The organism is Companilactobacillus pabuli, from assembly GCF_014058425.1.
In the GTDB taxonomy this organism is placed as follows: Bacteria; Bacillota; Bacilli; order Lactobacillales; family Lactobacillaceae; genus Companilactobacillus; species Companilactobacillus pabuli.
This window is the reverse complement of the sequence record NZ_CP049366.1, coordinates 519,043-980,415: the sequence shown is the minus strand read 5'-3', so window position 1 is coordinate 980,415 and position 461,373 is coordinate 519,043. Positions and strand designations below refer to the sequence as shown.

Annotated in this window: 425 protein-coding genes, 31 tRNA genes, 3 rRNA genes, 1 other RNA gene, 3 riboswitches and 2 other annotated features (2 of these 465 cut by a window edge); of the genes, 103 read left to right on the top strand and 357 right to left on the bottom strand. The window is 35.9% G+C overall.

Annotated elements, in window-relative coordinates:
- From G6534_RS04715 to G6534_RS04700, 4 genes are all read right to left on the bottom strand, one after another.
- Nucleotides 1-1,836 carry the 5' portion of an ABC-F family ATP-binding cassette domain-containing protein gene (locus tag G6534_RS04715; protein ID WP_059073422.1) on the bottom strand. 66 nt of this gene lie to the left of the window's left edge, so the window shows 1,836 of its 1,902 coding nt (coding positions 1-1,836); its start codon is at nt 1,834-1,836; its stop codon lies off the left edge, out of view.
- A gap of 89 nt (nt 1,837-1,925) precedes the next feature.
- Nucleotides 1,926-2,096, bottom strand: coding sequence for a hypothetical protein (locus tag G6534_RS04710; protein WP_162531835.1), 171 nt, complete (start codon nt 2,094-2,096; stop codon nt 1,926-1,928).
- A gap of 57 nt (nt 2,097-2,153) precedes the next feature.
- Nucleotides 2,154-2,618 (bottom strand): hypothetical protein, encoded by a 465-nt coding sequence (locus G6534_RS04705; RefSeq protein ID WP_059073423.1) that lies wholly within the window; start codon nt 2,616-2,618, stop codon nt 2,154-2,156.
- Nucleotides 2,619-2,670: 52 nt separating this feature from the next.
- Nucleotides 2,671-3,873 carry a CCA tRNA nucleotidyltransferase gene (locus G6534_RS04700; RefSeq protein WP_059073424.1) on the bottom strand — a complete coding sequence of 401 codons (1,203 nt, stop codon included), beginning with the start codon at nt 3,871-3,873 and terminating at the stop codon, nt 2,671-2,673.
- Nucleotides 3,874-4,256: 383 nt separating this feature from the next.
- Between G6534_RS04700 and G6534_RS04695 the strand changes: the two genes are divergently transcribed.
- Both G6534_RS04695 and G6534_RS04690 read left to right on the top strand, forming a co-directional pair.
- Complete coding sequence (locus G6534_RS04695) at nt 4,257-4,667, top strand: hypothetical protein (protein WP_059073425.1); 411 nt, start codon at nt 4,257-4,259, stop codon at nt 4,665-4,667.
- 215 nt (nt 4,668-4,882) lie between these two features.
- Nucleotides 4,883-5,497 (top strand): hypothetical protein, encoded by a 615-nt coding sequence (locus G6534_RS04690; protein WP_059073426.1) that lies wholly within the window; start codon nt 4,883-4,885, stop codon nt 5,495-5,497.
- A gap of 19 nt (nt 5,498-5,516) precedes the next feature.
- Here the strand turns inward: G6534_RS04690 and G6534_RS04685 are convergent, their stop codons facing one another.
- The 16 genes from G6534_RS04685 to G6534_RS04610 form a co-directional block, all read right to left on the bottom strand.
- The gene (locus G6534_RS04685; protein WP_059073427.1) at nt 5,517-6,398 is read right to left on the bottom strand and encodes an ROK family protein; all 882 of its coding nucleotides are present in this window, start codon (nt 6,396-6,398) and stop codon (nt 5,517-5,519) included.
- Between the two features lie 63 nt (nt 6,399-6,461).
- Nucleotides 6,462-9,968, bottom strand: a complete 3,507-nt coding sequence (locus G6534_RS04680; RefSeq protein WP_182083193.1) for an L-type lectin family protein — start codon at nt 9,966-9,968, stop codon at nt 6,462-6,464.
- A 157-nt stretch (nt 9,969-10,125) separates the two neighbouring features.
- Complete coding sequence (gene nhaC / locus G6534_RS04675) at nt 10,126-11,544, bottom strand: Na+/H+ antiporter NhaC (protein ID WP_182083192.1); 1,419 nt, start codon at nt 11,542-11,544, stop codon at nt 10,126-10,128.
- Nucleotides 11,545-12,023: 479 nt separating this feature from the next.
- Nucleotides 12,024-13,268: a tetratricopeptide repeat protein gene (locus G6534_RS04670; RefSeq protein WP_059073430.1), complete on the bottom strand. Its 1,245-nt coding sequence runs from the start codon at nt 13,266-13,268 to the stop codon at nt 12,024-12,026.
- A gap of 66 nt (nt 13,269-13,334) precedes the next feature.
- Nucleotides 13,335-13,610 (bottom strand): HU family DNA-binding protein, encoded by a 276-nt coding sequence (locus tag G6534_RS04665; RefSeq protein WP_010019909.1) that lies wholly within the window; start codon nt 13,608-13,610, stop codon nt 13,335-13,337.
- Nucleotides 13,611-13,796: 186 nt separating this feature from the next.
- A complete protein-coding gene (gene der / locus G6534_RS04660; RefSeq protein ID WP_182083191.1) occupies nt 13,797-15,110 on the bottom strand; it encodes a ribosome biogenesis GTPase Der in 1,314 nt (437 codons plus the stop codon).
- Between the two features lie 11 nt (nt 15,111-15,121).
- A complete protein-coding gene (cmk, locus tag G6534_RS04655; RefSeq protein WP_182083190.1) occupies nt 15,122-15,781 on the bottom strand; it encodes a (d)CMP kinase in 660 nt (219 codons plus the stop codon).
- 58 nt (nt 15,782-15,839) lie between these two features.
- A complete protein-coding gene (locus G6534_RS04650; RefSeq protein WP_182083189.1) occupies nt 15,840-16,931 on the bottom strand; it encodes a LysM peptidoglycan-binding domain-containing protein in 1,092 nt (363 codons plus the stop codon).
- A gap of 82 nt (nt 16,932-17,013) precedes the next feature.
- Nucleotides 17,014-17,565, bottom strand: coding sequence for an ECF transporter S component (locus G6534_RS04645; RefSeq protein WP_059073432.1), 552 nt, complete (start codon nt 17,563-17,565; stop codon nt 17,014-17,016).
- 69 nt (nt 17,566-17,634) lie between these two features.
- Nucleotides 17,635-17,754: riboswitch (FMN riboswitch) on the bottom strand.
- An 84-nt stretch (nt 17,755-17,838) separates the two neighbouring features.
- The gene (locus G6534_RS04640) at nt 17,839-18,564 is read right to left on the bottom strand and encodes a pseudouridine synthase (protein ID WP_059073433.1); all 726 of its coding nucleotides are present in this window, start codon (nt 18,562-18,564) and stop codon (nt 17,839-17,841) included.
- Nucleotides 18,551-19,078: an SMC-Scp complex subunit ScpB gene (scpB, locus tag G6534_RS04635; protein WP_059073494.1), complete on the bottom strand. Its 528-nt coding sequence runs from the start codon at nt 19,076-19,078 to the stop codon at nt 18,551-18,553. Before scpB ends, G6534_RS04640 begins: the two co-directional genes overlap by 14 nt.
- A 20-nt stretch (nt 19,079-19,098) precedes the next feature.
- Nucleotides 19,099-19,824, bottom strand: a complete 726-nt coding sequence (locus tag G6534_RS04630; protein WP_059073434.1) for a segregation and condensation protein A — start codon at nt 19,822-19,824, stop codon at nt 19,099-19,101.
- Nucleotides 19,824-20,210 (bottom strand): hypothetical protein, encoded by a 387-nt coding sequence (locus G6534_RS04625; RefSeq protein ID WP_059073435.1) that lies wholly within the window; start codon nt 20,208-20,210, stop codon nt 19,824-19,826. Before G6534_RS04625 ends, G6534_RS04630 begins: the two co-directional genes overlap by 1 nt.
- Before the next feature lie 8 nt (nt 20,211-20,218).
- Nucleotides 20,219-21,106: a site-specific tyrosine recombinase XerD gene (gene xerD, locus G6534_RS04620; RefSeq protein ID WP_059073495.1), complete on the bottom strand. Its 888-nt coding sequence runs from the start codon at nt 21,104-21,106 to the stop codon at nt 20,219-20,221.
- 45 nt (nt 21,107-21,151) lie between these two features.
- A complete protein-coding gene (locus G6534_RS04615) occupies nt 21,152-22,021 on the bottom strand; it encodes a CvfB family protein (protein WP_082666878.1) in 870 nt (289 codons plus the stop codon).
- Nucleotides 22,022-22,190: 169 nt separating this feature from the next.
- Nucleotides 22,191-22,448 (bottom strand): hypothetical protein, encoded by a 258-nt coding sequence (locus G6534_RS04610; RefSeq protein WP_059073436.1) that lies wholly within the window; start codon nt 22,446-22,448, stop codon nt 22,191-22,193.
- Between the two features lie 207 nt (nt 22,449-22,655).
- On the opposite strand from G6534_RS04610, the gene G6534_RS04605 reads away from it, so the two are divergent.
- Nucleotides 22,656-23,777, top strand: a complete 1,122-nt coding sequence (locus G6534_RS04605) for an NAD(P)-dependent alcohol dehydrogenase (protein WP_182083188.1) — start codon at nt 22,656-22,658, stop codon at nt 23,775-23,777.
- 188 nt (nt 23,778-23,965) lie between these two features.
- Here the strand turns inward: G6534_RS04605 and G6534_RS04600 are convergent, their stop codons facing one another.
- The 4 genes from G6534_RS04600 to dnaE all read right to left on the bottom strand — a co-directional run bounded on the left by G6534_RS04600 (nt 23,966) and on the right by dnaE (nt 31,104).
- On the bottom strand, nt 23,966-24,769 hold the full coding sequence (locus G6534_RS04600; RefSeq protein ID WP_059073438.1) for a DUF4931 domain-containing protein: 804 nt from the start codon (nt 24,767-24,769) through the stop codon (nt 23,966-23,968).
- Between the two features lie 122 nt (nt 24,770-24,891).
- The gene (pyk, locus tag G6534_RS04595) at nt 24,892-26,661 is read right to left on the bottom strand and encodes a pyruvate kinase (RefSeq protein ID WP_059073439.1); all 1,770 of its coding nucleotides are present in this window, start codon (nt 26,659-26,661) and stop codon (nt 24,892-24,894) included.
- 66 nt (nt 26,662-26,727) lie between these two features.
- Nucleotides 26,728-27,687 carry a 6-phosphofructokinase gene (pfkA, locus tag G6534_RS04590; protein ID WP_182083187.1) on the bottom strand — a complete coding sequence of 320 codons (960 nt, stop codon included), beginning with the start codon at nt 27,685-27,687 and terminating at the stop codon, nt 26,728-26,730.
- A gap of 99 nt (nt 27,688-27,786) precedes the next feature.
- Nucleotides 27,787-31,104, bottom strand: a complete 3,318-nt coding sequence (gene dnaE, locus G6534_RS04585) for a DNA polymerase III subunit alpha (RefSeq protein WP_059073440.1) — start codon at nt 31,102-31,104, stop codon at nt 27,787-27,789.
- Nucleotides 31,105-31,197: 93 nt separating this feature from the next.
- On the opposite strand from dnaE, the gene G6534_RS04580 reads away from it, so the two are divergent.
- Entirely contained in the window at nt 31,198-31,404 is a 207-nt protein-coding gene (locus tag G6534_RS04580; RefSeq protein WP_152999936.1) for a YjzD family protein, read from the top strand.
- A gap of 358 nt (nt 31,405-31,762) precedes the next feature.
- On the opposite strand, the gene G6534_RS04575 is transcribed toward G6534_RS04580, so the two are convergent.
- From G6534_RS04575 to obgE, 7 genes are all read right to left on the bottom strand, one after another.
- A complete protein-coding gene (locus G6534_RS04575) occupies nt 31,763-32,497 on the bottom strand; it encodes a hypothetical protein (RefSeq protein WP_059073441.1) in 735 nt (244 codons plus the stop codon).
- 60 nt (nt 32,498-32,557) lie between these two features.
- On the bottom strand, nt 32,558-32,743 hold the full coding sequence (gene rpmF, locus G6534_RS04570) for a 50S ribosomal protein L32 (RefSeq protein ID WP_010019938.1): 186 nt from the start codon (nt 32,741-32,743) through the stop codon (nt 32,558-32,560).
- 89 nt (nt 32,744-32,832) lie between these two features.
- Complete coding sequence (locus G6534_RS04565; RefSeq protein ID WP_059073442.1) at nt 32,833-33,147, bottom strand: lipopolysaccharide assembly protein LapA domain-containing protein; 315 nt, start codon at nt 33,145-33,147, stop codon at nt 32,833-32,835.
- A 12-nt stretch (nt 33,148-33,159) separates the two neighbouring features.
- Complete coding sequence (locus tag G6534_RS04560) at nt 33,160-33,957, bottom strand: SDR family NAD(P)-dependent oxidoreductase (RefSeq protein WP_059073443.1); 798 nt, start codon at nt 33,955-33,957, stop codon at nt 33,160-33,162.
- An 18-nt stretch (nt 33,958-33,975) separates the two neighbouring features.
- Nucleotides 33,976-34,902, bottom strand: a complete 927-nt coding sequence (rnz, locus tag G6534_RS04555; protein ID WP_059073444.1) for a ribonuclease Z — start codon at nt 34,900-34,902, stop codon at nt 33,976-33,978.
- A gap of 13 nt (nt 34,903-34,915) precedes the next feature.
- Complete coding sequence (locus tag G6534_RS04550) at nt 34,916-36,841, bottom strand: acyltransferase family protein (RefSeq protein ID WP_059073445.1); 1,926 nt, start codon at nt 36,839-36,841, stop codon at nt 34,916-34,918.
- A gap of 13 nt (nt 36,842-36,854) precedes the next feature.
- Nucleotides 36,855-38,129, bottom strand: a complete 1,275-nt coding sequence (obgE, locus tag G6534_RS04545; RefSeq protein WP_476695921.1) for a GTPase ObgE — start codon at nt 38,127-38,129, stop codon at nt 36,855-36,857.
- 201 nt (nt 38,130-38,330) lie between these two features.
- Between obgE and G6534_RS04540 the strand changes: the two genes are divergently transcribed.
- The 4 genes from G6534_RS04540 (at nt 38,331) to G6534_RS04525 (ending at nt 42,594) form a co-directional block, all read left to right on the top strand.
- On the top strand, nt 38,331-39,083 hold the full coding sequence (locus G6534_RS04540) for a DeoR/GlpR family DNA-binding transcription regulator (RefSeq protein ID WP_059073446.1): 753 nt from the start codon (nt 38,331-38,333) through the stop codon (nt 39,081-39,083).
- The gene (gene pfkB / locus G6534_RS04535) at nt 39,083-40,003 is read left to right on the top strand and encodes a 1-phosphofructokinase (protein ID WP_059073447.1); all 921 of its coding nucleotides are present in this window, start codon (nt 39,083-39,085) and stop codon (nt 40,001-40,003) included. Before G6534_RS04540 ends, pfkB (G6534_RS04535) begins: the two co-directional genes overlap by 1 nt.
- Nucleotides 40,004-40,024: 21 nt before the next feature.
- Nucleotides 40,025-41,962 carry a PTS fructose transporter subunit IIABC gene (locus G6534_RS04530; protein WP_059073448.1) on the top strand — a complete coding sequence of 646 codons (1,938 nt, stop codon included), beginning with the start codon at nt 40,025-40,027 and terminating at the stop codon, nt 41,960-41,962.
- A 98-nt stretch (nt 41,963-42,060) separates the two neighbouring features.
- Nucleotides 42,061-42,594 (top strand): GNAT family N-acetyltransferase, encoded by a 534-nt coding sequence (locus G6534_RS04525; protein WP_182083186.1) that lies wholly within the window; start codon nt 42,061-42,063, stop codon nt 42,592-42,594.
- Between the two features lie 41 nt (nt 42,595-42,635).
- Here G6534_RS04525 and G6534_RS04520 read toward each other — a convergent pair whose 3' ends face one another.
- Nucleotides 42,636-43,988: a PTS transporter subunit IIC gene (locus tag G6534_RS04520; RefSeq protein WP_059073450.1), complete on the bottom strand. Its 1,353-nt coding sequence runs from the start codon at nt 43,986-43,988 to the stop codon at nt 42,636-42,638.
- Nucleotides 43,989-44,203: 215 nt separating this feature from the next.
- Between G6534_RS04520 and G6534_RS04515 the strand changes: the two genes are divergently transcribed.
- Nucleotides 44,204-46,108: a hypothetical protein gene (locus G6534_RS04515; protein ID WP_182083185.1), complete on the top strand. Its 1,905-nt coding sequence runs from the start codon at nt 44,204-44,206 to the stop codon at nt 46,106-46,108.
- Nucleotides 46,109-46,163: 55 nt separating this feature from the next.
- On the opposite strand, the gene map is transcribed toward G6534_RS04515, so the two are convergent.
- Complete coding sequence (gene map, locus G6534_RS04510) at nt 46,164-47,003, bottom strand: type I methionyl aminopeptidase (protein WP_059073453.1); 840 nt, start codon at nt 47,001-47,003, stop codon at nt 46,164-46,166.
- 17 nt (nt 47,004-47,020) lie between these two features.
- The gene (gene uvrC / locus G6534_RS04505) at nt 47,021-48,838 is read right to left on the bottom strand and encodes an excinuclease ABC subunit UvrC (protein ID WP_182083184.1); all 1,818 of its coding nucleotides are present in this window, start codon (nt 48,836-48,838) and stop codon (nt 47,021-47,023) included.
- A 178-nt stretch (nt 48,839-49,016) separates the two neighbouring features.
- Here uvrC and G6534_RS04500 point away from each other — a divergent pair, with 178 nt between their 5' ends.
- A complete protein-coding gene (locus G6534_RS04500; protein ID WP_059073454.1) occupies nt 49,017-49,574 on the top strand; it encodes a hypothetical protein in 558 nt (185 codons plus the stop codon).
- Between the two features lie 76 nt (nt 49,575-49,650).
- Nucleotides 49,651-49,800, top strand: a complete 150-nt coding sequence (locus G6534_RS04495) for an SPJ_0845 family protein (RefSeq protein WP_161936631.1) — start codon at nt 49,651-49,653, stop codon at nt 49,798-49,800.
- Between the two features lie 119 nt (nt 49,801-49,919).
- Here the strand turns inward: G6534_RS04495 and G6534_RS12270 are convergent, their stop codons facing one another.
- The 6 genes from G6534_RS12270 to pfkB (G6534_RS04470) all read right to left on the bottom strand — a co-directional run bounded on the left by G6534_RS12270 (nt 49,920) and on the right by pfkB (G6534_RS04470) (nt 54,965).
- Complete coding sequence (locus tag G6534_RS12270) at nt 49,920-50,042, bottom strand: hypothetical protein (RefSeq protein ID WP_010019960.1); 123 nt, start codon at nt 50,040-50,042, stop codon at nt 49,920-49,922.
- Nucleotides 50,043-50,054: 12 nt separating this feature from the next.
- Complete coding sequence (locus G6534_RS04490; protein WP_152999937.1) at nt 50,055-50,555, bottom strand: hypothetical protein; 501 nt, start codon at nt 50,553-50,555, stop codon at nt 50,055-50,057.
- A 136-nt stretch (nt 50,556-50,691) separates the two neighbouring features.
- Nucleotides 50,692-51,396: an MgtC/SapB family protein gene (locus G6534_RS04485; RefSeq protein WP_059073456.1), complete on the bottom strand. Its 705-nt coding sequence runs from the start codon at nt 51,394-51,396 to the stop codon at nt 50,692-50,694.
- Nucleotides 51,397-51,430: 34 nt separating this feature from the next.
- Nucleotides 51,431-52,006 carry a PTS sugar transporter subunit IIA gene (locus tag G6534_RS04480; protein ID WP_059073457.1) on the bottom strand — a complete coding sequence of 192 codons (576 nt, stop codon included), beginning with the start codon at nt 52,004-52,006 and terminating at the stop codon, nt 51,431-51,433.
- A 110-nt stretch (nt 52,007-52,116) separates the two neighbouring features.
- Nucleotides 52,117-54,033, bottom strand: coding sequence for a fructose-specific PTS transporter subunit EIIC (locus G6534_RS04475; RefSeq protein ID WP_182083183.1), 1,917 nt, complete (start codon nt 54,031-54,033; stop codon nt 52,117-52,119).
- Nucleotides 54,034-54,035: 2 nt separating this feature from the next.
- Nucleotides 54,036-54,965 (bottom strand): 1-phosphofructokinase, encoded by a 930-nt coding sequence (gene pfkB, locus G6534_RS04470; protein ID WP_182083182.1) that lies wholly within the window; start codon nt 54,963-54,965, stop codon nt 54,036-54,038.
- 118 nt (nt 54,966-55,083) lie between these two features.
- Between pfkB (G6534_RS04470) and G6534_RS04465 the strand changes: the two genes are divergently transcribed.
- Nucleotides 55,084-55,836, top strand: a complete 753-nt coding sequence (locus tag G6534_RS04465; RefSeq protein ID WP_182083181.1) for a MurR/RpiR family transcriptional regulator — start codon at nt 55,084-55,086, stop codon at nt 55,834-55,836.
- Between the two features lie 6 nt (nt 55,837-55,842).
- On the opposite strand, the gene G6534_RS04460 is transcribed toward G6534_RS04465, so the two are convergent.
- From G6534_RS04460 to G6534_RS04450, 3 genes are all read right to left on the bottom strand, one after another.
- Nucleotides 55,843-56,298, bottom strand: coding sequence for a low molecular weight protein-tyrosine-phosphatase (locus G6534_RS04460; protein WP_059073459.1), 456 nt, complete (start codon nt 56,296-56,298; stop codon nt 55,843-55,845).
- Entirely contained in the window at nt 56,298-56,588 is a 291-nt protein-coding gene (locus G6534_RS04455; protein ID WP_059073460.1) for a helix-turn-helix domain-containing protein, read from the bottom strand. Before G6534_RS04455 ends, G6534_RS04460 begins: the two co-directional genes overlap by 1 nt.
- Nucleotides 56,589-57,186: 598 nt before the next feature.
- Nucleotides 57,187-58,056, bottom strand: a complete 870-nt coding sequence (locus G6534_RS04450) for a LysR family transcriptional regulator (RefSeq protein WP_182083180.1) — start codon at nt 58,054-58,056, stop codon at nt 57,187-57,189.
- A 233-nt stretch (nt 58,057-58,289) separates the two neighbouring features.
- Here G6534_RS04450 and G6534_RS04445 point away from each other — a divergent pair, with 233 nt between their 5' ends.
- Together G6534_RS04445 and G6534_RS04440 are read left to right on the top strand one after the other, a co-directional pair.
- Nucleotides 58,290-59,912, top strand: coding sequence for a malolactic enzyme (locus tag G6534_RS04445; RefSeq protein ID WP_182083179.1), 1,623 nt, complete (start codon nt 58,290-58,292; stop codon nt 59,910-59,912).
- Nucleotides 59,913-59,946: 34 nt separating this feature from the next.
- Complete coding sequence (locus G6534_RS04440) at nt 59,947-60,909, top strand: AEC family transporter (RefSeq protein WP_059073463.1); 963 nt, start codon at nt 59,947-59,949, stop codon at nt 60,907-60,909.
- A 151-nt stretch (nt 60,910-61,060) separates the two neighbouring features.
- Here G6534_RS04440 and G6534_RS04435 read toward each other — a convergent pair whose 3' ends face one another.
- The 4 genes from G6534_RS04435 to G6534_RS04420 all read right to left on the bottom strand — a co-directional run bounded on the left by G6534_RS04435 (nt 61,061) and on the right by G6534_RS04420 (nt 64,829).
- A complete protein-coding gene (locus tag G6534_RS04435; protein ID WP_059073464.1) occupies nt 61,061-61,393 on the bottom strand; it encodes a hypothetical protein in 333 nt (110 codons plus the stop codon).
- 72 nt (nt 61,394-61,465) lie between these two features.
- A complete protein-coding gene (locus G6534_RS04430; protein WP_182083178.1) occupies nt 61,466-62,317 on the bottom strand; it encodes a fructosamine kinase family protein in 852 nt (283 codons plus the stop codon).
- Between the two features lie 75 nt (nt 62,318-62,392).
- Complete coding sequence (locus G6534_RS04425; RefSeq protein WP_059073465.1) at nt 62,393-63,532, bottom strand: glycerate kinase family protein; 1,140 nt, start codon at nt 63,530-63,532, stop codon at nt 62,393-62,395.
- A 13-nt stretch (nt 63,533-63,545) separates the two neighbouring features.
- The gene (locus G6534_RS04420; RefSeq protein WP_059073466.1) at nt 63,546-64,829 is read right to left on the bottom strand and encodes a GntP family permease; all 1,284 of its coding nucleotides are present in this window, start codon (nt 64,827-64,829) and stop codon (nt 63,546-63,548) included.
- 265 nt (nt 64,830-65,094) lie between these two features.
- Between G6534_RS04420 and G6534_RS04415 the strand changes: the two genes are divergently transcribed.
- Nucleotides 65,095-66,144 carry a CdaR family transcriptional regulator gene (locus G6534_RS04415; RefSeq protein ID WP_059073467.1) on the top strand — a complete coding sequence of 350 codons (1,050 nt, stop codon included), beginning with the start codon at nt 65,095-65,097 and terminating at the stop codon, nt 66,142-66,144.
- A gap of 67 nt (nt 66,145-66,211) precedes the next feature.
- Entirely contained in the window at nt 66,212-66,940 is a 729-nt protein-coding gene (locus G6534_RS04410; RefSeq protein WP_182083177.1) for an alpha/beta hydrolase, read from the top strand.
- A 42-nt stretch (nt 66,941-66,982) separates the two neighbouring features.
- Here G6534_RS04410 and G6534_RS04405 read toward each other — a convergent pair whose 3' ends face one another.
- Nucleotides 66,983-68,182, bottom strand: coding sequence for a NupC/NupG family nucleoside CNT transporter (locus G6534_RS04405; protein ID WP_059073498.1), 1,200 nt, complete (start codon nt 68,180-68,182; stop codon nt 66,983-66,985).
- A gap of 232 nt (nt 68,183-68,414) precedes the next feature.
- Between G6534_RS04405 and G6534_RS04400 the strand changes: the two genes are divergently transcribed.
- Complete coding sequence (locus tag G6534_RS04400) at nt 68,415-69,260, top strand: aldo/keto reductase (RefSeq protein ID WP_059073469.1); 846 nt, start codon at nt 68,415-68,417, stop codon at nt 69,258-69,260.
- Between the two features lie 83 nt (nt 69,261-69,343).
- On the opposite strand, the gene G6534_RS04395 is transcribed toward G6534_RS04400, so the two are convergent.
- The 21 genes from G6534_RS04395 to G6534_RS04295 form a co-directional block, all read right to left on the bottom strand.
- Complete coding sequence (locus tag G6534_RS04395; RefSeq protein WP_182083176.1) at nt 69,344-70,795, bottom strand: 6-phospho-beta-glucosidase; 1,452 nt, start codon at nt 70,793-70,795, stop codon at nt 69,344-69,346.
- Between the two features lies 1 nt (nt 70,796).
- Entirely contained in the window at nt 70,797-72,647 is a 1,851-nt protein-coding gene (locus tag G6534_RS04390; protein WP_182083175.1) for a beta-glucoside-specific PTS transporter subunit IIABC, read from the bottom strand.
- 91 nt (nt 72,648-72,738) lie between these two features.
- Nucleotides 72,739-73,569 carry a BglG family transcription antiterminator LicT gene (licT, locus tag G6534_RS04385; protein ID WP_059073471.1) on the bottom strand — a complete coding sequence of 277 codons (831 nt, stop codon included), beginning with the start codon at nt 73,567-73,569 and terminating at the stop codon, nt 72,739-72,741.
- A 316-nt stretch (nt 73,570-73,885) separates the two neighbouring features.
- Entirely contained in the window at nt 73,886-74,647 is a 762-nt protein-coding gene (locus G6534_RS04380; protein WP_059073472.1) for a Cof-type HAD-IIB family hydrolase, read from the bottom strand.
- A gap of 89 nt (nt 74,648-74,736) precedes the next feature.
- The gene (gene ribH / locus G6534_RS04375) at nt 74,737-75,198 is read right to left on the bottom strand and encodes a 6,7-dimethyl-8-ribityllumazine synthase (protein WP_059073473.1); all 462 of its coding nucleotides are present in this window, start codon (nt 75,196-75,198) and stop codon (nt 74,737-74,739) included.
- Between the two features lies 1 nt (nt 75,199).
- Nucleotides 75,200-76,402, bottom strand: a complete 1,203-nt coding sequence (gene ribA / locus G6534_RS04370; protein ID WP_275266844.1) for a GTP cyclohydrolase II — start codon at nt 76,400-76,402, stop codon at nt 75,200-75,202.
- Complete coding sequence (gene ribE / locus G6534_RS04365; protein WP_059073475.1) at nt 76,392-76,991, bottom strand: riboflavin synthase; 600 nt, start codon at nt 76,989-76,991, stop codon at nt 76,392-76,394. The genes ribA and ribE overlap by 11 nt, the downstream gene beginning before the upstream one ends.
- A complete protein-coding gene (gene ribD, locus G6534_RS04360; RefSeq protein WP_182083174.1) occupies nt 76,991-78,022 on the bottom strand; it encodes a bifunctional diaminohydroxyphosphoribosylaminopyrimidine deaminase/5-amino-6-(5-phosphoribosylamino)uracil reductase RibD in 1,032 nt (343 codons plus the stop codon). Before ribD ends, ribE begins: the two co-directional genes overlap by 1 nt.
- 122 nt (nt 78,023-78,144) lie before the next feature.
- Nucleotides 78,145-78,279: riboswitch (FMN riboswitch) on the bottom strand.
- Nucleotides 78,280-78,341: 62 nt separating this feature from the next.
- Complete coding sequence (locus G6534_RS04355; RefSeq protein WP_059073476.1) at nt 78,342-79,055, bottom strand: gamma-glutamyl-gamma-aminobutyrate hydrolase family protein; 714 nt, start codon at nt 79,053-79,055, stop codon at nt 78,342-78,344.
- A 271-nt stretch (nt 79,056-79,326) separates the two neighbouring features.
- Entirely contained in the window at nt 79,327-80,184 is an 858-nt protein-coding gene (locus G6534_RS04350; protein WP_059073477.1) for a PRD domain-containing protein, read from the bottom strand.
- Between the two features lie 96 nt (nt 80,185-80,280).
- Nucleotides 80,281-81,093: a Cof-type HAD-IIB family hydrolase gene (locus G6534_RS04345; RefSeq protein WP_059073478.1), complete on the bottom strand. Its 813-nt coding sequence runs from the start codon at nt 81,091-81,093 to the stop codon at nt 80,281-80,283.
- 156 nt (nt 81,094-81,249) lie between these two features.
- The gene (gene lacG / locus G6534_RS04340; RefSeq protein WP_182083173.1) at nt 81,250-82,677 is read right to left on the bottom strand and encodes a 6-phospho-beta-galactosidase; all 1,428 of its coding nucleotides are present in this window, start codon (nt 82,675-82,677) and stop codon (nt 81,250-81,252) included.
- Nucleotides 82,674-84,410 carry a lactose/cellobiose PTS transporter subunit IIB gene (locus tag G6534_RS04335; RefSeq protein ID WP_059073480.1) on the bottom strand — a complete coding sequence of 579 codons (1,737 nt, stop codon included), beginning with the start codon at nt 84,408-84,410 and terminating at the stop codon, nt 82,674-82,676. Before G6534_RS04335 ends, lacG (G6534_RS04340) begins: the two co-directional genes overlap by 4 nt.
- Before the next feature lie 54 nt (nt 84,411-84,464).
- Nucleotides 84,465-84,815, bottom strand: a complete 351-nt coding sequence (locus tag G6534_RS04330) for a PTS lactose/cellobiose transporter subunit IIA (RefSeq protein WP_059073481.1) — start codon at nt 84,813-84,815, stop codon at nt 84,465-84,467.
- A gap of 12 nt (nt 84,816-84,827) precedes the next feature.
- Nucleotides 84,828-85,682, bottom strand: a complete 855-nt coding sequence (locus G6534_RS04325) for a PRD domain-containing protein (protein WP_059073482.1) — start codon at nt 85,680-85,682, stop codon at nt 84,828-84,830.
- 265 nt (nt 85,683-85,947) lie between these two features.
- Nucleotides 85,948-87,369: a 6-phospho-beta-galactosidase gene (lacG, locus tag G6534_RS04320; protein ID WP_059073483.1), complete on the bottom strand. Its 1,422-nt coding sequence runs from the start codon at nt 87,367-87,369 to the stop codon at nt 85,948-85,950.
- A gap of 14 nt (nt 87,370-87,383) precedes the next feature.
- Nucleotides 87,384-89,081, bottom strand: coding sequence for a PTS lactose transporter subunit IIBC (locus G6534_RS04315; RefSeq protein WP_182083172.1), 1,698 nt, complete (start codon nt 89,079-89,081; stop codon nt 87,384-87,386).
- An 18-nt stretch (nt 89,082-89,099) separates the two neighbouring features.
- Nucleotides 89,100-89,450: a PTS lactose/cellobiose transporter subunit IIA gene (locus tag G6534_RS04310; RefSeq protein WP_059073484.1), complete on the bottom strand. Its 351-nt coding sequence runs from the start codon at nt 89,448-89,450 to the stop codon at nt 89,100-89,102.
- Nucleotides 89,451-89,463: 13 nt separating this feature from the next.
- The gene (locus tag G6534_RS04305; RefSeq protein ID WP_059073485.1) at nt 89,464-90,315 is read right to left on the bottom strand and encodes a PRD domain-containing protein; all 852 of its coding nucleotides are present in this window, start codon (nt 90,313-90,315) and stop codon (nt 89,464-89,466) included.
- 306 nt (nt 90,316-90,621) lie between these two features.
- Nucleotides 90,622-91,440, bottom strand: coding sequence for a Cof-type HAD-IIB family hydrolase (locus tag G6534_RS04300; RefSeq protein ID WP_059073486.1), 819 nt, complete (start codon nt 91,438-91,440; stop codon nt 90,622-90,624).
- 81 nt (nt 91,441-91,521) lie between these two features.
- A complete protein-coding gene (locus G6534_RS04295) occupies nt 91,522-92,802 on the bottom strand; it encodes a PTS sugar transporter subunit IIC (protein WP_182083171.1) in 1,281 nt (426 codons plus the stop codon).
- 353 nt (nt 92,803-93,155) lie between these two features.
- Here G6534_RS04295 and guaD point away from each other — a divergent pair, with 353 nt between their 5' ends.
- The gene (gene guaD / locus G6534_RS04290; RefSeq protein ID WP_238788922.1) at nt 93,156-94,484 is read left to right on the top strand and encodes a guanine deaminase; all 1,329 of its coding nucleotides are present in this window, start codon (nt 93,156-93,158) and stop codon (nt 94,482-94,484) included.
- Nucleotides 94,484-95,824: a uracil-xanthine permease family protein gene (locus G6534_RS04285; protein WP_182083170.1), complete on the top strand. Its 1,341-nt coding sequence runs from the start codon at nt 94,484-94,486 to the stop codon at nt 95,822-95,824. The genes guaD and G6534_RS04285 overlap by 1 nt, the downstream gene beginning before the upstream one ends.
- Before the next feature lie 446 nt (nt 95,825-96,270).
- Here G6534_RS04285 and G6534_RS04280 read toward each other — a convergent pair whose 3' ends face one another.
- From G6534_RS04280 to G6534_RS04215, 14 genes are all read right to left on the bottom strand, one after another.
- Nucleotides 96,271-97,401 (bottom strand): GGDEF domain-containing protein, encoded by a 1,131-nt coding sequence (locus tag G6534_RS04280; RefSeq protein ID WP_059074999.1) that lies wholly within the window; start codon nt 97,399-97,401, stop codon nt 96,271-96,273.
- A gap of 139 nt (nt 97,402-97,540) precedes the next feature.
- A complete protein-coding gene (locus G6534_RS04275; RefSeq protein ID WP_182083169.1) occupies nt 97,541-98,671 on the bottom strand; it encodes a GGDEF domain-containing protein in 1,131 nt (376 codons plus the stop codon).
- 125 nt (nt 98,672-98,796) lie between these two features.
- A complete protein-coding gene (locus tag G6534_RS04270; protein WP_059075001.1) occupies nt 98,797-99,957 on the bottom strand; it encodes a GNAT family N-acetyltransferase in 1,161 nt (386 codons plus the stop codon).
- A gap of 54 nt (nt 99,958-100,011) precedes the next feature.
- Nucleotides 100,012-101,097 (bottom strand): DUF871 domain-containing protein, encoded by a 1,086-nt coding sequence (locus tag G6534_RS04265; protein ID WP_059075002.1) that lies wholly within the window; start codon nt 101,095-101,097, stop codon nt 100,012-100,014.
- Nucleotides 101,098-101,118: 21 nt separating this feature from the next.
- On the bottom strand, nt 101,119-102,423 hold the full coding sequence (gene celB / locus G6534_RS04260; RefSeq protein ID WP_059075003.1) for a PTS cellobiose transporter subunit IIC: 1,305 nt from the start codon (nt 102,421-102,423) through the stop codon (nt 101,119-101,121).
- Between the two features lie 136 nt (nt 102,424-102,559).
- The gene (locus G6534_RS04255; protein ID WP_182083168.1) at nt 102,560-103,336 is read right to left on the bottom strand and encodes a MurR/RpiR family transcriptional regulator; all 777 of its coding nucleotides are present in this window, start codon (nt 103,334-103,336) and stop codon (nt 102,560-102,562) included.
- A gap of 139 nt (nt 103,337-103,475) precedes the next feature.
- Complete coding sequence (locus tag G6534_RS04250) at nt 103,476-104,933, bottom strand: 6-phospho-beta-glucosidase (RefSeq protein WP_182083167.1); 1,458 nt, start codon at nt 104,931-104,933, stop codon at nt 103,476-103,478.
- A gap of 24 nt (nt 104,934-104,957) precedes the next feature.
- Nucleotides 104,958-106,403 carry a 6-phospho-beta-glucosidase gene (locus tag G6534_RS04245; RefSeq protein ID WP_059075005.1) on the bottom strand — a complete coding sequence of 482 codons (1,446 nt, stop codon included), beginning with the start codon at nt 106,401-106,403 and terminating at the stop codon, nt 104,958-104,960.
- 5 nt (nt 106,404-106,408) lie between these two features.
- Nucleotides 106,409-106,744 carry a PTS lactose/cellobiose transporter subunit IIA gene (locus G6534_RS04240; protein WP_059075006.1) on the bottom strand — a complete coding sequence of 112 codons (336 nt, stop codon included), beginning with the start codon at nt 106,742-106,744 and terminating at the stop codon, nt 106,409-106,411.
- Nucleotides 106,745-106,838: 94 nt separating this feature from the next.
- Nucleotides 106,839-107,147, bottom strand: coding sequence for a PTS sugar transporter subunit IIB (locus tag G6534_RS04235; RefSeq protein WP_059075007.1), 309 nt, complete (start codon nt 107,145-107,147; stop codon nt 106,839-106,841).
- A gap of 230 nt (nt 107,148-107,377) precedes the next feature.
- Nucleotides 107,378-108,196: a Cof-type HAD-IIB family hydrolase gene (locus G6534_RS04230; RefSeq protein WP_182083166.1), complete on the bottom strand. Its 819-nt coding sequence runs from the start codon at nt 108,194-108,196 to the stop codon at nt 107,378-107,380.
- Between the two features lie 74 nt (nt 108,197-108,270).
- A complete protein-coding gene (gene aroA / locus G6534_RS04225) occupies nt 108,271-109,572 on the bottom strand; it encodes a 3-phosphoshikimate 1-carboxyvinyltransferase (protein WP_059075008.1) in 1,302 nt (433 codons plus the stop codon).
- 145 nt (nt 109,573-109,717) lie between these two features.
- A complete protein-coding gene (locus G6534_RS04220; protein ID WP_059075009.1) occupies nt 109,718-111,052 on the bottom strand; it encodes a M20 family metallopeptidase in 1,335 nt (444 codons plus the stop codon).
- 28 nt (nt 111,053-111,080) lie between these two features.
- Nucleotides 111,081-112,586: a YfcC family protein gene (locus G6534_RS04215; RefSeq protein ID WP_057814258.1), complete on the bottom strand. Its 1,506-nt coding sequence runs from the start codon at nt 112,584-112,586 to the stop codon at nt 111,081-111,083.
- A gap of 170 nt (nt 112,587-112,756) precedes the next feature.
- Here G6534_RS04215 and G6534_RS04210 point away from each other — a divergent pair, with 170 nt between their 5' ends.
- A complete protein-coding gene (locus G6534_RS04210) occupies nt 112,757-113,299 on the top strand; it encodes a hypothetical protein (RefSeq protein ID WP_059075010.1) in 543 nt (180 codons plus the stop codon).
- A 70-nt stretch (nt 113,300-113,369) separates the two neighbouring features.
- On the opposite strand, the gene G6534_RS04205 is transcribed toward G6534_RS04210, so the two are convergent.
- Nucleotides 113,370-113,867, bottom strand: coding sequence for an acyl-CoA thioesterase (locus G6534_RS04205; RefSeq protein ID WP_059075011.1), 498 nt, complete (start codon nt 113,865-113,867; stop codon nt 113,370-113,372).
- Between the two features lie 124 nt (nt 113,868-113,991).
- Here G6534_RS04205 and G6534_RS04200 point away from each other — a divergent pair, with 124 nt between their 5' ends.
- Complete coding sequence (locus G6534_RS04200) at nt 113,992-114,255, top strand: hypothetical protein (protein WP_059075012.1); 264 nt, start codon at nt 113,992-113,994, stop codon at nt 114,253-114,255.
- A gap of 115 nt (nt 114,256-114,370) precedes the next feature.
- Nucleotides 114,371-115,957, top strand: a complete 1,587-nt coding sequence (locus G6534_RS04195) for an L-lactate permease (RefSeq protein WP_059075013.1) — start codon at nt 114,371-114,373, stop codon at nt 115,955-115,957.
- A 59-nt stretch (nt 115,958-116,016) separates the two neighbouring features.
- Here G6534_RS04195 and G6534_RS04190 read toward each other — a convergent pair whose 3' ends face one another.
- The 6 genes from G6534_RS04190 to tyrS form a co-directional block, all read right to left on the bottom strand.
- Nucleotides 116,017-117,162: a quinone-dependent dihydroorotate dehydrogenase gene (locus G6534_RS04190; protein ID WP_059075014.1), complete on the bottom strand. Its 1,146-nt coding sequence runs from the start codon at nt 117,160-117,162 to the stop codon at nt 116,017-116,019.
- Nucleotides 117,162-117,800: an orotate phosphoribosyltransferase gene (pyrE, locus tag G6534_RS04185; RefSeq protein WP_059075015.1), complete on the bottom strand. Its 639-nt coding sequence runs from the start codon at nt 117,798-117,800 to the stop codon at nt 117,162-117,164. Before pyrE ends, G6534_RS04190 begins: the two co-directional genes overlap by 1 nt.
- On the bottom strand, nt 117,800-118,492 hold the full coding sequence (gene pyrF / locus G6534_RS04180) for an orotidine-5'-phosphate decarboxylase (protein ID WP_059075016.1): 693 nt from the start codon (nt 118,490-118,492) through the stop codon (nt 117,800-117,802). Before pyrF ends, pyrE begins: the two co-directional genes overlap by 1 nt.
- Nucleotides 118,493-118,508: 16 nt before the next feature.
- On the bottom strand, nt 118,509-119,780 hold the full coding sequence (locus G6534_RS04175; protein WP_059075017.1) for a dihydroorotase: 1,272 nt from the start codon (nt 119,778-119,780) through the stop codon (nt 118,509-118,511).
- Complete coding sequence (locus G6534_RS04170; RefSeq protein WP_182083165.1) at nt 119,737-120,687, bottom strand: aspartate carbamoyltransferase catalytic subunit; 951 nt, start codon at nt 120,685-120,687, stop codon at nt 119,737-119,739. The genes G6534_RS04175 and G6534_RS04170 overlap by 44 nt, the downstream gene beginning before the upstream one ends.
- Before the next feature lie 267 nt (nt 120,688-120,954).
- Nucleotides 120,955-122,199, bottom strand: a complete 1,245-nt coding sequence (gene tyrS / locus G6534_RS04165; protein ID WP_059075018.1) for a tyrosine--tRNA ligase — start codon at nt 122,197-122,199, stop codon at nt 120,955-120,957.
- A gap of 336 nt (nt 122,200-122,535) precedes the next feature.
- Between tyrS and G6534_RS04160 the strand changes: the two genes are divergently transcribed.
- Entirely contained in the window at nt 122,536-123,111 is a 576-nt protein-coding gene (locus G6534_RS04160) for a histidine phosphatase family protein (protein WP_182083164.1), read from the top strand.
- Nucleotides 123,112-123,140: 29 nt separating this feature from the next.
- Here G6534_RS04160 and yihA read toward each other — a convergent pair whose 3' ends face one another.
- Together yihA and clpX are read right to left on the bottom strand one after the other, a co-directional pair.
- On the bottom strand, nt 123,141-123,722 hold the full coding sequence (gene yihA, locus G6534_RS04155) for a ribosome biogenesis GTP-binding protein YihA/YsxC (protein ID WP_059075019.1): 582 nt from the start codon (nt 123,720-123,722) through the stop codon (nt 123,141-123,143).
- A 54-nt stretch (nt 123,723-123,776) separates the two neighbouring features.
- Nucleotides 123,777-125,024, bottom strand: coding sequence for an ATP-dependent Clp protease ATP-binding subunit ClpX (gene clpX / locus G6534_RS04150; RefSeq protein WP_182083163.1), 1,248 nt, complete (start codon nt 125,022-125,024; stop codon nt 123,777-123,779).
- Nucleotides 125,025-125,249: 225 nt separating this feature from the next.
- Between clpX and G6534_RS04145 the strand changes: the two genes are divergently transcribed.
- Nucleotides 125,250-126,503, top strand: coding sequence for an ISL3 family transposase (locus G6534_RS04145; protein WP_182082569.1), 1,254 nt, complete (start codon nt 125,250-125,252; stop codon nt 126,501-126,503).
- Between the two features lie 121 nt (nt 126,504-126,624).
- Here the strand turns inward: G6534_RS04145 and tig are convergent, their stop codons facing one another.
- From tig to rpsO, 5 genes are all read right to left on the bottom strand, one after another.
- Nucleotides 126,625-127,911, bottom strand: a complete 1,287-nt coding sequence (gene tig, locus G6534_RS04140) for a trigger factor (RefSeq protein ID WP_059075021.1) — start codon at nt 127,909-127,911, stop codon at nt 126,625-126,627.
- A gap of 203 nt (nt 127,912-128,114) precedes the next feature.
- Nucleotides 128,115-129,305: an elongation factor Tu gene (gene tuf, locus G6534_RS04135; protein WP_059074196.1), complete on the bottom strand. Its 1,191-nt coding sequence runs from the start codon at nt 129,303-129,305 to the stop codon at nt 128,115-128,117.
- Nucleotides 129,306-129,510: 205 nt separating this feature from the next.
- Nucleotides 129,511-130,458, bottom strand: a complete 948-nt coding sequence (locus G6534_RS04130) for a tetratricopeptide repeat protein (RefSeq protein ID WP_182083162.1) — start codon at nt 130,456-130,458, stop codon at nt 129,511-129,513.
- Nucleotides 130,459-130,494: 36 nt separating this feature from the next.
- Nucleotides 130,495-132,204, bottom strand: a complete 1,710-nt coding sequence (locus G6534_RS04125) for a ribonuclease J (protein WP_059074194.1) — start codon at nt 132,202-132,204, stop codon at nt 130,495-130,497.
- A 173-nt stretch (nt 132,205-132,377) separates the two neighbouring features.
- Nucleotides 132,378-132,647: a 30S ribosomal protein S15 gene (gene rpsO, locus G6534_RS04120; RefSeq protein WP_059074193.1), complete on the bottom strand. Its 270-nt coding sequence runs from the start codon at nt 132,645-132,647 to the stop codon at nt 132,378-132,380.
- Nucleotides 132,648-132,862: 215 nt separating this feature from the next.
- Between rpsO and rpsT the strand changes: the two genes are divergently transcribed.
- Complete coding sequence (gene rpsT / locus G6534_RS04115; RefSeq protein WP_010020066.1) at nt 132,863-133,111, top strand: 30S ribosomal protein S20; 249 nt, start codon at nt 132,863-132,865, stop codon at nt 133,109-133,111.
- 71 nt (nt 133,112-133,182) lie between these two features.
- On the opposite strand, the gene holA is transcribed toward rpsT, so the two are convergent.
- The 16 genes from holA to G6534_RS04035 all read right to left on the bottom strand — a co-directional run bounded on the left by holA (nt 133,183) and on the right by G6534_RS04035 (nt 149,824).
- Nucleotides 133,183-134,196: a DNA polymerase III subunit delta gene (holA, locus tag G6534_RS04110; protein WP_059074192.1), complete on the bottom strand. Its 1,014-nt coding sequence runs from the start codon at nt 134,194-134,196 to the stop codon at nt 133,183-133,185.
- Nucleotides 134,171-136,363, bottom strand: coding sequence for a DNA internalization-related competence protein ComEC/Rec2 (locus G6534_RS04105; protein ID WP_235586340.1), 2,193 nt, complete (start codon nt 136,361-136,363; stop codon nt 134,171-134,173). The genes holA and G6534_RS04105 overlap by 26 nt, the downstream gene beginning before the upstream one ends.
- A gap of 57 nt (nt 136,364-136,420) precedes the next feature.
- Nucleotides 136,421-137,020: a helix-hairpin-helix domain-containing protein gene (locus G6534_RS04100; RefSeq protein ID WP_059074190.1), complete on the bottom strand. Its 600-nt coding sequence runs from the start codon at nt 137,018-137,020 to the stop codon at nt 136,421-136,423.
- A 39-nt stretch (nt 137,021-137,059) separates the two neighbouring features.
- Complete coding sequence (locus tag G6534_RS04095; protein WP_059074189.1) at nt 137,060-138,115, bottom strand: SepM family pheromone-processing serine protease; 1,056 nt, start codon at nt 138,113-138,115, stop codon at nt 137,060-137,062.
- Nucleotides 138,116-138,121: 6 nt separating this feature from the next.
- Nucleotides 138,122-138,613, bottom strand: coding sequence for a pantetheine-phosphate adenylyltransferase (gene coaD / locus G6534_RS04090; protein WP_059074188.1), 492 nt, complete (start codon nt 138,611-138,613; stop codon nt 138,122-138,124).
- A gap of 1 nt (nt 138,614) precedes the next feature.
- The gene (rsmD, locus tag G6534_RS04085) at nt 138,615-139,163 is read right to left on the bottom strand and encodes a 16S rRNA (guanine(966)-N(2))-methyltransferase RsmD (protein WP_059074187.1); all 549 of its coding nucleotides are present in this window, start codon (nt 139,161-139,163) and stop codon (nt 138,615-138,617) included.
- On the bottom strand, nt 139,160-139,426 hold the full coding sequence (locus G6534_RS04080; protein ID WP_238788913.1) for a DUF2129 domain-containing protein: 267 nt from the start codon (nt 139,424-139,426) through the stop codon (nt 139,160-139,162). The genes rsmD and G6534_RS04080 overlap by 4 nt, the downstream gene beginning before the upstream one ends.
- A gap of 4 nt (nt 139,427-139,430) precedes the next feature.
- Nucleotides 139,431-140,609 (bottom strand): FtsW/RodA/SpoVE family cell cycle protein, encoded by a 1,179-nt coding sequence (locus G6534_RS04075; RefSeq protein WP_059074185.1) that lies wholly within the window; start codon nt 140,607-140,609, stop codon nt 139,431-139,433.
- Between the two features lie 135 nt (nt 140,610-140,744).
- On the bottom strand, nt 140,745-142,583 hold the full coding sequence (gene typA / locus G6534_RS04070; protein WP_235586337.1) for a translational GTPase TypA: 1,839 nt from the start codon (nt 142,581-142,583) through the stop codon (nt 140,745-140,747).
- Nucleotides 142,584-142,657: 74 nt separating this feature from the next.
- Nucleotides 142,658-143,437 carry an inositol monophosphatase family protein gene (locus G6534_RS04065; RefSeq protein ID WP_059074183.1) on the bottom strand — a complete coding sequence of 260 codons (780 nt, stop codon included), beginning with the start codon at nt 143,435-143,437 and terminating at the stop codon, nt 142,658-142,660.
- On the bottom strand, nt 143,424-143,714 hold the full coding sequence (locus G6534_RS04060) for a UPF0223 family protein (RefSeq protein WP_182083161.1): 291 nt from the start codon (nt 143,712-143,714) through the stop codon (nt 143,424-143,426). The genes G6534_RS04065 and G6534_RS04060 overlap by 14 nt, the downstream gene beginning before the upstream one ends.
- Before the next feature lie 123 nt (nt 143,715-143,837).
- Nucleotides 143,838-145,265, bottom strand: a complete 1,428-nt coding sequence (gene lpdA / locus G6534_RS04055) for a dihydrolipoyl dehydrogenase (RefSeq protein ID WP_059074182.1) — start codon at nt 145,263-145,265, stop codon at nt 143,838-143,840.
- Between the two features lie 6 nt (nt 145,266-145,271).
- Nucleotides 145,272-146,555, bottom strand: a complete 1,284-nt coding sequence (locus tag G6534_RS04050; protein WP_059074181.1) for a 2-oxo acid dehydrogenase subunit E2 — start codon at nt 146,553-146,555, stop codon at nt 145,272-145,274.
- Nucleotides 146,556-146,580: 25 nt separating this feature from the next.
- On the bottom strand, nt 146,581-147,558 hold the full coding sequence (locus G6534_RS04045) for an alpha-ketoacid dehydrogenase subunit beta (RefSeq protein WP_059074180.1): 978 nt from the start codon (nt 147,556-147,558) through the stop codon (nt 146,581-146,583).
- A 2-nt stretch (nt 147,559-147,560) separates the two neighbouring features.
- Entirely contained in the window at nt 147,561-148,664 is a 1,104-nt protein-coding gene (gene pdhA / locus G6534_RS04040; RefSeq protein ID WP_059074199.1) for a pyruvate dehydrogenase (acetyl-transferring) E1 component subunit alpha, read from the bottom strand.
- 161 nt (nt 148,665-148,825) lie between these two features.
- Entirely contained in the window at nt 148,826-149,824 is a 999-nt protein-coding gene (locus tag G6534_RS04035; protein ID WP_059074179.1) for a D-2-hydroxyacid dehydrogenase, read from the bottom strand.
- A 248-nt stretch (nt 149,825-150,072) separates the two neighbouring features.
- Between G6534_RS04035 and def the strand changes: the two genes are divergently transcribed.
- The 4 genes from def (at nt 150,073) to G6534_RS04015 (ending at nt 153,664) form a co-directional block, all read left to right on the top strand.
- A complete protein-coding gene (gene def, locus G6534_RS04030; RefSeq protein WP_059074178.1) occupies nt 150,073-150,633 on the top strand; it encodes a peptide deformylase in 561 nt (186 codons plus the stop codon).
- Nucleotides 150,634-150,769: 136 nt separating this feature from the next.
- The gene (locus G6534_RS04025) at nt 150,770-150,982 is read left to right on the top strand and encodes a DNA-directed RNA polymerase subunit epsilon (RefSeq protein WP_010020092.1); all 213 of its coding nucleotides are present in this window, start codon (nt 150,770-150,772) and stop codon (nt 150,980-150,982) included.
- A 3-nt stretch (nt 150,983-150,985) separates the two neighbouring features.
- Complete coding sequence (rnjA, locus tag G6534_RS04020) at nt 150,986-152,677, top strand: ribonuclease J1 (RefSeq protein WP_059074177.1); 1,692 nt, start codon at nt 150,986-150,988, stop codon at nt 152,675-152,677.
- A gap of 42 nt (nt 152,678-152,719) precedes the next feature.
- Nucleotides 152,720-153,664 carry a diacylglycerol/lipid kinase family protein gene (locus G6534_RS04015; RefSeq protein WP_059074176.1) on the top strand — a complete coding sequence of 315 codons (945 nt, stop codon included), beginning with the start codon at nt 152,720-152,722 and terminating at the stop codon, nt 153,662-153,664.
- A gap of 53 nt (nt 153,665-153,717) precedes the next feature.
- On the opposite strand, the gene recD2 is transcribed toward G6534_RS04015, so the two are convergent.
- From recD2 to mraZ, 25 genes are all read right to left on the bottom strand, one after another.
- On the bottom strand, nt 153,718-156,099 hold the full coding sequence (recD2, locus tag G6534_RS04010) for an SF1B family DNA helicase RecD2 (protein WP_182083160.1): 2,382 nt from the start codon (nt 156,097-156,099) through the stop codon (nt 153,718-153,720).
- The gene (locus tag G6534_RS04005; RefSeq protein ID WP_059074175.1) at nt 156,086-156,754 is read right to left on the bottom strand and encodes a tetratricopeptide repeat protein; all 669 of its coding nucleotides are present in this window, start codon (nt 156,752-156,754) and stop codon (nt 156,086-156,088) included. Before G6534_RS04005 ends, recD2 begins: the two co-directional genes overlap by 14 nt.
- 8 nt (nt 156,755-156,762) lie before the next feature.
- On the bottom strand, nt 156,763-157,413 hold the full coding sequence (locus G6534_RS04000) for a histidine phosphatase family protein (RefSeq protein WP_059074174.1): 651 nt from the start codon (nt 157,411-157,413) through the stop codon (nt 156,763-156,765).
- Nucleotides 157,414-157,563: 150 nt separating this feature from the next.
- Nucleotides 157,564-158,682, bottom strand: a complete 1,119-nt coding sequence (gene mnmA / locus G6534_RS03995) for a tRNA 2-thiouridine(34) synthase MnmA (protein ID WP_056945164.1) — start codon at nt 158,680-158,682, stop codon at nt 157,564-157,566.
- A 14-nt stretch (nt 158,683-158,696) separates the two neighbouring features.
- On the bottom strand, nt 158,697-159,032 hold the full coding sequence (locus G6534_RS03990) for a hypothetical protein (protein ID WP_010020099.1): 336 nt from the start codon (nt 159,030-159,032) through the stop codon (nt 158,697-158,699).
- 56 nt (nt 159,033-159,088) lie between these two features.
- Complete coding sequence (locus G6534_RS03985; RefSeq protein WP_010020100.1) at nt 159,089-160,237, bottom strand: cysteine desulfurase family protein; 1,149 nt, start codon at nt 160,235-160,237, stop codon at nt 159,089-159,091.
- 12 nt (nt 160,238-160,249) lie between these two features.
- Nucleotides 160,250-160,939, bottom strand: a complete 690-nt coding sequence (locus tag G6534_RS03980; protein ID WP_119318915.1) for a 5'-methylthioadenosine/adenosylhomocysteine nucleosidase — start codon at nt 160,937-160,939, stop codon at nt 160,250-160,252.
- Between the two features lie 11 nt (nt 160,940-160,950).
- On the bottom strand, nt 160,951-161,238 hold the full coding sequence (locus G6534_RS03975; protein WP_059074173.1) for a hypothetical protein: 288 nt from the start codon (nt 161,236-161,238) through the stop codon (nt 160,951-160,953).
- The gene (locus G6534_RS03970) at nt 161,239-161,808 is read right to left on the bottom strand and encodes an NUDIX hydrolase (protein ID WP_059074172.1); all 570 of its coding nucleotides are present in this window, start codon (nt 161,806-161,808) and stop codon (nt 161,239-161,241) included.
- A gap of 201 nt (nt 161,809-162,009) precedes the next feature.
- Entirely contained in the window at nt 162,010-162,225 is a 216-nt protein-coding gene (locus G6534_RS03965; RefSeq protein ID WP_059074171.1) for a cold-shock protein, read from the bottom strand.
- Nucleotides 162,226-162,237: 12 nt separating this feature from the next.
- Nucleotides 162,238-165,015 carry an isoleucine--tRNA ligase gene (gene ileS, locus G6534_RS03960; RefSeq protein WP_182083159.1) on the bottom strand — a complete coding sequence of 926 codons (2,778 nt, stop codon included), beginning with the start codon at nt 165,013-165,015 and terminating at the stop codon, nt 162,238-162,240.
- Nucleotides 165,016-165,196: 181 nt separating this feature from the next.
- On the bottom strand, nt 165,197-165,949 hold the full coding sequence (locus G6534_RS03955) for a DivIVA domain-containing protein (protein ID WP_059074169.1): 753 nt from the start codon (nt 165,947-165,949) through the stop codon (nt 165,197-165,199).
- A gap of 12 nt (nt 165,950-165,961) precedes the next feature.
- Nucleotides 165,962-166,756: a YlmH family RNA-binding protein gene (locus G6534_RS03950; protein WP_059074168.1), complete on the bottom strand. Its 795-nt coding sequence runs from the start codon at nt 166,754-166,756 to the stop codon at nt 165,962-165,964.
- 2 nt (nt 166,757-166,758) lie between these two features.
- Nucleotides 166,759-167,025 (bottom strand): YggT family protein, encoded by a 267-nt coding sequence (locus G6534_RS03945; protein WP_057812027.1) that lies wholly within the window; start codon nt 167,023-167,025, stop codon nt 166,759-166,761.
- A 14-nt stretch (nt 167,026-167,039) separates the two neighbouring features.
- On the bottom strand, nt 167,040-167,450 hold the full coding sequence (locus G6534_RS03940) for a cell division protein SepF (protein ID WP_059074167.1): 411 nt from the start codon (nt 167,448-167,450) through the stop codon (nt 167,040-167,042).
- Between the two features lie 14 nt (nt 167,451-167,464).
- Nucleotides 167,465-168,700: a cell division protein FtsZ gene (ftsZ, locus tag G6534_RS03935; protein ID WP_059074166.1), complete on the bottom strand. Its 1,236-nt coding sequence runs from the start codon at nt 168,698-168,700 to the stop codon at nt 167,465-167,467.
- A 39-nt stretch (nt 168,701-168,739) separates the two neighbouring features.
- On the bottom strand, nt 168,740-170,065 hold the full coding sequence (ftsA, locus tag G6534_RS03930; RefSeq protein ID WP_182083158.1) for a cell division protein FtsA: 1,326 nt from the start codon (nt 170,063-170,065) through the stop codon (nt 168,740-168,742).
- A gap of 75 nt (nt 170,066-170,140) precedes the next feature.
- Nucleotides 170,141-170,839 (bottom strand): cell division protein FtsQ/DivIB, encoded by a 699-nt coding sequence (locus G6534_RS03925; RefSeq protein WP_161936646.1) that lies wholly within the window; start codon nt 170,837-170,839, stop codon nt 170,141-170,143.
- Nucleotides 170,840-170,857: 18 nt separating this feature from the next.
- The gene (murG, locus tag G6534_RS03920) at nt 170,858-171,958 is read right to left on the bottom strand and encodes an undecaprenyldiphospho-muramoylpentapeptide beta-N-acetylglucosaminyltransferase (RefSeq protein WP_059074198.1); all 1,101 of its coding nucleotides are present in this window, start codon (nt 171,956-171,958) and stop codon (nt 170,858-170,860) included.
- A gap of 1 nt (nt 171,959) precedes the next feature.
- Entirely contained in the window at nt 171,960-173,336 is a 1,377-nt protein-coding gene (gene murD, locus G6534_RS03915; RefSeq protein WP_059074163.1) for a UDP-N-acetylmuramoyl-L-alanine--D-glutamate ligase, read from the bottom strand.
- A 16-nt stretch (nt 173,337-173,352) separates the two neighbouring features.
- Nucleotides 173,353-174,318 carry a phospho-N-acetylmuramoyl-pentapeptide-transferase gene (gene mraY, locus G6534_RS03910; protein WP_059074162.1) on the bottom strand — a complete coding sequence of 322 codons (966 nt, stop codon included), beginning with the start codon at nt 174,316-174,318 and terminating at the stop codon, nt 173,353-173,355.
- 14 nt (nt 174,319-174,332) lie between these two features.
- On the bottom strand, nt 174,333-176,501 hold the full coding sequence (locus G6534_RS03905) for a penicillin-binding transpeptidase domain-containing protein (RefSeq protein WP_182083157.1): 2,169 nt from the start codon (nt 176,499-176,501) through the stop codon (nt 174,333-174,335).
- Nucleotides 176,498-176,863, bottom strand: a complete 366-nt coding sequence (gene ftsL / locus G6534_RS03900) for a cell division protein FtsL (RefSeq protein ID WP_010020123.1) — start codon at nt 176,861-176,863, stop codon at nt 176,498-176,500. Before ftsL ends, G6534_RS03905 begins: the two co-directional genes overlap by 4 nt.
- Nucleotides 176,864-176,878: 15 nt before the next feature.
- Nucleotides 176,879-177,829 (bottom strand): 16S rRNA (cytosine(1402)-N(4))-methyltransferase RsmH, encoded by a 951-nt coding sequence (gene rsmH, locus G6534_RS03895; RefSeq protein ID WP_059074161.1) that lies wholly within the window; start codon nt 177,827-177,829, stop codon nt 176,879-176,881.
- Entirely contained in the window at nt 177,819-178,250 is a 432-nt protein-coding gene (mraZ, locus tag G6534_RS03890; RefSeq protein WP_059074160.1) for a division/cell wall cluster transcriptional repressor MraZ, read from the bottom strand. The genes rsmH and mraZ overlap by 11 nt, the downstream gene beginning before the upstream one ends.
- A gap of 215 nt (nt 178,251-178,465) precedes the next feature.
- On the opposite strand from mraZ, the gene G6534_RS03885 reads away from it, so the two are divergent.
- The gene (locus tag G6534_RS03885) at nt 178,466-178,591 is read left to right on the top strand and encodes a DUF4044 domain-containing protein (protein WP_369833169.1); all 126 of its coding nucleotides are present in this window, start codon (nt 178,466-178,468) and stop codon (nt 178,589-178,591) included.
- Between the two features lie 60 nt (nt 178,592-178,651).
- Here G6534_RS03885 and thiT read toward each other — a convergent pair whose 3' ends face one another.
- From thiT to G6534_RS03825, 12 genes are all read right to left on the bottom strand, one after another.
- Complete coding sequence (thiT, locus tag G6534_RS03880; protein ID WP_059074159.1) at nt 178,652-179,242, bottom strand: energy-coupled thiamine transporter ThiT; 591 nt, start codon at nt 179,240-179,242, stop codon at nt 178,652-178,654.
- Nucleotides 179,243-179,290: 48 nt separating this feature from the next.
- Nucleotides 179,291-179,391, bottom strand: a riboswitch (TPP riboswitch).
- A gap of 33 nt (nt 179,392-179,424) precedes the next feature.
- Nucleotides 179,425-180,222 (bottom strand): septum site-determining protein MinD, encoded by a 798-nt coding sequence (gene minD / locus G6534_RS03875; RefSeq protein ID WP_059074158.1) that lies wholly within the window; start codon nt 180,220-180,222, stop codon nt 179,425-179,427.
- Between the two features lie 23 nt (nt 180,223-180,245).
- Nucleotides 180,246-180,884: a septum site-determining protein MinC gene (locus G6534_RS03870; protein ID WP_059074157.1), complete on the bottom strand. Its 639-nt coding sequence runs from the start codon at nt 180,882-180,884 to the stop codon at nt 180,246-180,248.
- Nucleotides 180,881-181,423 carry a rod shape-determining protein MreD gene (mreD, locus tag G6534_RS03865; protein ID WP_059074156.1) on the bottom strand — a complete coding sequence of 181 codons (543 nt, stop codon included), beginning with the start codon at nt 181,421-181,423 and terminating at the stop codon, nt 180,881-180,883. The genes G6534_RS03870 and mreD overlap by 4 nt, the downstream gene beginning before the upstream one ends.
- Nucleotides 181,423-182,283, bottom strand: coding sequence for a rod shape-determining protein MreC (mreC, locus tag G6534_RS03860; RefSeq protein WP_182083156.1), 861 nt, complete (start codon nt 182,281-182,283; stop codon nt 181,423-181,425). The genes mreD and mreC overlap by 1 nt, the downstream gene beginning before the upstream one ends.
- 45 nt (nt 182,284-182,328) lie before the next feature.
- Entirely contained in the window at nt 182,329-183,330 is a 1,002-nt protein-coding gene (locus G6534_RS03855; protein ID WP_059074155.1) for a rod shape-determining protein, read from the bottom strand.
- 93 nt (nt 183,331-183,423) lie between these two features.
- The gene (radC, locus tag G6534_RS03850) at nt 183,424-184,062 is read right to left on the bottom strand and encodes a RadC family protein (RefSeq protein WP_059074154.1); all 639 of its coding nucleotides are present in this window, start codon (nt 184,060-184,062) and stop codon (nt 183,424-183,426) included.
- Between the two features lie 9 nt (nt 184,063-184,071).
- Nucleotides 184,072-185,337 carry a bifunctional folylpolyglutamate synthase/dihydrofolate synthase gene (locus G6534_RS03845; protein ID WP_059074153.1) on the bottom strand — a complete coding sequence of 422 codons (1,266 nt, stop codon included), beginning with the start codon at nt 185,335-185,337 and terminating at the stop codon, nt 184,072-184,074.
- Between the two features lie 72 nt (nt 185,338-185,409).
- Nucleotides 185,410-188,058 (bottom strand): valine--tRNA ligase, encoded by a 2,649-nt coding sequence (locus G6534_RS03840; RefSeq protein WP_182083155.1) that lies wholly within the window; start codon nt 188,056-188,058, stop codon nt 185,410-185,412.
- Nucleotides 188,059-188,523: 465 nt separating this feature from the next.
- Nucleotides 188,524-189,741 carry a tRNA uracil 4-sulfurtransferase ThiI gene (thiI, locus tag G6534_RS03835; RefSeq protein WP_059074152.1) on the bottom strand — a complete coding sequence of 406 codons (1,218 nt, stop codon included), beginning with the start codon at nt 189,739-189,741 and terminating at the stop codon, nt 188,524-188,526.
- Between the two features lie 9 nt (nt 189,742-189,750).
- Complete coding sequence (locus G6534_RS03830) at nt 189,751-190,896, bottom strand: cysteine desulfurase family protein (protein ID WP_059074151.1); 1,146 nt, start codon at nt 190,894-190,896, stop codon at nt 189,751-189,753.
- A 76-nt stretch (nt 190,897-190,972) separates the two neighbouring features.
- Nucleotides 190,973-192,661: a septation ring formation regulator EzrA gene (locus G6534_RS03825; protein WP_059074150.1), complete on the bottom strand. Its 1,689-nt coding sequence runs from the start codon at nt 192,659-192,661 to the stop codon at nt 190,973-190,975.
- 320 nt (nt 192,662-192,981) lie between these two features.
- Between G6534_RS03825 and rpsD the strand changes: the two genes are divergently transcribed.
- Nucleotides 192,982-193,593: a 30S ribosomal protein S4 gene (rpsD, locus tag G6534_RS03820; protein ID WP_059074149.1), complete on the top strand. Its 612-nt coding sequence runs from the start codon at nt 192,982-192,984 to the stop codon at nt 193,591-193,593.
- Between the two features lie 371 nt (nt 193,594-193,964).
- On the opposite strand, the gene G6534_RS03815 is transcribed toward rpsD, so the two are convergent.
- A complete protein-coding gene (locus tag G6534_RS03815; RefSeq protein WP_059074148.1) occupies nt 193,965-194,570 on the bottom strand; it encodes a DUF1054 family protein in 606 nt (201 codons plus the stop codon).
- A 52-nt stretch (nt 194,571-194,622) separates the two neighbouring features.
- On the opposite strand from G6534_RS03815, the gene G6534_RS03810 reads away from it, so the two are divergent.
- The 3 genes from G6534_RS03810 to G6534_RS03800 all read left to right on the top strand — a co-directional run bounded on the left by G6534_RS03810 (nt 194,623) and on the right by G6534_RS03800 (nt 196,756).
- Complete coding sequence (locus G6534_RS03810; RefSeq protein ID WP_182083154.1) at nt 194,623-195,927, top strand: replication-associated recombination protein A; 1,305 nt, start codon at nt 194,623-194,625, stop codon at nt 195,925-195,927.
- Nucleotides 195,917-196,195 (top strand): hypothetical protein, encoded by a 279-nt coding sequence (locus tag G6534_RS03805; RefSeq protein WP_010020152.1) that lies wholly within the window; start codon nt 195,917-195,919, stop codon nt 196,193-196,195. The genes G6534_RS03810 and G6534_RS03805 overlap by 11 nt, the downstream gene beginning before the upstream one ends.
- An 87-nt stretch (nt 196,196-196,282) precedes the next feature.
- Nucleotides 196,283-196,756, top strand: coding sequence for a universal stress protein (locus G6534_RS03800; protein ID WP_059074147.1), 474 nt, complete (start codon nt 196,283-196,285; stop codon nt 196,754-196,756).
- A gap of 76 nt (nt 196,757-196,832) precedes the next feature.
- Here the strand turns inward: G6534_RS03800 and G6534_RS03795 are convergent, their stop codons facing one another.
- The 22 genes from G6534_RS03795 to G6534_RS03690 all read right to left on the bottom strand — a co-directional run bounded on the left by G6534_RS03795 (nt 196,833) and on the right by G6534_RS03690 (nt 213,592).
- Nucleotides 196,833-197,690, bottom strand: a complete 858-nt coding sequence (locus G6534_RS03795; protein WP_059074146.1) for a helix-turn-helix domain-containing protein — start codon at nt 197,688-197,690, stop codon at nt 196,833-196,835.
- Nucleotides 197,691-197,793: 103 nt separating this feature from the next.
- Nucleotides 197,794-198,090 carry a glycine cleavage system H family protein gene (locus tag G6534_RS03790; protein ID WP_059074145.1) on the bottom strand — a complete coding sequence of 99 codons (297 nt, stop codon included), beginning with the start codon at nt 198,088-198,090 and terminating at the stop codon, nt 197,794-197,796.
- 8 nt (nt 198,091-198,098) lie between these two features.
- Nucleotides 198,099-199,301, bottom strand: a complete 1,203-nt coding sequence (locus G6534_RS03785) for an FtsW/RodA/SpoVE family cell cycle protein (protein WP_059074144.1) — start codon at nt 199,299-199,301, stop codon at nt 198,099-198,101.
- 11 nt (nt 199,302-199,312) lie between these two features.
- Nucleotides 199,313-199,534 (bottom strand): DUF2969 family protein, encoded by a 222-nt coding sequence (locus tag G6534_RS03780; RefSeq protein ID WP_059074143.1) that lies wholly within the window; start codon nt 199,532-199,534, stop codon nt 199,313-199,315.
- 10 nt (nt 199,535-199,544) lie between these two features.
- On the bottom strand, nt 199,545-199,838 hold the full coding sequence (gene yidD / locus G6534_RS03775; RefSeq protein ID WP_059074142.1) for a membrane protein insertion efficiency factor YidD: 294 nt from the start codon (nt 199,836-199,838) through the stop codon (nt 199,545-199,547).
- A 4-nt stretch (nt 199,839-199,842) separates the two neighbouring features.
- The gene (locus tag G6534_RS03770; protein ID WP_010020162.1) at nt 199,843-200,025 is read right to left on the bottom strand and encodes a DNA-directed RNA polymerase subunit beta; all 183 of its coding nucleotides are present in this window, start codon (nt 200,023-200,025) and stop codon (nt 199,843-199,845) included.
- Nucleotides 200,026-200,033: 8 nt separating this feature from the next.
- Nucleotides 200,034-201,023, bottom strand: a complete 990-nt coding sequence (mreB, locus tag G6534_RS03765; protein ID WP_059074141.1) for a rod shape-determining protein — start codon at nt 201,021-201,023, stop codon at nt 200,034-200,036.
- Nucleotides 201,024-201,128: 105 nt separating this feature from the next.
- Nucleotides 201,129-202,451: a UDP-N-acetylglucosamine 1-carboxyvinyltransferase gene (gene murA / locus G6534_RS03760; RefSeq protein ID WP_059074140.1), complete on the bottom strand. Its 1,323-nt coding sequence runs from the start codon at nt 202,449-202,451 to the stop codon at nt 201,129-201,131.
- Nucleotides 202,452-202,479: 28 nt separating this feature from the next.
- Nucleotides 202,480-202,710 (bottom strand): DUF1146 family protein, encoded by a 231-nt coding sequence (locus G6534_RS03755; RefSeq protein WP_010020165.1) that lies wholly within the window; start codon nt 202,708-202,710, stop codon nt 202,480-202,482.
- Between the two features lie 115 nt (nt 202,711-202,825).
- A complete protein-coding gene (locus G6534_RS03750) occupies nt 202,826-203,254 on the bottom strand; it encodes a F0F1 ATP synthase subunit epsilon (RefSeq protein WP_057812090.1) in 429 nt (142 codons plus the stop codon).
- A gap of 17 nt (nt 203,255-203,271) precedes the next feature.
- Entirely contained in the window at nt 203,272-204,723 is a 1,452-nt protein-coding gene (gene atpD / locus G6534_RS03745) for a F0F1 ATP synthase subunit beta (protein WP_059074474.1), read from the bottom strand.
- Nucleotides 204,724-204,743: 20 nt separating this feature from the next.
- Complete coding sequence (locus G6534_RS03740; protein WP_059074475.1) at nt 204,744-205,661, bottom strand: F0F1 ATP synthase subunit gamma; 918 nt, start codon at nt 205,659-205,661, stop codon at nt 204,744-204,746.
- A 17-nt stretch (nt 205,662-205,678) separates the two neighbouring features.
- Nucleotides 205,679-207,223, bottom strand: coding sequence for a F0F1 ATP synthase subunit alpha (atpA, locus tag G6534_RS03735; protein WP_059074476.1), 1,545 nt, complete (start codon nt 207,221-207,223; stop codon nt 205,679-205,681).
- A 15-nt stretch (nt 207,224-207,238) separates the two neighbouring features.
- Entirely contained in the window at nt 207,239-207,787 is a 549-nt protein-coding gene (gene atpH, locus G6534_RS03730) for an ATP synthase F1 subunit delta (RefSeq protein WP_059074477.1), read from the bottom strand.
- Nucleotides 207,774-208,295 (bottom strand): F0F1 ATP synthase subunit B, encoded by a 522-nt coding sequence (gene atpF, locus G6534_RS03725; protein ID WP_029606542.1) that lies wholly within the window; start codon nt 208,293-208,295, stop codon nt 207,774-207,776. The genes atpH and atpF overlap by 14 nt, the downstream gene beginning before the upstream one ends.
- An 82-nt stretch (nt 208,296-208,377) precedes the next feature.
- Entirely contained in the window at nt 208,378-208,590 is a 213-nt protein-coding gene (gene atpE / locus G6534_RS03720; RefSeq protein WP_010020175.1) for a F0F1 ATP synthase subunit C, read from the bottom strand.
- A 23-nt stretch (nt 208,591-208,613) separates the two neighbouring features.
- Nucleotides 208,614-209,324 carry a F0F1 ATP synthase subunit A gene (gene atpB / locus G6534_RS03715; protein WP_059074478.1) on the bottom strand — a complete coding sequence of 237 codons (711 nt, stop codon included), beginning with the start codon at nt 209,322-209,324 and terminating at the stop codon, nt 208,614-208,616.
- 87 nt (nt 209,325-209,411) lie between these two features.
- The gene (gene upp, locus G6534_RS03710; RefSeq protein WP_059074479.1) at nt 209,412-210,041 is read right to left on the bottom strand and encodes a uracil phosphoribosyltransferase; all 630 of its coding nucleotides are present in this window, start codon (nt 210,039-210,041) and stop codon (nt 209,412-209,414) included.
- Between the two features lie 11 nt (nt 210,042-210,052).
- On the bottom strand, nt 210,053-211,063 hold the full coding sequence (locus G6534_RS03705; protein ID WP_059074480.1) for an L-threonylcarbamoyladenylate synthase: 1,011 nt from the start codon (nt 211,061-211,063) through the stop codon (nt 210,053-210,055).
- A gap of 2 nt (nt 211,064-211,065) precedes the next feature.
- The gene (gene prmC / locus G6534_RS03700; protein ID WP_268750986.1) at nt 211,066-211,947 is read right to left on the bottom strand and encodes a peptide chain release factor N(5)-glutamine methyltransferase; all 882 of its coding nucleotides are present in this window, start codon (nt 211,945-211,947) and stop codon (nt 211,066-211,068) included.
- A complete protein-coding gene (gene prfA, locus G6534_RS03695) occupies nt 211,892-212,989 on the bottom strand; it encodes a peptide chain release factor 1 (RefSeq protein ID WP_059074481.1) in 1,098 nt (365 codons plus the stop codon). The genes prmC and prfA overlap by 56 nt, the downstream gene beginning before the upstream one ends.
- A gap of 21 nt (nt 212,990-213,010) precedes the next feature.
- Nucleotides 213,011-213,592, bottom strand: a complete 582-nt coding sequence (locus tag G6534_RS03690) for a thymidine kinase (RefSeq protein ID WP_182083153.1) — start codon at nt 213,590-213,592, stop codon at nt 213,011-213,013.
- A gap of 153 nt (nt 213,593-213,745) precedes the next feature.
- Here G6534_RS03690 and G6534_RS03685 point away from each other — a divergent pair, with 153 nt between their 5' ends.
- A complete protein-coding gene (locus G6534_RS03685) occupies nt 213,746-215,089 on the top strand; it encodes a Mur ligase family protein (RefSeq protein WP_182083152.1) in 1,344 nt (447 codons plus the stop codon).
- Between the two features lie 22 nt (nt 215,090-215,111).
- Here G6534_RS03685 and G6534_RS03680 read toward each other — a convergent pair whose 3' ends face one another.
- From G6534_RS03680 to G6534_RS03670, 3 genes are all read right to left on the bottom strand, one after another.
- Entirely contained in the window at nt 215,112-216,080 is a 969-nt protein-coding gene (locus tag G6534_RS03680; protein WP_059074483.1) for a serine hydrolase domain-containing protein, read from the bottom strand.
- A 74-nt stretch (nt 216,081-216,154) separates the two neighbouring features.
- Nucleotides 216,155-218,029: an ABC transporter ATP-binding protein gene (locus tag G6534_RS03675; RefSeq protein ID WP_059074484.1), complete on the bottom strand. Its 1,875-nt coding sequence runs from the start codon at nt 218,027-218,029 to the stop codon at nt 216,155-216,157.
- Entirely contained in the window at nt 218,029-219,750 is a 1,722-nt protein-coding gene (locus tag G6534_RS03670) for an ABC transporter ATP-binding protein (RefSeq protein WP_059074485.1), read from the bottom strand. The genes G6534_RS03675 and G6534_RS03670 overlap by 1 nt, the downstream gene beginning before the upstream one ends.
- Before the next feature lie 97 nt (nt 219,751-219,847).
- Between G6534_RS03670 and G6534_RS03665 the strand changes: the two genes are divergently transcribed.
- The 6 genes from G6534_RS03665 (at nt 219,848) to G6534_RS03640 (ending at nt 223,490) form a co-directional block, all read left to right on the top strand.
- Entirely contained in the window at nt 219,848-220,546 is a 699-nt protein-coding gene (locus G6534_RS03665) for a CPBP family intramembrane glutamic endopeptidase (RefSeq protein WP_182083151.1), read from the top strand.
- Nucleotides 220,543-220,773 carry a hypothetical protein gene (locus tag G6534_RS03660; RefSeq protein WP_059074486.1) on the top strand — a complete coding sequence of 77 codons (231 nt, stop codon included), beginning with the start codon at nt 220,543-220,545 and terminating at the stop codon, nt 220,771-220,773. Before G6534_RS03665 ends, G6534_RS03660 begins: the two co-directional genes overlap by 4 nt.
- Before the next feature lie 53 nt (nt 220,774-220,826).
- Nucleotides 220,827-220,899, top strand: a tRNA-Glu gene (locus G6534_RS03655).
- Between the two features lie 191 nt (nt 220,900-221,090).
- Complete coding sequence (nfsA, locus tag G6534_RS03650; protein ID WP_059074487.1) at nt 221,091-221,828, top strand: oxygen-insensitive NADPH nitroreductase; 738 nt, start codon at nt 221,091-221,093, stop codon at nt 221,826-221,828.
- Between the two features lie 149 nt (nt 221,829-221,977).
- Nucleotides 221,978-222,802 carry a helix-turn-helix domain-containing protein gene (locus G6534_RS03645; RefSeq protein ID WP_059074488.1) on the top strand — a complete coding sequence of 275 codons (825 nt, stop codon included), beginning with the start codon at nt 221,978-221,980 and terminating at the stop codon, nt 222,800-222,802.
- A 61-nt stretch (nt 222,803-222,863) separates the two neighbouring features.
- On the top strand, nt 222,864-223,490 hold the full coding sequence (locus G6534_RS03640; RefSeq protein ID WP_059074489.1) for an NUDIX hydrolase: 627 nt from the start codon (nt 222,864-222,866) through the stop codon (nt 223,488-223,490).
- 43 nt (nt 223,491-223,533) lie between these two features.
- On the opposite strand, the gene G6534_RS03635 is transcribed toward G6534_RS03640, so the two are convergent.
- From G6534_RS03635 to G6534_RS03620, 4 genes are all read right to left on the bottom strand, one after another.
- Complete coding sequence (locus G6534_RS03635; protein ID WP_059074490.1) at nt 223,534-225,798, bottom strand: ATP-binding cassette domain-containing protein; 2,265 nt, start codon at nt 225,796-225,798, stop codon at nt 223,534-223,536.
- 129 nt (nt 225,799-225,927) lie between these two features.
- A complete protein-coding gene (locus G6534_RS03630) occupies nt 225,928-227,700 on the bottom strand; it encodes an oleate hydratase (RefSeq protein ID WP_059074491.1) in 1,773 nt (590 codons plus the stop codon).
- 155 nt (nt 227,701-227,855) lie between these two features.
- Nucleotides 227,856-228,680 (bottom strand): aldo/keto reductase, encoded by an 825-nt coding sequence (locus G6534_RS03625; RefSeq protein ID WP_059074492.1) that lies wholly within the window; start codon nt 228,678-228,680, stop codon nt 227,856-227,858.
- A 203-nt stretch (nt 228,681-228,883) separates the two neighbouring features.
- Nucleotides 228,884-229,960 carry a serine hydrolase domain-containing protein gene (locus G6534_RS03620; RefSeq protein ID WP_182083150.1) on the bottom strand — a complete coding sequence of 359 codons (1,077 nt, stop codon included), beginning with the start codon at nt 229,958-229,960 and terminating at the stop codon, nt 228,884-228,886.
- A gap of 163 nt (nt 229,961-230,123) precedes the next feature.
- Between G6534_RS03620 and G6534_RS03615 the strand changes: the two genes are divergently transcribed.
- The 8 genes from G6534_RS03615 to G6534_RS03580 all read left to right on the top strand — a co-directional run bounded on the left by G6534_RS03615 (nt 230,124) and on the right by G6534_RS03580 (nt 239,874).
- Nucleotides 230,124-230,672, top strand: coding sequence for a LemA family protein (locus G6534_RS03615; RefSeq protein WP_059074494.1), 549 nt, complete (start codon nt 230,124-230,126; stop codon nt 230,670-230,672).
- Nucleotides 230,673-230,684: 12 nt separating this feature from the next.
- Nucleotides 230,685-231,593, top strand: a complete 909-nt coding sequence (htpX, locus tag G6534_RS03610; protein WP_059074495.1) for a zinc metalloprotease HtpX — start codon at nt 230,685-230,687, stop codon at nt 231,591-231,593.
- A gap of 154 nt (nt 231,594-231,747) precedes the next feature.
- On the top strand, nt 231,748-232,551 hold the full coding sequence (locus G6534_RS03605; protein WP_059074496.1) for a DNA/RNA non-specific endonuclease: 804 nt from the start codon (nt 231,748-231,750) through the stop codon (nt 232,549-232,551).
- Nucleotides 232,552-232,561: 10 nt separating this feature from the next.
- Nucleotides 232,562-233,800 carry a serine hydroxymethyltransferase gene (gene glyA, locus G6534_RS03600; protein ID WP_059074497.1) on the top strand — a complete coding sequence of 413 codons (1,239 nt, stop codon included), beginning with the start codon at nt 232,562-232,564 and terminating at the stop codon, nt 233,798-233,800.
- Between the two features lie 102 nt (nt 233,801-233,902).
- A complete protein-coding gene (locus G6534_RS03595) occupies nt 233,903-234,211 on the top strand; it encodes an ArsR/SmtB family transcription factor (protein ID WP_059074498.1) in 309 nt (102 codons plus the stop codon).
- A gap of 61 nt (nt 234,212-234,272) precedes the next feature.
- Nucleotides 234,273-235,487 (top strand): NADH:flavin oxidoreductase/NADH oxidase family protein, encoded by a 1,215-nt coding sequence (locus G6534_RS03590; RefSeq protein WP_059074499.1) that lies wholly within the window; start codon nt 234,273-234,275, stop codon nt 235,485-235,487.
- Nucleotides 235,488-235,490: 3 nt separating this feature from the next.
- Entirely contained in the window at nt 235,491-236,183 is a 693-nt protein-coding gene (locus G6534_RS03585; protein WP_059074500.1) for a type 1 glutamine amidotransferase domain-containing protein, read from the top strand.
- Nucleotides 236,184-236,298: 115 nt separating this feature from the next.
- Nucleotides 236,299-239,874, top strand: a complete 3,576-nt coding sequence (locus G6534_RS03580; RefSeq protein ID WP_059074501.1) for a hypothetical protein — start codon at nt 236,299-236,301, stop codon at nt 239,872-239,874.
- A 62-nt stretch (nt 239,875-239,936) separates the two neighbouring features.
- Here the strand turns inward: G6534_RS03580 and G6534_RS03575 are convergent, their stop codons facing one another.
- From G6534_RS03575 to G6534_RS03540, 8 genes are all read right to left on the bottom strand, one after another.
- On the bottom strand, nt 239,937-240,746 hold the full coding sequence (locus tag G6534_RS03575; protein ID WP_059074502.1) for an SLAP domain-containing protein: 810 nt from the start codon (nt 240,744-240,746) through the stop codon (nt 239,937-239,939).
- Between the two features lie 32 nt (nt 240,747-240,778).
- Nucleotides 240,779-241,756 (bottom strand): SLAP domain-containing protein, encoded by a 978-nt coding sequence (locus G6534_RS03570; RefSeq protein ID WP_059074503.1) that lies wholly within the window; start codon nt 241,754-241,756, stop codon nt 240,779-240,781.
- Between the two features lie 35 nt (nt 241,757-241,791).
- Nucleotides 241,792-242,562 carry an SLAP domain-containing protein gene (locus G6534_RS03565; protein WP_059074504.1) on the bottom strand — a complete coding sequence of 257 codons (771 nt, stop codon included), beginning with the start codon at nt 242,560-242,562 and terminating at the stop codon, nt 241,792-241,794.
- A 266-nt stretch (nt 242,563-242,828) separates the two neighbouring features.
- Entirely contained in the window at nt 242,829-244,355 is a 1,527-nt protein-coding gene (gene yjeM, locus G6534_RS03560) for a glutamate/gamma-aminobutyrate family transporter YjeM (protein ID WP_182083149.1), read from the bottom strand.
- A gap of 38 nt (nt 244,356-244,393) precedes the next feature.
- Nucleotides 244,394-245,824, bottom strand: coding sequence for a C69 family dipeptidase (locus tag G6534_RS03555; RefSeq protein ID WP_059074506.1), 1,431 nt, complete (start codon nt 245,822-245,824; stop codon nt 244,394-244,396).
- 9 nt (nt 245,825-245,833) lie between these two features.
- On the bottom strand, nt 245,834-246,160 hold the full coding sequence (locus G6534_RS03550) for a heavy metal-binding domain-containing protein (protein ID WP_182083148.1): 327 nt from the start codon (nt 246,158-246,160) through the stop codon (nt 245,834-245,836).
- Between the two features lie 193 nt (nt 246,161-246,353).
- Entirely contained in the window at nt 246,354-246,536 is a 183-nt protein-coding gene (locus tag G6534_RS03545) for a CsbD family protein (protein WP_059074508.1), read from the bottom strand.
- Between the two features lie 65 nt (nt 246,537-246,601).
- Nucleotides 246,602-246,841 carry a hypothetical protein gene (locus G6534_RS03540; RefSeq protein WP_059074509.1) on the bottom strand — a complete coding sequence of 80 codons (240 nt, stop codon included), beginning with the start codon at nt 246,839-246,841 and terminating at the stop codon, nt 246,602-246,604.
- A gap of 214 nt (nt 246,842-247,055) precedes the next feature.
- On the opposite strand from G6534_RS03540, the gene G6534_RS03535 reads away from it, so the two are divergent.
- Nucleotides 247,056-247,898 (top strand): SLAP domain-containing protein, encoded by an 843-nt coding sequence (locus G6534_RS03535; RefSeq protein ID WP_059074510.1) that lies wholly within the window; start codon nt 247,056-247,058, stop codon nt 247,896-247,898.
- Between the two features lie 498 nt (nt 247,899-248,396).
- The gene (locus G6534_RS03530; RefSeq protein ID WP_059074511.1) at nt 248,397-250,799 is read left to right on the top strand and encodes an SLAP domain-containing protein; all 2,403 of its coding nucleotides are present in this window, start codon (nt 248,397-248,399) and stop codon (nt 250,797-250,799) included.
- A 165-nt stretch (nt 250,800-250,964) separates the two neighbouring features.
- Here the strand turns inward: G6534_RS03530 and G6534_RS03525 are convergent.
- Both G6534_RS03525 and G6534_RS03520 read right to left on the bottom strand, forming a co-directional pair.
- Nucleotides 250,965-251,036, bottom strand: a tRNA-Gln gene (locus tag G6534_RS03525).
- 132 nt (nt 251,037-251,168) lie between these two features.
- Nucleotides 251,169-251,492 carry a hypothetical protein gene (locus G6534_RS03520; protein ID WP_059074512.1) on the bottom strand — a complete coding sequence of 108 codons (324 nt, stop codon included), beginning with the start codon at nt 251,490-251,492 and terminating at the stop codon, nt 251,169-251,171.
- A 300-nt stretch (nt 251,493-251,792) separates the two neighbouring features.
- On the opposite strand from G6534_RS03520, the gene G6534_RS03515 reads away from it, so the two are divergent.
- Nucleotides 251,793-252,698 (top strand): hypothetical protein, encoded by a 906-nt coding sequence (locus tag G6534_RS03515; RefSeq protein ID WP_059074513.1) that lies wholly within the window; start codon nt 251,793-251,795, stop codon nt 252,696-252,698.
- A gap of 38 nt (nt 252,699-252,736) precedes the next feature.
- On the opposite strand, the gene G6534_RS03510 is transcribed toward G6534_RS03515, so the two are convergent.
- Together G6534_RS03510 and G6534_RS03505 are read right to left on the bottom strand one after the other, a co-directional pair.
- Nucleotides 252,737-253,045 (bottom strand): hypothetical protein, encoded by a 309-nt coding sequence (locus G6534_RS03510; RefSeq protein ID WP_059074514.1) that lies wholly within the window; start codon nt 253,043-253,045, stop codon nt 252,737-252,739.
- Nucleotides 253,046-253,156: 111 nt separating this feature from the next.
- Nucleotides 253,157-253,639 (bottom strand): MerR family transcriptional regulator, encoded by a 483-nt coding sequence (locus G6534_RS03505; protein WP_059074515.1) that lies wholly within the window; start codon nt 253,637-253,639, stop codon nt 253,157-253,159.
- A 164-nt stretch (nt 253,640-253,803) separates the two neighbouring features.
- On the opposite strand from G6534_RS03505, the gene G6534_RS03500 reads away from it, so the two are divergent.
- Complete coding sequence (locus tag G6534_RS03500; protein ID WP_182083147.1) at nt 253,804-254,757, top strand: aldo/keto reductase; 954 nt, start codon at nt 253,804-253,806, stop codon at nt 254,755-254,757.
- A 40-nt stretch (nt 254,758-254,797) separates the two neighbouring features.
- Here the strand turns inward: G6534_RS03500 and G6534_RS03495 are convergent, their stop codons facing one another.
- Nucleotides 254,798-255,793: a tRNA dihydrouridine synthase gene (locus G6534_RS03495; protein ID WP_059074517.1), complete on the bottom strand. Its 996-nt coding sequence runs from the start codon at nt 255,791-255,793 to the stop codon at nt 254,798-254,800.
- A gap of 227 nt (nt 255,794-256,020) precedes the next feature.
- On the opposite strand from G6534_RS03495, the gene G6534_RS03490 reads away from it, so the two are divergent.
- From G6534_RS03490 to G6534_RS03465, 6 genes are all read left to right on the top strand, one after another.
- Nucleotides 256,021-257,193 carry a multidrug effflux MFS transporter gene (locus G6534_RS03490; protein WP_059074518.1) on the top strand — a complete coding sequence of 391 codons (1,173 nt, stop codon included), beginning with the start codon at nt 256,021-256,023 and terminating at the stop codon, nt 257,191-257,193.
- 63 nt (nt 257,194-257,256) lie between these two features.
- A complete protein-coding gene (locus G6534_RS03485) occupies nt 257,257-257,748 on the top strand; it encodes a helix-turn-helix domain-containing protein (RefSeq protein WP_182083146.1) in 492 nt (163 codons plus the stop codon).
- Nucleotides 257,691-258,614 (top strand): IS3 family transposase, encoded by a 924-nt coding sequence (locus G6534_RS03480; RefSeq protein WP_182083269.1) that lies wholly within the window; start codon nt 257,691-257,693, stop codon nt 258,612-258,614. The genes G6534_RS03485 and G6534_RS03480 overlap by 58 nt, the downstream gene beginning before the upstream one ends.
- Nucleotides 258,615-258,730: 116 nt before the next feature.
- Complete coding sequence (locus tag G6534_RS03475) at nt 258,731-259,339, top strand: histidine phosphatase family protein (protein ID WP_059074520.1); 609 nt, start codon at nt 258,731-258,733, stop codon at nt 259,337-259,339.
- 231 nt (nt 259,340-259,570) lie between these two features.
- Nucleotides 259,571-260,563: a tRNA dihydrouridine synthase gene (locus G6534_RS03470; RefSeq protein WP_059074521.1), complete on the top strand. Its 993-nt coding sequence runs from the start codon at nt 259,571-259,573 to the stop codon at nt 260,561-260,563.
- A 188-nt stretch (nt 260,564-260,751) separates the two neighbouring features.
- The gene (locus G6534_RS03465) at nt 260,752-260,979 is read left to right on the top strand and encodes a SemiSWEET family transporter (RefSeq protein ID WP_059074559.1); all 228 of its coding nucleotides are present in this window, start codon (nt 260,752-260,754) and stop codon (nt 260,977-260,979) included.
- A 44-nt stretch (nt 260,980-261,023) separates the two neighbouring features.
- Here the strand turns inward: G6534_RS03465 and G6534_RS03460 are convergent, their stop codons facing one another.
- Complete coding sequence (locus tag G6534_RS03460) at nt 261,024-262,553, bottom strand: ABC transporter permease/substrate-binding protein (RefSeq protein WP_059074522.1); 1,530 nt, start codon at nt 262,551-262,553, stop codon at nt 261,024-261,026.
- Complete coding sequence (locus tag G6534_RS03455) at nt 262,553-263,485, bottom strand: ATP-binding cassette domain-containing protein (RefSeq protein WP_059074523.1); 933 nt, start codon at nt 263,483-263,485, stop codon at nt 262,553-262,555. The genes G6534_RS03460 and G6534_RS03455 overlap by 1 nt, the downstream gene beginning before the upstream one ends.
- Before the next feature lie 151 nt (nt 263,486-263,636).
- On the opposite strand from G6534_RS03455, the gene G6534_RS03450 reads away from it, so the two are divergent.
- Nucleotides 263,637-264,050, top strand: a complete 414-nt coding sequence (locus G6534_RS03450) for an Lrp/AsnC family transcriptional regulator (RefSeq protein WP_059074524.1) — start codon at nt 263,637-263,639, stop codon at nt 264,048-264,050.
- A gap of 139 nt (nt 264,051-264,189) precedes the next feature.
- On the opposite strand, the gene G6534_RS03445 is transcribed toward G6534_RS03450, so the two are convergent.
- From G6534_RS03445 to asnS, 3 genes are all read right to left on the bottom strand, one after another.
- On the bottom strand, nt 264,190-265,143 hold the full coding sequence (locus G6534_RS03445) for an alcohol dehydrogenase catalytic domain-containing protein (RefSeq protein ID WP_059074525.1): 954 nt from the start codon (nt 265,141-265,143) through the stop codon (nt 264,190-264,192).
- Nucleotides 265,144-265,163: 20 nt separating this feature from the next.
- Complete coding sequence (locus G6534_RS03440) at nt 265,164-265,529, bottom strand: VOC family protein (protein ID WP_059074526.1); 366 nt, start codon at nt 265,527-265,529, stop codon at nt 265,164-265,166.
- Nucleotides 265,530-266,225: 696 nt separating this feature from the next.
- The gene (gene asnS / locus G6534_RS03435) at nt 266,226-267,617 is read right to left on the bottom strand and encodes an asparagine--tRNA ligase (protein ID WP_059074527.1); all 1,392 of its coding nucleotides are present in this window, start codon (nt 267,615-267,617) and stop codon (nt 266,226-266,228) included.
- A gap of 60 nt (nt 267,618-267,677) precedes the next feature.
- Nucleotides 267,678-267,922: a binding site (T-box leader), on the bottom strand.
- A gap of 77 nt (nt 267,923-267,999) precedes the next feature.
- Between asnS and G6534_RS03430 the strand changes: the two genes are divergently transcribed.
- The 3 genes from G6534_RS03430 (at nt 268,000) to G6534_RS03420 (ending at nt 271,022) form a co-directional block, all read left to right on the top strand.
- Nucleotides 268,000-268,719 carry an alpha/beta hydrolase gene (locus G6534_RS03430; protein WP_059074528.1) on the top strand — a complete coding sequence of 240 codons (720 nt, stop codon included), beginning with the start codon at nt 268,000-268,002 and terminating at the stop codon, nt 268,717-268,719.
- Nucleotides 268,720-268,802: 83 nt separating this feature from the next.
- Nucleotides 268,803-269,495, top strand: a complete 693-nt coding sequence (locus G6534_RS03425) for a hypothetical protein (protein WP_182083145.1) — start codon at nt 268,803-268,805, stop codon at nt 269,493-269,495.
- A 147-nt stretch (nt 269,496-269,642) separates the two neighbouring features.
- Nucleotides 269,643-271,022 carry an amino acid permease gene (locus G6534_RS03420; RefSeq protein WP_059074560.1) on the top strand — a complete coding sequence of 460 codons (1,380 nt, stop codon included), beginning with the start codon at nt 269,643-269,645 and terminating at the stop codon, nt 271,020-271,022.
- 195 nt (nt 271,023-271,217) lie between these two features.
- Here the strand turns inward: G6534_RS03420 and G6534_RS03415 are convergent, their stop codons facing one another.
- The 11 genes from G6534_RS03415 to G6534_RS03365 all read right to left on the bottom strand — a co-directional run bounded on the left by G6534_RS03415 (nt 271,218) and on the right by G6534_RS03365 (nt 283,426).
- Nucleotides 271,218-271,862, bottom strand: a complete 645-nt coding sequence (locus G6534_RS03415) for a nicotinate-nucleotide adenylyltransferase (RefSeq protein ID WP_182083144.1) — start codon at nt 271,860-271,862, stop codon at nt 271,218-271,220.
- A gap of 93 nt (nt 271,863-271,955) precedes the next feature.
- On the bottom strand, nt 271,956-273,125 hold the full coding sequence (locus G6534_RS03410; protein ID WP_182083143.1) for a MalY/PatB family protein: 1,170 nt from the start codon (nt 273,123-273,125) through the stop codon (nt 271,956-271,958).
- A 12-nt stretch (nt 273,126-273,137) separates the two neighbouring features.
- Nucleotides 273,138-273,992 (bottom strand): DUF3737 family protein, encoded by an 855-nt coding sequence (locus G6534_RS03405; RefSeq protein WP_059074561.1) that lies wholly within the window; start codon nt 273,990-273,992, stop codon nt 273,138-273,140.
- 16 nt (nt 273,993-274,008) lie between these two features.
- Nucleotides 274,009-275,802 (bottom strand): ABC transporter ATP-binding protein, encoded by a 1,794-nt coding sequence (locus G6534_RS03400; protein ID WP_182083142.1) that lies wholly within the window; start codon nt 275,800-275,802, stop codon nt 274,009-274,011.
- Nucleotides 275,792-277,552 carry an ABC transporter ATP-binding protein gene (locus G6534_RS03395; RefSeq protein WP_182083141.1) on the bottom strand — a complete coding sequence of 587 codons (1,761 nt, stop codon included), beginning with the start codon at nt 277,550-277,552 and terminating at the stop codon, nt 275,792-275,794. The genes G6534_RS03400 and G6534_RS03395 overlap by 11 nt, the downstream gene beginning before the upstream one ends.
- A 188-nt stretch (nt 277,553-277,740) precedes the next feature.
- Nucleotides 277,741-278,835 carry a lactate oxidase gene (locus G6534_RS03390; RefSeq protein WP_059074531.1) on the bottom strand — a complete coding sequence of 365 codons (1,095 nt, stop codon included), beginning with the start codon at nt 278,833-278,835 and terminating at the stop codon, nt 277,741-277,743.
- 103 nt (nt 278,836-278,938) lie between these two features.
- On the bottom strand, nt 278,939-280,105 hold the full coding sequence (locus G6534_RS03385; RefSeq protein ID WP_059074532.1) for a cation:proton antiporter: 1,167 nt from the start codon (nt 280,103-280,105) through the stop codon (nt 278,939-278,941).
- Nucleotides 280,106-280,562: 457 nt separating this feature from the next.
- Nucleotides 280,563-281,732, bottom strand: a complete 1,170-nt coding sequence (locus tag G6534_RS03380; protein ID WP_182083268.1) for an MFS transporter — start codon at nt 281,730-281,732, stop codon at nt 280,563-280,565.
- 14 nt (nt 281,733-281,746) lie between these two features.
- A complete protein-coding gene (locus G6534_RS03375) occupies nt 281,747-282,286 on the bottom strand; it encodes a PadR family transcriptional regulator (RefSeq protein WP_059074533.1) in 540 nt (179 codons plus the stop codon).
- A 119-nt stretch (nt 282,287-282,405) separates the two neighbouring features.
- Nucleotides 282,406-282,732, bottom strand: a complete 327-nt coding sequence (locus G6534_RS03370) for an AzlD domain-containing protein (RefSeq protein ID WP_010020266.1) — start codon at nt 282,730-282,732, stop codon at nt 282,406-282,408.
- A complete protein-coding gene (locus G6534_RS03365) occupies nt 282,719-283,426 on the bottom strand; it encodes an AzlC family ABC transporter permease (RefSeq protein WP_059074534.1) in 708 nt (235 codons plus the stop codon). Before G6534_RS03365 ends, G6534_RS03370 begins: the two co-directional genes overlap by 14 nt.
- Nucleotides 283,427-283,565: 139 nt before the next feature.
- Between G6534_RS03365 and G6534_RS03360 the strand changes: the two genes are divergently transcribed.
- Entirely contained in the window at nt 283,566-284,609 is a 1,044-nt protein-coding gene (locus tag G6534_RS03360) for an alcohol dehydrogenase catalytic domain-containing protein (protein ID WP_182083140.1), read from the top strand.
- Nucleotides 284,610-284,651: 42 nt separating this feature from the next.
- Here the strand turns inward: G6534_RS03360 and G6534_RS03355 are convergent, their stop codons facing one another.
- Genes G6534_RS03355 through G6534_RS03345 form a run of 3 tightly spaced genes read right to left on the bottom strand, consistent with a single transcriptional unit; the run spans nt 284,652 to nt 286,797 of the window.
- Entirely contained in the window at nt 284,652-285,470 is an 819-nt protein-coding gene (locus G6534_RS03355; RefSeq protein WP_059074536.1) for a DNA/RNA non-specific endonuclease, read from the bottom strand.
- Nucleotides 285,471-285,481: 11 nt separating this feature from the next.
- Nucleotides 285,482-286,093 carry an ATP-binding cassette domain-containing protein gene (locus G6534_RS03350; protein ID WP_059074537.1) on the bottom strand — a complete coding sequence of 204 codons (612 nt, stop codon included), beginning with the start codon at nt 286,091-286,093 and terminating at the stop codon, nt 285,482-285,484.
- A complete protein-coding gene (locus G6534_RS03345; protein ID WP_059074538.1) occupies nt 286,090-286,797 on the bottom strand; it encodes a hypothetical protein in 708 nt (235 codons plus the stop codon). The genes G6534_RS03350 and G6534_RS03345 overlap by 4 nt, the downstream gene beginning before the upstream one ends.
- Nucleotides 286,798-286,998: 201 nt before the next feature.
- Here G6534_RS03345 and G6534_RS03340 point away from each other — a divergent pair, with 201 nt between their 5' ends.
- Entirely contained in the window at nt 286,999-287,310 is a 312-nt protein-coding gene (locus G6534_RS03340) for a DMT family transporter (RefSeq protein WP_059074539.1), read from the top strand.
- Between the two features lie 34 nt (nt 287,311-287,344).
- Here G6534_RS03340 and G6534_RS03335 read toward each other — a convergent pair whose 3' ends face one another.
- Together G6534_RS03335 and G6534_RS03330 are read right to left on the bottom strand one after the other, a co-directional pair.
- The gene (locus G6534_RS03335) at nt 287,345-288,382 is read right to left on the bottom strand and encodes a WxLIP family cell surface protein (RefSeq protein WP_182083139.1); all 1,038 of its coding nucleotides are present in this window, start codon (nt 288,380-288,382) and stop codon (nt 287,345-287,347) included.
- A 75-nt stretch (nt 288,383-288,457) separates the two neighbouring features.
- Entirely contained in the window at nt 288,458-289,087 is a 630-nt protein-coding gene (locus G6534_RS03330; RefSeq protein WP_182083138.1) for a WxL domain-containing protein, read from the bottom strand.
- 231 nt (nt 289,088-289,318) lie between these two features.
- Here G6534_RS03330 and G6534_RS03325 point away from each other — a divergent pair, with 231 nt between their 5' ends.
- Together G6534_RS03325 and G6534_RS03320 are read left to right on the top strand one after the other, a co-directional pair.
- Complete coding sequence (locus tag G6534_RS03325; protein ID WP_059074542.1) at nt 289,319-290,092, top strand: NrtR DNA-binding winged helix domain-containing protein; 774 nt, start codon at nt 289,319-289,321, stop codon at nt 290,090-290,092.
- A gap of 142 nt (nt 290,093-290,234) precedes the next feature.
- The gene (locus tag G6534_RS03320; protein ID WP_182083267.1) at nt 290,235-291,380 is read left to right on the top strand and encodes an MFS transporter; all 1,146 of its coding nucleotides are present in this window, start codon (nt 290,235-290,237) and stop codon (nt 291,378-291,380) included.
- Between the two features lie 148 nt (nt 291,381-291,528).
- On the opposite strand, the gene G6534_RS03315 is transcribed toward G6534_RS03320, so the two are convergent.
- From G6534_RS03315 to G6534_RS03290, 6 genes are all read right to left on the bottom strand, one after another.
- Nucleotides 291,529-292,242, bottom strand: coding sequence for a B3/B4 domain-containing protein (locus tag G6534_RS03315; protein ID WP_082666957.1), 714 nt, complete (start codon nt 292,240-292,242; stop codon nt 291,529-291,531).
- A 2-nt stretch (nt 292,243-292,244) separates the two neighbouring features.
- Nucleotides 292,245-292,763, bottom strand: coding sequence for a GNAT family N-acetyltransferase (locus tag G6534_RS03310; RefSeq protein ID WP_182083137.1), 519 nt, complete (start codon nt 292,761-292,763; stop codon nt 292,245-292,247).
- Entirely contained in the window at nt 292,763-293,215 is a 453-nt protein-coding gene (locus G6534_RS03305; protein ID WP_059074544.1) for a MarR family winged helix-turn-helix transcriptional regulator, read from the bottom strand. The genes G6534_RS03310 and G6534_RS03305 overlap by 1 nt, the downstream gene beginning before the upstream one ends.
- Nucleotides 293,216-293,329: 114 nt before the next feature.
- Nucleotides 293,330-293,605 carry a hypothetical protein gene (locus G6534_RS03300; RefSeq protein ID WP_059074545.1) on the bottom strand — a complete coding sequence of 92 codons (276 nt, stop codon included), beginning with the start codon at nt 293,603-293,605 and terminating at the stop codon, nt 293,330-293,332.
- 132 nt (nt 293,606-293,737) lie between these two features.
- A complete protein-coding gene (locus tag G6534_RS03295; RefSeq protein ID WP_059074546.1) occupies nt 293,738-294,370 on the bottom strand; it encodes a DUF6198 family protein in 633 nt (210 codons plus the stop codon).
- 95 nt (nt 294,371-294,465) lie between these two features.
- Nucleotides 294,466-295,323: an SDR family oxidoreductase gene (locus G6534_RS03290; protein ID WP_059074547.1), complete on the bottom strand. Its 858-nt coding sequence runs from the start codon at nt 295,321-295,323 to the stop codon at nt 294,466-294,468.
- Between the two features lie 119 nt (nt 295,324-295,442).
- On the opposite strand from G6534_RS03290, the gene G6534_RS03285 reads away from it, so the two are divergent.
- Complete coding sequence (locus tag G6534_RS03285) at nt 295,443-296,150, top strand: B3/B4 domain-containing protein (protein WP_182083136.1); 708 nt, start codon at nt 295,443-295,445, stop codon at nt 296,148-296,150.
- A gap of 36 nt (nt 296,151-296,186) precedes the next feature.
- On the opposite strand, the gene G6534_RS03280 is transcribed toward G6534_RS03285, so the two are convergent.
- Both G6534_RS03280 and G6534_RS03275 read right to left on the bottom strand, forming a co-directional pair.
- Nucleotides 296,187-296,366, bottom strand: coding sequence for a hypothetical protein (locus tag G6534_RS03280; protein ID WP_059074549.1), 180 nt, complete (start codon nt 296,364-296,366; stop codon nt 296,187-296,189).
- Nucleotides 296,367-296,368: 2 nt separating this feature from the next.
- On the bottom strand, nt 296,369-297,070 hold the full coding sequence (locus G6534_RS03275; protein WP_238788911.1) for an NAD(P)H-dependent oxidoreductase: 702 nt from the start codon (nt 297,068-297,070) through the stop codon (nt 296,369-296,371).
- A gap of 129 nt (nt 297,071-297,199) precedes the next feature.
- Here G6534_RS03275 and G6534_RS03270 point away from each other — a divergent pair, with 129 nt between their 5' ends.
- On the top strand, nt 297,200-297,634 hold the full coding sequence (locus G6534_RS03270; protein ID WP_057813158.1) for an ACT domain-containing protein: 435 nt from the start codon (nt 297,200-297,202) through the stop codon (nt 297,632-297,634).
- Nucleotides 297,635-297,897: 263 nt separating this feature from the next.
- Here G6534_RS03270 and G6534_RS03265 read toward each other — a convergent pair whose 3' ends face one another.
- The 5 genes from G6534_RS03265 to G6534_RS03245 form a co-directional block, all read right to left on the bottom strand.
- Nucleotides 297,898-298,692, bottom strand: coding sequence for an alpha/beta hydrolase (locus tag G6534_RS03265; protein WP_235586361.1), 795 nt, complete (start codon nt 298,690-298,692; stop codon nt 297,898-297,900).
- Between the two features lie 112 nt (nt 298,693-298,804).
- A complete protein-coding gene (locus G6534_RS03260; protein ID WP_059074552.1) occupies nt 298,805-300,229 on the bottom strand; it encodes a C69 family dipeptidase in 1,425 nt (474 codons plus the stop codon).
- Between the two features lie 126 nt (nt 300,230-300,355).
- On the bottom strand, nt 300,356-301,039 hold the full coding sequence (locus G6534_RS03255) for a LysM peptidoglycan-binding domain-containing protein (protein ID WP_059074553.1): 684 nt from the start codon (nt 301,037-301,039) through the stop codon (nt 300,356-300,358).
- Between the two features lie 337 nt (nt 301,040-301,376).
- A complete protein-coding gene (gene gntK, locus G6534_RS03250) occupies nt 301,377-302,912 on the bottom strand; it encodes a gluconokinase (protein ID WP_059074554.1) in 1,536 nt (511 codons plus the stop codon).
- 125 nt (nt 302,913-303,037) lie between these two features.
- Nucleotides 303,038-305,005 carry a PTS sugar transporter subunit IIABC gene (locus G6534_RS03245; protein ID WP_059074555.1) on the bottom strand — a complete coding sequence of 656 codons (1,968 nt, stop codon included), beginning with the start codon at nt 305,003-305,005 and terminating at the stop codon, nt 303,038-303,040.
- Nucleotides 305,006-305,217: 212 nt separating this feature from the next.
- On the opposite strand from G6534_RS03245, the gene G6534_RS03240 reads away from it, so the two are divergent.
- Nucleotides 305,218-307,917 carry a glycoside hydrolase family 65 protein gene (locus G6534_RS03240; protein ID WP_059074556.1) on the top strand — a complete coding sequence of 900 codons (2,700 nt, stop codon included), beginning with the start codon at nt 305,218-305,220 and terminating at the stop codon, nt 307,915-307,917.
- 111 nt (nt 307,918-308,028) lie between these two features.
- On the opposite strand, the gene G6534_RS03235 is transcribed toward G6534_RS03240, so the two are convergent.
- Nucleotides 308,029-309,363: a dihydrolipoyl dehydrogenase family protein gene (locus G6534_RS03235; protein WP_059074557.1), complete on the bottom strand. Its 1,335-nt coding sequence runs from the start codon at nt 309,361-309,363 to the stop codon at nt 308,029-308,031.
- Between the two features lie 177 nt (nt 309,364-309,540).
- Between G6534_RS03235 and G6534_RS03230 the strand changes: the two genes are divergently transcribed.
- Entirely contained in the window at nt 309,541-310,893 is a 1,353-nt protein-coding gene (locus tag G6534_RS03230) for an MATE family efflux transporter (RefSeq protein WP_059074558.1), read from the top strand.
- A 308-nt stretch (nt 310,894-311,201) separates the two neighbouring features.
- Here the strand turns inward: G6534_RS03230 and G6534_RS03225 are convergent, their stop codons facing one another.
- Nucleotides 311,202-312,245, bottom strand: coding sequence for an alpha/beta hydrolase fold domain-containing protein (locus tag G6534_RS03225; protein ID WP_059075151.1), 1,044 nt, complete (start codon nt 312,243-312,245; stop codon nt 311,202-311,204).
- 142 nt (nt 312,246-312,387) lie between these two features.
- Between G6534_RS03225 and G6534_RS03220 the strand changes: the two genes are divergently transcribed.
- From G6534_RS03220 to G6534_RS03210, 3 genes are all read left to right on the top strand, one after another.
- Nucleotides 312,388-313,356 carry an ROK family protein gene (locus G6534_RS03220; protein ID WP_059075152.1) on the top strand — a complete coding sequence of 323 codons (969 nt, stop codon included), beginning with the start codon at nt 312,388-312,390 and terminating at the stop codon, nt 313,354-313,356.
- 64 nt (nt 313,357-313,420) lie between these two features.
- Complete coding sequence (locus G6534_RS03215) at nt 313,421-314,227, top strand: Cof-type HAD-IIB family hydrolase (protein ID WP_059075153.1); 807 nt, start codon at nt 313,421-313,423, stop codon at nt 314,225-314,227.
- Between the two features lie 75 nt (nt 314,228-314,302).
- A complete protein-coding gene (locus G6534_RS03210) occupies nt 314,303-315,097 on the top strand; it encodes a Cof-type HAD-IIB family hydrolase (RefSeq protein ID WP_059075154.1) in 795 nt (264 codons plus the stop codon).
- A 31-nt stretch (nt 315,098-315,128) separates the two neighbouring features.
- On the opposite strand, the gene G6534_RS03205 is transcribed toward G6534_RS03210, so the two are convergent.
- Together G6534_RS03205 and G6534_RS03200 are read right to left on the bottom strand one after the other, a co-directional pair.
- Entirely contained in the window at nt 315,129-315,737 is a 609-nt protein-coding gene (locus G6534_RS03205; RefSeq protein WP_059075155.1) for a sugar O-acetyltransferase, read from the bottom strand.
- Nucleotides 315,738-315,745: 8 nt separating this feature from the next.
- Nucleotides 315,746-316,315 (bottom strand): cob(I)yrinic acid a,c-diamide adenosyltransferase, encoded by a 570-nt coding sequence (locus G6534_RS03200; protein ID WP_059075156.1) that lies wholly within the window; start codon nt 316,313-316,315, stop codon nt 315,746-315,748.
- 156 nt (nt 316,316-316,471) lie between these two features.
- On the opposite strand from G6534_RS03200, the gene G6534_RS03195 reads away from it, so the two are divergent.
- Entirely contained in the window at nt 316,472-317,191 is a 720-nt protein-coding gene (locus G6534_RS03195; protein ID WP_059075157.1) for an MIP/aquaporin family protein, read from the top strand.
- Nucleotides 317,192-317,237: 46 nt separating this feature from the next.
- On the opposite strand, the gene G6534_RS03190 is transcribed toward G6534_RS03195, so the two are convergent.
- From G6534_RS03190 to G6534_RS03180, 3 genes are read right to left on the bottom strand one after another with little or no spacing between them, the layout of a single operon-like run.
- Nucleotides 317,238-317,909: an ECF transporter S component family protein gene (locus G6534_RS03190; protein WP_182083135.1), complete on the bottom strand. Its 672-nt coding sequence runs from the start codon at nt 317,907-317,909 to the stop codon at nt 317,238-317,240.
- Nucleotides 317,890-319,485 (bottom strand): ABC transporter ATP-binding protein, encoded by a 1,596-nt coding sequence (locus G6534_RS03185; RefSeq protein ID WP_182083134.1) that lies wholly within the window; start codon nt 319,483-319,485, stop codon nt 317,890-317,892. Before G6534_RS03185 ends, G6534_RS03190 begins: the two co-directional genes overlap by 20 nt.
- Nucleotides 319,419-320,078 (bottom strand): energy-coupling factor transporter transmembrane component T family protein, encoded by a 660-nt coding sequence (locus tag G6534_RS03180; RefSeq protein ID WP_161936675.1) that lies wholly within the window; start codon nt 320,076-320,078, stop codon nt 319,419-319,421. The genes G6534_RS03185 and G6534_RS03180 overlap by 67 nt, the downstream gene beginning before the upstream one ends.
- A 390-nt stretch (nt 320,079-320,468) precedes the next feature.
- On the opposite strand from G6534_RS03180, the gene G6534_RS03175 reads away from it, so the two are divergent.
- A complete protein-coding gene (locus tag G6534_RS03175) occupies nt 320,469-320,849 on the top strand; it encodes a DUF4430 domain-containing protein (protein WP_119318292.1) in 381 nt (126 codons plus the stop codon).
- A gap of 47 nt (nt 320,850-320,896) precedes the next feature.
- On the opposite strand, the gene G6534_RS03170 is transcribed toward G6534_RS03175, so the two are convergent.
- From G6534_RS03170 to G6534_RS03140, 7 genes are all read right to left on the bottom strand, one after another.
- Nucleotides 320,897-322,543, bottom strand: coding sequence for an aryl-sulfate sulfotransferase (locus G6534_RS03170; protein WP_182083133.1), 1,647 nt, complete (start codon nt 322,541-322,543; stop codon nt 320,897-320,899).
- A gap of 142 nt (nt 322,544-322,685) precedes the next feature.
- A complete protein-coding gene (gene dhaM, locus G6534_RS03165; RefSeq protein ID WP_059075161.1) occupies nt 322,686-323,054 on the bottom strand; it encodes a dihydroxyacetone kinase phosphoryl donor subunit DhaM in 369 nt (122 codons plus the stop codon).
- 2 nt (nt 323,055-323,056) lie between these two features.
- Nucleotides 323,057-323,644 carry a dihydroxyacetone kinase subunit DhaL gene (dhaL, locus tag G6534_RS03160; RefSeq protein ID WP_059075162.1) on the bottom strand — a complete coding sequence of 196 codons (588 nt, stop codon included), beginning with the start codon at nt 323,642-323,644 and terminating at the stop codon, nt 323,057-323,059.
- Between the two features lie 13 nt (nt 323,645-323,657).
- Nucleotides 323,658-324,650 (bottom strand): dihydroxyacetone kinase subunit DhaK, encoded by a 993-nt coding sequence (gene dhaK, locus G6534_RS03155; protein ID WP_059075163.1) that lies wholly within the window; start codon nt 324,648-324,650, stop codon nt 323,658-323,660.
- A gap of 496 nt (nt 324,651-325,146) precedes the next feature.
- A complete protein-coding gene (locus G6534_RS03150) occupies nt 325,147-326,472 on the bottom strand; it encodes an NCS2 family permease (protein WP_059075109.1) in 1,326 nt (441 codons plus the stop codon).
- Between the two features lie 298 nt (nt 326,473-326,770).
- Complete coding sequence (locus G6534_RS03145) at nt 326,771-328,867, bottom strand: AAA family ATPase (protein ID WP_059075107.1); 2,097 nt, start codon at nt 328,865-328,867, stop codon at nt 326,771-326,773.
- Nucleotides 328,868-328,879: 12 nt separating this feature from the next.
- Nucleotides 328,880-329,101, bottom strand: a complete 222-nt coding sequence (locus G6534_RS03140; protein ID WP_057813547.1) for a hypothetical protein — start codon at nt 329,099-329,101, stop codon at nt 328,880-328,882.
- A 147-nt stretch (nt 329,102-329,248) separates the two neighbouring features.
- Between G6534_RS03140 and G6534_RS03135 the strand changes: the two genes are divergently transcribed.
- The 3 genes from G6534_RS03135 (at nt 329,249) to G6534_RS03125 (ending at nt 333,294) form a co-directional block, all read left to right on the top strand.
- Complete coding sequence (locus tag G6534_RS03135; protein WP_059075106.1) at nt 329,249-330,967, top strand: DUF6792 domain-containing protein; 1,719 nt, start codon at nt 329,249-329,251, stop codon at nt 330,965-330,967.
- A 424-nt stretch (nt 330,968-331,391) separates the two neighbouring features.
- Nucleotides 331,392-332,789 (top strand): branched-chain amino acid transport system II carrier protein, encoded by a 1,398-nt coding sequence (gene brnQ, locus G6534_RS03130; RefSeq protein WP_059075105.1) that lies wholly within the window; start codon nt 331,392-331,394, stop codon nt 332,787-332,789.
- Complete coding sequence (locus G6534_RS03125) at nt 332,758-333,294, top strand: GNAT family N-acetyltransferase (RefSeq protein ID WP_059075104.1); 537 nt, start codon at nt 332,758-332,760, stop codon at nt 333,292-333,294. The genes brnQ and G6534_RS03125 overlap by 32 nt, the downstream gene beginning before the upstream one ends.
- A gap of 31 nt (nt 333,295-333,325) precedes the next feature.
- Here the strand turns inward: G6534_RS03125 and G6534_RS03120 are convergent, their stop codons facing one another.
- Together G6534_RS03120 and G6534_RS03115 are read right to left on the bottom strand one after the other, a co-directional pair.
- Nucleotides 333,326-334,666, bottom strand: coding sequence for a glucose-6-phosphate isomerase (locus G6534_RS03120; protein ID WP_059075103.1), 1,341 nt, complete (start codon nt 334,664-334,666; stop codon nt 333,326-333,328).
- A gap of 59 nt (nt 334,667-334,725) precedes the next feature.
- A complete protein-coding gene (locus G6534_RS03115; protein ID WP_059075108.1) occupies nt 334,726-335,346 on the bottom strand; it encodes a VanZ family protein in 621 nt (206 codons plus the stop codon).
- A gap of 112 nt (nt 335,347-335,458) precedes the next feature.
- Here G6534_RS03115 and G6534_RS03110 point away from each other — a divergent pair, with 112 nt between their 5' ends.
- Entirely contained in the window at nt 335,459-337,609 is a 2,151-nt protein-coding gene (locus G6534_RS03110; RefSeq protein ID WP_182083132.1) for an LTA synthase family protein, read from the top strand.
- A 580-nt stretch (nt 337,610-338,189) separates the two neighbouring features.
- Nucleotides 338,190-340,328 carry an LTA synthase family protein gene (locus G6534_RS03105; protein WP_059075102.1) on the top strand — a complete coding sequence of 713 codons (2,139 nt, stop codon included), beginning with the start codon at nt 338,190-338,192 and terminating at the stop codon, nt 340,326-340,328.
- Nucleotides 340,329-340,392: 64 nt separating this feature from the next.
- On the opposite strand, the gene G6534_RS03100 is transcribed toward G6534_RS03105, so the two are convergent.
- Genes G6534_RS03100 through G6534_RS03090 form a run of 3 tightly spaced genes read right to left on the bottom strand, consistent with a single transcriptional unit; the run spans nt 340,393 to nt 343,310 of the window.
- Complete coding sequence (locus G6534_RS03100; RefSeq protein WP_059075101.1) at nt 340,393-341,010, bottom strand: GyrI-like domain-containing protein; 618 nt, start codon at nt 341,008-341,010, stop codon at nt 340,393-340,395.
- Nucleotides 341,011-341,064: 54 nt separating this feature from the next.
- A complete protein-coding gene (locus tag G6534_RS03095) occupies nt 341,065-342,561 on the bottom strand; it encodes a sensor histidine kinase (RefSeq protein ID WP_059075100.1) in 1,497 nt (498 codons plus the stop codon).
- The gene (locus G6534_RS03090; protein ID WP_010020345.1) at nt 342,561-343,310 is read right to left on the bottom strand and encodes a response regulator transcription factor; all 750 of its coding nucleotides are present in this window, start codon (nt 343,308-343,310) and stop codon (nt 342,561-342,563) included. Before G6534_RS03090 ends, G6534_RS03095 begins: the two co-directional genes overlap by 1 nt.
- A gap of 97 nt (nt 343,311-343,407) precedes the next feature.
- On the opposite strand from G6534_RS03090, the gene G6534_RS03085 reads away from it, so the two are divergent.
- Entirely contained in the window at nt 343,408-344,184 is a 777-nt protein-coding gene (locus G6534_RS03085; RefSeq protein WP_182083131.1) for a Cof-type HAD-IIB family hydrolase, read from the top strand.
- Nucleotides 344,185-344,234: 50 nt separating this feature from the next.
- Here the strand turns inward: G6534_RS03085 and G6534_RS03080 are convergent, their stop codons facing one another.
- Both G6534_RS03080 and G6534_RS03075 read right to left on the bottom strand, forming a co-directional pair.
- Entirely contained in the window at nt 344,235-345,230 is a 996-nt protein-coding gene (locus tag G6534_RS03080) for a zinc-binding alcohol dehydrogenase family protein (protein WP_059075098.1), read from the bottom strand.
- A 104-nt stretch (nt 345,231-345,334) separates the two neighbouring features.
- The gene (locus G6534_RS03075) at nt 345,335-346,000 is read right to left on the bottom strand and encodes a hypothetical protein (protein ID WP_059075097.1); all 666 of its coding nucleotides are present in this window, start codon (nt 345,998-346,000) and stop codon (nt 345,335-345,337) included.
- Nucleotides 346,001-346,317: 317 nt separating this feature from the next.
- Between G6534_RS03075 and G6534_RS03070 the strand changes: the two genes are divergently transcribed.
- On the top strand, nt 346,318-346,866 hold the full coding sequence (locus G6534_RS03070; protein ID WP_182083130.1) for an NADPH-dependent FMN reductase: 549 nt from the start codon (nt 346,318-346,320) through the stop codon (nt 346,864-346,866).
- 576 nt (nt 346,867-347,442) lie between these two features.
- On the opposite strand, the gene G6534_RS03065 is transcribed toward G6534_RS03070, so the two are convergent.
- Together G6534_RS03065 and G6534_RS03060 are read right to left on the bottom strand one after the other, a co-directional pair.
- Complete coding sequence (locus G6534_RS03065) at nt 347,443-350,070, bottom strand: glycoside hydrolase family 3 protein (protein WP_059074974.1); 2,628 nt, start codon at nt 350,068-350,070, stop codon at nt 347,443-347,445.
- Between the two features lie 555 nt (nt 350,071-350,625).
- A complete protein-coding gene (locus tag G6534_RS03060) occupies nt 350,626-350,811 on the bottom strand; it encodes a hypothetical protein (protein WP_059074975.1) in 186 nt (61 codons plus the stop codon).
- Nucleotides 350,812-350,888: 77 nt separating this feature from the next.
- Here G6534_RS03060 and coaBC point away from each other — a divergent pair, with 77 nt between their 5' ends.
- Nucleotides 350,889-352,079: a bifunctional phosphopantothenoylcysteine decarboxylase/phosphopantothenate--cysteine ligase CoaBC gene (gene coaBC / locus G6534_RS03055; RefSeq protein ID WP_059074976.1), complete on the top strand. Its 1,191-nt coding sequence runs from the start codon at nt 350,889-350,891 to the stop codon at nt 352,077-352,079.
- 72 nt (nt 352,080-352,151) lie between these two features.
- Here the strand turns inward: coaBC and lpdD are convergent, their stop codons facing one another.
- From lpdD to G6534_RS03020, 7 genes are all read right to left on the bottom strand, one after another.
- Nucleotides 352,152-352,559, bottom strand: coding sequence for a prenylated flavin chaperone LpdD (gene lpdD, locus G6534_RS03050; RefSeq protein WP_059074977.1), 408 nt, complete (start codon nt 352,557-352,559; stop codon nt 352,152-352,154).
- Complete coding sequence (locus G6534_RS03045) at nt 352,559-353,131, bottom strand: UbiX family flavin prenyltransferase (RefSeq protein ID WP_059074978.1); 573 nt, start codon at nt 353,129-353,131, stop codon at nt 352,559-352,561. The genes lpdD and G6534_RS03045 overlap by 1 nt, the downstream gene beginning before the upstream one ends.
- A 12-nt stretch (nt 353,132-353,143) precedes the next feature.
- Nucleotides 353,144-354,619, bottom strand: coding sequence for a UbiD family decarboxylase (locus G6534_RS03040; protein WP_059074979.1), 1,476 nt, complete (start codon nt 354,617-354,619; stop codon nt 353,144-353,146).
- A 99-nt stretch (nt 354,620-354,718) separates the two neighbouring features.
- The gene (locus G6534_RS03035) at nt 354,719-356,089 is read right to left on the bottom strand and encodes a subtype B tannase (protein WP_235586395.1); all 1,371 of its coding nucleotides are present in this window, start codon (nt 356,087-356,089) and stop codon (nt 354,719-354,721) included.
- 93 nt (nt 356,090-356,182) lie between these two features.
- Nucleotides 356,183-356,470, bottom strand: a complete 288-nt coding sequence (locus G6534_RS03030; RefSeq protein ID WP_059074980.1) for a LasU family protein — start codon at nt 356,468-356,470, stop codon at nt 356,183-356,185.
- Nucleotides 356,467-358,725 (bottom strand): UvrD-helicase domain-containing protein, encoded by a 2,259-nt coding sequence (locus tag G6534_RS03025; protein ID WP_059074981.1) that lies wholly within the window; start codon nt 358,723-358,725, stop codon nt 356,467-356,469. The genes G6534_RS03030 and G6534_RS03025 overlap by 4 nt, the downstream gene beginning before the upstream one ends.
- A 58-nt stretch (nt 358,726-358,783) precedes the next feature.
- Entirely contained in the window at nt 358,784-359,674 is an 891-nt protein-coding gene (locus tag G6534_RS03020) for a LysR family transcriptional regulator (protein ID WP_182083129.1), read from the bottom strand.
- Nucleotides 359,675-359,788: 114 nt separating this feature from the next.
- On the opposite strand from G6534_RS03020, the gene G6534_RS03015 reads away from it, so the two are divergent.
- Nucleotides 359,789-360,517 (top strand): DUF554 domain-containing protein, encoded by a 729-nt coding sequence (locus tag G6534_RS03015; protein WP_059074983.1) that lies wholly within the window; start codon nt 359,789-359,791, stop codon nt 360,515-360,517.
- Nucleotides 360,518-360,603: 86 nt separating this feature from the next.
- Nucleotides 360,604-361,395 carry an HAD family hydrolase gene (locus tag G6534_RS03010; RefSeq protein ID WP_059074984.1) on the top strand — a complete coding sequence of 264 codons (792 nt, stop codon included), beginning with the start codon at nt 360,604-360,606 and terminating at the stop codon, nt 361,393-361,395.
- A 36-nt stretch (nt 361,396-361,431) separates the two neighbouring features.
- On the opposite strand, the gene G6534_RS03005 is transcribed toward G6534_RS03010, so the two are convergent.
- From G6534_RS03005 to G6534_RS02960, 10 genes are all read right to left on the bottom strand, one after another.
- Nucleotides 361,432-361,620: a PspC domain-containing protein gene (locus G6534_RS03005; RefSeq protein ID WP_059074985.1), complete on the bottom strand. Its 189-nt coding sequence runs from the start codon at nt 361,618-361,620 to the stop codon at nt 361,432-361,434.
- Between the two features lie 18 nt (nt 361,621-361,638).
- Nucleotides 361,639-361,824, bottom strand: coding sequence for a PspC domain-containing protein (locus G6534_RS03000; RefSeq protein WP_059074986.1), 186 nt, complete (start codon nt 361,822-361,824; stop codon nt 361,639-361,641).
- 99 nt (nt 361,825-361,923) lie between these two features.
- Nucleotides 361,924-362,742: a helix-turn-helix domain-containing protein gene (locus G6534_RS02995; RefSeq protein WP_059074987.1), complete on the bottom strand. Its 819-nt coding sequence runs from the start codon at nt 362,740-362,742 to the stop codon at nt 361,924-361,926.
- A gap of 101 nt (nt 362,743-362,843) precedes the next feature.
- Nucleotides 362,844-363,671, bottom strand: coding sequence for a MetQ/NlpA family ABC transporter substrate-binding protein (locus G6534_RS02990; RefSeq protein ID WP_182083128.1), 828 nt, complete (start codon nt 363,669-363,671; stop codon nt 362,844-362,846).
- A gap of 86 nt (nt 363,672-363,757) precedes the next feature.
- Nucleotides 363,758-364,588, bottom strand: coding sequence for a MetQ/NlpA family ABC transporter substrate-binding protein (locus G6534_RS02985; RefSeq protein WP_182083127.1), 831 nt, complete (start codon nt 364,586-364,588; stop codon nt 363,758-363,760).
- Nucleotides 364,589-364,641: 53 nt separating this feature from the next.
- Nucleotides 364,642-364,880, bottom strand: a binding site (T-box leader).
- Nucleotides 364,879-365,568, bottom strand: coding sequence for a methionine ABC transporter permease (locus G6534_RS02980; protein ID WP_057814460.1), 690 nt, complete (start codon nt 365,566-365,568; stop codon nt 364,879-364,881). It overlaps the preceding feature by 2 nt.
- Before the next feature lie 3 nt (nt 365,569-365,571).
- The gene (locus G6534_RS02975; protein ID WP_057814458.1) at nt 365,572-366,630 is read right to left on the bottom strand and encodes a methionine ABC transporter ATP-binding protein; all 1,059 of its coding nucleotides are present in this window, start codon (nt 366,628-366,630) and stop codon (nt 365,572-365,574) included.
- A 7-nt stretch (nt 366,631-366,637) separates the two neighbouring features.
- Nucleotides 366,638-367,972, bottom strand: coding sequence for a M20/M25/M40 family metallo-hydrolase (locus tag G6534_RS02970; protein WP_059074988.1), 1,335 nt, complete (start codon nt 367,970-367,972; stop codon nt 366,638-366,640).
- Between the two features lie 31 nt (nt 367,973-368,003).
- The gene (locus G6534_RS02965) at nt 368,004-368,828 is read right to left on the bottom strand and encodes a MetQ/NlpA family ABC transporter substrate-binding protein (protein WP_059074989.1); all 825 of its coding nucleotides are present in this window, start codon (nt 368,826-368,828) and stop codon (nt 368,004-368,006) included.
- Nucleotides 368,829-369,490: 662 nt separating this feature from the next.
- The gene (locus tag G6534_RS02960) at nt 369,491-370,201 is read right to left on the bottom strand and encodes a DPBB and LysM peptidoglycan-binding domain-containing protein (RefSeq protein ID WP_182083126.1); all 711 of its coding nucleotides are present in this window, start codon (nt 370,199-370,201) and stop codon (nt 369,491-369,493) included.
- Nucleotides 370,202-370,408: 207 nt separating this feature from the next.
- Here G6534_RS02960 and G6534_RS02955 point away from each other — a divergent pair, with 207 nt between their 5' ends.
- Entirely contained in the window at nt 370,409-371,008 is a 600-nt protein-coding gene (locus tag G6534_RS02955; protein WP_182083125.1) for a YitT family protein, read from the top strand.
- Between the two features lie 48 nt (nt 371,009-371,056).
- On the opposite strand, the gene G6534_RS02950 is transcribed toward G6534_RS02955, so the two are convergent.
- Nucleotides 371,057-371,695 carry a DUF3862 domain-containing protein gene (locus G6534_RS02950; RefSeq protein WP_182083124.1) on the bottom strand — a complete coding sequence of 213 codons (639 nt, stop codon included), beginning with the start codon at nt 371,693-371,695 and terminating at the stop codon, nt 371,057-371,059.
- Between the two features lie 142 nt (nt 371,696-371,837).
- Here G6534_RS02950 and ssrA point away from each other — a divergent pair.
- Nucleotides 371,838-372,202, top strand: a transfer-messenger RNA (tmRNA) gene (gene ssrA, locus G6534_RS02945).
- A 112-nt stretch (nt 372,203-372,314) separates the two neighbouring features.
- On the opposite strand, the gene G6534_RS02940 is transcribed toward ssrA, so the two are convergent.
- Entirely contained in the window at nt 372,315-373,487 is a 1,173-nt protein-coding gene (locus tag G6534_RS02940; protein ID WP_059074992.1) for an MFS transporter, read from the bottom strand.
- Nucleotides 373,488-373,695: 208 nt separating this feature from the next.
- Between G6534_RS02940 and G6534_RS02935 the strand changes: the two genes are divergently transcribed.
- Nucleotides 373,696-374,532 (top strand): SLAP domain-containing protein, encoded by an 837-nt coding sequence (locus G6534_RS02935; protein ID WP_059074993.1) that lies wholly within the window; start codon nt 373,696-373,698, stop codon nt 374,530-374,532.
- 225 nt (nt 374,533-374,757) lie between these two features.
- Here the strand turns inward: G6534_RS02935 and G6534_RS02930 are convergent, their stop codons facing one another.
- Complete coding sequence (locus G6534_RS02930) at nt 374,758-375,513, bottom strand: hypothetical protein (RefSeq protein ID WP_182083123.1); 756 nt, start codon at nt 375,511-375,513, stop codon at nt 374,758-374,760.
- A gap of 143 nt (nt 375,514-375,656) precedes the next feature.
- Between G6534_RS02930 and G6534_RS02925 the strand changes: the two genes are divergently transcribed.
- Entirely contained in the window at nt 375,657-378,134 is a 2,478-nt protein-coding gene (locus G6534_RS02925; protein ID WP_182083122.1) for an isopeptide-forming domain-containing fimbrial protein, read from the top strand.
- A gap of 261 nt (nt 378,135-378,395) precedes the next feature.
- Entirely contained in the window at nt 378,396-379,649 is a 1,254-nt protein-coding gene (locus G6534_RS02920) for an ISL3 family transposase (protein WP_182083121.1), read from the top strand.
- A 78-nt stretch (nt 379,650-379,727) separates the two neighbouring features.
- Here the strand turns inward: G6534_RS02920 and G6534_RS02915 are convergent, their stop codons facing one another.
- A complete protein-coding gene (locus tag G6534_RS02915; protein WP_010020398.1) occupies nt 379,728-380,366 on the bottom strand; it encodes a GNAT family N-acetyltransferase in 639 nt (212 codons plus the stop codon).
- Between the two features lie 262 nt (nt 380,367-380,628).
- Here G6534_RS02915 and G6534_RS02910 point away from each other — a divergent pair, with 262 nt between their 5' ends.
- Complete coding sequence (locus tag G6534_RS02910) at nt 380,629-381,810, top strand: MFS transporter (RefSeq protein ID WP_059074724.1); 1,182 nt, start codon at nt 380,629-380,631, stop codon at nt 381,808-381,810.
- Between the two features lie 238 nt (nt 381,811-382,048).
- On the opposite strand, the gene gdhA is transcribed toward G6534_RS02910, so the two are convergent.
- A complete protein-coding gene (gene gdhA / locus G6534_RS02905; protein ID WP_059074725.1) occupies nt 382,049-383,395 on the bottom strand; it encodes an NADP-specific glutamate dehydrogenase in 1,347 nt (448 codons plus the stop codon).
- A 95-nt stretch (nt 383,396-383,490) separates the two neighbouring features.
- Nucleotides 383,491-383,910 carry a GNAT family N-acetyltransferase gene (locus G6534_RS02900; RefSeq protein ID WP_059074726.1) on the bottom strand — a complete coding sequence of 140 codons (420 nt, stop codon included), beginning with the start codon at nt 383,908-383,910 and terminating at the stop codon, nt 383,491-383,493.
- A gap of 144 nt (nt 383,911-384,054) precedes the next feature.
- On the opposite strand from G6534_RS02900, the gene G6534_RS02895 reads away from it, so the two are divergent.
- From G6534_RS02895 to G6534_RS02885, 3 genes are all read left to right on the top strand, one after another.
- Nucleotides 384,055-384,375 (top strand): DMT family transporter, encoded by a 321-nt coding sequence (locus G6534_RS02895; RefSeq protein ID WP_059074727.1) that lies wholly within the window; start codon nt 384,055-384,057, stop codon nt 384,373-384,375.
- Nucleotides 384,376-384,463: 88 nt separating this feature from the next.
- Nucleotides 384,464-384,715 (top strand): hypothetical protein, encoded by a 252-nt coding sequence (locus tag G6534_RS02890; RefSeq protein WP_059074728.1) that lies wholly within the window; start codon nt 384,464-384,466, stop codon nt 384,713-384,715.
- Nucleotides 384,716-384,796: 81 nt separating this feature from the next.
- Nucleotides 384,797-385,651 carry a glycerophosphodiester phosphodiesterase gene (locus G6534_RS02885; protein WP_059074729.1) on the top strand — a complete coding sequence of 285 codons (855 nt, stop codon included), beginning with the start codon at nt 384,797-384,799 and terminating at the stop codon, nt 385,649-385,651.
- Nucleotides 385,652-385,689: 38 nt separating this feature from the next.
- Here the strand turns inward: G6534_RS02885 and G6534_RS02880 are convergent, their stop codons facing one another.
- From G6534_RS02880 to murB, 21 genes are all read right to left on the bottom strand, one after another.
- On the bottom strand, nt 385,690-386,931 hold the full coding sequence (locus G6534_RS02880) for an MFS transporter (protein ID WP_182083266.1): 1,242 nt from the start codon (nt 386,929-386,931) through the stop codon (nt 385,690-385,692).
- A gap of 303 nt (nt 386,932-387,234) precedes the next feature.
- On the bottom strand, nt 387,235-389,853 hold the full coding sequence (gene adhE, locus G6534_RS02875; protein WP_059074730.1) for a bifunctional acetaldehyde-CoA/alcohol dehydrogenase: 2,619 nt from the start codon (nt 389,851-389,853) through the stop codon (nt 387,235-387,237).
- Between the two features lie 450 nt (nt 389,854-390,303).
- Complete coding sequence (locus G6534_RS02870) at nt 390,304-391,980, bottom strand: oleate hydratase (protein WP_059074731.1); 1,677 nt, start codon at nt 391,978-391,980, stop codon at nt 390,304-390,306.
- A gap of 169 nt (nt 391,981-392,149) precedes the next feature.
- On the bottom strand, nt 392,150-393,346 hold the full coding sequence (locus tag G6534_RS02865) for an acetate/propionate family kinase (RefSeq protein ID WP_059074732.1): 1,197 nt from the start codon (nt 393,344-393,346) through the stop codon (nt 392,150-392,152).
- A gap of 10 nt (nt 393,347-393,356) precedes the next feature.
- Complete coding sequence (locus G6534_RS02860; RefSeq protein WP_182083120.1) at nt 393,357-394,370, bottom strand: class I SAM-dependent methyltransferase; 1,014 nt, start codon at nt 394,368-394,370, stop codon at nt 393,357-393,359.
- A 265-nt stretch (nt 394,371-394,635) separates the two neighbouring features.
- Nucleotides 394,636-395,085 carry a ComGF family competence protein gene (locus G6534_RS02855; RefSeq protein ID WP_082666966.1) on the bottom strand — a complete coding sequence of 150 codons (450 nt, stop codon included), beginning with the start codon at nt 395,083-395,085 and terminating at the stop codon, nt 394,636-394,638.
- Entirely contained in the window at nt 395,057-395,344 is a 288-nt protein-coding gene (locus G6534_RS02850) for a hypothetical protein (protein ID WP_059074737.1), read from the bottom strand. Before G6534_RS02850 ends, G6534_RS02855 begins: the two co-directional genes overlap by 29 nt.
- Nucleotides 395,328-395,567 (bottom strand): hypothetical protein, encoded by a 240-nt coding sequence (locus G6534_RS02845; protein ID WP_182083119.1) that lies wholly within the window; start codon nt 395,565-395,567, stop codon nt 395,328-395,330. The genes G6534_RS02850 and G6534_RS02845 overlap by 17 nt, the downstream gene beginning before the upstream one ends.
- Nucleotides 395,568-395,751: 184 nt before the next feature.
- Nucleotides 395,752-396,075: a competence type IV pilus major pilin ComGC gene (gene comGC / locus G6534_RS02840; protein ID WP_338025396.1), complete on the bottom strand. Its 324-nt coding sequence runs from the start codon at nt 396,073-396,075 to the stop codon at nt 395,752-395,754.
- Complete coding sequence (locus G6534_RS02835; protein WP_182083118.1) at nt 396,072-397,085, bottom strand: type II secretion system F family protein; 1,014 nt, start codon at nt 397,083-397,085, stop codon at nt 396,072-396,074. The genes comGC and G6534_RS02835 overlap by 4 nt, the downstream gene beginning before the upstream one ends.
- Nucleotides 397,051-398,019, bottom strand: a complete 969-nt coding sequence (comGA, locus tag G6534_RS02830) for a competence type IV pilus ATPase ComGA (RefSeq protein ID WP_059074742.1) — start codon at nt 398,017-398,019, stop codon at nt 397,051-397,053. Before comGA ends, G6534_RS02835 begins: the two co-directional genes overlap by 35 nt.
- Nucleotides 398,020-398,097: 78 nt before the next feature.
- Nucleotides 398,098-398,832 (bottom strand): YebC/PmpR family DNA-binding transcriptional regulator, encoded by a 735-nt coding sequence (locus tag G6534_RS02825; protein WP_057813702.1) that lies wholly within the window; start codon nt 398,830-398,832, stop codon nt 398,098-398,100.
- Between the two features lie 113 nt (nt 398,833-398,945).
- Nucleotides 398,946-402,575, bottom strand: coding sequence for a leucine-rich repeat protein (locus G6534_RS02820; RefSeq protein ID WP_182083117.1), 3,630 nt, complete (start codon nt 402,573-402,575; stop codon nt 398,946-398,948).
- Nucleotides 402,576-402,766: 191 nt separating this feature from the next.
- Nucleotides 402,767-403,288, bottom strand: a complete 522-nt coding sequence (locus tag G6534_RS02815; protein ID WP_059074744.1) for a VanZ family protein — start codon at nt 403,286-403,288, stop codon at nt 402,767-402,769.
- Entirely contained in the window at nt 403,288-404,883 is a 1,596-nt protein-coding gene (locus tag G6534_RS02810; RefSeq protein ID WP_059074745.1) for an APC family permease, read from the bottom strand. The genes G6534_RS02815 and G6534_RS02810 overlap by 1 nt, the downstream gene beginning before the upstream one ends.
- 82 nt (nt 404,884-404,965) lie before the next feature.
- A complete protein-coding gene (gene glmS / locus G6534_RS02805) occupies nt 404,966-406,777 on the bottom strand; it encodes a glutamine--fructose-6-phosphate transaminase (isomerizing) (RefSeq protein ID WP_182083116.1) in 1,812 nt (603 codons plus the stop codon).
- 326 nt (nt 406,778-407,103) lie between these two features.
- A complete protein-coding gene (gene glmM / locus G6534_RS02800; RefSeq protein ID WP_059074747.1) occupies nt 407,104-408,456 on the bottom strand; it encodes a phosphoglucosamine mutase in 1,353 nt (450 codons plus the stop codon).
- A gap of 21 nt (nt 408,457-408,477) precedes the next feature.
- Nucleotides 408,478-409,569 (bottom strand): CdaR family protein, encoded by a 1,092-nt coding sequence (locus tag G6534_RS02795; RefSeq protein ID WP_059074748.1) that lies wholly within the window; start codon nt 409,567-409,569, stop codon nt 408,478-408,480.
- On the bottom strand, nt 409,553-410,410 hold the full coding sequence (gene cdaA, locus G6534_RS02790; protein WP_059074749.1) for a diadenylate cyclase CdaA: 858 nt from the start codon (nt 410,408-410,410) through the stop codon (nt 409,553-409,555). Before cdaA ends, G6534_RS02795 begins: the two co-directional genes overlap by 17 nt.
- Before the next feature lie 74 nt (nt 410,411-410,484).
- A complete protein-coding gene (locus tag G6534_RS02785) occupies nt 410,485-412,611 on the bottom strand; it encodes a Na+/H+ antiporter (RefSeq protein WP_182083115.1) in 2,127 nt (708 codons plus the stop codon).
- Between the two features lie 20 nt (nt 412,612-412,631).
- The gene (gene murB / locus G6534_RS02780) at nt 412,632-413,531 is read right to left on the bottom strand and encodes a UDP-N-acetylmuramate dehydrogenase (protein ID WP_059074750.1); all 900 of its coding nucleotides are present in this window, start codon (nt 413,529-413,531) and stop codon (nt 412,632-412,634) included.
- A 113-nt stretch (nt 413,532-413,644) separates the two neighbouring features.
- Between murB and G6534_RS02775 the strand changes: the two genes are divergently transcribed.
- Together G6534_RS02775 and G6534_RS02770 are read left to right on the top strand one after the other, a co-directional pair.
- Nucleotides 413,645-414,406, top strand: coding sequence for an exodeoxyribonuclease III (locus tag G6534_RS02775; protein ID WP_059074751.1), 762 nt, complete (start codon nt 413,645-413,647; stop codon nt 414,404-414,406).
- 3 nt (nt 414,407-414,409) lie between these two features.
- A complete protein-coding gene (locus G6534_RS02770) occupies nt 414,410-414,943 on the top strand; it encodes a 3'-5' exonuclease (protein ID WP_059074752.1) in 534 nt (177 codons plus the stop codon).
- Here G6534_RS02770 and G6534_RS02765 read toward each other — a convergent pair.
- From G6534_RS02765 to G6534_RS02750, 4 genes are read right to left on the bottom strand one after another with little or no spacing between them, the layout of a single operon-like run.
- Nucleotides 414,936-415,403: a GNAT family N-acetyltransferase gene (locus tag G6534_RS02765; RefSeq protein ID WP_059074753.1), complete on the bottom strand. Its 468-nt coding sequence runs from the start codon at nt 415,401-415,403 to the stop codon at nt 414,936-414,938. The genes G6534_RS02770 and G6534_RS02765 overlap by 8 nt on opposite strands.
- Nucleotides 415,400-415,858, bottom strand: a complete 459-nt coding sequence (gene tsaE / locus G6534_RS02760) for a tRNA (adenosine(37)-N6)-threonylcarbamoyltransferase complex ATPase subunit type 1 TsaE (protein WP_059074754.1) — start codon at nt 415,856-415,858, stop codon at nt 415,400-415,402. The genes G6534_RS02765 and tsaE overlap by 4 nt, the downstream gene beginning before the upstream one ends.
- A 15-nt stretch (nt 415,859-415,873) precedes the next feature.
- Nucleotides 415,874-416,842: a phosphate acetyltransferase gene (gene pta, locus G6534_RS02755; protein WP_182083114.1), complete on the bottom strand. Its 969-nt coding sequence runs from the start codon at nt 416,840-416,842 to the stop codon at nt 415,874-415,876.
- On the bottom strand, nt 416,842-417,540 hold the full coding sequence (locus tag G6534_RS02750; RefSeq protein ID WP_059074756.1) for a uracil-DNA glycosylase: 699 nt from the start codon (nt 417,538-417,540) through the stop codon (nt 416,842-416,844). Before G6534_RS02750 ends, pta begins: the two co-directional genes overlap by 1 nt.
- 83 nt (nt 417,541-417,623) lie before the next feature.
- Between G6534_RS02750 and G6534_RS02745 the strand changes: the two genes are divergently transcribed.
- Together G6534_RS02745 and G6534_RS02740 are read left to right on the top strand one after the other, a co-directional pair.
- Nucleotides 417,624-418,499, top strand: a complete 876-nt coding sequence (locus G6534_RS02745; RefSeq protein ID WP_059074757.1) for a Cof-type HAD-IIB family hydrolase — start codon at nt 417,624-417,626, stop codon at nt 418,497-418,499.
- A 2-nt stretch (nt 418,500-418,501) separates the two neighbouring features.
- Complete coding sequence (locus tag G6534_RS02740) at nt 418,502-419,041, top strand: LURP-one-related/scramblase family protein (RefSeq protein ID WP_182083113.1); 540 nt, start codon at nt 418,502-418,504, stop codon at nt 419,039-419,041.
- A 29-nt stretch (nt 419,042-419,070) separates the two neighbouring features.
- Here G6534_RS02740 and G6534_RS02735 read toward each other — a convergent pair whose 3' ends face one another.
- Together G6534_RS02735 and G6534_RS02730 are read right to left on the bottom strand one after the other, a co-directional pair.
- Nucleotides 419,071-419,637, bottom strand: a complete 567-nt coding sequence (locus G6534_RS02735) for a GNAT family N-acetyltransferase (protein ID WP_059074759.1) — start codon at nt 419,635-419,637, stop codon at nt 419,071-419,073.
- A gap of 225 nt (nt 419,638-419,862) precedes the next feature.
- Nucleotides 419,863-420,390 carry a TetR/AcrR family transcriptional regulator gene (locus G6534_RS02730; RefSeq protein ID WP_153000001.1) on the bottom strand — a complete coding sequence of 176 codons (528 nt, stop codon included), beginning with the start codon at nt 420,388-420,390 and terminating at the stop codon, nt 419,863-419,865.
- A 188-nt stretch (nt 420,391-420,578) separates the two neighbouring features.
- Between G6534_RS02730 and G6534_RS02725 the strand changes: the two genes are divergently transcribed.
- Nucleotides 420,579-421,058, top strand: a complete 480-nt coding sequence (locus tag G6534_RS02725; protein WP_059074761.1) for a hypothetical protein — start codon at nt 420,579-420,581, stop codon at nt 421,056-421,058.
- Nucleotides 421,059-421,212: 154 nt separating this feature from the next.
- On the opposite strand, the gene G6534_RS02720 is transcribed toward G6534_RS02725, so the two are convergent.
- The 37 genes from G6534_RS02720 to G6534_RS02540 all read right to left on the bottom strand — a co-directional run bounded on the left by G6534_RS02720 (nt 421,213) and on the right by G6534_RS02540 (nt 435,969).
- Nucleotides 421,213-421,296, bottom strand: a tRNA-Leu gene (locus tag G6534_RS02720).
- 34 nt (nt 421,297-421,330) lie between these two features.
- Nucleotides 421,331-421,401, bottom strand: a tRNA-Cys gene (locus tag G6534_RS02715).
- Between the two features lie 20 nt (nt 421,402-421,421).
- Nucleotides 421,422-421,493, bottom strand: a tRNA-Gln gene (locus G6534_RS02710).
- A 6-nt stretch (nt 421,494-421,499) separates the two neighbouring features.
- Nucleotides 421,500-421,572 (bottom strand) — tRNA-His (locus G6534_RS02705).
- An 18-nt stretch (nt 421,573-421,590) separates the two neighbouring features.
- Nucleotides 421,591-421,661, bottom strand: a tRNA-Trp gene (locus G6534_RS02700).
- 4 nt (nt 421,662-421,665) lie between these two features.
- A tRNA-Tyr gene (locus G6534_RS02695) sits at nt 421,666-421,748 on the bottom strand.
- Nucleotides 421,749-421,752: 4 nt separating this feature from the next.
- Nucleotides 421,753-421,825: transfer RNA gene (locus tag G6534_RS02690), tRNA-Phe, on the bottom strand.
- Nucleotides 421,826-421,830: 5 nt separating this feature from the next.
- Nucleotides 421,831-421,904, bottom strand: a tRNA-Asp gene (locus tag G6534_RS02685).
- Nucleotides 421,905-421,927: 23 nt separating this feature from the next.
- Nucleotides 421,928-422,001: transfer RNA gene (locus G6534_RS02680), tRNA-Met, on the bottom strand.
- Between the two features lie 29 nt (nt 422,002-422,030).
- Nucleotides 422,031-422,120: transfer RNA gene (locus G6534_RS02675), tRNA-Ser, on the bottom strand.
- A 51-nt stretch (nt 422,121-422,171) separates the two neighbouring features.
- Nucleotides 422,172-422,243, bottom strand: a tRNA-Glu gene (locus tag G6534_RS02670).
- 7 nt (nt 422,244-422,250) lie between these two features.
- Nucleotides 422,251-422,338 (bottom strand) — tRNA-Ser (locus tag G6534_RS02665).
- 8 nt (nt 422,339-422,346) lie between these two features.
- Nucleotides 422,347-422,421 (bottom strand) — tRNA-Ile (locus tag G6534_RS02660).
- A 13-nt stretch (nt 422,422-422,434) separates the two neighbouring features.
- Nucleotides 422,435-422,505: transfer RNA gene (locus tag G6534_RS02655), tRNA-Gly, on the bottom strand.
- A gap of 44 nt (nt 422,506-422,549) precedes the next feature.
- Nucleotides 422,550-422,623: transfer RNA gene (locus tag G6534_RS02650), tRNA-Asp, on the bottom strand.
- Between the two features lie 19 nt (nt 422,624-422,642).
- A tRNA-Met gene (locus G6534_RS02645) sits at nt 422,643-422,716 on the bottom strand.
- A 33-nt stretch (nt 422,717-422,749) separates the two neighbouring features.
- Nucleotides 422,750-422,823: transfer RNA gene (locus G6534_RS02640), tRNA-Ile, on the bottom strand.
- A gap of 7 nt (nt 422,824-422,830) precedes the next feature.
- Nucleotides 422,831-422,904, bottom strand: a tRNA-Met gene (locus G6534_RS02635).
- A 33-nt stretch (nt 422,905-422,937) separates the two neighbouring features.
- Nucleotides 422,938-423,011, bottom strand: a tRNA-Pro gene (locus tag G6534_RS02630).
- Nucleotides 423,012-423,031: 20 nt separating this feature from the next.
- Nucleotides 423,032-423,105: transfer RNA gene (locus G6534_RS02625), tRNA-Arg, on the bottom strand.
- Between the two features lie 13 nt (nt 423,106-423,118).
- Nucleotides 423,119-423,204, bottom strand: a tRNA-Leu gene (locus G6534_RS02620).
- A gap of 14 nt (nt 423,205-423,218) precedes the next feature.
- A tRNA-Gly gene (locus G6534_RS02615) sits at nt 423,219-423,290 on the bottom strand.
- Between the two features lie 4 nt (nt 423,291-423,294).
- Nucleotides 423,295-423,367 (bottom strand) — tRNA-Thr (locus G6534_RS02610).
- A 61-nt stretch (nt 423,368-423,428) separates the two neighbouring features.
- Nucleotides 423,429-423,511 (bottom strand) — tRNA-Leu (locus G6534_RS02605).
- A 23-nt stretch (nt 423,512-423,534) separates the two neighbouring features.
- A tRNA-Lys gene (locus tag G6534_RS02600) sits at nt 423,535-423,607 on the bottom strand.
- A 6-nt stretch (nt 423,608-423,613) separates the two neighbouring features.
- Nucleotides 423,614-423,686, bottom strand: a tRNA-Val gene (locus tag G6534_RS02595).
- A gap of 11 nt (nt 423,687-423,697) precedes the next feature.
- A 5S ribosomal RNA gene (rrf, locus tag G6534_RS02590) occupies nt 423,698-423,814 on the bottom strand.
- Between the two features lie 76 nt (nt 423,815-423,890).
- A 23S ribosomal RNA gene (locus tag G6534_RS02585) occupies nt 423,891-426,808 on the bottom strand.
- 112 nt (nt 426,809-426,920) lie between these two features.
- Nucleotides 426,921-426,992 (bottom strand) — tRNA-Ala (locus tag G6534_RS02580).
- Between the two features lie 25 nt (nt 426,993-427,017).
- A tRNA-Ile gene (locus G6534_RS02575) sits at nt 427,018-427,092 on the bottom strand.
- A gap of 83 nt (nt 427,093-427,175) precedes the next feature.
- Nucleotides 427,176-428,742, bottom strand: a 16S ribosomal RNA gene (locus G6534_RS02570).
- The 16S, 23S and 5S rRNA genes sit together here with 28 tRNA genes alongside, the layout of an rRNA operon.
- Before the next feature lie 544 nt (nt 428,743-429,286).
- A complete protein-coding gene (locus tag G6534_RS02565) occupies nt 429,287-431,353 on the bottom strand; it encodes an LTA synthase family protein (RefSeq protein ID WP_059074852.1) in 2,067 nt (688 codons plus the stop codon).
- On the bottom strand, nt 431,353-432,396 hold the full coding sequence (locus G6534_RS02560) for a lysylphosphatidylglycerol synthase transmembrane domain-containing protein (protein WP_059074851.1): 1,044 nt from the start codon (nt 432,394-432,396) through the stop codon (nt 431,353-431,355). The genes G6534_RS02565 and G6534_RS02560 overlap by 1 nt, the downstream gene beginning before the upstream one ends.
- Nucleotides 432,396-433,430, bottom strand: a complete 1,035-nt coding sequence (locus G6534_RS02555; protein ID WP_059074850.1) for a glycosyltransferase family 4 protein — start codon at nt 433,428-433,430, stop codon at nt 432,396-432,398. The genes G6534_RS02560 and G6534_RS02555 overlap by 1 nt, the downstream gene beginning before the upstream one ends.
- Complete coding sequence (locus G6534_RS02550; RefSeq protein WP_059074849.1) at nt 433,423-434,622, bottom strand: glycosyltransferase family 4 protein; 1,200 nt, start codon at nt 434,620-434,622, stop codon at nt 433,423-433,425. Before G6534_RS02550 ends, G6534_RS02555 begins: the two co-directional genes overlap by 8 nt.
- A gap of 78 nt (nt 434,623-434,700) precedes the next feature.
- Nucleotides 434,701-435,195 carry a QueT transporter family protein gene (locus G6534_RS02545; RefSeq protein ID WP_059074848.1) on the bottom strand — a complete coding sequence of 165 codons (495 nt, stop codon included), beginning with the start codon at nt 435,193-435,195 and terminating at the stop codon, nt 434,701-434,703.
- 129 nt (nt 435,196-435,324) lie between these two features.
- Nucleotides 435,325-435,969 carry a deoxynucleoside kinase gene (locus G6534_RS02540; protein WP_010020467.1) on the bottom strand — a complete coding sequence of 215 codons (645 nt, stop codon included), beginning with the start codon at nt 435,967-435,969 and terminating at the stop codon, nt 435,325-435,327.
- 267 nt (nt 435,970-436,236) lie between these two features.
- On the opposite strand from G6534_RS02540, the gene G6534_RS02535 reads away from it, so the two are divergent.
- The gene (locus G6534_RS02535; protein WP_059074847.1) at nt 436,237-438,450 is read left to right on the top strand and encodes an LPXTG cell wall anchor domain-containing protein; all 2,214 of its coding nucleotides are present in this window, start codon (nt 436,237-436,239) and stop codon (nt 438,448-438,450) included.
- Between the two features lie 48 nt (nt 438,451-438,498).
- On the opposite strand, the gene G6534_RS02530 is transcribed toward G6534_RS02535, so the two are convergent.
- From G6534_RS02530 to G6534_RS02470, 13 genes are all read right to left on the bottom strand, one after another.
- Nucleotides 438,499-440,313 carry a DUF2207 domain-containing protein gene (locus G6534_RS02530; RefSeq protein WP_059074846.1) on the bottom strand — a complete coding sequence of 605 codons (1,815 nt, stop codon included), beginning with the start codon at nt 440,311-440,313 and terminating at the stop codon, nt 438,499-438,501.
- A 40-nt stretch (nt 440,314-440,353) separates the two neighbouring features.
- Complete coding sequence (locus G6534_RS02525; protein WP_059074845.1) at nt 440,354-441,310, bottom strand: S66 family peptidase; 957 nt, start codon at nt 441,308-441,310, stop codon at nt 440,354-440,356.
- A gap of 71 nt (nt 441,311-441,381) precedes the next feature.
- Entirely contained in the window at nt 441,382-441,852 is a 471-nt protein-coding gene (smpB, locus tag G6534_RS02520; protein ID WP_059074844.1) for an SsrA-binding protein SmpB, read from the bottom strand.
- Between the two features lie 5 nt (nt 441,853-441,857).
- Nucleotides 441,858-444,215, bottom strand: a complete 2,358-nt coding sequence (rnr, locus tag G6534_RS02515; RefSeq protein ID WP_182083112.1) for a ribonuclease R — start codon at nt 444,213-444,215, stop codon at nt 441,858-441,860.
- Between the two features lie 8 nt (nt 444,216-444,223).
- On the bottom strand, nt 444,224-444,961 hold the full coding sequence (locus G6534_RS02510; protein WP_182083111.1) for an alpha/beta hydrolase: 738 nt from the start codon (nt 444,959-444,961) through the stop codon (nt 444,224-444,226).
- A 55-nt stretch (nt 444,962-445,016) separates the two neighbouring features.
- Nucleotides 445,017-445,253, bottom strand: a complete 237-nt coding sequence (secG, locus tag G6534_RS02505; protein ID WP_010020475.1) for a preprotein translocase subunit SecG — start codon at nt 445,251-445,253, stop codon at nt 445,017-445,019.
- Between the two features lie 73 nt (nt 445,254-445,326).
- Nucleotides 445,327-446,868, bottom strand: coding sequence for a ClC family H(+)/Cl(-) exchange transporter (locus G6534_RS02500; RefSeq protein ID WP_059074841.1), 1,542 nt, complete (start codon nt 446,866-446,868; stop codon nt 445,327-445,329).
- 9 nt (nt 446,869-446,877) lie between these two features.
- On the bottom strand, nt 446,878-447,936 hold the full coding sequence (locus G6534_RS02495) for an oxidoreductase (protein ID WP_182083110.1): 1,059 nt from the start codon (nt 447,934-447,936) through the stop codon (nt 446,878-446,880).
- 80 nt (nt 447,937-448,016) lie between these two features.
- Nucleotides 448,017-449,318 carry a phosphopyruvate hydratase gene (gene eno, locus G6534_RS02490; protein ID WP_059074839.1) on the bottom strand — a complete coding sequence of 434 codons (1,302 nt, stop codon included), beginning with the start codon at nt 449,316-449,318 and terminating at the stop codon, nt 448,017-448,019.
- An 84-nt stretch (nt 449,319-449,402) separates the two neighbouring features.
- On the bottom strand, nt 449,403-450,155 hold the full coding sequence (tpiA, locus tag G6534_RS02485) for a triose-phosphate isomerase (RefSeq protein WP_059074838.1): 753 nt from the start codon (nt 450,153-450,155) through the stop codon (nt 449,403-449,405).
- Nucleotides 450,156-450,182: 27 nt separating this feature from the next.
- Complete coding sequence (locus G6534_RS02480) at nt 450,183-451,397, bottom strand: phosphoglycerate kinase (RefSeq protein WP_059074837.1); 1,215 nt, start codon at nt 451,395-451,397, stop codon at nt 450,183-450,185.
- A gap of 108 nt (nt 451,398-451,505) precedes the next feature.
- Nucleotides 451,506-452,534 (bottom strand): type I glyceraldehyde-3-phosphate dehydrogenase, encoded by a 1,029-nt coding sequence (gap, locus tag G6534_RS02475; protein WP_059074836.1) that lies wholly within the window; start codon nt 452,532-452,534, stop codon nt 451,506-451,508.
- Between the two features lie 34 nt (nt 452,535-452,568).
- Nucleotides 452,569-453,615, bottom strand: coding sequence for a sugar-binding transcriptional regulator (locus G6534_RS02470; protein WP_182083109.1), 1,047 nt, complete (start codon nt 453,613-453,615; stop codon nt 452,569-452,571).
- Nucleotides 453,616-453,837: 222 nt separating this feature from the next.
- On the opposite strand from G6534_RS02470, the gene G6534_RS02465 reads away from it, so the two are divergent.
- A tRNA-Arg gene (locus G6534_RS02465) sits at nt 453,838-453,909 on the top strand.
- A gap of 125 nt (nt 453,910-454,034) precedes the next feature.
- Here G6534_RS02465 and G6534_RS02460 read toward each other — a convergent pair.
- From G6534_RS02460 to G6534_RS02430, 7 genes are read right to left on the bottom strand one after another with little or no spacing between them, the layout of a single operon-like run.
- Nucleotides 454,035-454,820: an alpha/beta fold hydrolase gene (locus tag G6534_RS02460; protein ID WP_059074834.1), complete on the bottom strand. Its 786-nt coding sequence runs from the start codon at nt 454,818-454,820 to the stop codon at nt 454,035-454,037.
- A gap of 44 nt (nt 454,821-454,864) precedes the next feature.
- Entirely contained in the window at nt 454,865-455,485 is a 621-nt protein-coding gene (locus tag G6534_RS02455) for a malonate decarboxylase holo-ACP synthase (protein WP_059074833.1), read from the bottom strand.
- A complete protein-coding gene (gene mdcD / locus G6534_RS02450) occupies nt 455,473-457,137 on the bottom strand; it encodes a biotin-independent malonate decarboxylase subunit beta (RefSeq protein WP_182083108.1) in 1,665 nt (554 codons plus the stop codon). Before mdcD ends, G6534_RS02455 begins: the two co-directional genes overlap by 13 nt.
- Nucleotides 457,127-457,423, bottom strand: coding sequence for a malonate decarboxylase subunit delta (locus tag G6534_RS02445; protein WP_010020492.1), 297 nt, complete (start codon nt 457,421-457,423; stop codon nt 457,127-457,129). Before G6534_RS02445 ends, mdcD begins: the two co-directional genes overlap by 11 nt.
- Before the next feature lie 14 nt (nt 457,424-457,437).
- The gene (locus G6534_RS02440; protein ID WP_059074831.1) at nt 457,438-458,229 is read right to left on the bottom strand and encodes a triphosphoribosyl-dephospho-CoA synthase; all 792 of its coding nucleotides are present in this window, start codon (nt 458,227-458,229) and stop codon (nt 457,438-457,440) included.
- Nucleotides 458,230-458,232: 3 nt separating this feature from the next.
- Complete coding sequence (gene mdcA, locus G6534_RS02435) at nt 458,233-459,873, bottom strand: malonate decarboxylase subunit alpha (RefSeq protein ID WP_059074830.1); 1,641 nt, start codon at nt 459,871-459,873, stop codon at nt 458,233-458,235.
- A 3-nt stretch (nt 459,874-459,876) separates the two neighbouring features.
- Nucleotides 459,877-460,770: an ACP S-malonyltransferase gene (locus G6534_RS02430; RefSeq protein ID WP_268751002.1), complete on the bottom strand. Its 894-nt coding sequence runs from the start codon at nt 460,768-460,770 to the stop codon at nt 459,877-459,879.
- A gap of 141 nt (nt 460,771-460,911) precedes the next feature.
- On the opposite strand from G6534_RS02430, the gene G6534_RS02425 reads away from it, so the two are divergent.
- Nucleotides 460,912-461,373: the 5' portion of a LysR family transcriptional regulator gene (locus tag G6534_RS02425; protein WP_182083107.1), read on the top strand. The gene runs 414 nt beyond the window's last position; 462 of the gene's 876 nt are visible here — the first part of the coding sequence; its start codon is at nt 460,912-460,914; its stop codon lies off the right edge, out of view.

Below are 461,373 nucleotides of genomic sequence, written 5' to 3'. Positions count from 1 at the left end.
CAGTTGCTTTTGGAAATCCATCAAATCTTCATAACCATTCTTGGGATCATTCAATTGTTCTTTTAACTTAGCCATTTCATCATCGAGTTTTTCGATTTTTGGCTCCAATTTATCGAATTCAATTTGTTCAGCGTAAGTCAACTTAGTCTTTTCTGCCGGTTTACTCTGAGCTTCTTTTTCTTTAGCCTCATCATGTTTTTGAGCTTTTACTTCATGATGTTGAGCCTGTTTTTTCTCAGTTTCTTTTTGAAGATAGCCAGAGTATGAATCATAGCTTTCTTCAATCTCGCCTTGACCTTCAAAGATCAATAATTTATGAGCAACTTTATCCAAGAAATAACGGTCATGGGAAACTGCCATAACTGTTCCCTTAAAGTTTTCCAAGTAATTTTCTAGAATCGTCAAAGTTTCAATATCCAAGTTATTTGTCGGTTCATCTAGCAATAAGACGTTGGGCTGATCCATCAAAATAGCTAATAAGTACAAACGACGCTTTTCACCACCGGACAACTCACGAATGAAAGCTCCTTGCATTTGGTGATCAAATTTGAAAGTATCAAGCATTTGCGACGCTGACATATGCGTACCATCAGTGTTCTTAGCGCCTTGTCCAATGGATTCGAGGTATCTAATAACTCGTTTGTCTGGGTCCATATCGCGTGTATGCTGCGTGTAATAACCGAGACGAACTGTTTGACCGGTCTTGATTTCACCAGAATCGAGTGGAATTTGTTGAGCAATTGTGTTCAAAAAGGTCGTCTTACCAGAACCATTGGCACCAGTAATTCCGATACGGTCACCTCTAGTTACTAAATAACTAAAATCGTTTAAAATCACATGCTTAGAGAATTTCAAACTAGCATCCTTGATATCAAAGACATCATTACCAAGACGTTGTTGAGCGATATCAATCGACATTTCTTTTTGAACGTCAGGCTTGTTTTGTAAATCTTCTTTTAAGTCGTTGAAACGGTCTTTTCTAGCTTGTTGCTTAGTTCCACGAGCCTTGACACCAGCACGCATCCAATTTAATTCTTGCTTATACAGTTGAGTTTTATGGTGTTGTTCAGAAGCATAAATTTCTTCGTTAGCCGCCTTTTGTTGCAAGTACTTCTCGTAGTTACCGTCATATTCAGTCACATTACGGTTTTCCAATTCAAAAATTCTTGTCGCTACTTCATTTAAGAAATAACGATCGTGGGTTACGAATAAGACTGAACCCTTATATTTGCTCAAATAAGTTTGAAGCCAATCGATAGCTTCATAATCCAAATGGTTTGTTGGCTCATCTAAGATCAGTAAATCAGCTTCAGAAATCAAAGTTTGAGCTAAGGCAACACGTCTTTGTTGACCACCAGACAGTTCCTTGATCTTCTTATCTAATTCTGTGATTCCCAATTTATTCAAAATTGACTTAACATCTGATTCCATTTGCCAAGCTTCAGCTGCATTCATTTTTTCTTGCAACTTAAAAAAGTCATTTTGAATCTTTTGATCAGTCGAATTAGCATTAAATTGAGCCAAGGAGTTTTCGTATTGACGGATCAATTGAAATTTTTCGCCACTACCATTGAAAACAGCATCGATGACTGATGAATTTGCATCCAAGTCTGGTTGCTGCTTGAGATAAGAAATCTTATAATCCTTAGGTTTTTCGATTTCAATCGTATTGAGGTCAGAATTGTTGACAATTCCATCTAGTAAAGTTGTTTTACCAGTCCCATTTAGTCCTAAAAGACCAATTCGATCTCCTTCATTAATTGTAAAAGTAACATTAGTAAAAAGCGTTCTTTCACCAAATGATTTTGATGCATTCGTTATGTTTAAGGTTTTCAATTATTTCACCACTATAAATAAAAAATTCCTCTACCGATGTAGATAGAGGTATTATTGCTGTTCTGTTTTATTTTATCACATGTCAGAAATTAATATTCCTGTAATTGGTCGATGGAATAATACATCTGTTGTTGTCCGCCAAATCGAACCAAAATTTTAGCTCTTTTTTCATCAAAATAAACAACCGCTCCGATTTGGTCTTTCATGGCATCCGTTTGATCAACAATTGTTACCATGCTGCCAATTTTTAAATTCCCCATTATTTTCCTCCAATTAAAAAGCGAGACTTAGTTTTTGGACTAAGGCCTCGCATTTTTTTAAAGATCTTCTTTATAAATGTCGTAAACAGTATTTTCTGGGTCGATAGCAATATAAAGATTACCAGTTTTACTTGAAATAGCTGAAGATTGATAAGCATTATCCAATCCTTCAACATCCTTTTGCTTGAATGGGAAGTAAATTTGCATTGGTTCTTTATCTTGGTCATCCTCAAAGACAATATCACATTTTTCAACGTCTTGATACTTAATAATACGATTGAACATCCCATCAGCCATAGCAGCAGTAGAAACATCTGTATCCTTGATATAATCAGCTTCTGGTAAGATTTCGATTCTAAAACGTTTGCATGGGTGAATCTCTTGCATACGTCCACCCTTGATACGTCCATAACTAGTTGTTACACGCGCAATCCAAACATCACTCATTTCACTGTGACTAACAGTCCAAGTATCATCATTTCTAAAGTAAAACTTAAGTTCTTTAAAAACATGTTTAGTCATATTATCACCCTTTCAATTCTAAAATACTTACTAAATTCATAATAACACAGCATTATTGATTACTTAACAAATAATGTCTCAAATCATCAAAATTATTGGAAACGTTTCCTTCCACGACAGCACGCTCCATTTGTGACATCGATTTACCGATGATTGGTCCCGGTTTTACGTCCAATATTTCACAAACATTCTTACCTGTTAGCTGCAAATCATGACTACTTTTAATAGCAATTTGATCTACTTTTTGCTTTAAATTTGTATAATCAAATTCGATTTGGAACATCTTCGATAACTCAATCGTACGATCCAAATTATCGACTCCAAGCTTATAAATGTTCCAAAGATCAAAATCCTGACTCTCAAAAAGGTGCAATAGATTTAAAGTATTCAAACTAGCTTCACGAGTTTTATTAGAAACCTTCCAATCACGCAAAAAGGCATTGAATTCCTGGTGATTCAAGCTTAAGACGTAGCCGATAGCACTAAAAGCTGCTTCTTCATCGACAAATTCAGTATCCTTGATTTCCAACAACTCTGCTAACTCTAATTTTTGATCCTTAAAACCTGGACAATATTCGCTTAACCCTAACTTAATAAAATCTGCCAGACCAGTTTGCCAATTTTGACTCAACATCATTTTGACAAATTCTTCACGGATACGTTCAATTGCAATTTTAGCTAGTAACGGAGCATTATCTGCAATCGCTTGAGCAGTTTTTTCTTCAATTTTGAAATTCAACTGCGCTTGAAATCTTACTGCTCGCATCATTCTCAAGGCATCTTCGTGAAATCTTTCCTCAGCATGACCGACTGCACGAATAATTTTCTTATCTAAATCCTTTAATCCATCAAATTTATCAATTACTTGACCATCTTTGTCAACGGCTAAGGCATTGATCGTAAAATCACGTCTCTTTAAATCATCGGCTAAAGAGCGTACGAAAGTTACTTTGTCAGGACGACGATAATCCTGATAACCAGATTCAGTTCTAAAGGTAGTGATCTCATACGAATCATCCCCCATTAAGACTGTTACTGTTCCATGTTGGATTCCAGTGTCGACTGTGCGTTTAAAAATCTCTTTGATTTCTTCTGGGTAAGCACTAGTAGCAATATCAACGTCGTGGATCGATAGTCCTAAAATATGATCACGGACACTACCTCCTACAAAATAAGCTTCAAATCCGGCTTGTTCTATTTTTTTTAAAACTGGTAATGCTGCTTGAAAATCTGCAGGAAGTTGTTTGATTTGCATATATTTACCTCACGTATATTAAAAGTCTTTAATTATTATATACCATTAAGCCGAGTTGCCAAATAAACCTCTTTATCTGCGATATAATGAAGTTGATAAGGAAGTGAAAGACTGCTAGAAAAAACAATTTAAAAAACAAAACTTCTAGCATTCATAAGAAATGGTAAATATCATACTTTTAATTTCATTGATTGGATTGTGGATTGGAATTATTGGCAGTATCAACTGGTTGACCTTTTCGGCACTTTTATTAAATTCCGTTGTCTTCATTATTAGTATGGTAGCTGGTAAAGACAAATAATAAGATTCAATAATCACCCTTTAATTATTCAGATACGTTATAATATAAGTTATAGACCAATATAATTAAGGAGTTGATCATTGTGGCTAACGATTTAACGCAACTAACTGCAACCGACTGTTTTGATTATTTTGTAAATCATTTTGAAACACTATACAAAAATGAATCGAAGTATCGTAATCTTGCGGTTTTAGATCCAGATATTACCAATATCGAATTGTACGAGAGTCTCAAAGAACACTTTTTACTGGATGTTTTAAATAATCCAGAATTCAAAGATTACCAAGTTGATTTTGAACGGGGAATCGACGGTGGCGACAATTTTATTATGGTTGCTTTTACCGACCCGACAGACGAGTCAGTCGTGACTGTGGAAATCAATCGTGATGAAACTTCGGAGTCTGTTCTCAATTCCTTTAACAAAGGTATTGAAACGTTACGTTCAACCTTCGCTCCAGAAGTTTATGAAATGAAAACCGAAAATCACGCATAACAAGCATAAAAAAAGAGTCTAGAAATCCTTAATCAGGGGTTCTAGGCTCTTTTGTCCTCTTTGGAGAAAAGTTAAATCATGTTATGATATATATGATCTTATAAAGAAGTGAATCAAATGCATCCGGCAAATGCCACCGTAAAATATTTTTCATTCGAGGAATCAAAGGATTGATACTACCTTTTCACTTGCAAAAAAAGTAAGGAGTATCCTCAATGAAAATTTATTTGGCGACAATTACTGTCTGTGCTTTATTCTTAACCGGTTGTAGTCATAAAACTTCATATATTGACCAAACCGACTTGCAAAAACAACAAATAGTTCTCAAACGAAATAAAAGGAAATGGCGCCAGCAAACAAAACAAGTTGCTTATTCAACCTCATCGGATCAAGAAACCAATCTACCGAAAAATTTATCCTTGACCCAATTAAAGAAGAAAAGTGATTTTCTCATTCAAGGAACGGTTATCGATTTCACCCACAGTAACAAAGAGTCCACAGCAACGTCCATTTACGTCAATCACATTATCAGTGGCTCGGAGGATATCTTAGGAAAAAATATCGACATCAAACTCCCTGGCGGCATTGAACAAAACGTTTATTATCAGTCACTTCAATGTCCACTTCCAAAGTTGGGACAAAAAGTTATCCTCAGATTAGATAAAAATCACAATGAATATGAAGTTTTAGCGCCGAACTCCAATGTTTGGGTTGAAAAGAATCATGAATTCGTGTTGAATAACAAAGAAATTCGCCAAGAACCGCATCTAAAAGAAATCACTAAACAACTAAATCAAGCAATCCCTTATCGTTATACGGATCTTTGCTAAAACAAAAGCTGTCTTGAAATCAAATCAAGACAGCTTTTTTAACTTTGAAATTCAAGGCCGCACCAATCAAATTGGCATCATTGTGATAATACGCAGGGATAATTTTGGGAACTAATTTAATATCGGCTACTCGCTGAACTAATCTTTGAGCAGCTTCATTCAAATTATTGATGAAAGCTTGATTACTCGAAACGCCACCGCCAATGATAAAAGCCTCAGGATCAACGACAAATTGTAAATTAAAAATTGCTCGAGCTAAATTATCATACAACTTCAGTGCGTACTTTTGAGCAGTTGAATCACCCTTTTGAGCCATTGCTAGAATTTCTTTTCCAGTGTAATTAGTCTTATATGCTTGATTGTAATGTTGAGCCATTCTCACTGCAGTACCAACTAGACTGAGACGTTGATCGGTTTGACCTAGCATCATCCCAAATTCTCCACCTAGTAAATGCTGACCATGAACTAATTGCCGATTAATAACAACAGCCCCACCAACTCCGGTTCCAATCACTAACATGACGATATTTTGCATGTTGACGGCCATTCCACTATTAATTTCAGCTAAGGCTGCACAATTGGCGTCATTTTCCATTGAAACTGGCAAATTCAAACGTTTTTCCAAAGCGGCTTCAATTGGAAAATTATGGATATACGGCAAGGCGCTAATGCCACCAATAATCCCTGTTTGTTGATTGACAGCTCCTGGAATACTCAAAGCTACCCCGGCAATCTTGGTTCGATCATACCTTTTTACTACATTCTCAATTACTGTATAAAATGTTGCTAAATTCTTTGGTGTCGCAACCGCACTCTTATTAGTTAAAACTTGTTTCGATTCATCAAATAAAGCGTGTTTAATCGTTGTTCCACCAACATCAATTGTTATTATTGGTTTCATATCTACCATCCAGAAAATAAATTAAGCGTTTTCTCTACGTACATACTTATTATAATACATTCTCTATTGAATCGATTCAGACAAAGTCCACTCAATTTGACCTTGATATTCGCCACTGAGATTGGACTTTTGGTTCTTGATCATAATACCGTCATCATCATCCCAGTTATCAGAAATATTTTCGATTTTGTTTTGTCCACTCACAGCAGTATCACGATTGGCGATAGTTGGAGTATTAGTCAAAGATTGATAATTGTCGGCTTTATCAATAAAGTATAGCGGTTCAACATAATCATTATCTAAAACATTAAACAATCCTAATGAATGCGCAGAAAGATTCCACTTTGTACCGACACTGTTTACTTTGACGTCCCATTTTCCATCACGTTGAATAAAATCGCCATCTTGATCATCAAAATTTATATCTCTAAAACGAGAATCAGAGACATTTAATTCTAAGAGTTTTTTGTTGATATCTAGCTTAAAAAATGGTGTCTCAGAATATCTGCCATAAACATCCCTAACTGTCCCTGTAAGAATAAAAGGACTGTCTGGTTGACTCATACCTACCACACTAGGAGAAAATTGTCCCGTATAAGTAAGTGGTGGTCCATAATCTATACTTCCAGAAACAATACTCAGTCCACCATAAACTTTATTCTCATCTTTGATTCTAACGGTCAACTGTGCTGGTGCAGTTTGATAAGTTTCATCTTCTAAGTACTTAAACTCTAAAGGAACTTTTATTAAATTCAGTGTCGAACTAGTCGTAATATTTTTAGCAGTCGTTGAAATACTTGGAGTTAATTTAGGAACATTGATTATTACTGTTTTTTCTTCAGAATGGTACGAATTTCCTGTGACTGAAAATTTGATTATATTTTGTCCTTCTTTTAACAAGCTATAGTATTTATTTACTCCCAACACACTTTCGATTGGATTAAGTATAAAACTATAATTATTATTGCTATCAGTATTGACCACAGTTGAATTTTCTAAGCCATCACTATTTACACTTACAAAGAAATCTTGATAAACATCACTGTCTTCATTCTTAATTTTTAAAGATAGCTTATTGAATTTATGTGGATTTATTAGCATATCTGAATCTATTTCATCACTATATTTTATAGTCCAATCTAATGGAACTGGATCATTGTCATGAACATCGATAACCTCTTCTTTAGGTTCCAAAACAATTCCTAAATCAATCAATTTAATTGTAAAATCTAGCACATTTGATTGACGAGTTCCATCATCGACCCAAGCATTAATCTGATGTGTACCATAATCCAACTGTTTTAATTGTTCAGAAATTTCTGCATTAATTGATGTTTCAACAGCATCAGAATCAAGTTTAAAAATGGTATCTTCGTTATCTATGTTCATATGAATAGTCAGATCTTTGCTATTTACTTTAGCCCCATTATCATATTCAACTTTAATATTACAGAGCGGAATATTGTTCTTCTCATAAATCTCATAAATCTTAAAATCTTTTCTGGAAATCACTAATTGCTTATTGTCTAACACCTTAACTTGATAAACTAAAACGTTAGAAACGCGTCCTTTAGAATCAGTCATCTTAACTTTGAAGTCGTAAGTTTTATTACTTTCTAAGTCATTAACATCAAAAGGAATATCAAAATCACCTGATTTAGCACCTTTAGCAACTGAGATATTGCCCTTTTGAATGCCAGGAACTAATTTATTGTCTTGATCATAGACATCTACTTCACTAATTATATCTTCGCCATCAAATTCAGAATCCTTTAAATAAGAAATTTTACCTTTGAAATGAGCTGTTTCATCAGGACTGATCTCTTGAGACAAGTCATTAGTATTTACTATTTGTAATACTTCATTATCAATCGTAAAGTCAGGACTCATCGTATCGCCAGTAAATCCATCGGAATTATAACTAGTATTAACGCCACTTACTTTTGTCGTAATCGGCGTTTGGCTCTGCGGTCCTTTAACTGTCCCATAAACTTGAATATTCGATTGATCGTCAATTTTACTCATTGAAGGAATCTTAACTTTAAAACCTGTAACTTGCTTAAAAACTGGCGTATCTGTGTCATTTCCTGTTGTCGTACTAATAGTAACTTCTTCTAAATCTGTTTTATTGATTTCAAGAGTTTGTTTTGTACCATCTGCGGCGGTATAATTCATTTCGCCAATCACGCCATTTTCATCGCCAGAAAAATCTAAATAGTCTGGTAATGCAACAGTTGCAGTGATTTCTCCAGATTCAGAAATACCACCGACATATTTCAAATTTTGTTCCAGCATAACTTGGTCGCCATCAGAGACATTTAAAGTATCGCCGTCAGTTGAACTTACAGATGTATTTCTAGTCAAATCAGTCATCTTAGAAGTACCTTTGATATCAACCACGCGTGGCATTTTTTCAATTACCATCGCAAAATCACTTTTCTTTGATTCTGGCGATCCAGTTGAAGCTGTAAAGCCCCAGCGAGCTTTTTTATCGGAACTATCTTTAACTAACTGATTCGTATCAATTTCAAAAGTTTTAACATCTTGAGCATTTTGAGGTCTGGTCGTCCCATCTTGGAATTTGTCATTGATATGATATGACAAATATCCAATTGAAGAACCTGTATCTGGTTTTTGATAATCGATTGTTAAATGACGCCAACCATTTCTGGGGTCTTGGGTTTCAGAGTTAGCAACGGTGATACCATCATAACCTAATAAATAAGCATGATTTTGAATCCTTGCCCTATGCCCCATGTAATTGTACGTAGTCGTTTCTTTAAAAATTAATCCTGTTGTATAGTCTTTTCCAAAGTATGTAGCAACATCCCCTGGATATCCCCATGATATATGGTTTTCCTTTAACTGATTTGAAACAAAACCTGAATTAGTATCGCCATCATAATCTAAATAATCATTTATATTATTAGATTTTGAACCAGCATTTTGATTCAAATATCTATCGAATTCAATTGCAACACTGTTTTGTATACCGCCAGAATTATCTGTTATTGCTTCGCTCAATCCTTTACCATCCGAACTTCCACCTCCCCAGACACCTAAGGTCTGTCCGTAACTTGGAATTCCATCAGTATAATCTCTAGAGATAGCTTGATCACCATTTGGATCATTCTGTAAAACAAAGGCAAAGCCATCGATAGTATTACCACCGTAATACCAGACTGATAAAGTTTGATTCTTGCTTAAATCAAAATAATTATAAGTTTTATTACCATTGTCGTCTTTCACGGTTCCCCAAAAAGAGCCAATCTGTTTATTTTCTCCACCTGCGTCTAACATTTGAATAATATCGCTAGGGTTGCCTGTATCCTCTGCCCGTATTATTTTATTAGAGCTAGGAAAAGCATTGGCAGCACCAGTCTTGGTATTGGAGTAAGAACTTGGTGCGGTAATAAAATCATTAAACCTCACACCTTTTGGAGCATGTTTGTAAACTTCCTCTTTAGATGGTTCACTTGCAGCCATCACAGAAGTAATTGGAGTTGCTCTAAATAGTGGTAAAAGAAACATAACAATTAATAATTTGAAGATAAATCCATGCTTCTTCATGAAACTCACCTCACATATTTATGACAAGTTTAAACATATATTATTGATATTGTTATTATATGTTATAAGCGCTTTCATTTGGTGCCGATTTATGAAAAAAATATTATAAAAAAATAGCCATCTCATTATGCAAGATGACTATTGCTTTAATTCTTTTCTAATTCAACTGTTCAGAAACTTGACGATTGAGTTTTGGTTCAGCAACTTTATCCTTATTGTAATTTTTACCAAAAACAAAACCAAAGGTAACTGTTAATAATGGATTCATCCAAACGTAGAAGGCACATGGAATGAAGACTAATGGACTAACGCCTAAAACACCAGAGATAAAGATTCCGGTAACTCCCCAAGGAACCAAAGCATTGATATCAGCTCCCCCACTAGCGAGGATTCGTGATAAGTAAACCGGTTTGATATTTTGTTTATCAAAGTTTTCTTTGAAAGTTGTACCAGGTAAAATAATCGAAATGTATTGTTCACCGACTAAGAAGTTAACTCCGATAGCACTTAAAACTGAAGTTAAGATCAATTTACCAGGTGTATTGACACTTTGTTTCATTTTACCAACTAGATTTTCAACAACACCCATTTTGATCAAGACGCCACCTAGAGTCAAAGCAACTAAAATTAAAGAAATACTGCTCAACATACTAGTGACACCACCACCACTGACGATACTGTTGATTTTCTTATCCGGTGAATTCAATTGGAAACCATTCATGATTTGATTACTGATAGTTGAAAGCTTGGGATGATTGATAAAGATATGCATGATAATTGCGGTAATTGATCCTGACAATAACGTTGGAATAGCAGGAACTTGCATAATAGCACAAATAATTAACACAGCGATTGGAATTAACATCCAAGGTGACACAAAGAAGTTAGCATTTAGAGCATTGATAATATGGTGCACCGAACTCATATTAGGATTGGCAGTCGTGTGACCCGCAATCAAGAAAATAATAGCAGTGATTGTTGCTGAAGGAATAGCTGTATGAGCGATTGTCTTAATGTGATCAAAAACATTATCGACTCCAGCAATTCCCGTAGCTAAATTAGTTGTTCCAGATAATGGTGACATGTTATTTCCAAATAAAGCACCAGAAACGATTGATCCAGCAGTTAAAGCTGTATTGATACCCATAACGTGACCGATACCCATGAAGACGATACCTAAAGTACTAATAGTTGTGAAAGAACTACCGACGATCACACCAACTAAACAACAACTGACAAATACCGTAAATAAGAAAAATCTGACATTTAATATTTCTAGACCGTAAACCATGATGGTTGGAATTACTCCAGACATTGACCAAGCCGATACTAAAACACCGATCATGATAAATATAATCATTGGTACGATTCCTGGTTTGACGCCTTCAACGATACCATCTTGGAGTTGATTCCAAGTAAAGCCACGAAATCTTCCGTAAAACAATAACAATGTGAATGCCAATAAAATTGGAATTTGAGGTGTCATGCCCAGAGCAATCATCATTGTTCCTAACATCCCAAACATTACGATCATAATAATTAAACTTTCTAAAACTGATAATTTACCTTTTTTCATATTACTCACCCTATTTTGAATTTGATTTGTTTTTCTTAGTAGTTTTGATAGGGTCTGTAATAATAGTTTCTTTGTACTTCGTTAATTTCTTTCTCATTTAGGATTTGTGCAAAGGTTGCTTGCATGCGTAACTTTTCGATAAATTTCATCTGTAATTCCTCCTAAAATTATTTGTCCTAAAGAATAAAAAAAGCGCCCCTGCAATATATGCAGGGACGCTTTTGGCGCGGTACCACCCAAATTCAAGTAATAATACTTGCTCTTTATTCCGTAAACACAGGACGCGAGATTTCAATTTAGTATTTTGTGAAAATATCCTGTATGGCTCGCACCGACCGCCATTTCTCTGAACGCTGAGATACTTCGCTACTTGTTGTAAAATCAAAATCAATTTATGTAAGTAATCTTAGCAGAACTTTTTCATAACGCAAGAGTTTTATTAGAAAAATATTATTATTTTTTAATTTTTCTAATTTTGATTAAAGTGAATCTAACAATTCTTGCATTTGCTCATTATCAGGATCTTGTTTCAAGTAAAGTCTCAATGCTGCTTGGAGAACCTCTTTATTGCCGGTGCTACGCAAAATTTCTACCAAGTCTGACAAGTAGTCAAGATTGTCTTTAAATTCGTCTAAGACCGTCAAAATGTCTTCTTGGGCTTTATTAACATCATCAGTTTCAAATTCTGATTTAGCCAAATTCCAAATCAATTTAGGATTATTATTGATTTCACGACCATCCAAGAGATCCAAGTTAGCTTTGAACTGGCCTTTAGTAACATAGTAATCACTTAATTTGATAACTAATGGCATTGGATTTTCGACTTTCTTAATACCAGTTTCCAAAATCTTAATGGCGTTATTAGCATCTTCTGATGTTCCAGCATCAAAGGCAATTTGATACAAACGGTCATCTAATTCATTCAAGTTCAAACCTAGTTGAGCATACTTGAAAGCATCAGCATTTTTCTTGATATTCAAATAATCCTCAGCAATAACTGGATAAGCCGTTGGGTAATCACGATTAGTGTCAAGTAAGTTTTCCAAAACAGAAATCGATTTATTATAATTTTTAACTTGATTGTACAAAAATCCGAGTTGGAACTGAGCATCTTCATTTAATTCCAAAGCGTTTAATTTTTCATATTCACTGATGGCATCTTCATATTGTCCATCCCCAGCTAAAGAACTGGCCTTTCTCAAGACAATTGAAATACCAGAATAGTTCTTAATTCCCATATCTAATAACATGTCATAGTACGTCAAAGCTTGATTGAATTTATTCTCATCGAAATAAACTTCAGCCAAGGCAAACTTGAAAACTTCCTCATCAGGAAACTCTCTGATTCCCTCTAAGAGTTTTTGTTCACTAACCTCATAAAGTCCTAATGACTGATAAATATCGGCTGAAACTAACAAATTTTCGGCATAAGCTGGTGAATCAGGCGTGATTTGAGAAATATAATCTAAAGCTTGATCGCTATCGCCGTCAGAAACAGCAATTTCAGCCAGTCTGGAGAGGATTTGGCCCTCTGCTGGGTAATTGACCAAAAGATGTTGATAAATCGTCTTAGCTTGAACAGAGAGTCCACGACTCATCAATGTTTCAGCTAAAGAAAATTGAGTTTGATCATCATCTTCTTTAAGTGATTCTTGAATCAAACCATCAACTTTTGAAAAGTCACCATCATCGATTGTTTCCATAACTTTATCTGCTTTACTCAAATTAAAACCTCATACTTTCTTTTGCGTAAAAAAAGACGGTCAAACGACCGCCCCTTATAAAACTAATTATTTAACTGAATCCTTCAAAGCTTTACCTGGTTTAAATGCAGGAACCTTGCTTGCTGGAATCTTAATTTCTTCGCCAGTTTGTGGGTTACGACCCTTACGAGCAGCACGTTGACGAACTTCAAAGTTACCAAAGCCAATCAATTGAACTTTGTTACCTTCTGATAAGTTTTCTTGGATAGTTTCAAATACTGCATCAACAGCAGAAGTTGCGTCCTTCTTTGTCAAACCAGTTTTACTTGCGACACTATCAATAAGTTCAGCTTTATTTGCCATATGTGAATACCTCCGGAAATTTGTAAAATATTTAGAACACATGAACTTTTATTAATGCGTTCATTATTCTATGTACAAAATTACCATAGCAATGCCGATGTGGCAAGCATTTACGCCATTTTTTAATATAAATCTTCTTAAATATAATTATATTTATAAAAACGGATAAAATACTGTCTTTCTAAGCTATTTTCGTTTTCTTGGAAGAATCTTGATTGGTGTTCCTTCAAAATCGAAAGTATCACGCAATTGATTCTTCAAAAATCTCTCATATGAGAAATGAAGCAATTCTGTCTCATTAACGAAAGCAACAAATGTTGGCGGTTGAATGGCAACTTGTGTCATGTAGTAAATTCTCAAACGTTTTCCATTTACTAATGGTGTTGGTGCGATTGAAGTTGCACGCAACAATAAATCGTTAAGAACTGAAGATTGAATTCGACGATCACGGTTACCATAAACTCTTGCAACTAATTCTGGAATTTGGTCGAGGCGTTGACCCTTAATAGCAGAAGTGAACAAGATTGGTGCATATGATAAGTATTGGAATTCAACTCTAATTTGGTTTTCAAAGTCCTTCATCGTATTAGTGTCTTTTTTCAAAGTATCCCACTTGTTAACGACGATGATTACACCTTTGCCGGCGTTGTGAGCATATCCAGCCACACGCTTGTCTTGTTCACGAATACCTTCTTCAGCATTCAAAACAACACAAACGACGTCTGACTTATCAATCGCACTCAAAGCACGCAAAACAGAGTATTTTTCAGTATTTTCGTAGACTTTACCACGTTTTCTAATACCAGCAGTATCAATCATTGTAAAGTCTTTGTCGAGCTTTTCATCATGATACTTAGTATCGATGGCATCACGAGTCGTTCCTTGCATATCGGAAACGATAACACGTTGATCACCTAAGATAGCATTGACCAATGATGATTTACCAACATTAGGACGACCGATAAAACTAAATTTGATAGTCTTATCTTCTTCCAACTTGTCTTCGTGTGGAAAGGCCTTAACAATTTCATCCAACAAATCACCTAAACCAGTACCTTGAGCACCAGAAATAGGATTGGGATCGCCAAATCCTAATGCATAAAAGTCATAAATATTTTGACGTTGTTCAGGATTATCAGCTTTGTTGACTGCTAGGATAACTGGCTTCTTCGTCCGATACAAAATTTTAGCAACATCTTCGTCTTCTTTAGTAACGCCATTTTGACCGTTAGTGATAAAGACGATAACGTCAGCTTCATCGATTGCAATCTCAGCTTGGTTCTTGATTTGAACGGACATTTTTTCACCGCTCATTTCAATACCACCAGTATCGATCAAACGGAATTCTCTTCCTAACCAACTAGCACGGGAATAAATTCGATCTCTAGTAACACCAGGTGTATCTTCAACGATTGAAAGTCGTTCATTAATAATTCGATTAAAAATTGTAGATTTACCAACATTGGGGCGTCCTACTAACGCAACTACTGGAACAGACATATTTTGCCTCCCTACTTATGTTCATTAACTATTTCAGTTACTCTTTTAACAACTTGTTCGATAGTCATATCTGAAGTATCTACTTCAATGGCATCGTCAGCTTTTTTTAATGGTGAAATTTCACGATGTGAGTCTTTGTAATCACGTGCTGCAATTTCATTCTGTAGTTCTTTTAATGGAGTATTGATGCCACGTTCAACATTTTCTTTGAAACGTCTCTGTGCGCGAACTTCCACACTGGCAATCAAAAAGATCTTTACCTCTGCTTTAGGTAAAACAGTTGTACCAATATCGCGACCATCCATGACGATATCGCAATCATTAGCTAAATCACGTTGCATTTGAACTAATTGTGTTCTTACTTCCTTGATTGCAGAAACTTGCGAAACATTGTTTGTTATTTCTTCAGTTCTAATGTCATCTGAGACATCTTCATCGTCTAAATAAACGTGTTGTCCATCCTCTTTATTTAGAAAATGAATTCGATGTTCTGACATTAATTTCAAAATATTGAGAGTATCACCATAACCCACATTGTGCTTTTTTGCAAGTAAAGTCACTGTTCGATACATTGCACCAGTATCACAGTATACAAAATTCAAGTTTTTTGCGATCAATTTGGCAATCGTACTTTTTCCAGCAGAAGCTGGTCCGTCTATAGCAATTTGCATTCGTTTCTCTCCTTAATAAAAGGGCCCAGACAAATGTCCAAGACCCTTCACATAAAAATTATTTAACTCTTAGTGTTGTACCAGGTGTCAATGTACCAACGTTACTGTTCAAACTCTTAAGTTGAGCAGTAGTTAGATTATTGTTATATGCAATTCTAAACCAGTTGTCACCAGCTTTAACAGTGTAATAAGATGCTGAACTACTACTATCACTATCTGTTGAAGTTGTGGAACTGTTGTTGGTATTCGTACCAGTTGAAGCTTGTTGATCAGTTTGTTGTGACTGTTGAGTCTGTTGAGATTGCTGTGCTTGTTGTTGACTATTGTCAGTTGTTTGTGAATTGCTTGAATCCGCAGTAGTGCTGTTTGTAGCAGTACTATCACTGGCAGTATTCGAATTATTAGCGTTAGCATTAGACTTACTACTATTATCAGTAGTTGTCTTCTTAGCACTAGCTTTCTTAGTAGACTTCTTAGCGGCTTTCTTCTTTGGAGATTTCTTGGCAGTCTTTTTCTTTGTAGACTTGTCTTTATTCTCAACTGAACTTTCTGATTGAGAACTATCAAGATCACCACTGCTACTACCTCTAACAGCATTAATTATAACTGGTGTAAACATAATAACAATCAAGGCAACAACTAGAGTAACGACTAAAGTATGATTTCCACGTTGCTTTTCTTTAGTAACGGCACGTGAAACATGTCCCTCATCGTCAGTATCAGAATCAAAACTCTTTTCCCAAGGCTTAACGTCTTCTTGATCTGAAGAATTATCTTGAGCTTTGTCAGATTCTGCTTTTGAATCTTCAGCTGACTCTTTAGGTGTCACTGGTGGCACTACTGGAGTTGGTTCAACCTTAGTCTTGTCAACTTCAGGAGCGTCATGTTTTGCTTCGCTTAAATGATCATTGCTTTCTTCAGCTTGAAGATGATCGACCCCAGCAGGTGTAGGATTATCCTCAGCTTGCTTAGGCTCATCATTAGAAGCCTGATCGTCAGAAACAGTATTATTCGTTGGTGTGTTTTCATCACCTGTATCGATTAGATGATATTTTTTTAAATCCTCAAGACTGACAGATCCTTCTAGTCCTTTGGTGGATTTTGGAACACGTGAATCGCCAGACATATTGTTTTTATCATTATCGGCCATTAAAAACCAACCTCCTAATTTCTATCTCTTAAAGCATATCATAAAAGTTTAAAATTTTTCTTTAAAGATTTATAAAATTTCACTATTTAATAGCGAAATGCCCCTTGATTTTAGGATAAATGATAATAACTGCTGCCGAAATAATCAATGCTTTAATAATATTAAATGGAATGACCCCGGTTGCCACATACTTAGCAAGCGACATATTTAGTTGCATCCCAACGACATTCATATAAAGTGGCATAACTACGAAATAATTCAAAACTGACATAATCACCGTCAAACTCAAAGTTCCGGCAACAACTGCCATGATTTTTTTATTCTTCTTCCAGAAATAACTGAATGGCAATAACAAGGCTACTGAACCTACAAATGCTGCACCATCACCGATCAAACCGGCCAAACCAGTTCCAGTTACTAGTAAGTGGACCATCGACTTAAGTAAAGCAATCATGATTCCCCCAACAGGACCAAAAGCAAACGTTCCAATAACTGCCACGCAGTCACTTAAATCAACTTTCAAAAATGGCAACCAGATCAAAACTGGAAACTCAAAGAACATCAAAATCGTTCCCAATGCTGCAAAAATAGCCACCCCAATTATGTCTTGAAACTTGTATAAACTCTTTCCCATTAAAATCAACCTCTCTAAATTGATTCCCAAAGAAAAAAGGCCTATTTTGGGCATACCAAAACAGACCTAATCTGTTTTCTTCCATCCAGACTTTACTGTCGGTATTGGAATTGCACCAATTCAACCAGCTTGCGCTGGGTCGCGGACTTTACCGCCGGTCGGGAATTACACCCTGCCCTGAAAACCAATTATTTAATTTTATATTTATAATATAGCAGACCCCTTGATATATGGCAACTGAGTAGTTGTTATGGGAACAATACCATTTGGTTATTAGTGTTGCTTCTTCTTCAAAGTAGCAACTTCTAAACGAGTCAAATCACGATATTGCCCAGAAACTAAACCATCTAAAGTCAAGAAATCATAACTTTCACGTGATAGCTTTTCAACTTTATGTCCAACGGCATCGAACATATTCTTAACTTGGTGATTGTGTCCTTCATGGATAACCATTCTAACGATCGAACTGTTCTTCTTTTTGTCTTTTGACATTACACGAACTTTAGCTTTGGCAGTCGTATAGCCTTTTAGCTTGATTCCATTTTCTAATTTTCTAATTTCTTCTGTTGTCAAAATACCTTCGACCTTAGCAATATAAGTCTTATCGACGTGATATCTTGGATGCATCAAATGATTGGCAAAATCTCCATCATTGGTTAATAGTAGCAAACCAGACGTATCATAATCCAAACGACCGATTGGATAAACACGTTCACGGACATCATCTTCTAACAAGTCAGTGACAACTTTTCTATCCTTATCGTCTGAAACGGCTGAAATAACACCACGAGGCTTGTACATCAAAATATAACGTTTCTTCTCTTCTTCCATAGGAACGCCATCTACTTCGATACGATCGTGGTTATCAACTTTGACACCCATTTCCGTGATCAACTTGCCATTAACCTTAACGTGACCTTTAGCAATCAATTCTTCTGATTTACGTCTTGAAGCCACGCCTGCATCAGCCATATATTTTTGTAATCTAACTTTCTCCATCTATTTCTCCTGTATTTGAGTTATCCTCAAAGTTTTCTATTTTTGGTAAATCATCTAAGCTCTTAATCCCAAAGTAATCAAAAAATTCATCTGTCACAACATACAAATTAGGATGTCCAGGGACATTCTTTTTACCATGTTCTTTGATCATCTTTCGCATCAACAAAGTATTCAAGCTTCCGGAACTTTGCACGCCACGAATTTCATCAATTTCAATCCTAGTAATTGGTTGTCGATAAGCGATGATCGATAATACTTCTAAAGCAGCTTGACTAAGTTTAGTCCCTAAGCCTGATTTGAAATATTTCGTCAAAAGATCACTGAATTCATTTTTCGTAACTAATTTATAAAGTGAATTGTAATTGACTAATTGGATGCCAGAATCTCCATCAGTTAGCAATTTAACTTGTAATTCTTCGAGATTTTGTCGTAAAGCGGCACTATCGATTTCCAATAACTCGACCAAATCTTTTTCTTTGATGCCTTGATCACCGGCCACAAACAATAATGCCATTATTTTTGCTTGATACACGTTTAATTCCTCAATTCAATAAATAATTCACTCTTAAAATCAGCCTGTTGAACTGAAACAATTTGTTTTCGAGCCATTTCCAAAATCGCCATAAAATCAGTAACGATTTCTTCAATATTGCCGTTTAATTTCAAAAGTGCTTTAAAAGTAGTTTTCTTAACGGACTTCAATTCCGTCATGATATTATCAGTCGCATCCTCAATCGAAAGTGTTTCATTTTCAATTGTTTCTGTTTCTGGCTGACGATTCTTCTGCTCACGTAATAATTCAGCGTATGTCGTTGCCAAATCCGTTAGAGCAACCGAACCAGGTTCAAGAAACTGTTCCAATTGCTTGTTAGGAATGCTGACTTCCTTGTCGAATTGCTGCTTACGATACTGCTCTTTTTCTTCAAAATAAGCTGCTACTTTTTTGAAAGTTTGATAAGTTAACAATTGCGAAACTAACTGATCACGAGGATCTTCATCTTGCAACTCATCTTCAATTTCGTCTGGTGCTTGAGGTAACAGCATTTTACTTTTAATTGACATTAATGTCGATGCCATGACTAAATAGTCACCAGCAATATCTAATTGCAATACTTTCATACTCTTCAAATAATCCAAATACTGTTGAGTAATTTGAGCTATCGGAATATCGTAAATATCAACTTTTGATTCCTTGATCAAATGCAACAACAAATCAATTGGACCTTCAAAGTCGGTTAGAACTAAATTTAATTTTTGCATTAATCTGTTTCTTCCAAATCCTTCTCAAGTTTCTCTTTATTTTGACGCCAAAGTTTTATATCTTTACTCAATTCAAAATTTCCCAAAATAACTAATTTAGGAAACCGTTTCTGAACATCATCAAAAATTTTAAAAATATTACTTTGCGAGCGATAAGAGGGGTTCAACGAAATATATTCAATGAAAACAGTCCCTTCAGAAAAAGATAAGGCGACAATTCCAGAATAATCGTCCATATTGCTCTTCCATAAATACAATTGTCGATTCTCATCTTCTGAATAAAGATTCAACTCTTGTTCCATATTATGGAAGTCTTTTAAATCATTAATATATGATAAAAAGCCCATGGCAATTTTTTTATTCTCATCACTATATTTACTAAGCATAAATCCTCCTATGCTCTGGGAAAAGTCTTGTTATAAACTTGCTTCATCCGCGTCTTATTAACGTGCGTATAAATTTGAGTCGTTGAAATATCTGAATGTCCCAACAATTCCTGAACTACACGTAAATCTGCCCCATTCTCCAATAAATTAGTTGCAAAAGAATGACGCAAAGTATGTGGTGTCACATCTTTAGTAATACCTACTTGAGCAATATATTTTTTGATCATGCGCCAAATCGACTGCCGAGTTAATTTCTTACCACGAAAGTTCAGGAAAACCTCCGCCTGCTGACCATATTTTGTAACCAAAGGTTGACGAGTCTCTTGCAAATACTTATTCAACCATTTAATGGCTGTTTCACTAATTGGCAAAAGTCTTTCTTTAGAGCCTTTTCCTAAGGTTTTGATCAATTGTAAATCCAAATGTAAATCATCCATCTTTAAATTGACTAATTCACTAACTCTAAGACCGGTAGCGTACATTACTTCAAAAATCGTCCGATCTCTAATGCCAAGACTTGTTGAAATATCTGGAGATTCGATCAACTTGTTAACTTCATCCATCGACAAAACTACTGGTAAATGGCTTCCTTTTTTAGGAGCATCCAGTTCATTCATTGGATTAGTAGGAATCTTATCGAGCAGTTCTAACCATTGATAAAATTTCTTTAAAGAAGAAAACATCCGCATTTGAGAGTTTTTCGACTTGCCAGCTTTATCCTGACTAGCAAAGAATTGTGTAATAACAAAATGATCTTCTGGATAGAACGTAGCTTTTTTATTTTCTAAAAATTGACTAAATTCTAACAAATCCTGGTTATAAGAAGTAATTGTATTCTTCGATAAACCGCGGTCCAATCTCAAATAGCGTGCATAATCAGATAAAGTATCAATCATAGTTTGATTTTTAATCGTTAATTTATCACTCACTAAACATCACCTCTATTTGAGATAAGTGTAGCCATCTTTTTGTTCGATTTTCTTTTGTTTCATCAAATTACCAAGGGCACGCTTAAAACTACCCTTACTGATACCGAAATATTCTCTGATATCATCAGGATCACTTTTATCAGTATAAGGAATCTTACCATCACGAGCGTGTTCCAAAACAGCCATGATCATTTGAGCATCAGGTGTGATTTCTTCATAAGCACGAGGACGCATTGAGAGATTCAAACGACGGTGACTTGAACCAATCACACGAGTTTTGATATGTTGACCAATGTGTAAGGGTTGGTCTTGTTCATCAACGTGGACAAAGCCCATGTAGTAACTATCAGTCATGACAAAAGCACCGGATTCTCTAATGGCAATCACAGTTCCTTCTTCATTCTTGTTCATCAATTCTTTTAGATCTGTACTAGGACTACGAGCAATCTGTGTGTAAAGTTCGATATCGGCTAATTTGCCCCATAGACGACCCTTATGATCAATTTCCAATTTGACCATTAAATTATCGCCCTTTTTAGGCCATTCGCTGTGCTCTAATGGTAGATCATCCAAAGAAACCACGATATCCTTGTCTTCCAAACCAACATTGACGAAAACTCCCAAGTCAGTTCTTACTTCAGTAACTTCCGCGAAATCCCAAACTCCTTGAGTTACAAAGGGTAAAACTGTCGTCATTTTATTCTTATGAGCTTGATTTTCATAAACAAATCCTGCTATTTGATCACCTAATTCAGGTATTTCGGTTAATTCAGTTAAATCTAAGGCAAAAGTTACCCCCTCTACTTGAACAAAGGCTTCATCCTTATTAAGGTCGGTTACCGTTCCTGGCAATACTTGACCGTACATTTCTGCTGCTTCCATTTTTCACCATACTCTTTTTGACATTTTATTTATCTAGAATAAAAATACCCCCAACTACTAGAGGGTATCTATTATTGAATATTTAATCTTCTATATTATATCAGAAAGAACGACTAAGTAATAACTTCACACTAAAAAAAGAACTCACTCTAACCAAATAGAATGAATTCTAGTTCATAGCATGAATTTTAAACATTGAATTGATATAATCTGATTCTTCTTGCCCAGTGTTGTATTTATCATCTTTGTACTTATCATATCTTCGTGCAGCTGCCATAATCTCAGCTGTTTGAATCTTGTCAAAGATTGATAGTCCCTTTTGATCATCGTTGACTAACGCAAAAACATTTTTCTTTTGCTCACTACGATACAGCTTTTTAGGACCAACCGTCGTTATAAAATCAAAATCATTTTTATCAAATTTCATTTAATTCTCCTAGTTCTCTTACATATCTAGTGTAGTTCCAAAAACACCAGATAACAAAAAATTAGACTCATCATTTTTTTAATCAAATAAGTACTATATGATAATCATATTTTTTTCAATGTCAACGTTGAAATTCTTTTAAAAGAGTGAAATAATTTTCTTTGTAGTAAGCGATTACAAATTTAATATTGAGAGAAGGATTTTGTTATGAAAATTAAAGCTGCTGTAGTTGATAAAGTAAATGATCCATTCGTTATTAAAGATGACGTTGAATTAGCTGACATGACCGATGATGGTCTACAAGTTAAGGTAGTTGCTTCAGGTATCTGCCACTCTGATGAAGCTCTACGTAAAGGTGACGCTGCATTTAGTTTTCCAGTTATTCTTGGACATGAGGGATCCGGAATTGTCGAAAAAGTTGGTAAAAATGTTACAAACTTTAAACCTGGTGATCATATCATTATGTCATTCTACTCATGTGGCGAATGTGATAACTGTCTAAAGGGTAAGCCTACACAATGTCGTAAGTATGCTGCATCTAACCTTTCAGGTACACGTCCCGATGGTTCAGATCACTTTACAGAAGATGGCCACCACGTAAGTGACATGTTCAATCAATCATCATTTACAACACACACTGTAATTGACAAGCGTAATGCTGTTAAAGTTCCTAAGGATCTAGACTTAAGAAAACTTGGACTTTTGGGCTGTGGCTACGTAACTGGTAGTGGTACTGTCTTCAATACCCTTCAACCAAAACCTGGTGACACAATTGCTGTCTTCGGTACTGGTGCCGTTGGTCTTGCTGCTATGATGGCTGGTAAGATCTCTGGATGTGTCAATGTTATCGCCGTTGATATTGTCGATTCACGTTTGGAATTAGCCAAGAAAATGGGTGCTACTGATATCGTTAATAGTAAGAATGAAGATGCCGTTGAAGCAATCAAGAAGATCACAGGTGGTTTAGGTGTTGACTGGGCCGTTGATACTACTGGTGTTGCTAAAGTTATGACAGATTCAATCGCTGCTTTGACACAAGGTGGTACTACTGCCACAATCGCTGTTACACCACATAACATCGACATCAGTACTTGGAACGACCTTTGTGTTGATGATAAAAAGATTGTCGGTGTAAACATGGGTGACTCAATTCCTCAAGTTGATATCCCTCGCTTGATCAAATTCTATCAAATGGGTGCCTTCCCATTCGATCTAACAGAAAAATTCTATGACTTTGACCAAATCAATGAAGCTGACGCTGATTCAGTCAGTGGTAAGACTATCAAACCTATTTTGATTATTGATAAAGATTACCAACCTGGTGACTAATTAATCTAATCTAAGCAGACCGTCTTTTGATGGTTTGCTTTTTGTTTTTATATTTATGTTTTCGTAAAACATTTTATATTACTTATTATAACGTTACATAAGATTAATTTAAATAAGTTGCGTACAATGGATATTATGTCAAAAAAATAAGCTGATAATTATTTTAAAATTTATCAGCTTATTTTTATTTATTTAATTTCGTCACTTTGGGCGTTCTCTTGTAATCTCTTCAACAAGACATCAGCAATTCCTCTAACCTGCTTGTCACCATCACGTTGCGACAAACGATAACCGACAAAATAAGGAGAAACAACGTATCTTGCTTCAATCTTACAAATTATTTTCTTACCAAATTTATAGAAGAAAATATTATATGAATCGAATTTACCACCGTAGAGATCATCTAAGACATACTTAACTGTCACTCTAGTAAATTCGGCCAAATCATCGATGTACTTAGGATTATTAATAACAACGTTAAATTCAACAAAACCCATGATTGGTTTTTGTGAAACATTAACATTAATGTGTTTGGAGTTGAAGACGTCCATTCCAGTAAAGTTCTCTTCTTCTACGTGTTTGTAGCCATCAACCTTATCTAAGCCAATGATTTGGAAATGCGGATGACGCAAAGAACCACCGGACATAGGTCCAAAATTCTTGTACATCAAGACACTTTCATATTTCTTACTTTGAATCATTTCATTCCAGCAATGATAAATGAATTCAAACACTTCTTGGTTCTTCTCGACTGAATAGTTAGAAATATCACCATAATGATCGCTAGATTCAATTACTAGAGTTTGATTTGTATCTTTTAAGGTCTTGAATTTATTTTCCAACCAAATCATATCGCCCTTTTGTTCAATGATATTAGTTAAGTTCTTAGTATCACAGAAAGGACAATAATCTTTCTTCTTTTTCTTCTCAACATCTCTAGGTTTTCCTTTAGCTTGCTCAATTTCAAAAACAAGTACATCTTTATTTGACAATCTTTCACCTCAAAATTCTTTAATACTATGATATTAACGCAAACACAAAAAAACTGAAAGAAACTCGTCAGTTTCTTTCAGTCAATTTATATTTTACAGTTAATTATAATTTTATTTAAAAATTATAGTGAACGTGAAGCACCCTTGTATACAACACCACGTCTTGAATCAACAGTAACAGTGTCACCATCTTTAACAAGTGATGTAGCATTCTTAGCACCAACAACTACAGGTAGACCCATAGCAATACCAACAACAGCAGCATGTGAAGTCAAACCACCGTTTTCAACAACAACGGCACTAGCCTTTTCAAGAGCTGGTAGGTAATCTTTATCAGTCATTTCTGTAACTAATACGTCACCTTCGTTGATCTTCTTGTTTGCTTCTTCAGCATTGTGAGCAACTACAACGTTACCAACAACTGATTCTTCACCAACACCTTGGCCTTTAACCAATGTTGAACCGATCAATTGAACCTTCATAACGTTTGTTGTACCACTTTCACCAACAGGAACACCGGCAACGATAAGGATCAAGTCACCTTCCTTGGCAAAGCCACGTTCTTGAGCCTTCTTAGCAGCTAAGTCAAACATTTCATCAGTGTTTTCTGGCTTGTCAGCAATAATAGGATCAACACCCCAGTTAACTGTCAAACCACGTTGTGTCTTTTCATCAAATGTAACAGCAAGAATGTCAGCACTTGGACGGTATTTAGAAATCATACGTGCAGTGTAACCACTCTTTGTAGCTGTAACGATTGTATTGATGTTTAGTTCTTCAGCAGTTCTAACAACTGATTCACCGATTGATTCTGTGACGTTTGAACCTTTGTAGTCTTCGAATCTTTGGATAGCAAGTGCGTTAGTCTTGTCTAATTGTTGTTCTGTACGTTCGTCGATACGAGCCATAGCAGCAACAGCTTCTACAGGGTAGTCACCGTTAGCACTTTCACCTGAAAGCATTGTAGCATCTGTACCATCAAGAACAGAGTTAGCAACATCAGTAACTTCGGCACGTGTAGGACGTGGGTTTTCTTGCATTGAGTCAAGCATTTGTGTAGCAGTGATAACTGGTTTACCTAAAGCGTTACACTTCTTGATCAATGATTTTTGTACGAATGGTACGTTTTCAAATGGAATTTCAACACCCATGTCACCACGAGCAATCATCAAACCATCTGAAACTTTAAGAATAGAATCGATATTGTCGATACCTTCTTGTGATTCAATCTTAGGGAAGATTTGTACGTATTCACAGTGTTTTTCTTCAAGGATTTCACGAATATCTAGGACATCTTGAGCTTTACGAACGAATGAAGCTGAGATGAAGTTGATACCTTGATCTAGACCGAAACGAATATCGTCTGAATCTTTTTCAGTGATACCAGGTAGACGAACTTCAACACCAGGAGCATTGATACTCTTTCTTGAGCCGATCATACCTTCGTTTTGTACAACTGTAACCAATTCACGGTTCTTGTCATCTTTTTCAGTAATCTTCAAATCAACAAGACCATCATCGATCAATACGTGACCACCAACATGTGTATCATCGTATAGTCCAGGATATGTTGAAGCAATCTTTTCTGGTGTACCTGTTAATGAGTCATCCATTGAGATACGGATTGTTTGACCAATCTTAGCTTCGAACTTGCCGCCTTCTTGGACAGTAGTACGGATTTCAGCACCCTTAGTATCAAGAACGATACCTACAGTCTTACCAGTAATTTTTTCAGCTTCGTGTACCATTTCCATACGAGCTTTGTGTTCAGCATGGTCACCGTGTGAGAAGTTGAAACGGAAAATGTTAGCTCCGGCTTCAATCAATTTAACGATTGTGTCGACATCGTTACTAGCAGGTCCAAGTGTACTTACAATTTTAGTTCTTTTCATCGAGAATCCCCTTTTCTTGTTGTATTCATCGTTTATTGTAACAAATTACTTCACTTAATGCTTAACTTATCTGCTAATAGATTCGTTTAAGTCATAGAGTGATAAATCAGGTTTGTGCTTGCTATCGAACAAGTCAAGAATATCATGAGAAGTAATCTTGTTGTCTTCGATACCAACGGCAAGACCACCCTTACCGTCAAGAAGCAAATCAACTGCGTGAGCACCCATCTTACTTGCTAAGACACGATCTCTTGCAGTTGGTGAACCACCACGTTGAACATGTCCTAGGACAGTTGCACGTGAATCAAAGTCACCATACTTGTCTAATTCTTTCTTGAATTCGTCAGCGTGCATAACACCTTCGGCCAAGACAATAATCATATTCTTATTGCCGTTTTGACGACCTTTTTTAACTTCTTCTGCAATTTCTGCAATATCGAAGTCACGTTCTGGAACGATGATCTTTTGAGCACCGCCGGCAACACCAGCCCAAAGGGCAACGTCACCTGCGCCTCTTCCCATTACTTCAACAATAAATGTTCTTTCATGAGAGCTGGCAGTATCATGTAACTTATCAATAGCGTCAACAGCAGTAGAAACAGCTGTATCGAAGCCAATTGTAAAGTCAGTGAATGGAATATCGTTATCAATTGTTCCTGGTAGGCCGATTGTGTTGTAACCATGTTCAGTTAAACGCAATGCACCATGGTAAGAACCATCGCCACCGATAACAACTAATGCGTCAATTCCGAATTTCTTCAATTGATCAATACCCTTGAGTTGACCTTCTACGTTAGCAAATTCAGGATATCTTGCAGAATACAAGAATGTACCACCACGTTGAATACGGTCAGAAACGTCAGCACTTGTCAATGGGAAGATATCTCCCGCAACAAGACCAGCGTATCCATAATTGATACCAAACACTTCAAGCCCTTTGTCAATGGCTCTACGTGTGACTGCTCTGATAGCAGCGTTCATACCAGGGGCGTCGCCACCACTGGTTAAAATACCAATACGCTTCATTTGTTCACACTCCAAAATTATTTGTTTCTAAAACAAAACCTAATCAAATATAACATTTTTACTGATTAAGTTGTAGAGCTGAAAACGTTTTAAGATAAATTAATTGCTTTTTTTCACTAAAACACTCCGTTTACCTAAGAACATTTCCAACTTATTCCGCACGTTACTATTAAAGTCTATCCAACGATTAGATTTCAAGAGTAATGCTTGTCGATTTTTTTCGCGATAAATAATCACTGGCATTTTTCCTTTAGATTCAGCAATTATTTCATACAATTTTTCCAAATTCTGTGGCGTATCTAATTGCTTAGTTACACGCAAATACAATTTTTCAGCCGGTAATTGAATTGTGAACTGTTTGGGATCATTCAACCTATCAGCTATCAATTCCAAATCACCACGTTGACCGACATTTCCACGACCAACAAAGACAAAGATCTTACCGTCTAAATCCATATCTTCAATTTGTTGGAATAATTTAGGAAAAACTGTCACGGAAATTGAACCCGTCTCATCTTCAATTGTCATAAAACACATTCGTTGACCTTTTTTCGTCCGAATCACTCGTAAATTCTTGACTAAACCTAAAACGTTAACTGTATTTTGTGTTTGATGTAATTCAGCAATTTTTACCAAAGGTAAATTAAGAATACGTTCTCGGTATTTCTCGACTGGATGGCCTGACACGTACACGCCTAAGTATTCTTTCTCTTGATTCAAACGTTCCGTCAGTGAAAAATCATCGATCTGGTGTTTTTTAGGATCAAGTACATCAAATAATGATAAATTGCTACCAGCCAATTGAATACTTTCAACTAAATCTCGAAAATCATATAATAATTCTTTACGATTACGATTAAATTCATCAAAAGCACCTGATAAAATCATTGGTTCCAGATAGTCATTTTTAACAAAACGTCGATCTAAGCGTTGTAAGAAATTCAAAGGACTAGTAAATTTGCCATCTTTATTACGTTCCTTAATGATTTCTGTTGCCAAGTCACGTCTCATCCCTTTGATACTCAATAAACCGAAACGAATTCCTGCTTCAGAATCCACAAATTCAAATTGACTTTGATTGATGTCAACGTTGAGGATCTTGACGTGTGAGTCCTTAGCATCTTGAATATAAGTCGAGACTTTTGTTTCATTATTCAAATTGGAATTCAATAAACAAGCAAAAAAGACATCCGGAAAATGAACTTTAATATAAGCCAACCAAAAAGCAATCATCGAATAAGCTACGGCGTGAGACTTGTTGAAACCATAATTACCAAACTTTTCAATATATTGATAAACTTTTTGGGCTGATTCTTTTGCATGACCCTGAGAAACTGCTCCATCAATAAACTTTTGACGATTTTCTTCAATCAATTGCTCATTTTTCTTACTAATAGCCCGACGTAAAATATCAGCATCAGCTAAAGAAAAATTAGCCATTTCTGAAGAAGCTTGCATAACTTGCTCTTGATAAACCAAAATTCCATAGGTTGGTTTCAAAATCTTTTCAAGTGAAGCATCAGGGTACGTAACCGGCTCTTGCCCGTGTTTTCTAGCTATAAAAGTTGAAATATTTTGCATAGGACCTGGACGATACAAGGCATTCGTAGCCACAATATCATCAAAACTAGTTGGAACTAGTCTACGTAAAACACTTCTGATACCGTCAGATTCAAATTGGAACACACCGTCAGTTGCTCCACGTTGAAAAATTTGTAATGTCTTTTGATCGTTCAAGGGTATCTTTTCAGGGATAAATTTTTTTTTATACCGTTTTGAAATTGCCTGTACGGATTTATCCAAAATAGTTAAATTTTTCAAGCCTAAGAAATCCATCTTCAACAGACCAACGCTTTCAACATTATATTTCGTCTGTTGTGTCAGGTTTATTCCGTCATCTTCTAACTGCACTGCTACAATATCAGTCATCGGTTTCTTACTCAAAACGATTCCGGCAGCGTGCGTCGAATAATGTCTTGGTATCCCTTCAATTCGTTGGGCAACTTTGAATATCAATTGATTTTCTTTAGAATTATCAACCAAATTACGAAGAGTACTCGATTCTTCAAAGGATTCCTTCAAAGAAATATTCAACTTATGCGGAATCGCATTCGACCACTGCGACATTTGAAATTGCGTCTGACTAAAAGTCCGTGAAATATCTCTTAAAGCCATTTTCGCCGCTAGAGTTCCAAAAGTTATGATTTGGGCCATATGATCAGATCCATATTTATCATGCATGTACATGACCATCTCATCCCGTCGATCATCGGGCAAATCCAAATCAATATCAGGCATGTTAACACGTTGAGGATTTAAGAAACGTTCAAACAATAAATCATACTTAATAGGATCTACTTGAGTAATTCCTAAACAATATGAAACTAAAGAACCAGCCGCTGATCCACGTCCAGGACCAGTCTTAATCCCCACAGCATGAGCATGCTTAATAACGTCCCAAACTATCAAGAAATAATCCGAGAAACCCATCTTGTCAATTACACCCAATTCATACTCCAAACGTTGACGATAATTTGCTGGTACCGTTCCTAAACGCTTGATTAACCCCTTATTAGTCAAATCATGCAAAAATTGAATTGAAGTAATTCCTTGAGGAGTTTGAAATTCAGGCAGTTCCGTCTCTTTAAATTCAATTTCAACATTACATTTTTCAGCAATCGAATTAGCATTGTCGATAGCTTCTTGCATGTCAACATTACTAAAGTCGCTTGCAAAAACTTGATAGTCACGTAAATAATGGTCACCATTAACGACCACTTGATCCAGATTTTCAAAACGTTGACCAGTACGTAAATTATTGACTACCTGATAAGCTAAATGATCATCTTGATTGACGTAGCGAACATCTCCCAAAGCTACTAAAGGTACTTGATAGTCATGAGAAATTTTTCGAATCGTTTTAACATTGTCTATTTGTCCAGAATACAAACTGACTCCCAAATACAAATCGTCTGGCTGAACTAGGGCCTTCAATTGTGTAAAATAAGCCGACAAATCAGTTTTAAGAATCTCTGCATCACTTGCCGGTGTGATTACAAAGAGATTGTCCAAAACGTCTCTTAAGTCTTTTATTTGAACCGCATCTTTAGTAGACATTATTCGTGATGAAATTTTTATTAAATTTTTATAACCCTTATCATTTCTCGCTAAAAGCAATAATGGATAAGTATTATCAGTTTCAATAATCCCGGCTATTTCAATTGTTAAACCTATAATTGGTTTAATACCGATTTTTTTGGCATATTTATAAAAATCGATTGAACCGTATAAATTGTTCAAATCTGTCAAAGCAATCGCCGTATACCCACGTGCTTTACTTTGATCAATCAACTCTGTCAATTTTGCGGGACTATGCAACAAACTAAAACTACTCATCATTTGCAGTTGTGCTTGCAATTTGTCGCCCCCTTTGTTTAAAATTATATCAAAAGCAAGTGAAAGTTTATTGGGAAAAATCCTCAAATGTGCTAAACTACTTGAGAAAGTGAGATGGAAGAAATGAGATACGTTGCTGTAATTTTCTGGTCTATCATGCTGGGACAAGTTGCCGGTTTTATCGGTGGTGCTTTGAACCAACAGACATATAACACAAACTATTCTATTATTGTTAGTATAGTCTTTGCTATCATATTCAGTGTAATTCCATTGATTCTTGATAGCTCTGTTAAAGAGTCTAATAATGAAAAGAACGCTTAATCTACTCAGATTAGGCGTTTTTTTTATGCTCAAAAATAGCATCTATTCAGACACAGTCGATTAATGTACGCAACCATTATCTGAATAAATGCTTTATTTGTTTAATTCTATTAAAATATAAATCTACACTCTAGCCCGGAATAGCAAAGAAAATTGGCTCAAATGTGAAATTATTCTTAGCAACTTGTTGCTTAGAATAAGGCCGAGCTTGAAGACTTTGCCCGAACCTGATCTTAGCAAAGGCTCCAAGTCGTGCCCACATTGTTCCAGCCAAATTTTCTTTGCTATGGAGGACGGAATCCTAAACTAACTTAACTTAATTTAAAAAAGAGCCAGAAAATCCTAACGAAACTCCTTTTTAATACTTAGTAATATAAAGATAAAATCCTTTGGTAGCTAAATTAATATTAAAATTGATGCCATTGGACTTTATTGAGTCCATCGAAGTTTTAGTTGAATTTTTATCAGCATTCTTAGTTTGCTTAGCAAAATCCTTCAAAACCTTTTGGCCATCAGCTCCCAACAACTTAGAGACAATCATCAAATCAGTCGCAAAATTCTTTTGGCCAGTCTTAGACTTCAAGTCTTTATAAGAGAATTGCGTTGCAACTCCCATTAGTTGATTATTTTGAACATTTAGATACCACTTAGTTCCATCATTCTTTTTATGCGTCGAAATACCATTTTTAGAAATCAATTGTAATTGATCGTCAGCTTGTCCAGTTGATAACATCGTATAATTATAAGCTTGCGCAAATTCCAAGTAATTCTTTAATGGCGTTGCTTTTTTGACTTTGACCAAACTAGTTTCAGTTTTATCGCCATTGACTGCCTTGATACGAACTCTTTGGTTCTTATCAGAAACAGGAACTGAGATAGCAAAGTGTCCCCCATCGACAGCAACTTTTTTTGTTTCACCCGCTACTGTATAAGTAAGTCTTTGATAATTAGTGGCCTTACCCTTAATAATGGCTACTAATCCATCTGCACTATATTCTTTTTTAGTAGTCGAGAGGCTTAATTTGGAACAACCAGTCAATAGTAAAAAGAATAGCGGAATAACCATTAGTAAGACGTATTTCAGTTTTTTCATAGTCATACCTCATCATTTAAATCTATATAAAAAAAAGCCAAGTTCAACTTGACTTTTTCATTAAGCTTCTTTGCTATCGTTGTTGATAACTTTTTCACCTTTGTACATACCTGATGGTGATACGTGGTGACTTAAACGATATTCACCAGTAGCAACGTCGAATTGCATGTTTGGTGTATCTAATTTAAGATGTGCGCGTCTTTGACGCTTTCTTTGTTTTGATGATTTTCTCTTTGGAACTGCCATATTTAAAAAACTCCTTTATTTATATTAACTCAATCAAATCTAACGTTTAATATGATACTATCATAAAATCGTTTGAGCAAGCAAAAATACTATTTTGTTTGCTTTTTTGCATTATTTTCCTTTAATGCGTCGGCAATTTGATTGTCGTGTGATACTTGAACTTTAGAAATTTGTTTCTTTGCGTGACGATTTAGATCATCATCTTTCTTCTTACCTGAAGTAGCCAAAAGCATCGTAATTACAGCTCCTAAAAGTAAAGAAACGATAATCAAAATAATCAATGGTAATTTAACACGTGTGAATCCAAAACTAACAGTAACCGGATTGACATTTAAAACTGCAAAGATCACGACGATCAATGCAATAACCAAACCTATAACAAATCGAGATTGTTTACCGTTCATATGAATCCTCCCCTATTTACGGTTACCAAGCGTAGCAGCAAAATAATCACCTAAACTTGGTGCCAATTTATAAAGTACTGCTGCTAATTCCATGTAACGTGGACGATTGATCTCACGTTTATTTCTACCAAAAGTCTTCACGATTTCCCAAGCTAGTTGATCAGGATCAAGGACGAAATACTTCACTGAATCTAGATAATTGCCTGAATGATCGGCGACATTAAAGAAATTAGTCTTAACTGGCCCGGGGTTTATAGTTGTAACATAAATTCCAAATGGTTTCAACTCTAGTCTCAAACCATCAGAGAAGGCAATTACAGCAGCTTTGGTAGCAGCATAGGCTGCAGACTTAGGAGTTGTGATTTTGCCCGCCATCGAGCCGACATTGAAGATATGACCAATTCCTTGATCAATCATATGTGAGGCCACTAAACGAGTCATCAACATTAAACCTAAGACGTTTACACGAAACATCTTTTCAATCTTACCGAAATCAGTTTCCATGTAATTCGAGAAATCCCCAAAACCTGCAGCATTGACTAAAACATCCACACTATCAGTTAGTTCAAAGATTTTTTCAACTCCAGAACTAATTTGGTCAGGATCACTCATATCGATGCTTAAGTATTCATGCTGAGCATTTTCGGCTCCAACACGGATACATTCATTTTTTACTTGTAAAAGTTTTTCTTCATTACGAGCAATCAAAATCACATTGCCACCACATTTAGCAGCATTAACCGCTACATCTTTACCAATTCCAGAAGATGCACCAGTTACGACAATCGTCTGATTCAATAAATTAACCATACTCATCCTCTTTTCTAATTAATTAAATGGTACTTCGTAAATATCAAAATCTTTAGCCACTTTCGTAGGCTTAAAAATCTTTTGAGCTTCTTTTTGTAAAATCAAAGCCCCTCTACCAGTATATCTAGCAGAGATGTGAGTCAAAATCAACCCTTTAGCATGGCTTCTTTTGGCAACTTGCGCCGCTTGAGTAGCTGTTGAATGGAAGTAGTTATAAGCTAACTTCTTCTCATCATTAGAGAAAGTTGATTCATGTACGATCACATCAGCATCTTGCGATAATTTATCAATTTCTGGCGTATAACGCGTATCAGAAATAATTGTCACAATTTTACTTGGTTTATCAGGTCCAATGAAATCTTGACCATTTAAAATTGTACCATCAGCTAATGTTACCTCTTTACCAGCTTTCAATTGACCAAAAATTGGTCCATTGGGAATGTGATAAGGAGCTAATTTATCAACTAACAATTCACCAACACGTGGTTTTTCAACTACGCGATAGCCAAAACAAGTTACTCGATGCTTTAATTTTCCGGCATAAACAGTGAAAGTTTTATCATTAAAAATTTCACCGCCATCTTTTAACTCGATATATTTAATTTGATAGCCTAATTTACTACCAGTGATCTTTAAAGATGTTTCGACATATTCTTTAATTCCCACTGGTCCATAAATTTCCAATGGTGTATTGCCACCTTGATTGGCACGACTAGACAATAACCCAGGAAGACCGAAGATATGATCACCATGCAAATGAGTGATAAAAATCTTAGTAATCTTTCTTGGCTTAATTGTTGTTTTCAATATTTGATGCTGTGTAGCCTCGCCAACGTCAAAAAGCCAAACTTCATTTCGTTCGTCCAACATTTTTAATGCTGTACTAGAAACATTACGGCCCTTTGATGGAACTCCGGCACCAGTTCCTAAAAATTCTAATTCCATAAAAAAATCCTATCTATTTTTTATCTAATGATTTCAAAATCTCTTTTGCGACAAAAGCAGAATAATACATTGAACCTTCAGGATTTGGATGAACATTGTCATCGTAGAACCAATCCGTATGACCATCTGAATAACCGTTCCAGTCAATGACTGTCAAATTCTTGTATTTCTTCGTTGCTTCGTCTAAGACACCATTAACCGTCTTTTCCCAAGGTCTAGTTGGAACGTGAACATTGATCCAGAAGACATGACGCTTAGGACCAACTAAGTCCATGATTTGTCCGACTTGTTGGATATTGAATGGTCCATTAGTTCCTAAACCAATCATGACGTTAGATGCCAAAACTCCTTGATCCTTGTATTTTTGTAAAATATCAATACTTGGATCCAATTGACGACTGACAGCAGCATCAACAATAACTTTCTTATCATCAAATAACTTCAAGAAATTATCAGAGCCATCTGCCATAACGGAATCACCAACCGCTGTCATTGGCACATCCTTTAATCTTTGCAAATCAATTTGTGTCAAACCATACTTTTCAAATTCAGTATTGATTGGGTTAGATTTGGCCGCTTTCTTATAACGAGCATAATCAGCATCGGACATCTTACCAGTAGCATCTTGCTTATTCTTTGCCTTCTTCAAGTTTTCGATAGCCTTTTGCTTCTTAGCTTTATTAGCCTTTTCATTTTTGTTAATCTTCGTAGCTAATTCACTGTGATTAACATTAGGATTAGGTGCACTGACAGCCTTAACCACACTGTAGCAACCAGTCATACTGATAACAGCGATAACCAACGCTAACACTCTTTGAACACTAGTTGAAGAACGGAAGAAGTTCTTAACATCTTGCCATTTAGCATGTGCCAAAGGTTGTTCAACAAATCTAAATGAAAATTCAGTTACTAAAACAATTAAAATAACTTCAATAACTGGATAAAGAATTGGATGATCAGCAATGTTCTTGAATTTTGATTCAAAGAAAATCATTACTGGGAATTGATACAAGTAAAGACCATAACTTCTAGTTCCTACGTAATGGAAGACGCGATTCGATAAAACGCCATTCCAGAAAGAATCCGGATGCGCAACGACCGCAATAAAGATACATGTCGTGATTGAGAAGATAAACATCCCACCACGATAAAGGAATGGATCATTATCTTTAATCGTGAAAATCATCAAAAGCATCAATGCAAATGACAATAGTCCTACCAAATTCAATTTCAGTTTGTCATTTTTCTTCAGACCACTCTTTAATTTCTCAGCTGGCCAGATTAAAGCAAGTCCACAACCAAGAAGGATGGAGAATAATCTAGTATCAGTTCCATAATAAATTCTACTTGGGTCAACACCCGGCTTAAATAAGATAGCCATCCAAATTGCCGAAGCAATCGAAAGAACCATTGAAAAGCCAAAGATACGGCTCTTTTTAACGCCATACTTGGTGAATAAAATAAGTAGAATTGGCCAAACAATATAAAATTGACCTTCAATTGACAACGTCCACAAATGGGTAAATGGAGATTCATTATTAGCAAATCTTTCAAAATAAGATTGACCGTTAAAAATCTGCCACCAGTTGTAAACGTTCAAAACATTTGTTACAAAGATTTGATCTAAATGATAAAGCAAATCCTTTAAAAACAGCACGATATAAGCTCCAGAAGCTAGTAGTACAAATAGCATCCCAGGATATAATCTTTTAATTCTTTTAGTGTAAAAATTACTTAACGAGAATGAACCACCATAATCAACAGTATTAAAATAATGATCTGTGATTAAGTAACCCGATATAAGGAAGAAAATTGGTACTCCCAAATACCCGCCGGAAAAAATATTGGGATTCAAGTGATACATGATAACACCAATAACCCCTAAAGTACGTAGTCCATCAAATCCAGTAATAAATCTTCTTTTCGGTGATTTATTCATTTTTTTATTGCCCCTAAATAAATTCAAAAGTGAAATCGAGAATTGTTACTGAATCTCCAGATTCAGCACCTGCATCAATTAATGCATCTTCAATACCCATAGACTTAAGTTGTCTAGCAAAACGCATAATTCCATCTTGGTGATCCAAATTAGTTCTTTGAAGAAGTAATTCAACCTTAGCACCTTTAACAACGAAACTGTGCTCACCATCTTTTTCAATCGTGAATGCTTTTTTCTCTGGTTCATAGTTGTATTCTTTAGTCTCATCAGTTTGAACATCAAAGTGAATTGGCTCTGCCTTAGACAAGACTTCACTAGTATGATTCATCAAAGCTTTCACACCAGTATGTTGAATACTTGAAATTGGGAAAATATCAGCATCTTCTGGTAATTTCTCTTTGAACTCAGCTAACCGTTCTTCTGAGCCTGGAATATCCAGCTTAGTTGGCACGATAACTTCTGGACGCTTCAAAACGTTCTCATCATAGTTACCTAATTCTTTTCTGATTGCCAAATAATCTTCGTAAGGATCACGACCATTGTTTGGATCCATGTCGACTAAGTGCAAAATAACTCTTGTACGTTCAACGTGACGCAAGAATTGGATTCCCAATCCTACACCATTTGAAGCTCCTTCAATCAAACCTGGCAAATCGGCAATAACAAAGTCACGACCTGATTCTAAACGCACCATACCAAGGTTTGGTGACAAAGTCGTAAAATGATAAGCCGCAATCTTAGGTTTGGCAGAAGTTGAGACTGATAGAAGTGTTGACTTACCAACTGATGGGAAACCAACCAAACCAACATCAGCAATTAATTTCAATTCCAATTTAATAATCTTTTCTTGACCAGGTTCACCATTTTCAGCTACTTCTGGAGCTTGATTCTTGGAATTGGCAAAGTGAATATTTCCACGACCACCGTCGCCACCCTTTGCTACTACTAATTCTTGGTTATTTTCTATTAAGTCACCGATCAAACGACCAGATTCTACATCATATACTGAAGTACCAGTTGGTACATTAATATAAACTGGATCAGCCTTATGACCGTACATTCCTTTAATTTGACCATTTTGACCAGGTTGAGCTTTAAAAATTCTCTTGTATCTAAAGTCCATTAAAGTATTCATACCTTCATTGGCCTTTAAGATGATATCGCCACCGCGACCACCATCACCGCCGGAAGGTCCACCGAGTGGAACATATTTCTCATGACGAAAAGCTACCGCCCCGTCGCCACCCTTTCCGGATCTAACGGTGATTTTAACGTTATCTACAAACATTAAAATCCCCCTTTCTAAACTATAATTATCATTTCTAAATTTTAGCACAAAAACAGACTTCATAATACTTTGAACTGCGATTGATTGTCCAGTACTTTTTCAAAGTTCTTAATTTTTTTGAACGTTTTTGGAAGTTTTTGCGTTTTTATGATTGATTTTGAACGGTAATGGTTGTATTATATCATTTGCGAGGTGATGAAAGTGCTTACTGAAGAAAGACAACAAATAATTCTTGAACAATTAAAAATTCATAATATTGTCAAACTCCACGATTTAATTCCATTAACTGGTGCTTCGGAGTCTACCTTGCGTCGTGATTTGCAAGATTTGGAGAATTGTCACAAATTATTGCGAATTCACGGTGGTGCTCAAAACGTGATTTCATTGCATGAAGAACCTGCTCTTTCACAAAAAGCTGCAGTTCATATTAATGAGAAGAAAATGATTGGCCAAACAGCTGCTAGTCTAGTTCAAAATAATGAAGTAATTTTTCTTGATTCAGGGACTACGATTCAATTCATGATTCCCTATTTAATTGAACATACCGATTTACTAGTCATTACTAACAGTGTCGACAACGCTTCGATGTTGGCCGATTACAAAGTAAACACGTTCATCCCAGGGGGGAAATTAAAGTCATCTACAAAAGCTTTAGTAGGATCGACTATTATCCAAACTTTGGAGAATTATCATTTTGATCACGCCTTTATTGGTACGAATGGTTTTTCAACAGATGCTGGATATACAACGCCGGATCCTGAGGAAGCAGCTATCAAGCGCTTAGCAATAGCGCATTCCAATCAAGCTTTTGTCTTATCTGATAGTTCTAAGTTTTCGCAAGTCAGTTTTAGTCGTTTTGCAACTTTAGATGAGGTTCCATTAATAACGAATAAGCTATCAGAAAAGGAATTCAGTCTTTTGAACAAATATACAAAAATTATGGAGGCAAAATAGTGATTTACACAATTACAGTCAATCCTTCAATTGACTACGTTTTACAATTGAAGAATTTAAACACTGGTGAAGTTAATCGAACATCTAATGATGTGAAACTTCCTGGTGGTAAAGGAATCAACGTTTCAAGAATTCTTAAAGAATTAAAACTTGATTCTACTGCACTTGGTTTTGTAGGTGGCGCAACCGGTTCAATGTTCGAAGAATTGTTAAGCCAACACAACCTAAAGACTTCTTTTACTAAAGTTAAAGAAGACACTCGTATCAACGTTAAGATCAATGCTGTTGATCAAAATGAGGAAACTGAAATCAATGGTGCTGGTCCACAAATAAGTGAATCTGAAAAGAAAACCTTCATGGATAATCTAAATACTATTGGTGATGGTGACATTGTTATCATGGCTGGTAGCCTTTGCAAAAATTTGAATTCAGATTTTTATTTAGATATTGCTAAAAAGATTCAAAAAAATGGTGCTGAATTCGTTATCGATACTACTGGACAAGCATTGTTAGATACTTTGCCCCTACATCCACTAGTAGTTAAGCCAAATCATCACGAATTAGCCGACTTGTTCAACGTTACTTTCAAAGATGAACAAGAAATTATTACTTACGCTAGAAAATTATTGGAACAAGGTGCAAAACATGCCTTAGTTTCCATGGCTGGTGATGGTGCTTTGTTGGTTACTAAAGACAAAGCTTACAAAGCTAACGCCCCTAAAGGCACAGTTATCAATTCAGTCGGTGCTGGTGATTCAATGATTGCTGGTTTCTCTGGTACTTTCATGGATACAAAAGATCCAATCGAAAGTTTCCATATTGGTGCTGCATGTGGTTCAGCCACTGCCTTTAGTCAAGATATCGCCACAAAAGAAAAAATTGACGAAGTTTATAAACAAATTACTATTACTGAACTTTAATCCAAGGGGGGACTTTTAAAAATGGACTTGAAACAACTATTATTAAAAGACGCCATGATCATGGACTTGAAAGCTACTAACAAAGAGGATGCCATTGAAGAAATGGTTGATAAGTACTATCAAGTTGGTGTCATTGACGACAAAGAACTTTATAAAGCTGACATCTTAAAACGTGAAGCTCAAACTAGTACTGGTATTGGTGACGGAATTGCTATGCCACACGCTCGTGACAAAGCTGTTAAACGTGCAACTGTTTTATTCGCTAAAAGCAATGCCGGTATCGACTACAAATCACTAGACGGTCAACCAGCATACCTATTCTTCATGATTGCTGCTCCAGATGGTGCTGACAATCTTCACTTGCAAGCTTTAGCTGCCCTTTCATCACTTTTGATCAATCCAGAATTGGTTAAAAACTTAAAAGCTGCTAAAACTCCTGATGAAGTTCAAGGCCTATTCGACCAAGCTATGAAGGAAAAAGAAGCTAAAGACAAAGCTGACGAAGAAAAGCAAAAAGCTCAAGCAGAAGCTGCTAAAGCTGCTAGCGCTGACGACAAGAAGAAACCTTACGTTGTCGCTGTTACTGCCTGTCCTACTGGTATTGCCCACACATACATGGCTGAAGCTGCTCTAAAAGAACAAGCCGAAAAAATGGGCATCGATATCAAGGTTGAAACCAACGGTTCTGAAGGTGTTAAACACAGATTAACTGCCGATGAAATCAAGCGTGCCGACGGTGTTATCGTTGCCGCTGATAAAAAGGTTGAAATGCCCCGTTTCGATGGCAAGCATTTAGTTAACCGTCCCGTTAGTGATGGTATCAACAAAGCCGAAGAATTGATCAACTTGGCTGTTGAACAAAAAGCCCCAGTCTTCCATGATGAAGGTGGCGCAAGTTCTGATGAAGAAGAATCAGAAGAAAAGAAATCACTTTGGTCAAGAATCTATGCTGATTTAATGAATGGTATCAGTAACATGCTTCCATTCGTTGTCGGTGGTGGTATTCTAATGGCAATTTCATTCCTATTAGAAAACTCTGTTGGTGCAAAATCACAATGGTTCTTGTTCTTCAACAACGTTGGTAACTATGCATTTAGTTTCTTGATTCCTGTTTTAGCTGCTTACATTGCCGTTTCAATTGGTGATCGTCCTGCCTTGCTACCTGGTTTTGTTGGTGGTTACATGGCTTCACAAGCTACAGCTTCTGTAGTTAGTTCCAAGAGTCCGGCCGGATTTATCGGTGGTCTACTTGCCGGTTTCATCGCTGGTTGGGTTGTTGTCTTCCTTAAGAAATGGCTCAAGAATCTTCCACATTCACTTGCTGGTTTGAAGACAATTTTGATTTATCCAGTTCTAGGGTTGCTCTTTACCGGTGCTATTATGTACTTCGCAATCGACCCAATATTCGCCGTTGTTAACGCTGCAATTACTCACTTCCTAGAATCAATGGGTACTGGTAATGCCGTTATCTTAGGTGCATTACTTGGTGGTATGATGTCAATCGATATGGGTGGTCCTTTCAACAAAGCCGCTTATACATTTGCCATTGGTACTTTCACAGCTACACAAGACGGTGCTTTGATGGCTGCCGTTATGGTTGGTGGTATGGTTCCACCTCTAGCAATCGCTATTGCTACAACATTCTGGAAAGACAAGTTTACTGATCAAGAAAGACAAGCTGGTCTATCTAACTATATCTTAGGTTTATCATTCATTACTGAAGGTGCTATCCCATTTGCTGCCGGAGATCCACTACACGTTATCGTATCTAGTGTTATCGGTTCAGCAATCGGTGGTGGCTTGACACAACTTTGGGGCATCAACGTTCCTGCTCCTCACGGTGGTATTTTCGTTACACCACTTGCTAATAAACCATTGCTTTACTTATTAGCCGTTGTTATCGGTGCTATCATCTCAGGTATCATCTATGGTATTTGGAAACCTGCTAAAAAGAAATAATATTTTTATAAAGTATCTATCCTTTGTCGATAGATACTTTTTTTTATCAAAAATAAAGTGATAAAATTAAATCATCTTACTTATACGGAGGCTTATAAATGAGTTCAGTTTATATCAAGCACGTCCAAATTCCAGATTTAACAGAAATAATGAAAATCATCAGTCAAGCTCAAGCCATGCTAAAAGCTGACGGTAGCCCTCAATGGCAAAATGGCTATCCAGACACCGATACTATTAAAAACGATATTCTGGCTCAACAATGCTGGCTTTTAATGGTCGACAAAAAGATTGCCGGAACAGCAACTTTAATCGTAGCTGACGACCCTAACTATCACGACATCACTAATGGTCAATGGCAAAACAATACTGATCCGTATGCTACGATTCATCGAATCGCTATCAATCCTGATTATGCCGGTCAACATTTAGGAAAAATCTTTATTTCGAATTTGATCAGTTATTCTTATCAAAACGGCATTAGAAACTTTCGAATTGATACCCACCAATTGAACAAACGCATGCAAGCTCTAGCTAAGAGTTCTGGTTACGTTCACCGTGGCAAAATCTACGTTTCTGAACCAGCTGTCAATCATGAAGACAATGCCCGTCTAGCTTTTGAATTAAATCTATAAAAAATAGGATGCAAAAATTGCATCCTATTTTTTTGCTCAAATTAATTTGTTTCTGATTGATAAGCTAAATTGCGCTTTTTCATTCTGCCTCGATACCAGAAGAATAACAATAAGTAGACGACAATTGCACCAACAGTCAAAGCGATAAACTTCAAATCACCAGATGAAGATTTACCAATCATGATTGCTAACAATTGTTCAATTGGTCCTTCTTTAGTAGCAGAACCAATCATCCCAATATTTGAATTGCTTAGCAAAATATTTTTAAACATTGAAGTAATGAATGGTGCGGTTAAAGTAGCTGACCACAAGAAAATCGGAATTTCCACTACCCCAATAATAATCATTCGAAAGACTTTACCACGTGTTACCACTAATAACGATGGCGTGATACCCATGGCAATCAAACCACCCAAAGGAATAATACGATTACCTGGCAATAAGAAGGCTTCAATGATCAAGCAAGGTGCCAAGATATTAGCCACTGACCAAACTTCAGGACGGCTGGATAAAAAGGCCCAATCCAAACCAACAAAGCTCATATTAACGCCATGCTTGTTTAAATGATCAGTGATAACTTTAATAATTGGATCAAGCGATGAAGTCAACCATGAACCAATGAGATTGAACAATTCCATGAAGGCTCCCAATAAGAAAGCTAGTCCAAAGATATCCTTCAAACTAATTTGTCCAAATAAACCAATCAAAATTCCTAGGAAAAATCCGGTTGCAAATTTGGAACTCCAAAAACCAACCGCTTTGTTTAATTTAGTTGAATTAAAATTAACCTTATCAATACCTGGAATCAAATTACAAATTTCATCTAGCAACATTACGATAGGATTCATCAAGTAATTCATGTGAGTCGAAGTCATTGGACCCTTTTGATCATTCATTAAGTCATTAAAAGTAGGTTTCATCAAATCAGAATTAATAAACTTCAAAATTCCTAAGGCAATTACAAAAATCAAGCTGACGACGATATTTGCGCCCATATACATCGCTAATAAACCTACGAAAGACAAATGCCAAATATCAAAGACGTCGACGTCTAAAGTTTTTGTAACGTGATAATGCAGCAAAATCACATTAACGATCATCATTACTAATAAAACTAATAAATTGTAAGCTGAACTCCATGTGATAATAGCTGCTGGCGTCCAACCTAAATCAATTACATTTAAATTTAACCCCGTTTTTGCCACTAATTTAGCAATATCAGGATTATAAGTTTGCATCAACAACGATACCAACGAAGTCGTTGCCATAATAGCAATTAAAAATTTAATAATGCTTTCTACTATTTTTGTAAAGTGCGTTTTGCCAATTATCATAACGATGATCAACAAGATACAGACAACACTCAACCCATTAGCAAAGGTAAAAAAATTCATCAATTATATCCCCCCTCAACCCTTTAATTATCTCACTAGAATTGTTTGTAAGCACCAACAAAAATATTTAATATAATTTTACTTTTCGTGATTAATTGTTTGTTGATATATCATGATATTTTTGCTTCACAACGACATTTTCCTTGCTATACTTGTAACTGCTTTCAAGAAAAACTTGAAGAAACCCCCTACCACAAAACGCAAGGAGTTTTATTATGAAGAAACAAACAACTATCTTACTATCAGCTTTAGTCTTAACTGGCTTTTATAGTCCAATAATCCAAACAACTAATACTCAAGCTGCAATTGTTAGAGATGTCAATGATATGGTTCCCTCAGGAAAGGTTCTCCATTTTGGTGAAAAATTTGAACTGTCTGATTTAAAAGAAGAAGCTTGTATCCCTATCAAGGCTTATGCTGAGACTGGACAATACCTAGAAACTGGATATGTTAAATTAAATCAACGCAATATCTGGGATCTTAAAGCAGGCAAAGAAATCGGTGTTGGTGCACCAAGTATTTATACTAAATCTAATTGGGGTGGACATTTAGAATATGAGGCTTTAAATGTCAACCTAAGAATGACCTACGACAACAATACTAAAACTTTTACCCTATTTGATAACGGCAAGCCAATAACTACCATAACGTGTGAAGTCAACGAAGGCTCAGCCAGAATTCATTACGTTCTAAAAGACACCAACGAAGAAATTTATACCCATGAACAAGAACAAGTCTTGCAGTACAAAGACTTCCCTTCTGAAGAAACCTTTATGGTCGAACCTCTAAGAAAAATTTACGATGCACCCGAACCAGTCGGTTACTTTGATGCTTATGACATGGACTTCGAAGCTTTAGCAAACTGGAATCCTTTTGAATCTGAAGATGATGAAGACGATGTTGATTTTGATAGTCCAATAATTAAAAAATATAATCGTAAAGAAATCGATAAAGATCATGGAACAGAATTCACGGTTTACTTAGAGAAAGCTAAACCCTATACGATCAATTTCAAAGTTTATCTAGACAATAAACCCTACTTCTCCAAAAAAGTTACTGGCGAGCTACACGGCACTATTCCACTTCAGGATGAGCCTAAAATGCCTGATAGCAAAGTAGCCACTTTGAACAAAAATAAAACTGCTATGAGTACGATTAACGAGTATGTACCTCAACTCGGTACTTCTATCCAAACAGGTTCAGTTCTTCACAGTAAAATCTTTAATCAAAACTTTGGTAAAATCGGTGCCGCAAGTACAGTCGACGGCCAACCTAATTTTTTAAATACCGGTATTTACGCTATCAGTGGCGAATCACTTGAAGATGGTCAAGTTTTCGTTAACGATGACAACGCTGGTCGCACAACGACATTAGAGTTATATTACGAGTCTAACCAAGCCGATGAAACTCCTGATACTTCAGTCATTGCCGACGTTACAATTGATTCCAACTTAGGTAAACAAGTAGTAAAAGATGTTACTGGTAAAATTGGTGAAGACATTAAAGTTACCGTTCCTCAAAAAGACGGTTATGTTGCCGATAAAACCACTGTAATTGCTCATGTTAATCCAGATGGAAAAATTACAACTGAAGAAAAAGTTACTTACACTAAGAAAAACACTAGTGAAGAAAAGCCTGGAAACAATAACCAAAATAACAATAATCAAACTGACAATCCAAATGGCAATAACACCGATTCCAACCTACCCAGCCATTACAATGGTTTAGTAGGAACAATGAAAAAGCCGGTTGACTTATACGACTTCAACAATGGACAAATGACTAAAAATAAGCAACGCCAATTAGCCGATCATACAGATTGGAAAGTTGACCAAATCATCACCCTAAAAGGTATCAAATACTATCGTGTTGCTACTAACGAATGGGTCAAAGATAGCGACATTTATCGTTACGTGGCTCAAAAGGGAATCGTTAATACTAAAGATGTTGAAGTGACTTATTTAGCAGACGTTGAAGATAAGTTAATCAACAACCGTGGTCTTGCTGCCAACACCGCTTGGAAATACGACCGCATCGCATACTTAGGCACTAACGAAACAAAATACTATCGTGTTGCCACTAATGAATTCGTCAAAGCTTCTGACGTAATAAATAACTAAATATTCTTTACAACAAAAAAGTCGCCCTATTTTGGGACGGCTTTTTGTTTTGAGCTTATTTATTTTGATTGTGTTCCTTAAGATAATCACGAGCCCAAGCTAAGTATTTTTCATCCTCAGCAGCATCTTGTGATGTCAAAATTTCAGGACCATTTTCAGTAATGGCTAAAGTGTGTTCGTATTGGGCAGACCATGAACCATCAGCACTAGCATAGTAGATCCAGTCATCATTAGGGTCCTTCAAAGAACGATCGACGATTTCCCAAGTACCTTCATTGATCATAGGTTCAATGGTAATAGTCATTCCATTCTTCAAACGCAATCCACGACCAGGTTCACCATAATGCAAAACATCTGGTTCTTCGTGCATTGTAGGTCCAATTCCGTGTCCACATAACTCACGAACATCGCCATAACCATGTTCATCTTCAGTATAGTGTTGAATTGCATAACCGATATCACCCAAACGATTACCGGCAATACTTTGTGCAATTCCTAAATATAGTGACTTCTTCGTAACTTCCATCAAATCAGATGTTTCTTGACTAACGGAACCTACAGCGTAGCTCCAGCATGAATCACTTTCGTAACCCTTATAATTGACGGTCATGTCTACTTTAACAATGTCACCCTCATGCAAAATTAAATCTTTACGTGGTGTACCGTGAGCAACTTCATCATTAACATCAACACAAGTTGCGTATTTATAGCCTTCGAATCCTTTTTCTGAAGGTGTGGCACCATGACTTACGATATAGTCATTGGCAAATTCTTCAATAGAGTAAGCTGAAATGCCTGGTTTGATAATATCGCGAAGTCCTAAATGTACTCCAGCCAAAATCTTACCAGATTCGCGCATTCCTTCTATTTCTCGTTGTGATTTTAATGTAATCATCTAATATCCCCCAATTTTTAACCTTTATGATATTTTTTATGAAAATCTGTACTAGCTAACGTAATTTTAATTGTCTGTGCGGTAGTCTTAGGAATACCCAAATCAGTTAATTGCTCAACTGTGGCTTCCTTCATTTTCTTAACAGAGCCAAATTTCTTCAACAACTTAGTCCGAGTTTTAGGCCCAACACCTTGAATGTTATCAAGCTGCGAAGATAAAGCATTTTTACTACGTGTCTTACGATGAAAAGTAATCGCAAAGCGGTGAACTTCATCTTGTATCCTCTGCAATAAATAAAAGCCCTGACTCTTTCTATCCAGTGGCACTTCGACACCATTTTCACCAACAATCAAATGCGACGTATTGTGATGATCATCTTTGACCATCCCGGCTACTGGAATATCAATTCCTAATTCATTGACCAAAACATCCATAACAGCACGCAATTCAATGATACCACCATCCATTAAGATTAAATCTGGTAATGGATGATTTTCTTTAATTAATCGTGAATAGCGCCGATAAATTACCTCACGAGTATTAGCAGCTTCATCAGCACCGGATTGATGTTCAACTTCACCTTTGATTTTATACTTACGATAACCACTCTTCTCAGGACGACCATCTTTAAACATGACCATAGCTGAAACTGGACTAGTTCCTTGAATGTGCGAATGGTCAAACGATTCAATAATATGACCATATGGCAAATCCAATGCTTCAAAGATTTGTTTTTGTGCACCATAAGTTTGACGATTGTCGAGTTCCATTAGACGAAACTTCTCTTGTAAAACCAATTTAGAATTTTCAGCCGCCATATCCATTAAATCCTTTTTTTGACCACGTTGTGGTGTTCTAAAAGGAATATTCAAAACTTGAGACAAGGTATCTTTATCCAAATTATCAGGCACTAAAATTTCCTTAGGTAAAACTTGATTACGACGATTATAAAATTGCAGTATGAACGTCGACAATTCTTCTTCTGGAGTATTGATACAGGCAAAGACCTTCTTCTCACGTTTCATTAAGCGAGCTTGACGGATGAAGAAAATTTGAATTGAAATCCAACCTTTTTCAACGTAATAATTAAAGATATCTCGTGGTGTACTATCATTTGAAATGATTTTTTGCTTTTCAACGGTCGTTTCAATGTACTTGATTTGATCACGTAACTCTGCAGCACGTTCAAATTCCATCTTTTCAGATGCTTGAGACATTTTTTCTTCAAGTTGATGTTTAATTTCCCCAACATTGCCGCCTAAAAACTTTTTGATTTTTTCAATTTGAGCATCATATTCAGATTTCGGTACTGTTTTAAAACAGGCACCCAAACATTGGCCCATATGATAATACAAACAAGGACGACCTAAATTTCCTTGACATCTTCTTAAAGGATAGACTTTTTGTAAGAAATTCAATGTATTAGAAGCTGCCCAAACATTAGGATATGGGCCAAAGTAATAAGCACCATCTTTTTTAACTAACCCGGTGATTTCCATTTTTGGATCACGTTCATTAGTGATCTTGATATACGGATATCCCGTACCACGTTTCAATTTGATGTTGTAATAAGGTTGATGCTTTTGAATCAAAGTTATTTCTAGTAAAAATGCTTCTTTATCATTAGAAGTAATAATAGTTTCAAAATCTCTGATCTCTGAAACTAATCGTGCTGTTTTACCTTCATGTGAACTTTTAAAATATGAACGAACACGATTTTTTAAATTTTTAGCCTTACCAACGTAAATTATTTTGGAATTGATATCTTTCATTAGATAACAACCCGGACGCGGTGGCAAAAGACTTAATTTATGTTCAAGATATTCAGTTGCCAATGAAAATATCCCTCCCTTTTAACACTAGACTTATTTAATCTTAATTTAATCTAAATAATTGTCAAATTAACTGCCACCTCTAAGATATGAGCAATTTATTTGAAAATATATATATATTTGTAATATAATTCATTGTGTAAAATCGATTTGTACAAAATTAATTAAGAAGGTATTCACTATGACAAAAAAATATATTGCTAAAATTGTTCCTTTAAATGCTGACTATATTGGTGTTTCTGCCCACGGACAAGCTGAATTCACCGAAGGGGAAAATAACCTACACATTAAAATCGAAATGTTCGATACCCCTGCTAATACACAACATTGGGAACATTTCCACGGCTTCCCTGATGGAAGAGATGCTCAAATTGCTACCATGGATCAAGACATCAACCATGATAACTTAGTTGATTTACCAGAAACTGAGGCTGTTTCCGGTACAACTATGGTTCCTTTTGACAATGCCCCTCAAGATATGAATATTCCTAATGACAATTATCCAACTTCTGATGCTAATGGTCATTTCGCCTATGAAAAGGATGTTCCCTTAGATGCTTTGAAGAAACAATTTAAAGAAGTCTTTGGAACAGACGATTTGGAATTAGACAAGCGTGTCATCTATGTTCATGGTGTTCCTCAAGATCTTAAATTACCGGTATCTGTAGCCGGTGAAGTCGGCGACTACGATGCTCATGTAACTCTTCCAATCGCTACTGGAAAGATTGAAAAAGCTTAAGCAGATATTTGTTATTTATTCAAAAAGGTTTTATAATGTAAGTAATTATAAAGAAACCTGAAAGGGGCTGATACCGATGGGCCTAACAGTGAAACGTGAAAGTGATTTTGGCAGTTTATTTGATAAGTTTGCCTCTCTTCCCGATGATGTAAAAGAAAACGTAAAACGCGTAGATTCTGCAGATAAAAAATCTTCAAAAGATAAGAATCTAAAAGATAAAAAATAAACTTCTCTTGTTTAGTGTTGCTTCTCGAAAGCGACTGCCATTTATTTTACTATTTCTTTAATGAGAATCCTTTTGATGAAAAAGAAAGACCTAGAACATTAAGTTCTAGGCCTTTTTGTTTATTCAAATTTTTTGTTATCAAAACGAATATCCACATCAGTTTCTTCTTGTCGCAAATCAATTAGTTCCTGATACATCAAATATTCAAAATAAGCGTCTGATACACCATTGAATAACGCCATAATTTATCCCCTTTATATTTTAGATTGAATAAAATCAGCGGAAATAACTGGTCGTTGAACGGTTCGCCCTTTGTCGTTGATGTAATTATCAGTTGTCAAAACGCGACCATAAAATTTTATAGGATCATTCTCCTGTAAACTAACTTTTCCCCGTTCAAAATTGGATAGATTATATTTCAATTTGATAGTTTTTGACTCATCATTCCCGTCTAAAGCAATTAATAAGTATTTATGTTCCATGTCAAGATCTTTGATATGACCCTTTTGATGAACCTTCGTTCCATAATACAAACTCGTATTAGAATAAAGATTATCAAAAGAGACATAGGAATAATCTTTACGCTTATTTGCAAATTCTGCAGCAGTGATTTGTTTTGATTTATCAACTAGATTAATTCTTGTTGCCATAATACTTCCAGATATTTTATCTTTTGATGAAATCAAAAAAACTGCCAACAAAGCAAATAAACACAAGACCATGATCAAGAGCCTGGTCGGTAAATTTCTTATCATTTAATTCCCCCAATAATCCAAAGATAGCAAAGGTCTAGACAAATTACAATTGATTTAGACCATTTAATTATTTAAATATTTTCATATAAACGAACCAATAAAAAATACTCCTAAATCTATATTTAGGAATATTTTTTTAAACATTAATAGTTTCAACTTTAATTATATTGGAATTCATCGACAAGCCTTCAACGATATCGACATAATCAAGATTCTTCCCAAAATCTATTGAATAAACATTCGTATAAACCTTTTCGTCATCACGTTTATAGACGCTAAAGCGAACTCCTTCAACCGTGATTTCATTCTTCTTGAAATAATCATCGATGAATTTCTTTGTCTCAACCTTATGTAGATATTCGACCCTTAATTTTCGAACTGGGCTAATGCGAATAATCTTCTTCAAGAATCCTAAAACTGCATAGACAACTAAAAAACCGGCAACAGCAATGATATAGTCTCCCATACCAACAGCCAAACCAATACAAGCCACGACCCACAAACTAGCCGCAGTCGTTAAGCCTCTAATCGAATGATGCTCAACAATAATCGTCCCGGCACCTAAGAATCCGATTCCGCTAACAACTTGAGCAATCAATCTAGCATCGTCAGCTCTTAAGACACCCTTTACTTCCGGATAGTGTCGAGCCATCTCGATAGCATTAAAGCCAATATTTTGTTGAATCATTGCAATTATGCAGGCACCTAAGCAAACTAAAATATGAGTTCTCAATCCAGCTGGACGATGTTTATAAGCGCGATCAATTCCAATTATTCCAGCAAACAAAACTGAAACTAATAATCTTGTGATAACTGTAAGAACACTTAATTGACTAATCAAATAACCCCTCCGATGTCCTTCAGATTCAAAGCTATTAACTATTTTCGAATAATTTAAATATTATTTCCTTTGTGGATGCACTTTTTAGTGTAACAATGAAATCTTTTCTTAGCAATAGGCGAGCAATTGTCGACATATATGGGACATGTTCATAATTTGCTTCTGGGTCAGGGCCTAATAAGGCCAAAATCATATCAGTCGACTTTTGGTCGTCCCAAATTATCGGTTGTTGTAACTTTAAAACAATCATTTTTAGTTTATTAATTGACTCATCTTGAACATGTGGCATAACGATACCTCCACCTAAAACCGTAGACGATTCATTTTCCCGCATCAACAACTTACCATAAACGGCTTCAGAATCAACGTTATTATCCAAATGATGGGCAAAATTAGCTAAATACTTCAGAGTTTTTTCTTTCGTATCAGCCTCAACATTCAAAACGATATTATCTTTACTTAAAATTTTGGATAAATCCATCATTTTGTCAACTTGCTTTTGATTTGGAACGTTGCTGTCACGCGCTACCACTACGATAGTTTTCTTAGGTTTATCGTCATTAGCCGATTTTCCAGTAAAAAAATCTCCAATCTTTTTCCAAAAAGCCATTTGCTCGTCCCCCATCAAATAATTATTCTACTTTTATCATACAATTATTTTTAAGTTGTCGCTTTCATTTAACAAAAAAACACTAATCCCAATAGGATTAGTGATTCCAATTATTTAAATAATTTGAGAATTTCTTCTTTAGTTTGAGCCTTTCTCAATGATTCGATAAATTCATCGTGCATAAGTAATTTCGAAGTACTTGATAAGTATTCCAAATGACTGCTGCCATTGTCTTCATCAGGTATTAAGAATGAAATTACAATATCAACTGGTTGATTATCAAAAGTCTTCCATTCAACAGGCTTTGTAAGTTTAGCAATCAACATGGCCGATCCTTTAATAGATTTATCCTGAGCATGTGGAATGGCAATCCCTTTTTCCATTCCGGTAGAATTTTCATCTTCACGTGCTAAGTATTTCTTATAAACAGCTTTTGAATCTGTTGAGTATCCTAATTTTTCTGAAAAATCAGATAGATATTGTAGAAGCTCATCTCTTGAAGAAACATCAACATTTAACGCAATATTATTTTTATTGAGAATTTCTCCTAAATCATTATTCGATTCTTCTTTTGGTACTTGTTTATCTTCACTACCAACCTCTACATTACCAGCAGAAGTAGCTACTACGGTATTCTTTTGACTTTGACGGCCTGCAATAATAGATAACAAGAATCCTGATACTAATGCTCCAATAACGATCCAAAGAACCCATAAGAATGGTTTATTGACTAGTGGCAAAACAATGAAACCACCATGGGGAGCTGGAACAGAAATTTTAGTTACATAAGATAAAATAGCAGCAATTGCTGAACCAACCATAAATGATGGGATATTTAGCAAAGGATTCTTAGCTGCAAATGGAATTGCACCTTCAGTAATATGAGTTGAACCTAACAAGAAATTAACATAACCAGCACTACGTTCTTTTGCAGTATAAGCTTTTTTATTGAACAGAACAGCAAATCCGGTAGCTAGTGGCGGAGCGATACAAGCAGCTGAAACTCCAGCCATAAAGAAGTAATTACCTTGTGCAAGTAGAGCCGTACCTGTTAAATAAGCAGCTTTGTTAATTGGACCACCCATATCAGCGGCACACATAATACCTACGATCAATCCTAAGAGAATTGGACTTGAATTTTCCATACTCTTTAGAAAAGCCATCATTCCGGTATTAAGATCTTTCATTGGAACTGAACCATACCACATAATTGTTCCAGAAATTAAAACACCTAAAACTGGAAAAATAAAAATAGATTTTAATCCATCAAGTGATTTTGGTATAGATTTGAATAATTTCGTTAATAATACAGCAACATATCCGGCCAAGAAACCACCAACGATGCCGCCTAAGAAACCAGTACCATTAGTATAAGCAATCATACCAGTAACAAATCCGATGATTAAACCAGTTCTCTTACCGATTGCCTCGGCAATATAAGCACATAAAACAGGTACCATCAAGTTCATTGCAAAGCCACCAATAGTATTTAATAAGGCAGCAATGGCATTATATTGAGCACTCTTAGGATCCGCTGAATTAATACCCCAGAAGAATGAAACAGCTGTTAAAACACCACCAGCAACGACCAATGGTAGCATGTGTGAAACACCGTTCATTAAGTACACATATAATTTATGCCAAAATGATCCTGTTAATTCCGTTTCTTCAGAGCTACTTGCTTTAGACCCACCAGCACTGTGATAAACTGGCACGTTCTTATCATTTAAGATTTTCTCAATCAACTCATCTGGTTCTTTCATCCCTTTGGTTACTGAAACATTAATCAACCGTTTACCATCAAATCTATCAATATCAACATCTTTATCAGCGGCAACGATAACACCTTTAGCTTGATCGATTTCCGATTGACTAAAAGCATGTTCTACCCCAGATTGTCCATGTGTTTCAACTTTTATAGAAATACCACGTTTTTTAGCAGCTTCTTCTAAAGCTTCTTGAGCCATATATGTATGAGCAATTCCAGTAGGACAGCCTGTGGCTGCAATAACTTCATATTTTGCCATATCTATCCCTCCATTTTTTTAATAGTAATTTGTTTCATCAAATCTTCTACATCACTAAAATCGGTTAATCCTGAACTTGCAGCGGTCGAACTTGCGGCAGCAATACTTCTCTTCAAGTTGTCTTCCGCACTTAAATTCTGTTCAATTCCTGCCAAGAAGGTACCTAGCATCGTATCTCCAGAACAAGCCGTATTAACAACTTTTATTTTAGGTGCATTGCCGAAAAGAACTGTGTCTTCGTTAATCAACAAAGCTCCTTTGCTGCCTAAAGATAACAGAATATTTTTAGCACCCTTTTCAATTAATTCTCTTGAGTGTTTGATCAGTGTAGGAATATTGTTGTTTTGTTCATCATCAAACCATGATAAAAGTTCTTCGTCATTAGGTTTCAATAAATATGGATGATAGCCAATAGTTTGAACAACATCCGGATAACTAGTATCAATCACTAAATCGAATTGTTGTTTCTGTGCCATCTTGGCGATTTCAATAATGATATCAGATGGGACTCCCTTAGAAAAACTACCGGAAACAACTAATTTATCGTCTTTTTTTAACTCAGAAATTTTTTCAAGAAAATCATTTAACTTTTCTTCGTTAACTTCAGGTCCATTATTGACCTGCTTGTATTCAGTATCAGTATCGATAACTCGTGTGAAGACATTGATTCGTGAAATGCCATCTATATGCGTAAATTCTGTCTTTATACCTTTACTTCGCAATGATTCTTCAATAAAGTCACTTGTGAATCCACCACCGATTCCTAAAGCTGTATTATCAATACCTAAATGTTTTAGAATAAAGGAAACATTGACACCCTTACCATTTGGCTGAATATCATAACTATTAGTTCGATTAACGATTTCCGGTTTCAAATGTTCAGTTTCAATGAATAAATCGATTGCCGGATTTAATGTACAAGTATAAATCATTTGCAATACCCCTCTTTACTTTCTAAATACATCTTACAATATGATATTATGTAAATGTTTTCATAATCCGTTATATTTACAAATATTTAGAAAATCTTTTACTAATTAGGGAGATTTTATGAAAAATAAATTAAGTTCATCAGAAAAGTATCTTTGGGAATATATTCAAAATAATCTAGATGACATTCCCAATCTATCTATAGTTAAATTAAGCGAAGATGCTAACGTTTCAACGGCAACCATCGTACGTACTACGAAAAAAATGGGCTATTCTGGTTACACTGATTTTCGTCAACAATTAACAATCAAAAGAAAGGATACACAACAATACAAAAACTTAGAAAAAGTAGACCACGACATCAAGCAAGCCATTTTAAAGAATAAATATGAAGTCGATAATACTTTAAAAATGCTAAATGTCGGTTCAATTGAGGATGCTATCCAAAAAATAAAAAAATCCTCCGACATTTATATCTTTGCCAGAGGATTTTCAGAATTTATTGCTCAAGAATTACTCGTAAAACTGCAATTATTAGGTAAGAATTGTGTATTGAGCACTGATCCTAATATCATTGTCACAATGAGTAAACGAATCAAACGTGAAGACTTAGTTATTTTTATTACTCTAAATGGCGAAACTAAAGAATTAGTAGCTGGTGCTAAAAATGCCTTTGATAATGGAGTTAGTACGCTCACTATTACTACTAACGAGGATGGTTCCATTATCAAATATTCAGAAATGGTACTATTAGGCTTTAAATCACAAACCTCATATTTTCCTGATTATGAGGTTAGATCAAGGTTGCCCCTGCAAGTAATTAGTCGAATATTACTAGATTCATATGTTATCAGAACGCAAAAAAGCCAATAGATTTCTCTATTGGTTCAGCAATGTCTTTAACCAGACAGGCAAAACTTCAGCTAACTGTTTATAAGTTCGACCAAATTTATGATCATACCAAGGATCTTCAATTACCTTCGTTTGTCCAAGAGCTTCATAAGCTAAGTGAATTTTGTCTTTATCAACAGACGGCGCCATATTTTGTAAATTGACAATATTCTGTTGATCCATTCCAATTATTACATCGGCCTCATCAAAATCCTGTCGGGTGATCTGTTGAGCATGGTGGTCAATAATTGGGATTTTTTTATTTTTTAGTTCAGCAATTGCACCAGGATGCGGCGAATTACCGATTTCGTAAGTGGATGTCGAGCGAGAAGCAACTGTTATTTGGTCTGACAAGTTCTTTTCTTCGATTAGGTGTTTCATCATCATCTCTGCCATTGGTGACCGACAAATGTTACCTAAACAAACAAAAATGATTTTTTTCATTAAATCAATCCCAATCTCTTTTTAACGTCTTCTAATTGAGCTTCCAAAACAGGGTCTTTGCGACTCAAAACATCTAGTGCACTAGCTTGTGGTGTCGAAGTCTTGTTTTCTTTTTTAGCAACCTTCTTAGCAGTTACTTTTTTATTAGTAGGCTTTTTATTGTACTTTCTAACCCAAGCGGCAACTTGTTGATAAGAAATTTGATACTTTTCACCTGTAGCTTTGTAATTGTTATCATGTTCAATTGCATATTGTGCAATTTCTTTTTGTTGACTCTCATTGTAATTCATACTAAAAACTCCTAAACGGCTTATTACAAAAAATTATACCATACAAAATAACTCTATTATTGATGTAACAGAGTTTTAACAGTCGATTTATTTAAAAAAGAGCACAAAAAAAATGGTAGCTCAGGGAGGAACCACCATTAAATCGACAATAGTTTTTAACCAATTATCATCATGAAATTATCAAGAAAGAGGAAATGTAGGATTTATCTCCTCTTCACTTAATATACTAACACACTCATTTTTAATAACAGACAATTTCAAAAAGTCGCCATATTTTTATAAATAGCACTATAAAAAAAAGACAGAAAGCCGTTGCAATGGCTTTCTGACAGTAAAATGGATTTATTTAAACATGTACTATCCCACAAATTTTAATCCATTTTATTTAAAAAAAGTGATAAAAATGTAATGAAAGCATAATAAAACAACTATATTGATGAGATATAAATTTCTTATTATATTGCATTACTATCACACAGTCGACAATTAGATAATTATAAAAACTATCTAAGGATTAATCCACCAATACCAATTGGTAAATACATTGTACCCTTATTGGACTATACCTGTACACCATAATTTTTTTATATCTATTTATCTATATATTTTTGAAAATGTGCATCAACTGGGCTAAAGTTTCGTTTCCTATCATATTATGACGATAAACAAACAAGATATAAAACGGTGGCAATTGAATCTCAGGTAATTTTATTTCTTGAATACCCGAAACTCCTTGAATAGCCGTTTCCGTAACAAAACTGATTCCCTTATTCTCTTTAACTAAACTGAGCATTAATCGATAATCTGAAGTCTGGAACAAAGTATGCGGCGTAACATTGTATCGCTCAATCATTCTTTGCAAAACTAAATTGTGAACAGAACCTCCATTTAATGAGATAAAATCTTCCGCAAATAAATCTTCAATCGTTTTGATTTTTGAGACATCCCGATCCGCTGCAGCGATAAATTTAAAATGATGCTCTTTTATTAACTGATAGTCCAAATGATTCTCTTGTGGCAAAATTGTCGTTCCTAATAAGGAAAGATCAATTTCGCCATTTTTTAATTTGCCTAATAATTCCCCCGATCCATCGGCGATTGGAATAATTGCATTGAGTAGATCTGCATCTCGTAAACGGTCAAAAACTTTGGGAATTACGTAATTCGTAATGATTGGTGGCCAACCCATAACAATTTTTTCACGTTTGATTCGTTCCATATCATCACTGATTAAATCATTTTCCAAAAGAATTCGATCAACATGCATTAATAATTGGCGACCAGCATAAGTCAGCGACAAAGAATTAGCGAAACTTTTACGCTTAATTAGAGAAAGTCCGTACGTATCTTCCAATCTTTTTAGTGAATAAGTAATCGTTGGTTGACTGACACCAAAGAAATTAGCCGTATCAGAAAAGTTTTTTAATTCAGATAATTTTTTAAAATATTGATAATCTTTTAAATTCATTTTCCCACCTATAAATTTTATTTATCAAAGTACACATATTTGACTATATTTTTTATCATGTACTATTATACATTCGAAAGTTAATTAAAGACATTGATTTTTTAATATGCCAAATGGGAATAATAGTACATTCCAATATTTATAAAATTATTTTATATAATACGATATGTATAGGGGTATTAAATATATTAATGTTTAACTGTTGAAAAAGTTAATTAGGAGGAATTTTTTTTATGAAATATGAAGGTTTAGATTTACTCAATAATCATTTCTTCAATAAAGGTACTGCCTTTACTAAGGAAGAAAGAAAAGAAAATCATATTGAAGGCTTACTTCCACCATTTGTTCAAACTTTGGACCAACAAGTAGAACAAGCCTACGAAAACTATTCAAAGAAGGCTACCTTCCTTGATAAGAGAATGTACTTGATGGATTTGTTTAACGAAAACGTTACTTTGTTCTACAAGTTGTTCAGTGAACACGTTAACGAATTTATGCCAGTTGTTTATGATCCAACTATCGCTGACACAATCGAAAACTACAGTCACTTCTTCTTGGATCCACAAAATGCCGTTTACCTATCAATCGATGACCAAGACGAATTAGAAGCTTCATTGAAGAATGCTACTAAGGGTCGTGATATCAAACTTATCGTTGTAACTGACGGTGAAGGTATTCTTGGTATTGGTGACTGGGGTGTTCAAGGTGTTGACATCTCTGTTGGTAAATTGATGGTTTATACAGCAGCTGCCGGTGTTGATCCTAAGTCAGTTCTTCCAGTTGTTCTTGATGTTGGTACTAACAATAAAGAACTTCTTTCAGATGATCTTTACATGGGTAACCACCACCAACGTGTTACAGGCGACAAGTACTATGCATTTGTTGACAAATTCGTTCAAACTGCAGAAAACTTATTCCCTGATATGTATCTTCACTTTGAAGACTTTGGTCGTAGCAACGCTGCTAATATTTTGAACAAGTACAAAGATGACATCTTGACATTCAACGATGACATCCAAGGTACAGGTATCATTACATTAGCTGGTATTTTAGGTGCTTTGAACATTTCTAAAGAAAAGCTTACTGATCAAGTTTACCTATCATTTGGTGCTGGTACTGCTGGTGCTGGTATTACTAAGAGAATCTTTGACGCTATGGTTGAAGAAGGACTTTCTGAAGAGGAAGCTAAGAAACACTTCTACCTAGTTGACAAGCAAGGTCTATTGTTCGACGACACAGAAGGTCTTACACCTGAACAAAAACCATTCACAAGACAACGTAGTGAATTCGACAATGCTGATGAATTAACTAACTTGGAAGCTGTTGTTAAAGCAGTTCACCCAACAATCTTGGTTGGTACATCAACACAACCTGGTACATTTACAGAACCTATCATCAAGGAAATGGCTGCTCACACAGAACGTCCAATCATTTTCCCACTTTCAAACCCTACAAAACTTGCTGAAGCAAAGGCTGAAGATCTTTTGAAGTGGACTGATGGTAAAGCTCTTATTGCTACTGGTATTCCAGTTGATCCAATCGAATACAATGGTGTTACATACAATATTGGTCAAGCTAACAACGCTTTAGTTTACCCTGGTCTTGGTCTTGGTTCATTAGCTGTTAATGCTAAAGTTCTTTCAGATGGTATGATCAACAAGGCTGCTCACTCATTGGGTGGTATCGTTGATGCTGCACAACCAGGTGCCGCCGTACTTCCTCCAGTTTCAAAACTAGACAAGTTCAGTATTACTGTTGCTGAAGGTGTTGCTCAACAAGCTATTGATGAAAAACTTACATCTGCTACTGATGCTAAGAAGGCTGTTGAAGACGCCAAATGGGAACCTAAATATTAATATATAAATTTGTAAAATAAAGGGGAATTATTTTATGGCTGCATTTATCACTTCTCTAGAGAGTGTTGCTGAAATCGTACTAGTTATCGCCCTAGGTTACTGGCTTAGAGGATCAGGCCGTTTAGGCGATGAATTTAAGGGGAATATCTCATTCATTATTATGAAGATTGCCCTACCTGCTTCAATCTTTGTTTCTGTTCTTAAGTATTTGAATCGAGACAAATTAGCAAGTCTTTCTGGTGGTTTGGTCTTCACCTTCGCCAGTTTCACTATAGGATACATTGTCGCATGGATCCTAACGAAAGTTTTCCGTATTAGAAAAGGCCGTCGTGGTACTTTCATTAACATGTTCGTTAATGCTAATACAATCTTCATTGGTTTACCTTTAAACATGGCTTTGTTTGGAGATAAGAGTTTACCTTACTTCCTTATCTACTATGTTATGAATACAATTTCAACTTGGGCTGTTGGTATCTTCTTCATCTCAAGTGATGATCCAACCGTTGAAAAAGGTGAAAAGAAAGATTTCAACTGGAAGAAATTACTTCCTGCTCCACTTGTTGGTTTCTTAGTTTCATTAGTATTCTTGCTCTTAGCAATTCCTGTTCCAGAATGGATCAATAAGACCTTAGACATGGTCGGTGGTATCGTTACACCTATGTCACTTATCTACATTGGTATTATCTTAGCTGATGCTGGTTTGAAATCTATCAAATTTGACCGTGATACAATCCTTGCCTTGGTTGGTAGATTTATCGTTGCTCCTGCTATCATGATTGGTATCATCCTTGTTGGTGGTTCAATGATCGGTTCAATGCCACAACTAGAAAGTAGCTCATTTATCATCCAATCAGCTGCTCCTGGTCTTGCCGTATTGCCTATCCTAGTTGATCAATCACACGGTGATGTCGACTACGCAACAAACTTGGTTACTACTTCAACTGTCTTGTTCGTAATCGTTGTTCCTATCTTGATGCAAGTTGCAAACTTGATCTAATTGATCATTAATAATAATCCAAAAATCAAAAATTTATTGAAAACAATTCACATTCACACATTTAAAACAAAAAATCAGATCCTCCTCAAATAAATTTTAAAAAAAGTCGTCAAACATTCTGCGGTTTGGCGGCTTTTTTGTGTACTTATTATTATTTTGTTGGTGCAATCAAATCGATCAGACGATTAACCAATTGAGTCACACGGTTAGCATCATTGGCAATTACGTCAACACCACGATTATTTATCATCGTATGCGTTACTTGCAAAAGTCCAATCGAATCCGTATCATCATTAAACTTAGCAATCGGTAAAGTCACATTGTGATCATACATGGGAACATTTCCTGCTTCAACTTTTACGATTTTAGCCCCTTCAGGCATACTGAGAATATAACTTTTGATTCGTTTAAGACTAAAATTGTCTTGATAAAACCCATAGATAACTTCCAATTCACTGATAATAAACTTTATTTCATTATTCATCTGCTTCACTCCCACCTAGTATCCATATGATTAGTATCACGCAAATAACCTCAAATTGACAAGGGATTATCCTTATTCATTTAAACTACGTTCAAGCGCTGTTTCTAAGCTCGGACCATAAGTTTCACCGAACAAGTTCAAATGAGCTAACAAGTAATATACTTGATACCAAATCATCCGTTGTTGCCATCCATGCGATAAGGGATAAATACTGTTATATCCTTGATAAAATTCATCCGTGAATCCACCAAATAATAGAGTCATAGCAATATCCATCTCACGGTTACCATAGAAAACATCGGGATCGAACAAAATTGGTTGATGATTTTTTTCAAATCCAACATTACCATTCCACAAATCACCATGAAGTAAACTTGGAACAACAGGGTTCTTTTGATAATATCTGACAATCATATCTTTATAATTCATAAATAATTTCTGTCGATAATTGTTCCAATATCCTTTTTCTTTGACTAGTTTCACTAAAACATTCAAACGTTGATCGATATAAAAATCACTCCAGTTACTTTGCCATTGGTTGATTTTAGGATTTTTAGCATTTAAAACATCATGATCTAAACCAAATTTAGGGGCATGCTTTTGATGCAACTTAGCCACTAATTGTCCTAGGTCATATTGTGAACCTGCACCAAAATCAACAAATCTTTGAATCAAATATCCACAATTTTTAAAGGTACCAATTTTAATGACCCTAGGAGCATTAGCAACCGTATTAATCAAATCTAATCCTTCTTTTTCATGGTTAAAAAAACTAGCTTGATTGCTCGGTTGAACTTTTAAAAAATACTTACCTTGATCACTTTCAACTGCAAAGGCTAAATTAATGTCACCACCTGATACTGGTGTAACTTGATAAACTTGACCTAAATTGAGTTCTTGATACCAACTTTCATCAATTTGCAAAATCATCACTTCCTTAGTCATATCATAACAAAAAAACTGAGTACCCTATCCGCAGATGATAGAATACTCAGTCTTTTATTTTGTATTTTTGATTAAACGGGCGATGTTCTCTGATACTTGTTGAAGATTTTTATCAGTATCAGCAATGGCTTTGGATAAATCTTCTACCCCCGGAACACAAGTGAAGATAGCGTCAATACCCAAAGGATATAACTCAGAAATCTTTTCGCCGACGGAACCAGCGATGGCAATTACAGTTGCATTGGGGTTGACAGCTTTAGTAGCCTTGGCAACCCCAATGGGAGTTTTGCCGAATTTAGTCTGAAAATCGATCTGACCTTCGCCAGTTATAACGACGTCAGCATCTTGCACAATATCTTTTAATCCGGTGTAGTCAACAACTATGTCGACCCCTGAACGCATTTGTGAATTAGTAAAAGCTAAAAGCCCTGCTCCTAATCCACCAGCGGCACCGGCACCAGGTGTTTGTTCTAAATCTTTTCCTAGATCACGTTTTAACACATCGGCATAATGTGATAGAGCCTCATCTAGGAAGTCAACCATTTCCGGACTAGCACCCTTTTGTGGTCCGAAGACGTGACTGGCACCATTTTTACCAGTTAAAGGATTAGTAACGTCAGAAGCAATGATAACTTTGACATCCTTTAATTCTGGTAACATCTGAGAAATGTCAATATGGTCGAGCTTTTTGAGCATAGCACCACCATACTGCAATTCTTTGTCTTTGTCGTCTAACAATTTAGCGCCTAAGGCTTGAGCCATTCCAGCACCTCCATCATTTGTGGCAGAACCACCGATTCCAATAATGATGGTCTTAGCACCTTTTTGGATAGCCGACTTAATCAATTCACCAGTTCCAAAAGTCGTTGTAACGTAAGGATTTTGGGTAAATTGATTAATAAATTGAATTCCACTAGCTTGAGCCATTTCAATAATAGCCACTTGGCCGTCATCGATTAGACCGTATTGAGCCTGTGTTTTGTTACCTAAAGGATTAACCACTGTTTCAGTGATCATTTGACCATTTCTAGCATCAACTAATGATTGAACTGTTCCTTCACCACCATCAGCCATTGGTACATTGACGAATTCGGCATCAGGATAAACTTTGGCAAAGCCCTTTTTCATTGATTGAGCAACTTGTTTGGCAGTTAACGAGTTCTTATATGAATCTGGAGCTAATACTATTTTCATTTATACGTCACCTCTAGAACAGATTTCCATACATCAATGTTGCAACAATTGTCATTGAAAGTCCAACTAACATTTCCCACAAAACAACGCTCATTCTTTCTTTAAAGTGCATTTGAACCGCTTGAGCTGTAACGTGAAAATAATTACCATGTGGCAATTGATCGATTACTGTGGCACCAGTGTGAACCATTGCGGCTGCACCAGTTCCTGAAATTCCAAATGACATAATTGATTTGGCAAATGAGTTTGAAGCTAAGATAACACCGGTTGAAGTTGAAGCCGTTGCTGCAGCCATCAAAATACCAGCGATTGGAGCTAAGAAGGTACCAGAAATTCCAGTTGTTTGAACGATTTCGACAACCTTTTGTGGCAAGTTAGATGCTGAAACCAATCCAGCAATCGCACCAGCACCAATCAAAATCATTACAACATCGGTCATTCTAGCTAAACCTTTAGCCATGTATTGCAAGAACTTCTTGCCTTGTCCCATAGCTAAGGTTCCAACTAAACCAGCAATCGGCAAGATGTACATCGCATCAAGATTAAATGAAGCTAAAGCCTTGATACCAAAAATATCCCCGACTGGCGTGATCAAAAGCAAAATCACTGCTACTAAAGGTGTAACGATAGCAGCTTTTAAACTTGGCAAATCATCTTGTTTCTTCGACTCAAATTTTTGGTCGTCGGGTACAAAAGAACCACGATGCTTAATTAAAGTGGCCAATAAAACTGTAACAATCAAACCAACGACTGCTGGTACGAAATCAGCAATCATCACTTGTGATAAGTCAACATTGAATCCTTTAGCAGCCGCAATTGTATTAGGATTAGGCGAGATAACGTTACCCGCTTTACCTCCACCAGACAGAGCCACTAGTAATGAAAGTTTACTGTAATGCATTTTTTGACCAACTTCTAGTGCAATTGGTGCGACGATCAAAACTGCTACTGGAATAAAAATCCCAACACCTGTCAAAACCATAGTTGAAAGTGCTAAAGCCAAAATTGCCAACTTATCGCTAAAATGATCCACGATATTAGAAGCAATTACATTAGCTGCACCAGATTCCATCATGACACCTGCTAACACTCCGGCTGCGATTACACGAATAATCGTCCCCATGACACCGGAACTACCTTTGACAATCGTATCAGTCGTCTGCGTCAAAGACATGCCACCGACTAAACAACCAATGATTGCACCAAAGATCAAAGCATAAACTGGATTAACTCTAAATAAAATCAACCCAATTGCTAAAAGCAAACCCAAAAGAGCTGCCCACCATGCAATAACCATCCTAAATTAACACCCTTTCTTAACTTCTCTAGCCAATTGTTAAATAATTAACAATTGAGCAACGTGTGTATAATACCTTTTTGATTTTTTAAAATCAATGTACACTTGCACAAATTATAATGTTAAAATGATGAATTTTTATTTTTTTTACCTGATAAATCAATGTTTTATTACTCAAAAATATTGTAAAATAAATATATGCACAATTTTATGCTTTGCGCTTTCATTAAAGTTTGAATATTTTTTAACAAGGAAGAATAAAAATATGAAATTAGACCCGAATCTGGCACAGTCTATCGTTGATAAAATGATGAAGAGTGTGCCTTACAACATTAATATGATGAACGAAAAGGGAATTATTATTGCCAGTGGCGACAAATCACGAATCCATACTTTACATATCGGTGCCGTCGATACTATTCAAAGTGGCAAAACTAAACCAATGATCCAATCATTTGGAAAATATGGTCAACCCGGAGTTAACATCCCTGTACAATTTAACAATGAAACTATTGGCGTTATCGGTATTACCGGGGATCCCGAAAAAGTTACTCCTTTAGCCTCATTGTTAAAGATTTCAACCGAGTTATTGATTTCACAAATTAATAACACTAAAGTTGAAGGTCGTCGCAAAGAAAGTTTGAATCATTTCTTATATGAATGGACTAATACTGAGGATGCTTCATTAAATGATGAACTACAGTTGCGTGCTGAAACCTTAAACATCGACTTATCGATCAATCGGTATATTGTTTTAATTGAAACAAATGATTTGAACGAATTACAAATTAGTCCCTTTGATTTTTCTTTTAGAAAAACTCCTGGAGAATATTTACTGATTGTTAGAAACGAAACCGATTTAAATAGATATCTTAAATTTGGTCAAGAAAATCAGTTAATGGTCGGTATCAGTGATAAGTTGACCAATCTTAAACAAGCTGTGCGCCAAGCTTCAGACACTATTACCGTCAGTAAAGAATTACAACTAACCGGCTTCTATCACTTTAAAGAGATTCGTTTTCTCAATCACATTCTTGATAGTAATTTGTATTCAAAAAAAGCCTTGAGCGTATTTAAAAGCTTTCTCAAGACTAAATCCGGTTTAGAATTAATCGATACGATCGACTGTTATTTCAAGCATAACGGTAATGTAACGGAGACTTCTAAAGCCTTAAACGTTCATCGTAATACTACTAATTATCGTCTCAATAATATTTCAGAGTATTTTGGACTAGATTTAAAAGATTTGACCGATATTTTACAACTATACGTTAATTTTCTTTATTTCAAAAAATATCAATATGAACATCGTTAAAATTGATATTTTTTGACGAATTGCTTATTATTCAAGTGAAATAAATTCATATTGTGAGGTCTATCAAATGGTATTAATGAATTTGAATTACAGAACTAATTACTTACACACTTACTTCAAAACGACCGTGGTAATTCCAGATACAAATGAAGCCGAATATACTACAGTCTGGTTGTTGCATGGCTATACTGGAGACGACAGTGCCTGGATCCGTCACGTCAATATCGAAAAAATTGCTCGTGATCACAATTTTGCGATAATCATGCCTGAAGCGAGAAACTCGTTTTATTCTGATTCTAATTTCATACCTTATTATTCCTATTTCATTGATGAATTCATCCCTAAGATGCAACATCTCTTACCTATTTCAAAAGACAGATCAAAGAACTATATCGTCGGTTCTAGCATGGGCGGATATGGAGCTTTGAAAATTGCCTTTATGAATGATGATAAATTCAGTAAGGTTGCTGCCCTCTCACCAATTACCGATATTGAACACTTCCGGGACAATCCTAAGAGTCCAATGGCCAAAAATACCTTTGACAGTATCTTCGACAGTCCCGAAAAATTAGCTAAAAATCAATTGACTAATATTTACAACAACCGTCAACCAAAACAAGAAATTTTGACTTTGTGTGGCGATAAAGACTTTATGCATGAAGATAACGTCATGTTCAAAAACTTTCTATCAATTCATGCCAAAGCTCGTTACACTTGTATGCCAGTCGAGGGAGATCATTCTTGGAACACCTGGAGTCAAAATATCAACCAGGTCTTTGATTGGTTAGAAAAATGAGTACAAAAAAACCGCTAATCTTGAAATTAGCGGTTTTTATTTTTACCAAACGAAGATTCCAACGAATGCAGCTGACAATAGTGATACCAAAATACCTGATAACAACATGTAACCAACATTCTTAGAAATAGCATCGTTCTTTTCTTTATCAACGATACCCTTGAAACATCCGATAATCATTCCCAAAGTTGAGAAGTTAGCGAATGATGTAATGAAGACTGTTAGAACAGCCTTGAAGTGAGGATCAAAGTCTTTAATGATACTTGTAACTTTACCCATTACAACGAATTCATTAGTAACTAATTTTGTTCCCATGTATTGAGCCATTTGGAATGAATCATGACCATTCAAACCAAGTAACCATGCAAATGGATACATTACGATACCCAAAATATGTTCAAGTGTTAACCATGGATTAACTAGTTGTAAAATCTTATCAATCAAAGCTGCCAAAGCAACAAATGCGATAACGTTAGCAGTGATGATTAAGATCAAACGACCAGCACCAAGGATTGAATCGCCAAGGAATGAGAAGAATGGTTCTTTTTTACCATCTTCACCATGAAGCTTAGCAATTGTATCTTCTTCTGGTTCAACTGTAACAGGATTCAATAAACTTGTTACGATAATTGCATTAATAATATTGATAGGAATAGCTGTTAAAATAAATTGACCTGGCATCATTTGGATGTATGATCCGATGATTGAGGCTGTAACACAACTCATTGACATCATTGCCAAAGTAACGTTACGTTGTGCTTTGATTTGTTTTAATTGCAAACTTGATACGGCTAAAGCTTCCGTATTACCTAAAAACATCATTTCAACGGCAAAAAATGATTCAAACTTAGGTTGACCAGTAATGAATGACAATCCCTTACCAATCCACTTAATAATAAAAGGTAGAACTCCAATATATGTCAAAATGTCAAATAGTGGCACAATCAACAAAATTGGTAGTAGAGCGCTAGTTACAAAGTCCATACTCTTCACATGAACCCAACTAGGTAGAGCAAATTCGATACCAGTATATGCAACTTGAACTAACCAATTAAAGCCATCAGCAGCCCCCGAAACGATTGCGCGACCAGCACCGAAACTAGTTAGAAACCATGCCAAGAACAAGTTCAAAACGACCATGATGGCAATTGATTTCCATTGGATTCCCTTACGATTCTTCGAAAAGAGGAACCCGATGCCTAGAAAAACAAAAAGACCTAAAATATTAACTACTAGGTACATACTCATCTATACTTAACCCCTTTTTTTATTTGAAGTCAGAATTAGTTAAACTTTTCACTTCTTTTTTTATATTACATGGCAAAAAACTCTTTGTAAATGAATTTTTACAATTCGGCACAATTAAATCGTCTTCATTTTATAATTAATACGATTGGCTTTATAATAGTAATGTTATCCCTTACAATATTATGTTTTATAATTACCTATTTAATATCGAAAGCGAGGAATAGTTTTGAAATCAATTACATTCAATCATCAAAATACTTCAGCCATTGGTATTGGAACTTGGCACATCGGCGAAGGTAACCAAGCAAAAACTGAATCAGAAATGGCAGCCTTAAAATTTGGTCTTGATCACGGAATCAACGTCATTGATACAGCAGAAATGTACGGTGAAGGCAAATCGGAAACTCTAATTGGTAATGTCATCAAAAATTACTCACGCTCAGATTTTCAATTAATTTCAAAGTTTTATCCATTTCACGCTACACCTAAATTAATTGAGCAAAGTCTTAAAGCTAGTCTTAAACGATTGCAAACTGACTACTTGGATCTCTACTTATTACATTGGCGTGGTCAAACTCCATTGGCCGAAACAGTTGAAGGATTGGAAAATATGGTTCAAGCCGGCCTGATCAGAAACTGGGGTGTCTCCAACTTTGATATCGAAGATCTTAAAGAATTAGACTCTCTACCTGCTGGTAAAAATTGTCGTGTCAATGAAGATCTCTACAACATCGGCAGTCGAGGTATCGAATATTCAATCTTGCCTTGGCAAAAGGAACATCATATGTCATTTATCGCCTACTCACCTTTTGGTTCCGATGGCAGTGAATACTTAAAGATTGCTCCTGTTATTCAAGAAATGGCTAAACAAAAGCATATTACGGCTTACCAACTATTGTTAGCTTGGGTGATTCGTAATCATGACTTATTGAGCATTCCTAAATCTTCTTCTGTGGAACATATGAAACAAAATATTGAAGCCGTCGATGTTAGTTTTTCAGCGGATGAATTGGAATTACTTGATAAAACTTATCCAGCTCCTAAAAATGAGAGACCACTTGATACTATTTAAAAAATGACATAAAAAATCAGTCCATTGATTTGGGCTGATTTTTTTGATTGCTTAATATTTTATCAAAGCAAAAGTACTTATATTTAATATTCGACATTTAAATCGAGATTTTCTCCATTTGTAGCAATTACTCGTTTATACCAATTGAATGATTTCTTTTTACTACGCTTTAAAGTTCCATTTCCTTGATTATCACGATCTACGTAAATAAAACCATAACGTTTTTTCATTTCTCCAGAGCCAGCACTAATTAAATCGATGCAGCCCCAAGATGTATATCCTAACAACTCAATTCCGTCGTATTCAACAGCATCTTTCATGGCCTGAATATGACTTGCTAAATATTTAATACGATAATCATCGTAAACCTTTCCATTTTTATCCGGCTTATCTACGGCTCCTAGACCATTTTCTACAATAAATAATGGTTTGTGATATCTATCATACAAATCAATCATCGTTATTCTTAAACCCAATGGATCAATTTGCCAACCCCATTCGGATTGTTCCTTTAAATATGGATTTTTAACAGAATCAAAAATATTACCTGTAGTCATTTGTGCAACTTTTTTATTAGCCGTCGCAACTCTGGACATGTAGTATGAGAATGAAACAAAATCTACAGTATTATTAGCTAACAATTTCAAATCATCTTCATGCATATCTATATGCAAATTTTCTCTTTCAAACATATCCAATACATACTTAGGATATTTGCCACCCGCTTGAATATCGGAAAAGAAATAATCTTCCCTATCGCTAGTTATTGCAGCATAAACATCTTTTGGATCACAACTATATGGATAATACTTTCCGGCTGCTACCATACAACCTATTTGATTATTTCTGTCAATCTTGTGAGCCATTTTAGTTGCTTTAGCACTCGCCACTAGTTCATTATGAGCCGATTGATAAAGAACTTGCTTCTTTTCTCTTTCATCTAAATCACCGACATATAAGCCTGCTCCCATGAATGGTGCATGAAAAATCATGTTGATTTCATTAAATGTTAACCAGTATTTAACTAATCCCTTGTATCTTGTAAAAAGAACTCTACAAAAATTGAGATAATAATCAATCATCCGACGATCTCGCCATGAACCCATCTCTTTTACTAAATGCATTGGCGTATCAAAGTGAGAAATGGTTACCAATGGTTCAATTCCATATTTTTTACATTCTTTAAAAACATTTTCATAAAATTTTAATCCAGCTTCATTAGGCTTATCTTCGTCCCCATTAGGAAAAATTCGTGTCCAAGCGATAGACATTCTATAAACACTAAATCCCATTTCAGCAAACAATTTTATATCTTCCTTATAATGATGATACATGTCAATGGCATTAAGAGCAGGGTAAAAATGTTTATCATCTAAATCAAACATCTTCTGTTCACCCATGACAACTGGTCTTCTATCATCACCTAATGGCAGTAAATCAACGTTTGCTAAACCTCGATTATCCAGATTATAACCACCTTCTGATTGATTAGCGGCTGTAGCGCCACCCCATAAAAAAGTTTTTGGTAAAGACATTTTAATTTCCTCCTTGAATATCAAAAATTGGCATTGAAGACCCAATTTCCTGTGATTTATTATTTTCTACTATTTTTTTACCAGTCGAATCAAGATTCGTTACGACAATTGGAGTCGTTAAATCATAACCTTGCTTTTGGATAAATGGCATATCAAATTTCAATAACAATTGTCCAGCTTTAACATGTTCACCTTGTTTGGCAATCTTTTCAAAGCCCTTTCCTTCTAATTTGACAGTATCTAAGCCAATGTGAATTAATATTTCATCCCCAGAATCAGATAATAAACCAATCGCATGACCGGTTTTATACATAACCTGAACAGTCCCATCTACAGGGGAGTAAACCTTTCCTTCAGATGGCTCAATTGCAATTCCATCTCCCAATAATTTATCAGCAAAAGTAGCATCTTTTACTTGTTCCAATGGAATTACCTTTCCTTCAATTGGTGCTAAAACTGAATGATTATTTAATTTAATAGAATTACCGTTGTCTTCTGTTTCTTCTTTGTAAGCTAACCAAGTAAATATAAAGGCGGCAATGAATGATACAACAGCAACTATTAATGCATAAATAATATTTGCTGGATATTTCTTAGATACGAATGAAACCATAGCAATAACACCTGGTGAAACGGCGGCAAAAATCTTTAAATGTAACAAACCTACCAGAACACCACCAACACCTGAACCAAGCATGGCTGATCTTAAGGCCTTTTTATTTTTTAACAAAACACCGAATAATCCTGGTTCTGTGATTCCAGCCAATCCAGCTGAAACAGCTGAAGAATAAGCTAATGATTCTTTTTTGCTATCTTTAGATTTAATACCAACTACTAAAACAGCAGCAGTAATTGAGAAATTCATTGCTAACATCATAGGCAAAAATAGTGGGTCATATCCAACTTTGGCAAAACTTGATAAATAAATTGGATCAAAAGCGTGATGTAATCCAGCAATAACCAATAATGGTAGGAATGCTGCAACAATTCCCATTGTCAACCATGGTACATAATTTGTCATAGTAGTTGTGATAATACTTAACCCTTGACCAATAATGGCACCGATAGGTGCAAAAATCACTAGTACAATTGGGACAGTAATTAGTAACGATAACATTGGATTAAGGATGGTCTTACTCCAGTTAGGTGTAAATTTATCAACTAGCGGAATTATCAATGATAATATCCATGTCGCTAACAATGGAGGGATGATTGATGATGCATATGTTGTGCTGTATACGGGCACTTTCAGAAAAGTAACATTTCCTTTAGCAAGCATAGAAATTAAGTTTGGATGAATTAAAAATGCTGATACAACAATCGATAAAACCGGATCGGTTTTTAACTTCTTAGCAGCAGTATATGCAAGAACCAATGGTAAGAAATAAAAACCTGTATCACCTAAGATAGTCAATAAATTATAAGTAGAGTTATGGTGCACTCCAATTAGATCAAGGATAACCAAAAGAAGCTTTATCATACCACTACCAATAATTACCCCTAAGGCAGCTGTAATAGATGATGAAAGATAGTCAAGTATATTTTTGAATATAACTTTTGGTGTTAATTTTTCTTTAGGTTTTGATTCCGATTCCACTGAGTCTCCATCTTTTATGCTGTCCGGTAAAGCAGCAAAAACATTGGTCACGTCACTTCCAATTATGACTTGATATTGACCACTTTGACTCATTACTCCTTTGACGCCATCAATTTTTTCTATTTCTTTTCCCTTCGCTTTAGATTCATCTTTTAATCCAAAACGTAATCTAGTCATACAATGAGTTACATAATCAACATTCTTTGTTCCACCGACATCTTTCAATATTTTATCGGCTGATTTTTTATAATCCATTTTTTCCTCCTGAAAGAACAAAAACCTAAACCAAGCCCAGTAAACTAGACTTTGATTTAGGTTTTGCTCTTAACGATTACAATCCTATTATTTAATTTTCAGTAATTACTCGATTGATGTGAATTGTCAAGTATGATAACTCGGCATCAGTCAAATCGTAATTTAATTCCTTCTTAACGTATTTACTAATTTTTAATGAGCATTTGAATTCATTAGGGTAAGTCTCTTTGATCATATTGAATAGTTTGTCATCATTATCTGGTAGTGGCTGATTCGTCATAACTCTTTGTATAAAGAATTTAAGATGGGTCATAAGTCGTTCATAAGCCAAACTGGTGTCTGACAATTCAACATGAAACGTATATTGAATTATTCCTAATATTTCTTTTATAAGCTTAGTCATCCCGACTGTATGATCCATAGAACTGTCTAATTCTGCATTTACTAGATGTAAAGCTATTGTCACCGCTTCATCATCTGGTAAACGTGTGCCAGTTCTTTTTTCAATAATGTTCAGCCCTTCTTTACCAATCAAATATTCATGATTGTAAAAATGCTTAACTTCCCAAGATAATGCATTCCCAAAATCCATACCTTTCTTGAAACGTTGAATTGCAAAATGAATATGATCAGTTAAAGCAACATAAATGCTGTCGCTTAATCTTTTGCCTAATGACAATTTTGCATACGAAATGATTTCATCACTGGCTTGCAGTTCTTGCATTGGAACATCTTTCAAAAGTAATTTGAATCTATCAACGCTCGCAGAAGCATTCAAAGCAAAAACCTTGTCAATTTTTGCTTGAGGAATAATGTCTCCACCAGTTTTGTTGAATCCTAATCCTTTACCCATAACAATTACTTCATTGCCGTCCTGAGTTGACGTAACAATATTGTTATTGATTACTTTAACTATTCTCAAGAGATATTCCCCTTTCTCTATCCAAAAATAAAACCCAGTTATCCCCTCTACAAAGGTATAACTGGGTTTAGCTCATAAATTTACTTTTATGATAACAATCCCGATATTTAAATATTCTAGAATATTAAGATTGCCTACTTGAAGTCACAATCTATAAATTATATTAACATAAAAAATGAATATTGCAATAGCGCTTACATTGGTTTAGGCGATTTTAATTTGGCTTTTATTCTAGTAACGTCAATACAATGAGAATCCTTGCGGACAAAAAATGACAATCTTTTCAAAAAAGACACCCAAACGGATGTCTTTTTGCTTACTTCAAAACATACTTTTCAATTGCTTCTGCTACACCATCGTGATTATTATCAGACACCACGGCATCGCTTAAATCTTTTACTTTAGGAATAGCATTCCCAACGGCAACACTGAATTTTGCAGCTCTAAACATTGGCATATCATTATCATAATCTCCAATAGCCATGACTTCTTTAGGACTGACTTTCAAATATTTTGTCAATCTCTCTAAGGCATTACCTTTGTTGACATTTTTAGGAAAAATCTCTAATTCCTTTTCACTCGTTTGAACGACAAAATAATTACTATCGTATTGTTTGTGTACTAATTCCAATACCTCCGGTAACTTATGCTTTCTAGTCTTCAATAATACTTTGACGATACCTAATTTTGGATTCAACATGTGCTTTTCAATCCAATCTTGATACGACTGATATAGTGTTCCCGTATTGTCAATAAACTTATAATGAATCTTTTTATCTGTTAAGAAACGGGCAATTTCTTCACAATTTTCATTCTTCAAAATTCTTTGATAAAGGACTTTCTGATCATAATTCTGAATAACGCTGCCACCGTAACAAATCATATATTGATCTGACTCGTTGATTCCTAAAACTTTGGCACTGTCAATTATCCCATCATAAGCTCTACCTGAACAAAGTACTATATAAACTCCCTTTGATTTAGCCTCTTGAATTGCTTGGATATTTTTTTGAGAAACTTTTTGCTTGGAATTCAAGAGCGTACCATCCATATCGATTGCAATTAATTTATAACCCATACATAACACTCCTTAAATTACTCTTTCTATTAAAATTGTAATCCAAAATAACGATTTTGTTATATAGAGTTAATAGACAATTGGGATTGTTAGATATTTTTTTCGGCATTGATGACTTCAACGACATCACTTGCACATTCGCTACCTTTATTACCAGCTTTCCCCCCAGCTCGATTCAAGGCTTGTGACATATCATTTGTAGTTAAAATTCCATACATAACAGGAACTTCACCATTTAAAGAAACTTGGCTAACTCCCGCTGCTGATTGAGAGCAAACGTAATCAAAATGAGCTGTCTCTCCTCTGACAACAGCTCCTAAAGTGATAATTCCATCAACTTGGCCACTCTTGGATAATTTTTTTGCCATTCGAGGAATTTCAAAAGCTCCTGGAACTTTAACAACTGTGATGTCTTCTGTATCAACATTTAATTGTTCCAGCTTATCCAACGCACCAGACAGTAACTTATTGGTAACTACTTCGTTGAATTTAGCGACCACGATACCAATTTTTAGTCCTTGACCATTCAAATTTCCGTTAATTTGTTTCATCTTAATTTACCTCGTTTAATAAATGATTAAATTTTTGTTTTTTCGTTCTTAAGTAATCAATGTCATTAGCATTGGGTTCAGTTTCTAAAGGCACACGGTTTACCTTTAAGCCAAATTGCTCCAATTGTTTTAATTTGTCGGGATTATTTGTCAATAAATCGACTGATTCAATGCCCAATTCTTCCAAAACTGCTAAAACAACGCGATAGTCTCTTTGGTCAGCCTTAAAACCTAGTTTCAAGTTAGCTTCAACTGTATCTAAACCTTCATCTTGCAATTGATAAGCACGTAACTTGTTGATCAAACCAATTCCACGGCCTTCTTGATGCAAATAGATCACTGCACCACTGCCATTTTTCTCGATTCTTTGAAGTGACTGCTCCAATTGTTCACCACAATCACAACGCTTTGAACCTAAAATATCTCCAGTCAAACATTCAGAATGAACTCTCAATAACAAATCAGACTTGTTTTCAATTTGTCCTTTATAAATCACTAAAACGGGTTCATCTTTATAAGTAAATGACTTCAAACGGAAATGACCAAATTTCGTTGGTAGATCAACGTCGGAAACTGATTGTAAAATATTGAAATTCTTCAAATAACGATAATTGATGATGTCAGCAATTGTAATGAAAGTTAAATTATTTTCTTGAGCAATTTGCTTCAATTGTGGTCTTCTGGCCATGCGACCATTTTCTCTAACTACTTCGCAAATGTAGGCCACTGGTGTTGCTTGGGCAATTTTAGCCAAATCAATCGCTGCTTCAGTATGACCATCTCTTTCAATTACACCGTTATCTCTAGCAATCAAAGGAAAAATATGACCTGGGTGATAAAAGTCATTGGCATCAGTTGACTGAGCTAATTTTTGAATCGTTGTAGTTCGGTCAAAAGCTGAAATTCCAGTCGTAGTTTCCTTGCTATCAGTACTTACGGTAAAGGCTGTCCCGAATGCATCGTGTGATTTGGTCATTGGATGCAAATCTAATTTTTCGGCTACTGATTTTGCCATTGGAACGCACAATAAACCGCGAGCATGGGTAATCATGAAATTAACATTTTCTGGAGTGACAAAGTCAGCTAATCCCAGCATGTCTCCTTCGGCCTCTCTTTTTTCAGAATCAGCGACAATTATTAGTTTTCCTTGTTTCAAATCTGCTATTGCTCGTTCAACTTTGGCAATAATTTCATTATTTTTCATCTTGATAACCTCGCTTCAAATCTTTATAAATGTATTTTCCTAAAATGTCAGTTTCCAAATTAACTGTCTGATTAACTTCTAAAGAACCTAGAATTGTTTCATCTTGCGTATAAGGAATAATGCCCACTTGGAAAGTATCCTCAGTTACTGCAATCAAGGTCAAACTCACCCCATCGATTGCAATCGATCCTTTTTCAACTAAGTAAGGATTGTACTTTTTAGGAATTGAAAACGTTAGTAATACTGAATTTTCAGTCACTTCCCGGGATAATAATTTACCCGTTGTATCAATATGTCCCAAGACGAAATGACCGCCAATTTCAGAATTAGGTTTCAAAGCTGGTTCTAGGTTTACTTTTGTTCCAACTGAAATTTCCGCTAAATTAGTTCTTTTAATGGTTTCTGGCATAACATCTACTTGAAATTGATTTTTTTGGAAATCAACAACAGTCAGACAAATTCCATTGATAGAAACACTATCGCCCAGATTCAAATCATTCAAACCATGGTTGATAGTTAAACGATAGTTATCATTTTCCCGATTTACACCGGCAATCGTTCCAATATTTTTTATAATCCCTGTAAACATCAGTCTTTCCTCCACGTCGTTATTTTCAAATTATCAGCTAATTTTTCTACAGTTGGTTCAACAAAATCTATCGAATCGAAATCTGCACCCCAAACTGCTGGTAAACCTGAACCATAAATTTTATTTGCTAAATAAACTACTAATTTTTCTACCAAACCAGCGGATAAAAACTTTGCTTGCAAGAAACTTCCACCTTCTACTAAAACGGCCTGAATTTTTTGAGTGGTCAGGTAATTTAAAATATTATCCGGTGTCCACTCACCAACAATTACTTTGACATTTTCAGGTAAGGTTCGAAGATTCTTAGTTTCACTGAAAAACCAAATCGGTTCATCAGTTTGAAAAATCTTTAAATCCAATGATATTTGATTAATATCTCTAACAACTACCGCTCTGATTGGTGGAAAAGACATTTTTTTGTCTCTAACTGTCAAAGCCGGATTATCGACTTTTAAAGTATTCTCCCCAATCAAGATAACTTGTTGTTGACTGCGTAATTGCTGAGAATCTTCAAAAGCAGCCTGATTAGATATAATCGATCGTTGATTTTTATTTTTATTGATCTTACCGTCCAAAGTCATTGCATATTTAACGGTAACTAGTGGTTGATTATTCTTATAAAAATAATTGTATGAACGGTTTAATTCAGAACTAATCAACTGTTCCTCAACTACTACTCCGTTATCTCGTAAATATTTAACACCCTTGCCACTTACTAGCGGATTAGGATCAATTTGTCCTATAACAACTTTTTTTACACCCAACTGAACTATTTTTTGAACACAAGGTGGCGTCTTACCAAAATGCGAACAAGGCTCTAAAGTAACGTACAACGTCGCATTTTTGGCATCGTCAATATCTTTTAAAGACTTAAAAGCGTTGATTTCGGCATGCTCATGTCCAAATGTTGCATGATGTCCTTGGCCTAAAACTTGATTGTCTTTTACTATCACCGCACCAACTTGTGGATTAGTCCAAGTATCTTTTCCTTTCTTTGCTTCCTCAAAAGCTAATTTCATAAATCTATCCAAATCCTATTCACCCCACAAAAAAAGACCCCACATAAAAATATGCGGGGCCCAAGATAAGCTAAATAAGATTTCACACGAGAGCGACTCAAATAAGCCGACTAATAGCATGAAATAATTATCTCATTGTTCTTCTACCATCCAGACTATACTGTCGGTCCCGGATTCTCACCAGGTCCACCACTTGCGTGGGTCACGGACTTCAATTTCGTTGAATTGTCACCGTCGGTCGGGAATTACACCCTGCCCCGAAGAAATCTATTCAGTTTTCAGTTAAAAATACTACAACACAAAAATATTTTTGACAAGTTCAATTTTTTTATTATGTGCGAGCAATAAAATCCTTAAAAAGTTGTAATTGTTGAGAATCATGTTGCCAGAGATTTTCTGGATGCCATTGAACAGCTTGAACAGTCGCATCATCATTTTCAATTCCTTCAATCACACCGTCAGTCGCTTTAGAGACAACTCTCAATCCTTCAGGAACATTTTTAATTGCTTGATGATGTCTGGAATTAACAAAAACGTTATCTCCAATTGACTTAAATAATTTAGAATCATGGTTGACTGAAACAAAATGAGTCGGTTGATCTCCAGGTGACTGCTGATGGTGCTTTAGTAATTTTCCAGGATATTGACTAGGTAAATCTTGGTAGACAGAACCACCTAAAGCCACATCGATAACTTGAGCTCCTCGACAAATTCCTAAAATGGGGATCTTTTTAGCAACCGCCGTTCTAGCTAAAGCAATTTCAAACAAGTCTCTAGTTCGATTAGTCACACCAAGATTAGGTATCGGCTCTTCACCCATAAAAATCGGGTCAATATCGGGACCACCAGGAAAAATTACTCCGTCCAATCTAGCAATCAAGCCGTTGACTTCTTCTTTAGGAATTGAGGGTAAACTAACCGGAATACCACCAGCAGCGATAACTCCATTAACGAGTGGACGTGGGACAAAATCCATTAACTTTTGATTGATCACGTCTGTAGCACCTAAAAAAATATCTGCAGTAATTCCAATTAATTTACTCATGCGCAATCGCTCCTTTTCCAATTTCACTTTAGATTAGCACTCTATTTTAATCTGTCAAACTATTTATTAATAATATTAAATATTTTCTAATTATAATTCAAGCATCAATTATTTAAATTACAATGATTCTTCATTTTTTCGTTAATTTTCAAAGGTTTAGCCGGATTCTAATTTTTATTTAATAAAAGAAAAAAAGGATCTATTTCCGATAAAATGATACAAATATTGTATCGTTTACGAGAAATAAATCCTTAGTTTATTAGAATTTTACTTATTTTTGATTTAAACCATCTTCCTGAGTGATTCGCTGAATGTGAATAATAAAATACAATAACTCTTTACTACTCAATTCCACTCCCATCGCCTGTTTGATCTCGAATGAAATTTGTTTGGCAATACTCGTTGAGCCCGGGTAGTCTCTTTCCATCTCTAATTCAATTTTTTTATCAAAATTAGTGTCTTGAGATTTATTATTCAATCTCTGGGATAAATACTGTAGATGAACCATGAAACGATCATAATAATTACTATTGCTTTTAGTTCGGAAAATATTATTCTTGATCATTACCCGTTTAATAATTTTATCGAAATCAACTTTAATTTTATCGTTATGCTTAGGAATTTTTTTATCGGTTTTAGCATTGATAAAATGTAACGCTATATTTTTAATTTCTGAGTCTGGTAATTGAATATTCAAATTGTGATTAATAATATTCAATCCCTTACTAGCTATCAAATATTCATCCAAATAATTATCACTCATATCAGGAATGTGGCTTTCCTTATATTGCCCATTATTGTAACGCTGGTACGCTCCAAAAATATGGTCACTGAGCGTTATATAAATGTAATCCATAACCGAATAATTAAATTTTTTCTTAGCATAATCGACTATTTCATAAGTTGTGGTTACTACATCGATAGGAATATCTTTTAATAAAAAATACAAATCCTTTTGTGATTCTTCAGAATCTAAATAAAAAATCCTCTCTATTTTAGAACTATCTAGAAAGGATTTTTTGGATTTATTGAAGGCTATCCCTTTACCTTTAACTATCGCGTGTTGGTCATCCCCCAAATTAACGACAGCTGTATTGTTATTAAAAACTTGTTCAATCAGTAATCGCATAATCCCCTCCTCATAACTTTAATTATAAAGTACTTCTAGGCGTTTGCGGTTAAATCAAGCAAAATAATGAAAGCGTATGCTAAAAAAGATTATATTTTACAAAGCAAATTTCTCAATTGCTAAACCTACTCCACTATGATTATTATCAGCAGTCACAAAATCAGCAGCTGTCTTTACTTGTGGCATCGCATTTTCCATGGCAATTCCTTTACCAACAATTTTTAACATTGGAATATCATTATCACGATCTCCCATTGCCATTACTTCAGATAAATCAAAATTCAAATCCTTAGCTAAAATCTTGACAGCATTGCCTTTGTTAACATCTTTAGGAAAAATCTCTAAGAAGCCAACTCCAGTTCTTACTACGAAATAATCTTTAGCAAATTTCTCGTTGACCATTGGTGTGATATCGTCTAATTTCTTCTCATCACCATTAATGATTGCTTTAGTAATTTCAAAGTTATCTGGTAAATCGTCTGGTTCTCGAACAAACAAACCATTATCATTTTCATAGGCTTGCATAATAGTGTATTTATCAAACCAGTCACTTTGACTAGTGTAAGTATTACCTTGATTATCAACGACGTTATAATGCAGATTATTTTCTTTAATAAAGTGCACAAATTGGCGATAAAAATCGTTACTCATCATTCGTTGATAAATGATTTTGCCTTCTAAATTTTCAATGATTGCCCCACCATTAGTGATCATGTATTGATCTACACCTTTGATACCTAATTCTTCAGCATAATCTACCACCGCATTGTGAGTTCTTCCTGAGCATAAAACCACTTTGATTCCTTTAGAAAGAGCTTTTTGAATCATTTCTTTGTTCTTATCTGATATCGTCTTTTGAGATGTTAAGAGCGTATCATCCATGTCTAATGCAATTAATTTGTAAGTCATCACAATCCTCCTATTTATTTACTTCTATTGTAATAGAAAAAAGAACCTTGGGACTTTTTTATTGTCTCAAGGTTCTCTTATTTCAACGCTTAATTTTTACCTAGGAAAAGCCATCTAACAGTTACTGAAATATTTTCAATTGAGGGAAGTCAAAATTTATTTCATTGTATCTGAAAGTTCTTTAAACCATAGTGCACTCTTTTTAACGTAACGTTTTTGGTTATCAAAGTTTACATAGAATAGACCATAACGTTTGTTATAACCATTTGCCCATGAGAATTGATCTTGTAATGACCAGATGAAGTAACCATTAACATCAACACCTTCACTACAAGCTTTCAACAAAGCTTGTAGATGTTGGTCAACGTAATCGATTCGTTTATCATCATCATAAATAAAGTCATCTGGAGCATCATCAGCAATGTGCTCTTTCATACCGATACCATTCTCAGTGATATAAATAGTCTTACAATTCTTATATTCACGATGGATTCTTGTTAAAACATCATATAACCCTTCTGGATAAATATTCCAGTCCCAATCAGTAGTTGGGATATCAGGATTCTTAACCGTTTCACAAACACCGTGGAATCTAAATGAACTAGTACCCTTATCACCTGTACCATTGAAAGTATTGCCACTTTCGCCATCATAAGCCTTGACATATTGATTTTGATAATAATTCAATCCAAAGAAGTCATTTTGAGTACTTGCCTTCTTCAAGATTTCCATATCACCATCTTGGATATCCAAATGTGCATCATTCTTTTCCAAGATTTCATTGATCAAGCTCATTGTCTCATCACTGTACTCACCAAGAAATGTTCCATCTAGTAAGAAACGGTTAATGAAAGCATCTTGTAGCGCTGCAGCGTGACGATTTTCTGGTGTATCGACGATTGGATAAACTGGTTGAATAACGTGGATTAAACCGATTCTACCTTTGCATCCCATCTCTTTGAACAAGTTAACTACACGGGCATGTGCTAGTAATTCATTGTGTTCAGCTTGGATAGCGCTTGATACATCAAAATGATGATTAGGTGGGAAATTTCCACCAATATATTGTGATTGTGCTAATGAAATCAACTCATTGATCGTAAACCAGTTAGTAACCTCTGGAAATTCTTTGAAACAGAATTTAGCATAATCAACAAAATAGTCAATTTGCTTTCTGTTCAACCAATCACCTTGATCAAACAATGTCTTTGGTGTATCAAAGTGATGCAAAGTTACATAAGGTTCGATACCATCATCTAGGCATTGCTTGAATAATCTGTGATAGTAATCAACACCCTTTTGATTAGGTTCGCCATAGCCATCTGGAAAAATTCTACTCCAAGCAATTGAAACACGAATGGCATTGAGTCCATACTTCTTAGAAAGAGCCAAGTCTTCTGGATAACGGCTGTAAAAATCACTTGCAGGATCAGGGCTGAAACGGCCTTGTTTCTTCAAATAGTCATCCCACATGGTCTTCCCTTTGCCGTCTACTTTAGTATTCCCTTCTACTTGATAAGCTGCAGTAGCTCCTCCTAGAACGAAACCTTTTGGTAATGATTTTACTCGGTTAATCAGTGTCATTTTTTATCTCCTTCTGCTTGATTAGCGTCATTGCCTTTTAGTTTGTCAATAATGAAACTCAAGGCTTTATCAGCGTGTCTAGTTAAATCGATATATTGCTTACCAGATGTAGTAATCATCTTAACGTTACTTGCATCGGCTTCTTTCTTTAGTGAATCTTTCATAGCATCCATTTGTGGAGCAAGAACTGTGACATCCATATCTGGTAATAAATCACCGTGAGCACCATAAGCGGCAGCTGCGGCTTCGATTGGTAAGTCTTTTTCTTTAGCCATCTTATTTAAGGCATTGGCTAAAATACCTGATGTACCACCACCGGCACAAATAACTAAAATATTTAAATTCTTTTTATCCTTTGTAAGTCCTAGAGGAATATCACCTGCATCTGTAGCAACAACAGCATCAGTAGTTTCTACACCACTTTCACCATTTGCTTCTGCTTCAGCAGCCTTTTTAGCTTCTTCTTGAACCTTTTGCGTATCATATGCTTTGAAGAATGGGTAGTAAACGATAACATCCATTACAATCAATGCAACAGCCAAAATAACAGCTTGAATTGAGAATCTAACACCCATGATCAATCCGATAGGACCAGGAGTTGTCCATGGTAAGTTGAATACGAATCCGTTCATACCAAAGTAATCAACGAATATCTTGAATAACCAAACGTTCAAAATTGGAGCACCAATAAATGGAATGAAGAAAATAGGATTCAAAATCAATGGAGCACCGAACAAAATAGGTTCGTTAACACCGAATGAAACAGGAATTGCGGCTGCACGTCCGATAGCTTTCAATTCTTTTGATTTTGCCCAAAGAGCAAACATGTAAGTGATAACTAATGTAGCACCAGTACCACCTAATGTAGCAACAAAGTATTGAGTACCTTGTGCAAGAATATGTGTAGCATGTCCACCGGCTTGAACGATCTTCATGTTTGTTTCAACGTTTGTTAAGTAAATAGCTGTAACAGCAGGTTCAACAATTGAAGGTCCTTGAATACCAATGAACCAGAAGAAGGCCATAGCACCATAAACAATAGCTAAACCAACATAACCATCAGCAGCTGTAAACAATGGAGCTAATACTTGAATAATCCAAGCAGCTAAGTTAGTACCAGTTGCCATTCTGAAGAAGATATCAAACAAACCAAAGAATGATGTAGCTAATGCGAATGGGATGATATTAGCGAAAGCTGAAGAAATATTCTGTGGTACAGCATCTGGCATCTTCAAAGTTAAGTGATTCTTAAAACTGAAGTAGTAGATGTTTGGAACGATAAAACCAACAAGGAATGCAGCTAGCAAACCTTTAGTACCCATATATCCTTCTGTGAAGAATAGAGCACCGGCTTTATTAGTAAATGGATCAACAGCAACAAGTAAGAATGAAATTTGTGCTGAGAACATTACGGCCGCCGTAGGAATTTGATTAATCTTTGGCAAACGTAAGTTCAAATTCTTAGTTAATGCTCTAGCAACGTTGGCAGCAGCCATAAGTGATAGAACACCCATTGAGAAGTTGTAAATCTTCATTAATCCGTCACTAACATTTGTAGGCCAATAAAAGCCCCAAATATTAGGTACATCAGCAACTAAAATGAACAAGGACGAGAAGATGATGATTGGCATTAGTGAAATGAAACCATCACGAACGGCTTGTAGATAAATGTTGGCTGAGAGTTTCTTGAAAAACGGTTGTGCTTTTTCAATCTGTTTAACGATCGTATTCATAAGTACTTACCCCCCAGAGTTAGTTTTTTTTGAATACTTAAAATTTCTAAATAATTAGTTCTTCATATCTAGTTTTTCTTCAATCTTATTGATACGTTCATATTCATCAATGAAGAACTTGCATTGGTCCATCAACATCATTGTTGTCATCAATGTATCTTGACCGTGGACCATAATAAATGTGACATCCATGTCCATGCCACCAGCTTCATCAGCAAGCAATTTAGTTTGCTCATTGTGAGCATCGACGATAGACTTGTTAGCTTCTTCAACTAACTTCTTTGCTTCTTCAATTTTGCCTTCTCTTGCATTATCTAATGCTTTCAAAAGTGCTGTTTTAGCATCTCCAGCATAAGCAACGATTGCAAAACCTGTCATTGAAATATCTTCTTTAGTAACTGCCATAATAATTTACCTCTAACTTTTTGTTTTTTCGTGCGTTAAACGTTGAATGTGAATGATGAAATATAAAAGCTCACTGCTACTTAATTTTCTATTTAGCTTGTTTTGAATAGTGACATAAATATCTTTAGCTATTTGATAAGAGACAGGATACGAATCCTGCATTTCTCTTTCCAATTTCTCACTAAAGTCCTCATTTTCATCAGTTTGGTCATCTAACCGACCAGTTAAATATTGAAGATGTATCATGAAACGATCATAATAATTTCCATTTCCCTCTTCTCGAAAAATATTATTATCAATTAAAATGCCCTTAACAATTTGATTAATATCGATTGTTTCATCTTTCTTCAAATAATTTTTCTGACTTTCTTCGCCGCGAGCATTGATAAAATGTAAAGCAATACTTTTTATTTCGGATTCTGGAAAGTTGACACCTAGATTTTTATTAATTACATCTAAGCCATGACTGGCGATTAAATATTCTGTCGTATATTGATTGCTCATATCAGGAACTAAACTTTCTGAATACGTATGTGAAAGATATCTTTTATATGAGCCAAAAATATGATCACTTAACGTGATATAAACATAATCCAAAACATTATAATCAAATTTTCTTTTAGCATAATCAATAATTTCATAAGTAGTGGTAACCACATCGATTGGTATATCTTTCATTAGGAAAAATAAGTTTTCTTGGGATCCTTTAGTATTTAAATAAAATATTTTTTCGATTTTATTTGATTCTAAATTTGATCCTTTTGTCATGTGAAAACCGATACCCTTACCCTTAACAATTGCCTGCTTATGATCTCCTAGGTTAACCAAAGCACTATTATTATTAAAGACTTGAGCAATTTCTACCATCAACCAGCCCCCTTTCCAGACGCAAAAAGACGAGATTACTGACATCCCCCCTAGATATAGCTGTTCATTAAAAACAGTTATCTCCAAGTGAAATGTCTAGTAATCTCGCCTAATCTAATAGTAACAATTTACTAGTTATTCATCTTTCAACAGAACTTAGTATATATCACATCCAATTATTTGTAAACGGTTTCAATAAACTTTTTTTTAAATAATCAAAAAATAGAGCCAAGAATAATTAAATTCTTAACTCCATTCTTTGAATTTATTCAGGTATTTCGTGAGTCTCACTGAGCTTCTTGAACCACAAAGCACTCTTCTTGACGTATCTCTTTTGTGTTGGGAAATCTACGAAGAATAGTCCATAACGCTTGCTATAACCATTTGTCCATGAGAATTGATCTTGCAATGACCAAATAAAGTAACCTTTGACATTTGCTCCATCATTAATTGCTTTCGCAATGGCAGAAATATACTTCTTAAGATAGTCAATTCTCTTTGGATCATCGATGATCGTATCGGAAGTTGCACCTTCTGGTAAACTCTCTTTCAAACCGATACCATTTTCTGTTACATAGATAGCTGGAACCAATGGATATTCATTATGAATACGCATTAAAATATCATACATCCCTTTAGGATAAATCGACCAATCCCAATCAGTCGTTTCAATCCCATCAGGTTTCTTTTCTTCTCCGATACCATGTAATCTAGAGACTGATGTGCCTTTAGCACCCGTACCGTTGTGAACCATCTCTGATTCACCTTTGTATGCACGCATCCATTTACTAAAGTAATTGTTTACTCCGACAAAGTCGATTTGATGTGCGGCTTTATCTAACTGTGCCATTTCTTCATCAGTTGACTTGAACATAGGTTGATTATTGGCATCCAATATTTCCTTAACCAAACTAAGTGTTTCAGGATTATATTTACCGGCTAAAGTACCATCCAAATATAGTCTATCTTCAAATGCATCCATCAAATCCGCAGCATGCTTGTCTTCTGGACTATCACTGTATGGGTAAACCGTCTGTAAAGCATGAACGATACCAATTTGGCCACCGAGATTCATTTCTTTATAAGCGTTGATAATTCTAGCAGAAGCTACCATTTGGTTGTGTTCAGCTTGAAATGCCAAATCAAAACGGCCTTTAGTCCCTGGAGGGAAAGTTCCACTGACAGTTTGTTGGATAGCCATAGAAGTAGGTTCATTGATAGTGATCCAATATTTTACTTCTGGGAATTCTTTGAAGCAGAATTTGGCATAATCAACAAAAGCATCAAGCATTTCTTGACTCAACCAGTCACCTTTATCATGCAGAGTAAGTGGTGTGTCAAAGTGATGTAATGTGACGAAAGGAATAATATGATGTTTGGCACAAGATGCAAACAATTTATGATAATATTCAACACCACGTGGTTCTACTTTACCAGTTCCCTCTGGAAAAATTCTTGACCAAGCAATTGATACTCTAATAGTCTGAACGCCATACTTTTCAGCTAACGTTAGATCTTCATCATATCGATGATAAAAATCAGCTGCAGGATCTGGACTAAAACGGCCTTGCTTTTCAAGATAATCATCCCAAAGAACTTTACCTTTTCCGTCTTCCTTAGTTGCACCCTCAACTTGATAAGCGGCACTTGCTCCACCCATCAAAAAATCTTTTGGTAATTTAAGCATTAAAAAACATCCTCCTATAAGTGATCTTTTACAAATTTCAATGATTTCTCAGGATTTCTAGTTAATTCAATATATTCTTTACCTGACGTAGTTGCTAATTTAGCACCGTACTTATCAGTAATCTTCTTTACATTACCTTTCATACTTTCCATTTGTGGTGCCAAAATAACTAGATCCATATCCTGAATCATATTCATATCCTGACCATAAGCACGAGCTGCAGCTGATAATGGCAAATCACGTTCCTTAGCCATCTTATTCAAAGCATTGGCCAAAATACCACTAGTACCACCGCCGGCACAGATAACCATAACAGCAGTATCTTTATCTAAAGTAGTATCATCTTTATCATCAGATTCATCTGTTGCCATTACAGTTGCATCATTGGAGTCATCTGTTGTTTCATCTGTTGAATCGTCAGTAGCAATTCCTTCTTCTTCTGCTTTCTTATTTTCAGCAGTGAGCAAATCTCTATCATATGATCTCATGAATGGAAGCCAGATGAATGCATCGACAACCAAACTTAGAAGTACGAAGACAAAGGCTAATGGTGCAAAACCGGTACTTACTAAAATACCAATTGGAGCTGGAATTACCCATGGCATGGTGTACATCATACCGTTCATTCCTAGGACATCAATAAAGAACTTAAACATACAAATGTTGACCATTGGTGTAACAACGAAAGGAATGAAGAAAATAGGATTCATAATAATTGGAGCACCGAACAAAATAGGTTCATTAACTGAGAAACTAACTGGAATAAATGAAGCCTTACCTAAAGCTTTCAATTGTTTCGATTTAGCTAAGAATAGGAACAAAAATACTAGAATAAAGGTTGATCCAGTACCACCCATATTCATAACATAATCTTGAGCATTTTGAGCTAAAACGTGTGTTGCTTGGTGACCAGCTTGAATCAAGTTCAAGTTGGCTGCTGTATTTGTAACTTCAATAGCTGAAACGGCAGGAGCAACGATTGATGGTCCTTGAACACCAACAAACCAGAAGAATCCCATCGCACCAGCAATAATGGCTAAGCCAATATACGAATCACTAGCACTGAAAATAGGTGCTAATATTGCAATAATTAATTGAGCTAAGTTTTTACCAGTTAAATTTACTAGTAGTAATGAGAAAGCCCAGAAAACTGTAACTGATAAGAACATTGGAATAACGTCTTTGAATGTCTGAGAAATATTTTGTGGTACTTGTGGAGGCATTTTGATAGTAACGTTATTTTTAATACAAATGTAGTAGATATTAGGAACAATCAAGCCGACAAGATATGATGCTACCAAACCTTGTGTTCCTAAATATGTAAGATCTGCTCCACCTTTGTTTTGAACGATAGAACTAATAATAAATGCAATTTCAGCTGCCATGATGATTGACACTGAATTCATTTGATTAGTCTTGGGCAAATCTAGGTTCTTAGTATCTGTTAAATTTTTAGCAGTTGTCGCAGTAACAAACAAAGCTAAAAGACCCATTGAGTAGTTATAGGCAATCATAATGTTATTTTCAACATTAGTTGGCCAATGATATCCCCAAGCGTTTGGAACATATGCAACTAGGATGAACAAACTTGAGAACAAAATAATTGGCATTGCGGCAATGAAACCATCACGGATAGCAGAAACATATGCATTAGATGCAATTTTTTCAAATCCGGGTTTCATTTTTTCAATTCTATTAGTAATGACATCCATTTTTTTAATCCCCCTTATTTAATTTTGCATATCTAACTTCTCTTCAATCTTATTAATTCTTTCATACTCATCAATGAAGAATTTACATTGATCCATCAACATCATTGTTGTCATCAAAGTATCCTGTCCATGAACCATAATAAATGTGACATCCATATCCATGCCACCAGCTTCATCAGCTAACAATTTGGTTTGTTCATTATGAGCATCAACAATTGATTGATTTGCTTCTTCAACCAATTTTTTAGCTTCAGCAATTTTACCTTCACGAGCATTATCCAAGGCTTTTAGAAGTGCTGTCTTGGCATCCCCCGCATAAGCAACGATTGCAAAACCTGTCATTGATATATCTTCTTTAGTAACGGCCATAATTTTTCCCTCGCTAACTTTTAACTTCTTCTTGAATTAAACGCTGAATATGAATAATGAAATAAATTAACTCATTTGAACCTAAATTCTTATTAAGTTTATTTTGAAGCTCGTCATACATTTCACTAGCAATTTCAAAAGAATCTGGATATGACTTCTTCATTTCGATCTCTAAACTTGGACTAATTTCCTTTTTATCTTCTGGCTTATCCAAACGACCAGCTAAATATTGGAGATGAATCATAAATCGGTCATAATAATTACTATTGCTTCCGATACGTTTGATTCCATACTTGTCTAAGATGCCATTTACAATTTCATTAATATCTTGGCTTTCATCTTTCTTAAGGCCACTCTCTTCTGGCCCGTTACCTTTTGCATTGATAAAATGAAGTGCAATACTTTTAATTTCAGATTTAGGAAATTCAACACCCAAGTTATTGTTAATTACTTCTAAAGCATGTTCAGCAATTCTGTATTCCAAAGGATATTCATTGTGCATATCAGGGATTAAAGCTTCTTGATAAGTACCATCCATTATGCGGTTATATGATCCTAAAAGATGATCACTTAAAGTGATGTACGCATAATCTAGTACATGATACTTATATTTTTTAACACCATAATCAATAATTTCATAAGTAGTAGTTACGATATCGATTGGAATATCTTTAATCAAGAAATATAAATTTTGTTGTGATTCTTTTGTATCTAAATAAAAAATCTTATTCACTTTTTTAGAGTCAATCTCCGACCCCTTATGCTTGTTAAAAGCAATGCCGGTTCCATTCACAATTGCTTGACGATGGTCTCCTATGTCAACCAGAGCACTGTTGTTATTAAAAACTTGTACTATTTGTACCAATTTAATTGCCTCCTTTCCTTAATCCATAAAAAAAAGACCACTAGTATACAGTTTTGCGGTAAACTACAAGTCTGTAATACTAAGTGATCTCGCCTAATTTAATAGTAACAACTCACTCAACAAATAAAAAAGACCACCCACACTTCGACTAATAAAAAACTTAATCAAAATGCTAAGTGATCTCGCCTAATTTAATAGTAACAACTCACTGAGCCATGTTCATTTCTTTCAACACAAATTAGTATAAAACATTCACTATGATTTGTAAACGGTTTCAAAAGATTATTTTTTAAATCACTATTTATCTTAATTTAAAACATATTTCTCAAAAGCTGTTGCCACGCCACTTTCATTATTATTTTTAGTAACGAAATCTGCTATTTCTTTTATTGATTCAGCGGCATTTTCCATGACCACGGATACTCCAGCTTGTTTTAACATTGGTATATCATTGGCTCCATCACCAATTGCCAAAGTATTTTTTATATCAATTCCTAGATGATCAGCTAAATGTAATAAGGCGTTGCCTTTATCGACATGTTGTGGCATGATCTCCAAAAAACCAACATCCGTTCTTACTACGTAATGGTTTTTTCCAAACAGATCATTTACTTCTGGTGTAATAGCATCCAATTTTGATCCATCCTCATTTAAAATAGCTTTTACTATTTCAAAATCATTAGGTAGCTCATCTGGACTCTTAATAATTAATCCTTTGTTATTTTCAAAAGCTTGTAAAACAGTATATTTATCAATAAAATCTCGATTACTAGTATAAGTATTTCCTTCTACATCTACGGCATTATAATGCAGTCCATTATCAACTACATATTTATCAATCTTCCGATAGGCAGCATTCGACAAAGTCTGTTGATAGATAATATGTCCTGATACTGTCTGAACGACACCACCACCGTCAATAATTACAAATTGATCATTACCTTCAATACCTAATTCATCCAAATATTCAATCATCCCATTGAAGGTTCTTCCTGAACTTAATACTATCTTGACCCCATCATCAAGTGCACTCTGAATAGCCGTTTTATTTTGTAAAGAAATGTTCTTCTTATCATCTAACAAGGTATCATCAATATCCATTGCTACTAATTTGATTTTTGGCATAATTATGCTCCCTTCACTGTTTATTTTGATAATAGCTTAACATTTAAGCGCTTTCAAATACATCAAAAAAAAAACAACCACTTATTCAGCAGCTGCTTCATCCAACAAATATTTATTATCTAACATTTTAATAAAAGGCAAATAAATCATAATACCAATAATAATCTCAATAACTTGCAGCGCAGCACCACGCCAACTTCCTGTCGTCAACCAACCCGAAATGATCGGTGGTGTAGTCCATGGCAACATGACACCGTTAGTATATGGCACCAAATGAATTGAAAAAGCTAATCCTGACAACAAAACATTCACGACCGGTGTTATTACAAACGGTATCGCAATAATTGGATTCAAAACAACTGGTAACCCATAAATAAGTGGCTCGCCAATTCCAAAGATACTAGGAATAAGCGTCAATTTACCTAATTCTTTGATTCGTTTAGATTTACAGACAAACACCATCACGATGATCAACGATAAGACACTGCCACCGCCACCATATGTCGCAAAATCTTCAATGAACTGCTCAGTATAGATGTGAGGTAACGGATGACCTGTTTGGAAAGCCTTTAAGTTATCCTGACTCAAGACAAAGAATATCGGTGACCAGACACTATTAACGACTGACGGTCCATTAATTCCAAAACACCACAAAATTGAAGCTATGAAAATATACAAAAAAACTGAACCTAATGAATTCCCGACATGCTTTAATGGTGCTTGCAACAGCGTATAAATAAAATTATAAGCTGTCCCCATAGATGTTAAACTAAAAATAATCCTAATCAAAAAGAAAATCAAAATTACAAAACCACTAGGCAACAAGACATCAAATGATTCTCGAACCATATCCGGTACACCTTTAGGCATCTTAATCGTCCATTTACGCTTTTTAGCGAATCTAAACAACTCGACACTAACTAAAGCTGTAAAAAGTCCTAAGAAAATTCCATTAGGACCAAGATATAAAGTTTTAACAGCTCCAACTTCATGTTGGCCAAATGTTACAGTCATTGGCGTTAAAATGAAAAAAGAAACTAATGCTACCGCTGTGGCATGTACTGGCACTAATCCACGATTTTTACTATAAGCATAAGAAATCCCAAAGCACGACAATAAGCCGGTAAAATTAAACACTGATCCAGAAACTGCACTAAACCATTCAATCCACTTATGACCAAAGATTCCAGTCCAAAATTTTGTCCATCCTGGAATTGGAAAATTACCAATCAATAAAAATATCGAAATAACTATAATCAGTGGCGTAATAATCAAAAAGCCATCGCGTAACGATTTTAAAACGACGTTTTCAGCTAACTTATTAGCTAAAGGCGTCAATTTTTTTTCAAATTTTTCTTGCACAAACGTACTCCCCCATATTATCCCTGATAAAAGTATACGTTAGATAATTTTTATATGACAAGTCATTATTTTATTAATTTTCAATCTTTTTAGAACAATATCGGTCAAATTTTTTTCAAAAAATTAATTTCTTTTATTTATAACGGTTTAAACAGTTTTTTAAAAGAAAGTAAATTAATTTATATCAGTGTTTGTAATCGTATTCAACATATATATTATTAGCATTTTCATAACGATAAAAGTTAATATTTCACACTTTTTATTATCTTGCAAGCAAAATACGAACTATTTACTATTTATTTACATAATCATTCATGTTATTCTTACGTATATAAAATTTAAGGAAGTGTTAGATTATCACCTATCAAATAGTTATTGAGGGAACTATTATTTCTTCAGTTTCGTTTGACAAGGCGGATTTTACACCAGAAGTACTTATATGTGTAGATCAGTCAGGAATTATTGACCGAGTTATATCCGCTACTGATAGCGATTATCAGCCTGTTAAACAAACTGCTCAACAAAATGGTTCTTATCATCGAGTTGAAAAAGGTAGCTACATTCTACCAGGATTCACTGATTTACATATTCATGCGCCACAATGGCCTCAAGCTGGTTTAGCTTTGGATAAACCGCTGAATGAATGGCTAAATTCTTATACCTTTCCATTGGAAGCTAAATTCAAGGATAAAGAATATGCCGAAAAAATTTACTACAGTCTAATTAAAGAACTCCTAGCTAACGGAACGACGACCGGATTATTTTTTGGTTCGATTCACAATGAAGCTAATCTGATTCTTGCTAAAATCTGTGCGAAACTTGGTCAAAGAGCCTTCATTGGAAAAGTTGCGATGGACAATCCTGATCAAACACCAGATTATTATCGTGATCAAAATTCTCAAGTTGCATTAAAACAAACTGAGGCATTTATTCAAAAGATGTTCGATTTGCAAAAACAAACCAATGCTGAAATAACCCCCGTTATAACGCCGAGGTTTGTTCCTAGTTGTACCGAAGAGACTCTACAAGGTCTTGGACAATTAGCGAAGAAATATGATTTACCTATTCAATCACACTGCAGTGAAAGTATTTGGGAAGATCACTATGCTCTAGAACATTATCATTTAAGAGACACTGAAGTTTTGGACAAATTTGGATTATTGACTGATAAATCAGTTATGGCACACGGTACTCAACTAAGTGACCAAGATTTAGACACTTTCAATAGTCGTAAAACAGCCATTGCTCACTGTCCAATTTCTAATATTTATTTTGGTAACTCCGTTATGCGAGTCCAAGATGCTCATCAAAAAAACGTTAAAGTCGGTTTAGGTACCGATATTTCCGGAGGTTTTTCTCCTAGTCTTTATCGCAATATGCAACAAAGTATCATGTCTTCACAAGTTCTAACTGAACAAGGACATGAAAATGCACGTATTTCAGCCGCAAATGCCTTTTACCTTGCCACTGTTGGCGGAGCAAATGCTTTGCATATCAAATCAGGACAAATTAAATCTGGCTTCAAAGCTGATTTACAAATTGTTCAAGATCAATATTTCAACATTTCATCTAATGAACCGCAAGAAATTTTTGAAAGACTGATTTACCACACGAATAAAGAAAATATCAAAAAAGTTTATGTATCTGGAAAATTAGTACATGACAACTTAGGAGAAGAATAATGGATAATAATAAGAGTAGTCTACTCGTTGGTCCTGATGACAAAATTGGCATGGGAGAAGCTGGTTTCTTAGGATTACAACACGTCTTAGCAATGGATATTTATGTACCACCAATTGTTTTAGCTGGTATGATGGCCATGGGTCTGGGTGACCAAATGGGATTATTGCAATCAACATTCTTAGCTGCCGGAATCGGTACAATTTTACAAACTTTCGTCTTCATGAAAATGCCTGTTTCTCAAGGCCCTTCATTTGTTCCCTTGGGAGCTGCCGCTGGTGTTGTCTTGGCATCTGGTGGTTTAAAAGGTAACGGAATGGGTACTTTGATTGGAGCTACCTTAATTGGCTCAATTATCTTGATTATTCTAGGTGCAACTGGAATCTTCCAGAAGATAATTAACCGTTTAGTCCCCGCTTTAGTCGGTGGAACTATTATTACTTGTGTTGGATTATCATTGATTCCTACAGCATTGAATGACAACATCTTTAATGCTGGTGGCAATGTTAACAACAATATCATCTTAGCTTCAGTTACCGCATTGACATTATTGGTTTCTGTTGGTATCAGCTTGAAGTTTAAAAAAGTTCGTCGCTTTTTCAGAACTAGTTCAATTATTTTAGCACTGGGTGTAGGTACGATCGTTTCAACTATGATGGGCATGTTCAATTGGAAAGAAGTTAGTGAGGCCGCTTGGTTCGGTCTTCCAGAAAGAACTATCTTCCACTGGGGCATCAATTTTAGTCCATCAGCAATCATTACTTTCATCATCATTTACGCCGTTATAACGACTGAAACTACTGGTACTTGGTTCGCTATGGGTGCCGTTACAAATCATGAAATCACTGATAAACAATGGAATCACGGAATTATCGGTGAAGGACTTAGCTGTATGGTAGCTTCCCTACTAGGAACTACTCCTGTTACTGGTTATTCTACAAACGCTGGTGTCATTTCTATTACCGGTGTTGCCAGTAAACGTGTTTTCTTATTCGCCGGTATTTGGTTCTCAATTTTAGGATTTTTCAGTAAATTATCCGCCTTTCTAGCTGCCATTCCCGCACCAGTGATTGGTGGAGTCTTCGCCATCATCACCGTTACGATCATGCTAAATGGTCTTAACGTCATCCGTGGCTTAGAAACAACTGACCGTGATCTTTACATCATCGGTATTCCAATCGTTTTAACATTAGCTTTAGTTCTATTACCTGCTAGTGTTACTAAGAACGCACCACAAATTTTACAATACTTATTAGGTTCCCCAATTGCCGTAGCTGCTATTGCTGCTATCATCTTAAATTTGGTCATGCCTAAAAGTAGTCCAGAAGTAAAAACTGCCTAAAAAAGAAATCTTTATGGTTCTTTCTTAGGTGAACAGTAATATTCCGTCCTCCATAGCAAAGAAAATTTGGCTGGAACGTAGTGGGCACGATTTTGAGCTTTTGCATAAACCAAGTGCGCAAAATCTCAAAACTCGGCCTTATTCTAAGCAACAAGTTGCTAAGAATAATTTCACTACTGAGCCAATTTTCTTTGCTATTCCGGACTAGATAGTAGTTTTATATTTTTATGACCAAACAAATAAACCTCAATTCAGATAGATAATTAAATCGACTATCTTTGAATTGAGGCTTTTTGATTTACTTGAGATAAATAATAAATGTCGTTATTCGATAGTGGCAGCTTTGTGGATGCCCAATACGTCCCAGTATCCACAAAACAGAACAGACGGCGACATATAATAGTAACCTAACTTAAGAAAGAATCTTCTTAATTGGATTCCTTCTTTTATTTTGCGGTTATTTGCATTCGACCATTATCCTTTGAATGGTACAGATTAGCGTCGACTCGCTTGTAGAAGTCATTAGGATCGTTGTCTTTCTTAGATACTTCAGAAACACCTATCGAGACGGAAATATTAATGTGTTGGCCATTGAAATCAATTCCTAAATGATTCAAGGCACTAAAAATCTGAGGAACAACTTTTTGAGTTTCATCCAAATCATAACTAGGGAATAAGACGTTGAATTCCTCCCCACCGGTCCGATACAATTTGATTCTCGAATCGTTTTCATCTATTACAGTTTGAACGACATCCACCACATGTTGCAAGACTTTATCCCCCGCTAAATGCCCATAAGTATCATTGATTCGCTTAAAATGATCAATATCGAACATCATCATTGATAGATGCAATTTATTATTATGACTATTTTGGAACAAATCACTGACTTCTGTCATATAAGCCGCATAATTTTTGGCTTGAGTCAACGCATCATGATGAGCAGACCGTGCCAAATTATTTTCCAAACGTTGATTTTTATTCAACATTCTAATGTAACTGTATAATAACGCTTGAAATACTAAGAAATAGCTAATTTCTTGAAGATAAATATACCATGATAATGAGAATTTGACTTTAACCAAAAACCACAATATCATTCCAAAAAAGGTTCCTGTAATAAAATAAATTGCAAAGATATAATTGTGCTTCTGCGACCACTTATAAACATAATTCATACACCAATAGAACAAAATAATTATCACGGAATAAGTCCACGACTCCCAATAAGTAAGTGACGAATTAATCAACATAAACAACACTACAATTGGCAAAAAAGCCTTCAATGGAATATGAATAGCCAAAAAGTAAGCACAAAAGATAACCGCAATCAATTGAAAATTCATAAATAACCAAGAATTATCTTGCCCAGCGATTCCTAATTGCAAACTATAAATAAAAATCAAAATATAGATTACGCCGAACCACGATTCAATCGTATGCTCTCGGACTTTTGGATATTTTAAACGTATTTTTGATTTCAACCAATCAACTAAAACTACGTATAATGTAAAAACACCCAAAATGAAAAAGACACTCGTTACTACTGGCGTCACTCGCCAAACAGACCAAGTCATTAATCATCCCTCCCATCTCAGGTATTAACTCACTAGCCTTATTCTACTACAATTTTATATTTATTTTATTATAAAAGGACTTATTTTTAATATCTTTTTTATATTAAAAAAAGAGAACATCATTTATAGGATGCTCTCTTTAAATTGTCGTAATTTGCATACGGCCGTGCTTTTTAGAGTAATAAAGATTGTTATCAACTCGCTTATAAAAATCATTTGGTGTAACATCTTTATTCGAAATTTGAGAAACCCCCATTGAAACAGAAATTTCAATTTCTTTCTTGTCAGTTTCAACTTTTAAATGATTTAAAGCGGTAAATATTTCTTCAACAATTGCTTGCGTTCCTTCAAGATCATAATTAGGAAATAAAACATTGAATTCTTCTCCGCCAGTTCGATATAGCTTCACCGACGAATCATTGGCATTCAAAACTGTTTGCACAACGTCAACTGTATGTTGTAAAACCCGATCACCAGCTAAATGTCCGTAGGTATCATTTACACGTTTAAAATGATCGATATCGAACATGACCATAGAAAAACTCAAATTGTTATCTTTACTGTTTTTAAATAAATATTTAATTTCTGTTTCATAGGCTGAATAGTTCAAAGCCTTTGTCAACGCATCGTGACTAGCAACTTCAGCTAATCGTGCTTTGAGACGGTCATCTCTGAAGAGCATTCTGACATAAGAATACAATAGCAATTCAAAAATTACTAAATATGATAATTCCTGAACATAAGTAGTCCAAGAGAAATCAAATTTCAATTTCATGAAATACCACAGTAATGCTCCAAAGAATGTACCTGTACCTAAATAAAAGAATAAAGGTGATTTTAGTTTTTGTGACCATAGATAGCCTTTATTCATCGTTACATAAAATATTATTAACGTAATTGCGTGACACCATGATTCCCAGTACCCGACTGAGGAATTGTAGATCATAAACAGTAAAACAATCGGTAAAAGAAAATAATATGGAATGCGAATATTCAAAAAATACGCACAAAATACGATTGCTATCAACTGAAAATTCATAAATTCCCAAGAATACGATTGCCCCAAAACAGAATACTGCAAGCCAAAGGAAAAAATCAGCATGTAAATTATTCCTACAACAGATTCAACCGTATGATCTTTGATATTAATGTCTTTTGAATGAAGCTTTACTTTAATCCAATCAACTAATACTTCAAAGAGTGTAAAAACACCCAAAATAAAGAAAATACTAGTGATAAATGGTGAAACTCGCCATACAAGCCAAGTCAACTATACTTGTACCTCCCATTTGTATGTAGTAAACCATTGATCAAATCCATAAAAAGACTAGTACTTTCTAATATTACTACAAAAAATGGCATTTGCGATAAATATTTTTATATTTTGATAATCATTTAGAAGTAATCAATTAATTGAGGTTTTTCTTGTACAAAGAGACTCGACAAGTCAGCAATCTTCTCTGTATCACCTTTAATTAATCCAAATTTAAGTAGTGAATTAAGACTACGATAGCCAAACATTGCTTTAGTTAAGCTTTGAATAGTTAGCACAAAATCTGGCTTCAGTTCATCATTTACTTTCAAATCAACAATTCCATCATTAATTGCCAATGACCAGACGTGATTATTCCAAGTCAATGAGTCTTCTACTTTAAAATTGACTCGTGCTAAATTCATTTTTTGGATTGGATAACGTTTCAAAAAATCTTCTAAATTAACTATTCGAGCCATCATATATGGAACAACTTCTAGCTTAGCTGAATTGGGGTTTTCCAATAGATCAGCTTTGAAATCAGCGTTTGGAGATTCATATATGAATTTTTCAAAAATAGACTGATGCTTAGTAACAAATTTCAATAATAATTGAATACTCAAAGGATTACTGTTGACCCATTCATGAATAACAAAATTAGTACCTTCAGTGTAATAAACTAGATAACCTATTAACTCATCATCTTGATAAGCCAAGGCTAATTGATATTCTGGATGTTTATCAATCATATGATCCCACCACCAATCAGCACGAGACATCCCACCAAGATGATTTTTCTCTTGATACAAATGTTTAAGTGCTGTAGGCAGTTCAGTGATTTGAGCACGCTTGACTAGTCCTTTTTTGGCATTTTTCAATCTTGGTAAATCAGAATTCTTAATAGTTATCTTAGTGTGATCAAAAACTTGTTCAAAACCAAATTGCCGATAATAGCCATACGAAAATGGCGCCAAATATGAAAGCGTTACGCCATCGTTATACATATCTGAAAGTGCTGATTCCATGAGTGAACTAGCTCCTCCACGGCCACCGAATTCTGGGGCACTCATAACGTCACCGATACCGTTCATCTTAAAATCAACATCATGGAAATTAACATTGAATGGAATACTGAATAAACCACTGCCTAATTTATCTTCATTCATAATTCCATATACTTTTGCATGATCAAAACGCTCTTTTAAGACTGATCTTCTATGTGGTGAATCGGGCCGGTTAAAAGAATATAAGTATAGTTCATAAAATTGATTGAATTTATCTTTATCGAGTAAATATTTATTCATATTTTTCTCCCTATAAAAAAATACTATTCAATTGAGAATAGTATTTCTTTGTTTTTATTCTGCTAATTTAAAACTACTCCAAGGCTTGATATAACTCAATAAGAAAGCCTCATTCGAATTCAAGTGTCCAACAACGTTACGACGCCCATCGTTCTTAATATCACGAAGTGCAATCTGCGTTTCACCTTTGTATTGTCCGTAGTCCTCATTAACTATAATGATGTCGCCGCGTTTAATGTCTTGAGTATCATGGGCAGGGAAATTCCCATCTTTATAAACTACTCGAGTCATTGTACTACGTAACAAATAGTCAGATGCATCACCACGATAAACGTGAGTAGATTTCAAAATAACTTCTTTTTCTAAATCTGTAATGTCAGAAGATAAATCGACTTTCAATACTGGGAATGGTGCATAGAAAGCATCTGCAGCTTCTTTTAATTCTTCATCCGATGCGTACGTGTTACCAATGATGACATCATCAACTACCCCGCTCAACAATAGATGTTTGACTTGAGTAGAAATTGGTAAATCACGATCATCTTCAAGTGTTGGCAAACCATCTTGAACTGGCCATGGGCCAAAAGTAGCATTATGGGAACTGACAAAGGCAGCTGAATGAATGTTACGTTCTTTAAAGAAGTTTGACCATTTAATGAAGAACTCTTCACCTAAACCGGTATATCTTTGAGGATAAAAGTTATGACAACCGAGTAGATTATCCTTTTTAGGATGGTAGGAAAGAATATTATCTAAGTAGTGTGTACCAGAACTCATATTGATTTCAATTTTTAACCCATAAGGATTACGCGTCATCTTAGCTTCTTCCATTCCAGAGAATCCTTCATCCAAACGGATACCAAAGGCTCCTAATTCATGGAAAAATGATAAGTCATCGTAACTAATACCTAATGCTTTAAATAGTCTAGGATTCATATCAACGATCGTTACAAAACCAAGTTTATTTCCATAAGCAATAGTTTCTTTAAAACGACTGATCGTCTTATCCTTGTCATCACCTAACTCAAGTAATGAAGCAAAGATTCTTGAATAGCCTAACTTACTAGCAGTATCGAGATATTTCTTATCCTCTTCTAAAGTTGAATGTTCAGGATATAGTGACAATCCTAGTCTTCTCAAAACATGACCTCCAAAAAGTTATTATTTAGCAGCTTCTTTTGTTTGACCTAATTCTTCAGCCAACTTGTCTTTATCCATTGACTTGAAGAAGTACCAGTACATCAAAGTATCAAGAATAATATTGATAATTTGCATTACAGCACCAGAAATGTGACCAGTTGAAATAAATCCTGATAGAATTGGTGGAGTTGTCCATGGGATATAAACACCCATTGGTCTTGCAACTAAGTTTGTAGCCATACCAATATATGTTGTTGTTACGTTAATAAGTGGTGTTAGGATAAATGGAACTAACATCTTATAGTTCATAACAATAGGTAGACCGAATAGAATAGGTTCATTAATATTGAATATTGCAGGCCCGGCAACCAATTTACCTAAGGTCTTTAATTCTTTACTCTTTGCAGCAAAGGCTAACAAGAATGCCAAACCAATTGTGGCACCTGAACCACCCATGTGAACAAAGTTATCGAAGAATGATGTTGTAACAATGTTTGGTAAAGCTTTACCAGCAGTAAAGGCTGCGTGGTTTTGGTTCAAAGCTGTCAACCAGATAGGCATCATAACACCAGAAACAACGTTAGCACCGTGAATACCGAAAATCCATAGGAAGGAAATCAAGAATTCAGCTACTAAAGCACCTGGCAATGTGTTACTCAAGTGACCTAGTGGATCAGCCAAGAAGAAGGAAATGATATTTGGAATACTTTGCATTGGTGTTGCTTCGACACCCATACGAATTAACCATACAAGAAGTAAAACAATCAGACCTGGGAACAAAGCAGCAAATGAGTTACTTACTGCTGGTGGAACTGTATCAGGCATCTTAATTGTCCAGTTCTTGTGGACCATCCAAACATAAAAGTCGGTAATAAACAAACCAACAATAATAGCTGTAAATAAACCAGCTGAATCAAATTGTGTCAATGGAATCCACAATGCTCCAGCCTTGTCTGTCTTCAATGGAATTGTTAGGACGAAAGCACCTAATGAAACAATTGAAGCAGAGATAGGATCGACCTTATAACTCTTAGCCAAGTTATAAGAAATACCAATAACAGCAATCAGCCCCATGATGTGGAACGATGCGTTTGTTGGATATTGTAATACTGTTGCCCAGTTCTTACCGAAGATACTAGCCATGAAGTCTAGATAGGCTTGAATTGGGAATTGCGCGATAATCATGAAGATAGAACCAATGATGATCATTGGAACGGCTAATGTCATACCATCACGCAATGCAATCAAATGACGAGAAGAAGCAAGCTTACCAGCAAGAGGAATCAATTTCTCTTGGACGAAGCTGCCGGATTTCTTTTCAGCCATGTGCAAAACCCCCTCAAATAAAATTTGTTACCAAGCAGAAACACTGTTATCCGCTTACAAGAACTATTGTAACCCTTTACATTAAAATATGTGTGTTTTTATAAGCAAAATAATAAGTTAACGTAGAAAAAACGTGTTACTTTTCTGTGACATGTTCCGTAAAGCGATTATCAATGTGGTCTACCATCTTATGATATGAACAGTTAGCAATCTGTTCCAAAGTATAGACGATTGGCACTTGAGTTGTGACATTGATGTGTCCCTTACGGTTTTGTGGCGTATCATAAGAGATCGAAAAATCAGTAATTTGATTCAATACTGAATATGAATTGGCAGTCAAAGCAATCGTCTCAGCACCGTTTTTTTTGTAGTAACGAGCTTGCTCCAAAACTTGATCCGTCTCACCAGAAATCGACACTAAGATCAATAAAGTTTTCGAAAAATCACGATCTGAGAACGGTTCTGGTTGGAAAGGATCAAGGATTGGCAAAGAGTAGACTCCGTAACTCGATAAGATGCTAGCACCGTATTGGGCGATTCTACCACTGTTACCTACCCCAAAAAACAACACTAAGTCTGATGCATTAATCATATCGGCTGCCTGATTGATCTTGTCATCAAATGGTTCTTCATCAGCCACTAATTGGAAAAAGTTCTTGATAGGCTCCATACTAGGGTCTTGTTGGGCTTTAGCAGGTTGTTTAAGACTTTGTTTTAGAGCAAACTTGAATTCTGAGAAACCACTGTAATCCATTTTCTTCAGGAAACGTAAAATAGTCGTCGTTGAAACATGTGCCGCATCCGCCATCTCACGAATCGTCATATTTTGAACTTCTTTGGTGTGGCCAATAATGTACTTATAAACTATAAGTTCCAAGCGATTGAGCTCATGTACTTTTTGATATGGAAACATAAATCTCCCTCCTCTTTTAATTGGTCTATATCACTTTCAGTAAAGACATTTTAATTATAAATGTAACAAGTTACATATTCCAGAAAACAAATAAGCTGAGACAAACAATTTGGCTTTGTCTCAGCTTATTTTAATAGATTCAGTCTAAGTCTGATCCGTTTGAACGGATAACTTTTTGATACCAGTAGAATGAATCTTTCTTCGAACGTTCAAGTGTTCCGTTACCTTCATCATCTTTATCAACATAAATGAAACCGTAACGTTTGGACATTTGACCTGTTCCAGCAGAAACCAAATCAATACATCCCCAAGGTGTGTAACCTAGAAGATCTACACCATCTTCATTAACCGCCGTTATCATTTGTTTAACGTGTGCTCTCAAATAGTCAACACGGTAATCATCATGAATTGAACCGTCTTTTTCAACTTTGTCATAAGCACCAAAACCATTTTCAACAATCATCAAAGGCTTGTGATAATGTTCAGTAAGCCAGTTCATTGAATAACGAAGTCCAACTGGATCAACTGGCCAACCCCAATCGTTGTATTTCATATTAGGATTCTTAACAGTTTCACGATCTCCAACGAACTTGAATTCTGGATTGTCATCACTGTATTTAACGGTCATAGAATTGTAATAACTGAAACCAACATAATCGACTGTTCCTTCACGTAAAACAACTCGATCTTCGGCCGTAATATCTGGTCTTAAATCGTGATTCTTGAAGTAAGCTTCCATACCGACTGGATATTCACCCAATGTTTGAACATCTGACCACCAGTAACGTCTTTGCATAGCCTTTTCAGCTAATAAGATATCCTTAGGATCAGATGATGCTGGATAAACGGGTGTGAAATTGACCATATTACCAATCTTGAAATTAGGATTGATCTTGTGACCAATTTTAACAGCCAAAGCACTAGCAACAACTTCATAGTGAGATGCTTGATACATCAAAGCTTCACGTTCTTGTTCTGATTCATTGTCACAGAAAATCAAACCGGAATCAGTTGCAATTGAAAAGTCATTAGTATAAGTAGTTTGGTTGTTAATTTCGTTGAAAGTCATCCAATACTTAACTTTATTCTTGTAACGTTTGAAACATACTGTAGCAAATTTAACGAAGAAGTCGATTACACGACGATCTCTCCAGCCACCATATTTTTCAACTAAGTGATATGGCATTTCAAAGTGTGACAATGTAATCACAGGTTCAATACCATACTTCAAACATTCATCAAATAAGTCGTCATAAAATTTCAATCCTGCTTCATTAGGTTCATCTTCATCGCCGTTTGGAAAAATTCTTGTCCAAGCGATAGAAGTTCTAAAGCACTTGAAGCCCATTTCGGCAAATAATTTAATATCACCCTTGTATTGGTGGTAAAAATCGATTGCTTCGTGGTTTGGATAGTTCTTGCCAGGGATAATTCCCTTAGTGATTTCACGTGGCTTTTGGTAAGCACCAGCTGTCATAATGTCTGAAACGCTGACACCTTTGCCATCGACATTCCATGCACCCTCAAGTTGGTTGGCAGCTACAGCACCACCCCAAAGAAAGTCTTTTCTTAATCCACTTTTTGTCGTTTCAGTCATTTATTAACCCTCAATTCCTTTTTATTACTCTGTTAAATCTTCACCGTTAGAAGCGATAACCTTCTTGTACCAAGCAAATGAGTCCTTCTTGTAACGCTTGAGACTTCCGTTACCTTCATCGTCTTGGTCAACATAAATCATGCCGTAACGTTTCTTCATTTCTCCAGTACTTGCTGAAATCAAATCGATGTGACCCCATGGAGTATATCCAATCAAATCAACACCATCTTCATGAACAGCCTTTTCCATTTGTAAAATGTGATCGTGGAAATATGAAATACGATATGGATCATGAATGCTATTATCGTCTTCTAATTTATCGTAAGCGCCAAAACCATTTTCAACGATGAACAATGGTTTGTGCCAACGAGTCGTCATCCAATTCATTGCGTAACGAAGTCCGACTGGATCGATTTGCCAACCCCAATCAGATTTTTCTACGTATGGATTCGAAACTAAATCATTGTGTTCGTCATAGTCAAAGTGAGTTTCCCCATCTTTAGCTTTAGTTGTAAATGACATGTAATAGCTAAAGCCAACGTAATCAACTGTGCCAGCCTTGATATCTGCCAAATCGGCAGCAGTAATATCTAGGTTATAGCCTTTGCGAGCCCAATACTTAGTGATCCATTCAGGATAGAAGCCAAGTGCTTGAACATCGCCAAAGTAATAACGATATTGCATTGCGCGTTCAGCTTTCATAACATCAGTTGGCTTAGAAGTCAATGGATAAACTGGACACATGGCAATCATTGAACCAACTTTTAGACTTGGGTCGATCTTGTGAGCAATTTGAACTGCATGTGCACTTGCCACAAATTCATAGTGAGCAGCTTGGAACATTGCTTCTTCCCAATTATCATCCTTGCCTAGTTGTAGACCCGAGTCTTGAAGCAATGGATGTGGATCACGCCAGTCCGTTTGGTTATTGATTTCGTTAAAAGTCATCCAATACTTAACTTTATCTTTATAGCGTCTGAAACAAACTTCGGCAAAGCGGTCAAAGAATTCAATCACTTTACGATTGCTGAAGCCACCGTATTCCTTTACTAAGTGATATGGCATTTCAAAATGTGACAATGTGATTACTGGTTGAATACCATACTTGAGACATTCATCAAACATATCATCGTAAAATTTCAAACCAGCTTCATTAGGCTCAGTTTCATCACCATTGGGAAAAATTCTTGTCCAGGCAATTGAAGTTCTGAAACACTTCAAACCTAACTCAGCAAACAATTTAATATCTTCAGGATATTTATGATAAAAATCATTACCCCAATGGTTAGGATAGATTTGACCTTCCTCAACACCATCAGTAACTTTTCTAGCAACGCCTTTGGCACCGGCAGTCATGACATCAGCAATGCTGACACCCTTACCGCCTTCGTTCCAACCACCTTCTAGTTGGTGTGCAGCTACAGCGCCACCCCAAAGAAATCCTTTGGGCATTTTGATTCCTTCACTCATAGAAATTATTCTCCTTCTTTGGCTAATTTCTTATACAAATCAACAATTTCTCCTGCTAAATCTCTAAATGTAATAGCATTCATAATGTGATCTTGTGAGTGAACCATCAACAAAGTAACTTTAGCATGTTCACCGTTAGCTTCTTTAGTAAGCATATCGGTTTGCGAATTGTGAGCATCTACTAAGAAATCATCAGATTCCTTTAATTTTTGATCTGCTACTGTAAAGTGACCTTTTTTAGCAGCATTGATTGCCTCAAAAGCAGAACTCTTAGCGTTTCCACCATTAATAATTAATCCCATTACTGTTTGTAGTTGTTCGTCGTGTTTTTCTTCAGCCATTTTTATTTCTCCCTCAATAATTAAGCGCTTACTTTATTTTTAAATAACGAAAGGGGTGCAATTTGCGCCCCTTTTGTTTGGTTTTTATTGATGATTAGTCGATTAGCTTTACGGCTTCACGTAGAACTTTTTCACCATTCATCATTCCGTAGTCTTGCATATTAATAACTTCAACAGGAATACTCAACTTGTCTTTGAATTGACCTTCCATGTATCTTACTTGAGGTCCAAGCATTAATACATCTGGATGTTTTTCTTCCAATTTTGCGTCTGCATCGGCAGCAGCGGCAGCAAAGATTTCAGCATCGATGCCGTCACTTTCAGCAGCCTTTTGCATCTTTGATACTAGTAAACTTGTTGACATACCTGCGGCACAACATAACATAATTGTTTTTTCAGCCATAATGAAATACCCCTCTTGGTTATAAAATTTATTTGTTTGTTTTTTATCTAAAACGTTTACTAAAAACGCTTTCATAGAACACTTAGAGTATATAACTCATCAAAAATTTTATCAAGTTGTTTTTATTGAAAAACAAATATTCTTTAAAATAATTATTCAAAAACTATACAAGAACAAATAAAAACATCCATTCAGATCCGTCTCATGACTAAGAATCTGAATAGATGCTTCTATATCTCTTTTTTTAACACGCGTTGAATCATTTTAGCTACGCCATCGTGATTGTTATTGTCCGTCACCTTCCAAGCAACTTTCTTAACACTCTCAATGGCATTATCCATCGCCACTCCATAACCAACTTCTTTGATCATATCTAAATCATTGCCATAATCGCCAAAGCACATAAAATCCGCCATAGGAATTTCAGAGTATTCGGAAATCCGTTGTAAAGCTGATAATTTCGTAACATCTTGACCATTTATTTCAAAATAATAACTCCCCGAACGACTGATAGTTATTGGCATGGAAGTAAACGACTCTAATTTTTTTTGTAAGAATGATAATTGTTTTGGCACGCAACTAAAACAAACTTTATAAATATCGATTTGTTGATTTTGATTAATTTTCATCAAATCAGCGATTGAATGAGCCTTTTTGTGGTGGCGGTCCATCCCTTCAAAATAAGTCGTCCAACTGTGGTTAGGATCATAGACGTAAATATCATTGAGTCCATCTAAAACAACTTTAAAATTGCTAAATTCTGCTCTTTTTAAAATTTCAGCAATAACAGCTGGATCCATTGGCTGGTCGATTATTTTTTGTCCCTTTGGTCCTACTACGACGGCACCGTTTAAAACGACTCGATAGCCGTCAATTTTTAAGTCCTTTTCAAAAAACTTATTAACTGAATGTAACGTTCTCCCCGAGCAAATCGCAAAATCAATTCCAGAATTGACCGCATCACGGATGGATTGAGCATTTTGTGTTGATATTCTACTGTAACTATTTAACAACGTCCCATCTAGGTCAGTCCCTATAAATTTGATCATTAATTAAGTAACCCCTTACATAAAATCAATTTACATTAATCATACGACACCGCCTGTAAAAAACAAACACCAAATTATTTGTTAACGAGAACTTTATTCATATCGGCAATAAAACTTGGATAAGAAACGTCGATTGATTCAATGTTTTTAATTTGAAACGGACTATCAGTTAAAATTGAAGCGATACAGAGCATCATAGCAATACGATGGTCATTGTGACTATCAACATCATCCTTGACCTTAATTTCTTGATCACCATCGATTATGATCGTATCATCGTTAACTTGCATAACAATGCCTAATTTGGCCAACTCTACACGCATATTTCTAATACGGTCACCTAATTGCAAATGAACGTCATGAATACCTTCAATCACTGTTTGTCCACTAGCCTGTGAAGCCATCAAAGCAATTAAGGGTATTTCATCAATAATAAATGGCACTTGTTTATTTGTAATCTTAGTACCATGTAATTTTTGATGTTTAATAATCAAGTCGCCATAAGGTTCGATACTATTGATTGAACGATGATCAACATAAATGTTAGCTCCCATTTGTTTAGCAACATTCAAAAGCCCAATTCTTGTAGAATTCAAGCTGACTCGTGGCAAGGTTATTTGACTTCCCTCAGACAATAAAGCCCCAGCAATATATAAAGCAGCTGAAGAAAAATCTCCTGGAATCGTAATACTTTGTCCCTTTAAATGGGCTCCTGGATGAACAACGATTGTATCAGGATCAACCGAAACATTACCACCGAAATAATTTAACAGCACTTCCGTATGATTACGTGTCGCCTGTTTACGAATTATTGTCGTATCGCTTTTGGCATAGATACCAGCTAACATCAAACTACTCTTGATTTGAGCACTTGAAATATCTTGATGATAAATTATTCCCTTCAAGTTCTCACTACCTGTTATTTTAGCTGGTAACGAGTTTTCCCCCAAAGCTTGGTAACTAGCACCCATTTCCTGAAGAAGTTCTACTAAGCGGTCATTAGGCCGTTTTGAAAGGTAATCTCCTCCCATTACTTCATACTGATTGGGACTACTTGCCAAAACACCAAATAACAAACTCTCCAGTGTTCCAACATTTTCGATGTTCAATGGTTTATCTAAAGGTTTTAGATGATGATCTAATCCCTTAATAACCATTGCTTTAGTACTAACTTCTGTGTGTATCTTAGCTCCTAATTGTTGAAAGGTTTTAGCAGTAACAGCTAAATCATCAGCATAATTAAAATTGCCGATTTGAGTAACGCCACTAGCCAGAGATCCCAAAGTAATAGCTAAGTGGGCAATACTTTTATCGCCTGGAACCGTCACTTCACCCTGAAATTTGAACTTGTGTGCTTTCGTATTATAGTTAAACATTTAAATACACCTCATTAATAAGCTGTTCATTATCTTACTTCTCTCTTTGTTTTCTTACTGTTACGCTACCTAATTTTGGGATATAAAACAAACTTTTAGTCTTGAAGACAAAAAAATAGGGCTTTCGCCCTATTAAATTTTCATTCTAGAAGCATAGTCTATAAATTGCTTCGGCAAATATTTCCATAGCTTTTCTCATATCTGCTTTGCTCCAATTTTCATTAGCTTGGTGCATGAAATCAGGAGTTGTTGGCAACATTCCACCAAAGGCCACACAATTGTGCATCGTTCTAGCAAAGGTTGCCCCACCAGAAATAGCAGGTTGTGATTTAGTATCACCAGTCAAATCTTGATAAGTTTGCATCAAAGTCTTAACTAATGTGCTATCAGTTGGCACATAAAGTGGTGCAACGTAGTCGAAGTTTTCATATCTCATATCGTACTTAGCAACTGCATCGGAAACCTTTTGAATCAATTCATCGTGATCGATCTTAACAGGAATTCTCATATCGATTTGCATTTTAGATTCTTCTGGCGTGATTTTCAAACTAGAAATATTGAAAGTCAATTTACCAGAAACATCATCGGATACATCACCTAATAGATTAGTAGCATTAGCATCTTCACCAAAGTCTTTCAAGAATTGCAATACTTTGATATCAGGATAAACGTCAGCTAAAGCAATTCCTAATCTAACTACAGCATTAGTTCCTTCTGGAGCATTCATAGCGTGAACTGAATGACCATGAACTTCGATACCATCAGCTGTCTGGTCAGCTTCAAAATTATGAGCTTTCAAAGCTTTCATTACTTCATCTTGTTTTGGACCATTGTAAATTGCCTTACCGGGTACGGCATTGAAGGCATTTTCCAAATCAATATTTAATTCCGTTGAACCAGGTCCAAATAAGTGTGATTGTTGCAAGCCTTTTTCAGCATAGATCAATGGAAATTCAGCATCCGGTGCGATACCTAAATCGATTGGATCTTCTTTCTTGTTATATTCAGCTAAGCATCTCCAAAGGATTTCTTCGTCAGTACCAAAAATTACACGAATCTTTTTATTTAATTTGTAGCCTTTATCGAGGATAGATTTAACGGCATAAATAGCAGCGATTGTAGGTCCCTTGTCATCTTGAGTTCCACGACCATACAATTTGCCATCTTTTTCAGTCAATTGATAAGGCTCTACATCCCAAGCTTCTAAGTTGCCAGCTGGTACTTCATCAACGTGACCAACAATACCAAAGGTTTCATCGCCTTCACCAATATCAGCATAGCCGTAATAGCCATCTGGATCTTCATAAGTCTTAAAACCTAGATTACCGATAATTTCCAAAACTTTATCCAAAGCAGCTTTAGGTCCTTTACCAAAAGGTGCATTAGGCTCAGCTGGTTCGTTGTATGAGGCAACACCAACTAATTTACCTAAATCCTTAATCGCTGCATCTTGAATTTCATCTGTAATAAATTTTTCCATTATTCTTTCCCCCATTATTTAAACAAAATTACTTAAACATCGAGCAAATAACTAAGAAGACTGCAATTACCACGAATAAAATGGCAACCAACTTCCACATGTACTTCCACCATTTAACGATACTTACATGTCCAATAGCCAAAGCACCCATAACGATACCTGAAGTTGGTGTAATCAAGTTAACTAATCCTGAAGCTGATTGATAAGCTGTGATAACTAATGATCCGTCAACACCAGAGAACTTACCTAATGGTCCCATAATTCCCATTGTAGCGGCAGCTAGTCCAGAAGTTGAAGGAATCAAGAATGACATTGGAATGTAGAAAATATATGTTAATACAATGAAGACACCGGCAGAAAGATTTTGTAGTCCTGTTTCACCAGCGTGTAGAACTGTAGCAGTAATGTAACCATTGTTCATGATAACTTGAATACCACGAGCAACCGCAACGATAATCGCAACACTCAAGAATTCATTCATACCATTCAAGAAAGCATCAATATATTCTGATTCTTTCATACCAAAGATGAACATAATGATAACTGACATCATGAAGAATAGCGTTGTGATTTCTGTAAAGTACCATGTACCAAGTGGAGCAATATCTTTACCAATCAAAGCACCTAAGAATGGTACGTTTGTTAACCATTTTGTAAAGCTGTCAAAGAATGTCCAATTTGGATTCAAACTTGACCAAGGAATCAAACTAGTGATCATAACTACAAAAGTAAGTGCAAATAGCCAGAGAACACTCTTTTGCTTCTTAGTTAATTTTTCACCAATTGTTCTGTCAGCCATAGAGAATTCTTCCAAATCCTTTTGACGACGTTCAAAAACGTATGATTGTGATGGATCTTTTTTGATTTTATCTGCATAGTGCATAACGTAAAAAATACTAATTCCAGTTACCAAAATCAAAAGAATGAAACGTGGAATCAACCCGTCACCAGGTGAAATGTTGATTGTTTGTGAAGCAACACCAGTCGCAAATGGGTTAACTGTTGAAGCCAAACATCCAACTTGTGAACCAATTAAAGCTAGAGAAATCGCTGTGATCGAGTCGTAACCAACACTGATCATAACTGGGATCAAGATTGGGTAGAAAGCAATTGTTTCTTCACCCATACCATAAGTAGAACCACCGATGGCAAATAATGTCATTAAAATAGGAATAAGTGCCTTTTCTTTACCCTTATACTTTTGAACGGTAGAACTGATACCATCATCCAAGGCCTTAGTCTTATTGACGACACCTAAAAATCCACCGATAACTAGGATAAATAGCGAGACTGAAATTGACCCTTCAGTAACATCGGTACCAACCATTCCGTTGATCGGTGCTAAAAATACGTCCCAAATACCTTGAGGACTGCTTGCGCGGGCTTTGTACGTACCTGCAATAATGTTTCCTGCTTTAGTGGTTGCGTACTCACCTGCTGGTATAATCCAAGTCAAAATGGCAACTAAAATAATTAAGAAGAATAAAATTGTATATGCCGACGGCATTTGCCATTTTTTAGCTTTTTTTCCCATGAATCAACCCTCCTATATATATTTATAATATAGTTTCAGGATATACGATAAAATAAACTATTACAATGGTTTCCATGGAAATATTTGTAAATAAATTTTCCTTTAATGCCAGTTGTGTAAACGATTACAAAATATTACAATATTATTAGATTTAAGAGGGAGACATTAGAATGACTGATACGATCGAATTCGGAAAAAGAATCAATCATCGTCCATTAATTGTCAGTTTCATTGGAAGTTTTTTCGTTGGTGGTTTGGGGTTAATCGCTAACATTAAAGTAGCAATAATATCATTTTTGGCAGTTTTATTTTTGTTACTTTGCATCTATTTTCCAGTCAATTTACCAAAAATATTTGGTCATTGGCAATTAGAAAATCATGGAATTTCGTACTACAAAATGAACTCATACTGGGATAAATTGAAAATGATCCTTTTTCCTAATCGGACTGAATTTCAATTTATCAGTTATTCACAGATCAAAGGGTTCGAAGTAATTGAACGTGAAAATCAATATGATTTAAATAATCTTTTGACCATTAAACCTGCAAAGCAGTCATTCTTACCTTTTTTGCGTAAGCCATTTTTACTGCGACTCGAAATCAATCAAGATAAAATTGATCTGGACTTGAGTTATAATCAGTTTCACGATTCCAAAAATACTTTGTTTCGTTTGAGCAATGTCTTAAAAAAGTTAGCTGAGAAAATAGATTAATTCAAAAATAGCCTCACTAGAACGTTGTAATAGATTCTAGTGAGGCTTTTAATTTTCATCTCAGTTTCCTTTAATTTAGGCTCAAATGTCCTAAGAATTCGCTTTTTTGTAAGTATTCAGCTTTTCTTTGCTTTAAACGATTTTCAAAACCTTGGCAAAGATATTTTTCTTCAGCAGTTTCGGGAATAATTTCAGGAATTTCCATTTTGTCATTGGATTTTAAGACTATTAACGTGCAAAAACTGGTAAAAGCAATTTCTGGTTTATCAGTTTTTATGTCACGACTAATAATTTTCGTAAAGACTTCTACTTGCCGATTATGCACGCCCGTCACAAAAGATTCCATCTTGACATACTTGTCGGTTGTAATCGGACTCCAAAAATTGACATGGTCATACCCAGCTGTGGCAATCTTGCCTTTAACGAACTTAAAACTGGCTAAACCAGCATTCTCATCCAATAAACTCAAAGTTTTGCCACCAAAGAGTGTCTTCTTATCATTTAAATCCTTATCAAAAATAATCCGTTCACTAATAGTTTTAGTCTGTTGACATGTTTTTTGACTCATAATCTACCTCTCTAAAGATATTCTAATGGTAGCTACTAATTGGAACAATCTTTTTTAACAAAAAGTTAACCGCTACCAAATAAATTATATTATGATAGTAGTAACACAACTATCGGAGGAAATTATGGCGTTTTTATTGTGGTATACCAACTATTTTGTAGACATTAGTTCTGATAATTTAACCGATCCTAAGAAAATCGCTGCTTTTGAAAAACTTGGCGACATTTTTACTAATGGTGATTTTTCATCCTGGCACGTTAAATCACAACTAGATGAGGAAGACTTTAACAGACATTTGAATAAACTATTAACTGAGAACACTGAGATCAATCCCAATGATGTAACCGTTACCAAGGGTATTGATGGTGGTCCTCTTAAAATGCTATAAACGAACCTAGATTATTTTAGGTTCGTTTTTTGATTAAAATTTTTTCAAAATCTGTTCCCATACATAAGTAAAAAGTTATATAATATATAAAATTAATTTAAAGAGGGAGTTATTTATGATTTTAATCGCACTTTCAGCTGTTATTTTGCCGCTTATTCTTTTGGGCATTCTCAACATGCCGGCTACCAAGGGTATGTCGATCAGTGCAGCAATTGTTTTACTAGAAGGTTATTTCTTTTGGAAAATGCCTAGTAAAGTTCTTTTGGCGTCAATTTTCCAATCCATCCACAAAGCTTTACCCATTCTTTGGATATTATTTGGTGCCTTGATGATGTTGAATATTTTGCAACATACCGGAGCAATTGATCGTATCAACTCTGGTTTCCATCAAATTTCTGGTGATATGCGACTCCAATTGATTTTAGTAGCTTTCTTATTTGGTGGTTTGATCGAAGGTGTTTCCGGATTCGGTACGCCAGCAATGGTTACAGCACCTTTGATGATTGCCCTAGGATACTCACCCATGGCTGCAGTCACTTTGTCACTAGTTGCTGATTCAACACCTGCTTCCTTTGGTGCTGTGGGGACTCCTTTAACAGTCGGTTTGAGTAACGTCAGCGACAAGAGTGATTTTTTAAATACCATTGGTCAACGCATCACACAGTTAGACCTATTTTCAGGAACGTTCATGCCACTTTTACTCGTTTTTATGTTGATTTTTATTTTTGGCAAAAACGACGAACATAAAAAGAAAGACTTTCTGACATTAGTACCTTGGACATTATTCATCGGTCTAGTTTACAGTTTATCCGCTTTAGTAGTTTCATTCTTAATCAGTTACGAATTCGTAGCAATCTTAGCACCATTTTTCACGATAATTATTGCTATTATTTCTATCAAATTTAATTTTCTATTGCCTAAAAAGCTTCTCAAAGAACCTTGGACAACTTCAAAAAAAGAAATCAAATCCGACCATTCTATGTCTCTATTGACAGCTTGGTCACCATACATCGTAGTTATTTTATTACTTTTAGCGACAAGAACTATTATGCCTTTAAAGAATTTTTTGACTCAAAATATCAATCTATCTTGGAATAATATTCTCGGTTTCAAACAGATCAATTCGGACTGGGAGTTCCTCTATTCACCTGGTACTTTGTTGACGATTGCCGCTATCATTGGTTTATTGCTTCAAGTTAAATCTCTCAAAGCATTCTTACCTACAGCTAAAAAAGTTGTTTTTTCAATGAAATCTACAGCAATTGCTTTGATTGTAACTTTAATCATGGTACAAATTTTCACTAACTCAGAATTAAATCAAAGTAACATCCCTAGCATGCCAATGTATATCGCCCAAATTATTTCTAAGTACTTATCTTCAGTTTGGATAGTTATCGCTCCATTCCTTGGTCAATTAGGATCATTCGTAACCGGCAGTACGACTGTCTCAACTTTGACTTTCGGACAAATTCAAGCCGACATCGCTACTAAAGCCGGCGTTGGAACTGACTTAGTTTTAGCTGCTCAATTGATTGGTGCAGCTGCTGGTAATATGATCTGTGTTCACAACATTGTTTCAGTCAGTTCAGTCGTTGGACTTACTGGTCAAGAAGGAAATATTTTAAGAAAAACCGCCGTACCGGCTTTGATCTACGGTTTAGTCGTTGGTATCGTTGGCTTTATCTTTACACTGGTTATCTAGCAAAAATCAACAAAATAAGAGCCAAGATTGTGGAAAAACGCAATCTTGGCTCTTATTTGTTATTCATGAAATGATGCACCAGAATTGGCATCCAATTCCACTTTCTTATCTTCGTTAATTGGTGTTACAGCTAAATCTTCAGAATCTCTAATTGGAGCTTCACAAACGTTTTGATAATCATCTGAATTAATAATTTTATTTTCTGATAAATATTGATTAATTTGTTTCATTAAAGTAGGTCCATTATAAATAAAGCCGGTATAAACTTGAACCAAACTTGCGCCTGCAATTAAAGCTGCTTTAGCATCTTCAGGTGTGAATACCCCACCAGAGAACATAATTGGCAAATCAGGAAAAGCTGAATGGATTGCTCTAGTTAAACTCAATGATTTCTTGAAGATTGGCTTACCACTGAGACCACCACCTTCATTTTTATGAGCTGACTTGAGGTTGTCATGAATTGGACTAGGATTTGAAGCTGTATTAGTCAAAATAATTCCATCCATCAAACCATCAGTTTCTTTAATCAATTCAATCAGTTGTTCAGCAGTAATGTCATTACCAAATTTACAAAATACTGGCTCCTTAATGTGCAAATTGTGAATCTTTTGTAACAAATTCTTAGCCACCGGAATCTCTTGTAAAGTTGTGACACCTTTTTGATTAGGACAACTTTGATTCAAAGCGATGTAGTCACCAAAAGAATGAATTTCTTTGATATCTTCAACCATTTCTTCGACCATTTCTTCACTACTCAAACCATGTCCTGGAGCCACACTGATACCAACTTTGACGTGTTTAGGAGTGTTAGCTAAATGACGTCTTGTTTCTTCAACGCCTAAGTTATTTAAGCCCATACGATTGATAATAGCGTTGTCTTCTGGCAAACGAAAGATCCGTTTTTTCTTATTGCCGGGTTGATCATTTTTAGTGATACTTCCGATTTCAACAAATCCTGCACCTAAGGCACCCAAACTATTATAAAATTCAGCTTTTTTATCGAAACCTGCGGCAATACCAATTGGCGAATCAAAAGTAATTCCTTTGACGGTTACTTTAATATTGTCTGGTTTTTTAGCTTGAAACATTGTTTCCAAGACTTCTGGTGTCTTATTAAACAATTTCAAGCCACTAGCTACTAAATGATGATCAACTTCAGGATCACCTTTAAAAATCACTGGACGAACTAACTTATATAGACTCATTATTTACCCCAACTTTCTGGATTTTGATACCATTGTTGCAATAATTCCATATCGCTTTCTTCAACGTAGTCTAATTTTTGAGCTACTTGAATCATGGTTGGATAATCCGTCAACGTAAATAATTTAGTATGCGCATCAGCAAAGTTCTTAGTACTTTCTGGCAAATCATAAGAGAAAATTGCGACAGTTCCAATTACATCTCCGCCCTCTTCTTCAACTGCTTTGACGGCTTTTAAAATACTGCCACCAGTTGAAATCAAGTCATCGATCAAAACAACTTTGTCGCCTTTTTGACAGCGACCCTCGATTTGACTCTTCTTGCCGTGATCCTTTTTTTGCGGACGGACATAGTTCAATGGCAAGTTTAAAATATTAGAAACACCAGTAGCATGGGGAATTCCTGCTGTGGCAACTCCTCCGATAACTTCAGCTTCAGGATATTTTTCTTTGATCAATTCAGCCAAATCATGTGCAATTGTTTGGCGAAAATCTGGATAAGCAATGGTCAAACGATTGTCTGTATAAATCGGAGCCTTAATGCCACTGGCCCAAACGAAGGGTTCTTTAGGATTCAAGGTCACCGCCTTGATCTTTAATAATTGACTGGCAATATTGTTTGCGACTGAGATTTTATCCATTATTTATTCCACTCCTTACAAATATTCATGTATGCTTGATAACCATTTTCAGCTAAAGTAATCGGACGACCAACCACAATGGCATCACTGCCTAAAGTCTTAGCTTTGGCTGGTGTAGCGACACGCTTTTGATCTTCCACTTGTGATGCTTTGGGACGAATACCTGGGGTAACGCATAAAAATTCTTCACTAGTAGCTTGTTTGATCATTGGCACTTCCAAAGCTGATGAAATAACGCCATCGGCTTTGTTATCAAATGCTAATTTTGCTAGATGTGTAACATAATCTTGAGATTGTAGTGGTACTTGTAATTCATTCTTTAATTCAGTTTGTCCTAACGAAGTTAACTGTGTAACGGCAAGTAATTTCGTATCAGAACCTGCTAAACCTTTTTTGGCAGCGGCAATCATTTCAGCACCACCACTGGCATGGACAGTTAGCATTTGAACATCCCATTTAGCAATCATTTCACAAGTTCTCTTAACTGTATTGGGAATATCATGTAACTTCAAATCAAGAAAAATATTGTAACCACGTTCTCTCAAATTTCTAACAAACGGATAACCGAATTGACAAAACATTTCCAAACCAATCTTCAAAAATAATTTTTGTTCCTTAGGAAATTGATTCAAAAAGTTAATACATTCAAAATCATCTGCAAAATCTAACGCTACTATTACTGGCTTATTCATTTTTACCCCTCATTCTCTATTTCGAATAGACTAGTTGTCCATCACAATAAGTTTGTTGCACTGAACCAAAGACCTTTTGTCCGATGAATGGACTGTTGAAACCTTTGGAAATAAAATCAGCTTTATTAATTTCAAATTCATCATCTAGATTGATGATTGAAAAATCAGCTTTTTGTCCAAGCTTAATTTCTCCGGCTTCATTTAAGTCAAAAATCCTACTTGGATTAGTCGACATCAGATTCAATAATTTTTCTAAACTAATGATGCCTGTTTTGACTAAGCGGCTGTACATCAATGGAAAACTCGTTTCGATACCAGTGATTCCAAAGGCGCTCTTTTTAAAACCTTGATTCTTCTCATTTTCAGCGTGTGGCGCATGATCAGTTGCAATCATGTCGATCGTGCCATCTTGCAAACCGCTGATTAAAGCTTGACGATCATTTTCACTACGCAATGGTGGATTCATTTTGAAATTAGCATCGTTTGTCAAAATATCATCTTCACTCAACAACAAGTGGTGTGGCGATACTTCACAAGTAACATTGATTCCAGCATCCTTAGCCACTCTGACCAAATCCACGCCATCTTTAGTTGAAATGTGACAAACATGGTAGTGAACGCCGGTTTCTTTAGCCAACATCAAATCTCTAGCTAATTGTGATGTTTCTGCTACTTGTTGAATGCCTGGCAAACCTAAACGTATAGCTGCAGGTCCAAAATTAATAACACCCTTATTGAAGAGGTTCTTATCTTCCACGTGAGCTGCTAAATGACTGTTGATAGCGGCAATTCTTTCCATGGCATCAAACATCGACTTAGCATTCATGATTCCGTGACCATCGTTTGAAAAGGCGAAGGCTCCTAGCTTGCTTAACTTTTCAATATCAACTAATTCATCACTAGTTTCATCTTTAGTAACTGGTGCGTATTGCAAAGTATGAATAACTGAATTCTTTTTGTTCAATTCAATCTGCTTCGTAAATTTTTCGGCATCATCAGGTACTGGGATAACATTAGGCATCGCACCAACGGTCGTAAAACCACCATGAGCTGAAGCTTTCGTTCCCGTCTCAATCGTTTCCTTATGAACTTGTCCTGGTTCTCTGAAATGGACGTGGACGTCAACTAAGCCTGGCGTAACTAGATTGAACTTAGCATCGATTATTTTACTGCCTTGAGGATGAATATTTTCGGCAATTTTTGAAAACTTGCCATTTTCAATCAAAAGATCACAATTGATTAATTTATTTGTGTAGAACAATTTTGCATTTTTGACCAATAAGTTCATCTTCTGCATTATCTCCTTCTAAAACTGCTTCAATCATTGCCATTCTCATAAAGACACCGTTAGCCATTTGAGGGAAAATATATGACTTGTCACATTCCACAACGTCATCAGCAATTTCTGCTCCTCGGTTAACTGGAGCTGGGTGCATGATCATTGCATCAGGTTTCATCATATTGACACGATTCATATCCAAACCGTATTTTTCAAAATAGTCAGCTTTGGAGAAATTTTTGTTTTCTTCAGCAGAAAGACGTTCATGTTGAACTCTAAGTAACATCACAACGTCCATTTCTTGGCAAAGTTCATCGACACTCATATGTGGTCCAATTTCTGCAAATTCTGGTGTGTACCATGAATCCAAACCGCCAAAGCAAACTGAAGCTCCTAGTCTTGTTAAGATTTCAGCATTTGAATGGGCTACTCGTGAGTGACTCAAGTCCCCGATAATACCAACCTTTAAACCATCGAAACTGCCGAAATGTTCATAAATTGTCATTAAGTCCAAAAGTGATTGTGAAGGATGTTGACCAGTACCATCACCACCGTTGATGATGTGAATTTTTAGATTATGATTATTTACTAAATCTTCATAATACTTGTCTTGGCTGTGACGGATAACTGCTACACTAGCACCGATACTCTCTTCAGTCTTGACAGTGTCATAAAGTGTTTCACCTTTAGAAGTTGAAGATGTTGAAGCCTCGAATTCGATTTCTTTCATCCCTAGCTTCATTTCAGCTACTTGGAAACTAGATTTTGTTCTTGTACTGTTTTCAAAAAATAAATTGATGGCAAATTTATCTTGACCGATTTCTGATTTCTTACCGGCCTTGAAATCAATTGCGGAATCAATTAAGTTCAGTACCTCTTCGTTTGATAATTGTGACATAGAAAGTATATTTTTCATTGTTTTCCTCCAAATTAAAAGGGATAGCTTTTATCCAGCTACCCCTAAAAGTTTGGTGTTCAACCGACCTTTCAGACCTCACTGGATCTATTTAAAAGTTCCCTGACGATTTATTTTTTAGTAAACAAAAAACTTCCTATCCCACAAGGAAAGGAAGTTTACACTTTTTCTGTCTAATGTGTAAGTAACCTTCCAAGCCTCACAGGACTCGATTAAAAGTTTTCGTTGCAAATAATATAAACGATTTCACATTCTCAGTCAATAGTATTAGTTAATTTTTGCTAAGAAATATTTCTTCTTACCACGACGAATTACGATGTACTTGCCGTCAAATGAATCTTTTGGATCGATTTCAGTTGTTGTATCAGTTAATCTCTCACCATTGATTCTGATGGCACCATTTTGAATATCTTCACGAGCTTGACGTTTTGACTTGTCGACGTTAACAGCAATCAAGAGGTCAACTAAATTGATAGGGGCGCTTGAGATTTCTTCACTAGGAACACCGTGGAAGGCTTCAGCAACTTCTTCTGTCGTCAATTCTTGGATTTCACCAGAGAACAATACGTCAGTGATTTTTTCAGCAGTCTTTAGAGCTTCTTCACCGTGAACAAACTTAGTAACTTCTTCTGCCAAAGTCTTTTGTGCTAAACGTTTTTCAGGAGCTGTCTTAACTGCTTCAGCTAATTTATTTATTTCTTCTTTTGACAAGAAAGTAAATTTCTTCAATAAGTTAATAACGTCCTTGTCATCTTGATTGAACCAGAATTGATAGAATTCGTAAGGTGAAGTCTTCTTAGGATCAAGCCATACAGCACCACCAGCAGTTTTACCGAACTTTGTACCATCAGCTTTAAGAAGCAATGGAATTGTCAAAGCATAAACTTTAGCATCTTGACCTTCAGTTTTGTGAATCAAGTCCAAACCAGCAGTCAAATTACCCCATTGGTCACCACCACCAACTTGCAATTGTACGTTGTGTTGACGGTAAAGTGTTAAGAAATCAAGTGATTGTAAGATTTGATAAGTAAATTCAGTAAAGGAAATTCCTACTTCCAAACGGCTGGAAATAATTTCCTTATTCAACATTGTATTAACGTTGAACAATTTACCGTAGTCACGCAAGAAGTCCAAAATACCGATTTGATGAGTCCAATCATAGTTATTAACCATAGTGAAGTTACTGAAGATCTTATTAGCTTGATTACTCAAAGCCTCTACATTGTGGTTAACTTGGTCCATTGTTTGCATAGGACGTTCAGCTTTTTTACCACTTGGATCACCGATTGAACCAGTAGCACCACCGATAACGATATAAGGATGGTGACCAGCTTTAGCGAATCTTTCCAAAGTCATAAATGGCAACAAGTGACCGATGTGCATTGAATCCCCTGTTGGATCCATACCACAGTAAAGTGAGATGGCCTTTTCGTCAACTAATTTTCTCAATCCCTCTTCATCGGATTGTTGATTGATCAGGCCACGCCATGATAATTCATCAATAATGTTCATAAATCTTCCTCCTGTAATTGTCCAAGTCCAAGAAATAAAAAAAGCGCCTCTGCAGTAATTGCAGGGACGCTTTATGCGCGGTACCACCCAAATTCAAGTAATCATACTTGCACTTTATTCCATCAACTGGACGTGAATTTTGATTTCGTATTTCGTGATTTATCCTGCTTGACTCGCACCGACCGTCAATTCTCTGAACTCTGAAATAAATCATTAATTATTTTAAAAATCAAAATCTTATTATAAGTATGATGATACACAGAACCTTAATTTTTTTCAAGGACTTTTTACAAGTTATTGTATAATGTAAGTGTTTTCTACGAGGGGGAAATGCAAATGAAAAAGACACTTTATATCATGCGACACGGTGAAACTTTATTTAATGCTCAAAAAAAGATTCAAGGTTGGTGCGATTCACCATTGACTCAAAGAGGTATTGAACAAGCAAAAACCGCTGGCCAATACTTCAAAGATAATAAAATCCAATTTGACGCTGCTTATTGCTCGACTGCTGAACGCGCTAGCGATACGTTAGAACTTGTAACTGACATGCCATATACGCGTTTAAAGGGCTTAAAAGAGCTTTCTTTTGGTGTCTTTGAAGGTGAACATGAATATTTACATCCCAAAATGGACCCTAAAAAGCATTTTGGCGACTATTACGTCCAATTTGGTGGCGAAGATAACCAAGCTGCGCAAAAGCGAATCGCTACTACTTTGCAAAAAATTATGAATCAAGACAATCAGACAGTCCTAGTAGTTAGTCACGGTGGAGCTATGATGATGTTTTCCGATCTTTGGACTGACATTCAAAAAATTATTCAAAGTGGTTTCACAAATTGCAGCATCCTTAAATTTACTTTTGAAAACAATAAGTTTTATTTTCAAAAAATTATAAATTTTTCAAAATAAAAAATCGACTTTTACAGTCGATTTTTTTATTACATATGATTTTCGATCCAATTCCAAACTTCATCTTTGCCTGATTTAGTTTCAGAACTGAATAATTGTAAGTCATCGGTTTGATTGATATTCATGGTTTTTTTAACTTGACTGACGGTCTTATTCCATTGATTACGTTTAACTTTATCCATCTTCGTAGCCACGATCAATGTTGGAATGTGATAGTAACTAACGAATTGGTACATTGAAACGTCATCATCGCTAGGACTGCGACGACCATCAACTAAAATAACTACCCCTTTTAAAACCTTACGAGTAGTCAAATACTCTTCAATCATCACACCGAATTCTTCACGTTGCTTCTTTGATACTTTTGCAAAGCCATATCCTGGCACATCAACTAGGTATAATTGATCTTCAATTTTGTAGAAATTAAGTGTTTGTGTTTTACCAGGCGTACTGGACGTTCTCGCAAAGCTTTTACGATTGATCAACGTATTAATCAAAGAAGATTTACCGACGTTAGAACGGCCTAGAAGAGCAATCTCAGGGTATCCTTCATCAGGATACTGCTTGGAACTAACTGCACTCAAATTCATCGAAACATTATTTACTTGCATAATTCACCTCAATCTCATAATTTTACCATATTTAATATAAAAAAAGGCTGCCCACTAGGCAACCTCTCCATTTTTCAAAATAACTTCTGGTTCTTTAATCTTTCTAACAGCATCTTTTGTAACTTTAACTGTTTCAATGTCATCACGACCAGGAATATCGAACATCGTATCAAGCATCGTTTCTTCAAGAATCGATCTCAAACCACGAGCTCCGGTATTTCTTTCAATTGACATCTTCGCAATTTCTTTAAGAGCATCGTCAGTGAAAACTAAGTCAACACCATCAAGTACAAGAAGTTCCTTATATTGCTTTACAAGAGCATTCTTAGGCTTAGTTAGAATTTCGACCAAATCATTTTCCGTCAATTTATCCAATGCAGTTACGATTGGAATACGACCGATAAATTCAGGAATAATACCGAATTTCATCAAGTCTTCTGGAATAATTTGTTTCATCAAATTCTTTTCTTCGGCAACACTAGCTTTTTGTTCAGCACCAAAACCAATCGTCTTATCGCCTAAACGATTCTTAACGATTTGTTCAATACCGTCAAAGGCACCACCAACGATAAAGAGAATATTAGTTGTATCAATTTGAATAAGTTCTTGTTGAGGATGCTTTCTTCCACCTTGTGGTGGCACACTAGCAATTGTTCCTTCAAGAATCTTCAAAAGAGCTTGTTGGACACCCTCACCAGAAACATCACGTGTAATTGAGACATTTTCACTCTTCTTAGCGATCTTGTCAATTTCATCAATATATACGATTCCGTGTTCTGCTTTGTCCACATCAAAATCAGCATTTTGAAGTAACTTAAGCAAAATATTTTCGACATCTTCACCAACGTAACCAGCTTCAGTAAGCGTAGTAGCATCAGCAATAGCAAATGGGACCTTCAAAATACGAGCCAACGTTTGAGCTAAGAAAGTCTTACCTGAACCAGTAGGTCCAATTAAGGCAATATTACTCTTTTGAAGCTCTGTCTCACCGTCTTTAAGGTGTTCCATTTTATTAATTCTCTTATAGTGATTATAAACAGCAACTGACAAAGCACGTTTGGCAGACTTTTGTCCAATCACATATTCGTCCAAGATTTTTTTAATTTCTACAGGTGTAGGAATGTTATCTAAATCAAGTGGTGTAGCTTCATTTAATTCTTCATCGATAATCTCTTTGCATAAATCAATACATTCATTACAAATATAGACACCGGGACCAGCAACGATTTTCTTTACTTGATCTTGTGTTTTACCACAAAATGAACAGCTAATCGTGCCAGTATTTTCTGTACTATCAAACATAGTTATTCTCCTTCAATAGTTCCAATACTTTGAAAGTCTAGCATTGTAATAATTAAGAGTAAAGTAATTAGTTTCTAGGTTGTTCGTGATAAAAAGGTTCTAAACTTTCTGGTATTGATGAACAATCAATACCAGTTTTTTTTATACTCTTTGAAATAAAAAAAGAACATCACTGTTCTCGTGTTAAGATTTAAGCGACCAAACCAAATCAAACAGGAGTGAACAATGGTGTCCCAAGACAATTCTATACTATGTGCGCTAGACATAAAAGACAATAATATAAAAAATGTTTCAGTAAAAGATTCCAAAATAAAAAAACATGGTGTTATAAAACACATCAAAGTGGTGAATGCTGAACTATCTTATTCTTTACATAGGTGCCCTCAATGTGGAATGAATACACTAGTTAAAAATGGTAAAAGAACCACTAATGCAAGATTAGCTAGCTTTAATGGTATCGAGTACCACCTAGTACTAAGAAAGCAACGATTCCTGTGTAGGAACTGTGGAAGCACCTGCGGTGCCCACAGTGATCTATTGATAAAAAATCATACTATGACCAAACAGATTAAGAATAGAATCTTTTCCATGGCTAAAGAATCATTTACTCTGTCATCAATAGCTAAAGTCATCGGTATTTCAGCCAATACTGTAAGTAGGATTTTATATAGTAATACCAAAATTCCTAATAGATGTGCGCATTTGCCAGAAAATCTTTGTTTTGATGAGTTTAGATCCGTAAAAAATATTTTTACATTTATCGCCATCGATGCGGATACGCATCGGTTGGTCGAATTGATACATGACAGACTGTCTAAAACAATAACTGAACACTTTATAAATAATTACAGCTTATCGGAACGACAAGCCGTAAAAACCGTATCAATCGACTTAAATGCCAACTATCAATTAGTCGTTCATCGTATATTCCCCAATGCTCGCATTGTCGTAGATAGATTTCATATAGTTCAACTTTGTAGTAGAGCCTTGGATCAAGTACGTATCAATTCTTTAAAAAAATTGCCTGATAAAAAATCTCGTATATATAAAGCGATGAAATCTGATTGGCGTCTATATCATCTTCCAGAGGAAGATGTAGACGATACTCATATAAAATTTATTGTCGGCATAAATGAATTTACGACTATTCAAAATGTCATCGATATAGCTACTGATGAAATACCAATTTTCAAGGAAGCTTATGGTACTTATCAGAGTATTCAAAGATCAATAAGATATCATGACATAAATCTACTTCAAGAAACTACTTCTGGATATAAAAGAAATGGGACTGCAATGGATACAGCCATTACAACGTTACGAAAAAACATAAATTATGTGAAAAATAGTTGCTTATTGCCATATTCCAATGGTCCTCTAGAGGGCACCATTGGAAAGATAAAGAAACTAAAAAGAAATTCTTATGGCTTTAGAAATCTTGAACACTTTATTAAAAGAATAAGACTGATTTGTGCATAGAAAAAGAGCATCCTCGATGAGGATGCTCAATGAGCTCAAAATCATTCATCAATACGATTTGACAAAGAGCCGATAAAAAAAGAAAGCCTTACGGCTTCCTTAAGTTTAACAGCTTTTAGCTTTATTTTTCAACAGCTGAGTCAACGATCAATTCAATTGCCTTCTTAGCAGCAATATCATGAGCTAACATATCATCTGAAAGTGCATTTCTAACTGCTTTTTCTTCCATCTTGTATTCGTCAGCCAATGACTTGATTTCAGCTTTGATTTCATCTTCTGAAGGTTTGATATCTTCTTTAGCAACGATTGCTTCGATAACTAAGTCAGTCTTAACACGTTCTTCAGCATCTTTAGCAAATTGCTTCTTCAAATCGTCTTCTGATGTACCTGTCATTTGGTAGTACAACTTAGGATCGATACCTTGACGACGTAAGTTAGCTAGGTATTGGTTCAATTGATTTTCAACTTCTGTGTCGATCATTGCTTGAGGAATGTCATCGATCTTGGCGTTCTTTACAGCACCTGAGATGGCTTCTTCTTGAATGTTTTCTTCAGCAGTTTCTTTCTTTTGATCCTTGATTTCGTCATGAACCTTAGTCTTTAGTTCTTCAAGTGTGTCAACATTTTCGTCAACATCCTTAGCAAAGTCATCGTCTAATTCTGGCAATTCCTTTGTCTTAACTTCGTGAAGTTTTGTCTTGAAGATAGCTTTCTTACCAGCTAAGTCTTTTGCTTGATAATCTTCTGGGAATGTAACGTTAACGTCAACATCTTCACCAGCTGAGTGACCAATCAATTCGTCTTCGAATCCAGGAATGAATGTACCTGAACCAAGTTCTAGTGAGTAGTTTTGAGCACTGCCACCGTCGAATTCTTTACCATCAACAGTACCAACGTAGTCAATGATTACTGTGTCGCCTTTTTCAGCTTTACCATCTTTAAGAACTAATTCAGCTTGTTGCTTTTGTAGTTCTTCTAAACGAGCTTCAACGTCAGCTTTCATAACATTACGTTTTTGCTTCTTAACTTGAATACCCTTGTAGTCACCAAGTTCAACGTCAGGTTTAACTGTAATTACAGCAGTAATAGCCCAAGGCTTGCCCTTTTCCATTGATTCAACGTTGATTTGTGGTTGATCAACTGGTTCTACTTTAGTTTCATCAACAGCACTTTGATATGCAGCAGGTAAAACAGCGTTTAAAGCGTCTTCGTACAATGCTTCTTCTCCGTACATACGGTTGAAGATTTGACGAGGTACTCTACCTTTTCTGAAACCAGGTACATTTAAGCTCTTCTTAACACGGTTAAATGCAGTATCCAAACCTTGTTTGATTGTGTCTTGGTCAATTTCAAATTTCAATTCACCAGTATTGTTTTCTTTTTTTGTAAATTTAGCCTTAGCAGACATTTATATTATCCCTCCGGTATTTCAACGATCTCATACTTTGTAATATTACCCTAAATTAGCAATATTGTAAACATTCGTCGTCATTTCTAGGTAATTTTAGACATCATTGTTACATTATAAAATACTTTGCAGCATTTTTGAATATTTAAGCATAAAAAAAAGAGTTGGATTAACCAACTCTTTAAAATCATTACCACTTAGAATTAGTCTAAGATTTCTGTAACAACTCCGGCACCAACAGTACGGCCACCTTCACGAACAGTAAATCTTGTACCTTCTTCAATAGCAACTGGAGCAATCAAGTCAACTTCGAAAGTAACTTGGTCACCAGGCATAACCATTTCTACACCATCTGGTAGTTCAATAACACCAGTAACATCAGTTGTGTGGAAGTAGAATTGTGGACGGTAATTTGAGAAGAATGGAGTATGACGTCCACCTTCTTCTTTACTCATGATATAAACTTCACCCTTGAACTTGTTGTGAGTCTTGATTGAACCTGGCTTAGCAAGAACTTGTCCACGTTCAACTTGGTCACGGTTAATACCACGTAGTAAAATACCAACGTTATCTCCGGCTTCACCAAGATCAAGAGTCTTACGGAACATTTCTAGTCCTGTAACAGTTGATTTTTCAACTTCTGGCTTCAAACCAACGATTTCAACTTCGTCACCGATCTTAACTTCACCACGATCGATACGACCAGATGCAACAGTACCACGACCTGTGATAGTGAAGACATCTTCAATAGGCATCAAGAATGGCTTTGTGTTATCACGTTCTGGTGTTGGGATGTATTCATCAACAACATCAAGAAGTTCTTCAACGTGTTTTACTTCTTCAGGGTCTCCTTCAAGAGCCTTCAAAGCTGAACCACGTACTACAGGAATGTCATCCCCTGGGAAATCGTATTCTGATAGAAGTTCACGAACTTCCATCTCAACTAGATCAACTAGTTCTGGGTCATCAACAAGGTCAGTCTTGTTCAAGAAGACAACGATGTATTCAACACCAACTTGACGAGCAAGCAAGATGTGTTCACGAGTTTGTGGCATAGGACCATCAGTTGCAGCAACAACAAGGATGGCACCATCCATTTGTGCAGCACCAGTGATCATATTCTTAACGTAATCAGCGTGTCCTGGAGCATCGATATGTGCATAGTGACGCTTTTCAGTTTCGTATTCAACGTGAGCAGTGTTGATTGTAATCCCACGTTCCTTTTCTTCTGGGGCCTTATCGATATCAGCGTAATCTTCAGCTTTAGCTAAACCTTTGTCAGCCAAAATCTTAGTGATTGCTGCTGTTAAAGTAGTCTTACCGTGGTCAACGTGACCAATTGTCCCAATATTTACATGGGGCTTTGTTCTCTCATAATGTTCTTTTTCTGCCATTACAAAGAATCCTCCTAAAATTTCATTTCATAAGATTGATCCAAAGAAAATGTTCTTTAGACGACTCTTTACTGAAAAATTATACTACTTTCAGAGGTGAAAGCAAATTAATTCAACGCAAATCACCGACTAAAAATATACTCTTTGGATTATACGGGGCGTAAGCATAATTGTAAATACTCAAAGCGAAAAAAGTTCAAAAAATTCACTCTTGAAAGGCATCAATCAAATTATCAAACCTTTTTAGCCAAGTTTTTACATTATCAAGCCCCTGATTATCACTTACTTGTGAATCATCAACTAAACCATACCTTAAAAGCATCGCTTTTGTCCAGAGTTCAGGGCTTTTTATTATTTCTTCCCCAAAAGGATAGACAAATGCAGCATAAAGTGACAATTCACCTTTAAAGTTTTCCAACTGAGTTTCATTTTTATCAGTCAATAATTTTTCTAGTTCGTCACACATTTTCAAATAGACATCAGTTGACATAATAGGCATTAACTTGCTTGGATTGCAAGTTTTATTTTCGCCATAAAAGGAAATATCGATATTTTCATCAAGTCCAAGCTTCAATAAATTCTCCAATGCTTCACTCTTTAAAAGCGGATGTAACAAGGGATTATCCAATAAAATCTTGGCATTTTCGATATAATCTTCTTTTTTAAATTCTCGTAGCTTCCGCAATAATTGAATTTGTTCACTTGTTGATTCAGTTACGATCGATAATAGACGTTTAGTTATCTTTTCCTTTTCAGGCTTAAAAATACGTTCATGTCTATCTTCAGAAATTTGAATCCGTTTAACGACTTCATCTAGAAAGTCCTGTTTAATACTTGGTATCGGATTAGCATCATAGAAATTCAATAATTGATTGGCTAGCAAAAAATCATTATTTTCTAAAATAATGTCCAATGCCATTCGAGCTGTATCGGGCTCACTGAGGTAGTAATTAAAATAATCTAAAATAACCGCCTCAGCATCCCCAGGCCTTTTTTGATTTAATAAAGAAGCTGCCAATCCCTTATTAATATCAAACGTTTGCTCCATCGCATAGGCTTGCGTAAATAAGTCGGTTGACTCTTCCCAATCACCTTGATCAAAGGCATCTTGAGCTTGATCTAGGATTTTTTTTAGATTATCTGAGTCGCTCATAAAGTACCTCAACCATCTCTGAATAAATTACTTATTCTATTTTTTTGCTTTTGATTTAGACTTTCTGTGTCTATTTTGGTTCACTTCCATGATTACTGGCAAAATAACAGGATGACGGTTAGTTTGTTCATACAAGAAGTGATTCAACTTTTCACGAACATTTTGTTTCAAATCTGACCAATCGAAATCTTTGCTTGTTTGCATGTAGTCAATGATCGTATTCACAATAATATCTGAACTTTCGCTCAACAAATCACGACTAGCACGCATATAAACGAAGCCACGAGCAGTTATTTTTGGCTTAGCGACGACTTTCTTCTTTTTACGGTCAATTGTAGCAACTGCAATAAAGACCCCGTCTTCGGCCAATAATTCACGATCACGAAGCACAATACTACCAATATCACCAATACCGATACCATCGATCATAGTATCTCCAGCGTCAACGCCTTTTCCTTGATAAAATTGGCCATTTTCATAATTAAGAACGTCACCTTTTTTAGTTAGGAAGATATTTTGATAAGGGACACCAGTTTCATGAGCAATTCTAGCGTGAGCATCTAATAGACGATATTCGCCTTGAACCGGAATAACATTTTCAGGATTCAACAGATTGATCATCAATTGCAAATCAGATTTATTAGCGTGGCCTGATGAATGCTTATCATCACTCAAAGCCTTAACTTCTGCTCCGGTACGATAAATAGCATCACGAGCCTTAGCAACAGTTGTTTCCATAGCATGTGAAGGTGTTGTAGCAATAAATACTAAATCTCCCTCTTCAACTTGGAACTTAGTTTTAGCAGCAGGATTGGCCATCTTACGTAAGACCTTGATTGGTTCACCCATCTTGCCAGTTTCAATAATAACTAACTTGTTCTTATCGACGTTCTTTAGTTCCTTAGGTTTAACTAATAATTCCTTATTCTTGATAGTTAGATAATTCAACTTCATCGCTGTCTTCAAAATCTTCTCAGCGTCAGTTCCGGACAAAAAGACTCTTCTACCCGTTTTATCGGCTGCATCTAAGACTTGTTGCATTCTTTGAATGTTAGAAGCAACTTGAGCTACGATAATTCTTCCTGTGTGGTAGCTAAAGGTATCAAAAATATATTCATAAATATCTTTTTCGCTGGAATTTTCATAAGGTGATTCCGCGTTGGCAGAGTCACTTAATAAAGCTAAAACACGTTCACTACCAATTTTGGCAATACGACCATAATCTGTTTTATAAATTGGAGCAGCAGCTTGATCAAATTTGAAATCACCAGTGTAAACAATTTGACCTTCACTTGTCTTGATAACGATTCCTAATGAACCAGGAATTGAGTGCGTTGTCTTGAAAAATGACACTGAGGCCTCATTAAAGTCAATGGCTGTATTTTCATCAATAACATGAAAATCTGAAAACTTCTTACTGCGACGATCATTTGCACAAACGATTTTAGCAAGTTCAATTGACATCTCTGAACCAAAGACCGGAATATCATATTCACCAATCAAATATGGCAAAGCTCCAATCGCATCAGCATGTCCGTGTGACAAGAAAATTCCTACTACTTTATCAATGTTTTTCTTGATGTAAGTCATATCTGGTACAACAACATCGATTCCATAAAGATCATTATCAGGATATTGCAACCCAATATCGAGGATATAGATCTCATCATTTACTTCTACTGCGTACATATTTTTTCCATTTTCGCGTACGCCACTTAACAAAATTATTTTAATTTTTTTATCCATTTTCATCTCTCATTTCATTAAAATAGCATAGATCATAATATTCTATTGTGATTTTAAAGTCTTTTAAGACTATTTAAGCTATACCTGTTTTTTATTCTACCATATCAACAGTGTTTTAGAGAAAATAAGCAAAAAAAATAGGAGTTCCATAATGGAAACTCCTAAAATAATTATTAACGACGTAGACCTAATGACTTGATTAATTCACGGTAACGTTGAACATCCTTGTTACGTAGGTAACTTAGCAAGTTACGACGGTGACCGATCTTCTTAAGTAGACCAACATATGAGTGGTGGTCTTTCTTGTTAACCTTCAAGTGGTCGTTAAGTGCATTGATATCATAAGTTAATACAGCAATTTGTACTTCTGGAGAACCTGTGTCTCCGTCTTTACGTGCATATTGCTTGATAATTTCGTTTTTCTTTTCTTTTGAAATAGCCATTTATTTCACCTTTTCCTTATAAATTTAGCCAAACTATGCTTGCGTTGGTGATTCGTCAAACAGAGCATGGTTAACACAACTAATAAATTTACTACAAAATGGATAATTTTGCAATAGCGAAAAAAAATACACAATTCGTTGCATTGCCAATGCGAATTATGTATAATTCTATGTATTGAGTTTTAAAGCTTACTAGGTAATCGGAGGTGAAATTAATGCCACAAATTAAATCAGCTATGAAACGTGTAAAGACTGCAGAAAGCGCAAACCTTCGCAACAATGCACAAAAGAGTTCAATGCGTTCAGCAATCAAGAACTTTGAAACATCAGCTGCCAAAAACGCTGACAACAAAGATGAATTGTTCAGAACAGCTGTCCGTGCTATTGACATGGCTAAGTCAAAAGGCCTAATCAAGGCTAACAAGGCTGCTCGTGATAAGTCAAGACTTGCAAAATTGAATTAATGATAAGCAGCCAGAAGGTTGCTTTTTTATTTTGTCCAAAAAGGGATCCAGATATTAATCTGGGTCCCTTTTTATGCATGTTTAGCAATAAATAGATCAAATAGTAATTCTTTATCGCCCTGTCCTGATTTAATTTGGTAATCAAGATTCACACAATCAGAATACATTACCTGAAGTCGTTTGCGATTCAATGCCTTAGCTTGTCGATAAGAATATTTAACCCGATAAGGATTCAAACGTAGATTCTTGGCAATCGTTCCTTCCGAAAGTCCTTTTTCTGATAGAATTTGAATTTGAATCAACAATCTGAGTTGTGAAATGATAATTGCTACCAATAAAATTGGATCAATTTTTTGCAACAAGAATTGATCATACAATTCTTCAGCTTTATAAATATTCTTGTTGAGAATTTGAGTCGTTAAATCAAAAACATTATCTTCTAAAGATTGAGGAACTAATTCGTTAACCGCTGTCTGGTCAATTTTTTTAGTCTGTAACGAATACAACTTCAACTTAGCTAATTGATTAGTGATCAAAGAATAATTACCCTTGGTTTTATTGACCAGCAATTCCAAAGCGTCAGGATCAATCTCATAGCCAGCTTTATTCAAGTCAGCCTTAATAGTCCGATTCAAAGCTGAACCTTCCATTTGACCAGCATCAACTACTGTTGCCAATTTCTTAAGCTGTTTAGTTATCTTCTTTCGTGCATCTAACTTATCATACGATGCAAAAATCACTAAAATTGTCGATGGTGTTGGGTCTTGAATGTATTTAATCAACAAATCTACATTTTGTTCAATAACATTTTTTGCTCGTTCACCCGTTAAGAAGTATGGATGCTGAGCAAAAACTAAGCGTCGCTCGCCAAAGAATGGTGCTGAAATTGCTTCGTTGATCAAATCAGCAATCGACACTTCTTCCAAATCAAAATTAGAAAAATTCATTTCCCGTTCTTCAGCTGACATAATCTCTTTAAATGACTTTTGGATTTCTTTGATAAAAACTTGCTCTTTACCAGTAATCAAGTAAACATTGCTTAAATTACCTTGTTTTAAATTATTTTTTAGTTCTGTTACCTTCAATCAAGTCACCCTTTAAAAATGTCGTTAATCTCTCCTCATTATTGAAGAAATTATAATACCAAGATATCATACCATATTCAGCTGTATTAAAATATTGGACCTGATGTTTTTTCAGACGTGTCAAAGTCTCTTGATTAGGATGTCCATAACGATTATTAATTCCTGCAGAAATCAAACCAACGCTAGGTTTAGTAACTTGCAATAAATTATCGCCTGTCGAAGTTTTAGAGCCGTGATGTCCTAATTTTAAATAATCAACTTTGAAGCGATATTTTCTTAAAATTTTATTCTCCGATGGGATGTCCAAGTCCCCGGTAAATAACCAACTTCTTTGTTTTATTTTAGTTAACAGCGTCAATGAATCACTATTCTCGCCTTTGCCACTTTTTTGAGGCCATAAAACTTGAAAATTCAAAGTTCCAACTTTTACTTTGTCGCCTTGACGCAGATTTTTGAATTTGATTTGCGGATGCTTTTGGATAGTTCTTTTAATTTTCAGGTCGTTTTCCAATCCAACTCCAAAATTGACTTCCCTAACATCAAATTTGGTCAAAATTGTTTCTAAATTTCCAATATGATCAACATCTTTATGGGTCAAAAACAATTTATCAACGTGGCTGATTCCTTTGGACTTTAAAACAGGCAAAGTATTGAAATCCACTTGATTACCACTAGCATGTTTTGCCCAAGATTTAGTAGGAAACTGAACTTTACCCGCTACATCGATCATCACAACTTTTCGATTCAATGGCGTAGTAATTAAAATACTATCTCCCTGTCCAATATCGATCAAATTAACCGAACCAGTAAGTGGAAATTTATTCAATAGGACACATCCCCAAAATATAATCATGTAACTCATCAAGTATCGATTCCAAAAATTGCGACTTTCCACGTAAAAAAGTGTAATAATCACGAGTAATAACACTAGCACGACCGAAAATTTACCAGTAATAAAGGTGAATTGTCTATTTAAAGCTAAGCCGTCTAAAAATCGATACAACGAGTCAAAAATTTGATTAACAAAATTCCATAATGGCCATTGAACTGTAAAAGCAGAAATTATCGTAATTGGTAAAATCACCGTCATAAATAATGGTACAAAAACAATATTCACGATAAGAGTCAACCAATTGAATTGGTATGTATAAAAGCAAATTAAAGGAAGACTGACCAGATTCATCTTAAAAGTCGCTAATAATAAATTTGTTCCTTCATATAAATATAAAATTGTAAAAGATAACAAGAAACTCAACTGTCCACCCATTTCGATCATGGCAAATGGATAAATCAACGTACAAACTAGCAAGGTTAGACTAAATAAATCTAACTTACTGACCGATATTTTTAGTTTCTTCAAAATTATCGCCAGCATTGCTAGGACGATTGCTCGCCAAATACCGCTCTTTGAACCTACTAACAATCCATAACACGGTAAAATCAATAAAAATACACCATCCACCCAATCCACTGGAATTTTAAAAAATGAAGTTATCTTTCTCAGAAAAGTTAGAATCACTAGCACATGCAATCCTGATAGACTGAACAAATGAATAATCCCTAAAATACTCAAAGTTTTAAGAAAATCCTTTTCCGCATTAGGGACATAGCCTACTAATAAACTTTGTGCATGAATTTTTAACCACTTTGGTAATCGTGACAAATGATTGATTATATGTATTCGTAAAACATTTATTTTTTCTGATATTGTTTGTGGTTGAGCTGTCTGCAAGTGATCGACATTTTTTAAATTAACTTGGTAAAAAACACCTTTGTGTTGTGCATATTTTTTAAAATCAAATTCTCCTGGATTCCGTGGCCCTTGCAATGGTTGCACTTTAGCCACTTTTACTTGAGCTATTGTTAATTCAGATAAATTTTTCCAGACCTTTTGTTCTTTTTTAGTCTTAATTCGATAAATAAAACGCATATTTTGTGTAGCTTTTAGCTCGCCACTCAAAATATCACCATTCACTGATATTTTATCCGGAGAAAAAACAGCCGTTCGAAAATTTTCTGGTTTTGTTTTTTGTATGAAGCTTTGACAACGAATACCCGTAATCACAGCTAATACGATTGTGACAATTAACACTACTAACTTTTTTAAACAGAGTAATCTGACTATTAAAATTAACACTAAAAGCCAAAACCATGAAGATTCAAACATTGCTGCCACGACAATACCCATCATAATTGCCGGAAAAATAAAATAATTTTTCATAAGCTAAACAGTCAATTGATCTTTCAAGGAATCCAAACTCTTTTCACCAATGCCAGATACCTTAGTCAAATCATGTAAATTTTTAAAATTACCATTTTTCTCTCGAAAGGCAATGATTTTTTCAGCTTTCTTAGGTCCAATCCCAGTGACATTCTTAAAATCTTCAACTTTTGCATTATTAATATTGAGTTTTTCACCTTTAGCGGGTGCACCAGTTACTGACGCAGTACTATTGCCAATGACTGGTACATAAATTTGCATTTGATCAGTAACTCGTTTAGCTTGATTGATTTGCTTAGTATCAGCATTATCTGCTAAACCTCCTGCCAATTGAATTGCTGCTTGAACTAAAGAATTTTCTTTAAGCTGATAAACACCAGGCTTTTTCACTGCACCTTGAATATCAACTGCTACTAATTTATTTTTGGGAGCCGAGGTTTCCTTCTCAACAACCTTTTTAGAAGTTTTAAATTCAGTTTTAATATCATTTTTGGCTACTGGAACTCGATTACCCCACCAATAGCCTCCAAATCCTAATATCAAAACACCTATAACAATGACTACCATCTTATTACGCTTAACATAGTCTAAAAATTCATTCATTTTTATCACCTCAAAAAAAATTACGAAAAAAAACAGCCCTTATTTGGACTGTTTCGTTTTTTCAAGATAATTAATTGCATCGTTCAAATTCTTCACAGGAACGATCTTCATCTTAGTATGAATTTTTTTAGCGGCACGTAAAGCTAAGTGGTAGTTATTAACGTAGCCTGGTTCATATTTCTTAATCAATTTAGTAACCGGATCATCGGGAGCAAAGAAAATCGTTGCCCCTTCTTGAGAAGCAGCATAAACCTTTTTCTCAATCCCACCGATTGGACCAACTGTACCGTCGGGAGAAATAGTTCCCGTTCCGGCAATCGTACGACCAGCTTTTAGATTATTGTTCGTAATCTGTGAATAAACTTGTAAAGTAAACATCAATCCAGCCGACGGACCACCAATACTACCCGCATCGATCTTAGTAGCCGGCTTCCCTTTTGCTTCAGTATTATCAGTTAAAGTAATTCCTAAACCAAAGCGCTTAGTATCAGCTAGCTTAACTAATTTTCCGCTAGCAGTCTTTTGCTTGCCATCACGAGTAAATTTAATTTTTACTGTTGATTTCTTGTTTTGCTTTTTGACGTACTTAATAAATTGATCAGCATTATTGAAATGGTAGCCGTTGATCGACGTAATCGTATCGCCAATTGCTAGTTTATTCTTAAAATCAGAATTATCCATTACATCCATGACATACACACCCAAATACTTTTTCGTAAATGGTTTATCAGCCTTAGAATATGCAGCCTGGATGGCATTGTTCGTAGCTGATTTCATGTAATACTGTTGAACGCGTAAGTACTCTTCATTCGTTTCGTCACCCATCAACTCTTGTTGCGAATAAATAGTCTCAAAGTTATTGCCAACAGATTTCAAAAGTGTAAATGGCGTTCCATTAACAATTCCGACGGTGGTCAATAGCAAATTACCCTTTTTTTGGTCATGTTTGCCAGCCACTTTAACGAACTGTGAGGTATCTTCAGCTGACCCCGGTACTTCCAAATAATATTTAGTTGGATAGAAGAAAAAAGCTACCACAACTATGAAAATAAAAATAGCACCAAAAACTTTGTTTCTAGTTTTGTTGAACTTCAAAATGAATTATTCCTTCCTCAACTTCTTTATCAATGCTTTGGCAACAGCTGGAGGAACAAATTCAGAAATATCGCCACCAAATTTTGCTACCTCTTTCATCATTGATGATGATATCGTAGCATACTTGCCATTAGCTAGCAGGAATATCGTTTCAATATTTTTATCCAAAACTTTATTGATTGAAGCAACTCCTGATTCATAACCAAAATCATCTGGATTACGCATGGAACGCACTAAGAAATGTGCTCCTAAATCCTTAGCCAACTTAGTAGACAGTTCATTTTTACCATCAAAAATTTCAACATTATCTAAATCAGCAATTTCTTCTTCAATAAAAGCTTTTTTCTCTTGATACGTAAATAAGTAATTTTTTGAAGTATTCGTCATTGGTACAACATACAATTTGTCGAATAATTTAGCTGACCGACGAATAATATCCAAATGACCATTGGTAATTGGATCAAAACTTCCCGCATAAAGACCAATTCTTTCAGACATTTTAACCTCCAAATCGATACATTGCTACTTTAGTATCTTTGTATCTTTTTTCTTTAATCAATTCAATCTGTTCTAATTCTAGATCTATATCGTAATCTGTTTCATCGACAATAATTGCCCCATCATTTAACAGATCATTAGCGACCAAATCAGAGATGATTTGTTCTGTTATCTTCATCCGATATGGCGGATCTAAAAATACTAAATCAAATTTGATCTTTTCATCTTCAAACTTCTTCAAAGCTTCAGTCGCACTAGACTTAATTACCACAAAGCTGTCTTCTTCACGAGTTTTTTCGACGTTTTCTTTGATCGTATTGATGGCTTTATAAGCTTTATCGACTAAATAAGCTGTTTCATAACCTCTAGAAACGGCTTCAATACCTAAACTACCTGTACCAGCAAATAAATCTAGGGCATTTCCATCAACCATGTAAGGAGATAGCATGCTAAAGACAGCTTCCTTAACTTTGGCCGAAGTTGGGCGAGTGTTATTAGTTGGCACTGCCTTTAAATTAAGTCCTCGAAATTTACCTGAAACTACCTTCATTGATCTTCCTCTTCAGTATCCTTAGATTTTAAGACAAAATGTTCATCTAATTCTTTTCGATGAGCTAATGCCACACGTTTGACATATTTTTTAGAAATCAATTCTTTTCTAACTTCTGAAGCTTTTTCCGAATTGACGTATAACATAACATACTTCATTTTGGGAGAAGTGTAATAAATTGTTCCATAACGTTGCAATTTCTTTCTCCTCTTTAGTGAGTAGACCCAGACATACAGCGCCTGACGTTCCACTTTTTTGTACATAGAATCACCTTTTTTTCATTTTTTCAAACTTAGTTGTTGCTTCAAGGTTCAAGACGATTCCTAACGCGACTGATAAAATCAATAAACTGGACCCACCATAACTAATAAATGGCAAAGTAACCCCAGTCAAAGGAATCAATCCTAACAATCCACCAACGTTTAAGATAATTTGGGCCAAAATCATCGTTGCCACACCATAATAAACTAATGAATTATAAGTTTTTTTAGAACGAAAACCCAAGGAAATCATTCTCAAAATAATAATCAGCAATAAACCTAAAATAAAAGCCACACCAACTAAGCCTAATTCTTCACTGATAATCGACAAAATAAAATCAGTGTGTGGTTCAGGTAAATAACCACGCTTTTGAATACTATTTCCTAAACCAGTACCAAAAAATCCTCCATTACTAATTGCATAAAAAGAATTAACTAGTTGCGCCCCAGATTTTTGTTCCAATTGAAATGGATGCTGCATAGCCAAAAATCGTTGGTAAGCATAATTTGTTTTTACAAAATTAGGTGGAAACTTTGTGATCATAACAACTACAGCAATAAAAACTGTTAACAAAACGCCGCTTAGCTCAGCTATTAATTTTCCTGGAATAGTTGACGAAGCTAATAATACTAATGTTATCAACGACAAAATCAAAGCTCCACCAATATCTGGCTGTACAAGTACCATGATAATAATTGCTGCAACAATCATCATTGGTTGTAAAACTTCATGAAAAACTTCTTTCCAACCTTGTTTTCTGATCAATCGATTTTGTTTATTGGTCAATACTAATGCCAAAAACATAATCAAAAACAATTTGGCAAACTCTAAGGGTTGAAAGTTAAATATTTTCAAACTGATCCAAGCAGAAGCCCCATTAACACGACTACTAGGATCAACAAAAGCGCGTCCTAACAAATAAAACAACGAACCTACTGTAATCAGCATTACTATACTCAAAATTCGCTGACTCTTTAGAATTCGCTCTTTCAGCATAAAAGTTACATAACATAGAAAAATCCCCAACACCGCATAGATGGCCTGCTTAATCAAATACTGATTAGTGCTACCGCCAGACATTAAAGAATTATAAAAACTGGCTGAATACACCATTACGATGCCTATACCCAATAACAGAATATATGGAATCACGATCCATAAGTCTATCTTCTTTAATTTTTTCACATTTTAACTCCTAAAATCTGATATAACGATTATACCACCAAACAAATAGATAAAAAAACTCCGCATAATCGAACCAAAAAATCAAAACAAAAAGGGCTGAAGACTACTGTCCCCAACCCTTAAAATAATCAATTATTAGTTATTCTTCTTTTGTTTGTCAAACTTCTTACGTTCGTTTGTGTTCAAGATCTTCTTACGTAATCTAACACTCTTAGGTGTTACTTCACAAAGTTCGTCTTCGTTTAGGAATTCGATTGATTGTTCAAGTGACATATCCTTAGGTGTCTTGATTGCAGCAGCGTGGTCTTTACCAGCAGCACGAGTATTTGTAAGGTTCTTACCCTTTGTAACAGTAACAGCGATATCTTGATCACGGCTACTTTCACCAACGATCATACCTTCGTAAACATCAACACCGGCACCGATGAACAATGTACCACGATCTTCAACTGATTGTAGTGAATAAGTAGTTGATGGACCTTGGTTAATTGAAACCAAAGCACCAGTTCTTCTACCTGGGTTCCAGTTCTTAACAACTGGTTTGTATTCTGAGAATGTGTGGTTCAAAATACCGTAACCACCAGTCATTGACAAGAACTCTGTTGAGTAACCAATCAAACCACGTGAAGGTGCAGAGAAAATAAGTTTTGTTTGACCATTTCCTGTACTTTCCATGTTTTCCATGTCACCTTTTCTTTGAGCCATTGAATCGATAACTGAACCAACGTATTCGTCAGGAGTATCAATTGTAACCTCTTCGAAAGGTTCACACTTTTGGTTATCAATAGTCTTGTAAATAACTTCTGGACGTGATAGTTGCAATTCGAAACCTTCACGACGCATTTCTTCAACAAGGATTGACAAGTGAAGTTCACCACGACCTGAAACCATCCAAGCACCAGCTTGATCAGTATCTTCAACCTTCAATGAAACATCAGTGTGCAATTGTTTCTTCAAACGGTCTTCGATCTTTCTAGCAGTAACTTCTGTACCTTCACGGCCAGCAAATGGTGAATTATTTTGTAAGAACATCATCTTCAATGTTGGTTCATCAATACGTAGCAATGGAAGTGCTTCTTGATGGTCAACTGGTGTAACAGTTTCACCAACGAAAATATCTTCCATACCAGAAACAGCAATTAAGTCTCCAGCTTTAGCTTCATTGATTTCAACACGCTTCAAGCCCATGAAACCAAATAACTTGGTTACACGGAAGTTCTTTGTAGAACCGTCAAGTTTCATAACAGTAACATTGTCACCAACCTTGATCTTTCCACGGAAGACACGTCCAATACCGATACGACCAACGTAATCGTTATAGTCTAGTAGAGCAACTTGGAATTGTAATGGTTCATCTGAGTTGTCGATTGGTGCAGGGATTGTCTTCAAAATTGTGTCAAACAATGGATCCATTGTGTGTTCTTGTTTAGCAGGATCATCTGAATAACTTGATGTACCGTTGATAGCTGAAGCGTAAATAACAGGGAAATCAAGTTGTGAATCATCAGCACCTAATTCGATAAACAATTCAAGTACTTCGTCAACAACTTCTGCAGGACGAGCACCTGGTCTATCAATTTTGTTAATAACAACGATTGGTGTTAAGTGTTGTTCCAAAGCTTTCTTCAAAACAAAACGTGTTTGAGGCATTGTACCTTCATATGCATCAACAACTAGCAATACACCATCGACCATCTTCATGATACGTTCAACTTCACCACCGAAGTCCGCGTGTCCTGGTGTATCCAAGATATTGATCTTCTTACCCTTGTAATCAACAGCTGTATTCTTTGAAAGGATTGTGATACCACGTTCTCTTTCAATAGCATTTGAATCAAGCGCACGGTCTTGGATTTCGTAGTGCTTTCCTAGTGTGTCTGATTGTTTTAGCATTTCGTTAACTAATGTAGTTTTACCGTGGTCAACGTGAGCGATGATCGCAATGTTTCTAATATCTTCTCTTCTCTTAGTCAAATTAGTTCTTCCTTCCATAAATACGTGTTTAGATTACTTGCAATAAAAAAACTGTGAATGACTGTCACAGTTCACTAACGCGCTTTAAGTGTCTTTAGTGCTTCAGAAGCAACCTTCTGAGTACCAACTATTACGACTTGTGATTCTAACATATTTATTGGGGAATCGTCAATACTTACGACACTCATCCCCGCTGCTTCACACAGAACGCGTCCAGCGGCTAAATCCCAAGGAGCTAAGTATGACATATACATGACTTCTTTTCCAGTTAAAAGATGTCCGAAAATAATTCCGGCACTACCATAAACTCTTAGCCCACTGCTCTTTTTAACGACTTCTTGAACATCAAATTTATTCGCCAAAGCCATTGGAGCTGATATGTCAACTAGCCCTTCTATCAAAGGTAAATCCTTTGGGGAATCAATCGGTGTTTGATTGATAAATAACCCAATTTCCTTACCACCATGATAAATTTCATTATCCATAACGTCTATGATAGCACCAATTAATGGTTCACCGTCAATGTAAGCGCCAATCATTGAAGCGAAATCGCCACCGCGCTTCACAAAATTCATCGTACCATCAATAGGATCGACAAAGAAAACCAAGCCTGACATATCCTTAACCAAATCGCCATAACCTTCTTCACTGACGATTGTAGCCTCTGGATAAGCTTTTTTAATTTCTGAATTAACGAATTGCTCAGTCTTTTTATCAAAATTAGTTACTAGATCATTACGATTTTTTTTCGTACCGACGGACATTTTTTTAATAGAATCTTCTCGTAAATTGGCTCCGACCTTAGTTAACAATTCTACTAAAAATGCATCGATCTTTTTACTATCTACGTTCATTTCGAATCCTGACTTTCTCACTGTTTTTAGCTTTTTGACATTGTTTGAAGACTTGATAAATTGAATAGCCCGACTCTCTTTCAAATTCTTTGTCGAGACGTTTTTGCTCCATCTTCATGGGCACTACTTGTTGGAACGAGCGGTATTTTTGCAAAAATTCATCCCGCTTGACACCTGACTCATAGGCCTTTTCGACGGCATTATATAAATCTATTACGGTCACGATATCTTCTTGACTCCAAGTCTCATCAAGCGGATAGCTGTAATTATCTTGCATTGAAATAACCCCTTTCATTTATTCTACTATACAAAAAAAGCGATGCAATTGCATCGCTTTTAGTCAAATCATTTTATTTAGTTTACAAAATATCCTATTTTGGTTTCTAAACGCAAGACTGATTTAAATGTGTGTTGGATAACCAATCAAAATATCGGCAGCTTCTTGAATTGGTTCACCTAGAGTTGGATGTGGGTGAATTGTGAGAGCAATATCTTCAGCATTTAGCTGACAATTAATTGCAACACTCAATTCAGAGATCAAATCACTAGCACCAGGTCCGACAATTTGACCACCAAGAAGTGTTCCAGTATCTTTTTGGGCAATCAATTTCACGAATCCTTCAGCAGCATCCAAGGAGACTGCACGGGCGTTGCCGGCAAATGGGAATTTAGCAACTTTGACATCGATACCTTTATCTTTGGCATCTTTTTCAGTCAAACCAACACTAGCTAATTCTGGGTCAGTGAAACAAACAGCTGGAACGCCAATGTAGTCATTAGCTGTATTCTTACCAGAAATAGCACCTGCGGCAGTTTTAGCTTCAAAGAAAGCCTTATGAGCTAAAGCTGGTCCAGGAGTGATATCACCAATAGCATAAATGTGATCAACTGAAGTCTTGCCTTGTTCATCAACTTCAACAAGCCCTCTGTCAGTTGTCTTAACATTAGTCATTTCAAGTCCAAAGTTATCAGTATTTGGACGACGTCCGACGGTTACCATGCAATAGTCAGCACTGATCGTAGTTGGAGTGCCGTCCACTTCATAAGTAACATCAACGTGATCGCCCTTATTTTCACTCTTTTTAGCCATAGCGTTAGTAATAATCGTAACGCCTTTTTTCTCGAGGTTCTTCTTAACGATAGAAACCATGTCTTTTTCGAAGTTAGGAATGATATTTGGAGAACCTTCAAGAATAGTTACATGAGCACCAAGGTCAGCATAAGCACCGGCAAGCTCTGTTCCGACATAACCACCACCGATAATGATGAACTCTTTAGGAACTTCTTTCAAATTCAAGCCACCAGTTGAATCGATTACGCGATCATCGAATTTGAATCCTCTGATTTCAATAGGACGACTACCAGTTGCCAAAATCAAATTCTTGAACTTGATAGTTTGACCGCCACCGTTGTCCATGAATTGTCTAGGACCACTTGGCATAACACGTAATTGTGTATCGCTATCCAAATATGCTTCACCATTAATCAACTCAACGTGATGCTTCTTGAGTAGCATTTGAACACCATTAGTCATCCGAGCAACAACTTTTTCATCTTTCCATGCTTGTGTCTTAGTAAAATCAATCGTAGCGTCACTAGTTGTAATACCGTAGGTTGATGAATCCTTAGCTTGTTGAAGTCTGTGGCCAGCTGTGATCAAAGCCTTTGAAGGCACACAGCCAACATTCAAACAAACACCACCGACGGTATCCGATTTTTCAATAACTGTTACATCTTGTCCTAATTCTGAAGCTCTGATTGCTGCAACATAACCACCAGGGCCTGATCCAATAATAACGGTATCTTTTTCTATTACATTTTCTGCCATTTTAAATTAGCCCTCCATCAATAACATGTCTGGATCGTGCAACAACTTCTTCAATAAGTTCAAAGCGTTTTGAGCTAAAGCACCATCGATCAATCTGTGATCATAACTTAATGATAACTTCAACATCTTACCTACTTGAATGTTGCCGTCCTCATCTACATAAGGTTCATTAGCAATCTTACCAACACCAAGAATTGCTACTTCAGGATAATTGATAACTGGAGTAAACCAGCCACCACCGATTGAACCAACATTACTGATAGTGATTGAACCACCAGACATTTTGTCCATACTCAACTTGTTGTCATAAGCAGCTTGTGAGTTTTCAGTGATTTCTTTGGCAATTTCAAACATACCTTTAGAATCAACGTTCTTAACATTTGGAACATAAAGTCCATGTTCTGTGTTTGTAGCAATTCCGATATTGTAATAGTGCTTATAGACGATTTCTTCTGTTGAATCATCGATTGAAGCATTCAATTCTGGATATGCTTTCAAAACAGCTACTAGAGCTTTAGCAATATATGGTAGGAATGTCAAATGAATGCCTTTATCAGCAGCAATAGCTTTGTACTTCTTACGGTTGGCCATCAGAGCGCTTACCTCAACGTCATCAAAACTAGTTACGTGAGGAGCTGTGTGTTTACTATTGAGCATTGCCTTAGCAATAGCTTTTCTAGTCATAGACATCTTTTCACGAGTTTCTAATTCTGGAGTTGCTGACTTGTAAGGAGTAATTGGTTGGGCTGGTGCGCTTGAAGCTGCAGCAGGACTCGTAGCGGCAGTTGTCGAAGTTTGGGCAGCTGCTTGTGGATTGCCACTCTTAAAGGCGTCAACATCAGCCTTAGTAATTTGACCATGTTTACCACTTGGAGTTACTTGGCTCAAATCAACACCTTCGTCACGTGCATATTGACGAACTGATGGCATTGCCAAATATTTAGCGTTGGCTGATCCGGTTGCGGGTCCAGCTTCTTCTTTAGCTGCAGCGGGTTTAGCTTCTTCCTTAGTCTCAGTCTTCTTTTCAGTTTCATCATCGCCATCGTCTGGTGAACCATCATCGATAACAATCAAAGTATCGCCGACTTCAACTGTTTCTCCTTCTTTAGCTACAATTTGTTTGACAGTTCCGGCAACTGGAGATGGTAGTTCTTCAACTGATTTATCATTTTGAATTTCTACCAAGGAGTCATCTTCTTTTACGGTGTCTCCTTCTTTAACTAGCCAGCTAGCAATTTCACCTTCGGCCATCCCTTCGCCAAGTTCTGGTAATTTAAATTTGTAAGCCATAGTTGTTTTCCCTTCCTTCGATTAATTAGTAGTTGAGAATCTCATTTACTTTTTCTTCAATTTCTTTGGCACGTGGGATCCAAATGTCTTCACCTAACGCAAATGGATAAACACTGTTTGGTGCTGCAACTCTACCAACTGGTGCATCGAGAGAAAGAATAGCGCCTTCAGCAATAGCTGATGCAACTTGTGCGCCAACTCCGGCCATCTTTTGAGCTTCTTGAACGATTACAACTTTATGAGTCTTTTCAATTGACTTGAAAATTGTTTCTGTATCGATTGGTGACACAGTTCTAAGGTCGATAACTTCAACTGAGATATTCTTTTCTGCTAGGCTATCAGCAACTTTAAGGGCTTCATTGACTTCAGCACCGTAAGCTACGATAGTAATATCATTTCCTTCACGGACAACGTTTGCTTTATCCAAAGGAACTGTGTATTTGCCATCAGGAATATCGTCTTTCATTGAACGATACAATTTCAAGTTTTCCATAAATAATACTGGGTCATTATTTTCAACTGATGAAATCAACAGGCCTTTAGCATCATATGGATTACTTGGCATTACAACACGAAGTCCAGGAACACCCGTAAAGAAATTTTCTAGGTTATCAGCATGCATTTCAGCTGTATGTGTACCACCACCATATGGTGTACGGATCGTTACAGGAGCATTCTTCAAACCATCAAATCTAAAACGCATTCTAGCCAATTGACCAGCAATTTGGTCAACAGCTTCAAAAGAGAAGCCCATGAACTGAATTTCAGGGATTGGGCGCCAACCAGTCAAACCAAGACCAGTTGCAAGTCCCATGATTCCTGATTCAGCAAGTGGAGTATCGAAGACTCTATCTTCACCGTATTTTTCTTGAAGTCCTTGAGTAGTTCTAAAAACACCACCATTTTTACCAACATCTTCACCGAAGATCAATGTTTTTGGATCGTCTTCCAGAACAATGTCTAAGGCATCTGTAACTGCTTGAATATAAGTTTTCTTAGCCATTTTTACTTCGACTCCTTTGCTTCAAATTTATCAATCTCTTGTTTCATTTCTGGAGTTGGAATTTCAAAAGTACGTTTCAACATATCGGAAACTTTATCGGCAGGAACATTATCTGCTTCTTTAATTGCATCTTTAAATGATGCTTTGTATTCATCAACTAATTTATCTTCTTCGTCTTCTGACCAAAGTCCCTTATCTGTAAGAACTTTTCTGAGACGAATCAATGGATCTTTTTCAAACCAAGGTTGTTCTTGTTCCTTAGTTCTGTAACGTTTAGGATCATCACCCGCACTTGAGTGAGCACCAAAACGATAAGTTAAGGTTTCAATTAAGACTGGACCATTGCCAGCAACCATGTAGTCACGAGCTGCTTTAGCAACCGCATAACAAGCTAAGATATCCATACCATCAACTTGAACACTAGGAATACCAGCGGCAACAGCCTTTTGAGCTAATGTTGGAGCAGCTGTTTGTTTGGCACGAGGTGTCGAAATAGCAAAGCCATTATTTTGAACGATGAACAAAACAGGAGCTTGATAAGCACCAGCAAAGTTCATTCCTTCATAACTATCACCTTGTGAAGTACCACCATCACCAGTATATGTGAAGGCAATCGTATCTTCTTCTTTGTTCTTCTTGATACCAAGTCCAACACCAGCGGCTTCAACATAAGCAGCACCGATGATAATTTGTGGCATCATTGAGCGAGCTTTAAATTTATTACCTAAAACGTGACCTCTTGACCAAAGATAAGCTTCCGTTACAGTAGCTCCGTGTTGAATCAATTGAGGAACATCACGATAAGCAGGTAGAAGATAATCTTGTTTCTTCATTGCGAGAACAGTTCCCATCTCAGAAGCTTCCTCACCTTCAGTTGGAGCATAGAATCCCATGCGTCCTTGACGTGAAAAGTTCATTGTCTGTTCATGCAAAGCACGTTCCCAGACCATTTTCTTCATGAATTCAACTAAATCCTCATCTGAAAAACTATCAAAAACCTCTTGATCCGTAATTTCAGCATTTTCGTTCAATACTTGAATGGGTTTTGAAACATTTGATAAATTATTTTTTATTGCTTCAAAATCAACAATTGGTTTATTTGCCATTCTCCACAGTCCTTTCATAAAAAACTCATCCCTTGTGAATATTTGTAAGGGCTTTCATATAATTTTAGTCTAACATTGATCTGCTAAAAAACAAGTAGTTTCAACGTTCTTGGCACAAAAAAAATTCAAAAATATTTTTCATAAGTTTGTGAAAATTGTAACTATTTATCCAAATTTATTTCATTTTCAGAGCTTCCATGCTCTAGTTCAGCGACCATTGAATCGAGAGAAACAGTCGCCATATTCTTTACGGCCTTAGTTGTATAAAAGGCGATGTGTGGTGTTAAAATAATGCGATTACTCTTAATTACTCGTTCTAATAATTTATCGTTAAATTCTTGATCACTTAAATCAGTATTAAACACACCAACTTCTTTTTCATAAACATCCAAAACTGCACCGTAGAGCTTTCCATTTGCTACTGCATCATAGAGATCTTGTGTGTTGATCAAATCGCCACGAGCTGAATTGACCACGATAGCATCGCTTTTCATTTCAGCAATCGTATCCTTATTAATAACGGTATGTCCCTTACCAAGACTAGGGATATGTAGAGTTACAACATCAGATTCTTTCAAAAGCGTATCTAAGTCATCGACATATAATCCTTGTTTTTCAATTTCTGGATTGTGAAATTTGTCATATGCGATAACTTTTGCACCAAATCCTTGATAAATTTTTATCGCAGCTCGACCAATTCTTCCGGTACCTGCAACCCCGACTGTCAATTGATTTAATTCACGACCGATATCCGGTGCCCATCTGAAATCGTGTTGGTCCACTTTTCTAATCATATGTTTAAAATTACGTAATAATGCCATCAAGCCAGCAACTGAATATTCAGCGATTGCTTCTGGTGAATAACTTGGAACATTAGTCAAGCGAATATTATTTTTCTTCAAAGCTGCAAATGGAATATTATCTACCCCAACATTACGCAACGATAAAACATGAATCCCAAATTCATTCATCGTATCAAAAATTTTTTCATCGTATGGTAACTGCTGATAAGCAACAATTCCATCGTATCCTTGAGCCATTTTGACTGTTTCTGGCGTTAACAAATCAGTCACGATTTTTACTTCAATATTGTTGGTCTTAGACCATTCTTGAATATATTTCTTTTCATCTTCCCTGACGCCAAAATCAATTAGCTTCATTAACAAAACCTCCAGCCATCTTTTTTATTTACGCACCAATATGAAATCGGTAACATATACATTAACTATTTTATCATTATGATGTTTGATATAACAAAGATATGGCATAATAAAAAATTGCTTGAAATGATTACGCTTTCTTGCTTGCTTTTTCAAAAAAATTTTCATTTGCTTCTATTTTTTAAGAAAAATAATCTATAATAGATATACTAAGGTAATTTTGTACAATTTAACATTTGGAGGAAACTATGTATTTTATGAAAGATATCGTCCGTGATGGCGATCCCGTTTTAAGAAAAGTTGCAGAAAAGGTTCAATTTCCACTAAGTGATGAAGATAAAGCTTTAGCGGACAACATGATGGAATATCTCGTTAAGAGTCAAGATGAAGAATACGCTGAAAAACATCAACTAAGAGCCGGTGTTGGTTTGGCCGCACCTCAAGTTGGCGTTTCAAAAATGATGGCTTCTGTTTTAGTTCCTAATGATGAAGATCCTGACAAGCCACTTCTCAAAATGACTTTGATCAATCCTGTTATCATCAGAAACTCAGTTCAAAGAGCCGCTTTGTCTGAAGGTGAAGGTTGCTTATCAGTTGATAAAGATGTCCCTGGATTTGTTCCTCGCGCTGACCGTATCACTATTAAATATGATGACTTCGATGGTAACTCACAAACACTTCGTGTCAGAGACTACCCTGCCATTGTTTGCCAACACGAAATCGATCACTTAAATGGTCACCTATATTACGACAAGATCAGTAAGACTGCTCCATTTGAATTAGATCCAAGTACTGTAGTCATTTCGTAATAGTAGTTAAGTATACTTAGATAACTTATTATGGTAGAATTGTGCTATCTATTGAATAGTGCACAAATGGACTGGAAAAGAATTACCGAATGAGACTGACTTGTTTCATTCAATTTGATTAAAGGAGAATTATATATTGATTTATAAAGTTTTGTATCAAACAAGTGAACTAGATAACCCCCGTCGTGAATTTACACATTCACTCTATATGGACGCTGCTTCAAGTATCGAAGTACGTCAAGCAGTAGAGGACAATACTGACTATGACATCGAATTTATTCAGGAGCTCGATGAAAAACATCTCGAATATGAGAAAAAGAGCCCTGACTTTAAATTAACGGAGTTTTAGTTAATGTCCTTTAAAGTTAAAAATAATGAAGTTGCCGTTTTTGCCATCGGGGGCCTTGGCGAAATCGGTAAAAATATGTACGGAGTTCAATATCAAGACGAATTGATCGTAATTGATGCCGGAATTAAGTTTCCAGAAGACGAACTCCTCGGAATTGACTATGTCATTTCTGATTACAGCTACTTAGTAGAAAATAAGGATAAGATCAAGGGTCTATTTATCACTCACGGTCACGAAGATCACATCGGTGGTATCCCTTATCTCCTTCAACAACTTCCTAACATCCCTATTTATGCCGGTCCATTAGCTTGTGCATTAATTAAAGGTAAATTGGAAGAACATGGTCTATTAAGAACGACCGAAATGCACGTCTTGCACGAAGACGATGTTATTAAATTCCCAAAGACTAGTGTCTCATTCTTTAGAACGACTCACTCAATTCCTGATACCTTAGGTATCGCTGTTCATACCCCTCAGGGAATTATCGTTGAAACTGGTGACTTTAAGTTTGATTTAACACCGGTTGCTGGATTGCCATCACCTAACTTACAAAAGATGGCTGCACTCGGTGCTAAAGGTGTTTTGTGCTTACTATCTGATAGTACTAATGCCGAAATACCTACTTTCTCTAAGTCAGAACGTTCTGTCGGTTTAACGATTCACCAAATCTTTGAAACGATTCAAGGACGAATCATCTTTGCTACCTTTGCTTCTAACATCTATCGTATTTCGCAAGCGGTCGATGCGGCGATGCAACAAGGTAGAAAGATTGCAGTCTTCGGACGAAGCATGGAACAAGCAATTGAAAATGGTCGAGAATTAGGATACTTAAATATTCCTGACAACATGTTGATTGATCCACATGCTTTGAACCAAACTCCGGCTTCAGAGACTTTGATCCTATGTACTGGATCACAAGGTGAACCATTAGCTGCTTTAAGTAGAATTGCCAATGGTACTCACAGACAAATCACTATTCAACCAGGCGATACGGTTATCTTCTCAAGTAACCCTATTCCTGGTAACACAATCAGTGTTAACCACTTGATCAACCAACTTTCAGAAGCTGGTGCTGAAGTTATTCATGGTAAAGTCAACAACATCCATGCTTCCGGTCACGGTGGTCAAGAAGAACAAGAGTTAATGCTTCGTTTAATGAAACCTAAGTTCTTCATGCCAATTCACGGTGAGTACAGAATGTTGAAGATTCACACTGAATTAGCTGAGTTGTGTGACGTACCTCAAGATCACTCCTTCCTTTTGGAAAATGGTGATGTCTTAGCTTTAACTAAAGATACTGCTCGTGTAGCTGGACACTTCCCTGCTGGTGACGTTTATGTCGACGGTAAAGGTGTTGGTGATATCGGAAACGTAGTTATCCACGACCGTCAAGTTCTTTCCGAAGAAGGAATGGTTGTCGTTGTTGCTACGATCGATTATCAAAAGCACATCGTTTTAGCTGGTCCTGATATTCTTTCACGTGGTTTTGTTTACATGCGTGAATCAGGTGAATTGATCAACCAAGCACAAAAACGTGTCTTCCACTTGATCAAGAATGCATTTGACGATGAAGATGAAAAAGTTACTGAAGCAACATTAAAACGTATCATCATTGAAGGATTGCAAGAATTTTTGTACAAACGTACAGCTAGAAATCCTGTTATCTTACCAATGTTAATTGGAACTTCAATCTAAAGTAGATCATTTGATCTACTTTTTTTATTTAAGGGTATTCAAATGAGTAAAACTACAAAAATTGAAATAATTTTAAATCACCATGCTGGCAATGGATTAGCAATCTCCGCTTGTCATAAGGTAATAAATTTTCTAGATAAAAATAAAATCACTTACGAGATCCACAAAACTTTAAAAGATGGCGATGGCGTTCGGATTGCTAAACAGTTAGCCAATCATCCAACTAATAGTAAAATCATCGTTATCGGTGGCGATGGAACGTTAAATCAAGCCGTCAATGGTGTCAAAGAATCTAATTACCCCAATACTGCCTTAGGATATATTCCTGGTGGTTCTGGTAATGATTTTTGCCGTGGCATAAAATTAAAGATCAAGGATCCCGTAATTTTATTACAAGCCATTCTTTCAATGAAGCAACCTCAAATAATCGATGTTGGTAAAGCATATAATAATGATTTTTCCCATTATTTTATTAACAATATCGGTATTGGTTTCGATGCTCGTACGGTTTATTACACAAATAATTCTGAACGAAAAGATTTCCTCAACAAATTACATTTGGGGACTCTTTCTTATTTCACTAATCTATTAAAGGTTATCAAAAAGCAACCAGCTTTTGGATTAGACGTTGATTATGAAGACAAGAAAAAACATTTTGACTCAGCCTATATCGTGGTTGCTACAAACCATCCTTATTTTGGTGGTGGTTTTGCGATTGATCCAACCGCTACTCCTTTTAACCATCACTTGAATCTGGTTGTCGTAAAAAAGATCACTGGGATGACATTCATCAAATTGTTCAGCAAATTGTTGACCAATGGTTCTCATCTACAAGATAAAAACGTTTGGCATATTGAAGACAAACATTTTTCACTTCATAACCAAACTGATCAATATGGTCAGATGGATGGTGAAGAATTAAATCAGCATGAATTCAATTTCAATTTTGAGATCAGTCAACATCCCTTTTGGTTACCAGTTAAATAATCTTTAAACAAAAACCTCGCTAGAATGCATTGTTTCATTGCACTCTAACGAGGTTATTTTTTCTCCAAAAAATCTTGAGGAGTTATGTGTTCCATACCAATCATCGGGTCAATAGCATTATTCATAATCATGTCTAAAGTCAAACGATAATCGATAGGAGCTTGTTCTTGTGTTTCTTCTTCCGATGGTGCTTCTGGTACTTTAATCTTAAATGTAGTAAAAATTCTTTGTTTCAATGTGGTCTGACGTTCACTCGATTGATCTTTGATTGACCGTTCAAAAGCCGACCTATCACCTACCATGATCAATAATCTCTTAGCACGTGTTACAGCTGTATACAACAAATTACGGCGTAACATTCTAGATTCTTCATTAACAAGTGGCAAAATTACCATTTCAAATTCTGAACCTTGCGATTTATGGATTGAAGTACAGTAAGCTAAAGAAATATTAGTCCAATCTTTACGATCCAATGTCACCTCATTGCCATCAAAATCAATTACTAATTGGTCAACGTGGTCGGTATTTTCTTTAGCAAGAATTATCCCGACAATTTTCCCAATCTCGCCGTTAAAAACATTGTCTTCAGGTGTATTGACCAAATAGACAACTTTATCATTGATTCGATATTTAACATTACCCATCGAAACTTCTTTTCTTTTCGGCTTCATCGGATTGACAACATTTTGAATCACATAATTCAAATTATCAATCCCCGCTTGACCACGGTACATTGGGGCTAAAACTTGCACATCGGCAATATCGAAACCACGTTCACTCGATTTTGCAATAATCTGTGACAAGACACTAGGGACATTTCGACTATCGCAATTGATGAAACTCCGATCAGCCCTATTTTGAAAAATACCATCAACAATAATTCCTTCATTTATATCATGAGCTAATTGAATAATCGTTGAATCTTCATCCTGACGATGGATATTCTTTAAGATTGTTGTTGGAAAAGCATCACTATTGATCAAATCCGCAAAAATTTGTCCCGGTCCAACTGATGGTAACTGATCACGATCACCTACTAAAACGATCTGCGTTCCAGGCTGCACAGCTGATATCAAAACTTTGAATAATTTTGTATCGACCATCGACATCTCATCAATAATCAACAATTTGCAATCAAGGCTTGGTTCAGCATATTCGTCATCTTCAGTACCCGTTAGACCTAACAAGCGATGAATTGTCATAGCTGGCAGACCAGTTGCCTCTCCCATGTGTTTAGCAGCTCTTCCCGTTGGAGCAGCTAAAGCAATCGCATAATCATCTGAAGCTGGATCAAGGGGCATATCATTTAATTCAGCATATGCTGCTACAATTGCATTGATGATAGTCGTTTTACCAGTTCCCGGACCACCAGTTAATAGAAAAATTGGATGCGTCAAAAATTGACGAATAGCTTTTTCTTGTGAGTCATCATATTTAACTTTAAAACGCTTTTCAATTTTTTTAAGTTCTTTTTTCATGGCGTGTTCAGTCCATGAGACACCCTTAAAAGTATCAGTGATCATCTTCAAAGACTGTGCTATCGACCATTCAGAATCTGCCAGATCTTTTTGATAAACATTGCCATCTTCAACTAGCAAAACTCCGTTTTTAACTAAATCTCGTAAACCAGCTACTAACTTTTGCGCCAAGTCATCAGTTGAATTATTTCTCAAAACTCCCATAACTCTTCTAATCAAATCTTGCCCATCAACGTAAGTATCGCCAGTTTCATTGATCATTGAGCTCGTCATCTGAATTAAGGCACCTTTGATCCGTCGAGGGTCATCACCAGTAATCCCTAATCTTCTAGCCAATTCATCAGCTCGCTTGAAACCGACACCTTTAACATCTAAAACTAATTGATAAGGATCGTCTTGAATCTTTTCCAGTGTTTGAACTCCATACTTTTGATAGATCCGTGCACTCAAAGTAGGTCCAAAGCCATAGTTATTCAATTGATACAAGGCTTGCTCTGTCTGATGATTGCTAGAGATTTGTTCAATAATCTGTTGAGTCTTTTCAGTTCCCAATTTCAAGAAATCAAGTGCATGAGGGTCTTTAAGAATTTTATCGATAGCATCGTTACCTAATTCATCAACAATCTTTTCGGCTTTTTTCTTACCAATACCAGGAAACTCTTCACTAGAAAAGAAGCTGATTAATTCTTTACGACCATTAGGACGACTTCTTTGGTATGAAGTAGCTTGAAATTGCTTGCCATATTTGGGATGGTCAACGATGCGGCCTTCGAAACGATATTCCTCTTCTTCTGATATTTCACCAAAGCTACCAGTTACAACAATATCTTTCGCATCCCAATCAGTATTTGTTTTCTTTATTTTAATTGTAAAAATTTTATAAAGGTTTTCCGGATTCTCAAAAAAGATAGCTTTGACAGTGCCTAAGAAATATGGTGTTTCATTACTGTCCGTCATTGCTATCCCCTTGCTTTTTTATGAATTCTTGTAGATCAGCTAATTTCTTTTCATTTTTTAAATAATACTTTTCATCCAATTTTTTGGCTTGATTTAAGTATGATTGATATTCTTTTTTGAGATTCATTGCACACAAGGCCATATTAAAGTAAAATTTGGCCTCTGGTTGGATTTTATTAGCCGCTTGATAGAATGTTAATGCTTCTTGAAAATTACCGTTAGCCAGCAATAAATCGGCTAATAATTCATTTGAGCGTAAATCTTTAGGTGCTTTTTCAACTGCCGTTAAAGCGTACATAATTGCTAGTTGACGTTTACCTTGTTCATCCAAAGTTTTAGCCAACATAAAATATGCTTCAAAAGCGTAATCATTGTTGACCAATTTTTGAAAGATGTCATTAGCTTTATCATATTTATCAGCTAAATAATAAATATTACCCAAATTATAAAGTAAATCTTGATTGTCTTTAAATATCTCTAACGAACGAGCTAATAATTCCTCGGCTTGTTCTAAATCGCCAGCTTGGACTAAATAAGTTGATAACTGTAAAATCTCAGGCAATTGCTTTGGGTTTTGTTTCAAGTCTGCTACTAACAGCTTAACAGCAGCCTCTTTATCGCCTTGATTAAATAATTTTTCTGCTTGTTTGTTCATCGGTTACCTCAAATAGTATCTGAACTGTCTAATTGTTTGTCCAGGTAACTAGTTTCATTCCACTTGATTAATTTAAATTGGCCGTCTTGGTATTGTAAATGAGTCAGACTAGTGTTGGAAAGACCACCATTCTTACGAATATCGCAAATCTTAGTTCCTAATAACGATTGGATCAAAGTCACTAAAGCAGCTCCATGACTAACTATTACAAGATTGCTATCAGGAGAATTTTGAGCAACTATTTCTTTCACTGCTGCTGTAGTTCTCTTAGCAACTTGTTCAAAAGATTCGCCTTTGATCAAGTCATAATCATAGTCTTTTGGTTGATGTCTAAAAGCATAAATTACTTCTGGCATTTCATTTTCTAATTCAGAAAATTTGCGACCTTCCATAATTCCTAAATCAAATTCTCTAAGACCATCAACAATGTCAAAAGGTATTTGACGATTCAAATCTTTGATCAACGTTTCAGCAGTAGTTTTAGCACGTGGCAAAGGACTGGAATAGATATGGTCAATATTTATAGCTTGCAATCGTTTTGCTAGTAAGCTGATATCATGCAAACTTTCTGGCAAAAGTGGTGAATCACCATGTCCACCTTGATATTTTCCTTCTAAATTCCATTCGGTCTTTCCGTGTCTGACAAAATATAATTCCATTTTATTCTCACCTTACAAAGTTAATTACTTCTAATTATCGGTTTTTTGGAAGATTTTTTCAAGTTGGAGTGTTTTTTACTGAAAATATAAAAAAACAGTAATCAAAACTGACTACACAAATAGCCAATTTAAATTACTGTTTTATGTTTTTTAAATGTATTGTAGCTTCTTTTCTGCCATGTAAGCACAATCAATAGTTGCGCCACCTAGACATTCCTCGCCGTCATAGAAGACAACTTCTTGTCCTGGTGTAATTGCACGAACTGGGTTATCAAACTCAACATTGACCTTACCATCGCCTAAGACGTGAACTGTAACGCCAGTATCTTGTTGACGATATCTGAACTTAGCTGTGGCATGGAAAGTATCGCCATAATCTAAGCCTGTGATAAATGACAAGTCAGATGCGTCCAAATGATCAGCATATAGTCTTGGATTATCGTATCCTTGGTCGACATAAAGAATATTCTTACTCATGTCCTTACCAACTACGAACCAAGGCTCGTTTGACTTACCATTTCCACCGATACCTAGGCCTTGTCTTTGACCGATTGTGTAGTACATCAAACCAGCGTGATCACCCTTGATCTCACCGTCTGGTGTCATCATCTTACCAGGTTGTGCAGGCAAGAATTCGCTCAAGAACTTACGGAAGTTTCTCTCACCGATGAAACATACACCAGTTGAGTCCTTCTTCTTAGCAGTAGCTAATCCAGCTTCTTCAGCAATGCGACGAACTTCTGACTTTTGCATACCACCGATTGGGAACAATGCTTTTTGTAATTGCTCTTGTTGAACAGTGCTCAAGAAATAAGTTTGATCCTTGTTAGCATCGCCACCACGAAGCAAGTGAACTACACCGTTGTCGTCACGGAATGATTGTGCATAGTGACCCATTGCGATGTAATCAGCGTTTAATTTGTTAGCATAGTCCAAGAAAGCCTTGAACTTAACTTCTTTGTTACACATAACATCAGGGTTTGGTGTTCTACCCTTACGATATTCTGCTAGGAAATACTCGAACACGCGGTCCCAGTACTCCTTTTCAAAATTAACTGAGTAATAAGGAATACCAATCTTGTTGGCAACCTTAGCAACATCCTCATAATCCTCAGTAGCAGTACATACACCAGAGTCATCAGAATCATCCCAGTTCTTCATGAAAACTCCAATAACCTCATAACCTTGTTGTTTCAAAAGAAGTGCACTAACTGACGAGTCAACGCCACCACTCATACCTACTACAACACGCTTCTTCTTATTATCCATTTGAAAACCTCATTTTATTTAACTAATACGTTTTTTTCTTTCAAAAAGTTCATCAAGTAACGATAGTCACTGATTTCCTTTTCTACATCTTTAATTTTGAACATATTGATATTGTGCATCCCACTTTTATCAGTGATCGACAATTTCAAACTGTCTAGATTCTTGCTAACAACGGCACGCAAATAATATCTAGCCTCGTAAGGAGATGACCCATTGATTGGGTGTTCCAGACGAAAACTACCTTTATTTGTTTCCATGAAACCAGAATCCAATAGTGAATATTTTTTTACTTCGGGGTTAAGTTCGTAAACTTCTTGATCCCCTTGTACTTGAGCTTGGCGTTTATCCATAATAATCATCCCTCATAATCATATTTTCTCTTAATTATAAGTTTGAATAAAATTGCTTAATTAGTCAAGTCTTGCACGATTTTAACTAGTTTGTTGGTAAATTCAACTACTTCTTCTTCAGTATTGTCTTTACCAAAACTGATTCTGACTGAATCATTGATTCTTGGACTGTCTTCACCATACATAGCCACTAACACGTGTGATGGTTCCAAACTTCCGGCTGTACATGCAGAACCTCCCGAAATTGCTACTTCGTCAAGATCTAATCTCGTCAATAAAACGCCACGATCAATTCCTGGCAAATACAAATTCATTACATGGTTTAAAGCATGTTTATCCTTTGGTCCATTGATGTCAAAATCAATTTTATTCTCTGTTAAGATCTTTTGGATCGTTTGTTTAAATCCAAAATAACGATCTTGTCGAGCTTGTTTTTCTTCCGGAGTAATCAACTCAACGGCTTTAGCAAAACCAGCGATAGCAGGTACATTTTCTGTTCCCGCACGACGTTTAGTCTCCTGGTCGCCACCTTTAATAAATGATGGAATATGAATATCATCATTGATATACAAAAAGCCGATGAACTTCGGTCCATTAATCTTATGAGCTGAAGTTGATAACATATCAATGTGTTGGTCTTTGACATCAATATCTTCCATTCCAAATGCTTGAACAGCATCAGTGTGGAAATATGCTTGATGGTCTTTTAAGACTTCACCAATTTCTTTAATTGGATTCATCGAACCAACTTCGTTGTTACCGTACATGATCGTTACTAGAATAGTATCATCACGTAAAGCATCTTTGACTTGTTGAGCAGTCACTTCACCGCGTTCATTAGGTTTTAAATAAGTTACTTCAAAACCCAATGTTTCTAAATAAGCTAACGGTTTAAGAATTGCTTCATGCTCAATCGCAGTCGTTATGATATGTTTACCTAGTTTTTGTCTAGATAATGCTGTTTGAATTACAGCGGTATTGTCACTCTCAGTCCCACCACTAGTAAAGACAATTTCTGAGTCTTTAGCGTTGAGACTTTGAGCAATCGTATGCCGGCTTTCATCCAAAACTTTTCGAGCTTGACGACCAAAATAATTGGTAGCAGATGCATTACCAAAATTATTAGCCATCTGTTCACTGATTACATCGACTACAGGTGTAGCCATCGGTGTGGTGGCAGCATTATCTAAATAAATAAATGCCACAATAAATCCCCTCTATTCTTGGTCTAAAAAGTTCAATAACATAGTTACTGATTTGCGTCCGGCTTGTAAAACAAATTCGTCAAAGTTTACACTAGCATTTTCGTCGCCCACATCACTCATTGAACGAATAACAACGAATGGTGTTTTGAATTCAACACAGACTTGAGCCACAGCTGCGCCTTCCATTTCTGCTGCTAAAGCATCAGGGAACGACTTTTTAATTGTAGCAATTTTTTCTTTTCCGTCAACAAATTGGTCTCCGGAAACGATCAAACCGACTTTACTAGTTAAACCAGTTCTTGTTGCAGCTTCAGAAATAGCCTTAACATAATCAGGGTCAGCGTTGAAATAAAGGTCTTTTTGAGGGAGTTGACCTACTTTGTAACCAAAACCAGTCGCATCAACATCGTGATAAGCCAATTTGTTAGAAATGACTACATCTCCAACACTCAAACCTTCACCGATACCACCAGCTGAACCAGTATTAACGACAAAATCAGGTTGATAACGATCATTCATCAAAGTAGCTGTCATTCCAGCTTGAACTTTACCGATACCACTTTGAGCAAGATATACTTCGTGGTTCTTATAATTGCCGAGTGTAAATTCAACTCCAGCAACTGTAACTGTTTGGATATCTGTTAAAGACTCCTTCATTAATTTAATTTCTTCTTCCATAGGGACGATTACGCCAATTTTCATACTTTAACTCCTTAAATAAAAAATAATATTAAAAATACCAGAACGATGAGGCCGAATACTGTAATGATGGCAATATTCAACTTCTTTTTCAATTTATTTGTCTTATACTCAAATATTTCTAAATTTTCTTGAATAGTTTGCTCTGGATGTTGCTGTTGATACTCTTTTTCAGCACGTTCTCTTTCCTGCTGTCTGATTCTTTGTTGCTGTTGTTCTACTTGATCAGCACGAACTACTGTCTGTGGGTGGTCGGATTTTTTAACTTTAGAATTAATAAAATCTTTTACTTTTGAAAACATTTATTTTTCCTTTGCCTTTAATAATTCCCAATAAGTAATGGCATAAATAGTTTTGGCATCACAAATGTCACCAGTTTTAATCTGTTCTTTAGCCTCATCTAAAGTTAAACTCTCTACATTCAAAAATTCATCTGGGTCAAGTGGACGTTTAAATTCTACCTTTTTGAGATCTCTAGCTGCAAAGACAGTTAATTTTTCGTTTGAGTAACCAGGACTAGAAAAGAATGAAGTAATTTGTTCTAGATTATCAGTCGTCAAACCTAATTCTTCATCCATCTCACGCAAGGCAACTTCTTTTAAGTCACTGCCTTCATCGGCATCAATTTTTCCTGCTGGGATTTCTAAAGTTTCTTGTCCCATAGGTGTACGCCATTGTCTAACAAAAATCATCTTATCGTCGTCAGTGAATGGAATGATTGCGACAGCTCCGCGATGTTCCACAACTTCACGAATATCTGGAATACCATTAGGCAAAACCACTTGTTCTACATTCACATCAAAAATCTTGCCACCAAACATTTGTTTTTTGGCTACTACTTCTTCATAATATCTTGAATCTTCTTTTTTCATTGCAAAACCTTCCTGACTTGATTAATGAACTTACTAATATCATAACAAACCAATTAATAGACTAAAATGATTCTTTCTGAATTTCAGTTAGTGTATGGTTCTCCATGGCAAAGCAAATTTGGCTGGAACAATGTTTACCTTTTGCAGATATTTTACCAGAAATTAAACTGACTACAACCTATGCCAAAGAAAAAGAAAGCACTAATCAGCGCTTTCTTCATCTTTGATATTAACATTTACCGCTTGTGGACCTTTATAACCTGGCGCAATTTCAAAGCTAACTTCTAGTCCGTCCTTGATGAAATAGTCATCACGATTGAGAACTGAGTCCGCAAAGAAAAAGATATCTTCCTCACCATTATTTATAAAGCCAAAACCACGGTTATTATTAAATCTTACAATTTTTCCTGTGAACATTATTCACCATTCCTAATCATCAAAGCCTTCAGCTTTTGTTTCTGGATATTCTTCAGCAACAATTTTAGCACATCTAGCACAGAATGTTGGATAATTACTGTCACTACCAACATCAGTTTTAATCATACGACATCTTTGACAAACTTCGCCTTCAGCCTTTTGAACTAAGACGTCAGCTAATTCATACTTGTCAGCATTTTCTGGTGTTGCATCAACTAATTCAAATTGAGAAACGATCAATAATTGACCAAAGTTGCTATCGATTTTATCGAGAACAGCTTTTAGTTCGTCACTTGGATGTACAGTAACTTTAGCTTCAAGTGATTTACCAATTAACTTATTGGCACGAGCAACTTCAAGAGATTTCAAGACGTTATCTCTAAAGTCCATGAAGACTTGCCAATCCTTTTGAATTTCTGCTTCATCAGGAATTTCTTCAACAGCTGGCATTTCAGCTAATTGAACGAATTCTTCTGGTTCTTTAAGATATTCCCAAACTTGTTCCATTGTATGTGGAAGGATTGGTGTCAATAACTTAGCCAATTTAACAACTGTTTCGTAAATAACTGTTTGCATTGAACGACGTGAATGTGCATCCTCAGCATCGATATAAACAACGTCCTTAGCAAAGTCTAAGTAGAAAGTAGACATTTCATTAACTATGAAGCTGACTACATTCTTAGCCACGTCAGCAAAGTCATACTTGTCATAGTCACTTAGAACTTCTTTAACTAAGTTGTTCAATTTAACCTTGATGTACTTGTCTTCTGGACGAAGATCATCATATTTAACAGCATTAGTCTTAGGATCAAAGTCAGTTGTATTAGCCAACATGAATCTGATAGTATTTCTAATCTTACGATAAGTTTCAGAAACTTGCTTGAATGAGTCAACTGAAACTGAAACATCAGAACTTGAGTCAACCGAAGCAACCCATAGACGGATAATTTCAGCACCAAATTGTCTTTCGATATCACTAGGGGCAATAACGTTACCGAGTGATTTACTCATCTTAACGCCATTCTTATCCAAAGTGAAACCTTGTGAAAGGATTGACTTATAGCCGGCCTCACCGAATGCAGCAACTGATGTTACAAGCATTGAGTTGAACCAACCACGATATTGGTCAGATCCTTCAAGAATCAAGTCAGCTGGGAAAGTTAGATTATCACGAGTCTTAGCTACCCCAGCATGAACTGTTCCAGAGTCGAACCAAACATCCAAGATATCTGTTTCCTTAGTAAACTTACCATTTGGTGAACCAGCATTAGTATATCCTTCTGGAAGAAGATCCTTAGCATCTCTTTCAAACCAAATGTTAGAACCATATTTACCGAATAATTCAGCTACGTGATCGACAGTTTCCTTAGTCATGATAGGGTCACCATTTTCAGCGTAGAAAATTGGTAATGGAACACCCCAAGCACGTTGTCTTGAAATTACCCAGTCACCACGATCACGAATCATGTTGTAGAGACGAGTTTTACCCCAAGCTGGCTTGAAGTCGATTTTATCGATAGCATCAAGAATTTGTTGTCTGAACTTGTCGATTGAAGCAAACCATTGTGGAGTAGCACGGAAAATAACTGGTTTCTTAGTACGCCAATCATGTGGATAACTGTGAGTAAAGAAACTCAACTTCAAAAGTGAGCCATTTTTCTTCATACGTTCTGTAATCAACTTGTTAGCATCATCGTAAAAGATACCTTGATATTCAGGTACTTCGTCAGTAAATTTACCTTGTGCATCGATTGGTGAGAAGACTGGCAACTTGTATTTCATACCAACAACAAAGTCATCGGCACCAAATCCAGGAGCTGTATGAACTAAACCAGTACCATCATCGAGTGTTACGTGATTACCTAAGATCAAAAGTGATTCTTGGTCGTAGAATGGATGCGTTGCTGTAACATATTCCAATTCTGAACCTTTGAATGTCTTAAGGATTTCAACGTTTTCCCAACCTAATTCTTCTTGAACGTATTGGATTCTCTCTTGAGCTACAACGTATTTCTTACCATCAGCATTAACTTCAGCATAGATGAACTTAGGGTTCACACAGATAGCCTTGTTTGATGGAATTGTCCAAGGAGTAGTTGTCCAAATAATAAATGATGCATCATCATCAACGACACCTTTACCATCACGTACTTTGAAAGCTACGAAAATTGAAGGTGACTTGATATCTTTATATTCAACTTCAGCTTCGGCTAGAGTTGATTCTGAAGATGGTGACCAATAAACTGGCTTCTTACCACGGTAGATGTAACCTTTGTCGACCATTTCACCAAAGACTTTAACTTCAGCTTCTTCAAATTCTTTTTGATATGTGATATATGGGTGATCCCAATCAGCTGAAACACCTAAGCGTTTGAAACCAGCCATTTGTTTCTTGATTTCACCTTCAGCGAATTCGTAACACAATTTACGATATTCGCTCATTGTCATTTCCTTACGTTTAACACCTTTTTTAGCAAGTTGTTGTTCGATTGGAAGACCATGAGTATCCCAACCAGGAACGTAAGGTGAACGGAAACCGTCCATTGACTTGTAACGCACAATGATATCCTTTGAAATTTTGTTCAAAGCATGTCCCATGTGAATGTCACCATTAGCAAATGGAGGACCATCCAATAGTTCGAAAGTTGGTTTACCTTCGTTTAATTTTTGACGCTTTTCATAAATTTTGTTTTCTTCCCAAGCTTTTTCCCATTCCGCTTCTTTGTTTGGAAGGTTACCACGCATTGGAAACTTAGTTTTACCTAAGTTTAGAGTATCTTTTACTCGCATCTTTTCACCCCTTCTGAAAATAAAAAGAACCCATCCAATTTAGGACGAGTTCTCGCTATACCACCTATTGGTAAATTACATAAATTGTTTAAGAGTTGATATACCTAAATTAATTTTTACTAGTCTCACACCATACACTAGCTCGCTGAAAAAATATCCAAAAGGCACTTGTTCTCTCAAGTTATTTTTTAGGATCATCACCCGATTTATCATCCGAGAAATTGAACGTTGGTTCATTCTGTTGATGATTAATCGTATATGTTTCGTCTGGTTGGTCATCCTGATAATTGTCATTATAGTTCATTTGATCTGAATTGAAAACTGATTCTTGATTATTTTCATAATCTTGTGAAGATTTTTGTTGATTATTTTGATAATTAGCACTCGTATCAGCGTCTGAATGATCGCCAACCTCTTGTTTTAATTTGTCAGTAGAAGTACTGTCATTGAGTTTCGACCATTCTGGACTGTCAACCATATCCAATTGTTGTTTCAACATACCTTGCAAGCCTTGACGGAACGAATTGACACTCTTTTTAAGATTATCAGTTTCAATCGTTACCTGACGTGCTCGATCAGAAGCATCCTGTAAAATTTGATTGGATTTTTCAGTTGATTGATTCAATAAGTCCCGAGCCTTCTTCTGAGACTCTTCAACAATAATCTGGGCTTCTTGTTCAGATTCATTTTTAACCTTCTCAGCAGCCTCTTGAGCCACCAAGATAGACTGATTCAAAGCATCCTTCATATCAGTAAAGTATTTCAACTGTTCTGAAGTCTCTTTGAGCTCTTTTTCTAATTGAGCATTTTTTTGGAGAGCTAAATTATAGTCTTGAGCTGCTTGTTTCAAGAAACTATCAACTTGGTCGCGGTCATAACCTCGAAATTTACTATCAAATTCTTTATCCTGTATTTCTACTGGTGACAATACCATAACTTCACGCCCCTATTTCTTAAAGATATTAACAAGTAGGATATACTTGCTGTTCTTTGATCGACCCATAATATCATTGATTCGAATACGACCAAAGCCCCTAACACTAAGAGTATCAGTAATGGCAATAAACGCAGACGCATTCTTATTGACGACCCAATTAATTTGGACCTTACCATGATCTACTAAGGCCTTAGCATTTTGTCGAGACAAGTCATAGGCCGTTGCAATAATTGAATCCAATCGCAATGACTGTACAAGGATCGTTTCATCAATTGACTCATCTTTTGGCAAAAGAACCTCAGAAAAATCTTTTTTAATCAAATGAATCTTGTAAGGACCAATCTTTTTCACTTGTTCCTCAATGTAATCGCTCATCGAATTAAATACAAAAAATTGCCAATTTTCACCATCGGTAATTATATCTCCAAAACGGTCACGTTCTACGCCTGATCCTGTTAATGAGCCTAATATTTGACCGTGATGTAAATTAGCAAATTTTTCTGGATAACGTATTTCATACATAGCAATCTCGAAATCAGAATCTTGCGGTACAAAATAGTCAGGAGCAATTATTCCCCTGACTCTTTCAGAATTTCTAAAACCTCCAAAGTAATGAACATATAAATCGTCATACTTGTTAATCAGGTTATTCAAAATTGTTTGTTCGCGCAGATTCAAAAAATCAGTCAATTGTGGCGTATACATCGTTTGAGCTCTTAATAAAATATCACTTATTTTATCAATGAACGGCTTTTCTTCTGGACGAAAATAGCCGCCGCCAATGATTGTATTTTTATCATCCATAGTTAAATTATTAAAAATATCGCTTTCTGCAATAATCGAATTAATATCAGTGCAACTATTGGAGAAAAATCTAGAAAACCTATACTAGTAGGAATAAACCTTCTAATTAAGTTCAAGAATGGATCTACTGCTCTAACTATCAAACTTCCAAAAGCTGAATTATATAGTGAAGGTATAAAAGACATTATACAATACAAAAAAATTATAAATTCATACAATTCGAAAGCCAGACTAATAATGAACGGCAGTCCACTTACAATTCGATCCATATCATTCCTCGACTTTATTCGTTTATATCTGGTATGCTTCCGTCGATTTCAAACTTAGGTGGTGTGCAAAGAAAAATCTTATCGCCAACACGCTTGATTTCACCATTGATGGCATAAATAGCCCCAGTCAAAAAGTCCACGATCCGCTTTGATTGTTGATCATTGACATTGGTAAAATTAACGATCACCGCTTTATTATTCAAAAGTTGTTTAGCGATAACTTTCGCATCTGAGTAAACCCTAGGTTGGTAAATAGCAATTTTACTGTTGGCCTTAGTTCGAGCTTCACTAGCTGTACTCATAGATACTACCTTTTCGTTATTTGCGTAGTTTTCTTGCTTTGGTTCTGCTGCTTCTGGCTTCTTTTCGTCGAAGTCATCTTCATCATTAATACCAAAAAAACTGCCTAATTTTTCAAATGCCATAGGAAAGTCTCCTTTTATTTTTTGTTACGACGTTTAAAAATTGGAGGAGTTGAATCATCATCGTCATCGCTTAAATCAATTGTTTCTGGTTTTTGGAAAATTTCAAAGTCTCCCTTTTCGCTAGAAACGTTATTGTTCTTTGAAGCATCACGATTAATATCCCAGTCTGCTAAAGGATCATTAGATGGTTTAGCTTGAGGTTTGGGTTGTGCTTGCTCCTCAGGCTTCTTATTATTGTCCAATGTAGCTCTTGGATTGTGCAATGGGCGTCTAGTTGGTTCCTTCTTCTTATCGCCACTTTCAACACCAGTAGCAATAACCGTTACCTTAACTTGATCACCTAAAGTATCATCGATTGAAGTACCAAAGATTATATTAACATCTGATGTAGCTTGTTCGGAAACAATTTGCGCTGCATCTTGAGCTTCAAATAGTGACAAGTCTGGTCCACCAGTAATATTAAGAAGAACTTGTTTAGCACCATCGATTGAAACTTCAAGTAATGGTGAAGAAATAGCCTTCTTAGTAGCTTCAGTAATTCTGTTTTCGCCGTTAGCTGTACCGATACCCATCAAAGCAGAACCTTGATCAGACATAACTGTCTTAACATCGGCAAAGTCCAAGTTAACGAAACCAGGTGATGTGATCAAATCAGAAATGCTTTGAACACCTTGACGCAAAACGTCATCAGCAACACTGAAAGCTTCATTCATTGGAGTCTTCTTATCGACAATTTCCAATAGTTTACTGTTAGAAATTAAAACTAATGTATCAACATCTTTCTTTAGTTCAGTAATTCCATCGGCTGCAAAACGTGAACGCTTAGCACCTTCAAAGGCAAATGGACGTGTAACAACGCCAACTGTCAAAGCACCACTTTCTTTAGCAATGTTAGCAACGATAGGAGCGGCACCAGTACCAGTTCCACCACCCATTCCGGCAGTGACAAAAATCATATCTGCGCCTTCAAGAGCTTCTTTAATGGCCTCTTCACTTTCCTGAGCAGCTTTTTGTCCAACCTCAGGATTTGAACCAGCACCTAAACCTCTAGTCAATTTAGGTCCTAATTGAATTTTAGTTTCAGCATTTGAATTTTCTAGAGCTTGAACATCAGTATTAGCAGCGATGAATTGGACGCCTTTGATATCTGCTTCAACCATTCGATTAACAGCATTTCCGCCGGCACCACCGACACCGATAACTTTAATTACCGCTCCCTTGTTTTGGCTTGAGTCTAAAGTATATTCCATTAAGGAGTTCCTCCTACAAATCATTTAATTTAGTTTTTATTAATCAAAAAATCTACTCCAAAAGTCCTTGAATTTCGACGTCTTTTTCTCTTTTGATTCTGGCGTCTCTTCTTCAGTTGGTTGGTCCTCTTGAGTTGTATCAACTGGTTGTTCTGGTTGTGGTTCTGGAACAGTCGGTTGAGGTCTACTATTTGAAACAGTAGCACCATTGACAACATTGTCAGCAATTACTCCAATGTCATTCAATCTTGAAGCATAAGTAACTAATCCTAATCCTAAAGAATAAGAAGGATACCGCATACCCATTTGGGTAGGTACGTAGCTTCTTACTTTAACATCAAAAATCTTTCGAGCAAGATCTTCAATGTTAGGAGTTGCAGCTACACCACCAGTAAGTACGATACCACCCGGAAGTGATAACGCTCCAGCCTCTTCTAGTGGTGCTTGCAATCTCGTAAAGATTTGGTTCAATCTAGCTTCAATGATTTCGGCTAAATATTCCTCTGAAATCATGGTTGGCTCACTCTTTCCAACCACTTCTACGTTAATATTTTCCTCAGTTTCCGACTTATCAGCTGATGCATTACCGTAGTAAAGCTTTAATTGGTTGGCATTCTCAACCGTTGTATTTAAAACGACAGAAATATCATGCGTTACATAATCTCCGCCTTCAAAATCTACAGTCGACAATTTTAAGTTATGATCGTGCACGACTGAAGCTGTTGTTTGCCCAGCTCCCATGTCGATAATAACGGCTCCAAAATCACTTTCACCGTCATTTAATACCACCTGACTCAATGCCATTGGAGAGATTACTTTATGAATAATATTTAGACCGGCCTTTTGAATGGCCTTTTTAGTATTATGTACGATTGTTTTTGGTGCCGTGTAAATGATTCCCGTCATTTCCAAACGAACACCAATCATTCCTCGTGGATCACGAATATTAGTGAATCCATCAACGGAAAATTGTTTAGGTATTAGAGAAACTACTTCTCTTTCACTAGGTAAGTTTTGGACCATAGCAGCCAGCATTACTTGTCTGACATCATTTTCATTAATTTCTTTTGATTGAGAACCAACCGCTATCATCCCTTGGCATTTCTCAATCTGTAACATATTTGCCGATATACCGACTACAACGTTACGAATAGTTATATTTGCTTGTGTTTCGGCCTTCTTAATGGCTTTTTTGATAGCACCTGCCGCTTTGTCTATATCGACTATAACGCCACGACTGACTCCCTCAGAACGTTCACTGCCAACGCCCACGACACTCAATCTATCATCAGACGATTCAGCAACGACCACTTTTATTGAATTAGTACCAATATCTAGACCTACAAAGAATTCAGAATTGTCCATTAATCGTAGCAGCCTCCCTTACCTAGAAAAATCTATTCACTAAAAAATTTTAACACAAATATGATTATATTAAACCTATTTCTTGTCTTTAAAGGGATAAGAATAGGCACCGATTTCTAAATCTATAACGCCTTTTTTCTTCATCTGCGCAGCCATTCCTGGATAATACTTCAACTTCGACTGAACAGTCCTCATATCAGCTATCACCTTATTGCCATCATTCATGTCAATCTTAATGCGATATGGATTCAGCTTCGTTGGAGCGTTACGAATCTCAGAAATGTTGGTTTGAATATTTTTAGCCAACTTAGCATAAATATTGGAAATTTGTTTCAATCTCTTATGACTAAAATTACTATAAATTGGATAACTTCCAATCGGTGAATTGAGTTTTTGATCTATTATCTGACCATTACTAATAATCCGATAATAACCACCATCTTTGGCAATAAATCCAAGTGTTGGACGTTCCTTCACAGTAATTGTCAAATCGCGCAAATTACGAGTACGAAATGAAATAGATTCAATCGATGGTAATTTTTTCTCTGTTTCTTTTGATATCGAACCATGGTGCAACAAAACATTGAACAAAGTGGAATGATCATCAATTTTAGTAGCATCGATAACTTGTTGTGCTCCCAAATCATTGACACCTTTAACATTGATATTCCTAACTTTACTCAACGGCGAACCAAAATAAGCAATCAAAACTATGAAGAAAACTAGTACGATGATTAAACTATTTTTACTTACTTTGATTTTTATCTTTTTCAACACCTTAATCCTCAAATCTTACTTATTTACTAAGTCGACCAGAACTTTGATCAAGCGATCAGTCGCATCAGGGACACCAATCTTCTTAGAATTGATTGACATTTCTTGTTGCAACTTAGCATCACCCATAATTTGATTAATTTCTTTAAACAAACTATCAGAGTTCAAATCTTTCTCAGCAATCATAACTGCAGCGTCGACTTTAGCAACTGAAAGTGCATTTTTTGTTTGGTGGTCATGCGTTACATAAGGACTTGGAATGAAAATCGCTGGAATTCCAAGTGCCGTTATCTCAGCGATACTAGTAGCACCACTACGACCAACAATCAACTTAATATCAGGTAAAATCTCAGGCATATTATCAATATATGGCAATACCGAAACATTTGCACTCTTAAGGTACTTGTCATCAATCAATTTAATAACACCATCATAATGTACTCGACCCGTTACGAATAATACTTGATAATCACTTTCAACAAATTTAGGCATCGTTTCAATTACAGCCTGATTGATTGGCTTGGCACCTCTGGAACCTCCAAAAATCATAACCGTATCTTTGTCTGGTTCTAAGCCAAACTCTTTTAAACGGTCATTCTTCTGAATGTTAACTACTTCTTGGGCTCTAGGGTTACCAGTGAAAACGATCTTTCTTTTTTCATTAAATTGATCTGCTGCTTCAGTAAACGCAATTGCAATCTTATCAACGAAGTTAGCTAAGAACTTGTTTGTAACGCCAGCAATTGTGTTTTGTTCATGAATTACGGTCGGTATGTGCATTGTGTGAGCTGCATATACGATAGCACTTGAAACATAGCCACCAGTTCCGATGACGATATCTGGCTTAAATTCTTTGATAATCTTACGAGATTTATGAATACTTGATAAGAACAATTGTACTGTCTTCAAATTTTCCAAACTCAGTTTACGTCTAAAGCCTTGAATTTCAATTGTTTTAAATGCAATGCCAGCATTCTTGACAATCTTGCTTTCTAGGCCTTTTTCTGTCCCAACGTATAAAACATCCTCAACCATGTCACGTTCCTTTAAACGCTTAATTAAGGCCATTGCGGGGTAAATATGTCCACCGGTACCACCACCGGAAACAATTATGCGCATTTTAGTCATCATTGATTTCTCCCTTTAAAGTTTCGACCTCTTTAATAAATTGGTCACCACGTTCTTCAAAGGTGTGGAATTGATCCCAACTAGCTGCAGCTGGTGAAAGCAAAATAACATCTTCTGGATCACTTTGTTTGTACGCTTCAGGAACTGCTTCAGTCAAATTATCAACTTTAACAATGTTACTTACATCGGCTTTTTGAGCTGATTCAATCACCTTATCTGCTGTTTGACCATAAACTACTAAATTATTAACTTTCCCCTTTAAAGCAGGAATAAGTTCGTCAAATCCGTTTCCACGATCCAAACCACCGGCAATCAAAGTAATTGGTTGTTTGAAAGCTGTTAAGGCTACGATTGTTGCTTCCACATTAGTAGCTTTGGAATCATTATAAAACTTATGTCCGCCAAAAGTATCAACGTACTGGATACGATGTTTGACACCCTTGAATGAAGATAAGACTTCAATAATATCGGCGTTACTTACGTCGTACAGTTTAGCAACACTGATTGCTGCCAAGGCGTTTTGAACGTTATGTTCACCAGGAATCTTGATTTCGTCAGTTTTCATAACAGCTTCGCCATTGCAATAAATGACATCATCTTTTACAAAAGCACCTTGATCTAAAGTTTGGTTGTCAGAAAATGGCAAAATTTGAGCCTGTGATTGTTTAGCTAAACCACGCCATTCTTCAGTATTGTAATTAACTACAAAGTAATCATTCTTAGTTTGGTTCTTAGTAATGTGCATCTTAGCTTTGATATAGTTTGCACGAGTCTTGTGAAAATCTAAGTGAGTTGAATAAATATTATTTAACACTGCTACATGTGGATGTAATTCAATCGTTCCTTGCAATTGAAAACTAGAAAGCTCAGTTACAACAACATCCTTGGCAGTTGCTTTTTGAATAACATCGGAAATAGGAATACCAATGTTTCCAGCATAATAAGAATTCTCGAACTTTGGTGAATGCTTGAGCATCAATTGAATCAAAGTCGTCACTGTAGTTTTACCGTTAGTTCCTGTAACACCAACCATTGTGGCATCACTAAAACTATAGGCAACTTCTGGCTCAGTAATAACTGGAATCATCAATTCCTCGGCTTTTTGAATCAACTCATTGGAATAGAAAATTCCCGGATTCTTAACTAAATAATCAAATGAATCATCAATTAAGTCAGCACTATTAGTTCCAGTGATAACTTTGAATCCTTCATCGATCAAAGCTTGAGCTTCAGTGTTACCTTCAAGGGGATTAGAATCGACAACGGTAACATCAGAACCCATTTTTTTTAATAATTTGGCTACGGCGTAACCACTCTTGGCTAAGCCTAATACTAAGATTTTTTTATTTGAATAATTACTCTTTTTCATTGCTTAAACTACTTCCCTATACGAATAAAATTAAATAAATTGCAGAACAGATTGCCCCGAAAATCCAAAAGACAATATCAATCTTCCATTCACTCCAGCCCATCATTTCAAAATGGTGATGAATTGGTGTCATCTTGAAAATACGACGGTGGAATACTTTGAATGAAAAGACTTGTAACATAACACTGGCTGTTTCAATTACATAAACCAAACCGATCAACAATAGTGACCAGTAACGACCTAATAAAATTGAAATAGCTGCTAATCCAGCACCAAGAGCCAATGAACCAACATCACCCATAAAAATCTTGGCTGGTTTGTGGTTGTACAGTAAGAATGCTAATAAAGCACCAACCACTGAGAAACACACGATAGCTAAATCAGGTTTGTTTTGATTCAAAGAAATGATTCCGTAAGTAAAGTAAGAAATTGTTCCTAATCCACCTAACAAACCATCCAAGCCATCAGTCAAGTTAGTAGCATTTGAAAAACCAACCAACCAAAAGATTGTGAACAATACGAAAATCACTACTGAATCAATCGACAAGATTCCAGGAATAGTAAAGTTCATTGGTAATTGATCATCGTTATAAACGTACAAGAAAATAATTCCAACGATTACTTGTAACAATGCTTTTTGCCAAGCACGTAAGCCTAGATTTCTCTTCTTGAAAACTTTAATGAAATCATCAATGAAACCAATGCATCCGTATAACACGATGACAAAAGTCGTAATCAATAATGAGCGATCCAATTGACCTTGCCAAAGTCCGACCCAAATATTTGTGATCAAAGTAGCTAAAATTACTAGCAAACCACCCATAGTAGGTGTGCCAGACTTTTTAGCATGCCACTTTGGGCCTTCTTCACGAATCGATTGTCCTTCCTTATGTCTAATTAGATAACCAATTAAAAATGGCATCAAAATTGCAACGATAGCAAACGAGCTAACTATATCGAAAATAATATGACTAATTTCCATGAAAATCCCCTTAATTATTTATTTTTCAATGTGATTATAATTTTACCACTGTCATTTATCACATGACCAGCCTCAACTGACTGTTTAACGACATATCCATCGCCTTTTGTCGTAACTTTTTTACCAGTTATTTCAGCAAACTTCAGAACATCGTTTTTCGACCAACCTGTCAGATCTGGCATCGTCATTGCCCCATTAGTTAACAAGACCATTCTTTGTCCTGGCATTACTTTTTGACCACTATCAGGTAATTGTTGCACGACTTTATCACCCGTACCAATCACTCCTGATTGTAAGCCTAAGTTCTTGATCTTACTCAACGCTGAGTTCGTTGATTTGTCCAAAAGACTAGGTACATTCACGTACTGACTACCTGCTTCAACAGAATCAGTCTGTGATTTTCCTTGGCTAACTAAACGTTTAACTAATGGATTGAAGACCTCAGATAAAATCTTTTCAGCAGATTCAGTCATTTTTTGTGGCTGTTTCATCGTGACATAAACAATGTAATTAGGATCATTATATGGAATCATCCCAGCAACAGAGAAAATATAATTATTTGAACCTGTCAAATAACCACCGTTTGGAGAGGCAATTTGAGCAGTTCCGGTTTTTACACCAACCTTAACTCCAGGTACATTATAAACTATCCCGGTACCATAACTCTTCGTTACAACTTGACGCATAGCTTTTTGAACTTTTTTAGCTGTACTTGCTTTGATTGGCTGGCCGACTACTTCACGCTTAAATTTCTTAGTCGTCTTACCTGTATCGGCATCAACGATTTTTTTGATAATTTGTGGCTTGATCATTTTTCCGCCGTTAGCAATAGCCGAAAAAGCCTGCAACATTTGCATAGTATTAACATTGACACTTTGACCAAACGAAGTCATTGCTTGATCACTTGTGTGTTCATAAGAAATACTACCCGAAACCTCTCCAGGTAGATCCACACCAGTCTTTTGACCAATATGGAACTTCTTCATGTAATTCATCCAAGTTTGTGAGCCCATCTCTTGTTCCAATTTGACCATACCAACGTTAGATGATCTCGTAAAGGCCTCAGAAAGAGGAATATAACCCCAGCCAGCAGTATTCCAATCGCCGATTGTTCGACCACCAACTTCTACTGTACCTGATTGATAAAGTTGATCAGGATTATAGTTTCCAGAATCGATTGAAGCTGATAAAGTCAAAATTTTCATGACTGAACCCGGTTCAAACTGATCTTCAACTAATGTGTCACGCCAACTATTGCTGAGTCCCTTACCAGTTGTTGGATTAAAGGTTGGGCGTTGTGTGGCCGCTTCAATTGCACCAGTTTTAGCATTCATTACTAAGATTTGTAAATTCTTTGGTTCATATTTCTCTTCAACTGTTTGCGCTAAAATTTCAGCGTATTGTTGAATTTTACTATTCAAAGTTAAGTAAACATTGGAACCATCAGAGGATTTCTTCTCCACCATTTGCGATCCAGGTAACTCATTACCGTTTTTATCAACTTTAGTGATCTGTTTACCATTTTTACCTGATAAAACTTTATTAAAGTACTTTTCAATTCCCATCACACCACTGATATTGCTGTTTTCATCATTGGCATCATCAGCCTTTGTAATACCAACTAAGTTCGTTGCAAAGACTCCATTAGGATAAGATCTTGAAGGCAATTCAATAAAATGAATCCCCGGTAAATTCTTGGAAGTGATCTTACGTTTTATTTCAATCGATAAACCACGACCTGATGGACCAAACTCGACTTGATACTGTTTCTTGCTTGCAGGAGTCAAATATTTTTTGATTTGCTTCTTTGATAAAGACAAATATTTACTCAATACCTGAGCCGTTTTATCTTTATCAACTACATAGTCAGCTTTGCCACTAGCCGTTTTCGACTTATGATCCACAATTGCATAAATATTATAAATAGTTGAATCTCCAGCAATCATATCCCCATTAACGTCGAGGATATCACCACGTTTGGCATTGACTTTTGTCACTCGTTCGTACTTTTGTTTCGTCTTTTGCTCCAAATTAACGCCGTCATATTGCTTACTCATTGAGATATAGGCGAATCTTTGGATAAAAAGGATAAAAGAAAAGGCAGTCGCAATCAAAATTACTATCCCAACAATATAATGATTGCGTCTTGCCTTATTTTTAAATAATTTTCTGAACTTACTCATTTTGAAATATTCCTTACATTGTTGTCACTCATTTTCAAATTATGCTTTTTTGCAAACGAAGAAAAGCGATCAAAACTAGTTAATTCAGAAATCTCTTGTCTTAAATTAACGTTACTGGTATTTGTTTTTGTAATCTGTGTAGTCAGACTATCTAATTTATTTTGAGAAGAAGTCATCGAAACTTTAATGCTGACCAAAGTAACCATTAAGCCCAAGGTCAATAAAGCTAATGTCACGATTGAAAGGATCTCAAACTTTGACAAAGCAACACTAGAAGTTTTTGGAGCAGACTGAACCTGCTCTTGTGGTTGTTGTTCAACTTGATATTCTTGTAAGTTTCTGGCAGTACTTTCTTCTCTCATATTATTATTTCTCCATTATATCTTTTCAACGACACGTAATTTCGCACTATGAGCCCGATTGTTTTCAGACAATTCTTCTTCATTAGGCAAGATTGGTTTCCTAGTGATCTGTTTCAAGACTGGCTTGATATCATCAGGAATGACAGGAAGTCCCCTTGGTAAATCAACATGGGAATTGTTTTTAAAAATATGTTTTACAATTCGGTCTTCTTTGGATTGAAAAGTTATAACGCTTATTCTGCCTTTTGACGCTAACAAATCTATGGCTTGTTCGAGAGATCTCTCTAAAGAACCCAATTCATCATTAACAGCAATTCTAATCGCTTGAAAAACACGTTTAGCAGGATGACCACCAGTTCTTCTAGCTGCTGCAGGAATAGCATTTTTAATAATGTCTGCTAATTCCAAGGTAGAAGTAATACGATGATCATCTCTAGTACGTTCAATGGCGCGAGCAATTTGTTTAGCAAATTTTTCATCACTATATTTATAGAAAATACTTACTAATTCATTAAATGTCCAGTCATTAACGATTTTTTCGGCATCAAGATCTTGTCTCTGATCCATCCGCATATCTAAACGGGCTTCTTTTTTATAGCTAAAGCCTCTTTGGGCATCATCAAATTGAGGAGATGAAACTCCCAAATCATAAACAATGCCGTCAACCTTCTCTATTCCAAGTTCGTTCAAACGTTCTTGCATATTTTCAAAATTATCGCGTATTAAAGTTAGTGAATTATCACCAATAATGTTTGGATCATTTTGAATATTTTCACCGACCTCAATGGCAGCCTCATCACGATCAAAAACATAAAGATGACTATTGTGTACGCGACTCAATAATTCTTTAGTGTGTCCTCCACGACCAAAGGTTGCGTCAACGTAAATACCATTATCGTGTGGATTTATTTCATCAATAGTTTCTTTTAAAAGTACTGTTTTATGTTTATATACATTAGAAGTCAAAGTCTGTCATTTTCTCCGATATTTCCTCAAAATTATCTTCAGCCTCTTGGCTAAATTCGTTCCAACGCTCCGCATCCCAAATTTCAATTCGATCTGAAACTCCGACAATTACACAATCTTTTTGTAATTTAGCAAACTTGACTAGTGGGTTCGAAAGATTGATCCGACCTTGTTTGTCAAATTCAACTTCTGCCGCAGCAGAGTAAAAGAATCGCGTAAATGCTCTTGCGTCTTTTTTTGTTAAAGGCAACTTATCCAATTGAGCTTCGAGTTTTTCCCATTGCTCAATTGGATACCCAAAAAGGCAACCATCCATACCTCGAGTAATTACAAACTTATCACCAAGTAGCTTCCTAAACTTTGCCGGGATAATAACCCGACCTTTAGTATCTAGTGTGTGATGAAATTCACCCATGAACACGGACAGTTCACCTCAATTCTTTAACACTTCCTAATTTACCACAATTCCCCACTTTTAACCACATGATATTAATAATTTCACAAGAAAAGTGAAAGCCATTACTATTTGTATGGTTCTAGCGGTGGGGTAATTTTTCAAATTATATTGGTAACGGTTGCAAATGTTGCATAAAATGAGTTTGTGAAGTAGTATTTCACTATATATTTAATTTGGTGGTGGAATTATTGGACGATAAAAAACCTAAAAGCACTTTGACTAAAATTACACAAGTAGTCGTTTGGCTAATGATCTTAGTAACTATCGGCGGTGTAGTTTTAGGTGCAGTGATGAGTTTCATTTAAAATAAAAAAAATCCTCGTGGAAATGTAAAAATACATTTCCACGAGGATTTTATTTTTGTCTTAATTTTTAACCATAATCAAACGTTTAAAGATTTTATTCAACAAAACTGCCAAAATCAATAACATAATCATATTAGCAATAAAGCTACCACCATTGATAACTAATGAATAAATCCAAGGATTCATTCCCTTTGGAGCATATGAACCCCAGTAAATACCACCCGCAATGAAGTGGAAGAAGTATTTAGCGAAAAATCCGATAGCCGAATAAAAGATGATTAATCCTAAGGCATTATTTCCTTGTTCAATTGAACGTTTTACTTGTACGCTCCCAAGTCCAATCAAACCAACCACACCAAAAGCAACTGGGTATTCCACAAAACCTTGTAGAGGATTCAAAAAACCTCCGTTACTAAAACCACGAATAACTAAATCCAAAATTCCCCAAACTAATCCAGCCATTAAACCAGGCTTCAATCCTCGACGTAATGCAAAAATTGACATTGGAATTAGTCCATAAGAAAATTCCACAGCTGAAACACCAGTTGAATGCGGAATAAACGATAAAACCATCGCCAAAGCGGTGATCAACGCCCCTTCAGTAATGACAACTAAATCATTGCCCCTACCTTTACTAACATTATTGATCATAAAAAAGAACTCCCTTCTGATTTTCGTCATCACAAGAGAGTTCGAGCTTCTGCTTGAACAACACTATCCCTACGCATGCATTAACATAACAGGTTTAAAGGGTCTGAACTTAGTTCACTCTCAGCCGAATGGCTCCCCCTGTGTTGACTTATTCAATTTACAGAAAAATTGTACCATAGTCCTTATTTTCTTCCAAACACTCTGCCCCAAAAACCAACTTTTTTTGTATGAGTCGATAAATCAAGGGGAATGTTTTCGCCAAGCATTCGACGGGCAATATTTTGATAACTATGCCCCGCGTCGCTTTGATCGTCAAAAACTACTGTTCTACCTGAATTAGAAGCTGAAATAACTTTATCTTCATCAATAACGATTCCTAACAGAGGAATCCCTAAATGGTTGACGATATCATCAATTCGCATTGACGTACCGTCATTGATCATATTTTTTCTAATACGATTAATAATCAAATGTGGCGTAATTGGCATATTCATATTTTCCAAAATACCAACGACACGATCAGCATCACTTACAGAGGCAACCTCTGGATTTGTAACCACCAAAGCCCCATCAGCAATGGAAACAGCATTTTGAAAACCATACTCAATTCCGGCTGGACAATCGATCATTACAAAATCAAAGCGTTGCTTCAATTCATTAATGATACTACCAACAGATTCTTTGTCTAAAACGTATTTATCAGCAAACTGTGAAGCTGCCAATAAATACAAATTATCTTCGAAACGTGGATCTCTAACTAAAGCTTGCGATACTACCACTCGATGCTGTGCCACATCAACAATGTCATAAACAATTCGATTGGTTAGCCCCATGACCGCATCCAGGTTTCTTAGACCAATGTCTAGATCAACCATGCAGACCTTTTTTCCAAGGCTTGCCAAGACAGTACTAACATTTGCAGTGGTAGTAGTCTTTCCAACTCCACCTTTTCCAGAAGTTACAACGATTGATATCCCCATAGTTAACCTGTCCTTTTTTTAAACTAACGCTTATAATTCTTCAGATCATCAATACTGATAGAATGCAAATCATCAATGAAAGCATACTTTCCAGCTTGAAAATCTTTTTTGTTATCATCAGTTACGATTTCAATCACATCAGCAATCCTTAATTGATCAACACCGTTTAAATTGCCAAATATCATTGCATCCGTATTATCAGGGTATCCTGCCTGAACGATGCCATCTACATCACCAAGGATATAAATTGAACCGCTGGCTCTCACTTGAGCATCTCGGTGCAATGTTCCTAAGAAAATCAAATCGCCCTCATAATCAATCTTTTGACCGCTGCGAACGATTCCTGATTCAACATTAGTTCGATTAGCTTTTAAAATATCGGCAACCTTTAAATTATCCTCAACGTCTGCTTCAATATCTTTCAAAGTTAGTTGTGGATATTCATCAAAGAAACCACGGATATCGTTTTTTTGATCTTCTGTTAACAAACGATGTCCTGTCTTAACAGTAAAATAAATAACATCATCATTTTCATTAGTTGACTTGGCATTCTGTTGGATAATTAAATCCTTCATTTCCTTCAAAGCAGCGCCATAATTGGCTTTATCGTCAATAATGACCGAAAAACCATTTTTATCACCTTTTAAAATGATGTCACTCATTTACTATCCCTCCGATATTTCACCATCCAACTCGATAAATTTGCCAATGGAATGTAAAGAATAAAGAATACTACTACATTCCACAACAATGTCGGACCCAATGTATACGTGATGAAATCCAATACATCAGTACTGGTTTGTTGCAACAAACGTTCCAACAAATAAATCCCTGACTGCAAAAACGTCAACGACAAGAAATAAATCGAAAGATCATACCCCATATTGTTCTTCAATAATAAGAATTTAAAATGATCAATTCCAACCATCAAAAGAGGTAGAAGAACCGTATACAATCCAATTATTCCGTAATAATAGGAATCATACAAAAGTCCAAAGACAATTCCTAAAATTATTAAATGTCTACGATCATCGATTCTCATTGTCAACATAACTATTAACATTAGCATCAACTGTGGCAAAACGTTAAATCCACCATGGTTTATATTGTTCAAAAAGGCCCATTTCAACAAACCATCTAAGTAAAATGCTAATAATAGAAAAATTACTTGTCCAACTACTTTACGAGTTTTAATATTCATTACTTTTCACCGCTAACTGATGATTTGATTACTGTAACAACTGTGAAATTGCGCAATTCAGCAGCTGGAGTAATGTATACCGAGTTAGTCATACCGTAATTATCTTTCTTAATTCCATAAACTTTACCAATGTATAACCCTCGAGGTGTCAAACCACCTAAACCAGAAGTGATAACGCTTTGACCTTTTTTAATATTCTTTGTTGAAGTGACGTTTTCCATGACTAAATCACCAGTATCGCTATCATAACGACTGACAACACCAGTAATATTTTTATTGTTGCCTAAAATTTCTGCCGCAAATTTGTCATTTAATTCATTGTCGGTTGAAATCAATTCAACCTTTGAACTAACTTTATCAACTTCAATAATTCTACCAATCAAACCTTTACCAGACATAACTGGCATATTTTTCTTAATACCACTCGTTTGACCACGGTTGATTGTTAAATAACTTTGCCAACTACTTGGTGAGCGTGACAAAACAGAAGCATTGACAGTGGAATAATCTGTCAAAGTGCTATTAAGTTTTAATTCTTGTTTGAGTTTTTTATTTTCTTCTTGAACTACTTCTAGCTTAGCCTGATTTTGAGCTAATTCACCGATACGAGACTTTAAACGCTTGTTCTCAGTATAAGTATTGTACAAATCAGAAAACTCTGAGGTAGCATTTTTCACAGCATTAGTTGGATAAGCAAAAACCCCACCAACTACACTGACAACATCATTACCGATTTGTTGAACTACCGGTGGCGTACTCTTTTTATCACGAATATTGACCGTCACCGCTAAAAGTCCAAAAGTTACGATAATAAGTATCATTAAGATAATCAATTTTTTATTTGAAAAGAACTTTTGCATTGCTTCCTCCTAGTAGATCAAATAAAAAAAACGGGATTAACCCGCTTATTTTTGGCGACGCATTACATCGATATTTTTTAGTGATTCTCCAGTACCGATGGCCACACAATCTAGTGGGTCTTGAGCAATGAATACGGGAACTCCAGTTGCTTCAGATATCACTTCAGGTAAATGATGTAATAAAGCACCACCACCAGTAAGTACAATACCATGATCGATAACATCGGCGGCAATCTCAGGAGATGTTTCCTCAAGAGTTTCTTTAATTGTTTCAATGATTTCTTCGACATTTTCGTGAATAGCTGTAGCTATATCTTCACCAGTCAATGAAACTGTCTTAGGTAGACCAGTTACCAAATCACGACCACGAATTTGCATTGTTTCAAGTTCCTTTGACTTCTCGATTGAAGCTGAACCAACTTGAATTTTAACGTCTTCAGCAGTTCTTTCACCAATTTGAAGATTGAAGTTTGATTTAATATATGCAGAAATTGATTCATCAAACTTGTCACCAGCAACACGGATTGAACGTGATGAAACGATACCACCTAATGAAATAGTAGCAACATCAGTAGTACCACCACCAATATCGACAACCATGTTACCAGTTGGATCCATAACAGGAAGACCTGCACCGATAGCAGCTGCAAATGGTTCTTCAATCACATAAGCTTCACGAGCACCTGCATGTTGAGTTGCTTCAATAACAGCACGCTTTTCAACCTCTGTAACACCACTTGGAACACAAACCATAACTGATGGCTTTGAATTGTTAGCAGTCTTTTCGATGAAGTACTTCATCATAGCTGCTGTTGTGTCATAATCGGCAATTACACCGTCACGCATTGGACGAATTGCAGAAATACTACCCGGTGTACGACCAATCATTTCACGTGCGTCTGAACCGACGGCAACGATTTCTCCAGTGTTGTTATTTTTTGCAACAACTGAAGGTTCATTTAAAACTATACCTTTTCCTTCAGCATAAACTAGAGTATTTGCAGTTCCCAAGTCTATACCGAGCTTCTTTGATCCAATACCAAACAATTTATTTCTCTCCTTTAAAGTACACACCACATTTTACGCTAATCAAAATTATATCATAGAAAACGCCGAATGAAAGTACGACGAAATCATATCCTAAATTAAATTTAAAGACTTTAGACTAGAATATGTCTTTTTCGTAATAATTAAATGGTCTATTAAGTTTATTCCTATTAAATGGCAACATTTTTGTAACCTTAAACTGAACTCCTGATCATTTTGCGAAAACATCAACGAGCCATTTGGATGGTTGTGGGCAATCAAAATTTGCGTCGCCGACATCCCAATCGCTTCTCGCAAAATATCACGTGGATGAACCGTCGCTGAATCAACTGTACCAATAAAAATAATTTTCTCTGAGATCACGTGATAACTATTATTTAAATATATTGCTATTAGCTTTTCTTGTGGAGCATTTCCAATTTTCTTAATTAAATGCTGACCCATATCATCAATTGAAACAGTTTTATCTGATAGAGTGTCTGCTTGATTTTTTCTTGATCCTAATTCTATTGCCGCAAGTATTTTACAAGCTTGCGCGACTCCTACTCCATTAAAAGACATTAATTGTTCTAAACTCAAGTTTAAACTATCCGATTCAGAAACTATTTTTTTAGCAAGTTTGGCAACAGGATATTCTTTAGTTCCTCTTCCCAAAATTACCGCTAATAATTCCTCATCTTTTAATGTAGCAACGCCATAACTTAAAATTCTTTCTCTTAAATTTATCATCATAATTGAAAATTACGAAAAATAATTCTCTAAATCTGAAACCAAATAAAATGATCCTGTAACTAACAACAATTGGTCATCAGTCAATCGAGAAACAATTTTCTGTAACTCGTCACGATAATTTTCAATGAAAGAAACATTAGAATATTGTGATAAGTTATAGTCCTCTTTGGTAGCAGAACGTGCCATATCAAGCTTTGTAATATAAATATGCTTAGATTTTGGTACTAATTCGTCCAAAATGTCATGACGATCTTTATCCTTCATCCCTGCATATAAAACAATTATATCCTTATTTTCATAATTTAATGACAAAGAATTGATTAAATTGTAAATTGCTGAAATATTATGAGCTCCATCCAATAAAATCAACGGTTTCTTTTGAACTATCTGACTTCGACCAGGCAACTGATATTTATCAAGATTGTTTCTAATCAAACCTAAGTCTAATTTTAGACCATGCTGTTTTTGATATTCCAGAAAAGCTCGTATCGCAATCGAAGCATTAATTGCCGTAGTTTTCTCAAACCCTAAACAAGTTAAGTCTTCTATTGATAGCTTATCATCATAATATATAAACGATAAAGAAAAATCATTATTTTTATACTTTTTTATTGAAAAATCACGTTCATAACTAAATAAAGGACTATTCAATTTCTCAGCCTCAGTTTGAATAATTCCCTGGACTGATTCATTCAACCGCCCGGTTATGATGGGACGATTAGGTTTAATGATACCAGCCTTTTCTTTGGCAATATCTTGTAAGGTTGGTCCAATTAACTTTTCATGATCCAAGTCGATTGAAGTAATAATTGAAAGAACTGGCGTTATAACATTAGTTTTATCATGTCTGGCACCAATTCCTGCTTCAATTACAGCTACGTCGACACGACCACGGAAATAAAAATAACCCAAAATCGTTACAAATTCAAATTCTGCTAAAGGAATTCCGCTAACTTTTTTCTTAATATAGTTAACTTCTTTAACTAATTCGTCATTAGAAATATATTGATGATTAATTTGAATACGTTCATTGAATTCTTTAATAAAGGGCGATGTAAACATTCCTACCCGCTTGCCACTAGCTTCCAATAAGTTTGCTAAAAAGTTAGTTGTCGTTCCCTTGCCGTTAGTTCCCGTGATATGAATTGTTTCATAACTATCTTGAGGATTACCTAACCGATTCAAAGCTTCTTTAATATTGTCCAAATCATTGGTTCGTTTGAATTTGGGTAAACTATGAATAAATTTCAATGTCTCTTCGTAAGTTTCTAACAATATCTTTCTCCAATTTTTCTTAAATAAAAAGGGCTGGACCTTTGCCAACCCTCATCATTATATACTCAAATATTATTTATTAGCTTGCAATTGTTGAATTCTTTGTTGTACTTTTGCTTGACGTGATTGATAATCAGCCAATTTCTCTTTTTGTTCAGCAACAACTTTTTCTGGAGCTTTTTCAACGAAGTTCTTGTTAGAAAGTTTCTTGTTGATACGTTCAATTTCTTTATCAAGTTTAGCTACTTCTTCATTTTGACGAGCAATTTCATCATCAATGTTAATAAGTTCAGCTAAAGGAACATACAATTCAGCACCATTTGTAACAGCTGTCATTGCTAAAGCAGGAGCTTTTATGTCAGTTGCAACTTTCAAGTCCTTTGGATGCATGAAACGGTCGATGTATTCTTTATTATTCAAGACCACATCTTTAACCTTGTCATCTTGAGGTTTAATTAAAATATCAACAGCCTTAGACATTGGTGCATTAGCTTCCAAACGAATCTTTCTCAATGATTTGATCAATTCAATCAAAACATCCATTTGATCCATGGCATCACTATCGTCAAATTCTGAGTGATTTTCTGGATACTTAGCTTGCATGATTGACTTGCCATTATGTGGCATTGTTAGCCAAATTTTTTCAGTAACAAATGGCATGATTGGGTGCATCAATCTCAAAGTTTGATCCAAGACATAAGTCAAGATCATCTTCTTTTGTTTCTTAGCAGCTTCATCGTCACCAGTTAGAGTAGCTTTACTCATTTCGATGTACCAGTCACAGAAGTCATTCCAAATAAAGTTGTAAAGGTTACGACCAACTTCGCCAAATTCAAAGTTATCCATCAAACGGTTAACTTCTTTAACTGTATGGTTCAATTTAGCTAAGATCCACTTGTCAGACAAGTCATAACTAGTTACTTGTGAAAGATCATCCATAGCAGGAGTGTCGTCGTCAAGGTTCATGATAACGTAACGAGAAGCATTCCAAATCTTATTGATAAAGTTCCAAGCAGAGTCCATCTTGTCATAACTGAATCTAGTATCTTGTCCTGGGGTTGAACCGTTCATCAAGAACCAACGCAAAGCATCGGCACCGTACTTTTGAATAACGTCCATTGGATCGATACCATTACCAAGTGATTTACTCATCTTGCGACCTTGTTCATCACGAATCAAACCATGAATAACAACGTGATCGAATGGTTTCTTACCAGTAAATTTCAAACTTTGGAAAATCATTCTTGAAACCCAGAAGAAAATAATATCGTAACCAGTAACTAAAGTATTAGTTGGGAAGTAACGTTTGAAGTCTTCCGCGTCAGTATCTGGCCAACCCATAGTTGAAAATGGCCACAATGCACTTGAGAACCAAGTATCGAGCACATCTTGTTCTTGATCCCAGTTTTCAATGTCCTTAGGAGCTTCTTCACCAACGTAAGTTTCGCCAGTCTTCTTGTTGTACCAAGCTGGAATTTGGTGTCCCCACCATAGTTGACGAGAAATAACCCAATCGTGAACATTTTCCATCCATTGTGTGAAGGTATCTTCAAAACGGTCAGGTACAAAGTTGACTTTGTCATCACCCTTTTGATTCTTCAAGGCCATTTCTGCAAGTGGCTTCATCTTAACGAACCATTGTGTTGAAAGTCTTGGTTCTACTTGTACACCAGAACGTTCTGAATGACCAACGCTGTGGACGTAAGGTTCGATGTTGATCATGTAACCTTGGTCTTGGAGGTCTTTAACGATGGCTTTTCTAGCATCAAAACGATCCATGCCGTTATATTTACCAGCATTTTCGTTCATTGTTCCATCAGCATTCATTGTGTTGATACGTTTCAAATCGTGACGATTACCAACAGCAAAGTCATTAGGGTCATGGGCTGGAGTGATTTTAACCATACCAGTACCAAACTCTTTATCAACGTAATGATCAGTGATAATTGGAATCTTACGATCAACTAATGGAACGACAACTTCTTTACCAACGATATCCTTGTATCTTTCATCGTCAGGAGCAACGGCAACAGCCACATCACCAAACATAGTTTCTGGACGTGTTGTCGCAATTTCAATGTAACCTGAGCCATCGGCATATGGATACTTAACGTGATAGAAAGCACCTTGGTCATCCTTGTGGATAACTTCGATATCTGACAAAGCAGTTTGTAGTTGTGGATCCCAGTTGATAATGTATTCGCCACGGTAGATCAAACCTTCGTTATATAACTTAACAAAGACTTTGCGAACGGCTTTTGACAAACCTTCGTCCAAGGTAAATCTTTCACGAGAATAATCCAATGAAAGACCTAATTTACCCCACTGTGATTTGATGATAGAAGCAAATTCATCTTTCCATTTCCAAACTTCATCAACGAACTTCTCACGACCTAAATCGTAACGAGAAATTCCTTGTTCACGTAATTTAGCTTCAACCTTAGCTTGAGTAGCAATTCCGGCGTGATCCATACCAGGTAGGTATAAAGTATCAAAGCCTTGCATTCTCTTGTAACGAATTAAAGTATCTTGAATCGTAGTATCCCAAGCGTGACCCAAGTGCAACTTACCAGTAACATTTGGTGGTGGAATAACGATTGAATAAGGTTTAGCTTTCTTATCTCCAGAAGGTTTGAAAACATCTTCGTCTAACCAAGTTTGGTAACGACCTGCTTCAACTTCTTGAGGATTATATTTTGTATCCATGTCGATTTCTCTCATGTTGTTTCCTCCGTTTTTTTTACTTTTTACGCTGATATATTACTTAAAATGAGGATTATCCCCATATTACACTCTCTTACCGGTATAGCCGATAAATTATGGAATACGGGCGCTACGCGCCCCCATAACAGTCTCTAACCGGCATAGCCTAAAACCATGGTATACGGATGCTTACGCATCCCCATAACAGTCTCTAACCGGCATAGCCGGTAAGAGACTGTAAAAAAAGAGCACCCATCCCTAATAGGACGAATGCTCGCGGTACCACCTAAATTAAGAGTTTTCACTCTTCACTCAACAGATAACGGTGGCCCGATCATTTAATGATAGCTCACAGGCAACAATCAATTGATTCGATTCGGCAATTCTCAACAACATGCCTTCTCTGAAATCTCTTCAATCAACACTCCTGCTCAAAGCTGATATTCTGATAATAAAACATTCTTTATTAAACGTCAATTAATTTTATAGCAAACTACTGATGTTTTCTTGATCACTTTCCATAAACTTGTCGCCATGTTCAATGGTTGTGATCTTAATGCCATCCATAGCACGTTGAATTAATCCATCGATATCTAGAACACTCTCAAAATGACGAGTCTTTTCGATACTTGGACGTGTCTTTGGTGATGGTGGAGCAAAGACAGTACAGCAGTCTTCGAATGGTTGAATTGAAAGATTGAAAGTATCGATTTTTTCAGCCAAACGAATGATTTCTGTCTTATCCATTGTTGCTACAGGACGCAAAATTGGTGTAGTGGTAACGTCATTGATAGCTGCCATACTTTCCAATGTTTGTGAAGCAACTTGACCAACAGCCTCACCATTGAAAATTGCTAGACCGTGTTCTTTTTCACGGATCAAATCAGTCAATCTCAACATGAAACGACGTTGAATCGTCATCAAGTAACCTTCAGGAACGCTGGATTTGATTGTTTCTTGAATTTCAGCAAAAGGTACTTCGATAAACTTGATATTTCCACCAAAGGCAGTCAACTTAGAAGTTAATTCTTTGGCCTTATTCAAAGCTTGTTCTGAAGTGTATGGAGGACTGAAGAAGTGAACCATTTCAATATCCACCCCACGCTTCATAGCTAAGTATCCGGCAACTGGAGAATCGATTCCACCAGATAGCATCAACATAGCCTTTCCAGCTGTACCGACAGGGAGACCACCAGCACCCTTAACTGTTAAGTAGGATAAATAGATTCCATCTTGACGAACTTCGACAGAAATCTTGATATCAGGGCGTTTCATCTCAACATCAATTCCTGGGAAAGCTTCACAAATAGCATCCCCTAATTGCAAGTTGATTTGATTAGTATCTAGTTCATAAGTCTTATCCGCACGTTTAGTTCCCACTTTGAAACTCATGCCAGGCTTATAAGCTTCGTGCATCATTTCAACAGCTTTTTTCTTAACATCTTCAAAATCACGTGAAACCTTCACACTGAGTGAAAAAGTTTGGATACCAAAGACATTCTTTAATTTTTCCATTACTGGTTTTGCATCAACACCGTTTAATTTAATGTGTAGACGATCACGATGTGGTTGCATTCTAAGATCAGGGTAATCCTTCAAAACCTTAGCTACATTCCCGTGAAGACGGTCGATGAAGCTTTTACGGTTTTTACCCTTTGTTGATAGCTCGCCGTAACGAACCATAATTTCAGTATATTCCATGTATTTCTCCTAGTTCAAAATTTGGAAATGGTCGTGAATTTCATCTAAATTCTTAATGAATTCATCCATTTCTTTTTCAGTATTACTTTCATCTAAACTAACACGTACAGCACTAGTTGCAACATTTTCTCTGACATTCATTGCCTTTAAAGTACCTGATTCCAAACCCTTTTTGGATGAACAAGCACTAGTTGTTGAAATATAGATGTCACGGTCTTCAAACGTATGCACGATTGTTTCACCACGAACACCATCGATTGTAAAACAGATAATATGTGGAGCAAAATTATCAGCAATTTGTGAAAAGACGTGAACGTTGTCCATTGTCTTCAAATGGTTAACTAATTTTTCCTTTAGTTGCTCCATCTTGTCAGCCTTTTTGTCTTCATCCTCTTTTAGAAGACGAATAGCTTTAGCCATACCTGCAATTGCTGGAGTATTTTCAGTACCACTACGAAGGTTTGATTCTTGACCACCACCAGCCATTAGTGGTTCAAGTTGTTTACCTTCTTTCATATAAATAAAGCCGATTCCACGAGGTGCATGGAATTTGTGACCAGAGAAAGTATAGTAATCAACACGTGGATCCATGAATTTATCTTGAATATTCTTACCAATTGCTTGGACAGAATCGACGTGATAACTAATATTTGGATAGTCTTTTAGGACATTGGCAATCTCATGGATTGGTTGAATAGCACCAATTTCATTATTAACTGCCATAGTTGAAACTAAAATCGTATCGTCACGAATAGCATTCTTAAGGTCTTCAGCACTAATATGACCAGTCTTATCGACTGGTAAATAAGTTACTTCAAAACCTAGTTCTTCAAGTTGATGCATCGTGTTCAAAACAGATGGATGCTCAATTTGTGTTGTGATGATGTGTTTACCAAATTCACGTTTCTTGAAAGCTGTACCCTTGATGATCCAATTGTTACCCTCAGTACCACCACTAGTAAAAACGACTTCATCTTGTTTGAAGCCCATTAGTTTTGCGATTTGTTTACGAGATGTTTCCAATAATTCATAAGCTCTCAAACCTAACTTATGCAAACTAGAAGGATTCCCGAAATATTCTTCACTAGCAGCATTGTAAGTTTTTAGAACTGAATCATTAACTTTAGTTGTTGCACTATTATCAAAATATATCATTTTTGCCTCACCAAAATAAAAAGGCCTCAAAGGCCCAAATTTTTATCTATTATAATTTAACACACTTTTAGAGAAATTAAGAATTAATTGTCTCTTTTATTCGGTCAACTGAACCAGATTCAACCTCTTCCAAGGCTTTTGAAATTACATCAACTGACTCTTGATAGTTGTAATCATCATCAAATAATGAACGTGCATGTGCCAATTCATCACTAAAGGCGCCATCCTTAGTAGCATAACGGTTTGCATATTGCAGTAACTTTTCGGCTAATTGGACGTTGTACTTCAACTTAGAAGTTTTTTCTACCAAGTTATTCAAATCCTCTTGCGTGATGATGACTGCTTTACTAATATCTTCCATATTAATTTGATCAGCATCTAAATCATCATATAATTTATTGATTTCATCATAAACCATGTAGAAGTAATCAAGATAATCATCTGGCAAACCATTCAAGCGCAATTGTTCGATCATCTTTTTTTGAATCTCTAAACGTTTAGCATATTCATCGACACTATTACGAGCAATTTGTTCACTAGTTAACATCTGATTGAGTTCATCATTAATATCTTTTTCACTAGTTTCGATTTCATCTAATTCTTTAACGATGTTTTTAAAATCAGTTCTTACTTGTGAAAAAATCACTTGTTTATCAGCAATACTTTGTACGTCGGCATCGTATTCACGACGAACTTCATTCAAGGTATCAAAATTACTCTTAAAAGTATCTAAAGTCTTATCTGTTAAGACATAACCTTCTTGTAATTTCTGAATTCTTTTATCCAAACGATTGTGTTGAAAAACCGCGTGATTGATGTAGTCTAAAACAGGTTTTTGTTCCTTTAAAACATCACGCTTACCGTCTATTTCCAACGTTAACGTTTCATACAAGTCGTCAATTCTTTGTTTAATATCTTCATTATTAGTATTAACAGCGTCGAAATTCAATTCACCCAACTTGTCATTTGATTCTTCAATTTCTTTTTGAACTTCTTGAATCAAGGCAACAATATCATCATTGAATTTGAAATGTTGCTTATCTAATTTTTGAAAGACAAACTTAATTTCGTCCACTTGCCCTGGGAAAACTTCATTTAAGTCGTGGAACAATGGTTCGATAACTTTTAATTGGTCTGTGATCAAACCTAGCTTAATTTTAATATCGTCCAAAATTTGACTAGCTTCAATGTGATCACCTTTAGTTGTTAATTGCTTTTCATTATCTAATAAGTTAGCAATCTCTGATAACTCATCCTCTAATTTATCGGTCGCTGGACCATAACTAAATGATTGCGTCAAAACTTGCTTGCGTAATGTTTGATATTTCTTTTGTAATTCTTCGCTGTGAGTAGCATTCAATTCATTGCTCTTTAACAATTCATCAAAGCCCTGTGAAATTTGAGAAATTTCATCTTCAAATTGTTTCAAACTAGCATTAATTTTTTTCAAATCACTATTGGCACCGAAAACCTTAAATTCAGTATTTTTGTATTCGGCTCCACGCATTTGTCGAAGAATATCCGAAAAAATCTCTTCTTCTTGCTTGTGATATTCAACTTTCAACTGATTAAAACGATCATCACTAGCACCAGACAATTTCATTTTAGTTAGTTTCTCAATTTTGCCTTCTAAGCGAGCTTCTTTTAAGTGATCAGTTCTATCCTTATATTCATTTAACGTGGAAGCATTTTTCTTTTGCAAAAACCACATGTACCATAAGAAAAATAGAACGATTAAGATTATTCCAATAATAATTACAAACACATTTACACCCCTAATGACGATTCAGTCTTGTCTTTATGAAATTATAACAAATATTACTCTTATTATTATCTAAGTCAGCTTTTCATAATAAAGTTTTAAACTATTCCCAAAATAATTTTGACAATCGTTCGTCATCACGGTATACTAGCCTTCGTGTAAAATATGCAGCAAAGAGCGGCAAGAACGTCAACAGTTATCGACGAGTTAGTTCAATCAGTAACCTGTGGCTGCACAAGGTGAAATTTGTAACGATAACTGCACGAATGCTAAGCTCTAGTTAATTATTTTACTCCAGACAAACATTTTGGAGGAATTAAAATATGTCAAGATATACTGGCCCACGCTGGAAATTATCACGTCGTTTAGGTATCTCACTTTCAGGTACTGGTAAGGAAATCGCTCGTAGAAACTACGCCCCTGGTCAACACGGACCAAACGGTGGCCGTCGTAAGATCTCAGAATACGGTCAACAATTAGCTGAAAAGCAAAAGTTACGTTTCATGTATGATGTTAACGAACGTCAATTCCGTAACCTATTTAACCGTGCTGGTAAGATGGATGGTATCCATGGTATCAACTTAATGATCCTTCTTGAAACAAGATTGGATAACGTTGTTTACCGTTTAGGTCTTGCAAGTTCACGTCCACAAGCTCGTCAACTTGTAAACCACGGTCACATCACAGTTGATGGCAAACGTGTTGATATCCCTTCATACGAAGTTCAAATTGGTCAAAAGATCAGCCTTCGTGAAAAGTCAAAGGACCTTGCTATTGTTAAGGAAAACCTTGAAAACGTTGTTGGTCGTCCTGGTTTTGTTAACTTCGATGAAAACACATTGACAGGTTCACTAGTACGTAACCCAGAACGTGACGAACTAGAACCAAACATTGATGAATCACTAGTTGTTGAATACTACAACCAAGTACTTTAATATTTGGACAAAAATACATTCACTATTTGGTGGATGTATTTTTTTTTGCCTTATTTTTATATAAATTAAAAAGAACATCACCAGAATGAAATAATAACTTCACTCTAACAATGTTCTCTACTTAAATTTAATCCTACTTAATGAATTTAGAATAAGCAGCAGACCAACAATACTAGCTATCAAGCCGCTCCACCACATGACTCCAAAGGTTGCGTTAAAAAACAATTGGAAAAACGCCAACGTTATAATTACGCCGAACCAAAATTCCGCACATTTATACCACTCCATCTTCATCATCCCTTAATTATTATTCTCTTAATTCAACATCATTATAGGATATCTTTTATACAAATTAAACTAATAATAAAAAATTAATTTTGTGAAGAAATTTCTTGATTGAAGTCAACTAAATACTTACTCAATTGTAAAAATTTATCTTTTAAAATTTGATCATAATCACCTTTTATAACTTCTTGCGAAGTATTCAACAATTCAAAGCCTATCACTAAATCACTAGATTTTACCTTTTGATAATGTGTTATAACTTTTTCAAAGTTGTCAGCCGACAATAACTTACTAGAAGTATGATCATTGGAGACACCCCAACCTTCGTGAACTATTTGATCTTGATACTTTCTTAAAACTGGGTAATATTTTTGACGATCACGAATATCTGCCAAGAGACTAAACGTGATAAAATAACGGTCTGGCCACAACCCAAATTCCAAATGTGGAGTCTTTTTATAACCCTTTTTATCTTGATTAATAGCCAACCACGTATCTGGAGGCGGATTTTTCGTCCGTCGCTGATGTTTAGCTATTTTCATGAAAAATTGCTGTTGATATTCATCTTCTAGATGTTTTAATAAACCCGAACCAAAAACTTCGAACTTTGGATCAAGATTTGTTTTAATTAAATCTAAACGTCCAGAAAGTGTCATATCATCAAAAACTTTAAAATCATTTTTATCAAACATGTTCTCAATCCTTTGTTGTAGAATATATTATATTAATTATATAGGAGGAGCTATGCAAAAACCATTAGCATATCGAATGCGCCCTACTAATATCGATGAAGTTGTCGGACAACAGCATTTAGTCGGACCACATAAAATCATTCGTCGAATGGTTGAAAGTAAAATGTTGTCCTCGATGATTCTTTATGGACCTCCGGGGATCGGCAAAACTAGTATTGCCAGTGCTATTGCCGGCTCTACTAAATATGCCTTTCGCATGTTGAATGCAGCAACCGATACTAAAAAAGACCTACAGATCGTAGCTGAAGAAGCAAAAATGAGCGGTACCGTTGTTTTAATGCTCGATGAGATTCATCGCTTAGATAAAACTAAACAGGATTTTTTATTACCTCTTTTGGAAAGTGGCTCCATTATTTTAATCGGTGCTACAACTGAAAATCCATATATCAATATAAGCCCTGCTATTCGCTCTAGAGTGCAAATTTTTGAATTGAAGCCACTTAATAGTGATGACTTAAAAAAAGCCGTTAAGCGTGCTTTAAATGATTCAGAGAACGGTTTAGGAAAATATCATGTAAAACTTGATGAAAATGCACTGGAATTATTAGTCAGTTCCACGAATGGTGATTTGAGAAGTATTTTAAATGGACTGGAACTTTCAGTTCTCTCAACTAAGCCCTCAAAGGATGACTTAATTCACATTGACTTACAGTCCATCGAAGAATCAGTTCAAAGAAAAGCTATTTCTTCAGATAAAGATGGCGACAGTCATTACGATGTTATGTCAGCTTTTCAAAAATCAATTCGTGGCAGTGATCCTAATGCTGCAATTCTTTATCTAGCTCGGCTATTAGAAGCTGGTGATTTAACCTCGGCCATTAGAAGATTGATGGTCTGTGCTTATGAAGATGTCGGCTTAGCTAACCCTCAAGCATGTGCTAGAGCAGTTCAAGCTTGTCAGGTTGCACAAATGGTGGGATTGCCTGAAGCTAGAATTCCTTTAGCAGATGCTGTCATTGACTTATGTCTCTGTCCTAAATCAAATTCAGGCATGGTCGCAATTGATTCTGCATTAGAAGATGTTCGCAGCGGCAAAGCCAATTCTATTCCCGATGACTTAAAAGATGCTCATTACTCTGGAGCTAAGAAACTTGGGCACGGAATTGAATATAAATATCCCCACAATTATCCAAACTCTTGGGTTGAACAGCAGTACTTACCAAATAATTTACGTAATCGTCACTATTATCAACCAAATGATACTGGTAAATACGAACAAGCGCTCAATCTCAGAATCCAACAAATACAATCTTGGAAAAAGAATTCGAAACGGAGTCAGAATAATTATGATAATTAAAATTTTAATGATCTTTTTTGTGATTTTTTTGTTAGCTTTAGCTTACATTCTTTGGTCACACAGTAGCGGAAAATTTTTGATTTATTCACCAGATGAAAATTTAACGCTCAAAAACGTTATGCGCTATACGGCTGTATTATTGGTTTTAGTCGCTATTATGGGAATTGCCATTGCCTTTTTTGGAAGTCGTGAAGCTAACTTCATTACTTTATTGTTAGGTAGTTTGATTGCGGCAGGATTTTCAATTTATTTAGCAAATATACGTTAAATATCGTTGGATTACTGTATTTATTTCACCAAATAAACTAAAATGAAATTATAAAAGCAGTAATATTACATTAACGGGGTGATACTTATGTTACAACAATATAAAAACATTCTCGTACCAATTGATGGTTCATTCGAGGCAGAATTAGCATTTAAAAAGGCTGTCGAGGTAGCTAAGAGAAATAAAGCTGCGATCCATTTAATTCACGTCATTGATACTAGAGCTTTCCAAAACGTTTCTAGCTTCGATTCAACAATGGTAGAACAAATTACTGAAAAAGCTAAGGAAACAGTTAAGAAGTACGTTAAAACGGCTAAGGATGCCGGTTTAGACGAAATTGACTACAGTATTGAATATGGCTCACCAAAAGCTATCATCGCTACTGACTTTCCAAAGAAGTTAGGTGTCGATTTGATCATGATTGGTGCTACTGGTCTTAACGCTATGGAAAGACTTCTCATTGGTTCAGTTACTGAATATGTAACTAGAACTGCTGCATGTGATGTCTTGGTAGTCAGAACTGATTTAGATAATAAAACGATTCAAAAACCTAGAAAATAATAAGCATTAAAAAAGAGGATCGATTCTAAAAGAATCGACCCTCTTTTTGATTAGCGGAAATTAATAAATTTTTTATTTAAAAGATATTCAAATGCATATCTTTCATTTTAATCTTTAATTTTTCAAAAACTGTTTTGTTTTCACTGATACTTGAGATCACATATGCCTTGATATAGTCCTCATCAGTCTTTTGACCTTCACGAGTACCGGCATCTGCCAAGTAACAGTACATTTCATCGAGTTTGAACAAAGTTTGTTCTCTTCTAGCAATGAAAATACCTTCGTTAGCATATTCCATAGCCTTTTGATTTTCTTCTAGCTTCAATGACAAATCTGCCATGTTGCTATAAATCAAAATGCTATCGTGGTAATTTTCATCACCAATCTTATCAAGGCTTGATTTGATCAAATCCTTGGCTTGATTGTAATAAACTCGAGCTTCGTCCATTGACTTTTTATTGATGTAGGCCTTAGCAGTAAAGACGTCGATCAAAATGTCATACATATCAACATTAGCAATATTAACATTCATAGCCCGGTTGAAATCAAAAATAGCTTTGTCATAATTCTTGCTACTTACATATTCAATCAATCCATTGAAGAAATGAATCAATTTGATTTCTTGCTTATTATTGACATTGATGTTTTTTAGTTTACCCAGTTTGTCACTGATACCTTCGAAATCATCTTGATAAAATGATTTCTTAATGTCACTAATGATGGAATATATTTGACTATCGTCATTGACGATTACAAGGTTCATTGTGATACCCAGTCTTTCACAAATGCGAACCAAAATTTCCATACTTGGAATCTTGTCTTTTTTTTCAATCAGGCTGACAGTTGCCTGTGTACAAATACCATCAGCGAGCTCAGATTGAGAAATACCTCTGAGCTTTCTGTAGTGGCGAATCTTTTCACCTAAAATTTTCATTCTAAACTATCCCCATTCATTTATTAATTCCATGGATAATTTAAACAGTTATTAAAAAATGTTGCAAGAAATAAGCAACGATAAAAAGATAAATTTTAAAAATTTAATTATTTACTTCAAAGAACCATGCATCTTTTTCACTACCATTTAATAATTCAGGATTATCATTTAATTTATCGTTCACTTTAACGATTTTCCCGTCAACTGGTGATTCTAGCTCTATTACAGCCTTTTGAGCTTCAATTTCACCACTAGATTCTCCTTTTTTTATTTCAGAATCTAGATCAGGTAATTCGACATATTTGACATCACCTAAAGCCTCTTGAGCCTCTTTAGTTAAGCCTATACGAGTTGTCTTGTCACCCTTTTTTATCCAGTAATAATTTTTCTTTTCACTCATAAAAATTCCTACCTTTGCTTAAAAGTACCGTTTTCAAACATGTAACTCTTATGATGGAACCTCATCGACATCACTAATCCAATACCGATCATATTACCTAACAATGCTGACCCACCTTGCGAGATAAACGGCAACGGGATACCTGTCAATGGTAATAAACCAACACTCATACCAATATTTTCGAAAACATGGAACAAAATCATCATGATTACACCAGTTGATACATAAGCATAAAATTCATTCTTAGTATCAAAAGTAACTTGAACCATTTGATAAATTAATAAGAAATAAAGCAAAATCAAAACACATGAACCGATAAAGCCAAAATTCTCACCAATAACGGAGAAAATCATATCGGACTCACGAACGGGAACATAAACGTTAGAAACGTTAAAACCTTTACCAAACAACTTACCAGATCCGATAGCTTTCATATTCTGCCAGATCTGATAACCATTTTCTGACGTATCAGCCGAAGGATTACGCCAACTATCAATACGGGCAAATTGATAAGATCTAAAACCAAAATGTCCTAGGATCTGCCGACCCCAATCAGTTGTAGCAAATAACAGAGCTGTTCCACCGATAACGGCAACAATCAGAAAACCAGTTAAGAGGATTCGCCAATCGATTCCAGAAACCAAAATCATTCCACCTAAAATGGCAACGAAAACCAAGATAGTACCGAAATCATTTTGTAATTTCAATAGAACCATGACTGGTAAAGTCCACAAGAATAATTTGCCCAATAAGATAAAGTCGTTTTTTATGGTGTGAACTTGATATTCACTGTTATGATTCGTAATAACTTTCCCCAGCATCAATATATATGCCGGTTTCATTACTTCAGATGGCTGAAACGTAAACGATCCAACGGCAAACCAACTCTTAGCACCAGTACTGGCAGCATACGAGCGGCTATAAAAAATCAAAACTAAGAACAGCAAAGCAATCCCGGCAAAGTAAGCATAGTTTGCCACCTGCCACAGTTGCTCCGCATCAAATTGCATGATGATTGCTATCCCAATTGCACCGATAACATACCATGCTAACTGTGAAACTACATTTCTTAATGGATTTTGTGAATCCTGAATCGTAGCTACGTAAATAGACATTAGTCCAATCATCGCAAGCATCATTACGGAAAAAATGATTCCGTAATCGATTCGAGAATCCACATCATTCTTTTTTCTATTTTCTCTTATTTGCATATTTACACCTGCTAATGATTATGTAAATTATATTGCATTAACAATTCATTGATTGCATCGTCCAATTTTACTGATTTGAAAGGAGTATCGTTACTTTCTACGAATGAAAGATAACGATCTCCGTCTTTTTTGATGGTACCAATATACTTCTTGCGGTCCCAAAGTTCATAAGTTTCAGGATCACTACTGATATCTTTTAAGTTGATTTCAACTGTTTTTTTTCTATTAGACATTAAATCTTTCCTATTCTTTGTTGTGAAATTTTTTGGCGATAATTTCATCTTCATATTTTTCAGGATGAGGATTTCTAAAAATAGTGAAATTATCAGGTACTGGGTCTACTCCACCGCGAACAAAGGGATTGCAACGTAAAATACGTGCCAATCCCATAATTGTACCTAAAATTCCACCATGCTTTTTAACCGCATCAATAAAGTAAGTCGAACATGTTGGATAATAGCGACAACTAGGTGGCAAAACTGGTGAAATAAATTTCTGATAAAAACGAACTATTCCAATTAAAAGTTTTTTAAGCATCTAATTACCTTAAAAATTCAAACATGTGCATCCAAGTCCCCGGCCACAATACAGCTAACGGATTAGAACCACCTAAAGCCGATCCTATCAACATACCTAAAACCAAGAAAATGAGCATTAATAGTAATACCCAACCAATTTTTTTGAAAATATCATGACGATATTCTTTGCCAAAGTCTCTTTTCATTTTTCACCCTAGTATTTTTGATGTTTTTCAATATGATCCAATAATACACCTGTACCTAAAGCAACGGAATCTAATGGACTATCAGTCAAGAGAACTGGTACTTGAAGTTTTTCAGACAACAATTTGTCTAAGTTCTTCAACAATGCTCCACCACCAGTTAACATGATACCTCGATCAATGATATCACCTGATAGTTCTGGAGGTGTTTGTTCCAAAACATTCTTAGCAGCAGCAACGATTTGAACAACGCCGTCACGAAGAGCTTCTTGAATCTCTACTTCATTAGTAGTGATCTCTTTTGGCAAACCAGAAACAATATCGATTCCACTAGCTGAGAATGTCTTACTTTCATCAGCATCCATTACACAACCAATTTCAATTTTGATTTGTTCGGCTGTTCTTTCACCGATAATCAAATTGTGATGTTGCTTAATGTACGCTTGAATAGCACTAGTCATCTTATCACCAGCAAAACGAAGTGATTGGCTAGTTACAATATCACCCATTGAAATGACAGCAATATCACTGGTACCACCACCAATATCAATGACCATGTTACCTTGTGGCTTGAAAATATCCAAACCTGCACCGACAGCAGCAACTTTTGGTTCCAATTGAAGATAAACCTTACCACCACCAGCTTGTTCGGCTGCCTCGATAATCGATTTTTGTTCAACTGGCGTTACGTTTGTTGGTGCACAGATCATAATCGTTGGTTTCGAGAAACGTCCACCAACATTTAGCTTTTCAATAAAATATTGAAGCATCTTTTCAGTAATATCAAAGTCAGCAATTACACCGTCTTTTAAGGGACGAATAGCTTTAATGTTAGCTGGAGTTCTACCAACCATCATATAAGCATCTTTACCAACTGCTACTACATCATTATTATTTGTATTGATTGCCACAACTGAAGGTTCATTTAAGACAATTCCTTCACCTTTGACATCAATCAGTACATTTGCTGTACCTAAATCAATTCCTAGATATTTCGACATACTATATCCTCCAAAATCTGAACACAAAAAGTATATCATAACCAGCCTAATCATTAAATTGCCAATAAAAAAAGAAAGTGGTTTTTCCACTTCCTTAAGCGAACTTTAAGCCAATTTTGTAACACTTGGTATTGTATTCAATACTAATCTTTCTCTACCAGATTCATCGATTGAGACTCTTCTGATCTTAGCACCTAAATCTCTTAACTTTTCAGTGAAATGATAATATCCACGGTCCAAATATTGAAGGTTAGAAACTCTAGTCTCACCTTCAGCAACTAATCCTGCTAATACTAGTGCTGCAGCAGCACGTAAATCAGTAGCAGCAACGTTAGCACCACTTAATTGCGCTGGACCAAACATAATAACTGAATTACCTTCAATCTTATAGTCGGCCTTCATTTTTCCAAATTCTGGGAAATGCATAAATCTGTTTTCAAAGACTGTTTCTGTCATAACCGTAGTTCCCACACTCAATAATTGAGCCAAAGTCATTTGAGCTTGCATATCAGTTGGGAAACCAGGATGTGGCATTGTCTTAACATCTACTGGTTTTAATTGATTAGTACCAACAACGTGAATTCCATAATCGGTTTCTTCAATTGAAACACCCATTTCAGTCAATTTGGAAATCAAAGGACGATTGTGAGCGCCAACAGCATCTTTAATAAAGATATCACCATTTGTTACAGCAGCAGCAACCATGAAAGTACCAGCTTCAATACGATCTTGCATGATTGAATGTTCACATCCATGTAAAGCAGATACTCCCTTGATTCTTACGGTATTAGTACCAGCTCCTGTAACATCTGCACCCATCTTGCTCAAAACATTAGCAAGATCAACAATCTCGGGTTCTCTAGCAGCGTTGTCGATGACTGTTTCACCATCGGCTAATGTAGCTGCCATCATAATGTTTTGTGTTGCACCAACACTTGGAAAATCTAAATAAATGTTAGCTCCGTGTAAACCATCAGTTTTTGCGTCAATGAAACCGCCCCTTTGACTGAATTGTGCACCCATAGCTTCTAGGCCCTTAAGATGCAAATCTATAGGTCTAGAGCCAATTGCACAGCCACCAGGCATTGCAACGTGTGCTTCTTTATTACGAGCTAGGAGAGGTCCTAAAACGACGATTGAGGCACGCATCTTATCAACTAGGTCTTCTGGTGCAGTTGTAGCAGTTCCATTAGATGTATCAACAGTTAAAATCTCATCAGCCTCATCATAAGAAACTTCGGCATTTAGAGCTTTTAAAACTTTAGACATCGTTATAACGTCCGATAACGGAGGGATATTAGTCAAGAAGGTTTTACCTTTTGATGCTAAAATAGTCGCCGCTAAAATCGGTAAAGCGGCATTCTTTGCACCTTCAATTCTGACAGTTCCTTTTAATTGCGTAGGTCCATTAACGATTATTTGTTGCACAATATTCTCCTCCAAAACCTGGGATCATTTAAAAAAGTAAGGTTATATTTCGAGCTAAACTAAAAATACTCATGAAAAACGAACTAACTGTATAACCTAGAGCGATTGCGATAAACGCTACAAGTAATTGTAACATTTTAGGATTGGTTTTGTTATAAATCTTTTTCCAATCAACCACTTGCAAAACGTTGAAGCTGATCCAAATAAATATAACATGACTTATAAGCGTTATTATGGCATTTATTCCGATATTTGTCATTTTATAAACCTCACTTTTCTAGATAATAACATTTTTACTGAAATTATTCCGCCTACAATCAAATACTTTAAAATTATTTAAAACAAAAAGGATTAGGTTTCCCTAATCCTTTAAGTTAATTTCTATGCGAACTTACGTTAATTCTATTAATAGCCTTACGCAAGGATACTTGAGCACGAGCCAACTCATCAACGTTGTGTTTCTCTTCCGCAACCTTGATAGTATCTTCGGCCTTTTGCTTAGCATATTTTGCACGTCTTAAATCAATGTCTCTAGCTCTCTCAGCACTGTTGGCGACGATTGACACTAGATCATTGCTAAACTCCAAGAACCCGCCATTTACAGCGATTGAATCTTCATGATGGGGCTTATCCACACGACGGACACGGACCTCATCAATAACCAAAGGGGCGATGATTGGAGCATGGTGAGCCATGACACCAATTTCACCATCAATGGTACTTAAAACAACGAGTTTTGCATGATGATCATAAACAACACCATCGGGAGTAACAATATTGACCGTCATAATGTTTTCAGCCATATTATCTCCTCCTATCGTTAATTGGCAACTGCTTGATCAGTATTTTCATCTTGGCCATCAGCTGGTGTCCAGCCCATATCCTTAGCTTTTTCGATAACGTCTTTAATTCCACCAACACCGTTAAAGGCATCTTCTGGAACATCATCGTACTTACCATCTAGGATAGCGCGGAAGTCCTTAACTGTTTCTGCAACAGGAACATAAGAACCTGGTTTACCAGTAAATTGTTCAGCAACACTGAAGTTTTGTGACAAGAAGAATTGAATACGTCTTGCACGAGCAACGACTGTCTTTTCTTCATCAGACAATTCGTCCATACCCAAGATAGAAATAATATCTTGAAGTTCATGGTATCTTTGAAGAACTTCTTGAACTTGTGTAGCAACATCATAGTGTTCTTGACCAACGATTGCTGGATCAAGAGCTGAAGATGTTGAAGCTAGTGGATCAACAGCTGGGTAAATACCTTGTTGTGTCAATCTACGTTCCAAGTTAGTAGTTGCATCCAAGTGGGCGAATGTTGTAGCTGGAGCAGGATCAGTATAATCATCGGCAGGAACATAAACAGCTTGAATAGAAGTGATTGAACCCTTCTTAGTTGATGTAATACGTTCTTGTAGTTGCCCCATTTCTGTAGCTAATGTTGGTTGATAACCAACGGCTGAAGGCATACGACCAAGCAAGGCAGAAACTTCTGAACCAGCTTGTGTAAATCTAAAGATGTTATCGATAAACAATAGAACATCTTGTCCTTCAACATCACGGAAGTACTCAGCAATTGTCAAACCTGTTAAGGCAACACGCATACGAGCACCAGGTGATTCGTTCATTTGTCCATAAACCATGGCTGTTTTAGCAAGAACACCGGATTCCTTCATTTCATAATAAAGGTCATTACCTTCACGTGTTCTTTCACCAACACCAGTAAATACAGAAATACCACCATGTTCTTCGGCAATATTGTGAATTAATTCCTGAATCAAAACGGTTTTACCAACACCGGCACCACCGAACAAACCAACTTTACCACCACGAACGTAAGGTTCGAGAAGGTCGATAACTTTGATTCCTGTTTCAAGAACTTCTGTTGATGTATTTAATTGATCATAAGCAGGTGCTTGTTTGTGAATACTATCTCTTCTAAAGTCAGCAGGGAATTCCTTGCCTCCATCGATAGACTCACCTAAAACGTTAAACACACGGCCTAAAGTTTCTTTACCTACTGGTACAGAAATAGGCTTAGCTGTGTTAAGTACTTCGGCACCTCTTTGAAGTCCATCAGTAGAACTCATGGAAATAGCACGTAAGGCGCCATCACCTAGTTCTAGAGCAACTTCAAGGGTAATCTCTGATCCGTCGTTTTTCTTAACTTTAAGAGCATCATTGATTTCTGGCAAATCTGCATCTAAAGAAAATTCAACATCGACAACTGGACCGATTACCTGAATAACTTTACCTTTGCTACTCATTAATTTGGCTCCTTTCTAAACTATTCAAGTGCAGCAGCACCACCGATGATTTCGGTGATTTCTGTTGTAATTTGAGCCTGACGAGCACGGTTATAATGTAATGACAAACTTGAAATAAGGTCATCAGCATTATCACTGGCACTCTTCATGGCTGTTACAGAAGCGGCATGCTCTGCTGTTTTTGCATCCATCATTGCTCCTAAAACTAAACACTCAATATATTGAGGCACAATTGCAGATAGAACTGCTTTAGGGTTTGGTTCTGTGATGTATTCAGTTGCAACTTGTTGTTCTTCCGGTGTAACGTCATCAGGATCTGCCAATGGCAAAAGTTTCTGATTTGTAAATTCAGAAACTAATGAGTTAACGTGATGATTATGACAAATATCAATTTCATCGAACAATTCTGCTTGATACATTTGTAGAATCGTCTTCATGATTGGAGTGATATCTTTAACCGTTGGAATATCAGGTAAACCACGATATTCATACGATACATCATATCCACGTGCCTTGAAGAATTCTGTTCCAGTAGCACCTAAGGAAATGATAGTAAATTTACTTTGATCACCATGATACTTCTTTTCGAATAATTCCATCATAGCTTTCAAAATATTACTATTGTATCCACCAACAAGACCACGGTCACTAGTAATAACGACGTAGGCAGTCTTTTTGACTTCACGAACTTTTAGAAGACTGTTTAGACTCAATGGATCATCGGAATCATCAGCAACTGATAATTCTTTGAAAACATCTGCTGCCTTCAAATGTCTAACAATATCTTCAACCTTTTTTTCATACAATTGATAAGCAATAGATTTCTTTTCAATACGAGAGAGTTTAGCACCAGATACCATTTGCATGGCCTTTGTGATTTGACCGGTTTTCTTAGTAGAAGAAATTCTTCTTTTAATATCCATAAGGGACTCAGCCATTATTTAAACCTCCTGTATTATTTTTCTGCTTGCTTGCTATCTGAATCTGTTCCTGATTTTGAAGCTAAGAAGTTTTCTGTAAAGTCTTTTACAGCAGCTTTGAACTTATCTTCATCAGGCAATGTACCTTTTTCTTTGATTGTTTGTAAAAGATCTGCATGGTTTGCATCGAAATATTCAGAAAGTGAAGTTTCATATTCTTTAATATTATCTACATCGATCTTATCCAAGAATCCTCTTGTCAAAGCAAACAAAATCAAAACTTGTTTTTCAACAGGAACTGGTGAGTGTACAGGTTGTTTTAGAACTTCTTCTGTACGACGACCACGATCTAGTTTTGCCTTTGTAGCTTCATCAAGATCTGAACCGAATTGAGCGAATGATTCCAATTCATGATATGAAGAAAGATCTAGACGCAAAGTACCAGCAACTTTCTTCATAGCCTTAATTTGGGCATCCCCACCAACACGAGAAACAGAAGTACCAGCATCAATAGCTGGACGTGTACCTGAGTGGAACATATCACTACTCAAGAAAATCTGTCCATCAGTGATAGAAATTACGTTAGTTGGAATATAGGCTGACACATCACCGGCTTGTGTTTCAACAATAGGTAGAGCAGTCATTGAACCGCCACCTAATTTGTCACTCAACTTAGCAGCACGTTCTAGCAAACGTGAGTGCAAGTAGAAAACATCACCGGGATATGCTTCACGCCCAGGTGGTCTACGAAGCAATAGTGATATTTCACGATAAGCATTAGCTTGCTTGCTTAAATCATCATAGACGATCAAAACATGCTTGCCGTTATACATGAAATATTCACCCATTGCAGCACCAGCATATGGTGCAAAGTAAAGCATAGGTGCTGGTTGACTAGGACCAGCTTCAACAACGATTGTGTAATCCATTGCGCCATGCTTTCTTAAGGTTTCAACTTGGGCTCTAATTGTTGATTCCTTTTGTCCAATTGCAACATAGATACAAATCATATCTTCATCTTTTTGATTAAGAATTGTATCAATAGCAATTGATGTTTTACCAGTTTTACGGTCACCGATGATCAACTCACGTTGACCACGACCAATAGGAACAAGTGAGTCAACTGATTTCAAACCTGTTTGTAGAGGTTCAAAAACTGACTTACGTTGCATAACACCGGGTGCAGGTGATTCAATAGGTCTTGTTTTGTCTGTCTTAATATCTCCTTGACCATCAACTGGTTGACCCAAAGAGTTTACGACACGTCCAATCATTGCTTCTCCGACTGGAACTTCCATGATACGACCTGTTCTCTTAACAGTATCGCCTTCACGAATTTTATCGTAGTTACCTAAAATGATAATACCAACATCATCACTTTCAAGGTTTTGAGCCACACCAAAAGTACCGTCTTGGAATTCTAGCAATTCACTTGCCATAGCATTTTCAAGGCCATTAGCACGAGCAATACCATCACCGACGTATGTAACTGTACCTACTTCATCAACTGAGAGTTCATTTTTATAGTTCTTTAACTGTTCTTTGATCAGTGAACTAATCTCTTCAGTTTTGATGCTCATTCTTTTCACCTCGACTTAATTATTAACCAATAGTGTTCTCTTGATGTCATTAAATCTCTTAACAACACTACCATCGATAACTTGATCTCCAACACGGATCACAACGCCACCGATAATAGTAGGATCAACTATTTTCGTTAAATTTACTTTATTTACTGAAAATCTCTCTTTAATTACGGATTCAAGATGACTGATTTGTGCTTCATCCAAGTCAATCGCTGTTTTAACTGTTGCTTCAACGATACCGTTAACTTCATCATATTTTTCAATGAATGCGTCAGCAATATCAGTCACACAGTCCATACGATTGTTGTCAAAAACTAATCCCAAGAAATCTTGCATCAATTCACCAAATTGGCTCTTCAATGTATCCAAAATTTTGATCTTTTCAGTGCGAGAAATAGAACGTCCTGCAAGAGCAAAGCTCAAGCTAGGATTTTCTTCATAGACAGTTTTCAAAGACTTTAAATCTTCAAGCACTTCTTCTATGGAATTTTGTTCTTCGGCTACTTCAAAAAGTGCCTTACTATATCGTTTTCCCACTTGATATTTACTTAGTTTCATTTACCGTCAACTCCTTAATATAAGAGTCGATTAGTGACTTTTGATCGTCTGCATTAAGTTCTTTAGAAATAACTTTTGAAGCAATTTCCAAAGACAAGTTTGCAATGTCATTTTGAGCATCTGACAACGCATCTTGTTTAGCCTTAGCTGCATCAGATTTAGCTCTTTGTCTTAATTCTTCAGCTTCGCTATGAGCATCGGATACGATAGACTTCTTTTGAGTCTCACCGCTTTCCTTTGCTTTATTAACAATTTCAACTGCTTCAGCACGTGAATTTTTAAGAGCACCTTCACGTTCTTCAGCCAACTTTTTAGCACGTGTGCGTTCCTGATCCGCATAATCAAGATCGCCAGTGATCTTTTCAGATCTGGCATCCATCATTTTTGTAACAGGACCCCAAGCAAAATGTTTTACTAAGAGTGCCAAAATGATGAAAGAAATAAGAATGAAAAGCATGTCACCCAAAGCTACTTGACCAGCTCCGAGAACTAATAAACCTGCCAATATTCTTCACTCCTTCCTTTCTAATAAATACATAGCATTAAAAGGCGATCATCTTTAGACATCGCCAAATTTAAAATCGTATGTATTAAACGAAAAGAATAACGAACGCAATAGCAATGGCAATGATAGGAACAGCTTCGATAAGACCAACACCAATGAACATTGTTCCTCTTAATTTATCAGCTACTTCTGGTTGACGAGCCATACCTTCAAGAGTTTTTGAAATAACAAGTCCGTTACCGATTGATGCTCCAAGAGCAGCGATACCAGCTGCAAGAGCTGCCGCAATATCCTTCATAATTAAAAATCCTCCAATAAATGTTATTCTTGTTCCATTTTACGTGAAATATAAACCATAGATAATGTGGTAAATACGTACGCTTGGATGGCTCCAATAAATACAGAAAAGCCTTGCCAAATCATGGCTAATGGCATTGCGCCAATAAATGTCACAGCACCAACGCTTTTGGCAACAGTTCCAATAAGTGCAAGAAGTACTTCACCGGCAAAAATATTACCGTAAAGACGTAGTGACAATGTTAGGAAGTTGGTAAATTCTTCCAGAAGGTTAATTGGTAGTAAAAACTTTACCGGTCTCGCATAATTGGATAAATAACCACCAAATCCAAATTTCTTCACAGCATAATAGTGTGAAAGTAACAATGAAACCGTCGCAAGTCCCATTGTAATTAAAGGATTAGATGTTGGTGACTTAACATATGTGAAACCGTCAATCTTTAGCTGGAAGAATAATCCTAATTGGTTAGAAACGAAAATAAATAGGAATAATACAAACGCGTAAAGATTGAACTGTTTACCTGAACCATCTGGCATTGCCGATTTTACAATACCATTAGTAAAATCAATCATCCATTCAAGTACGTTCTGTGCTTTACCTGGTCTCATTGTGACTTTACGAGATAATGCAAACACCAAAATGAAAACAAGGACTGCAGAGACAAGTACTGACAAGTCATTTGCAACATTGAATCTTAAGCCTAAGAAATCAATAAACTTATACTTATCATCCAATAATAACCCTCCTTTCTTCGCTTATTGAAAACAATTGATACCACAAAATAATAACACTAAATTTTATATATTCAAACAATGAAATTCTTATTTTGTCCCAAATAATCTGTCTCCAGCATCACCTAAACCTGGGAAAATATAACCACTGTCTGTAATCTTTTCATCTAGTGAAGCAGCATAGATATCGACATCTGGATGTGCGTCTTGAACAGCCTTAACACCTTCTGGGGCAGCAACTAGAACAACTAGACGCATATGCTTTGCACCACGTTTCTTCAACGCATCGATAGCCATGTTGGCAGAACCACCAGTAGCAAGCATTGGATCAACGATGAACAATTCACGTTGATCGATGTCGCTAGGTAGCTTTACAAAATATTCATGTGGTTTCAATGTTTTTTCATCACGATACATACCAATGTGACCAACCTTGGCAGCTGGGATCAATTCTAGTACACCGTCAACCATTCCTAAACCAGCACGCAAAATAGGAATAACAGCTAATTTCTTACCGGCAAGCACCTTTTGTGTAGATTTGCCCATTGGTGTTTCAACTTCAACATCCTTTAATGGCAAGTCACGAGTAATTTCATAAACCATTAGTTCACCAATTTCGTTGGCAACTTCACGGAATACCTTTGTACCTGTGTGCTTGTTACGGATAATTGTAAGTTTATGTTGGATCAATGGGTGGTTCAATACTGTAAATTTAGACATTTTAAATCTCCTTAGTTTTTGTAATGTGCATTGCCTGCTGATTTGTTCAAACGGTTGCTGTATGCAACTCCATGACCTTCATCAGGGAAGCCTTGAGCCAAGATGTAATCCATATGGTCAACATCCAATTGACGCAATCCTGCAAATAATTCTTTGGAAGCGCTATAAACATCATCACCCAAAGAAAAAGTAGTGATGTTTTCAGGTACTTCTTTTAGAATTGCATCAGTAGCTAAGACCCCTAACGAAGCATCTTTTTTGCTGTATTCAGCAATCGCTTCTGGAAAGTCTTTGACGTCATCAACAATAATGACTTGAGCGCTTGGCGCATAGTGCTTGTACTTCATCCCTGGTGCCTTAGGAACTTCTGTTGCAGTTACTTTATGATGATCTGAATTGACATTGTCGATAACCTTCAATAAGTCATCTGAATCAATCATCCCTGGACGTAAAATCGTTGGTACATCAACAGATAAATCAATGACAGTCGATTCTACTCCCAATTTAGTTGGACCATCATCTAAGATAGCTGCAATCTTACCATGTAAATCGTGGTAAACATGTTTTGCTAAAGTTGGACTAGGCTTGCCACTTGTATTAGCAGATGGACCTACAATTGGTTTGCCAAAAGTTTTAATAAGATCCAAAGTCGCCTTATTATTAGGCATTCTAAAAGCAGCAGTCGTCAGTCCCCCTGTAACTGCCTTAGAAAGTTTCCCAGGTTGTATTGGCATAATGATTGTCAATGGACCCGGCCAAAAAGCTTTCATTAGCTTCTGGGCCAAAGGTTTGTAGCTGTTGTCGGCATATTCCCAGACCATTTCAGGACTAGCAACATGGACGATCAAAGGATTATCGCTTGGACGTCCTTTAGCAGCATAGACATCTTTGACTACATCAGGTCTTGTCGCGTCAGCACCTAAGCCATAGACAGTTTCAGTTGGAAAAGCAACTAGTTGTCCTTTGGCTAGGAAATCTGCAGCTTCTTGAATCTGTGTATTCTCTAGTATCTCAGTTTCCAATACTACATCTCCTTTTTAGCTTTTAGATATCGGTAATTCCCACTTATATCTTTATGAAATTCTACAACATAATTAGGTAAATTATCACGAAAAATCGCTTTTATTGCGTTTTTTTGTCGAAAACCGAACTCCATATACAAAATACCATCATCAGAAAGATAATTATCGATCTGTTGCGTAATATTCTCATAGAATTCTAACCCATTATCCTTCCCATATAAAGCCAAATCCGGTTCAAATTTAATAACACTTGGATCCATGTCCTTTTTTTCGTCTTCAGCAATGTATGGTGGATTGGAAACAACAATATCAAATTTTTGCGGATCAATTGATTTAAATAAATCACTTTGCTTAAAAAAGACATTGTTCGTTTGATAATTATCGGCATTTAACTGTGCCACTTGTAGAGCTTCTTTTGAAATATCAGTCGCCAAAATATCGTCTTCAGGAAACTCAATTCCTAAAGTTATCGCAATTATTCCTGAGCCTGTTCCAATATCACAAATCGACAAATCGTTCTTTGGATGTTCATCAATAATTTGTTGAACCATTTCCTCAGTATCATTTCGTGGAATCAGTACGTTCTCATTAACAGAAAAGTTACGATTCATAAAATATGCATATCCTAAAATGTATTGCACTGGCTCATCCATCCCTAGACGCATCAACCCATCACGAAACTTCCGCATAATATCAGTCGGAACTTCATCGTTTCGATGCAATTGTAGCTGGGTATAGTTAAAACCACTTAACTCTTCCATTAAGTACTGTGCATCTTCAGGAAATTTATTTTGGCTTTTTAACACAGAAAAAGCCCTTTTCAGGGCGTTAGAATAGCTTAGCTTCTCCACTTTGAATTTGCTCCAACTTTTGAGCTTGGTCATGAACGATCAAGGCATCAATTATTTCTTCTAAATCACCATTCATAACACGGTCAAGTTTATTCAAAGATAGACCGATACGGTGATCGGTAACACGGTTTTGTGGATAATTGTAAGTTCTAATACGTTCAGAACGGTCACCAGTACCAACAGCAGATTTACGTTGTTCATCGTATTCATTTTGATTTTGTGATTCATAGTAATCATAAACACGAGATTTCAAAATTTGCATAGCTTTTTGACGGTTTTGTTGTTGTGAACGTTGATCTTGCATGGCAACAACGATACCAGTTGGTAAGTGAGTCATACGAACAGCAGATGAAGTCTTATTGATATGCTGACCACCGGCACCAGATGAACGATAAACATCAGTTCTAATGTCTTTTGGATCAATATCAATATCTACTTCATCATATTCAGGCATTACTGCCACAGTAGCAGTTGATGTATGAACACGACCTTGAGACTCAGTTGAAGGAACACGTTGTACACGATGAGCACCATTTTCAAACTTAAGTTTTGAGTAAACTTTTGTTCCTGTGATCATGACCGCAACATCTTTGTAGCCACCGACTTCAGTATCAGTTTCATCGATGATATCAAAGCTCCAGCCTTGTTTTTCAGCGTATTTACTGTACATAGTCAATAAGTCCGCAGCAAACAAACTAGCTTCGTCACCACCAGCGGCACCACGAATTTCCATGATAATATTCTTATCGTCATTAGGATCTTTAGGAAGCATCAACAAAGTAATTTGATGTTCAACTTCATCAATTTCTTTCTTGGAACTTTCTAATTCATCCTTTGCCATTGCTTCCATTTCAGGATCATCAGTTTCACGAAGAATTTCGTCACTGTCACTGATGCTTTGCTTTAGTTCTTTGTAGTGCTTGAAAGCAGCAACAACATCACGCATGTCAGCTTCTTCTTTTGAGTAAGCCATATAACGTTTTGTATCGTTGATAACTTCAGGATCACTCATTAATTCTTGAAGTTCTTGATATCTTTCAAGCAATGTTTCTAGTTGTTCAAATATTTTATCCAACTCAACTATCCTTTCTTATTATTAATTTTCATCAAGCATTGGAGGATGGTTATAGTGACGACGGCAAACTGGATAGTACATTTCATTGCCACCGATCACAACCTGTTCACCATCATAAACTGGTTTACCATTAGCCATACGCATATTCATTGTAGCTTTTTTTGTACAGAACCAGCAAATAGTCTTCATTTCTTCCAACTTATCTGCGTACAACAAAAGATACTTTGTACCTTCAAATAACTCATTTTTGAAATCATTCTTCAAACCGAATGCCATAACGGGAATGCCTAAGTCATCAACAACTTGAGTTGCTTGTAGGACTTGGTCCTTAGTCATAAACTCACATTCATCAATCAAAACACAAGATGCATTAGGATTTTCTTTTTTAACAATTTCATAAACGTTGGAATCATCTTTCAAAGCAATCGCATCACGATTTAAACCCATGCGACTTTCGATTTTTCCATGTCCAGAGCGAGTGTCCAAAATACTAGTCATTAAGATAACTGACTTGCCTTGTTCTTCATAGTTATGGGCTACTTTCAAAATCTCAATCGATTTTCCACTATTCATAGCACCATATTTAAAAAATAATTGAGCCAAATTTACGCCTCCAAAAATATGTCCTTCAAGATTATAACGAAAAAAATGGCTCTTGAACACAGCAAAGATTTCCCATTTTCAATCAAAAACGGATAAAATATAGTTCAGGTATGATAATATATTTTTAATTAATTCAATTTGGGGTTTTTATTAATGACATTTAAATCAAGTATAGCAACAATTACAGGTAAAACATCATATTTTATTTTGAGCAAATTTTTTAATGGTGGCTCTTCATATCCCGGAAAAATTGCTTATAAAATTGATCCAGATATTTTGAAAAGTCTTGGTAAGGATTACGATTTGATTGTCGTTACGGGTACAAACGGGAAAACTTTGACAACTTCTTTGATCAATAAGATGTTGATTCAAAAATATAACGACGTCTTAACTAATCCAACCGGTTCCAACATGATTCAAGGAATCGTTACTAGTTTCGTTACCCATCACAAAACGAGCAAGAAGCCTTTGGCAGTCTTGGAAGTTGACGAAGCCAACGTCCCTATCATTTGTAAGTACATCAAACCAAAATATTTCGTCTTAACTAACATTTTCCGTGACCAGATGGACCGCTATGGTGAAATCTACACTACTTATCAAAAAATCGTCGATGGAATCAAAATGGCACCAGATGCCACAGTCATTGCCAATGGTGATGCTGCTATCTTCTCTTCAAAGGATTTACCAAACAAGTTTATCTACTACGGTTTCTCTGATAAAGGACATGAAAATGAAGATTTCAAAGCACCAACCAACACTGACGGTGTCTTGTGTCCTAAGTGTAATCACATCATTCACTACCACATGATTTCTTATGCTAATCTTGGTAGTTATTTCTGTCCTAACTGTGGTTTCAAACGACACGAATTAAAATACCAAGTTACAGACATTTCAACCTTGCTCCCTAACAAAACTGAATTTGAAATCGATGGTAACAAGTTCACGATGAATATCGGTGGAAAATACAACGTTTATAACGCTTTGGCCGCATATGCAGTTGCTTCAGAAATGGGTATCAGCGTTGAACAAATGCAAAAAGCTTTCACTTACGATGAAAAAGTCTTTGGTCGTCAGGAAACTATCAATGTTGATGGCAAAGACGTCAATATTATTCTAGTTAAGAATCCCGTTGGCTTGAATCAAGTTATCGAAACTGTTCTCAGTGACAAAGATCCTTATACTTTAGCATTCTTGTTAAATGCTAATTACGCTGACGGAATTGATACTAGTTGGATCTGGGACGCCAATTTCGAAGATTTTGACTACGACAAATTGCCGCTAGTTATCACTGGTGGTAAACGTGTCAAAGATGTCACTTATCGCTTTAAGATTGCCGGTTTGGATATGAAGAAAAACAAAGAAACCGTTAAAATTGAAGACTTCGTTAAAGAAATTCCAAATATTCCAACAGATAAAATTTATGTCCTAGCAACTTACACAGCCATGCTCAGTTTACGTAAGAGTTTAATGGAAAAAGGATATATCAAACAAAAATAAAAGCAGCCTAACGGCTGCTTTTTTATTTGCTCTCATTTAAAAACGAATTCAAAATCGTTTCACGACGTTCCAAAAAAATCTGATTGTGTTCAATTGGGTGAACTCGATTCGTCAAAACTACCATTGCATTTTGGTGTTGATAATCTAAGGCTATGAAATGTCCCGTATAACCCGTATGGAACAAAACATGTCCTGAACCATCAGGTTTGACGTCCCACCCCAGTGAACGTCCTGGATTTAATTCCGTAAAATTGCGATACAAAAATTTCTTATCCGGTTTCAGCATATCCTTGGCAAACTTCATGACGTCAGCCAAACTGGCAAACATCCCTGCTGAGCCGCAACGTTTACCTAATTGGCGAGCTTTAGGATCATTAGGCACACCATAAAGCATTTGATTGTCGACTTCATACGTTGGAACACAATCTTTAGGATTAGGGTCAAATGTGGCATCTTTTAATCCTTCTGGTTCAACGATGTATTTCATAATGGCATCTTGAACAGGCATTTGACAAACTTGTTCAATCACCAAACCTAGAAAAATCAAACCGGTATCCGTATATACGACTTTTTTGTTGAAAGTGTCAGTTACTGGCAGTTTAATCAAAGCTTGAATCAACTGGTCACTGTTCAAAGAATCACGATCAGGAATGTAGCCATGAATTCCCGAAGTATGCGTCAACAAGTGAAATAATTCGACCCGATCATCAGAAAAAGCTGGTAAATATTTTTTGATTGGATCATACAAATCAATCTTTTTTTCATTTATCAATTTAATAATCAACGGAATTGTTCCCATAACCTTCGTCAAAGAGGCTAAATCGTGCAATTCTGTACCTCTGAGCGGTTTTATTTCGGGACGCCATTCCTTATCACCATAAATATATTTATTCGTCTGAGAGGAGTTTATAAAGCCAAAACTGACTCCTGGAACGACTTGTTTATTAACTAGATCAATAATTTGAGCTTTGGTTTCTTCAAAATTTGCCATAGTTACCTCTCCTACTGAAAAAATAAAAAAAGAACGTGCTACAAAAGCACGTTCTAATTATAAAGCTTATATTTTTACATTGCGACATTTCCAGCAAATTGTGAATTGTAAAGATCAGCATAGAAACCATTCTTTGCCATAAGTTCTTTATGATTACCAGTTTCAACAATTGAACCATGGTTCATCACAATAATCTTATCAGCATCTTGAATAGTTGAAAGTCTGTGAGCTACAACGAAACTTGTCCGATTCTTCAATAGACGTTCCATCGCATGCTGAATGTGCAATTCAGTTCTCGTATCAACTGAACTAGTAGCCTCATCCAAAATCAAAATTTCTGGATCAGCTACGAAGGCACGAGCAATAGTAATCAACTGTCTTTGACCTTGAGAAATATTTGAAGCTTCCTCATTCAGAACAGTGTCATAACCTTGTGGCAATTGACGAACAAAGTTATCCACATGGGCAGCTTTAGCAGCTTCAATAATCTCTTCTTTAGTGGCATCTTCACGACTGTACTTCAAATTGTCATAAATACTACCAGTAAAGAGCCAAGTATCCTGAAGCACCATAGCGTAGTGACTTCTAACTTCTTCACGGGTCATATTACGAACATCTTTACCATCTAGCTTGATTGAACCGCCACTGACATCGTAGAAACGTTCTAGCAAGTTGATGATAGTAGTCTTACCAGCACCAGTAGGTCCAACGATAGCAACCATCTCGCCTGGTTTGACTTCAAGATTGTAGTCTTTCAAAAGAATTGGACTACCTTCATAACCGAATTTAACGTGATCCAAAGTAACTTTGTCATCAGTTTTTACATCAGGTACATCGACCTTAGTATCTTCCATTTCGGGTTCATCCAAAATTTCAAAGACACGTTCTGCTGAAGCAATCGTTGCTTGAATCGTATTAGTTAAGTTAGCTAATTGAGCAATTGGTTGTGAAAATTGATTCATATATTGCAAGAAAGCTTGAATATTACCAAGTGAAATTCCACCATTGGCAACTTGAATACCACCATACATAGCTACGAAAACATAACCTAAGTTGTTCAAGAAGTTCATCATTGGCATAACGATACCAGAAATCAATTGAGCTTTCCAAGAAGCTTTGTACAACTTAGTATTTTCTTTTTCAAATTCTTCAATTGATTCTTGTTCGTGATTGAAACTTTTAACAACAACATGTCCAGAATAATTTTCTTCAACTTGATTATTCAAAAGTCCTAATGAATCCTGTTGACGCTTAAAGAATTTTTGTGATTGAGGTGCAATGATCCCAACCACAATCAAACTCAACGGAACGGTTGCTAAAGCAATCAAAGTTAATTTCCAACTAATCGTCAACATCATCCAAATGATACCAACAAAGGTAACCGAACTAGTTACTAATTGGGTCAAACTTTGTTGCAAAGTACCGGCGATATTATCCATATCGTTAATGGCACGAGACATGATATCACCATTAGAATGAGAATCGTAGTAGTTAATTGGCAATCTTCTCATCTTGCCTTTTAAATCACGTCTTAATTTGTAAACAGTTCGTTGTGAAATTCTTGTCATAACGAATTGTTGAACGAAGTTAAACAACGCTGAAGCTAAATACATCATAATAACAATGAAAATGATGTGTTCAATCTTGTCAAAATTAATTGGCAACCCATTGATCTTAAAACCAGCTTTTTGTTGCGCTACACCAGTCATTAAACCTTTATAAATCTCGGTAGTAGCTTCACCCAAGATCTTTGGAGTCTTGATTTGGAAAACAGCTGAAGCAATGGCCAAGGCCAAAACGACAATAATCCCAACCACATAAGTTGACATGTATTTTGCTAAACGACCAGTGGTCTTCCAGAAATTCTTAGGTTTAACAACGATATTAGGACCACGACCAGGACCGTGTCCTACTGAAGGTGATTGTGTTTCATTTTTCTTTTCAGCCATTACTTATCCTCCTTCAGTTGAGATTTAATAATTTCTTGATAAGTCTTATTATTCTCTTTCAATTCTTGATGAGTACCTAATCCGACCATATCACCGTTATCCAAAACAACGATTTGATCAGCATCGGCAACAGTTGAGATACGTTGTCCAACAATAACGACAACCGCTTGACTAATTTTTTCATCATTTCTCAAAGCTGTTCTCAAATTCAAATCGGTCTTGAAATCAAGAGCTGAGAATGAATCATCAAAAACGTAAATCGAAGCATCTTTGACTAGAGCACGAGCAATTGCTAGACGTTGTTTTTGACCACCAGAGAAGTTATCTCCACCTTGTTCAACTTCACCATCTAGTTGACCATCCAACTCTTTAACGAAATCAGCAGCTTGGGCAATTTCTAGTGCATGCCAAATCTCATCATCAGTCGCATTTTCTTTACCATAAGCCATGTTTTCACGAATAGTTCCTTTGAAGAGAATTGCCTTTTGTGGAACCATGGAAACTTGACTATTGATGTCTTCAGTACTCAAAGCTTTGACGTCAGTTCCGTTGATACTTACGACACCAGTTTCAGCATCATAAAATCTAGGAATCAAATTGATCAAAGTACTCTTACCGGAACCAGTACCACCGATAATGGCTAGAGTTTGGCCTTTAGTAACTTTAAAGTTTAAGGTATTTAAAGCCAATCTTTCGGCACCATGATATCTAAAGTTAACATCATTAAAACTCAATGATGGTTCATCCTTTAATTTGGCAGGTTTTGCAACGACATCGATCTTACTCTTAGTTTCAAAGACCTCTTGAATACGAGCAGCAGATGCAGAAGCACGTGGTACGAAAACGAAAACCATTGAAAGAATCATAAAACTCATTAAAATTTGCATAGCATAAGTCATGAAAGCAATCATATTACCAATTTCCATTGATTGATTAGCAATATAATGTGCCCCCAACCATGTAATACCAACATTAGTCCCACTCATAACTAATGTAACAACCGGAAACATAACGGCAACGATACTAAATACTTTGACAGCATTGTTAGTATAATCTTCGTTGGCTTCCTTAAAACGATCTTGTTCGAATTGATCTTGTCTAAAAGCACGAATAACACGTACTCCTGTTAATCCTTCACGAAAGACTAAGTTCAACCGATCAGTTTTCTTTTGCATAGCTTTAAACAATGGCACAGCAAAGAACATGACTAATCCCACAATGATGATTAAAACTGGAATTGAAATCAAGAAAATTTTTGTCATTTCGGCATTCTTTTGATAAGCCATGAAACTCGCACCAATCAACATAATCGGTGCCATGATCATCATTCTCAACATCATAATCATTACGTTTTGAATTTGAATAACATCATTAGTTGTTCTAGTTGTTAATGAAGATGTTTCGAACTTGTCGAATTCATCATGCGTAAAGTATAATATTTTCTTAAATAAATCGGATCTTAACTTCCGACCCAAACCTTGTGAGGCTTGTGATGCCATCAAAACATTTCCAAAAGCGGCAATGGCTGTAATCAACGATACGACAACCATTTCAATACCGGTATGTATGATATAATCCGTATCACCAGTAATTACACCTTTATTGACAATGTCTGATGTAAGATTAGGAATATATAACGTTGCAACGACTTGGAAAATCATAAAAATGACCGCAGCAAGTACTTGCCAGTTATTAATCCGACCTCTAGCAATCTTAAACATTTATTCACTCCCTTTAAAATTGACTAATAGCATTATAGTATTAAAGCACTAATCATCAAAAAATTCTAATAATTATCCCAATAAAGGTGGTATTTTAATGAACAATACAAAAAATACTTATCATCCTATAAGAGTTATACTTCACATTATAGCCTTTTTAGCATTATTTTTAATGGAACAATTACCGTTAAGTGTTCTGACTTTGACAAAAAAAGAATTAGGCACCAAGTATTCATCCTACATTAAAATGGCTCCATTGGTAACTTTGATTCTATTGATAATCGCTGCAACCGTCATTATCTGGACCTTCAAAAAAGCCCAAAAATTCCCAACTTCAAGCTTTACTAAGGGTACTTGGATTATCATAGTAATTGCAACCGTTTTAACTTTTATAATTAATATCGTAACGTTACCATTTATGAAAAGTAGCAATGAAAACGTCGAAGCGTTACAACTAGTCGCTAATAATAGCATGATTATTTTAATAATATTTACTATTTTTGTAGCCCCGATATTAGAGGAAATTCTTTTTCGAGGAATTTTTATGAACTGGTTTTTCGTTGATCATCCCTTAATCTCGGTCATCATCAGTGGTGTAATTTTTGGTTACGTTCATGCACCTTTTGGCGGTAACACTGATTGGTTCTATGCACTATCAAAAATTTTATTGGGAGTCATCTTAGCTGGTGTTTACTATCGAACTAAAAATATTAAAGCTAATATAACTGTTCACTTCCTAAATAACTTTTTGGCAATTTTAGCAGGAGCGGTGGCTTCAGGGGTTATTCTTCTATGAGAAATAATAAAAAGAAATTTAATGAGATTTATCAAGATTTATTACGCAAAGTTGTCATGTTCGGTGTTTTATCAATGCTCTTATTGGCCAGTGCAAGAATAACCGGTTGGATAATTATGGAATACGCTGGATTTATTAGTGCTATTTATACGATTATTTTGATTGGTATGATGATCTATGTCCTAATTATTAAGACCAAGGACGAGAATAATCATAAAAAACAATAATTCTTATTGACAGATTTACCTAATTACGGTTAAAATTATGGGTGTTGTTTAATTGCCCGTTGGTCAAATGGTTTAAGACGCCACCCTCTCAAGGTGGAGTTATGGGTTCGATTCCCATACGGGTGATTTGAGAAATTTCGTTAGCTGTTATATCGGTTGAAAAGACTGGTATAACAGCTTTTTTGTTTTTAAATATATTTTTCATTCGACTAAATTTGCAACTCTGGTTAGTCAAAAACTTAGTCAAACACAATTTTACTTTAAAATGTTATGATACAAAAACAAGTAAAATTATTTTCAAAAAATGAGGGAATAAAATGAACCAAACTATTGAAAACTTAATCAAACACGTATCAGTACGGGATTTTAAAGATGAAACAATTAGTGAAAATATAAAAGAAGAATTAATTAAAGCCGCTCAAAGTGGATCGACTTCTGAATTTGTTCAGGCTTTCTCAATCATTGAAATTACCGATCCTGACCTACGTAACCAATTATCAGATATTACCATCAGCTCACCACACGTCAAAAAAGCTGATACTTTCTATATTTTTATAGCTGATCTTAACCGCCAAGCTACTATGCTCAAACAACATAATCAAAGTTTAGATAGCATTAAGAATATGGAATCGCTACTCGTTGCTACTGTAGATACTACTATCGCGGCCCAAAATATGGCTGTTGCTGCTGAATCTATGGGATTGGGGATCTGCTATATTGGAAGCATTCGTAACAATATCAAGCAAGTTGCTGAATTACTAAATCTTCCCAAATATACTTTCCCACTTTTTGGAATGACCATTGGTGTTCCTAAGGTACTTAACCAAACTAAGCCTAGACTTCCAATGTCAAACCGAGTTTCAAAAAACACTTATGATAATCAACTTTTCAACGATTTATCTACCTATGATAAGGAAGTAAAAGACTATTATTCTAATCGAAAAACTAATCCTCAAGATACGACTTGGACTGAAAAGAACTTAACTATTTTCAATCACGTTCACCGTCCAGAAGTCGCTGACTTTTTGTTGGAACAAGGTTTCTCACTTCATTAAATTATAAAAAGCTATTTCCGGATTGCGCTGGAAATAGCTTTTTTTGAAATATTTACAAAAAAATTACACAACTTTACATTAATTGAACAGAAAATATACACTCTTTCTATATTATCTAATCATAGAAATAAATAGTGGGTGTTTATTATATGAATAATTTAGGTGATATCTTACGAGAAACTCGACAACAACAGCAATTGTCACAAAGTGAAATTTCCGAAGATATTTGTTCGCAATCGACTCTCTCAGAAATTGAACATAACAAATATATTCCCAATACACAACTACTGATTAATCTTTGTGAACGATTAGCAGTTGATTTTGATGACCTTTGCTTAGTAGGAAGTTTTCAAATTTGTCGTGAAAAATATTTCAATCAAAAAGCTGCTAGTTTTTACCACAAGCGTAACTATCAGCAATTACAAGCTTTTTTGAATCGCCCTACTGTTTTAGAAATGGTTCAAAATGATCAACAAACACAAGCCTATTACTTTTATTTGGCATTGTGTTCATTACATCTTGATCGAGGTTTTGACAAAGCCAAAGAGTATCTCAAATTATCTTTAGCATGTTCAACCAACGGTCGTAAACAATCTACTCTAACCCGATTAGGCAATATCACTCTAGCTTACGTCTATGCTCAACAGGGACTTAAAACCTCTACCTTTGATCAAATAAAACTGGCATTTCGCCATCTTGAAAAATCAAATTACAATGAAAATTTAAATTTACTATTTTATATTGCCGCATTATCTTATTTTCACATTTCCAAATTCGACTTGGCCATTCAAACTTTAGAAAAAGGTATTAAATTTGCCCTTTCCAATGATTCTCACTCCATGATGATCAATAGTCTTTATTTGATGGCAAACATTGCCGAAATGGTTAAGGAAGAAAATGTCGGTTTAACGATTAAAAGCTACAATATTTTCAATTCTTTCATTAGACAACCGCTTTATGAAGAAGCAACTTAATGTAATCGATTTCTAAAGATTAGTCTTCTAATGATATAATCCAATTAAAGGCGGTATAAAAATGGATGATATTGAATTACTAATCGAAAAATTACAAGCAATTGCTCAAACTGGCAAACATTACAGTAAAGATGTCTTCGATCGTGAACGATATGACCAATTAGAAGACGTCTCAAAACAACTAATCACTAAATTAGTTAAGAATCCTTCTCAAAAACGGCTAAATATTTTCTTTGATGCCGATACTGGTTACGTTACTCCTAAAGTTGATATTCGAGCAGCAACCTTTAGAGATAACAAGATTTTACTAGTTCGTGAAAAAAGTAGTGGTGAATGGTCAATCCCTGGTGGTTGGGGCGACGTTGGCTATTCTGCTGCCGAAATTGCTGTCAAAGAAACTTTCGAAGAAGCGGGAATCAAAGTCAAACCTAAACGTATGATTGCTATCAAAGACATGCAAAAAAATCACTACCCTAAGAAAAATCTCAATTACGTATATAAATTATTTTTTGAATGCATCCCTACAGAAGACGACATTCACAGTGGTGTAGAAACTTCTGATGTTAGATATTTCACCTTAGATGAAGCTTTAAAGTTAAATTTATCTTTGGCTCGAAATATGCCAGATGATTTCAAACGTGCTTTTGCATGTCACAAAGCTGATAATTGGGAAACTTACTTTGACTAAAAAATGCCTAACTAAATTTTGATAAATTCAGTTAGACATTTTTTTAGTCAATTAAATTTTTTAAAGCAACCCCAGTTCGTGATTTTGAACATTTCATACTATCTTCAGGCGTACCTTCAAAACAAACTTTACCACCATATTTACCAGCATCAGGCCCCATATCTATTAACCAATCAGCTTGAGAAATAAGTGATAAATTGTGCTCGATTAAAATTAAAGTGTTGCCATTATCAACAAGTTTTTCAAATAGATCAATCAAGCGTTTCGTATCATTCAAATGCAAACCTGTGGTTGGTTCATCTAAGAAATAAACACTGCCCTTGTGGTCTAATTCCATTGCCAATTTAACTCGTTGCACTTCTCCACCAGAAAGTGTCGTCATTGATTGACTCAAATTCAAATATCCTAAACCGACCTTTTCAAGTAAGTCGACTTTTTTCAAAATATTAGGAACGTCTTTAAAGAAGTCCAAAGTATCATCAATTGACATGTTCATTACTTCAGAAATATCTTTGCCATGATACTTGTATTGTAAAGCTTCTTGACTGTATCTTTTCCCACCACATAATTCACAAGTTTGAATGACGGGATCCATAAAAGCCATTTCAGTTATCGTCACGCCTTTACCTTTGCAACGTGGACAGGCACCTTTGCCGTTATAACTGAATAATTGCGTTGAAACTTTATTTGCATTAGCAAAAAGCTTTCTCAAAGGATTTAAAATATTCAAATAAGTTGCAGGAGTCGAACGAATATTTACCCCAACGGAATCTTGACTAAGGTCGACATAATCCACTCCTGACATTTGTCGCTTAAATGCATCAACTAAGGTACTTTTCCCTGAACCAGCTGGCCCAGAAACAACCGTCAAAACTCCCTTAGGGATCTTAGCACTAACATTATTCAAATTATGCGAGGTCACATTTTTCACATTGAGCCAATCCGCAGTTGTTCTAGGTTGACGGAATTTTACGGGAGTTCGCAACATTTGTCCAGTAATAGTCTTAGATTTCAATAATTCGGAATAAGTTCCCTTAAAAGTAACCGTTCCGCCACCTTTGCCGGCTTTGGGTCCAATTTCCACCACATAATCAGCTGCCGAAATAATTGCCGGATTGTGGTCGACTAGAACAATCGTATTACCTTGATCTTTCAGTTTTCTCAGTGACTTTGTAATCAATTGAATATCATGTGGATGAAGTCCAACACTCGGTTCGTCTAAAACATAAACTAGATCTGACAAAGAACTAGTTAAATACTTAGCGATTTTGATTCGTTGTGCCTCACCGCCAGACAAAGTATCGGTTCCACGATTCAAAGAAAGATAACCTAAACCAATATCTACCAATGACTGAACCTTACTCCGAAGTTCACGAACCATTGTTTTAGCCTTGAAATCAGTAATACTATCTAAGAATTTTAAAACATTAACTAAATCCATCTCACCGACTTCAGCGATATTCTTGCCTTCAATCTTAGCAGTCAAGGCTTTACTATTTAAACGAGTTCCGTGACACACTGGACAAGTTTTTCTCGTGACAATTTTTTCCAATGCGGCTTGATGATGACGACCGGAAGCACTGTGAATTACCGAGCGAAGCATTCTTGGTACCAAGCCTTCATATTGAGCAGTTCTAGCCCAAGTTTTGGGAGGATTCTTCAATTTTTGTTTAGGAGCATGCATAAACATTTCATACTCCTCTTTGGAATAATCCTTGATTTTTTTATCAAGATCAAAGAGACCGCTGTTACCGTACTCTTTCCAACGCCACGTTCCCGGTTGAAAACCAGTAAACGTCATTGCACCCTCATTCAGTGATTTATTAGGATCAATCAATTGACTCTCATCAACATCATCGACGAACCCCAAACCCTGACAATTAGGACACATCCCTTGAGGCAAATTAAAGGAAAACCATTCAGAATAACCTACCCAAGGTTGACCAATTCGTGAAAACATCAGTCGCAAAACTGAATAAATCCCTGTATAAGTTGCTAAAGTAGACCGAGAATTACGTCCAATTGGCTTTTGTTCAACTACTATTGCCACTGGTAAATGTTCGATACTGTCGAATTGTGGCTGACCATACTTAGGTAAATACTGTTGCGTAAAGCTCGGAAAGGTTTCATTTAATTCCCTTCGAGAGACCGCCGCCAAAGTATCAAAAACTAAGGAAGATTTACCTGAACCCGACAATCCAGCGAAAACAGTCATCTTATGCTTAGGAATATCTAAGTCAATATTTTTCAAATTATTTTCTCGTGCACCATGAATACTGATAGCACCATTTTTGAATAAATCAGTCATATAAAACTCCTATTTTAGAAATATCATTACAATAGTAATTTTACTCCTCATTAATTTGACGGTATATTCATAGGCCTTATACAAAAAAACTCATTAACGCCCAATTACGCTAATGAGTTCATTTATTATCTACAATAAATGTGCATCTTTCATCAATTCTTCAATGTAAGTTCCATGGATTTTCTCCATAACTTTCTTTTCTACCATACGCTCTTTGAATGGCAATTTAATATCTTCTAGTTTCTTCTTACCATCTAAGTAGTAAATAGCTCTCAACAATACTCTGACATCAAAAGCTGAGCCAAAGACTTCTGGAACACCACGATCAACGTCAAGTAAAGTATAGACAGCTTCCATAGCGGTTCTGACTGAATATTCAGTTGTAAAGACAGTGTCACGTTCAGTTTCCGCAAAGTTTCCAATAAAGGCTAAATTCTTAGAGCCCTTTGGAACTACTAGTGGACGGTCGCCAACTTTTCTAGGCATAAAGTAAGAAGTGATATATGGCATATGAGCCGGAATCGTATTGGCATGATTCTTAGCAATATCCTCAATCTTATCAGTTGGCACACCGATATGATACAACCATTCTTCACATAACTCGTCACCGCTACATTCCGTAATCTTCTTGTGAACAAAATTACCCGGTTTGTCAGAGAACAATCCATAAACCCAAACAACTAATTCATTATCTTTTTGTCTCTTGAAGTGTTTTTGACGACTGATTGAATATCCGTACAACCAATTTGAATCCTTAATAGTTACTGGTCCACTTGTTACGATTGAGCCACTATGAGGATCTTTTTTACTGATACTTTCGATATATGGAACTACTTGGTCATCAGTCAAAGTAATAGTCCCAGAAATTACCCAGTTTGCTTCAGGAATATTCTTGCAAAAGACATCTGGATTACCAAAAGCTGAGTCTTGTTTAGCCAAATTCTCCCAAAGTGACCAGCTGCTACCTAATTCATGTTCAACTGGTGCTGGATGAGTCTTATCGCCATAAGTAGTACTTTCAGTGATTGAACCATTAGTGACAAAGACTAAATCATTTTCAGTTAACTTGATAGAACTGTCCTTGCCATCAGTCGTCATTTCAATCTCTGTAGCTACTTTACTATCACCAGAAGTATCGACGTGAATGTTTTCAACGTGAGTATTGTAAGTAAATTGCACACCTTTATCTTCCAAAAATTTAACCATTGGTTGAATGAGCGATTCATATTGATTGTATTTAGTGAATCTCAATGATGACAAATTAGACAATGAATCGATGTGGTGACAAAAGCGCATCAAATAACGTCTCATTTCCATTGCACTAGCCCATGGCTCAAAAGCAAACATCGTTGACCAATAGAGCCAGAAATTAGAATTCAAGAAATCTTCTGAAAATACCTCATTGATCTTTTTACCGTCCAAATCTTTTTCTGGTGTCATGACCAAATCGAGTAATTCTTGAACTGCCTTAGGAGTCAAAGTCAAATCTCCCTCAGTTGGTAATTCTTTTCCTTGCTCTTGAATGACACGTCCATGAGAATAACTAGGATCTTTTTTATTCAACCAATAAAATTCATCTAAGACTGATGCATCCGGATTTTCTAAAGATGGAATTGATCTGAACAAGTCCCAGAGGGTTTCAAAATGTGGTTCCATTTCTCTTCCACCACGGATAATGTAGCCTTTTTGTTCATTCCAAATACCGTCCATACTGCCACCAGGTAAAGCTAACTCTTCTAGAATATGGATCTTATCAGGTTTCATTTGACCATCACGAATTAAGAAAGTTGCGGCAGCCAAACCGGCTAAACCTGAACCAACGATATAAGCAGACTTATTGTCAACTCCAGCTGGTTTCATTGGTTTTGCAAATGCTTCATAATTTCCATTACTTCTATACATAAGAACCGCCTCTTGCTACATAAATTTATTTTTGTAATTGTTTACACATAGAATATAGTTCCATTAATCAAAATTTACAATAGTAAAGTTATGTATTTTGAGACAGAATAGAAAAAGAGTGTTATTTGCGATAAAAACAAATAACACTCTCATTTTTAAAATTCTTCATATACTGCAGGATCTTGATTCTTTGTTCGGCCATCTGGTTTTGTTAAAGCGTTGATTTGACGCATATCTTCAGCTGATATTTCAAAATCAAAAATATCCATATTTTCACGTTGGCGAACTGGTGAAGCTGACTTAGGAATCGGAATCGTCTTCAATTGCAATTCCCATCTTAATATCATTTGACCAACAGTTTTATTGTATTTTTTGCTTAATTTAATTAATAATTCGTCTTGTAACACAGAACTAGCACGTCCAAGCGGACTCCAGTCCATCGTTACGATATCGTTATCTGCATCGAATTTACGCATTGATTCTTGATTGAAATATGGATGCAACTCAATTTGATTAACACTTGGCATAATGCCTGTTTCAGTTTTTAATTTGTTCAAGTGCTCTGGCAAGAAGTTGCAAACACCAATTGATTTTACCAAGCCAAATTTTTGGGCATCAATCAAAGCTTGCCATGCTTCAACGTACATACCACGTTTAGGATTAGGCCAATGTAATAAATACAGATCAAAATAATTCAAATGTGCTCGGTAAAGTGATTCTTGTAACGCTGTTATAGCATCATCATAAGCATAATAGCGTCCTGGTAATTTGGAAGTAACCGTTAATTGATCACGATTAATGCCACTCTCAGCAATTGCTTTACCGACAGCACCCTCATTTTCATAATTATAAGCTGTATCAAGCATCGTATAACCATTATTAATAGCTGAAACGATACTTTGAACACCACTACGACCATTTAACTTGTAAGTTCCAAAACCAAAACTAGGAATCTCTTGTCCATCATTTAATTTATACATGAATATAATCCTCCTCAATACTTACAAACTACAACAAATTGAGAAAATTGACAAAAGAAAAAGTCCTACATCAATCCGTGATGTAGGACTTTAGACCACTTTACAGAAAACTTTGGAATGTGCAAAGCAGTCATTTTAATTCACAGGTAGGCTACCTGCATAAATAATCATACAGGCATTTATGAAAAATAGCTACCATTTTTTTATTTTTTATTGACCATTTGATAAATTGTCCTAGCTGCTGGTTTAATATCAGCTGCTAATCTTGAATAATTTTCCAAAACGATTACTGCATTTTTACCATTATTAGAAATATGCATTACAGTTTGGAAGCCGTAGCCCCAACCATTAGCAAAGTTATCATTTTTACGATGATACAATCCACCACCATAAGTGCTGCCGCTGCCAGGTTTAAATAATTCTTTACGAGATTTTTTGTTTAAATAAGAGCCTGTCATGATGTAATTCTCTACTTTATATAAATCACTAGCATTCATATAAATTTGTCCAGTACCCAATTCATCAAATTCGAACCATTTTCTCGTGTAAAAAGCATTTTTATAGTCAAGTCGTGATGATAATGGATCTACATTATTATAACCGGTGGCTTTAAGAATATTAGGATCATTGTCATATGCGAAAATCGTATTATCCAAATCAAGTTTCTTAACGAAAGTATCAGTAAACAATTGACGATAAGATTCGCCAGTTAGTTTTTCCAAAATGCCACTCAATAAATTAAAATTAATCGCTTGATAATCCCACTTACCATGCAAGAAATTGGAAAATTTAATATTAGCAATATCTTCATGAATAATGTCTTCATCAGAGAGAACACGACTAGGACCAATATCGCCTTTCAAAATTAATCCAGAAGTCATATCTAGCATCTGTCTGATAGTTATTTTCTTACTACCAGGAATCTGTGGATAAAACTTGGCCAACTTATCGCTCAACTTCAATTTACCATTTTGAATTTGTTTCATGATCATGGCTGCAGTCATTGATTTTTGTACTGAATCAATTTCATAAGTCGTATCCTTGTCATTATCGACGCCATCAGCGTAATTGGCAAAACCTCGGCTAGTCTGATAAACCGGTTTGCCATTTTTTACAACCAATAAGGTTCCAGAATATCCTTTCTGGTCTAATAGACTATCAATTTTTTGATTAAATTCACTATCGGCTGTTGAATCGGTCGACTCTGCTAAAACAGTTTCAGGAAATGCTCCTAAAGCAATTGCCAAAAGCATAAAAAGAACTAAAATATTTTTTTTCATAATATACACACCTGTGAAACCTGCCTAGAAACCTTCCTCAATTCATAATTATAAAATACTTTCTGAAAAAGGAATACTAATAAACTCATTAATATTGCTTGTTGAAGACTAGAAAATATTCGATATGGTAAAATGGATTCAATAAGAAAAGAAGGAGATTTAAATGAAAACTATAATAATTATCGTTGTTATTATCTTACTAATTGCTATTTATGCTGGCATGTACAACAGTCTAGTTAAATATCGCAATCGTGCTCAAGAATTCAGTTCTCAAATCGATGTTCAATTAAAACGTCGGACTGACTTAATTCCCAACTTAGTAGAAACTGTTAAGGGTTATGCTAAACATGAAAAGGAAACTTTAGCCAACGTTATTCAATTAAGAAACAACGTTAATACTGCTGACTCTTTACAAGACAAGGTTGAAGCCGACAGCGCTTTGAGTGGTGCTTTGAGACAAGTCTTCGCTTTGGCAGAAAACTATCCTGATCTAAAAGCTAATCAAGAGTTCTCTCAATTAATGGAAGAACTATCTAATACTGAAAATAAAGTTTCATATGCACGTCAAGCTTACAATAGTCAAGTTCAGGCTTACGATACCGCAATTCAAACTTTTCCACGTAATATCATTGCAGGAATTCATGGATTCAAGGAAATGAACTTCTTACAAATCCCTGACGCTGATAAAGCCGCTCCTAAAGTTAAATTTTAGTCGAGGGTCACAATGATTTATGAACAGATTGACCGTAACAAACGTAAAACCTACTTGATATTTTTTATCTTCTTTTTGATATTGGCTGCTCTAGGCAGTTTTATCGGTGCTTACTTCTTTGGCAATATTTACTCTGGTATCGTTATAGCGGTAATTATTGCGGTCGTTTATACACTGATAACCTACTTTCAATCCACTAGTATCGTGATGCAAATGAATGGTGCTAAAAAACTTAACTCAGCTAAGGACGCACCTGATCTTTGGCACATTGTTGAAGATTTGTCGATGGTCGCTGACATCCCATTGCCAGAGATTTATATTATCGATGACCCTAGCCCAAATGCTTTTGCAACTGGTCGTGATCCAGAACATTCAGCCGTCGCTGTAACTAGTGGGCTGTACGAGATGATGAATCGTGAAGAATTAGAGGGTGTTTTAGCTCATGAGATTTCACATGTGAGAAACTACGATATTCGTGTTTCGACTATTTCAGTTGCTTTATCATCTGCTATCATCTTAATTTGCTCCATTATCGGCAATGCTTACCGCTGGTGGATTCCAATGAATGACGACGACCGTGACAACAATAATTCTGGTGCCATTCGTCTAGTTCTTTGGTTGGTCGGTCTAATCTTTGCAATCATTGGACCAATGATAGCTACTTTAGTTCAAATGGCAATTTCGAGAAATCGTGAATATTTGGCTGATGTTTCGGGTGCTGAATTAACTAGAAATCCTCAAGGATTGATCAATGCTCTAGAAAAACTAGAACAAAGTACCAAACCAATGAAACGAGTTGATGATGCTTCAGCGGCTCTTTATATCGATGATCCTAATAAGAAGAAACATTTTGCAGGCCTATTTGATACTCACCCACCTTTGGACAAACGTATTGAAGCCTTAAAGAAAACTTTTCAGTAAGAAGTTGATTGATTTCAACTTCTTTTTTATTTTTTATCCGTTATTTCCGAATTAAATTTGTTGTTAATGCAAATATTGTTCAATATTTCTGAAAATCTATGATAGAATCATATTTGGAGATTGAAGAGGTCTTCATAGTGAGGGGAATTTTTTTATGTATATGTTATTACTCATTGTCATAGGCTTGATCGTTTTATTTACAGCTTTTATGATCAGACCTAAAAAGCGAGTCCAAAAAAAGTTAGTATCTTTGGGAATAATCTTAGTTATTGCTGGTGGTTCAGGAGTTTATCAGTCCTACCAAGGAAACTTAAGTAGTGGCGATAATCCTAAACAGGTTGAAAAAACTACCACTGCCGATTCTGATTTGGCTAACTTGAATTATCAAGGTACTCAAGAAGTAGAAGTTAATAACAATACGCCTACTTTCACAAAATCCGAATTAACTGTTTCGAATGGTCCTTGGCAAAAATTTGCTGATTTAGACAATTTAAACCGAGCCATCCAAGCAGATGCTTTATTAAGTAAAAGTCTGATGCCTACTGCCAAACGTGAAGCTCTCTATGTTAACCCAACTGGTTGGCACAATAAGCGGATCAAAGGTGGTTGGCTATATAATCGTTCACACTTAATTGGTTATCAATTGACTGGGCAAAACAACAATCCCAAAAATTTGATGACCGGTACTCGTTCTTTGAATTCACCCGAAATGCTTAAACATGAAAACGATATTGCCTACTATCTTAAACAAAATCCTAATAATTTTATTAGGTATCGTGTCAAACCGATATATCGTGGCAATGAATTAGTTGCTCGTGGCGTTCAAATGATGGCTGAGTCCTTGTCTAGCAATGGACAGCCAGATCATCAAGTATCTTTTAACGTATACATCTTTAATGTTGAAACAGGTGTGAAGATTAATTATAGTGATGGTACCAGCGTAGTTAATAATAATTAATGATTAGGAGATGGTCGTAGTGCAATATAGTACAGGTGATAAAGAAGTATTCGATCTAATTAATAAGGAAGAACAACGACAAAATAGAAATATTGAGTTGATTGCTTCTGAAAATATCGTTTCTGACAATGTTAGAAAAGCTCAAGGATCAGTTTTGACTAATAAATATGCTGAAGGTTATCCTGGGCACCGCTACTATGGTGGTTGCGAATATATCGACGGTATCGAACAAATCGCAATTGACCGTGCCAAGAAACTTTTCAATGCTGAATACGTTAATGTTCAACCTCATTCAGGTTCACAAGCTAATGCTGCTGCTTATCAAGCCGTTCTAAAACCAGGAGACCGAGTTTTAGGTATGGATCTTAATGCTGGTGGTCACTTGACTCACGGCTCAAAGGTTAATTTTTCTGGTAAGATTTATGATTTCTTCTCATACGGCGTTAACGATGAAGGTTTGATTGATTATGATGATGTTCAAAGAATCGCTGAAGAAGTTAAACCACACTTGATTGTTGCCGGTGCTTCTGCTTACAGTCGTATCATCGACTTCAAGAAATTCAGAGCAATTGCTGACTCTGTTGGTGCATATTTGATGGTCGACATGGCCCACATTGCTGGACTAGTTGCTGTTGGTTTACACCCTACTCCAGTTGGAGTTGCTGATATTGTTACTACTACTACCCACAAAACTTTAAGAGGACCTCGTGGTGGTATGATTCTTGCTAATGCTGAATTGGGTAAGAAACTTAACTCAGCTGTCTTCCCAGGCACACAAGGTGGCCCACTTGAACACGTTATTGCTGGTAAAGCTGTTGCTTTTGGTGAAGATCTTCAACCAGAATTCAAAACTTACATGGAACAAGTTGTTAAAAACGCTGCTGCAATGGCTAAAGTTATCGATGCTGCTGACAACCTTTCCGTTTTAACTGGTGGTACTGACAATCACTTGCTAAACGTTGTCTTAACAGATTGTGATTTGAATGGTATGGAAGTACAAAACTTACTAGATTCTATTCATATCACAACTAATAAGGAAGCTATCCCAAATGATCCATTGCCTCCAAAATATACTTCTGGTTTACGTCTAGGCTCTCCTGCTGTTACTTCAAGAGGCTTTGACGAAAAAGACTGTGAAGAGGTAGCTCACATCATCGTTGACGCTATTAAATACCACGACAATCCTGAAAAATTACAAGAATTAGATGCACGTACTAAAGCCTTAACTGACAAGCATCCTATCAAATAATAATTACTCAAGCAGAGCTTAGGCTCTGTTTTTTTGTTGACTTTTTTCTCAAGAGTCATTATTATAGGTTTAAACATTTAAACGTATTAAAGGAGAAATATCATGGCTGAAGAAACTATGAATCTTTTTAAAAAAGGTATGCCGATTTTTTCTATCTTTCAAGATGAGAATCGACAAAAAATCATTTTACTACTGTGTAAAAACAAAGAATTGACTGTCAATCAAATCACCGATCAGTTAAACCTATCCCGTCCAGCCGTTTCACATCATCTCAAATTAATGCTAGATGCCAAAGTTATTGCTGTGAATAAAGTTGGCAAGAAAAGATTTTATCGTGTTTCCTTAGATGACACTGTACAATTGTTAAAAGAATTGACTATCTCTCTAGAAAAAAGTATTTCATCCAAATAAGATGAAATTTATTTTTTGCTTTTTACGTTTAAATGTTTAAACCTATAATCAGGAGAATACTATGACTACTATATTTGATTCCTTAACTTTAAAAACTAATACTACCATCAAGAATCGTTTCGTAAAGGCTGCCATGAGTGAGACTTTAGGCGATTCAAAATATCAACCAACAGAACAAACTATTTCACTCTATCAAGCTTGGGCTAATGGTGGGACTGGTCTACTCATTACTGGAAACGTGATGGTTGATCGTAACGCCCGTGGTGAATTTGGAAACATCGTTGTTGATCACAATCAAAATTATGACCTATTAAAAAAATGGGCTCAGGCTGGAACCACTAATGATACCAAAATTTTTCTGCAATTAAATCATCCTGGAAAACAATCTCCCAAAACTATTACTAAACAACCAGTCGCACCTAGTGCTGTTCCCATGACAGGGTCAAATAGTTTTGCCTTTAATTCACCTAGAGCTTTGAGCCATGCAGAAATAAAACAAATCATTGCTAAGTTTGTTGATGCTGCAGTAATCGCTCAGCAAACTGGTTTTTCCGGAGTAGAAATTCACGCTGCTCATGGATATTTACTCAACCAATTTCTTTCACCACACGATAATCAGAGAAGTGACGAATACGGTGGTTCTCTAGAAAACCGCATGCGTGTCATCACCGAAATCTATCAAGGCATCCGTGAAAAGGTTGGTCGCAACTTCCCTATAGCATTAAAAATCAATTCATCTGATTTTCGCCCTGACGGTTTTTCTGAAGAGGACTCACTCAAAGTAATTCAAAAAATGGATCAACTGGGTATCGACTTGATAGAAATATCTGGTGGTAACTACGAAAATCCGAAAATGCAAGGAATCGGCAAAGGTGCTTTCTTCATCGACTACGCTCAAAAAGTTAAACAGACAATCAAAACGCCTATTATCGTTACTGGTGGTTTTAATACGGCTAACGGTATGGAATCTGCCATCCAAAATAACGAGACTGATTTTATCGGACTCGCTCGCCCATTAGTTATGGTCCCTGACTTGCCCAATCAGCTCAAATGGGGTAACTTTACTTCTGTAAAACTAAATCATCTGACTACTGGTTCAAAAAAATTGGATAAAAAAGTCGGTTCTTTGATTGGGTTAAGTTTCTATCAACAACAAATGTCACGAATCGCAGAAGGTAAAAAAGTTCAACCCACTACCAATGCTTGGGGCGCTCTACTATTTTCTCTCAGACACCAAGGAATATCTGCTTTAATGCCACAACGGAATAAGGAGTAAATCATGAAAAAGATCTTAGTTGTTCTAACAAATACAATTAAATATTTAGGTACACAACAAGCCACCGGACTCTGGTTAGGTGAAGCTACCGAATTTGTCGACGAAGTTACTAAAGCGGGCTTTTCAGTTGATTACGTTAGTCCCAAAGGTGGTTTCGTTCCCCTAGATCCCCGCAGTTTCAAATATACCGACAAATCTACTATGGATATTTATAGTAGTTCTGATTTTCAACAACGAGCTTTAACTAATTCATTAAAACCTGAAGAAATCAATCCCAAAGATTATCAAGCTATTTATTATACTGGCGGTCACGGTGTAATGTGGGACTTTCCTACCAATCAAAAATTGCAAAAAATCACTAACGAGATTTACCAACAAGGTGGCTTCGTAACTTCGGTCTGTCACGGTATTGCTGGACTACTAAATATCAAAGATGACTCAGGTAATTACTTAATCGCCGGCAAAAAAATAACTGGTTTCACGACTGCCGAAGAAATCCTTGCTGGAAAAAGAAAAGTCGTTCCTTTTTTGAATGAAGATGTTGCCAAATTACATGGAGCTAATTTTCAAAAGAAACGAGCTTATAAAGAATTTGCTATTCAAGATGGACAATTGATCACTGGTCAAAATCCATTTTCTGCTCGTGCGGTTGCTAAAAAATTAATTATGGCTAAAAATAAATCTCACCAAAGTTAACGGTGGGATTTTTTAATTGCATAAAATAAGACATTTATCCCTAATTCGTGATATTATTATTTTAATATTACCGTTTACACGTATAATCATGTTTGTCTTCTTTGGGGGTGTCTTAATGAAATTATTTACTGTAAAATTTTTATTTTTTCTAGCATTCATACTTACTTTAGGACTAATTAATCAACCATTAACAATCCAGGCTGCGGCACCGACAAAGGATGAAGTTTTTGAAAATGCTCCTGACGGATTAAATTTGGACGGTTTGATTGAAGATCCAGATTACGAAAATGGTACTAACGATGCATCTTTGAATAAAGACTTCCCTGTCAATATCGTAGAAATGCTAACAAAAGACGGTGGTCAAGACCAAATCAGCTCTTTTTGGGGCAAGAAATATAAAGATAGCGACGATGCCAAACTATATAATTATTTTGATTTGACTAAAGATCAGACTATTTCTGCTTGGATTTATTATGGAGATGTTTACCATAATTACCCAACTGGTTCAAACATTGACAAAGAGAGTGTTTATACAGCTGGTATGAAGGATGACAAAACTCCTGATGGACTAGCTTTGGTCTTGCAAAATGACGATCGTGGAGCTAAAGCAATTTCTACTGCCATCGGTGGAGATAAAACTGGCTATCCTTCTTATGGTGAAACACTCGGAGTCTGGGGTGGTAGTACTGTTGACCACTCTCCACTAACTTCATCGGTTAAATCTGCAACTTCATATCCAGAAGATACCGTTTACAATCAAAAATTACAAAAGGGTGCCATTCAAAACAGTTTTGCTCTTGAACTAGATGCTCTTCAAAATTTTCAAACACCCACTACCAAGATATCCAATATTCTTTTCGAAAAAATTGATGGAAAAGACGATTATTTCGACATTGCAGATGGTTACAAGGGACAACACATTACGTTCGGATATCCTGGTGATGCAACAACATACAACGACTATGCAACAAAAGGATTCACATCGGCCCTTTTGAATAACACCAAAGGTTATTATTTTTCACAAAATTATAATTTAGGTACTTCCAATAATATCCAGATGAGTGGCTACTATTCAAGCGACCCAGAAGATATGAATGTTAACAAAGCTTGGAAACATTTAACTTTCAAATACAAAAAAGATGGTTCCTTTACTTATCGTTACAATGACCAAGAACTAGACGGAACCGCTAAACCTCTTAACGAACTTAGTGCCGGTAACGGAACAATTGATACTTCAAAACTCGGTGACAGTAAATACGTTCGTTGGGGCTTTACGGCATCAACTGGTTCTCAGAATTCAGCTCCAAACGATGTCGCAATCGTCATGCAACAAATGCCCAGTACCGCCAATGTTCAAAGTTCAGTTAAATTACTAGACATGTCACAGTACAATTCTGATGGTATCTTAGGTCGTGAAATAAGCGACTTAAAGAATGACTCGAATTATAGAGACGGCATGCTTTCTCTCTTTACTAACAAAAACAGTTACAATGTTGCTAACAACGACAAATTACTTTTTAAATACGGTTTAACTTATGATTCAGGAACACTAGAAACAGGAGAAATCAATACAACCTTAGATTTACCTGAAAATGTTAACTTTACTCCGGGAGTTTCTGAATCGGTTGACGATGGTAGTATTGGTCAATTGGTTTATGACGATGGCACTACTCAAGAGATTCTACCTTCAGATATTACGCAAAATTCTGATGGCTCTAAAAGTATCAAATTAAAACTTAAAACAATGGACACTAATGGTCAAAAAGCAACGATTTATTTATATGGTCAAGCTTCTGCAACTACTACTCCTAAATTAGTCAATGGTACTCCTGCAACATTCAATAGCCAAAACTACATTGAGAATATCACCATGCCAACTTTTATTATTAATGATCAATTAAATCTTGATGCTACTCAATTAGATCAAACGATTGATAGCGATAAGGACGCCACAATCAAGGGTACTATTAATTACGTCAATAAATCTAAATTTAATGGCGATGACGTTACTTTACATACAAAAATCAATGGTACTCAAATGGACGATACTAAATATAGTACGACTTCCGATACTGCCACGACTGATTTTTCAATGATCATGACTAATGCCTTGTCCGATGGTAGCCCATTAAAAATCGGTAAAAATACTATTGAAGTTTATGTAACTGATTCCTTAAAACGAGTCTCTAATACTGTCACTTATACGATAACTGTCAATGATTATAAAGATTTGATTTTGACTGCTACTAGCCCCGACCCTATGAAAGTTAAAATTACTGACCCTATTCAATTGGATAGTGAAGTTACCTACAGTGACGGTTCTAAAATTGCTGAACTAGGTTACTTAGACTATGCTTACTTAAAAATTGACGATAATAAATTTGAAAAAGTACAGATTAATGGTGGTGGTAGTGTTGGTGATGTCACTACCTTATTCATAAAATTAGCAGCTGGGAAACTAGATGTCGGTGAACATACGCTTTACTTCTATGTCAATGATGGAACTAGAGATTCCAATACTGTCGAATATCACATAACAGTTACTAATAAAACTTTACTTTTGAAAGCTAACGATGATGATATCAACCAAACTGTCCAAAATAATTCTAATGTACAGTTACGAGGAACTTATCATTACGAGGATAATTCCGATTTTATCAATAAGGTCACTTCTGTTAAGTATCAAATCACAAATGCTGATGGTACTAAACAAGCAATTGTCACTAAAGAAATCCAATCTGATGATAGTACTGCTGAATTTACTTTAACCTTAAAACCAATTGGAGCGGATCTGTTTGACAATCCTTCTGAACAAACTTTAACTGACTATCTTAAAACCGCCACTGGTTTAAAGGTCGGTAAAAATGAAGTATCTATCACAGCCTATGATGGCGACGATGCCACTTCTAATACCGAAACTTACATTATCAATGTACCGACTCTTGACCCAACAATTGAATCTGACAGTTTAAAGGTTGATTCAATTGAACAAATGAAACTTCCATTATCGTTGAAATTCACTTATTCCGATGCAAATTATCAATTACAATCAAAAGATTTGGCTACTTTCACTCAAGTTAAAAACAGCGACAATTCAACTATGACTGTTTTGAAAAAGCCTGAGACTACTACTACAACGCCTTATCAATTCAATATCAAATCCAATTGGAACGATGACCTAGTCGAAGGTCAAAACACTGTTTCAGTTTATGCGATGGACCGTTATTTGAGAAAATCTAATGTGCTAGATTATCAGATGAACATCTTACCTTCTGGTACTCAAATCGAGGTCGGAAATTATCGTTTTAAGACAATTGATCCTAAAAAAGGAGTCGCCGACTACGTTCAACGTGATGGTGCTTGGAATATTGAAATCAATAGCTATCAAGATAAGTGGGCGTTAAAAGCCAAAGCCAGCAATATGTTGCGTCAAGATATCACTGGTAATTACTCTGAATTATCTGACTTATCTTTAGTAAACAAAAAGACAGAAAATGGAATTGGTACCGATTTAATAAATAATCCTACTATTGCAACCGGTGACAGTACTGGTTCTGCTTTACCAATCTCCTATACGCTTTTTGGAAACGACAGTGATGCAAATTCTGGTATTCTTCTAAAGACTGATGGCACACCACTTGAAGGTGAATATCAAAGTACGATTACTTGGTCAATTGATGATTCAATCTAAAAAAGATTCCCTACTGACTTAGAAAAATCAAAAGGGAATCTTTTTTTCATAATTATTGAATATTAAAACGCAGCATATTGTGTATCACTTATGCTGATCCATTCATCAGTTGCAACACGATACATTATTTGACCATTAATTGTAGCCATACGATCAGTGTACCAGCCAGTATGAGCAGCTAAAGCACGATTAGTTACTTTCTTACCAGTTGATGTATAAAGACTAGATACTTTATTTGTATCTATTTGTCCTTCTCTTGGTGTTACCTCGATACCATCTGTCTTTTTAACCCATTCATTAGTGGCAACACGATAATAAGTTGTACCATTAATATCCATTTGTCTATCAATTTGCCAAGCTGATGCTTTTGGTAAAGTTGTCGTAGTGACATTTCCATTATCATCATAAGTTTGCGCATCAATTGATGGTGAGAATACCAATGAAATATTTGTTCCAATTGCTGTATCTCCAGTAGGAATTTTTTCATATTTAGTAAATCCTGATAGTCTATATATTTTACCTGACATAAATCCAATTTCCATTGTTGAGCGATCTGGTTTGTATCCTTTTATTTCTGGTACAGAGAATTGAATTGAATTTTGTATAGGATCCATTGAAACACTTGTCAATTTGATTGGAAGTGTAATTATTTGTCCATCTTTATAGCCAATCATAGATGCATCAACATTATATGTCCCATCACTATTTTGACTATATGTCCCCTTCAATATTTGATTAATAACTGGATCTGATTCATATGCATCAGCTTTAACAGTTACCTCAGTATTAGTACTGATTACTGGTGCAGCAATTGGTGCAACTGCCAACAAAGTAGCGGCGGTAATCCCCATATATTTAGCAAATTTTTTCATAATAAATTCTTCCTCCCATTAATATTTTTTAATTATTTAATATCATCTGCCATAACCCATTCGTCTGTTGCAACACGATACATTGTTTGACCATTAATTGTAGCCATTCGATCTGAATACCAAGGAGTATTTTTGGCTAAAGCTCTATTAGTTACTTTTTTACCCTGTGAAGTATAAAGTGAAGCTTGCTTATTAGTATTTACAGTAGTCTCATTTAGAGTTACAGCTAATCCATCATCTTTTTTTACCCATTCATTATTAGCTACACGATAAAAAGTGGTTCCATTAATATTCATTTGTCTATCTACATTCCAAACGGAAGTTTTTGGCAAAGTGATTGTTGTGGCTTTTCCATTATCATCATAAACAGTTGAATTTACTGAAGATTCAAATAATTCTGAGATTCCAGTTCCTGGAACCTTGATATTTGAGGTTTCTGATTTAGCGGGATTTACAACAACATCTTTTGTTCCTAATACGGGTTCATTGATAAAACTATCCCATGAGTGTGCTCCTGTTTCATCAGTATGTCTCAAACTCAAATGAAATGTCACGGATTTACCTTCTGATAGTAATTCATTAACTTGATCTTTGATTAAATTACCAGAAACACTATTATCAGTAGCTGTGGCAGTCATAATTACGCCATATTGGAAATTGAAGAAAAGATTATCTTCATTACTATTATCATTAAAGTGTTTAAAGAAACTATCACCTTTTTCAATCAAAACATTTTGCTCTGGAGTTAATTCTTGAGGATACAAGAAAAACATTCCATCAGATCCAAATACATAATATGTATCTAGTTCTTCGGTTGTAATCAAAGAACTGTTCTTCGTTAAATTGACTGTACTTTTAACTTCTCCTAACCATTTATTTACATCTGATTTACCATTTGTTTCAGCCTGAACAAAAGTCTCTGTACTTGAATTGATAACTGGTGCTGCAATTGGTGCTGTTGCTAAAAGCATTGCAGAAGTAATACCTAAGTATTTAAAAATTTTTTTCATAATAATAAATTTCCCCCAAAAATAAATTTTTATTGTTAATAAGGATGTACCCATTCATTAGTAGCTACTCTATAATATGTAGCACCATTGATTGTGACATATTTATCCGAATACCAATATGTGTAAGCTGCTAAAGCACGATTTTGAATTTTTTCACCTTTGATGGTATACAAATTCGTTAATTTAACCGTATCAACAGTATTATCAACTATGTGAACTTCTAACCCATCACTAGCTTTGATCCACTGATTGCCACCAACACGATAATATGTAATTCCATTGATCATCATTTCTTGATCAACATTCCAAGTCGATGATGCTGGTAATGTCGTAGATGTGGCTATCCCGTTGTCATCATAAACTCTCGAATCATCAAAGAGTTCAAATGTCATTGCGACCGAACTGGCTGGTGCTTGTAAAGAATTTACATTGTTGGTCTTTGTATAATAAAGATTTGTTAATAATGAATAACCTGTCGTTGTTCTTAAGAATGCCAATTTATTGTAGCTCGGAACATAACCATCCAAAATCGGTGTATCAACTGTAGAAATCTCTCCTACATTTTTTGCATAAACCATTTCTTTGGTATGAACTTTAACATTCTGGCCGTCGGCTTTAGCATAAAAATATAAATAAGCAGGACCATTATTAGTTACGTCAATATTAAAATCACCATAACTCTTCACATTATTATCTGCTGCTTCAACGGTCATTTCAGACTCAGTATTAATGGTTGGCATCGATATCGGCGCAACGGCTAATAACGCTAAAACCGTAATCCCTATATATTTAGTAATTCTTTTCATAATAAATTCTTCCTCCCTGTAACATTTAATTACATCCATATGTTACCTCGGAGGGGTGTCACCATATGGCATTCTGCGAGCGTTAACAATTTTTTTTGAAAAAAAGTTTAAATAATTTTGATTTCCCCATAACACACTCTAAGCGGCTTAGCCCACAATGGAATACGGAAGCTAATGCTTCCCCATAACACACTCTAAGTGGCATAGCCACAAAGAGTGTGTAAAAAAAAATAGACCTTATCAAAATTGATAAGATCTATTAATAATTAATCTTCCGTATCCATAGAAAGGTTAGCTTTTTTAACTTTATGTTCATAACGATAATAAAGCGTGAACCCAACTAATCCGAAGACTACTGGACCAAGAACGGTCCAAAGAGCATCAGTATAGGCACCTTCCATTAATGGTTGTAGCAATGTAAAGATAATTGCAAATGCCAATACTAAGAAGACAATTATGGAAACTGTCCACATGGCCTTCTTATTCTTATAGAACAAGTAAGGTTTCTCAATATCTTTGTTCATGTTAAAGAATGGATATGCTCCTACTAAGAACAAGTATGGAACAGTCGTTGAAACATTAGCCATCAATGTCAAAACATTGTATAGAGCTTTGGCATTCTTACCACCCATATCAACAATTAAGATCAATACGATAACAACGATTGCTTGCATCCACATTGCAAAAGCAGGCATACCATGTTTGTTTAATTTAGTAACTTTTTCAGGCCAAAAGTCTTTTGGTGTACCTAAAACGAATGATTTCAATGGTGAGTAAATCAAAACGAAGAAGGAACCCATGTAAAGGATAAACATATCAAAACCAGTGAAACGTGCGAGCCATTCACCTAAAGTAATAGCTGCAGCACTGCCCATTCCGGTATGAATTCCAAATTGATAACCAAGGTTACTCATCATAACATAAGTAATATTTCCTAGGTTAACGTTACCTTTGGCAATAACTGAATTCCAGTTGGCACTCATAGCCCAAAATAGAATTGTTAGTGAATAAAGTACTGTGATAACAATAGCCGAAATCAAAACACCACGTGGAAAATCACGCTTAGGATTCTTCATACTATCAGTAACACCACCGACAGATTCCATACCACCGTAAGCAAAGATTGCGTAAACGATGAAGGAAACCATCCCTAGTGGTGAAGCAAAAGCTGGATTTGCCGAATGGATAAAGGTATCTAAACCTTGAATTGGTTCAGCTGTGTGAAAGCCTGACATGAATAAAACAGCAATACTCAAAACAAAGAAGATAACCTGCAAGAGAATCATCATGATACCACCAAAGTTAGAAACCTTAGTGATTTTTTCAATACCTTGCGAAGCTGTGAATGTAACGAAAATAATCCACAAAACAGCCAAAACACCAATAACTTGTGTGGCACTTAAACCAAACATTCCCCAAGTCTGAGTTGTATCATGTCCAGCAAAGGTCGTAGACAATGGAATCCAAACTTTTGAAGAAGTTGAGACTAGCCAAACTTCCCATGAAGCTAGCCACATAAAAGTACCGATGAAGGCCCATTTAGGTCCAACAGCTCCATCGATCCAAGAATAGATTCCACCTTTTGCTTCATTAAAAGCGGAACCGTACTCTGCCATCATAAATCCTACTGGAAGGAAGAAGAAGACAGCCGCAAAAACATACCAAACAATACTTGCTAATCCCATCTGTTCATATGCGACAGTTGTATTAGCGAATCCAAAAATAGCCGTGAAAATCATCATTATCAAACTAAATAACGTGATTGTTTTCTTCGGCGAATTACCATCATTCATTTTTAAAACCCCTCATTTAATTTTCAATGTACAAATTTTTATAAATTCATATCTGTCTTGAAGTTTAGAGGTGAAAAATCAGTCGAGTCCGTAATTAATTGAGCAATTAGCTCTTTATAGCCATCAAGTGAAATTTTAGCCATTTCAAATGAAGCTTCCGTTAAATAATTAGGTAATTTATCATCATCTTTGCTCAAGGCCTCTTTATCAAAATCATGTAACTTCTTGCGAAGTGTGATATTGATGTCCTTTTGCTTGGCTTGGAAATCTTTTCCAAGTTCTTTGTAATGACCATCTAATAAAACTCCGGCCAATTTATAAGTCCAATAAGCTGACTTGCTATCATATGGTAATTTCCCGAGTTTGTATTCTTCTGGAGTGTCTGTGCTTCCCATATAAAATGGTACATAAACGCTTTGAGAAGCTACACCCATTGCTAACCATTGAACGCAAGCAATTTCAGGAGCCATATTTGGTCTGATTTGTAAGACGTGTGACTCTTGAGTTTTAGCTAAACTAATTGGACGATATTTTTTATTATCAGCCGACTTATTCAAAGGATCGAATGGAGTCTTTTGATAATGTGATGCCAAATAATCTTGAGCATCATCAACACTTAACAAGCGATTTGCTTTCTTAATAAAAGCTAAATCTTCACTTTCTGGGCTTTCATTAGTTTTTCCCGAAAACTGCTGTTGGCCCCACCAGACACGAGGCGTGCTGTATATTTCATCAGATAAATCATGTGTTCCAAAAATTTCTCTAAAATTAAAACCGTTGGGTTTAGTATTCAAATGGTTGTTTTCGACAAATTCTTTAATATCTTTACGATATAAGAAATTATCTGGATCATCGAAATCAATTTCTTGAATAGCTAGCTGATTGGCGACAACTGCGTAACTATCGTCGGGGATACGTTGCGCAACCCAATAATGCCCTGATCCACTTTCAAAGTACCAAACTTCATCTTTATCTGAGAAAAGTACTCCGTTAGTTTCACAAGTTCCATAATCTTCAATAATTTTTCCTAGTCTTAAAACACCTTCCCGAGCGGTTTTGACATAGGGTAGAACTACTGTGATCATGGCCTCTTCACCAATACCATTTTTGTCAAGAGGATCAATGCCTAAAACACGTTGGTTAGAATAAGCACTCTCTGTGGCACTCATTCCTACTCCGTATTCGTTAAATCCATCCTCTTCAAATAATCCTTCTTTAAAGGTCCATTCAGGAGTGGCAGAATATTTATAGCGAATTTTAGGTAGGTCCATTTGAAAGTCATTAGCTTTGGAGACAAACTTCTGATCATCAGTAAATTCTTTATGTTCATGAATAACGAAATGTTTAGGCCATGAAGCCATTGCATCTTCGTTACGTCCGATGATAGTTGAACCATCAACGGTGGCTTTTTTACCAATTAAAATACTAGTACAAGCCGATAAAGAACTCTTATTATAAACTAAAGCCATCTAATCACCTTACTTAAATTTTACTGCGGTACCATAAGCTGCAACAGTTTCCATGTCAGCACTAATTGAATCAGAATCAAAACGCATCATAACGACAGCATCAGCACCCATATCTAAAGCATTTTGACGCAAACGATCAATCGCAATATCACGTGCTTCCGTCAACAATTCGGTATAGGCTTTGATCTCACCACCGACGATGTTTTTGAATCCAGCTCCGATATTTTTTACGACGTTTTTTGATTGAGTAGTAAGTCCAAAAACTTCACCAATAATCTCGTAGTCGCGACCTGGAATATGTTCAGTCGTAGTCACTAATATCTCGCTCTTCTCCATTGATTCACCTCACAAAAATAATTATTTCACTCCATAAATAATGTAACACATAAATTGCGTCAAATGGTTATATCTCCGCAAATATTACCGACAAAATGCGATTTTTATTGGATAAAAATATCATGAATATAAAAAAATTAAACATAAAAAAAGAACCTTGCAAATTAACTCACAAAGTTCTCTTCCTATATTATTAATTAGTTTTTTGATTGATTTTTTTGGCAACCTTATCAACGGTCTCATCAACTTGTTCTTTTGTTTTGCTGATGGCCTCTTGAGCCTTGCCTTTTAATTCTTGCTTATCATTACCTGAAACCTTGCCAACTGCTTGATTCGTTTTACCCTTGATCATATCTTCTTTGCTTTCAATACTCATACATAAAACTCCTCTCTGATTTATCTATAAGCAAAGAATAACAAGTTTTCGGTTGATAAAGCAATTTATTGGTTCTTCAAAATATCTTTAAAGAAATCAACCGTAATGTCAAAGATTGGTTTCATAATTGCTAAAATCATTAAGAATAAATCAACAAATAATAATTTAATCATCCAGGCAACCGACATGCTAGTTGTAAAGTGGAAGTACAGGGCAAATAGTCCTAAGAATATAGCCACGAAAGCAAAAATATAAATTACAACCAGTCCTATTAAGTTTTCTGTTTCAGTTTCTTCATGTTTCATGGTAGTTTCCCCCTCATCTGAATCGATAAACATTTTATTTATCCATCTTTGTTAACGCTTACATTATAACATTGTCAGGGTTTGCTTGATAAGTTTTTTAAATATAATTGCTTATTATTTGCTTATTGACTTCTGAGCGCCTAATATAAGCGTAGTTAAAAAATGATGAGATTAAATTAACAAGAGTTCCTTTTTCATTTCGGGGGTCAATAAAATGAAATTATCAAGACTTATTACATTATCAGCCGTAGCCGTTATGGCTATGTCTAGTTCGTTTGCCGTTACACAAAAAAATGCCGATGCTTCAACTGTCGCAACCACAAATGCCAGTGGTATTGCCAAATTGTACACAAAAAATGGTAAACAGATTTCCAATCGTGCTCTAGCACCTAATACTAAATGGGCTGTTGGAAACGTTATTACAATTAATGGAGAAAAATTATATCAAGTTGCTTCTAATGAATATTTAAAAGCTAGTGCTTCTAGCCTTTCTGGAGACACTCCTGTTGCTGTTGCCACAAAATCAGATGCTACTACTGAATCACAAAGCGATACTGACTATACTCCAAATTTAGCCAATATTAATAATTACTTTGCTAAGTACGTTAATGCTTTGCATCAAGCTAATGGCACTGGTTCTGTTAATGTTTCTAACGATGTCATCTCTTATGCTACACAAAGAGCTGATCAACAAAACGGTAATAACCTAAATCACAATACAGCTACTAAGAATATGTCCGAAAACCTTTCTGGTGCCGGATATGATTATATAATAAAAAAAGCCGGAGCTAAGTCCGACAAAGATGTTGCTTATTTCCTATTGAAAGAATGGTACGACGAAGATAACTGTGTCGATCCATTGGGTACAGCCGGCCACTTTGGTCACCGTGCTGCTTTAATTTATGCTGGTCCTAACGTTGGTCTTGGAATCAACGCTAAGAACTCTGCTTTTGAAGCTGATTGGAATGTTGACAACATCTCCGCTCAAAAACAACTTTATAATTATACTGGTACAAATCCTAATACTAAGTTTATTTCTAAAGACGCTGTTCAATAAACTCAATCCTAATAAACTCGTCGTAGACAACTTCTACTTCGAGTTTATTTTTTTATCTATTTTTTTGAGATCATCATCTGATCTAATTCTAAGAAAATTGATGAGATTAAATTAGCTTTTAGAATCAAATGAAATTTATCAAGCTCTTTCTTGATTACAAATAGAATTATACAATTCATTAAATTGTAAGTGCATCCAAGTTTGAAAAAAATTGTTTTCCAAAAGTGAAATTTTCGTTAGCAGACCAAATATGATGTGTTTTTTGAATTTAGGAATTATTCCTTTGTATGTAAACCATTTTTGGATTTCCGTACAAAAACATTGATATGGCAACACTATTCAGTCTTTTTATTATGTATACCTTTCAAATCGAAGAATATTTTTTTATGTATTATGACCATTTTTATGTCCAAATCGTACCTATAATACGAGTTGTAAAGCAAATGACATAACAAAATATTTATAAATATACACATGCAGAACTGCGAGGGATATATTATGACAATGACAAAAGAAAACGTAAATAAATTTAATAAGAAATTTATCGTTACTGCCCTTGGAGTAGCAGCCCTAGGTTTCCAACTAATGCAAACTAATAATGTTAAAGCTGACACTACTACAGATTCTAAAACTGGCGATGCCGCTTCTGAAGACACCGTTGAAACCAAAGATAGTTCTGTCGCTGATGGTTCTAGTATTCAAAAAGATGTTGATTCTACTACTGAAACTGATGGTACAAGTTCGGATAGTAATAACGAACAACAAAACGATAGTAATGATACGGTAGAAGAGAAAAATAATTCTAGTACCCAAAAAGTAACTACTAATGAACTAACAGAAAATAATTCAGATTCAAATAAAGATACACCAGCCGATACTACGGATACAACTTCTGATACACAAGATACAGATGAATCTAATTCTGGTAATAATAATACTAATCAAAAAATTCAGGCAGAATCTGCTGATACGACTAATGAGAATAATGATACTGCCAACGACAGTCAAACGACAGCTTCGGATTCAACCGATACGGATGCAACAACTGATACTGATTCGACGACTAGTGATGTTGATACATCTGATATCATGATTCAAAATCCTCAAGCAAATCAAGAAGCAAACAATTACGATGATCCAGTAAAAGCAAATGTATCAATGACAGCAACAAATGACAAAGGTTCAGTTACATCAGAAAGTCTAGATGAAGATAAAAATGCCTCAATTGTTGTCGATTCAAATGCCCAAACAAGCATGAATTATACAGTCACAAATACTTCAAATGAAAAACAATCGGATTACAGTACAATCTTTATGCTTCCAAATTACAATGATAAGAATACTTCCATTGTTGTTGATGATTCATTTGATCCAACAACAATGATTGAAGGACTACCCGAAGGTGCCACTGTTACTTACCTAAGTGCTACAGGCGGCGACTACATGACATATGAAGATCAATTGAAGAATAATCCTAATTTTACCCCAGCCGATATTATGGAAATTCAAATTAACACTAATGGAACTTCACTTGATCCTAATCAAGAAATAAAAATAACCGTTCCACTAAAAAACACAGATACTAGTGAGCATCAATTAAATACAATTTATCCCGGTGTTTATGCCCAATCATATACATACTGGAGAATTCAATATTTTAATGCATCCTATAAAAATATGAACGACTCAATTAAGAGTAGCGATATGATTGGACAGTATCCTGCAGCTACTGTTAACCAATTAGGTATTTCTTATACTGCTGCGGATCAAGAGATTCAAGATAAAATGCCAACATACACCGGTGGTAGTGATATTCAAATCAATAATTTTGCACCTTCTAATAAAAATCAATTAACTGATGCAGATAAAAGCGATTGGAGTTATGGTAGTCACATCTATGTTAACCTTGTTGATTCTGGTATCACAAAGATTGCAAATTCTGATGGCTATTCAGTTCTTTTAAATAGTGATGGTAGCCAACAAACTCAATATGATTACGTAAATTCAGATTACTCTGTTACCGTTCTACCTAATTCTGACAATGGTTCAACTACTGCTCCCTCAACAACTAAAACTGTTAGTGGTATTTATATTACATTAAGACATGTAATCAATGCCCAAGACAGTACTACTAAAGTCGGTCAAGATTGGACTGCTGCAGACAATCTAACTTCAGTTCAAGATAACGACGACAATGTCCTAACCGGAAATGATGCAATCAGTGCCGTAACTACAACAATCAACGACCAAGATGGCGTTCTACAAGATGGCAAAGTTGTCAAAGCTGGTACTTTTGAAGTTACTTACACATATAACTTAAAAGATGGCACAGCTATTACTAAGACCGTCACAGTTACCGCTGATCCAGCAACAAACAATTCTGGTTCATCAAGTTCCAGTTCATCCTCTAGTTCCAATACTTCATCAAATTCAAGTTCCAACAACAGTTCATCAACTACTGACCCAACAGATCCAGTAGTATCTCCTGATTCTCCTGATAATATCAATGATCAAGATCGTCTAGTTTCTACTCACCCTGCAGATGGCGTAGTTTCACTTTATAAACTAGACACAACTAAGATTACTAACCGTAGCTTGAACACAGCTTCCGATTGGTACAGTGACAAAGATATGACTTTCGCTGGTGAAACTTATTATCGTGTTGCCACTAACGAATGGGTCAAAGCTTCAAATGTTTATGTTTACCAAAACAAGAGCCAAGTTATTCAAACAAATAATGATCAACAATTAGTTGATTCCAAAGGTAACACTGTAACAAATCGTTCATTACTTGCTAATACGGCTTGGTACACAGACCGTATTGCAACAATCAATGGCAAGAGTTATTACCGTGTTGCTACTAATGAATTTGTTCCAGTTGATGCAGTTACAGTGATGTAATTAAGCATACAAAAGAGCATTCACTCTCCAAAGTGGATGCTCTTTTTGCGTATTTTTATTAGACATATAAATAATAATGGAAATAAAAAAGTGCCCTTTTACGGACACCTTTTAGATTAATATCAACCAAAAGACTGATATAATAGGATTCTATTTATTTTTTTATTGGGCATATTGGGTTCGAACCAATAAATTGCGGATTCAGAGTCCGCTGCCTTACCATTTGGCGAATGCCCACTAACAATAAAACTAACAGTAAAATGTTATAAAAAAAACGCTCCAATGTCAATAGTATTCCTGATATAACCACTTTTTAAGCCGAAAAAAAGACCATTCAGTTATACATTAGCCAAAATGGTCTCACTAATACTATTTATTTTCAGCTACTTTAGTTACCTTAGCTTTAAAAGCGGGCTTTTTTACTTCAGCTTGTTCCATGTCATTTTCTAGAATATTAATAGCATGATCCAATGATTCGAAAGATTCATTATTTAGTAGCTCAATGATAGGACTTAATCGTTCAAATTCATTTGAGAAAAGTCCTTTATTGATTTGTTCATTATTAATGCGTTTTAATTTTAAGTTAAAGTCCATCAATGCATTAATGCGAATTTTTGTATTGTCCAATTCACACAATAGATCATCGATTTTATCCATATCATAAGTTCTACTTAGTTTATCTGTATTATTCATAACAATACACTCCTTGTTTTATTTCTTGTAACTGGTTATACCAAATCTCTCTGACAACTATCATTCTAACGGCTTTGCCTAGAAAAGATAGTCTATTATCCAGAATGTACATATTATTTTTAGATAAAATGATACTGATTTTTTTGTACAATTAATTTGATTTTGATACAAATATTCTTATAATATATCATCCTAATATATTATTTTATATTCAAATTATTTTCAGAAAGTATATAGATATGTTACACTAATCTAGTTTTGCGAGAAACTTTCACAAATAGAGGAGATATCAATTTTTACATGCACTTATCAACTATCGAAAAAAGAAATTATTTAATTGGCTTTCTTTTTATTATTTTCATGGTTTCGATTGCGACCTCCTTAAATGATTTAGAAATTATTCTACCAGAAATCGGTGCTTTGACCGCCGGTACTTGGATTTACCAAAACGATGGCTGGATTCACCAACCTGTCAAAATTTTCTTGGCACCTTCAGGAACAGCTATTATCGGTTTCTTAGTTAATCAACTGTCAATCGGCTATGCACAAAAAGTCTTAATTGGTCTATTATTAATGCTAGTTTTATTAAAAATCCTGCGATCAAATTTGGCACCTTCATTTGCAACGGGACTATTACCGATTATTATTAATGCAACCCACTGGTCTTTCATCGTCGCTATCCTACTATTTACACTAGCCTTAATGTGCGGCGTTTTCCTTCAAGGAAGCTACAGGGAAACTGCTCCTGACAAAGCTATCCAAAAACGACACATGATGATTTTTACAATTATGGCAATAATATGGGTCACAGCGGTTTGGTTCTTTGGATTTTCACAAATGGCTGCTATTCCACCTGTTATGGTCGTCTTCTTTGAAGTAATGCAAAAACCAAATTATCACTGGCGCATGGCTGCTAAGCACTTCATCGCATTAGTCGGTGCTGCCAGTATTGGTGTTTTCGTTCATACTTTCATCGCATCATGGATTATTTCAGCATTGATTGCTATGCCATTAGTTTTCATACTCTTACAAATACTAAGAATTAAATTACCAGCTGCCTTTGCTTTTCCACTTTTAGCATTAGTTTTACCTAAATCAATGTTTCATATGTTGCCAATCACCGCAATTTTAGCATCAACTTTCTTTTTAGGTTCGATTGTCGTCTTGAAAAAAATTAAGCCAATTTTACAAACAAAAACTGAATAGTCATAAAAACATCCCTGAATCTACTCAGAGATGTTTTTTTATGCAGTTTCTAATAGGTTAATCAAACAATTAGTAATGTATTGTGCATCTTTCTTCACATCATTTAGTGGTAATTTATTTACTAATTCCTTAGTAGGATTAAAGAAAACAATTTCTTCGTTCAAAGCCTTACCCACCGGAAGTTCCATATCTAAACCAGTTTTCTTAACTCGACGATATTCAATATTTCGAACACGTAAGACAGTTTCTTTCAAAATATAATTTTGAACGTTTTCAAAACTAGTCTTATCACCATAATTTTGATAAATTTTCTTCAATTTTTGTAATAAAACAATATTATTATTCATAGCATCATCTCTCCCAATTTGTATATTACATTTTTAATTTTATACTATTGAGAGTTTTATTCCGCATTGTAACTGAATAAAATAATAGATTTCAGATTCTTTATTCGAAACTTATTTATCAATTAAACCTAACTCTTTTGGATCAAAGCCACGATCAACTAAGTCATTAAATTCTTTTTTTAATTCCGGTCTCGTTTCAGTAGTACCAGGAATGTAGTTAGCATCTTCAGTGCCAGCAGCTAAGGCATGTTTGTAATACCATTTTTTCCAACGCAAAAAATCTAACGTGTGTTGTAATGCGGCCATCTGGTCTTCCAAATCTGTTTCTTGTTCTGCCAAAAAGTCATAGCGTTCTTCAAGTGTCCTATCACCTGCCAAGCACAATTCAATAAACTTAGCTATGTGCTTAACTGGCAATCCGGCTTCTTTCATACAGCTGATTGTTTCTAAATAGTTGAAATCTGCGTCTTTAAAAACACGACGACCACTTTCATCTCGATCAACAAAAGGCAATAAACCTTCTTTATCATAATAACGCAATGTATAAGTACTGATATTTAACTTCTCGGCAACTTGCCCAATGGAATATAACATAATTATTCTCGCTTTCTTATTAACAGCTGTTCTAACTTTAAGCGTATTATTGTTTAAATACAATTAAAATAAATTTTCTTATGTATTTCTCTTGACTTAGACCTAACTCTAACTTCTATATTAGTAATCGTTGAAGCAAGACAAAATACTAAGGAGTATATAATATGAAAACAATAAAACTTGGCAATAGCCAAATAAACGTATCCGCAACAGCTTTAGGAATCATGCGTATGGTACGTTTGGATACGAAAGATGCTACTAACGTACTTGAAAATGTTCATGATAAAGGTATTAATTTCATCGATTCAGCCGACATTTATGGCAACGGCGATTCGGAAAGAATTTTTGGAAAAGCCTTCAAGCAATCTAGTTTAAAACGTGATGATTTCTTCATCCAATCTAAGGGTGGCATTGTTTTGGACCCTAAAAAGAGTTCAGGAGAATTAGTTTTTGGTCAAAGATACGATTTTTCTAAGCAGCATTTAATTGAGACCGTCGATAAAATCTTACAAAGAATGCAAATTGACTATTTAGACTCATTTTTGTTACATCGTCCCGATCCATTGATGGAACTTTCCGAAGTTGCTGATGCTTTTGACGAATTACAGGCTTCTGGTAAAGTAAGACATTTTGGAGTTTCCAACTTTAATCCAATGCAAGTTGAAATGCTACAGTCAGAACTCAATCAAAAACTAATGATCAATCAATTGCAATTCGGTGTCATGCATACGGGTCCAATTCAATTTGGTTTGCACACTAATATGCAAGACGACGCCAGCATCAATCGTGATGGCGAGATTATCGAATACTCAAGACTTCATAATATGACAATTCAAGCTTGGTCACCTTATCAATACGGTTTATTTGCAGGAACTTTCATTGATAATCCCAAGTTCCCTGAACTTAACAATAAATTACAAGAATTAGCAAACAAATATAAAGTTACCAAAAATGCTATCGCAACAGCCTGGATTTTGTGCCACCCTGCCAAAATGCAAGTAATTCTTGGTTCAATGAATCCTAAACACTTGGACGAAAGCATCGCCGGTACTGAGGTAACATTAACTCATCAAGAATGGTATGACGTATACTTCGCTGCTGGAAATGATTTGCCTTAATATACGAAAAAACACTCACAATCTTTTGTGAGTGTTTTTTTTATTCACCAGGATCGATACGATCAATAATCGCCCTAGCATCATCAGTTGTTTTAGTTTGCATCAAGTCATTTCGAATAGCAGAAGCGCCCTTCATACCACGAACGTAAATCTTGAAGAAACGTTGCAATGGAGCAAAATGTCCCGGAATTCCTTTAGCAACAAATTGGTCATACAAATCAAGTTGATAACGCAACAAATTCAACAATTCATGTTCAGAGTGATGTTTAGGAGTTTTTTCAAAGGCATAAGGATTCATGAAGATTCCTCGTCCTATCATAATCCCATCAACACCCGGATGAGCATTAGCCAAATCAATCCCAGCTTGATAATCAGCAATGTCACCATTGATTTGTAACAAAGTATCAGGAGCATATGTGTCACGCATTTGAACTAGATCATCAATCAATTCATAGTGAGCTGGCACTTTACTCATTTCTTCTCGAGTGCGCATGTGAACCGTTAAAACTGGAACTTGTTGCTTCAATAAGAACGGTATCCAAGTTTCATATTCGTGCACATCGCTGTAGCCAATTCTTGTTTTAACAGTCACTGGCAAGTCACTTTGACGGGCACCTTCAATGACCTCTTTAGCAGTATCAAAATGACGAATCAAATCACTACCACTATGGTTTTTGATAACGGCAATGTCTGGACAGCCCATGTTGATATCAATTGCTTCATAGCCTTGCTTCTCTACTTCTTTAGCAGCTTTGGCAAAGTCAATCTCCGAGTTACCCCACAATTGCACGATTGGCTTAGGATTTTCAGCTGGATCAATGTACAAACGACCCTTAGTAGTTTCTTTAGCTAACGGATGAGTGATACTCAAGGCATTAGTAAATTCAGTATAAAAATTATCTGGAGCTGCGGCTTTCATCACTACTCGACGAAAAACTGATCCCGTTACAGCCTCCATTGGTGCCAAACTAAAGAAAGGACGATTCTCATCTTTAGCTTTTTTGGCGATGCGATTCCAGTATGCTGACTGGGTCACATTCTCACTTCCTATCACAATAAATTACAATACTATCAACTATACCGAGTTTGGTCAGTTCATTGCAAGCTTTAAGTTTTAATTTGCAATTATATAATTATTTCTATATCATACTAAGCAGACTTTAGGAAATTAGGTGAAAACCATGGAATTATCAAACATCATGGCTTGTATGCCTGCAAATGATGAAGGACGTTTTTCAGCAAAATAAAATTTAGGAGTCTAAAATGAAAAACGTCCGCAATACCGTACCATCTATTCTATTAATTATCGTTCTGGTAGGTTTTCCACAAATCAGTGAATCAATTTTCACACCTGTCCTGCCACAACTTAGTACCAATATGAACGTATCAGCTTCTACAGCTCAACTCACCATGAGCATTTATTTTATTGCTTTTGCCCTAGGAGTATTTTTCTGGGGACAGCTGTCAGACAAAATTGGTCGTCGAAAAGCTATGAATTTAGGCATCATTGTCTATCTACTTGGAAACATTGGCTTATATTTCAGTCCCACATTTAAACTTTTATTAGTTTCCCGATTTATCCAAGCTCTTGGTAGCAGTGTCGGTTCAGTCGTCACTCAAACTATTATGCGTGAAAGTTTTGATGGCATTAAAGGTACTCAAGTGTTTTCCAAAGTTGGTGCTGCAATGGCTTTATCACCAGCTTTTGGTCCTCTGATTGGTGGTGCCATTGAAACTTACTTGGGTTATAAAAATGTCTTCAGTGGCTTGATCATGATGGCCATTTTAGTTTTGCTATACAGCTATACTCGCTTACCTGAAACAAGAGATATCAACAAAATCAAACGAATTTCACTATTAAAAGTTACAAACAAGCTCCTTCAAGATCCAATTGTTTGGAGTTATGGTATTTTGATTGGTGGCATCAATGGAATCCTCTTTGGCTACTATTCAGAAGCACCCTTTATCTTTATAGAACATTTCGGCTTTTCATCAGTCAAGTATGGTTCTCTAGGTCTAACTATAGCTTTAGCTAGTTTAATCGGTGCTTTTATCGTTAATGTTTCTGTCAAATACATCAAGTCTGAAACAATTGCCTTATTAGGATTAGCTTTCAGTGTGATATCTGCATTATTATTGTTAATAAGTCTACAATTTGATCAAGTTTACTTAATGATAATTGGTTTTTTCTTAATTTTTTTAGGCTTGAACACGACTTTACCAATTACTTTGAATTTAGCTCTAAAAGGCTACGAAGAAATTATTGGTAGTGCCAGTGGGATTTTTAGTCTCGGCTATTATTTAATTGTCAGCTTACTAACATATCTTGTTAGCTTTATTCACAACGGAACAATTTATGCTTTACCGAGTTTCATCTTAGTAACCAGCTTAATTATGCTAATAATTTACTTGCCAATCGGTTTAAAAAAGAAATAATCTTATAAGCTATTGAACTGAACCCCATAAGTTGGAGTAATCCAAACTTATGAGGTTCTTTTTATGTTTTCAAAAGAAATTAAAATTAAGGTAGTTCTTGATTATCTTTCAGGCAAAAGCTACACGTCTATCACTAGAAAGTACGGTATCAAAGGTTCCGCAACTATTTATCATTGGGTACGTTTGTTCAAAGAATTTGGAGTCGAAGGGCTCGCCAACAATTACTCAAAGACTTTCTATGATTATTCGTTTAAAATCAAAGTAATAACTTGGCGAGTCGATCATAGAGCATCATATCCAGTAACTGCTAAAAGATATAAGATCCGTAATCCTACGACAATCTGGCAATGGGAACGAGATCTTGAATCGGGTCGCCTAAAACCAAATGATAGGCGGCCTGGGAAAATGACTGATAAAAAACCACGTACGGCAGAAGAACTTAAACATTTAGAAGAAGAGAATCGTCGGCTTAAGATACGGGTAGCTTACTTGGAAAAATTGCATGCCTTAACTCAGAAGAAGAAAAACTCTCAAATCAAGAAAAAGCACAAATAATAAATGAGTTAAGGCAAGAATTCAACGAACCCTTGGCAATCATATTAGAAGTCACAAACATGTCCAGTAGTAGTTACCATTATTCACAGAGCCATTCTTACAAGTCATATCCAGAAGAGCTAGTGTCTGAAATCAAATCAATTCGTACAGAGTATAAAGACTATGGATATCGCAGTGTAACAATGGAACTTCATAACCGTGGGATCAAGGCCAATCATAAATTAGTTCTTAAAATAATGAACAAACACGGACTCCTTTGTCATGCCTTTGATAGAAAAACTAGAAAATATAATTCTTATAAAGGAAATGTTGGCAAAAGAGCCAAGAACAAACTAAACAGAAGGTTTATTACCGATAGACCCTTTCAGAAGATCACTACCGATGTTACTGAACTTCGCTGGGGTAATGGGACCACATCAGAAAGAGCATATTTTACGGCATTCATGGATATGTACAGTGATGAGGTCATCAGTTGGAATATAAGTCTTCATCCTAACGTCGAATTCGTTACAGATACATTAGATGTGTTGATTGAGAGGCTGCCAGAATTGCCTTACCGAATGACGATACATTCTGATCAAGGATTTCAGTATCAAAACTATGAATATGTATCTAGACTAAAGAAAAATCGCATCATCCAAAGCATGAGTCGCAAAGCGACATGCCTGGATAATGCGATAATGGAAAGTTTCTTTCACATTTTAAAAGTAGGTACTGTACATAACAATGAATATAGCTCCTATGAACATTTGAAAGAAGAGATATCCAAATATATCTACTACTACAACAATAAACGAATAAAAGCAAAATTGGCCGGAAAGACCCCGATAGAATATCGAAATCTTTCCGACCAACTTATTGCTTAAAATAAACTCCAATTAATGGGGTTCACTTCATATCGCAATTTGCGGTAGCTTTTTTAGATTTGCATTGTAAGCGTATTAATGAAATACTAAAAACATAATCTTTAAGGGGGCTAATTATGGTCGAACTATATATCGTAAGACATGGTGAAACTGATACTAACTATACTGGTAAAATCAACGGTTCAGCAACTGACTTGAGCTTGAATGAAACTGGTAAAAAACAAGTTGAACATTTAAAAGAACATCTTAACATCAACGATTTTGATGAAATTTATGCCAGTCCATTAAAACGTGCACAAGAAACTGCTGCTATCTTGAATCAAGATACTTTAGAAATTCAAACTGACAAACGCTTAAGAGAAATAAATTATGGCTCATGGGACGGACTCTTGGCTGACGACGTTCACGAAAAGTATCCTAACTGTTTTGACGAAAATGGCTATCTAACTAAAAATTATTCAGACTATTCACAAAACGCTGAAACTTATCAATCAGTGCTAGATCGTTTACAATCATTCATTGATGATATGCGTGATAAGGGCAACAAAAAGATTTTAGTTGTCTGCCACGGTTTCGTTACTCGTTCTTTCGTACAACTAGTTACCGAAACACCAGACATTGAAGATATTTTGGAACCAATCAATGCTTCAGTAACTCAAATTAAAATTTCCAACAAAACTGGTCGTACTTATTTAGGCTATTATGGACGACTAGAAAACATCTAAGTTTAAAAATGAAGACACAAAAAAAGCACTAGGTGACCACACCCAGTGCTTTTTTGGATACGGAATAACCGAGAATAGTCATCCCTTGTTTGATGTATCAGACATATTATAACAGTAAATGATAATCATTTCAGCATTTTTTTGAAACTAAACATTAGCCTAACACTTTAAAAAAAAGTAATATATAATGATGTAGTTAATTTTTTTCAAATAGTAAGGAAGTAATTAAACGTGACAAAATCAACTTTCTGGCCGGATATTGCCGCCAAAGCTAAATCAGAAAATCGCCCTTTTTTCACAATGGCACCTATGGAAGCCGTCAGCAACACTGTTTTTCGACAAGTAATTGCTAAAGCTTATGCTCCAGATACTTTTTTCAGTGAATTCGTCTATGCTAAAGGTATCACTGATCCAACAACGAAATTCCCTGTTGACGGACGTTTATATGTTGATAAAACTGAATCAAAGAAACCCGTCGTTCAATTGTGGGGTAACGTTGCTGAAGACTTTGAATCTGCTGGTCAAGCTATTCAATCACAAGGCTTTCCCGCAATCGATATCAACACTGGTTGTCCTGATAAAACTGTTATCAAAAATCACGGTGGCAGCGACTTAATCAGACATCACGATGACCTAGTAAAAATTGTCGATGCCGCCAAAAATACCGACCTTGCTGTTAGTATCAAAACCCGTCTTGGTTATAGTAAAGCCGAAGAATTCAAAGAATGGATTCCCTTCTTGTTAGAGCAACACGTTGATCTATTGACGATTCATTTACGTAGCAAGATGGAAATGAGTAAAGTCCCAGCTCATTTTGAAGTTATCGACGATATTATCAAAATGCGCAACGAAATCGCTCCAGAAACTCTCATCCAAATCAACGGTGATGTCGAAGATTTCCAAGCAGGATTAAAACTAGCTCAAGAACATCCCGGACTAGATGGAATCATGATTGGTCGTGGTGTTTTCCACAATCCTTTCGCCTTTGAACCAGTTCCTAAGGAACACTCACTAGATGAATTATTGGGACTTTTGAGAATGCAACTAGACTTATTCGATAAATTTGCCACTCACTACGACGTACCACGGTTCCCTTCTTTAAAACGTTTCTTTAAAATCTACGCTCGTCCAGAATTGGGCGCTACTGATTTGAGAAATGAAATGTTACAAGCAAACTCAACTGACGAAGTTAGAGAGATTTTAGATGATTTTCAAAATAAATAAATTCCTCCGTTTCATGAAACATCACTTTAATTGACTTGTATTTTTCCTTGATTTACATTATGTATAGTTTAGAAATTGACTTTTGTCCAATGAACTGAAGACAAAAAAAGCTGTATATTGAAAGGAAGTCAATTTTATTGCAGAGGGTAAGTTCAGAGAAAGTCGAAAAAATTGGGACAATAGCCAGTATGATGTCCGTGTTAATGTATGTTTCATACGTTCCACAAATTATATCAAATTTATCTGGAAGTAAAGGCAACCCTATCCAACCATTAGTTGCCTTTATAAACTGTACTATTTGGACGGCCTATGGCTTATTAAAGAAAAAAAAGGACTGGCCAATTATTTGGGCCAATGTTCCCGGAATTTTTCTAGGTGCTGCAACATTTATCACCGCAATTTTTAACTTTAATTAAACAAAAACTCTATTAGATGCTTTGAAACATCTAATAGAGTTTTTTTAGTCTTTCAATAAATTATGTTTAACTAGATAATCGTGAGCTACAACACTAGCTTTTTTATTCTTAACTGAAACTTGATAATTCATCTTCTGCATATCTTCAGCTGAAATTTTACCAGCTAACTTATTCAAGCTCTTCACTACCTTAGGATTCTTCTTAGCAAAATCACTATTCATCAAAGGAGCACCTTGATATGGTGGGAAGAAATGCTTATCATCTTTCAAAACGACCAAATGATATTGTTGAACTTGCGGATCAGTCGTATAACCATCAACCAAGTTGACACGTTTATGGGCAATCGCCTTATAACGCAAACTTGGTTCCATCCGGTTGATTGAAGCAAAGTTCAAATTGTACTTCTTCTTTAGGCCTAAATAACCATCTGGTTGATTTGAGAAGTCTGGATCAAAAGCCGCTTTGACCTTATCGTTGACACGCTCTAAATCACTCAACTTGGTTACATTGTATTTTTCTGAGAATTCTTTAGTAACCGCCAAATCATATCCATTTTCATATTCCATTGGTTTCAAGAAAGCCATGTTTTCTTCCTTAGACAATTTATTTTTAGCAAGTTTGTAAGTTGTCTTCGGATTCTTTGGCGTTGGTTTGTCGTAATTGACTAAAGCTTCCAAAACCGTTCCTGTAAATTCTGGATAAATATCGATTTGATTTTTCTTCAAGGCTTTAAATAAGAATGTCGTACCACCAAAATTAGGTTTTAAAGTAATGTTGGCATTTGGCTGATCTTGTTTGATCAAATCCTTATACATATTCATCAGAATTTCTGGTTCACTACCGAGTTTTCCAGCAATCGTAATATTCACTGGTTGAGGCTTAACTGCTTGATATACTCGACTACCACCGATACCTAGCAAGAACAACAGAATAACGATTCCGCCACCATAAATACGTTTTTTTGATGAACCCATATACTTCAATAATCCACTGAAAATAAAGGCCAACAATGCTGATAAAACACCACCAATGACCAAATAGTAGTTATTGTTTTGTTGAATTCCTAGCATGATGTAATCACCTAAGCCACCAGCACCAATGAAGGCAGCTAAAGTGGCAGTACCAATAATCATAACTAAGGCAATTCTAATTCCAGAAATTATCATTGGTAAAGCTAATGGAAATTCCAATCGTTGCAATCTTTTCCATTTCGATAAACCAAAGGCCACTGCCGCTTCCTCTAGATTAGGATCAATGTTAGTTAAACCAGAATAAGTATTTTGATACAACGGCATAATAGCATACATTGTCAAAGCCACTACCGCCGGCACTGTACCAATACCCACAATAGGAATTAATAATCCTAACAAAGCAAGACTAGGAATAGTCTGAATAATTCCGGCAATTTGTAAACCAATTTCACCAAAGCGACGATGATTTCGTAATAATATTGCTAATGGAATTGCAATCAACATCGCAATCAACAAAGAAATAAATGAAATTTCAATATGTTGATACAAGGCTTTTAAAATTTCCCCTCGTTGATCAACAATCGTCTGCATCAATACTTGCATTAACGACTACCCCCTTCTTGACCCAAATAGGCAATCAATTCTTGAGCAGTCATTGAATACCCCTTATTTTGATATTGAAAATCAAATTTACTAACATCTTTCAGCTGATTCATCAATTGCTTAAATTCATTAACAACTGGTAATTTATCGCTAAGTGGAATTTCTCTTAATAAGCCCGACTCAATCAAAAAGTCCATATCCCACCAATGTGGTGTCTTCGTATCGAAAAATTGGCGAACAAAATCAGTTGCTGGATTTTGCATAATGTCGTGTGGCGTCCCAACTTGTTGAACGACACCTTTATTTAACACGGCAATTCGTTGGCCCATTCGCAAAGCTTCTTGCATATCGTGAGTAACAAAGACAATTGTTGTCTGATATTGTTGATGTAATTTTAAGACCAAATCTTGTGATTTTCTTCTTAAAACTGGATCCAAAGCACTGAATGACTCATCCATCAAAATCAAACTTGGTTCTGTTGCTAAGGCTCGAATAATGGCGACACGCTGTTGTTGTCCACCTGACAATTCTGAAGGCATTCTCTTAGCATACTTTTTAGGATCTAATTCCACAGACTCCAATAATTCAGCCGCCCTTTGGTGCCGTTTGGCTTTAGAAATCCCCTTTTGTTCCAATTGAATGGCAATATTATCTTCAACATTTAGGTTTGGAAACAGACTACTATCTTGTAAAACGTAGCCCATGTCCAGACGTAATTTTTGAACGTCATAATCTTTTATTTTACGATTGGCAAAATAAACATCCCCGTCAGTCGGCACAGTCAATTGATTAAGCATTCTCAATAAAGTAGTTTTACCACTACCACTCGGACCAACGAGAACAAACAATTCACCGTCGTTGATTGTTAAATTGATATCATGCAAAATCGTATTTTGGCCGTACTTCATCCCGACATTCTTATAAGTTATCAATTTATTTCCCCTCTCTATTAACTTACTTTAATAATAATTATCTTCTGACTTTTAGACAAAAGATTAGCACAGTAATATTTCTGTATTTGCTGCTACCGCCTATTTACCAATAATTCATCATATAATATAGTTATCTTAATGGGGGAACAACATGGACAACATTGATCAAAGAATACTCAAAGAATTAAATCGCAATTGTCGCATCACTAAAACTGAATTAGCCAAAATCGTCAATATGACTCCTCCAGCCGTGAATACTCGTATCGAGCAGTTAGAAGCTGAAGGCATCATCAAGCGTTACACGATTGAAGTTGATTTAGACAAAATGGGCTATACGCATCAAGTATTTATCGAAACACAAATGGAATACTATAGTCACGAAAAATACTTACAATTCATCCATTCTCAAAGAAATTTCATTCGTCATCACTACAAAATATCTGGCGAAATGAATTACATGATTCATGGCGCTTTTCGTTCCAATAATGAATTAAATACATTTTTAGAAAAATTAAACAAATATGCCAATTGCAAAGTTTTAGATGTTATTTCTGAATTAATTTAAGCAACTAAATAAGTTTAATCGAATCTCATTTAATTCTACATACATAAAATAAAGTATTTTCATCGAATATTTTATTTTTTTAAGCAAATCAAAAAGGCTTCATAATCATTAGATTAACTATCGATTATGAGGCCTCTTCTTATGGTAAGACTACAACTTTACCAGGTTTAATTTGATTTTCTAAAAATTCGTGTGCCTCAGGAAGTTGCTTCAATGAGAAAACTTTAACTGGATGAACATCGACGTCTTTATCAGAAATCAATTTCAATAAATCGTTCAACTGACCTTCGTCAATTACGTAGCTGGCAAAAGATGTCATATAACGATCATTGGGAATGGCTGTGACAGGATCAAAGTGGTCAATATCCCAAACTCCACCCATATCACCAGTAATACTGGCAATACCGAATGGTTTCAAATTATTCATGGAATCTAGGGCAGTTGCTGCACCGATTAAATCAAAGATTCGGTCAACTTGTTGATCCATTTGCAATTTCTGATGGTCATCCAAGACAAAACCATCGTAGCCTAATTGAAGGATTTCTTCTTTAGCAGCTGCTTTTCTAGACGTGCCCAAAACTTTAATATTAGGATTGATCGCTTTAGCTAATTTCAAACCCGCTATTCCGACGCCACTAGTTCCTCCACGAATCAATAATGAATCAGCTTTGTCGATTTGAAGTTGTAATAATGCTCGATAAGCAGTGTGAAAAGTTTCTGGAATAGCTGCCAAATCTTCCCAAGGAATATCCGTTGTAACTGGATGAATTATTTCATTTGGCAACAGTGCATATTCAGCGTAACTACCGTCAAAATCACGTCCCATTTCACCGTTCATAGCGATAATCTTTTGTCCTACTGGTAAACGCTTGGCATCAGTAGTTTTTTCAATAACTCCGACACATTCGATACCCAAAATTCGTGGGAACTTGACTGAAGGAGATTTTCCTTGTCGAGTAAAAATTTCAGAGTGAATGATTCCAAATCCCTTAATTTTTACCAATGACCAACCAGTTTTTACCTCTGGTGTTGGAACTTCTTTATATTCCAACACTTCAGGACCACCAGCTTTAGAAACGACGACTGCTTTCATAAATTATTACCACCCTTTCTCTATTGACCTGCTGAAAATACGCCAAATTGATGACCAGTACTATCATTTAATCTGGCAAAAGTTAAACCTGTCTTATCAGTAACAGGACCCCAAATAACGGTTGCTCCATTATCCTTGGCCGCTTTAATTGCCTTATCAACATCACTTACTAAAGTATAGAATGTTGAATATTCAGCAATTTTACCAGCTGTACCCAAAATACCACCGGTTGGATATTCATTGCCTGGTTCAATAATATTATAATATTCATTTTCCATATCTGTATATTCTTGAAACTTCCAACCAAACATCTTACTATAAAAATCCATTGTTTCTTGAGGATGATCTGTTCCAATCTCAAACCAATTTACGTTATTGTTGTTCATATTAAAATTCCTTCTTTCTTAACTGTCTAAAACAGTTTAAGACAAAAGTTTTAATAACCGAATACATAAAATAAAGTATTCTAGTAAAATATTTTATTTTTTAAAGTAAAAAAGAACCCGGAAAAATTAAGGTTCTTTCTTAAGTTGGGTTGGTGTTAAGCTGCCGTCGTCCGTTCTGCTTTGTGGATGCTGGAACGTACTGGGCACAACTTTAAGTCAATTCCAGAACCGGGAACTGTCTTAAAGCTTGGCCTTTCACTAAGCAACAAGTTGCTAAGTGAAATTTCAGTACTGAGCATCCACAAAGCTGCCACTCCCGACTAGATAACGTCTTTTATTGTTTATTTCAAATGATTCTGAGTCAAAAATAGCATCTATTCAGAAATAGTCGCTTACTATGTGTGTGTGCGACTATTATCTGAATAGATGCTTTATTTGTTTGATTCCATAAAAATAGAAACCACAATCTAGTCCGGAATAGCAAAGAAAATTGGCTCAGTAGTGAAATTATTCTTAGCAACTTGTTGCTTAGAATAAGGCCGAGTTTTGAGATTTTGCGTACTTTGCAAAAGCTCAAAATCGTGCCCACTACGTTCCAGCCAAATTTTCTTTGCTATGGAGGACGGAATCCTAAACTAGCTTAACTTAATAAAGAACCCAGAAAAATTAATTTCTGAGTTCTTTATTTATTATCTATTAAAATTCAGCGTTACCAGGTGTTCTTGGGTAAGCAATGACATCTCTGATATTTTCCATACCTGTAATGTACATAACTAATCTTTCAAAACCGATACCGAAACCTGAGTGAACTGTACCACCGTACTTACGTAATTCTAAGTACCACTTGTAGTCTTCTTCGTTCATATCAAGTTCAGCCATTCTAGCTTCTAGTTTGTCCAAACGTTCCTCACGTTGTGAACCACCAATCAATTCACCAATTTCGGGAACTAACAAGTCAGCTGCAGCAACGGTTTTACCATCGTCATTAGCACGCATGTAGAAGGCCTTGAAATCTTTAGGATAATCAGTAATAAAGACAGGCTTCTTGTAAACTTGTTCTGATAGATAACGTTCGTGTTCAGAATCAAGATCTAGTCCCCAGTAAGGTTTAACTTCAAATTCAACGTCTGTAGCTTTTTCTAGGATGTCGATGGCATCTGTATAAGTTACGTGAGCAAATTCTTCGTTAGCTGTAGCTTTTAGACGGTCGATCAAAGTGTTATCAACATTTTCATTCAAGAATTCTAGTTCTTCTTTAGCATGGTCCATTACGTAGTTGATAACGTACTTCAATAATGCTTCAGAACAATTCATTTCATCTTTCAAATCGGCGAAAGCAAGTTCTGGTTCAATCATCCAGAATTCTGAAGCGTGACGACCTGTATGTGAATTTTCAGCTCTAAATGTAGGACCGAATGTATAAACGTTTCTAAATGCCAAAGCGAATGGTTCAACTTCTAGTTGTCCAGAAACAGTTAAGTTAGTTTCCTTCTTGAAGAAATCTTGGCTGTAATCAACCTTGCCATCGTCTGTCTTAGGAACGTTGTTCATATCCAAAGTTGTAACTTCAAACATTTCACCGGCACCTTCAGCATCAGAACTAGTGATGATTGGTGTGTGAACGTAAACAAAGTCATTGTGTTGCAAGTATTCGTGGATAGCAAAAGCAGCTAGTGAACGAATTCTAAAGACTGAGTAGAAAGTATTAGTTCTTGGACGCAAGTGAGCTACTGTTCTCATAAATTCATATGAGTGAGCTTTCTTTTGCAATGGATAATCAGAGTCTGAAGATCCTTCTTCAATTACTTCTGTAGCATGGATTTCAAATGGTTGTTGAGCTTTAGGTGTCAAAGCTAATTCACCAACAACTTTGATAGTTGTACTGATTGGGTACTTAACTACTTCGGCATAGTTTTCCATGTCGCTAGTCATAACAACTTGCACATTCTTGAAGAATGAACCATCGTTTAATTCGATAAAGCCAACTCTCTTTGAACCTCTGATTGTACGAATCCAACCAGAAACAGTGATCTTGTCACCGTCAGCAAATTCTTTTTTGTATAAATCTTTAACCAAAACGTTTTGCATTGTTTTCTCCTTTTAAAATCCAGAATACTATAAACTAAAAAAAGATCCTCCATCCCTAATAAAAGGGACGAAAGATCTTTTCCGCGGTACCACCCAAGTTTTTTTAAAAAAACACCTCAAAGTACATAAATATACTCTCCAATTGTAACGCATTGGGTCACGTCTGTACCTACTCTACTTTTAAAGACGCATTTCAGCCAGAAATAACGAAGATGTTTTTCCTATATACCGACACGTTAAGTTTTCACTTGCCTTAACTCCCTGTGGATAAAGTATACAGTACTCCTTCTTCTAATATTATTCATATTGATTTTCTTAAATGTAGCATATTTTCATACCAAATGTAAAGTACAATAGAGAAGTATTTATAAGGGAGGATTTTATGAAGAAAAAAGTATGGAAATGGCTACTAGGGATTTTAATCGTTCTACTGGCAGTTATTTCAATAATGGTCATCGTGGTTAAAAATAAAGAGTATCAACCAAGCAAAACAGCTGTCTCTACTTCACAAGAAGCTTCAATCGTAGATAATGTTATTCGTTTTGAAGGCGACAATAACAAACCCAAAGTAATTTTTTATCCAGGAGCCTTAGTCGAACCAGCAAGCTACAGTATTTGGGCTCAAAAAGTAGCACAAGCCGGCTATTCAGTCTACATCGTCCACTTCCCACTCGATCTAGCTGTTTTAAATAGTAACGCTGCTAATAAAATTTCTAAGAGCAATGGTTACATTATCGGTGGACACTCACTCGGCGGAACAATGGCAGCCAAGTACGCCAAAAATAATCCTAAGGATCTCAAAGGGATTTTCTTTTTAGCAAGTTATCCTGAAAACAAAACTGATTTACATGAAATAAATGTACCAGTTCTCTCACTAACTGCTACTAAAGACGGGGTTTTGAACCATACCAATTACCAGAAAACTAAAAAACTACTACCAAACAATACAATTTATGAACAAATAAAAGGTGGTAATCATGCTGGTTTTGGTTGCTATGGCAAGCAAAGCGGCGATAATACCGCATCTATCAGTAATGCAAAACAGCAAAATATTATAAGCACACTTTTAATAAATTGGTTAAATAGCTCAATTAGTGAATAAATTAAAACGTTTTCATAATTTTCCACAAAAGCGCATACATTTTTGTTATACTAACATTAATCGTTACAATTTTTGGGGGAATTATGACAGTCTTATTTAATGAAAAAATAAATTTAACTGAGGATGCAACTGGATTTATCAATAAATATATCGACTATGTCAAAGAACTCAATCATAAGGATCTCTTTGAGGGATTAAAAGATAAACAAATTCTCAAGAACAAGTTCATCTTTAAAATGTACCAATTAGAAAATTTGGATTCAGCCATGGTCGACATCCACATTGCAAATAATCGTGTTTATGTTTTAGCAAGTGTCTGGACTTCAAAAGTCACTACAATTGGCTCAATTCCTCTCACACCTAAACTAAAAATAGCTTTATCAAATAATTATTATCCAAAATTAAGTATCACTGGTGGCTTTTTCAAACAAGTCGTACCGGATGAATTCGATAAGGACAAAATTGTTGATGGCTTCGATCCATATCAACTAACTCTAGAAATTCACAAAGCTGATATGACTGTCTACAAGTCGCAAAAAATTGACTCAATCTATCACGCTACTTTTAAGACCGAAAATAGTCTAATTACCGTATCGAAAAACCTCATGCGTTGCTTTGCAATTTTTGGATTACTACTAGGTTTGGGATTTATGTTTCTAGGTTTCATGCTAACTGGTTTATTAGTTATCATTGCCTTCTTCGGTGTAAATTCTTATACCTTAATAATTGCTGATACGCATATGCAGACACGACCACAACGTCAAAGAATTAGTTAATACATAATTTATGTAAAAACCTCATAAAAATGTTGATAAATGCATTTTTATGAGGTTTTTTGGCGTGTTTTATAGTATTATTATGATAAATATTCCTAATGATTCGCTAATCACGAACAATAAGGAATTATGAAAGGCGGTACACCTTTGGAAAAAAAGTCATTAAATAGAAGTCTATCTTCACGACAAATGCAAATGATTGCTTTGGGTGGAACAATCGGCGTTGGTTTATTCATGGGTTCAGCTTCTACTATCAAATGGACAGGTCCTTCGGTTTTAATCGCATATGCTATTGCTGGTTTGATTTTGTACATGGTTATGCGTGCTCTAGGTGAAATGATTTACACAGATCCATCTACAGGTTCTTTTGCAAAATTTGGCTCCGAATACATTCATCCAGTTATTGGTTATTTAACAGCTTGGAGTAACGTCTTTCAATGGCTTGTCGTTGGTATTTCTGAAGTGATTGCTGTTGGGACTTACCTTGAATTTTGGTGGCCCAATTTGCCACAATGGCTCGTTGGAGTTGTCGTTGTCGCTACTCTTTGTCTAGCCAATTTAACTTCTGTTAAAGCTTATGGTGAAATGGAATTTTGGTTCTCACTGATCAAAGTTATCACCATTATTTTTATGATCATTATGGGACTTTTAGTTATCTTATTCGGTCTTGGTAACAATGGACATCCTGTTGGTATCAGCAACCTTTGGACTAACGGTGGCTTCTTCACAGGTGGTTTGAAGGGATTCATTTTTGCCCTTTCAATCGTTGTCGCCTCTTATCAAGGTATCGAAGTCATTGGTATCACTGCCGGTGAAGCAGAAAATCCTCAAAGTAGTATCGTACACGCGATTCGGACCATCGTCGGAAGAATTTTGATTTTTTATATTGGTGCAATTTTTGTTATCATTTCAATTTATCCTTGGAACAAATTAGGTACAATGGGCTCTCCCTTTACCGAAACTTTTGCCAAAGTCGGAATTACCTTCGCAGCTGAAATCATCAATTTCGTTGTTTTAACAGCAGCGCTTTCTGGATGTAACTCAGGTATGTTCAGTGCCAGTCGGATGCTATACACATTAGGATTGGAAAACAATTTACCAAAATCATTCAAGAAAATTTCTAAAGCCGGTGTTCCTTATATCGCCGTTATCACTATTTCACTAGGTATTTTAATTGGTTTGATCATTAACTTCTTACTTCCCGTCTTATTCCACACCTCTAGCGATGTCTTCGTAGTTGTCTACAGTTCCAGTGTCTTACCAGGTATGGTGCCTTGGTTCGTTATTTTATTCAGTGAACTTCATTTCAGAAGACTCAACAAAGATAAGATGAAGAACCATCCTTTCAAAATGCCCTTTTATCCTCTCAGCAATTACTTAGCTATTGCTGCGTTATTAGTAATTTTAGTCTTCATGTTCTTAAATCCAGAAACGACCGTTTCACTGTCGATTGGTGTTGTTTTCTTGGTATTCATGACTTGTTTCTACTTTATTCGTGAAAGATTTCAAGCGCACAAGGCAAAATAAAAAACTTTGACTTAAAGTTCTTTATTAAATTAGGTTAGTTTAGGATTCTATATCTTTATGACCAAACAAATAAGCATCAATTCAGATAAATAGTTAATCGACTATATATCTGAATTGATGCAATTTTTTATTTACTTAAGAAAGAATTTTTTAAATAGTCAAAGTTTTTTCATTACAAAATAGAATCTAGATATACTATTTTTTATAAATCCCTTTATCCTTAATATACCAAGCTACGTCATCAGGAACGTAATATTTCAACGACTTACCTTCACGAACTCGTTGCCTTATCACGGTTGAACTGATTTCAATCACTGGTGTATTGACCCACATGGTTGGATATTGGGATTTTTTTTCGTAGCCTTTACGACAGACTCCGACAAAGTGAACTTCTTTAACCAATTCATCGATGTGCGACCATTTAGATAAACTCTCAACAATGTCGTAACCGACAATTAAATAGTACTCAGTATTAGGGTTGCGTTCCTTTAGCCGTTTAATCGTTTCATAAGTGTAACTGACCCCACCTAAGTCAATATCAGTCATATCAAGTTGAAAGTTAGGATTATCTCTAATGCCGTATTTGATCATATTGATACGATCATCAACGCTGACTTTAGGAATGTAGCGACTAACTCCACGATGTGGTGGCACTTTACTAGGAATAAATAAAATCTTATCCAAATTTAACTGTTCAAAAACTTGTTGAGCAATCATCAAATGTCCATTGTGAATTGGATTGAATGAACCACTGAGAATGCCGACATGCTTCTTTTTAAAATTAAAATCTAATTGCGGTTGGACCTTCGTTCTAGTTAAAACTGCTCCAGCTGTATTCATATTTCTCGCCTGCTTTAACAAATTATCTTTTGTTATATATTATACCAACTGTACAAAAAAATCTCCCACAACCAAATTTGTGAGAGATTTTTGTTATTTTTGATAATCATTGAGCGATTTTTCTAAACGATTCAAACCGTCTTGAATCATACTTTGGGGACTGGCGATGTTCATTCGAATGAAGTATTGACCATCTCCTCGATAAACGGAACCAGGATTGATGATCAAGCCACTGTCATCTTTAATAAATTGAGCTAATTTATCAGCGTCATCAGTGATTTCTGAAATATCAAACCACAATAAGTACGTTGCTTGACCTGGTACCCATTTAAGTTGAGGAATTTTCTTTTCGATGAAATCTAAAACTAATCGACGGTTCTTCAAAAGTTGTTCTTTCAAAGCCTTCAACCATGGACCACCCTTTGTATAAGCGGCAATTGTTCCGGGGATAGCTACGAAATTGGGTTCGGCCAATTCTTCACTATTTAAACCACGACTCACTTGCGCACGAAGGTTTTCATTAGGAACGATAATCGTTGCCGCATGCATTGCTGCCACGTTGAAAGTTTTACTTGGGGAAACAGCTACAACAACATTGTCGAGATACTGACTATCTAAACCAAAGATAGGATTATAACCATTTTCGTTGAAGGTAATGTCACCGTGAATCTCATCACTGAACAGCTTAACGTCGTATTTTAGACATAAACTAGCAATTTTTTCTAATTCAGATTTTGTCCAAATTTTTCCAACCGGATTGTGAGGATTGCAAAGAATCATCATGTTAGTCAATGGATCGCTTAATTTTGCTTCCAAATCTGTGAAATCAATCGAATAAGAATGAGTTTTGCCATCGTAAACTAAATCATTAGAAACTACGTGACGGCCGCTGTTGACGATAGAATTGTAGAAAATATTATAGACAGGCGCTTGAACCAATACGTTATCGCCTAACGAAGTTAATCGTCTGACCGCTGAAGAAATGGCTGGAACAACTCCGGTCGCAAAAATCATCCAGTCTTCCTGTGGACGAGCGTGATGTTCTTTTTCGTACCAATCAGCTACAGCTTTGAAATACTCTGATGGGATTTCCTCATATCCAAACAATCCCATTGAAATTTTTTCTTGTAAAGCTTCAATGATCTCCGGAGCAGTTGGAAAATCCATATCAGCAATCGTCATTGGCAGATCACCATTGGGAACATCCCATTTAGCAGAATTACCAGCTCGTTTTTTATTTAAAGTTTCAAAATCATATGCCATCAAAACACCTCATTATTGAACTTTTTCAGCAACTTTAATTTTAGTTTCATCAGGATCGATTTGAGGATCGTCAAAGATAATCTTATCAACGGATTTTACTTTGATTGAACCGTTGATTGGATTCTTGATACTCATCACGTTAGTCGTAATATCAGCATCAATATTTGAACAGTATTCAAAGGCCAAATCAGTCCGCAAAACTTTACAATTAATCATTTTTAGACCATCGATGTAACAAAGTCCCTGATCACTTTCGATTGTACAATTAATCAAGGTTAAATTCTTAGTATTCCAAGCTAAATATTCACCACTGATTTTTGAATCATAAATCGTCACGTTTTCACAATTCCAAAAGGCATCCTTCGAAACAAAAGTTGAATTGTGAACTTCAATATTTTTGGCGCCATCGAAGACGTAGTTTCCAACAACATTCAAATTTTCTGCATAAATATTGGAACTATCTTTACCGAAGTAATTTCCATTAACTTGCACGTTCTTTAATTTAATATCATCACAAGTCCACATTGTTTCTTCAGCGTCCGCAAAGTGAACGTTATTCAAACGAATATTAGAAGCTCTTCTGAATAATTTTGGTGCCTGTAAAGCTGAATCGTTAATTTCAATATCGTGCGTATACCAAATCCCAGAGCGAGACATAGTTTCAAAGATACTGTTATTTACGATGACGTGGTTAACGTACCAAAGTGGGTACTTCCATTTGAAAACTACATCATCCAAATTGATATTACTAGCTTCTTTTAGTGGTGATTCACCTTGTCCAAAAGTAGTATCCACAATTTTTGCATCATTAATTTTGAACAATGGACGTTCACCATCAAAATATCCTTCATTAATTTCTGTTGTCATATATTTTATCTCTCTTTTATTTTTCTTCATTATTTTGTAATTCATATAATTCTGCGTAATGTCCACCAAGCTTCAAAAGTTCTTGATGAGTTCCTCGTTCAATGATGCGACCCTTATTTAAAACTAAAATCAAATCAGCATCTTGAACGGTAGACAAACGGTGGGCAATTGCAATTGTTGTTCGGTCATCGCGCATCTTGTGTAAGCCATTAGTAATGCTCTGCTCAGTTTGAGGGTCAATATTAGCCGTAGCTTCATCAAGAATCAAAACTTTTGGATTTCTAACGATAGTTCTGGCAAAGGAGATCAATTGACGTTGACCGGTCGAAAAACTAGAACCTCTTTCACTAACTTTGGCATGATATTTACCAGGAAGTTGTTGGATAAAGTTATCGGCATCGACAAATTTACCAGCTTGTTCAACTTGTTGGTCGGTGATTGAATCGTCAAACATCCGAATATTTTTGGCAATGTCACCATAAAACAAGTAAGGTTCTTGAATAACTAAGCCGAGTTTCTTACGTAATTCTTTGGTTGAATAGTCACGAATATCATAATCATCGATTAAAATCTGACCTTCTCCAAATTCATAAAACCTCAACAATAAATTAATAATGGAACTCTTTCCACTACCAGTATGACCGACAAAAGCCACTGTTTGACCAGGTTGAACGGTAAAGGAAATATCCTTCAAAACTGGCTTGCCTGGTTCATAACTAAAAGTAACGTGACGAAATTCGATTTTTCCCTGAGTAATTTCTTCAGTACTATTTTCAAGTTGCTTAGGAGCAGTCGTCTGATTATCAAACAATTTCATAATTCTAAAACCGGCTACTAAACCATCTTGGAAAAATGACATGTAATTCATCACATCAGACAATGGATTGAAAAAGTTTTGTTGGTAAGATAAGAAGGCATAAATTACACCGGCTTGCACTAGAAAATGCATACTATCCCAACCAAAACCACTCAAAGACACGACTTCGGCTAAGATGAACATCAAACTGATTGTTGGATACAATAAGAAAGCATTAACGTTGATCATCTTGTTACGCATTCCAAAATAGGCATTGTTTCGGTCTTCAAATTCAGCGGTCATTCTCTTTTGTTGGCCAAATTGTTGAATAATACTGATACCCATCAATGATTCATTTAATTTCGTATTGATTTGACTCAAGAATTCACGCAAATTTTGATAAATCTTAAAACTCAATTTCTGATAGAGCCACACTAAGAAGTACAACACGATTACAAACAACGCCGTCAACAAAGCTAAAGTTTTGTTAACTGACATCATTGCTACAAAGGCCGAAACCATGGCGAAAAATGCCACAATGATCATCAAAAACAAAGTCCAAAAGTTATACAACGTCTTCGTATCATTAGTAACTCGAGACACGATTGACCCTGCTGGTGTGACGTCAAAATAATTTAAACCCAAGGTGTGCAATTTATGAAATAATTTGCTCCGAATTTTTTCTAACGTTCTTTCGGCACCCATTGCAAAGGCAAACTCTTCAACGAATTGAACGATTGCTTTGATGATTGTGCCAAGAGCATACAAAATGGCAAATGAAATAATTAAGCGTACGCCAGTACTTTGATCAGTTAAATAATGATCCATGTAAAATTGCAACATTCTTGGTAGCAACACGTTGACAACACTCAACAAAATGGCAAATACAATGGCAATGCCAAATTGCTTTTTGAACAACCAAGCAAATTTAAACAGACGTTTCAAAACTTGTCGTTGGTCTTTTCTAGTCAATGAGTGAATCTCTTCAAGTGTTTTCTCATTTTCATTTTTCATTATTTAACCTCCCCTCAAGTTGTTCGTTTCGAGCTTGCAAATTATACGTATCAGCATACCAACCGGCTTGATGCAACAATTCTTGATGAGTACCTTTTTCAACGATTGTTCCATCTTCAACAACAATAATCTCATCAGCATCTTCGACTGAACTCAGACGACTAGCCGCAATGATAGTTGTCCCTTGTTGGCGATTCTTGGCGATTCGCGATTCAATGTGACGTTCAGTTTTAGAATCAACCGCTGAAAGTGAATCATCCAAGATCAATAATTTAGGGTTACTCAAAATAGCTCTAGCGATGGCTAAACGTTGTTTTTGACCACCGGATAGTGAAACACCGAGTTCACCGACTTGAGTGTCATAACCATCAGGCATTTGTTTAATGTCAGCATCCAAATCAGCGACAAAACTAGCTTGTTCAACTTCCTCTTGAGTAGCATCAATATTAGCAAATCTAACGTTATCTCTGATATCAGTTGAGAATAAAAAGTTCGTCTGAGGCACATAACCGATCGTATCCAGATAACTGTTTAAATCATATTTTCGAATATCAACTTTGCCAACATTAATGAATCCTTGATAATGGTCAAAATCACGCATTAACAAACTAATAATTGTCGACTTTCCACCACCAGTTGGACCAACAATTCCTAAAGTTTGACCTGGTCTTAATTTAAAATCAACATCGTGCAAAGCAATTTTTTTATCATCAGGATAGGAAAAACTATCAATTTGAAAATCTAACAATCCACTAGGAACAGTTGTAAAGCTATCCTTAGTTTTGACAACTGAAGATTTCTCATTTAATAAATCACTGATTCGATCATAACTGGCAGAACCTCTTTCCAATAAATTGAACAGACTGCCGACAGCATACATTGGCCACATCAATTCGGCCATATAAGTAATGAATGAAACGAGTTGACCAATCGTAATTCTTTGTTGTAAAACGGCTAGCCCACCAAAGATAATCGTTAATGTATACGAGATTCCCATTATCAAAGTCGTCAGAGGATCAAACATTGCATCCAAACGATAAGAACGCTTATTAGCTTTGATATTTTTATCAACATAACGGTCAAAATCTGCTTCATCTTCAGTTTCTTGACCTAATGCTTTTAAAACCTTAATCCCGACAACACTCTCTTGGGTTTTATTGTTAATACTCGAAAAAGCTGCTTGTGAATCACGAAAGGCAACATGAATCTTATTTCCAAGGACGTTAGCCATCACCGCCAACAACAATAACGGCAAAACAGCCATTAAAGTCATCTTCCAGTTAACAAACATCCCCATTGCCAAAATCATTGAAAGTCCTGTAATCAAAGAATCGGCCAGAGTCAAAATTCCTGGTCCCGCAACATCTCTGACAGCATCGATATCATTAGTGGCGTGAGCCATCAAATCGCCAGTTCGCCACTTCTGATAAAAAGTTTTATCCATCTTCATAAAATGATGAAAGAGTCGACTTCTTAAATCACGTTCCAAAACATAAGAACTACCATAAATCATTTTCTGCCACAAAAAACGCAATAAATACTGCACGATAGCAACAATAAAAAGTGTCACCATATTAATGACTAAAAATCTCACCGTCATATTTTTATTGCTGACAGAATCAACTACATTACCGATAATTCGTGGCGGTATCACATTACAAATTGCCACTAATATCAAGGCCACCACACCAATTAAATATTGTTTCCATTGGTGTTTAAAAAACCAACTTAAACGAGAAAAGATCCCCATATATTTCACCCACCTGTTACTTCAAAAATGACCTCAAAAATAACTCTACACCCTAAAGTCGACTTTAACTCAAGCACAAATTTGAGATTATTTTTAGAAAAACGTTTTCTATACAAAAAGAACAATCCTCAAACTAATTCTAAGGATTGTTCTCTATGATTAAATTCATTTTTATACTATTACAACAATTATAATAAATCAACGTTCTTGACGTCATGAATCGTCTTAGTACCAGCCAATTGCATTGTAATTGAAAGTTCTTTGTTCAAGTGTTCAATGACATCTGTGACACCTTGAGCACCACCAAGATTCAATCCATAAATAATTGGACGACCAACAGCAACTAAATCAGCACCACTAGCCAAGGCCTTGAAGACATGTTCACCACGACGAACGCCACTATCGAAGACGACCGGAACACGTTTGTCGACAACTTGAGCAATTGCAGGCAAGACATCAAATGAAGCGGGACCTCCGTCTAATTGACGACCACCGTGATTTGATACCCAAATACCATCAGCACCAAATTCAATTGCTAGTTCTGCATCATCTGGTGATTGGATACCTTTAACAAAAACTGGCAAACCTGACATGTCTTTGATCTTTTGAATATCTGAAGGTACGATACCTTGTTTAGCGGCGGCGTAAATTTCGGAAATTCCCTTACCTTCACCATCGTCGTCAGAAAAGGCAGCTAAGTTTGGCATTGGTAGTGGGAATTGGAATTTATTGATGACATCTTCTTCACGATAACCACCAAGTGTTGAATCAACTGTTAAAATAATAGCTTTAACACCAGCTTTAACAGCTTTCTTAATTAAAAATTCATTAAATTTGTCATCTTTACTCATATAGAGTTGGAAGAATTGTGGAGCATCAGGAGCGGCAGCGGCACCATCTTCAATAGAAGTACTACCGTAAGTACTCATTGAAAAGATTGAACCAGCAGCAGCAACACCCTTTGCAGTATCAACTTCACCTTTAGCATGAGCCAAACCATGGGCAGCTGAAGGAGCTTCAATGATTGGAGTCTTCAAATCAATGTCCCAAAGCTTAGTACTCAAATCAGCATGATCAATGCCTTGCAAAACACGGGGCATGATTCTCTTCTTATTAAAAGCCTCAGTATTTTGTTTCATTGTCCATTCATCTTCAGAACCACCGCGAATATAGCCGAAAGCACCTTTTTCATTGCTCATATGGTCCTTAACACGTTGTTCCAAACTAGCAATATTGACGATATCAATATGCTTTTCTTCTGTACTTGCTTCATATTTTGCCATAAAAAATCCCCATCCTTTTGATGTTACTTTTTATTTAACAGGTACATTCTAGTCCATATCGACATATTTTGCTGTGCTTTTTTCTCCAAAAAAGATATTTCTATTAATTTGTCTCTTTTTGACCACCACTAATAATTTTGTTGAAAAGTATTGGTCCTATCAAACACGTTATAATAGCTGCCAAAGTGATTGCTCCTGATTGAGCCGTAGTAATCAACTTCAAGTTTTGTCCGACTTGTAAAATTGGCAAAACCAACGTAATTGTCGTTGATGTCACGATTGTTGCAGCGGCAGAATATCTTTTTCCAAACTTCTTTCGAAAAGCAACATAGACGAGCATCTTGGAAAGAATGAATGCAATGAAGAAAACTGGAATCAAAATTAAAGCCTGCTTATTAGTTAATAAAGTTCTCAAATTTAAATTAACCCCTGTTGTGATGAAGAAAACAGGGATAAAGAATCCATAACCCATTGAACTCAATTTTTCTTCAGTATCAGCTTTAGGCTTAAGTAATTTCATAACCGCTCCAGCTAAGAAAGCTCCAAGAATATTCTCAGCACCAATTTGTTCAGCAAAAGTTACTAAAATAAAAATCAAGAAAAACGCTAAACGAATATCTAATTGAGTTGTACTCTTGTCAATGCCCTCAAAGAAGATGTAAATTCGATTGAATCGGCGTAATAAAATAATCGCAATAATAAATATCACCGGCAAACCAAAGACCGACAAATAATTTTGTTGTTTAACTGCTGAATAAACAGTCAAAGCCAGCAAAGGAATAAATTCTCCAAAAGCACTAGTCAATAAAATCGTTTGTCCGTAATTGGTACTCAACAAACCTACTTCTTTTAGTAACGAAATGATTACTCCTAGAGCAATCGTACTAAATAAAATAACAGCTAAAACAAATTCACTGAAAATGCCTGTCACATACATAAATGTGCTTAAAATAACTGACATTATTAACACCGAAACAAAACCCCAAATCGAGGTCCCTAATGGCGAGAAGACATCTTTATCTTTTTTAGGCTCGAGCAATGAAAAGTCAATTTCCATTCCACCTAAAAAGATCAACATGATAACACCTAAACTAGAAATATATTGCAGACTAGCATCCGGTTGAACGATATTCAAACCGGTTTTTCCAATAATTATTCCCATAATAATTTCTGAAATAGCCGTCGGCATTCGTGTCAAATGAAACCTTGCGGTAATTAAAGGTGTCGCTAAGGCTGCGAACAAGACGATTAATAGTGCAAATCTCTCCATAATTTATATCCTCGTATCCTCTGATAATTTCAACACTTGATGATATAATATTTTATTCAAAATATAAAATAAAACGATTTTTGAGACCCATTACAAACACAAGGCTTTAATTGTAAAAATTTCCCATCCTCCATAGCAAAGAAAATTAGCTCAGTGGTTCTATATCTTTATGACCAAACAAATAAGCATCAATTCAGATAAATAGTTAATCGACCATATCTGAATTGATGCTATTTTGATTTACTTGAGAAAAAAATAAATGTCGTTATTCAGTCGGTAGTGGCAGCTTTGTGGACGCTCAGTACTGAAATTTTACTTAGCGATTTATCGCTTAGTAAAAGGTCAAGCTTGGAGATGATTCCCGGTTCTGGAATTAGCTTCAAGTTGTGCCCAGTACGTTCCAGCATCCACAAAGCAGAACGGACGACGATATCCTACACCAACCAAAATTTAACCATTATTCCTCTGTGTTTAATTTTTGAGGTTCACCAACAATCAAGTGATCCAAAATTGAAATCAATAGGAAAACAAATGCTACAACACAAACTCCGGACCAACCGAATTGTCCCCAAGCCCAAGTGGCTGACAAAGTTCCGATTGAACCACCTAAAAAGTAACTGAACATAAAGACTGAATTGTTACGACTGCTTTGTTTACGATTAATCGATTGAACAATTGCTTGATTAGAAACTTGACTGAATTGTGTACCTAAATCTAGTAAAACAATTCCGACGATTAAGCCGATAATCCAAAAACCAACTAACCAAAAAATCACAAAAGCTAAACCTGAAAAAATCATACTCAAACCGATTGTAAGTTTAGGTGATTTTTGATCGACTAAATCTCCTACCCAAGGTGCTACTAAAACCCCAGCGATTCCTAGCAAACCCAACAATCCGGCAACATTACTACCTAAGTGATACTGGTCTGCCAAATAGAAGGCTAGAGTTGACCACAAGACATTTGACATTCCAAACATACAAAAACCATTAATAGAAGAACCACGTAATTCTTTTTGAGTAATAAATAATTTTGGCAACATTTTGATAACCGACAAATAATTTAAATCTTGATGACCACGTTGATCCTTTGGCATAAAACGATGCACGATAACTAAAAAAATTAAATCGATCACTGCAGCAACTAAATAAATATCTTGCCAAGGCATGATGCTTCCTAATAAACCACTAAATGAACGAGACAATAAAATACCCGTCAACAAACCACTCAAAACAATTCCTAAAACTTTCCCACGTTGCAAGGCAGGTGCTAAATAACCAGCGTAAGGAATAATAATTTGTGGTGCAACTGATGTGATACCAATCAAAGTAGTAGCAACCGCAAATACGGCAGCGTTTGGTGCTAAAAAGGCCACTATTAATGAAATAATCGATAAAACCATCATGAATTGAATCAAATGATATCTATCAAAAATATCTCCCAATGGAACTATTAGCAATAAACCAAAGGCATAACCTAACTGCGTCACCATCGCTAATATCCCAACAACTGCTTTAGATACTCCAAAATCGGTTGCAATCAAATTCTCAATCGGTTGAATAAAATTTAAATTAGCAACAATGACACCTGTTACTACGGCCATCAATAAAATGGTCTTTCTTGACATAGTTTTTTCCACAGTTAATTTTCCCCCTCATTTAACTGTCTAATTGATTCTTTGACCCAATCTAAAGCTGCCTTCATCTTCATTTGTTCTAATTCGATGACCCATCTGGCATTCTTCAAATCAGTCTTAGAAATCTTAGTATTTTTTAAATCTTGTGACTGCTGAGTTAACAATTCCTGACTCTTCAGTAAATAAGTCTGATAATCATGTAAAATTTGCCTTCTTAAACTTAAATCAACTTGATGAAAATTACGAAATTTTACACTATAAGTGAAATCTAGATTCGGATTCAACGGAACTTTTTGAGCCATCAATTCATAGAAACGCTCTTTACCCGCATTGGTTATTGTTGCAACCTTGATAAATCGATTATTCTTTGACTTAACTTCAGAAATCGTAATATATCCTGCTTCTTTCAAGCGATTGAACAAAGGGTAAATCATCCCAAAACTGATTTTTCTTTGCCGCCCGACAATCTGTTGCAATATACTTTGCATCAAATAGCCACTCATTGACTCATCCATTAATTGACCCAAAACAAATAAATCATACATAATCTCACCTCTATATCAGACTGATACAAGCATAACTTTTTTAATATATATCAGACTGATAGTTGTGTCAAATATAAAAGAACTCTTATTCCTCCTTAAATGAGAAGAAATAAGAGTTCTTAGATAGCTAATCTGACTAGTGCCAGAGAAATAATTCCAACAACTACGATCAGCAATAATTTCTTAGTAAGAATGGCTGTCAAAACAGTTGGTACTGAAGCCAACAAATTAGCAAAGTCAATCTGTGGTAGATGCCCAATTTGTTGGTGAAACAAGTTTTCAAACCATAAAGCAGCCATGATAGTAATTGGTACAAAGCCTAAAAATTCGACTACTTTTGGTGATAAATTAAACTTTTTTAAAAGGACAAATGGCATGATTCGAGACAACCAGGTCACTAAACCACACGCAATTAAAGTCCATAAAACAAATTTAGTTGATGGCATGTTTCAAAATCACCCCTATCGTACAACCAATTAAAGTTACAATTAGAATTAATAAATCGCTGGAAATAAAAATTAGTCCAAAATATACCAGTGGCAACATGATACCAACGACGATCAATTGAACTTTCAAAGAAATTGATTTGTCACTGATCAATTGTAAATACAACAACCCAATAAACATCGCTACCAAAGCAAAATCTAAGCCGAGCTTTTCTGGATCACTGATAATTTTTCCCAACATCGCACCAACAGCAGTCGATACCGCCCAGACCAAATAAGCCATCACATTGACAGTGTTGAACCATTTGAAAGTCAATTTACCGTCAGTGTAGTTGAGTTTATTCATACTCAGAGCAAAACTTTCATCAGTAATCAAACTTCCTAGCAAGATATTCTCAAATAACGAATTCTCTTTAAAGAAATTTGCGGTTGTCATGCTCATCAAAATCATCCGTGAGTTGACCAAAAAAACTGATAGAGCAATCGAAACAATTGGCGTTCCTATTACTAATAAACTGACCAAAATAAACTGTGCCGAGCCCGCATAGACTATCAACGACATTAAAGTTGCCATCAAAACACTCATACCAGCAGATGCAGCCACGATACCAAAAGATATACCAATCCCAATATAGCCAAACACTGTTGGAAGTGTATCTTTGACGGCTGTCTCAACGCTTAAACTATCATCCATATGCTTTCCCCCTCCTCAGTTAAATAATTATAATAATTTTAATTTAGTTAAATGTCAATTAGGTATAAAAAATTAATCTAAAAACAAATATCCCTAAAAAAACGTTATAATCAAAGTGATAAATTAATGGAGGCGTCATATGAAAAAAGCTGTTTTTGAAAAAGTCGGTCAAATGAAGATCGAAAATGTTGATAAACCTACCATCCAAGCAAATGATGATGTAATTATCAAAGTTGTCCGTGCTTGTGTCTGTGGTTCAGATCTCTGGGCTTATCGTGGTCTTGAAGACAAGGCTCCAAACTCTGAAAATTCTGGTCACGAAGCTATCGGAATTGTTGAAGAAGTTGGAAAAGATATCACAACTGTTAAACCTGGTGATTTCGTAATTGCTCCATTTACTCACGGTTGTGGACACTGCCCTGCTTGTTTAGCCGGCTTTGATGGCGATTGTCAATCACACAAGGATAATTTCAGTAATGGTAACCAAGCCGAATACATTAGATTTCAACATGGTCAATGGGCTTTGATTAAAGTTCCTGGCCAACCTAGTGATTACAGTGAAGGAATGCTCAAATCACTTTTGACTTTAGCCGATGTTTTGGCAACTGGTTTCCATGCTGCTCGTGTTGCTCACGTTAAAGAAGGCGACACAGTAGTTGTCTTGGGTGATGGAGCTGTCGGTTTGTGTGGAATTATTTCTGCTAAACTACTTGGCGCCAAGAAAATCATATCTACTAGTCGTCATCCTGATCGTCAAGCACTTGCTAAAACATTTGGTGCCACTGATAACGTCGCTGAACGTGGCGATGAAGGTGTTAAAAAGATGCTTGAACTAACCAACGGATTCGGTGCTGACGCTGTACTTGAATGTGTCGGAACTGAATTATCAACTGAAACTGCACTACGTGTTGGTCGTCCTGGTAGTGTCGTTGGTCGTGTTGGTTTGCCACATACTGGCAAAATGGATATCGCTACTCCATTTGAAAACAATATTTCAATTGCCGGTGGCCCTGCTTCTGTTTCAACCTATGACAAACAACTTCTTTTAAAAGCTGTTTTGGATGGAAAAATCAATCCAGGATTAGTCTTTACAAAGAGTTTCAAACTCGATGACATCGATGCAGCTTATAAAGCTATGACTGATCGTAAAGTTATCAAATCACTAGTTGTTGTTAGTGACTAATTAAAAAAATGGTCTCGCCAAATTTGGTGAGACCATTTTTTATTAATAATTCCGATGATAATTCTTCTTATAATAATGACGCTGTTGATAAGGATTCTTCACCTCAGGAACTTGAAATTCCAAATCAACTCTTGAACGACCAGTCGCATAGTCGAATTGTAAGTGATCTTCAACATTCCATAAATAACGATTCAATTTCATACTCCCATCAGTTGCCAACGCTTGTACCCAAACACCTCGAGCCATCAATTCATTGCCACGAAAAACCGGTGTAACTTGATAAATAACCTTTTTATTTTTAGCCAATGAGTTTCTGACTGTCTGCTCTACTTGAACCATCGTTTTTTGATTGGAAAAACTTGTTTGAGTAAACAAGTTATAAGGATTATCGATACTTCCTAACTCTCCTTGTTGAACTTGTCCGGATTTATTCAGATTAAAGGTCATTGTATAGGCTATCAAGTGTCCTCGATTTTGAGGAATAATTCGTTGTCCTTTAACGTATCTAGGTTGATTATTCCATCCCGTTGGACGCCAAGTTTGTTCAGTCCGTGTATTCGAGCGTCCTAAATTATTTCCCGTTAAGTAGGCCGTTGCTGTTTTAGTTCGATTAAGTTTATCTAAACCACCATAATCAATATGTTCACTTTTGAAATCAGATGCTTTAATTGTTGAGGGTCTGTCATCATTTAAAACCTTAACTGGTTTATCACCTGATGAATAAGTCCATTGACTTAGTTTTTCAGCACTAATAACCGAATCAACTTTGTTAGAAGTATTTTCTTGTTGACTTTGATTATTAGTATTAGCTGCACATCCGCCTAAAAGTAACGGTAATAATAACAATAATAATTTCTTCAAAATAATCCCCTTTAAAAAGCCATGCGTGATTTAATTTTCAAATAACTATCCACTAAAATTTCATCATGAGCTTTGATGTAGTTAACGTTATCGATGTCGCAAATATTATCTAATTTATTCGTAGCAATAATGATTGTTTTATCTAATTTGACTAATTCTCTAATCCAGCTAAAGACCTCTTGAGATGAAACAAGATCCAAACCCATTTCTGGCTCATCAAATAAATATAGTTCTTTTTCTACCATAATATTGAGATAAATAATTACAAGCTTTTTCTCAATCATTGATAATTCTAAAAATCTTTGTTGCTCTAATTGTAAAATACGCAAAGGTGGCGTGAATTTTTTAGTTCCATCCAATTGTCTGATAAAATGCAAAATTTCTGCCACCGTCAAATTAACGTAAAAGTCATTTTGTTGTGCTAAATAAGCAATTTCAGATGTCTTAGGAAAGCCAATCAAATTATCTAGTGATTCATTTTGGGCAATCTGATCTAATAATTCAGTCTTCCCACTTTGACGTTTACCAAGCACAAAGTTCAATTGGCAGTCCTCAAAATAGAAACTAACATTTTTAAAAATGATTCTTTTTTGCTTAGTTAAATTAAAATTTTCGATTTTCATCGTAATTTCTCTCCAATCGAAAATTTCTTGAAAACTAACACACTAATTGTTAAGTATAGCAAACTACAAAAAGCAAGAAAAATAGCGTATCTAATAGTCGAGCAAGGTATGACATACAAACCATAAACAAATTGAAACGGACTAAACACAGTTAAAACGGCTTTGTTGGTCCCTTGTGGATGAACGCCTAATAATAATACGCCAATTGTAAAGATACCTCCCACTAAATAATTAAAAATAGCACGACGAATCTTTAAAATAAAAAAAATTGACATCATCGCGATGCACAAAATAGTTATTAGCGAAGATGACAAAAAACCGTACACAAAAGTTAATGCAGATACGTGTGTAATAAAAAAAGTAACGTATAAATTAAACAAGAAGATTTCCAATTGCACAATTACTAACTGAACCAACAAATTGGCCAGAACAATCGAATGCTGTGAGCCACTCAAATAAGTCAGTGTTTTTAAAAAGCCGCTCTCACGTAAGCGAACCAAATTTAATAAGAAGCCATTAAAAACAGTGGTCACGACGATATACGACCAATATACATAAATAGACTCATTATCTTGAAAATCCAAAGTTTTATTCAAAAAGACCATAAACATCGGTACGATCAAAGTATAGACAAAGTAAAAGCGTTCTTTAAAAGCTATCGTCAGTTGTATTTTAAAAAGTGCCCAATCGTTTCTTAATTCCAAATTTAATCCCCATTTTCCGCAAAAATCATCAATTAAATTAATATATTTTAACTTAATTGTCAATTGTGATTCTGATATATAAAAAAAAATCAAAATTTATAAAATCATATAAAAAGTTTCTCAATTCTAAAAATAATTCGTGTCTTTTTAGAAAAAATCGGGTATGATATTGAGAGAAAAATTTTAACCGAGGAAAAGCTTATGAATTACTTACTACTACTAGTATCAATCGGTTTTGAAGTTTTGGGGACTTCACTTTTAAAGAAGACGGATGGCTTCACTAATTTGTTACCTACATTGGGTACATTATTATCTTACTTCATCTGCTTATTCGTCCTCTCCCACGTATTGAAAAGATTACCTCTCAGTTTGACTTATGCCACTTGGGGTAGCGTTGGGTTGATACTAGTCACAATTGCAGGAATGGTCTTTTATCACGAATCACTGTCAGTTGCTTCAATCGCTGGACTCGTTTTAGTAGTATCGGGAACCGTTCTAATAAATGCATTCTAAAAAACGTGTGAATTTTAGGATTCACACGTTTTTTTTATCTTCTTTTTCTATAAATGTAAATAACACTACCGGCAATTATTAACATAGCTACGATGGCGCCTAATATAATCCATAGATCATGAGAACGATTTGGAACTTTCTTATTCAATTGTTTATTCTCACGACTGCTAATTGTGAAGTTACGCTTCATTTTCCAAGCATTTTGACCATTATTAGCTTTGACGTTCAAATACGTCGTATAAGTACCAGGTTTTAATCTCTTATTTTTTCCAGTACCACTAGGTGTGTTGACATTGACTGGATAATCAAATTTGCTATCAGGAGCAATGGACATGTTCTTCTTATCAGATCTCAAAATAATCTTTTTACTATTCTTAGGCGTAATTTTAGCATCTACCGAAACTTTATTTTCCAACTCTGGAACATCATTATCCATTTGACCCTCAACTGAAATCTGATCACTATTAGTAGTTACTTGAAAGGCTTTATCAAATTTCAAATCAAGTTTTACAGCATCTGTACTTTGTTGAAGTTGTAAACCCAAAACATAATCATATTTATTTCTTAATGAAACGCCCTTAACTTTCTTTTTATTGTTTATCTGATTATTTTCTTCAACTAAAATACCACCTAACAGTTCACCTTCAAAATGACCACTAGGTGCTTGAATTCCGACTGTTACTTCTTTAGAAGCTTTTGCAGGTACAGTCACATTTTTGGGATAAGTCACCAAATTTTCAATGTTATATTTTAAATCGTGATCAGGTTTTCCCCCATGCTTATTATAAACAATCACGCCATTAACATCAGTCGTGGCACGATTGATTTGAATATCATAAGATTGCGTCGAAGTACTGTTATTATTGATCTTAAATTTAATATTTTCTTTCTGGTTAGGACTAACCTTTAGATCATAATAACCTATTTTTTTGTCAATTTGATTATTGGCACTTTCTGGGCTCACACTATAATTGACTGTTGGCGTGACCGCCGCTTGAACTGGAGTATTCAAAAATTGAAAACCAAGAAACATCGATATAAAAATCAAAAATCCCACTAACGACTTTTTCAAAATAATTCCTCCAAAAAAAGAGAGGCATAATTAAATACCCCTCTTCTTTGTAACCTAAAATTGTAACCTTACTTTTTAGCTAGGTGCATTGGACAAAGTCCAAGTCAATGTTGAACTATAGGATCCACCGACATTCCCTGCTGGAACCATCAATGAAGCATCGCCAGCATTGTATGTTGCAGTATAAGCACCAACACCATCACCAGCAGCAGTATCAACTACAGTTGCTGGAGCTGATGACAATGCAATTGTTGGACTAAATGTTGGTAATGCAGAAACGTTATCCGAAGCATCAGCCGTCAATGCTGGTGACTTACTATCAGCAAGTGACAAAACAGCACCCTTCAAACTACCACCAGTAGCATTACTGAAAGCACTATCTGCAACTGAGACTGACCAGCCAGTTGGTTCACCAGGGTTAGTTACGTGCAAGTCGCTAGAAATACTTGTTGATTTGTATGTAGCATCACTAGCACTTGATGCAACTGTACCAAAATCAATTCCACCAGGTGTCGTTGTACTTGTTGAGCCACCAGGTACACTATCCAACGTGATTGTTCCAGGTGTCAAATCTGCCGTCGACGTTGATGTTTCTGGAGCTGGCGTTGTCGTTGCAGCCTTCGTGACGATTCCACCTGCACCAACAGAACCTATTCCTAAAATTGCAGCACCGATTAATAAACTATTCTTTAACAATTTTTTCATTATATAATTCCCCTCCATATACGAATTTTTCGATATGAAACAGAGCCAATTCTCAAGATGGTTTTCCAGGACCCTTTGGGGAATAACTTTTTACCATCTTTCTTCTTGGAGACCTCTCAACCTCCATTTCAGTTATATAATCCTTTTTAATTATTAACAAGTAAATCTAATGCTACTGTACGAAAAGTAAATTATAATAAGTATAGTAATAATTAGAAGGTGTCATAATACATGGTTGAAACTAATTTGAACAACAATTTAATCATCAATGTCGCTAATATTATTTGGAGTTTTGACCCAACTAATAAAGAAATACTTGTTTTGCTAGTTAAAAACTCTCTGGGTCAAAACGTTGACAAATGGGGCTTACCTACAACAATTCTTCGAAAAGACGAAAGTGCTGAGGAAGCTTCTTTGCGTTTGATTCGAGAAAAAATTGGCATTAACCTACCAGAATTTTCGACTGAACAACTGGCAACTTTTAGTAACGTTAATCGAACTCTAAAAAATCGTGAAATTGCTTTAACTTATATGACCTATCTTCCCCAAAAGATTGATTTAACAGCTGGTTATGGGGCAAAAGACGCCGAATGGTTCCACGTTCAGTATTCAGCAGATCAATATTTGTTGAAATATCAAAATTTAATTTTTAAAACTTTATCGGATAAAATATCGGAAAGTGATTTTTATAACAATATCGATGAATTCAATAATGATAAGCATTTGATAGCTGATCATGAATTGATTCTTCGTTTGGCTTTTAATAGAATTACTAATCGTCTAAATTATTTACCAACTATCTTATTAATTTTAGGAGACCAATTTACCCTCAAACAAGCCCGTGAGGTCTACGCTACTTTTTGGAAAGAACCAGTCACAAACATTGATAACTCAAACTTCCGCAAGACACACTCGCATCTATTTATTGAGGTCGGTAGTGAACATGGAAAGAGTGGTCGACCAGCCAAATTGTATAAACTTCGTGGGTTACTTGACCAAAAATAAGGCTTCTGCTAGTCTTATTTTTAAGCTATTTAAGGTAACTTTTACCTTTAATAAAAATAGTTATTATTCTTTATAATTTTGGAGGTAGATCTTGAAATCACAAGAAATAAATACCAAGGACAATAGTGGCTTAAAACTACTAATGGTCATTGGTACAGCTTGGTTATTTGATGCTGCAGACGTGGCATTATTATCATTTATCATGCCTTTATTAAAAAAGGAAATGCTTTTAACTGACGGACAAGTTGGACTAGTTAGTTCCATTACTACTGTCGGTATGATTATTGGTGCCATTTTATTCGGTTACTTGGCTGATAAATTTGGCAAGAAAAATATCATCATCATTACGTTATTATTATTTTCTATTAGTAATTTGGCACTAGCTCTGACTCAAAATTTGCCACAATTTCTCTTGGTACGTTTTATCACTGGTATCGGTTTGGGTGGTGAATTGCCCGTAGCAACAACTATTATTGCTGATTCGTTCTCTGGTCATCGCCGTTCAAAGATGTTGATTTTGGTCGACAGTTTTTGGGCTATTGGTTGGATCTTAGCATCCCTACTAGCTTTCTTATTCATGCCGGTTTATGGTTGGCGTCCAACAGTTATCATTACCTCAATTATGGCCCTTTACACATTAGTAATCAGACGCCACTTACCGGAGCAAACAAATGTTAAAAATGAAAAACTGAATTTAAAAGTAGCTTTTAGTCAAATCTGGTCTAAAGATTTTCGTCGCGCTACGATTTGTTTAAGTATTCTCTGGTTCATCATCATGTTCACTTATTACGGTATGTTTTTATGGTTACCTAGTGTTTTAATCAAACGTGGTTTTTCAGTTGTCCACAGTTTCAAATATACTTTATTGATGAGTTTTGCCCAATTACCAGGATATTTCCTAGCCGCTTATTTAATGGGAAAACTCAGTCGTAAAAAAGTTCTCGCCATTTATTTAACAGGTACTATCATTGGAGCATTTATGTTTGCAACTGCTCAAAGTGAATTTTTAGTTGTCTTCAGTAGTTGTGTTCTCTCCTTCTTTACTTTAGGTGCCTGGGGAATCATGATTGCCTTAACACCAACTCAATATCCATTAGAAACTCGTGGAGTTGGTATTGGCTTTACTCAATCAATCGGTCGAATCGGTGCCACTATTGGACCTTACTTGATTGGTTTCTCATTAGGATTGGGTATCAGCGTTTCGACAGTCTTCTTCTATTTCGTTGTCGGTTTAGTTATCGGTATCATCGTTCTAGTCTTTGGTATGGTCGATAATGATCAAAAATAAAAAAATTACCTTACTTTATTTATTCCAATAAATCAAAATAGCATCAATTCAGATATAGTCGATTTGCGATTAACTATTTATCTGAATTGATGCTTATTTGTTTGGTCATAAAGATATATGAACCACTGTCTAGTCCGGAATTTTTATTCTATAATTGTTCAGTTTCTGGATGATCTTTTGTTAAATGCTCAATCTTACCATCAACCTTGAAATACTTCTCAGTTAATTCTTTTAATTCTTCGATTGCTTCACTAGCACGTTTGGCTTGTTCTTCATTGATGGCTTCAACAACCAAAACAGAATCAGTTGTATCTTCCGTCAACATAGTTCTTTGGGCTTCACGCCAGTTAAGACAACGACAGATAGCACCGGAATTATCATAATAAATAATTTCTCCTGGTAAAGCTGGTGAATCTTCAGTTGCACCCAATGGTTTAAAACCTTCGCCACCTTTAGCTTCTCCCAAATGCATGTCACCATCAAAAGCATTGATATTTTCTCCACCACAAGGAACACCATATTTTAGAGAAACACTATTGTAAATATCAACTAATGGATTGATTGGTGAGAATTCATGCCCTTGACTGACCCGTTTTAACAAAGCTTCAATTGAACAACGAGCGCCTTTTTTAGTCTTGAATTGACGAAAGGCTTGACGCCATTGAGCAATCACATCATTTTCACGGAAAACATCATTGGTGATAAACTTCTTCGATTCTTCTGAACCTTCGTGCAACAATTTGGCAAAATACGGATTGTCTTTTTCATCTACATGATTGTCAATCCCATGAATCGTTAAAGTACTGATTTGTGCTTCTGGGAATAACTCAAAAAATTCTTTATCTATAACTACTTTTGTCATTACTATTTCCTCAATTCTTTTTTTAAAATGAAATCTATTTGTACTGAATCACCCATCGTAAAGCGATGAGAACTATACTTCTCAAAACCTAGAGAATAATAAAATTTTTGAGCCGCAAAGTTTTTCTCCCATACACCTAGCCATAAACGATTTTTGCCTAAATCACTGGCTCTTTTAACAGCAAATTCCAGCATTTTTTTGCCAATGCCGTGACGTTTAAAATTCTCTCTGACATAGATTCGTTGAACTTCCAAAAAATTATCGGCCATTTTTTCGCTTTGAGCATCTAAAATATTAATTTTTAAATATCCAGCAATTTTACTATCTTCATAAGCAAAATAGAACTCGGAATTCGGATTGCTTAATTCTTGCTGTAAAATCTTAATATCATAGGCCTTTTTTAAATAACCTTTTAAATTTGCTTCCGTATTATAAGGACCAAAAGTTGCTGAAAAAGTCTCAATACTGATATTTTGCAAGGCTTCAACATCTTCTGGCGTACATTTAATAAGTTTTATCATCAATACACCCGCTTATTACCTTTTTTAACGTATTCCCAGTTTTCAGAAATATTTTTTTCAACCACTTCCAAAAGTTCAAAGACCTGCTCTTTTTGACTATCTGATAGCCCACTTAAGGCAATCTCATTAGAATAATTTTCTTCACGAGATAAAATCGGATAAGTTTCTTTACCTTTTTTAGTCACGTAAAGTTTCTTTTCTTTTTTATTGTCTGGAGACTGTTTACGGACGATAAAACCATTACTCTCAAGCTTTTTGATTGCACGAGCCGCAGTTGTTCGATCAACTTTGATCATTTCAGCTACTTTTTCTTGAATAATGCCGGGATGCTCGTAAATTCTTGCTAAGTATAGATACTGGCCTTTAGTTAAATCGTATTGTTTAAATTCAATATTACTGATTGAATCCAACGACCTAGCAATCACTCCAATTGATCTCAAAATATCTACCACAAAAATACCTCTCTTCTAAACAAATTGTATTGTATAATTATTTTATTGCATTTGCAACAAAATGTATAAATAAAAAAATTAGCAACCTTCATTCGTTGCTAATTTTTTATTATATTAATGGATTGCAAAGTTTACATTATGGGCAAATTGGTCAATTTGTTCGATATAGTCTTCACCATTTTCCAATTCAGCAAGTGTGGCTTGAACGTTTCTGTCATCTCGCAATCGGCTAAACAAGTATTGGAAAGAATAATTCTTATTCAACAAATTATATGTTTTTAGAACAAAATCTTTAGAATAATCTTCTTTGTCGATGTCTTTTTGATTATTAATATCGGTATATAGCTCCGATAAAACTTTCTTTGCTTCAGTATTGTCATTTAGTTTCATCAATACGCACCACCTAATTAATTATTAATCTCTCGACAGAACTGCGCCTTTATGTAAGCGTTTACCAAGTTCCGTATTTACATTATATAACTTCTAGGTAGAAATTTCATTGAATTGCCAAATATCACAAAACTAATTATTTTTTGTTTTAAAATTATGCTTTAATGCTGGCCAAATCCATTTATCAGCACTAGCTATCAAAATCCCATTAAAAACAAAGGAGAAGATGGTTCCAATATTAACTGAATAAACTTGACCAATAGCAATTCCGGCTACAATGATAATAATAATTGGTGGGATAAAATCAATAATTTGAGCTGCCGTCGAATTACCTTTCAAATACAAGAATCTCAAAATATTAGTCGTATCATCATTTGGATGCATTACAATATTAGCTCTCTGATATAGAGAAATTGCCACGCAGAAAAAGACTACGCCTAAACAAGATAAAATAATTCTAATAAAAATTGGCAAACTCGGTACGCCTAAGAAATTGAGTAAATTAGTAAACACATTTACAAAATAACTGAAAAACATAACATAGAGTACTTCACCAATCAGACGTCTTACATCTAATCTCTTGATCAAAAACTGATTAGTGATTGCATTGATAACTCCAATAATAAATAACAATAGTCCTGTATTCCAACCAAACCATTTAGTCATATTGACTGCCGAAGCCGTCCATAAACCACTACCCATGTCAGCTGAAATACACAGACCATTTCCAAAAGCATTTAAAATCAAACCAGAGACTAACCCAATAATCCTAGTTTGGATTGAATTTTTGATAGTATCACCTCTTACACAATATGCTGTCTATCATACAACAAGATGACACGTTGATTCAAAAAAGCTACTTATTTGTAATTATTGTTTAAAAAATCCATCAAATCTTGAGCTGGATGTCCCATAATCGTTTGATAGTCAGAACTGACCACATCTAACAAACCTAAGCCCCCAGCAGCATACATGGAAGACAGCATGTGTCCCTCATTGTCTTGATTATATATTTGAGCAAATTCATCAAGACTAACTGGTTGATAACCAATTTTGCTACCAGAAACTGTGCTTAAAACTTCGGCTAACTGAGGCATCGTATAATTTCTTGATTGCGTTAATGTATAAATTCTTCCATTTTGTAGCAAAGTCTTTTCGCTAGCAACTTTGGCAAAGGCTCGAGCACTATCTTGTAAGCTGATAAACGACAAGGCCTGATCCTTCACTGGATAAATTACATTTTGACGTTCAATCAGTTCTGGTAAATAAGGTACTAAAGGATCGGCATACAAAGCATTACGCAAAATAGTATATGGAATGCCACTTGAAGCTAATCGACGTGGTAAGTAACCGTAAAAGGCAGACAAATCAAAAGGATTATTAACTTGATCAGCAATAAAGCCCATCGATAAAATATGTCCAACATTTACTTTCTTAGCAGCTGTCAAAACATTTTCTAATTCGCTAACACGACTGAAGCTGTCATGACTCTTACTTGGAACGTAAATTAAAACATCGATATTTTTAAAAGCTTCTAATAAAGTATTTTCTTTTAAAAAATCAATTCCAACAACCTTTGCTCCAGCTTCTGACAAAGATTTAGCTTTAGAAATTGTGTGAACTCCAACTGTAATATCACTACTTGGCACTAATTTAATTAATTCATTAAAAATATGGCCACCCAAATGACCCGTTGCTCCAGTTAATAAATATTTCATCATCCTACCTCCATTTTCATCACGAATGTTACTATATGAATAACAGGCAGTCAAATTAATCGCTTTCTTTTTCTAAAAAAATTATATAATGAAATCAAAAGAATAATGGAGGGATTCCAATGCAAAAAATTATTATTGATCAAGCCTTTTGGGATTTGTTTCCTGATGTAAAAATTGCCGTAATGACAGCCCACAATGTAGACAATAAAGACCAAAAGGTCCCTAATGACCTAATTCAAAATGCTAACGAAATTGCCAAAAAATGGGTACCCGATGACCCAATCAGTGCTAATCCAGTAGTCAAAGCTTGGCGTGATGCTTATCGTAAGTTCAAAACTAAAAAAGGTGCTCGTAATGCCGTAGAAAACCTCTTAAAGCGGGCTAAAAATAACAAAGGCGTAGGCAATATCAATCCGGTCGTTGACGTCTACAATTCCGTATCATTAGAATATGCTTTCCCAATTGCCGCTGAAGATTTAGATAAAATTGTTGGTGATGTCCACTTGACCGTTGCTAAAGGTGGCGAAACCTTCACTCCAATCGGTGAAGATGAAGTCGAAAAGGCTTTACCTGGTGAGATAATCTATCGTGACGATCAAGATGTAATTTCACGTTGCTGGGCTTGGCGTGACAGTGCCCGTGTAGCTGATACTGACAAAACTAAGAATCTCCTATTCTACATGGAAAATATTCAACCCGAAAGAAATGATGATCATTTAGCAGCTGCTCATCAATTAGAAAAACGATTCCATGATTATTTGAATATCGACATCAATGACTTAACGATTCTTACTCGAGACAATCCAGAATTCATCTTTGCTAAATAACAAAAATAATCCGCCTAATACTAGGTGGATTATTTTTTACCATTGCTCATGATTCCAAAGTCGGCCATCAACTTCGCCTTCTAATTGTGTTTGACGTTGATTTTGTTCTTCAATCACTTTTTTCATTGCTACCAAAAAGGCCCGATTTTCATATTGAGTCTGTTTAGTAGATAAATCATTAACTGTTTGACTTAACCATTGACCAGTTTCACTCATAATTATTCATCCTCACCTTGTTTGATTAAACTAATAGTGCTCTTCAATTGTGAAATGTCCTCTCGTTGCTGGATAAAGGTACTCAAAATTGTTTCACATTCATTGCAATTCGTTCCATCAAAATTTTTAAATCGATCAGCAAATTCTCTTTCAAACCACAATTGACGATTTTGTAAACTATCGGGATATTGTTGCGTTAGAAAGCGTTGATAATCAATCAACAACTGCATCTGCTCATTTTCTTGCAAATATTGGAATTGAGCTATCGTAAAGACAGGCAAAATCTTCATCTTAGCGCGTTGAGCAATAGCAAAATAAGGTGCCATTATCTCATCGATCGTCACATTTTCACTGCCGCCACGTTGAAAGTCTTTTAGAGGCATACCAGTACTGACAACGATACCAAATTCCTTTTCAGCTAAATTATCATCACCATCGCCGTAGACAAAGTTTCTCGTCAAAACGTTGTCTTCCCAATGTTTTAAACCTTCTGGAGCCGCATACCAATACAAAGGAAATTGAAAAATAATTCGATCATGTTCCTTTAGCAAGGCTTGTTCTTTTTCGACATCAATTTCTGACAATTCTTCTACATGATGCCAAGTCACGTCTTGCAATTTAGCACCTTGCAACAAAAACTGTTGTGTCTGTGAATTATTGATTTCTGGGTGTGACACTACTACTAAGGTTTTCAAAATTAACATCTCCAATCAACAATAGAATAGCAAAAAACGGCACTTTATAACAGTTGAAACAATTTTTTAGAAATTAATTCCAACGACAAAATCCAATGATATACTGAAGAAGATACCGATTCGCTTAAGGAGTTTATTATGGAAAAATATTATATAGTTGATAGCTCTATTCTTCCTGAATCATTTGAAAAAGTTATTGAGGCACGTAATTTACTAGAGACAAAAAAAGTCCACAACGTTAGTGAAGCCGTAAAGGTTGTGGGTATCAGTCGTGGTACATATTATAAATATAAAGACTTAGTTTTTAAGCCAGATGAAGAGAGAAATGAGCGTAAGGCTGTCATCTCAATGATGTTAAAGCATCAACAAGGTACTCTCTCAAAAGTTTTGGTCGATATTTCGGAATTGAATGCTTCTATTTTAACTATTAATCAAAATATCCCAATTCACAATATTGCGACAGTTGTTATTTCTCTAGATATCAGTCATCTAAACGGAACTATGGATGATTTAATCGACACACTCCAACTGTCAGATTCAGTCGAAAATGTCCAACTAGTTGCGATCGAATAAGCTCTCAATGAGGGCTTTTTATTTTGGCCAAGCAATGTACATAGCCATCAAAACGCTCAAAGTTCCACAAGCGAATAACGATTTTGATATAAAACGACTTTTAACATGTCCTGCATAAACCAATAAAAATAATCCTAAGACAAAAATAATTATCATTTTCAAAAAACTCATTGCGTCACCTACCATTTAAGATTTTCATTCAAAAAATACTTTAAAGGATAAATGTGACTAAACAATGAATTTGTTATGGAGAATCTGTTCTTTTAATTTCGTCGCCACAAGAAATGTTCAATATCATGCAATACTTTGGGATTTCTTCTCGTCAAAGCACTGTGTTCTGCCAAACGTCCAGTAAATAGTCTAGCTTGGTAAGTTTGATGTGGTCCCTTAAAGACCTTCTTCAAAGATTTTGCAGATGAAACGGGTACTGCCTTATCAAAATGGTCTTCTTTGGAAAGTTGTCCCATGATATTTAATTCTCGAATATGTAGCTGGCGCATAACTGAATCTGGATGAGTATATTTGTCAAAATCTCTAGTCAATTGATCAGAATAGCGCCAAGGATTACGTCGATAAATATCTCTATTTAACACTTGCATTGGAGCCGCAATATTTACTAATGAATTAATTTGCGGTTGATTTTTTTTATCGCTATATTTGAACAAATAATACATAACAGCGTTATTGCCCCAGGAATGTGCCACAGCATTATATCTAGTCATTTGATATTTTTTTTGCAGTGTCAAAATAACTGTGTTGATCCACTTAGCAGTTTTATGGTAATCGGATTGGTGATTATTACCAAACAAAACTTGGATTTCAGGATTTTTGGCATTTTTAGGCCAAGTTCCGTCAAAACTGAGCTTACCCTTTTTTGACACAAAAATGGTCAACGTTCTAGTTGCGTAACCATCAGCTTGTGATTGATCAATTAAGTAATCCATAGATCGTACCGTACCACCAAAACCGTGAAAGAATAATGTTGGAATTTCTCTGAGATTGTTAGAACTAGCATAGATAGTTTGTGGCTTAATCAAAAAAGCAAAACTTACTAGCATACTGATTAAAAATATTTTGATTAATAATTTATTTTTCATTATTACCAAATTTTAATGCATTTTGACCTCTAGTCAACAAAAAAAGGGCTTAGATTTCTCTAAGTCTTTTTGATTACAAGTTTTGACCTTTTTCCCAAGTAGTCTTTGAAAGTAATAAACCTTTTTTGACTAAGTTATTAAACAATTGGTGTGTACGATGAGAAATTTCACCGGCTGTTGTTTGATTGCTTTTTGTCAAAAATTCAGTGACATTAACAGAATTTCCTACGGCTTGATCTGCTTCTTCAACTCGTTGACGAGCAAATGATTGACAACCATCTAAGTATGCGTGAATCATGTCAGAATACTCGTGATAATGTGGTTCGATGATAACTGACAAAGTCTTTTCTAACCAATAAACATTGTCTACTGAAACTTCAGTAGTAGTATTCTTGTAGTCTTCTGGAGTATCAGTAACGTTGGTAAAGAATGGTACATAAGGACTGTAAGCAAAGAATCCCATTGACAACCATTGAATAGCAGCGTGATCGTCATCAACGTCATTTCTAATTTGCAAAATTGATGAAGCTTGATTTCTATCCATGGCAATAGAACGGAATTGACGTTGTTCTTTTGGAGTTCCTGAAGCAAAGGTCCCAAATGGATCATACTTCGTACCATTGTAATGTGATGACAAGAAAGCTTCAACATCTTCGATAGCTAATTTCTTAGCAGGTTTTCTGCACATTGGCATATCTTGAGCGGTTGGCACTTGTTCAATTTCTGGATTGAACATCTTTTGTCCATACCAAGTACGTGGTGTGTTGTAATAAGCATCAGCTTCACTTTGTGTTCCAAAGATTTCACGGAAATTAAAGTGACCTGGTTGCGGATTCAAATGATGTTTTTCAACAAATTCTACCAAATCAGTCGCTACTAAGAAGTTATCAGTATCATTGACATCAACTTCTTGCATAACGGTTTGGTTAGGTACGATAGCATAAGTATCTTCTGGCAAACGCATAGCAGCCCAATGGTGACCACCTGCTGTTTCTAAGAGCCAGATTTCATCCTTATCGTTAAAAGCAATACTATTGCATTCGCCAGTACCATATTTTTCCAACAAGGCACCTAATCTCTTAGCACCCTCTTTGGCAGATTTAATGTATGGCAAAACTAAAGTCAACATTGCTTCCTCATCGATACCATCGTGAACTAATGGGTCGTATCCTAAAACACGAGCATTAGTAGCAGTAGTTTCAGTTGAACTCATACCAACGTTTAATTCATTAATACCGGCTTCTTCATATTGACCATCACTTTGGTCTGCCTGTGGTGTAGCAGTATATCTTAGAGCGTGTTCAGGTAGTGGCACTTTTACACCTGTAGTTACTGAAGTATAAAAGGCATTCTTTTGATCTTTTGCAACATGTGCAACAAATTTAATGGGATTGATTGGACCATAACCGTCTTCATTACGGGCGACAATAGTGGAACCATCCATGCTAGCGGCTTTACCAACTAGTATCTCAGTACAATCGGAACTTGGATTTATCATTTTGTTCCCTCCCTTTAAAATAAGTATAAAATTAAAAAAGCTTTTAATCTAGTAGCTATATTAGAAATCTTATAATTATACAAAAAAAGCAGAACAAATTAATGTTCTGCTTCTCAAATATTTATCTTAAAGTACTTCAACAGATGCAGTAGTTACACCGTATGAAGGAATTTGGTTATTTGGCATAGCAACGTCTAATTGGTTAGGGTTACTGTATGCAAATGTACCTGTATCATTAACTGTTCTGATTAATACTGTACCATCAGAAAGTGTGATCTTAAGTGTTGTACCCTTAGGGAATACTGAAAGGTTAGCAGCAACACCACCATAACCCATGTTTGAACCTAGTACGGCTGGATCATAGAATGAAATCTTGAATGTTCCTTGTGATGTACCAGTTTGTGTTGTTGATGATTGTGTTGTTGTAGCAGCACTTTGAGTTGTTGCTTGTGTTGTGTCTTGTGCTTGGTAACTTGTATCTTCAGTAGTTTGTGTTGCTTGAGCTGTTTGGGTTGTATCTTGTGCAGCTTGTGTAGTTGTATCAGCAGTTGCTGTAGTTGTAGCACCTGGTAATGTTACTGTTTCACCAGGGAAGATCAAGTCGTATCCGCCAACTTCACGGCCGTTAGCTTGTTCAAGTTCAGCGATTGTTACGCCAGCATTTTCAGCGATGCTCTTGTATGTGTCGCCTGCTTCAACTTGGACATGGTTACTGTCGAGTTGTACTGCAGCTTGAGCAGTTTTTGTTGTTGCAGAAATTGCTGTTAAAGCCATAGTACTTACTAAAGCGATAGATAAAACTTTTTTCATGAATTAATTACATCCTTATATTTAAAATTGTTTAGCCCTCATTTGCTATGTTGCATATACTAACAGGTATTTATTACACAACAACTACTGTAAAGTTACAAAAAAGCCATTTTCTGTAATTTTAGTAATACAAATGAAACAAACATTCGTTCTATCGTTGGTATAACCCACTTTTGAATTTCATAAAATCACCAATAAAAAACTAAATTATTTCGAATTTTTTCGTACTTTTTTGAATTGTCAACTTATAAAAAGATTAAAAAAGCACCACAAATCTTGATTTAACAAGGTTTATGGTGTTTTAATTTAAAAAATATAATTAAAAATATCGGTCAAACTAATTATTGTGTTTCTTTTGAAAATCAGCAATTGCTTTGTATTCTGGCTCTAAAATCTTGGAAATACGAATCCAAATTGGTAATAATTCTCGATAAATTTTGGAATTTTCATAATTTGGTTGGTGCGTATCGGTCACACCGACCATATTTTTGACAGCTGACAAATCATCAATATAACCTAACGAATACATCGCTAAAACAGCTGCGCCCAAACAAGAACTTTCAAAACTCTCGGGAATCGATACTTCTTGTTCAAAGATATCAGCCAACATTTGTCTCCACAAAGCAGATCTTGCGAATCCACCAGTGGCCTGAATACTCTTAGGTTTCCCAGTAATTTTCTCAATCGTTAACATTACAACGTATAAATTGTAGACAATTCCTTCTAGAGTTGCACGTAACATGTGAGCTCTAGTGTGTTTTCGCGTTAATCCAAAGAAAGATCCTCTAGCATAGGCATTCCAAATCGGGGCCCGTTCTCCCCCTAAATATGGATGAAAAAGCAATCCATCTGAGCCAGCAGGAATCTTTTGGGCAATTTTAGTTAATATATCATAAGTAGAAACTTGCATCTGTTCCGCAGTAATTTTTTCTGGAGCAAACAATTGATCCTTGACCCAACGAAAGACGATACCACCATTATTGACTGGACCACCGACGACCCATTTATCTTTGGTCAAAGCATAACAAAATAGTTTTCCATCCGGATCAACGACCGGTTTATCTACTACAACTCGAACAGCTCCACTAGTCCCAATCGTAACAGCTACTACGCCAGGATCAATCGCATTAACTCCCAAGTTAGACAAGACACCATCACTGGCACCGAAAATAAATGGTATTGTTTCCTCAAGACCTAATAATTGAGCATATTCAGATTTCAATCCTGTGATTTGATCAGTTGGTTCAACTAATTGTGGCAGTTGATTCCGACCGATTTGTAAGACATCTAAAGCTTGTTGGTCCCAATCGAGTTTAAAAATATTGAACATCCCAGTAGCTGAGGCAATCGAATACTCCATTTTATAGACGCCAAATAGTTTAAAGAAGACATAAGTTTTTAAGTCGATAAACTTTTTCGTTTGCTTGAACAAGTTATTTTTCTCATGACGTAACCAAAGGATTTTTGACAGTGGTGCCATTGGGTGAATTGGTGTCCCAGTTTTTTGATAAATTTGTTGTCCCAAGCCATTTTCTTTTAACTCTTCACTATATTTGGCAGCACGATTATCGGCCCAAGTGATAGCTCTAGTCAACGGCTGGTCATTTTGGTCCATTAAAATCAAACTGTGCATTGCTGAAGAAAACGAAACACCTTTGATTTCCGACGCTTGAACTTGAGATTTACGAATAACTGAACCCATCGTTTCCAAAACTGCTCCGAAAATTTCTTCAGGGTTTTCCTCAGCCATATCAGGAATGTCTTGATAGAGTTGATAACCAGAATTGGCATAGGCAATCACTTTACCTTTAGTATCGTAAAGTACACTTTTAGTACTCGTTGTTCCAATATCTACACCAATAATATAATCCATTATCAAAACTCCTTTATATATAGTAGAAACTTGTTTAATTGTAATAATAGATTTCTAAAAAGTCTACTGAACAAAAAAAGATTTGCCATATATTATACGACAAATCTTTTAATTAACATCTTATATTAATTAGCTTGTGCAGGTTCACGGCTACCTAATCTTACCTTTTCAACAGCATGACTGCTTTCCAAATCTTCTTCTTTGAATCCGAAGAGATAAGTACATACAAATGATACAACGATTGTTGCGGCTGAAGCGATTAAGTATCCGGTGAAACTGGCATCGATACCTTTAGGATTAATAAATGAGGCGAAACCAATCAATGATCCAGCAAAGCCCCACATATCAACATGAAGTAAGCCTGTTAATAAACCACCAACGGCACTACCGATATTAGCAGTCCAGAAAATTCTACCGTACTTCAAATTAATACCATACATTGCAGGTTCTGTAACTCCGGCAAAAGCTGAAAGTGTAGCGGCACCAGCAATTTGTTTCATATCGATATTCTTCTTAGTCTTAAAGAAGACAGCCATAGCAGCGGCACCTTGAGCAATCATTGTAGCTGAAACAATGGCGTTCAAAGCACTGTGTCCGGTTGAAGCGATTTGACTGGCAACGACTGGAATAACCGCCCAATGCAAACCGAAAATAACCAAGCATTGATAGAATCCACCAATAATCAACCCTGAAATTGCAGGACTGAACTTCAATAGAGCAACAATACCACTAGCAAGATAAGAACTTAATAATGTAATAATTGGTCCAACAATTACAATAATAATTGCACTGACAATGAATACTTCTAGCAAAGGACTAAGAATCATTCTTAGAGACATTACAATATGCTTCTTAAGCCAAGGTTCAATTTTTGAAGCTAACCAAGCTGCAGCAATCATTGGGAAAATTGAATAAGTATAGTTAGCAATGTGAATTGGAATACCAAAGAAATCTCCATTGATATTCATAGAAGTACTTGCTGTCTTGCTGGCAACTTGTACTAAGGTTGGATAAGCTAGAACACCACCAACAACACCCATGATAATTTGATTGGCACCTAATCTCTTAGCTGCAGTAAATCCAACTAGGATTGGTAGGAAGTAAAAGACTGAATCTCCCATGGCATTGATGATCATGTAAGTAGAACTCTTAGCTGACAACCAATTAGCTGAAACAATTAAAGCTAATAGTCCTTTCAAAATACCAGAAGCAGCTAATAGCCCGATAACAGGCATCATGCTGGCTGTAATAACACCGATAAGAGCGCTAAAATAAAACTTAGTTTTTGGCCAAACACCTTTAGGAGCTTTGGCCTTTGGCATTTTAGCTTCAGAACTTCCACCAAAACTAGGACCTAAAGCTTTAACAACGGCATCATAAACATCATTTACAGCTGGTCCGATAACGACTTGATATTGTCCACCAGCTTTAGCAACATCCAAAACGCCATTCATATTCTTAATAGCATCGTCATTAGCTTTATTATCATCTTTCAAATAAAAACGAACACGTGTGATACAGTGGATAACGTTCTCAACATTACTTACTCCACCGACATTTTTAACAATATCTTTACCTAATTGATCATAATCAACCTTGCCACTAGGTCTAGCAGTAGCTTCTCCCGGAGCCATTGGTTCGACTTGAGCAACTTCTTGACCGGCTTTGACGTCACCAGAATTAACATGGATTTCTTTAACCGTTTTGGCCGTATTAGTAATGGCAACAATAACATCAGTTACCTTACCAGCCTTCTTGACTGCCTCTGTATCCATTGTCGCAATCTTTTGACCGGCTTTGACCGAATCCCCTTCTTTAACGAATAACTCAAAAGGAGTTCCATTCAATTCAACGGTATCAACACCCATGTGAACTAGTACTTCAAGCCCATCAGCAGTACTAAAACCAATCGCATGTTTAGTTGAAGCGACTAACATAACTTTACCAGAAACTGGAGCCACAATTTCATGGCTAGTGGGAAATACCCCATAACCTTCACCCATTGCTTTTTCTGAAAACATTGGATCGTGGACTTCAGTTATCTCAACCGCTCGCCCAGAAACTGGTGCAAGCATTTTAACTGTACCTTTCATAGAAAGCACCTCCAAAAATATTAGTAACCGATTACATACTCTTAACATATACTATATTACAACTAATCTTGTATAAACATCAAGTTTTGTAATAACTTATTATAAAATCCGCGTTGAAACACCAATAATTGGGTGTATAATACGTATTGTACATATATGTTTAAACACATAATTTTTGCTTTTTATTCTGCTATTTTATGGAGGAATTAATTATGAAACCTTTGTATTTAAAAATTACCGAACATCATTTAGTCTACTCAGACGATATAAATACTTTGGATGAAGGTAGTTTTGAATTAGATTCAAATCTGGAACTTAAACAAAATTTTCACAATTTTAAAGAAAACATTTCTGATTCGATCAATATAATCGTCATTATGAATTCTCCGCAAACTATTTTGAAAAAAAATATTTTTAGATTTAATAATGAAGTTTTTGATTTTAATGACGAATTGGAAAATATTTTCCACATTCCAGTGATCAATTACGCTGACTTAAAAAATTCAGACTTGAATACCCTAGCTCAAAAAGAAATTGACTACTCAACTTGGCATCTCGATTACTATGGAATTTCACATACTAAACGCCAATACGGTCAAGAATCAATGCAGACAGTCGGAAATGGTTTTTTAGGGTTACGTGGTACTTATTTAGAGGCCAAAGCTAACGTCGATAATTATCCCGCTACGTACGTTGCCGGAGTGTTCAATCAATTAGCTACTCCCGTTAATAATCGTAACGTTATCAATGAAGATTTGGTCAACTTACCTAATGCTCAATACTTAAGTTTTAAGGTAGATGATGGCGATTTCTTCAAAATTGATCAAAAAAATATTCAAGAATCGCTACGTTCACTAGATTTAAAAACTGGCACTTTAACTATCACAAATTTAATCAAATTAAGCGATGGTAAGGAATTAAAAATTATCGCCAAAAAGATTGCAGATTTGAAAAATTATCACAATTACTATTTACAATATGAAATTCAGCCTTTAAATTTCTCTGGTAACGTTACTGTAATTTCGCAAACTGATGCTTCAGTAGTAAATAGTAATGTCGAACGTTATAAGAATTTAGCTAAAAAGCATTTATCAGTTGATAACATTGAGAATAACGAACATGAAACCACTTTGTTAGCCCACACTAGTCAATCTAAGATTAAATTAGCTATTAAAACTTACCTACGTTTTCCACAAATTGCTGACGCAAATTATTCCGTCAATAACACTGATGAAATAGCTACCCAATTCGTCGAATTTTCTGTCTCTGAAGGAAAAACCTATTCAATCGAAAAAGATGTCGCTATTTTTACTTCTCTAGAAACAAAAACTGATATTGAACAAGTTATCAGCAAATATCATTTCATCAACGACTTTGCCTTTAATCAAAAACAAGCTCAAATAAACTGGCACCAAATTTGGAACAAGGAAGATGTTATCGTTACAGGCGACATAACGGCACAAAAATTGCTTCGTCTGAACAGTTATAACATGACTACTGCTGCACAATCTCATGCTAATAAAGATCTTGATGCTTCAGTCGGTTCTCGTGGTTTAACTGGTGAAGGTTATCGTGGTCACGTTTTCTGGGACGAACTATTCGACATGAATTTTTATGTTTTGCACGCTCCCCAATTAGTTAAATATTTACTCATGTATCGTTATAACCGTTTAGGAGCTGCAATGGATTACGCTTCTGACGATGACTATAACGGTGCTATGTATCCTTGGCAAAGTGGTATGTATGGCGATGAGCAATCTCAAGAAGTTCATTTGAATCCAATTACTAACAAATGGGACCCTGACAATTCTCGCAAACAACGTCACGTCTCTCTAGCAATCGCTTATAATATTTGGAATTATTACAATCTAAGTGAAGATGAAGAGTTTATGAAACAATACGGTCTAGAAATGCTACTTCAAATTGCTAAATTCTGGATCGATATGTCTAAATTCGATGAAAAAACTGGCAAATATTCGATTGAGAACGTAATGGGACCGGACGAATTCCATGAAGGCTACCCTGGAAATGACGACGGTGGTCTGAAGAACAATGCTTATACTAATATCATGGTCAGTTGGCTTTTCAAGCAAATCACTAAGATGTTGCATACTCAGTCAATTGATAGCATTAAAGACAATCTAAAACGAACTGATTTTAATCCTGATTATCTAGAAAAAATGGATAAAATTCGTCACAACCTCAAACTAGATTTCCAAGACGATATCTTAGGTCAATTCGAAGGATACTTTGACTTGAAGGAATTAGATTTTGACAAATACCGTCAACAATATGGCAATATCTCGAGAATGGATCGTATTCTTAAAGCTCACAACGATTCTCCAGATAATTACAAAGTTGCTAAACAAGCTGATACTTTAATGGCACTCTTTAACATTAGAGAAAGTGATTTTCTCGATATCATGAAGGATCTAGGATATCCCATCACTAACCCTAATAAATTTATCAGTGATAACATTCAATACTATATTCAAAGAACTACTCACGGATCTACCCTTTCCAGAATTGTCTATTCAATGTTGCTTTTAAAAGTCAATGATGACAAACAAGCCTGGAAATTATTCTATGAAGCTTTAACTAGCGATTATTACGATATTCAAGGTGGTACCACTGCTGAAGGAATCCACTTGGGTGTAATGGGTGCTACTTTAAATGTCGTTACATCATACTTCGCCGGAGTTGATTATCGTGGTGATCGTCTAGAAATCAATCCCCATATGCCAAAACAATGGAAGAAAATTACTTTCAACATGCTCTTTAAGGGAATTAATTTCTCATTTGAAGTTACTCAAGATACGATTACTATTGTGGCCGATAAAGATGCCGAAGTTCAATTCATTGGTAAAGACTTACCACTAACAGCTAATCAAGAAATTGAATTAACTTATTAATTTTTTAAAAGAAAAATTTTGCTAAAAATAAATAAGCAACTATTCAGATAATAGTTAATTGACTATACCTGAATAGCTGCTTATTTTTGATTTTATAAGATTATTTTGCTTCTAAGCACGATGCCAAGCAGCATAACCAATTGTTGGGAATAATCCAATTAAGCGGCTAACTTGTTGACGATCGAACTTAAATTCAATCGCTGGCAATAAGGCATTGATAGCATCTTCAGCTTGGTCACTAACTTCTGTGACACCAACTAAATGACCTTCTTTGTCATGAATTTGAGTACTGTGGGCGATTGGTTCTTTGTCAACAATATAATACCAGTAGTTAGCTAAATCATTTTCGCTGATTTGATAACCTTTCTTCTTACCTTCATCAACTGAAATTCCAGCTTGAGCAATTCTTGGAGAAGTGAAGACCACTGTTGGGATTACTGGGAATTTGATTGGATCAGTAGTTTGTCCTGAGAATAGAGACATCAAATACTTAGATTCAAAGTAAGCGGCTGGAGTTACTTTTGGTTGATTACTTGAGATAACATCCCCAGAAGCATAAATATTTTCGATATTAGTCTGTAAATAATCATTTACCAAAACACCAGTCTTATCGTATTTAACACCAATTTCATCCAAACCTAAATTATCAACATTAGGAATTCTTCCAGTAGCATCCAAAATCCAATCAGTAGTTAAAGTTTCATCTTGACCATAGTGAATTAAATAACTGTCATTTTCTTGTTCAAAAGATTGAACATTACTATTCTTGATAAATTGAACACCACGTTTTTTCAAATCAGCAACTACTTGTTCAACATATGGTTGGTAAAAAGCTCTTAGAATCTTATCAGAATGCAACATCACTGTAACTTTTGAACCAGCTTCATTAGCGATTGTGGCAAATTCCATTCCGATATAACCTGAACCAATAATCGTGATATGCTTTGGCAATTCAGTCAAATTCAAGAAATCTTCACTATCTTGTGCTAATTCAGTTCCAGGAATATCGAGACGATGTGGTTTCAAGCCTGTTGAAATAACAATCTTTTCAGCTGTAACTTTCTTATTATCATCAATAGCAACAGTATGATTATCGACAAATTTAGCATGACCGTGCATAACCTTAGCACCGGCGTCTTCCAAACGTTTTGTCAATCCTTCTGGCAAAACATCAATAATTTCTTGTTTATGTTCCATGTTTTTAGCCCAATCAATGGAAATATTTCCTTGTAAAATATCACCCATTCTTTGAGCTTCACGAGTCATTTTAACCGGTTCATCAAGCGTTATCTTAGCGTTACAACCTCGATTTGGGCAAGTTCCTCCGACTAGTCCACTTTCGATAACTCCGACAGAAACTCCTGTTTGAGCCAAGGGAGCCGCTCCATCAAAAGTACCATGACCTGCTCCAATATAAAGTACGTCAAAATCAAATTTTGCTGACATTAAAACACCCTCCGATCTTTTTATACCTTTAACATAGCTTATTTCTATTATCATGACAATTAATTTAATTTATAATAAAATGGTTCTCTAAAAAAACGATATTTATGTGTTGCATTTATAACTATTAATTTTAAACATGCTAGAATGGTCTTAATTAGATAAAGGGGAATTTGCCATATGATAGATCTGACTCGTGGAAGACCTATGAAAGTCATTTTTCTGTATACAATTCCTTTACTACTAGGTAACTTTTTCCAACAATTTTATAGTTTCATTGATACTTTAATCGTTGGGAAAACAATCAGTGTTAATGCTTTAGCTAGTGTTGGTGCTACTGGTGGTTTGACTGGTTTAATCATTGGCTTTGCCCAAGGCATGACCAGTGGTTTAACCATCCTAACGGCACAAAAACATGGTGCTCACGATGAGCAAGGTGTAAGACAGAGTTTTGCTTCTGGAATAATTATCTCTTTCTGGATCACAATTATTTTTACTTTGTTGGCCTTAGCCCTCGCCTATCCACTGTTAGTTGTTATGCAGACACCTAAAGTTTTAATTCGTGATTCATTTATCTTCTTGGAAATTATTTTTGCAGGAATATTTTCTTTCGTTGGGTTCGATTTTTTAGGTAATACAATGCGGGCACTCGGTGATTCACGTGTACCATTATTTTTCTTGATCATCAGTACCGTTTTAAACATTTTATTAGAATTAGTCTTCATTCTATATTTGCATATGGGTGTAGCTGGTGCTGGATTAGCAACCGTAGTCGCACAGACGATTACATTTATAATTCTTTATTTCTACATTCGTCATCACATTCCTTATTTGATTTTGACGCGAAAAGATTTCAAAATCGACAAAGCAGAAATCAAAGAGTTACTCCACATTAGTTTACCAATGGGATTTCAATCTTCTATCATTGCCATTGGTTCCATCATCTTGCAAGTAATGTTGAATACTCTAGGCGCTAATGCCGTTGCAGCCTATACTGTTGCTGGACGTGTTGAACAAATTGCCACTTTGCCAGCCTTCAGTTTTGGCTTAGCTTTAGTCAACTACACAGCCCAAAATCTCGGTGCTAAGAAATTCCAAAGAATCTTACGTGGCGTTCGTGATGGTATCATTATTTCTGTTTCTTCCAGTCTTGTGATTGGTGGTCTCTTGATCGTTTTTGGACGTGCCATCTCGCACCTATTCATGAATGGTTCTCAAAATGCCGTTTTAAATTTGGTTCAAATCTACTATTACTTCAACGGTTCGACTTACTTTATTTTGTCGATACTATTCATCGTTAGATATACACTTCAAGGTTTGGGCAATCAAAAAGCTCCTACTATTGCCGGAATTGCTGAACTATTGATGCGGGTCTTCGCCGGAATCGTTTTAGTTCACTTCTTTGGTTTCTATGGAGCTGCCATGGCCAATCCATTAGCTTGGAGTGGATCAGTTCTAGTTTTAGTAAGTACGTGGAATATTCAAATTAAAAAGCTCAAGAATATGAGTAATCTTCTCGGTGAAAATATTTAAAAAAGCAATCCCACTTAAAATAAAAATTGCCTCAATTCAGATATAGTTGATTAACTATCTATCTGAATTGAGGCTTATTTGTTTGGTCATAAAAATATAAAACTACTATTTAGTCCGGAATAGCAAAGAAAATTGGCTCAGTAGTGAAATTATTCTTAGCAACTTGTTGCTTAGAATAAGGCCGAGTTTTGAGATTTTGCGCACTTGGTTCATGCAAAAGCTCAAAATCGTGCCCACTACGTTCCAGCCAAATTTTCTTTGCTATGGAGGACGGAATTCTAAACTATTCTAAAAGGTGAGATTGCTTTTTATTTGTCCTCGTTTAAATATTGAGCTGTCATATTCAAAGCATCTTCGACGGCTGGAACTTTACCGATGTAATTTAAAAAGGCATGTCCTAAGCCACCATAACGAATATATTTAGCATCGCACCCAGCTAAACCAATTTTTTGGACAAAAGCTTCATCTTGCAATCTAAATGGATCAAATTCACCAGTCAACATTAATACCTTTTTAAAAATTAATGGCTGAGCATACAATGGTGAAATAATTGGTGCTTCTAGGTCGATATTTTGCCCGTTCACATAATATTTTGTCATGATAGAATCCAATTGCTTAAACTGCGTATAATTGTTGTGCAAAATACGTTTTTGGTCTTCTTTAATTGGAATTTCATGATCATTCCAAAAACAGCCTTGATGATTAGAACCATGTACAACTGTGGGATAGAATAAAACATGCTTCTCTATTTCACAAAGTCCTAAATTATGACACAGTTGACTGACACCTAAGGCAATCGCACCACCGGCGGAATCCCCCGCTAAAGATATCTTTTCAAACGATTTATGAACTTCAGCTACAACCGACAATGAATCCATGATGCCGTTTGGATAAGGCTTTTCTGGGGCTATTCCATAATCAACACTGTAAATCACCCCAGCAAATTTAGTGGCTAAAAAACTTAAAAATGGTAAAGTATCTTCTGGAGTACCACCATAAAAAGCTCCGCCATGCATATAAACTAGAGCTTTATTTGATGATACATTATCTCTAAAAATCTTCAAATAGCGAACTTTACGACCTAACTCGTAAGTAAAATTATTTTCTACAGTAATATTAGGATAAGGATTTTGGACGATATTGTGATTATTGCCATCACGTAATTGCGTCAAATCATCTGGTAAATCTGGATCATCCGGTAATTGTTTCAAGTGATCAAAAATTATTGGGTCATAAGAATGTGCATCCACTCGATCTTTAACTATCATTTGGACTCTCTTCAAATGTGGTATATCAACAGATTGAATTTGATTTAGTCGTTCAAGTTCTACGTTATAATTATTCTTTATCATAAACGTCACCATTCTCTAAAAAAATTAATTTGTTATCCTTATAACTAATCACATTATATTACATGTTTAAACATATCTTTTTCTAGATTATAACAAATATTTTTATTAAATATGACAAAACGACAATTAGGAGGTTATTTTTTTGACAACGGAAGCCAAACTATCTACTCGCCAAAGAAATTTATTAACAATGCTTAATTTATTACAGCAAGATAGTTCCCAATCAGCTAAGGATTTATCAACTCAAACTGGCCTAAGTATTGTTAGCATCAATAAATTACTAGATGTATTGGACAACAAACAACTCATCACTAATGGTTTTTTAAATACTCCCGGACGACGTGCCAAAACTTATCAATTACGAGCTGATGCCGGTAAATTAGGAATTATACAATTGATTGAAAATAATGGAAAAATTCAAATAACCTATTTTCTTTGCGATTTATTAGGACAAGTTTACCTACGAAAAGAAGCTGCTAAATCTCTAGATTCATTAGATTACTTATTAGACTTCATCAAAAATATGGCTGCAAAAGATCAACCTGACAAAATTATTGTTGGCATTCCAGGTGTAGAATTGAATGCTCTTTTACAAATTAGTGACGTACAATCACTTCAAGGTATTAACTTAAGTGCCGCAATTACTACTGCCACTGGTATCGACTCTTCAATCGTTAATGATGTCAACGCTAGTACTTATGGTGCCAATGAAAAATCTTCTTCGGAAAATATTACAGTTGGCATCTACTTTCCTAAAAGTTTTGGACCTGGTGTTGGTATCGTCATTAACAATCATTTACTACACGGTGCCGACGGTTTAACTGGTGAAATTCAATTTGGTACCGTTTCTTCAGAGAATAAAACTCAAGAAATAATTCAACATTTACAAAATATCATCAGTCTATTGAATCCTAATTTAGTCATCGCCTATGTCGAAAAATTAAACTTATCAGATACTGAAATCAGCCATATTAAACAAACCATCGATCGTAAATTACCATTACACCAAAACTATTCATTAAACTTCGACCATAATTTTGAAAATGATTATTTAACTGGTTTAATTGCGATTGGAAGACGACAATTTTTACGTGAACGAGTCTTAAATTGAAAACGTTTTACCAATTTGGTACAATATCCTTATCTTAATTAACCAAATTAAAAAAGGAGTACTTATGATTAAATTAATCGCTATTGATGTAGATGACACACTTTTGAATTCACAAAATAAAATTACTATTCAAACGAAAGAAGCTTTACAAAAAGCTCTTCAAATGGGAATCAAAATTGTTCTTTGTTCTGGTCGACCCTTAGCTGGAGTGAGTCCTTATTTAAATGAATTAGGTATCAGTGGTGATGAACAGTACGTAATTACTTATAACGGTGCATTAGTTGAGACCGTTTCTGGCAATATCATTTCCAAAAACACTTTAGACAATGATAGTTATCGAAAAATCGTCAGTTATGCCACTATCAACCATATGCCATATTATGTTTTAGACGATGAAAGTAACGTCTACACTTCTGATCATGATGTTAATCGTTTTGCTATCATTCAAGCTTGGGAAAATAGCGCTGGAATTTTGATTCGTACTCCCGATGAATTGGACGACGATTTTGAAATAACAAAAGCTGCCATTGTTGGCGAAAAAGAGCAGCTCGATCAATTTGAACAACCAGTTAAAGATCAATTCTCAAATGACTATTACGTAGTTCGTGCTGGTGGTAATTTTTTGGAAATTATGCATCAAGATGTCAACAAGGGCAGCGGTCTGAAAAAATTGGCTCAAGCACTCAAAATAGAACCAGATGAGATCATGACTCTTGGTGATGAGCAAAACGATATTCCAATGTTCAATTTTGCTGGAACAGCTGTGGCTATGGGTAACGGTTCAGACCTCGCTAAATCCCATGCTGACTACGTTACTGATACCAATGATAATGATGGAATTGCCAAAATTTTAACCAAAAAAATCTTTTAATAATTTAATAATTTCGATTGCTAGTTCTTTAAACTCTCTTTTACAATTAAATCAAACTTGAAAGGATTTAATAATATGACAATCAAATTAGTTGCAACCGATATGGATGGTACTTTTTTAACTGATGAAAAGACCTTCGATAAATCTAGATTTCAAAAAGTTTATGATTATATGCTCCAAAATAATGTTCAATTCGTTTCTGCCAGTGGAAATCAATATGATCAATTAAGAAATTTCTTCAAAGATTTTCCAGAAACTTTATTCGTGGCTGAGAATGGTGCATTGGTCGGTAGTCATAATGAAGTCTTTCGTTCCGACGTTTTCAGTGATGATTTGAAGATGCGCGTAATTGATCTCTTAAATGGTTTGGACGAAATTCAAGCAGTCATGTGTGGCGAAAAATCTGCTTATGTTTTAAAAAGCTCAACTCCTGAATTTATCAAAATTAGCACCTTCTACTTTCCAACGATTAAATTAGTCGACGACTTTAAAGCAGTTGATGATAATGTTTTGAAATTCTCTTGCAACTGTCCTGATGATGAAACAGAATTATACATGCAAAAATTGGCTGATCTAATCGGACCTGAAGTTGCCATTCCATCAAGTGGTCACGGTGATATTGATGTTGTAAGAGCTGATGTTAACAAAGCTTACGGTTTAGAATATTTATCGAATAAATTAAACATAAAGCCTGAAGAAATGTGTGCTTTCGGTGACGGTGGTAATGACTTGGAAATGCTACGATATGTCGGTCACAGCGTTGCAATGGAAAATGGTTCACCCATCGTTTTAAAAACAGCCAAGTATCAAACAATCAACAATAATCAACAAGGTGTTATTGCTCATTTAGAAGAAATTTTTGGTATATAAAAAAGAGCGTGTGGATAATCCACAGGCTCTTTTATTGTTCAAAATAACGTTTCTTTTCCATTTCCCAATACTTTTTATCTTGATCGTTAATCTTACGTAAAACTTTACAAGGATTTCCAACCGCTATAACGCTACTAGGAATATCCTTAGTAACAATGGATCCCGATCCAATTACAACATTATCGCCAACCGTGACACCTGGATTAAAGACTACATTTCCTCCAACCCAAACATTATTGCCAATCGTTATTGGTTTACCATATTCATAATGTTCATTACGAATCACTGCATCAATTGGATGCCCTGCTGTGTAAAGACCCACTCGTGGTCCAAACATAACATTGTCGCCGATTTTGACGTTAGCAATATCTAGAATTATACAGTCATAATTGCTATAGAAATTCTCTCCTATAACGGTGTTACACCCATAATCAGTGTGAAATGGGGGTTCGATATGGATTTTTTTGCCACTTTGCTTGAAAAGGTCCTTTAAGATTGCTTGTCTATCAGCTTCTTGATATTCGGTCGTTTGGTTATACTCACGCAACAATCTCTTAGCCTTATGAAAATCTTTAGCAAGCTCTGGATCATCAGCAATGTATAAATCGCCAGATAACATTCTTTCTTTTTGTGAGCGCATATTCTCTCCTATCTAAAAACGGGTTTACTATTACGATATTGAATATCTTCAACACCATCAAGAACATTGCTATAACGTGCTGCCGCAAAGAAATAATCTGACAAGCGATTAATGAATTTTAAAACAAATTCATTGATTGGTTCTTCTTGCATCAAAGCCACGATTTCTCTTTCGGCACGACGAGTAACAGTTCTAGCTAGATGTAAATTGGCCGCAGTTTTTGAACCACCAGGTAAGATAAATTTCTTAGTTACTGGCACTTTAGCTGAATAATCATCAATCTTTTTTTCAAGCCAATCGACTGAACCATTGTCATCCTTAAAAATAAAATCATGTTTTTTATCCGTTGGTGAAACGGCCAAATCGGTGCCACAGTCAAATAATAATTGTTGAATCTCTAATAATTCATCTTTTAAAACTTCTGTTTTATCAGATAAATTAGCAATCACTACCCCAACCAATGAATTTAATTCATCAACTGTTCCATATGAATCAATTCGTTGAGCCGACTTATATAAAACATCATTGCCAATAATTCTAGTTTTTCCTTTGTCACCAGTTCTAGTATAGATTTTCATTTATGTACTCCTTATATAATTAAGTGTATGAATAATTATCATACATTCTATAATAAATTATCAATAATTTCACAATGAATAACCGTAGCTTTATCTCTTGCACCTATGTATAATATCACATGTAAGCGCAGTCATTGTGAAATTGGAGGAGATTACATGAATGATAGTTTAACCTTACAGCTAGTAGGGGAATTCGTTGGTACATTAATTTTGATCTTACTTGGTGACGGAGTTGTCGCCGCAGTTACTTTGAAAAAATCTAAGGCCGAAGGTTCTGGTTGGATTGCCATTGCTCTTGGTTGGGGACTTGCAGTAACTTTGGGGGTTTACTGTTCAGCCTTTTTAAGTCCAGCTCATTTGAATCCAGCAGTTACGTTAGGTATGGCCATTGCTGGAGTCTTCCCTTGGTCTAGCGTCATTCCTTATATGATTGCTCAAACCTTAGGTGGTATCGTTGGTGCCATTATTGTTTGGCTCAACTACTATCCACATTGGGAAGAAACCGAAGATTCTAGTGCAATCTTGGGTGTTTTTGCAACTGGACCTGCCATTAGAAATTACTTCTTTAACTTTTTAAGTGAATTCATTGGTACATTTGTCTTAGTTTTCGCACTATTAGCCTTTACACGTGGTAAATTTACTGAAGGATTAAATCCTATTGTTGTCGGACTATTGATTACAGCTATTGGTTTCTCACTTGGTGGAACAACTGGTTATGCGATTAATCCAGCCCGTGATCTTGGACCAAGAATTGCCCACCAAATTCTACCAATTGCCAATAAAGGCGATTCCGATTGGGCTTACAGTTGGGTTCCTATTTTCGGACCTCTAGCTGGTGGTGCTGTTGGTGCATTCTTATATTTACTAATTCCGTAATAATTTAAAAAGCGAACCTAAATCAATAGGCTCGCTTTTTTCATGCTCAAAATAAATCATACTTTTTCTTATAGTTGTTGAATAACTTTATCCACCGTTTACCCACGAACAATAACAATACGGCAGTAAACAAGGCGTGAACGAAATCAAAATAAAAACTAGCTAAAATTGAAGTAAAAATACTCTTAATTGTAATTGGATCAACATAACCGATAATGTAATAAATATCCATGATCCAGCCCATCAAAAAGCCACTGAAAAAGCCCCAAACAACCAAGAGCCACTTAGGAACATCGTTACCCATTAAACCTGAAACTAGACCAATCACACCTAACGCAAACATCTGCCATGGCGTCCAAACACCTTGTCCAAAATACATATTAGATGTCAAAGCAATGATTGTTCCCATTAAAAAGCCAGTCTCTGGACCACTAACGACTGCTCCCATAATTAAAATAAACAATTCTGGCTTTACAGATGGCAAGGCCGCAAAAATTATTCTACCGACAACTGCTAAAGCACAAATAATAGCAATAAAAACTATCTCCTTAGAATTGTGTTGTGACTTCTCAAATTTCCAAAAATAAACTCCCAGAGTCACAATTAAAAATCCAAATGAGAATAATAAATAGTTTCGACTAGAAAAAACGGCCATCAAAACTAAAACTAACAGTGATAATACTAATAAAATTGTTGATTTACGATTCAAATCGTTCAATATCCTTCCATGTTAAAGCTTTGGGGAAAATATCTCTCAAAGCTTTATTTATTTCTGTTGTATAAAAAAATCTGTGACTAAAAAACATCTGTGGACTATTGAACTCACTTAACTTGCCACTAAACATCAATGCCACTTGATCAAAGTACTGAGCCGCAAATAATAAATCGTGACTATTGACAAAAACTGTGCCACCTTTTTCTTGAAAATCTTTGAGACGTCGGCCCAACTCCATTCGTTTATTGGGATCTAGGCCCTTTGTCGGCTCATCTAAGAACAAAATTTGTGGATTCTTAATAAATCCCAAGGCTAACGCCAAAAATTCTTGCTGACCACCGCTTAGGTCATAAGGGCTGACGTTTTCCAATCCTTCTAAAGAAAAGGCTTCTAAAACGTCCGCCACTTTTTGCTGGCTCTGGCTCAATTCAATTTGAAATTCTAATTCCTTTACGACTGTATCTTTAACAAACAAAGTTGCTGGATCTTGTGGTAATACAAATACATTACGATAAAAATCTTTAGTTATTTTTTTTCCAGCGAACAAAATTTGACCAGATTGCTTTTGCAATTGTTGCGTAATGACTTTGAGTAACGTCGTCTTTCCCATGCCATTGGGACCAACTACACAATAAGATAATCCCTTCATCAACTTAAAGCTGACATTATCAACAATGTTGTTGCCATTGTAATTAAAGCGAAAATTCAATCGATTCACTGAAAATAATTCGTTGTCACTCTGAATCGGAACATCACTATCTCTAAATTTCAATTCAGTTTGATGACGATGGATAATTGCACCTAATTTTTTATTATTTAGAGGCAAAGAAACTCGTTCTGGTAAATGCAATTCCAAAAATAACCGATCCGCTTGCGTTAAATAATTTCTATAACGAGGATTGCCAAAAATGGTTAGCAATGCTTCATTGATATTCTGATCAACAATCAAGTGACTTGCTTCCATGATGACTAAACGATTCGCATACTGTATTACTTGATCTAGTTTATGTTCCACTAAAATAATTGTCATATCAAACTCAACATTAACTTTATGAACCATTTGCAATAACTTCTCGGCTGCAATTGGATCAAGCTGAGAAGTAGGTTCATCTAAGAGTAAAACTTGTGGTTTCAAAATCAAGGCACTGGCTAAATTGATCAATTGCTTTTGACCGCCAGATAGATTCTTAACTGGTTCATCCAACAAATTAATTATTCCCAAAAAACTAGCAATTTCAGCGATTCTCAAACTACTTTCATTGTCAGATTGACCTTGATTATCGAGGATAAACTTTAATTCATCCCTAGGTGTTTCCATAATCAACTGATTATCCACAAATTGTGAAACATAAGCAAAATGATTAGTGTCACGTAACAATTCAGTTTCAATATTACCAGAACTCTTACCGTCAGCTATTGGCAATAACTGTTTTAACAAAGTACTTTTACCACTACCAGTCTCCCCAATCATTACCACAAAATCACCCTTGTTGAGCGCAAAATTAATCTTGTCTAACGAAAGTCTTTGACTGTTGTAGTATTGGAAACTGTAGTTTTTGAAACGTAATATTTCCACCATAAATACGCCCATCCTCCTGTAATTAATGGCAACAAGATTAGTAAACTGTCCAAAATCATGATTATCCAAATTTTAATATCTGTTTGAATAGATAAATTAGCCGAACCAAAGTTTATTTTACCAATTTTTAAGATTACCAAAATTAAATTGATTATTATTGATATTAAAACGGTACTCAAGATTGCCCAGTCACTGGTTTTAAAATCAGTCTTGCCTATTTTTTGTTGTCGCTGTTCATAACCTTTCAAAGTTAATGCATCGGCCACATTCATGAAATTGGCAATCGACTTATTCAACACCACTTCTGTTAATGCCATAGTTTCTTTGATTCTTTGACTAAATTTTTTTGATTCTTCATAAATTCGAAATTTATTTAATTCTTTAGTCTCACGATAAATAGCAATAATTTGGGGAATGAATTTAATTGTTAAAACAAAGACAATCGCCACACTCTTAAAGAATTTTGCTAACAATTCAAAAATAACTTTGATTCTAATCAACGCATCGTATAAATAAAAGGCCCACAGCAAATTAACAAATGAAATTCCTAAAATAATACCATTACTAAGCGATTCAGTAGTAATTTTTACCAAAGGCAACACCAACAGAAGATTATTGCCACGCTGATTTAAAATCAAATTAAACAATACGGTAACTAAAAAAATCATTCCCGAAAATTTATAATACGTTTTGAATTTTTCTTGTCGTGTATAAAATGATACAACCAATAGTGAAATTAATACGCCAGTAATAATAATTGGATTATTAAACAGTAGAGATATCAAAATAACATTGGCCAAATAAATAAATATTACCAAATTATTAGTATTTTTTTGAAAATAAAAAACTAACTGATTCAATATCCCCACCTCTTTTCCAATATTCTTATTCTAACTTATTAACTTTAAAAAACTAAATGATTCAAGAAAGTTTTATTTTGTTATAATTGAAAACGTGTTTAATTTATGAGGAGGATTTTATCGATGAAAAGAATTGCTGCATTTTTAGCTACATTATTGATGCTACTCGGAGTATTCGCTCCAGCCGCTGCAACACCTGTTCAAGCTAAGTCAACTAAGAATATCAAGGTAACTTACGTCTTGAAGAAGAACAAGAAACAAATCGCCAAGAAAACTCTAACTTTAAAGAAAAATACCACTGTTTCTAAAGGGTTGAAAAAAGCCTGGAAAGTTACTGATAAAGATGGCTTCATCACAAAGATCGATGGTCACAAACAAAATACTAAGAAAAAAATTTACTGGACTTTTACCGTCAACAAGAAACAAGTTAATGTTTCAGCTGACAAGAAGAAATTACATAACAAAGACAAAGTCGAATTCAAGCTTTCAAAATATAATGGCTAATAAAAATGCATTCAACAATTCCAAATGGAAAATGTTGAATGCATTTTTTATTTGTTAACGTTAAATGTATAAGAACTTGAATAGAATGGAACTCGATATGCTCTATAAACATAAGCTTTGGAGGCCGCATTTTCAATTGTTACGTTGAAAACTTGATTACCGGCTTGGTCGACTTCAATAATATTACTTTCTTTACCATTACTCTTATATCCGAAATCGACTAATGTATTACCATTAGATTCTCTTTCAGCATATCCGATGATATTAGTAAAGTTAGCTTTACCCAAGTTTTTCCCATAAGCCCAAGTTTGATCAATTGTCATATTCTTAGTATTGATATGATATTGAACAGCTTGTGAATACTTACCACTCGTCTTCTTATCACCATTTGTAACATCGATATTATTGTCGTACAAGAGTACATCTTCAGAATTTTTGCCTTTACTCAAAAGGTATAATCCGTGTTGACCACCAGTAATTGATGTTCCTTTAGTTGGTGTTAGAACCTTACTACGATATTTCTTAGGCCATGATGACTTCTTCTTGCCACTGTAAATCCAGATGATTTTATCGGTCTTATAATCTAGTTTCATAATCATATCTTGATTACGTCCTGAAATCATAATTGAATTATCAGATGCATCGTAGTCAATTGCATTTTGATGGAACCAATCGACTTTATCATCTGAACCAGCTTTATAATTCTTGTACATTGAACTAGGCAAGATCTTCTTCAAATCGATAACTTTGACTACTTTACCGGTCTTATGAGAAATCTGAACCATAACATCTTCTTTGTACTTCGAACCATCGCTGACCGTAGCTAAAATATCTTTATTTGGTAATTCAACTAAATCATGGTGAATCAAAGTAGTTTCATCTTTGGCATTTCCTGAATCATTTGATTTCGTCTTAGTACTGAAAGTATATTCTTTATAAACTCGGCCTAAAACGTCTGTTTCAATCAAGTCATTGTATACTTGTGAATCTTGATTTTTCTTGGTCAAAACTAACATATGACCATTAGAAATTTGTTCAATCGTATGTTGTGAATAATCAGTTGAATACCAACGAACTTCTCCATCAGCATCAATTGCAAATGGTTCTTTGGTTGTTCGATTAACGATAGTTAACTTATTGTCACCGATATCCATTTTTGATTTATCATTCTTAGAAACAGTTATCTTGGCATTCTTGACGTATTTTGGCAATGAACCAGTCTTAATTTGAATTGTCTTTTCATCAGTTGTGTTATCCTCATAAGTAACTTTAATCGTTACATTATTAGTAGTATTAGCATACAAACCTACTACTGGTACTTGATGAGTTGTAGAATTACCATTTACCTTATTAGTAATATCCGTCTGATTAGTTTTACCCTCAACAGTATATGAAACTTTCGCTTTTTGATCAGTGTGGAAAACTACTAACGCAGTCAATGGTGACGTCTTATATGGATTAACCTTAATATACGGATCATCCAGTGTATACTTTTTATTTTTGACTACTTTTTGGTAAGTCTTTGTTAACGTTGCTTGTTCATCCTCACGTGTAGTAACAAGCTTCGAACCGATATTTTTCTTTATCTGAGCGGTAGATAGTACTTGTGAATCATTGCTGCTTTGACTACATCCCACTAAGAGAAAAGAAATAAATAATAACGGTATTAAAGAAAATACGACTCTCCTCCTCAAAAAATTATTCCCTCCTTTTATTCTTATACGAATAATTTAGCAAATAAATATTTATATTCCTTCAACATTTTATGAACATTCTATGAAATTTTGTTCAAAAAAAGCCTAAAATTATCTATTTCAGGATAATTTTAGGCTTAATTTATTTAATTATTAATGGTTGAAGATTCTTTTCAATTTCAGTCAATGGAGTATCAACTTGAGCTAAGGTAGCAGCTGTATAAGCGCCTTCTACCAACGCCACGTCATATTTATGAATTGTTTTATCGGTCATTTCCATCAACATTTCAAGGTTCATCTTCGAACTACCTAAATCATAAAAAGCTAAAATTTCATCACCAGTATTATTATCAACAGCCGCTTGAATTTTCTCCAATGAAGAGCCAATTTCATCTTCATCAGTCCCACCAGCTGTGGTAATTGACAAATCTGGTGCTGCTTGAGAAATTAAATCTTTCACTCCAGCAGCAATTTTACTAGAGTGAGAAACTATCACAATTCCATATTTCATTATTAATCCCCCAACACTTCTAGTAAGGATTCAAATAAGTACGCACTTGACTGTGCACCAGGATCAATATGGCCCTTTGACTTTTCCTCTAGATAACTAGCACGACCCTTAGTTGCTACTAACCCTTTGACATTTTCTAATGCTGAGTCGATAACCTTCTGCTCGAAAGCATCATTTTTTAAAGCATCGCTAATTGGTTGCCAAACATCGATCATTGTCTTCATACCGACATCTGATTGGCCACGACGTTTAATACCATCAGTTCCAATTTGGATTAAATCGGACAATTCAATATTTTCTGTTTTGACAGCTTTAGACATATCTAAAAAGGCAGTTCCATACAAAGGACCTGAAGCCCCGCCAACCTTTTGGATCATTGCAAAGGCAGTTGCTTTATATAAATCAGCCACGTTTTCGGGATCCTTTTTAGCAAAAGAATCTTTGATAGCATTCATCCCACGATCCATATTAGTTCCGTGATCACCATCACCAATTGCCGTATCTAATTCGTTTAAGTTTGCTTTGTTAGCTTGAACTTTTTCTACAAATAAATTAATCCATTTTTTAGCATCAACTAATTCTATTTTCATCGTATCTTCCTCTCTACCAAGCGATTGTTGTAACTGGTTCCTTTAAGAATTTGATCCAATCACTATCTGCTTTCATGATAGTCAAAGAAATTCCTTGCATATCAAGTGATGTGACTAGATTGCCAACTTTACTAAATTCTACATCGATACCTTTATCAGCTAATTCTTTCAAAACATCATTAGCAAAAATGTATTGTTCCATCAAAGGAGTTCCACCCATACCATTAACTAAAATAGCAAAACTACCTGATTTATCATCAAATTCCTTTAAAATCTTTTCAATCAATTCATGTGCCAAGTCTTTTGAAGGTTGGATCTTTTCAACAGCATAGCCACGTTCATTGTGGATACCAATACCGTATTCAATTTCATCGTCACCTAATTCAAATCCAGGATGCCCAACAGCAGGCACAGTAGCTGCATGAAGAGCAATTCCAATAGTTTTAGTATTGTCGATAACCTTTTGGCCTAAAGCTGCGACATCGTCTAAGGACATCTTAGAACGAGCAGCAGCGCCAACGATTTTTTCAACTAAAGCAGTACCGGCAACCCCACGTTTACCTTGAGTAAATTCACTGTTTTCTACTGAAATATCATCGTCAACGACAATCGTCTTAATTTTAATATCATCCGCTTCAGCCATTTCTTTAGCCATGTCGAAATTCATAACATCACCGGAGTAATTTTTAACTACTAACAAAACACCCAATCCTTGATCAACTGCCTTGATAGCTTCATAAATTTGGTCAGGAGTTGGTGAAGTAAAGACTTCTCCAGCTACAGCGGCACTGAGCATTCCATCGCCCACGTAACCAGCATGCAATGGTTCATGACCACTACCACCACCAGAAACGATACCGACTTGTTTGTTTTCAGCAAATTTCTTATCATTTCTAACTACAGCAGTCGTACCGTCAATCTGTCTTACTAAATCAGAATTGGTTTTAACTAAACCTGAAATCATTTCAGGAACAATATCCTCAACATTATTAATAATCTTCTTCATGTTCTCCTCCTTGTTTACGCTTACAAATTTTATTATACAGCTTTTTCATAACAAAAAAACTACCCTAGAAATTGATTCTTTATTAAGCTAGATCAGTTTGGGATTCCGTCCTCCATAGCAAAGAAAATTTGGCTGGAACGTAGTGGGCACGATTTTGAGCTTTTGCATAAACCAAGTGCACAAAATCTCAAAACTCGGCCTTATTCTAAGCAACAAGTTGCTAAGAATAACTTCACTACTGAGCCAATTTTCTTTGCTATTCCAGACTAGACAGTGGTTCTATATCTTTATGACCAAACAAATAAGCCTCAATTCAGATAAATAGTTAATCGACTATATCTGAATTGAGACTTTTTGATTTACTTGAGATAAATAATAAATGTCGTTATTTCATTTTTGTGGATGATCAGTACTTCCAGCGTCCACAAAGCAGAATGGACAACGACATCTAACGGTAACCTAATTTAAGAAAGAATCAGAAATTAGAGTATTTTTTTTATGCCAAACTAGCTTTAGGCAAAATATTAATGATATAAAGTAAAATTACGAAAACAACGAACAATCCATACATGATAGGATTGATTTCTTTTCTCTTACCGGCAGCCAACATAGTAATTGGATAAACCAAGAAACCAAAAGCAATACCGTAGGAAATGTTATAAGTCAATGGCATACCAACGATTGTTAGAAAGGCTGGCAAAGCAATTTCAAAGCGATCCCATCTGATTCCTTTCATTGACTGTGCCATCAATGTACCAACGATAATCAAGACTGGTGCTGTAACGTTAGTTGTCACAACCGATAATAATGGTGAGAAAAACATTGATAAAGCAAACATAACACCGACTGTGATTGAAGTTAAACCAGTTCTACCACCAACGGCGATACCTGCTGAAGATTCAACATAAGCTGTTGGAGGAGTAGTACCAAAGACGGCCCCACTGACCATTGAAATTGAATCAGCCATTAAAGCATGACCAATTCTTGGCATTTTACCATCTTCGTCTTGCATAACGTCAACTTGTTCAGCCAAACCAATCAAAGTACCAGCAGTATCAAAAAAGGCTACTAATAAGAAGATTATTACAACAGCCCATAGCTGTGGATGCGTAATATCTGAAATATGCATCACTCCAACACCAAAAGTTGGCTTTAAACTAGGGATTGTCGAAACGATATGCGATGGCATAGGAATCAATTTAGTAACTAAGCCCACGATAGTCGTAAAGACCATCCCGATAAAAATAGCTCCAGGAATTTTACGAGCCATCAAGATTGCTGTTACTAACAATCCAACAATTGTCAACCAAGTAGTAGGAACAGCAAATGATCCGATAGCTACTAATGAAGACTTACTAGCGGTGATCAGTCCCCCACCTTGCAGACCGACAAAGGCGATAAAGATACCTAACCCGGCAGCCACCGCCAACTTCAAATCTTTAGGTATTGCATTAATAACAACTTCACGAATTTTCATTAATGAAAGAACTAAGAAAATCAAACTGGCTACAAAAACTCCGGCCATGGCTGTTTGCCAAGGAATTCCCATCGCTATAACGACAGAATAACTGAAAAAGGCATTGTCGCCTAATCCCGGTGCAATCGCAATTGGATAGTTAGCCAAAATCCCCATCAAAATTGAACCAACGACTGCAGTTAATGCTGTAGCGGTAAATAAAGATCCTTTGTTCATCCCCGAGTCTCCCAAAACTTGCGGATTAACAAATAAAATATAAGCCATAGATACAAACGTTGTTAGACCAGCTAAAATCTCACGTCTAACATTTGTCTTGGCTTCTTCGAGATGGAATAAACGTTCCATAAAACTTAAATTCCGTCCATCTTGTAATGAATTCACAATAAACGCCCCTTAGAAAATATAAAAACTTTTTTCGAACTTTTCTAGTATTGCAGATTATTCGGGTTTTGACAAGCAAATTAGAAACATTTTATTATTTTTTATTTATATCGTTCGGATTTTGCTATTATTTTATTAATATATTTTGGATTTTAAGCAAATTCATAGTTACGTATAACGCTATTGTTCGGATTTTGCTGAAATTCGCACAAAAAAAGAAGACTCAAACGAGAAACGTTCAAGTCTTCTTTTTTCAGAAATATTAGTTTGTAACAGCTGATTTTTCAGAAATCTTAATAGTTCCATCAACTAAATCAGCTTTTAAGTTTTTAACGTCCAAATGGTCGAGATAGAATTCAGCTACTTTATCTCTAATTTGTTGTTCAATGACACGACGTAATGGTCTTGCTCCCATGGCTTCATCATATCCTTCATCAATCAACCATTCTTTAGCTTCTGGTGTGACCTCCAAAGTGATTTGCTTCTTAGCCAAATTAGCATTGACGTCATTTAACATTAAGTTAACGATTTGGTTCAAGTCTTTCTTTGATAGATGAGTAAACTCAACGATACCATTGAATCTATTCAAGAATTCTGGTTTGAAGTAAGGAGCCAATTTATCCATTAACTTCTCATCTTCAGTTGCTTTATTGCCAAATCCAGCATTGGATGTAGCAATAATGATCGTATTCTTGAAATCAACGACGTTTCCTTGTCCATCCGTCAAACGACCATCATCCATAACTTGCAATAGCAACGTCAATACTTGAGGGTTGGCCTTTTCAATTTCATCTAACAAAACGATGGAATATGGATTACGACGAACCTTTTCAGTTAACGTGTTGCCATTATCTTCGTAGCCGACATAACCAGCTGACGTACCGATCAACTTAGATACCGCTGTTAAATCTGAATACTCACTCATATCCAAACGAACGATAGCATCCTTACTGCCAAACATATCTTTGGCTAATTGTTTGACTAATTCCGTCTTACCAACACCAGTAGGACCAACGAATAAGAAACTACCGATTGGACGATTGCCATCATCAAAACCAGCCCGGTTACGACGAATAGCTCTGACTACCATATCAACAGCTTCATTTTGACCGATAACCTTACTCTTTAAGCGTTTGCCCATATCTTTGAGACGTTCAATGTCGCTGGCACCCATTTGTGATACAGGAACACCAGTTAATCTTTGAACGGATTCAGCAATGTCGTTAACAGTTGCTACTGGTTCATCAGTCTGTTCGTCACCTTTATCAAGTTTTGCTTGTAAGTCTTCAATGTGCTTCTTCAAACTAGCGGCTTTTTCATAATCTTCTTTTTTAGCAGCAGCTTCTTTGTCAGCTTCGGCTTGTTTGAGATCTTTTTCCAAACTTACTTTGTCAGTTACCGGATTTTTAGCTGCCAAGTGTGCCGCTGTCATATCGATCAAGTCAATTGCCTTATCAGGTAATGATCTTTGAGGAATATATTGAACGGAATAATCAACTGCAGCCTTCAATACATCATCTGGTAATTTGACGTGATGATGATCTTCGTATGATTTACGTAAGCCCTTCAAGATTGCTACAGTAGCATCTTTACTTGGTTCATTAATCGTTACATCATTGAATCTTCTTGCCAAAGCAGCATCTTTCATAATTGTATTACGATACTCATCTTGAGTTGTGGCACCAATAATTGAAATCTCACCACGACTCAAAGCTGGTTTGATAATGTCAGCCAATCCTTTACTACCAGAATCAGAGCCACTTGAGCCCGCACCGATAATTTGATGAATTTCATCGAAGAACAAGACGACATTGCCAGCCTTTTTTACTTCGGCCAAAAGCTTTTGAATGTTCTCTTCAAATGATCCACGGTATTGTGTCCCCGCTTCAAGAGAAGAAACATCGATTGAAATAATTTGTTTGTCTTTGATAGCTTCAGGTACATCGCCTTTGACGATTGCTTGAGCTAAACCTTCAACTACCGCAGTCTTACCGACACCAGCATCACCAACGAGAATTGGATTATTCTTCGTTCTCCGGCTTAAAACCTCAGCTGTTTCTTGAATCTCTTTATCACGGCCAATAACTGGATCCAAAAGTCCATCTTTAGCTTCTTGAGTCAAATTACGACCTAACTTCTCTAACATTGTGCCATTTTTTGTTTGTTTATTATCGCTGATAGGAATATTCTCCCCAGCAGTTCTTGCTTCTTGATATTTTGCTAATTCTTCAGGAGTCAATTCTTGACCATTCACATAATACTTAGCTTGCGAATTGCCGTTTTGTTGACTCATTAATCTTCTAAATATTTCGTCCATATTGTCGTTAAATGGATCTCCATCCCAAAATGATCTTGCCATATAAAAGCCTCCTCACTTTAAGTAATGCAATTCCAATTCACGCAGAACTTTCCACATTGCTGTATCCTGCGCCTTGGCAATTGCCTCTATATCGCGCAAATTGATAGATGTGGCGGAAGATTGTTTTTTGTTGAAAGATTTATGAAGCGTCGTATAACCATACCCGCTCTTTTTTGCTATTACATAAATTGTTAATCCGTTGTCTTCTAAGTATGATTTGATATCTATTCTCATCTTTCTCCAACCTCCACACTTATAGTATAGCACATTTGTGATATAACACAAATGTGAAGTATCACAAATGTGCTATATTTTTAAAATGATTCTTAATTCCTAATTTATCAACATTTTGTTAAACTAAAACTATTAAGAGGTGATTTAATGAGGGCCTTACTAAGTACTTTAAACAGATTAAATCATGTTTATGATCAACTCGATTTACTCAATTTTCGAGCTCACAAGAATCTTCCTTTAACTTTCAACAAGGAAGATAGTAAGAAGTTACTACCCCAAAACAAACGTCTTTATTTCAGCTATTCTTATCTAAATAAAGAAAAATCTCGTTTAACAAATTTACTGTTGAACCAAATTGTCGATTTGCGTTTACCAATTTTTATAAAAAACAAGACCATTCATCCCCAAATGATCGATAAAGTCTTAAAGCTGCAAAATATCAATCAAGCTCCTAGCAAACAACGTTTCAAATTGCCTTCAAGAAATCGTAAAATCAATAAATTAAAACAGTTAATTACGATGATTGAAAATGAAAATCTAAATCTTTGTCGTGGATATCTCAATCAGATTTATATCATTTTACTGATTCATCACGCGCTCCCCTTAGATTTAAGAGAACAGCGTTATCAAGCTGGAGAATTGTTACAAGATAGCGATTTTCGAACAAAGCTTTTGCAATATGATTACGATCGTTACTTGTATGAAGAATTTGAACCGGAAAATTACTTGCGATTATTGATTTACAATCGCGTTCATCGAATGCCTGATTACGTCAAATCATTTGAAGCAAGAAAGGTTTTGCCGGAAGCAGCTGATTGTGGTTTTTCTGCTACAGCTTTTCAAATTGCCATTGATGGTGTCAAAGAAGTTTACATCGCTTTTCGTGGGACTGAAGGTGGGAATGATAATACCATCAAATCCCGTAGTAAAAGATTCGAGGCATCAATTCTAGAAACATATAAAGACTGGGATTACAACGTCAACGCCATCTTGATTGGAAGCGACAAAAATCTCAGCCAGTTGAAAATGGCTCGTCAATTCGTACAATACGTTAAGCAACATAGTCTATCTGACTCTCTAGTTTATGGATTAGGACACTCTTTAGGTGGCCATTTCGTCCAAACTCTGCAATTAATGGATAATTCCTTTGACGCTGGTTTCACACTCAATTCTGCCCCAGTGAATTTAAAATTGATTCAACATTTAAAACCTGAATTATTTACTCCAGAAGTCTGGAAAAAATTATTCAATCTAACTGATGACACTGAAAATGTGAAATACATTACGACTGACTTGAAAAACCAAATCAATCACGTGTTATCAAATGACTATTCTGAAATCATCAATCAAAGTTTTGAACAAGATATGACTCAAGTCTTCTATGAATTGCCTTTTACTATTTGGATTGGTCAAAAATGGGAATACAATTTGAGCAATTGGAAATATCCTTTTAAAAATCACCCTCGGGCTTTTTTGAGTAGCGGTGAAATTCATGCCTACCAAAGATTCTTCGAACAATTATTTGCTTACCTAACGATTTCCAATAATAGTGCTCAAGTCGTCAAAAACAGTATGAGTTTTATTAGACATCGAACTCGCATCTTGCACGATACGATCAATGACCCTAGAACAGCTAAATACTTTTTTGACTATGCTAATTATTTATATCAATCAGGAGTCTTCAATGATCGTCCACAAAAGATTAGTCAAACTTTCATTGAAGAAAATAATTCTGTTCTTCGTGGTTCGTTACGCGAGTGGCCTTTTTTGAAGAGTATAAATACTGATATGTTAAGCCTTGCAACCTACTTCCACGTTATAGATGGGGCCAAACATTTCCTCAACCGCAAGCCAACTAAATTATAAAAATTATAACTTTATTAAAATAAACCTTGAAATTTTAATTTTATGTGCCTATAATACGAACCAACAAAACGTTGAAGAAAAAAGTAGAAATCTCAAAAACGCATAGTGAGTCATGTTGAGTGAAAAATGACCGTCATGAGAATTTTGAAAATCATTTCTGAGTTCGGTGCCGACATGTAGGTTACCGTGGCTGCCACCATTATCAGGCTAGCGGATTATTTGTCCGTTAAGTGAGTGAGTATTTTTGTAATACCCATAAAAGGTGGTACCGTTCTATTTGAGCCCTTTTCCTTAGCTGGAAGAGGGCTTTTTTTGTTCCTAACGTTTTTAAAATTTCAAAAGGGGTGGTTAAAAATGGATTCTGATATTAGTGGCATTAAAAGCCCATCACAGATTAGAAACAACATTTTTAGGAGGAAGTTTTATGAAAGACGATTACGATTTATCAGGAGAAAAAAGAAGTAAGAAAAAGGTACTACACCTATTAGTAGTATCATCACTAATTTTTGGAATGTTCTTTGGTTCTGGGAACTTGATTTTTCCAGTCCATTTAGGACAATTAGCCGGCAACAATTGGATGTCAGCCGCATTTGGCTTTGCAATTTCTGGTTCACTCTTTCCGTTACTAGCAATTTTGGCTGTCGTTGTGACGAAGAGTGATGGCTTGTATGATCTAGCTCGTCCAGTTGGTAAATTCTATGCCGCAATGTTTTTAGTTTTGGTTCACCTGACCATCGGACCTTTCTTTGGTACTCCACGTACTGCTGCTACCGCTTTTGAAATGGGACTCAAACCATTCTTGCCAGCAAAATTTGACACCGTCGGGATGTTAGTTTTCACCGCTTTATTCTTTGGTTTAGCCTATGTTTTAACCGTTCACCAAAACAGATTATTGAAATACGTTGGAAAATATTTAAACACTATCTTCTTGGTATTATTAGCTGTTATCTTCGTAGTTGCCTTCTTGAACCCTATGGGTGGTTTGAATCACATGCCAACTCAAGCTTATCAAACTAGCGCTACTGTCAGCGGTTTACTTGAAGGTTACAATACAATCGATGCCGTTGCCCTTCTAGCTTTGAGTGTTACTTTCGTTCATGCTGTTAAAGGACTTGGCTACAAAGATAGAGAACTAACTGGTTTAACTGCTAAAGCTGGTTCTTTGAGTATCGCCTTAGAAGTTTTAGTTTACTTTGGATTAGTTCTATTAGGATCATTTAGTTTGAGTAGATTAAACCTTTCTGACAATGGTGGTACTGCTCTTTCACAAATCGTCAATTACTACTTCGGTAACTTCGGAGCTGCCTTCTTAGGTGTTCTGGTTACCTTAGGTGTCTTCACTACTGCCATGGGACTTGTTGCCTCATTCTCACAAGATTTCCACAAATTGTTCCCTAAAGTAAGCTACTTAGCTTGGTTACGTGTCACAACTGTAATGTCATTTGTTGTTGCTAACGCAGGACTTGATAACATCATCGCTTGGTCACTACCAGTACTAATGCTACTTTACCCACTGTCATTAGCTTTGATCCTCGTTTCTTTGACAGTTCACTCAAAACCATACGCTGGAGTCGTTTATAAAATGACCATCGCTTTCACAGTTTTGCCTGCTGTCTTTGATATGTTGAATGCTTCACCAGAAGCCGTTACTAATTTAACTTTCGTCAAAACTGCCTTGAACTTCTATCATCAATACGTTCCATTCGCTAGTTTAGGATTAGGTTGGGTTACATTGACTCTAGCAGGATTTGTTCTAGGACTAGTCTTTGGTAAATTAGGAGTCTTTGCCAGTGCAACCAATTCTGTTGAAAGCAGAAATTAAGATGATTCAAGTCGTTTCTACCACTAAAGATTTTAATTTCCAAAAGATCAGTAATTTGTATTATCAAACTTGGCAATACGCTTATGTTGGGATTGTCCCACAAGCCTTATTAGACAATTTAAGAGTTGATAATTGGCATCCAGAGACTAGATGGAACAATACTTTAGTTGCCTTAGACGACGACAAAGTAGTCGGGGTTTGTTCATTTGGTCCGGCTCGACGTAAAAAGTATCAAGGATTTGGGGAGATCTATACGCTTTACGTCTTGCCAGAATATCAACATCAAGGCATCGGTCAAAAATTATTCACAACTGCCTTAGAAAATTTAGCTAAAAAATTTAATGATTTTTACTTAATTGTTTTGAAGAAAAACTTAATAGCCCAAGCATTTTACGAGATGTTTGGCTTTGAAGAAACACTCGATCAAATCGCTGATCAAACAGAATATGGCATCGTTCATGAAGTAGTTTTTACATCGAACGACAAAAAAAGCACCCTCGATTGAGGATGCTTTTTCATTTGTAATTATTTATAAATTATAGTCTCTTGTTTAATTCTTCGCCAAGTTCTTCATAACCAGGACGGCCAAGTAGACCAAACATGTTCTTCTTGTATGCTTCAACACCTGGTTGGTTGAATGGATTGATACCGTTCAAGTAACCAGAAATACCAACAGCAATTTCGAAGAAGTACATCAAGTAACCTAAGTTATAGGCATCTTGTTTTTCAATGTGAACTGTCATAACTGGAACGCCACCGTCAGTGTGAGCTAGAACAACACCTTCGTAAGCCTTCTTGTTAACGAAGTCCATTGACTTGTTTTCCAAGTACTTCAAACCATCAAGGTTATCTTTTTCAGCAGGAATCTTAACGTCATGTCTTGGTGTGTCGATTAAAACAACAGTTTCCATCAAGTTACGACGACCTTCTTGAATGTATTGACCTAATGAGTGCAAGTCAGTTGAGAAGTTAGCTGATGATGGGTAGATACCCTTTTGATCTTTACCTTCAGATTCACCCATCAATTGTTTCCACCATTCGCCAAAGTATTGAACGTTTGGTTCGTAGTTTTCTAGCAATTCTGTTGTGTAACCTTTACGGTACAAGATGTTTCTCAAAGCAGCATACTTGTAAGCATCGTTCTTTGTAAGGTCAGCTGATGAGTAGTCTGTACGAGCTTGTGCAGCACCTTCCATCAACTTGTCGATGTCGATACCAGCAACGGCGATTGGTAATAGACCAACAGCTGTAAGAACTGAGAAACGACCACCGATATCATCAGGAACAACGAATTCTTCGTAACCTTCAGCATCTGATTCTGTCTTCAAAGCACCCTTGGCACGATCTGTTGTAGCGTAGATACGTTCCTTAGCACCTTCAACACCATATTTTTCAATCAACTTAGCTTTCAAAATTCTGAAAGCAATTGAAGGTTCTGTTGTTGTACCAGATTTAGAAATGATATTAACACTGAAATCACGGTCGCCGATAACGTCTAGTAAATCAGCTAAGTAATTTGGAGAAATTGAGTTACCACAGAAGTAAACTTCTGGAACATCTTTTTCATTCTTAACATTGTAGAATGATGAACTTAGGAAGTCGATTGCAGCACGTGCACCTAAGTATGAACCACCAATACCGATACCAATGAAGACTTCTGAGTCTGATTGGATCTTCTTAGCAGCTTTCTTAATACGAGCAAATTCATCTTTGTCATAATCAACAGGCAAATCGATGAAACCACGGAAATCAGCACCGGCACCAGTACCCTTACGTAGTTCTTCATCAGCAGCATTAACTAATGCTTGCATTTCGCCAACTTCGTTGTCATGAACGAACTTGCTCAATTTTGAATCATCAAATTTAATTTGAGTCATTTATCTCTCTCCTCCATATATATCGTCAAATCTAAGATTAATCATTTTCGAAGAAAATTTCAAATTTTTATTAGCTTTTTTATCCATTTTCCTAAAAAATATAATAAATACCCTACCACAGCACCTAAAGTATTGAAGATAACATCATCAATATCGGTGACACCAGTATTTAAAACAAACTGTAAAGCTTCAATTGACACTGAAATCATCGCACCCATTAAGACAACTTGCAGAAAGTTGAGGTGGCGCTTACTTAATGCGGGAATGAAGAATCCCATCGGTACGAACCACACAATATTACCATACAAATTATAAAAAAAGTCGACCAATGACTTAGCATCTGCTAACTTCATCGTTTCTATCAGTGGAATGGTATTTATATCGGATAACGGACGGTGCCAGAAAAATTTGAATTGCCATATGAAGTAGCCATCTCGAAAAACTGTCAAAGCAAAAAGTAGGAAAACATAAAAAACGAACACGCTGAGCCAAAACTCATACCAAAAGGTAGTATTTCTTTTCTTTATTTTAACCCAGATATACCTTAAAATTATAAAAATTAAAGTATATAATATTGCTTTATCAACAGCGTAAAAAGAAAGCCGAATCAATGGAAAATGATTAAATTTTGTTGCAAAACGCGCATATATATAACTATATAATGGTCCTAAAAATATCATTTTGCTCATTCTTTCCCACTTTTTACCTATAACGTATTATACTAACAATTAAGTGATTTATTTAGTCTTTAAATAGATTTATTTAAGAATTTTTAAAAACAAGGAATTTCTAATGAATAAATTAAAAAATATCTTGAACAAGCGATTGGGCTTTATGGCTCTATTAGTCGCTTTACTATGGATCAAAACTATTATTGCCTATTACTGTGATTTTTCACTAGGCGTTTCGGACCCGTTACAACATTTTATTTTAATAATCAATCCCATTGCAACAGCCGTTATACTTTTGAGCATAGCGTTATACATCAATCGTTCCAAAATTTCCTATATCGTTATGGGCTTTATCTATGTTTTAGAGTCAGCCCTTTTATACGGAAATATTCTTTATTACCGGGAATTTAGTGATTTTCTATCTTTTAACACAATCGCTGGTGCTGCTAAGGTCTCCAAGGGTCTCGGTGGTAGTGCTGCTAATTTAGTTCAAATCCATGATTTTATTTATGGATTAGATTTCATTATTTTAGCAATTTTGTTACTAACCCATTATATCAAAATTGATCCTCAACCTATGAAAAAGTTAACTGCAATTGCAACAACTTTTTTGGGAATCTTTCTCTTCTCATTAAATTTAACTATTGCTGAAAGTAATCGTCCACAATTACTAGGACGGACCTTCGATCGTGCTTACATTGTTAAATATTTAGGTTTAAACAGTTTCCTAGCCTATGATTCGATTAAAACAGTTCAAAACAATCAAGTGCGTTCGGAAGCTGTTGGTACCGATATGGATGACGTTTTAACTGAAGTTAAAAAGAATTACGCCAAACCCAATCCAACATACTTTGGCAAAGCTAAAGGTAAAAATATTATTGTAATTCATTTGGAAAGTTTTCAACAATTCCTCATCAATTACAAAGTTAATGGTCAAGAAGTTACACCGTTTTTAAATAGCCTTTACAGTGATAAAAACACGATGTCGTTTGATAATTTTTACCATGAAGTTGGTCAAGGAAAAACTAGTGATGCTGAGAATATGTTAGAGACAGGACTCTTCGGATTGCCAGAAGGTTCCCTCTTCTCAAAACTCGGCAGTGACAATACTTTCCAGGCTGCACCGGCCATTCTTGGACAAAAAGAAGGCTATACTAGTGCCGTTTTCCATGGGAATATTGGAAGTTTTTGGAATCGTGATAATGTCTATAAAAACATGGGCTATGATTATTTCTTTGATTCAAATTACTTTAACAAAACAGCCGATTCTAGTTTGGAATATGGTATGAAAGATAAACTGATGCTTTCAGAAAGTGTTAAGTATCTTGAGCAATTGCAACAGCCTTTCTACACTAAATTTATTACCGTTACTAACCATTATCCATTCGAATTACCAGATGAAGACAACGATGGTTTCCAAGCACCTAATACAAGCAACAGTGCTGTTAACAATTACTTTTTAACTGCTCATTACTTGGACAATGCTTTGCAAGAATTCTTCAATTATCTAAAATCTAGTGGGATCTATGATAATTCCATGATTGTTCTTTACGGTGATCATTACGGCCTTTCCAACAGTCAAAATCCTGATTTGGCTCCATTGTTAGGTGTCGATACGAATGATTGGTCCGACTTCAATGATTCGCAAATGCAAAAGGTTCCCTTTATGATTCACATGAAAGGCCTTAAAGGTGGTATCAATCACTCTTATGGTGGTGAGATCGACGTCTTGCCAACTATTTTACATTTGGCCGGGATCAATACTAAGCAGTACATTCAGTTAGGAACTGATTTACTATCAAAACAACACAATCAAATCGTTATCTTTAGAAATAAAAACTTCGTCACACCTCATTACACAGTCTTAAAGAATAGTAATGGCGACCCAGAAGTTTATAAAAATAAAACTGGTGAGTTGGTAGATTTAAGTCAAAATCCTAAATTAAAAGAAAAAGTAGCTAAATGGCAACAATACGTCAACGACAAATTGAAACTATCCGACACGATCAACAACAAGAACCTTCTGAGATTCTACACGCCTACTGGTTTTACCCCTGTTGATAGCAAGGAATATAATTATCAAAATGAAATTCAAAAATTGGTTGCTACTAGAAATAATCTTGGATTGAAATCTACAAGTGTCTATTCACAAAATGGCAACAAGTCAACTACCAACCTTTACTCAACTGATGCACCTGAACTAAATGGTGACCGGTCTGTAATTGATAGTTGGTCCAGTGTTCTAAAAGGAAAAAATGATTCTACTAATTAAGTTGGTTCTTTCTTAAGCTAGATCAGTTTGGGATTCCGTCCTCCATAGCAAAGAAAATTTGGCTGGAACGTAGTGGGCACGATTTTGAGCTTTTGCATAAACCAAGTGCGCAAAATCTCAAAACTCGACCTTATTCTAAGCAACAAGTTGCTAAGAATAATTTCACTACTGAGCCAATTTTCTTTGCTATTCCGGACTAGACAGTGGTTCTATATCTTTATGACCAAACAAATAAGCCTCAATTCAAATAGATAGTTACTCGACTATATCTGAATTGAGGCTTTTTGATTTACTTGAGATAAAAATAAATGTCGTTATTCAGTGTGGCTGCTTTGTGGACACTCAGTACTGAAATTTTACTTAGCGATTTATCGCTTTTGTAAAAGGCCAAGTTTTAAGACTGTTCTCGGTTCTGGAATTGGCTTAAAGTTGCGCTCAGTACGTTCCAGCGTCCACAAAGTAAAACGGACGACGACACCTAACGATAACCAGTGCCTTAAATCAGCTAAAGCTGGCTTTTTTTCTTTTCCGAAATAACGTATCATTTAATCATTGAATTAATTTAGTTATGAGGGATATTATGCAAAAAATAAAATCCATATTGAACACGCGATTAGGATTCATGGGTTTCCTAGTCTTGTGTCTATGGTTAAAAACAGTGGTTACCTATTTTCTGGACTTTGGCTTAACTATCAATAACTTATGGCAATACTTTTTTATGATAGTCAATCCCTTGGCAACACTGGTTTTTTTATTGGGATTAGCTCTCTATATCAACAAACCCAAAATCTCATACATAGTCATGGGACTTATTTATCTTGCTGACTCAATTTTCATTTACGCTAATTTGCTATATTATCGTGAAATGGCCGACTTTATCTCTGTCAGTACAATGCTTGGTGTTACTAAGGTTGCTAAAGGTTTAGGGGCTAGTACTTTAAGTTCAATGCAGCCAAGAGATTTAATTTACTTGATTGATTTTGTAGTAATTATTTTATTATTCACAACTCGTTTCGTAAAAATCGATCAACGTCCCTTTAGAAAACTCAATGCCCTAGCTACTAGTATGTTGGGTATTGCTTTATTTTCTGCCGATTTAGCAGGTTCTGAAGCTAATCGTCCACAATTACTTGGAAGAACCTTTGATCACTCTTATATCGTGCAATATCTCGGCATCAACTCATTTTTAGGCTATGATTCAGTTCGTTCAGTTCAAAACAATCAAGTACGCTCTAGTGCAACTGAGGCTGAGGTCGATGATGTTTTGGATTATGTCAATAATAATTATGCTAAACCAAATCCCAAGTATTTCGGTAAAGCTAATGGCAAAAATATCATTATTATCCATCTAGAAAGTTTTGAACAATTCTTAATTGGTATGAAAGTTAATGACCAAGAGGTCACTCCATTTTTAAACAGTCTTTACAATGACCAAAATACCCTTTCGTTCGATAACTTTTTCAATGAAGTTGGTAACGGTCGAACTAGTGATGCTGAAACGATGCTCGAATCAGGTTTATTCGGATTGCCTGAAGGCTCATTTTTCCAAAAACTTGGTGGCGACAACACTTTCCAATCAGCACCGGCAATTTTGGCCCAACAAAAGGGTTATACGAGTGCCGTCTTTCACGGTAATATTGGAAGCTTTTGGGGACGAAACATCACTTATAAAAATATGGGCTACAATTATTTCTTCGACAAGAGCTACTATGATACTAAGGATTCTGATACCTTATCGCTAAATGGTTATGGTATCAAAGACAAACTGCTCTTTTCTGAAGGAGTCAAATATCTAGAGCAAATGCAACAACCCTTCTATACCAAGTTCTTAACCATCACTAACCACGTTGGATATCAATTTTCTGACGAAGACAATGCTGGTTTCCAAACTTCTGACAACGAAAATTCTGTTGTAAATGACTATTTCAAAACTGCCCACTATCTCGATAAATCTGTTGAAGAATTTTTCAACTATTTGAAAGCCTCTGGATTGGAAAAGAACACCATAGTCGTACTTTACGGTGATCATTACGGATTAAATGACGAACAACACAAGGCTCTTTCGACAATGCTTGGCAAAACCCCAGAGACTTGGACAAAATTTGACAATATTCAAATGCAGCGCGTTCCTTTTATGATCCATATGGACGGTCTAAAAGGTGGAATTAATCACACTTATGGTGATGAAATCGATGTCCTACCAACAATCTTGCATTTAGCTGGAGTAAATACTAAATCGTACGTACAATTAGGAACCGATTTACTTTCCAAACAACATAATTCAATCGTTGCCTTCAGAAAGAAAAGCTTCGTAACGCCAAAATACACTGTTATCAGAAATGGAACTTCGACAACTGTTTACACCAATGAAACTGGCGAAGAAGTTGACATGCGCAATAACCCTGAATTAGTCACTAAAGTTGCTAAATGGGAGAAGGATGTTGATACTAAGCTGAAAACTTCTGATAATATCAACAATAAAAATCTGCTCCGCTTCTACACACCAAATAATTTCACACCTACTGATCCAAATAATTATTCTTACTTGAATCAAGTGCAACAAATGGAAGAACTTCGTAACAAACTTGGAGACAAATCAACTAGTCTCTATTCAAAGAATGGTAATAAATCAACGACTGATCTCTACACAACTGATGCGGTACAACTACAAAATGATCGTACGCCGATTGACAGTTGGGATTATTTAAATCAAAAATAAAAAAACTCCAATAAATGCCTAAGAATTTAGGACTTATTGGAGTTTTTTTAATAAGAAGATATCTTTATTTAATTTGATATCTTAAGATAGTTTTTAATTTGTCGGGTTCCACTCGGCGGGCATCAGATAAATAAATTTCACGATGAACCTTAAATATGCGTTGTTTATTTTCACTAGCGACTAAATCGTCAATTTTCTTAAAACTAGCAGGCTCATCATCATAACTACCTACATGCAATATTTGGGCTACTTCCATAGCCGGATATTCTTTAATCTCAAGATTATCTATTTCAGCCAAAGATTTCTTTTCTTTGACCGATTGCAAGGCTGATTTAACCAAATCATCAGAAACAAAATCTGGGATTCTAATCATAATGTCATAACTGAATTCATTTTTATCTAAATAATCTAGTTGCTGACCTTTTTTCGTCAATGACCAAACGCCTTCCAACGGAAATACTACATAATCGTCAAATTCTTGAGAGTCTGCTACCTTTTTATACGCACCCTTAATTCCATATGCGGCTGGATACAAAATTTGAATCTTTTGAGAAAATTCAGGACCATTAGGATTACCAGTCCCAGATAATGAGATAAATTTTTGTTTTGGAATATTTAAAATCACTGGCTTTTTCTTAGTTGAATAAAAGTCACGTTCAAGCTTACGCCATTCATATTTCATCAGTTAATCCTCCGTAATATATATCAAAAAAGTACACCAAAATGGTGTACTTTACTAGTCTTGTTTTTGTTTATCTTGCTTGTGCTCATATCCTTCGTCAAATAATGTCACAGTAAAGGTAGTTCCTTCATTGAGCTTACTCTTAACTTCAATTTCACCACCATGATTTTCCACCAATTGATGAACGATTGAAAGTCCGAGTCCTGATTCACCATACTTACGATTCTTACGAGATGGATCAGCTTTATAATAACGATCCCAAATATTTTTGACCTGATCTTCAGACATCCCGATACCAGTATCAGAAATTATGAAGACTGAAGCGTGACGTTCTTCATTACGACTGCCGCTAATAAAGATTTTGCCATTATTAGTAAATTGAATAGCATTTTGCATGATATTAAAAATAACCTGTACAAAACGGTCATAATCAGCGTAAGTCTTCAATTCACCTTCATAAGGTTTCAAAATCAATTCATCGCCAGCTGTCTTAGCTTTTTTATCCAATTGTGAAGTTATATCATGCAATGGTTTATTGGCATCGAAAACTCGTTTGGCCATAGTAATTTGGTTAGTTCTAATTTTCTCATAATCCAAATTCTCATTAACTAATCGAATCAAACGTTTAGTCTCATTGCGCATCAATTGAATACTTTGACCTTTAGACTCTTCAGGAATGGCATCATAAGCTAAGCCCTCCAACAGTCCATTGATGGTCGTTAGTGGTGTTCTCATTTCGTGAGAGGCATCAGCCATGAATTCCTTACGACGTTGTTCCTGACGCTTAATTTCAGTATCAGAAGCCTCTAGTGACTTAACCATTTGGTTGAAATCATCTGCCAAATCGTCCAGTTCATCACGACCTTTGCTTTCAATGTGTACTGAGAAATCATTATTAGCAACTTTCTTCGTTGCACCACGTAGTCGATTGATTCGATCAACTTGATACCTAGATAATATGAAACTCAAAAGTATCGCAGCTAAAAGAGAAATCAATAAGGCAAAATAAAGTCGACTGTTGATTTCACCAATATTAGTCTGCAATTCAGAAACATCCGATCCGGCCCAAACAGCCGCTATCAATTTTCCATTTTGGAACCACGGTGTTAAGACGTAAACATAGCTCCGATTATCGTCCTTTCGAAGTCTAGGATTACCTTCAGCATTTTGTGATTTTTGAATATTACGAATCGTCTTACCTTGCTTAAGCTTTTTCCAGTAAGATTGTTTCAAGTGCAATTTTACATTTGTTGGTGGCGTTGGATAAACTTGGTTGTTGTTATAGTCAAAAATAGCAAATTGAACATTTCTCTCTGACAATACTTGTTCAACCGTTCTAATATTGTCGCCAGTGATATTATGAATCTGCCCAGTTTTAGGATCAGTTTTCAAAGCTATCTTTTCCAGATTACCAGCATAACTTTCCAAACTCTTGTAGGTCCGATTGTATTCCCAATTCGTAGCTGCACTAGTAACGGAATACAAAATAATTCCAAGAGTCGTCAAAATAACGATCAAAAAACTCAGCATGTTTTGATAGATTAGTTTCATTATGCTTTATTTTTTGCTCCTGTATCATCAAATTTGTAGCCGACACCCCAAACAGTTTCAATAACTTGAGGTCCAACTTTTTCAATCTTTTGACGCAATTTCTTAATGTGAGCATCAACGGTTCTTTCTTCACCAAAATAATCGTAATCCCAAACTTGTTCTAGCAATTGTTCACGAGAGAAAACTTGTTTAGGTTTACTTGCCAAAGTCTTCAACAAATCAAATTCCTTTGGTGTCAAATCAGGAATTTCTTTACCATTTAGATATGCTTCACGTGTATTTGAATTCAATTTAAAGAAACCAGTATTGATGTCAAAACCATCGTCAGCCTCTTCCACTTCAGCATTAACCGGTGTCGATTCTGCCAATTTTTCGGCCATATTTTCATCACGACGGTGAATGGCCTTCATTCTAGCAATCAAAGTAATCGGGCTGAATGGCTTTGTAACGTAATCGTCAGCACCAAATTCCAAACCGAGCACTTGATCACTTTCCGTATCACGAGCCGTCAACATGATGATCGGAACAGTTTTGGAAACTTTTCTAATTTCCTTAGCTACTTCCATCCCGTCTTTTCCCGGTAAGTTCAAGTCTAAGGTAATCATATCCCATTTATCTGGGTCTTCATTAAACATATCGACCGCTTCATTACCATCGTAGGCAAAGCTTGCTTCCCATTTTTCTTTTTGAAAGAACATGCCCATCATTTCAGAAACAGACTTGTTATCCTCAATCATTAATATTTTCATAAACATATCACTCCATATGTGAGATTTGACTATATCATTACAATAAAAATTGTTACCATATTACTAGTATACAAAATAAAATTAAGTTGGTGATTTTTTGCAAAACAATTATCGTGGTACCGTCTTCTTTGATTTGGACGGAACTCTTCTAAACGCCCAATCTCGAGTGGATGACTCTGTAGCGACAGCGGTCCACCAATTAAAAGAGAACGGCTACTTACCAGTTATCAGTACTGGACGCTCCCCTATTGAAATTGAAGCCGCTACTAGTACGACTGGTATTGATACTTATATTACTTTAAATGGCGCATTTGTCCAATCACAGGATAATATTATTTATCAAAATAATATTAAACCTGAATTAGTAAAACAAGTTATTGAGCAAGCAAAGAAATTCGGTGACAGTGTTAGCATGCACTCACCGACTGAATCATTTCTTAGTGAAGCCAGTCCCTTCGTTGAAGAATTTTATCACGCCGTTGATATCGACTTGCCTTCAATCGATCCACTCTTTTACCAAAAAGGTGACGTTCCTATGGTTGTCGTAGTATCTGGCGGTGATTCAGAACGGTATCAAGAAAAGTTCCCTGAATTAAAATTCTATAAAACTGGTCCTTATTCAATCGATACAGTTGAAAAAGACGTTTCTAAGATGAGTGGTATCAAACATCTTATTAAAGGCTTAGAACTAGAAGACAAACCAGTTTATGCATTTGGTGACGGAACTAACGACTTACCTATGATCAAATACGCCGATTATGACATTGCTATGGGTAATGGTATAGATTCAGTTAAGGACGCTGCTACTTATATTACCACTGAAAACGTTAACGGTGGTATTGTTAACGGCTTGAAACATTACAATTTAATCTAAACTAAAGAGGATGATACTTACTAACAGTATCATCCTCTTTTTAACTTAAATTAAGCTTTAATAACTACTTTCCCCATCATATGACCGGCTTCTACTAATTGTGTAGCTTTTTTAATATTCTCTAAATTAAAACCGTGGAAGACTTTCGTTACAGTCGAAGTAATCATGCCACTATCTAGACCTTGAGCTAATTTTTCTAAATAGTCACCTTGTGTGGACATTGAATCCAATTTAAATTTAGCTTTGGTAAACATCCACTCCCAAGCAAAATTGACCGACTTTTGTTTCAAATCAGCAATTTGTGATTCACGTAGATTGGTAATTGTCGCAAAAGTTCCAAATGGTTTAATTAGTTCAACAATTTCTGACCAGTGTGGATCGTTATCGCTCAAGCCTAAAATGTAATCAACATGTTTGATTCCTAAGTCATGAACTTGCTTGATCAAGTCATGATGATGATTGACCACTAAATCAGCTCCTAAGTCTTTGACCCAGTTAACCTTTTCTGGTGTCGAAGCAGTAGCAATTACCCTTAGACCGGCTAAATGGGCCAATTGAGTGGCAATTGAACCAACACCACCAGCACCATTGATAATCAAAACAGTTTTATCGCGATTATCTTGAGCCGGATTGATCTGCAACTTTTCAAATAATAATTCGCTAGCTGTCAAAGTTACTAATGGCATAGCGACACTTTTTTCAATTGAAGTTTTCTTGGGTGCATGAGCTACAATCCGTTCATCAATTATTTCATATTCTTGATATGAACCGTCACGAGTATAATCACCAGCAAAGAACACTTTGTCGCCGACTTGGAAATTTTTAACCTCACTGCCGACAGCGTCGACTACACCATAACCGTCATAACCTAAAATTTTAGGATCTGACAAATCTTCAGCAATTTTCTTTCTAGTAGCGATGTCCACTGGATTGATCGAAATTCCCTCAATTTTGACTAATAAATCTCTTCCAGTCGGATTTTCTTTAGCCTTTTCAAATTCTGTAAAACTTTCAAATTTATTATTAGTGACACCAAATGCTTTCATTTATTACCCTTCTTTTTAATAGCTTTTCTTAATTGTAAAACAAAAAATCCGCTAACCCCAACTTTTTGGTGAAAACGGATTTATAATTATTCGAATGTATTTGTTTAACCAATAATTTCAACGGTTGCACTAGTAATTCCGTATGAAGGAATCATACTGTTTGGCATTGCCATATCGATTTGGTATGGATTGTCGTAGGCAAATGTTCCAGTATCGTTAACAGTACGATAATAAACATCTCCTTGAGTTGTCGTAATCTTCAAACGTGATCCACGTGGAATTACATTTAAATTAGTGGCAACTCCTGAATAACCCATATCTGATCCTAAAACAGCTGGATCATAAAAACTGATTTTGAAAGTCCCAACATTGCGACCACTTGATTGCATTTCTACAGGTGGTTCTGCGGCAGCTTGTGTAATTGCCTGTTGTGATTGTTCAATTTGTTCTGGTTGTGATTCTTGAACTGGTGCATGATCAACTTCTTGTTGAAGTGTTTCTACATCAGCCATATTTGGATCTTTTTCACTGTTATTAATACCTGGCATAAATTCTTTGTTACCTGGTAATGATACCTTCTTGTTTAGTGTGTTAGCATCATCATTAACTGTTTGATGTGTCTCCAAGTTAGTTAATGTTTTTTGAAAATCCGTTGTATTACTTACTTGTGCAGTTGAAGTATCAGCAGCATATGCGACTGTATATCCCATTCCCCCTGTGATGATCAAACTGACAATAAGTAGTGCATCTAATTTAATTTGCTTTAGCAACTAATCTCTCCCCGGTTTTGTGTTTACCAGATGACACTATACAAGACGAATATGACAAACATATTACAGGCACAATAAAAAAATTCCAGCGAACTAAATTTCTGTAATCTAATTGTAATGAAATTCATATTTTGATTTTTTATTTATGATATTTTGACAAAAGTGATGAATTATAACATATTGTGAATTGGTTATCAATATTTTTGTAACCGATTACCACCTTGTAAAAAAATATTTTTGTTTGCGAGAACAAATATTTGTTGAATGTTTTTTTTTATGCTAATTTAGAAATATCGAAGGATATGGAGGAGTTTTATATGTCAAAAAAAATTGCTGTTGTAGTTGGTAGTTTACGTAAAGGATCATTCTCAAAACAAATCGCTAAGAATGTTATGAAATTATTCCCTAGTGATTACGAACCAGAATTTGTTGAGATTGGTAACCTACCACTTTACAACGAAGATATCGATACACCTGAAAATGTTCCTGCAGAATATACTGCATTCAGAAATCAAATCAAGGAAGCTGCTGGTGTTCTATTCGTCACACCTGAATACAACCGTTCAATTCCTGGTGGCTTGAAGAACGCTATTGATGTTGGTTCTCGTCCTTATGGTCAAAGTGCTTGGGACAAAAAGCCCGCTGCTGTAATCAGTGTTTCACCTGGTGCTATTAGTGGTTTCGGTGCTAACCATGCCCTACGTCAATCACTAGTATTCTTGAACATGCCAACATTGCAACAACCAGAAGCTTACATCGGAAACGTTACAAAGATTCTCGATGAAGATGGCAACGTTGCTGAAGGTACTGTTGGATTCTTACAAAGTATCGTTGATGCCTACGTTGAATTATTAAACAGATACTAATTAATACAAAAAAGCGAATCAATTCTCAATTGGTTCTTTCTTAAGTTAGGTTAGTTTAGGATTCCGTCCTCCATAGCAAAGAAAATTTGGCTGGAACGTAGTGGGCACGATTTTGAGCTTTTGCATAAACCAAGTGCGCAAAATCTCAAAACTCGGCCTTATTCTAAGCAACAAGTTGCTAAGAATAATTTCACTACTGAGCCAATTTTCTTTGCTATTCCGGACTAGAAAGTTGTTTCATATTTTTATGGAATCAAACAAATAAGCATCTATTCAAATAATGGCAGCCGCGTTAATTGGCTGTATTTGAATAGATGCTATTTTTGACTTTGATTTATTTAAAATAAACGATAAATGATGTTATTCAGTCGGTAGTGGCAGCTTTGTGGATGCTCAGTACTGAACGATTTATCGCTTAGTAAAAGGCCAAGCTTGGAGATGATTCCCGGTTCTGGAATTAGCTTCAAGTTGCGCCCAGTACGTTCCAGCGTCCACAAAGCAGAACGGACAACGACATCTAACGGTAACCTAACTTAAGAAAGAACCCTCAATTGAATTGGTCCGCTTTTTTTGTGCCTAATATTTTAATTTTAAAACTGTCTTCAAAACGTTAATAGCTGATTTCTGCAAATCTCCTAAGTACAAATCATTGTTATCTTTCCATTTACCAGAAAGCAAAACATGATGATTATCAATAATTTGAGCCACGCCATCGTAAACCCAATCTTTGAGACGATCCTTTAATTTAGAATCGTCACCAATTCTAAGTTTTACTATTACTTCCCCTTCATTATCAACTATGAAGTCATTCCACATCTCTGTTTCAACACTGCGTTTCTTTAAGAAGTCATAGTCGTGTTTGATCAATAAATTACCTTGTTCATCAAATTCTGGTCCAAAATCAGTTACTGCACTCATCAATTCTGATTTTGAATTTCCAGGCATGATCAAGTCATTCCCAGCATGCATACTTTGTTTAGGGTTAGCTGAACTGAACCAATCAGTCATTACGAGCCCGTCAAAATGCCATTCATCACGTAAAATATTTGTCAATAGTTCAAAATTACTACCTGAGAAGATACCATTAACACGATTGTAAGATGTCATAACAGCGACTGGTGCACAAGTCTTAATAGCAATTTCAAAATTACGTAAATAAATCTGACGTAAAGCTTGTTCACCAATAACACTGTTTCCATAGTTTCGATGACTCTCTTGATTGTTACCGAAGAAATGCTTGATCGTTACACCGATACCGTGATGCGTTTGAACACCCTTAGTTTCAAAAGCAGCCATTGTTCCTGATAAATATGGATCTTCTGAGAAATACTCAAAATTACGACCACCGAGTGGATCACGATGAATATTCATCCCAGGAGCCAACCACAAATCGATTCCAAATTCTTTTAATTCCGTTCCAACGGCAAAACCAACCTTTTCAACCAAATCCTTATTCCATGTTTGGGCTAAGGCTGTTCCGATTGGCCAAGCTGTTGCAAAATGTTCAATTACCTGATCATCTTGTTTATAAACAGGTTCAACTCTAACTCCTGCGGGACCGTCAGCCATGACAATTGGTGGAATCTTCTTATTTTTGATTGTACCAGTTTGACCAGCAGCACCAGGAACTAAATCAGACGAAATCCCAACGACGCCATTTTTGTTAGCTGACATTTGACCTTCAACTAAATCGACTAACTCTTGATCAGTCAAGCTAGCTACAAATTCAGCTAATTCAACATCGCCACTACTTACATCATCAAAGGTTTTTCCCGTAGCATTTCGAACGTGTTCAATAATTTGATTCAACCCTTTGCCGGGTAAATCCTCACGTTTTTCGACAAAAGTTGTTACATCATTTTTTTCTTGGTAATGAGCAAACTTGGTTTCTGGGAAATTAGCGGCCTTCAATAGGAAGAAAGGTACACCACTAACATTTTTTAAAGATACTTTATTAGTCGTCAAAGTAGTTGGGTCGATTCTTGGTACTAATAAGTCATCAACTTTTTCTAAAATAACTTTCTCATCTAATTTAAAGCTTGCAACCACTTGAGTATTTCGAGAACTATTACCAACTCGCAAATAATAAGTACCTGGCATCAAGACATAAGCGCCTAGTTCTGTATCAAAAATCCTCAAATCAGCCATTGGTACAGTGAATTCTAAGGTTTGACGAGCATTGGGACGTAGTGACGTTGTCTTTTGATAAGCCACTAAATCTTGATAAGGTGTAGGAATATCAGTCTGAGGCTTTGAAACATAAACTTGTACAGTCTCTTGACCAGAAAATTTCTCACTGCCATTCTCAACTGCAACCTGCAAGCGAATTCGTTCCTCGTTGATATTAACTTTTTGAGTCTTTAAGAAAAACTTTGCATAACTTTGACCAAAGCCAAATTCAAAACGTGGTTTAATTCGGAAACTATCAAAATAACGATATCCGACATAAATTCCTTCAACATATTCAGGATTAGACATCCCAAAATTTTCAGAACTAGGATAATCTTCATAGTTATAAGCCCAAGTATCAGTTAATTTACCAGAAGGAGTTTTAGTCCCATCCAAAATCGAAGCCACAGCATCACCAGTTGTCATACCTAATTGAGAAACTAAGACGACACTATCAAGCATTGGACATTGATCGATAAAACTAGTATCCATAACGCCGCCAACATTTAATAGGACGATACTATTAGAATAAAATTGACTCATTTGGATGATATTTGATAACTCATTATCGGTTAACTTAAAATCGCCTTTGCGATTGCGACGATCATAGTTTTCACCAGATACACGCGAAATCACATAAATCCCCGTTACCGCATCCTCAAATTCGGCAATCTCTGGGTCTTTAAAAGTAAAACCGGGTGCCAAAATTGCCATCGGGTCATCTTTTAGTTTTTCATCGTGCTCTTGTTTTTGCTGTTGATAAAAACGTTGCAATCGCATCAACCAAGACTTAGTTGTCACTGTAAATCCAGCATTTTCTAAGCCCTGTAAAATACTAACAACGCTTCTTTGATTAACGTCACCAGACCCAGTTCCACCTTTTACAGTGGCAAAAGCACCGTGTCCATATAGAGCAACTGTTTTATTTTTTAATGGTAAAGTTTGATTTTTATTTTGTAATAAAACGACAGCCTCTTGAGCGGCATCTTTAGCCAACTCTTGATTTTCAAGCTCTCGTTGAGAAATATTTTCCATCTCAAAACCTCTTCTCTGGTGGAAATTTTATTAACTTAATTTTACACTTTTATGTACTAAAGGTCGAAATTCTAAAAAGTATTTTGAGTTGTACTTTAACTGCCGTCGTCCGTTCGGCCCTGGAAAATTGCTGGAGAATGTGTCCACAACTTGGAGCCTTTGCTAGGCAATAAATTGCCAAGAGAAATTTCACAGCTGAGCATTTTCTAGGACCTCACTCCCGACTAGATAGTGATTTCTATCTTTATATAAATAACTTCAGAAAATTAATAGAAGATATTATTGGAATTGCAGTATATTGCTGTGGTTCTGGTAGTATCTTCTTTTTATATGGTGCTGTAAAAAATAAATAGAAGTTGAAATTTAGTCGGTAGCAAAAGCCCTGTGATGGCTCAGCCGCCAAATTATTCTTAGCAACTTGTTGCTTAGAATAAGACCCAGCTTTGAAATGCTGCGCACCTGGTTTATGCAGTAGTTCAAAGTGGCGTCGGCAGCGTTCCAGCCAATCACAGGGCTTTTGCGGACGACGGCATATTTAACTAAACCCAAATTATCTTATTTAAGAAACTTACTAAACAAAAACTTATGCACGACAACCACAATAGCTAACAAAATAACCCCAATCAAAACTTCACTAAATAAAAAATTCCATCCTAACGCCTGGAAAATATTCAAAAGCGGATTATTCAAAATCGAAACCAACAATAAAAACAAAATTATGTCTGCTGTATAAATACTCATGTTTTCCTCCATGTACTAGCTAATAGTATATCCAAAAATTGTATAATAATAGTAGAAAAAATTATACGAGGTGAAAAATGTTAAAGGATAAAAACATTGCAGTCTATGTCAGTGGCGGCATTGCTGCATACAAAACACTCAATGTCGTTAGAGCATTAATCAAACAACAAGTAAACGTACAAGTCATTATGACTAAAGAAGCTCAACAATTCGTCACACCATTGACGTTTGCTACTTTGAGCCAGCGACCCGTCATTACTGATAATTTTACAGCTCAAACTAGTAACGATGACTTTATTCCCCACATTAAACTAGCTTTGTGGACTGATTTAGCAATTGTTGTTCCAGCCACAGCCAATATTATCGGAAAAATGGCTAACGGTATCGCTGACGATGTCGTCTCAACCAGCTTATTAGCTACCAAAGCTCCTAAGTTAGTCTTCCCAGCGATGAACACTGACATGTTAGATAATCCTGCTGTACAAAGAAATCTGCAATTCTTACAAGCTAATAATGTCAAAGTTATTCAACCAGCAACTGGCTTTTTAGCTGAAGGGATGACTGGTAAAGGCCGCTTACCTGAATTAGACGAAATTATGACTTCTATTGAAGAGTTCTTTATTGAACCTAAACTCAAGGGTCAAAAAGTTATTGTCACTGCCGGTGGTACTAAAGAAGCTATCGATCCAGTTAGATATATCGGTAACCGCTCTTCTGGTAAAATGGGCATCGCCATGGCAAAAGTTGCTCGTAATCTAGGTGCTGATGTTACTTTGATTACTAGTGTTAAAACCGAGTTATCCGGTGTCAATAAAATTGAAATTCAAACAGCTGATGAATTGATGCAGGCTTTAAAACAAGAATTTCCACAAACTGACGTATTAGTTATGGCCGCTGCGGTTGCCGACTTTAAGCCAATGACAGTTGCTGACCAAAAAATCAAGAAAAACCCTAATGAAGATATCTTCACTATCAAATTAACCAAGAATCCTGATATTCTAAAAACTATTGCGGCTACGAAAACTAAGCAATTTGTCGTTGGTTTTGCTGCTGAAACGCAAAATCTTTTGGACAACGCTGAGAAGAAACTCAACAGTAAAAATGCTGATGTTATCTTAGCTAATAACGTTGCTCAAGCTGGTGCCGGATTCGGTGTTGATACTAACAAAATAACCCTATTACAAAAGAATCACGCTCCAGAAACTTGGCCCCTGATGTCAAAAATCGATGTCGCCAAGAAGTTCTGGGACTTCTATTTACAACAATAATCTTAATTTAACATTTTTACACCCCAACAAAAAAAGGCTTAGAAAATCTAATTATGATTTTCTAAGTCTTTTCTATTGCGGATTTTCTGAATCTGAATAATAAATTGGTTCTGGAGAGTCGAAACTAGTTTGTTGCAACCAGTCCTTCAAATCTTCTCCGAGTTTTTTAGCCATTTGCGAAGAAACAGCAATTTGCTTTTTAGAAATATGATTAACGTGAACACCAGCAGTTATCGTACAGCTTCCTGGCAAAAATGGTTGAACTATTTTTGCAATCCGAACGGCTAAAACATCGTCTTTGTGGAATCGGCCGTCATGGCTCGGATAGCGGATCGTCTGGATTTCAGTGTCCTTTGTCAAAGTCGTCACTGTTCCAATATGAGGCGTATCACCACCAGTTACCGTTACAAATAAATCTTTACCGATTACAAATATTTCTAAATCCATTGTGTAATTTTCTTGTGTAACTGAGAATTTCATTAAATCCCCTCCCAACGACCGTCGGAATCATTTTCAATTCTTAAAGCATCTAATTCTTTCATTGTCTGATGATCAACTAAATCTTGAATGGTTTGTGGATGATTATAAAAAGCTGGAATAGGAGGAATCATTTGTACGCCCATTTTAGATAATTTAGTCATATTTTCCAAATGGATCGTATTTAATGGCGTTTCTCTGGGAACAATAATTAATTTACGTTGTTCTTTTAAGGTGACGTCAGCGGCACGAGAAATTAAATTATCACCGATACCAACGGCAATACTGGCAACAGTCTTCATACTAGCAGGTACGATTACCATCCCATCAGTCAAAAATGAACCACTGGCAATCGTTGCTCCTAAGTCACTATCACTGTAAAAATAATCTGCTAACTGCTTAATATCTGCTAGAGACATATCAGTTTCTAGTTGCAAATTCTTTTTAGCCCAAGCACTCATGACGACGTGTGTTTCTACGTTTTCAATTTGACTTAATTTCTTCATCAAATCAATTGCGTAAATCGTACCTGAAGCACCAGTAATTCCGATGACAATTTTTTTCTTACGTGCCATATCAACACTTCCTTAATCTAAATATTTCTTCCAGTCTTTCACTTCTTTAAACGAAGCTCTGATGAATTGATCTTTCATATCAAATGGAACTGTCCCATCGATAATAGTCTTAGAACTCATCCCACGAACACGAATTGACTTAGGATCATATTCTGGTCTTTCTGAAGGATCGAGTGGATGATTACGCATTCCTGGTAGAACCATGATATCTTTATCACCTTGGAAACGAGTATTCATCGTCCAAACAACGTCGTTCATGTCAAAGATATCAACATCTTCATCTACTAAGAAGACCGTCTTCAATTCCTTAAAAGCTGATAAAGCTAAGATAGCAGCTTGTCTTTGAATACCTTCATCTGCTTCGTTATCCTTGTGGATTTGCATGATAGTCATCAATTTACCACCACCTGCAGGAGGATTGTAAACATTAACAACTTTTCCAGGAATAGCCTTATCAACTAATTCAAGGATACTTGCTTCAGTAGGAATACCAGCCATTGAAACGTGTTCTTCACTAGGTCCAATTGTTGTTTGCATAATTGGATTGTCTTTTCTGTGAGTAATGGCCTTGACCTTAACAACATTAACAGCTGGGTTAGCATCACCATTGTAACCAGGAAATTCTGGCATGGCTTTACCAGTATGAGTGTTGATATCTTCTTGCATCGTTTGATTAGGCATGATTTCAGCTTCAACGACGTATTCAGCACGTGCAATTGCTTTTTCATCAACTGATGTAGCGTTAACTAATTGTACTGGTTGATTACGCAAAGCCCCGGCAATATTCAATTCATCATAGCCAAGTGGTGTTGTAGGTGGTTCAAATGTTGCACCAATAGTAATAGCAGGATCCAAACCAATATTAATTGTAATTGGCATTGGTTTATCTAATTTTTCAAATTGCTTTTGGAAATGACCAATATGACGACCACCAGGCATAATGTACATACCGATAGTATCTTTATCTTCCAAAACCATACGGTGAATTGTAACATCAGTCATGGTTTTGTCTGGATCTGAACCTAACACTAGACCCATTGTGATATAAGGACCAGCATCATATTCAGTATTAGTTGGAGCTGGCAAAATCTTTCTAATATCGAAATCCTTATCAGTTACTTTGTGAACTACTTCTTGAACTGGAGCTTTGTCAGAATCCACCATTTCTGGAGCTACAGGATGTTCGACTGAATCCTTCAACAAACGTCCTAAAGTTTTGTAATCGTGGTGTAAAATCATTCCGTCACGTTTACGACTAGCCATTGCACCAATCAAAACACGTGTATTAGGAAATCCTTTCACATTGTTGAACATCATAGCAGGTCCTTCTTGAGTTGGACGCTTAACTGTTCCACCGGCACCGATATAACGGTAAACTCCGGATAGTTCAGCATCGGGATCGACCTCAACATCAGTTTCGTGATATTGACCAGGTTGCTGTTTGAGTTCATCAATAACTCTTCTTAAATCATATGGTTGCTCTGACATAAAATTGCCTCCTCTTTTTCTTAACACGATAATTATAGGGTCTGTATATACTTGGAACAATTCAAGTTATCTAGGTATACATTCCAAAATGGAATAAGTCTAGCCTTCAGCACACACCTTGTCTATCCAAGTGAATAAATCCCGTAAATCGTAATCTCCACTGTGTGGCGTATCCCAAGGCATAGCAAAATCAACTTTGTGACCAGTATTTTTCAAACTAGTTGCTAGAATAATAGGAATGGCAAAAGAAGTATCTCGATCACTTGCTCCATGACGAATCCGCCAATATTTAGCACTATCTTTATTATCCAAATATTGCAATGGATTAATCGCTTGAACGAGTTTTTGATCAGCTAATTTTGATGGAACTTTTGAGTGTTCTTGAGCAAATTTTGTAAAATGTTGACTATCGATTTTTTCAGTTCCAAACAAATTAGGTTCCGGATTATCCATCTTCAAATCATCAAAAGCCGGTGTACTCTTCATACGAGTAATAAAACTTAAATATTTTGACCAATTGATGTCTTTTACCACATCATTTTCAATAATTACACCAGAATTAGAATCAACGGTTTGATTACTATCTAAAGCTTTTTGAGCAGATTGAATAATAAAATTCTTAACGTAATTTAAAAATGAACCTTGACCATTATCATCTAAACTTAATTTTTGATTGTTGTTGTCTTGTAATTGCAAACTATTCAAATAATCGATAAATTGATGTTTCAATTCTTTTGACAATACAATTTGCTCGTCGTTCAACTTACCAGTCTCTATTTTGCCAGTACCATAATTCAGCTTTGACCAATCATTGATTCCATTAAATTGCCATTCATAGGCACTATCGGCATGTTCTAGGTTATGAATTGGACAATAACAACTGGCAGCAAAAATGGCATCTGATTCATCAGCGGCACCCAACTCTTGAAGATATTTATCAAAGAAAGGTTCATTACCTGATGTTCCCGTTAATGCCGAAGTAGCACCACCAGCACTAGTTCCGTTAGTGATAATTCGATCGACGTTACCCGGAAGCAATTCACTATTATGACGAATGAATCTAATAGCGGCCTTCATATCAACAATAAATGCCGGAGCCTTGCCAACATATTTACTATCCTCTATAATCGTACGACCTCTTAACCCAGCAGAAACTACTACATATCCATGTTCCAAGGCAGCAATTATTGTCTTACTACTATTCGGTTGACTAGTATTACCTGGATAATCTCTTGGACCTGGCATGTAGCCACCAACTGTATTAGGCATAAAAATAGGTGCCGTTTGGGCATTATACCCGTTGATACTTCCTCCATGAAAATAAGCTAATGGTGCAAAAATATTTAACTTTTGAATATCAGCTACTGGTTTTTCAACATAAACGATATCTTTAAAAGTACGATATCTTATTCCATAATTACCAGTCGTTAACGTTTCATCCTCAAAATTATTAATATTTATTTTTAACACATTCATTTCCTTTCTGAATTCGTTTACAAAGTAATCTTAAGGTACATCAAAAAAATCAGCAAATAAAAAAAGCCTAATGATGATTTCTCATCACTAAGCTTGTCCCATTGAGCCAATTGCAACTACTAAAGCAATCACCCAAATAATTATCAAATAACCGTAAAAAAGTTTATCCCGTAATGGCACTGGTCGAATATTTCGAAATGAATTAGCAATTGCTTCAATAAACACTGCCACTGGAATATAAGCACTCAGCCCAGCTACCCCAATGACAAATAAATTCACCCAGACGCCATTGACAGATTTAAGATACAAACTATAAATAAAAATCGCTATCAAAACAAAACTAGGAACTATCTCAATAGTGCGACGTATTTTCATTTTTTATCCCCATTCACTTTTTTCTTCTTCTTTGGCAAATTCAATTCAAACAACAATGGATTAGAATCCGGTGCAATCCTCATGCACAATTCTTCTTGTGCTCGAGTAACTCCAACATACAATAATCGTCTTTCTTCTTCAATAAATTCTGAGTAGTTTTTAACTTCCTGATAAAAATTATGAAACATCGTCGTTTCTTTTTTCTTATCTAAGGTTGCTTTTAAATTAATCGGATTAAAAGCATTATTCTTCCAAAAATCTTGATAATCAGTAATCCTCGTGGCTCCCAAAGCAGTGCCCAAGTATTCATAACTCTTGTTGTAGATCAGAATCCACTTTTTAGTAAATTGCTCAAAAGTCATATCTGGTGGGAACCATTCGTTGATCGACAAACCTGGTTTTTCAACTTCCTTATTCGTCAAACCATACAAATAAACGTACTTGAACTCTAATCCCTTAGCTTGATGCAATGACAAGAATTGAATGTGATGCTCCTGTTTATTTCTTTCCACCTGACTCGATAAAATTGCTTTTTTTTGCTCTTCATCGAAAAAGAAATCATCAATGCTGTGATAAGTTTCTAATTCTTCTTCCAAGTAATTTTTAATTTCATTGACTTCAGACTTAGCCATAAACTTCTTTTGAATCATATAGTCAAAATATTTATCTGTTAATTTGATAGCTGCTTGTAACAAATCTTTGATCAAAGCTTTCGAAATTTTTTCTTGGCTCTCTTTGTTATCAGCTTGTTCCATCCTTTGTTTGAAACGCTTGATGCTGTTGAAATAAATCTGAACTCGTTCATCGGTTCTTTTCAAGGGAGTATTGAATTCAGCATTGTAACTTTCCGCTGCCAATAAATATTTACTTAACTTACGAAATTTATCATCAGCTCGAGCTTCAACTTTCTGCGTATGATTCTTATATTTACTGAAGCCAATCCGATTCGATTGTTCAGAAAAATACTTATACTCATCTTTCCAGAGAGCCTTCATCAATTCAGTAATAATTCTATAAATTAAATTATTCTGCAAAATAGCACTAGCATTATTAATATCAGCATAGATTTTTTTATTAGCCAACCAATCGGCGAGCAACATTCGTGATGAATTATAGCGAACTAAAATGGCAATATCGTCATTATCAATATCAGGGTCATTGATTTGTTTGACCAAATGTTTGAGCATCTTAGATTTGCGACTGAAACCAGATTTCTTGCTACTATAGAGCACAAAGTCACCAACACCAGTTCTTCCTGAAAGCAAATCTTTATTCAAACGAACGTGATTTTCTTTAATCAAGGGAATAACTTTTTGAAGAATTTTTTCGCCAGTTCGATAATTAGTCGAAAGGTTTTTCTTTTGAGCATTAGGCAAGAGTTTTTTGTAGTTCAAAATAAACTTCGGATTACTGCCACGAAAAGCATAAATACTTTGGTCATCATCCCCAATAACGATTAAATGTTGCATCGTTTCTGGGCTAAGTAATTTGGAAATAATTTTCCACTGCAAGTTGTCGATATCTTGGAACTCATCAATAACCGCAATTTTATAACGAGACATGATACGTTGATAAAACTGCAAATGATTGGGGTCTTCCATACTTTTCAACAGCAACATCTTCATATCATTAAAATCAATATAGCCATTTTGACGTTTTAATTCTTGATATTTTGTCATTACATCGACGTAATCATAATAAAAATTGTCATCGTGAGTTTGACGTGAAAATTGTGACATTTCCTTGATTGATTCATCGACCGTCTTATTAGTTGGTAAAATTCCGTCAGTAGTCAAATCCTGATTGATCAAATATTCATTGAGATTAAACATTTGTTCTAGCATTTCTGACTTAGTAATCACTGTACTGGGGTGTTTGATCGTATCAGACAACTCTCGAGTGAATAAACGATAACTCGTTAAAACCCGTGCCTGTTGATACTCTTGATTTTGACGTAATAATTGATAAAACAAAGCATGAAAAGTCGTGAAATTAGGACGACCGTCTAATAATTCTAATCCCGTTTCACTCAATTCATTCACAAATTTATTGTATCTATCACCCATATCAACTCGTGATTTATGAGAAAAAGTAATTCCTAAAATTTCATCTGGGTCGGCATTACCTTTAGCAATGGCAATCAAAGCCATCAAGATAAAAATCGTTGTTTTACCAGCTCCAGCACAAGCATTAACTAGTAGTGGCTTGGTAAAATCATTTTCCAAAATAGCAATTTGTTCATCGGAGAACTTCATATTAAGACCTGACTCCATCAGATCGATTATTTGTTTCGTTGATAAATCTTGAATATCCTTATCCCCCAATATCTTTCATGTGCATTTTGACATATTTCCAAAACATATTATTAGCACTCGAATGTTGACCTTTAACTCTAACAAAACATAATTTATTGGCAATATTAGTCGTTAACGGCACCATCTTAAAGTCTTGGCTATCAAAATTCTCTGCAGTTTTTTTCATCATTAAAGAAATACCCATATTATTTTGAACCATCTGCATGATCAAATCAACACGTGTACCTTGGTAACTAATATCTGATTTGAACCCTGCCATCTGACATAATTTCATAACTGGTTCATAAAGATTCGTTGATGGTCCCAATATTAAAAAACGCTCTTTTTTCAGCTTCTTTAGATCCAAAACTTCTTTATCAGCAAAGGGATGATTCTTTGGCAAGACGGCAACGAAATCATCATCTTCCATCTCAATATATTCCAAATCAGAATCATCAAAATCAAACATCCGTGCAAAAATGATTTCACAGCGACCCGATTTTAAAGAAGTTACTAAGTTATAACTTTCTTCCTCTTTCAATTGCATATGAACTTCGGGATGTTGCTGCAAGAATTTCGTAATCAAATTAAAGCTGACGTAACTAGGCATTGTCGGAATAGTATGCATTTCGATTGTTAAATTCTTAGCATCCTGAAAATCTGCCAATTTAATCGCCATTTCACTGTATTTACTAAGGATTTCATTGGCATAGGGCAAAACGATCTCACCTTGTTGAGTCAATTCAATTTTTCGATGGGCCCGTTTAAACAATGGCACATCTAACTCTTTTTCAAGAGCTAAAATCTGCTTAGAAATATTTCCTTGGGTAGTGAACAAGTTATTAGCTGTGTCAGTATAATTTAATGTTTTGGATAAATCTACAAAAATCTGCAGCTTGTGCAAATCCATTCCTGACACCTCCTATTCCATTTTAGAATACTATATCATAGTTTTTGAATTGTTTATTCATCCTACCAATTCTAAAGTTGAACATAGTTCTTATTTGAAAGGGGTATTACGATTATGCCAACTGGCGTTATTATTAATGCGGCCTCCGTACTATTTGGCGGTCTGCTCGGTGGCTTTTTGGGTGATAAATTTAGTGAACAATTCAAAAAAGATATCACACTAATTTTTGGTGTTTGTTCCATGGGTATGGGAATTTATTCCATCGCACCAATGAAATACATGCCCGCAGTTATTTTTGCATTAGTTATCGGTACCGGTATCGGTCTTTGGATGCACTTGGGTAAATGGATCGACAAAGGCGCTATGGAAATGCAAAAACCGATTTCTAAATTTTTCCCAAATAACAATTCTGATATGTCACAAGAAGAATTTATCAACACTTTAGTAACAGTTATTGTGCTTTTCTGTGCTAGTGGTACTGGTATTTACGGAAGTTTGGACAATGGTATGACTGGTGACACAACTATCTTAATTTCTAAATCAGTGCTTGATTTCTTTACCGCAGCAATCTTTGCTTGCAACCTAGGATACGTTGTTTCTATTATTGCTATACCACAATTTATTTTGTTCTATATTTTATTCTTGCTTGCAAGATTTATTTTCCCATTAACAACTCCTAATATGATTTTAGACTTCAAAGCTTGCGGTGGTTTCTTGATGCTGGCAACTGGCTTTAGAATGGTCAAATTAAAGATGTTCCCAATAGCTGATATGATTCCGGCAATGGTAATTATTATGCCATTAAGTTGGATTTGGGCTAACTGGTTCTTACCACTACTCTAATACTTACAACCGATTACATAAGTCGGTTGTTTTTTTATTCTGGTCGTGTATCATTTTTACTGACGAAACAAATAGGAGGAAATAATTTGGCTGAAATAAAATTAGTTGCAACCGATATTGATGGAACTTTGTTCGATGATGACAAGAATTATGATATAAAACGTTTGAATGATTATATCAATAAACTTCATCAAAAAAATATTTTATTTACTGTGGCAAGTGGCAATAATTACGATCATTTAAGAAGAATTTTCGAAAAAACTCCTGATATTGATTTGTTCATTGCTGAAAATGGTGCTCAAATAGTTGAAGCGGGAAAAACTATCTTCGAACATCCCATGCCAAAGGCGCTAGTTCACGACATGATTAAATCTTTAAACAGTGAATTAGATTTAAAATCATTGTCAATTTCTGGTAAAAAAGCTACTTACGCTGAAAGTAAGAAAGATTTGCCACTCTATCACATGAAAAATCTCAGAATTGTTCCTGATTTATTCCAAGTTGATGACACCTTCTTCAAATTCAATATCCAATTAAAACATGATGATTTAACCCAAGCTATCGACTTTTTAAACGAACATTACGGACAAGAGGTCTATGCTGCTGTTAGTGGCTTTGGTAGTATCGACATCATGCGTAGCAACATTGATAAAGGCATTGCTTTGAATCATTTAAGTAAATTAAAAGACATTCCATTAACTGAAATCATGGCTTTTGGAGACAATCTTAATGATTTAGAAATGATTCAAGAAGTTGGCCTCGGCGTCGCTATGAAAAATGCCAAACCAGAAATATTACAAGTTTCTGACTTAGTTACGGAAACCGACAACAATCACAATGGTGTTCTCAATACTTTGCAAACTTATTTTGAGTTGTAACAAAAAACTCGTTAGACTTTCATCTAACGAGCTTTTTTATTCGGGTTTTTCCATAATTAACAACAAAATTAAGTAAACGATGATGCCTGGGAAAACTGGCGTCAATGATAAGGCTACATATAATATTCGACCAACAGCTGGATTCCAATCGAATTTTTCACAGAAGCCGGCTATGACACCACCTAACACTTGATTATCTTTAGATCTTCTAACTGAAATATGCATTACTTTCACCTCAACAGATTAATCCGGATTTTCCATCAACATCCAGAGAACTAAATAAGCGATAATACCTGGGAATGGCGTTAAACTAACAATTACCCACAAAACTCTAGCAATCGCTGGATTCCATTGAAAGTGCTCTGATAATCCACCAATTACCCCTGCAAAAACTTTGTTACTGTAAGAACGTTTAATTGGAATATGCATGTTTACTTCCCCCTTTATCTTTATCTAATATATTAATCTATTCCTCTAAATAATTACATTTATAATACTTACAATTGACTTACAAATTTGTCACATATTTTAGAAGTCTTGAAAGATTTGTTCATTGTACAACTCACTGAATAAATCCTTACGACGATGGGCTTCAAGACGTTCGTCATCATCATGAGCTTCTTGAGCTAGTCGAGCCATCAAGAAATAACAATTAGCTAACATATAATGGGAATTATGTTTGGCAATGAAAGTAATTCCATCTACCAAATAAGCGGTTGAATTTTGATAATCGTTCAGCTTGAAATAAATCAGTGCAGCCAAATAATATAAAATATTTTGGTTTTCATCATAGTTGTAATCATCCCAATTACGAAAAGCCAAATCAATATTATCCACTGCTGCTGTGCGTTTATTCTTTAATGAATAAATATAACCCATGGCTAAATATGCCAAACGTGAGATTGTGTCCAAGTGTAGGTGATTAACTTCTGTCAACGATGACTTAAATGATCTCACTGCTTCATCAACCGCATTAGTTTGCAATTGAGCTACACCTAAATAATAGTAATAAACCTGCATTTGCTTAGCAGTTTGCAAGTTATCCAACACCTCAGGCTTTTGTAAAAATTCAAGTATTTGTTGATACTGATGTTGATTGCAGAGTTCATCAATAGTTTCATTAAATTCAGCTTTATCACTAATGGCAAAATTATTAGCCAAACTGATTTCTCCTAAATCGACCCCCAAACGATTAGCTAAATTAATTAATAAATTTGCATTTGGTACGTAGACATCATTTTCGATTGCTGACAACATTGATTGCGCACAAATCCCATCAGCTAATTCTTTTTGAGTTAAGCCTTTTTCTTTTCGTAACTCTTTCAAGACACTCCCTAAATTTTTCATATTATCCCTGATTTCTCTCTTGTATACTACCTTTATTCTAAAGGAAAACCGGAATAAAAACATACAAAAAGGAACTGCTTTCAAAAACAGTTCCTTTTTTATTATTGTAAAATTTTATAAGTCCAAGCTGGACTTTCATAGCCATGGAATTGCTTTTTAATAACATTAGCAACTTCCTTGGTGTGATAGGCCTTCACAATTTTTTTGAAGGTAGGATTATCTTTATCCTTTGCATTTGTGGAAAGAATGTTTACATAAGGCTTAGACTTAGCAGTTATTTTCTCTCGATAAATTGCATCTTTAGGATTCAACTTGGCGTCACTAGCAACACCACTGTTGACACAGGCAGCTGTAACATCATCGAGTGACTTAGCGGTTTGTCCAGCATCGAGCGATGAAATTTTAATTCCAACATTGTATTTTTTAATATCTCTTAAGTTAGGAATCTTGCTATTATCTAATTCAATTAAACCGGCACTTTCCAATAATTGTAAGGCCCGGCCTTCATTAGTAACATCATTAGGTATAGCTACTTTATCACCCTTTTTAAGTTGACTCAACTTAGTGATTTTCTTAGAAAAAAGTGACATTGGTGCAATAACGGTGGTTCCCAAAGTAACAATATTAGTCTTGTGTTTTTTGTTCCAATCAGATTGGAAAGTATAAGTCTGAAAATCATTCATATCAATCTCACCATTAGCTAATGCGGTATTGGGTTGACTGTAATCTGAGAATTGCACAATTTTAATGTTAATTCCCTCTTTTTTGACGATTTCTTTGACCTTTTCAAGTGCCGGATCATTGGCACCTGTAATTCCAACCTTGACGGTCTTACTACTTGACTGATTGCCCCCACAACCAGCTAAAATGAACAAACTAAGTGTGGTAATGAATATTAACAATATTCCCTTAATTCGGTTCTTTAGCATGATTTTCCTCCTCAAATTTGAAAAGGCATCCCCCTTGCTTAATAGAAATGCCTTCTTATGGCAAAACAATTAAAGCAAAAACTATTCTATTGTAAAATCTTGTAATTCCAAGCTGGTAGTTCATAACCGTTATAGTCTTTTTTGATTTCTTTAGCAATATCTTTTGAGTGATAAGCTTTAACGATCTTCTTGTAAGTCTTATTATTCTTGTCCTTCTTATTAGCAGAAATAATATTGACATAAGGCTTAGACTTAGCAGTTACTTTTTCTTGATAAATTGCTTTCTTACGATTCAATTTAGCATCGTTGGCAACACCACTATTAACAACTGCAGCGGTCATTTCATCTAATGATTTAGCAGTTTGCGCAGCATCAAGAGCTGAAATCTTTAAATCTAATTTATTTTCAGTGATATCTTTCAAATTAGGAATCTTGCTGTTATCCAATTTAATTAAGCCGGCACTTTCCAATAATTGTAAAGCACGACCTTCATTAGTGGCATCGTTTGGAACAGCGATCTTAGATCCTTCTTTAATTTGATCAACGCTTGTTACTTTTTTAGAAAAGAGTGACATTGGTGCAATAACGGTTGAACCGATTGAAACGATATTACTGTGGTGTTTCTTGTTCCAATCATTTTGGAAAGTTACCGTTTGAAAAGCATTTAAATCAATTTCACCTTGTTGTAAAGCAGTATTTGGTTGATTATAATCGGAAAATTCAACAATTTTAATGTTGATACCTTCTTTTTTAACTTTTTTAGCTACAGCATCTAAAGTTCTGTGGTCGGAATCCGTAACACCGATTTTAACTGTCTTTTCCCCATTGCCACTAGCCTGTGAATTCCCACAAGCGGCCAACAAGAATAAACTAAATGTAGCAACAACTAACAAAAATAATCCCTTAAGTTTTTTCATAGATATCTCTCCTTCTCAACTAAAAAAGCGCTCCTATCAAAGGTCATCCCTTAGATAGAAACGCTATTTGGCGTGGTACCATTCTATTTCAAAAGTAAATTCACACTTACTTTTCTCAACAACATGTATTGCACATGTCAGTATTTTAATGGGTACTAGCCATCATTCCTTGATTATTCGGGAATGCCAATCACGAGTCATTTTTCATCTATTAATTTGATCTCTTCACAGCTACCGAGACTTTCTGAACAAATTGTGGTAAATAGACTACTTTTTCGTTCATTTTGTTATTAATGTTCTAATTTACGTACTGCGAAATCACCGATTCCTTGAATTACAAAAACAAGGACTAGGATGAATAACATAGATACGATAGTAACATCATTTTCAAATCGTTGATAACCAACGGAAATGGCCATGTTACCTAGACCACCACCACCAACGGCACCAGCCATGGCAGTTAATCCAATCAAACTGATAATTGTTAGAGTACCAGAACGGATTAATTCTGGAAGTCCTTCACGTAAATAAACTCGGAAGATGATCTTCATTGGTGAAAGTCCGATTGCTTCAGCGGCTTCGATAACACCAGGATCAACTTCAACTAAAGCTAATTGCACTTGTCTGGCAAAGAATGGTGCAGTACCTACGACTAACGGAACTAAAGCTCCAGTAGGTCCAATTGTTTGTCCAACAACTAGCTTAGTAAATGGTCCAATAACAGCTAGTAAGATAATGAAAGGAATTGATCTGAATAGGTTAACTAGTTTGTCTAAGCAAGTATAGAAAGCTTTATGTGGTGTGATACCATCTTCTGCTGTGACAACTAGTAAAATTCCTAAGATAATTCCGATGATTCCAGCAAATAAGGCACTGACAAAAGTCATATATAATGTTTGCCAAATTGCAACTACGAAACCATTGTCACCTTCCCAATTGGCGACGACGTTTGGTAAAAATTTATTAACTAAATCTGCCATAAATTATTTGCCTTCTTTCTCTAAACTAATTTCTTTAACATTTACGTTCAAGCTATTCAAATACTTGATAGCTTCTTCAACCTTTTGATCTTCACCAGTTAAAGCAAAGAGCATGATACCAACAGTTGTATTTTGCAATCTTTCGATATTACTGAACAAAATATTAGCTTCAACTTCAAAACGCTTATAAAGTTCAACTACGATTGGTTCATTAGTAGAATCACCGATGTAATTAAGTTCAATCAAACGACCAGATAACTTATCGACAATACCGCTCTCTCTAATTTCATCAAGAACTGAACCGATATGAGTTGAGGTATTAACAAAGTCCTTAGTAAGTTTTTCCTTAGGTTGACCAAAGATTGTCAACAAACTACCTTCTTCGATCAATTGACCGTTTTCCATGACGGCAACACGATTACAAATTTGTTTGATAGCATCCATTTCGTGAGTAATGATAACGATTGTGATACCTAGTTCCTTATTCAAACGACCCAGCAAGTTCAAAATTTCAGTAGTCGTCTTAGGATCTAGGGCACTGGTTGCTTCATCAGAAATCAAAATCTCTGGATCTGAAGCCAAAGCACGGGCAATCGCAACACGTTGTTTTTGACCACCAGATAATTGTGACGGATAGTTATGAGCACGGTCACTCAAACCAACAATATCTAGTAAGTGATCAATTTTCTTCTTGCGTTCTGCTTTACTCAATCCTGAATCTCTCAATGGAAAATCAACATTTCCATAGACTGTCAGAGAATTCATTAGATTAAAGTGTTGGAAAATCATTCCAATATTACGACGTGCTTTACGTAAATCTTTTTGACTTAGTTTGAGCATATCTTGGTTGTTAACGATCACTGAACCGGAAGTTGGTTGTTGCAATAAATTAATTACACGAACCAACGTACTTTTACCGGCACCAGAGTAACCAATAACACCAAAGACGTCACCTTTTTGAACATCAATTGAAACATTTTTAACGGCTTCAATTGTTTTACCTTCATTGTGGAAAGTAACGTCAATATCTTTTAGCTGAATTATCCCATTTTGTTCTGCCATTTATTTACTACTCCCTTAATTTACCCAAGAATTGATTAAAGAAATCAATGAAATCTAAGTAATCTTGAATCCGAATATTTTCGTTTGGTGCATGATTGCCAGCTTTTGAATAGCTAACTCCAGTTGAAACGATTGAAGCTTTTGTATAGTGGTTGACTAGGTTCATTGGACCAGTACCAGGACTTGATGGCAAAGCTTCTACTTTATCTTCTCCGCCGAAGAAATCTTTGGCTGTATCAATCAATTTATTAACGATTGGACTATCTAAATCCCAACGATAACCCTTTTCGCCTAATAAATACTTAACTTTAATATCTTTAAATCCTTGATCATTCAAATACTTGGTTAATTTATCGAATAAATCATGTGGATCTTGATTTGGTACTAAGCGGAACTCTAATTTGGCTGTTGCAGCTTTAGGAGTAACGGTTTTAACACCTTGTCCTTCCCAACCACTGCTGATTCCTTCTATATTAATAGTAGGATTAAAAGTCAAATTGTAGTTAACTGACTTGTTCTTCAACAATGGAACTTGCAAATCCCATTTTGACTTCAAATCAGGATTAGTTGCTTTATTAACTAAATCAATTTCCTTTTGAGTTGGTTCTACAACATCGTCATAGAAACCAGGAATCTTAATGTCTCCATCTGGAGTTCTCAAAGCATTCAAAGCTTGAGCTAATCTCCAAGTAGCGGAATCAACTACTGCAGCAAATGATGAATGAAGATCAATGTTTGCGGAAGTGGCTTCAAGTTCAAAACATAGGACACCTTTATTTCCACCAGTGAAATTAAATTGTTCCCTTTCGTTTTTGTAGCCTGATTCCCAAATTACCAAATCAGCCGATAACTTGTCGGAATATTTTTTCAAATAATCTTCCAAATGACGACTAGCAACTTCTTCTTGTCCTTCAACTAAGAATTTAATGTTGCAAGGTAGGTCGCCGTGTTCTTGACGATAAATCTTTAAAGCTGTGATACGACTGATTAAGTCAGCCTTACAATCGGAAACTCCACGTCCGATAAACTTATCATCCGTCACTTTTAATTTGAAAGGATCTGAATTCCAAAGCTCAAGTGGTTCTGCTGGTTGTACATCATAGTGATTGTAAATCAGGATGGTAGTATCACTTGGCTTTTTAGGTTTAATTTCCGCAAAGACGACAGGGGATTCAAACTCGTCCCAAACTGTAGCATCGGCTCCGAAATCTTGTAGTAGATTTTTGAGGAATTCGGCTGTCTCAGGGATAGATTGATTCTTTGCTGAAACAGATGGCAGTGCGATATATTTCTCTAAATCTTCAATCGAATTCTGAATTAATGGATCTGATAATTTTGACATTAGAAAACCTCCTCATATTTTTAACGTCTGATTATAATTTTGCGTTCCAGGCTGGAATTTCGTTTCCGCCGTAAACTTTCTTGATAGCTTTTTCAACATCTTTTGTTTGGAAAGCTTTAACAACCTTCTTGTAAGTCTTGTTGTTCTTGTCTTTCTTTTGAGCAACGATGATATTGATCCAAGGAATTGAGTTCTTGTTGATTTTTTCTGTTACAACAGCTTTCTTAGGATTCAATTTAGCATCATTAGCAACGTTACCATTAACGATTGAAGCAGTAACATCATCCATGACACGAGCTGTTTGGGCTGCATCAACAGTTGTAAATTTCAAGTTCAATTTGTTTTCTTTAATATCTTTAGTTGATGGCAATGTCTTGCTATCATCTAGTTTTAAAATACCGTTATATTCTAGTAGTTGTAGTGCACGAGCTTCATTTGAAGCATCATTTGGAATAGCAATTTTATCGCCGTTCTTTAATTGACTAAGCTTTGTGATCTTCTTTGAGTAAAGAGCCATTGGTTGAATAACTGTTTTACCAATTGAAACTAAATCTGTTTTGTGTGCTTTGTTCCATGAATTTAGGAAATCAGTATGTTGATAAGCGTTGATATCAACTTCTCCTTGGTTCAAAGCTGTATTTGGTTGATTGTAATCACTGAAAGTCTTGATTTGAAGATCAATTCCTTCACTCTTAACATTCTTCTTAACTACCTTCCAAATTTCTTCATCAGAAGGATTGATACCAACCTTCACTGTTTTGTCGCTGCTTTGTTTTCCACAACCAGCTAGTACAAAAATAAACAATGCTGTGAAGGCTAATAAGATAACCTTGCTAAACTTCTTAAATTTACTCATATTTCTCTCCCACCTTAACTAATACTTAATCAACTGAAAATATCTATAGAAACAAAAAAGCCACTTCTAACTAAACCCACTGGGTTCAATGTTAGAAGCGGCTTTCCGCGGTACCATTCTAATTCGGAATAAATTTACACTTATCCCCTTAACAACGTACAAAAATTCTATACGCGTGTACTGTAAAGGGTACCAACCATTGCATCTTTATCCGAAGATTCAGCGCACCAATCACGGGTCATTTTCATTCAAGTCGTTGTCCTCATCTCAGCAATTAGAGGCTTTCTGTACTAACGAGGTTGAATTACTTCCCCCGATCAAATTGTTTAATAAATATCTCTTTGTTAATCGTTGGCTAAATAATACAATCTAATTTTTGAAATGTCAATCAATAAAAATAAGTTTTTTCAGTTAGTTTTCTAATTTTTAAATTTTATGCCAAACGTCATTTATAACAAAAAATCCATTTAAAGCCATTAACATCAACAGTTAACTAGACTTGCCGTTATGCATTTTATAACGTTAAAACAATATATTTTTAGAAATAAAAAGTTTAAAAATTTATTTTCATTTACCATTTTACATTAAAAAATTAATTTTTTACTAATAAAAAAATCCCCTAAATTAATAGGAGATTTTCTTTGCAATTGTCTGGTACATGCCTATGATAACACTTCAACAGAGGCTGTGGTTACACCATATGAAGGAATTGATGAACTTGGCATAGCGACATCTAATTGTTGTGAGTTACTGTTGGCAAATGTTCCTGTATCATTAACAGTTCTATAGAGTACTGTTCCATCAGCTAAAGTAATCTTTAATTGTGTTCCCTTAGGGAAGACTGATAGATTAGCGGCAACACCACTATAACCCATGTTAGAACCTAGAACTGAAGGATCATAGAATGAAATCTTGAATGTTCCTTGTGAAGTACCAGTTGTACTTGTTGATTGTGTTGAATTTGTATTTGTATCTGTTGATTGTGAAGTTGTATCTGTAGCTGCTTGTGTAGTTGCAGTTTGTGATTGTGTTTGTTGTGAAGCATCAGTTGCTTGAGCTGATGTATCTGTTGTTGTATCTGTATCTGTATTTGTTGTAGCAGTTGTATCGGTTGTAGTTGTAGCACCAGGTAGAGTAATTGTTTCACCTGGGAAGATCAAGTCAAATCCGCCAACTTCACGTCCGTTAGCTTGTTCTAGAGCAGAAATACTAATTCCATTAGCTTCTGCAATACTCTTATAAGTATCACCCTTTTCAACTGTCACTGTGTTGTCTCCGTTATTTACGGCAGCTTGAACAGTGTTAGAAGTTGAAGCAAGAATTCCTGATAAAGCCATTGCACTTACTAAAGCGATAGATAAAACTTTTTTCATATATTAATTACATCCTTATATTTTAGATTATTGAGCTCTCTCAATTACTATGGTGCTATACTAACAGGTTTATATTACATGACAACAACCACAAAGTTACATTTTCAGCTGTTTATGTAATTTAAGTAATCTTAATGAAATATTGATATTTAAAGGTACTGAGTACTTTTATTGTCATGAAAATATATTCATGATATAGTTATATATATGAAGAATAAAAAACAAAGATTGTCCGCAAAACTACTAATAATGTTAGTTGCTTTGGAACTTATCGCAGTTAGTTTAAATATGTTCTTCGAGCCGCACAGTATAGCAGCCGGTGGAGCCACTGGAATTGCTATCTTGTTGCAAGCAGGATGGAAAATCCCAACATTCATCTCGGTTCTTGTCATAAATATTGTGATGTTAGTACTAGCTTACTTACATTTAGATCGTCAAACTACTATTAAACTAGCACTGGGAAGTTTTTTACTTCCATTAATGCTGTTCATTACGCCAGTAATTAATTTAATACCTAATAACCGAGTTATTTCTATAATAGTAGGAAGTATCATTTTTGGAATTGGTTTAGCAATTCTTTACGCACTTAATATGTCTAGCGGTGGGACTACAGTTCCGCCAATGATTATTCATAAAAACTTCGGTATTGAAAAATACATCAGTTTATTCATTATTGACGCCCTAGTTTGTTTAGGAAATTTAGCTTTAAGCGATTTAGTTTCCTTCTCACTAGCCGTCATGTCAGTGGGAATTTCCAGTTTGTCCATTAAGGGATTCGGATTCTTTCACAAAAAAATTGCACAATAAAAGGCGCACATATCAAAGCAGAAAGTGTTTTGACATATGCACCTTTTTTTATTTGAGATTTTGTTGTTCGAGGCTGATTACTTTATTATTGGCTATTTCAATTTTGATTGTCGCATCATAGGTAGGATCTGCTTCAGACAAATCTGATTCGTATATTAACGTCTTAATGCCGTTAGTATCAGAATAATCATCAGGATCTCCCAACACGTCTAAAACTCGATTATAGTTGTCTCCATTTTGAAGTTTATTGTAATCTTTTTTAGTCAAAAGCTGTTTTCGATCAATGTCTAATCCTTGAATCGACTTAGCAGAAGCCTTGCCCTTTTCAAAGGTCACTTGAATAACGATTGATTTGCCATTATCCATTTTGTCCCAGGTCAAATCAACTATTTGATTAGTATCATCAATTTGCTGAATCGATGTCGGCTGGCCGAGCAATTGGATAACTTCTTTTTTTGAATAGCCCGTCTTACCTGTTTTCAAGTCATTATATTTTTCGGATAAAGATAAATTTTTGACAGTTTTTTTAGTTTTCTTTTGGCTAACTACAGTTGAATCAGCTTTTCCTTGATAGAAAGAAAAGTTGGCAATATAAGTAGTCGCTGACACTATGATAAAAATGGAGAGAATCATAATCCAGAACCAGTTTCTTCTATAGAAAGGTTTTCCTTCATTTTGTTCGTTCATTTCTTACCTCCGTTTTCAACCCGTATTTTACCAATATTTACAGAAAGTAGCACCTTTAAAGCATTATTATTTTCATTGCAATAATAAGCTTTATAGTTGCTAATTAATCAATAATTAGATATGATTGTAAATGGACACCAATGGGGGTGTTCTGGATTCGACATGTGTAGTAGCGTGCAGGCTGCACTTAGGGCCTTGCGTCCCTTTAAAACGCACAGTTTATTATAACTGCAAAAAATAATAATAACTACGCATTAGCTGCCTAAAAACAGTCTAAGCGTGATCCATTCTAACTTCGTCCAAGGGTTGGAAATGGGTCTCAAAATTATTGGGCTACGTTTAACTGTGCATCCTGAATAGTTAAAAAGAGATCATCGGGATAGTCATTGTGGTGAGCCGGGTCGTATGGCGTTCATGATGGCGAAACTTCAAATGATACGACTATGAGTGTAGAGGCTTGCATAGCATTATGCTTGGACAGGGGTTCAATTCCCCTCACCTCCATAATGATAAAAACCAGCTATATCAAATGCTTAAATGCATTGATATAGCTGGTTTTTTGTTTTTCTTATTAATACCAAGATAGAGTCATAACGCTTTATTGGTAGTCAGTCAACAATTAATCAACTAACTCTTTTTTATCCCAAACCAATTTCTTATAAGCTTGCCACAACACAAACAACGACAAAACTAACATAATCATAGCCATCAAAAACATCGTATTGTAAGAACTCTTCTCAATCAGAACTCCGCCAAGAAATGGTCCAATTGCTTTAGGAAAGTTCTCCGACATACTGACGATACTTTGATACAACCCAGACTCACTTTTTGGCGTAGTTTCACTTACTAAAGCCGCCACAGTTGGATAAACTAGCATTTCACCTAATGTCAAAAATACCATCCCGGCTGCATAGGACAAATATTGTGTAGATCCGATTAAAGATCCTAAAGCAACAATAAACAACACAACCCCTAAAGCAACCTGAATTTTCTTAAACCAATCCTTTTTTTCAGCAAAATGATTGATGATTGGCAAGAAAACAATCACTATCAAAGAATTAATCGTCCATAAGAAACTATATTTACCAACCGGTACACCAATTTCAGTCAAATGAGTAGAAATATTGCTTCCCCATTGAGAATTAACTATCCAAGTCATACTTAGAAATAAAATTATCCACCCAATTCCTGGAGTTAATTTCCGCTTAAAAGAAATCTTCTTATTTGGTTCTCTTTTGACAAGTTTTGAATGATTATTATATAGGAAATAAGCCATAACCAAAAAACTCAACACGCAAATAAAATCGGCCACAAATACCAAACTTATTTGGATACCTACAATGACACTACAAATGGCCGTTCCAATTAAACTGCCAGTTTTACTGCCCATGTAAATATTATTGAAAACTTTATATCGATCGATTCCCTCAATAAAAGCCGCTGAAGAATTAATTACCGTATAAGTCCCACCGATACCAAAACCTAACATCGATAAAAAGATTGGAAAAGCAGGCCAATCATGATTAATTATCAAGCCTATCAAAGCCAACAAAGCAATTGAAGCATTGATTAAAGCCGTCTTATGACCTCCCAAACGGTCAAACATTTTCCCACCGATATAATTACCAATAAAATTACATAAAGAATTAAAAAATAATACGATTCCCGCTACAGCTAACGATTTGTGCAAATAGTTGTGAATAAAAATTGTATTTATTGGCCACATGAAACTAGCTCCACATGACAAAATAATTGTCCCTAAAACTAATACTTTCGCAGTAATTTTTTTCATTGATTCATCCCCAAAAACACCTGTGTTATGACTAACAGCAGTATTTATCCCCTTTTGAATGCTTTGATTTTAGAACATTTACTAATAATTATAAAGCAATCAAAAATAATATTATATCCACAATTATTTTTATTTCTAGACTTGTAACAATTTTTTCGTAATATATAATCTAGTTGTGTACCAAAAAACACAAAAAGAGGAAAAAAACGTGAAAAAAAGAAACATTTTTATCACTTCAGCTTTAATTTTATTAGCACCAACTGTGCTTTCATTATCACAACAAGATTCTCAAGCTGCTACTAAATTAGTCGGACGTACAAACAGCATCACTTCTTTAGTCGATTCCACTGGTAACGCTGTTCAAAATAGAGCTCTTGCTAAAGATACTGATTGGCAATTAGGTAAGATCATCAACATTGACGGCAACACTTATTATCAAGTTGCTACAGATGAATATGCTCTTTCAACTAATATTACTGTTATAGATTCTGATTCAACAAACACTGACACAAACAGCAACACTAATACTGATACAACTACTGATACAAATAAAATCGGTACTTTATCATATGCTGCTAAGGTAGTTGATCCTGACGGAAACGCTACTGGTCAAGTTCTTCCTGCTGGTTCATCATGGCAACTTGGTGAAACAAAGAACATTGATGGTAACGACTACTATCAAGTTGCAACTAACGCATACGTAATTGCTTTGGCTGTAAAGATCAATTCAACTGATACAAACACAAGTACTAATAACAATACCAACACAACACCTACTATCCCAATGCCAAACAATGGCCTAATTGCTACAACTAATGTTGCAACAAAGGTTTACAATTATGCTGACAATGCTTATGGTCAAACACTTGCTGCCGGCACTGCTTGGAAAGTTTCTAAGTTAGTCGTTAACAAATACGGTTCATATTGGGGCGAAATTGCTACTAACCAATATGTTTGGTTAGGTGACGTTACAATCAACAGTGGTCTTAATTTGAAAGACAATTCAGAATACATTGCTGAATTTGCAACTAGCATCAACAAATAATCACTAAGGGAGAAATTATGTCCGAAAAAAATCCTTACTGTCATGCAGGTATGGTCTGTCACGATGGTTGCCCTTGCTCAAGAAGTGACGGGATGTGCCATTGTAAAATGCTAAATGATCAAAAATGTGCCTGCGATGGTTACTGTGGTGCTAAACCTAAAGATACAATCTAAAAAAGCTCTTCGAGAAATTTTTATCTCGAAGAGCCTTTTTATTTCCAAAATTTTATTTAACAATTGTCAATTCATCTAAAGTCTTACCTTCTGGAGAAATCAACTGTAACCAACTGTTAGTTCCTGCAAAATACAAAAACGTCCCCACTTCATTAACGCTACGTAAATTAATATCTTCAGTTAAAACATTATCTTGAATAACATCACTATGCTCTTGACGTAATTGCATCCCAAATCTTCCCGCAAAGCCAACAACTCCAGCTTTTGTCAGCGGTGCTTTATCTACTAAAATAGCACCCTTTTTGACAATCAATTTATTACGACTGTTCCAATACACTGTAGCCTTACTACCGTTATAATCAACAGAAAATGGTACTTCAGATAATTCTTTAACAAAGCGGTGACGTGCTTTAGTCCGTTTTTTAATTTGTTTTTTCAAACCAAACATAGCCATTAATGGTGAAATTTTTGCCCAATAATTTTGATAAACACTCATAGACTCTTGAGAAATTGCCATCTTATATTCAACATTCATCATATAACCATAACTAGTTAACTCTTTAGTTAAAAAGTAAAAGAAATCAGCTGGAATCATATTTTCTGGCAAAATCAATTCCACAATCCCATCACAATCTTTGGCATTCATTAAACTTCCTAGATTTATACCGATAACCTCGTGATTTTTTATAACGATAAATATCGACTCTTCATTCACCTGATCTGGAATTGCTTGGTAATAATTGACCGTTCCCAAATCGTCTAACTGAAACGTCACTCCCGTATCTGAAACATTACCTGTAAAATTCATTGATTTATTGTCCTCTCGTCTAGTGAGTAAATTTTAACATATCTATTTTTAAATACCGAAAAGTTTATATTCCTATGTTAACGTATTCAAAAATACTAGTATAATTAAATTAAAATATAAATATATGTTTAAGAGGGATTACTATGAGGTTAAAACAATTAATTGAGTACCCTTTGATTGCAATTTTTATGATTATTTTATTTATCTTAATACCACAAAATATTGTCAAAGCAGCTACTATCAGTCCAAGTGATTTTAATGACGGTATTACTAACTGGACTGGACCTTATTCCACCAATTCAACTGGAGAATTACCTATTGGTTCGTCTTTAAAACTCGGTTATGCCTTTGGTACTGCCCAAAATGCCAATGGTAAAGTTACCAATGGCACTGATTCTGATGTAAGTAAATATTCAGAATCTAGTGGAGTCAACTTAAGATATTCTAAAATGAATATTTTTCTAGATCAGGATGGTTTAGAATACAATGGCAAATATCAATACGGAAATTATATTAGTTCTACATTCCAAGGTGGACTTTCAAATATTGGATCTAATCCTATTTCTTATTACGTATCAACTACTTCACCTGACTTTATGATCTCGCCTCCTGATTCTAAATCAAGTAACGGTATTAAAACATCAGCTTTTTCTGTTTTAGGTGGTAATGCCAGTGGTACAAATAATGAAGGTATGACTGACAAAAAATTTTATAAAGGAACTGATGAAAATGGGAATCCAGCTTATAAGATAATGGGTAATTTCACTAGAACTGGTAATAGTGGTTATAAAAACGGGACTTATAACTTGGAAATTGAGCTCCTATTGAGAGCATCCCCCACTAATTCTGCCATTGTTCAAAGAGAAATGTACGTCAAAAATACATCTTCAAGTAATGCTGAATTTATAACTTTATTCGGTCAAGATACTAAATTAGGTGCTATTGATGGTGGTAACGATAATGTACCTATTTACGACATGGGTAATAAACAAGGATTATATATTGAGGATTCTTATTTAGGACACAGTTATCGTCTAATGATTACTAATCAAATGAAAGATGGATTTACACATTATAATGGCCAGACAACATCCCTTAATTGGGCATCTGGTTTGGGTGGTTATCCTGACGGTAATGGTGCTGAACAATATAATTATGCTCACGGATACAAACTAACTAAAAACGTTGACACCTCCTACGTTTTAAGTTGGGATCCTGTAACATTAACACCTAACCAAACTGCTCACTTTGGTTCAACTATGGGAGTTACTGCTAAACCCTATTCTATCCCTACTCCAACTAAAACTTATACAAATGAAACTAGATCAACTGGTGAAAATAAAGTCGGTGATAAACTTAAGTTTACCCTGCATTTAGTAAACAACGGTTATGGAGCTAAATGGAACGCTCAACAAATTGTCGATCAACTTCCAAAGGGATTGCAAATCGATACAGGCTCAATCACCAGATCATCTGATGGCACGACAATTTCCCAGCCTGATGCAACTGATTACGATTCTGAAAACAGAACTTTGACTATTCCAATGCCATTTTCACTAACCGATAATCAATCGGAAACTGTAACCTTTGAAGCAACAATAACTGATGATGCTTTACAAAACTTAGATTCCTCTGGAAAATTAACCAATAAAGCTGACTTTACTGGTTCTGATTATATGGTTTCTCCATCTCAAGTCGATAAATACAGTGCATCAACTAGTTTTCCAGTTTCAGCACCGGACTACAATGCCTCATTTACAAAAAAGATTAAAAACATCACTAATAACGAAGATTATAAATCCGAAACTACTGCTAAACCTGGAGACAAAATTGGCTATGATATTATTTACAAAGTTGCTAGTGGTAGTAAAGATCACCTATTATCTGCCACAACTATTGATGATGATTTACCAGCCGGTTTAACTTTAGATAAAAAAAGTATTTATACAACTGGTAGCGACGGTGTTACTTACCAACAAACCTGGGGGCTTAATACTGGTACCATTAATGAATTAAAAGCCGGACAACAAGTAGAAATAACCTTTGAAGCCACAGTTACTTCTTCAACCGTTGGAACGATTACTAATAACGCTTATATTACCGGCGTAAAAACTTCTGGTAATCAAACTTACGATAAACAATTATCAACTGATGCGATTCTACACGTCAAAAGGGTCAATGGTTTCATTAAGACTCCGACAAATATTGATTTTGGTACTACTAATATGTATGGCAAAGCGAAAATTCTTCAAAACGTCACGACAGACGGAGAATTGATTGTTGCACACCCTGATAGTAACCAATTCAATGTCAATGTTTCTTACGATAATGATGCTAGTGATTCACAAATGAAAAACAATGACAACGACACTATTCCAACCAGCGATACAGGATTATTATTCATTAGACAAAGAAATGATTCTTACAACGATGTTGGAACTTGGCAACCTATTTTACCAACTGGCACTCCAATTCAAACAACACCTTTCGAAGGAAATCAACAAACCGTTAATTTAACTAACTATGTAGGCGTTAACGATTGGCAAATAAAATTAGATTCAAGTACAAAAGTAGGAACATATCATGGCACTTTGACCTGGACTCTTAATGAATCGATTTAAGAAAACTTAAAATAAATTAAGTTTCCTTAAGAATAAGAACACTTTTTAGGCAATTTGTTATTCTTAGTTCGTAGGAATTAGTTGTTTTTATAAAAAAAGCCGTTCACAGTGTGTGAGCGACTTTTTTATTTGGTTCTAAACTTTCTGGTATTGATGAACAATCAATACCAGTTTTTTTTATACTCTTTGAAATAAAAAAAGAACATCACTGTTCTCGTGTTAAGATTTAAGCGACCAAACCAAATCAAACAGGAGTGAACAATGGTGTCCCAAGACAATTCTATACTATGTGCGCTAGACATAAAAGACAATAATATAAAAAATGTTTCAGTAAAAGATTCCAAAATAAAAAAACATGGTGTTATAAAACACATCAAAGTGGTGAATGCTGAACTATCTTATTCTTTACATAGGTGCCCTCAATGTGGAATGAATACACTAGTTAAAAATGGTAAAAGAACCACTAATGCAAGATTAGCTAGCTTTAATGGTATCGAGTACCACCTAGTACTAAGAAAGCAACGATTCCTGTGTAGGAACTATGGAAGCACCTGCGGTGCCCACAGTGATCTATTGATAAAAAATCATACTATGACCAAACAGATTAAGAATAGAATCTTTTCCATGGCTAAAGAATCATTTACTCTGTCATCAATAGCTAAAGTCATCGGTATTTCAGCCAATACTGTAAGTAGGATTTTATATAGTAATACCAAAATTCCTAATAGATGTGCGCATTTGCCAGAAAATCTTTGTTTTGATGAGTTTAGATCCGTAAAAAATATTTTTACATTTATCGCCATCGATGCGGATACGCATCGGTTGGTCGAATTGATACATGACAGACTGTCTAAAACAATAACTGAACACTTTATAAATAATTACAGCTTATCGGAACGACAAGCCGTAAAAACCGTATCAATCGACTTAAATGCCAACTATCAATTAGTCGTTCATCGTATATTCCCCAATGCTCGCATTGTCGTAGATAGATTTCATATAGTTCAACTTTGTAGTAGAGCCTTGGATCAAGTACGTATCAATTCTTTAAAAAAATTGCCTGATAAAAAATCTCGTATATATAAAGCGATGAAATCTGATTGGCGTCTATATCATCTTCCAGAGGAAGATGTAGACGATACTCATATAAAATTTATTGTCGGCATAAATGAATTTACGACTATTCAAAATGTCATCGATATAGCTACTGATGAAATACCAATTTTCAAGGAAGCTTATGGTACTTATCAGAGTATTCAAAGATCAATAAGATATCATGACATAAATCTACTTCAAGAAACTACTTCTGGATATAAAAGAAATGGGACTGCAATGGATACAGCCATTACAACGTTACGAAAAAACATAAATTATGTGAAAAATAGTTGCTTATTGCCATATTCCAATGGTCCTCTAGAGGGCACCATTGGAAAGATAAAGAAACTAAAAAGAAATTCTTATGGCTTTAGAAATCTTGAACACTTTATTAAAAGAATAAGACTGATTTGTGCATAGAAAAAGAGCATCCTCGATGAGGATGCTCAATGAGCTCAAAATCATTCATCAATACGATTTGACAAAGAGCCTTTTATTTTAGATTGTTTTAGCTAAAACCCAATCTTTAACATCCCCATGACTCAAATTAACTTTCTTAACTGAGCGAACGGAGAAATTATTCTTCTTATAGAACTTAACGTTCTTTTGTGTATTCGTTTCTAAAATGATGTTTCTATAACCAATTTTTTTCACGTAAGGGCTAATGTGATTATTGAGCATCTTACTACCGATACCTTGACCACGTAATTTCTTATCGACAGCCAAATATTCAACAGCACATTTTTTCTTACCCTTTACTTTATCGAAAAGATCTTCGAACTTAAAGATATCGAATGCATTGAAACCATTGAATCCATTCTTGATAATTTCTGGCAACAATTTTAAACCATCCATTGAAAGATAATCCCAATTGCTGATCTGCTTACCTTGATTAAATTCAATTAGAGCAACTGCTCTAGGCTTTCCCTTTCCGTCAGCTCCAACATAAACCAAACCTTTTTTCATGAATACATTAACTTCAAGTTCAAAATACTTTCTCAACAACTTATCGAACTTAGCACTAGAACGAAATTCTTGTTGGAACATGTTCTTAGTTGTTATGTATTCTTTAAATGAATCTACTAGTAAATTTATTATCTGAGGCTTATCACTGTTTAAGCCGCTCCGAAAATCCAAAAATATGACCTCCTTATTAAGTCATACATTTATCATAAGCACTTCTATACCAATTGTCCACTAATACAAATTATTTTCATGCCAAACGTCATTTTTGTAATATATTTTTAACAATAAATTTAACTTAAAGTATTAGACAATGATATAGAATGATAGTATGATTTTCAGTAAAGTGAGATTCTTGTTCAAAGCCGATAGCTAAGGCATTCTTAGTATATCGGTTTTCTTATGCTCAAAAATTTTATTTATAGGGAGGGAAATTATGGGGAAGAACAAAAAATCAATCTACATTTTAGTATTCAGTAACTTTCTAATCTGTTTGGGAATCGGATTAGTCATACCGGTTACACCTTTTATTAAAAACCAATACCATTTTACGACTTCACAAATGGGTATCATGACGTCTCTATTCGCCTTTGCCCAATTTATAGCATCACCTATTGTAGGTAAATTATCTGATAAATTAGGTAGAAAACCAGTTATTGTTTTCGGTTTATTTACTTATATGATTTCAGAATTTATCTTCGCACTTGCTACAACATTACCTATTTTTAATATCTCTCGGATCATTGGTGGATTGTCCGCAGCCATGGTTATCCCTACTTCAATGGCCTTAGGATCCGATTTAACAACTTTAAAAGACCGTGCTAAGGTAATTGGTTGGCTATCAGCTGCCTTTAGTGGTGGACTGATTTTGGGTCCCGGACTTGGTGGTATTTTAGCTGGTATTACTTATAAAACACCATTTTGGGTTGCCGGTATTTTGAGTATCACTAGTGCTATCTTCACATACATCTTTCTTAAGGAAGACAAAGAAGTCCTTGAACGTGAGGAACTTGAAGCAGAAAAGAAAGCTCAAGAAAAAGGTTCAATTCGAGCAATTTTGACTTTACCTATGGTCATGTTGTTCGGTATGATTTTGGTTTCATCATTTGGATTACAAGGATTCGAAAGTATTTATAGTATTTATGTTAACCAAGTCTTTGATTTTGGATTAGGAACAATTGCTTTAGTTTTAACTTTAAATGGAATCATTTCCTTAATCTTGCAGGTTGCCGCTTTCAACTGGATCATCAACAAAATCGGTGAAATGCGTCTGATCAGTATCGCCTTCTTATTGAGTGCCGTTTGCGTTTTCTGGATTACTCAAGCGCACACTCATGTTGAAGTTATCGTTGCTACTTTAATTATTTTCTCTTCATTTGATTTGTTAAGACCAGCTATCACGACTCTATTAACAAAATCAAGTCGTTCTAATCAAGGTTTGATCAATGGTATGAACATGTCCTTAACTAGTGTTGGTAACGTCATTGGCCCCTTGATGTCTGGTGCTTTGATGGACTGGAATACACATTATCCATATTTAGTTGTTACTGTCATCTTAGCAGCATCTTATCTTTTGACCTTCATCGTTAGAAAACATCCAATCATACCCGCAGAGTAAAAAAGAACTAGACTACATTGATTGTAATCTAGTTCTTTTTTGATTCTATGAAAAATTGAAAATCACTATTTAGTCCGGAATAGCAAAGAAAATTGGCTCAGTAGTGAGATTATTCTTAGCAACTTGTTGCTTAGAATAAGGCCGAGTTTTGAGATTTTGCGCACTTGGTTTTTGAAAAAGCTCAAAATCGTGTCCACTACGTTCCAGCCAAATTTTCTTTGCTATGGAGGACGGAATTCTAAACTAATCCTTGAGCCAACATAGCTTTAGCAACTTTTTCAAATCCAGCAATATTTGCACCAGCTTGATAATCCTTGTTCAAACCATATTCAGCATCGGCATCAGCAATCTTTTGATAAATATCTTCCATGATATCTTTCAATTGTTTGTCAACATCATCGAATGTCCAAGACAAGCGTTCACTGTTTTGGCTCATTTCTAAGGCTGAAACGGCAACACCACCGGCATTGGCAGCTTTAGCAGGTCCATAGATGATATCATTTTGTTTGTAGACGGCAATGGCATCAGTATTACTTGGCATATTAGCACCTTCAGCAATATATTTGGCACCATCTTTGACCATCAATTTGGCTTGGTCTTCGTTGATTTCATTTTGAGTGGCACATGGTAAAGCAATGTCGTAATTAATATCCAAATCCCAAACGGAACCTTCATGATACTCAGCAGTTGAAATTTTGTCGGCATATTCTTTAATACGTCCACGTTCAACTTCCTTGATTTGTTTAACAGTAGCAAGGTCAATCCCATTTGGATCATAAACATAACCATTTGAATCAGAAACAGTTACTACTTTGGCACCATTTTCTTGAGCTTTTTGTAAAGCATAGATAGCAACATTTCCGGCACCAGAAATTTTCACTGTCTTACCCTTCAAAGTATCCTTTTGGTCTTTGATCAAAGCGTTCAAGAAGTAAATCAATCCAAATCCAGTGGCTTCAGTTCTAGCTAGTGAACCACCATATTGCAATCCTTTACCAGTTAAAATTCCACCTTGGAAGCCATTCAAACGCTTGTATTGGCCAAATAAGTAACCTATTTCACGACCACCGACACCGATATCGCCGGCAGGAACATCCAAATCTGGTCCGATGAATTTTTGCAATTCAGTCATAAAGCTTTGGCAAAAACGCATAATTTCTGAATCTGACTTACCCTTAGGATTAAAATCAGAACCACCTTTGCCACCACCAATTGGTAGTCCAGTTAGACTGTTCTTTAAGATTTGTTCAAAACCTAAGAATTTAACGATACTCAAGTTTACACTAGGATGTAATCTCAAACCACCTTTGTAAGGTCCGATGGCAGAATTGAATTGAACACGAAAGCCACGATTAATATGGAAATTACCTTCATCATCTTGCCAAGGAACTCTAAATTGAATTGCACGTTCTGGCTCAACTAAGGAACCCAAAATATTGTTCTTAACGTATTCAGGATGCTTTTCCAAAACTGGTTTTAATGTATCTAAAACAGTAAAGGCTGCTTCTTGAAATTCTGGTTGATTAGGGTCTCTTTTAATAATAGAATCTTTCAAATCTTTAATATAAGTTTCGACATCTGCCATATAAAATACCACCTTTTTTAGTTAATTAAACTACTGTTCATTATAGCTCAATATTAAAATAATTGACTTTAAATTAAAAATAAATTAACTATAAATCATTTTTTCCAAACTAACCATGATTCTTTTTCACCAGTTTTCTCTTCGACTGAATGGATAGAAAACTCAAAACCATTTCTTTCATAAAATTGTTTGGCAAGAATATTTTTGTCATAAACATCTAACGACAATTGTTGATGATTTTTCTTTAAAAAATCTAACAATCTTTTTCCGATACCTTGATTGCGATATTTTTTATCGACAAAAATTCCAGCAATATAATTCTCTTGTAAACCAACAAAACCTCTAACTTCCTGTTCAGCATAGACATAAATTTCAGCTGTTTTGAATTGTTTTTTAACCACTGAATAATTATCAAACCAGAAATCCTTACCAATAAAATCATGTGCTTCCAAATTACTATCAAGCCAAATCTGACTGACTTTTTCCAATTCTGCATCTTTCATTTTACGAATCATACTTGCCAACCTTTTTTCTATTTGCTAAAATATTTCCTTGAAGTTAATAAACACCGCCGGGTGTCACTTAATCAAGTATTCTTAATAATTCCGTTAGGCCAAAGAAGGAATTATTAGGGATACTTATTTTTTTGGAGAAATATTATGCATTGGATCTATTTAATTATCGCCGGACTTTTTGAGGTCGTTTGGGCAACCACGATGAAATTGAGTCACGGTTTTACTAAAATCAGCTTTACCATTTACACAATTATCGGCTTGGCTTTGAGTATGTTCTTCTTGTCAATCGCTATTAAGAGAATGCCGATGAGTTTGGCCTATCCTATTTGGACCGGAATTGGAGCCGTTGGTTCGATTATTGCTGGAGTAATAATCTTTGGCGATAAACTATCTCCATTAACTTGGGTCTTCGTAGCCTTATTACTAATTAGTATCATTGGTATCAAAATCACTTCTGGAAGTTAAATTCCAATAAACATTGTAACAAATTAGTCGATTATAATGACAGCGTTTTCTATTCGGAGTATGATTTAGATAAAAAAGGATGATAATTATGCCAACGTCAGAGGAAATTTATCAAGAAATGCAAAAGTACAACGAAAAAGAACTAGAAATCATTCGTAAAGATCCATGGATAATTCCTGCAACTGTAGCTTGGATGGCAATTCCTGCAGCTATTTGCATTCGTGGTTTCTGGAAGAATCGTCAATTGAAAACTCAACTAAAAATTGAACGTGAAAAGACAAAACGTGCTTCTTTAAGACTATCCGAACCTAAGAAAATTCGTCCTTTCCATAATTGCTAAATAATTGTGTCATCGTATTTATTGCGGTGGCACTTTTTTTACAATTAAACTATGATAAGAATATATTATTTGGGGGATATTATGAAAAAGAAACTAATTATTATTTTATTCACTTTGTTAATAGCTTTAGGTATGCCATTAAACGTCCAAGCAGCGGCAGCTCCAAAAGCTAAAAATTTAACTTCAGTCACACAAAGCATCAACCATGCTTCACCAGAGACACCTTTGATTTTTTCTCATCGTGGCAGTCCTTATAATTATCCTGACCACTCTTTCAAGGGTTACAATCGTGCTATCAAAGATGGTACTCAATATATCGAACAGGATGTTTGGTTAAGTAAAGACGGTAAATTATTTGTCTCACACGACGATAATCTCAAACAATCAACTGGCAAAAATGTTACGATTTCAACTTCAAATGCTAGCAAAATTAGCCAAGTTAAATTACACAATGGTGAAAAGATTCATCAACTAAAAGACGTCTTCAAGCGTTATGGTAAAAATGTTCATTATATAATTGAAACTAAGAAGAATGCCGGCGACAATACCGATACCGAAAAAGCTCTCGTCAAAGAACTCAAGAAATATAAAATGACTAAAAATGTAATCTTCCAAGATGAAAGCTTACCGGGAATCAAGGAGTTACATCACTCTTTGAAAAAAGTTCCTACTCTTTGGCTATTAAGCTCTGCCACTGAACGCCAATACAAAGAACAAATTGAAAATGCCCCTCGTTATATCAAATTCATTTCCATGAAATTAGATCAATGGACACCAAAATTAGTTAAACTATCACACAAGAATGGTTTTAAAACTAATGGTTGGATTTTAAATACTTATAATGACAACTATGATGCCTTAAATACACTCAAGTTAGACAGTGTCTTTACTAACAATACTAAAGAAACAGCTCAGTTAATCGACCGCTGGAAATAACAAAAAAAGGAAATCCAAAATTTGGATTTCCTTTTTTATTATTCTTTTGAAATTTTTGGCAGCATAGCAAATATTACTAGCCCTACTAAAAACAAAACACTCAAAGAAGCAGCACCGATAGTCGACTTACCAGTCATTTGCGTTACGATTGCTACAATAAATGGACCCATGACCGCTGAAAATTTACCCAAAATATTCAAGAATCCATAAAATTCACTACCAGATTCTTTCGGGATAATTTGTCCAAAGTAAGATCTACTCAAGGCTTGTAAACCACCTTGACTGGTCCCCACTAAAATTGCCAGTACCCAGAAGTCAAAGTTAGTTTTCAAACGTAAAGCATATAAACAAATTAACAAGTAAACTCCAATTCCTAGTAAAATACCCTTACGAGTCGAAGTTTTATCTGCCAACCAGCCAAACATGATTGAAAATGGTACGGCAATCAATTGCACGACTAACATGACAATCATCAATTCTGTCGTCTTAATGCCAATATCCAAACCGATTGCTGTCGCCATTGTAAAAATGGTATCCACACCATCAATATAGAAGAAATAAGCTACTAAGAACCAAGCAACTTTTTTATACTGACGGATGTGTCTGATGGTTTCAAACACCCGTTTAAAACTTCCTGACAAAGGTGTTTTAGTAGATGTTACTGAATATTTTTGCGTTACATTTCTTTGAAGTGGCAAGTAAAAAACCAGCCACCAACTAGCCGCAATAATAAAGCTCATTTTAGCTATGCCAGCTCCATCTAACATCCCAAAGCCACTCGTCAATTGCAATATTAAGAATAGAATAAAGGCTAAAACACCGCCTAAATATCCAAATGCATAACCATATGTCGATATTTTATTCATCTGTAAATCATCAGCTACATCAGTCAAAAAGCTGTCATAAAATAAGTTACTGACTGAATAACCAATTGCTGAAAAAATATAAATTGTCAACAATATTTGCCACTGACTAGCTGGTACAAAGGCTAGACCGACTGTCATCACAATTCCTAACCAGCAAAACATGCCCAATAAACGTTTTTTAAAATTAGGATAATCTGCCAATGCTCCTAAAAACGGTGCCAACAATGAGACTAATAACGTGCTAAAACTATTAGCATATCCCCAATATGCTGTTGAACTAGCATTAGAAATCCCAGAACTGGTCGCAACCGATTTGAAGTAAACGGGTAAAACCGCTGTCGTGACAATAATTCCATAAGCAGAATTAGCCCAATCATACATGATCCAACTCCACTGTTCTTTATTGATACCCAGTTTGATTTTATTATTCTTTAAAGAAATCATAATCCCCATCCGTTCTTTAAATTCACCGAAATTGTAGCATTTACAACTCGATTGCCGATATAAAAAAATTCAATTAATTTTTCTTGTTTTTATTCCTATAAATACTGATTTAACAGTATTATTAACAATTAACAAAAAAATAAATATCGGTTGTATTATTATAGACTGAAAAATCTGAGAATTAATATAGCCAAAATAGAATAAAAAATCATAAAAAAAATGATGTAATCCAGATTTTACTCTGAACTACATCATTTTTTATTTAATCAAAGTTTATTTTTCGATTCCTTTACCGACATAAACATCTTCAAGAATTTGTTTCAATTCTGAAATCAATGGTTCCTTAGGGTTAGTGAATGAGAATTGATCGCCAAAGGTTGCTTCAGCTAAGTCATCCAACTTACTATCGAAGTCTTTCTTATCGATATAGTTGTCCTTCAAGCTTAACTTAATACCAACAGCATGAGCAAGATCAACAATCTTCTTCACTAAGGCATCCTTCAAAGCACGGTTGTCTTTGCCAGTCAAACCAATGTAACTAGCCATAGCAGCATAATCAGAATCAGCTCTGAAGCTTTCATATGCAGGCCACATTGTCATCTTAGTTGGTTGCTCGAAGTTATAGTTGATAACTTGTGGCAAGGCAATGATCGATGCCAATCCATGTCTGATACCATAAACGTTAGTCAAGACATCAGTGATTGAATGTGCCACACCAGCAAAGGCATTACCATATGATAAGCCAGCTAGAGTTGATGCATTGTGCATTTCAGCTTGAGCATTTTTATCACCAGCAACAGCCTTCTCTAAGTTATCAAAGACTAACTTGATAGCTTGGAGTGCATATGGTCTTGTGTAATCTGAAGCCATATTAGCAACGTATGATTCAACCGCGTTAGTCAAAACATCCATACCAGATTCGGCCATGATGTCTTTTGGCATTGTTTCAACAAATTGTGAATCAATGATAGCAACATCAGGTGTCAATGCATAATCAGCAATTGGGTACTTAGTACCAGTCTTAGTATCGATAATTGAACTAAATGGTGTAACTTGATCTCCGCCGCCGAATGTTGTAGGAATAGCAACAAATTGAGCTTTTTCTGGCTTAGGGAACTTGTAAGTACGTTTTCTAATATCGATGAAACCTTGTTTTGCACCAAACAAATCAACATCTGGATGTTCATAGAATAACCACATGTCTTTGGCAGTTTCCATTGTTGTACCGCCACCTAAAGCAATGATTGTATCTGGTTTGAAGAGGTTCATTTGTGTAACACCACGTTTAACAACATCAGTGGTTACAATATTGTCAACGTCTGAGAACATTGAGTATTCGACGTTAACCTTGCTACGTTTCAATTCATCAGTAATCGTATCAACAAATCCTAATTGGACCATGACAGGATCACAAACGATGAAGGCTCTCTTCATTCCTTCAAGGTCCTCTAAGTAACGAACTGAAGTCTTTTCATAGTAAACTCTTGGTTGTTTAATCCATTGCATGTTATTTCTCCGTTTAGCGATTGTCTTAATATTAAGCAAATCAAATGAAGATACGTTGTGAGAAATGGAATTCTTACCCCATGAACCAGTACCAAGTGTAAGTGATGGAATCATTTCGTTATAAAGATTACCAATACCACCGATAGCAGCAGGAGTATTAACTAGTACACGACTAGCTTTCATCTTGATACCAAATTCAGTAGCCAAATCTTCATCCATTGTGTGGATACCAACTGTGTGACCTAAACCACCAAAGTGTAGCAATTCATCAGCTTTTTCAAATCCTTCTTTGTGGCCAGCAACTTTGAAGACTGATAGAACTGGTGAAAGTTTTTCAGCTGAAAGTGGTTCATCTGGACCAACCTTACTTAATTCAACACCTAAAACTTTAGTATCAGCAGGAACCTTGATACCAGCAAGTTTAGCAATATTCAAAGCGGATTGACCGGCGATAGGACCTTTAACTCCACCTTCTGGTCTAAACATAGCATCGGCTAACTTCTTGTAGTCAGCTTTCTTGATGAAGAAGACTTTGTTCTTTTCAAACAATGACTTAACTTCATCGTAAATATCAGCATCAATAATGGCACTATTTTCAGCGGCACAAACCATACCATTATCAAAAGTCTTAGAAATCATAATATCGTTAACAGCACGTTTGATGTTAGCAGTTTTTTCAATGTAAGCAGGACCATTACCAGGACCAACACCCAAAGCAGGTTTACCAGTTGAGTAAGCGGCTTTGACCATTCCAGGACCACCAGTAGCAAGAACTGAGGCAACTCCATCATTGTTCATCAAGTATGAAGTAGCTTCAATACTTGGTTTTTCGATCCATTGGATAACATCTTCAGGAGCACCCGCATCAACAGCGGCCTTTAACATAACTTTAGCAGCAGCGACTGAACATTTTTGAGCTTGAGGATGGAAACCAAAAATAATTGGATTACGTGTCTTCAAGGCAATCAATGACTTAAACATTGCTGTAGAAGTTGGGTTAGTAACTGGAGTAACACCGGCTAAAACACCAAGTGGCTCAGCAACCTTGATCAAACGATGTTCTTTATCATCTTCAATAATACCAACGGTCTTATCACGTTTGATTGAGTGCCAGATTTCTTCGGTTGAATACATATTCTTAATTACTTTGTCTTCAACCAAACCACGACCAGTCTCTTCGTAGGCCAATTTAGCTAATTTAAAACTAGCATTCAAACCAGCAATAGCCATTTGGTGAACAATGTGATCAACTTGTTCTTGAGTGAAACTGTCCATAATTTTCAAAGCTTTTTGAGCTTTAGCGACCATTTCATCAATAACAGGTTTTACTTCTTCTTTTTTGTCGGGTTTTGCAGCAGTATTTGTATCTTTGGAACCTTTCAACATCTGATTACCTCCAAGAATAAAAACTATATTTGTTAACTAATTCACGTTTTATCATATCACTGTGTTTTTTTTGTTCAAGCATTTTAATCCAAAAAGACAATGTAAACGTATCCACGTTGATATATCAACACGTAGCAGACAATTGTTTGTTAGTCAATGAATTTCACATCCCTAAAATCATAGTTTTTATTGTGAATATTTCTTCACAAAGTCCGTATTATGGGCCTTTTTTAATTCACAAAAAAAGTAGATTGAAGTGATTTTCAACCTACTTTGTGAAATATTTTGTTTTTAAACGAACTTCTTCACACTCTCTATCTAAACGGGTTACACAAGCCAATTCTCTCCGGTTTGCTACGTAATGAAAATCGCCTGCAAGACCAAATACCGCAGTCAATTTCCATCACTAAGCAAATCCTCGAGAATTCCCGGGCTTGTTCCACCCTCTCTCTATCTAAACATTGTCTTAGTAGCACGGGCCATTACTTTTGGATCTTTCTCGTAATGGTGCATTGGTGTCATTTCTGACAATGGAATATTCAACAAAGTGTAAACAGCACGTTGTGCGGCACGGAATGAATATTGTTCTGTAAAGACCATATCAAATGGTTGTTCACAGAATTGACTGATGAAGGCTAAGTTTCTACTGTGCTTTGGCACTACATCAGGACGGTCACCGACAGCTCTTTGATTGAACATTGCAGAAGCATATGGCAAGTGAACTGGGATAACATTGACAATACTGTCCATGATTTCTTGAGTATGGTTCTTGATATTGTCTTTGCTTGGATCAGTTGCAGCCAAATTACCGAGCAACTCTTCAAGCATTTCTTTACCAGTCATTTCCATAACAGGCTTTTGAACGTAATCACCATTTCTTCTTGGATACATGAAGTAACCCCAGAATGTTGATTCGTTAGGTTTTTGTGCCTTGAAATGTGGTTGGTGGTGAACAACGATTGACAACAATGGTGTACTCTCAATCCATGTGTTCAAAGCATTACCCGGTTCTTGTTGAGTGATACGTGAAATTTCGTTAACTAAGAAGTGGTTGTTTGTTGTGACTGTGAAACTTACCCACTCACTTTGTGAACGGTCACCAAAGAATTTATCCGGATTACCTAGTGAGTAGAATTTCTCGGCAGCTTTCTTCCAAAGCATGGCACTAGGTGCATAATCCATATTCTCTTTGAATGGTGTGTTGAAATCACCAATTGCTGAACTGTCAGTGATTGAACCATTAGTATCGAAGACTAAGTCATTTTCGGCAATATCGATATGACCTTCTTTGTTGTCATTGTCGACTTCTTCATACTTCAAGCCAGTTACAACGATATCATCTTGCAAAGGTGTGTCTTTGAATTCGAGGTCAGTAACTTTGCGATTATTGATAAAGGTTACGCCACGGTCTTCCAAGTATTTGCGCATTGGCAAAATAATACTTTCAAATTGATTATAAGGACTTCTCGTAACACCTTCCAAAGTATTGATACGACTGAATTCTAGAATCATACGATTCATGTAACGACGTAATTCAACTGCTGAACTAGCACGTTTGAAAGCAAAGGTTGTTTGCCACATGTACCAGAAATTAGTTGTGAAGAAGTGAGGACTACTTGCAAACCATTCAGCAATACTGATGTTGTTCAACTTTTCTTCATCCTTTTCAGGCATCAACATCAATTTCGACAACAAGTAACGATCTTTATTATCAAATTGCATATGTTTGTAATTATCTTTACCCGGATTTACTCGTGGTCCATTGTGATCAATCAAACGTCCCACATCATGTGTTGGATGGGCATGGTCAAAATTCAAAATATCGTCGGTAACAGTTTGTCCAGGATGGTCTAGTGATGGTACTGAACGCAAAACGTCCCAAAGATTTTCGAAAGTTTCTTCGTTAAGCATTCTTCCACCTTTTGCTAGGAATCCTTTGTTATTAGAAAGTGCTTGGTTACCATATTCATTTTCATAATCTTTTACAGCGGCACCATCATTAGCACCGTGGTCTTCAAGTCCCATCATAGTGATTTGATCACCATTGAATCCGCCATCACGAATCAAATAGATACCAGCAGCTAAGTTACCAATACCAGTACCAATCATGTAGGCTTTTCTTGTCATAATAACTAACCTCCATTCAAATCTTACTGTTCACCTATACAACTCAAATATAGCAGTTTTCTTAGGAAAGTAAAGGCTTACATTTTGATTTTTGTATCATTTTTCTTCTAGTTTTTGGAATAAAAAAAAGGAGTCAAAACTAGTTAAATTAGTTTCGATTCCTTGAATATTAATCACTATATTTAGTTAGACGAATGACGTCACGAACAATCATTAGTTCCTCATCTGTAGGAACGACTAGAACCTTGACTGTTGAATCATCAGTACTGATCAAACGTGTTCCAGTACCATTTTCGTTACGTTCATTATCAATTTTTACACCCATATAATTAAAACTATTGGCAATATCTGCTCTGATTTCAGCATTACCTGCACCAACACCAGCGGTAAAGATAATTACATCAGTGCCCTTGAGCATAGCGATGTATGAACCAATATATTTGACGATGCGATTGATGAAAATTTTGATTGCCAAATCAGAACGATCGTTTTCCGCTCTAGTAGCTAGTAAATCACGCATATCTGGTGAAACGCCAGAAATACCTAATAAACCAGACTTGGTATTCAAAATTTTAACCATTTCACTAGGGTCAGTAATCTTTAACTTTTGCATTAAATAAGCAACAAGTGAAGGATCAATGTCCCCAGAACGTGTACTCATTGTGATACCGGCTAGTGGCGTGAAGCCCATTGAAGTATCGATTGACTTGCCGTCTTCAATCGCATCGATTGATGAACCACTACCTAAGTGACAAGAGATAATCTTCAAGTCATTCAAAGGTACGTGCAAATAATCGGCTGCAGCTTGTGAGACATATCTATGGCTAGTACCGTGAGCTCCAAATTTACGAACACCATATTTTTCATAATATTCGTAAGGAATGCTATACAAGTAATTAACTGGATCCATTGTTTGATGGAATGAAGTATCAAAAACAGCTACTTGTGGTACATCTGGCAATATTCTTTCAAATGCTTCAATACCAGCAGCTTGTCCAGGATTGTGCAGTGGAGCGAACTCTGACAAATTTTTGATTTGTTGAATTACTCTCGGAGTCACAACAGCGGAGTCTTTAAAGATACTACCACCAGCAACTACTCGATGACCGACACCAGTGATTTCTGAATAATCATCAATGATTTTTAAGTCGATCAACTTATCGAGCATTTTATTGACAGCAGTTGTGTGATCAGGGATATCACCCATCTCACTGATCTTTTTACCACCAAATTCAACTTCAAAAACTGAATCAGAAAGGCCAAGACGATCAACCATTCCTTTTGCAACAACCTTTTCACCAGGTACTGTGTATAGTTTCCACTTCAGTGTAGAGCTACCAGAATTAACGGCCATGATTTTAGACATTTAATCTCACCTAACCTTTAAAATTTTTAGCCCAGTCTTGTAACTGGTCTTTAAATCCTTCAAACAACTTGGGATTATTAGTGTCTGGAATTGTACCCATCAAAACATTTTCCACTTGCTTAGCATTGCCACCGTGTTTTTGCAAAACGACTACTGCCTTTTGTGCCTCTTTAGAAGCAAACAAATTAGCAGGTAAGTCTAAGACAGCCTGCAAATAAACACTTGAAACCATCCATTCAGATAATTTCTTAGCTTGATCAGTTTGGAAAATTTGTGATGGAACAATAAAAATACCCAGTCCACCATCATTCAAATTATTCATTGTTTGTTCAATCAACAGATGGTGAGCATAAGAATGGCCCGATTCAGCGCTAGTCTGGAAGTTTTTAGCATTTTCATCAATTGGATAGTAGCCAACTGGTAAATCTGCTACTGCCATGTCGATATCGGTAATATCCCAATCCGCTACACTATCTTGATGATAGGCATCCAAATTAAGATTCATTACTTCACTAAATGACTTGGCCAAGGCAACGAGCGTGTCATCATTGTCCAAAGCTGCAGCGTTGATATGAAATTTATCAGTCATATTCAATTGTTCGATAACTTCAATCAATAAGTTACCTGTTCCGACCGTCGGATCAACTATGTTCACCGTTTTTTTATTTTGAACATTTAGTACCTCATAAGCAATAAGGCTCGCAATCAAACCAATGGCATCTGGAGTCATTAATTTATTGACTTCTGCTTTATCATCTTTTTGAGCTTTGATAATAGCAACCGTGATAGCTTGCTTTAATTGTAATGGAGTTAAGTTTAGTTGCTTTAATTCTTGATAAATTGCTTCTAGTTTAGCAACCGTTTCTTGATCAGGAACTGAATTTTCAACATAAACTTTACCATCGGAAATATTAGTTAAATTCTCGGCAAGTGTATCAATATTACTTACTTTCAAAGACTCCTTCAATAAAGAATTGGCTTTGTTTAGCTTATCAAAATATGATTGCATATCTTTTTCTGACATAGTTAACCTCTTTGCTTCATAATAAAATTTTAACGTTGGAATCGATTTTATTCAAGGATTCCTAAATTCACGATAGTCTATTTTATTACTTTTATTAAAATTCTTGTTAATTTGTTGCTTGTACATTTCGTCCAATTTTTGGTAATCATTGATTTCTTCAGCTAAATAAGAGCTGCTGTAACCAATAACCATAATTGCGACCATTAATACTAATATACTATTTAACAGGACAGTTGCGCTATGTTTTTGATTTTTTTGCAACCAATTAATCATTATAAACTAAACACATCGTCGATTTTTGCTGAGCTTTATTCTCTGTTGTAATAATAACTAAATTTCCATTTTTTTCAATATTAATTTTTCTCAGGTCCGTCATAATCGGCTCATGTCCTCCATTCAAAACTGTCGTTGCATGCAACATTAACTTACCTCCTGCCCAGTATTTCTCAATAACTCGCTTATTTTGTTCATCGTTTGATGAATAGACTATTCGCTGATTTTTTAAATTAATAATTTTACTATTTTGCAAAACCGTTTGTAGTTTTTCCTGAGTGATATGCCATCTAACTTGTTCTTGAAAATCCGTCTGTTGAATGATTTTTAAAATTTGTAGGCTTTGTTGTAAAACTCCTAAAGTCAAAATTGTGACCATTAAAGCGATGATTGTCTCGTATAAAGTAAATCCTCTATGTGGCTGGTTTAATTTGATAAACATTTTTATTGACCGTTACCCGATATTCGTTATTGTTAGATTCGAAAAAATATTTTTTATCCTTGATGACCAAAGGATTGGGGACATTTTTACTTTGTAAATTTAGCAAAACAATTTTATGAGCATTAACGCGCTCCTCCCAATGATTGATCAGTTTAAATTCTTCTTTGACACAATAAGTCAGGGTAAAAATTATCAAAACTGAAATCGATAGTGCCACAAGTGACTCTGCTAAGACGAAACCTTCACGATGTAGTCTCAATGATTTCACCCCAATTCATCTGAATTTTATAAAATATCTTTTTATGGCTCAAATTTGACTCGACTGTAATTGTTGTGGCTGTTGCTTCACCACTGTTATTGATTGTGTAATTGGCTCGCGTACCTGAAGTTATCTTTAAAGATTTGGGTATTTTTTTACTTTGAGTTTTAGTTTTGTCGTCTTGTGGAGTATGAAAAATGATTCTCTTTTTATCAAAGACCATTCTTCCTCCAGTATTGTGTAAATAGCAATAATTAAAGGTGCTCTTAAAAGAGTCCTTAAACCACTGTAAATACTGACGTTCTTCAACTCTAGCCTGATAGTCTTTGAGATTATAGATTGAAAAAATTGTCAGGCTACAAAATATGGCTAAGCTCACGACAGTTTCCAATAACGTGAAAGCTCTTCTAACTTGCATCAGTCTTTTCTTTTTCAACTAAATTACTAGGATTAAGGTCTTTTATTTTTTGAACCCTTTTAGATTGATCTGCGGTTATATAATTTTCTTTTTGCAAGTCAGCTACTGAAACAGTTGTCTTATCCGGATGATCAGCCAAATAAGTTTCTGCTTGAGTAATTAAGGTTGTTTTAAAAGCCTCATCAGATTTTTTGTCCGCATTTTCTTTTTGAGCCACAATATTTGGCACCATAATTAACATCAACAAAGAGATAATAAATAAAACAACAACCATTTCAATCAAAGTAAAACCTTTTCTAATTTTTTTCATCATGACATCCCCTTCATCATTCCATATATCGGCATCAAAACAATCAAATACGTTACGACGATCACGATTGCAATAATACCGAATAATATTGGCTGAACTAAATTCAAAAGTTTTTTTAATTCTTGCTTAGTCTCTTCAAATTTCAGTTCCGAAATCAATAACAAATCCTGGGCCAATTGTGGTCCACTTTCGCCAGCTTGAATAATGACTTGCAATTGATCCGGTAATAATGGTTCCTCTTTGATCATCTGAATTAAACTTTTTCCTTGCTGTAATTCTTGAATAAATTTGTTACCTAAATAGCGTTGAATCGAGCCCTTTTGGAAGCGATTGCTAGATTCACAAATTATAAAGAAATTCATACCACTGGCTAATTGCATCCCCAGTCCTTGCAAAATTAAAAATTGGAAAAAATGTAAATAAATTTTGCCAACTAAGGGCAATTTCACAAGTAATAGCGAACGATGGTATTCATCTTTTCGACGTAAATCAATAATCAACAAAATTACTCCGCTTGCTAACAAAACTAAACTAATCAAGATGATTCCCAGAAATAAATCGATTGACTTCCCACTACCAGCAATAGCTAACTGTGGCACAATGTAAATCTTCATTCCTACCAACATTGTCAATAAGAATGCCAAAATAAAGCTCGGATAAATTAACAGTTCCTTCAATTTGTTCTTTTGTTGGGCTTGGCTCTTTAATAAAATTCCTGTTTGCATTAATGTTTGATCAATTTTCCCATGATTTTGAGCAATGACAATTTGATTAAAAATCACATCTGGTAATTGCAAATGACGTAACGCTTGTGAAATCATTGCACCATTTTGTAAATCTTGATGAATTTTTTCAAAGACATCGTGCTTGTTTTCGAGTAAGCGCAAACAATTAATCGACTGACTTAGTGAAAATCCGTTCCCTAAGAGTTTGCTAATTATCAATAAAAACTCTGCCTGTTGCTTAGAATTTATTTTCTTATCCGTTAACAAATTCTTGATAAACATCTTCATCTATTCGCCCTGCTTGATAAATTTTGCGAATCCCTTGTCCCCATCGATCATCTTTGAGATTGTTTTCCAAATATTCTTTAATTTCTTTAGTATTCAAGGTATCTAAGAAAATCTGTAAATCATCATACGTCGGAATCAACCTTTGATACGAAATCAAATTGATAGCATTAACGATTTCTTCATCACTAACGCCAAATTGCTGTAGTCGCTGAATCACCGAATATTTAGATTTGCCGTGAATCGTAGACATAACAGTATAGCCACAAATAGCTGCCCGAATGGCTTGCTGAGCAGTCTTAGCATCTCTGATTTCTCCAATAATCAAAATACCTGGTCGGTGACGCAAAGTAGTTTTAATCAACTCTTCATAAGTCATCCCTGCCTCATCATTGACCTGCAATTGTAAAAAACTATCTTCTACAATCTCGATTGGATCTTCAATGCACATGACTCTCTTCTCATAACCGAGATGACGTGTTAATGAATACATCAACGAAGTTTTTCCTGAACCCATAGGACCAGCAAAAAGCATCATTCCCTTTTGCTTAGCAATCGGCAACAAATTTTCAATAATTTCTTCTGACACTGGCGAAACTAATTCTTGAGGATAAATCAAACGAATGACCATTGATTCTCGATTTTTGAAATCTCCTACCGCTGACACGCGGATAAAAATTTGTCGATTTTGATACATAAAGTTAAACGAACCTTTTTGAGCACGTCGCCTTTCCGAAATATCCAAACCAGAATTGAATTTAAGATAATTCATAATCATAGTAGTTTCTTCAGTTGTCAGATCCGCTACCGTATATGTTTGAAGCACATTACGGGCTTCGATATGGTAATGATCTTCTCTAGGCAAGAAATAAATATCTGAAATTTTATTCGTACAAGCTTCAGTTAACAAGTTTTTGACCATCGTAATAATTGACATATTAATTCCTCCTTTACAAAAGAAACTACGCAAAAAAAGACCGTAAACTTAATCGTTTACGGTCTTAATTTTAAAAAATTATTCGTCGTCTTCATCTGCAGCAGCAGTGTAAACTTCTGAAACATCATCATCGTCTTCAAGTTGATCGATCATGTGTTGGAATTGTTCCTTCTTTTCTTCAGGAACTGGTGTTGTATTTTGAGGAATCATTGTCAATTCTGCATCGGCAAGATCATATCCCTTTTCAATTAAACCATCACGAACTGCAGCAAATTCTTTTGCTTCTGTATAGATTTCAAAAGCGTCATCAGATGTTTGCAAATCATCCGCACCAAGATCCATGATATCCATTAATACTGTATCTTCATCTTGTGAGTTCTTTGTACGATCCAAAACAATGTAACCTTTACGGTCAAACATGTATGAAACTGAACCAGTTGAACCCATGCTACCTCCGTTACGGGTAAATGCAACACGTACGGCAGAAGCAGTTCTGTTCTTGTTATCTGTCAAAGCCTCTACTAAAACTGCGACTCCACCTGGAGCATAGCCTTCGTAAGTAACTTCATCATAATGATCTTCACTGCCGCCATCAGCCTTGTCTAAGGCACGCTTGATGTTGTCCTTTGGCATATTGGCTGCACGAGCTTTATCTACTATTAAACGAAGGGCAGCATTATCGTTAGGATCGGAGCCACCCGCCTTAGCTGCCATAAATAATTCACGAGACAACTTTTGGAAGATTTTACCACGCTTTGCATCTTGGGCACTTTTTCTACCTTGGATGTTATGCCATTTTGAATGTCCTGACATTTCTGTTTCCTTCTTTCATGATTATTGTAAACCGCATATTATTTTATCAAAACAACTATGTTATTTCAATATTTGCAGGTCAAATAACCATCAAAAAAGCAGTTTTTATTTATCTAGTGACGAACTTTTCTGATATCGATTACACCTAGCGTCAAAACAGCAATCATCGCACCGAGAATTTTCATTAAAGTACCATTATCATTACCTGTTTGTGGGAATGTTTGAATACCACTTTGATTAGTAGGAACATAGCCATTTTTATGCAAATTAGTTGGAGCTACCAAGACACCGTTAGATTGTCCTTTAATTCCTGGAACATAGTAGACATTCCCTTCCATAATGACCTTAGGATGTGAACTATTATTAACAATTGTTCCTGAAGTATTCTTTTGATTATTACTTATCACATTATTTGAGTCATTGACATTATTATTTGAGGTGTCGTTGGTATTGTTATTAGTACTACCACCGGCATCATTATTATCCGTATTAATATTTTGATTATTGCCGGAATTACTACCAGTCTCATTATTATTTGGATCTTTTTCATCAGGAACTGTTGGTTCAATTGGTGATACGACTGGGGGATCTACTGGATTTGTTGGGTCTGTTGGATTCGTTGGATCTGTTGGATCCGTTGGATTCGTTGGATCCGTTGGATCTGTTGGATCTGTTGGATCTGTTGGATCTGTTGGATCTGTTGGATCAATAGTACCGCCACCATTGGTTGGATCAGCTTCAACTGTTAATTGGACCGTCTTTTCTTGTCCATCAGTGGTACTCAATACAACATTATAAGTTCCAACGGTATTCAAATCAGCTTTACTCAAATCGACGTTAACATCCAAAGGATTACCATTAACGTCTGTTGCTGAAGCTTGGAAGTCACTGGCAGTTGGTGTTGAATCTCCAACGTGCATCGTATAATTGCTGCCAACCAAACTTTGTTTATCAGCAGTAATTGTTAAAGTGCCGGGAACTACTGTAATTGAATAATTAGGGTTCTGACTTTCATCGACAACGGCGTTGATTTTATATGTTCCAGCGGTTTCTCCAGAGTCCCTAACTATTGTATAAACTGGATCATCGCCATCAACGATATTAGGCATAGAAAGCTCGACATTATATGCAGGATCTTTGCTTCCAGCTACTTTGGTTGCATTATCAACTGTTATCGTGATTGGTGCCTTATCAATTACTAAGCTACCACTTTGACCTGCTGACCAATCGATATAAGAACTTTGAGCCAAGTTATTAATATTATCAATTCCTTGTTGTGACAAAATGACTTGATAAGTTCCAGCATTTTTAGCATCACTTGTTTCAGAAAAGACCAAATCTCCGTTTTGAAGTGCATAAGTTGAGCCATCTGACAAGTTAACTGTGTAATCATTAAGATCAATATTTTGATTTTGACCATTGTAAGTTACTTCTTGATTACCAGTTATATTATACGTACCAGAACGTTTGTAGACTTGAACTGTGATAGTGCTTGATTCACTACCATATGAGTAAACAACTTGATAAGTTCCAACTTTAGTTGTATCGATACTTTGACCTTTTGTTCCATCTGGTGCAGTGACTTCATAACTTATATCACTAAATGGAATCGTTGAGCCATCATCTTTTTCTGCACTAATAAAGTTATCGCTTGCTTGCCAACTTGTTCCTGCTGCAACCTTAGAATCAATTGCTTTGATAACTGGATTGTCCAAAACAACATCATATGTACCGCTATATTTATCAGCACTTGGCAAAGCCCAATCGAAAGTAAAACTGTTAGTACCAGTTGGAATATTGAAGACGCCATTACTATAAGTTACGCCGTTACTTAAGTCAGAAATTGTTAAATCATTTTCAGTTACTCCACCGATATCAATATTGAAATAATCAGAAATCTTATTGTGGGCAGAATCAGTAAAGATAGCTGCTAATTGGCCAACTATACCATCCAAGTTAACATTATTTAATGAAATATTTGGCAATAAAACTGTTGTAATTCGATTGTTGCTAAAGGCATTTGCCCCCACTTGAAAATCAGAAGCATTGGATGAAATACCAGTTAATTGATTATTGCTGAAGGCAGAATCACCAATGCTTTGTACTGAATCAGGAATTGCCAATGTACCTGTCAATTTATTGGTTGAAAAAGCTCCATCGCTGATTGTCTGTAAATTATTATTAAGTACTAGATTGGAAATATTATTACCGGCAAAAGCATATTCACCAACTGACTGCAAATTAGCTGGTAAAGTGATCGTACCTTGCAAATTAGAATATTCAAAAGCACCAGTACCAATTGTCGTTAAAGCATTAGCATTTGAAAAATCTAGACTACTTAAATTGTCATTATAAGTGAAAGCTTGGTAACCGATTGATTTCAAATTGGGACCAAATTTCATTGAAGTCAAACTAGTATTAGCTAAGAAGGCTTGATCACCAATTGTTTCCAAACTATCTGGCAAGGTTACTGATGTTAAACCATTATCATAAATAAAGGCAGCCTTACTGATATTTGTTAATTGATTATTTTTACTCAAATCGATTGAAGTTAACTTAGCATCAGTTGCAAAGGCTTCTTCTCCAATATTTTGCAAATCAGTAGCCTTTGAGAAATCTACACTCGATAAATTAGTATTACCGGCAAAAGTTTGATAACCAATCGTTTGCAAATTTGTAGGCAAAGTGAGTGATGTCAAAGCATTATTGTAAGAAAAGGCTGAATCACCAATCGTTTCAACTGAATCTGGCAATTGAACTTGTTTGATCTGATCACTGGAAAAGGCTTGCTTACCAATATTTTGCAAAGTCTTATTATTGGATAAATCAAGATTTGTTACTTTGGTATAAGCAAAGGCATCGTCTCCGATATCTGTTACACCATCATTGATTTGAACACTAGTGATATTTTGGTTGCTAAAGAAAGCCGCATTACCAATTGCTGTAACATTATAGTCCGTGCTGGCATTAGTATCTTTGTTCGTAACAGTGATCTTAGGTGGAATATTAATATCTGTATCGTCAGCCGTTAAATTGGAATTAGTCCCAGTCAAAGTGGCATTACCATCATCATCTGTACTCCAATTAAATTTATTAGCATCAGTATAGTCACCATCTGAAGAAATTGTATTAGCACTGGTATCTACTGGCGTTAATGTAGTTGCTTTCGTATCAGTTGTATCCTTGGTTGTTGTAGCATCAGTTGTAGTTGTATCAGTTGGTGTAGTTGGCGTAGTAGTTGAAGTGGCAGCTACTGGAGTCTCGGTATCATTTGTCGTAGTCGATTTAGCCAAACTTGTGGTCACTGGTTGGGTAGTTGTTTTTTCGGTACTAGTATCGTCAGTATTAGTATTACCCGCTGCTTGAGTCACCGTATTAGTTGCCGTATCAGAAGTAGCTTTGGGCGTAGTCACCGCAGTATCAGTAGCATTATTTGTGGCCGTTTTAGTATCATCATCTGTTGCAGCATCAGTTGTAGTCTTCGTCTGCGTAGATGTTGATGATGTCGCAGTTGATGCATCATTAAAAGCAGTATCAGAATCAGTAGCTGCTTTATCTGATGTTGATGGTGTTGAATCGGTAGTTGTTTTAGAAGGTACAGCAACCGAACTAGTATTATTAGCAGTCGTATCCGCATGAACAATGACTGAATGACCTACGCTAGTCCCCAATCCTAAAGTCATTGCTGCACCTGCGGCAATTAATAATTCTTTTTTATCAATTGTTAATTTCTTACTCGTCATATTAATAAACCGTCCTTGCTGGGATGAAATAAAAATCATAAGCCTGTCTAAACATCTCAACTAATATAATACATCTTCTATTTTTAATTTCTATTTTTATGCCTTTGACAAGTTTCTTTTAATAGATTCGATAATTCATCGTATAACAAAAAAAACGACCATTTAGGCCGTTTTCTGTAATTAATATTTTATTATTTTGAATCATTTTTTTTGTTTTTAAAGCTAAACAAATACAGACAAATTATTAATATAACAATACCCGTAAAGGCTCCAGCACTATCCAAAATCACATCTTCAACTAATGGTGTCCGACCACCAGTCAATCCTTGATGGAATTCATCAAAAGCTGCTAACCCAGTCGTTGTCATCCAAGGTATAAATATCATCAAAAAATAATTACGCCTGAAATACGTAATCAAGGCTAAAGCTAAGAAAACTCCTAACACTAAATAAATACTGAAGTGTGCTCCTTTACGAATAAAAAACTCGACAAATTTAAAATAGCCATCGTTAGCAACTGATTGATATTTGCCACCATAATTGAAGCCAATTTGGGACAAACCATGTTCAAAAGGCTTATTTTGAAGATACCTTTCCAAAAAAGGTACCGATGTCTGTTGTTTATAAGTCATAGAGGAACTGTAAAACAATCCCAATAAAATCACGATTGCTATTCCATAAAACCACTTCTCATATTGCTTGATTCTTTTCATTATTCATCTTCCATTTTAACTGTTGCATTGATCTCCTTGGCATCATCAAAATATCCTGAATAATACAAAGAATGAATTGCCCAAAAGTACATGAATGTAGAGAAAATCAAAATCACAACAAAATCAAATGGATAAGGGACTAAGTTAATCCCTCCGAAATCAGAACCACCTAACCATGAAATCATTGCTAATCCAAATAAATGTACGATCAACCACAAACTAGCATATAATTTTTGCTTAAATTCCTTAAATCCACGACGTGCATCGTAGAAAAAGTAAATTGGCAAACCAACAATAATTATAACAATAACTTCCACGGTTGTTGGAAACATTGCCCAATAAATTGCCAAACTTATCAAATCAAAGACAATCGGTGCTAAAATATGCATCCCTCTAATCTTCGTTGGACGTTTCAAATTAGGACCCATTTTCCGTAAGCTACCTGCTACAACTGGACCTGACAAAAGTGAGATCAAGGTTGAAGCGGCAACCACTCTTGATAAGAGTGACCAATTCTTAAATAGTAAAATCAAAATAAAACTAACTAACATATTAATCATTAAGGCTACTCGTGGTGAATGATACTTATTATTTGCATTGCTCAAAAACATTGGCAAATGCTTATTCTTAGGCATCGATGATAATGATTTACTTGCTGAAGAAGCAAAGGCAATCCCACTACCAACTGGTGAGATAAAGGCTGTAAAGTAAACCAAAGTCGATAACCAATAAATATTTAACAAAATAGCCAAATCAGCAAATGGAGAATTGAAATTGATTTTAGCCCAGCCAGCATTAATTACTGACTGTGGTAAAGCGCCGATAAAGACGATTTGTAAGGCAATATAAATCAAGGCACTGACTAATAACGAAATAATAATTCCCCGTCTAATATTAACTGAAGGCTTACTAATATCATTACTCAAATTGATAACAGTTTGAAATGCTACGTAAGAGTATATAATTCCGGCACTTCCAATTGCTACGAAAATTGAAGAAGAACCGTTAGGCATAAACTCTTGAAAAGAACTTCCCAAATTACCAAAATCAAAATGAGCGGAAACCAAAACGATCATTGTAATAATAGGTACAACTAACTTCAAAACTGAGATGAAATTGTTAAATTTGGCCATAATCGCAACTGACCAATAATTGATAAACGTAAATATCAAAATCATCACGGCTGCCATCATTAGGCCTTGAGTCGTTAGTTGACCATCTTTCATAAAGCCATGAGTCCACTGAGCCCATTTCCAAGGCCAAGTACTCATGTATTGAGTTGATGCTACAGCTTCAATCGGTAAAATTGCTAAGAGCGATAGCCAATTAGCCCATGAGAAAATGTGTCCTAGAAGTGATCCGTGAGTATACATTGTAAACCGACTCATCGCACCTTCTTCGGGAAACATTGTCCCAATCTCAACATAAACCATCGCAATCATTGCTACTAAAACTGCTCCAATAATCCAGGCCAAAATTGCCGCTGGACCAGCTATTTGAGCTGCTTGACTAGAACCGAACATCCAACCGGAGCCAATAATAGCACTCAGACCAAACATAACTGTTGAAAACAGATTTAATTTTTTATTCCTCATAAAACCACCAATCTATATATTTTATAGTAAAAAAAATAGCCTCAATTACGAGACTATTATATATCCACTATGTCTAAATAGGCTACTCTACTGTCACGCTTTTTGCAAGATTACGAGGTTTATCAACATCATTTCCACGTGCCAAACTTGCATAGTAGGCAATTAGTTGGGCTGGTACGACACTGATAATTGGTGAAATCAATTCATCTATTTCTGGAATAATTATTTGATCGCCCTTTTCAGCATATTTTTGACTAGCAATTACTAGTACATGAGCACCACGAGCTTCAACTTCTTGAATATTACCACGAGTATGACTAGCACCGACACCATCGTTGATATAAGCAATAACTGGTGTATTCTTTTCAATCAATGCAATCGTACCATGCTTTAATTCTCCAGCAGCAAAGCCCTCAGCGTGGATGTAAGAGATTTCCTTTAGTTTTAAGGCTGCTTCAAGTGACAAAGCATAATCGATTCCACGGCCAATATAAAAGGCATCTGTTTGATCTGTTAAATAATCTGCTGTTAATTTCTTGATAGTTGCTTTTTCATCAACAATTTGTTGAATACCATTGGCAGCTAGAGCAAGTTGTTTCTTCAAATTGAAATCTTTAGCTACTTCCAAGTTCTTTTCATCACCTAAGGCTTTGGCCAAAACTGATTCGACAGCAATTTGAGCTGTGTAAGCTTTAGTTGAAGCTACGGCAATTTCAGGACCAGCTAGAAGTTCCATTGTGAAGGTTGCTTCTCTTGAAAGAGTTGAGTTAGGAACATTCGTCATAGTTAAACTTGGCAAATTCATCTCATTTACCTTAACAAGCACTTGACGACTATCAGCTGTCTCACCACTTTGTGATAAGAAGATGAAGAATGGATGTTTAGAAAGTTTTGGCATGTGATAACCGAACTCACTACCTAATTCAACATCAACTGGAATATCAGCAATCTTTTCAAAAATATTTTTACCAACTAGACCTGCATGGTAGCTAGTTCCGGCAGCAACGATATATAAACGATCAGCTTTTTTCAATTCATCTAATAAATCTTGTTCAACATTCAAAGTTCCATCAGATTTGATGTAATTTTGAGAAATTTTTCTCATTACGTTTGGTTGTTCGTCGATTTCTTTTAGCATGTAGTGTTCGTAAGTTCCCTTAGAAATATCACTTGCATCCAAGTTAACTGTGTATGAATCTCTGTGAACTGGTGTGCCGTCAATCTTAGAAATATTAACGCTACCCTTTTCCAAAATAACAACTTCACCATCATGAATTTCAACGAATTCATGAGTTTGGTCTAACATGGCCATGGCATCAGAACAAATCACATTAGAGCCATCGCCTAAACCAATCAACAATGGACTCTTATTCTTGGCAACAAAGATTCTGTCAGGTTGTTCCTTATCGATCATAGCAAATGCATAAGAACCTTGAATCAAACCTAAAGCTTTTCTGAAAGCAGCTTCACCATCAAGTCCTTCTTTAGCAAAGTGATCAACTAATTGAACAGCTACTTCAGTATCAGTTTGACTCTTAAAATCAACGCCTTGTAAGTATTTTTCTTTTAATTCTTCAAAGTTAGTTAAAACACCATTGTGAACTAAATAAAAACGGTTATCTTCTGAGAAGTGAGGATGTGCATTTTCAACTGTTGGCTTACCATGAGTTGCCCATCTAGTATGACCAATACCGACTGATCCAACAACATCATCAGTAACAGCATTTTCAAGTTTACTAATTTTACCAACTTCTTTAACCAAATAATCTTTACCTGCTTGGTTATTGACATAAATGCCGGCTGAATCATAACCACGGTATTCTAGTTTTTCTAATCCGTTCAATAAAATATCAGTAGTTTTATTATTTCCAATTACTCCAACAATTCCACACATAGTTTTTCAAGCCTTTCTAAATTGGTCTAGTTTATTATTATTAAATGGTATAGTTCATTCGAATTAACTTTATCATCTTGCGACAATGCCTAGAATACTAATATTAGGTTTTATTGTCAAGAAAATATTAACATTTTTCTTAAATGGTATAGTTGGTACATACCATATTCACTAAATCGGTATAGTTGGTATATGCCGATATAATTAACTCACTATAAAATCAATAAGAAAAAAGTATGCCAAAAAAATAGAGATTGAGGTATTAATCCCTCAATCTCTATTTATTAATTTTATTATATAGTCTTTAATGTCATAAAACTAATATTTTAGCTTAATTCATTTTTAACTACTTCAACGATTTGATCACAGTATTCGTTAACTTTTTCTTCAGTTGAAGCTTCACACATAACACGCAACAATGCTTGTGTACCACTAGGACGAACTAATACTCGACCATCGCCATCCATTTCATCTTCGACAGCTTTGATAGCATCAAGAATTGGTTGATGTTTATCCCATGAATTCTTATCAGCAACTGGTACGTTAACTAATTTTTGTGGATATACTTTAACGGGTGCACCCAATTCTGCCAAGCTCTTGCCAGTTTCTTTCATAACATGCAACAAGTGGATACCAGTCAACATACCATCACCAGTATTCATGTATTCATACAAAACAACGTGACCTGATTGTTCGCCACCAATGTTGTAATTGTTCTTACGAATTTCTTCAACCACGTGACGATCTCCGACAGCGGTTTGAACTGACTTCATCCCATTAGCTTCGATAGCTTTATACAAACCGATATTACTCATAACAGTTGTTACGATCGTATCCTTTTTGAGACGACCACCATCGTGAAGGTATTTACCAAGAATGAACATGATCTTGTCACCATCAACGATATTTCCGTCAGCATCTACCGCAATACAACGATCTCCATCACCATCAAAAGCTAATCCAGCTACAGCATCCGATTCCTTAACACGTTGTGCCAATTGTTCTGGATGAGTTGAACCAACATTCTTATTGATATTGATTCCGTCTGGATGAGATGCCATAATTTCAAAGTCTACGCCTAAATCAGCAAATAATGTACTTGCTAAACGACTAGTTGAACCATTAGCAGTATCCAAAACAATCTTCATACCACTCAAATCATCGGATAGAGTTTGTTTCAAGAATTGAAGATACTTTTGGGCACCTTCTGGATAATCAGAAACGCTACCTAAACCTTCAGCTGATGGTCTTGGTAAAGTATCTTCTTTAGCATCTAATAGTTCTTCAATTTCATCTTCAACCTTATCTGGCAACTTATAACCATCTGAACCAAAGAACTTAATTCCGTTATCTTCAGCAGGATTATGTGATGCAGAAATCATGATTCCAGCATCAGCTGAAACGGCACGGATCAAATATGCTACAGCAGGAGTAGTGATTACATCAAGATCCAAAACCTCGATACCTACAGAAAGTAATCCAGAAATCAAACTTGATTGCAACATTTGACCTGAAATACGTGTATCTCTAGCAACTAAAACACGTGGACGTGCATCATCATTTTCTGAATGTTGTGTTAGAACATAGCCACCGAATCTTCCTAGCTTAAATGCTAATTCGGGACTTAATTCTTTATTTGCAATACCTCTTACTCCATCTGTTCCAAAATATTTTGTCATGAAAAACTTACCCCCAGCGTATTATTGTTCGCTATTATCGTCTGTCGAATTATCATTCGATGAACTTGTATTATTATCGCTAGTACTACTATTGGTAGTATTAGTGCTTGTATTATTACTATTACTGCTATTATTGCTGCTTGATGAACTGGACGAACCCGTCGAGATCGAAACATCAATAGTATCTGGATCTGTAAACGCCACTTTATTTCCTAAAGCATCACTCAAATTGATCGACTTCTTAGTATTGCCATTCACATCACTGACATCAACTGGTACGTCAACAGAACTATCAATTGCATCGATTTGATCTTGCGTTCCGTAGACTCGAATTGTCTTAACATCAGAGGTGACCGACAAATTTGAGGTGGTACTACTTGAAGTACCTTTTTGTTTCAAATTTATGCTGACTTGTTTACTTTGAATCGATATCGGAATTTTGACGTGAACTGTTTGTGGATCCAATGTAACATTTACAGTTTTACCATTTTTATCGAGTGCTTGCACTAAAACTTCTTGATCAAATGTCGATTTTATTCCTTTTGGCAAAATTGGCTTAACAATTACCTTAGCAATTTTCTCAATTTCAGTTGCCGCACCAGTCACTGTTACCGTTTCTGGAGAGACTTCCACCTTACCAGTTTCATAACCGGTAGCTAAAGAATCTTGATTATAATCGACATCTACATCGAATTTTTTAGTTTCACGGTGCTGAATATTGACAGTGACATATTTAGGCTTAATGCTATAAGTCAATTCACTGTTCAAACCAGACTCCTTGATTTGCACACGATGCTGTCCAACAGATAAATCTTTTAAATTCAAATATAAATTAAAATTTTGTGTATTTTTAGTCGCCGTGACCAAAGCTGAAGGCCCTTCAATCGTTATTTTAACGGTCTCTGGATACCCAGTTATGTAATACTTATCAACGTCGGCTTGTAATTGCAATGGCACTGAAATAGTTGTTTTCTTCGTCACAGTCGAAGTGTTGGATTGATTCGAATCTCTCGTCGATCCAACACCAGGTGAACTTACGTAGAAAAACAGCCATAGTGCACAACAGAGGGCAATAAATGCATAAAAATAATTACTGTTAATTATCTTTTTCATTTTGGTCCTCCTTCTTTCGACGACCTATTTTAAAGAAATCTAAGATTGAACGGTTAGCATTTTCATCTGGATCTTTCAACTGAGCGTGAAGATATTTAAGATAATCTTCTCTAGTCAAATCCAACATCATATGCCCGTTTCGCGTAATCATAACACCACCAGTCTCTTCAGAAACAACGATTGTGATGGCGTCAGTTACTTCACTGATACCAACAGCGGCTCTATGACGCGTTCCTAATTCCTTGGGAATCGTATTACTCTCAGAAAGAGGTAAATAAGCAGCAGCTACCGAAATACGATTATTTCGAATAATAACTGCCCCATCATGTAACGGCGTGTTAGGAATGAATATATTGATCAATAAAGCTCCTGTAACTTCAGCATCCAAATCAATTCCGGTTTCAACGTACTCTTCCAAACCAGTATTCATTTCCAAAGTTATTAAAGCACCTATCCGGCGTTTACTCATGTACTGAATAGCTTGATCAAGACTTTCAATCAAATGATTCTTCGTCTTACCTTCTTCATTGCTCGTCGAACTGAATAACGGCAATCTTCCCAAATGTTCCAAACCACGTCTTATTTCTGGTTGGAAAATTATAACAATGACAATAATTCCCCAATTGATTAATTGGTCCATTAAAAATGATACAGTGTGTAAATTTAAAGCCCAACTGACCAATTTAATAACAAAAATAATTACGATTCCTTTGAGAAGCTGTACTGCTTTAGTTCCTCGTAACATTGACAGAACTTTGTATAAAACATACCAGACTACTAGGATATCAACCAAGTTAGCCAGGTTCTGCCATGTAAAAATATTGCTTGGTATAAAATTCATTTTTCTAGCTCCTTAGCAGTTCGAACTAATTATAACAAACAATAAAAATTATAAAAGTTCATCATATTTGTGTTTTATTCCACACCTATGTTGATAACTTCTTCGCTATAATTAATATTTTTTCGTAATTCATTGGCAGTTACTTTGCTGACACGTCCTTGTTCTAACATATCTTGGACAAAAGCTCGTTGGTAACTCAAAGCTTTGACCTCTAACGCCATTCGTTCACTATTGAACTCTGGTGAACGTCCACGATACTTACCTTGCAATAATTCTAGGCGATCTTCATAATGCCGTTGGAAAATATAAATTAAGTTATCATCAATGTCTTCCTGATCAGATTGATCTAACTCTTGAAGTTTTTCCAAAGCTTTCTTTGCTCCAGCAATTGATATCTTGATAGAGTCTTGGTTCATTTGTTGCACGTCGTTATATTTAACTGAACGATAGATCCAACGCTTAATTTGTAAAAAAGTTCTTCTAAAATAGCTGATGAAAAATTCTATCGTTGTATTATAACGTCTGTGAACAATTTCTTTTTTATATTTAGCAATTTTTCTCGTTGCTAAATCGTATGAATCATCAGATATCTCATGATTTTCATACAATTCATCAATAGCATCTAACTCACAATTAAAACAAATGTCCCATAATTCAGCATCTTTTTTACTTTTTACCCGACGCTTACTGATTTGATGACTAACAACATTAGAGTTATTATTACGAAAACTCAAATTTCTAATATCATTCAAATATTCAGCGATAACTGAAGAATATACGGCCGTATCGCCTTCATCCATTTCATTCCGAAGTTTTTTGACTGTTTTATCCAAAATAACACGATTAGCTTCTATTTGAGTTAATTCAACTGGTGCACTTTCTTCTTCCTCATCGTCGGAATCATCTGAATCATCAGAACTAAAAGTATTACCACGATAAGCAACCGGAGCACTACTCTTAGTCATAAGTGGGATTAAAATCGTTGCTCCTAGCAAACTGAAAATAATTACCGCACTGGCAACGAATAGCAACAACGTTCTAGAAGGGAATGGATCTCCACCCTTGATGGTCATTGGTAACGATAAAACACCGACCATAGTTACGGCTCCACGAACCCCAGAAATCCCAGACATTAAACAGTCGTAAAGTCTAGTTTTAGACCACAACTTGATTTTACCGTCAGGATTATTAGAAAATGTCGAATAAACGTAACTCCAGGCAAATCTAATAACAACTAACATTACCCAAATAGCAAAGGCTAAAATTGTTGCCCAAAATGTATTGATATTGTCATTATGAACTAATTCTTCCATGGCAAAAGGTATTTCAATTCCTAATAGGACGAAGACGATTCCGTTCAAAACGTAAACGACTAAATCCCACGTTCTGGAAGTAATCAGTCTGATTTCCGGTGTAAAAGCACTCATATTGTGGTTTGAAGAAATATTCAAAATACCAGCAATTACGACCGCTACAACTCCAGAAACGTCAAAGATATCTTCAGCAACGTAGTAAATAATAAATGGAATAATAATTTGGATTATGGCATGCAAAATTGAATCATCCACACCTTGATTGATCAAATACAAACGGATTCCGTTAAAAATCCAAATCATTATTGCACCCACTAAAGCACCAACAATTGAAATATGGAAGAAATCGATCGTAGCGCTCTTTAATGAGAACATCCCAGTAACAGTGGCAGCAACTCCATATTTAAAGCAAATCAAACCAGACGCATCATTGATCAAACTTTCGCCACTGATTAAATGCATCAGCTTGTCAGGAATATGCGCCTTTTTAGCAATCGATTGAACCGCGATTGGATCGGTTGGTGATAAAACCGCCACTAATGTAAAGGCGGTCGCCCAAGGTAAACTTGGGATTAAAAATTTCACGAATACTCCACCGACTAGAGTTGAAATAATGACCAAAATAATCGCATTACCTAAAATTGGACCTTTGAGTTTCCAAAGTTCTCGTTTAGGAAAATTATTTCCGTCATTAAACAAAATCGGTGCAATAAACGCTAACAAAAACCACTCCGTATCGACATAAATTTTGACGTGCATAAATAATGCCGCCAAAACTCCGGCCGCAATTTGTAACAAACTCGGTGGAATCGACACAAAGTAGTGACTAACAATATTGGCAATAATTAAGAGTGAAAGAATCAAAATAATTGATTCAAGTATTTCCACAGACAACACCTACCGTTCTTTTATTTTTTGTCTTCACCAATAATGCGAACTTCGGTATGAAGTTCAACATCAAACTTCTCTTTAACAGTCTTTTGAATCAGATGAATCAAATTCATATAATCAGTTGCCGTAGCATGTTTGACATTTACGATAAAACCGGCATGCTTCATAGAAACTTGAGCACCGCCGACCATTTTACCTTGCAAACCAGCTTTAATGATCAAAGGACCAGTGAAGTGACCTTTAGGACGTTTAAAGACACTACCACATGATGGGTATTCCAAAGGTTGCTTAGAACGTCTCAAAGCATTTAGACGATCCATTTCTTCTTGAATAACTTCTTTATTGCCACGCTTTAAAGAGAACGTAGCGCTTATAACGATACCGCCATCGTCTTGAACAGTGCTGTGACGGTAGCTAAAATTCATTTCATCATGAGTCAAAGTTGTAATGTGTCCATCAGGCAATAAAACTTCAGCAGATTCAAAAACATCTTTGATTTCTCCACCATAAGCTCCAGCATTCATGAAAACAGCTCCCCCGACACTTCCGGGAATTCCAGCCGCAAACTCTATGCCCGTTAAACCAGCTTTTTGCGCCGCAATCGTAGTGTTAATGATTGTTGCACCAGCTTCAGCAGTAACTTTAGTTTCAGAAACTTCAATCTTTTTAAAGTTAGGCAAAATAATCACAATGCCACGGATGCCACCATCTTTAATAATTAAATTACTGGCATTACCAATAACTGTGATTGGCACTTGATTGACACGTGCGGTATCAACGATTTGAATCAACTCTTCACGTGTTTTCGGAAAAGCTAAGGTATCAGCATTTCCACCAGTTTTAGTAAATGTATATTTACTAAGTGGTTCATTTAACTTAAATTCAATATTTGGTAATTTTTCAACTGGAAAATTCAATATTCATCATCCTTTATGTTACTAAGACTTACGTCTAATTTTATCACATAGTTAGTTACTAAACGACCAAACAGGCATCCCAATAATGCTATAATTATGCCGAGGTGATTTTAATGAAACTAATTTCTTGGAATGTAAACGGTTTACGTGCTGTCGTCAAAAAAAATTTCGTTCCTACTTTTCAACAATTAAATGCTGATGTTTTCAGCATTCAAGAGACTAAGATGCAAGAGGGACAACTAGATCTTGACCTACCTGGTTATCATCAATACTTCTTTTACGCTAAGAAAAAAGGTTATTCTGGAACGGCAATTTTTTCAAAAACTGAACCAATTTCTTTTAAACAAGGTTTAGGTATCGAAGAATTTGATGATGAAGGACGCACGATAACCTTAGAATTCCCTGATTTTTATTTAATCAATAGCTATACACCTAACTCACAACCAAAATTAAAGCGTGTCGATTATCGGATGCGTTATGACGATGCATTGCGTAAATATATGTTACAATTATCAGCCGATAAACCCGTAATTCTTTGTGGCGACTTAAACGTTGCCCATGAGGAAATCGATTTAAAGAACCCCAAGACTAATCACAAGAATCCTGGTTTTTCTGACCAAGAACGTGATAAATTTAGTCAACTTCTCGATAGCGGCTTTATCGATAGTTTTAGATTACTTCACCCAGAAGAAATTAAATATTCATGGTGGAGTTATCGTTTTAATGCTCGTAAAAATAACGCTGGGTGGAGAATCGATTATTTTGTCGTTTCTAAAAATGGTCAACAATTGATTCAAAATGCCGATATTTTAACCGACATCTACGGATCAGATCATTGCCCAATTGAATTAGACCTTAATATTAAAGGAGAATAATCTATGAATTTCGTCGCCATGGATTTTGAAACGGCTAACGGCAAACGTTCTAGTGCTTGTTCATTAGCCTTAGTACTCGTGCGAGAAAACAAAATCGTGGATAGTTTTTATACGCTGATCAATCCAAGAGAAGTCTTCAGTCCACGTAACATTCAAATCCACCACATAACACCTCAAGATGTTCAAGATGCACCAACTTTTGATCAAGTTTGGCCTCACATTGAACCACTCTTTGACAATAGTCACCTCGTTGCAGCGCACAATGCTAGTTTTGATAACAGCGTTTTAAAAAACACCTTAACTAATTATGGCATTATGGCTCCAAAATACTTAACGATAGATACTTTGAGAACGAGTCGCAAATTTTACCCCGACTTTCCTAATCACAAACTAAATACTGTTTCGAAAGCCTTAAATATCGATTTAAAAAATCACCATAACGCTTTAGCTGATAGTGTGGCCTGTGCTGAAATCTTGCTCAAAACAGAACAAGAATTTGGAACTGAACAAATAAAAAAGATGATTAAGCTTACTTAACCATCTTTGTCATTACTATCGTTTTATCTTTTGTTAACTCAGTTGTAAATCCATATTTTTGATAAATATGAATTGCGGCTGGGTTATTTTTGTATACTTCTAAAACTAATTTTTCTAGCGGTGAAGCATTGGCCCAATCGATTGCTTCTTCTAGCAAATAAGAGGCAATTCCATTGTTCCAAAATTCTTTATCGACCACGACGCCAAATTCGGCCTTTTGAGCATCAATTCTTTCTAGGCGACAATATCCAATAATCTCGTCATCTAAAACCGCTATGATCAACTCATCGTACTCTGATTGGAAAATTGCATCTAAAGAAATCTCTTCATCCCGAACTGCAGTCGATTGTATATCATCAAACGAAATAAAGTCACTTTGTTGACTGACCTTTTTCAAAAAATTCAATAAATTTTGAGCATCTTTAGGAATAGCTTCACGTAATTTTAGTTGTTGGCTCATAATTGGTCAAAACCTCGCTGATCAAATTTATCGCCATGTAATTTAAAAGTAACTTGGCGATCTGTATCAGATAAACGTTCAATATTAATCGTTAAATGGTCATCAGGAATCTCGTCTTTAATAAACTGGGGCCATTCAACCATTGTTATACCATCGCCATTAAAATACTCATCGAAGCCTAAATCTTCATCAGGACTACTTTCTAGGCGATAGGCGTCCATATGATACAGAGGAATTCTGCCATCTTTATATTCACGAATTAAAGTAAATGTAGGACTTTTTACATTACGTTTAATGCCTAATCCTCTAGCCAGTCCTCGAGTCAATGTAGTTTTTCCTACGCCTAAATCACCATTTAAGACTACAACATCACTTGGTTTTAGTAATTTCGCTAACTTTTCACCCAAATCTTCAGTTTCTTCGTATGAATGGGTCGTTACTTGATATTCAAGCATAATTTCTCCTTAATTCTATAATGCCAAAGCTGCTGTCAAAATAGCTGACTTATAGACATCTTCTTCATTGCAACCACGTGACAAATCAGAAATTGGCTTAGCAAGACCTTGTAAAATAGGTCCAATGGCTTCAAAACCACCAAATCTTTGAGCAATCTTGTAACCAATATTTCCTGATTGAAGATCTGGAAAGACAAAGACATTTGCATGTCCAGCAACCTTAGAATCTGGAGCCTTTTGGGCACCAACACTAGGTACAAAAGCAGCATCAAATTGTAATTCACCATCAAGTGCTAAATCAGGTGCTAATTCATGGGCAATCTTTGTGGCTTCGGCAACTTTTGTAACCTCATCACTCTTTGCACTACCCTTAGTTGAAAAGCTCAACATAGCAACTTTAGGGTCGATATCAAATAACTTAGCATCTTTAGCTGTTTGAACGGCAATTTCAGCTAATTCTTGAGCATTAGGATTAATATTAATAGCACAATCAGCGAACATATAACGTTCTTCACCTTTTTGCATGATGAATGAACCACTGATTCTTGAATTACCAGGAGCTGTTTTAACGATTTGAAGAGCTGGACGAACAGTGTCACCAGTTGAATGAATGGCACCAGAAACCATCCCGTCAGCTTTGTCCATATAAACTAGCATTGTTCCAAAATAGTTGTTATCTAGAAGCATTTTTTCAGCTTGTTCTTTAGTATTCTTACCTTTACGACGTTCAACAAATTTTTCAACCATTGTGTCGAAGTCAGCATAATTTTTAGGATCAATAATTTCAATACCAGAAATATCAAATGATTTTTCGTCAGCAACCTTATCGATTTCTTCTTGGCTACCAATTAAAATAGGTTTAAGAACATTTTCTTTAACTAAACGAACGGCAGCACCTAAAATTCTAGGTTCTTCACCTTCTGGGAAAACAATTGTTAAATCCTTTCCATTAATCTTACTTTTGAGACTTTCAAATAAATCCATTACTTTTCCTCCATTTCATCATCAGCACGTTCAGGTAACTGCCAATTGATTTCTTTTTCATTATAGTTTAAAAGCGCTTGATTTGCCTTAGAAAATGGTTTGGAGCCAAAAAATCCATATCTAGCAGCAAATGGGCTCGGATGCGTTGAAGAAATAATTGTATTCTTCGATTGATCAATCAAGGGAATTTTACTCTTAGCAGCATTTCCCCATAAAATAAAGACAACTTTGCCACGTTCTGACAAGGCCTTGATAGCATAATCGGTTAACTGTTCCCAGCCTTTACCCTTATGAGAGTTAGCTTGACCTCTTCTCACTGTGAGAACCGAGTTGAGCAATAAAACTCCTTGAGTAGCCCAAGATTTCAAATAACCGTGATTAACTGGTGTACAACCCAAATCATCTTGTAATTCCTTGTAAATATTACGCAATGATGGTGGAATCGTTACACCCGGTTGAACGGCAAAACTACAACCAATTGCTTGATTTGGTTCATGATAAGGATCTTGTCCTAAAATGACAACCTTCGTCTTTGAAAAGGGAGTCCACTCAAAAGCCTGATAAATGTGGTGCATCTCTGGATAAATAGTTTGCGTATTATATTCTTCTACTAGAAATTCGCGAAGCTTTTCATAATACGGTTTGTCAAATTCACCATTCAAAACTTCTTGCCAATCATTATTTATTAAGGTTTTCAAATTTACACCTACCTGTTTTGATATATAATGCCATAAAATATGGTAACATTCACTTATAGCATAACGCATTCGGAGGAAACTTTATGATTAAATTAATCGCATCCGATATGGATGGTACTTTACTAAACGAAAAGATGGAGGTTTCAGATCGTAACATCCAAGCAATCAAGGATGCACAAAAGACTGGCATCGAATTTCTAATTGCTACCGGCCGTGGTTTGAGTGAGGCCAAACCATTTTTAAGAAATCAAGTTCATCCAGGATATATTACTTTAAACGGAGCTGAAGTCTTTGACAGCAATGAAAAATTGATTTCTAGCAATCCGATTTCAGCAGAATCTCAAAATAAAGTCGTTGACTACTTTCATAAATATGGTGTTTATTTTGAAGTCGTTACTGATAAGGGAATTTTTTCAAACGACCGCGAGGCTAGAGTCAATAACTTGGCTAATTTACTAGTAAAATTAAACCCTGGCACTTCTTTCAAACAAGCCTTAAGAGATACTCAAGAACGCGTCAAAATGATGCCAATGAACTTCGTAGACAGTTATGACCATATCTTCAATGATAAATCCTTCAAAATCATGAAATTGATTGGTTTCAATGAACATCAACATAGAGTACTTGCTCCTATGAAAAAAGAAATCACCAAAAAAATTAAAGACGTAGTTGTCACTTCCTCATCCCCTAATAACGTTGAAGTTAATAGTGTCGATGCCCAAAAAGGAATTGCTCTTCTACAATATGCCAAAAAACGTAATATCTCACCCGATGAAATTATGGCAATTGGAGATAATTTAAACGATTATTCCATGATCAGAGATGCTGGAGTCGGCGTAGCTATGAAAAACGCTATTCCAGCCATTAAGGAAATCGCCCAAGTTGAAACTGACAATAATGCCAACGATGGCGTAGCTCAAATCATAGAAAAAACGATTGAGGACCAAAAGCAGGATTAACCATGGAGCTTTATATTCGTAAAGCAGATTTGGCAGTTGGCAACATTTTAGTCATTGCCAATCAAAGTAAAGAAACCGTCTTTATAGCCTCACGCGACAAAGACAATCCTTTCTTGATCAAATTATATAATCGTTTAAATACGTTAATTGGTGAAATAAGTTTAAAAAATAACTTTCTAAAAATTTACTCTATTAAAATCAACGGTGAAGAAAAAGCTACTATCAATGCATTGCCAATGATCGACTTAAAGTTTGTCTATTTGAGCAAAGTTAATTGGAGTGTCGTCGGTAACTTGGTCGAGTCTAATTATCACGTAACTCAAGCTGGTAAAGAAGTTTTGCAAGTTCAACCGACTATTTTAAGCCAGGGACATCCTGGATTAGAATTATCATTTAGCAATTTGGATGACGGTCCAATGAGTACTTTATTAGCCATCTTTTTAGATAAATACATTAAACTACCTACTTTAGCACCAAAAACTGATCTAGATAATTTAGGCTTAAAATCTAAAATGCCTTACCTAAATAATTTTAACAAATAAAAGACCTTTCCTATTTAAAGGAAGGGTCTTTATTTAGTTAAATCATATTGCATGTGGTCATACAAATGACTACCGATATATAATTGTCCAACTTGTTTGAAACCAGTTTTGTCATAAACATGTCTGGCAGGTGCATTATCAACATCAACATTTAAACTTAGGATTTTTTCACCACGTTCACGGATCACTTCAATAAAATGTTCCATAGTTGCAGTTCCGATACCTTTACCTTGGAATTCTGGAGCAACCGCAAATGAATCCAAATACCATTCACCAGGCCAAGCTTCCTTATCTCCAAATAAGTTATCTTCTTTGATACCATACTTGTGCATAATCTTCTTCAAAGGTTCGTCAATTGTGTCTTCTGCTTCTTCTGGATAACCGACCATAATTGCTACTACTTTGCCATCGATCTCATTAACTAAGATATTATCCAATCCATAGCGATAACCTGGTTGGAAAAAGCCTTCTTTAATAACTTGAGCCATCTTTTCGTCGCCAACTTTTTTGAAAACATCTAATTCCATTTCATCAAAGATTTGGAACAAAATTGGCAATATCTGATCTGCATCTTCCTCTTTAGCATTTCTAAACATTTTTTCACCTCAAGTATATATAATACATGATTTAATAATAATCTCAAATGTGAAAATAGACGCACTAAAACAATGACCCCACAACGAATCATTGTTTTTTTTTATTCATAAAATTACTCCCACAATTCTCCTCTTTATTTTTTTTATAATCATTCCTGATTACAAATATATTTTAACGTGTTCATTTTCATCTGAGAATCTACATTTTTCTGAAAATGTCCAATTTTATACATTAAACAAAAAATGTCCATATTTTACTAAAATATCAATCATTTCAATTTGATTAGTTTTTAAATTATTATCGAATTGCTTCCTTAGCATTAAGATAAATGCATCCAAAGCCACCTTACTAATTACCTTTTCCTGATTGTATTGAATCAACACTTTACCGAAATCTTCCATTATTTGGCGATGAACGTGTTCTTGATTAATAAAAGGAACAGTTTGGCGGTACAAATTCAAACAAAGCATCTTGTTGTCGTAAATATAGGTAACTAGATTTTTGATCAATTCTTCATATGATTGGCAATCACGTGTGATCTCTTTAAGAATAACTTTCTCAATCAGATCTTTATACACATATTCTAAACTGCCAAAATTATTATAAATTGTACTCCGACAAACAGTAGCTTTTTGAGACAATTCCACTAGAGTAAATTTTTCAATACGACGACTAGAAAATTCTTGATAAATAGTTTCAATCAAATGTTGTTTGGTTAAAGACATTGGCGTGTTTTCCTTCCCGTTTTTCATAATCATCTTAACAAGCCACAATTTTTTTAGATACCAAATAAGGGCAATAATTGAATTTAAATCATTATATTAATTGATTAAGCAATAAATATATATTTATCAAACATAAACAATTAGCTACCCTTTTACCTATATGTCAGCATAATCAAAGAATTATACTAATCGTAGATACGTTTTAGGAGGCCGTCATGAATCGAAAAAGGATTGCTTTAATTACCAGTCTCATTTTTTTATCGGATTGTACTGTAGAGAATTTTAATCCTTTAAAGAATAACCTTAAAAGCGACGTAGAAGCCGTTTCTCAATCTAATAAGAAAAAGTCTAAAGACAAGTATCCAGACATCTCTAAAGAGCTAGATATAACTTCTATGGAACAATACAGCAGTAATGTACTATTTATGAACTTAACTTTAAGAAATTTCTTCGTGAAGGACATCTATCTTGATGATCAAAGCAATTATCATTTGCTACTAACTCCATTAAAGACTAGCAATCAGTACTTCGTCACGACTATTAAAACTAATAAAACCATTAAAATTGGTAACAAGATAACTATTCAAGGTTTCATTAATGGCAAAGTTAAAGTTCACGATGAATATTCCTTCAATTTAAAATACAATGGTAAAAATGCTGTCTCCGTTATGGTGGATCATTTTGAAATTAATTAATTCAGATATAATTATGTGCAAAATATGTGCAGAAACTCAAAAAACACTCAAAAGTTCCATTATTCGGAGATACAAAAAAAGCTCAAATCATTGATATAACAACAATTTGAGCTAACTGATATTTGGTTTAAAAAAGGTTTTAAAAACCATCCAATACCGGTGATCGGGGTCGAACCGATACTCCCTAGTGGGAACAGGATTTTGAATCCTGCGCGTCTGCCAATTCCGCCACACCGGCATATTTCTATGCCTGATTACTTAAGCATAACCAAAGGCGGTAACCGGATTTGAACCGGTGATGAAGGTTTTGCAGACCTCTGCCTTACCACTTGGCTATACCGCCATATTCTTTTTTTACAGCAATTGGGTTAGCTGGATTCGAACCAGCGCATGACGGAGTCAAAGTCCGTTGCCTTACCGCTTGGCTATAACCCAATAAAGGGCGGTATGTGGGAGTCGAACCCACGTGTGCCGGTGCCACAAACCGGTGTGTTAACCACTTCACCAATACCGCCATGATAAAAGGTAGAAACAGGGATAGTAGGAATTGAACCCACACCGACGGTTTTGGAGACCGTAGTTCTACCTTTAAACTATATCCCTAATATGGAGGGGAGTGGATTCGAACCACCGAACCCGAAGGAGCGGATTTACAGTCCGCCGCGTTTAGCCAGACTTCGCTACCCCTCCAAAATGGCGCGGGACGGAATCGAACCGCCGACACATGGAGCTTCAATCCATTGCTCTACCAACTGAGCTACCGAGCCATTAACGGTCCCTGCGGGAATCGAACCCGCGATCTCCTGCGTGACAGGCAGGCGTCCTAACCAACTAGACCAAGGAACCAAATTTAATTTTTTCAAAACAAATTGCGGGAGCAGGATTTGAACCTACGACCTTCGGGTTATGAGCCCGACGAGCTACCAGACTGCTCCATCCCGCGATAATAAAAATATCACATGCTACCCACTAAGGAGGATGTGGGATTCGAACCCACGCGCCGCTTTCGCGACCTGACGGTTTTCAAGACCGTTCCCTTAAGCCGGACTTGGGTAATCCTCCATTGCTTAATACGTAATGCTATTTAATTAATTCTTGATGCTAATGCATCAATGACCCGTACGAGATTTGAACTCATGTTACCGCCGTGAAAGGGCGGTGTCTTAACCACTTGACCAACGGGTCATATTAACGGAGAAGGAGGGATTTGAACCCTCGCGCCGCTTACGCGACCTACACCCTTAGCAGGGGCGCCTCTTCAGCCACTTGAGTACTTCTCCAGATATAGTGGGCCTAAATGGACTTGAACCATCGACCTCACGCTTATCAGGCGTGCGCTCTAAACCAGCTGAGCTATAGGCCCATAAAAGTGGCAAAGCGGGTGACGAGAATCGAACTCGCGACAACAGCTTGGAAGGCTGTGGTTTTACCACTAAACTACACCCGCATATTACCTTACGGCTACTACTTCTTATGATAGATAACTATCAACGGTCCCTGCGGGAATCGAACCCGCGATCTCCTGCGTGACAGGCAGGCGTCCTAACCAACTAGACCAAGGAACCAAATTAATTTTTAAAACAATTGCGGGAGAAGGATTTGAACCTACGACCTTCGGGTTATGAGCCCGACGAGCTACCAGACTGCTCCATCCCGCGATAACAATAATTGTTAAGGTCCATACAAAATGATGGACCCTGTAGGACTCGAACCTACGACCGAGCGGTTATGAGCCGCCTGCTCTAACCAACTGAGCTAAAGGTCCGGAATAATAGCGGCGAAGGGGATCGAACCCCCGACCTCCCGGGTATGAACCGGACGCTCTAGCCAGCTGAGCTACACCGCCAAAAACTGTGACACTGACAACATACATTGTCTATCGGGAAGACAGGATTCGAACCTGCGACCCCCTGGTCCCAAACCAGGTGCTCTACCAAGCTGAGCCACTTCCCGAGATTGAATATTTGGAGCAATGCACCTAGTAGGAGTCGAACCTACAACCTTCTGATTCGTAGTCAGACACTCTATCCAATTGCGCTATAGGTGCATATTCATTATAGTGCCGAGGACCGGAATCGAACCGGTACGGTAATTACTTACCGCAGGATTTTAAGTCCTGTGCGTCTGCCAGTTCCGCCACCCCGGCGTTACTATAATGAAAGCGGAAGACGGGATTCGAACCCGCGACCCCCACCATGGCAAGGTGATGTTCTACCACTGAACTACTTCCGCATTATGCCGACTAGAGGATTCGAACCTCCGACCCCCTGTTTACAAGACAGATGCTCTGCCAGCTGAGCTAAGTCGGCATAAAACCAATACTTTCATATTTTACTAAATGAAACTCAATATTGCAACAACAATATTGAATACGGGTGAAAGGACTTGAACCTTCATGTCCAAAGGACACTAGAACCTAAATCTAGCGCGTCTGCCAATTCCGCCACACCCGCATGGTGCGTATATATGTTGCAAATGAGCCGTGACAGGTTCGAACTGTCGACCCTCTGATTAAAAGTCAGATGCTCTACCAACTGAGCTAACGGCTCATGATATGGAGGATACAGGGATCGAACCTGTGACCTCCTGCTTGTAAGGCAGATGCTCTCCCAGCTGAGCTAATCCTCCATCATGAGACAGCGTAGCGACTCTCTATCCTCGCGGGTAGTTTCCCACCAACTACTTTCGACGCGGAGAAGCTTAACTTCTGTGTTCGGCATGGGAACAGGTGTATCCTTCTCACTATCGTCACTACACTGTTTGACACTCGTACCTTCAAAACTAGATATTAAGTTAATGATTAAAACACTTCGAACTGCTGTAAACTCTTACTCGATTAAGTCCTCGATCTATTAGTACTGCTCAGCTCCATGTATCGCTACACTTCCACCCGCAGCCTATCTACGTCATATTCTTTAACGGATCTTACTTCCATAAAGGAATGGGAAATCTCATCTCGAGGGGGGCTTCACACTTAGATGCTTTCAGCGTTTATCCCTTCCATACGTAGCTACCCAGCGATGCGCCTGGCGGCACAACTGGTACACCAGAGGTATGTCCATCCCGGTCCTCTCGTACTAAGGACAGCTCCTCTCAAATTTCCTACGCCCGCGACGGATAGGGACCGAACTGTCTCACGACGTTCTGAACCCAGCTCGCGTACCGCTTTAATGGGCGAACAGCCCAACCCTTGGGACCGACTACAGCCCCAGGATGCGATGAGCCGACATCGAGGTGCCAAACCTCCCCGTCGATGTGAACTCTTGGGGGAGATAAGCCTGTTATCCCCAGGGTAGCTTTTATCCGTTGAGCGATGGCCCTTCCATATGGTACCACCGGATCACTAACTCCGACTTTCGTCCCTGCTCGACTTGTCAGTCTCGCAGTCAAGCTCGCTTTTACGTTTACACTCTGCGAATGATTTCCAACCATTCTGAGCGAACCTTTGAGCGCCTCCGTTACATTTTAGGAGGCGACCGCCCCAGTCAAACTGCCCACCAGACACTGTCCCTCATCGCGCTGAGCGATGTAGGTTAGAGCTTTCATATAACAAGGGTAGTATCCCACCAACGCCTCCTTCGAAACTAGCGTTCCGAAATCAACGGCTCCTACCTATCCTGTACATGTCACACAAAAACTCAATATCAAGCTACAGTAAAGCTCCATGGGGTCTTTCCGTCCTGTCGCGGGTAACCCGCATCTTCACGGGTATTATAATTTCACCGAGTCTCTCGTTGAGACAGTGCCCAAATCATTACGCCTTTCGTGCGGGTCGGAACTTACCCGACAAGGAATTTCGCTACCTTAGGACCGTTATAGTTACGGCCGCCGTTTACTGGGGCTTCAATTCTCAGCTTCGCAAAAGCTAACTGATCCTCTTAACCTTCCAGCACCGGGCAGGCGTCAGCCCATATACGTCATCTTACGATTTAGCATAGACCTGTGTTTTTGATAAACAGTTGTTTGGGCCTATTCACTGCGGCTGGCTGTTACACCAGCACCCCTTCTCCCGAAGTTACGGGGTCATTTTGCCGAGTTCCTTAACGAGAGTTCACTCGCTGACCTTAGGATACTCTCCTCGACTACCTGTGTCGGTTTGCGGTACGGGTAGTTTATTTCTAACTAGAAACTTTTCTTGGCAGTGTGAGTTATTGTGCTTCGTTACTAAAATTTCACTCCCCATCACAGCTTGTCCTTAAAGATATAAGCATTTGACTCATATCAAGACTTACTGCTTGGACGCGCATATCCATCAGCGCGCACACATCATCCTCCTGCGTCCTTCCATCGTTCAAACAAAATAAACTAGTACAGGAATATCAACCTGTTATCCATCGATTACACCTCTCGGTCTCATCTTAGGCCCCGACTAACCCTGGGAGGACGAGCCTTCCCCAGGAAACCTTAGTCTTGCGGCCGACCAGATTCTCACTGGTCTTTCGTTACTCATACCGGCATTCTCACTTCTAAGAACTCCACTGCTCCTCACGGTACAGCTTCAATGCTCTTACAACGCTCTCCTACCACGTGTCATACGACACATCCACAGTTTCGGTATCATGCTTAGCCCCGGTACATTTTCGGCGCAGAATCACTCGACTAGTGAGCTATTACGCACTCTTTGAATGAATGGCTGCTTCTAAGCCAACATCCTAGTTGTCTATGCGTTTCCACATCCTTTTCCACTTAGCATGAATTTTGGGACCTTAACTGGTGATCTGGGCTGTTTCCCTTTCGACGGTGGATCTTATCACTCATCGTCTGACTCCCGGGTATAGATCAATGGTATTCGGAGTTTATCTGAATTCAGTAACCCAAGACGGGCCCCTAGTCCAAACAGTGCTCTACCTCCACGATCCTAATCCCCGAGGCTAACCCTAAAGCTATTTCGGAGAGAACCAGCTATCTCCAAGTTCGTTTGGAATTTCACCGCTACCCACAACTCATCCCAGCATTTTTCAACATACACGGGTTCGGTCCTCCAATGCGTTTTACCGCATCTTCAACCTGGTCATGGGTAGGTCACTTGGTTTCGGGTCTACATCAACATACTTAGTCGCCCTATTCAGACTCGCTTTCGCTACGGCTCCGACTTTTCATCTTAACCTTGCATGTTAACGTAACTCGCCGGTTCATTCTACAAAAGGCACGCCATCATCCATAAACGGACTTTGACTACTTGTAGGCACACGGTTTCAGGATCTATTTCACTCCCCTTCCGGGGTACTTTTCACCTTTCCCTCACGGTACTGGTTCACTATCGGTCACTAGGGAGTATTTAGCCTTGGGAGATGGTCCTCCCGGATTCCGACGGAGTTTCTCGTGTTCCGCCGTACTCAGGATACTGAATGGAGTGGGTCAGATTTCGTTTACGAGGCTTTCACTCTCTTTGGCCAAGCTTTCCAACTTGTTCAACTATCATTACCTTTTGTTCTCACAACATCAGTCCTACAACCCTATGAAGCAAGCTTCATAGTTTGGGCTATTCCCGTTTCGCTCGCCGCTACTCAGGGAATCGAATTTTCTTTCTCTTCCTGCAACTACTTAGATGTTTCAGTTCATTGCGTGTTCCTCTTGATTGCTATGTATTCACAAACAAGTAAATATCCATTACGATATTTGGGTTCCCCCATTCGGAGATCCCCGGATCAAAGCTTACTTACAGCTCCCCGAGGCGTATCGTCGTTAGTTACGTCCTTCATCGGCTCCTAGTGCCTAGGCATCCACCGTGCGCCCTTTATAACTTAATCTTGACAAAATATGGAAATACATCCATTTTTATCGCGCAGTTTTCGGTGTTTCTTTTAAATCATTAATTCTTAATATCCAGTTTTCAAGGTACGAGTTTGACATCTCTGTCAATGGAGGTTAACGGGATCGAACCGATGACCTCCTGCTTGCAAAGCAGGTGCTCTCCCAGCTGAGCTAAACCCCATGTTACTATTAAATTTTCTGAGAATGGGCCTAAATGGACTTGAACCATCGACCTCACGCTTATCAGGCGTGCGCTCTAAACCAGCTGAGCTATAGGCCCGAAATGCGCCCGGTAGGCCTCTCAAAACTAAACAAAGTTTTAACGTTGTGTATTTCCGTTGATGCTAAGCATCATATCCTTAGAAAGGAGGTGATCCAGCCGCAGGTTCTCCTACGGCTACCTTGTTACGACTTCACCCTAATCATTTGTCCCACCTTAGGCGGCTAGTTCCCCGAAGGGTTACCCCACCGACTTTGGGTGTTACAAACTCTCATGGTGTGACGGGCGGTGTGTACAAGGCCCGGGAACGTATTCACCGCGGCATGCTGATCCGCGATTACTAGCGATTCCAGCTTCATGCAGGCGAGTTGCAGCCTGCAATCCGAACTGAGATCGGTTTTAAGTGATTTGCTTGCCCTCGCGAGTTCGCAACACGTTGTACCGACCATTGTAGCACGTGTGTAGCCCAGGTCATAAGGGGCATGATGATTTGACGTCGTCCCCACCTTCCTCCGGTTTGTCACCGGCAGTCTCACCAGAGTGCCCAACTGAATGCTGGCAACTGATAATAAGGGTTGCGCTCGTTGCGGGACTTAACCCAACATCTCACGACACGAGCTGACGACAACCATGCACCACCTGTATCCATGTCCCCGAAGGGAAAGACTAATCTCTTAGCTTTTCATGGTATGTCAAGACCTGGTAAGGTTCTTCGCGTTGCTTCGAATTAAACCACATGCTCCACCGCTTGTGCGGGCCCCCGTCAATTCCTTTGAGTTTCAACCTTGCGGTCGTACTCCCCAGGCGGAGTGCTTAATGCGTTAGCTGCAGCACTGAAGGGCGGAAACCCTCCAACACTTAGCACTCATCGTTTACGGCATGGACTACCAGGGTATCTAATCCTGTTTGCTACCCATGCTTTCGAATCTCAGCGTCAGTTACAGACCAGAAAGCCGCCTTCGCCACTGGTGTTCTTCCATATATCTACGCATTCCACCGCTACACATGGAGTTCCACTTTCCTCTTCTGCACTCAAGTTTACCAGTTTTCGAAGCACTTCCTCGGTTGAGCCGAGGGCTTTCACTTCAAACTTAATAAACCGCCTACATTCTCTTTACGCCCAATAAATCCGGACAACGCTTGCCACCTACGTATTACCGCGGCTGCTGGCACGTAGTTAGCCGTGGCTTTCTGGTTGAATACCGTCAGTACGTGAACAGTTACTCTCACGCATGTTCTTCTTCAACAACAGAGTTTTACGATCCGAAAACCTTCTTCACTCACGCGGCATTGCTCCATCAGGCTTTCGCCCATTGTGGAAGATTCCCTACTGCTGCCTCCCGTAGGAGTTTGGGCCGTGTCTCAGTCCCAATGTGGCCGATTACCCTCTCAGGTCGGCTACGTATCATTGCCTTGGTGAGCCATTACCTCACCAACTAGCTAATACGCCGCGGGTCCATCCAAAAGCGATAGCAGAGCCATCTTTCAAGCTACGATCATGTGAAAGTAGTTGTTATGCGGTATTAGCACTTGTTTCCAAATGTTATCCCCCACTTTTGGGCAGGTTACCCACGTGTTACTCACCCGTCCGCCACTCACCAAAATCTGAATCATGAAGCAAGCTTCAATCTTCAGGATGGTTCGTTCGACTTGCATGTATTAGGCATGCCGCCAGCGTTCGTCCTGAGCCAGGATCAAACTCTCATATTAAAAGTTTGTGACTCATAAAAAATTATACTAGCGAATTGACTTCGTTGTAAATCCAACAAATAAATGTTGGCCTACACAATTTAGTGTTAAAACTTTGTTCAGTTTTCAAAGGTCTACCAGCTGATTAAGCGCTTACGCTCATCAGCGACTTAATTATTTTATCAAGCTGACAAGTTAATGTCAAGAACTTTTTAAAATAATTTTTCTAACAAATCATCAAGTAAATGATAATTTGTTAGGTGATGTCTAACAGACAACTTAATTATCTTATCGAAGATGCAAGAGCAAGTCAAGCACTTTTTTAAAATAATTTTTGACGTCTTGGATAAGCTGTAAGGCTTGAATCCGTTGACGCCGTTGCTCTGTCGCAACAACAAGATATATATTACCAATTAGAATAGAGGTGCGCAACCCTTTTTTACAAAAAAGTTGAATTTTTTTCAAAAAATAGCTCATATACTAGTTCATCATCTAATTATACCCTTCTATTTCGTTACCAAAGCAAACAAAAAAGCATCAGAGACAATATCTCCAATGCTTTATATTATTTGTCTGAGCTCAATTCAGGCGCATCCGTTTGATACAAGTCAACCATCGACTTATTGTCGTTTTGTGCTAATAGACTTGTTCCATTCTTAGTACGTGCTTTCTTGAGTTTCTTCAAAGCTTTACTCTTCTTATATGAGTAGTCTTTAGTATTAACCTTCTTAAATCCTGGTAACTTATGGAACCTTAAAAGATCTCCATTAATTACACGATCAGATAATGACAACTCAGTCGTTACCTTATTCGATAATTTAGCCTTCTCGGCAGAAGATATCTTCTTATCCACTTTACCAGTCTTCGTGTTGTAATACGTACTACCCACTTTAGTTACTTCAGGCGTGACAAAATCACCATTTCTGAATGCCACTACTTGCGAGTGCTCACTCGATAACAAATCACTACCAAATTGAATCATGTTCTTGTTACTAATTCCCAATAAATTCAACAAGGTAGGTAGAACATCGATTTCACCACCGTAAGTATGATTGATACCACCTTTTAGGCCATCCATATGAATCATAAATGGTACACGTTGGTATTGAGCATCATTAAAGCTATTGAAGCCTTTGATTCCAGTCAATTTAGCCATAGCTTTATTGTGGTTATTAGAAATACCATAGTGATCACCATATAGAACAACCATACTATTCTTATCCAAACCAGTTTCTTGTAACCAATTCATAAATTCACCAATTGATTGATCCAAATAATGAGCAGTTTGAACATAACCATCAACGGTACTATCACCAGTGTCAGTCTTAGAAATAGTTTGATTCTTCTTATCCAATGTATAAGGATAGTGGTTCGTAACAGTAATCAACTTAGCATAGAAAGGTTGTGGCAATTGTTCAATATATTGTGCAGAATCCTTCAAGAAAATCTTATCTTTCATACCATAACCGATGTTATAACTCTTCTTTTCCTTATAGTACTCTGAACTAAAGAAGTAATCATATCCCCATGACTTATAGGCATTATCACGATTCCAGAAACTAGGAACATCCCCGTGGAATGAAGCACTAGTATAACCAGCCTCTTGATCCAAAATAGCTGGAGCTGCTTGGAAGGTATTTGTCGTACCATCGGTAACCATAGCTGAACCTTCTGGCAATCCGAAGAGTGAGTTTTCTAGCATCAACTCAGCATCAGCAGTTTTACCTTGTCCAACTTGATTAAAGAAGTTATCAAAACTAAGTGTGTCGTCTTCATGATAGATCTTATTCAAGTTAGGAGTTACTTCTTCACCATCCCACTTAAAGTCAATCATGAATTGTTGCAAACTTTCCAAATGAATAATAAAGACGTTTTTACCTTTAGCAACACCAGTATATTCGACGTTAGGCTGCACGTAATTATTCTTCATGTACTTCTCAATCGAGTCAATATCTGAACTCTTAGCTTGAGATTTAACCGCATTTGTCTTAGTAGTTTTGACCATATCATAAACATTAAAGACATTTAGTCCTAAGTATTTAACGATATAGTTATTATCAAAAGTTCTTGTCAACAGCTGTGAACGATCACTTTCAGCCAAAGTCAAATTAGCTCCAAATAGCAATACTGCTAAAGAACTGACCAACACTGGAATTCGCCAATTAAGTTTTCTAATATCAACCTTGATGACGTGAAAGACCAACAATAATATCAGAATAATAACATCAGTAAAGACTAGGAAATCAGTTGGTTTCAAAATACCCATGATACTTTTACCAAGGTTATTGGAAACTGAACCTGAACCTTTAATAAGTACCATAGTTAAAAAGTCAGAGAATTCTCGATAGTACAAAATATTCGAGAATAACCAGACCGTATCCAAGAAATCAACAATCAGTAGAAAAATATAAGATTTTCTACCTTTCATATACAGTGAGATACCAAACAATAACAGCATCACTGGAATTGGATTGATGATCATCAAGAATGTTTGAATCGAACCCTTAACACCCAAGTTAAACTTAGTTTCATAAGCATAAATGGTTTTAAGAGTATATAAAAATACAGCCAGGATCACAAAACCCAGCCTAGTATTTAAAAAATTAGAAATACCTTTAGTAATACGCTTCATTATTTTCGCTCCATAGATTTATTAGCAACTTGTTGTTCAATTTTCGGTTTCTTCGAAACAGCAATAATCCCTAAGAACATCCCCAAATAATACGTAATAAATCTCCATAAAAACATACCCAAAACGAGACCTGAAGGAGAAGGTATAAATCCAGCAAACAACGTCTTGAAGCTGAACTCTGCCCCACCTGATCCACCAGGGATTGGGAAGATTGAGACAATCATAACGATCATGATGTGCATGACTAAAACATCAACAACATTCACATGGTCGCAGTTTAGTGCTAGTAAAACAAAGTAAACTACGAAGTAATACAAGAATAGCTGCAAGATTGTCAGTAAAGAAGCCTTGAGAACTTTTTTCTTCTCACGTTTCAAAACTAAACTCTCATTATAAAAGCTATCAATACTACTCATAGCTGACTGTAAAATTTTATCACGTTTTTCCTCTTTGAGAAAAAATAAAACCGGTTTCAACACAATTTGTACCATTTTTTTGGTGAAATCATAGTAATACATGATCATTAACAAGAAAGAAATCGTCGCAACATGAATTACCATTCCAAAGACGATCAAAGTTGCCAATCCAGAAAAATGTTGTGCCACACTCTTAAAACTGACTAACATCGCAACAATGAAATTTACCAGTACCATTAATTGATAGATAACAAACTTCATCAATAAAATTGAACTAGCACGTCCGCCATCAATTTTTGATTGCATCAGACCAATCAATTGAGCTGGCTGACCACCAGATGAAAAAGGCGTGATTGCATTGAACAAAGCCTGAATCAATGGGATCCGATACATCTCCCACCAACCAAACTTACGCTCTCCTTTTCTCTTCAATAAGGTATGTAAAACCATTGCTTCAACGCCATACGATAACAAAATCGATAAGAATGCCACCGCAAGCCAGAAATAATTTAACCCTTTAAAGGTCGAAACTAAAGAATTGAAATTAATATCTTTGGCTTCCCACCAAAAAATACCAATTCCTAATCCTAGCATTATAAATAATGCTGCTATGTGTTTTCTATTCATTATTTACCCTGTTTAGCAATTTTATATTGACTCGTATAGAAATCATACCAGATTTTACTCAAATTTTCTTCTGAGTACTGTTTGGCAGCTTCCTTAGACTTTTTCTTAAAGCCATCCAAAATAGAACGATCCTGATTAGCTTTGTTGATAAAGGCATTCATATCAGAAAAACCATCAGCTTTTTGATAATAGCCATCAATAATAGCACGGTACAATTCCAAATCTCTCAATAAGACTGGTGCACCACAACTGAAAGCTTCCAAGACTGACATTGGGAACAATTCGTCATAAGAAGGTAATAAGAATAAATCACAAATATTATAATAATTTACTAAATCATTTCTATCAACTATTCCCGTGAATTTCATATTATCAGGCGCATTGTCAATCATATCCTTATAACGGTCATAACCGTCAGTGATCTTACCAAAGGAAAAACCACCCGCCCAAATAAATTGAATATCAGGATTAGTCTGTGCTAACTTGTAAAAATCATCGATTCCTTTACGTTCTTGGACTTGACCATCGCCAAAAACAACGAATTTATCTTCTGGAATACCAATTTTCTTTCTAAATTCAGCCTTTTCTTCAGCTGTTTTTTCATAAAAGTTATCAGTTGAAACAAAATTAGGAATGTACTTAATTTTGTCCCGGTCCAATCCATGTGCAACCAACTTATCGATAAAAGTTGGATTAACCACGACGATTTGGTCCATACGTTTGTAAAAGCTGATGACATATTTATAAAAAATACTACGAGCTGGCTTAGGCAATTTGATACTACCTTCTAAAGTTTCTGGTAAAAAGTGCACATAGCCAATCTTACGACCTCTCTTCTTTGAAAAAGTCGAAGCGTAAAATTGTGGGTCAATCGTATGATAATGGCTCAAATCACTCTTTGAGTAATCATTGATCTTGACCTCAAATTCATCACTAAAGTGTTCTTTCAACAAGTTGATCAATTCCTTATAGGCACTGCCAACCCCTTGTCCGGCTACTTTATCAGCTGATGAAAACATATTAATTTTAATCATTAGAATACTCCTCTGGATCAATTGATGAATCTGAAAGTTTCTCTCTTATGAAGTAGTCTTCGGAACGACGATAAAAATCAAGTATTGAATTGCCAAATCCGTCTGATGAAATGCCGTAGAGAACCTTCTTACGAGCATCACGGTCATCAAAAGAATTAGGATGTTCCAAATAAGTTTTGATTTTTGGCACCAATTGGTCATCTTCACTAAAAGTAACCCCAACTGACGGATCAGTCAATAAAGCATCCGTATAAGGTGCACTTCTAACAACGATCTTTGTTCCAGAAGCGATTGCTTCAATATAAGTTAAGCCTTGTGACTCAGTATCACTGGATGAAACAAACAAATTAGCCATGTGATAATAAGGTGAAATTTTATCATGCTCAACTTCACCAGTAAAAATAACGTTATCACTGATACCTAAGTCTTTACTCATCTGAACTAACTCATCCATATCAGGACCATCACCGACGATAACCAACATAACTTTCGGATTATATTTCAATAAATCTGGCATTGATTTTAACATATGGTCAATTTTCTTTTCCAAAGCAATTCGACTCAACATCAAAATCACCGGTGTATCTTCAGCAATTCCTAATTTTTCACGGACAGCTGAAGCGTTGACCGGTTTAGTATATTCTGACAAATCAACCCCAGTTGGAATAATTGAAACTGGTGCTTTGATACCATAACGGTCCATTGTTTCTTTAACTTGCTTACTAGGAGCAACTACTCCTGAAGCATTCTTTAAAAATAATCGTGTCATTTGCTTAACATGGTATGGCTTTAACAGATGTCCGTTCAATACATAATGTAAATAATCTTCATACATTGTGTGATATGTGTGAACAAATGGAATTTTGAGTTGTTTTGCAACAAATTTACCCATCATACCTAACGAGAATTCAGTTTGCGTGTGAATGATATCTAGTTTTAATTCTTTAGCTAAATCGACAGCATGAAACATTCCTCGAATTGCAATCCTTCTATCAGTAAAGGATATAAAGGGAACACTAGCCAAACGGAAAATATTTGGTTCAATCGTATTCTTAGGAACATTGGGATCAGTCGTCGTAAAAATATACACCGAATGACCTTTACGCTCCAAATCATTCTTCAAGGTCTGGATCGATGTAGCTACCCCACTAACTTGAGGGAAGTATGTATCGGTAAAAATTCCGATATTCATATAAACACATCTCCTCACAATACTTTATAAAGTAGATTATAACAAAAAAATGGAGGAATCACTTCCCCCATCCACGTCTTACCTTATTAATTTACTGAAACTTTGATTCTGCATCAAGAAATAGAATACTACTGCACCGATTGCGACTACGACCAACTCACCCAAGCCGACCGTGACGAAGTTAAGCCAAAATGGCAACTTCAAAATAAAATGAAGCTCTGCTCCAACAATAATCCCATTGACCACGGCACAAACAACTGGAACGGCCCATAAAAATTTGTTATCAGCAGGAATTCTAGTAATAATTAGACAAGCAATAGCAGTTGCCAAAGTTCCCAAAATCAAATCAGCTACTCCCAATGAAGCACTGAAAATATTAGAAACAAAACATCCCACGATCAACGACCAACTATACTTATGATTAAAAAATGGCAATAACATCAAAATCTCGGAAACACGGAATTGAATTTGACCATAAGAAAATGCTGAAATTCCTGGAGCAATCGTCACAGCTACGTACAAAGCTGCAATCAATGCTAATTGTGTAATATCTCTTGTTTTTAAATTACTCAAAGTAAAACCTCCACTGTTTTAATTTCATAGCAGGTTACCAGTGCAAACTGCCTTTAATAGGGTATCTTATTTTGCCTATACTAGCAAGCAACAAAAAAGCCCAGAAATTAATCTAGGCTGTTTAATTAACTAGTCTAAAGTACCACGAACGCGTAATTGTTCATCGATCAAATCAAGAACCTTTTGACGGTCTTCAGGATTTTCAACGAAGTCATACTTGTCCCCATCAATCTTCATCTTAGGACTGTAATCATAGTCATCATACCAACCATCATAACGTGAAAGCAAGTTGTGGTAGTATTCTGGCAAAGTTGGGTCTTGTTCTGGTTGTTCATATGAACGGCCACGTTTTTCGATACGGTGAATCATTGTGTCATATGAGATGTCCAAGTGAACTAACAAATCTGGAGCCTTTTTAGCAGCAGCGTATGGTAATTCTTGCATCATATTAGCCAATAATTCATCATAAACTTTTACTTCTTGTGGTGTAGCACGTCCCATATCAGCATTCATATGGAAGAATAGTGAATCTTCATAGATTGAACGGTCCAAAACGTTGTTATCTTGTACCATAGCTTTCTTGATTGATTCAAAACGTTTGTTTAAGAAGTAGATTTGCAATAAGAAAGCATACTTCTTAGGGTCTTTATAAAATAGTGGCAAAACTGGGTTATTATCAACTTGTTCATAGAAAGCCTCTGTTCCTAAATGTTCTGATAACACCGTAGCCAATGAACTCTTACCGGCTCCAATTGCGCCGCTCAATACGATCATCATTATTATCCTCCAATAAGTGAATTAAATTTATCTATTAGTTTAGTTTCTAAAAAAACAACATTCACTATAATATCACTTATATTCTAGATATTGTATAAATTTCTAAAATTTCACAAGATATGGTATTGATGAGAGCGGATAATGTCCCGTTCATCAGGCTTTATAAGCTCAAATTAATTTATTAATAATTTTCTTCACTACCCTGTTTTAAACATATTATTTCTTTTATAATTAATTATGTAATCTATAGAAAGGGGAAAAGAAATGGGGAAAAAATTACACACTTTTTTAGCTGCTTTTGTGGCTGCATTAGGACTAGTCGTCTTAGTCTTTGCTAGTCATCCTAGTGAAGCTCAAGCGGCTGATTATACTAGTTCTGACATGGTGACTGAGGCTTATATCACTGATCAAAACAAAACTTATAATTACACTAATTCAGTGGGTTTAACTTATAAGTTGAGTCATGAATCCATCAAAAAAGGTGACACCTTAACGATTGATTTGCCAGAAGAACTTTACATTAAAGAAGTTGGCGATCAATTTAGTGTTACAGACAATGACAATAATGTAATTGGAACTGGTATTTTAACAGAATCTGGTCAAATTAAAATTACCTTCACTGAAGATATCGATGATTTCAATGGGGAGTTAACGATTGATAAAGGTATTGGTATCAACAGTAGCAATACTGAAATTGGAAATAATACCGTAGCCTTTCCAACCGTTAATGGTGATCAAAACAGTACTTTGAAAATCAAGGAAAATTCTGAAAACGATATTTCCAAAAAAGGTACTTTGGGTAAGGATGAAAACGGCGATTCAATCATTACTTGGTCCATACTAGTTAACCGTAATGAATTAGATTTAAAGAACTTAGTCGTTAACGATTTAAATATTAGTTCTGGATTGGATTTTGTTGATGGTTCATTAACGATCAGAAAAGCTAGTTGGGTGGACAAAAACACTGGTTCCTATTCAAAAGGTTCTGATGTAACTAACAAATACCCAGTAACTTACGACAAAAATGGTATGCCTTCAACAATCAATTTTGGCGATACTGGTACACAAATGTTTGTTATCTCATTCCAAACAAAACTAGAAAATCCTAGTCAAGCTGAGGATGGAACTGTCTTTCATAACGAAGCCAGTATGACTGGTTCATATAATACGACTGGTAATAACCCAAACGAATTTGAAAGTAATACTTCAGCTGACGTTTCTGGAAAGACTAATTCAGGTAACGGTAGTGGTACTAAATATGGTTCAGTTGTTTTAACCAAAACTAGTGCCGATGAGAATAGTACTTTGATTCCTGGTGCCACTTACAGTCTTTACAGAAAAGATGCCAATAATGATACTTTGATTCAATCAGATTTAGTAACTGATGCAAATGGTCAAATTACAGTTGATAAATTACCAGCTGGTGACTATTACTTTGTTGAGACATCAACTCCAGATGGTTACCAACAAAATCCAAATGAAATTCCATTTACAATCACTGGTCAAACAACGACTGCTGTTCAAGTTGAGACTAAAGATGAACCTGTTGGCTCCAAAGAAGGTTCAATCATTATTCAAAAACTTGATGCTGCAACTGGTTATCGTTTAGCTGGCGCTGAATTCGACGTAATCGATGCTGATACTAACGAAGTAATCGGTCATATCACAACTGATCAACTAGGTTACGGTCACATGTACAACATCCCTTATGGAAATTATATTTTAAGAGAAACTAAAGCTCCTGATGGGTACATCTTAAATAGTAAGGACATTACCTTCACTATTAATGATGAAACTCAAGCACCTGCAATTATTTCAATCGATAACGAAAAAGAAACTGGTGGCGACGGTAACTTTAGTGCTTCAATGATCAAATATGACGCTGACTTACTAGATACAGAAAAAGTTGGTGTTGCTGGTGCTGAATACACACTTTACGATGCTGATGGTACTGCTCTAGGAGTTTTCCAAACTAATGATGAAGGTGTCATCAAAGTTGATAATCTAAACCCTGGTAGTTATTATTTTGTTGAAACTAAAGCTCCTGATGGTTATGATATCAATCATGAAAAAATTGAATTTACTATTACTGATAGTGACATTGAATTAGGTACTCTTGAAACTTCTGATCCTAAATTAACTGGCGGCTCCGGTGGTGGCGAAACACCCGGAACTGACGGTAATGGAAATGAAGGAAAAGATCCTGATCCAGACGAAAACGGCAATACTGACGGTAATGGTAATGGCGACAACAACGGTGGTGTAATTGTTGACCCAGAAAATCCTGGTTCTAACAATAACAACAATGATAACGAAGGCGGATTAATTACTAACCCAATCAATCCTGGAGATACTAACAACGGTTCTAACAGTTCAAGCGAGCTTCCTCAAACTGGTGAAAAAACTAATTTGACAGCTACCTTCTTAGGTTTAGTACTTCTATCCGGAATTGTTTACTTCAAACGTCGTAACGCTTAATAAGTAAAAAATAGACTGAGAAATTAATCTCAGCCTATTTTTTTGGCTCTAAAAGGCTCCACCACCGGAACCTCCACCAAATCCACCTGATGAACCGCCAGAAAAACCACCCGATCCACCACTGACACTTGATGAACTTCCAGCAATACCACCACCAGCACTGATTGCCCCGATAAAGGCAGATTCAAAGCCATTCTTTGAACCTAAGAAACTAGTTGCTCCAATGTAATATGGAACTATCATAGAATCGTTAATTTGCTCGGTAGTGAAGTTTACCTTCAAGGCCTTAATAACTTTATCCGAAACTCCAAAAACGACCGCATAAGGCAAGAATTGCTCCCAGAGAATTAAATCTCCAACTTCGGCCATCTTAATATCATCGATATCAGAAAGCATGCGTTTGAAGGCTTTGATTTCATTAACTTCTTGTTCTCCCAAATCAGTATAAGGAGTGATTTTTCTTTTTGCCATCCACAACATAATCCAAGAAAGAATAGCAATTATTACATAGACTATTCCTAAAACTAATAGCTTTTTGCCAAAAATTGCTGCAATGATGAACATAAGAAATAAAATACTTGGAACAACCACTGCCGTTAAACGGAAATTATCAACGATTCGCATATTTTCCAAATCGAGATATTTCTCACGCCCATTGGCAGCATCTTTAGACCAGCTTTCAAATTGCTGTACAATATCATTTTTAGCTGTGTGATACCCTTTTGCAGCAGTTTTGATCTGTTTCAAGGTAACCTTTTTGCCATCCCCGATATTTTCAATCAAGAATTTGAAAAATGGATTAGTTGGTGGCACCAGAGCAGTAATTTCATAAGTCTTTTTGACTTTTCTGATAGCCATCCGTCTCTTACCCACTTCGTACAACAAATCAGCTGTCAGTGACAAACTATCAGCTTTATCGCTACGATCAAGAATCACCTTCGCCATACTAGGTAAGAACTTAGGTTCATCGAAGAAATGATACAAAGGTGTCGGATGAAAATGCTTGTTGCCAGGATTTTTTTTGATGCTGATCAAACGAGCAATAAGGATTCCAGCGACTACTAAGTAGCCAAAGGTCATTAAAATATTATAAATCCACTTTTTACGTTCTCGACTAGCATTAGCATCCAAAACTAACTGCTTTTCATGGTCGAGAACTTTTTGTTTGATTTTTTTATTGACTACCTTAGGATTATCGGCTGTTACCGTTGTTGGAAAGAGCATTTCAGTTTCAACAAATTGCCCTTCAGGTACAGTATCGATAGTCATTTTGACCGAACCATTTTTTCGATTAACTTTTGTATATCCATCTAATGGTCCATGAGTCCAAGCTTGTAACTTGGAAATATTCTTTTGTGGCAAATTGACCTTTAAAACAACATTGTGCAGATCTTTTTGCCAGCCATCGCCGATTATTTTCCAATTTAGTCGCGCCGTATCAGTGTAATTAGTAATGGCCCCTAACAAATGATACTTATAAACATACGTCAGCTTTTCCGTGGAGGCCGAATGATAAACTTTGATATTCACTTTATCTTGGGTCTTATCAACTTTAAAGGAATTATTTAGTCCGGAATTATTTTGAGTCAATTGTTTAGTCGTATAACCATCGTCGAGATAAACCTCAGGCGGCGTGATGCCATTGATTCCAGCAATATCCTGATTATAGTAAACTCCCTTGAAGTCACCATCAAACTGATAGGTGATTTTTTGTGTTAAATCAATATCACCATTTTTTTGGACGTCTGCTGTAGCGTTGTACTTCTCTATTTGGTAATCGCCATCAGCTTTGACCGTTGAAGTCATTGTAAATATCAGCAACAAACCAAGAACTAGACTCCAAATACCCCAAATTTTCTTCATCGTATCCCCCAGTAAACTTAATTATCCTAATTTTACCATATTAGGATTGTCGATAAGTTACTTGCATCTTAGTAGCATCAAATCTAGCCCAAGTGCCTATCGGAGTAGTCATCATTGGAACTGTATGACAAGAATCAAAATCATAAATTATCGGTAAATCACGGTTCCCCAATACCTCTAAAAGAATATCTATTGGTTTGCGTCCCGTGTGCAAATCATCAAATAAGGCGTGTTTTCCCAAAATCACTCCTTTTACTTGATCAAAAGTACCGAAATTCTTTAACATCGAAAAGTTTTTTTCAATAATTGAAGCATCTTTTTCAGCGTCTTCAATGAATAACAAATCATTTTCAGTATATTTAGGAAAATACTTGGAACCCAAAATTCCAGACATCGTATTTAGGTTTCCACCAACAATTCTTCCCTCTAATATCGGTTGTTTTACGTAATGCCATTGATTTTGGACCATTTTTTTAGGACGTTGGTAATCTTCCCAATTGATTGCCTCATCGGTCCAAAATTTTGGTGCTGTTAATTCTACTTCTTGATTGTTTAAAACTTGTTCAAAACTTTGCCAGGTGTAATCAATGATTTCCTTAGCATCCCCAAATGAAGCAACTAAAGCTGGACCATAAAGTACTTTGCAAGCTGGTGCCTGGGTGGAAATTGCTAATAACAAAGCTGTTGCATCTGAATAACCAACAATAGTTTTAGGGTGCTTTTGTAAATAATCATAATCAATTTTGTCCAGAATAGAATTAGTGACCAATCCCCCAATCGTTGCCATCAAAACATCAATTGTTTCATCATGAATCAACTGATTGATCTCATCAGCTCGAGCTTGGATACTACCAGAACGATAGAAATCGCTCTTCTTTGTCAACGAACCAGCTTGTAATTCTATTCCCTTACTAGTTAAGAAATCCTTGGCCCGTTGAAACCTTTTTGGCGAAAGATAAGTAATTGGTGTTGAAGATGAAAAATAGCCTATTTTCATATTATTCCCCCCTTGATTAATAATTATTTTACTACTTATCACCTAACAAAAAATGCAAAAAAAAAGAGAACCTAGTACGCATTTTTCATAACACGTCTAATTTCTCTTTCTTGATCACGTTTCTTAATTGTTTCACGTTTATCGTACTGTTTCTTACCTTCGGCGATACCAATCAATACTTTAGCAAAACCATGCTTTAAGTAAACTTTCAAAGGAACCACTGTGATTCCCTTTTCTTGAATACTTGAACTGATTTTACGAATCTCTTTTTTATGGAGCAACAATTTACGATTACGTAAAGGATCATGATTAAAGATATTTCCCTGGTCATAAATGCTAATATTGACATTCTCTAACCAAAGTTCGCCATTTCGAGCTTGGACGAAGCCATCTTTAATATTCATCTTGCTGGCACGAACGGATTTAATTTCTGTTCCTGTCAAAGCAATCCCTGCTTCATAAGTTTCTAAAATATTGTAATCATGGCGCGCCTTACGATTGTTGGCCACTTCATTAGCAGCCTTAGTATGATGTTTCTTCAACAGAATCACCGTCTTTCGTATTTACCACGTCTCTTATGGTTTTTGTTTCCATTATTATTACTGTTTCTGTTTCTTCCATTGCCATGACCCTTGTGATCATTGTGACGACCATGACCGCCACGACCTCTGCCATGTTGCATTGAACGTTTCTTCTTAAATTCAGCTTCACGTTTATCAGCTTGTTCTTGTTCCTCTGGAGTTAATACACGTTCAAAGTCAATTTGTCTGTGTTCAACATCTGCTCTGATCAACTTAACCTTGATTGGTTGACCAACCTTGAAAATCTTACCAGTTCCACGACCGTGCATTGACATACTCTTTTCGTCAAATTCGTAGAAATCGTCTTTCATGTTAGAAATGTGAATCAAACCTTCAACGGTATTATCCAATTGAATGAACATTCCAAAACTAGTTACTGAACTGACTACAGCATCGAAGGTATTTCCAACTTGGTCAGCCATGTACTCAGTCTTCTTCAAATCATCAACGGCACGTTCAGCATTGATAGAAATTCTTTCACGACTTGAAGTATGTTCAGCAATTTCTTGAAGCTTGTTACTCCACTTAGCTTGTTCATCGTCAGTAAAACCATGTTCAGCATAACTGTGAATCATACGGTGAACTGTCAAATCAGGGTAACGTCTGATTGGTGAAGTAAAGTGTGTATAGTACTTAGCAGCCAAACCAAAGTGACCTAGTGGTTCATCTGAATATCTAGCTTGTTGTAAACTTCTCAACAACATAATTGTGACAACTTGTTCTTCAGGAGTTCCAACAACATCAGCTAAAACGTTTTGGAACATCTTTGGTGTGATTTCTTTCAAGTTACCTTTAACTTGGACACCCATTGCAGCAGCAAATTCAAAGAAGTTCTTGATTTTTTCTTCATCAGGCTTTTCGTGGACACGATATAAGAATGGTACATGTTTAACATTGTAATGTTCAGCGACTGTTTCATTAGCGGCTAACATGAATGATTCGATCATCTTTTCAGAAGTTCCACGTTCTCTTAACTTGATGTCGATTGGCTTACCATTTTCATCAACGATGATTTGTGCTTCTGTTTCTTCAAAGTCGATAGCACCACGTTGGTGACGTTTGTTGAAGAGGATTTCGTGAAGTTGTGCCATTTGTTTCAACATTGGAACTAATGGAGCGTATTCTTCATTTAATTCTTCGTCGCCCTTCAAAATTTCGTTAACATTGTTATAAGTCATACGATATTTTGATTGGATAACACTAGGATAAATTTCATGTTTAACAACATTACCCGAGTGATCGATTTCCATTTCACAAGTCAAAGCTAGACGGTCTTCACCAGGGTTCAATGAACAGATTCCGTTTGACAATCTAAATGGCAACATTGGAATTACTCGATCAACTAAGTAAGTACTTGTTCCACGAGCATAAGCTTCCTCATCTAATGGAGAACCTTCTTTGACATAATGTGTAACATCAGCGATATCTACTTCTAGATGGAAGTTACCATTTGGTAACATGTCCAATCCAACCGCATCATCAAAGTCTTTTGAGTCATCCCCATCGATTGTGATAACCATATTCTTAGTCAAGTCTTTACGACCAACACGATCTGAATCTAAGACGTGATCAGGAATACTTTCAGCTTCTTTTAAAACTTCATTAGGGAATTCTGGATTGATGTCATTGTCAACAACGATAGACATGATGTCAACACCAGGATCATTTTTGTTACCGATGATTTCAAGAGCAGTACCCTCCATACTTTGGGGATGCTTGTCGTTTGGATATTCATCGATAGATACTTGAACCATGTCACCCATTTGTGGATGCAAACCTTTGTCAGAAATGAAAATCATGTATGCAGCAATTTTCTTTTCGTGACTTTGAACGTAACCATAGTGGCCAGTCTTTTCAACTTGTGAATCACTATAAGGATGAAATTCACCAACTGCTTTAGTCAATGATCTTTCAACGATTTTAGTAATCTCACCTTCTGGTCCCTTGTCGATCCATGGATTAGATGGTTTAGTGATCTTTACTTCAACTGTATCGCCGTTGACTGCGTGGAGTGTGTTGTCTCGGGAAATAAAAGCGTCAGGATCAACTTCATCATATCTAACGAAACCAAATCCCTTATCATTTCCCTTAAAAGTTCCTTCAACCACAGTTTCTGGTGTGGCCATCTTGAACTCATCTTTGTTGGTCAAAGTAATCTTACTTTCACCCTCTAGGACAGCTAGAGATTTAACAACACGTTTGAAAGCTGAAGCCCCGTGCATTCTTAAAATGTCTTCGATCTGTTCTGATTTGTAACGACGATCGGGGTTGCTTCTAAAAACCTCTAAGATGTCCGCAATTAATTTATTTTCTTTATCTGGCATTTCTATCCTCAATTATTTTCTAAAAAATTTAACACGTCACTCTGTAATTGATTATGAGCGCGGTTGATAGTTAAAACATGCCCTGCATCGTAAAAATGTAGCTGTGATGTTTTAACGTCTTGAGCTACTAATTTAGCAGCTTCTGGATTTACTAATTTATCACTCGTACCTTGACCAATGAAATATGGTCGACTTATTTCAGCCAACTTTTCAGTCACACCAACGGAAGCTCTTTGAATCGACATTATTCTGTTATCGATTTTTGATCTAACTACTCTCATCTTGGCGTCTAATTCCACATCAGTTAAGTCCTGTTGTAAAGAATACACCTTTTTAGCATATGTCATAAAGGCTGATTTGATGTTCTTGAACTCTTGATTGTACAAAGGTGAGCCAAAAACTCCCCCTGCAATAACATCCGGGTTTTCTTCAAGTGCTTGAGTTGCAAAAATTGCACCTAGCGACAGTCCAAAAACATAAATCTTCGTCTTTTGCTTTTGCTTTAAAAAATCGATTGAAGCCTGTGTTTGTTGCCACCACTGATCTGGACCACCTTTTTCCAAAATATCCAAGGGTTCATCAGTTCCGTGACCAACAAGCATCGGAGCGTAGGCCGAAAAATTATTTCTCTGTAAAAATCTTCCTAATAGTCGCATATCATTAGACGTTCCTGAAAAAGAATGTAATAACAATACTGCACTAGTTCCACTGTCAAAATAAAATGGTTGTGGTCGTAAAATTTTCATTCGTAGCTCCTTATAACAAAAAACCTCCTGAGTAACTTTCAGGAGGATAAATTGCTTAGTGAGATGATAAGTAAACTAGTATCAATGAGCAAACAAAAAACAATACTAGTAAAACGTAGGTAACCTTAACCATGAAGGCTTCAAAACCACGTTTCTTCTGGTTGCTGAATAGGTCACCACCACCACCGGACAACGCATTCAAAGCATCTTGTTGCTTAGTTGGTTGCATTAATACGGCAATGATTATCAAAATGGATACTATTATCAACAATGTTTCGATAATGTTATACACCTGTAAAACCTCCGTTCATGGTGTTGAAAGCTGAAATCACTCCTAAAACAATAACATAAAAGTGGTCAAATTTCTAGTGCATACCTTGAATCAAGTCTTGCAATTTCTGAGATATTTTTGCTCGTTGACCGGCATTGACCATGAAGACGATTCGATCCCCTGCTTTGATCATTGTATCACCACGAGGAATCAATTGTCTCTCACCACGGTAAACCGCAATCACTAAAATATCTTTTGGAAAAGGAATATCACGAATGTATTTCCCATCGATCGAACTACCTTCATAAATTGGCACTTCTAATCGATCGTTAAACTTGCTGACACGATTCAAATACTCTGAATTGAGGTTCAAACGTTCTTTTAAAGCTTCATAAATTGGAGCACCATTCAATAAATCAACCACAATGTAAGCCACCAATGACAAAACAGCCAATGGCATCAAGTGCTTCAATGAGCCGACCATTTCTGTGACCAAAATAATTGCTGTAAACGGTGCTTTACCAATACAAGCAAAGTAACCGGCCATCGCAAAGATAATCAAGTTACTTTCAAAATAAATTGGCAACAAGCCAAGTTGATTCATAAAGACAGCATAAATAGCTCCGATGATAGCTCCAAGGTTCAAAATTGGTAAAAAGATTCCACCTGGAAGTCCAGAACCATAAGAAATCATCGAGAAGACAAATCTCAAGAACAACAATCCCATTAAAAATAACAAACCACCCTTGAATTTGTCCAAATTGACGATGACTTCATTACCACCACCGATAAATTGCGTATACATCATTCCCAAAGGAACAATTAAAATCAACGGGATTATTCCGTGAATATAACGTGGCAAACGAGTTTTAGCAAAAACAGCCGGCATCGACAATGTACAAATTTGATACAAGCGACCCATCAAACCTAAAATGATACCTAAAATAATCAAATGCCAATAATACTTAACTGGCAAACTAAATTGATAAGGCACTTGCAAAACTGGCTGCAAACCAAAGACATATAATGCCACCAAATTAGCACTGACTGCACTGGCTAAAGAAGTGATCCACACCATTGGTGAAAAATTATGATAAACTTCTTCCAAAACAAACATTGCTCCAGCAATTGGCGCACTAAAGGCAGCTGACAATCCGGCCGCTGCACCACTGGCGATAAGAACTCTTTGATTAACGCCTTTATTATCATGCGTTAAGTCTCCGACACCTTGACCGACAGCTGAACCTAATTGAATTGAAGGACCTTCACGACCTAAGAATAGACCTGGTCCAATACAAAGGATTCCTCCAACAAATTTTCTCCACAAAATTGACCACCAATTTAGATGCATTTCGCCACCTAATTGAGCTTCAACTTGTGGAATACCTGAACCCGATATATTGGGTTCTTTTTTGACTAAATATCCGACAAACAGTCCGATAATAATCATCAAGACTAATAACGACAAAACTAATAGAGAATTATTTCGTGCCGCAACATAAAGACCTTGATAAAACTTTAGAGAATGTGCAATCGACCAACGGAACATACTAACAAGAATTCCGGAGATAATTCCAACTAGAACTCCCTCTAAAGTCAGTCTTAACTTCTCATTATCTGTAACAGCTACTTTCATGATTCTCCCCTAAATATCTAATTTTGGCACATTGTAAATTGAAGGTGAAGTTTGATAGAAACCAGCTTCAAGAATTTCCATATCGGTTAAAATTTCTTCATCACTGACAAGTCTTGGTTTATGGTTGACCAAAGTATCGTAAACAGAATCGTAGTACAATCCATAATCACCGAGTGGTGTCTTGATTTGTTTTTCAATCCAATCCCCATTGGCATTTTGATATTTGGCGATTCCGTAATACATTGGACTATCTTCCCCAAAACCTGGTGTTCCTGGCATAATACCGGCTTTCAAGTCATTTTCTTGTTGGTCAGCACCGTATTTGATAAAGGAACCATTCATACCGTGAACGATAAATCTTGGATACTCTTTAGCAACATCAGTACTTACCTTGACCTTGGCCTTCATTTTTGAGCCATAATGTAAGTCTACATCAAAATAGTTGTCGACTGCATCCTCAACTTCAGTATTTCTGATATCGTAAACCACTTGATCAGGACGGCCAAACAAAGCTACCATGCGATCCATCAAATGGATTCCCAATCCGTAAAATTCACCTTGTTCTTTAGTACCAACATTATTGACTGTATGTGGACGATAGTAATCAATGTGTGATTCAATCTCGACAATATCTCCCAAGAATCCTTGATCAATCACTTGTTTAGCAGCCAAATAGTCCCCATCGAAACGACGATTTTGATAAGGCATAACTAAAACGCCATTGTCTTTTCCTAATTGAATCAATTCTTTAGCATGGTCCAAAGTATCAACGAATGGTTTTTCAACGATAACTGATTTTTTAGCTTCAATGACCTGTTTAGCCAATTGATAATGTGTTGAAGCTGGTGTACAAATAGTTACTAAGTCAATTTCTGGATCATTTAAAATATCATTCAAATCATTAGTGAAAATAACACCTTTTTGTTGGTAAGGTTTTGCTAATTTTTCATTGGGAGCCTTACGAGTGTAGACCGTCTTTACTTCAAAATTATCTCTAATATTTAAATATGGTAGATGATAACGGTTGGCTGATTTACCGAAACCGATAAAAGCAATTTTTAATGTCATAGAAATTCTCCTTCAATAGTTGATACTATTATTGTACAAAAAAAACAGCCCGAGGGCTGTTTTAATCAATCAATAAATAACTATTTGTTCAAGTTGTAGAAACTCTTGATACCCTTGAATTCAGCTTGGTCGCCAAGTTGATCTTCAATTCTCATCAATTGGTTGTACTTAGCAATACGGTCTGTACGGCTCATTGAACCAGTCTTGATTTGACCTGCGTTTGTAGCAACAACAAGGTCAGCAATTGTTGTATCTTCTGTTTCACCTGAACGGTGTGAAACAACAGCTGTGAAGCCTGCTTCTTTAGCCATTTCGATAGCTTCGAATGTTTCTGTAAGTGTACCGATTTGGTTAAGCTTGATAAGGATTGAGTTTGAAACTCCCATTTCAATACCCTTCTTCAAGTAGTCTGTGTTTGTAACGAACAAGTCATCACCAACAAGTTGTACTTTCTTACCAAGTTTAGCAGTAACTTTTTGCCAGTCTTCCCATTCGTTTTCGTCGATAGGATCTTCGATTGTAACAACTGGGTACTTTTCAACGATACCATCAAGCAAGTCGATAAATTCGTCTGTTGAAAGAACAGCACCATTTTCGCCTTCACCTTTTAGTTCGTACTTGTGTGTTTCAGCATTGTAGAATTCTGATGATGCACAGTCAAAACCAATAGCAACATCGTCACCAGGCTTGTAACCTGCTTTTTCAATAGCTTCAACCAAAATCTTGAAAGGAGCTTCGTTGTTTTCAAGGTCAGGAGCGAAACCACCTTCGTCACCAACAGCTGTGTTCAAGCCACGGCTTTCAAGAACAGCTTTTAGTGAGTGGAAAGTTTCTGAACCCATACGTACGGCTTCACGCATTGATTTTGCACCAACAGGCAAGATCATGAATTCTTGGAAGTCAACGTTGTTATCAGCATGCTTACCACCATTGATAACGTTCATCATAGGTGTTGGCAATACGTGAGCGTTAGGACCACCAAGGTATTCGTACAATGGAAGACCTAATTCGTCAGCAGCAGCACGAGCAGCAGCAAGTGAAACACCAAGAATAGCGTTAGCACCCAAAGTACCCTTGTTTGGTGTACCATCAAGATCGATCATAGCTTGGTCAATAGCACGTTGGTCAGTAACGTCCATGCCGATAACCTTTTTAGCAATCTTGTCGTTTACGTTAGCAACGGCTTTAAGAACACCCTTGCCACCAAAACGTGATTTGTCGCCATCACGTAATTCAACAGCTTCGTGTTCACCAGTTGAAGCACCTGAAGGAACAAGTGCGCGGCCAAAGCCACCTAGTTCAGTATATAGTTCAACTTCAACAGTTGGGTTACCACGTGAATCAAGAACTTCACGGCCTAAAATATCAGTAATTACAGACATATTTTAAAAATCTCCTTTATGGTTTTAATACAGATTAATTTTAACCTTTTTTGCTACTAAAATAAATAACTTAATGAAAGTAAATTATTTATTGAAGTTAGCTAATGCGATATATGATTCTGGATCCATTGATGCACCACCAACAAGTCCACCATCAATATCTTCTTTAGCCATCAATTCTTTAACGTTAGCAGGTTTAACTGAACCACCGTAAAGAATACGTACTTTGTCAGCTGTGTCATTATCGTACAAGCTAGCAATCTTTTCACGGATTACGTGAACCATTTCTTGTGCTTGATCAGCAGTAGCAGTCTTACCAGTACCGATAGCCCAGATTGGTTCATAAGCGATAACTGATTTAGCTAAGTCATCAGCAGAAATGCCTTTAACAGCATTTTCGATTTGACCTGTTACCCAGTCTTCTGCCTTGCCGGCTTCACGTTGTTCTAGTGTTTCACCACAGCAGATGATAGGTAGCATGTTGTTCTTCAAGATAGCCTTAGCTTTCTTGTTGATGTCTTCGTCAGTTTCTTTGAAGTATTGTCTTCTTTCTGAGTGACCGATGATTACATAATCAACGCCCATTTCATCAAGTGCCTTAGGTGAAGTTTCACCAGTAAATGCACCAGCATCTTCAAAGTATGAGTTTTCAGCAGCAGTCTTCAATGGTGTACCCTTTGCTCCTGCAACAAGAGTTGTAAGATCAATAGCTGGAGCACCGATGATTGTTTCTACGCCAGATTCTGGCAACTTGCCTTTGATACCGTCTAAAAATTCTTGGGTTTCTTTAGGATTTTTGTTCATCTTCCAGTTACCCGCAATAATAGGTGTACGCATAAAATTAGTTCTCCTCATGAAAAATAATTATTTATCTGAAATTGAATCGATACCAGGTAATACTTTACCTTCTAGGTATTCTAGTGAAGCACCACCACCAGTTGAGATGTGTGTTAGCTTATCAGCAATACCAAGACTCTTAGCAGCAGCAGTTGAGTCACCACCACCAACGATAGTAATAGCATCTGACAAGTTACCCATAGCACGTCCAACTTCTAGTGTACCTTCAGCAAACTTGCTCATTTCGAATGCACCCATTGGTCCGTTCCATACAACAGTCTTAGCACCCTTTAGAGTGTCTTGGAACAACTTAACTGTCTTAGGTCCGATATCAAGAGCCATTTCATCATCAGGAATATCAACGCCATCAGTTGTAGTAGCATCAGCGTCATTTGAGAATTCTTTAGCAACGATGTGGTCTACAGGAAGAACGATCTTGTCGCCAGCTTTTTGAAGGAGGTCTTTAGCTAGTTCAACTTTGTCTTCTTCGAATAGTGACTTACCAATCTTGTGGCCTTGAGCAGCTAAGAATGTATAAGCCATACCACCACCGATTAAGATGTGGTCTGATTTTGGAATTAAGTTTTCAATAACACCGATCTTATCTGAAACCTTAGCACCACCAAGGATTGTTACGAATGGGTGTACAGGATTGTCAACGGCGTTACCTAAGAACTTGATTTCCTTTTCCATTAAGAAACCAGCAGCAACGGGTTTGCCAGCAGCCTTCATAGCTGTTGAGATACCAACGTTTGAAGCATGTTTTCTGTGGGCTGTACCGAAAGCATCATTGATAAATACGTCACCAAGTGATGCCCAGTATTCGCCAAGTTTAGGATCGTTCTTGCTTTCACGTTTACCGAAATCATTATCGATATCTTGGAAACGTGTGTTTTCCATAAGTAGAATGTCGCCATCGTTTAATTCGTTGATAGCATCTTCAAGTTCTTTACCTTCGTTAACAGGTACGAACTTAACTTTCAAACCACTTAATTCTTCAAGTTTAGCAGCAACTGGCTTCAATGATAAAGCTTTCTTGTCTTCGTCACTCTTAATACGACCCAAGTGAGATAGCAAGATAACCTTTCCACCATGTTCTGAAACATATTTGATTGTTGGGATAGCACCAACGATACGGTTAGTATCGCCGACAACACCATCTTTGATAGGAACGTTGAAATCAACACGCATCAAGACTTTTTTGTCTTTTACGTCAACGTCAGAAACAATAAGTTTTGCCATTATAAATCCTCCGATATTTTCCTTAAAAAAAGGCGGAAGGAGTTATCCTCCCTCCGCCAATTTAAAACACTAAATTAGGTTTTTTGATTACTATTTTAGATTAATGAATTAGTCTAATGTAGCAAATTTTTCAAGTGTACGAACCATTTGTGCAGTAAATCCTGATTCGTTATCGTACCAAGCAACAGTCTTTACAACTTGGGCGTCACCTGAACCAACAATTTGTGTTTGTGTTGGGTCAAAGATTGAACCGAATGATGTACCGATAACATCTGATGATACGATTTCGTCATCATTGTAACCGAATGAAGGGTTGTTGTCTGTGTACTTCTTGATTGCATCGTTAACTTCGTCAACTGTAACTTCTTTGTTAAGAGTTGCAACTAATTCAGTAACTGAACCTGTGATAACTGGAACACGTTGTGCATGTCCATCAAGCTTACCTTTCAAGTCAGGAACAACTAGACCTAGGGCCTTAGCAGCACCAGTTGAGTGAGGGATGATGTTTGCAGCAGCAGCACGTGCAGCACGAACATTACCTTTACGTTCTGGACCATCTTGAAGTTTTTGTGTAGCTGTGTAAGCATGGATTGTTGTCATTGTACCAGCTTTAATACCGAATTCTTTGTTTACGGCATTTGCTAGAGGTGCAAGACAGTTTGTTGTACATGAACCAGCTGAAGCGATCTTAACGTCGTTTGTTAGGATGTCATCGTTAACACCATAAACAACTGTAGGCATGTCACCTGATGGAGCTGAGATCAATACACGTTTTGCACCGGCATCCAAGTGAGCTTGTGCTTTGTCTGCTGATGTGTAGAAACCAGTACATTCAAGAACGATGTCAACACCGTCGTTTGCAACCCATTTAAGGTCTGCAGCATTCATTTCAGCATATACAGGAATTGTCTTACCGTCAACAACGATAGCATTGTCAGCAGCTGAAATCTTGTCGATTTCGAAGTTACCATGAGCTGTATCATACTTCAATAGGTGAGCAAGCATAGCAGGTGAAGTTAAATCGTTAATTGCAACAACTTCCAAATCTGTCTTGCCAGCTGCTTGAAGTGCAGCGATACGGCGGAATGCCAAACGACCGATACGGCCAAATCCATTAATACCAACTTTTGTAGTCATACAAAAATTCCTCCTTCAGGAAATCAAAAAAATATTATTTTAAAGGGTTATCCCTTAAAATCAACTTTGAGGCACCCTCATCAGTAATCAGTATAGTATGATGAGGTGCGTTTTTCATATATGATTGAATTGCTTTGGCCTTACTTTGACCACCGGCGATTGCAATCACATATTTTATTTTATCAAGGTCCCGGACGTGAAGTCCAATCCTAGGTACCTTATATACAAGTTTACCACTTTGATCGAAGAAATCTCCAAAAGCTTCTGAAACAGCCTCACCATTATCGATGATTTTTTGTTCCTTAGCCGAAAGATTTCGACGCTCTGCCATGACACTTGCAGTTCCGATGCTGTGAATAACAACATCACTTCTATATATTAGTTCAAGAACCGACTTAATTGAAGTCTCTTTTTGCAAAGATTCAAAACTTTTTTCGCTAATGTCCTCTGGAAGGTACATAGCCCGGTACTGGCCTTGCGTTCTTAAAGCCATCTCTGCACAGACACTGTTTGCCTGAATCGTAACTGACTCACCTACTCCACCGCGAGCTGGTAAGAAAACCAACTTACGATTTTTCGATAAATCAGGTGAAAGATTACGTGCAACTTGTGCCAACGTACTACCACCAGTCACAGAAATCATTGACTGACCATTTGGCAATACTGATCCTAAGAGTTGATTAAGTCTTCTACCAAACGAATCGACTACCCGATACTGCTTATCTGCATTACCTGGTAAAACAATACAACGACTAATTCCTAGCTTTTCACTCAAGCGTTTCTCCAAAATAGCTGTACCTTGATAATCCGCTAAAACATTCGTCAAACGAATTACTACATCGCTACCTGTATGTGTTAGAGACATCCCAGATTTTGAAGAAACAATCAAGCCTTGCTTTCTTAATAAATCAGTCTCAGTTCTTAATCCACGTTCAGTAATATTAAGATCATCAGCTAATACTCTGCGCCCAACAGGCTCCATTAATGAGATACTCTGAAGTATTTTAAATCGCTTTTCCAGAGTTTTAATGAAGTCTGGGGCAACTAAATCCAGCAATTCTAAATCTTCATTATTAGTCATTTGATATACTCCATGGGACAACCATCGTCCCTGTATGTCTGTTTACGACCCATGTACTCAAAAAATAAAAGCCCGGATGAATCATTCCATCTCTTAAGCACAGTTATTAGTATAAACTCTCTTGTGAAAAATTCAAGTGAAATGATTACAAAAAGTCCAATTAATAATATTTTTTTTGACATTTACTTTTTATACAGAGATGCGATAGAATTAAACAGTAATGCGCCGCTAGTGTAATGGATCGCACACAGGATTCCGGTTCCTGGAATGTGGGTTCGACTCCCACGTGGCGCATTTTTTGTTTCACAAACTTTTGACAAAAAATGTTGAATTATCAACATGTATAAGATTCAACAAGAATATTATTATATGAAAAGAGAGTAATACTTCGTGTTTTATAGCGGAATATTACCCTCTTTTTAGTTTCTACGACTACTAAAAATGAAATGTCTTAACGTTTGATTAAAAGCTTCTGGAATCTCGGCCATAATGTCATGCCCACAATTATCCAAAACGATATTAGTTATTTTCTCATTTTGCGCTAAGTAATCTCCAAATCGATAATCAAAGTAAGGACTTTGCTTGGCGACTACGATACTTATACGTTTACTACTATTTAATAGTGAATTGCGCCAATCCTGTTTGAAATGATCTTCTAACAGAACTAAATTTTGTTTTCTATCAAATGGATAAAGACTCCGAACTTTATTTAACAACAAAGCTACTTGGTAATTTAACCCATGTAAAGTTTCATGATTTTTACTTGGCAGTGAAATTTTTTCTTTAAAATTATCGGCAGTAAAGTTTTCAAAACCATATTTCCAATCTGAATCATTGAGCATTTTGGGAGATTGATCGATTGCTAGAACCGATTTAACGTTAGAATATTTTTTCAAATAAGCATAACAGACACTTGCTCCCATCGAATGACCAATTAAAATTGGTTTTTGAAGTTTTAAATATTCAATCAAATTAGCTAAATCATCAGTTAATCGTTCAATCGTCAAATTATTTTGGGTACGTTGGGATTTGCCATGATTTCGATGATCATAAGTAATCACTCGACAATTCATCCCTACTAAGTAGTCAATTTGAGCTTGCCAAATTTCTTGATAGCCACCAAAACCTTCTACTAAAATAACTGGTTGACCGACACCAAAACTTTGAAAATTAATTTTTATTCCATCGTTAGTTAAAAATTCCATTGTTCTCTCCTCAAAAAAAGATAGACCAAAACGGCCTATCTTTTTTATTTATTCCAAGGATTTTTTACCAAAATTGGATCAGATAAAGTTTTCATCATTATAGTAGATTTTGACTGACTATATTCCTCTAATGAAAAACCATTGTTACCTTGGATAACTTGTAGATCAGCGTGAACTCCGAATTGGTTCAACTTCTTTAGCAGATTCCTAGCGCCCTCACGACTAATCGGACCATTCGGTTTCCAAACTAGATCCAAATCACTGGTCATTTTGGCTGAATTAGTTTTTGTTGCTAATTCAAAGCCAACGCTACCACTGATTCCCCATTTATATTCTTGTAGAATTTTTGCCACTGCTGGTAAAGCTTTAACGGCTGGCAACATTTTGCGCTCATCAGAAATATTTTGCCAAGCTTTTTCAGAAACTAATTGATAAGGTGTAATGACCTCTTTAATATCTGAATCCAAGACAAAAGTAGCAAAACGTTGTTCTCTTTTAATTCCTCTAATACCGACAGGAATCTTACCATCGACTATTTCGCTACGACGAACCACGACCGTCAACGAATCAGGAAAAATATCCTGTGCCCATTTGGGTAGTTCGTCAGTAATCAAATCATTAATCGATGAAATTTTTAGTAAATCATGTGGTTCTACTTTGACCATTCTTCATCCACTAGTTTTCTAACTTGTAGAGTTGATTTACGGCCACTAGCTTTAGCAATTTCTGTTTGATAACGGAAGTGCAAGCTTGTGTCACCATCTAAACTGTCGATAGCTTGATTGATCAATTCTTTGATCTTATCAACATTTTCGTCAGTTGCTTCCCATGAACCGATACCTTTAACTAGTTTGTACAAAGCACCAAGTTTTTCATAGTTGTCAATATCGTAAGCCATAGCAGGAACATGCTTAGTAGCTTCTTCCAATTCGGTAATTGTTCTTTGAGTAATACGAGCAGCACTAGCCTTTGACATAGCTTGGATAGTAATTGAATCATCATCTAAGGCGATCATTCTATTAGATTGCAAACCATGAGCTAGGAATCCACCAGATACAGCGTCTCCAGGAATAAAGTCAATTACTGGATGACCAGCTTGTCTAGCTTTAGCGTATGCGGCAGCACTTGAACCAAGAGCTACGTGAATACCGATCAATTCTTCTTGATAACCATAAGCTTGACTAGGTACATCAACGACTAAAACGATTGGACGTTTAACGTCTTTATCCTTATCTTCAGCGACGATTTGGTTAACGATACTTGCAACAGCAAATCCTTCTTGAAGACCGACTTCACCTTCACGAACACGTGGGAACTTGTTGTCAGCATCTGGAACGATAGCAATAAATTCTTTACCATCTTTTTGAGCGTGCAAAACAGTTGAAACAGGACTAGTAGCATTTTTAATACCAGTCAATTTTTCAAACCATAAACGACCACGGCTCTTAGTACCAGCTTTTTCACCTGCAACGGCAGCTGGAATCGTATGCTTAGTAGCAACAACTGACTTAAACAACTTGTTATAAGAATCGATATCTAACTTCTTGCTCAAATCTAATTTATCTAACAAGCTCAAGTAAAAGTCGACATTTTCAGTTCTATGAGCATCTTTTTTAGTCTTGATTTCGTTAATGATACTTTCCTTAATGCTATCAACACTATCATCAACTACTTCGTCAACTAAGTCAGTAGCTTGACGTTGTTTAGTTCCTAAAGTATCCCAGATCAAATCTTTATCGCTGGAATCAAATTCACGAACGCCAGCTTCTTGTTCGATAACTTCGGGACCATTCAAAGCAATTCTGGCCTTGTTAGTAGCAATCAAATAAGAAAGAATTGATGCAGTAATTGACATACCACCGAATGATCCAACACGACCGGGTACTAAACCAATAACGGGAACAAATTTCTTCAAAGCGATAACAACGTTTTGAATTTCTGAAATTGATAACAAACCGTAGTTAGCTTCTTGAAGACGAACACCACCAGTATCCAAAACGATAATTGGATAAATAGTGTTACCATTCTTGTTTTCTTCGAGTACTTTTTCTAAGGCTGCAACAATTTTGGCACCACTGACTTCACCGATACCACCACCTTGGAATTTACCTTCGATTGAAACTACTAAAACTTGATTACCTTCGATTTTTCCACGCATCAAGACGATTCCATCATCACTTTCAGGAACAATGTCTTGAGGTTCAAGATGTGGCGAGATCATATCGTCAAGAGGTCCAACGATTTCTCTAGCAGTATTTGCATCTAATAATGAAAGCGCACGTTCACGCGCATGTAATTCAACAAAACTATTTTTCATCTTTTAGTTCCTCCAATGCTTGAGTTAAACGAAGATTAACTACCCCTGGTGTGGAACCAAAGTCATTGATCTCAATATTAGCTTGGATTGGATATCTGTCGAAGAAACGTTTCAAAACATTTCCCCAAACTTCTTTGAAGCCGTCACTACCAGTTACGATATTAACTTCTGTTTCTTTATCTGTGGGTCTGAAAATAACTTCAAGGTCACCTGATGCAACTACCCCAACGTGTACGGGTTTGGAAATAGCATCTTTGGTATCGAAGTTAAAATGTAATTTTTCCATATTTATCTCCATTTCTACTTCAAATGTTTTAAAAAATAACTTGCAGCAAACAAATCAGCACAACCACCGGGTGAAATATTATGTTCTCGTGTAAAATCATTTAGTTTTTCAAACTGTGGGTTATTTAGGATATTTCTAGGATCAACTGCTATTTGAGTTGAAAGATTTTGAAAATCACGTAAGACATTTAAATTACTACGATAAACGATATTGGTATCATCGACGTTACTGTATAAAACGAGCAAGCGTCTCATCCAGGTATCAAAATCATCCAACTGTGGCTTAAAAGCTAAAGCTTTAGCTAGATTAGGAAAGCCATTTTGAGCTTCTCCCTTAGCTCCAGTCAAAGCATACTTTTGCTTCGTAACTGCACCATGAGTCTTTTTAGGGATGACATTCTTATCTGGCAAACGTGATAAATCTTTAGCTGTTAGTAGAATCGTTTCTATATTCTTAGTTTGTTGACTACTGATAGCACTGATCAATAAACCCATACTCCAAATAGCACCTTTATGTGTATTGACGCCATTAGTTGCCTGAAACATATCTTTTTCAGCAATGCGACCGATTCGACCGATTTCTTCACGTAATGGCAAAGCAATTGGTTGTCGATAAGATTTCTCAGCAATTTCTACGAAACTATCTAATAAACTATCAGCTGACTTATAAAATAGTTTCCAATCCATATCGGTATGTGAACCATTTGAATAAGTATCAACTAATCCCGGTTTAGGTGAAAAGCTAACTTCCCACTTCAGTGCTGCTACTGCTTGTTGTGCTAGTTGTAAAAACTTAGTTTCAATCATTAATTATGACCAACTTCTGAATTTTGCGGGTGGATTGTAAAGTCCATCAGACCATTTAACTAGATCATCCATGTTTTGAGCTGCAAGAAGTGATCTCTTAGCTTGACCACGTTGAACACCTAAGTCTTCAGGAAGAGCTACGATACCACGACGACGAAGATCAGCTAATTGCTTAGGATTACTTCTCAAGCCAACTGGTGTAACACCGGCGATAGCTTCAATAGCAGCTTGTCTTTCGGCCATACTGTCAGTCTTGTAAAGATAAGCGATACCTTCTTCAGTTACGATGTGAGTTGTATCTTCGCTATAAATCATAATTGGAACATTAGCTAATTTGGCTTCTTTTTGAACTTCTTCAGCATCCAAATGATCAACAAAGACAGGTTTCTTATTTGAACCGAAAGTTTCAACCATTTGAACAACTAATTTTTGACCTTTACCTAGTGGATCATCATCGGGACGAAGACTTTGCCAAGCTGGTGTTGAGTGACGACGTCCATGTGGATTACTACCCATATTAGGAGCTCCACCAAATCCAGATAAACGACCATTAGTAACTGTTGATGAGTTACCGTATTTATCGATTTGAAGTGTTGAACCAACGAACATATCCAAAGCATATTGACCAGCCATTTGACCAAAGGCACGGTTTGAACGCATTGTTCCATCTTTACCGACGAAGAAAATGTCAGGACGATGAGCAATGTAATTTTCCATTCCGACTTCTCCACCGAAACTGTGGATAGTTTTGACCCAGCCACTTTCAATAGCAGGGATCAAAGTAGGTGTAGGGTTAACTTCCCAATTAGGAACAATCTTACCTTTTAGTCCAAGTTGTTCACCATAAGTAGGTAGTAACAATTCGATAGCGGCAGTATTAAAACCAACACCATGGTTAACTGTTTGGACATTGTGTTTTTCATAAATACCACGAATAGCCATCATACCCATTAAGATTTGTAATTCAGTAACATTTTGAGGGTCACGTGTAAATAATGGTTCCAATTGATAAGGTTCATCAGCAGGAACAACGATGTCGACCCAATCACCAGGAATATCAACACGAGGAACTTTGTCAACGACTTCGTTAGCTTGAACGATTACGATACCATCCTTGAAAGCAGCAGCTTCAACAATAGCTGGTGTTTCTTCAGTATTTGCGCCTGTGTAAAGATTACCGTCGTGGTCTACTTTATCAGCAGCTACTAAAACGACATTTGGAATCAAGTCAACATATAGACGAGCGTACAATTCAAGATAAGTATGAATATCGCCGACTTCCATTGTTCCATCAGCAATCATTTGAGAAATTCTTGTACTTTGAGGTCCCGCAAATGAGAAATCCAGTTTCTTAGCGATACCTGTTTCAAAAATATCCAAATGTTCTGGACGTGACACACTGGACATGATCATGTGTAGGTCATGAACCTTTTGTGGGTCAACTGAAGCTAAAACTTTTGACAAGAAACTAGCTTGCTTTTGGTTATCCCCTTCCAAAACGACCTTGTCGCCTGGTTTAATAACACTTTCTAATAATTCTTTAGCATTTTGAGTTTTAACAAATTTGCCATCGAGCATTGATGCAATACTGTCTAATTTGGCAGCTTTGGCATCACGATTTTGAGTCCAACTTCTTTTAGCCATCAATTATCCTCTTTTCCATTTTTCTAACAAAAATTGAATATCATCAAGGCTCATATTATCCATGGTGATAGTTCGAAAATCTGGGAACTTACTTTTGACTAACTTCGTAAAAGTATGCCCCGGTTTTATTTCTAATGCTGTATCAACACCTAATTCTTTAGCAACATCCATCATGGTATCCCAGTAAACGGGATGAACTAAATTATTGATCATGTCATATTTGACACCGTCAACTTTTCTAATCGCGTGACCATTATAATTTGCTAAATAGATGCTTTGGGGATCGTTCAAAGAAACCTTTGCCAATTCTTTTTCTAGGACATCAGCAACAGATTGCATCAAAGGTGAATGTGATGGAACTGGGACTTTCAATAGAACCGTTTTTTGTGCGTTATTATTTTTAGCCAGTTCCAAGACCTTCTTGATTCCCTTGAGAGAACCAGAAATAACCGTCTGTAATTCTGAATTCTGATTAGAAGTAAAGACTGGTTGAGTTTCGTTATTAACTTGGTCAACCAAATTAGTAACTTCTTTTCTAGTTAAACCAACAATTGCTCCCATTCCATAGCCACTTGGATACGATTCTTGCATCTTTTGCGAACGAATATAAACAATTTTAATTGCGTCGTCTTCACTGATAACGCCACTAGCAACTCCTGCCGCAAAGATACCTAAAGAATGTCCCGCTACTACATCTGGAGTTTGACCGATTTTCTTTAGTTGCCTGATATTAAACAATTGCAAAATCAAAATTCCTAATTGAATCTGAATCGAATCTTGATAAGCCTGTTCATCGTCAGTCAATTCAACACCAGTCAATTCTTTTACTTTCTCAAGCATTGATTCTGGTACGTCTTTTAACATTCCACTTCTCTGACCACCTTGGCCGGGAAAAATCCATAATACAGAAATAATTATCCACCCCCATCAAATCCTTTTTATTGATCTCACAAGTTCAGTATATGAAATGATTGATAACATGTATAATATAGAAAAAGCATAATACTTAACCATTTGGTTATATAAGAGGTGTTAATTTTGAATATCAATCAGCTGAAATACTTCGTCGTCGTTGCTAACCAAGAAAGCATTACCAAGGCTTCCAACATCTTGTACGTTTCTCAGCCAGCTGTCAGTAAGATGATCAAGCAATTAGAGGATGAACTAGAAACTAAATTATTCGATCGAACTGGTCGGACTCTTAAACTCAATCGTTCTGGAAAGCTATTTTATAGTTATGTTAACGATAGCTTGGAAGAACTTGATCGTGGCATCAACGCCGTTAAAGGTGGTCCCGATAAAGTCGAACATCCCATTTCTCTATTAATGGAAGTAGCTTCACCATTTATTCCGGCCATCGTTTCAACTTTTAAACAAAAATTCCCTAACGTTAGATTGAATATTGCTCAACATAACGTTAGGGAAACAGATTTCAAACAGTTTGACTTTATCATTACTACTAAACCATTAGAGGGTTTAACCAACGTACCGGTTCTAAAA

What these genes read in the sequence shown, in the direction of transcription:
- G6534_RS03545 (WP_059074508.1), bottom strand. Translation starts at nt 246,536, where the DNA reads ATGAGTATTGAAAGCAAAGAAGATATGATCAAGGGTAAAACGAATCAA.
- G6534_RS04520 (WP_059073450.1), bottom strand. Translation starts at nt 43,988, where the DNA reads ATGAATTTTTTTACCTTTGCTAATGGGTTGAGTGTTGTCTGTATCTTG.
- G6534_RS04480 (WP_059073457.1), bottom strand. Translation starts at nt 52,006, where the DNA reads ATGGCTTTTTGGAAAAAGATTGGAGATTTTTTTACTGGAAAATCGGCT.
- G6534_RS02815 (WP_059074744.1), bottom strand. Translation starts at nt 403,288, where the DNA reads ATGAAAAGAATCAAGCAATATGAGAAGTGGTTTTATGGAATAGCAATC.
- gap (WP_059074836.1), bottom strand. Translation starts at nt 452,534, where the DNA reads ATGACTACAAAAGTTGGTATTAATGGATTTGGCCGTATCGGTCGTTTG.
- G6534_RS04645 (WP_059073432.1), bottom strand. Translation starts at nt 17,565, where the DNA reads ATGGGAAAGAGTTTATACAAGTTTCAAGACATAATTGGGGTGGCTATT.
- glyA (WP_059074497.1), top strand. Translation starts at nt 232,562, where the DNA reads ATGGTCGTAGTGCAATATAGTACAGGTGATAAAGAAGTATTCGATCTA.
- G6534_RS03465 (WP_059074559.1), top strand. Translation starts at nt 260,752, where the DNA reads ATGATGTCCGTGTTAATGTATGTTTCATACGTTCCACAAATTATATCA.
- G6534_RS03520 (WP_059074512.1), bottom strand. Translation starts at nt 251,492, where the DNA reads ATGAATAATACAGATAAACTAAGTAGAACTTATGATATGGATAAAATC.
- atpA (WP_059074476.1), bottom strand. Translation starts at nt 207,223, where the DNA reads ATGAGCATCAAAACTGAAGAGATTAGTTCACTGATCAAAGAACAGTTA.
- G6534_RS02995 (WP_059074987.1), bottom strand. Translation starts at nt 362,742, where the DNA reads ATGAAAAATTTAGGGAGTGTCTTGAAAGAGTTACGAAAAGAAAAAGGC.
- G6534_RS03175 (WP_119318292.1), top strand. Translation starts at nt 320,469, where the DNA reads ATGAAAAGAATTGCTGCATTTTTAGCTACATTATTGATGCTACTCGGA.
- G6534_RS03150 (WP_059075109.1), bottom strand. Translation starts at nt 326,472, where the DNA reads ATGGAACGTTTATTCCATCTCGAAGAAGCCAAGACAAATGTTAGACGT.
- G6534_RS03575 (WP_059074502.1), bottom strand. Translation starts at nt 240,746, where the DNA reads ATGAAAAAATTTGCTAAATATATGGGGATTACCGCCGCTACTTTGTTG.
- G6534_RS04560 (WP_059073443.1), bottom strand. Translation starts at nt 33,957, where the DNA reads ATGGTTAATTTATTGAATCAGACGATTGTCGTAACTGGTGCATCTTCT.
- G6534_RS04330 (WP_059073481.1), bottom strand. Translation starts at nt 84,815, where the DNA reads ATGGCAGTTACTAAAGAAGATATTTCAATGACAGGTTTTGCAATCGTT.
- G6534_RS03415 (WP_182083144.1), bottom strand. Translation starts at nt 271,862, where the DNA reads ATGAATACAGCTGGAGCAGTTTTAACTAGAACGAAGGTCCAACCGCAA.
- G6534_RS04175 (WP_059075017.1), bottom strand. Translation starts at nt 119,780, where the DNA reads ATGAACTTATTGGTCAAAAATGCAAAATTGTTCTACACAAATAAATTA.
- G6534_RS02960 (WP_182083126.1), bottom strand. Translation starts at nt 370,201, where the DNA reads ATGAAAAAAGTTTTATCTATCGCTTTAGTAAGTGCAATGGCTTTATCA.
- G6534_RS03145 (WP_059075107.1), bottom strand. Translation starts at nt 328,867, where the DNA reads ATGGCAAGATCATTTTGGGATGGAGATCCATTTAACGACAATATGGAC.
- G6534_RS03275 (WP_238788911.1), bottom strand. Translation starts at nt 297,070, where the DNA reads ATGTTAATTTTGAAAACCTTAGTAGTAGTGTCACACCCAGAAATCAAT.
- G6534_RS04350 (WP_059073477.1), bottom strand. Translation starts at nt 80,184, where the DNA reads ATGCGATTACTGATTGAACAAGTTTTTAATAACAATACAGCTGTCGTT.
- G6534_RS03785 (WP_059074144.1), bottom strand. Translation starts at nt 199,301, where the DNA reads ATGCAAATAAGAGAAAATAGAAAAAAGAATGATGTGGATTCTCGAATC.
- G6534_RS04220 (WP_059075009.1), bottom strand. Translation starts at nt 111,052, where the DNA reads ATGGAAAAATTTATTACAGATGAAATTCAAGATGCAGCGATTAAGGAT.
- G6534_RS04035 (WP_059074179.1), bottom strand. Translation starts at nt 149,824, where the DNA reads ATGAAGCTAATTGATTTTGGCGTCAGGGAAGATGAAAAGAAATATATT.
- G6534_RS03380 (WP_182083268.1), bottom strand. Translation starts at nt 281,732, where the DNA reads ATGTCAAGAAAGACCATTTTATTGATGGCCGTAGTAACAGGTGTCATT.
- G6534_RS02835 (WP_182083118.1), bottom strand. Translation starts at nt 397,085, where the DNA reads ATGAAGATGTTTATCAAGAATTTGTTAACGGATAAGAAAATAAATTCT.
- rpmF (WP_010019938.1), bottom strand. Translation starts at nt 32,743, where the DNA reads ATGGCAGTTCCAAAGAGAAAATCATCAAAACAAAGAAAGCGTCAAAGA.
- comGC (WP_338025396.1), bottom strand. Translation starts at nt 396,075, where the DNA reads ATGATGAAAAAAATTAGAAAAGGTTTTACTTTGATTGAAATGGTTGTT.
- G6534_RS03245 (WP_059074555.1), bottom strand. Translation starts at nt 305,005, where the DNA reads ATGAAAGGTACAGTTAAAATGCTTGCACCAGTTTCTGGGCGAGCGGTT.
- G6534_RS03115 (WP_059075108.1), bottom strand. Translation starts at nt 335,346, where the DNA reads ATGATATTTTTAGGACCATTATATAGTTATATATATGCGCGTTTTGCA.
- G6534_RS02885 (WP_059074729.1), top strand. Translation starts at nt 384,797, where the DNA reads ATGAAAAAGAAACTAATTATTATTTTATTCACTTTGTTAATAGCTTTA.
- G6534_RS04045 (WP_059074180.1), bottom strand. Translation starts at nt 147,558, where the DNA reads ATGGCTAAGAAAACTTATATTCAAGCAGTTACAGATGCCTTAGACATT.
- dhaK (WP_059075163.1), bottom strand. Translation starts at nt 324,650, where the DNA reads ATGAAGAAGATTATTAATAATGTTGAGGATATTGTTCCTGAAATGATT.
- G6534_RS04300 (WP_059073486.1), bottom strand. Translation starts at nt 91,440, where the DNA reads ATGCCAAAAATCAAATTAGTAGCAATGGATATTGATGATACCTTGTTA.
- ileS (WP_182083159.1), bottom strand. Translation starts at nt 165,015, where the DNA reads ATGCGAGTAAAAGATACTCTAAACTTAGGTAAAACTAAGTTTCCAATG.
- G6534_RS04190 (WP_059075014.1), bottom strand. Translation starts at nt 117,162, where the DNA reads ATGAGTCTATATAAGTTAGTTCGTCCAGTGATTTTTAAAGGTGATCCT.
- radC (WP_059074154.1), bottom strand. Translation starts at nt 184,062, where the DNA reads ATGATGATAAATTTAAGAGAAAGAATTTTAAGTTATGGCGTTGCTACA.
- G6534_RS02920 (WP_182083121.1), top strand. Translation starts at nt 378,396, where the DNA reads ATGGTGTCCCAAGACAATTCTATACTATGTGCGCTAGACATAAAAGAC.
- G6534_RS03205 (WP_059075155.1), bottom strand. Translation starts at nt 315,737, where the DNA reads ATGCGCTCACAAAAAGAAAGAATGTTATCTGGCGATTTATACATTGCT.
- G6534_RS03270 (WP_057813158.1), top strand. Translation starts at nt 297,200, where the DNA reads ATGGAAAAATATTATATAGTTGATAGCTCTATTCTTCCTGAATCATTT.
- G6534_RS02990 (WP_182083128.1), bottom strand. Translation starts at nt 363,671, where the DNA reads ATGCTAAAGAACCGAATTAAGGGAATATTGTTAATATTCATTACCACA.
- G6534_RS03370 (WP_010020266.1), bottom strand. Translation starts at nt 282,732, where the DNA reads ATGCCATCAACTAAATTTGTTTTATGGACTTTAATTGCGTGTGGTTTA.
- celB (WP_059075003.1), bottom strand. Translation starts at nt 102,423, where the DNA reads ATGGCTGAAAAGAAATCCGGCAGCTTCGTCCAAGAGAAATTGATTCCT.
- G6534_RS03980 (WP_119318915.1), bottom strand. Translation starts at nt 160,939, where the DNA reads ATGAAAATTGGCGTAATCGTCCCTATGGAAGAAGAAATTAAATTAATG.
- G6534_RS02925 (WP_182083122.1), top strand. Translation starts at nt 375,657, where the DNA reads ATGAGGTTAAAACAATTAATTGAGTACCCTTTGATTGCAATTTTTATG.
- G6534_RS02855 (WP_082666966.1), bottom strand. Translation starts at nt 395,085, where the DNA reads ATGTTTATCAAATTAAACCAGCCACATAGAGGATTTACTTTATACGAG.
- G6534_RS02975 (WP_057814458.1), bottom strand. Translation starts at nt 366,630, where the DNA reads ATGGCAGAACAAAATGGGATAATTCAGCTAAAAGATATTGACGTTACT.
- pyk (WP_059073439.1), bottom strand. Translation starts at nt 26,661, where the DNA reads ATGAAAAGAACTAAAATTGTAAGTACACTTGGACCTGCTAGTAACGAT.
- G6534_RS04575 (WP_059073441.1), bottom strand. Translation starts at nt 32,497, where the DNA reads ATGAAAAAACTGAAATACGTCTTACTAATGGTTATTCCGCTATTCTTT.
- coaBC (WP_059074976.1), top strand. Translation starts at nt 350,889, where the DNA reads ATGTTAAAGGATAAAAACATTGCAGTCTATGTCAGTGGCGGCATTGCT.
- ftsA (WP_182083158.1), bottom strand. Translation starts at nt 170,065, where the DNA reads ATGGACAATTCTGAATTCTTTGTAGGTCTAGATATTGGTACTAATTCA.
- G6534_RS03105 (WP_059075102.1), top strand. Translation starts at nt 338,190, where the DNA reads ATGCAAAAAATAAAATCCATATTGAACACGCGATTAGGATTCATGGGT.
- G6534_RS03685 (WP_182083152.1), top strand. Translation starts at nt 213,746, where the DNA reads ATGACATTTAAATCAAGTATAGCAACAATTACAGGTAAAACATCATAT.
- G6534_RS02770 (WP_059074752.1), top strand. Translation starts at nt 414,410, where the DNA reads ATGAATTTCGTCGCCATGGATTTTGAAACGGCTAACGGCAAACGTTCT.
- tyrS (WP_059075018.1), bottom strand. Translation starts at nt 122,199, where the DNA reads ATGAACATTATTGATGAATTATCATGGCGTGGCCTGATCAATCAACAA.
- rpsT (WP_010020066.1), top strand. Translation starts at nt 132,863, where the DNA reads ATGCCACAAATTAAATCAGCTATGAAACGTGTAAAGACTGCAGAAAGC.
- G6534_RS03325 (WP_059074542.1), top strand. Translation starts at nt 289,319, where the DNA reads ATGGTTGAAACTAATTTGAACAACAATTTAATCATCAATGTCGCTAAT.
- glmS (WP_182083116.1), bottom strand. Translation starts at nt 406,777, where the DNA reads ATGTGTGGAATTGTTGGAGTAATTGGAAATAATAAAACTACTGATATT.
- G6534_RS02740 (WP_182083113.1), top strand. Translation starts at nt 418,502, where the DNA reads ATGGAGCTTTATATTCGTAAAGCAGATTTGGCAGTTGGCAACATTTTA.
- G6534_RS04490 (WP_152999937.1), bottom strand. Translation starts at nt 50,555, where the DNA reads ATGATAAGAAATTTACCGACCAGGCTCTTGATCATGGTCTTGTGTTTA.
- G6534_RS04230 (WP_182083166.1), bottom strand. Translation starts at nt 108,196, where the DNA reads ATGATCAAATTTATAGGGACTGACCTAGATGGGACGTTGTTAAATAGT.
- G6534_RS03965 (WP_059074171.1), bottom strand. Translation starts at nt 162,225, where the DNA reads ATGTTCACAGGAAAAATTGTAAGATTTAATAATAACCGTGGTTTTGGC.
- G6534_RS02970 (WP_059074988.1), bottom strand. Translation starts at nt 367,972, where the DNA reads ATGTCAAAATTATCAGATCCATTAATTCAGAATTCGATTGAAGATTTA.
- G6534_RS02745 (WP_059074757.1), top strand. Translation starts at nt 417,624, where the DNA reads ATGATTAAATTAATCGCATCCGATATGGATGGTACTTTACTAAACGAA.
- G6534_RS04610 (WP_059073436.1), bottom strand. Translation starts at nt 22,448, where the DNA reads ATGAAATTTGATAAAAATGATTTTGATTTTATAACGACGGTTGGTCCT.
- glmM (WP_059074747.1), bottom strand. Translation starts at nt 408,456, where the DNA reads ATGACAAAATATTTTGGAACAGATGGAGTAAGAGGTATTGCAAATAAA.
- G6534_RS02460 (WP_059074834.1), bottom strand. Translation starts at nt 454,820, where the DNA reads ATGGAATTTTTAACTAACGATGGAATAAAAATTAATTTTCAAAGTTTT.
- minD (WP_059074158.1), bottom strand. Translation starts at nt 180,222, where the DNA reads ATGGGGATATCAATCGTTGTAACTTCTGGAAAAGGTGGAGTTGGAAAG.
- G6534_RS02950 (WP_182083124.1), bottom strand. Translation starts at nt 371,695, where the DNA reads ATGAACGAACAAAATGAAGGAAAACCTTTCTATAGAAGAAACTGGTTC.
- G6534_RS04125 (WP_059074194.1), bottom strand. Translation starts at nt 132,204, where the DNA reads ATGGATAAAAAAATTAAAATAATTTTGTTAAGTGGCGTACGCGAAAAT.
- G6534_RS04325 (WP_059073482.1), bottom strand. Translation starts at nt 85,682, where the DNA reads ATGGTAGAAATTGCTCAAGTCTTTAATAATAATAGTGCTTTGGTTAAC.
- G6534_RS03235 (WP_059074557.1), bottom strand. Translation starts at nt 309,363, where the DNA reads ATGTCAGCAAAATTTGATTTTGACGTACTTTATATTGGAGCAGGTCAT.
- G6534_RS02445 (WP_010020492.1), bottom strand. Translation starts at nt 457,423, where the DNA reads ATGGAAAAATTACATTTTAACTTCGATACCAAAGATGCTATTTCCAAA.
- G6534_RS03950 (WP_059074168.1), bottom strand. Translation starts at nt 166,756, where the DNA reads ATGGATGATAAAAATACAATCATTGGCGGCGGCTATTTTCGTCCAGAA.
- G6534_RS02775 (WP_059074751.1), top strand. Translation starts at nt 413,645, where the DNA reads ATGAAACTAATTTCTTGGAATGTAAACGGTTTACGTGCTGTCGTCAAA.
- G6534_RS03080 (WP_059075098.1), bottom strand. Translation starts at nt 345,230, where the DNA reads ATGAAAGCATTTGGTGTCACTAATAATAAATTTGAAAGTTTTACAGAA.
- G6534_RS03390 (WP_059074531.1), bottom strand. Translation starts at nt 278,835, where the DNA reads ATGGCAAAATATGAAGCAAGTACAGAAGAAAAGCATATTGATATCGTC.
- G6534_RS04605 (WP_182083188.1), top strand. Translation starts at nt 22,656, where the DNA reads ATGAAAATTAAAGCTGCTGTAGTTGATAAAGTAAATGATCCATTCGTT.
- htpX (WP_059074495.1), top strand. Translation starts at nt 230,685, where the DNA reads ATGATTTATGAACAGATTGACCGTAACAAACGTAAAACCTACTTGATA.
- G6534_RS03445 (WP_059074525.1), bottom strand. Translation starts at nt 265,143, where the DNA reads ATGAAAGCAGTCGTCGTTTCTAAAGCTGGTGGTCCTGAAGTGTTGGAA.
- G6534_RS04685 (WP_059073427.1), bottom strand. Translation starts at nt 6,398, where the DNA reads ATGAAACCAATAATAACAATTGATGTTGGTGGAACAACGATTAAACAC.
- G6534_RS03680 (WP_059074483.1), bottom strand. Translation starts at nt 216,080, where the DNA reads ATGGCAAATTTTGAAGAAACCAAAGCTCAAATTATTGATCTAGTTAAT.
- yihA (WP_059075019.1), bottom strand. Translation starts at nt 123,722, where the DNA reads ATGCAAGTAAATAATGTTTCGATGAATTTGAGTGCAGTTAGTTCCAAG.
- atpE (WP_010020175.1), bottom strand. Translation starts at nt 208,590, where the DNA reads ATGAAGGATATTGCGGCAGCTCTTGCAGCTGGTATCGCTGCTCTTGGA.
- G6534_RS04390 (WP_182083175.1), bottom strand. Translation starts at nt 72,647, where the DNA reads ATGGATTATAAAAAATCAGCCGATAAAATATTGAAAGATGTCGGTGGA.
- tsaE (WP_059074754.1), bottom strand. Translation starts at nt 415,858, where the DNA reads ATGCTTGAATATCAAGTAACGACCCATTCATACGAAGAAACTGAAGAT.
- G6534_RS03315 (WP_082666957.1), bottom strand. Translation starts at nt 292,242, where the DNA reads ATGACAAAAGTAGTTATAGATAAAGAATTTTTTGAGTTATTCCCAGAA.
- pfkA (WP_182083187.1), bottom strand. Translation starts at nt 27,687, where the DNA reads ATGAAGCGTATTGGTATTTTAACCAGTGGTGGCGACGCCCCTGGTATG.
- G6534_RS03780 (WP_059074143.1), bottom strand. Translation starts at nt 199,534, where the DNA reads ATGTCTAATAGAAAAAAAACAGTTGAAATCAACTTAAAAGATATCAGT.
- yjeM (WP_182083149.1), bottom strand. Translation starts at nt 244,355, where the DNA reads ATGAATGATGGTAATTCGCCGAAGAAAACAATCACGTTATTTAGTTTG.
- G6534_RS04210 (WP_059075010.1), top strand. Translation starts at nt 112,757, where the DNA reads ATGACTGATACGATCGAATTCGGAAAAAGAATCAATCATCGTCCATTA.
- G6534_RS04310 (WP_059073484.1), bottom strand. Translation starts at nt 89,450, where the DNA reads ATGGCCGTTACTAAAGAAGATATATCAATGACAGGTTTTGCAATCGTT.
- G6534_RS03620 (WP_182083150.1), bottom strand. Translation starts at nt 229,960, where the DNA reads ATGAAAAAAAATATTTTAGTTCTTTTTATGCTTTTGGCAATTGCTTTA.
- G6534_RS03395 (WP_182083141.1), bottom strand. Translation starts at nt 277,552, where the DNA reads ATGGGGATCTTTTCTCGTTTAAGTTGGTTTTTTAAACACCAATGGAAA.
- G6534_RS12270 (WP_010019960.1), bottom strand. Translation starts at nt 50,042, where the DNA reads ATGGCGTTATTCAATGGTGTATCAGACGCTTATTTTGAATATTTGATG.
- G6534_RS03625 (WP_059074492.1), bottom strand. Translation starts at nt 228,680, where the DNA reads ATGTATAAATTAAATGATGGACAAGAGATTCCTAGTTTTGGTTTTGGA.
- rnz (WP_059073444.1), bottom strand. Translation starts at nt 34,902, where the DNA reads ATGGAATTAGAATTTTTAGGAACTGGTGCCGGAGTTCCATCAAAGGGC.
- def (WP_059074178.1), top strand. Translation starts at nt 150,073, where the DNA reads ATGTATTTTATGAAAGATATCGTCCGTGATGGCGATCCCGTTTTAAGA.
- gntK (WP_059074554.1), bottom strand. Translation starts at nt 302,912, where the DNA reads ATGGATTATATTATTGGTGTAGATATTGGAACAACGAGTACTAAAAGT.
- G6534_RS04405 (WP_059073498.1), bottom strand. Translation starts at nt 68,182, where the DNA reads ATGTACCTAGTAGTTAATATTTTAGGTCTTTTTGTTTTTCTAGGCATC.
- G6534_RS02900 (WP_059074726.1), bottom strand. Translation starts at nt 383,910, where the DNA reads ATGATTCGTAAAATGAAAGATGCAGAATTGGAAAAAGTCAGTCAGATT.
- G6534_RS04065 (WP_059074183.1), bottom strand. Translation starts at nt 143,437, where the DNA reads ATGAACGTAGATAGTAAAAAGATCGATGCATTTTTAGTAGAATTGTTA.
- G6534_RS03110 (WP_182083132.1), top strand. Translation starts at nt 335,459, where the DNA reads ATGAATAAATTAAAAAATATCTTGAACAAGCGATTGGGCTTTATGGCT.
- G6534_RS04205 (WP_059075011.1), bottom strand. Translation starts at nt 113,867, where the DNA reads ATGAGTCAAAAAACATGTCAACAGACTAAAACTATTAGTGAACGGATT.
- G6534_RS03530 (WP_059074511.1), top strand. Translation starts at nt 248,397, where the DNA reads ATGACAATGACAAAAGAAAACGTAAATAAATTTAATAAGAAATTTATC.
- G6534_RS04465 (WP_182083181.1), top strand. Translation starts at nt 55,084, where the DNA reads ATGAAAAATAAATTAAGTTCATCAGAAAAGTATCTTTGGGAATATATT.
- G6534_RS04015 (WP_059074176.1), top strand. Translation starts at nt 152,720, where the DNA reads ATGAGTAAAACTACAAAAATTGAAATAATTTTAAATCACCATGCTGGC.
- G6534_RS03360 (WP_182083140.1), top strand. Translation starts at nt 283,566, where the DNA reads ATGAAAAAAGCTGTTTTTGAAAAAGTCGGTCAAATGAAGATCGAAAAT.
- G6534_RS03485 (WP_182083146.1), top strand. Translation starts at nt 257,257, where the DNA reads ATGTTTTCAAAAGAAATTAAAATTAAGGTAGTTCTTGATTATCTTTCA.
- G6534_RS03640 (WP_059074489.1), top strand. Translation starts at nt 222,864, where the DNA reads ATGGATGATATTGAATTACTAATCGAAAAATTACAAGCAATTGCTCAA.
- G6534_RS04410 (WP_182083177.1), top strand. Translation starts at nt 66,212, where the DNA reads ATGGTATTAATGAATTTGAATTACAGAACTAATTACTTACACACTTAC.
- G6534_RS03215 (WP_059075153.1), top strand. Translation starts at nt 313,421, where the DNA reads ATGATTAAATTAATCGCTATTGATGTAGATGACACACTTTTGAATTCA.
- G6534_RS03580 (WP_059074501.1), top strand. Translation starts at nt 236,299, where the DNA reads ATGAAATTATTTACTGTAAAATTTTTATTTTTTCTAGCATTCATACTT.
- G6534_RS03515 (WP_059074513.1), top strand. Translation starts at nt 251,793, where the DNA reads ATGCACTTATCAACTATCGAAAAAAGAAATTATTTAATTGGCTTTCTT.
- G6534_RS03905 (WP_182083157.1), bottom strand. Translation starts at nt 176,501, where the DNA reads ATGAGTAAGTTCAGAAAATTATTTAAAAATAAGGCAAGACGCAATCAT.
- G6534_RS03410 (WP_182083143.1), bottom strand. Translation starts at nt 273,125, where the DNA reads ATGGCATATGATTTTGAAACTTTAAATAAAAAACGAGCTGGTAATTCT.
- G6534_RS03090 (WP_010020345.1), bottom strand. Translation starts at nt 343,310, where the DNA reads ATGAAAATATTAATGATTGAGGATAACAAGTCTGTTTCTGAAATGATG.
- G6534_RS03840 (WP_182083155.1), bottom strand. Translation starts at nt 188,058, where the DNA reads ATGAGAGAAATCGACATGGATACAAAATATAATCCTCAAGAAGTTGAA.
- G6534_RS04105 (WP_235586340.1), bottom strand. Translation starts at nt 136,363, where the DNA reads ATGTTTGAATCTTCATGGTTTTGGCTTTTAGTGTTAATTTTAATAGTC.
- cmk (WP_182083190.1), bottom strand. Translation starts at nt 15,781, where the DNA reads ATGCAAATTGCTATAGACGGACCAGCTTCTGCTGGAAAAAGTACGATT.
- pyrE (WP_059075015.1), bottom strand. Translation starts at nt 117,800, where the DNA reads ATGGATAAAATCTCAGTCGCAAACAATATTGCCAGTCAATTATTAAAG.
- G6534_RS03200 (WP_059075156.1), bottom strand. Translation starts at nt 316,315, where the DNA reads ATGAAAATCTATACTAGAACTGGTGACAAAGGAAAAACTAGAATTATT.
- G6534_RS04235 (WP_059075007.1), bottom strand. Translation starts at nt 107,147, where the DNA reads ATGGCTGAAAAAACAATTATGTTATGTTGTGCCGCAGGTATGTCAACA.
- G6534_RS03955 (WP_059074169.1), bottom strand. Translation starts at nt 165,949, where the DNA reads ATGGTATTGTCACCAGTAGAAATACAGGATAAAGAATTTGATAGTAAA.
- G6534_RS03290 (WP_059074547.1), bottom strand. Translation starts at nt 295,323, where the DNA reads ATGAAATATTTATTAACTGGAGCAACGGGTCATTTGGGTGGCCATATT.
- G6534_RS04615 (WP_082666878.1), bottom strand. Translation starts at nt 22,021, where the DNA reads ATGGAAGCAGCAGAAATGTACGGTCAAGTATTGCCAGGAACGGTAACC.
- G6534_RS03670 (WP_059074485.1), bottom strand. Translation starts at nt 219,750, where the DNA reads ATGTTTAAGATTGCTAGAGGTCGGATTAATAACTGGCAAGTACTTGCT.
- G6534_RS03330 (WP_182083138.1), bottom strand. Translation starts at nt 289,087, where the DNA reads ATGAAAAAATTGTTAAAGAATAGTTTATTAATCGGTGCTGCAATTTTA.
- G6534_RS03945 (WP_057812027.1), bottom strand. Translation starts at nt 167,025, where the DNA reads ATGGATCGAATTGTAAGTGGACTGCCGTTCATTATTAGTCTGGCTTTC.
- G6534_RS03320 (WP_182083267.1), top strand. Translation starts at nt 290,235, where the DNA reads ATGGTCATTGGTACAGCTTGGTTATTTGATGCTGCAGACGTGGCATTA.
- G6534_RS02560 (WP_059074851.1), bottom strand. Translation starts at nt 432,396, where the DNA reads ATGAATAGAAAACACATAGCAGCATTATTTATAATGCTAGGATTAGGA.
- pdhA (WP_059074199.1), bottom strand. Translation starts at nt 148,664, where the DNA reads ATGGCAAATAAACCAATTGTTGATTTTGAAGCAATAAAAAATAATTTA.
- G6534_RS03260 (WP_059074552.1), bottom strand. Translation starts at nt 300,229, where the DNA reads ATGATAAATCCAAGTTCCGATTGTACTGAGATACTAGTTGGTAAAGCC.
- upp (WP_059074479.1), bottom strand. Translation starts at nt 210,041, where the DNA reads ATGTCTAAATTTACAGTATTGAACCACCCATTGATCCAACATAAACTT.
- G6534_RS03385 (WP_059074532.1), bottom strand. Translation starts at nt 280,105, where the DNA reads ATGGAGAGATTTGCACTATTAATCGTCTTGTTCGCAGCCTTAGCGACA.
- atpH (WP_059074477.1), bottom strand. Translation starts at nt 207,787, where the DNA reads ATGAAACTAAGTAAATATCAAGTGGGAAAACGATATAGTAAGGCACTT.
- clpX (WP_182083163.1), bottom strand. Translation starts at nt 125,024, where the DNA reads ATGTTTGATAGTACAGAAAATACTGGCACGATTAGCTGTTCATTTTGT.
- G6534_RS03675 (WP_059074484.1), bottom strand. Translation starts at nt 218,029, where the DNA reads ATGGCTGAAAAGAAAAATGAAACACAATCACCTTCAGTAGGACACGGT.
- rnjA (WP_059074177.1), top strand. Translation starts at nt 150,986, where the DNA reads ATGTCCTTTAAAGTTAAAAATAATGAAGTTGCCGTTTTTGCCATCGGG.
- G6534_RS03595 (WP_059074498.1), top strand. Translation starts at nt 233,903, where the DNA reads ATGGCTGAAGAAACTATGAATCTTTTTAAAAAAGGTATGCCGATTTTT.
- G6534_RS02965 (WP_059074989.1), bottom strand. Translation starts at nt 368,828, where the DNA reads ATGAGTAAATTTAAGAAGTTTAGCAAGGTTATCTTATTAGCCTTCACA.
- G6534_RS03590 (WP_059074499.1), top strand. Translation starts at nt 234,273, where the DNA reads ATGACTACTATATTTGATTCCTTAACTTTAAAAACTAATACTACCATC.
- G6534_RS02890 (WP_059074728.1), top strand. Translation starts at nt 384,464, where the DNA reads ATGCCAACGTCAGAGGAAATTTATCAAGAAATGCAAAAGTACAACGAA.
- G6534_RS04380 (WP_059073472.1), bottom strand. Translation starts at nt 74,647, where the DNA reads ATGGGTTATAAATTAATTGCAATCGATATGGATGGTACGCTCTTGAAT.
- dhaM (WP_059075161.1), bottom strand. Translation starts at nt 323,054, where the DNA reads ATGAAATATGGAATTGTGATAGTTTCTCACTCTAGTAAAATTGCTGCT.
- tpiA (WP_059074838.1), bottom strand. Translation starts at nt 450,155, where the DNA reads ATGCGTACACCTATTATTGCGGGTAACTGGAAGATGAACAAAAATCCT.
- coaD (WP_059074188.1), bottom strand. Translation starts at nt 138,613, where the DNA reads ATGTCTGAAAGAATTGGTCTTTATGCGGGAAGTTTTGATCCAATTACC.
- G6534_RS04525 (WP_182083186.1), top strand. Translation starts at nt 42,061, where the DNA reads ATGAGTTCAGTTTATATCAAGCACGTCCAAATTCCAGATTTAACAGAA.
- adhE (WP_059074730.1), bottom strand. Translation starts at nt 389,853, where the DNA reads ATGTTGAAAGGTTCCAAAGATACAAATACTGCTGCAAAACCCGACAAA.
- G6534_RS03740 (WP_059074475.1), bottom strand. Translation starts at nt 205,661, where the DNA reads ATGGCTGAGTCCCTTATGGATATTAAAAGAAGAATTTCTTCTACTAAG.
- G6534_RS04630 (WP_059073434.1), bottom strand. Translation starts at nt 19,824, where the DNA reads ATGCAAAAATTAAATTTAGTTCTAACCGACTTTGAAGGTCCAATTGAT.
- G6534_RS04315 (WP_182083172.1), bottom strand. Translation starts at nt 89,081, where the DNA reads ATGGATGTCATTACTAATAGAATTGAAAAAATGAAACCCGGATTTGAA.
- G6534_RS04255 (WP_182083168.1), bottom strand. Translation starts at nt 103,336, where the DNA reads ATGTTTCCATATCAAAAAGTACATGAGCTCAATCGCTTGGAACTTATA.
- G6534_RS04705 (WP_059073423.1), bottom strand. Translation starts at nt 2,618, where the DNA reads ATGACTAAACATGTTTTTAAAGAACTTAAGTTTTACTTTAGAAATGAT.
- G6534_RS04280 (WP_059074999.1), bottom strand. Translation starts at nt 97,401, where the DNA reads ATGACTTGGTCTGTTTGGCGAGTGACGCCAGTAGTAACGAGTGTCTTT.
- murD (WP_059074163.1), bottom strand. Translation starts at nt 173,336, where the DNA reads ATGAAAAAGAGTAATTATTCAAATAAAAAAATCTTAGTATTAGGCTTA.
- G6534_RS02765 (WP_059074753.1), bottom strand. Translation starts at nt 415,403, where the DNA reads ATGAGCCAACAACTAAAATTACGTGAAGCTATTCCTAAAGATGCTCAA.
- G6534_RS04245 (WP_059075005.1), bottom strand. Translation starts at nt 106,403, where the DNA reads ATGAGTGAAGGAATCAAAATGCCCAAAGGATTTCTTTGGGGTGGCGCT.
- G6534_RS02795 (WP_059074748.1), bottom strand. Translation starts at nt 409,569, where the DNA reads ATGAAAAAGATAATTAACAGTAATTATTTTTATGCATTTATTGCCCTC.
- recD2 (WP_182083160.1), bottom strand. Translation starts at nt 156,099, where the DNA reads ATGACGGACAGTAATGAAACACCATATTTCTTAGGCACTGTCAAAGCT.
- G6534_RS03585 (WP_059074500.1), top strand. Translation starts at nt 235,491, where the DNA reads ATGAAAAAGATCTTAGTTGTTCTAACAAATACAATTAAATATTTAGGT.
- yidD (WP_059074142.1), bottom strand. Translation starts at nt 199,838, where the DNA reads ATGCTTAAAAAACTTTTAATTGGAATAGTTCGTTTTTATCAGAAATTT.
- G6534_RS02440 (WP_059074831.1), bottom strand. Translation starts at nt 458,229, where the DNA reads ATGATTGAAACTAAGTTTTTACAACTAGCACAACAAGCAGTAGCAGCA.
- G6534_RS03570 (WP_059074503.1), bottom strand. Translation starts at nt 241,756, where the DNA reads ATGAAAAAAATTTTTAAATACTTAGGTATTACTTCTGCAATGCTTTTA.
- G6534_RS03350 (WP_059074537.1), bottom strand. Translation starts at nt 286,093, where the DNA reads ATGAAAATCGAAAATTTTAATTTAACTAAGCAAAAAAGAATCATTTTT.
- G6534_RS04515 (WP_182083185.1), top strand. Translation starts at nt 44,204, where the DNA reads ATGAAGAAACAAACAACTATCTTACTATCAGCTTTAGTCTTAACTGGC.
- G6534_RS03400 (WP_182083142.1), bottom strand. Translation starts at nt 275,802, where the DNA reads ATGAAAAATGAAAATGAGAAAACACTTGAAGAGATTCACTCATTGACT.
- G6534_RS04530 (WP_059073448.1), top strand. Translation starts at nt 40,025, where the DNA reads ATGGACTTGAAACAACTATTATTAAAAGACGCCATGATCATGGACTTG.
- G6534_RS02940 (WP_059074992.1), bottom strand. Translation starts at nt 373,487, where the DNA reads ATGAAAAAAATTACTGCGAAAGTATTAGTTTTAGGGACAATTATTTTG.
- G6534_RS03195 (WP_059075157.1), top strand. Translation starts at nt 316,472, where the DNA reads ATGAATGATAGTTTAACCTTACAGCTAGTAGGGGAATTCGTTGGTACA.
- G6534_RS03550 (WP_182083148.1), bottom strand. Translation starts at nt 246,160, where the DNA reads ATGGAGAAGAGCGAGATATTAGTGACTACGACTGAACATATTCCAGGT.
- G6534_RS03815 (WP_059074148.1), bottom strand. Translation starts at nt 194,570, where the DNA reads ATGTTTGATAAAAATGATTTTAAAGTTTTTGATGATATGACACTTTCT.
- G6534_RS03665 (WP_182083151.1), top strand. Translation starts at nt 219,848, where the DNA reads ATGAACAATACAAAAAATACTTATCATCCTATAAGAGTTATACTTCAC.
- G6534_RS03070 (WP_182083130.1), top strand. Translation starts at nt 346,318, where the DNA reads ATGTCAAAAAAAATTGCTGTTGTAGTTGGTAGTTTACGTAAAGGATCA.
- G6534_RS04690 (WP_059073426.1), top strand. Translation starts at nt 4,883, where the DNA reads ATGAAAATTTATTTGGCGACAATTACTGTCTGTGCTTTATTCTTAACC.
- pyrF (WP_059075016.1), bottom strand. Translation starts at nt 118,492, where the DNA reads ATGAATAAGCCAGTAATAGTAGCGTTAGATTTTGCAGATGATTTTGAA.
- G6534_RS03285 (WP_182083136.1), top strand. Translation starts at nt 295,443, where the DNA reads ATGCAAAAAATTATTATTGATCAAGCCTTTTGGGATTTGTTTCCTGAT.
- G6534_RS04080 (WP_238788913.1), bottom strand. Translation starts at nt 139,426, where the DNA reads ATGTACAAAAAAGTGGAACGTCAGGCGCTGTATGTCTGGGTCTACTCA.
- G6534_RS04580 (WP_152999936.1), top strand. Translation starts at nt 31,198, where the DNA reads ATGGAAGAAATGAGATACGTTGCTGTAATTTTCTGGTCTATCATGCTG.
- G6534_RS03870 (WP_059074157.1), bottom strand. Translation starts at nt 180,884, where the DNA reads ATGAGTGACATCATTTTAAAAGGTGATAAAAATGGTTTTTCGGTCATT.
- G6534_RS02980 (WP_057814460.1), bottom strand. Translation starts at nt 365,568, where the DNA reads ATGGCAGATTTAGTTAATAAATTTTTACCAAACGTCGTCGCCAATTGG.
- G6534_RS03100 (WP_059075101.1), bottom strand. Translation starts at nt 341,010, where the DNA reads ATGAAATATGAATGGCGTAAGCTTGAACGTGACTTTTATTCAACTAAG.
- G6534_RS02735 (WP_059074759.1), bottom strand. Translation starts at nt 419,637, where the DNA reads ATGTTTAGAAATGCTAAAGAGGAAGATGCAGATCAGATATTGCCAATT.
- G6534_RS02500 (WP_059074841.1), bottom strand. Translation starts at nt 446,868, where the DNA reads ATGAAAGTAGCTGTTACAGATAATGAGAAGTTAAGACTGACTTTAGAG.
- dhaL (WP_059075162.1), bottom strand. Translation starts at nt 323,644, where the DNA reads ATGAAAATAGAATTAGTTGATGCTAAAAAATGGATTAATTTATTTGTA.
- G6534_RS02525 (WP_059074845.1), bottom strand. Translation starts at nt 441,310, where the DNA reads ATGAAAATAGGCTATTTTTCATCTTCAACACCAATTACTTATCTTTCG.
- G6534_RS03535 (WP_059074510.1), top strand. Translation starts at nt 247,056, where the DNA reads ATGAAATTATCAAGACTTATTACATTATCAGCCGTAGCCGTTATGGCT.
- G6534_RS02930 (WP_182083123.1), bottom strand. Translation starts at nt 375,513, where the DNA reads ATGAATTTTACAGGTAATGTTTCAGATACGGGAGTGACGTTTCAGTTA.
- aroA (WP_059075008.1), bottom strand. Translation starts at nt 109,572, where the DNA reads ATGTTTAACTATAATACGAAAGCACACAAGTTCAAATTTCAGGGTGAA.
- asnS (WP_059074527.1), bottom strand. Translation starts at nt 267,617, where the DNA reads ATGCAAAACGTTTTGGTTAAAGATTTATACAAAAAAGAATTTGCTGAC.
- G6534_RS02845 (WP_182083119.1), bottom strand. Translation starts at nt 395,567, where the DNA reads ATGGTCTTTGATAAAAAGAGAATCATTTTTCATACTCCACAAGACGAC.
- G6534_RS03340 (WP_059074539.1), top strand. Translation starts at nt 286,999, where the DNA reads ATGAATTACTTACTACTACTAGTATCAATCGGTTTTGAAGTTTTGGGG.
- lacG (WP_059073483.1), bottom strand. Translation starts at nt 87,369, where the DNA reads ATGCTTAAATTACCAAAAGATTTTTTGATGGGTGGAGCAAGTGCCGCT.
- G6534_RS03540 (WP_059074509.1), bottom strand. Translation starts at nt 246,841, where the DNA reads ATGAAACATGAAGAAACTGAAACAGAAAACTTAATAGGACTGGTTGTA.
- G6534_RS02725 (WP_059074761.1), top strand. Translation starts at nt 420,579, where the DNA reads ATGAATCGAAAAAGGATTGCTTTAATTACCAGTCTCATTTTTTTATCG.
- gdhA (WP_059074725.1), bottom strand. Translation starts at nt 383,395, where the DNA reads ATGGCAGATGTCGAAACTTATATTAAAGATTTGAAAGATTCTATTATT.
- G6534_RS03805 (WP_010020152.1), top strand. Translation starts at nt 195,917, where the DNA reads ATGATAATTAAAATTTTAATGATCTTTTTTGTGATTTTTTTGTTAGCT.
- G6534_RS03755 (WP_010020165.1), bottom strand. Translation starts at nt 202,710, where the DNA reads ATGACAAATATCGGAATAAATGCCATAATAACGCTTATAAGTCATGTT.
- G6534_RS02495 (WP_182083110.1), bottom strand. Translation starts at nt 447,936, where the DNA reads ATGACATTAAAAATTGCTTTTATCGGTTTCGGTAAATCAGCCAACCGT.
- G6534_RS03645 (WP_059074488.1), top strand. Translation starts at nt 221,978, where the DNA reads ATGAATAATTTAGGTGATATCTTACGAGAAACTCGACAACAACAGCAA.
- G6534_RS04285 (WP_182083170.1), top strand. Translation starts at nt 94,484, where the DNA reads ATGGATAATAATAAGAGTAGTCTACTCGTTGGTCCTGATGACAAAATT.
- G6534_RS02555 (WP_059074850.1), bottom strand. Translation starts at nt 433,430, where the DNA reads ATGATTAAAATTAATATGTTTTCATCAGCTGATAAAGTAGCCGGACAA.
- G6534_RS03940 (WP_059074167.1), bottom strand. Translation starts at nt 167,450, where the DNA reads ATGGCATTTGAAAAATTAGGCAGTTTTTTTGGTATTAATGATGAAGAT.
- G6534_RS02530 (WP_059074846.1), bottom strand. Translation starts at nt 440,313, where the DNA reads ATGAAGAAAATTTGGGGTATTTGGAGTCTAGTTCTTGGTTTGTTGCTG.
- G6534_RS04700 (WP_059073424.1), bottom strand. Translation starts at nt 3,873, where the DNA reads ATGCAAATCAAACAACTTCCTGCAGATTTTCAAGCAGCATTACCAGTT.
- G6534_RS03440 (WP_059074526.1), bottom strand. Translation starts at nt 265,529, where the DNA reads ATGAACAACAATAACGTAAATTGGTTTGAGATTGGAACAGATCATCCT.
- G6534_RS03045 (WP_059074978.1), bottom strand. Translation starts at nt 353,131, where the DNA reads ATGGCACGTAAGAAAAAAATTGTCATCGGAATTACTGGTGCTTCAGGT.
- ftsL (WP_010020123.1), bottom strand. Translation starts at nt 176,863, where the DNA reads ATGAGAGAAGAAAGTACTGCCAGAAACTTACAAGAATATCAAGTTGAA.
- G6534_RS03375 (WP_059074533.1), bottom strand. Translation starts at nt 282,286, where the DNA reads ATGTATGATTTATTTGTTTTGGGTCAATTAATGGATGAGTCAATGAGT.
- thiI (WP_059074152.1), bottom strand. Translation starts at nt 189,741, where the DNA reads ATGGAATATACTGAAATTATGGTTCGTTACGGCGAGCTATCAACAAAG.
- G6534_RS03800 (WP_059074147.1), top strand. Translation starts at nt 196,283, where the DNA reads ATGTTACAACAATATAAAAACATTCTCGTACCAATTGATGGTTCATTC.
- murG (WP_059074198.1), bottom strand. Translation starts at nt 171,958, where the DNA reads ATGCGCATAATTGTTTCCGGTGGTGGTACCGGTGGACATATTTACCCC.
- G6534_RS04145 (WP_182082569.1), top strand. Translation starts at nt 125,250, where the DNA reads ATGGTGTCCCAAGACAATTCTATACTATGTGCGCTAGACATAAAAGAC.
- G6534_RS03565 (WP_059074504.1), bottom strand. Translation starts at nt 242,562, where the DNA reads ATGAAAAGAATTACTAAATATATAGGGATTACGGTTTTAGCGTTATTA.
- nfsA (WP_059074487.1), top strand. Translation starts at nt 221,091, where the DNA reads ATGAACCAAACTATTGAAAACTTAATCAAACACGTATCAGTACGGGAT.
- G6534_RS04435 (WP_059073464.1), bottom strand. Translation starts at nt 61,393, where the DNA reads ATGAATAATGAAATAAAGTTTATTATCAGTGAATTGGAAGTTATCTAT.
- G6534_RS03425 (WP_182083145.1), top strand. Translation starts at nt 268,803, where the DNA reads ATGACAGTCTTATTTAATGAAAAAATAAATTTAACTGAGGATGCAACT.
- G6534_RS02510 (WP_182083111.1), bottom strand. Translation starts at nt 444,961, where the DNA reads ATGAAAATTTTACGACCACAACCATTTTATTTTGACAGTGGAACTAGT.
- atpD (WP_059074474.1), bottom strand. Translation starts at nt 204,723, where the DNA reads ATGAGTAGCAAAGGTAAAGTTATTCAGGTAATCGGTCCAGTTGTCGAT.
- mnmA (WP_056945164.1), bottom strand. Translation starts at nt 158,682, where the DNA reads ATGGATAATAAGAAGAAGCGTGTTGTAGTAGGTATGAGTGGTGGCGTT.
- thiT (WP_059074159.1), bottom strand. Translation starts at nt 179,242, where the DNA reads ATGATCAATAATGTTAGTAAAGGTAGGGGCAATGATTTAGTTGTCATT.
- G6534_RS02810 (WP_059074745.1), bottom strand. Translation starts at nt 404,883, where the DNA reads ATGAGGAATAAAAAATTAAATCTGTTTTCAACAGTTATGTTTGGTCTG.
- mreD (WP_059074156.1), bottom strand. Translation starts at nt 181,423, where the DNA reads ATGAATATTAAAACTCGTAAAGTAGTTGGACAAGTAATTTTTCTATTA.
- lpdD (WP_059074977.1), bottom strand. Translation starts at nt 352,559, where the DNA reads ATGAAATTCTCAGTTACACAAGAAAATTACACAATGGATTTAGAAATA.
- G6534_RS03095 (WP_059075100.1), bottom strand. Translation starts at nt 342,561, where the DNA reads ATGAAACTAATCTATCAAAACATGCTGAGTTTTTTGATCGTTATTTTG.
- G6534_RS02865 (WP_059074732.1), bottom strand. Translation starts at nt 393,346, where the DNA reads ATGTCTAAAATCATGGCCGTTAATTCTGGTAGCTCTACACTGAAGTGG.
- comGA (WP_059074742.1), bottom strand. Translation starts at nt 398,019, where the DNA reads ATGTCAATTATTACGATGGTCAAAAACTTGTTAACTGAAGCTTGTACG.
- G6534_RS02540 (WP_010020467.1), bottom strand. Translation starts at nt 435,969, where the DNA reads ATGATCGTATTGAGCGGCGCAATTGGAGCCGGTAAGAGTTCATTGGCT.
- G6534_RS04270 (WP_059075001.1), bottom strand. Translation starts at nt 99,957, where the DNA reads ATGAATAAATATTTACTCGATAAAGATAAATTCAATCAATTTTATGAA.
- G6534_RS03990 (WP_010020099.1), bottom strand. Translation starts at nt 159,032, where the DNA reads ATGGATAAACGCCAAGCTCAAGTACAAGGGGATCAAGAAGTTTACGAA.
- ribH (WP_059073473.1), bottom strand. Translation starts at nt 75,198, where the DNA reads ATGAAACAAATTAACGGAAATTTGAATGGTCAAGGACTAAAAATTGGT.
- G6534_RS03810 (WP_182083154.1), top strand. Translation starts at nt 194,623, where the DNA reads ATGCAAAAACCATTAGCATATCGAATGCGCCCTACTAATATCGATGAA.
- G6534_RS04250 (WP_182083167.1), bottom strand. Translation starts at nt 104,933, where the DNA reads ATGACTGAAACGACAAAAAGTGGATTAAGAAAAGACTTTCTTTGGGGT.
- G6534_RS04415 (WP_059073467.1), top strand. Translation starts at nt 65,095, where the DNA reads ATGAAATTAGACCCGAATCTGGCACAGTCTATCGTTGATAAAATGATG.
- G6534_RS04160 (WP_182083164.1), top strand. Translation starts at nt 122,536, where the DNA reads ATGAAAAAGACACTTTATATCATGCGACACGGTGAAACTTTATTTAAT.
- G6534_RS04200 (WP_059075012.1), top strand. Translation starts at nt 113,992, where the DNA reads ATGGCGTTTTTATTGTGGTATACCAACTATTTTGTAGACATTAGTTCT.
- G6534_RS03460 (WP_059074522.1), bottom strand. Translation starts at nt 262,553, where the DNA reads ATGCAAGTATTGATGCAGACGATTGTTGATCAACGAGGGGAAATTTTA.
- tig (WP_059075021.1), bottom strand. Translation starts at nt 127,911, where the DNA reads ATGTCTGCTAAGGCTAAATTTACAAAAAAAGAAAACAATACTGGTGAA.
- G6534_RS03490 (WP_059074518.1), top strand. Translation starts at nt 256,021, where the DNA reads ATGAAAAACGTCCGCAATACCGTACCATCTATTCTATTAATTATCGTT.
- G6534_RS04450 (WP_182083180.1), bottom strand. Translation starts at nt 58,056, where the DNA reads ATGAATTTAAAAGATTATCAATATTTTAAAAAATTATCTGAATTAAAA.
- G6534_RS02455 (WP_059074833.1), bottom strand. Translation starts at nt 455,485, where the DNA reads ATGGTCAAAGTAGAACCACATGATTTACTAAAAATTTCATCGATTAAT.
- tuf (WP_059074196.1), bottom strand. Translation starts at nt 129,305, where the DNA reads ATGGCAGAAAAAGAACATTATGAGAGAACAAAGCCCCATGTAAATATT.
- G6534_RS03025 (WP_059074981.1), bottom strand. Translation starts at nt 358,725, where the DNA reads ATGAAGTTCTCCGATGAACAAATTGCTATTTTGGAAAATGATTTTACC.
- G6534_RS03795 (WP_059074146.1), bottom strand. Translation starts at nt 197,690, where the DNA reads ATGAAAATTTTAGGTGAAAAGATTCGCCACTACAGAAAGCTCAGAGGT.
- G6534_RS04440 (WP_059073463.1), top strand. Translation starts at nt 59,947, where the DNA reads ATGGCTGCATTTATCACTTCTCTAGAGAGTGTTGCTGAAATCGTACTA.
- G6534_RS03280 (WP_059074549.1), bottom strand. Translation starts at nt 296,366, where the DNA reads ATGAGTGAAACTGGTCAATGGTTAAGTCAAACAGTTAATGATTTATCT.
- G6534_RS03630 (WP_059074491.1), bottom strand. Translation starts at nt 227,700, where the DNA reads ATGTATAGAAGTAATGGAAATTATGAAGCATTTGCAAAACCAATGAAA.
- G6534_RS03635 (WP_059074490.1), bottom strand. Translation starts at nt 225,798, where the DNA reads ATGACTGATTTATTCAAAAATGGTGCTATCAGTATTCATGGTGCACGA.
- G6534_RS04195 (WP_059075013.1), top strand. Translation starts at nt 114,371, where the DNA reads ATGATTTTAATCGCACTTTCAGCTGTTATTTTGCCGCTTATTCTTTTG.
- G6534_RS03300 (WP_059074545.1), bottom strand. Translation starts at nt 293,605, where the DNA reads ATGAAACTAAATGACAATACTGAAGCAAAGAAAGTTTTATCGGAGCTA.
- pfkB (WP_182083182.1), bottom strand. Translation starts at nt 54,965, where the DNA reads ATGATTTATACTTGTACATTAAATCCGGCAATCGATTTATTCATTGAA.
- cdaA (WP_059074749.1), bottom strand. Translation starts at nt 410,410, where the DNA reads ATGAATTTTATACCAAGCAATATTTTTACATGGCAGAACCTGGCTAAC.
- der (WP_182083191.1), bottom strand. Translation starts at nt 15,110, where the DNA reads ATGTCTGTTCCAGTAGTTGCGTTAGTAGGACGCCCCAATGTTGGTAAA.
- G6534_RS03230 (WP_059074558.1), top strand. Translation starts at nt 309,541, where the DNA reads ATGATAGATCTGACTCGTGGAAGACCTATGAAAGTCATTTTTCTGTAT.
- ftsZ (WP_059074166.1), bottom strand. Translation starts at nt 168,700, where the DNA reads ATGGAATATACTTTAGACTCAAGCCAAAACAAGGGAGCGGTAATTAAA.
- G6534_RS03120 (WP_059075103.1), bottom strand. Translation starts at nt 334,666, where the DNA reads ATGACTCAAATTAAATTTGATGATTCAAAATTGAGCAAGTTCGTTCAT.
- G6534_RS02860 (WP_182083120.1), bottom strand. Translation starts at nt 394,370, where the DNA reads ATGTCAGAAAAAGATATGCAATCATATTTTGATAAGCTAAACAAAGCC.
- G6534_RS04565 (WP_059073442.1), bottom strand. Translation starts at nt 33,147, where the DNA reads ATGAACGGTAAACAATCTCGATTTGTTATAGGTTTGGTTATTGCATTG.
- G6534_RS03975 (WP_059074173.1), bottom strand. Translation starts at nt 161,238, where the DNA reads ATGTTTTCAAAAGTAAAAGATTTTATTAATTCTAAAGTTAAAAAATCC.
- G6534_RS03005 (WP_059074985.1), bottom strand. Translation starts at nt 361,620, where the DNA reads ATGCATATTTCAGTTAGAAGATCTAAAGATAATCAAGTGTTAGGTGGT.
- G6534_RS02480 (WP_059074837.1), bottom strand. Translation starts at nt 451,397, where the DNA reads ATGGCAAAACTTATTGTTTCTGACGTTGACGTAAAAGACAAAAAAGTC.
- mraY (WP_059074162.1), bottom strand. Translation starts at nt 174,318, where the DNA reads ATGGAAATTAGTCATATTATTTTCGATATAGTTAGCTCGTTTGCTATC.
- G6534_RS03210 (WP_059075154.1), top strand. Translation starts at nt 314,303, where the DNA reads ATGACAATCAAATTAGTTGCAACCGATATGGATGGTACTTTTTTAACT.
- scpB (WP_059073494.1), bottom strand. Translation starts at nt 19,078, where the DNA reads ATGGCATTATTGTTTGTGGCCGGTGATCAAGGCATCAAAGAAAAAGAT.
- G6534_RS03790 (WP_059074145.1), bottom strand. Translation starts at nt 198,090, where the DNA reads ATGAGTGAAAAGAAAAATTATTACTGGATAAAAAAGGGTGACAAGACA.
- G6534_RS02470 (WP_182083109.1), bottom strand. Translation starts at nt 453,615, where the DNA reads ATGACTAATAATGAAGATTTAGAATTGCTGGATTTAGTTGCCCCAGAC.
- G6534_RS02870 (WP_059074731.1), bottom strand. Translation starts at nt 391,980, where the DNA reads ATGACAAGAAAAGCCTACATGATTGGTACTGGTATTGGTAACTTAGCT.
- G6534_RS04460 (WP_059073459.1), bottom strand. Translation starts at nt 56,298, where the DNA reads ATGAAAAAAATCATTTTTGTTTGTTTAGGTAACATTTGTCGGTCACCA.
- G6534_RS03660 (WP_059074486.1), top strand. Translation starts at nt 220,543, where the DNA reads ATGAGAAATAATAAAAAGAAATTTAATGAGATTTATCAAGATTTATTA.
- G6534_RS03265 (WP_235586361.1), bottom strand. Translation starts at nt 298,692, where the DNA reads ATGCTAGTAAGTTTTGCTTTTTTGATTAAGCCACAAACTATCTATGCT.
- G6534_RS03060 (WP_059074975.1), bottom strand. Translation starts at nt 350,811, where the DNA reads ATGAGTATTTATACAGCAGACATAATTTTGTTTTTATTGTTGGTTTCG.
- rsmD (WP_059074187.1), bottom strand. Translation starts at nt 139,163, where the DNA reads ATGAAGGTAGTTTCAGGTAAATTTCGAGGACTTAATTTAAAGGCAGTG.
- G6534_RS03500 (WP_182083147.1), top strand. Translation starts at nt 253,804, where the DNA reads ATGAAAACAATAAAACTTGGCAATAGCCAAATAAACGTATCCGCAACA.
- G6534_RS02985 (WP_182083127.1), bottom strand. Translation starts at nt 364,588, where the DNA reads ATGAAAAAACTTAAGGGATTATTTTTGTTAGTTGTTGCTACATTTAGT.
- G6534_RS03770 (WP_010020162.1), bottom strand. Translation starts at nt 200,025, where the DNA reads ATGAAAAGAGACTTTGGCAAAGAATATCGTCATGATATTTTCAAAAAA.
- G6534_RS04665 (WP_010019909.1), bottom strand. Translation starts at nt 13,610, where the DNA reads ATGGCAAATAAAGCTGAACTTATTGATAGTGTCGCAAGTAAAACTGGT.
- obgE (WP_476695921.1), bottom strand. Translation starts at nt 38,129, where the DNA reads ATGTTTGTAGATAACGTTAAAATCACCGTTAGATCCGGAAAGGGTGGC.
- lpdA (WP_059074182.1), bottom strand. Translation starts at nt 145,265, where the DNA reads ATGGCAGAAAATGTAATAGAAAAAGATACCGTTATTATTGGATCAGGC.
- G6534_RS03065 (WP_059074974.1), bottom strand. Translation starts at nt 350,070, where the DNA reads ATGGAAAATATTTCTCAACGAGAGCTTGAAAATCAAGAGTTGGCTAAA.
- G6534_RS04710 (WP_162531835.1), bottom strand. Translation starts at nt 2,096, where the DNA reads ATGGGGAATTTAAAAATTGGCAGCATGGTAACAATTGTTGATCAAACG.
- G6534_RS04500 (WP_059073454.1), top strand. Translation starts at nt 49,017, where the DNA reads ATGACAAAAAAATATATTGCTAAAATTGTTCCTTTAAATGCTGACTAT.
- G6534_RS04650 (WP_182083189.1), bottom strand. Translation starts at nt 16,931, where the DNA reads ATGGCCGATAATGATAAAAACAATATGTCTGGCGATTCACGTGTTCCA.
- G6534_RS03970 (WP_059074172.1), bottom strand. Translation starts at nt 161,808, where the DNA reads ATGAAAAAAGAAGATTCAAGATATTATGAAGAAGTAGTAGCCAAAAAA.
- mreC (WP_182083156.1), bottom strand. Translation starts at nt 182,283, where the DNA reads ATGCAAAAGTTCTTTTCAAATAAAAAATTGATTATCTTAATGATACTT.
- mdcD (WP_182083108.1), bottom strand. Translation starts at nt 457,137, where the DNA reads ATGAAAAATAGTTTTGTTGAATTACATGCGCGTGAACGTGCGCTTTCA.
- ribE (WP_059073475.1), bottom strand. Translation starts at nt 76,991, where the DNA reads ATGTTTACAGGGATTATAAAAAATATTGGAACGATTGCCGGTGTAAAT.
- G6534_RS04550 (WP_059073445.1), bottom strand. Translation starts at nt 36,841, where the DNA reads ATGAATAAATCACCGAAAAGAAGATTTATTACTGGATTTGATGGACTA.
- G6534_RS02820 (WP_182083117.1), bottom strand. Translation starts at nt 402,575, where the DNA reads ATGACGAGTAAGAAATTAACAATTGATAAAAAAGAATTATTAATTGCC.
- ribA (WP_275266844.1), bottom strand. Translation starts at nt 76,402, where the DNA reads ATGAAAAATAATGAAATTATTGCCAAAGTTGAACGAGCAATAGCAGAT.
- G6534_RS03225 (WP_059075151.1), bottom strand. Translation starts at nt 312,245, where the DNA reads ATGATAAAGAATAATTATAACGTAGAACTTGAACGACTAAATCAAATT.
- pta (WP_182083114.1), bottom strand. Translation starts at nt 416,842, where the DNA reads ATGGATTTATTTGAAAGTCTCAAAAGTAAGATTAATGGAAAGGATTTA.
- G6534_RS03365 (WP_059074534.1), bottom strand. Translation starts at nt 283,426, where the DNA reads ATGGATGATAGTTTAAGCGTTGAGACAGCCGTCAAAGATACACTTCCA.
- brnQ (WP_059075105.1), top strand. Translation starts at nt 331,392, where the DNA reads ATGAAAGACGATTACGATTTATCAGGAGAAAAAAGAAGTAAGAAAAAG.
- mdcA (WP_059074830.1), bottom strand. Translation starts at nt 459,873, where the DNA reads ATGGCTAAAAGAAGTTGGACTCAAAATCGTGATGCCAAAGCTGCCAAA.
- mreB (WP_059074141.1), bottom strand. Translation starts at nt 201,023, where the DNA reads ATGTCGAAATATCTAGGAATTGATTTAGGTACAGCAAATGTACTGATT.
- G6534_RS03310 (WP_182083137.1), bottom strand. Translation starts at nt 292,763, where the DNA reads ATGATAAAACTTATTAAATGTACGCCAGAAGATGTTGAAGCCTTGCAA.
- G6534_RS03615 (WP_059074494.1), top strand. Translation starts at nt 230,124, where the DNA reads ATGAAAACTATAATAATTATCGTTGTTATTATCTTACTAATTGCTATT.
- rnr (WP_182083112.1), bottom strand. Translation starts at nt 444,215, where the DNA reads ATGCCAGATAAAGAAAATAAATTAATTGCGGACATCTTAGAGGTTTTT.
- G6534_RS03255 (WP_059074553.1), bottom strand. Translation starts at nt 301,039, where the DNA reads ATGAAAAAAGTTTTATCTATCGCTTTAGTAAGTACTATGGCTTTAACA.
- G6534_RS04355 (WP_059073476.1), bottom strand. Translation starts at nt 79,055, where the DNA reads ATGAGTAAATTAATTGGAATTACTGCAGATATTTTTTTAGGTGCTACA.
- G6534_RS04130 (WP_182083162.1), bottom strand. Translation starts at nt 130,458, where the DNA reads ATGAGCGACTCAGATAATCTAAAAAAAATCCTAGATCAAGCTCAAGAT.
- xerD (WP_059073495.1), bottom strand. Translation starts at nt 21,106, where the DNA reads ATGATTGATACTTTATCTGATTATGCACGCTATTTGAGATTGGACCGC.
- G6534_RS04215 (WP_057814258.1), bottom strand. Translation starts at nt 112,586, where the DNA reads ATGGGAAAAAAAGCTAAAAAATGGCAAATGCCGTCGGCATATACAATT.
- G6534_RS03450 (WP_059074524.1), top strand. Translation starts at nt 263,637, where the DNA reads ATGGACAACATTGATCAAAGAATACTCAAAGAATTAAATCGCAATTGT.
- map (WP_059073453.1), bottom strand. Translation starts at nt 47,003, where the DNA reads ATGATTACATTAAAATCACAACGAGAAATAGAAGGAATGCGCGAATCT.
- G6534_RS02895 (WP_059074727.1), top strand. Translation starts at nt 384,055, where the DNA reads ATGCATTGGATCTATTTAATTATCGCCGGACTTTTTGAGGTCGTTTGG.
- G6534_RS04425 (WP_059073465.1), bottom strand. Translation starts at nt 63,532, where the DNA reads ATGAAAATAGTATTAGCTCCAGATTCATATAAGAACTCGTTAACTGCC.
- G6534_RS04060 (WP_182083161.1), bottom strand. Translation starts at nt 143,714, where the DNA reads ATGCAAGATAATTACAGCTATCCGCTTGATGAGACTTGGAGTCAAGAA.
- G6534_RS02825 (WP_057813702.1), bottom strand. Translation starts at nt 398,832, where the DNA reads ATGTCAGGACATTCAAAATGGCATAACATCCAAGGTAGAAAAAGTGCC.
- G6534_RS03185 (WP_182083134.1), bottom strand. Translation starts at nt 319,485, where the DNA reads ATGGTGGAAATATTACGTTTCAAAAACTACAGTTTCCAATACTACAAC.
- G6534_RS03240 (WP_059074556.1), top strand. Translation starts at nt 305,218, where the DNA reads ATGAAACCTTTGTATTTAAAAATTACCGAACATCATTTAGTCTACTCA.
- G6534_RS03430 (WP_059074528.1), top strand. Translation starts at nt 268,000, where the DNA reads ATGAAGAAAAAAGTATGGAAATGGCTACTAGGGATTTTAATCGTTCTA.
- G6534_RS03605 (WP_059074496.1), top strand. Translation starts at nt 231,748, where the DNA reads ATGTATATGTTATTACTCATTGTCATAGGCTTGATCGTTTTATTTACA.
- G6534_RS02955 (WP_182083125.1), top strand. Translation starts at nt 370,409, where the DNA reads ATGAAGAATAAAAAACAAAGATTGTCCGCAAAACTACTAATAATGTTA.
- G6534_RS04395 (WP_182083176.1), bottom strand. Translation starts at nt 70,795, where the DNA reads ATGTCTTTACCAAAAACTTTTTTATGGGGTGGCGCTACAGCCGCTAAT.
- G6534_RS04475 (WP_182083183.1), bottom strand. Translation starts at nt 54,033, where the DNA reads ATGGCAAAATATGAAGTTATTGCAGCCACAGGCTGTCCTACTGGAATT.
- G6534_RS04335 (WP_059073480.1), bottom strand. Translation starts at nt 84,410, where the DNA reads ATGAATACGATCGTTAAACAGATTGAAAAAGCACAACCGTTTTTCAAG.
- G6534_RS02730 (WP_153000001.1), bottom strand. Translation starts at nt 420,390, where the DNA reads ATGAAAAACGGGAAGGAAAACACGCCAATGTCTTTAACCAAACAACAT.
- nhaC (WP_182083192.1), bottom strand. Translation starts at nt 11,544, where the DNA reads ATGAAAAAAGGTAAATTATCAGTTTTAGAAAGTTTAATTATTATGATC.
- G6534_RS03000 (WP_059074986.1), bottom strand. Translation starts at nt 361,824, where the DNA reads ATGCATATTCCAATTAAACGTTCTTACAGTAACAAAGTTTTTGCAGGG.
- G6534_RS04495 (WP_161936631.1), top strand. Translation starts at nt 49,651, where the DNA reads ATGGGCCTAACAGTGAAACGTGAAAGTGATTTTGGCAGTTTATTTGAT.
- G6534_RS03040 (WP_059074979.1), bottom strand. Translation starts at nt 354,619, where the DNA reads ATGTCAGAGCAACCATATGATTTAAGAAGAGTTATTGATGAACTCAAA.
- G6534_RS03030 (WP_059074980.1), bottom strand. Translation starts at nt 356,470, where the DNA reads ATGAAAATACGTCGCACTATTGAGATAGTTCCTAGTTTTGTTTTGATA.
- G6534_RS04100 (WP_059074190.1), bottom strand. Translation starts at nt 137,020, where the DNA reads ATGAATGAATTTTTAGACTATGTTAAGCGTAATAAGATGGTAGTCATT.
- eno (WP_059074839.1), bottom strand. Translation starts at nt 449,318, where the DNA reads ATGTCTGTAATTACTGATATTTTAGGCCGTGAAGTTCTTGATTCACGT.
- G6534_RS04005 (WP_059074175.1), bottom strand. Translation starts at nt 156,754, where the DNA reads ATGAACAAACAAGCAGAAAAATTATTTAATCAAGGCGATAAAGAGGCT.
- G6534_RS04170 (WP_182083165.1), bottom strand. Translation starts at nt 120,687, where the DNA reads ATGAAAAATATACTTTCTATGTCACAATTATCAAACGAAGAGGTACTG.
- G6534_RS02550 (WP_059074849.1), bottom strand. Translation starts at nt 434,622, where the DNA reads ATGAATATCGGAATTTTTACCGATACATACTTCCCTCAAGTTAGTGGG.
- G6534_RS03505 (WP_059074515.1), bottom strand. Translation starts at nt 253,639, where the DNA reads ATGTTATATTCCATTGGGCAAGTTGCCGAGAAGTTAAATATCAGTACT.
- rpsO (WP_059074193.1), bottom strand. Translation starts at nt 132,647, where the DNA reads ATGGCTATTTCAAAAGAAAAGAAAAACGAAATTATCAAGCAATATGCA.
- G6534_RS04420 (WP_059073466.1), bottom strand. Translation starts at nt 64,829, where the DNA reads ATGGTTATTGCATGGTGGGCAGCTCTTTTGGGTTTGCTTTTAGCAATT.
- G6534_RS02535 (WP_059074847.1), top strand. Translation starts at nt 436,237, where the DNA reads ATGGGGAAAAAATTACACACTTTTTTAGCTGCTTTTGTGGCTGCATTA.
- G6534_RS04240 (WP_059075006.1), bottom strand. Translation starts at nt 106,744, where the DNA reads ATGGCTGAAGAAAAACACGACGAACAACTACAAACAGTAATGGGATTA.
- G6534_RS02910 (WP_059074724.1), top strand. Translation starts at nt 380,629, where the DNA reads ATGGGGAAGAACAAAAAATCAATCTACATTTTAGTATTCAGTAACTTT.
- G6534_RS03750 (WP_057812090.1), bottom strand. Translation starts at nt 203,254, where the DNA reads ATGGCTGAAAACATTATGACGGTCAATATTGTTACTCCCGATGGTGTT.
- rpsD (WP_059074149.1), top strand. Translation starts at nt 192,982, where the DNA reads ATGTCAAGATATACTGGCCCACGCTGGAAATTATCACGTCGTTTAGGT.
- G6534_RS04345 (WP_059073478.1), bottom strand. Translation starts at nt 81,093, where the DNA reads ATGACTTACAAATTAATTGCATTAGACATGGATGATACGCTCTTAACA.
- G6534_RS04445 (WP_182083179.1), top strand. Translation starts at nt 58,290, where the DNA reads ATGAAATATGAAGGTTTAGATTTACTCAATAATCATTTCTTCAATAAA.
- G6534_RS04455 (WP_059073460.1), bottom strand. Translation starts at nt 56,588, where the DNA reads ATGAATTACAATGAGAGTCAACAAAAAGAAATTGCACAATATGCAATT.
- G6534_RS04680 (WP_182083193.1), bottom strand. Translation starts at nt 9,968, where the DNA reads ATGAAGAAGCATGGATTTATCTTCAAATTATTAATTGTTATGTTTCTT.
- G6534_RS03830 (WP_059074151.1), bottom strand. Translation starts at nt 190,896, where the DNA reads ATGATATATTTTGATAATAGTGCAACAACTAAAGTTAATGATTCAGTT.
- G6534_RS04640 (WP_059073433.1), bottom strand. Translation starts at nt 18,564, where the DNA reads ATGGAGAAAGTTAGATTACAAAAATATATGGCTGATGCAGGCGTGGCT.
- G6534_RS03405 (WP_059074561.1), bottom strand. Translation starts at nt 273,992, where the DNA reads ATGACAACAGAAATTAATGAAGGATATTTTGATGGTGAACGTCCATTG.
- G6534_RS03020 (WP_182083129.1), bottom strand. Translation starts at nt 359,674, where the DNA reads ATGGATTTGCACAAGCTGCAGATTTTTGTAGATTTATCCAAAACATTA.
- G6534_RS03140 (WP_057813547.1), bottom strand. Translation starts at nt 329,101, where the DNA reads ATGAGAATAGATATCAAATCATACTTAGAAGACAACGGATTAACAATT.
- G6534_RS03135 (WP_059075106.1), top strand. Translation starts at nt 329,249, where the DNA reads ATGAGGGCCTTACTAAGTACTTTAAACAGATTAAATCATGTTTATGAT.
- G6534_RS04050 (WP_059074181.1), bottom strand. Translation starts at nt 146,555, where the DNA reads ATGGCTTACAAATTTAAATTACCAGAACTTGGCGAAGGGATGGCCGAA.
- prmC (WP_268750986.1), bottom strand. Translation starts at nt 211,947, where the DNA reads ATGACCAAGCTCAAAAGTTGGAGCAAATTCAAAGTGGAGAAGCTAAGC.
- lacG (WP_182083173.1), bottom strand. Translation starts at nt 82,677, where the DNA reads ATGACACTGATTAACCGAGTAAAATCATTACCAAAAGGTTTCGTTCTA.
- G6534_RS03510 (WP_059074514.1), bottom strand. Translation starts at nt 253,045, where the DNA reads ATGAATAATAATATTGTTTTATTACAAAAATTGAAGAAAATTTATCAA.
- G6534_RS03015 (WP_059074983.1), top strand. Translation starts at nt 359,789, where the DNA reads ATGCCAACTGGCGTTATTATTAATGCGGCCTCCGTACTATTTGGCGGT.
- G6534_RS03475 (WP_059074520.1), top strand. Translation starts at nt 258,731, where the DNA reads ATGGTCGAACTATATATCGTAAGACATGGTGAAACTGATACTAACTAT.
- G6534_RS04625 (WP_059073435.1), bottom strand. Translation starts at nt 20,210, where the DNA reads ATGCTTAGTAAATATAGTGATGAGAATAAAAAAATTGCCATGGGCTTT.
- G6534_RS02565 (WP_059074852.1), bottom strand. Translation starts at nt 431,353, where the DNA reads ATGAAGCGTATTACTAAAGGTATTTCTAATTTTTTAAATACTAGGCTG.
- G6534_RS04000 (WP_059074174.1), bottom strand. Translation starts at nt 157,413, where the DNA reads ATGGAATTATATTTTGTCAGACACGGAAAGACCGAATGGAATTTAGAA.
- G6534_RS03555 (WP_059074506.1), bottom strand. Translation starts at nt 245,824, where the DNA reads ATGGCTTTAGTTTATAATAAGAGTTCTTTATCGGCTTGTACTAGTATT.